This window comes from Halomonas sp. I5-271120, assembly GCF_030553075.1.
Lineage (GTDB): Bacteria > Pseudomonadota > Gammaproteobacteria > Pseudomonadales > Halomonadaceae > Onishia > Onishia taeanensis_A.
On sequence record NZ_CP130701.1, the window covers coordinates 2,803,449 to 3,259,713 of the forward strand.

Here is a 456,265-nt window from a genome sequence, read left to right on the forward strand (position 1 = left end):
GCTCAATCGACCTTTTTATTCCGCTGTGTTTTGGCCCTGTTGCTGTGCCTGGCGATGCTGCCGGCTCAGGCCCAATCCAAGGCGCCCGACGAGACGCCGGAGCAGCTGATCCGCGAAAGCATCGACAATCTGATGGGCAAGATCGAGGGCCGTCGCGGCTACTTTTCCGAGAACCTGAGCGAGCTGGAATCGCTGGTCGATGACAGCCTTAACGATGTGGCCGACTTTCGCTATATCGGGGCCAGCGTCATGGGTCGCTATTTCCGCAACGCAAGCCCCGCTCAGCGTTCGCGTTTCGTCGACACCTTCCGCCAGACCCTGATCGATACCTATGCCAAGGGCCTGGTGACCTTCGACTACCGCGAGGTGCGGGTGCTTGATCAGCAGCAGGACTCTCGTCAGTCCGATCAGGCCAGTGTCGACATGGAGGTGGTCGCCAACGATGGCACCGTTTACCCGGTCAGCTATTCCTTGCGCCTGGATAACGGACAGTGGAAGGTCGTCAACGTGATCGTCAATGGCATCAATCTGGGGCTGACCTTCCGCAACCAGTTCGATCAGGCCATGCGCGACAACGGCCGTGATTACGATGCCACCATCGACCAATGGTCACCCGATGTTGATGTCAGCGACGAAGGCCAGGGCGCATGACCCGTCTGTTCGACGAGCATGATGTGAGCCTCGAGGTCGCCGAGGGAGAGCTTGCCGTCAGCGGCGACGTGGATTTCGACGTCGCCGCCCCGCTGGCCGCCGCTGGTGCCAAGTGGATCGCCGACCAGCCCGTCACCGACGCGCTGCAGTTTGACCTGCGCGGCGTCGACAGGGTCAGCAGCGCCGCGCTGAGCGTCATGCTCGAGTGGCTGCGCAGTGCCCAGCGTGCCGGTATTGAGGTAGAGGGGGTGCAGCTTTCCCCGGCGCTGGCCAAACTCACGGCGCTGGCTGGTCTGGACTCTCTCCTGCCGCAGGCTGATGCCGACGCGACTGCTCCGGCCGACTGAGTTCGTCGGCCGCGGCCCTGGTCATTCGTTGGCCCCGGCCCTGGTCAAAGGCCCCGGTGTTTTCTGCCATCGCCATCGACGGCGCTTTTGATTACCATGTGGCCTTTCTCGTCTCGTGATGCGGTGACGTGTCTGCACCGCACCCTTCCCGTGTTTCCAAGGAGGCATCCCCATGCAACCCCAAGACGTCAAGGCGCTGCTTGAGACGCGCATTGCCGACTGCGACTTTCATATCCAGGGTGAAGGCTGCAACTTTCAGGTCGTCGCCGTGGGCGAGGTCTTCAATGGCCTGACGCCGGTCAAGCGACAGCAGCTGATCTATGGTGCGCTCTCTGAAGAAATCGCCAGCGGCGCTCTGCATGCCGTCAGCATCAAGACCTATACCCCGACCCAGTGGCAGACCGCCGCCGAAAATGTCGGGGCTTGAGTGACGGACTTTCATGGATAAGCTGATCATTACCGGCAATGGCCCCCTCGATGGCGAGGTATGGGCCAGTGGTGCCAAGAACTCGGCCCTGCCGATCCTGTGTTCGTCGTTGCTGGCGCAAGGGCCCGTGACGCTCGGTAACCTGCCGCACCTGCAGGACATCACGACCTCTCTCGAACTGCTTGGGCGCATGGGCGTCGATCTGGTGATGGGCGACAAGATGGCCATCCAGCTCGACGCCTCTGAGGTGACCGAGTGTCATGCGCCTTATGACCTGGTCAAGAAGATGCGCGCCTCGATCCTGGTGCTGGGGCCGCTGCTGGCGCGCTTCGGTAAGGCCGACGTGTCGTTGCCGGGTGGTTGTGCCATCGGCTCGCGCCCGGTCGACCTGCATATCCGTGGCCTGGAGGCGATGGGTGCCGACATCAACGTCGAGAATGGCTACATTCGTGCCACGGCGCCGGGTGGGCGTCTCAAGGGTGCGACGATCTTCTTTGACGTGGTGACCGTGACCGGCACAGAGAACCTATTGATGGCCGCCACGCTTGCTGAGGGCACTACGGTGCTCGAGAACGCCGCCAAGGAACCCGAGATAGCCGATCTCGCCGAGTGCCTGATCAAGATGGGTGCACGGATTCGCGGTCACGGTACCGACACCATCACCGTCGAGGGCGTCGAGCAGCTACACGGCTGCTATCACGACATCATGCCCGACCGCATCGAGACCGGTACCTTCCTGGTGGCTGCCGCGGTGACCCGTGGTCGAGTCAGGGTCCGCCGGACCCGTGCCGATATTCTCGAGGCCGTGCTCGCCAAGCTCGAGGAAGCGGGTGGCCATGTCACCACCGGTGAGGACTGGATCGAGCTCGACATGAAGGGGCAGCGCCCGAAGGCGGTCAATGTACGCACCGCGCCTTATCCGGCCTTTCCTACCGACATGCAGGCGCAGTTCGTGGCCATGAATGCGGTGGCCGAAGGCACCGGGCGGGTCGTCGAGACAATCTTCGAGAACCGCTTCATGCACGTCCAGGAACTCAACCGAATGGGCGCCAAGATCGCTCTCGAAGGCAACACCGCGGTGGTCACCGGCGTCGATCAGCTCTCAGGTGCGCCGGTGATGGCGACCGACCTGCGGGCCTCGGCCTCGTTGGTGGTAGCGGCGATGATCGCTAAGGGCGAGACCCTGGTTGATCGTATTTATCATATCGACCGCGGCTATGAATGCATCGAGGAAAAGCTGCAGTTGCTGGGCGCCAAGATCCGTCGCGTGCCCGGCTAGTCATCCACGGAATTGCGAACCCCATCATGTCCAAGCAACTGATTCTGGCCCTCTCGAAGGGCCGTATTCTCGACGAGACCCTGCCGCTGCTGGCCGATGCCGGCATCTGGCCCGCCGAAGACCTGGGCAAGAGCCGCAAGCTGCTGTTCGATACCAACCTGCCGGACGTCAAACTGGTGGTGATTCGCGCGACCGATGTGCCGACCTATGTGCAGCTGGGTGCTGCCGACCTGGGCGTCGCCGGCAAGGATGTGCTGCTCGAACATGGCGCCGAGGGGCTCTATGAGCCGCTGGATCTCGAGATCGCGCGCTGCAAGCTGATGACCGCCGGGATCACCGGTGCTGAGCCGGCCCGCGCCCGTCGTCGGGTGGCCACCAAGTTCGTCTCGGTGGCGCGTCGCTACTATGCCGAACAGGGTATCCAGGCCGAGGTCATCAAGCTCTACGGAGCGATGGAACTGGCGCCGCTGATGAACCTGGCCGACGAGATCGTCGACATCGTCGATACCGGCAATACCCTGCGCGCCAACGGCATGGAGCCCCGCGAGAAAATCGCGGATATCAGCACCCGGTTGGTCGTTAACCAGGCCGCGATGACCATGAAACATGATCGCCTGAAGCCCTTGCTCAACCGGCTGCGCGAAGCTGTGGCCAGTCGGCGCGACTAAGATGTCGCTGCCGTATATGGCGGGTAAGTACTGTTGTTAAGTACTGCTGTTAAGTACTGCGGGTAAGTACTGCCGCTAACGAAGTGCGACCAAGACAGCGAGACCAAGACAGCGAGACCAAGACAGCGAGACCAAGACAGCGAGACCATGACGTACGAGCCTTTCTGTACTTGTCTGTACTTGTCTGTACTTGTCTGTAGCAGTGCAAGCCTGCCTGTGACCCTTGCCCGCAACCTCATGGCATTGCTCGAGGGTTGTTGGGTGAGCCCGGTCCTTATGGCGCAATAGCGTGAATGTCTTGTCGCCATAGGGCCGAGCCGCTTGCCAGCCGCTTTGCGGCGACACATGCTGGTCGCCTGTCCTGTTTTTCCATCGTCTGTGTAGAGAGCATCATGACCGATTCCGTTGCCGCTTCCCTCGAGATCTCCCGCTTGTCCACGCAGGATGCCGATTTCGATGCCCGCCTCGAGGCGCTGCTGGCCTGGGAAGGCGTGTCCGACGCCGAGGTGCAGTCGCGGGTCGAGGAAATCCTGCGCGGGGTGCGTGAGCGCGGTGATGCGGCGCTTGTCGAGTACACCAACCGCTTCGATCGCCTGTCGGCCCAGAGTATGGATGAGCTGACCATCGGCGCTGCGCGGCTGCGCCAGGCCTTTGACGGGCTGCCTGCCGAGCAGCGTGAGGCGCTGGCGGCGGCTGCCGAGCGCGTGCGGGTCTATCACGAACACCAGAAGCCGGGTTCCTGGCAGTACACCGAGGATGACGGCACCGTGCTTGGCCAGCAGGTCATGCCGCTGGACCGCGCCGGCATCTACGTGCCCGGCGGCAAGGCTGCCTATCCTTCATCGGTGCTGATGAACGCGATTCCGGCCCATGTCGCTGGCGTGCGCGAGATCGTGATGGTGGTGCCCACCCCGGATGGCATCCTCAACGAGCTGGTGTTGGCGGCGGCCCACCTGGCGGGCGTCGACTGGGTCTTTACCCTGGGCGGCGCCCAGGCCGTGGCAGCGCTCGCCTATGGCTCCGAGACGGTGCCGCGAGTCGACAAGATCGTGGGGCCCGGCAATATCTATGTGGCCACCGCCAAGCGCGCCGTGTTTGGTCAGGTCGGCATCGACATGATCGCCGGCCCCTCGGAGATTCTGGTGATCTCCGACGGCGCGACCGACCCGGATTGGCTGGCCATGGACCTCTTCTCCCAGGCCGAGCACGACGAAGACGCTCAGGCGATCTTCGTCAGTTGGGACGCCGAGCATGTGGTAGCGGTCGAGGAGGCCATGACGCGCCTGCTGCCGACCATGGAGCGTGCGCCGATCATTCGTGATTCTCTGGCCGGGCGTGGGGCACTGATCACCTGTCGCGACCGCGACGAGGCTGTTGCGCTGATCAACCGCATCGCGCCTGAGCATCTCGAACTCTCGCTAGAGGACCCCGACGCGTTGCTGCCTGAGATTCGCCATGCGGGTGCGATCTTCATGGGCCGCTATACCGCCGAGGCCCTGGGCGACTACTGCGCCGGCCCGAATCACGTGCTGCCGACGTCCGGTACCGCGCGCTTCTCCTCGCCGCTCGGGGTCTATGACTTCCAGAAACGCTCCTCGATCATTCACTGTTCGGCGGACGGTGCCTCGATGCTTGGGCGCACTGCGTCGGTGCTCGCCCGGGGCGAATCGCTCACCGCACATGCGCGCTCTGCCGAGTATCGCATCAAGGATTGAGGCGAATCAGCGGTGCTTGCACAGCAAAAAGGCCCTGCCATTGGCGGGGCCTTTTGGTATCCGTCTAGTGCCTGCCTTTCCTTTAGACCTGACGTTCTTTTAGGTCTGCTGTTCTTTTAGATAGGTGTCCATCCAGGCGTGCCGATGCTGTTGTTCGGCCGCGCTTGGAAGCGCTGCCTCTCATATAAGGCAGCTCCCTGTCAGACAACGCCTGGTTACCGTCTAGGGCTGGGGCTGGGGCTGAGGTTGGGACTGTGGCTGGCTGACCTCGGCGGTCGGGCGCTCGCCCACCTCGAGGGTCACGTCCATACGCTCGCCGTTGCGCACCAGGCTTAGCGGCAGCTGCGTGCCAGGAGAGATGGCGGCGATATCGGTCATCACCGCCCGAGCATCGCGGATGGTGCGGCCGTCGACCTTGATCAGCACATCGCCGGGCTGCAGGCCGGCAGCATCGGCTGGGCCATCCGGAACTATGCCCGAGATCACGACCCCTGCTACGGAGTCCAGACCGAAGGAGGCGGCCAGCTCGCGGGTCATCTCCTGGGCTTCGATGCCTAGCCAGCCTCGAATCACTCGGCCCTGAGTGACTAGCTCGTTGAGAATTTCGCGGGCCAGGTTGGCCGGAATAGCGAAGCCGATGCCCTGGGAGCCGCCGGAGCGGGAGAAAATAGCGGTGTTGATGCCGACCAGCGCGCCTTCGGGATTGATCAGGGCGCCGCCGGAGTTCCCCGGATTGATCGCCGCGTCGGTCTGAATGAAATCCTCATAGGCATTCAGGCCTAGGTGACTGCGGCCGGTGGCACTAACGATGCCCATGGTCACGGTCTGGCCGACCCCGAAGGGGTTGCCGATGGCCAGGGCCACATCGCCCACGGCTGCCTGTGACGAGTCGGAGAGCGCGATGACCGGAAGATCTTCGAGATCGATGCGCAGCACGGCCAGGTCGCTCTCCGGGTCGGTGCCGATGACCTCGGCGAGCGTTTCGCGGCCGTCGCGCAGCGCCACCTGGATCTGATCGGCCCCCTTGATGACATGATGGTTGGTCAGCACGTAGCCCTCATCGCTGATGATGACCCCCGACCCCAGGCTCGAGAGCATGCGCTGGCGGCTGGGCGTGTCCTTGCCGAAGAACTGACGGAAAAACGGGTCCGACATCAGCGGGTGCTGCTCACTTTCGACGATGCGCGAAGAGTAGATGTTGACCACGGCAGGTGCCGCTCTCTCCACCGCCTCTGAATAGCTGACCGGGCCGGCATTTCGTGATAATGCCGGGGCATTCTTGACCTCGGGAGCCGGGCGTTTGACCTCGGGGGGCGTCGCAGTCTCTTGCACGGGCTGTGGGCTGGCGGCTGGCGGCGACACGGAAGGGGCTTGACCGCTGAGCTTCGGGAAAGCAATCAGCAGCACGATGGCAACCAGGACACCGGCCACGGTTGGCCAGACGAGGGGCAGGAGAAAACGACGCATGAAGAATCCTTGTCATCGGTGGCGGTCGCTGGGGGCCGACGCAGCCGGTACAATTGGCGGATTGTATCATTGCTCATGTACCGATGCCCGGAGGCCCGAATGATATCTCGCGATGCCCTGGTCACTGCCTGCGACGAGCGTCTGCAGGCGGCGCGCTTCAAGGATTACACTATCAATGGCCTGCAGGTCGAGGGACGCAGCCGAGTGACCCGCGTGATGACTGGCGTCACCGCCTGTCAGGCGCTGGTCGATGAGGCGATTGCCTGGCAGGCGGATCTGCTGCTGGTTCATCACGGCTACTTCTGGAAGAACGAGCCGGTCGAGGTGGTCGGCATGAAGCGGCGCCGGCTGGCGGCCTTGCTGGCTAACGATATCAACCTGCTGGCCTATCATCTGCCGCTGGATGCTCATCCCGAGCTTGGCAACAATGCCTGCCTGGCCGAGCGGCTGGGCCTGGTCGTCGACGGCTGTGCCGATGGTGAGCTGGGCGAAGGGCTATTGTGGCTGGGCCACCCCGGCGAGGCGCTGGCCGGTTCGGGTGACAATGACCAGGCCCTCGACGAGCGTGGCTTGGCAAAGCATGTCGCCAAGCAGCTCGGTCGGGAGCCGCTTCTGATCGAAGGGCACCAAGGGCCGGTCAAGCGTATCGCCTGGTGCACCGGCGGCGCTCAGGACATGATCGCCGCGGCTCATGCGGCAGGCGCGGATGTCTTCATCTCGGGCGAGATTTCCGAGCGGACCACTCACCTGGCACGCGAGCTGGGCATCGGCTATCTGGCGGCGGGTCATCATGCCACCGAGCGCTACGGCGTTCAGGCCATGGGAGAATGGTTGGCCGCCGAGCATGGTGTTACCCACCGTTTCGTGGATATCGACAATCCGGCCTGAAACTGCCCTGAAAACGACCCCGCAAACGAAAGCGCCGGCCATCAAGGCCGGCGCTTTCGTCGTTTTTGGCAAACCTCTCGCTTGTGTCGCTAGGCGTCAGCGAGATCAGTAGCGGGGAGGCTGGGCGGGATTCTGCTCCTCGCCGCGCTGCAGGCCGAAGTCCTCGGAGAGAGTGCCGTGCCCGCCGTCGGCATAGTCGCGCGGCATGTCCAGGGTTTCATCAGGCTCCGTCGCGTCGGTCTCCGGGTGGAGGCGGCGCTTGACCTGCTGGTCTTGGCCGAGCTGATCGGCCCCCTGCGCCAGCTGTTGTTCCAGCTCGCGGCTCTGGCGCTGAATGCTGGCCACCAGGTCGGCCGCTCGCACGAAATGATCGTTCAGCGAGTCCTTGACCTGGTGAAGCTCGAGTTCAGTCTCGGCCAGGCGTTGGCGGACCTTCTGATTGCGCGCCACGTTGGCGTTGAGCAGGTGGTAGCCCAGCGCGCCGATGCCGATGCCGGCAAGCCCGCAGGCCAGGGCCAGGATCCAGTCGATGTTGCTCTCGTACACGTCGTTCCCCTTATGGTTCTGTCTTCCCGGCACCGGTACTTGACTGCCGGGGGTGGCGCGTTATCGAGGTCGCGACCTGCGCCTCCCCTGGCTCCATTATATGAGGGAGAGCGAGACTCAGGTCAATGCGCAGGCGCTGCCATCATGGCTGCTCTGTGCGCTCGACGTCTCGATACGTATAATGTTCGCTTTCGATCACCACCGTCCGAGGTAGCCAAGACGCTGATGTGTGCGACAACGACTTCCGCTGGTTCTTCTGCGTCCGCTCAAGCGGGCACGCCCCTGGCTCGCTACCAGGCCGACCTTGAACGCGAGGGATTCGCCTACGATAAAGCCCAGGAGCAGGCGGTTCGTCATCTGCAGCGGCTCTATGATGATCTGCTGACCACGCCCCAGCGAGCGCCGCGCCCGCCCGCTGATGAGCGCAAGGGGCTCAAGTCCCGGGTCGCCGGTCTGTTCGGCGCCAAGCAGACCGCCTCGCCCTTCGAAGCGCCGCCGGCGGTGATGGGCCTGTATTTCTGGGGAGGAGTCGGTCGCGGCAAAACCTATCTGGTCGACACCTTCTACGAGGCGCTGCCCTTTTCCGAGAAGATGCGCACCCATTTTCACCGCTTCATGCAGCGAGTGCACAACGAACTCGAGCACTACAAGGGCGAGAAGGACCCGCTGAAGCTGATCGCCGCCAAGTTCGCCCGTGAGGCGAGGGTGATCTGCTTCGACGAGTTCTTCGTCAAGGACATCACCGACGCCATGATTCTCGCGACCCTGCTCGAGTCGCTGTTCGAGCACGGCGTGGTGCTGGTGACGACCTCCAATATCGTGCCTTCCGAGCTGTACAAGGATGGCCTGCAGCGGGCGCGTTTCCTGCCCGCCATCGATTTGCTCGAGCGTCATTGCGAGGTGGTCAACGTCGACTCGGGGGTCGACTACCGGCTGCGCGCCCTGCAGCGTGCCGCCATCTTCCACGCACCGCTGGATGAGGCTGCCGACGACGAGCTCGCGCGCAGTTTTCGCGAGCTCGCCGGGTACGATGGCGAGCAGGATGAGCGCATCGAGATCAATCATCGGTTGCTGCGTTCGCGCCGCCTGCATGAAGATGTGGTGTGGTTTGACTTCGCAGAGCTGTGTGACGGTCCTCGCAGCCAGAATGATTACATCGAGCTGGCCCGCGAGTTTCATACCGTGCTGGTGTCCGGCGTGCCGCGCATGGGCCGGGGCAGCGACGACCAGGCGCGGCGCTTCATCAATATGGTCGACGAGTTCTATGACCGAGCAGTGAAGCTTCTGATGTCCGCCGAAGTGCCGGTCGAGTCGCTTTACACCGAAGGCAGTCTTGGTTTCGAGTTCGATCGCACCCTCTCGAGGCTGCAGGAAATGCAGTCCCACGAGTATCTGGCGCTGGCGCATAAGCCGTGAATTTCCCGCGTGGACTCTTAACCTGATCGAACGAGTCATGTACACTGCGCGCTCGCTCGAACGTTGTCGCTCGATTTGCCTCTGTGGCAAGTGGTCGACAACCAAGAAAAATAGGGATGGTAGGCGGCGTCATTAGACGTTTTAGTCCTGCCCCATGCGACAATTGGTGATTCAACCCATGAAGACGTTTTCTGCTAAGCCGCAGTCCGTCGAGCGCGACTGGTACGTCGTCGACGCTACGGACAAGACTCTCGGTCGCCTGGCCACCGAGATCGCTCGCCGCCTGCGTGGCAAGCACAAGCCGGAATACACCCCGCACGTCGACACCGGCGATTACATCGTCGTGGTCAACGCCGAGAAGGTGACGGTCACCGGCAACAAGGCACAGGCCAAGACCTACTATCGTCACACCGGTTATCCGGGTGGCCTGCGCTCCATGACCTTCGAGAAGATGATCGATCACGCTCCCGAGCGCGTCATCGAGTCTGCCGTCAAGGGCATGCTGCCGAAAGGCCCGCTGGGTCGCGCCATGTACTCGAAACTCAAGGTCTATGCCGGTACCGAGCATCCGCATGCCGCCCAGCAGCCGCAAGAACTGAACATCTAAGGGGTAGATTGCCATGACTCAACAGTATTACGGTACCGGTCGCCGCAAGACGTCCACCGCACGCGTCTTCCTCAAGCCGGGCACCGGCAAAATCACCGTCAATAGCCGCGAACTCAACGAGTTCTTCGGTCGCGTCACTGGCCGCATGGTCGTCCGTCAGCCGCTCGAGTTGACCGAGACTCTGGACCAGTTCGACGTCTACGTGACCGTCAAGGGTGGCGGCGGTTCGGCTCAGGCCGGCGCTATCCGCCACGGCATCACTCGTGCGCTGATGCAATACAACGAAGACTTCCGCAGGCCGCTGCGTGAAGCCGGTTACGTCACTCGTGACGCCCGCGAAGTCGAGCGTAAGAAAGTCGGCCTGCGCAAAGCACGCCGCAGCCCGCAGTTCTCCAAGCGTTAAACGTTTCGAGAGTGCGTCAGAACGCCCGGTCCCCGTTGGGGGCCGGGCGTTTTTTTATGCCCGTTCAATGATTTGAGTCAGCTATGCTGCGTCATGTGGCAAGGCTTTCGCTTGTTTTAGTTCAGGCGGTTTCCTAACATGAAGATCATCTTATCCGTAGGTCGCGACAGTGTCTGGCGCGGTTAGGCAGCGGGTGATTGGATAGGGGGCATGACAAGATGGCGGATAAGGGCGTGAACAAAGGGCGGCGTCGCTTTCTCGTCGGTGCTACGACCGTCGTCGGGGCGGTGGGCGCGGTGGGAGTCGCGGTCCCTTTCGTTGCCTCCTGGCAGCCCAGTGCCAAGGCGCGTGCGGCAGGGGCTCCGGTGGAAGCGGATGTATCCAAGCTCGAATCCGGCCAGCAGATGACCGTCGCGTGGCGTGGCAAGCCCGTCTGGGTAGTGCGGCGCGACGACACCATGATCGAACAGATCAAGAGCATCGATCCTTCCCGCCTGCGGGACCCCGAGTCCTCGGCGCCGCAGCAGCCGAGCTACGTGGACCCTGAGCTGCGCTCCATCAAGCCCGAGATCCTGGTGCTGGTGGGCATCTGCACGCACCTTGGCTGCTCACCAACCTTCAGGCCTGAGCCCGGTGCTGCCGATTTAGGCGGTGATTGGCCGGGTGGCTATTTTTGCCCCTGTCATGGCTCGCGCTTCGATCTGGCGGGTCGGGTGTTCACCGGGGTACCGGCCCCCTTGAACCTGGAAGTGCCACCGCATCGCTATGACAATGACAACATTATCGTTGTCGGCGAAGACAAGGGGGCGGCCTGATGGGTAATCCGAATCGCGCCAAGGCAGAACGCGGCATCATGCGCTGGATCGATGATCGCTTTCCTGCCACCCAGATGTGGGAAGAGCATCTGGCCAAGTACTATGCACCCAAGAATTTCAATTTTTGGTACTTCTTCGGCTCACTGGCCCTGCTGGTGCTGGTCAACCAGATTCTGACCGGAGTGTGGCTGACCATGAGCTACAACCCTTCCGCGGAAGGGGCCTTCGCGTCGGTTGAGTACATCATGCGAGATGTCGAATTCGGCTGGCTGATTCGCTATATGCACTCCACCGGGGCCACGGCATTCTTCGTGGTGATCTACCTGCACATGTTCCGCGCGCTGCTCTATGGCTCCTACAAGGCGCCTCGGGAGCTGGTGTGGATCTTTGGCATGACCATCTATCTGGCGCTGATGGCCGAAGCCTTCATGGGGTATCTGCTGCCTTGGGGGCAGATGTCCTACTGGGGGGCTCAGGTCATTATCTCGCTTTTCTCGGCCATCCCGGTGGTGGGGGCGGACCTGACGCAGTGGATTCGCGGTGATTTCCTGATCTCCGGGATCACCCTGAATCGCTTCTTTGCGCTGCATGTAGTGGCCCTGCCGATCGTGATCCTCGGTCTGGTGGTGCTGCACATACTGGCGCTCCACGAGGTTGGCTCCAACAATCCGGACGGCGTCGACATCAAGGCCAAGAAGGATGAGTCCGGCAAGCCGCTGGACGGTATTCCGTTCCATCCCTACTACACGGTCAAGGATTTGGTGGGGGTGGCGGTATTCCTGTTTGTGTTCTGTGTGGTGATCTTCTATTTCCCGGAAGGGGGTGGGTACTTCCTGGAGCAGCCCAATTTCGAGCCCTCCGACCCGTTGAAGACACCCAACCATATCGCGCCGGTTTGGTACTTCACGCCTTTCTACGCGATGCTGCGCGCCATCACCTTCTCGCTGTTCGGCCTGGACTCCAAGTTCCTGGGGGTGATGGTCATGGGGAGCGCGATCGCGATCCTCTTCGTACTGCCCTGGCTGGACAAGAGCCCCGTACTTTCCATGCGCTACAAGGGTTGGCTGTCGAAGATCATGCTGGCGCTGTTTGCGATCAGTTTCGTGGTGCTCGGTGTGATTGGCGTGCTGCCGTCGACGCCGGGGAGGACCCTGGTGGCTCAGGTCTGCACGGCGGTGTATTTCGCCTTCTTCCTGCTGATGCCGATCTACACGCGGCTGGAGACCACCAAGCCCGTACCGGAAAGGGTGACTGGCTAATGAAAAAGCACATGTTTGCCTTGCTCGTCGCCTTGCTCGTGGCGCTGATGCCGATGACCGGGTTTGCTGCGGGCGGTCAGGCAGTCCATTTCGACGAGATGACCCCGGATCTGTCCGACAGGGCGTCGCTGCAGAATGGCATGAAGCTATTTACCAACTACTGCATGGGCTGTCACTCTCTGCAGTATCAGCGCTATTCCCGGGCAGCCGAGGACCTGGGCATCCCTCAGGATCTAGTCGAGCAGAAGCTGATCTTTTCCGAGGACCTGGCATTCAATGACCAGATGCGCAATGCCATGCAGAAGGGCGACGCCACCTCCTGGTTCGGCGCCGCGCCGCCGGACCTGACCCTCGAGGCGCGTCTGCGCGGCACGGACTGGATCTATACCTATCTGCGCAGCTTCTACAAGGACCCGGAGCGCCCGCTGGGTGTGAATAATACGGTGTTCCCGCTGGTAGGTATGCCCAATGCGCTGGAGCCGCTGCAGGGCGTGCAGGAGATGGTCTGTGCCGAGACTGATCGGCCGGTGCCCGGGCATGAGCCTGACCCGCTGACGGGCAAGTATCAGTCCTGCGATGTGCTCAAGGTGACCCAGGCGGGTAAGCTGGAGCCGGAGGCGTTTGATCGGGCGGTTTATGATCTGACCAACTTCCTGGCCTACGTCGGTGAGCCCTCCAAGCTTCAGGCCCAGGCGCTGGGGCCCAAGGTGTTGATTTTTATCTTTATCTTCGGCGTCATCGCCTATCTGCTCAAGCGAGAGTACTGGCGCGACATCCACTGAGACGACTCAGTGGTGGCATGGGGGCGCATGGCCGTTGGGCATGCGCCCTTGTCTATTTTCCATGACCCGTATCGCGGGTCTCGGCGCCTGGAAGCGCGGTCAACGTGTTATCATCCAGGCTCGAACTGTTGCGAGGAATGTTAAATGGGTGTTGTGGCCAAGCGGTCGTCGATGACCTTCTACTCCGGTAGCGATGATCACTTCAGTCATCGCGTGAGAATCGTGCTGGCAGAAAAAGGGGTTGCCGTCGACATCCTGGAAGTCAAGGAAGACAGTCATCCCGAAGAGCTGGCGGATCTCAATCCGTACAATAGCGTGCCGACGCTATTGGATCGTGATCTGGTGCTCTATGAGTCCAAGGTGATGATGGAGTATCTGGATGAGCGGTTTCCGCATCCTCCGCTGCTGCCTGTCTATCCGGTAGCCCGGGCGCAGAGCCGCCTGTGGATGCATCGCATCGAGCGGGAGTGGTGCCCGCTGATCGAACAGATCCAGCAGGGCAGCAAGAAGGATGCCGAGAAGGCGCGAAAGGAACTGCGTGAGAGCCTGATCGGCATCTCGCCGATCTTTGAGGACATGCCGTTCTTCATGAGCGAGGAATTCTCGCTGGTGGATTGCTGTCTGGCGCCGCTTCTTTGGCGACTGCCGGTACTGGGGATCGAGCTTCCTGAGAAACAGGTCAAGCCGCTGATGAATTATATGGAGCGCACTTTCGAGCGTGAGTCCTTCAAGGCCTCGCTGTCGGAAGCCGAGCGCGAGATGCGTACCTGATATACCACGGACCGGGCCATAGGGCCCGGACCACAGACAATGGAGGCCCGAGATGCTATCGAGTCGCCCCTATCTCGCTAGGGCTCTGTATCAATGGCTTCTGGACAACGATCAGACGCCTCATGTCGTCGTCGATGCCAAACAGCCTGGCGTCGAGGTGCCGGAACAGTTCGTGCAGAACGGTCAGATCGTGCTGAATATCGCGCCGCAGGCCGTTGAAGAACTGTTCATGGAAAACGATGCGATCAGCTTCAGCGCTCGCTTTGGCGGCAAGCCAATGCGGGTGATGGTGCCGATCGATGCCTTGATCGCGCTCTATGCCCGTGAAAACGGCGTGGGCATGGTGTTCGGTCACGAGCCGGTCATGCCGGGACATGAGGCGGAAGAGACTGACGCCGAGACTGGTGAAGCGGCATCCGACGAGCGCCCGTCACTGTCGAGCGTCGAGGATACTGGAGACGAAACCAGCAGTGGCGACGAGGGCGCGCCCAAGACGCCGCCCAAGGGTCGGCCATCGCTGCGCGTCATCAAGTAGACTCAGCTGATACTTTTTCCCTGAGAGGGCGGAGACTTTCTCTAAAGTAGGTCTCTTAAGTAAGTCTCTAAAGTAGGTCTCTTGATTAAAAAAGCCCTTGAACACAAAACGGCAGGCCCGAGGGCCTGCCGTTTTGTGTTTGCGTCATGATGCTCTGCAGAGTGCGGGTCAGTCGAGGTATTCGAAGACCTTGACGATCCGTTGCACGCCTCCCGCAGAGGATACGGCGGAAACGATGCGCTCGCTTTCGGCGCGGGTCACCAAGCCCATCAGATAGACGCTTGCGTTTTCCACCACGATATTGACGCGGCTCGCGTCGATGTTCTCGTTGGTCGCCAGGTTAGTCTTGAGGCGGGTGGACAGCCAGCCGTCGGACAGGCGTTGGCTCATCGGCAGGTTGGCGGCAATCGCCAATTGGTTGTGTACCTGGCGCACGTTGCGCACCTGTTCGGCGACGCTGGTGGCCTTATTCTTGAGCTCATCGCTCGGCACCTGGCCGGTCAGCAGTACCACGCCATTGAAGACGTCGACGTTGATGCGGGCATCGGCCAGTCGGGCGTCGGTCTTGCCCAGGTTGACACTGACCTTGGTCTGGATGCTCTCGTCCTCGACCTTGCTGCCCAGGGTGCGTTCGCCATAGTTCTCGCCAATCGGGCCATCGTTGGCCACGTTGGCAATGGTGGTGCAGCCGCCAAGGCCTAGGGTCAGGGCAAGAACAAGAGTGGGGATAATCGCGTTACGCATGGGGATCACTCGCTTGGGCCGAAGAGTTGTTCGTCGATCAAATCACACAGACAGTGGATGACCAAGAGGTGTACTTCCTGAATGCGCGCAGTAGAGGTGGCGGGCACGCGGATTTCACAGTCCTCCTGACCCAGTAGCGATGCCATGTCGCCGCCGTCGCGGCCAGTCAGGGCGACCACGGTCATGTCCCGGTCATGGGCGGCCTGGATGGCCTGGACCACGTTGGCCGAGTTGCCACTGGTGGAGATGGCCAGCAGCACGTCGCCGGGCTGGCCGAGGGCGCGAATCTGCTTTGAATAGACCTCGTTGTAGCTGTAGTCGTTGGCAATGGAGGTCAGGGTCGAGGTGTCGGTCGTCAGTGCCAGAGCCGGCAGACTCGGGCGTTCACGTTCGAAGCGGTTGAGCAGTTCGGAGGAGAAGTGCTGGCTATCACCGGCGCTGCCGCCGTTGCCGCAGGCCAGAATCTTGCCTTCGCTCACCAGGCACTGAACCATCATCTGGCTGGCGACCTCGATGAAGGGCGGTAACACTTCACTGGCGTAGGTCTTGGTGTCGATGCTGGCGTTGAAGTGTCCGAGAATTCGTGATTGGAAATCCATCTTGGCTTCCTGGTCCTGTAGCGATCAGAACGCTTCGAAGGCGCCCTTGACCCAGAGAAACTCCAGGTCGGGGGCGCTGCCGGTGACGGCGACCACATCGAAGCGGCAGGGACATGATAGCCCGTTGCGGGCGAGATAAAAACGCGCCGCCTTGATTAGGCGACGCTGCTTGCTGGTCGTCACCGTCTCCAGTGGGTGACCGTGACGGCTGTCGCGACGATGACGAACCTCGACGAACACCAGGGTCTCGCCCTCGCGCATCACCAGGTCCAACTCGCCGCCCTTGGCGTGCTGGTTTCGTGCGACCGGGGTGAGGCCGCGGGCGGCGAGCCAATCGTTGGCCAGGGCCTCGATGGCAGCGCCGCGCGCCCTTGCGTCAGCGGAGCTCGCCATTGCTCAGGTCACCATTGCCTAACCCACTGTTGTCAAGCTCGCCATCGCTGGCGCCGGTATTGCCTCTGCCGTCTGTCTGACCGGCCGGCCGGCGATTGCCCGAATCGGTATCGGTATCGGTGTCGATCATTCGTTCGCCTTCGGCTTCCAGGGGCGGCTGTGGCAAGCCGTCGATGAACTCCGCCCAAGGCAGCTGACGCTGGATGCGGCCATCATTGGCGGCGCGCAAGGTACCGGTAGCGCCGAACAGCTCGCTGCCGCTAATGGCCTGGAACTGGGGGAGACGCACGCCGAGTTCATAGGCGTCGACGCCCATGGCCATCAGCTTGAGCAGCGCGGGGTCGTCGGCTTCTGCGGACAGGGTGCGATAGCTTGCATAGAAAGGTAGTGCCTCGACGCCGCCAACGGCCGCATCGGGAATCAGCCAGGGGATCTCGACGAAACGCACGCCGTTCAGGTCGCTATCGGATCGCGGCTGAGGCCGCCCCTCGTAGGCCTGAGATGTCGCGTAGACCGGCAGGTCCGGCTGCTTCTGGTAGTCGAGCGTGGGTGGGATCTGGCGAGCGTAGCTTGGCAGTCCGAGCAGAAACATCATGTCTACCGGTCCACTCAGGCTGAGCAGACGCTTGACGCTGTTATTGACCAGGGCTTCTGGGTCGTAGTGCATCAAGTGTCCGATGTCGCCGCCCTGGTCTTCCCAGGTCTCACGGAAGGCTGTGCCGACTCGACGCCCCCAGTCATTGTTGGGCACCATGGCCGCCGCGCGACGGTGGCCGTCGCGAGCAGCGCGGATGGCCACCTGGCGTGCCTCATCCTCGACGGAAAGGCCGTATTGGAAGAGGTTTTCGGCGGCGTTGCGCTCGGCAGTGCCGTAGTTCAGGGCGAGTGTCGGCAGCGGCAGTCGCTGGCGCTTTTCCAGCTCTTCGACCTTGCTCTTGGCCAGAGGGCCGATCACGACTTGGGCGCCACGCATGGTGGCTTCGGCATACAGGGTGTTCAGATCCTGTTGGCTCGAGTCGATGAAATCCAGCTTGGGGGTGAAAGCGCCCTGTTGGCCGGCCTGTTCGTGGCGGGTCTCGATGCCGCGGCGGATGCGCCCGGCGACGGAGGCCAGCGGGCCCGACTCGGGCAGCAGGATGGCGATGCGCTCGACCCGAGTGCCGCGCAGATCGCGCAGGGCCAGCAGCTCGGCGGGCGGCTTGCGGGCAGCCGGATGATTGCGGTTGGCGTCGCGCCAGTTCGACAGTTGGACGAGCAGTTTATCAATATCGCCACCGCTCTGGCGTTGCAGCTCGAGCAGCGACAGCCAGCCCTGCGTCAGCTCATCGGCGTTGCTGCGCAGTGTCATCAGATCCTGTGCCGAGAGACGGTTTAGCTGCTTCCAGATAGCGTCGTTGGGGACATCGCTGCCGGTGGCTGCCTGGGCCTTCAGCATGGCCTGGGTCGCGGCCAGCGGTTCGTCGAGCATGCCCAGCGCCAGGCCGCGGCGGTAGCGCAGGTTATTGGCGGCGTCCTGGTCCAATTGCGCGCCGGCTTCAAGCAGGTCGGTGGCCTGAATCACGCTCCAGCCGTCTTCGGCCTCTAACCCCAGGCGCGACAGCAGCAGCGCCCATTCCTGGCGACGCTCGGCGCTGAGGGCGGTGTCGTCGAGCTGGGTAGCGATCTCCTTGGCCTTAGCCGCCTCGCCACGGCGTGCTAGGATGGTGGCCGCCTCGAGGCGGCTGTCGGCTGCCTGGCCGGGGGCCTGCTGCTCGGCCTGGCTGAGCAAGGCCTCCGGCGAACGCTCGGTCGACATCAGACTGGGCGCGGCGCAGCCGCTGACCATCAGTGCAAGCAGCGCCGCAGCCAGCAAGCCGCGTGACGATGTGTTCATGAATCCCTTCCTTAGATAACCCGCTTTCGGAATCGTAATGACAGTTTCAGATATTGGAGCATTGTACGTGGTCGCCACGCCGATTGGGAATCTCGACGATCTGTCGCCCAGGGCCCGTCAGGTGCTGGCTGATGTCGCTGTGATTGCCGCCGAGGATACCCGCCACAGTGCGCGCCTGCTGCGCCATCTGGGCCTTGAGCGGCCAATGCTCTCGCTGCACGAGCACAATGAAAGCGGGCGCGTCGCGCAGCTCAAGGCGCGGCTTGCCGCCGGCGAGGATGTGGCCTTGATCAGCGATGCCGGCACGCCGCTGATCTGTGATCCCGGCTTCTTGCTGGTCCGCGAGCTGCGTGCCAGCGGCTATCGAGTGGTGCCGATTCCTGGGGCCTGTGCTTTCGTCGCGGCACTCTCTGCGGCGGGGCTGCCTACCGACCGTTTCCTCTTTCAAGGCTTTTTGCCGGCCAAGGGCAGCGGCCGCCGCGGCCGCCTTTCGGCGCTGGTTGAGCGGGAAGAAACCCTGATCTTCTACGAATCCCCTCACCGTATTCGCGATACTCTCGAGGACATCGCCGGCAGTTTCGGCGCGCGGCGAGTGGTACTCGCCCGGGAACTGACCAAGACCTTCGAGACCTTCCTCGATGGCGATGCTACCTCGCTACTGTCGCGAATGGAGGAGGACCCGGATCAGGCGCGGGGCGAATTTGTGGTGATGGTGGCCGGCGCCTCGCCCAAGACGGACGACGATGAGGCGCTGGTCGAGGCCGAGACGCTGCTCAAGGCGCTGCTCGCCGAAGGGGTGGGCGTCAAGCAGGCGGCGGCGATCACCACCCGCTTGCTCGGCGGCGCCAAGAAGGCCTGGTACGCCCGTGCCCAGGCGCTCAAGGACGAGGCCGGGTGACGTGGCTCGGTCATGCAGTCATCGCTTGAGGGGGGATGGCTGCGCTGGTATTCTTCGCCGCTGGGAGTCAGCCAGACAGTCGCCGCTGAGGGCCTCTAGCAGGTCATCGGGGGAGGAAAGTCCGGGCTCCATAGGGCAGAGTGCCAGGTAACGCCTGGGCGGCGTGAGCCGACGGCCAGTGCAGCAGAGAGTAGACCGCCTACGTCTCCTTCGGGAGGCCGGTAAGGGTGAAAGGGTGCGGTAAGAGCGCACCGCGCGCCTGGCAACAGAGCGTGGCATGGTAAACCCCACTCGGAGCAAGACCAAATAGGAACCCATTGGCGTGGCCCGCGCTGGGTTCGGGTAGGTTGCTTGAGAAAGGTGGCGACGCCTTTCCTAGAGGAATGACTGTCCACGACAGAACCCGGCTTATCGGCCGACTCCCTTCCATTCCCCATCACCGGCTGGCCATGAGATGGTCGGCCGGTGTTTATGTTCGTATCGAGACCTGCATGACCTCACCTGAGAACGCCGCGGCCCCGTCTTCCTTTCTCCATGAAAGCGTGCTGCTCGACGGGGCGGTCGATGCCCTGCTCGTCGACCCCGCCGGTGCCTATCTCGACGGCACCTTCGGACGCGGCGGGCACTCCCGCCTGATCCTCTCGCGCCTGGCGCCAGAAGGACGTCTGCTGGCCATTGATCGCGATCCTCAGGCGCTGGCGGAAGCGGCCAGCATCGATGATGCCCGCTTTGCCATCGAGCGGGGTGAGTTCGCAAGGCTCGGTGAGATCGCCACCGCGCACGATCTGCACGGCCGGCTATCCGGCATCCTGCTTGATGTGGGTGTGTCCTCTCCCCAGCTCGACGACCCGGAGCGTGGCTTCAGTTTCATGCGCGATGGTCCGCTGGACATGCGTATGGACCCCGATCACGGCGAGAGTGCGGCCGACTGGCTTTCGCGGGCCAAGGTCGAGGACATCGCCTGGGTATTCAAGACCCATGGCGAAGAGCGCTTCGCCAAGCGTCTGGCTCGGGCCATCGTCGAGCGCCGTCAGGAGCGCCCTTTCACTCGCACCGGCGATCTGGCGGAAGTCATCAAGACGGCGCACCCCGCCTGGGAAAAGGGCAAGCATCCGGCGACGCGTGCCTTCCAGGCATTGCGCATCCATGTCAACGGGGAGCTCGAACAACTCGATGCCGCGCTCGACGCCGCACTGGAGGCCCTGGCGCCGGGCGGGCATCTGGTGGTCATCAGCTTTCATTCCCTCGAGGATCGGCGCGTCAAGCGCTTCATCCGCGAGCATGTGCGTGGCGACACCCACTTGCCCCGCGGCATGCCGATCCGCGATGATCAGCTCAATCGCCGCCTTGAAGCCGTCGGCAAGGCCCGGCGGGCCAATGCCGCCGAAGTCGAGGGGAATCCCCGTGCGCGCAGTGCCGTGATGCGAGTGGCGCGCAAGCTGAAATAGCCAGCACCCCGCAATCCGCTAGCCGCCAAGAGGCAGCAGCCGAGACGCAGCAGCTAAAAGGAGCGACATGAGCCAGGGACGAGTCTGGATGCCAGGCCTGGAGGCGAGCCAACTTCCGAAGCTGCGCCTCCTGCTGGTACTGCTGCTGGTTGTGGCGGCCTTGGTGAGTGCCTTGGCAGTCACCACCACCAGCCATTTGACCCGGGTGCAATACGCCCGCCTTCAGCAGCTCGAGCGCGAGCAGAACCAGCTACAGACCGAGTGGGGGCAGCTGCTGCTCGAGGAGAGTGCCTGGTCAAGCCCGGCGCGTATCGAGCGACTTGCCAGTGAGCGGTTGGAGATGCGCCTACCCGATATCGAGAGGGTTGAGGTGATCGGCCCATGAGCACGACCCAGCGCCGCGCTGCCACACCACGTCGCCCGCCTCCCAGCGCTCCCTTGGGCGCTTTTCGCTACCGGCTGATGCTGGGGCTGATCCTGCTGGCCCTGTGCATGCTCGGCGCGCGTATCGCCTACCTGCACGTTATCGACCGCTCCTTTTTGCAGGGGCAGGGCGATGCCCGCACCTTGCGCGTCGAATCGATCAGCGCTCATCGGGGCATGATCACCGACCGCAACGGCGAGCCGTTGGCGATCTCCACGCCGGTGGTCAGTCTCTGGGCCAATCCTCAGGAGTTGCCGCCGGACGACATTCAGCGTCTGGTGCTGGCGAAAGCCCTGGATGTCGACCTGGATGACCTGAATGCGCGTATCGCCCGTTATTCCGAGCGTGAGTTCATGTATCTGCGCCGTCAGATGACGCCCGCCGATGCTCAGGAGGTTCTCGATCTCAACCTGCCGGGCATCTATCGCCAGCTCGAATATCGTCGCTACTATCCGTCGGGCGAGGCCTCGGCCCAGCTGCTTGGCGTGACCAACGTCGACGATCGTGGGCAGGAGGGGCTGGAGCTTGCCTATAACAATTATCTGTCAGGGACGCCGGGCAAGCGCCGGGTGCTCAAGGATCGTCGGGGCCGCCTGGTACGTGATCTGCACCTGCTCAAGGAGGCCGACCCCGGCGGTGAGCTGGTCCTGGCGATGGATCAGCGACTGCAGTACATGGCCTACCGGGAGCTCAAGGCGGCCGTTCAGGAGCGTAACGCCGACGGCGGCACCCTGGTGATGATGGATGCTCGCACCGGCGAAGTGCTGGCGATGGCCAACCAGCCGTCCTACAACCCCAACAACCGTGCCGGCCTCGATCCCCGCAGCCTGCGCAACCAGGCCATCGTAGACGTCTTCGAGCCAGGCTCGGTGATGAAGCCGCTGGCCATGTCCGCGGCCCTCGAGACCGATCGCTATTCGCCCGATACCGTGGTCGATACGTCGCCTGGCTGGATGCGTCTGGATAACCGCTTCACCATCCGCGACTTTCGCAACTACGGCAAGCTGACCCTGGGCGGAATTCTCAGGAAGTCCTCGAACATCGGCATGAGCCGCATTGCCCTCGACCTGCCCGATACGGCAGTGGTCGATACCTACCGCCGCCTCGGGCTCGGCCAGTCGCCGGGCACGGGCTTCCCGGGGGAAGCCGACGGCACCCTGCCGGCCCCGGTGCGTTTGGCCGACAGCCAGCGTGCCAGCCTGGCCTACGGCTACGGCCTGTCAGTGTCGGCCCTGCAGTTGGCCAGCGCCTATACGGCGATTGCCAACCATGGGCGCCGCTTGCCTCCTTCGCTTCTCAAGCGCGATGAGCCGCCCGAGGGGTCTGTCGTCATTGAGCCGCGGGTCGCCGATGAACTGCTTGGCATGATGGAGCAGGTGGTGCAGCCTGACACCGGCGCGCACCGTGGCGTTGTGCCTGGCTACCGGGTGGCCGGCAAGACCGGTACCGTGCACAAGGCGTCCGGAGGCGGCTACGAAGAGGACGCCTACCGCGGCCTCTTCGTCGGCATCGCCCCGGCCTCCGATCCGCGACTCGTCACGGTCGTGATGATCGACCATCCCCGTGGGGGAGACTACTATGGCGGCCTGGTCGCGGCGCCGGTGTTCTCGACCGTCGTCGGCAACGCCTTGCGCCTGCTCGATGTGCCGCCCGACCAAGATACTCTCCAAGATACTCCTTCGTCCGCCGACGCCCCTTGATTCCAGGAGACACGCATGCAGGTTGACAACTCGCGACTCCTCGCCAGCCTTGAGGCCTTCTGGCCCGGCATCACCGCTGCGCTTCCCGCCCAGCCCGAGGGGCCGCGCCGGTTGATCCAGGACAGCCGGCATGTGATCCCGGGCGATGTCTTCATCGCGCTGCCCGGCGTGCATGTCGATGGCCGTGACTATCTGACCCAGGCGCTGGAGGCCGGCGCCGCGCTGGTGCTTTGCCATTTCGATGCCGAGACGCCTCCCTATGAGGAAGCCGATGATCCACGGGTGCTGATGCTGACCGGCCTCAGTTACTGCGTAGGTGAGCTCGGCCGGGCACTGTTTCAGGTGCCGGAGCACCAGCAGCTGATCGGCGTCACCGGCACCAACGGCAAGAGTTCGGTAACGCACTACATCGCTGCCCTGAGTGAGGCCGTGGGTCGTCCCTGCGGACTGATCGGCACGCTGGGTAGCGGGCGCCCGGGGGCGTTGGTGGATAGCGGCCTGACCACGCCGGGCCCCCTGGCGCTGCAGGAAAGCCTCGCTGAGATGGCCGCCCAGGGCCTTAATCGCGTGGCCATGGAGGTGTCGTCTCACGCCCTCGATCAGCAGCGCCTCGAGGGTTGCAGGGTGCAGGCCGCGGTGTTCACCAACCTGACCCGCGATCATCTGGATTACCACAGCGGCATGGCCGACTATGCCGCCGCCAAGGCGAAGCTCTTCAAGCGCTCCGAGCTCGAGCTGGCCGTGGTCAATGGCGATGATTCGCTGGCGAGGCTGATGTTGGCCGGTCTGCCCAAGGGCGTCCGGGTGCTGGCCACCGGCGAGGACGAAGCCACCACCTTCAGAGTGCTCGATTGGGAGCCGTGCCCCGACGGCCAGCGAGCACTGATCGCCAGTCCCGATGGAGAGTTCGCGCTGGCGCTGTCACTGATGGGACGTTTCAACCTGGACAACGTCCTGCTGGCGATGGCCACACTCTACGGCCTCGGGGAATCCCTTGAGGATATCAGCGTGGCCGCGGGGCAGCTGGCCCCGGTGCCGGGGCGCATGCAGCCGCTCTTCCGGCCCGGCCAGCCGTCAGTGGTGGTCGATTACGCCCATACGCCGGATGCGCTGGACAATGCCCTGGCCGCGCTGCGGGCGCACCTGGGCAAGTCCGGCCAACTGTGGTGCCTGTTCGGCTGCGGTGGTGATCGCGATCGCGGCAAGCGACCGCTGATGGCCCGTGCGGCCGCTTCCCATGCTGACCGGCTGGTGATTACCGACGACAACCCGCGGGGCGAGGATGCGGCGGCGATTCGAGGCCAGATCCTCGAGGGGCTGGAACCGGCCCAGCGGGACGTGGCCCGGTGCATCGAGGGACGTCGCGCGGCGATTCGGGCCTGCCTCGAAGCCGCCGGACCGAACGATGTAGTACTGGTCGCGGGCAAGGGCCACGAGACGTATCAGGAGATTGGCGGCGTGCGTCATGACTTTTCCGATGCCGAAGAGATCACCCAGGCCTTGGATGACCTCGCGTCCTTGCCCGGTGACGCTGGGCCGGAGTCGCGTTCATGAGCGGCGCGGGCCTTGAGACCCTGGGGGAGCTGGCCGAGCTGCTGGACACGCCCTGTCCGGTCGAGCCGTCATCGCCGGTCGCGGGCATCACCACCGATACGCGGGCGCTGGCGCCCGGCCAAGTGCTGGTGGCGCTGATCGGCGAGCGCTTTGACGCTCACGATTACCTCGCTAAGGCGCGGGAAGCCGGGGCGCTCGCCGCGGTAGTCTCACGACCGGTAGAGGACCCGCTGCCCCAACTCGTGGTTGCCGATACCCGGCTGGCGCTGGGCGTGCTGGCCAAGGCCCGCCGCCAGGCCTGGGGCGGCCCCTTGGTGGCCGTCACCGGTAACAGCGGCAAGACCACGGTCAAGGAGCTGCTTGCCACGCTGCTCGCGGCAGGCGGCGAGGGACTCGCGACCCGCGGCAACCTCAATAATGACATCGGCGCACCGCTGACCCTGCTGGGCCTCGCCCCCGAGCATCGGCACGCCGTGCTTGAACTCGGCGCCAATCATCTCGGTGAGATCGCCTGGACAACGCTCTTGGCCGCCCCTCAGGTGGCGGTGATTACCAACGTCACCGGCGCGCATGTCGGCGAGTTTGGCGGCATGGGGCGCATCGCCCAGGCCAAAGCCGAAATCCTCGCCGGCCTCGGTGCCGACGGGGTGGCAGTGCTTAACCGTGACGATGTTTTCTATCCGCTGTGGCGGCGCCTGGCCGAGCCCCGCGAGGTGCTGGACTTCGGCTTTAGAGAAGGTGCCCGCGTGCGGGCAGCCGATCTGGTCTGCGACGACGAGGGCCGTTATGCGTTCACGCTTCTCGTCGACGAGCGCTCGCTGGGTCGCGTGCAGCTTGGCTTGCTTGGCCGTCACAATGTGGCCAACGCCCTGGCCGCCGCTGCGGCCGCTGTTGCCATGGGCCTCGATGAGGCCTCGCTGATGGCGGGCCTGTCGGCAGCGGCGCCGATGTCCGGCCGCCTGATGGCGGTGCCGGGAATCCGCGATTCACGTTTGCTCGACGATACGTATAATGCCAACCCCGGTGCGGTGAAGGCGGCGATAGACCTGCTGGCCGAGCTACCTGGCCCCCGCTGGTGTCTGCTGGGGGCCATGGGCGAACTGGGAGCGGCGTCCGAGCGGCTGCATGCCGAGGTCGGGCGCCATGCGCGGGAACGAGGGATCGATTTCCTCGGCACTCTGGGCGCGCCGGCCGAGCCGGCTAGCCAGGCCTTCGGTGAAGGCGGGTGTCATTTCAACGATTGGCAGGCGCTTGCACGCCATGCCCACAACCATCTTCCGCCCGGGGCCAGCGTATTGGTCAAGGGCTCGCGCAGCGCCGGCATGGAACGCCTGATTGCCGAGCTGCGCCTGGATGCATCAAGGTGAACGCGACCCATGCTGCTTTTTCTCGCCGAGCTACTGGCGCACTACAATAACGCCTTCAACGTCTTCAGCTACCTGACCCTGCGCATGATCCTGGGGACCTTGACGGCCCTGCTGCTTTGCCTTTGGCTGGGGCCGATGATGATCCGTCGTCTGGTCGAGCGCCAGATCGGTCAGGCCGTGCGCGATGACGGCCCCCAGTCACACCTTTCCAAGGCCGGTACGCCCACCATGGGCGGGGCGATGATTCTGATGGCGATGGCCGTCAGCACCCTCCTGTGGGGCGATTTGACCAACCACTATGTCTGGATCGTGCTCGGCGTCACCCTGGGCTTCGGCGCCATCGGCTGGGTCGATGACTTCCGCAAGGTGGTCGAGAAGAACCCCCGTGGTCTGCCGGCCCGCTGGAAGTACTTCTGGCAGTCGGTGATCGGCCTGGGCGCCGCAGTGCTTCTCTATCTGACGGCGGCAAGCCCGGTTGAAACCAGTTTGATCGTGCCGTTGTTCAAGGATGTGGTGGTGCCGCTGGGCCTGTTCTTCGTGGTGCTGACCTATCTGGTGATCGTCGGCAGCTCCAATGCCGTCAACCTCACCGACGGTCTGGACGGCCTGGCGATCATGCCCACCGTGCTGGTGGCCATGGGCCTCTCCGTGTTTGCCTACGCCAGCGGCAACACCGTCTTCGCCACCTACCTGCATATCCCGCTGATTCCCGGCGCCGGTGAGCTCGCCGTGTTCTGCGGCACCATCGCCGGTGCCGGCCTCGGTTTCCTGTGGTTCAACACCTATCCGGCCCAGGTCTTCATGGGTGACGTGGGTGCACTGGCGCTTGGCGCTGCCCTTGGTGTCGTGGCGGTGATCGTGCGCCAGGAAATCGTGCTGTTCATCATGGGCGGGGTCTTCGTCATGGAGACGGTGTCGGTGATTCTGCAGGTCGGCTCCTACAAGCTCACCGGACGGCGCATCTTCCGCATGGCGCCGCTGCACCACCACTTCGAGCTCAAGGGTTGGCCCGAGCCGCGGGTGATCGTGCGTTTCTGGATCATCACCGTGGTGCTGGTGCTGCTGGGACTCGCGACCCTGAAGGTGCGCTGATGGCTGTGGTCCCCAAGGGGATGACCCTGGTGGTGGGGCTCGGCGTCTCGGGCCGCGCCATTGCGCGACACCTGTCGCGTCTGGGTACTCCCTTCATGATCGCCGATACCCGCACGCTACCGCCGGGTCTCGAGGACGTACAAGCGGAGCATCCGGGTGTGGCTATCCACTGTGGGCCGCTTGACGAGCTAGACATGTCGGCGGCCAAGGAGGTGGTGCTGAGCCCCGGGGTCGACCCCAGGACGCCTGGCTTGCCGGCGTTGGAGGCCCTCGACGGCGAAGGCCGGCCGCGGCTGATCGGCGAAATCGCGCTCTTCGTGCGCGCGGCCCGCGCCCCCATCGCCGCCATTACCGGCGCCAACGCCAAGTCCACCGTGACCACCCTGCTCGGCGATATGGCCCGTGAGGCCGGCCGGCGCGTCGCGGTGGGCGGCAACCTGGGAACGCCGGCGCTGGAGCTGCTGGCAGAGATGCCCGATGCCGAGCTCTACGTGCTGGAGCTGTCCAGCTTCCAGCTCGAGACCACGCCTTGGCTCGGCGCCGAGACGGTGGCCTTTCTCAACCTCTGCGAAGACCACCTGGATCGCCATGGCGACCTGGCGGGCTATCGTGCCGCCAAGCTCGGTATCTTCCGCGGAGCGGCTCATGGCGTCGTCAACGCCGATGACCCCATGACCTGGCCGACTTCGCCGCTACCGGCGCTGGATCGTTTCACTACCGAGGCGCCAGCCGATGATGACTGGGGGATTGCGGCGCATGACGACGGCCAGGGCACGGTGCCCTGGCTGATGCACGGCGACACCCCGCTGATGCCGGCTGCTGCGGTGCGCTTGCCCGGGCGTCACAACCAGGCCAATGCCCTGGCCGCGATGGCCATGGGGCGTCGCCTGGGGCTGCCGCTTGCCGCCATGCGGACGGTGCTAGAGCGTTTTGCCGGGCTTGCCCACCGTGGCGAGCTGGTGGCCAAGGTCAACGACATCGCCTGGATCAACGATTCCAAGGGCACCAACGTCGGCGCCACTCTGGCCGCCATCGAAGGCCTGGGGCCGACACTTGACGGCCGCCTGGTGCTGTTGGCCGGCGGCGTGGGCAAGGGAGCTGATTTTGCTCCGCTGGCCGCGCCGCTGGCGCGTTATGCCCGTGAGGTGGTGGTATTCGGTGCCGATGCCGAGCGTCTGGCCGCGGCCTTGGAAGAGGGTGTGACCGTAACCCGGGTCGATGATCTGGTATCAGCACTGGTGCGGGCGCATGCCATTGCTCGGCCCGGGGATGCGGTGCTGCTCTCACCGGCCTGTGCGAGCCTCGATCAGTTCCCCAACTATATGGCTCGCGGGGACGCCTTTCGTGACTGGGTACTCAAGACGCTGGGAGAGGGCACATGAAAGGGCTACGCGAACGGTTGTCCACCGCGCATCAGCCCTTCGATGGCTGGTTGCTGCTGTCGGCTCTTGCGCTGATGCTGGTGGGTTGGGTGATGGTCACCTCGGCTTCCAGCGAAGTCGCATCGGGACTTACCGGCAATCCCTTCTACTTCAGTATTCGCCATGGCCTCTTCGTGCTGGTGGCGATTGCGGTCGGCTATGCGGTGCTGTGGGTGCCGCTTGGCTGGTGGCGGGTCAATGGCCAGTTTCTGCTTGGCGTCGCCATCTTCCTGCTGCTGGTGGTGCTGGTCGTCGGCCGCGAGGTCAACGGCAGTACCCGCTGGCTGTCGGTTCCCGGCCTACCCGTAAATTTGCAGCCCTCCGAGATCGCCAAGCTGTGCATGATCGCCTACATGGCCGGCTATCTCGAGCGTTACCTGCCGGCGGTGCGCAAGACCTGGGGCGCCTTCCTGCGGCCGTTGCTGGTGACGGGGGTGGTCGCCTTCCTGCTGATTCTCGAGCCCGACTATGGCTCGGTGGTGGTGATAACCGGCTGCGTGATGGGCATGCTGCTGATGGCAGGGGCGCCGATGTGGCGCTTCTTGCTGCTGTTGGTGCTGTTGGCGGCTCTTGGACTTCTGCTGGCGATCGCCGAACCTTATCGCATGGCGAGGCTGACCAGTTTCTCAGACCCCTGGGCGGATCAGTTCGCCAGCGGCTATCAGTTGACCCAGGCGTTGATTGCCTATGGCCGCGGCCACTGGTTCGGTCTGGGGCTGGGTAACAGCGTGCAGAAGCTTTTCTACCTGCCTGAGGCACATACCGATTTCGTCTTCGCGGTCATTGCCGAAGAGCTCGGTCTGGTAGGCGCCATAACGGTGGTCGGGCTCTTTGCCCTGCTGGTCATTCGGGCGCTGGCGGTGGGTCGGCGCGCGGAGCTGGCCAAATTGCCGTTCGCTGCCTACCTCAGCTACGGTATTGCTCTGATCATCGGCGCTCAGGCTTTCATTAACATCGCGGTGAGTACCGGCATGCTGCCGACCAAGGGCCTGACCCTGCCGCTTCTGAGCTACGGCGGCTCGAGCCTGGTGATCAGCGCCGTCATGGTGGCGCTGCTGCTGAGGGTCGATATCGAGACTCGACAGGCCGTGCGTCGGGCTCGCCCGACGGCTCCCAAGCCCTCGCCGGGCAAGGCCCAGCCTAACCAGACACCGACCCGCAGGGAGAGCGCGCGTGAACGAACCAAGACTTGAGCGGGTGCTGATCATGGCCGGCGGCACCGGCGGGCATGTGATCCCGGCGCTGTCGCTGGCTCGCGGCCTCGAGGCCCGTGGCGTGCGCGTCGAGTGGCTCGGCAGCCCGCGGGGCATCGAGAATCGCCTAGTGCCCGAGGCCGATATTACGCTTCACCACATCGACATTGCCGGCCTGCGCGGCAACGGGCCGGCGGGATGGCTTTCGGCCCCCTGGCGGCTGAGCCGAGCCATCTGGCAGGCCCGGGGGGTGATCGCCCGTTTCAAGCCGGACCTGGTGGTGGGAATGGGCGGTTTTGCCAGTGGCCCGGGTGGCCTGGCGGCCTGGCTGACCCGTTGTCCGCTGCTGATCCACGAACAGAATGCCGTGGCCGGCATGACCAACAAGGCGCTTTCTCGGCTTGCGCGGCGGGTCTATGCCGCCTTCCCGGGCGCCTTTTCAGGCCATGCCGAGGTGATCGGCAACCCGGTGCGCCCCGAGATCGCCGCCCTGGGCGAGACGCCCCGGGATGAGGCCACGCTGCGCAGTCGTCCGCTTCGCCTGCTGGTAGTGGGGGGGTCTCTGGGTGCCAAGGCGCTCAACGATCATCTGCCGGCGGCGCTTTCCAAGCTCGCACCGGAAAAACGACCCGAGGTTCGTCATCAGGCCGGGCGCGACAAGGACGCGGCGACCCGCGAGAGCTATGCCGCCCAGGGCGTCAGCGCCGAGGTCAGTGCCTTTATCGACGACATGGCCGCCGCCTATGACTGGGCCGATCTGGTGGTATGTCGTGCAGGCGCCCTGACCGTGGCTGAGCTGGCGGCGGCCGCCAAGCCTGCGCTGCTGGTGCCTTTCCCGCATGCGGTGGATGACCACCAGACTGCCAATGCCCGGGTGCTGCTGGATGTCGGCGCCGGTGAACTGATGCCTCAGGCTGAGATCACGCCGGCCGCGCTCGCCGCGCGGCTCGAGACGCTCTTGGTCCCCGATACCCTGGCCACCATGGCGAGCCGCGCCCGAGCCAACGCTCGGCTGGATGCCGTCGATCGCCTGGTGGCCGGTTGCATGGAGATAGACAGTGAACGATAGCAAGCAATCCCCGCTGGCTGGCGGTGACGTCCGAGGGCCCGGCATGCGGCGCATCCGGCGCATCCATTTTGTCGGCATCGGTGGCGCCGGCATGTGCGGCATCGCCGAGGTGCTGGCCAATCAGGGCTACCAGGTCAGCGGTAGCGATGTGAAGGAATCCCCGGTGGTCGCCCATCTTCGCCAATGCGGCATCCGCGTGGCGTTGGGGCATGCCGCCGAGAACGTCGAGCAGGCCGATGTGGTAGTAGTCTCCACGGCCATCGATCCTTCGAATCCGGAGATTCGCTGGGCCCAGGAGCACCGCGTACCGGTGGTGCGCCGCGCCGAGATGCTCGCCGAGCTGATGCGCTTTCGCCACGGCATCGCCGTGGCAGGCACCCATGGCAAGACCACCACCACCAGTATCACCTCGACGCTGCTGGCCGAGGGCGGGCTGGACCCGACCTTCGTGATCGGTGGCAAGCTGACCAGTGCCGGTACCAATGCGCGTCTCGGCGAAGGTGACTATCTGGTCGCCGAGGCCGACGAATCGGACGCGTCTTTCCTGCATTTGCAGCCGATGGTGTCCATCGTCACCAACATCGACGCCGACCACATGAGCACCTACGGCGGCGACTTCGAACGCCTCAAGGGCACCTTCGTCGAGTTCCTGCACAATCTGCCGTTCTACGGCCTGGCCGTGCTGTGCATCGACGACGAGCACGTGCGGGGGCTGTTGAGCCAAGTGCATCGCCAGTTCGTCACCTACGGCTTCAGCGAAGACGCCGACTACCGCATCACCGAGTTCGTCCAGGACGCCGGTGAAGTGCGTTTTACCGCGCTGCGCCCGGACGGTCAGTCGCCGCTGGCGGTGCGCCTGGCGATGCCAGGTGAGCACAATGCCCTCAATGCCCTGGCGGCGATCGCCGTGGCCTGCGATGCCGGTGTCTCTGACGCCGCTATCCTCAGCGGCTTGGCCAGCTTTGCTGGCGTCGGTCGCCGCTTCCAGGTGCATGGCAACTTTCCGGCGCCGAGCGGTGAGGGCGAGGTCATGCTGGTTGATGACTACGGCCACCATCCCCGCGAAGTGGAAATGGTGATTCGGGCGATTCGTGCCGGCTGGCCCGAGCGGCGACTGGTGATGGTCTATCAGCCGCACCGCTATTCGCGTACCCGTGACCTGTACGAGGACTTCGTGCGGGTGCTGTCGGGGGTCGATACGTTGGTGTTGCTGGACGTCTATGCCGCAGGCGAGACGCCGATTCCCGGCGCCGAGGGCAAGACGCTGGCCGGTTCGATTCGCCAGCGCGGTCGGGTCGATCCGCTGTTCGTCGAACACAAGGCGGAACTCCCCGACCTGCTCAAGCGCATTCTGCGCCCCGACGATATCCTGATCACCCAGGGCGCCGGCGATGTCGGCGGCATCGCGCTGGGGCTCGCCGAACAACGCCTCGAGCTCGATAAGGTGGTGCTATGACGGATGATGCAATGATGACGAGCCCAGGAACGGGCGCCGAGCGCTTTGGCCGGGTGGTCGTCGTTTATGGTGGTGCATCCGCCGAGCGCGAGGTGTCGCTGATCAGCGGCAGTGCGATCCTTGCCTCTCTCAAGCGTAGCGGCGTCGATGCCATTGGCTATGACCTGGCCGAAAACGGCCTGCCGGGCCTGCAGGCGCTGGAACCGGATCGGGTCTTCATCGCCCTGCACGGGGGCGTAGGCGAAGACGGCACCCTCCAGGGGGCGCTGTCGCTGCTCGAAATTCCCTTTACCGGCAGCGGCGTGCTGGCCTCTGCGCTGGGCATGGACAAGCAGCGCACCAAGGCCGTCTGGCACAATGCCGGGCTGCCCACGCCCGAGAGCCTGAACCTGGACGCTGCATCTGACTGGCGGGCCGTCTGCGAAACGCTGGGTTTGCCGCTGATCGTCAAGCCGGTACACGAGGGGTCGACTCTGGGTATCACCATCGTCGAGAGCCCCGAAGCCCTCGAGGCCGCGTATCGTGACGCCTCGCGTTTCGATGCCGCCGTGATGGCGGAACGCTTCGTCAGGGGCCCCGAATATACGGTGTCGCTGCTTGGCGACAGCGTGCTGCCGGCGATCCGGGTTGAAGTCCCTAGCGGCTTCTATGACTACGAGGCCAAGTATCTTTCCAACGAGACCCTGTATCATCTGCCGTGCGGCCTCGGTGCTGAAGACGAAGCGGCGCTTGGCGACTTGAGCCGTCACGCCTTCGAGGCTATCGGAGCTGACGGCTGGGGGCGGGTCGATGTGATGCGTGACGCCGACGGGCATTTCTGGCTGCTCGAGGTCAACACCGTGCCGGGCATGACCGATCATAGCCTGGTGCCGCAAGCGGCGGCTCATGCTGGCATCGGCTTCGATTCGCTGGTGCTGCGCATTCTCGAAAGCAGCCTCAACGCTGCGCGGGAGACCTGACCGGTAATGGAGCGCTCCCGAGGGCCCTGGCTGGGCCTGATCCTGTTCATCGTGCTGCTGGTAGCCGGCGGCCGCGTGATGTGGCTGTGGCTGGACCGCCCCATTGAGCGAGTATCGATTCGTGGCGAGCTCGAGCACGTCAACGCCGACTATCTGCGTGACCAGCTGGCGCCGCTGGTTGAAGGGCAGTCGTGGCTGGCACTTGATCTCGGCGATCTGCGTCAGCGAGTGCGTGATATCGGCTGGCTTGACGAGGTGAGGGTGTCGCGTCAGTGGCCTGATGCCCTGACCCTAGAGCTCTTCGAGCAGGAACCGGTGGCACGCTGGCATGATGATGAACTGCTCAATTCCCGCGGTGAGCCCTTCGCTTTCGGCTCGGTGGCCCCCCCTGAGGGGCTGCCCGACTTGGCTGGGCCGGATGGCAGTGGGGCTGAAGTACTGGCTTATTATGACCGTTTGCGGCAACAGCTCGCGACGCTGGGCGTCGACATTCGTCAGCTGCGCCTTGAGCCTCGAGGGGCCTGGCGTATGCAGTTCGGTAGCGGTGTCTGGATCATGCTGGGGCGCAGCGATCGGGATGCTCGGCTGGCACGACTCGAGTCTGCATGGCGTCGTCAATTGGGAAGCGAGGCGTCGCAAATCCGCTACATCGATCTGCGATACCCCAACGGCGTGGCGGTTGCCTGGCACGGTGAGACTGCACCAGTCGAGCCGTGAAGATTGAATGAGGACGGACACCTTTTTTCGGTGCAGCTCCCGCCAGGTGGGAGTTCAAGGTGTTTCTTTCCGTGAAAAAACCGCTTATTGTGTGGCAGGTTTTTATGCTGGGGTGGTGAAAGTAGGGTAGTTGTTCCTATAATTGCCTCAATGCAACTTTTTTGCGGATTCACGGATGATCATCCGGACAGTTTCTAGGAGTATTCCCGACCCATGGCAGGACATTCCAACGCTTCTAATATGGTAGTCGGGCTGGATATCGGAACATCCAAGGTGGTGGCGATCGTCGGTCAGCCCAGCGACGATGGCGGCATCGAAATTGCCGGCATCGGGTCGCATCCCTCCCGGGGGATGAAGAAGGGTGTGGTGATCAATATCGAATCGACCGTTCAATCGATTCAGCGAGCCGTCGAGGAAGCCGAGTTGATGGCCGGCTGCGACATTCATTCGGTCTATGTCGGGATTGCCGGTAGTCATATCAGTTCGATGAATTCCGATGGCGTAGTCGCCATCAAGGATCGCGAAGTGTCCTATTCCGACATCGAGCGCGTGATTGATTCGGCGCGAGCGAGAGCGATATCTGAGGGCCAGCGTGTGCTGCACGTGTTGCCTCAGGAGTTTGCCATCGATACCCAGGAAGGCATTCGCGAGCCGCTGGGGATGTCGGGTGTGCGCCTCGAGGCACGGGTGCATCTGGTAACGGCGGCGCTCAATGCCGTGCAGAACATCGAGAAATGCGTGCGGCGCTGCGGTCTCGAAGTCGATGCGATCATCCTTGAGCAACTGGCATCAAGCCATGCGGTGCTCACCGAAGATGAGCGGGAACTCGGTGTCTGCATGGTCGATATCGGCGGCGGAACGACCGATATAGCGGTCTTCACCGAGGGGGCGATTCGCCATACGGCGGTCATCCCCATTGCCGGTGATCAGGTTACCAATGACATCGCCATGGCCCTGCGTACGCCGACCCAGTATGCCGAGAACATCAAGGTCAAGTATGCCTGCGCGCTGACCCAGTTGGCCGCCAGCGATGAGATGATCAAGGTGCCGAGCGTCGGCGACCGCCCCGCACGAGACCTGTCGCGACAGGCGCTGGCCGAGGTGGTCGAGCCACGCTACGAGGAACTGTTTACGCTAGTCCGAGAAGAGTTGCGCCGCAGTGGATTCGAAGACCTGGTCGCTGCTGGGGTAGTGCTGACAGGCGGCACATCACGCATGGAAGGCGTGGTGGAGCTTGCCGAAGAGATCTTCCACATGCCTGTGCGTATCGCTTGCCCTCAAAACGTTCGAGGGCTCGCCGATGTGGTGCGTAACCCGATTTATTCGACAGGAGTCGGTTTGCTACATTACGGCATGCGTGATGCTAGGCAGGGTCAGGGCCGGGTCGTTTCGGCGCAGCCGAAAAGGGAGGACGTCTCCCGGGGATTCAAGGAAGCGATGCCGGCCCTAGAGAAAATCAAGGGCTGGTTCAAAGGAAATTTCTGACACGGACCGCATGCGGTCCAGGAGACGGGGCATATGTTCGAACTGGTTGATAACGCACCTTCAAGCAGTGCGGTCATCAAAGTGGTCGGTGTTGGTGGCGGTGGTGGCAATGCCGTCAATCACATGGTCGAGAGCAATATCGAGGGCGTAGAGTTCATCTGTGCCAATACCGATGCTCAGGCCCTCAAGCGTGTGGCCGCCAAGACTGTCCTCCAACTGGGTAGCGAGATTACCAAAGGACTTGGCGCGGGTGCCAATCCTGAGGTTGGTCGCCAGGCAGCGATGGAAGATCGCGAGCGCATCGCCGAGTTGCTGGAAGGTGCCGACATGGTGTTCATCACCGCCGGCATGGGCGGTGGCACCGGCACCGGCGGTGCACCGGTGGTCGCTCAGGTGGCCAAGGAGCTTGGCATCCTGACCGTTGCCGTGGTGACCCGCCCGTTCCCCTTCGAGGGACCCAAGCGCATGCGCGCAGCCGAGGAGGGCATGAAAGAGCTCTCCGAACACGTCGACTCGCTGATCACCATTCCCAACGAGAAGCTGCTGTCGGTGCTTGGCAAGAGCGCCAGCCTGCTGACCGCTTTCAGCGCCGCCAATGACGTGCTGCTGGGCGCCGTCCAGGGTATCGCCGAGCTGATCACCAGCCCCGGTATTATCAACGTCGACTTTGCTGACGTGCGAACCGTGATGTCAGAGATGGGCATGGCGATGATGGGCACGGGTGGTGCTACTGGCGAGAACCGTGCGCGAGAGGCCGCAGAAAAGGCGATTCGCAGCCCGCTGCTCGAAGATATCGATCTGCATGGTGCCCGCGGCATTCTGGTCAACATCACGGCAGGTCCGGATCTGTCCATCGGCGAGTTCAATGACGTCGGTGCGACCGTTCAGGAGTTTGCCTCTCAGGATGCCACCATCGTGGTCGGAACTTCCATTGACATGGAAATGTCCGACGAGCTGCGTGTCACTGTGGTGGCAGCGGGTCTCGATGGTCGCGCACCCAAGACAGCCTCTGCTCCGCGTGAAACGGCAGCTTCGCGTCCTGAGGCCACCGATTATCGCACCCTGCAGCAGCAGCCTGCGGTGATGCGTCAGCAGGCCGCTAAGACGGCCGACCAGGAAGCCGCCAAGGCTCGCGCCGATCAGCGCAAGGCCAAGGATATGGATGACTACCTGGATATCCCGGCATTTCTGCGTCGTCAGGCCGATTAAGCCAATCTATTGTTGACATAGGGTTCGCCGGGGTGAGTTTTCTTTGTTGAAACATTCGTTCGATGGTATAGTGAACACTGTTTGATAACTACATATCACGGCTCGGCGATTGCCCATGATTAAGCAACGTACTCTCAAGAACACCATCCGCGCCACTGGCGTGGGTCTACATTCGGGCGAAAAGGTCTGTTTGACCCTGCGTCCGGCACCGGTCAATACCGGCGTTATCTTCGTTCGTACCGATCTCACCCCCGAGGTGCAGATACCGGCGAATGCCAACCTCGTGACCGACACTTCGCTGTGCACGTCCCTGTCTCAGGGTGACGTCAAGGTAGCGACGGTCGAGCACTTGATGTCTGCCTTTGCAGGCCTGGGTATCGACAACGTCTTTGTCGAACTGAGCGCCGGCGAGGTCCCGATAATGGACGGCAGCGCGGGTCCCTTCGTGTTCCTGATCCAGTCAGCAGGTATCGAAGAGCAGGCGGCGGCCAAGACCTTCATTCGCATCAAGCGCGAAGTAGTGGTCCGCGATGGCGATAAGGAAGCCATTTTCCTGCCTCATCACGGTTTCAAGGTTTCCTTCTCCATCGACTTCGATCATCCCGTGTCGGAGCTGCGTAACCAGACGGCGGTCGTGGACTTCTCCACCACCTCCTTCGTCAAGGAAGTGTCCCGGGCCCGTACCTTCGGTTTCATGCGTGATCTGGAATTCCTGCGCTCCCAGAACCTGGCGCTGGGCGGCAGCCTGGACAACGCGGTGGTGGTTGATGATTACCGCATCATCAACGAAGGCGGCCTGCGTTACGACGACGAGTTCGTCAAGCACAAGGTGCTGGACGCCATCGGCGATCTCTATCAGCTCGGTCACAGCCTGATTGGCGAATTCCGCGGTGTGAAGTCCGGCCATGCGCTCAACAACCAGCTTTGTCGTGCCATGCTGGCTCAGACTGACGCTTGGGAGCTGGTGACCTTCGAGGATGCTCACCAGACCTCTCCGATCTCCTACGCGGCTCCGGCCATGGCTTGATACTTCGGGGCACATACCCCTCGCCGAGTCGTTGTCATGGCAGGCAAGATAGCCGCTGATGACATGATTGCTTGACGCCGTTTCCCGTTTGGGAAGCGGCGTTTTTTGTGGGTGCCCAGGACACGGCGCTCGCAAACCGGGCTAGTGAGTGGCGTTTGGGAGGCGTCGTGCGGGACACGTCGTGTGGGCTAGGTTGTATGGGATGGAGCGTGCCTGGGATAGATCGTGTGGGATGGATCGTGCGGGCTATGCCGAAGCGTGATAGGGCGAGGTTGATAGTTCGTGGTTGATAGTTCGTGGTTGATAGTTCGTGGCGAAAGGTCATGAGCGGAAGGTCGTGCCGAAAGCCCACGTAGGTCAAATCAGTCCGGCTGGCTAGTCCTTGTCCTTGTCCGCGCCTTTGTCCTGGTCGTCAGCGTGGGAAGCCAGGCGCTCGAGGGCGCGCTTTAGCCGTGGGTCTTCGGTATCTTCGGCGCAGCTGGCGATCTCTCCGGCGGCGCTGGTCGACAGCCGCCGGCTATGACGCGGCGGGGCCTTGGGAGGGCGGACCGGGCGGACCTTGAGCGTAAACCCCAGCACGGCTTCGAATTCTGGCCGACGTCTCAGCAGGTCCAACAGCCGGGGTTGTTCGTAGCGCAGCCAGGTGAGCCAGACCGCGCGATCGGTGATCAGGGTCAGCTTACCGTCCCGGTAACCGCCCACGAACACGTGCTCGCGGACTTCCTCGGGAAGATGCTCGCGCAGTTCCTGCTGGGCCCGGTCGATCAGGCCGGCCATGCGCATCAGGCCGCCGAGCTCACCGCGGCCGCCGAGCAGCGACGTGACGGGCTGGGCGCGGAAACGCTTAACCTTTATACTCATGGGCTGCACTTTTGACGCCAAACGATAACCGGCAATCTATCATGCCCGCGAGACCTCCAACAGCATGAAAGGCTCTACTAACGCTAGCCCAAGTCGGCCTGCCGATACGGCCTCGCGCCGTCGCACGCGCTGGTGGCTGGCAGGCTTGCTGGTGGGCTGCCTGTTGCCGGCGGGCCTGGTACAGGCGGACGGCGTGCGCCTGATCGAGCGGGTGGTGCATATCTGTTGGCTAGCGCCGGCGGTCATCCGTGCCGAAAGCCGCCGTCAGGCGAGTCAACGCCGCTGGCGGCCGCTTCGTCGCTGGCGCCTTCAGTTGCCGAATCGCCCGCTGCCACGCAAGGTGGTGCGGGTTCCCGCCGCCGCCCATGATGTGCTGACCCGTCGCGGCCCCCCTTGCCAAACCGTCTGATATGCCCGCCCGCTGGGCGGATAGTGGGCGCCAGTGCCTGGCCAAGGTGCTCGGGCCCGTATTCGGATGCTTGGTAGAGAACGGACGTTTCATGATTAATAATTTATTGCGCAAAGTGGTCGGCTCCAAGAACGACCGCGAGGTCAAACGCTTTGGCAAGGTCGTTGCCAAGATCAATGCCATGGAGGCGGAGTTCGAGGCCCTCGACGATGCCAGCCTCCGGGCCAAGACCAGTGAGTTTCGCGAGCGTCTGGCGGCGGGAGAGTCACTCGACGCGCTGCTGCCCGAGGCCTTCGCCGTGGTGCGTGAGGCCAGCAAACGCGTCATGGGCATGCGCCATTTCGATGTGCAGATGATCGGCGGCCTGGCGCTGAACACCGGGCGTATTGCCGAGATGAAGACCGGCGAGGGCAAGACGCTGGTGGCCACCCTTTCCGTGTACCTGAATGCGCTGCCCGCCAAGGGCGTGCACGTGGTCACGGTCAACGACTATCTGGCGCGCCGTGACGCCGAGTGGATGCGTCCGCTCTACGAACGCCTGGATTTGACGGTGGGGTCGATCTATTCCGGCCAGAATTCCGATGAAAAGCGCCAGTCCTATGCCTGCGATATTACCTACGGCACCAACAACGAGTACGGCTTCGACTACCTGCGCGATAACATGGCCTTCTCCCTCGAGGACAAGGTTCAGCGCGGGCTTCACTACGCCATCGTCGATGAGGTCGACTCCATCCTTATCGATGAGGCGCGCACGCCGCTGATCATCTCCGGCCCGGTGGAAGAAAACACCGAGCTCTACAAGGTGATCAACCGCCTGTCGACTGACCTGGTGCGAGGCGAGCAGAGCGAAGACGATGATGTGCCGCCGGATGGCGACTTCGTGCTCGATGAGAAGCAGAAGCAGGTCGATATTACCGAGGAAGGCCACCACAAGGTGGAAGCGCTGCTGCGCGGCGAAGAGCTGCTCGGTGAGGATGAATCCCTCTACGCCGCCCAGAACCTCAACCTGCTTCAGCACATGCATTCTGCGCTGCGTGCGCGGCATCTCTACCAGCGCGACGTCGACTACATCATCGACGACGGCCAGGTGGTGATCGTCGATGAGCACACTGGGCGCAGCATGCCTGGCCGTCGCTGGTCCGAGGGGCTGCACCAGGCGGTCGAGGCTAAGGAAGGCGTCACCGTTCAGCGCGAGAGCCAGACGCTGGCCTCGACCACGTTCCAGAACTACTTCCGCCTCTACGAGAAGCTTTCCGGCATGACCGGGACCGCCGATACCGAGGCCTTCGAGTTCCGCCAGATCTACAGCCTGGATGTGATGGTGATTCCCACCAACCGCCCGCTGATTCGTCGCGATCTTAACGATCTGGTCTATCTCACCGGCGAGGAGAAGTTCGAAGCGATCATCAAGGATGTTCAGGCCGAAACCGAGGCCGGTCGTCCGGTGTTGGTGGGTACTGCCTCGATCGAAACCTCGGAGTATCTGGCCGATCTGATGCGCAAGGCCGGCATGAACTTCAACGTGCTCAACGCGAAACAGCACCAGAGCGAGGCGCAGATCATTGCCCAGGCCGGTCGCCCCGGCGCGGTGACCATCGCCACCAACATGGCCGGTCGCGGTACCGACATCATGCTCGGCGGCAGTTGGGAAGCTGAAGTCGCCGAGCTCGAGAGCCCCGACGAGGCTAAGATCGCGGCCATCAAGGCCGCCTGGCAGGAACGTCATGATGCCGTGCTGGCCGCCGGTGGCCTGCATGTGGTCGGCTCCGAACGCCACGAGTCACGGCGCATCGACAACCAGCTTCGCGGCCGCTCCGGCCGTCAGGGGGACCCGGGTTCGACGCGCTTCTTCCTGTCGCTGGAAGACAACCTGATGCGTCTGTTCGGTTCCGATCGGGTACAGCGATTAATGCAGGCGCTGGGGCTCGAACGGGGTGAGGCCATCGAGCACAAGATGGTCTCCAACGCCGTCGAGCGTGCCCAGAAGAAGGTCGAGGGTCGCAACTTCGATATCCGCAAGCAGCTGCTTGAATACGACGACGTGGCCAACGACCAGCGTCGCGTGATTTACGAGCAGCGCAACGACATCCTCGAGGCCGAAGAGGTCTCCGAGAACGTGCTGGGCATTCGCGACGAGGTGCTGGACGAAGCGATCAGCGACTTCGTGCCGCCCCAGAGTCTGCCCGAGCAGTGGGACCTGACCGGGCTAGAGGCCCACCTCAAGGCCGAGTTCAACCTCGATACCCCGGTGACCCAATGGTCCGCCGAGGATGCCCGCCTCAGCGAAGAGCAGCTGCGCGAGCGTCTGCATGAGGCGCACCGCAAGCTGTATGAGGAAAAGGTGGCCGCGGTCGGTGAGCCCCTGATGCGCCGCTTCGAGAAGCAGGTGATGTTGCAGGTGCTGGATACTCGCTGGAAGGAGCACCTCCAGTCGATGGATCATCTGCGTCGCGGTATCCATCTGCGCGGCTACGCCCAGAAGAATCCCAAGCAGGAATACAAGCGCGAAGCGTTCGAGCTGTTCCAGGGGCTGCTCGCCAACATCAAGGCCGATATCACGCGCATCCTGAGCCACGTCCAGGTGCGTCGCCAGGAAGAGGTCGAGGAGCTCGAACAGCAGCGCCGTGAGACGCTGGCTCGTGAGCAGGCCGGCGCCGCCAGCCGCCATGACGAAGCCGCGGCGAGCGCCGCTGAGGCGCCTGCCGATCAGCCGGCTACCGAGGGTGGCGATGGTCGTCCGGTGCGTCGCGAGGGGCCCAAGGTGGGGCGCAACGAGCCTTGCCCCTGCGGGTCCGGCAAGAAGTACAAGCAGTGTCACGGCACGCTTAATTGATCGCTGCCGGCGTCGTCGCCGGCGGACAACGAACGAGGGAGTAAATGCATGGCAGTGGGTGAAACGGTCTTTCCGCAGATGCCGGTGATCAAGGGCCTGCGTCTTGGCACCACCAGTGCGGGTATCAAGAAACCGGGGCGTCGCGACCTGGTCGTGATCGAGGTGCCGGAGGGCGCCAGCGTCGCCGGCACCTTTACCCGCAATGCATTCTGTGCGGCGCCGGTTCAGGTGGCCAAGCGTCACCTGGCGGCACGCTGCGAGCGGGGCCTGGCCCCGCGCTACTTCGTGATCAATACCGGCAATGCCAATGCCGGGACCGGTGCCGCCGGCATGCGTGATGCGAAGGCCAGCTGCGACGAGCTCGCACGGCTGGCCGGCGTCGAGGGCGAGGCGGTGTTGCCGTTCTCAACCGGTGTGATCGGCGAGCCCATGCCCATGGAGCGACTACTGGGAGCATTGCCCCAGGCTCTCGAGGCGCTTCGCGAAGATGGCTGGGAGGATGCAGCCGAGGGTATTCTGACCACCGATACCCGGCCCAAGGGCGCGACCCGTACGCTCACCATCGAGGGCGAGACGGTGACCCTCGCCGGCATCAGCAAAGGGTCGGGGATGATCCAGCCCAACATGGCCACCATGCTCGGGTTCGTGGCGACCGACGCCGCCATTCCCCAGCGGCGGCTTGAAGCCTTGTTGCGCGACGGCGTCAGCCGCTCCTTCAACTGCATCACCGTGGACAGTGATACCTCCACCAACGATGCCTGCATGCTGGTGGCTACCGGGCAGGGTGCGACGCTCGAGAGCGACGAAGCGCTCGAGGCGTTCCGCGCCGCCCTCGATGAGGTGCTGATCGAACTTGCTCAGGCGGTCATCCGCGACGGTGAGGGGGCGACCAAGTTCGTTACCCTCGAGGTCGAGGAGGCCACCTCGCGTCAGGAGGCCCTGGACGTGGCCTTCACGGTGGCGCATTCCCCGCTGGTCAAGACCGCGCTCTATGCCTCGGATGCCAACTGGGGTCGCATTCTGGCCGCGGTGGGGCGTGCCCCGGTCGCTGACTTCGATGTCGACCGAGTGGTGATCGACTTGGGCGACGTGCGACTGGTCGAGCAGGGCGGACGTGCCGACGGCTATACGGAGGCCGCCGGCAGCGCCGTGATGGCGGGCGAGGAGATTCCCATCCGCATTCGATTGGGACGCGGAGAGGCCCAGGCCACCGTCTGGACCTCTGATCTGTCCCACGACTATGTCTCCATCAACGCCGACTACCGCAGCTAGGCCTGGCCTGCTGTTGCCGCGATGCCCCTCAGGGCGCACTGCGGGTCGCGCGTTATTCATGTTTGAAAGGTAATACACACAATGGTCAAGAGAAGGGTACATGTGGCTGCCGCCGCCATCGTCAGCGAGGATACGACCCAGGTGTTGATCGCCCGGCGCCCCTCCAACGTCGATCAGGGCGGCCTGTGGGAATTTCCCGGCGGCAAGCTGGCGCCCTATGAAACCGGCTTCGAGGCCCTGAAGCGTGAGCTGCACGAAGAGCTCGGCGTCGAGATTCAGCGCGCCCAGCCGTTGATCCGGGTCAATCATGAGTATCCCGACAAGCATATCCTGCTGGACGTGTGGCAGGTGCATGCCTTTTCCGGCGAGCCGTTCGGTCGTGAGGGTCAGGCCGTGCGCTGGGTCGACAAGAATGACCTGTTCAACTATCCCTTCCCGGCGGCCAACCTGCCGATCCTGCGGGCGGTGATCCTGCCTACCGAGTGTCTGATCACCGCGGAGGAGGACGACGATGAGGTCTTCTTCACCAAGCTCGAGCGGGCGCTGGTCGAGGATAAGGTGCGTCTAGTGCAGTTGCGTGCCAAGCAACTGGATCGCGATGCCTATCTGGCTCGCGCCGAGGGCGCTCTGGCGCTGTGCCGGAAGCATGGTGCTCGCCTGCAGCTCAATGGTGAACCCGAGCTTCTTGATGAGGTGGACGCCGACGGCATTCACCTGACCAGCGAGCGACTGATGAGTCTCGAGCGCCGCCCGCTGGCCCAGGGCAAGTGGCAGTCTGCCTCGACCCACAACAGTGAGCAGCTTGAGCAGGCCGGCCGAATCGGCTGTGATTTCGTGACGCTGTCGCCGTTGCGCACCACGCCGACCCACCCGGATGCGGCGCCGCTTGGCTGGCACGACTTCCAGCAGCTGGTGGAGACCGCTGCCATGCCGGTCTTCGCACTGGGTGGCATGACCCGCTTCGATGCCAACCATGCGCGTGCCGTAGGTGCCCAGGGGATCGCCTCCATACGCGATTTCTGGAAGTAAGCGCTTACGCGTTTAAGGGCCGCAGCGTCGCGCCGCGGCCCGGCACGATAGTCAGTACCAAGAACCCCCGTCAGGCATCCTGGCGGGGGTTCTTGGTGTGGGCGGCGCAGGGCCAGACCGGGAGGGAGGGCTCAGGTGGGCAGCACGAGGCCGGTTCAGTCCCTGAAGCGTCGGCTCAGATCGCCGTAGGCATCGATGCGCCGATCGCGCAGGAAGGGCCAGATGCGTCGCGTGTCTTCGGCGCGGCTCATGTCGACTTCGACCAGCAGGCGTTGGCTGTCTTCGCCGGCATGGGCCAGCAGCTCGCCCTGAGGACCGCAAACGAAGCTGCCGCCCCAGAAGTCGATGCCGTCGCTGGCACCGCTGTGGTCGGGTTCGTGGCCAACGCGATTGGCGACCAACACCGGCAGGCCGTTGGCGACGCCATGGGCGCGCTGGATGAGCGTCCAGGCGTCCTTCTGGCGGGCTTTCTCGTCGGCCTCGTCGGCGGGCGTCCAGCCGATGGCGGTGGGATAGAGCAGCAGTTCGGCGCCGGCCAGGGCCATCAGGCGGGCCGCCTCCGGGTACCACTGATCCCAGCAGACCAGCAGACCCAGGCGACCGACCGAGGTGTCGATGGGCGCAAAACCGCCCAGCGTGTCCCCGGCGGTGACGCCCTCGGCGTCTCCGGGGGTGAAGTAGAATTTCTCGTAAAACCCGGGATCGTCGGGAATATGCATTTTGCGGTAGTGGCCGACGGCGCCCTGCGCCCGGTCATAGACCACTGCGGTATTGTGATAGAGTCCGGCGGCTCGGCGCTCGAACAGCGAACCGACCAGCACGATATCGAGCTCGGCGGCCAGCGCCGCCAGCCGGCTGCCGGTGGGGCCGTCCAGCGGCTCGGCCAGATCGAATACCGCCGGGTCCTCGTACTGACAGAAATAGTGGCTGGCATGCAGCTCCTGGAGCAGCACCAGCTCGGCGCCCCGGGCTGCGAGCTCGCGGACACCCGCTTCGGTCTCATCGAGGCTTTGTGCCTTGTCGGGCCAGGCGCGCTGCTGGACCAGGCCAACGGTTAAGGTCTGGGACATGCGATCACTCCTGAGCGTCGGCGGCTGAATGGTTGTCAGCGTCGTGGCTAGCGTCGCTGGCAAGGTGAGAGGCGGTCAGGCTGCCCTCAGGCAGCTGCATGGTCAGGCAATGCAGGCTGCCGTGCTGACGGATCACCTCACGACAGTCGATGGGCACCAGATCGCGGTCGGGGAAGGCGGTGGCCAATGCGCTAAGCGCGATGCTGTCTGTGGCATCGCCATAGGTTGGCACCAGCACGGCGCCGTTGATGATCAGAAAGTTGGCGTAGGTGGCCGGCAGGCGGTGGCCGTCCTCTGGGTCGAAGCAGGGCCGTGGCCAGGGCAGCGGGATCAGCCGGTAGGGCGTACCGTCGGCCTGGCGCAGCGCCCTGAGTTCATCTTCCATGGCGCAAAGCGCGGCATAGTGCGCATCCTCGGGGTCATCACAGCGCACATAGGCGATGGTCTGCGGGTCGCAGAAGCGCGCCAGGGTGTCGACATGGCTGTCGGTGTCATCGCCTTCCAGATGGCCGTGTGCGAGCCACAGCACCCGGGTCACGCCGAAGTCCTCGGCGAGCCGGGCCTCGATGGCTGCCCGGTCCAGTTCAGGGTTGCGGTTTTCATTGAGTAGGCAGGCTTCGGTGGTTAAAAGCGTGCCTTCGCCATCGCTCTCGATGGCGCCGCCTTCAAGAATCAGCTCGCGGGATTCAAGCGGTGCGGCGAAGACGCCCTGATCGGCCAGTGCACGATTCAGGGCATCGTCACGCGCGGCGGGAAACTTGCCGCCCCAGCCGGTGAAGCAGTAGTCGAGCAGGGTGAGCCTGCCATCACGCTCGACTGCGATCGGCCCGTGGTCCCGCGCCCAGCTGTCATCGCTTGGCACCACGCAGAACACAAGTCTGTGCGCGGGGACACCGAGATGGGCAAAGGTGGCCGCCAGGCGCCTGTGGGTGTCGATATCGGCGACACTGATCAGCACGCGCTGGTAGCGGGCGATGGCCACGACCATACGCTCGAGCGTGGCTTCGATCCGCGACAGCATGGGGCCCCAGTCGCTGTCGGCACCCGGCCAGGTCAGTTGCACGGCATCTTGTTGATGCCATTCGGGGAACAAGCGGTTAGCCATCGCAGTCTTCTCACGGGTATGCTCATCGGGGCCTTGCCCCGGGGACGGCGCAATGTAGGGTGGGCGCCGCCGGGATGCAAGGGATCCGACGCAGGATAATCGCCTTGCTCCTCGTGGCGCACATGCGTCGCCAGGCAAAAAACCGTACCATGAGCGCCCGCTGACAAGGAACCGATCGCGATGCTCGACCGTCTGCCATTTATGCTTGGGCTGCGCTACGTGCGCGCCAAGCGACGCAATCACTTTATTTCCTTCATTTCCCTGACCTCGATGCTTGGGTTGATGCTCGGTGTCGCCGTGCTGATCCTGGTGCTGTCGGTGATGAACGGCTTCGATCACGAACTGCGATCCCGGGTGCTGGGCATGGTGCCCCACACCCGCATCGAGGCGCCGTCAGGGATGACCGACTGGCAGCCGCTGGCTGAGCACCTGATGCAGCGCGAGCGGGTGATCGGCGCCGCGCCCTATGTGCAGCAGCAGGGCATGTTCTCGATCGGCGGGCGCAATGAAGGCGCCATGGTCAATGGCATCGACCCGGATGCCGAGGCCAAGGTGTCGATCATCGATGAGAACATGGTTCAGGGTAGCCTCAACGACCTGAAGCCCGGGGAATGGAAGGTGGTGCTCGGTGAGCTACTGGCCAGGCGGCTGGGCGTCGGAGTGGGCGACCGCGTCACCCTGCTGGTACCCGAGGCCTCGATCACCCCGGGCGGGGTCTTCCCACGCCTGAAGCGCTTCACCGTGAGCGGGATCTTCAGCGTCGGCGCCGACCTGGACGCCAGCCTGGCCTATGCCCATATCGCCGACATGCAGACCCTGGCGAGGATGGGCGATGCCGTCGGAGGGCTGCGCCTGGAGTTCGATGACCTCTTCGCTGCCCATGGCGAGACCCGCAAGATCATCGATGAACTGGGGCCAGGCTATCGCGGCATCGACTGGACCCAGACCCACGGCAACCTCTTCCAGGCGATCCAGATGGAGAAGCGCATGATCGGTCTGCTGTTGGCCGTGATCGTCGCCGTCGCCGCCTTCAATATCGTCTCGACCCTGGTCATGGTGGTCACTGACAAGAAGGCGGATATCGCCATTCTGCGCACCATCGGCGCGACGCCTGGCTCGATCATGGGCATCTTCATCGTCCAGGGGCTGGCGATTGGCATCATCGGTATCCTGATTGGTCTGGGCGTCGGGGTGACACTGGCGCTGACGATTGCCGACCTGATCGCCTGGTTCGAGGCGGCCACTGGCATCCATTTCCTGGACGCCAACGTCTACTTCATCAGCTACCTACCGTCTCGCCTGGAATGGTCCGATGTGGGCGTGATTATCTCGGCGGCCTTCGGGTTGACCTTCCTGTCCACCCTGTATCCGGCCTGGCGCGCCTCGCGCATCCAGCCGGCTGATGTGCTGCGCTACGAATGAGGCCCTCGATGAGTAAGGAGACAATCATGACCGAGGAGCATGCCTCCCCCAAGGCTGGCCAGGTGCTGCTTGAGTGCCAGGGACTGACGCGGACCTATCATGAAGGGCCCCAGGATGTGACGGTGCTCGAGAATCTGGATCTTGAGGTGCGCGCCAGCGAGCGGGTGGCCGTGGTTGGCAGCTCCGGTTCGGGCAAAACGACCCTGCTTAACCTGCTGGGTGGTCTGGACCGGCCCAGCGCTGGCACCGTCAAGGTGGCGGGGCAGTCACTGGCCGAGCTGGGCGAAAGCCAGCTTGGGCGCTTTCGTAACCGCCATATCGGCTTCGTCTACCAGTTCCACCATTTGTTAGCCGAGCTCACTGCTCTGGAAAACGCCGCACTGCCGCTGATCGTGCGCGGTCAGTCGCGTAAGCAGGCCTGCGAGCGTGCCGCACAGATTCTCGAGCACGTCGGCATGGCCAAGCGAAGCGATCACAAGCCCGGTGAGCTCTCCGGGGGTGAGCGTCAGCGGGTGGCGATCGCCCGTGCATTGATCACTGATCCCAGCCTGGTGCTCATGGATGAGCCCACTGGCAATCTCGACAAGACCACCGCGGCTAGCATCCTTGCAATGATGGACGAGCTCGCCAAGACGACCGCCTGTGCCTTTGTAGTGGTGACGCATGATACCGGTCTCGCCGCCCATCAGGATCGGGTGATGAAACTGGATAACGGCCAGTTGACCGTAGACGGCTGAGGTTGGATCGCGATGCGTAGATAGCTGGGCCTGGATAGCCAAGCTTGGATAACTACCCTTTGATAGCTAACGTGGCTACCCAACACCCAGGCCTCAGCATCGCCAGAGGAAGCAGCGGCTAAAGCGATCGGCTGGTCAGTGACGAATCGACGCGCACAGCCTTGACCAGCTGATCAACTGATCAGCAGTCATCGTTGCGGCCTTTGCCGGTCAGTGCGGCCCTCAGGCGGCGCTGCTTTCGGCGTCGCTGCCAGCTGCGTGAGACCTGCCAGCGCCAGATCAACCGGATGCCGGCGTTGGCGGCGAGGCCGGCGACCACCGCCGCGACCAGCGAGCCCAGCGCCAGGGCCGGCAGGATGTCGACAAGCTGTTCGGCTACCCACTGCGTCGACAGGGTATCGGGTGCCGCTCTTGGCGGAGTGGCAAGCAACCAGGCGCCTAGACGATAGTTGCCGTAGAAGATGATCGGCATGGTCAAGGGGTTGGTGATCCATACCAGCCCGATCGAGAGCGGCAGGTTGCAGCGCAGCAGGCAGGCTCCGCCAGCGGCCAGGACCATCTGAAAGGGGATCGGCAACAGGGCGCAGAACACGCCGACCATGAAGGCATTGGCCACCGCGCGGCGCGACAGCATCCACAGCGAGGCATCGCCGATCAAATGGCGCATGAAGCGCAGCGAGCGATTACCCTTGAGGGCATCGGGATGGGGCATGTAGCGCTGTAGGAAGCGGCGCGGCATGGCAGGCTCGCAGGCGATGGGTGGTACGGATTACACGATCCGCAGCCATTATCCATACAAGCCATGCCCCTCGCCACGGCTTCGGCCGGTTCGAGGGTGAGACAGGGCCAGGGAGGGCCGAAGACTGTCATGCGTACCATGCGCAGTGGGCTTGGCATGCCGTTGGCGATCGCCGCCATGGTAGGGGCCGGGCTCGCCATCCAAACACCGGACGGGCTCTTGGCGGCCTGGAGCGTGGCGGGGCTGCTGATTCTTGCGCGGTTGCCCCGGCAGTGGCCTCACCTGGTGCTGTTCGTCACCGCCACCCTGGTCGGTGGCTCGCTGCTGCTGACGCGGGACGCCGAACTGCCCCGAGGCCTGGTCGGGCAAGAGCTCCGGCTCGAGGGGCGCATCCTCGCCTATCAGGCCGGTCAACCGGCGAGCCGGCTGCGCTTTGCCGTAGATGATTGCCATACTCTGGAACCTGGCCTTGCAAGCTGTGACGCCCTCGAGCGGGTGCGACTGTCGGTTTACGACGGCCCCGCCATGGCGGTGGGTGAGCGCTGGCGCCTGACGGTGCGGCTGCGCCCGCCATCGGGTTTCGCCAACCCCGGCACCTTCGACTATCGCGCCTGGCTGTGGCGCGAGGGGCTGGGAGCAACCGGCTATGTGCGGCACTCACCGCCGGCCGAGCGCCTGGCCGGCGCGCCTTTTTCACCTCGTCAGGCGGCTCTGACCTTTCTCGATAGCCATTATCCCGAAGGTCTTGGTCGCCGCTGGCTGGCGGCCCTGACGCTGGGAGCCGGTGAGCGACTCAATGATGATGACTGGGCGCTCTTGAATGCCAGTGGCACCACGCACCTGGTGGTGGTATCGGGGCTGCATGTGGGACTGGTCGCGACCTGCGTTTTATGGCTGATGCGCGGTCTGGCCCGCTGGGTGACGCCCGGACGCTGGCGCATGGCGGTCTGGCCCTGGGTGCTGGCCGGCGCGGCGGCCGGCGGTTATGCCTGGCTGGCGGGTCTCGAGCCGCCTGCGCTTCGTGCCTTGATCATGACCCTGGTTGGCCTCTGGGTCGCCTGCGGGCGTCACGCGCCCGGACCCTGGCAGGCCTGGTGGCTGGCGTTTTCGATGGTCGTGCTGGTCGACCCCCTGTCGCTCTGGCGACCGGGGCTGTGGCTGTCCTTTCTGGCCGTGGCCTGGCTCATCCTGATCTGGCAGGGGCGTTCCCGGCCCCAAGGCCTCAAGGGCTGGGCCTGGGCGCTGGTTCGCACCCAGCTACTGCTGGCCCCGCTTATGGCCGCCGCCGTGGTGATCGCCTTCGGACGGCTGGCGCCGGGGTCGGCCATCATCAATCTGCTGGCAGTCCCATGGGTCAGCATGCTGATGGTGCCGCTGGGTCTGCTGGTCTGGGTGCTAAGTGGGGTGCCGCCCCTGGCCCATGTCTGCTGGCTGCTTTTCGAGGCGTTGACGACGCTGCTGCATGCCGGCTTGAGCGACGCCGTGGCGGTCACGCCCTTGCTTTCGCTGCCAGCCTGGCAACGTCTGCCGGTGGCGCTGTGTCTCGCCGGTGTCGCCCTGGCCTGGGGGCTGCCGAGTGTGACACGGTCACTGCGAGTGGCGGTTTCACTGCTGATGGTTGCCGTGCCTGTCACCCTTGAGGCGCCGCTGCCTGCCCAAGGGAGTCTGCGGATGCAGGTCTATGATGTGGGCCAGGGTCAGGCGATTGAACTGACGACTGACTCTCGCAGTACTGATATTCGCACCAGTATTCGGCCCCGTGCCGACGACAGCGTGAGTGACGGTACACAGGGTGGCCGTGATGGCGATGCTGATAACGGCATTCAGACAACGCGGCTCTTGTACGACACCGGGCCGCGTTTCAGCTCTGGCTTCATGCCGCTAGCCGGACTCTGGCCCCCTGGGCAGGCGTTCTCGCGGGTCATCGTTAGTCACGGCGATCAGGACCATGCGGGCGGCGTGCCGGCGCTTGCCGATCACCGGGTGGGCGAGTGGCTGGCGCCTAGCGGGGAGGCCATCGGGCACGACTCCCGCCCCTGCGTCGCCGGCCAGCGCTGGAGCAGCGGCGATGTTGACTTCCGGGTACTCTGGCCGCCGGCCGGGCCTCTCGATGCGCTTTCTGCCAACGATCGCTCCTGTGTGCTGATGGTGCGTCTCGGCGAACAGGCGATATTGATCACCGGTGATGCCGGGCGGGCGGTGGAACGTCGCCTGCTGTCCGCTCTGCCCGAGCGTATCGATGTGCTAGTCGCCGGGCACCATGGCAGCCGCACCAGTTCGGGAGCGGCCTTCGCGACGGCGACGGATCCTCGCCAGGTCATCTTCAGTGCCGGGCGTGACAACCGTTTCGGTCACCCGGCCGCGGAGGTGGTGCGACGCTTTCGCCGACGGGGCAGTTGCCTTTGGAATACCGCGCTTGACGGGGCGGTGACGGTCACGCTGACCCCGGGCGAGGCGCCCGTGGTGACCGCCGAGCGCCAACCGAGCTGGCGACGCGGTGTCGATGGCGGCTGCCATGGGGTAGAATCTCGCCCCTAGATGACCGTCGATGGCGTCCCCGGCGGTCATGGCATTTGGGAGACTCTGATATGGATATGCTCGGCGCACTGGAGGTCGGTGGTTGGTTGATGTTGCCGCTGCTGGGCTGTTCCTTGGTCGCTACCGTGATCATCATCGAGCGGCTGTGGACCTTGCGAGCTGCTCGCATCGCCCCGGCAGGGCTGGGCGGAGAGGTCTGCGCCCTGGTCGCTCAGGGGCAGGTCAATCTTTACTGGCTGGAAAGCCACTCACCGCTGGGTGGCGTGCTGGCCGCCGGGCTTCGCAATGCTCGGCTCGGCCATGATCAGGTGCGTGCCCGGCTGCAGGAGGCGGCCGTCGCAGTGATCCATGACATGGAGCGCTTCCTGAGCCCGTTGGGTACCATCGCCGCGATCACGCCGCTGATTGGCCTGCTGGGCACCGTGGTCGGGATGATCGAGGTGTTCTCGGTGCTGGTCAGTGCCCAGGGGGCCGGGCGCACCGCAGAGCTTGCCGGCGGGATTTCCCAGGCATTGATGACCACCGCCGCGGGCCTGACGGTGGCGATACCGGCGCTGATGTTTCACCGTTTCTTCCAGCGCCGGGTCGAGGACATCACCGTGCGCATGGAGCAGCAGGCCAGCCAGCTGGTGGAGTTCCTGGCCCACTACCCGGGCGAGTTGACCCTCACCGAGCGTGACGAGGCCTTGGGTCAGGGAGTTCGCGGCGCATGAAGTTTCCGCGCCGTCACCGGGAGCCGGTGGAGATCAACCTGACGCCCCTGATCGATGTGGTGTTTCTGCTGTTGATCTTCTTTATGGTCTCGACCACCTTCGAGACCCGCCAGGCTCTGGAACTCGAACTTCCCGAAAGCGCTAGTGCGGCGCCGGCCGATACCGCGCCGGTGGTGCTTTCGATCAGTGCTGCCGGCGACTATCGGCTCGGAGAGACATCCGTCGATCAGCGTGACCTGGCGGCGGCGCTGGCCACCCAGGCCGATGCTGCCCGCGACCATGGGCTCGTGATCGAGGCCGATGGGCGGGTCGCCCACCGCCGAGTGGTGGCCGCTCTCGATCAGGCTGCTGCCCTGGACATTACCCGTGTGCGCATCGCGACTCGCGAAGCAAACGACAGTACCAATCAAGCGGAGACACCGTGACCTACGACTCAGGATGGGCTCTCTACAAGCGCCTGCTCGACTATGTCAGGCCCTATTGGCGTTCTTTCATGCTGGCCGTGTTCGGCTATGCCATTTACGCCGCGTCCAGCACGGCCCTGGCGGAGATGATGAAGCGCCTGATCGATGGTATTCAGAACCCGGATGCGGCCTTCCGCCTTTTCCTGCCGATGTTCGTGGTGGGCATGTTCGCAGCCCGTGGGCTGGGGACCTTTCTTGGCACCTACTTCATGAGCCAGGTGGCGCGCAACGTGGTGCACGCCCTGCGCTGCGATGTCTTCAATCACATGCTGCACCTGCCGGGGCGCTTCTTCGATGAGCATTCCAGCGGTCAGTTGGTCTCACGAGTGACCTACCACGTTGAACAGGTCACCGGGGCGGCCAGTAACGCCATCACCGTGATCCTGCGCGAGGGGCTCTTCGTGCTCGGTCTGCTGGGGTACCTGCTGTGGACCAATGCGATGTTGACCCTGGTGTTCATGGCGGTCACGCCGCTGATCGGGCTGGTCGTCAGCTATGCCAGCAAACGCTTTCGGCGCCTGTCCCGGCGCATACAGCGCTCCATGGGTGATGTGACCCACGTGGCCTCCGAGGCGCTGTCGGGTTATCGCGTGGTCCGTACCCATGGCGCTGAGGCCTATGAGAAGCGTCGCTTCGCCAAGGCCAGCGATGACAACCGCCGCCAGAGCATGAAGGAGGCGTTGACCAAGGGCATCAGCACGCCGGTCATTCAGCTGTTGGTTGCACTGGCCCTGGCGGGGCTTGTCTGGCTGGCCATGTCGCCGGCCCTGCTCGATGACATGACGCCGGGCGAGTTCGTGGCCTTCATCACCGCGGCCTCGCTGATGGCCAAGCCCGTGCGCCAGCTCACCGACGTCAATAGCGTCATCCAGAAGGGCATCGCTGCGTCTGGCGAGCTGTTTGGCCTGATCGCGGAGCCGGCCGAACCCGACCAGGGAACCACCGAGCCGGGCCGCCTGACGGGGAGGGTTCTCTTCGAGGGCGTGCGTTTTGCCTACGCCGAGGGCCAGAACGAGGTACTGAAAGGCATCGATCTCGATGTCGCGCCGGGCCAGATGATCGCCATCGTCGGTCGCTCCGGCAGTGGTAAGTCCACCCTGGTCAACCTGCTGCCGCGTTTCTATCGGCCCTGCGAGGGCGCTATCACTCTCGATGGGGTGGCACTGGATGATTTCAAGCTGTCACCGCTGCGTCGTCAGATTGCGCTGGTGTCCCAGCAGGTCACCTTGTTCAATACCACGATCGGCCAGAACATCGCCTATGGCGTCGATGATCCTGATCAGGACGCCGTTGAAGCCGCCGCTCGTGCCGCCTTCGCCCATGATTTCATCATGGAACTGCCGAAAGGCTACGACACCCCGGTGGGCGACAACGGCGTCATGCTGTCCGGCGGCCAGCGCCAGCGGCTGGCGATTGCACGGGCGATCTTCAAGGATGCGCCGCTGCTGATTCTCGATGAGGCCACCTCGGCGCTGGATAGCGAGTCCGAGCGCTATATCCAGAAAGCCCTGGAAGAAGTCTGTCGTGGTCGGACCACCTTCGTCATTGCGCACCGGCTCTCGACCATCGAGCGCGCCGATCGCATTCTGGTGATGGAGCAGGGCGAGATCGTCGAGCAGGGCAGCCATGCCGAGCTGCTCGCCCGCGAGGGCGCCTATGCCGCCCTGCATCAGCTGCAGTTTCAGGAAACGCCATGACGGTGTGGAGCCGGGTCAGCGAACGTCTCGGCGAGGCGCTGCTGGCCGCCTGGTACGGCGATGCTGCCTGGCTTGGCCTGCTGCGGCCGTTGGAGGCTCTTTATCGCCGCCAGGTGGTTCGTCGTCTGGCCGATTTTCAGTCCGGCAAACGGCCGGTCCATCATCCCGGCGTGCCGGTGGTGGTGGTCGGCAACCTGACGCTGGGTGGGACCGGCAAGTCGCCGCTGGTGGCCTGGCTGGCGCGGTATCTCGCCGAGCAGGGCTATTGTCCGGGCATTCTGTCGCGCGGCTATGGCGGCGAGAGCGCCGACTACCCGCTGCGCGTCACCGCCTCGACAGCGGTCGATGTCTGCGGCGATGAGCCGCTGATGCTGGCGGCCCAGACCGGCGTGCCGGTCGTGGTCGACCCCAAGCGCGCCCGCGGCGCCGAGCGGCTGCTCGACGAGGGCTGCGATATCCTGATCAGTGATGATGGCCTGCAGCATCTGGCGCTGGGGCGTGACCTGGAACTGGTGGTGGTCGACGGACAACGTGGCTTTGGCAATGGCCGCTGCCTGCCGGCGGGGCCGCTGCGCGAGCCGCTCGCAAGGCTTGAGAGCGTCGATGCGCTGGTGGTCAACGGTGCCGATCCCGGTGACGTGGCGGGGGCCGAAGGAGCCGAGCAGCGCTTCAGCATGACCCTTGATCCGGTTGCCTGGCGACGGCTCAGCGACGATCAGCGCCTGCCGCTGTCGCCGTTGCCTTTCGCCTGCGACGTGCATGGCCTGGCCGGCATCGGCAACCCGCCGCGCTTTTTCGCGACCCTCGAGGGGCTGGGATTAAAGGTGGCGCCGCATCCCAAGCCTGATCATCATCGTTTCACGTCGCAGGATCTGCGCTTTGACGATGAAGCGCCGGTGGTGATGACCGCCAAGGATGCCGTCAAGTGCCGTGGCTTCGCCGATGCGCGCTGCTGGGCGCTGGACGTGGAAGCCCGTCCGTCGGCCGGCTTTATCGAATGGTTTGCCACGCAACTCGATGCGCTGACGCGCGTCGCGCAAGGGGAAAGACAATGATGGATAAGGAATTGCTGGCCATGCTGGTCTGTCCACAGTGCCAGGGCAAGCTCAAGTACGACCGTGAACACGCAGAGCTCAAGTGCCACTTCGATGGCCTGGCGTACCCGGTCCGCGACGACATTCCGGTCATGCTGGCCGAGGAAGCTCGGGTCATGGACGTCGACGAGAAGCTCGGCAAGGCGGCTCCGAATCGTGGTGAGGCAGGGGGGCAGGCATGAGCGACTTCGTCGCCGTGATCCCGGCTCGCTTTGCCTCCAGCCGGCTGCCTGGCAAGCCGTTGCTCGACATCGCCGGTGAGCCTATGGTGGTCCGGGTCTGGCGCCAGGCCCTGGCCAGCCAGGCAAGCCGTGTGGTGGTGGCCACCGATGACCCGCGCATTAGCGAGGTAGCCGAGGAGGCCGGCGCCGAGGTGGTGATGACCGCCGCCAACCATCCTTCCGGCACCGACCGGCTCGCCGAAGTCGCTGAACGATTGGGGCTCGCCGAGGATGCCATCCTGGTCAACGTCCAGGGGGATGAGCCGCTGTTGCCGCCGGCCCTGATCGACCAGGTGGCCGCGCGACTCGAGGAGGACGCTGATGCGTCCATCGCGACCCTGGGCGAGTCGATCAGCGACGTTGAGATGCTGTTCAACCCCAATGTGGTCAAGGTGGTGCGAGACTTCGCCGGCCGCGCCCTGTATTTCTCCCGCGCGCCTATCCCTTGGGATCGAGAGGCGTGGGATCGGGAAACGTGGGATCGGGAGGCCTTCGCCAGCCGGCCGGAACTGCTTGCACAGGATGCCTGGCTGCGCCACATCGGCCTTTATGCCTACCGCGCCAGCTTCCTGGCCGCCTATCGCCACTGGGCCCCGGCGCCGCTGGAACAGCTGGAACAGCTCGAGCAACTGCGCGCCCTGCAGCACGGGCACCGTATCCAGGTCGCCCTGGCCGGCGAGCCGCATCCCGCCGGCGTCGATACCCAGGCAGACCTTGAGCGGGTGCGCGCCCTGTTCGCGGACACCGCCGCCCAGTCTGCCGGCACTCAACCAGAAAACATTCCATCAGAAAACGTCTCACCAGAAGACATTTCACCAAAGAAGAAGGAGCGCTGAGATGCGCGTGCTGTTCGTCTGCCTCGGCAACATCTGCCGCTCGCCGACCGCCGAGGGCATGCTGCGCCACAAGCTCGAGGCGGCAGGCCTTGCCGAGAGCGTGACTATCGATTCCTGTGGGACCGGCGACTGGCATGTGGGCAAGGCGCCGGATCGCCGCGCCACCGCAGCCGCTGCCACCCGGGGTATCGATCTTAGCGGCCTGCGGGCGCGCCAGCTCGAGCGCGCCGACTTCGAGCGCTTCGATTACCTGTTGGCCATGGATCATGACAATTTGGCCGATTTATTGGCGATGCGTCCCAGCGACTGTGACGCCCACGTCGGACTCTTTCTCGATTTTGCCGGCCGTGAAGGAGCAGCGGTGCCGGACCCCTACTACGGCGGTGAAGACGGCTTCGGCGAAGTGCTGGATCTGGTCGAGGCCGCCGCCGATGGGCTCATCGAGGTCCTGCACAAGCGGCTGGACTCGACATCGTGAGCCTCGTCTGGCACTCGCATCACGATCTCAGCGGCGCCAACACCCTGGGGTTACCCTGCGTGGCCGAGCGCTTCGTGGCGCCCTCGACGCCGGATGAGCTCGCCGCGGTGCTTCATGAGGCCCGCGCGGCCGGCTGGCCGGTCACCGTGCTTGGAGGTGGCAGTAACCTGATCCTCGGCGATTGGTTGCCGGGGCTGGTGGTTCACCCTGAGTTTGCCGACTATCGCTGCGAGACGCTGGATGACAGGCGGGTGAGGGTGCACGTCGATGCCGGCATGAACTGGCATGAGCTGGTCATGACCTTGGCCGGGCAGGGCCTGTGGGGTATAGAGAACCTGGCGCTGATTCCCGGTCAGTGTGGTGCCGCCCCGATTCAGAATATCGGCGCCTACGGCGTCGAACTCGCGCAGGTGCTGGAGCGGGTACATCTGGTGCATCTTGCCGACGGTCGCGAGCAGGTGCTCGATGCTGCCGACTGCGCCTTTGGCTACCGGGATAGCCTCTTCAAGCGCGCCCTCGATGGCCAGGTGGTGATCACGCGCCTCGAGCTTTGCCTTTCCACGCAGGCGGCACCTCGCCTGGGTTATGGTGACCTGGCGAGCCGTGTCGGGCCCACACCGACGCCCCTTGAGGTCGCCGAGGCGGTCTGCGTCCTGCGCCGTGAAAAGCTGCCAGACCCCTCGGCGCTCGCCAATGCCGGCAGTTTCTTCAAGAACCCGGTGGTCGAAGCTGACCTGGCGCATACGCTGCTTGAGCGCTATCCCGAGATGCCGCATTTCCCCCAGCCCGGCGACCGTTACAAGTTGGCGGCTGGCTGGCTGATCGATCGGTGCGGGCTCAAGGGCCATCGCGAGGGCGCCTTCGGCGTGCATGATCGCCAGGCTTTGGTGCTGGTCCATCATGGCGGTGGCGATGCCGAGGGGCTTTTGCGCTTCGCCGACAGCATCGCCTCGCGAGTGTTGGAACGCTTTGGTGTGGCGCTCGAGCGCGAGCCGAGGCAGGTCGGTATCACGGCGTAGACAGGTCGAGTAGGTCGCTCGAATAGGCCGCTCTGAGGGTCGAATAGGCGCCCATGAAAAACGCCCGCAGGCTTAGCCTGCGGGCGTTTTTGGTTGCCGCCTTTCAGCGGTGGCCCGGGTTGCCCCGGGCCTGCCGATCAGGACTGGCCGTCGTCGGACTTGCCTTGCTGCTCACGACGACGGATCTCGCGCGGGTCGTTATGAGCGCGGCGACGGCGACGCGCCTTGGGCTTAGACTCCTCTTGCTTTGGAGCCTTGGGCGTTTCAGGCGTAGCGGTTTCAGACTCAGGCGCTTCCTGTGTCTGCTCGGCCTTTGGGGCTTCCTGCTTGGATGCCTCTTGTGCCGGTGCCTCTGCCTTGGACGTTTGAGGCGTAACGGTTTCAGACTCAGGCGCTTCCTGTGTCTGCTCGGCCTTTGGGGCTTCCTGCTTGGATGCCTCTTGTGCCGGTGCCTCTGCCTTGGACGTTTGAGGCTTAGCGGTTTCAGACTCAGGCGCTTTCTGCGGCTGCTCGGCCTTTGGGGCTTCCTGCTTGGATGCCTCTTGTGCCGGTGCCTCTGCCTTGGACGCTTCAGGCTCAGGCGCTTCAGACTCAGGCGCTTCTTGCGGCTGCTCGGCCTTCGGGGCTTGCTGCGCGCCTGCCTCTTGTACCGGAACCTCTTGTGCCGAAGTCTCTGCCTTGGGCGCTTCAGGCTTAGGTGCTTCAGACTTAGGTGCTTCAGACTCAGGCGCTTCTTGCGGCTGCTCGGCCTTAGGCGCTTCCTGCTCGGATGCCTCTTGTGCCGGTGCCTCTACCTCAGGCTGTGCTTGCTTAGGGGCTGCTGCCTTCGGCTCTTCAGACTTGGCTTCTTTAGGCTTAGGCTGCTTGGCTTTCGGCGCTTGCTGCTTCGGAGTCGCTTGCTGGGGCTCTTCAGCCTGCGGCGTTTCCTGCTTGGTCTGCTCTTGCGTCTGTGTCGGAGCCTCTGCCTTCGGCTCTTCAGCCTTGGCCTCTTCAGCCTTCAGTTCTTCCGCTTTGGGCTGCTTGGCTTTCGGCGCCTGCTCTTTCGCAGACGCCTGCTGGGGCTCGTCATCAGTCTTCTGGGTTTGCGGCTTCGGGGCTTCCTGCTTGGCAGTCTCGGCCTGATGGGCCTCGTCCTTCGGCGCTTCGGAATCCGCCTGTTGCGCCTCTGCCTGCAGACGCTTCTGCTCGGCTTCGGCCTGAGGATTCAGGGCCTGCTTGCGGGTCCGGTTGCGCGGGTTGTTGCGAGTGCGCTTAGGCTTGCCGTCGCTCTTGGCGGTTTCCTTGGCCGGCTGCTCTCCCTGATTGGACTTGTCAGTGGACTGCGGCTTCTTGTTGTCGGCCTGCTGAGGCTTGTCCTTGCTGCGCTCGCCCTGGCTCGACTTCTTGTCGCCTTGCGCTTTATCGGTCTGGGGCTTATCGGTCTGGGGCTTGTCGTTCTGGCCCTTGTCACCCTGACTCTTGGTCGAGGGCTTCTGCTGGCGACGCTCGTCGTCCTGGCGTCCCCGGCCCCGATTGCCGCCCTGGCGGTTGCCGTCGCTGCGACCCTCTGGCTTGGCGTCACGGTTATCGCTGTTGCCGTCGCCGCGGTTGTCCGGCTTCTTGTTGCCCTGGTTGCGGTTGTCGTCACGGCCGCGGCGGTTGTTGCCTCCACGTCCGCCTCGACCGCCACGGTTGTTGCCGTTCTGGCGAGACTCGCTGTCTCGATCCTCGTTGCGATCGCTTGTCTGGCGCTGTTCTTCCTGCTGCTTGCCGCTGCCGGCTTGATTGCCTGTCGAGGCGGGAGAGGCTTCACCGCTGCCCAGCAGCTTGCCGAGGCCCTTGAACAGGCGAGAGATTACACCGCTTTCGTCAACTGCCGGCGCCTGGGGGGCGGCGGCCGGTGCCTTGGCCTCGGGGGCAGCAGGCTCTTCCTGCAGCGAGGCAGGGGCAGGGGCGGTGTGAATCACGCTCTTGACCGCGGCTTCGGCGCGCTGCACCGGCTTGGCGATGCTCGCATCCGGTTCCTTGCCAACTTCGCTGTCGGTGGGCAGCTCATAGCTGGATTTGACCGACTCATCCTCATCGACGTGGTCATCGCGCAGGCGCTGTACGTCGTAGTGAGGGGTGTCCATTTCCGGGTTGGGCAGCACCAGCAGGCGCACGCCCTGGCGGCGCTCGATCTCGGCGAGCACTGCACGCTTCTCATTGAGCAGATAAGTGGCCACCGGCACCGGCAGGATGGCACGAATCTGGGCGCTGCGTTCCTTCATCGCCTCTTCTTCGAGCAGGCGCATGACGGAAAGCGACAGCGAGCGCACGTCGCGGATGGTGCCCTGACCGTCGCAGCGCGGGCAGACCACGCCGCTGGTCTCGCCAAGCGAGGGGCGCAGGCGCTGGCGTGACATTTCCATCAGGCCAAAGCGCGAGATACGGCCGATCTGCACGCGGGCGCGGTCGAGCTTGAGGGCGTCGCGCATGCGATTCTCGACCTCACGCTGGTTGCGTGCGGGGCTCATATCGATGAAGTCGATGACCACCAGACCGCCGATATCGCGCAGGCGCAGCTGGCGGGCGATCTCGTCGGCCGCCTCGCTGTTGGTCTGCAGCGCGGTTTCCTCGATATCGCTGCCGCGGGTGGCGCGCGCCGAGTTGATGTCGATGGAGACCAGGGCTTCGGTGTGATCGATGACGATCGAGCCGCCAGAGGGCAGTTTGACTTCCCGTTGGTAGGCGGTCTCGATCTGGGATTCGATCTGGAAGCGCGAGAACAGCGGTACTTCGTCGGCGTACAGCTTGATCTTCTGCTGGTAGGAGGGCATGACCTGCCGGATGAAGGCCAGCGCTTCTTCATGCACCTCGGGGCTGTCGATCAATACCTCGCCGATGTCGTTGCGCAGGTAGTCGCGCATGGCACGGATGATGACGTTGGATTCGCGATAGATCAGGAAGGGAGCGGGACGCTTACCGGCTTCTTCGGTGATGGATTCCCACACCTGGGCCAGGTAGTCCAGGTCCCACTGCAGCTCTTCGGAGGAGCGGCCGATCCCTGCCGTGCGCACGATCACGCCCATCTTGTCGGGCAGCGTGAGCTGACCCATGGCGTCCTTGAGCTGCGCACGCTCTTCGCCTTCGATGCGGCGAGAAATGCCGCCGGCCCGAGGGTTGTTAGGCATCAGGACCAGAAAACGACCGGCCAGGCTGATGAAGGTGGTCAGGGCGGCGCCCTTGTTGCCGCGCTCTTCTTTATCGACCTGGACGATGACTTCCTGGCCTTCCTTGAGCACTTCCTTGATGTTGGGACGCCCGCTGGGCTCCTTGACGAAGTACTCGCGGGAGATTTCCTTCAGTGGCAGGAAGCCGTGGCGGTCGGCGCCGAAATCGACGAAGGCGGCTTCGAGGGAGGGTTCTACGCGAGTGATCTTGCCGCGATAGATATTGGCTTTTTTCTGTTCTCTGGCACCGGATTCGATGTCCAGGTCGTAAAGGCGTTGTCCATCGACCAGAGCGACCCGCAGCTCTTCTGGCTGGGTCGCGTTGATGAGCATCCGTTTCATGTTGTCTCGCTTGCTGGCGCGCACCGGATGGCGCCCGTAAGCGGTCGACGAAGGCGAACCTCTGGGTGCTGCGTGCTTGTGCTCAGCGCATGTCGCGGATGCTTGTGCGCCCGGCTCGGGCAGTGGGTAGATCCCATGACTGTTCGAGCGTGATCATGTTGAGTACGCGGCGGTGGCGGGACATGTTTCGGCGGGCATCACGCCCTGCCGGCCCCGCGGTCTACCGCCAGACACCTGGCATACATCGATTCGCCAACGCCGGCCTCCGGCTCGCTGTTGAGTATTCCCGTGGCCTGCGGGTCGTCCCGTCTTGGGAACGGCCCGGGGTCCGGGCGTGGCGTTCAAGTTTCGCTTTCTTCTTACAGTGGCGCCGCGACCCTGCTTCGGGCAGTCGTCGTGGCGGCCTGATTCCTGGCTCCGGCCTGCGTGTCTGACGTGCAGGCGCCATTGTGGGGCGCTATTGGCCCCATTTGAGCGAACTGGAAATATAACAGCAATGCCCAATAGCAGCAATTGGCGCAGTGAGGGCGTCGGTGCGGTAGAATGGGCCGATCTATCGAGCGCAAGACATGACCAGGTGAGACGGAGTAACGAATGGCCGAGGGGCGAGAAGTACAGTGGATTGAGGTCACCGAGGGCCAGGTAGGGCAGCGCATCGACAACTTTCTGCGCACCCGATTGAAGGGAGCGCCCAAGGCGTTGATCTATCGGATCGTGCGCAAGGGCGAGGTGCGGGTCAACAAGAAGCGGGTCAAGGTCGACTATCGGCTCGAACTCAACGACCTGGTGCGGGTGCCGCCACTGCGGTTGGCACCGGAAGAGGCGGTGCGCGAGGTCAGCGACAACCTGCGCAACCTGCTGGCCGGCAGCGTGCTGGTCGAGGGGCCGGGCTGGCTGGTGATCAACAAGCCCTCGGGGCTCGCCGTTCACGGCGGCAGCGGCGTCAAGATTGGCCTGATCGAGGCCCTGCGCCAGGTGCGCGAGGACCTGGACTTTCTGGAGCTGGTGCATCGGCTGGACCGGGATACCTCGGGCTGCCTGCTGCTGGCCAAGTCGCGTCCTGCACTGCTGTCCCTCAACGAGTCGCTCAAGGGGCGCAAGATGGATAAACAGTACCTGGCGTTGGTGGCTGGCCGCTGGCCGGCACGGCGCGACTATGTCAGCGCGCGCCTGGATCGCTTCGAGGCCGGCAATGGCGAGCGCCGGGTGCGGGTCGACCCGGCGGGAAAGGTGTCCAGAACCCGTTTCGGGGTGCGAGAGACCTTCGCCAATGCCACCCTGATCGAGGCCGAGCCGGTCACCGGGCGTACCCACCAGATCCGCGTCCATGCTACCCATGCCGGCCATCCGCTGCTCGGTGATGACAAGTACGGCACCCGTAGCGGCGAGGCGCTGGCTGCCAAGTTCGGGCTCAACCGTCTCTTCCTGCATGCCGCGGCTCTGACCTTCCCCGAGCCTGATAGCGGCCGGCCGGTGCACGTCAAGGCGCCGCTGGGCGATGAACTGACTGCGGTGCTCGCGCGGGCACGCCAGCAGTCCTGAGTCAGGAAAATTGAGCTGCAAGCCAGCAGGCGAATAAACCGGCAAGCGGGCAAATGGGCGAGCCGGAAATTGGAGAGTTATGCGTTATCGACTGGTGATCTTCGATTGGGACGGCACGCTGATGGACTCCGAGGCGCGGATCGTGGCCTGCATGCAGGCCGCCGCGCGTGATGCGGGGTGGGGCGAGCTGCCCGGAGAGGCCGTAAGCGACATCATTGGCCTTGGCCTGCCGGAGGCCATCGCGCGGATGTGCCCGGGCATCGGCGCTGAGCAGGCCGAACGGCTGCGTGAACGCTATGCGCATCATTTCGTGGCCGCCGAGGCTGAGCCGCTGGCGTTTTTCCCGGGAGTCGAGCCCGGGGTGGCAAGGCTTCGTGAGCGTGCCGACATGCGATTGGCGGTAGCCACCGGCAAGAGCCGGCGGGGGCTGGATCGGGTGTTTGCCGAAAACGGCAGCGGGGCCTGGTTCGATGCCAGCCGCACTGCTGACGAGACGCGCTCCAAGCCGCATCCGCGCATGCTCGAAGAACTCCTTGACGAGTTCGGGGTGTCGGCGGACGAAGCCGTGATGGTGGGCGATACTGAGTATGATCTGGAAATGGCGCGGGCGCTGTCGATGGATCGGGTCGCTATGACCTACGGCGTGCATGATCGCGAGCGACTGGCCGCCAGCCGGCCCACCTTTACCGCCGACAATTTTCCCGAGCTAATCGACTGGCTTCACGGCTGAACTGGCGCGGCTGCTGTCATTATCGTTGCACGGTGAGTGTCGCGATGACGCCGAGGTAGAAATGCCATTATGGTGTCACCAAGCCATTTTTGATCTTGAGCAGGATGCCCATGAGTGACGATAAACCGCAGGATCGATGGACCCAGGGGCCGGAGCTAAGCCGGGAAGAAGCGCGGCGTGCCGGGCAGCAAGCCGCCGAGGGTGCCGGGCCCGCGAGCGACGAGGATGCTGAGACCCTGCGCGAACGCCAGCGCCTTGCCCAGCTCGAGATGATGGATCGCTGGGTCGGTGGCGTGCTGACCGAGCAGCGGCGTTCACGTCGCTGGAAGCTGTTCTTTCGGTTCCTGTTTGCTGCGCTGATCCTGACCATGATCGCGACGACCTTCTATAGCTTCTACAGGGCCGCGCAGCCGTCGGTGATGGCGGGGCAGCATCTGGGTGTCGTCGAGGTCCAAGGCGTGATCGACAGCCAGTCGCCGGCCAATGCCGAGCGCATCATCGAGGGGCTCAGGCGCGCCTGGGAGGCACCAGGGGCAACGGCGGTGGTGTTGCATATCAACAGCCCCGGCGGCAGCCCCGTGCAGTCGCAGCGTATCTATGAAGAGATCATGCGATTGAGGGATCAGGGCGACAAGCCGATCATTGCGGTGGTCGAAGATATCGGTGCCAGCGGCGCCTACTATATTGCGGCGGCGGCCGATCAGATCGTCGCTGCGCCGGCAAGCCTGGTGGGCTCTATCGGGGTGATCTTTTCCGGCTTCGGCCTTGAGAAAGCCATCGACCGTCTGGGGATAGAGCGCCGGGTCTTCACTGCCGGCGATAACAAGGCGTTCCTTGATCCCTTCAAGGGCATTTCGCCTCGCCAGCGGGCGTTTTGGCAGGAAGTGCTCGATACCACCCATCGCCAGTTCATCGATGACGTCAAGGCCGGCCGCGGAGAGCGGCTGTCCGATGACCCTGAGCTGTTTTCAGGGTTGGTGTGGACCGGTGAGCAGGCCGTCAATCTTGGGTTGGTGGATCGGCTGGGCACGCTGGATGGGGTGGCTCGGGCGCGTCTGGAAGCGCCACGCCTCAAGGACTACACCCCTGGGCTCGACCCCTTCGATCGCCTGACTCGGCGCTTCGGGCGGGTGGCCGCCGAATGGATGGGGCTGCCTCAGGCCCAGTCACCGCTGCGCTATCAGGCCTATTGAGGGCGTTGGGCGGTCGCCTCGGCGCCTAGTGGATCGAGGCCTGCCTCTCTCAGCATGGCGCAGAGGCGGATCAACGGCAGGCCGATCAAGCTGTTGGGGTCATCGCCTTCTAGACGCTCGAAGAGGGCGATGCCCAGGCCTTCCATGCGAAAACTCCCGGCGCAGTCCAGCGGCTGCTCCCGGGCAATGTAGCGGGCGATCTCGTCTTCCTCGAGGCGACGAAACACCACGTCATAAGTGTCGTGGGCGAGCCAGTGGCGGGCGCCGGCAGTATCGAGCAGTGCAAGGCCGGTCAGGAAGCGCACACGCTGGCCTGAAAAGCGCAGCAGTTGGGCGCGAGCGGCGGCTTCGCTGCCAGGCTTGCCGAGTATCTCGCCGTCGAACACCGCTACCTGATCGGAGCCGATGACCAGGTGGTGGGAAAAGGTGTCGGCCAGGCGGCTGGCCTTGCTCAGCGCCAGGCGATGTACCAGGGCCTCGGGTGTTTCTCCGGGATGAGACGTTTCATCGATCTCGGGGCTTGCCCAGGTGAAGGGTAGGCCCAGGCGCTCGAGCAATTGGCGGCGCCAGGGGGAGCTTGAAGCGAGAACCAGGCGTGTCATGCGGTCTCCAGAGGAGTAAATAAATGAACGTATCGAGGCAGTCAAGCGTGCCCTTCGAACCCGGAAGCATACAGCCTTGCCAGGATGCTTTGACACCCGGCGGGGGAGTGCCTATCATTGCGCGCCTATGTTGACCACACGACTCCCCTTGAAGGTTGAGCCCCATCGGCTCGCCGCCAACGCCGAGCATCTCGAAGGCCTTGTGGCACTCGATGAATTCGCGCGCCTAGCTCAAGATGCCGGACCCCAGCAGGGCGATTGCCAAGTCTGGCTGGACTTCGCCATCGACACTCAAGGGCGTCGAGTGATTGAGGGTCGGCTGGAAGCCGATGTGCAGTTGCCTTGCCGGCGCTGCCTGGAGCCAATGCCGACCCACGTCAGTAGCCATTTCCTGTTGGGTGTGGTCAGCAGCGATGCGCTTGCCGCCGACTTGCCGAGCACACATGAGCCGGTAGTGGTGGAAGACGAACAGCTGAATCTCCTGACGGTGATCGAGGATGAATTGATCCTCAGTCTGCCGCAGGTGATTTACCACGATGAAGCGCAGTGTGGCGTTTCATCAGACCAGCTGAGCAGCGGCGACGCGTCCGAGGCCTCGGCAACGCCTGCTGATAGTCCTTTCGATGTGCTGCGCACCTTGAAAGGCAAACCCTGATAGATCATCGATGCACTCTGGAGTGAAATCCCATGGCAGTTCAAAAGAGCCGTAAGACCCGTTCCAAGCGCGGCATGCGTCGTGCCCACGACTCACTGACCGCCCCGACCCTGTCTCAGGACAAGGAAACCGGCACCACTCACCGTCGCCACCATGTGGCTGCAGACGGTTTCTACCGTGGTCGTCAGGTCGTCGAAGCGTAAGTCAGTGCTTCGGCTGGCGACGCTCTGCGTATTGACGTGAGAATCGCCATCGACGCGATGGGCGGGGACTTCGGTCCCCGTGCCACCGTGTCAGCCGCCGTTCGGGCTCTTCAGGCCCATCCTCAGCTGCACCTGAGCCTGTTCGGCCAGCAGCCCGCCCTCGATGAAGCGCTCGCGCACCTGCCGCGATGCGATGCATCCTCGCTTTCCCGCCTGACCCTGCACCATTCCCCTGCTGTTGTCGCCGAAGACGCCAAACCCTCGAGTGTTCTGCGCGGATCCAAGGATTCGAGCCTTTCGATGATGCTCGACTGTGTGGCCTCCGGTGAAGCTCAGGCAGCGGTGTCGGCCGGCAATACGGGGGCCTTGATGGCGCTGGCGCGTCGCGCGTTGGGAACGGTGGCGGGTATTCCACGCCCGGCGATCAGTACGGCCGTGCCGACCCGGGGCAAGGGGCATTGCTATCTGTTGGACCTGGGGGCCAACGTCGAGGCCGACGCCGAGCGGCTGGTCGACTTCGCGTTGATGGGCGAGGTCATGGCGCGACGGATTGATGGCCTGAAAAAGCCGCGGGTCGCGCTGCTCAATGTGGGAATCGAAGGAACCAAGGGTACCGCCAGCGTTCGTGAGGCGGATGCACGCTTACGCGATTTTGCTCACCTGGATTACCGTGGGTTTATCGAAGGCGATGGTATCTACTCTGGCCTTGTAGATGTGGTAGTGTGCGACGGTTTCGTTGGCAATGCCGTGCTCAAGGCAAGTGAAGGGTTGGCGAGAATGCTTATTCAGCGTGTTCAGCAGACCTTCGAAGCACATTGGGGTAGTCGGCTGGTGGGGCTTCTGGCGCGTCCTGCGCTGCGCCGTCTGCGTGGCGAGCTGGACCCGGTGCGCTATAACGGCGCCAGTCTGCTTGGGCTGGACGGCATCGTGGTCAAGAGTCATGGCAGTGCCGATGCCATTGGCTTTGCCCATGCCATTTCACGTGCCATCAAGGAAGTCAGAGAAGACTTGCCGTCACAGCTGGCTCATGAACTCGGTGAAAGGCGCCCTGTTATCGCGTCGGTCGCGTGCGGTCGAGGCGATAGCGGGATGGATGCCCGTTGTCAGACCAACGAATAGAAGACGTAAAGGTGAAAGTCATGACGCAATCCCTGGCCCTCGTGTTCCCGGGGCAGGGCTCCCAGCAAGTAGGCATGATGCGGGAGCTGGCTGAACGATACAGCGTGGTACGAACCACCTTCGAAGAGGCCTCCGACGCCCTGGGCTATGATCTTTGGCATGTTGTCCAGGAAGGACCTGCCGAAAACTTGGACGCTACTGCCTGCACCCAGCCGGCGCTGCTGACGGCAAGCGTTGCCATCTGGCGTGTCTGGCAGGAGCTGGAAGGTCCGCGCCCTGGCACCATGGCCGGACACAGCCTTGGCGAGTACAGTGCCATGGTCTGTGCAGGCGTCCTGCCCTTCGCCGAAGGGGTGCGCCTGGTCAGGCTGCGTGGTGAGGCCATGCAGGAAGCCGTGCCCGCGGGTACCGGTGGCATGGCCGCGATCCTCGGGCTCGATGATGGCGCCGTGGAGCAAGCCTGTCGCGAGGCGGCTCAAGGTGAGGTGGTGGCCGCAGTCAACTACAATGCGCCGGGCCAAGTCGTGATTGCCGGCGGCAAGGCTGCCGTCGAGCGCGCTATCACTCTCTGCCAGCAGGCTGGCGCCAAGCGTGCGCTGCCGCTGCCGGTGTCGGTGCCTTCGCACTGTGACCTGATGCGCCCGGCTGCCGACCGACTGTCGAGCGCCATGAGCGACATCGAGATGCGTCCTCCGCGCTATACGGTGGTGCAGAACGTCGATGCCCAGGCTCATGCCGATGTCGACACCCTGCGCACCCGGCTGGTCGAGCAGCTCTATCAGCCGGTACGTTGGACCTCCTGCATCGAGAAGATGGCTGGGCAGGGCGCCGAAGTATTCATCGAGTGCGGCCCCGGCAAGGTGTTGACCGGCCTTGGCAAGCGCATCAATCGCTCCGTCAAGGGGCTGGCCGTTAACGATCCGGACAGCCTGGAAAGCGCACTCGAACTGGCGCGCAGTGCCGCTACCGAATAAGGTGGAGGCATGTCGCTACAAGACGACAGCAATAATGCGGATTGAATTATGAGTGAATCTAGAATTGCCCTGGTGACGGGTGCCAGTCGTGGCATCGGTCGTGCGATCGCCCTCGAACTCGGCCGTCAGGGCCGTGTCGTCATCGGTACGGCCACCAGCGATCGTGGCGCCGAGGCCATCGATGCCTATCTCAAGGAGCAGGGCATAGAGGGTGCCGGCCGCAAGCTCGACGTTACTGACCAGGGCAGCATCGATGCGCTGCTCAAGTCGGTTGGCGATGAGTTCGGTGCGCCGACCATCCTGGTCAACAATGCCGGGATCACCCGTGACAACCTGCTGATGCGCATGAAGGAAGACGAGTGGGATGATGTCATCGACACCAACCTCAAGTCCCTCTATCGCGTCACCAAGGCGTGCGTTCGCGGGATGACCAAGGCGCGCTTTGGGCGTATCGTCAGCATCAGTTCGGTGGTCGCGACCATGGGCAATCTGGGGCAGAGCAACTATGCTGCGGCCAAGGCTGGCATGGAAGGCTTCTCCCGTGCGCTGGCGCGTGAGGTTGCTTCGCGCAACATCACCGTCAACAATGTGGCACCTGGCTTCATCGCCACCGACATGACGGAATCGCTGCCGCAGGCGCAGAAGGATGCCCTGATGTCACAGATTCCGCTGACTCGTCTCGGTCAGCCCGAGGAAATTGCTGCGGCCGTGGGCTTCTTGACCAGTGACGCCGCCGGCTATATCACCGGCGAAACACTGCAGGTCAACGGCGGCATGAACATGCGCTGACGGCTTGGCCGACTCTCATGTTGCGAAGGCCCCTAGCGGTCTATACACTACTCCGCAGCTTTTTTGGGCTTGCGGATTCTATCCGGCTGTAAGTTAACGGCTATCTTGAACGACTGGAGTGAGTAACTAATGAGCACCATCGAAGAGCGCGTGAAGAAGGTTGTGGCCGAGCGCCTGAACGTCAAGGAAGAAGATATCCAGAACACCTCTTCCTTTACCGAAGATCTCGGTGCCGATTCTCTTGATACCGTCGAGCTGGTGATGGCGCTCGAAGAGGAATTCGATACCGAAATTCCCGACGAAGAAGCCGAGAAGATCACCACCGTTCAGGAAGCGATCGACTACGTCAACACCCACCAGTAAGCGGGCGTTGAGATCGCGACCTCAATGGTCGCCAGGTTCACATACGTGACCTGACACGGGAGCCACCCTGACTATCGATGGGTGGCTCCCGTTTTTTTTGGTGCGATACGCCTATATGCCGGCCGGAGCGGGAGCCCCCAGGTGGAGACACACCCCCGGGGAGTTCAGGTATAATTCCCGCAACGTCGGTATGCTGCGGCATGCCACCTGAATAGTCTGGAGGGAAGCTGATGCCTCGTAGAAGGGTCGTGGTGACTGGGCTTGGTCTGGTAACGCCCGTAGGAAACACCGTCGATGAAAGTTGGGCGAACATTGTCGCCGGCAAAAGCGGTATTTCCGCCATCGAACATTTCGATACCAGCGGGTTCAACACGCGCTTCGGTGGGTCGGTGAAGGACTTCGATATCAGTCCTTATCTGAACCCCAAGGACGCGCGCAAGATGGACCTGTTCATTCAGTACGGCATTGCCGCCGGCGGACAGGCCATCAGCGACGCGGGCCTGGAGTGCACCGAAGACAACGCTCACCGGATCGGTGTGGCGATTGGCTCCGGCATCGGCGGGCTGCCGATGATCGAGCATAACCATAACGCTCTTAACAAGGGCGGTGCGCGCCGAATCTCGCCGTTCTTCGTACCCGGCTCGATCATCAACATGATCTCCGGCAACCTGGCGATACAGCACGGTTTCCGTGGTCCTAACATCGCCATTACCACCGCCTGCACCACCGGTACCCACAACATTGGGTACAGCGCGCGCACCATCGCCTACGGCGATGCCGACGTCATGGTCTGTGGCGGGGCGGAGATGGCCACCACACCGCTGGGTCTGGGCGGCTTCTCGGCGGCGCGGGCGCTGTCGACCCGCAATGACGATCCCGAGTCGGCCAGCCGGCCCTGGGACCGGGACCGCGATGGCTTCGTGTTGTCCGATGGTGCCGGCGTCATGGTGCTCGAGGAATACGAGCATGCCAAGGCGCGCGGGGCGACCATCTATGCCGAGCTCTCTGGCTTTGGCATGAGCGACGATGCTTACCACATGACGGCGCCGCCGGAAGACGGTAGCGGTGCCGCCATGTCGATGCGCAACGCCGTCCACGATGCCGGCATCGACCCCGCCAGCATCGACTACATCAACGCCCATGGCACCTCCACGCCAGCCGGCGATCTGGCCGAGAGCCGGGCCGTTGAGAAGGTGATGGGCGAGGGCGCCAAGTCCGTGGCCGTCAGCTCCACCAAGTCGATGATTGGTCACCTGCTGGGCGCCGCCGGTGCCGTCGAGGCGGTGTTCTGTGTGCTGGCGATCCGGGATCAGGTGGCGCCTCCCACCATCAACCTGGACAACCCCCAGGAAGGCTGCGATCTGGATTACGTGCCGCATACCGCCCGCGAGATGAAGATCGACACCACACTGTCGAACTCCTTCGGCTTCGGCGGCACCAACGGTTCGCTGATCTTTACCCGGGTCTGAGTAAACGATGAGTGAGGCAGCGCTGCCGCTGAACGACCGCGGTCTGGCCTACGGCGATGGCGTCTTCGAAACGGTGCTGGTACGAGACGGCACCCCCCGGCTGTGGGACGCGCATCTGGCGCGCCTCACGCGTGGCTGTGAGCGGCTGGGCTTTCCTGCCCCCCAGCGTGACGAGCTGGATCAGTTGCCTGCTCGGGCGCCGGCCGGACTGAGTGTGCTCAAGCTGATCGTGACGCGTGGCAGCGGCGGGCGGGGCTATCTGGCGCCGGCCGATCCCGAGCCGCGCCTGCTGGTTCAGCACCTGCCTTTTGCTCCCGCCGAGGCACGCTGGCGTGAGGGAGTGCGGGTTCGGCACTGTGCCTTGCGGCTGGGTATTCAGCCGCGGCTCGCCGGGCTCAAGCACCTCAACCGCCTGGAGAACGTGCTGGCCCGCGGTGAGTGGTCGGATCCCGACGTTGCCGAGGGATTGCTCTGCGACAGCGACGGGCAGATCATCGAGGCCACCTGCATGAACCTCTTCTGGCAGCGCAACGGGCGCCTGGAAACCCCGCGGCTCGACCGCTGCGGCGTCGCCGGCACCCTGCGTCAGGCACTGCTCGACGAGCGCTCGATCGCAGAAGTCGAGGCGATGCCTGCGCGTCTTGAGCAGGCCGAGGCTCTGTGGCTTGGTAACTCCCTGCAAGGCCTGTGGCCGGTGACCCGGCTCGATGACAGCGATGGCCATGCGCTCATCACCTGGACGATTGGCGAGACGCATCGCCGATTGCAGAACGACGCCCAGCGCCTGCTGGGCTATCCGTCGCTGACCTGATCCCGGCTGGCGGCGGTTCCTTGAGGAGACATCATGCGAGTGGGAAAAATTCTGCTGGCCCTGCTAGCCGTGACGGCTGCGTTGGCGATCGGCGGTTATCGTTATTGGGAAAGCCGGCTGGTCGTGCCGATCAACATCAGTGAGCCGACCCTCTACGAAGTGCCTGCCGGGGCCGGTTTCCATCAGGTTGTGCTGGACCTGGCCAGTCGCGGTATTCTTGAAGCCCCTTGGGCCTTTCGCCTGCTGACTCGCCTCGACCCGTCGTCGGTTCCCAGTCTCAAGGTTGGCGAGTATCGGCTCGAGCCGGGCATGACTGGCCGTGAGGCGCTGGCCCTGCTGGGCAGCGACCAAGTGGTGACCTACCCGCTGACGATTCCAGAAGGCTGGACTTTCGCTGAAATGCGCGCGCGTCTGAATGAGGCCGAGAAGCTGGTTCATGAGACACAGGGCATGAGCGATGCCGAGATCATGGCCGCGCTGGATCGCGAAGGCGAGCATCCCGAAGGCTGGTTCTTCCCCGATACCTACCGCTATCACAAGGGCGTCACGGATATGGAAATCCTGCGCCAGGCCCATGAACGCATGGAGGCCATTCTCGATGAGGTCTGGGAAGGGCGCGACAAGGATCGCCAGTTGCCCATCGACAGCCCCTACGAGGCGTTGATCATGGCCTCGCTGATCGAGCGGGAAACCGGGGCCAGCCAGGAGCGCCGCGCCATCGCCGGGGTCTTTGCGCGTCGCATGGAGCGCGGCATGCGCCTGCAGACCGACCCCACCGTGATCTACGGTATGGGCGAGGACTATGCCGGCAACATCACCCGTGCCGACCTGCGTGAGGCCACGCCCTACAACACCTACGTGATCGATGGCCTGCCGCCGACGCCGATCGCCATGCCGGGTCGAGCGGCCCTCGAGGCGGCGGTGGATCCGGCGCCAGGCAATACGCTGTATTTCGTGGCAAAGGGCGACGGCACCCATCACTTCTCGCGTACCCTGCGCGAGCACAATGCCGCCGTGCGGCGTTATATTCTCAACCGCTGACGCCAGGAGCCTTATGGACACCCGCGGACGCTTTATCACCCTGGAAGGCGGCGAAGGCGTAGGCAAGACCACCAACGTTGAGCTGGTGTGTCGTTTTCTCAGCGAGCGAGGCATCGAGGTAGTGCGCACCCGCGAGCCCGGCGGCACACCCCGGGCCGAAGCCATTCGCGGCCTGTTGCTCGACCCGGATATCGATGAGCCGTTGGATGACGATGCCGAGCTGCTGCTGGTATTTGCGGCACGCGCCCAGCACCTGGCGCGCTGCATTCGGCCGGCGCTTGCGCGTGGTGCATGGGTAGTCTGTGATCGCTTTACCGACGCCACCTTTGCCTACCAGGGCGGAGGTCGCGGTCTCGATCCCTCGCGTATCGCCACCCTGGAGCACCTGGTGCAGGGTGAGCTGACGCCGGATCTGACACTATTGCTTGACATGCCGGCCGATGCCGCCCAGCAACGCCTGGCCTCGCGCATTGACGATCAGGGCGGTCAGCGCGACCGCTTCGAGCGCGAGCGGCTGGGCTTCTTCACCCGTGTTCGCGACGCCTACCTCACCCGAGCCGAAGCCGCCCCCGAGCGATTCGCCGTCATCGACGCCGGCCAGTCGCTCGAGGCCGTGCAGGCCTCGATTGTCACAACACTTGAGCGTCAACTGGGCCAGGGGCCGGCCGAGGAGGGCGGATGAGCGCCGAGACCATGCCTGCGCCGCTGCCCTGGCAGACCGAGCTATGGCAGCAGCTGGTCGCCCTTCAGGATGGCGGGCGATTGCCCCATGCGTTGCTGCTTTCCGGGCCAAAGGGCGTCGGGCCTCAGGCGCTTGCCGAGGCGCTGATCGCCCGCACTCTTTGCCATCATCCCGGAGACGTCGCCTGCGGGCACTGTCATAGCTGCGCGATGTTGGCATCGGGCTATCATCCGGACCTTAAGCGAGTCAGCCCTGCTGACAAGGGGCGTCAGATTCGCATCGACCCGATTCGCGAGGTCAACGCCTTCGTCAATCAGACCGCCCAGCAGGGTGGCCACCGGGTCATCGTGATCGAACCCGCCGAGGCCATGAACGTGGCCGCTGCCAACGCTTTGCTCAAGAGCCTCGAGGAGCCCGGTGCCAGCACCCTGTTCGTGCTGCTGGCGGAGATTCCCTCGCGGCTGATGCCCACCGTGCGCTCGCGCTGCCAGCAGTGGCGGCTGGCCACGCCCGAACCACAGGCGTGCCAGGCCTGGCTAGTCGAGGCGCTGGGAGAACATCAGGATGCCGCCTTCTGGCTGCAGGTGGCCGGCGGGCTGCCGCTGCTGGCCCGTGATCTCGCCACCGGAGAGGCCCGTCAGCTGCGCCAGACCCTGCATGAGCTGTTCGATGCCCTGGTGCGGGGCGCCGAGCCGGTGGCCGAGGCCTCGCGACTGGCCGGTCAATCGGTCGAGGCCATCCTGTGGTACGGTATCGGCTGGCTGGAGGACCTGATCCGCCTGGGCCTGTCCGGTGACAGTGCGGCGTTGCGCAACCCCGATCTACTGCCGCTATACCGCCAGGCAGTCAAGAATGCTCGGGTGCGCGACTGGTTCAGGCTGCTCGACTTCGCCCGCGAGCAGCGTCGCTTGCTGGCCTCCGGCGGCAACCCCAACCCCCAACTGGTGCTGGAAGCCTGGCTGGTGCGCTGGTCGGCACTGCTGCGCTCATAGCGCCACTCTCGTCGTTCTTTTCACCACGAGGAATCATCATGGCCGGTCAGAAGGCGCTGTCACTGACGATTCAGGATCTGCCGACCCTGCTGTCGGCCTACATGCCCTCGCTGGAGCGGGGCGGCATCTTCGTGCCGACCCGCGAGCGTTATACGCTCGACCAGGAAATCCTGCTGTTGCTGACCCTGCCCGGCGATGACGAGCGCTACCCGGTGACTGGGCAGGTAGTCTGGGTTTCGCCGCCCGGCGTAACCGGGCGGCGGGTACCCGGCATTGGCCTGCATTTTCGTGCCGAGGACCAGGGCGTGCGCGACCGCATCGAGACGCTGCTGGCCGGCCAGCTCGATAAGGGCGCTCCCACCTATACCCTGTGACGCTCTCTCGTTTTCCCTCTTTTTCTCTGACCGAGTGACCCATGTTTGTCGATTCCCACTGCCATCTCGATCGTCTCGACCTGAGCGCCCATGACGGCGACCTGAATGCTGCCCTCGATGCCGCTCGAGCACGCGATGTGCGCCAGTTCCTGGCCATCGCCGTGACCCTCGAAGACGTGCCCGGGCTCGCCGAGATCGCCCGCGCTCATGACGACGTGGTGATCTCCGCCGGCGTGCATCCGCTGCACGAGGTGACCGACGAGCCGACGGTGGCGTCCATCAAGGCGTGCGCCGAGCGTCATGAAGCGGTCGCCATCGGCGAGACTGGCCTCGACTATCATTACGATGGTGTGTCGCGCGAGGTGCAGTACGAGCGCTTTCGCCGCCATCTGATGGCCGCCACCGAGCTCGAGCTGCCAGTGATCATCCACACCCGCGAGGCCCGCGAGGACACCCTGGCGCTGATCCGTGAGCACACTGACCCCAACATCGGCGGCGTGCTGCACTGTTTCACCGAGGACCTGGACATGGCGCGTGAGGCGGTTCGCCACGGTTTCTTCATCTCGCTGTCCGGCATCGTCACCTTCCGCAATGCCAAGACGGTGCGCGAGCTGGCACGCAAGGTGCCGCTTGATCGCCTGCTGATCGAGACCGATAGTCCCTACCTGGCGCCGGTCCCGCACCGTGGCAAACCCAACGAGCCACAGTGGGTCGTCGAGGTGGCGGAATGCATCGCCGAGGAGCGCGGCATCAGCGTCGACGAAGTGGCCATGCAGACCACCGCCAATTTCTATCGACTCTTCCGTGCCGCCGTGCCGGAGGCGCCTGACGACCTCAGAGAGTCCCTGGCCCAATCCGGGTTGATCTGAGCCCGTCGCCGCCGTCGAGGAGGACATCCGATGCCGATCGATCACCCGCCGCTAGAGCCCCTGCTGGGACACATCGAGGGCGATGGAGCGATTCCGCCGCTCGAGGACTGGCACCCGCCGCTGTCGGGCGAGATGGACCTATGCATCCGTGCCGACGGCCGCTGGTGGCACGAGGGCGAGCCGATTGTCCGTGGCCGGTTGGTGCGACTGCTCTCGACCATTTTGCGTCGTGAGGACGATGGGGCGCACTACCTGCTGACGCCCGTCGAAAAGTGGCGAATCAAGGTCGAGGACTGCGCCTTCCTGATCGTCGATGCCGACCACCATGACGGCATCTGGACCCTGACCACCAACGTCGGCGACCGGCTGACGCTGGATAGCGATCATCGCTTGAGGCTGGACCGGGATATCCCCTCGGTGCCGGTGCGTTTCGGTCTGTCGGCGCGGCTGCACCGCAATGTCTATTATCGGCTGGTCGAGCAGGCCGCTAGCCACACGGTCGTCGACGGTGGCGCTCCCCAGCAGGAGCTTGGCATCGAGAGTGCCAGTATCTGGCAGCCGCTGGGTCGGTTTGCCGAGGAGGGCCCGTGAGGCTGACCTCTGAGCAGCAGGCGGTGGTCGGTCACCCCGGCGGGCATGCTCGGGTGGCCGCCGTGGCCGGCGCCGGCAAGACCACTACGCTGGTGGCTCGGGTGCTGCATCTGCTCGCCACGGGCGTGCCGCCCAGGCGCATGCTGGTGCTGATGTTCAATCGCGCCGCCCGTGAGGATTTTACCGCCAAGCTGGTGGCTCAGGCGCCGGCCGGCACGCCGCTGCCCGATGTGCGCACCTTTCACTCGCTGGGCCACCGTCTGACCCAGAGCCTGACGCGCTGGGGGGCGCTGGCACCCCGCCAGTTGCTGGCCGCCGACTGGCAGCGCGAGCGCCTGTTGCGCCAGGCCGTGCAGCAGACGCTGGCCGGTGACCAGACGCGGCTCGAGGATGCCCTGGAGCCCGACCGCCTGGAGGCATTCGGCCATTTCTGCGAACTGGTCAAGGCCGAACTTGCCGATCCCAGCGAGCTGCATGAGCGCCTCGATTACGGCGCCGACACCGGCCACTTCGTCGAGGCCTTCGATACCGTCGAGGCTTTGCTCGCCGACCATCACCAGATGACCTACGCCGATCTGCTGTATCGCCCGCTCAAGGCACTCGAGCGGGAGCCAGCGCTCAAGGCGCGGGTGCAGGGCTTCCTCGACGAAGTCATCATCGACGAGTATCAGGACATCAATGCCGCCCAGCAGCGGCTGCTGGCCCTGCTGGCCGGCGAGACGGCGGCGGTGATGGCGGTGGGCGATGCCAACCAGTGCATCTATGAATGGCGCGGGGCCCGCCCCGACACCATGCTCGACGACTTCACTGCCATCTTCGGCGAGGCGCGGGACTATCCGCTCTCGACCACTTTCCGCCACGGCCATGCCCTGGCGCTGGCCGCCAACCACGCCATCGCTGCCAATCGGCGTCGCCCGGATCAGCTGTGCCTGGCCATTCCCGAGAATCCGTTCACCACGCTGCAGGTGGCGCAGGGCGGGCAGCGGCTCGCCGAGGCTCTCGTCGGCTGGCAGCGCCAGGGGCGGATGCTATCGGAGAGCTGTGTGCTGGTGCGCAGTTGGGCGCTGTCGGTGTCGGTGCAGCTGACCCTGCTGCGGGCAGGCATTCCCTTCCGGCTGTCCCGGGACGACCGCTTCGTATTCCGCCTGCCGCTGGTCCAGGCCCTGGCCGGCTATCTGATGCTGGCCCGCCAACCCGAACTGCTCAGGGACCCCGGACACCTCGAGTTACTGCTTGCCCAGCCCACGCCTTTCGTGGCCCGGGAACGGCTCGGTGCCCTGGCGCTGCGTCTGGCCGAGACCCAGTGCTGGCCGGATCGCCAGGACCCGCTGCTGCAAAGCCTGAAGCCTCTGCAGCGTCGCAACCTCAAGCGGCGCTGGGAGCTGCTCTGCGAGCTGCCGCGTCTGGCTGCCTGGCCGCCGGCCAAGCTGCTCACCCATGTGGTCGAGCGGCTGGACGCCGAGAAGGTCTTGAAGCGCGCTGCGGCGCGCCGCGAGAAGGGCGAGGAGGACGTGCGCCTGCTCGACGTGCTGATCGAACAGGCCGGCGAGCTAGCCCATGATCCCGACGCTTTCATTGCCCTGCTGCGCGAACCGGTCGAGAGCCGCGAGGATGGCGTGCTGATCACCACCGTGCATGGCGCCAAGGGCCTTGAATGGCCACTGGTGGCCCTGTGGGGAACCAACGAGGAAGATTTTCCCCACTACAGCCGCGAGAATCCGCTTAGCGACGAGCGTCTCGAGGAAGAGCGCCGGCTCTTCTATGTCGCCATCACGCGCGCCCGAGAGCGCTTGCTGATGCTGCATGACGGCGGCGAGCATCGCCCCAGCCGCTTCATCGCCGAGACCGCCTGGCAGGACTGCCAGCGCCTCGCCGAGGCGCTGAACGAGGGCGATGCGCAGAGCGCTGGATCTGGCGAGGGTGTCGCCGAGTCGCCGGCGCCGCTGGCGGTGGAGCAGCCGGCCCTGGCCGAGCGGTATCTGACTGCTCAAGGGCGTTCGATTCCGGTGACGGTCAGGACCGAGCCGTCTGCCCCCCAGGCCGACAGCCCGAGTGAATCGGCGTCCGGTTTCTTTTTCAGCGTCGGCCAGCGTCTGCGGCATGCGGTGTTCGGTGAGGGCGAGGTGGACCTTGTCGAGGGCGACCCGCGAGACCCTGTCATCGAGGTACGCTTCGCTCAGGCCGGTAAGCGCCGGCTGATCGCCAGCCGTGCCCCCATCGAGCCGCTGTCAGCGACGCCGATCGCCGAGTAGGCCGCGACTCATCTCATGAACGTCAGGAGCACGTCAGGAGAGACATTGCATGAACCAACCGCTGATCGATAGCGCTTCCCTTGCCGCTGCCCAGGCGTCATCACGTCCACCGCTGTTGCTTGATTGTCGTGCCCGGCTCGATGACGCTGACGCCGGGCGAGCCCTGTGGCGGGACGGCCACCTGCCAGGCAGCCAGCATCTGGCCCTGGAACACGATCTGTCGGCGCCGGCAGGCGAGGGCGGCCGCCATCCCCTGCCGAGCCATGAGGCCTTTACTGCAGTGATCCAGCGGTTGGGGATTACACCGGATGTGCCGGTGGTGGTCTATGACGATATGGGCGGCCAGCTCGCCGCAGCCAGAGCCTGGTGGATGCTGGCCTGCTGGGCGGGCCATGCCGAAGTGCGCGTGCTCGACGGCGGTCTGCCGGCCTGGCAGGCCAGTGGCGGGGCGCTCGAGGCCGGCGAGGTGGCCACGCCTGCCTCGAGTGACTGGCGGCCGAACTTTGATGACAGCACCCTGGTGACCGCCGCCGACATCACGCCGGGGCGCTCGGCGCTGGTGGATGCTCGGGGCCTGCCGCGCTTTCACGGCGAGGTCGAGCCCATCGACCCGGTGGCTGGTCATATTCCCGGCGCGCGCTGCCGACCCAGTGCCGACAACCTGGCCGCCGACGGGCGCTTCAAGCCAGCGGAAAAGCTTAACGCCGAGCTGGCTGACGTCGATGCTCAGGCTGCCGACGGCCTGATCGCCTACTGCGGCTCCGGCGTTACCGCCTGTCACAACATCCTCACCTACGCCATCGCCGGTCGTCCGCTGCCGCGCCTCTATGCCGGCTCCTGGAGCGATTGGATTCGCGATCCAGGCCGCTCTGTCGCGACCGGGGATGGCTGACTCAGATAGTGATAGGCGAGCCGAGCTCCCTTCAACGACAACGCCCCGCAGGCCAGTGGCCTGCGGGGCGTTTTTATTCCGTCATCTCACATTAGGGAAAGAGCTGCTTCATGTCGCGAGCGCAGCAATGAATCAGACTTTCCCTTACATGTTGGGGTAGTTGGGGCCCCCCCCGCCTTCCGGCGCCACCCAGGTGATGTTCTGGGACGGGTCCTTGATATCGCAGGTCTTGCAGTGCACGCAGTTCTGGAAGTTGATCTGGAACTTGGGCGTGCCGGCCTCGTCTTCGACGATTTCGTAGACACCGGCCGGGCAGTAGCGGGTTGCCGGTTCGGCATACTCCGGCAGGTTGACCCTTACCGGCACCTCGGGGTCGGTGAGGCGCAGGTGGCAGGGCTGGTCTTCCTCGTGGTTGGTGTTGGAGAGGAACACCGAGGAAGGCTTGTCGAAGGACAGCTTGCCATCTGGCTTGGGGTACTCGATCTTCTCGCACTCGCTGGCCTTCTTGAGGGCCGCGTAATCGGCGGTGGTGTCGTGGACGTTGGGCAGCTTGCCGCCCAGGAGCTGGTCGAGGAAGTTGTAGGCGCCGCCACCCACGGTGCCGTACTTGTGGATCGCCGGACCGAAGCTCGCGCTCTCCTTGAGCTCCTGGTAGGCCCAGCTGGCTTCCCATTTCTCGGTAAAGGTGCGGAGGTCACTGCCGCCGTCATCACCGGCCTTCAAGGCCTCGAAGACGCTCTCGGCGGCCACCAGACCGGACTTCATGGCGGTGTGCAGGCCCTTGATCTTGGCAAAGTTCAGGGTGCCGGCATCACAGCCGATCAAGAGCCCGCCCGGGAAGGTCATCTTGGGCAGGCAGTTAAGGCCGCCCTTGGCGATGGCACGGGCGCCGTAGGCCACGCGCTTGCCGCCCTCCAGATACTGCTTGAGCACCGGGTGGTGCTTCATGCGCTGGAACTCGTCGAAGGGCGACAGGTAGGGGTTCTGGTAGGAAAGATCCATGATCAGTCCGACCACTACCTGCTGGTTCTCGGCATGGTAGAGAAACCAGCCGCCGTGAGTGTCCTTGTCCAGCGGCCAGCCAGAGCCATGCAGCACCAGCCCCGGCTCGTGCTGCTCGGCGGGCACATCCCACAGCTCCTTGAGACCGATGCCGTAGTGCTGGGGGTCCTTGCCGGCGTCCAGGTCGAACGTGTCGATCAGGCGCTTGCCCAGGTGGCCGCGCGCGCCCTCGGCGAACAGGGTGTACTTGGCCCGCAGCTCCATGCCCGGCATGTGGCCGTCCTTGGGCTCGCCATCGGCGCCCAGGCCCATGTCGCCGACCAGAATGCCGCGCACGGTGCCGTCCTCGTCATGCAGGGTTTCCTGAGCGGCAAAGCCCGGGAAGATCTCGACGCCGAGCTCCTCAGCCTGCTCGCCCAGCCAGCGGCACAGGTTGCCGGCACTGATCACGAAGCGAGTCTGGTCGCCGCCGGAGTGCCGGCCACCAGTGTTATGCATGGTCTTGGGCACCAGGGCGTTGGGCAGTCGCTGGGCCTTGTCGGCATCCTTGAGCAGATAGAGTTCGTCGCGAATGGCCGGCGTGGTCAGCGGAGCGCCGCGGCTTTCCCAGTCGGGGAAAAGTTCGGCCAGCGCGCGGGGTTCGAAGACCGCCCCTGACAGGATGTGGGCGCCTACCTCTGAGCCCTTTTCCACTACGCACACCGAGAGTTCCTGCTCGGCCTCGTTCGCCTGCTGCATCAGGCGGCAGGCAGCGGCCAGGCCGGAGGGGCCGGCGCCGACGATGACCACGTCGAAATCCATGTATTCGCGTTCTTGCTCTTCCACTTGATCTCTCCTTTTGTTCGATGCCGCGGCCTGGCAATGCCCGTGCGAATTGCGCCAGATTTATAATGACTATTGTGCGGTATTAGAGCCCGCTCGGGTAGCCGACTTGGCCGAGAGTATATAATTTTAAACGGTCGTTTGCTTCCATGTCTCGTCCATGGTAAGCATACTGATAGGAAAGCGTTGCAGCACGGGGCTCAACGAGCGACGAAAGCCGCTTCTGTCGCCTCCTTTTACGGTGGCTTTTGACGACGATGCTGCCGAATAGCAATGGATGGAATCATGGCCCTTTCAAGGCCATTTATGCCGTCAATATTGTGGCGAAACTGGCCCTGTGGCAGATTACCCACCTGCCCGGGATCTGTCGGTTGATCATGCACTTAACGAATGAATATAACGACCTGCCCATCGGTGATAACGGGGCGGCCGATGCATGATCGTGCCATCCCCGAGTAACGCCTCAGCGAGGCCCCAGCGTAAAGCGAGGACACCATGAAAGTATTGGTCGCGGTCAAACGCGTCATCGATTACAACGTCAAGATCCGCGTCAAGCCGGATCACTCCGACGTCGATCTCACCAACGTCAAGATGGCGATGAACCCCTTCTGCGAGATCGCCGTGGAAGAAGCGGTCCGCCTCAAGGAAAAGGGCGTGGCTAGCGAAGTGGTCGCCGTGACCGTAGGGCCCAAGGCGGCTCAGGAACAGCTGCGCACGGCCATGGCGCTGGGTGCTGACCGCGCCATCCACGTGCAGACCGATGACAAGGTCGAGTCGCTCGCGGTGGCCAAGCTGCTCAAGGGTGTGATCGACGAAGAGCAGCCGGGGCTGGTGATTCTCGGCAAGCAGGCCATCGACACCGACAACAACCAGACCGGCCAGATGCTGGCGGCGCTGGCCGGCATGCCCCAGGGCACCTTCGCCTCCGAGGTGGATGTCCAGGGCGAGAAGGTCGCGGTGACCCGCGAGATTGATGGCGGCCTGCAGACCGTCGAGCTGTCGCTGCCGGCGATCGTCACCACCGACCTGCGCCTCAACGACCCGCGCTACGCCAAGCTGCCGGATATCATGAAGGCCAAGAAGAAGCCGCTGGACGTCAAAACGCCAGAAGACTACGGCGTGGCCACCGGCAGCAAGGTCAGCCTGATCAAGGTCGAGGCGCCGGCCGAGCGCAAGGGCGGCGTCAAGGTGGGCTCGGTGGATGAGCTCGTGGACAAACTCAAGAACGAAGCCAAGGTGATCTCATGAGCATTCTGGTACTCGCCGACCATCACGACGGACAGCTCGCCGGCACTACCGCCCATGTGGTAGCCGCAGCGCAGGAGATTGCCAAGGTCGGCGGTGGCGATATCGACGTGCTGGTGGCCGGTGAAGGCGTCAGCGCCATTGCCGAGGCCGCGGCCAAGCTCAATGGTGTCAGCCGAGTGCGGGTGGCGGATAACGCCGTTTACGCCCACCAGTTGGCCGAGCCACTGGGCGCGCTGCTGGTCGAACTGGCCGATGACTACAGCCATGTGCTTTCCAGCGCCTCGACCACCGGCAAGAACGTCATGCCGCGCCTCGCCGCGCTGAAGGATGTCTCCCAGCTTTCCGACGTCATCGCCGTCGAGGGAATCGACACCTTTTGCCGCCCGATCTACGCCGGCAACGCCATTGCTACCGTCAAGAGCGATGATGCCCTCAAGGTGATGACCGTGCGCTCCACTGCCTTCGATGCCGTGGCGGCCGACGGCAGTGCCGGCATCGAGTCAGTCGACAAGGTGGTGGACAACACCCAGTCGAGCTTCCTCAAGGAAGAACTGGCCCAGAGTGATCGGCCCGAACTCGGCGCCGCCAAGGTGGTCATCTCCGGTGGCCGCGGCATGGGCAACGGCGAAAACTTCAAGCTGCTCGACGGTATCGCCGACAAGCTGGGCGCGGCCATCGGTGCCTCGCGTGCCGCAGTGGACGCCGGCTATGCGCACAACGACATGCAGGTCGGCCAGACCGGCAAGATCGTTGCTCCGGATCTGTATATCGCCGTGGGCATCAGTGGTGCCATCCAGCACCTGGCGGGGATGAAGGACTCCAAGGTGATTGTCGCCATCAACCAGGACGAGGAAGCGCCGATCTTCCAGGTCGCTGATTACGGCCTCGTTGGAGACCTTTTCGAAGTGTTGCCGGAACTCGAAAGCAAACTGTAGCAAGAGCGGGATCTTCCAGGTCGCACTCTCGATAGTCAGCGGCCTCGTCGGAGACCTTTTCGAGGTGTTGCCGGAACTCGAAAGCAAACTGTAGCAAGATCGGGATCTTCCAGGTCGCGCTCTCGATAGTCAGCGGCCTCGTTGGAGACCTTTTCGAGGTGTTGCCGGAACTCGAAAGCAAACTGTAGCAAGATCGGGATCTTCCAGGTCGCGCTCTCGATAGTCAGCGGCTTCGTTAGTGACCTGTTCGAAGTGTTGCCGGCACTCGAAAGCAAGCTCTAAACCGCTATGGCGGCGTGATCGTCTGCGACCGGCCTTCCTTCGGGGAGGCCGGTTTTTTTGTATGCTCTATCGATGTGATGGTCTGTTGCGCGGCCCTGAGAGCGGGTGCTCAGGCTATGGCTGTTATTGATAATTGTTATTGTTTGAGGTAGAGTTTCATTCACTCGTTGCGACCCCTTTGCAGGAGAACATGGTGCGACACACCTTGAATCGATGGCAGGCAGGGCTGGCCCTGTCGCTTGCCCTGGCCGCGCCGGTCGCGCAGGTTTCTGCCGATGAGGCCATGAGCGCAGAGAACTTAAGCGCAGAGACCTTAAGCAAAGAGGCCCTGGCGGCCGAGGAAACCCAGGCCGCGCTACAAGCCCGCATCGATGCCGCCGACGACGCCACTCGCGCCGATATCGAGGCATTACGCGAGCGCCAGGCAGAGCTGCGTCAGTTAACCGCCTATAACCGCGAGCTGGCGCCGCGCCTCGATCAGCAAGCATCTACGCTTGATGAGCGCGAAGCGGCTCTGTACGCCTTTGGCGACACTCGCGAGGCGCTGCCGGGCATGCTTCGCGACCTGGTAGAGCGCCTGCGCCAGTGGATCGAGGCGGATCTGCCGTTCCTGAAGAAAGAGCGACTGGCTCGGGTGGACAGCCTCGAGGCCCAACTGGCCGACGGTGAGGTGAGCCACGCCGAGGCGCTCGATCGCGTGCTGGCCGCTTGGCGGCGCGAGCTCGATTACGGGCGTGAGCTGGATGCCTGGCGAGGTCTTGTGGATGTCGCTTCGATGCAGGCCCAGGCGAATGATGCCCCAACTGACTCTTCACAGGCGGGAGCAGACGAGTCCCTGTCACGAGAGGTCGATTTCCTGCGTATCGGTCGTGCCGGGCTCTATTATCTGACACCGGATGGCCGTGAGGGCGGCGTGTGGAAGGCCGCGGCTGGTGAGTGGCAGCCCCTCAATGGGGCCGAGCGGGCCGAGCTCGACAAGGGACTGCGGATTGCCCGCGATCAGCGTGCTCCTGAGCTGTTGGCGTTGCCGATCTCTCAGACCGTCAGTGATGCCCCGCGCATGTCAACGTCCTCGACAGCCGTGAATCAGCGCTCAGAGAAGGAGGGTGACGCATGAAGCGACTCTTGCGCATGACCGTTGCCGCCGTTTCTCTCGGCCTGATGCAGATCGTTCTAGTCCAGAACGTTCTGGCCCAGGACCAGGCTCAGAAGGGCTTTTCGGCCTCGCCCATCCAGACGCTCAAGGCGGAGCGCGAAGCCGCCGAGGCGCGCGACCGGGCACGTCTGTCGGCGCTGATCGAGGATCGCGATGCCCTGTCGGCGCGCCTGGCCGAGGTCACGTCGCAACTGGAAGAGGCCCGGGTGCGTCGCGAACGTCTCGATGCTCGCCAGACGGAACTCGATGCCCGGCGCGAGGCGCTGGCCGAGCGACGTGGTCAGGCGGGGGGCGAACTGGATGCCATTGCCGGCACGCTGGCGAGCCAGACCAGCGCACTGCGTGATGACCTCGCCGACAGCTTCTTGACCTTGAGCGATACCCGCCTGCCGCCGCGACTGGGCAAGGATGCCTTGCCACGTCTTGAGCATCTCGAGGCCCTGGCCGACAGCCTGATGTCGCTGACCGTGGCAAGCGCCCAGGCCCAGCGCTTTACCGCACCGGTGGCCGATGCGAGCGGTGAACGCCGGCCGCAGGAGGTGATTCGTGTCGGTGACATGCTGGCCTTCAGCGACGGTCAACTGCTGCATCGTCCCGGTCCCGACGGGCAGCTGTCGGCGAGCGCTCACACGCCCGGGGCCGCTGCAGAAACGCTCAAGAACTTCCAGGCCGGCCGTGGGGATCGTGTGGTGATGGACCCGTCCCAGGGCCAGGTAATGGAGGTGCTTGCCCAGCAGCCGAGCCTGCTCGAACGTTTCCAACAGGGCGGCGTGGTTGGCTACGTGGTCGTGACTCTGGGGGCGCTGGGGCTCTTGGCAGCGATCGTTCAGTACGCTTACCTGGTCTGGGTCAGTCTGGCCGTGCGTCGCCAGCTCAGGGACCTTGGCCGTCCCGACGATGACAATCCGCTGGGCCGAGTGATTCGGCGCCTGGCCTCGCTGTCCCGTGATCATGCCCCGGAGGCCCTCGAGGCCCGCCTCGATGAGGCACTGCTCGCCGAGCAGCCGCGGCTTGAACGCGGTCAGCCGCTGGTCAAGCTGCTGGCAGCGGTGGCCCCGCTGCTTGGCCTGCTGGGCACGGTGACTGGCATGATTGGCACCTTTCAGGCGATCACGGTCTTCGGCACCGGGGATCCGCAGATGATGGCCGGCGGCATCAGCCAGGCGCTGGTGACCACGGTGCTGGGCCTGATCACTGCGGTGCCGCTGCTGTTTGCTCATACGGCGCTCTCAAGCCGCAGTCGTGCGCTGGTCGGGGTGATCGAAGGCCGTGCCAGTGCCGCCCTTGCCGAGCGCCTCGCGCCGGCCGCTGCGAGCCCGGCTGAAATGAACAAGAAAGGATCCGCGACCCATGCCAACCTGGCTTGAGCCGCTGAGCTGGCTGTTTCGCGCCGGCGGGCCGGTGCTGATGGCGATCGCCCTGGTGGCCGTGGTGCTGTTCAGCCTGGCGTTGGAGCGCTGGTGGTATTTCCGGCTGACCTACCGGCGGGCACGGCGGGCGCTGATTCAGCGCTGGGTGGCGCGGGACGATCATCTCAGCTGGAGCGCCCTTACCCTGCGCGAGGCCTGGACTCGCGAGCTGATCGCACGGCTGCGTCGCCCGTTGCCCTGGCTCAAGTGGCTGGTGGCGGTCTGCCCGCTGCTGGGGCTGCTGGGGACGGTGACCGGCATGATCAGCGTCTTCGATAGCCTCTCGCTCAGCGAGGTCAATCAGGCGCGAGCGATGTCCGACGGCGTCGCTCGCGCCACGCTGCCGACCCTGGTCGGCATGGCGGTGGCGGTGGTGGGGCTTCTGTTCACTACCCGTCTGGAACACATCATTCGTCGCGAAGACCAGAAACTCCACGATCGGATGGCTCGCGCCACGGAGGACTCCCATGCGTAGGCGTCGCCTGGAGGGCGACCATGGCAGCGAGGGCGAGGTCAACCTGACCCCCATGCTCGACGTGGTCTTCATCATGCTGATCTTCTTCATCGTCACCACGTCCTTCATCAAGGAGAGCGGTGTCGAGATACAGCGCCCCGAATCGAGTGCCGCCACACCGCGACCGGATGCCCAGGTCATGGTGGCCATCACCGCCGAGGGGGCGGTCTGGGTCGACGGCCAGCCGGTGGATCTGCATCGCCTGGGCGACACCGTATCTGGCCTTGTGACCGATGAGGGGGCGGTAGTAATCCAGGCCGATCGTGACGCCACCACCGGCCTGTTGATCGAGGTCATGGATAGCCTGCGCGAGGCCGGCGTCGAGAATATGGCAGTAGCGGCCAGTCGAGAGGCCTCCTGATGCGACACCTCGTCGCCTTTCTGGGGGGCGTCATGCTGGTCGGTGGGCTCTTCGCCCTGCTGGCGCTGCTGGTGGCTCCGCCGGACGATACGCCAACGCTTGATATGCCCTCCGTGTCGATGGCCATGGTCGAGGCGCCGAGTCAGCAGTCAGCCAGCGCCGCACCGCGCCCAGCGCCGCAGGCTCCAGCGACAGCGCCGCCTCCTCCGGCCCCTGCGCCGTCTCCTCAGGTGGAAAGCTCGATCGAGCTCCCTGAGCCCGAGCTGCCAGCAATGCCTCAAGCGTCGGTGCCTGCCAATATGACCCTTCCCCCCCTGGAAGAGCAGCCCCCTGAACCGGCGCCGACGCCAGAGCCGACACCGGAGCCCACGCCGGAACATAAACCCGAGCCTGCCCCCGAGCCGGTCGAGTCAACCGCGCCGCCAGAAGACGCCGCCAAGCCCGTCGAGGAGGCCAAGACGGCAGCGGCCAGCGGGGGTGGTGCAAGCAGTGAAGAGGCGGAGGCGGCCGGCCAGCAAGCGGTCAGCGCCGCACCGCGACCGACGCGCCGGGTGCCGCCTGAGTATCCGTCGCGGGCACGGCGCCGCGGCCTGGAAGGGCATGTGGTGGTGGCCTTCACCATCCGCCCCGATGGCGAGGTCGAACGGGATTCGATCACGGTAGTCGAGGCCGACCCCGCTCGCGTCTTCGACCGAGCCGCCGCCCGCGCCATTGCCGGCTGGGAATTTCCTGCGGCCGGCTCGTCGCGGCGGGTCCGTCAACGCCTGGAATTCCAGCTGAGGTGATGTACATGCCGGTGCTCATGTCCATGTTCATGCCTATGACAACGTCGGCGTCTGCCATGCGTCGCGTGCTGGCAGCGCTGCTGTTCACGGCCATTGCGGTCGCGGCCCCCTGCCTTGCCGCACCGGCGCTGCCCGGCGGCATCCTGCGGGATATTGAGTCGATCGAGCAGGACCTCGAGGCGGCCGACGGCTCTGGCGATATCAGGGCGCTTGAGGCGCGCGCGCTGTCCCAGGCCGAGCGCCTGGCGGGCGGCAACGCCGCCGATCGCTGGGCGCGGGCACTCTATCTGCAGTTGGCCTCCGAGGCCGCCGTTCACCGCCAAGCCTATGTCGAAGCCGCCGAGCACATCGCTAAGGCCCGAGCGGTGCGCGGCATCGGCACGGGCATGCGGGCGCACTGGCAGCACCGGGAGGCGAGTCTGCGCCTTGGCGGCGGACAGCAGGCTAGGGGGGCAGACCTGCTGTCAGACTGGCTTGGCGAGCATCCGGGCGACGTCGCAGATTACTGGCAACTCGCCGGCGCGCAGGCGCGACTCGAGCGCTGGCAGGCGGCGAAGGGTTCGGTCTCTGCAGGGTTGGCGCGCGATGACTCGCCGAGCGACGCACACCTGATGCTGGCCGCCAGCATCTATCAGCAGGCCGGCGAGGATGACAAGGCACTGCGCATGCTCGAGCGGCTGTTGGCCCGCGCACCGGAGAACCCCGATACATGGCGGCGTGCCGCCGGGCTCGCTCAGCGGTTGGGGCAGCACGCTCACGCCGCCGCGCTCTGGGAAGCCGGCTGGCGCCAGGGTGTGCTCGAAGGCGAAGCCGCACTTGAACGACGCATTCGGCTACATCTGGCGGCCGGCACTCCGGCGCGTGCCGCTGAGCTGCTGAAGGCCGCGCTTGAGCAAGGCCGGCTTGGCGACAGCCTGGCGCATCGGCGGCTGTTAGCAACGGCTTATCAGCAGGCGCGGGTTCGCCCCTCGGCTCTTGAGGCCTGGCGACGGGTCGCCGAGCAGAGCGGCGAGGCTGAGGACTGGCTATATATCGGCCAGCTGGCGGCGAGGTGGGGAAAGGATGCGCCCGCTCGCGAGGCGCTGTCACGGGCGCAGTCCCTGGGTAGCGAGCAGGCCAGCGCCTGGCTGAGCTACCTCGATCAGCATCCGCTGGCAACGCAGTAGCCTAGCAGGAGAGCTTGAGAGGCGGGTCATGGCTCGCCGAGACGACGAGCCAGGGCGGGGCGGCAATCAGCGCTAGAGCGCCAGTTTGGTCCACACCGGGGCGTGATCTGACGGCTTTTCCATGCCGCGCAGGTCATAGTCGATGTCGGCATCGGTGACCTTGTCGATCAGCGGGCGGCTGACCAGGATGTGGTCGATGCGCAGGCCGCGCTTGGGCTCGCGATCGAAGCCCTTGGAGCGGTAGTCGAACCAGCTGAAGTGATCGTCCCGGGTCGGGTGCACCAGGCGATAGCTGTCGGTCAGGCCCCAGTCCTTGATCCGGGTCAGCCAGGCGCGCTCGACGGGCTGGAAGCTGGTCTTGCCTTCGCGCAGCCAGCGCTTGCGGTTGGATTCACCGATGCCGATGTCGCGATCCTGAGGCGAGATATTGAAGTCGCCCATGATGGCGATGCGCTCGTCCGGCTGGCAGTCTTCCTCGAGCAGCCGCGAGAGCTGCGCGTAGAAGCGTTCCTTGTAGGGAAACTTGGTGGGGTGTTCGACATTCTCGCCCTGGGGGAAGTAGCCGTTCCACACGGTAAGGCTTTCACCATCGGCCAGTCGCAGCCGTACGCCGATCATGCGCCGCTGGGCGTCGTCGTCATCGTCGGGGAAACCGTAATGGACTTCTTCGGGCTCCTGGCGGCACATCAGGGCCACGCCATAGTGACCTTTCTGGCCATGGAAATAGACGTGGTAACCCAGCGCTTCCAGGGCCGCACGGGGGAACTCGCTGTCCTGAACCTTGGTTTCCTGCAGCCCGATCACGTCCGGCGCGTGGGACGCAACCAGGGCTTCGAGCTGGTGCGGGCGTGCCCGCACCCCATTGATGTTGAACGACACCAGCCGCATTATTTGTCCTCGCCGTCGGGTCGGGAGTGTTTGTCCGGATGAATCTCGATCGACTGCGCCCGCTGCATGCGCTCAAGCTTGCGGGCGGCCTGCTGCTTGCGCTGGTCCTGCTTCTTGGCGGTGAAGCGGCGCGACGGAGCGACCTCATCGGGATGGTCGTGGCGCCACTGCTTGTAATCCTTGCGCCGGCCGGTGCGAATCGTGACCTTGTCGGCCAGAGAGCGAGTCTTCTTTCTGCGTGTCATGGCATCGTGTCCTTTCCTGAGCGACGGCCATTCTAGCAATCACCGGGCGCTATCAACAGCAATCACCGGGCGCCATCGGCAGCGGCCAGCAGATCCACGTTCACCATCCTGGCGCGTCATCGCCTATCGCGCCGTCGAGCTTGGCTTCGTCGAACGTCGGCCAAAGGGGCATCCTGCTTGGCCAAGATGTCACCCGGACAAGCCGAGACGGTCAAGGGCTGGTACAATACCTCACCCGGAACTGGCCTGACCCTGGCGTCAGTGCATCACATCCACTGTTATTGGGACCTAAGCACAGCCTATGAGCGAGTCGGAACAGAATCCCGCCCCGGCGCAGACCCGCAAGCCGAAGCGTCGGCGCCGCAAACCGCGCAAGTCACAGTCAAACTGGGACATTCGCCAGTTCCAGGTGCCTGCCGTCGCGGGCAAGTGGCGTTTCCACGACTTCGACCTGCCCCTGCCGCTGATGCGCGCCATCCATGCGCTGGGCTTCGAGTACTGCACGCCCATTCAGGCCGAGGCGTTGGCCCAGACCCTGCTGGGCGGCGACGTGGTCGGCAAGGCGCAGACCGGCACCGGCAAGACCGCCGCCTTTTTGATCTCGATGATGGCCTACTTCCTCGAGGAAGAGACGCCCGACGGTCAGAAGCCCGGAGCACCGCGCGCCCTGATCATCGCACCGACCCGTGAGCTGGCGCTGCAGATCGAAAAGGATGCCAAGGCTCTGGCGCGGTTTACCAAGCTGAATGTGGCCAGTGTCGTCGGTGGCATGGACTACCAGGAGCAGCGCGATCAGCTGGCCAAGAAGGTCGATGTGCTGGTGGCGACCCCAGGCCGGCTGCTCGACTTCCATGAGAAGCGTGATGTCGACCTCACCCAGGTCGAGGTGCTGGTGCTCGACGAGGCGGATCGCATGCTGTCGATGGGGTTCATTCCCGACGTCAAGCGGATCATTCGCCACACCCCCAAGAAGGAAGAGCGTCAGACCTTCCTGTTCTCGGCGACCTTCACCCCGGATATCCTCAATCTGGCGAGCCAGTGGACTCAGGACCCGGCGCATGTGGAGATCGAGGTCACCGTCGACAACGCGGCCGACATCGACCAGCACGTCTACCTGGTCAGCGACGAGGACAAGTCACGCCTGCTGATCAACCTGCTGAAGGACGACAGCCTCGAGCGGGTGATGGTGTTCTGCAACCGTCGTGATCTGGTGCGCAAGCTCGACGACCTGCTGCGTGAAGCTGGCGTCAACGTGGCGATGCTCTCCGGTGACGTGCCGCAGTCCAAGCGCATCGAGACCCTCGAGCGCTTCCGCGAAGGCGATGTGCGGGTGCTGGTGGCGACAGATGTGGCCGGTCGCGGCATTCACATTGAAGACGTCAGCCACGTGATCAACTACACCCTGCCGGAAGATCCGGAAGACTACGTGCACCGCATCGGCCGCACCGGTCGCGCCGGCGCCAAGGGCGTGTCGATCAGTTTCGTGGGTGAGGAAGACGCCTTCTCGCTGCCCGAGATCGAGCGCTACATCAACGACAAACTGCCCTGCGAGCACCCGCCGGAAGGCACGCTGTAACGGCGAAGGCCGTAAGGACGATATCGACGATGCTGGACGAGGCGCTCAAGGGCGACATCCAGACCGCCTACCGGCGGGTTCTCGAGGGCCTCGAGCTGACGCCGCGCTACGGTCAGCGGCTGATGATCGCCGAGATCGCCCGCACTCTGGGGGGGATTCAGGCCGATGATGCCGGCAAGCGGACCTCCAATGAGCACGTCTGCGTGCTCGAGGCCGGCACCGGTACCGGCAAGACCCTGGCCTACCTGTTGGCGGCGCTTCCGGTGGCCAAGGCGCGCGGCAAGCGGCTGGTGGTCTCCACCGCCACCGTGGCGCTGCAGGAGCAGGTGCTTCATCAGGACTTACCGGCCCTCAAAAAGCACAGCGGTCTCGACTTCGACTATGCCCTGGCCAAAGGGCGCGGTCGCTATATCTGTGTCGCCAAGCTCGAACAGGCGCTGGATGGCGTCGAGGGCAACCCCACCCTGTCGCTGTTCGAGCAGGCGATGGAGTCCCGCGACGGCGACGACTTTCATGCGCTGGTCAAGGAGTTGGCCGAGTCCTACGGCAACGGCCGCTGGGAAGGGGACCGCGACAGCTGGCCGGTGGCCATCGCCGACCCTCAGTGGCGGCGCCTGACCACCGACCACCGTCAGTGTACCAACCGGCGCTGCGACCACTTCAGCGCCTGCGCCTTCTTCCGCGCCCGACGCTACCTGGACAGCGCCGACATCATCGTCGCCAACCACGACCTGGTGCTCGCCGACCTGGCATTGGGCGGGGGCGCGGTGCTGCCAAGCCCCTCCGATTGCATCTACGTCTTCGACGAAGGGCATCATCTGCCCGACAAGGCAATCGGCCACTTCACCCATCGCTTCGCCGTCAACGGCGCCCTGCGCTGGCTGCGCACGCTCAAGAAATCGCTGACCGAGCTCAATACCGCGCTCGGCGTTCAGCCGACCCTGGCGCGCCTGCTGGGCGGCTTCCCTGAGGCGATCGCCGCGCTTGAGCCACGTCTGGGCGAGGTCTTCGCGCTTGGCCATCAGCTCGCCGAACTGCCCAATGGCGCCGGTGAAGAGACTCGTCAACTGCGTTTCGACATGGGTCGCGCCCCCGAGGCGCTGCGCGAGCAGGCCGGTGCCCTGGTGACGGTCTTCGCCGAGCTGTCGCGCAATCTCGAGACCATGGCCGATATCCTGCGCGAGAGCCTCGACCCGGAGAAATCCACCGGGCTGTCCCGTGATCAGGCCGAGCCCTGGCTGCCGCTGATCGCCCTGCTGCATGGCCGCGCCCTCGAGGCCCACGCCCTGTGGCTGGCCTTCAGCGAGGTCGATGACACCCAGGAACCACCGCGGGCCCGCTGGCTGAGCTTCGAGCAGGTCGGCGGCGAGCCGGAGCTGGTCTTCGCAGCCAGCCCGGTCTCGGCAGCCAACACCCTGGCGCGCACCCTGTGGGGTAGCTGTCATGGCGCGGTGGTAACCTCGGCGACCCTCACGGCCCTGGGGCGTTTCGAGCGCCTGCAGGAGCGTGCTGGGCTCGCCAACCGCTACCGCTATCAGCGCCTGCCGAGTCCGTTCGATTATTCCCGGGCGGTGCTGAGCGTTCCCCGCGAAGCGGTCGATCCCGGCGATCGTGAGGGTCACGAGCGCGCCATCGTCGACTTCGTGCAGGGGTTAGGGGACGACGAAGCCGTGCTGATGCTGTTCTCGTCGCGAGCCCAGCTGCGCGCCGTGGAGAAGGCGCTGCCGCGATCCTATCGCGAGCGGGTGCTGGCCCAGGACCGGTTGCCCAAGCGCGAGCTGATCGAGCGCCATCGCGCCCGGGTCGACGCGGGGGAGGGCAGCATCATCTTCGGCCTGGCGAGCTTCGCCGAGGGCATCGACCTGCCTGGAAAGTACCTGACCCATGTGGTGATCACCCGTCTGCCCTTCGCGGTCCCCGACGATCCGGTGGGGGCGACCCTGGCCGAATGGATCGAGAGCCGTGGCGGCAATCCCTTCATGCGCATCACCGTGCCGGATGCCTCGATCAAGCTGGTGCAGGCCTGTGGTCGACTGATTCGCAAGGAAGACGATCGCGGTCGCATTACGCTTCTCGACCGGCGGGTGCTGACGCGCCGCTATGGCCAGGCGCTGCTCGACGGTCTGCCGCCTTTTACCCGCGAGATCGATGGCGTGGTGCAGGGCGGCTGAGGCGTCTCGGCAGTGGCGCTTGCTGAGTTTGGAAGCTGAGTTTGGAAAAGGTCGCTTGTCAGGGATAGGGGCCCCAACGGGTTCCATGGCCAGGAGGCCAAGTGGGAAATAAACGGCAGACGTAGCCAGGTAATGAAAAACGCCCGCGATGATCGCGGGCGTTTTCATATCAAAGCCGATGCCGGCAAATGCTGGATGCGCATCGGACAGCACTAGTCACGACGCTTGGCCAGTACCGGTGTCAGCTTTTCGTTCATGGCGGTGAAGGTGGAAACGGTGGTGTCCCAGTCGATGCAGGCATCGGTAATCGAGACGCCGTAGGTCAGGTCTGCTTTGTCGCCCTTGATCTTTTGGCTACCCCAGCCGATATGAGATTCGACCATCAGGCCAATGATCGAACGGTTGCCCTCGAGGATCTGATTGGTGACGTTTTCCATTACCAGTGACTGTAGCGCCGGATCCTTGTTGGAGTTGGCATGCGAACAGTCGATCATGATGTTCGGCTTGATGCCTTCCTTTTCCAGTTCCTTCTCGGCAAGCGCCACACTGACGCTGTCATAGTTGGGCTTACCGTTGCCGCCGCGCAGCACGACATGGCCATAGGCGTTGCCGCGGGTGCGAATGATCGCGACCTGGCCGGCCTGGTCGATGCCGAGGAAGTTGTGCGGGTGCGCCACCGACTGCAGGGCGTTGACCGCCACGTCGAGGCTGCCATCGGTGCCGTTCTTGAAGCCTACCGGGCAGGAGAGGCCGGAGGCCATCTCGCGGTGGGTCTGGGACTCGGTGGTGCGGGCGCCAATCGCCGACCAGCTGATGCAGTCCTGAAGATACTGCGGGGAAATCGGATCGAGGGCCTCGGTGGCTAACGGCAGGCCCATCTCGGCGAGCTCCACTAGCAGCCGGCGCGCAATGTGCAGGCCTTCCTCGATCTCGAAGGAGCCGTTGAGGTGCGGGTCGTTAATCAGGCCTTTCCAGCCGACGGTGGTGCGCGGCTTCTCGAAGTAGACCCGCATCACGATGTACAGGCTGTCCTTGACCTCATCAGCCAAGCGACGCAGACGGCGGGCGTAATCGAGCGCCGCGTCCACGTCATGGATGGAGCAGGGGCCGACGACGACCAGCAGTCGGGGATCGCTGCCATCCAGAATGCGCTGGATGGTCTCGCGGCCCTCGATGACCGTGCGTTCGGCGGCGTCGGTCAGGGGGATTTCCTGCTTGAGCGTCTCGGGGGTGATCAGGACATCCTGGGCCAGGACGTTGAGGTTGTTGACCTGCTGTTGTGACATGCCGCTACCTGTGACGTGAATACGCGCGTGAAAATGATGAATAGACATCTACTATCGCCCGCGGGCCTAGTGAAAATCAACGGCGACAGGGAACTCGTTGCCGGTGACTGCTGTCCCAGCGGTTCGTTACCGCTGGCATGCTGTGTGCTTGATGGAATGCCAATAAACAGGAACACTGACGGATAATCATCATCGAATGCCACCAGGTTTCCACATAGACGTTATGACTGCTTGTTTGCCTCCAGCGTTCACCGAGAGTTCGGCCCTCGGACGGTGCCTCCCCGTGGGGCTGCCCCTCGGCGCGTCGATTGTACGCCCTGCCTGCATAAAGGGGGGCTGAATGGATACCCGGGAAACCGATCAGCAGCTCGTTGAACGAGCTCAGCGGGGAGATACCAGGGCCTTCGACCTGCTAGTAAAGAAGTATCAGCACAAGATCATTGGCCTGATCGGCCGTTACGTGCATGACCACGCCGAGGTCCAGGATGTGGCGCAGGAGGCTTTCATCAAGGCCTACCGAGCGCTAGGTAAATTTCGTGCCGATAGCGCCTTCTACACCTGGCTATATCGTATCGCCATCAATACCGCCAAGAATCACCTGGTATCCCGCGGGCGACGTCCTCCGGGCAGTGATATGGACATTGTCGATGCCGAGATCATCGATCAGAGCGGTCGGCTGTCCGATATCGAGTCACCGGAAGCGTCCATCGCACGTGACCAGCTGGAAGCGGCGGTCTTCGAGGCGATCGAGAACCTGCCAGAGGATCTGCGCACGGCGATTACCCTGCGTGAATTCGATGGCCTGTCCTATGAAGACATTGCCCACATCATGGACTGCCCGGTTGGCACGGTGCGTTCACGTATCTTCCGTGCGCGTGAGGCCGTCGATCGCCATATCCAGCCGCTGGTGGTGACCGCCAGGACGCAGGACATGGTGCATGAATAATCGATGCCAGCATTTTTGACCCCGAGGCTGAACTGTTGTCGCCTTGTGGCGTCACATGCATGGGTCGAATGTATTGCGGTGGCAATGCCTGAGAAGGGATGGTCTGACGATAACCGTCTTGCTCATCCGGGTAGGCAGGTCGTAAAGGCACGTTGTCACCACTCGAGTCGACAACTGATCTAAGGGCGACACGCCTTAAAGTGTGAGGGTGTAAGTGATGAATCAGAATTCACAGGAGTCATTGTCTGCCTTGATGGACAGCGAGGCAGACGATCTCGAACTTCCTCGGGTGCTCAAGACGCTGGACGAGTCCCCTGAGGTCGCCGAGACCTGGCGCCGCTACCATCTGGCTCGCAGCCTGATGCAGCGTGACCGGGACATCGACGTGTCCACCGATCTGTCGGCAGGCATCATGGCGAGGCTCGCCGATGAGCCGTCACCGGAAATGGAAGTGCCTGTTGCGCTGTCGCGCAGCCTGTTTTCCCGTGCTGGATCCTTTGCCGGCAGTGCCGCTGCCGCGGCCGCGGTCTCGTTGATGGTGATTACCGGCGTACAGTTCTATAACTCGTCCGACGAGCGTGCCCAGCCGGGGCAGTCTGGCCTGGTCAGCGCGCCGAGCGGGGGCAGTGGCGTCTCTAATCAGATACAGCGACCGTCCTTGGTCGACCTGCCGCTGTTTCAGTCGTCCGCGGCCGACCGTGGCTTGATGAATGTCGGAGCCACCGTCGAATCACCGATGATGATGGCGCCCAGCGTTCGTCAGTCGCAGCGCGGCGATCAGCAGCAGGCCCGCTTGCTGCAGTCCTACCTCGACCGCCATGCGGAAGGCGCGGCATATCGCAGCGGCGATGCCTGGATGCCGCTGCTGAGGGCTTCAGGCCAAGAGTCGCTGGGCCTGCGTTGATGCTGGTACCCCCTGTCATGAGCCGAGATCTCGTTCGCCGGCGATCGCTTTCCCACGTGTTGACGTTCTCGGCCTTGCTAGCAATGGCTTGGCCGATGACGTCGGCCCTGGCGGCCGATGAGGCAGCCGATGGGTATGACTGCCAGCGACTGCTGGAGCAGTCAGCGCCGACCACGGCCAGTGAATGGTTCGATCACAGTCTCTGGGCCAACCACTGCTATGAATTCAAGGCGCGTGCCGTGCGCATCGGCAGCGACGGTGTGCGGACGCTGGCCCTGACCCATAATATCCGTGACGGCGTCGAGCATGAGGTGGCGCGCTTTCTGGATGGCGACCCCGTTATATTCGAGCGCCGTGGCCGAATCGGTCGCGGCGGCTGGGCGTCAGGCGACGCCGAGGCGCCGGCCTCGCCACAGGCGATCATGGCCAAACTTGGTGACCACTATCGTCTGAGCCTTGGCGGCGAGGAGCGAATTGCCGGCCGTGCCGCCGTTCGTCTGGATATCGAGCCGCTCGATGATATGCGCTTCGGGCAGCGTCTGTGGCTCGACAAGATGACGGCGCTGCCCCTCAAGCAGATGTTGCTCGACACCCAAGGGCGAGTACTCGAAACCTTCCAGATCACCGACATCGAACATCCATCGGTGTTTGAGGGTCGGATCGAAATGGACCGGGTGCGCACCCCGCCCAACGATGCCTGGCAGCCCGGTTGGCTACCGCCCGGGTTCGTCCCTCAGCCGGTGGCCACGGCCGATGCCCGTCATGCCGATGCGGTGCATCACCGCCTCTACAGCGATGGCCTCTCCAGCCTCAGCATGTTCGTCGAGCCTCTCGACCCCGAGCGTCCTGCCCTGGCTCCTGGCCTGCACCGCCTTGGCATCTCTTACGCGGCGGTCCGGCATATGGTCTTGGGCGGCCAGCCCATGCAGGTGGTGGCAATGGGGGAGTTGCCGCCTGACGTTCTGATCAGGGTGGTCGAGCAGGTGAGCCTTACCGGTGCCGAGAGCAGTAGCCAAGCGCGCAGCGGCGAGGCTTCGAACGACGAATTGACCCCAGAGGAAGCGCCATGAGCCTCAGCGTTGGCATGAACTCGGGACACTGGCTCGACGCCACGGCACGGGTCGATGCTCTCCTGCCGGAAGGTGTCCGTGTCAGCGTGCTCACCCAGAGCGGCTGTGCGGGCTGTGCTTCCCGACAGGGCTGCGGCACAGGCCTGCTGGCCACCAAGCGCAAAGTTCGTCCCCGGCAGTTCACCATCGCGACCTCATCTGAGCTTTCGGTAGGGCAGACAGTACGTATTGGCCTGCCGGCTCGGCGTTTCCTGGAAGGGGCCCTGGCGATCTATGGCCTGCCGTTGGCGATGTCATTGCTGGCCGGTGGCGCGGCCGAGGCTTGGCTTAAGCCCGGCCACCCGCTGGTGCCGGTGATCTTTCTCGCCGGGCTTGCCTGCGGCGTGCTCGGCCTGGCCCTGTGGGGTAGGTACCAATCTCCCGTCTATCGACCGGTGCTACTCGACCCTTCGCCGCCGTGAGCACCGGCTAAGCCAACAACATATAACGATTATATTAGGGATAGTTCATAGGAATGGCCGAGACTCCGCCGAAGCGGGGTCGCTGGCACTCACCATTGCCGATCCACGCATTGCCTTTCCATGCTGTTGCAGGAGTGATTATGGAACGCACACTTCGCCATTCTTTCGTGTTTGCCTTGCTGTTAATGCTGTCTCTGGCCTGTGCCTCGGCCCAGGCTCGGGAATTACCTGACTTCACCGAGCTGGTCGATCAGGCCGCCCCGGGTGTGGTCAATATCTCGACGACGCGCACCGTCTCCTCGGGCGGTTTCTCCTATCACGGCCCCGGCGGTGAGGATATTCCCGAGATATTCCGGCGCTTCTTCGGCGACCAGCTGCCCATGCCGGGTGGTGGCCAGAAGCAGGAACACGAGCGTCAGTCGTTGGGGTCGGGCTTCGTGATCAGCGAAGACGGCTACATCATGACCAACGCGCATGTGGTCAAGGATGCCGATGAGATCCTGGTGCGTCTCAATGACCGCCGGGAGCTCAAGGCCGAGCTGGTCGGGGCTGATACCAAGACCGACGTGGCCCTCCTCAAGGTCGATGCCGACAACCTGCCGACGCTCGAGATCGGTAACTCCGATACCCTTGAGGTGGGTGAGTGGGTCGCGGCCATCGGCTCGCCCTTCGGTTTCGATCACTCGGTGACCGCTGGCATCGTCAGTGCCATCAACCGCACGTTGCCGTCCGACGCCTACGTGCCCTTCATCCAGACCGACGTGGCCATCAACCCGGGTAACTCCGGCGGGCCGCTGTTCAATCTCGACGGTGAGGTCGTGGGCATCAACTCGCAGATCTTTACCCGTAACGGTGGCTACATGGGCCTCTCGTTCGCGATTCCGATCACCGTCGCCATGGACGTCGCCGACCAGCTCAAGAGCGAAGGGCGTGTCAGCCGCGGCTGGTTGGGCGTGGTGATCCAGCCGGTCTCGCAGGACCTGGCCGAGTCTTTCGGTCTGGATGGCCCGAATGGGGCGCTGATCGCTGATCTCGACCCCGAGGGTCCTGCCGCTCGCGATGGCCTGGAAGCCGGCGACGTGATCGTGGGTGTCAACGGTCAGGACGTCGACCGCTCCAGCACCTTGCCCCGACTGATTGGACGGGTGCGCCCGGGCGACGACGTTGACCTTGACGTGATGCGCGATGGCCGCCAGCGTGAGATCACGGTCACCGTCGGTGACTGGCCGGATGCGCCAAATGGCGATCAGGCCTCTAGCCAGTCCAGCAACAGCCAGACGCGTCTGGGACTGACCGTCAGCGCTCTCGATGATCAGATCCTCGAGCGCCTGGGTATCGACGGCGGCGTAGGTGTCGAATCGGTCGAACCCGGTGGCGTCGCTCAGCAGGCGGGCATTCGCCCGGGAGATGTGCTGGTGTCTGTCGATCATCAGGCCATTTCCTCGCCGAAACAGCTGATGTCGGTCATCGACTCTCTGGAAGCTGACCGCGCCGTGCCGGTGCGCCTTTATCGTGAGGGCCGCTCCCTGTATGTCGCGCTGCGGCTCGAGGCCGACGAGTAACCTCACTCGACACCATCGACGGGGCCTGCGGGCCCCGTCGTTCGTTGGAAGGACCTTCCCGGCGGCGTCGCTGTTCCTGTCGAGCCCTTGCCGGTACAATGCCGGCATTCTTTTTCAAGACGCCCCACCCATCGGGCCTTGCCCGATGGTCGCCGGGATGCGTACCAAGAACCGGATGACTGTGCATGAGCAACAACGCAACGAGCAAAGACCTGAGCTTGATCCGTAACTTCTCGATCATCGCCCACATCGATCATGGCAAGTCGACCCTCTCGGATCGCATCATCCAGATCTGCGGCGGCCTGACCGATCGCGAGCTCAAGGAGCAGGTGCTCGACTCGATGGATATAGAGCGCGAGCGTGGCATCACCATCAAGGCACAGTCGGTCACCCTGGATTACCAGGCTGAAGATGGTAAGACTTACCAGCTCAACTTCATCGATACCCCGGGGCACGTCGATTTCTCCTATGAAGTCTCCCGTTCGCTCTACGCCTGTGAGGGCGCACTGCTGGTGGTCGATGCCGGTCAGGGGGTCGAGGCGCAGTCCGTGGCTAACTGCTACACCGCCGTGGAGCAGGGTCTCGAGGTGTTGCCGGTACTCAACAAGATGGACTTGCCCCAGGCCGACCCGGACAAGGTCAGCAAGGAGATCGAAGAGATCATCGGCCTGGACGCCACCGATGCCTGTCAGGTTTCAGCCAAGAGCGGCATGGGCATGGAAGGCCTGCTCGAGCGTCTGGTGCGCGACATTCCGGCACCCAAGGGAGACCGGGACGCACCGCTGCAGGCGCTGATCGTCGACTCCTGGTTCGACAACTATCTGGGCGTGGTCTCGCTGGTGCGGGTCTTCGACGGCACCCTGAAGAAGGGCGAAAAGATCCGCATGACCTCGACAGGCCGCGATTGGCCGGTCGGCGAGGTGGGTATCTTCACGCCGCTGCGCAAGGAAACCGGCATCCTACGGGCCGGTGAGGTCGGTTTTGTGGTCGCCGGCATCAAGGATATTCATGGCGCTCCGGTGGGTGACACCATCACCCACACCAAGACGCCGGATGTGCCGCGCCTGCCAGGCTTCCAGAAGGTCAAGCCGCAGGTCTATGCGGGCATGTTCCCGGTCAGCGCCGATGACTACGAGGACTTCCGCGATGCCCTCGAAAAACTGGCACTCAATGATGCATCCCTGGGCTATGAGCCCGAGAACTCTGACGCTCTGGGCTTCGGCTTTCGTGTCGGCTTCCTCGGCACCCTGCACATGGAGATCATCCAGGAGCGCCTGGAGCGGGAATACAATCTCGACCTGCTGACCACGGCGCCCACGGTGGTCTACGAACTGGCGATGGATAACGGCGAGGTCAACTACGTCTCCAACCCCTCCAAGCTGCCGGATATGGCCAACGTCGACGAGATGCGTGAGCCGGTGGTGCGGGCCAGCATTCTGGTGCCCCAGGAATTCGTCGGTAACGTCATCACCGAATGTGAGCAGCGCCGCGGCACCCAGCTCGACATGCAATTCCTGGGCAGTCAGATTCAGCTGACCTACGAACTGCCCATGTCCGAGGTGGTGATGGACTTCTTCGACCGTCTGAAGTCGATCACCAAGGGCTATGCGTCACTTGATTACAGCTTCGAGCGCTTCGAGGCCGCCAAGCTGGTTCGCCTGGACGTGCTGATCAACGGCGATCGAGTCGATGCCCTTGCGGTGATCATCCACCGTGATCATGCTCATTCCCGTGGTCGCCTGCTGGTCGAAAAGATGAAAGAGCTGATCCCGCGCCAGATGTTCGACGTTGCGATTCAGGCGGCGATCGGCGGACAGGTCGTGGCCCGTTCGACGGTCAAGGCACTGCGCAAGAACGTGACCGCCAAGTGCTATGGCGGCGACGCATCCCGCAAGAAGAAACTGCTCGAGAAGCAGAAAGCGGGTAAGAAACGCATGAAACAGGTGGGTCGGGTCGAGATCCCGCAAGATGCCTTCCTCGCCGTGCTCAAGGTGAACGACTAGGAAACACTGACAAATGGATTTTTCGCTTCTGCTGGTGGTGGCCGTCACGGTCACCGGGTTGATCTGGTTGCTCGACAGTGTCTGGTGGTCCAAGCGCCGCCAACAGCGCATGGCGCTCGCCGCCGGCGAAGGGCAAGAGCTGGCGCATGGGTCTGGTCACGAATCTGGCCACCACTCAGGCAGTCAAGAGGGCGGTGTGGCATACGCTTCGGCGGATAAGGGCACCGTCAAGAGCGCCAAGGAGCCTTGGCTCGTCGACTATGCGCGTTCCTTCTTCCCGGTGCTGCTGGTGGTGCTGGTGGTGCGCAGCTTCGTCGTCGAGCCCTTCCAGATTCCCTCGGGGTCGATGCGCCCGACTCTTGAGATCGGCGATTTCATCCTGGTCAACAAGTTCACCTATGGTCTGCGTCTGCCGGTGACCAACACCAAGCTGATCGATATTGGCGAGCCTGAGCGGGGAGACGTGATGGTGTTTCGTTTTCCCCAGGACCCTTCGGTCAACTTCATCAAGCGGGTGATTGGCCTGCCGGGTGATCGCATTCGCTACGAGGGCAAGCAGCTCTATATCAATGGTGAGGCGGTCCCCAAGCAACTGGTCGATGAAAGCGATACCGACCAGCTCGAAGAGGTGTTGCTCCAGGAAAGCTTGGGCGATACCACACACCCCATTTACAATGATTTTCGTGACCCAGGGCCGCAGATGCGCGAACTGCGCGTGCCCGAGGGGCATTATTTCATGATGGGCGACAACCGCGACCACTCCAACGACAGCCGCTACTGGGGCTTCGTGCCGGAGGAAAACATCGTTGGCGAGGCCTTCGCGGTGTGGATGCACTGGAACGGCGGACTGCCGAGCTTCAGCGAGGTCCGGGTGATCGACTGATCCTGGCGCGGCCCGATGGGCCGCGTCCGGTGAGATGCCAATGCCCATCGATGATGACAACCTTTCAGAGAGTAGCAGGAGTTTCGTGAGCAACCCCTTGAATGCCTTCAGCCGCCGGGTCGGCCATGAGTTCGCCGACCCCGGCCTGCTGGAGCTGGCCATGACCCATCGCAGCTTTGGCGGCCAGAACAACGAACGGCTCGAGTTCCTCGGCGATTCGATCGTCAACTTCGTGATCGCCGAGGCGCTTTTCCGGCGCTTTCCGGAAGCTCGCGAAGGCCAGCTTTCGCGCCTGCGTGCCCGCCTGGTCAAGGGGCAGACCCTTGCCGAACTGGGCCGAGAGTTTTCCGTGGGTGAATGCCTGCGGCTGGGCTCCGGCGAGATGAAGAGCGGCGGTCATCGTCGTGATTCGATTCTTGCCGATGCCGTCGAGGCCGTGATCGGCGCCATCTATCTGGATGCCGGCATGGACGTGGCCAAGACCCGCGTGCTGTCCTGGTTCGCGACGCGCCTGGAGGCGCTGGACCTGCAGGACACCCAGAAAGACCCCAAGACCCGCCTGCAGGAGTTCCTGCAGTCGCGCCAGTCACCGCTGCCGCGCTATGAGGTGGTCACCGTGGATGGCGAGGCGCATGCCCAGACCTTCACCGTCGAGTGCCACATCGAGATGATCGACGAGCACACCGTGGGGGTAGGCTCCAGCCGTCGCCATGCCGAACAGCAGGCCGCCGAGCTTGCCCTGACTCGCCTTGATCCCCGTGGAGGTCGCTCATGACGCAATCCTGTGGCTTCGTCGCCATTGTCGGGCGTCCCAACGTCGGCAAGTCGACGCTGATGAATCGCATCCTCGGTCAGAAGGTCTCCATCACCTCACGGCGCCCGCAGACCACGCGCCACCAGGTGATGGGCATCAAGACCGAAGACGAGACCCAGTTCATCTACGTCGACACCCCGGGCATGCATATCATGTCGAAGGATCGCAACAAGGCGATCAATCGCTTCATGAACCAGGCGGCCACCCAGGCCCTGCGCGACATCGACTGCGTGGTCTTCATCATCGACCGCACCCGCTGGGCGCCGGAAGACCAGGTGGTGCTCGACAAGCTGACGCATGTCACCGCACCAGTGATTCTCGCCGTCAACAAGGTCGACTGGCTCGAGGACAAGGCGAGCCTGTTGCCCTGGCTCGAACAGGTCGGTGCCAAGCGCGACTTTGCCGCCATCCTGCCGATCTCGGCCAAGCACGGCACCAATGTGCCCGAGCTCGAGGCCGAGGTCGCCAAGCACCTGCCGGAAGGCATTCATCACTTCCCCGATGACCAGATCACCGACAAGAGCTCACGCTTCCTGGCCGCTGAGCTGGTGCGCGAGAAGGTCATGCGTCAGCTGGGTGACGAGCTGCCGTATCAGATGACCGTCGAGATCGAGGAATTCAAGACCGATCAGCGCGGCACTCTGCATATCAGTGCGCTGATGATGGTCGAGCGTCAGGGGCAGAAGAAGATCCTGATCGGTGAAGCCGGCGATCGCATCAAGAAGATCGGTCGCGAGGCGCGCCTGGAGATGGAGCGCGCCTTCGATGCCAAGGTGATGCTCAACCTGTGGGTCAAGGTCAAGCGCGGCTGGTCCGACGATGAGCGGGCCTTGAAGAGCCTGGGCTACGACCTCGACTGAGCCCTGTTATGCAGCCCCAGCCGGCGTTTCTGCTGCACAAGCGTCCCTACCGTGAGACCAGTGCCCTGGTCGATCTGCTGACCCTGGACCATGGCCGTATTCGCGCCGTGGCCCAGGGCGTGCAGCGGCCGGGTAGCCGCTCTCGGTCGCGCCTGCAACCCTTCACGCCCCTGCACCTGACCTGGGTGGGGGCAGGCGAGTTGAAGCGCCTGCGCCTGATGGAGAGCACCGGCAGTGCGCCCATGCTCGCCGGCGAGGGGCTGCTGTGCGGCTTTTATGCCAACGAGCTCTTGACCCGGCTGCTGCCGCTGGAACTGCCGGTGGCCGAGGTCTTTGCCTTCTATGGCGCCGCCCTGAAGGAATTACCGCTGCCCGGCGAGCGGGCCGGTGCGCTGCGGCGTCTGGAATTTGCCCTGCTCGAGGCGCTGGACGGCGAGCCGGTGTTCTGTGATCTCGACGGCGTCGAGCTAGACCCCCAGACTCGTTATATCTACCGGGCTGAAGCGCGTCGCTTCAGCCCCCTGGCGCCAGGTAGCAGTGGCGGTCTCGATGGTCGCACGCTCAAACTGCTGGAGCAGGGTGACTGGGCGGCGCCGGGGCTTGCTGCGCCGGCACGCTCATTGGCCCGGGCCGCGCTAGCGCCGCTGCTTGGCGAGCGTCCCCTGCGGGCCCGCGAACTGATGCAGCAGCTGGCTGCGCGCCGCCGTTCCGGCTGAAGTCTTGCCCCGATTTACTTGCCCCTATCCGCTGATTTTCCCCTGACGATTTACTGGAGAGATTGCCATGCTCCCCCCTCGTATCCTGCTCGGCGTCAACATCGATCACATTGCCACCCTGCGCCAGGCCCGCGGCACGCGGTTTCCCGATCCCGTTCAGGCGGCTTTGCTCGCCGAGGAGGCCGGGGCCGATGGCATTACCGTGCACCTGCGTGAGGACCGCCGCCACATTCAGGAGCGCGACGTTCGCCTCTTGAGTGAGGTACTCAACACGCGCATGAACCTCGAGATGGCAGTGACGCCGGCGATGCTTGAGCTGGCCGAGGAAATTCGCCCGGCGCATGTCTGCCTGGTGCCAGAAAAGCGCGCAGAGCTGACCACTGAGGGTGGGCTTGATGTGGCCGGTGCCCGTGAGACCATCGCCGCCGCCTGCAAGCGCTTGGCCGCCGTTGGCTGCGAGGTGTCGCTGTTCATCGATCCTGAGCCCATGCAGATCGAAGCGGCCAAGGAAGTGGGGGCGCCTGTGATCGAGCTGCACACCGGAGCCTATGCCGAGGCGTCCGGCGATGAGGCCCGGCGCGAGTACGCGCGCCTGAGCGCCGCCACCGAGATGGCGTTGGAGCTTGGGCTGGTGGTCAATGCCGGCCACGGTCTGCATTACCACAACGTCGAAGCGATCGCCGCCATTCCCGGGCTCACCGAACTCAACATCGGCCATGCGATCATCGCCCGTTCGCTGTTCGTGGGCCTCAAGGAAGCCGTGGCCGACATGAAGCGTCTGGCGATCGCCGGTCAGGAAGCCGGCCTGGTGGCCGCCATGGAAACGCACGACCACGATCACGACCATGATCATCATGACCACGATCATGGGCATGACCACGCTGAGGGCTAGCCGACATGATCCTTGGCATCGGGACCGATATCGCCAGGGTGGCACGCTTCGAGACGGCCATGGCGCGTCATGGTGATCGCTTCGCGGCGCGTGTGCTCGGCCCTCATGAGCAGGCGCGCCTCGCTGAGCACGGCCAACCCGCGGCCTATCTGGCCAAGCGTTTTGCCGCCAAGGAGGCCTTCGTCAAGGCCTTGGGTACCGGCATGCGACAGGGCATGCGCTGGGCCGAGATCCAGGTGGTCAACGACAGCCTGGGTCGGCCTTCGCTGGTGCTCTCCGGCCAGGCCCAGGTTCTTGCCGAGGGGCTGGGCGTGACCGGCATGCATCTTTCGATCTCAGATGAGGCCGAGCTGGCGATGGCGCTGGTGGTCCTGGAAGGGTAGCGGGCTTTGTGCGCTCATGAATCCTGAGATCATGGGTCTTGAGAACGTCGGTCTTGAGAACATGGGTCTTGAGAACATGGGTCTTGAGAACATGAGTCCCGAGGTCTAAGCCTGTCGCGACTGCCAGGCGCGCAGGCGCCCCATGGCGGCGTACAGCTCATTGAGCAGGGACCCGACTGCCGCCACACCCTGCACCCGCAGCCGGGTCTCCAGGGTCTCGGCGAGCAGCGCCAGTTGCGGCACACCGCAATAGCGGCAGGCGCCGTTCAGGTGATGGATGGCGTCAAGCAGGGCCTCTTCGTCCTCGGCCTGCCAGGCCGTATCCAGGCTGGCTTCGCTCTCATCGAGGCTTTCCAGCAGCAGCGTCAATGTCTTGCGCGCCAAGTCCTCCCGCCCGCCGGCAAGCCTGGCGCCCATCTGCATGTCCACGACCGCCAGCTCACCGTCAGCCTCGACATGGCTCTCGCCGGGTGCCATCCCCGATGTCCCGCCATTACCCTGACGCGGGGCCGGCAGGATCAGCGCCAGGTGCTGGCTGAGAAGCTTGACCAGTACCTTGGCGTCGACGGGCTTGATCAGCACATCGTGCATGCCGCATGAAAGCAGGCGTTGTCGCTCCTCCTCCCGTGCGTGAGCGGTGACCGCGATGACCGGACAGGTCTTCCATACGCCACCTAGTTGACGTAGCGCCTCCAGGGTGGATTCGCCATCCATGCCGGGCATGCGGATGTCCATCAAGACAAGGTCAACACGCTCACTCTGGGCCAGTGCCAGGGCTTCTTCTCCGCTGGAGGCCAGTAGTGACAAGATGCCCGCTTCGCGCAGCAGTTCCTGCAGCAGCAGGCGGTTGGACGCCACGTCGTCGACTACCAGCACCCTCGGCAAGTCGGCAGCGGCAAGTTTCGGCAATGCGGTTTGCGGCACCGGAAGCTTGGATGTTGCCGTCAGGCCGAGCTGTCGCTTGATCGTGTCGGCCAGCACCTGGCGCGAGATGGGCTTGGTCAGCGTCTCGCCGCCCAGTGGCAGGCGTAGCTCTGGCATATCGTAGGGGCTGGTGTTGGCCATCAGGATGGTCGGGCAGGTGGTTTCATCCAGGCAGGCCTGCCAGCTTGCCAACCGCTCGGGGGCCAGATCCTTGGCGTCGAGACTGGCAAGCACCAGATCCGGCGGCGAGGGTGGAGAGATATGGCCGCCGTCACCAAGAATCGGGACCTTGGCGTTCCAGGTCGAGAGCAGATGGTTAATCGCGCGCCGGGTCGCGAGGTGAGGCTCGTAAAGGGCCACCACTCGACCGCCGAGGTCGAGCTCCGGAGTGCGATGTTCGTGGCGCGTGGCCAGTGGCAGATTGAAGGAGAAGGTCGAACCGTTGCCGGGTTCGCTGAACATGGTGATAGCACCGCCCATCTGCTCGATCAACTGGCGACAGATCACCAGGCCAAGCCCCGTGCCGCCGAACTGACGGGTGTCACTCGAGTTGGCCTGACTGAAGGCCTTGAACAGCCGGTCGCGCTGTTCCTTGGGCAGGCCGATGCCGGTGTCGCTGACGTTGACCCTGAGGGTGACCTGATGCTCTCGGGATTCCTCGAGCATCACTCGCACGATGACCTCGCCACTTTCGGTGAACTTGATGGCGTTGTTCACCAGGTTGGTCAGCACCTGGCGAATGCGCAGCGGGTCCCCCTGCAGGTCGGTCGGCACGTCGTCGAAGACCAGGCCCAGCAGGTGCAGCCCCTTCTGATGGGCCTGGGGCGCCTGCATTCCCAGTACATCATCGACCAGATTGATCATGTCCAGATGGACGGTCTCCAACTCGAGCTTTCCCGCCTCGATCTTGGAGAAATCGAGGATGTCATTGACCAGCAGCAACAGGCTGTCCGAGGTCTTCTGCATGTGTTCAAGCCAATCCTGCTGGCGACTGTCGAGCCGTGAGCGGCCTAGTAGCTGACAGAAGCCGATGATGCCGTTGAGCGGCGTGCGGATCTCGTGACTCATGTTGGCCAGGAATTCGGACTTGATGCGGCTGGCTTCCAGGGCACGACGGTGGGCGATGTCGAGTTCGATGTTCTTGACCTCGATGGTCTCCATCGATTCCTGAAGGTCCTGGGTGTTCTGCTCGATCTGCGCCTGCATGTCTTCCTGGACACGCTCCAGGTGATCGCGAAGGGCGTTTACTCCCACCATGAGCTTGACCGTCTCTTCGGGCCCCGTTTCGGATAGCCGAATCCCATGATCACCGCGATTGAGGCGATCCAGTGCCGCCTGGATCGCGACCAAGGGCTCGGTGATGCGGCGGCTCAGCGAATAGGCCAGCAGAAAGAGGCCCAGGCCAGCCAGCAGCAGGCCCAGCCCGTGGATCAGCAGATGACGATAGTTGCTCAGCGTAAGGCCAAGGGTCTCGACTTCAACTGCCAGCCACTCGGCGTGAGGGCTGCTTAAGGGCAGCGTCAGTTGCCAGCCGGCGCCATTGGTATCAAGCGTCGGCTCGGTTGGGGGGCGTGCCGAGGAGCGGGGAGGCTGGCCGAGCGACAATAGGGGCGTGCCGACCGCCGTAAAGAGGCGCACCGAGCGTATTTCTTCGATCTCGAGCAGGGCCTCGCCCAGGGTTCTCAGGGCATCGTCCTGTTGATCGTCCAGCGCCTCACTCATCGCCTTGGCGGTCAGGGACGTGCTGTCCATCAGGTGTTGCTGAAGCGATGAGCGACGCTCATTGGCCTCGTGGGTCAGGTTCAGGGCAGAAGTGATGGCCAGCAACCCCAGCGGCAGTAACATCAGCCACAGCAGCAGGCGCGTCTTGATCGACATGCATGACTCTCTAGAAACTTCATTTGCATGCAGTATGCCACAGCCATGGCCGATCCCTGTCACCGGGACACGCCCGGCGATATAATGGCGACAAAGACTTTTCCAGAAGGAAGGTTAGATGCAATTTCCCACGCTCGAGGATGTGGTCGGCAACACCCCGCTGGTGCGCCTGAAGCGCATCGCTGCCGGACGCAACAACACGCTGCTGGCCAAGCTCGAGGGCAACAACCCGGCGGGATCGGTCAAGGACCGGCCGGCACTTTCGATGATCGCCGAGGCCGAGTCACGCGGCGAGATTACCCCCGGGGATACCCTGATCGAGGCCACGTCCGGCAATACCGGCATTGCGCTGGCCATGGCGGCCGCCATGAAGGGCTATCGCATGGTGCTGATCATGCCCGACAATGCCTCCAGCGAGCGCAAGCAGGCCATGGCGGCCTTCGGCGCCGAGCTTATCCCTGTGACTCAAGAGCAGGGCATGGAAGGCGCTCGGGACCTGGCCGAGACCATGATCGCTCGCGGTGAGGGCAAGCCCCTCAATCAGTTCGCCAACCCCGATAACCCCATGGCGCACTATCGCACCACTGGGCCAGAGCTGTGGCGCCAGACCGAGGGCAGCATTACCCACTTCATCAGCTCGATGGGTACCACCGGCACCATCATGGGCGTGTCTCGCTATCTCAAGGAGCAGAACCCCGAGGTGCAGATCATCGGCCTGCAGCCCGAGGACGGCGCCAGCATCGCCGGTATCCGCCGCTGGCCCGAGGCTTACCTGCCGAGCATCTTCGAGCCTGCGCGGGTCGATCAGGTGATCGATATCGGTCAGACCGAGGCCGAAGAGCATATGCGCCGCCTGGCGCGGGAAGAGGGCATCTTCGCTGGCGTTTCCTCCGGTGGTGCCCTGGCCGGTGCCCTGAAGGTCGCCGAAGAGGTCGAGAATGCGGTGATCGCCTTCATCGTCTGCGATCGCGGCGATCGCTACCTGTCCACCGGCCTCTATGCGCCGGAGCAATAAGATGGCGATGCTAGGCAAGCGTCGCACGCCAAAACCCGCTGCCAGGAAAGCACCGACGCCCCGCCGGGCTCAGCAGACGGCTTCCGACGACCGGGGCGTGGAGATTATGCGCCTCGCCCACGATGGCCGAGGCGTGGCGCGCGATGCGGCCGGAAAGACCCTGTTCGTCGATCGTGCCCTGCCCGGTGAACGGGTTGAAATAGCCGTTCACAAGAGCCGTCAGCGCTTTGATGAGGCGCATGTGCGGGAAGTGCTGAAGGCGGCGCCTGAGCGTGTGACGCCGCCCTGTGCGCATTTCGGCGTTTGCGGCGGCTGCGATCTACAGCACCAGGCTCTCGAGGCCCAGCGCCACCACAAGCAGCAGGTGCTGGTCGAGCAACTGGCACGTCAGGGGCTCACCTTGGGTGACGCACCGGCGCTGCTGACCTCCGAAGGGCTCGGCTACCGGCGGCGTGCACGGCTTGGCGTCAAGGTCGATGCCGAGGGCCGCATCCACCTGGGCTTTCGCGCCCGAGGTAGCCACCACCTGATCGACATGGCAGCGTGTCCGGTGCTGGTGCCGGCCCTCGAGGCCTTGCTGGCGCCGCTTCGCGAGCAGCTCGCGAGCCTCGATGCGCCGCGTCAGGTAGGGCATCTTGAGCTTATCGCAAGCGATGGAGGCGTCTGCCTGGTGGTGCGTCAGCTGCGCGCTCAGCCAGACGATGCACAGCGCTGGCAAGCCTTTGCCGCGGCCCACGAGCTATCGCTTGGCTGGCTGCTTGGCCGCGAGTCGCCGCGCCTTGAGTGGCTCACTGAGGTGCCCGACCTTCACTATGGGGTGATGCTGGCCGCAACTGAACGCGAGAACGCCCAGGAACCGGCGCGTGAATCTGTGCGTGAACCTGTGCGAGAGCTGGTACTCGGCTTTGCGCCGGGTGACTTCCTGCAGGTCAACGCCGAGGTCAACCAGCGCCTGGTCGACACGGCGCTTGAGTGGCTGGCGCCTAAATCCGGCGAGCGAGTGCTCGACTGCTTCGCCGGGGTGGGCAACTTCAGCCTGGCACTGGCCGCATACACCGGCATGGTGACCGGCGTGGAAGGCAACCCGCTGATGGTCGAGCGCCTGGCCGCCAATGCCCGGCGCAACGATCTTTCCGGGGTTAGCGCCCGCCAAGCGGACCTGACGCGTGAAGATCAGGTCCGCGCGCTACTCGATGAGACCGACTGGGATCTGGTGGTGCTGGACCCGCCCCGGGAAGGCGCAGAGGCCTTGTCGCGTCAGCTGGCCACGTCCCGGGTCTCACGGATTCTCTATGTCTCCTGTGATCCGGCGACCCTTGCCCGCGACGCGGCACACCTGGCCGCCGGTGGCTATCGACTGGTGCGCTCGGCGGTTGCCGACATGTTTGCGCAGACCGCCCACCTCGAGGCCGTTTTGCTGTTCGAGCACCCCGAAATTCCTGCGTCCGACGTGACGCCGGCGCAGATGCCAAAGGAGTGAAGCACCATGGTAAAGGTGCGTGATGACCAGCCGTTGACCGACGACGGCGCGGTGGACCTCGACCAATGGCTGGCTCGCCTCGGCGAGGAATCCGTGCTGACCGACCCAGCGCGGATGCGTGAAGCCTGTGAATTGGTGCGCAGCCTTGCCAACGAGGCCAGCCAGGCGCAGCAGTTTGGGCTTGGCAACGGGTCGAGCTATCGCATGGGCCTTGAAATGGCCGATATCCTCGGCGAACTCAAGCTCGATCAGACCGCTCTGGAAGCGGCCGTGCTGTATCGCTCGGTGCGCGTCAAGCTGATCTCGGTCGAGGCCGTCGAGAAGCGCTTCGGCCAGGAAGTCGCCACCCTGATCGAAGGCGTGCTGCACATGGCGGCGATCAGCCATCAGGCCCTGCCCAGTCAGGACATGTCCCAGTACAGCCAGCAGGACAACCTGCGGCGCATGCTGGTGACCATGATCGACGACGTGCGGGTCGCGTTGATCAAGATCGCCGAGCGCACCTGCGCCCTGCGTCAGGTCAAGGAGACCACCCGCGACAAGCGCCTGCGCGTGGCTCGCGAGGTGTTCGATATCTATGCCCCGCTGGCGCACCGGCTGGGCATCGGCCATCTCAAGTGGGAGCTCGAGGATCTGTCCTTTCGCTACCTCCACGAGGCCGAGTACAAGTCGATCGCCAAGCAACTGGCCGAGAAGCGTCTCGACCGCACAAGCTATATCAACGACGTCGTGGGTACGCTCAAGGAGCTGCTGGAAGCGCAGAACATCCACGAGTACGACGTCGATGGCCGTGCCAAGCACATCTATTCGATCTGGCGGAAGATGCAGCGCAAGCACATCGATTTCTCCCAGGTCTACGACGTGCGCGCCGTGCGCATCCTGGTGCCCCGGGTGGCCGACTGCTACACGGTGCTCGGCATCGTGCATTCTCGCTGGCACCACGTGCCCAACGAGTTCGACGACTACATCGCCAACCCCAAGAAGAACGGCTACCAGTCGCTGCATACCGCCGTGTTCGGCCCCGAGAACAAGGTGCTCGAGATCCAGATCCGCACCTTCGCCATGCACGAGGAAGCGGAGCTCGGCGTCTGTGCCCACTGGCGCTACAAAGGCCACGACACCAAGGCCAAGAGCCGCAGCTACGAAGACAAGATTGCCTGGCTGCGTCAGGTGCTCGAGTGGCAGGAGGAAGTCGGCGGCTTCGGCGACCTTCGCGAAGGGCTCTCGAGCGATGTGGCGCCGGATCGCATCTACGTCTTTACCCCCGATGGCCACGTGATCGACCTGCCACGGGTCGCCACGCCGATCGATTTCGCCTACCGGGTCCACACCGAGATTGGCCATCGCTGTCGCGGCGCCAAGGTTAACGGCCGCATCGTACCGCTGACCTACGAGCTCAAGACCGGCCAGCAGGTCGAGATATTGACCGCTACCAAGGGCGGCCCCAGCCGCGACTGGCTCAACCCGTCCGTGGGCTTCGTGCGTACCTCCCGGGCCCGGGCCAAGATTCAGGCCTGGTTCAAGCAGCAGGCGCGCGGCCAGAACCTCGAGGAGGGCAAGGCGCTCTTCGACAAGGAGATGAAGCGCCTCGACGTCGAGGATATCGATCTCACCACCCTCGCGCAGAAGGTCAACTACACCACGCCTGAGGACATGTATGCCGCCATCGGCGCCGGCGACCTGCGCATCGGCCAGGTGCTGCATCAGGCCCAGCAGCTGTTCGGCGAGCACGATGACCAGGAGCAGCTCGACCGGCTGCTGGCCAAGCCGCGCCGCGAGAAGCCGGCCGCCGGCGATCAGGGCATCACCGTGTTGGGGGTCGGCAATCTCAAGACCAGCATGGCCAACTGCTGTCATCCGGTGCCCGGCGAACATATCGTGGGATTCATCACCCAGGGCCGCGGCGTCACCGTGCACCGCCAGGACTGCCCCAACATTCTTCAGCTGCGCCTGGACGAGCCCAAGCGCATCATCGAGGTCGAGTGGGGCGAACGGGCCGCGACCCGCTACCCGGTGGATATCGAGATCGAAGCCTGGGACCGCTCGGGCCTCTTGCGCGACGTCACCGGCGTACTGGGCAACGACAAGGTCAACGTGCTCTCCGTGAACACCCAGACCGATGAGATCGAGGGCCTGGCCAAGATGACCATCACTCTCGAAGTCGATGGCCTGGAGACCCTGGGGCGGCTGTTCTCGCGCATCCAGCAGCTCTCCAACGTGCTCGACGTCAAGCGACTGAGAAGCGGCGGCAAGGGCAAGGCTCGCGGCAAGGGAGGGCGCTCATGAGCGAGCGCCACAGCCTCGATGACCTGCTGACGCTGATGTCGGTGCTGCGCGATGCCGACCAGGGCTGCCCCTGGGATCTCAAGCAGGACTGGGACTCGATCGTGCCGCACACCCTCGAGGAAGCCTATGAGGTCGCCGACGCCATCGAGCGCCGCGCCTTCGATGAACTGCCCGGCGAGCTTGGCGATCTGTTGTTCCAGGTGGTCTATTACAGCCAGTTCGGCCATGAAGAAGGGCGGTTCGACTTTCATGACGTGGTGCATGTGCTGACCGCCAAGATGCTGCGCCGCCATCCCCATGTCTTTCCCGACGGCACCCTGAGTTCGCGTCGCGACGGCGAGCGTGCCGCCGAGGTCGAGACCCGGCAGGTGCATTCCCGCTGGGAGGCCCTCAAGGCCGAGGAGCGCGCCGAGCGAGCACGTCATGATGCCAAGGCCGTTTCGGTGCTCGATGACGTGCCGCGCAGCCTGCCGGCGCTGTCCCGGGCCGCCAAACTCTCCAAGCGTGCCGCGCGGGTCGGTTTCGACTGGCCCGATCATCGCGGCGTGCTGGCCAAGATCCGCGAGGAACTCGACGAGGTCGAGGAGGCGCTGGCCGAGGGCGACCACGAGCATGCCGGCGAGGAAGTCGGCGACCTGCTGTTCGCGGTGGTCAATCTCGCCCGCACCTTGAAGACCGATCCCGAGCAGCGCCTGCGCGGCACCAACGCCAAGTTCGAGCGGCGCTTTCGTCACGTGGAGTCGGCCTTGGCCGCCGAGGGCAAGGCGCCCGGCCAGACCGCACTCGAGGACATGGAAACGCACTGGCAGGACGCCAAGGCGCGTGAAAAACAGGGCGAGATGCCGAGCTGATCGGTTGGCAAATCAACAGGTTCGGCACGGCCTCGCCACATTGCAGTAGCGGGTTAACAATTCCAATAGCCGTCAGGAGGGATGTCTGTGAGCAGCGATCTGCATGAATCTTTGCGAGACAATGTTCGCGTGCTGGGCGATAGCCTGGGGCGAACCATCGCCGATGACCTGGGTGAGGGCTTCGTCGACAAGATCGAGTCCATCCGTGGCCTGGCCAAGCGCGGCCGGCAGGGCGATCCCGAAGGGCGCCGTGAGCTGATCGAGTACCTGCGCCGGCTGCCGGATCGCGATCTCTTGCCGGTCACCCGGGCCTTCAACCAGTTCCTCAACCTCGCCAACATCGCCGAACAGCACTACCGGGCGCGCTTTCGTCGCGTCGAGGACTACAAGCCGGGCTCCCAGCCCGAGCTTGGCGACCTGATCGCCCGGGCGCGCAAGGCCGGTCATTCGCCTCGCGAGCTGGTCGAGTCGCTGGCCAGCATGCGGGTCGAGCTGGTGCTGACCGCCCATCCCACCGAGGTCATTCGCCGCACCCTGATCCAGAAATACGACGCTATCGATGACTGCCTGACTGGGCTCGAGTCGACCGTCGACTCCCCCGAGAAACTGACCCGGGTCCATGGCCGGCTGGAAGAGCTGATCAGCCAGGCCTGGCATACCGACGAGATCCGCCACGAGCGTCCTACTCCGGTCGACGAGGCCAAGTGGGGCTTCGCGGTGATCGAGAACTCGCTGTGGCAGGCGGTGCCCGATTTCCATCGCGACCTCGACAGCCTGTTGCTCGACGCCGCCGGCGAGCGTCTGCCGCTGGATGCCGCGCCGCTGCGCTTCGCCTCCTGGATGGGTGGCGACCGCGACGGCAATCCCAACGTGACCGCCAAGGTCACCCGTGAGGTCCTGCTGCTGGGCCGCTGGATGGCCGCGGATCTGTACCTGCGCGATCTCGACCAGCTCAAGGCCGAGCTATCGATGTGGAAAGCTAACAGTGCCCTGCGCGCCGAGGTCGGTGATGCCACGGAACCCTATCGGGAACTGCTCAAGCGCCTCACCACCAAGGTCGAGGCCACCCGCGACTGGGCCAAGGCCGGCCTCGACGGCGAGCCCCACGAAGGCGGGCCGATCATCGAGCACCGTGACCAGCTCTATGCGCCGCTGCTGTCCTGCTACCGCTCGCTGTGCGATGTCGGCCTGGATACCATCGCCAACGGCGTACTGCTCGACACCCTGCGCCGTGTCGCCGTATTCGGCGTCACCCTGACCAAGCTCGACTTGCGCCAGGAGTCGTCGCGCCATACCCAGGTATTCGACGAGCTGACCGACTATCTGGGCCTTGGCCACTACCAGGACTGGGATGAGGAGAAGCGCCAGGATTTCCTGCTCGGCGAGCTCACCTCCCGTCGCCCGCTGATTCCGCGTCGCTGGGAATGCTCCGGCGAGACCCGCGAAGTTATCGATACCTTCCGAGTGATCGCCTCCGAGCAGCGCGAGGCGCTCGGCACTTACATCATTTCCATGGCCGGCCAGCCGTCTGACGTGTTGGCGGTGGCGCTGTTGATGAAGGAGGTCGGCGGCGACGTGGCGCTGCCCATCGCGCCGCTGTTCGAGACCCTGGATGACCTGAACCGGGCCGGCGACGTCATCGACCGGCTGCTGGCGCTGCCGGGCTATCGTCGCCTGGCCGGCGACGAGCAGGAAGTGATGATCGGCTACTCCGACTCGGCCAAGGACGCCGGCCAGCTGGCCGCCGCCTGGGCCCAGTACCGGGCGCAGGAGACCCTGGTCGAGGTCTGCAAGCGCCATGGGGTGGATCTGACGCTGTTCCATGGTCGTGGCGGCACCGTGGGTCGCGGGGGTGGTCCGGCGCACGCGGCGATTCTTTCCCAGCCGCCGGGCTCGGTGAACGGCAGTCTCAGGGTCACCGAACAGGGGGAGATGATCCGCTTCAAGTTTGGTCAGCCGGACATTGCCCTGCGCTCGATGGAGATCTATGCCTGCGCGGTGCTGGAAGCGACGTTGCTGCCGCCGCCGGCCCCCGAGCCGGCCTGGCGGGAGGAGATGGATCACCTCGCCGCGGTGGCGCACAAGGCCTATGTGGGCGTGGTGCGCGAGAACCCGGATTTCGTGCCCTATTTCCGCGCGGTGACGCCGGAAGGGTCCTTGGGGCGGCTTCCGCTGGGTTCCCGACCCACCAAGCGCCGCCAGGACGGTGGCGTCGAGACCCTGCGTGCGATCCCCTGGATCTTCGCCTGGACCCAGACCCGCCTGATGCTGCCGGCCTGGCTAGGCAGCGGCGAGGCCTTCGCCCAGCGCCTGGCCGAGCCCGGGGGCCTTGAGCGATTGCAGGAAATGCGCAGCCGCTGGCCCTTCTTCGGCACCTATCTAGACATGCTGGAGATGCTGTCCGCCAAGGCCGATATCGACATCGCCGCCTACTACGAGAGGCGCCTGGTTGACGAGCCGGGGCTGCTGGAACTGGGCGGTGAGCTGCGCGGGCGCTTTACGAAGCTGCAGGCGGCGCTGCTTGATATCCTCGACCAGCGGGAGCTTCTGGAGAACACGCCGCTGATTCACCAGGCCATCGAGGTGCGTAATCCCTATATCGACCCGCTGCATGGCCTGCAGGCCGAGCTTCTGCAGCGTAACCGGGATGCCGATGGCGCCATCAGCCCGGCGCTGACTCGCGCGCTGATGGTGACCATGGCCGGCATCTCTGCGGGGCTTCGCAACACCGGGTAATGCCCGACGGGCTATGTCCCGGCCAGAGGGCGCTCGGTTGAGGGTTCAACTGGCGCCTTGGTGCGCCCGACGATGCGAATGGATTCGCATCGTCGGGCGGTCTGGAAGAGTCTTCGCCAGCGCGACATATTTTTCATGCCTTCCTTTTTTCCTGGCTTATATGGCTTTCTGGGCTTATCGGCTTTCCTGGCTCGCCTCCTTTCTGACTAGGCCCTTCTCTGAACGAGTCTCGCGCTTCAGCTAGGCTCCTATCACCAACACCTGTATTCAATACGGTTAACCAGCACCTCTGACCAGCACCTCTGACCAGTACCTCTAACCAGTACCTCTAACCAGTACCTCTAACCAGTACCTCTAACCAGTACCTCTAACCAGTACCTCTAACCAGTACCTCTAACCAGTACCTCTAACCAGTACCTCTAACCAGTACCTCTAACCAGTACCTATAGCTAAGCCCTTTAATTAGTACCTTTCGCTAAGACCGTGGGACTTGACGCTTCGCGGTGGCTGGCGCAAGCTGATCCATAATCAAACGGCCGTATGAATGCGCGGCCGGGCACCGGCATCCAACCCTGTTTGGAGATGAATGGATGATCTATCAAGGCAACGCCATTTCGGTGGCGAGCGATACCAATAACGGGGGCGAGCCCATCGCCACGCTCACCTTCGACTTGAAGGATGAGTCGGTCAACAAGCTATCCAGCGCGGTAGTGGCAGAGCTTGGCGAGGCGGTCGAGGCCATCGCCGCGACCCAGGGCCTGAGCGGCCTGGTGATCACCAGTGCCAAGGACGCCTTCATCGTTGGCGCCGACATCACCGAGTTTCATGGCCTGTTCGAGAAGGGTGAGGACTATCTGGTCGAGATGAACCAGCAAGTGCACGCCATCTTCAACGCCATCGAAGACCTGCCGTTTCCCACCGTCACCGCCATCAATGGCCTGGCACTGGGCGGCGGTTTCGAAGTCACGCTGACCACCGACTTCCGCGTCATGGCCGACACCGCCAAGATCGGCCTGCCCGAAACCAAGCTCGGCATCCTGCCCGGCTGGGGCGGATGCGTGCGCCTGCCGCGGCTGATCGGCGCCGATAACGCCATCGAGTGGATCGCCGGCGGCACCGAGAACCGCGCCGACGCCGCCCTCAAGGTCGGCGCCGTGGATGCGGTGGTGCCCGGTGAGCGCCTCGAGGCCGCCGCCCTGGACATCCTGGTCCGTGCCAATGCCGGCGAGCTCGATTACCAGGCCCGCCGCGACGAGAAGACCTCGCCGCTCAAGCTCGACGCCATCGAGCAGATGATGGTCTTCGAGACCGCCAAAGGCTATGTGGCCGGCAAGGCGGGCCCGCACTATCCGGCACCCATCGAGGCCATCAAGGTGATCCAGAAGGGCGCCGGTGAAGGGCGTGAGCGCTGCCAGGCCATCGAGGCCAAGGCTTTCGCCAAGCTGGCGCTGACCGATGTCTGCTACAACCTGGTCGGGCTGTTCATCAACGATCAGGTGGTCAAGAAGAAGGGCAGCCAGTACGCCAAGCAGGCGCAACCGGTCAACCAGACCGCCGTGCTGGGCGCCGGCATCATGGGCGGCGGCATCGCCTACCAGAGCGCTTCGAAGGGCACGCCGATCCTGATGAAAGACATCAAGGACGACGCCATTGAGCTTGGTCTCAAGGAAGCGCGCAAGCTGTTCACCAAGCAGGTCGAGCGCGGCAAGCTGACCACCGAGACGATGGCCGAAAAGCTCACCAACATTCGCCCGACCCTTTCCTATGGCGATTTTGGTCACGTCGACCTGGTGGTCGAGGCGGTGGTCGAGAACCCCAAGGTCAAGGACGGCGTGCTCACAGAGGTGGAAGGGCAGGTCGGCGAGGACACCATTCTCGCCTCCAATACCTCGACCATCTCCATCACCCGCCTGGCCGAGAACCTCAAGCGGCCCGAGAACTTCTGCGGCATGCACTTCTTCAATCCGGTGCACCGCATGCCGCTGGTAGAGGTGATCCGCGGCGAGAAGACCAGCGATGCGGCCGTGGCCGCCACCGTGTCCTACGCCCGCGCCATGGGCAAGACACCGATCGTGGTCAACGACTGCCCGGGCTTCCTGGTCAACCGCGTGCTCTTCCCCTATTTCGGCGGCTTCAGCCTGCTGGTCGAGCAGGGCGCCGACTTCCGCCGGGTCGACAAGGTCATGGAGAAGTTCGGCTGGCCGATGGGCCCCGCCTACCTGCTCGACGTAGTGGGCATGGACACCGCCGTGCACGCCAATGCCGTGATGGCCGAAGGCTTCCCGGATCGCATGGCACGCGAAGAAAAAACGGCTATTCAGGCGATGTTCGAGGCTGACCGTCTGGGCCAGAAGAACGCCAAGGGCTTCTATGCCTACGAGGAAGACAAGAAGGGCAAGCCGAAGAAGGTCGATGACGATGCAGCGCTTTCCCTTGTCAAGGGTCTCGCTAAGGGAAGCCAGGACTTCTCCGACGAGGAGATTATCGCGCGCATGATGGTCCCGCTGTGCCTGGAGACCGTGCGCTGCCTGGAAGACAACATCGTTGCCACCCCGGCCGAGGCTGACATGGCGCTGATCTACGGCATCGGCTTCCCGCCGTTCCGCGGCGGCGCGCTGCGCTATATCGACGCCATGGGCCTTGATGCCTTCGTCGCCCAGGCCGAGCGTCTGGCCGAGGAACTGGGGCCGCTCTATGCCCCCACCGACAAACTGCGCGCCATGGCCAAGGCCGGCGAGCGCTTCTATTCCGATGCCGGGAAGGCCTGAGCCACCACGTACAGGAGAGGTTGTCAGATGAGTTTGAATCCGAGAGATATCGTGGTGGTCGACGGCGTGCGTACCGCCATGGCCAAGGCCAAGCACGGCGCCTTCCGCAACGTGCGCGCCGAGAACCTGTCGGCGTCGGTGATGCAGGCGCTGTTCGATCGCAATCCGGGGCTCAACCCCAAGGAAGTCGATGATGTGATCTGGGGCTGCGTCAACCAGACCCTCGAGCAGGCCATGAACATCGCCCGTAACGCGGCGATCATGACCGACATCCCGCGCAGCGTGCCGGCCCAGACCGTCAACCGGCTGTGTGGCTCCTCGATGAGCGCACTGCATATCGCCAGTGCCAACATCAAGGCCGGCATGGGCGACTTCTACATCATCGGCGGCGTCGAGCACATGGAGCACGTGCCGATGACGCACGGCGTCGATGTGAACCCGGCCGCCAGCAAGCATGCCGCCAAGGCGGCGATGATGATGGGCCTGACCGCCGAGCTGCTGGGCAAGATGCACAACATCAGCCGCGAACAGCAGGACGCTTTCGGGGTGCGCTCTCACCAGCGTGCCCAGGCAGCCAGCGATGCCGGTCGCTTCGACAACGAGATCATCGGCGTCGAGGGCCATAACGCCGAGGGCTTCAAGGTGTGCGTGGACCGCGACGAAGTGATTCGTGGCGAAGCCAGCCTCGAATCGATGGGCGCCCTGAAGCCGGTCTTCGACCCGCGCCATGGCACCGTCACCGCCGGGACGTCCTCGGCGCTGTCGGTAGGCGCAAGCGGCATGGCGGTGATGAGCTACGAGCGCGCCCAGGCGCTGGGGCTCGAGCCGATCGCCCGGGTGCTGTCCACTGGCGTTGCCGGCTGTGATGCCTCGATCATGGGCTATGGCCCGGTGCCGGCGACCAAGAAGGCGCTTAAGGCGGCCGGCCTGACCATCGATGACATCCAGACCGTCGAGCTCAACGAGGCCTTTGCCGCCCAATCACTGCCGGTGCTCAAGGATCTCGGGCTGCTTGATCGCATGGACGAGGTGGTCAACCTGAACGGTGGTGCCATCGCCCTTGGCCACCCGCTGGGCTGCTCAGGGTCGCGGATCTGCACCACCCTGCTCAACGTGATGGAACAGCAGGACACCCGCCTGGGGCTTGCCACCATGTGCATCGGCATGGGCCAGGGCGTAGCGACCATCTTCGAGCGCTTGAAGTAACGACCCGCTAGATGGTTGCAGTAGAAGCAATAACGGCGCCCCTCGGGGCGCCGTTTGCGTTACGGGGTACTGTGTTCGTTACTGCAGTGCTCGTTACGGCTGTGCCTGATAGGCGTCGAAGGCCTGGGTCAGGATGTCGCGCGCTTCGCTGGCATCGCCGAAGCCGTTCAGCTCGATGTCGCCACCATCCGGCAAGTCCTTGTAAACGCGGAAGAACGCGTTGATGCGCTCGGCCTGCATCTTCGGCAGATCCTCGATCGCCATGACGTCGGCGTAGGTAGGGTCCACATCGTTGGTAGGCACGGCAATGATCTTGTCGTCGGCCTCGCCGTCGTCGACCATGCGCAGCACGCCGATGGCCCTGACCGTGATCACCGCGCCGGGATAGATGCTGTCGCGGGTCAGTACGAGCGCGTCCAGCGGGTCGCCATCGCCACCTGCCGAACTGGTGATGGACCCATAGTTGGCGGGGTAGCGCACCGGCATCGAGACGTAACGATCAACAATCAACTGACCGTGCTCGGCATTGATCTCGTACTTGGTGAAACTCCCGGCGGGGATCTCGTTGACCACGTTGAAGCTGGCCGGCGCGTCATCGGTTTGCGGATAGTCGAAGACGTTCTGCTGCGCCTGGGCGGACGCGGCAAACAGCAGGCCAGCGGCGACTAGGGAAGAGAGGGCGACTTTCATGAAACCTCGTCGTGTCTTGGGGAGTGAGGTTTCCAGTCTATTCAGTGAAGGGTGACATGCGCGTGACAGTGTTCTGGTTTCTGCTGGCCAGGCCATGAGCGGGGTCGGAACCCCCGGCGCGCCTGGATCAGGACGGCTTCATGGCGCTCACCAAATCCCGGTATCCAGGCCGGCGGCCAGGTAGAGCCCCAGTTCTTCCAACTGGTCGGCGAAGGCGTCCTGCCAGTCACCCCGCAGGATCAGCGGGTCCTGCACCCACCGCCAGCGCAGCCCGGTGACGATCGACTCCACTGCCCGGCGGGTGCCGGTGCCGTCATGGCCGGCGCGCACGTAGAGCGCGCAGGGCAGGCCCTGCTTTTCCTCGAGCACGGCGTAGTAGCTGCGATCGAAGAAGTCCTTCAACGCCCCGCTCATGTAGCCGAGGTTTTCGGTGGTGCCGAGCAGGATGGCGTCGCAGGCGCGAATATCGTCGGGGCCAGCGTCGAGCGGCGCCTTTACCATCACCTCGATGTCGTCGAGATCCGGGTGGCGGGCGCCACGGTCGGCCGCCTCGCGCAGGCGCTGGGTATTGGGGGAGGGCGCATGGGCCACAATCAGCAGGCGTCGGGTCATGATCGAAAGGGTGCCAGCCAGCAAGCCGACTGGCTAGAGGCAGGCCGGTGTCTAGCTAGATGTTTCACGCGGCGTTGGGTCAGCGTCGAGCCGGCGTCGAGTCAAGAGTCCGGCCGTTGGCCGGCCGCAGGCTCGGTGGCCATCGAGGCCGCATAGCAGGGGGGTGAGCTGGGAGCGGTGCCGTCTGCCTCGCGGTCTTCCTTGGCAAGTGCCTCAAGCAGCGCCTCGCGCAGGATCGGCAGGTGAGATTGTTCAAGGTCGCGCGCCGCAGACAGTAGCGTCAGCCGCCCGCGGCGCGCCAAGCGCATCAGCGGCAGCAGGCAGTCCTTGGCATCCGCCATCTCCCAGCGATAGCGGCGGGTGAAGACGCCATGGCTGATCTTGGCCTGGTGCCAGTCACGGCGCAGGCCATTGGAAGGGGAGGCATCTCGGTACCAGTCACTCAGTGCCAGCGTTTCCCGCCGTTTGCCCCGGGGCCACAGCCGATCCACCAGCACGCGTGAGCCGTCGTCGGCCTCCGGTTCGGCATAGATACGCTTCAACTGAATGTCATGCTCCATGACAAGCGACTCCTGGTTAGTGGCCAAGTAGTGGCCAGGCGCGGTCAAGCCTAAGAAAGACTAGTCACCCACTCCTTCGCTTGCCACATACTTGAGCGATTCCAGCGAAGCGGTGCCGGTGACGATGGCTTCCAGCTCGTCGCAGAAGGCGGTGAAGGCGTCGCTTGAATGCCCCGGCGTGCGATGCAGCTCGATCTCGACATGCCCAAGCGGGGGCAGGCCTTCGTCATCGCCGACGATGCGACAGCCTGCGGGAACACTGCGCGGGGTCTTGACGGTGGCCGCCAGGCCCGCCTGAACCGGCAGGTTGATGCCGGTGGGCGACTGGCTGGAGTAGCGTACGTCCCAGCGCCAGTCGGTAGGACCCAGTGCCGCGAAGGCATGGGAACGGAAGGTGCAGCCTTCGGGGTTCAGAGCCAGCGGCAGGGTATCCCATTCCTCGAGCGAACAGTCCTCGGCTACCACCCAGACCATCGGCTCGCGTCCCAGCAGCCGGCCGGTCTGGGTCGGCCCGTGGCGCACCACCAGGGCAGCATCCAACAGACCTTCCTGAAAGTCATGCACTAGCGAGCCGCTGATGCTGCAGATGACTTCGAGGCGTACCTCGGGGAAGCGGGAGGCGAAGCGCGGCAGCAGCTCAGGCAGGTAGGTACTGGCCTGTTCCTCGGAGGTGCCAAGCCGGATTAGCTCGCCCTGGCGCTCCACGCCCATTACCCGCTGCGCCTCATCCTGCAGCTTGAGGATATGGCGGGCGTAGGGCAGCAGGCGCCCTCCGGGCGGCGTCAGTACCACGCTGCGGCTGGTGCGCTCGAACAGCGATTCGCCCATCTGGTCTTCGAGTCGTTTGATCTGCAGGCTGACGGCCGACTGGGTGCGGTGCAGCACCTTGCCGGCGGCGCTGAACCCCTCGCATTCGGCGACCGTGACGAAGGCGCGTAGCAGGTCGGTATCCATGATCTATGAGCCCTTGCAATCTTTTATATCTTAACCATTCATTTCTATTATTAAACCTGCCTCTCTACCCTGTCTATACGTTATTGATCAGGCAGGAGCAACGACATGCAAAGCAACCGCATTCAGGAAGACGATACCTCACTGCAGGGGCTGATCGACCTGGAACGTTACCCCATTCATCGCCTTGAGGGTGACCGCGGACGCGAGCTGATCGCCGAATGCCGACAGCAGCTTGGCCAGGACGGCTGTGTGGTGCTCAAGGGCTTTGTGCCCGAAGAGGCCCTGGCGCGGCTCGAACAGGAGACCGAACGCCTGTCGCCTCAGGCGCACTACAACCAGACCGAGACCAACCCCTACAACAGCGACGCCGACCCGAGCCTGCCGGCCTCGCACCCCAAGAACCGCTTCGATGACCGCACCAACGGTTTCGTTGCCGGTGATCGCATCGACGGCGATACCATCATTCGCCAGGTCTATTCCCACCCCGGATTTCAGCACTTCATCGCAAGCGTAGTGGGCATGGACGAGATCCATCAGTACGCCGACCCCCTGGCGGACCTGGTCGTCAATGTGCTGCGAGAGGGCTGCCAGCACCCCTGGCACTACGACACCAACGAATTCATCGTCACCATGATGACTCGCCAGTCCCAAGGTGGCGGGCGCTTCGAGTACGCCCCGGGCATCCGCAGCCCCGAAGGCGAAAACTTCGACGAGGTCGAGCAGGTCATCGACGGCGACCGCTCGCGACTCAAGTCCCTCGATCTTCAGCCGGGTGATCTGCAGGTCTTCTTCGGCCGCTACTCGCTGCACCGAGTCACGCCGGTAGAAGGTGACCGCGAGCGCCACACCGTGATCTTTGCCTACGCCAAGGAGCCGGGCTTTATCGGCCGCCCCGAGCGCGCCAAGCGCATCTTCGGGCGCATGGCCCCGGTCCACGAGCGGCTGCTCGAAGAAGGCATGCAGCGCAGCGACAGCCTGGCCGACTGAAGGCGGCGACGCCTCAGCCTGACCTTATGCATATCCCCCGCGAATACGGCTACGAACAAACAGAGAGCTTGATCATGAGCATCGTCGACTTCGACAACCTGACCGACAACGAACCCGCCACGATTCCGGTGGTGCCTTCGTCGCCCGTGGGCAACGGCGACAGCATTCCCACCGCCTTCGACCCGGTGCAGCTGCGTGGCGGGCGCCTCAAGCGCCTGCGCCAGATGATGGCCGAGCAGGGCTACGGCGCCGTAGTGCTGTTTGACCCCTACAACCAGCGCTATGCCACCGGTTCGCGCAACATGTTCGGCTACTTCCTGCGCAACTCCACCCGCTACATCTATGTGCCGCTCGAAGGGCCGGTGATCCTTTTCGAGTACCCGGGCAGCGCCCACGTCTCGACCTGGCTCGAGACCATCGACGAATCTCGCACCTCCAAGGTGGTGTGGTCGGCGGTCAACCAGCGCGACAACCTGTCCTCCGATCCCTTCGGCATCGAGATCGCCGAGCTGATGGAAGAGCACGGCCGCGGCAACAAGAAGATCGGCCTGGACCGCTGCGCGCTGAACCTGGCCCGCTCGCTGGAGGCGCAGGGTCTCGAGGTCTTCGACTGCATGCAGGACACCCTGCATTGCCGCCGCATCAAGACTCCGGAAGAGATCGCCTGCCTGGCCCAGTCGATGGCAGGCTCAGAGGCCGCGGTGGCCGAAGTGGAAGCCGCCATCAAGCCGGGCGTCACCGAGACCGAGCTGTTTGCGACTCTCTACGGCAACGTCATCAAGCAGGGCGGCGAGTTCATCGAGACGCGCCTGCTGTCCTCCGGCCCGCGCACCAACCCCTGGTTCAACGAGGCAAGCGATAGGGTCGTGCGCCCCGGCGAGCTGATCGCGCTGGACACCGACACCATCGGCTGTCACGGCTACTACTCCGATTTCTCGCGCACCTTCCATGTCGGGCCGGGTCGCCCCAGCGGCTACCAGCAGAGCCTCTACCAGATGGCCTATGACCAGGTGCACCACAACATGTCGATCCTCAGGCCCGGCATGAGCTATCGCGAGATCGCAGAAAAGGCCTGGAAGATTCCCGAGCGCTTCCTCGATCGTCGCTATCCGTCGATCATTCATGGGGTCGGCATGCATGGCGAAACGCCGTTGGTCGCTCACCACATGGACTTCGACCGCTTCTCGAAGGACGGCATCCTCGAGCCCGGCATGGTGGTCTCGGTAGAGAGCTATATCGGCGAAGTCGGCGGTGCCGACGGCGTCAAGCTCGAGGAAGAAGTGCTGGTCACCGAGACCGGCATCGAGAAGCTCTCGCGCTATCCGTTCGATGAAGCCCTGCTGGGCCGCCAGGTCTGATAAGGCTCGCCGGTCGCGGGATGAACCGACCGGCGAGCCCAGTATCTGAAACATAGACCGGAAACATAGAGCGGAAACATAAACCGAGAACACGACCCAAGGTTGGAGTCAGCCCCAGATGCATACCCTGAACCATCTCATCGCCGGTGAAGCCGTCAGCGGCGAGCGCACCATCGAGGTGTTGAACCCGGCCACCGCCGACCCCGTGCGCCGCCTGGCCATGGCCGACGGTGCCACCGTCAAGCGCGCCATCGATGCCGCCCGAGAAGCCCAGCCCGCCTGGCGCGATATGCCGCCGGCCAAGCGCGCCCAGGTGATGTACCGCTTCAAGACCCTGCTCGAGCGTGATGCCGACGAGATCTGCGCGCTGGTCAGCGAAGAGCACGGCAAGGTGCTGGAAGACGCCATGGGCGAGCTCAAGCGCGGCATCGAGAACGTCGAGTACGCCTGCGGCGTGCCGGAACTGCTCAAGGGCGAGTATTCCCACAATGCAGGCCCCGGCATCGACACCTGGTCGAACCATCAGCCGCTGGGCATTGTCGCCGGCATCACGCCGTTCAACTTCCCGGCCATGGTGCCGCTGTGGATGTACCCGATGGCGCTGGCCTGCGGCAACGCCTTCATCCTCAAGCCTTCCGAACAGGCGCCCTCGGCCGCGGTCAAGATGGCCGAGCTGCTCGACGAGGCCGGTCTGCCCAAGGGCCTGTTCAGCGTGGTGCACGGTGACCGCGAGGCCGTCGATGCGCTGATCGAGGCGCCTGAGGTTCGTGCGCTGAGCTTCGTGGGTTCTACCCCGGTGGCGCGCAAGATCTACGAAGGCGGCACCCAGCAGGGCAAGCGCGTGCAGGCCCTCGGCGGCGCCAAGAACCATGCCGTCGTGCTGCCGGATGCGGACATCGATAATGCCGCCAGCACCCTGATCGGCGCCGCCTACGGCAGTGCCGGCGAACGCTGCATGGCGATTTCCGTTGCCGTATGTGTGGGCGATGACACCGCCGATGCCCTGGTCAAGCGCCTCGCCGCCCAGGCCCGCGAGCTCAAGATCGGCCCGGGCACCGAGAAGGGCCTCGACATGGGCGCGCTGATCAACGCCGGCCAGCGCGACAAGGTCGCCGGCTACATCGAGCAGGGCGCCGCCGCCGCCGCCGGCGCCGAGCTGGTCGTCGATGGTCGCCAGCATCCGCTGGTTGAAGGATCAAAGGGCTACTTCCTCGGCGCGACCCTGTTCGACCGGGTCACCCCGGAGATGAGCATCTACCGCGACGAGATCTTCGGCCCCGTGCTGTGCGTGGTCCGCGTCGAGACCTTCGAAGAAGCCATCGCGCTGATCAACGACCACCAGTACGGCAACGGCACCTGCGTGTTCACCCGCGATGGCGAGGCCGGCCGCCGCTTCGCCGATGCCATCGAGGTCGGCATGGTGGGTATCAACGTGCCGCTGCCGGTGCCGGTTGCTTTCCACAGCTTCGGCGGCTGGAAAGACTCGCTGTTTGGCGACCTGCACGCCTACGGCCCGGATGCCGTGCGCTTTTACACCCGCCGCAAGGCCGTCTCCCAGCGCTGGCCGCAGCGCAGCGCCCAGGAGAGCGCCCAGTTCAGCTTCCCCTCCTAGCTTTTGCCGGAAAAGTTAGCGGCTCGAAATGCTGATGATCACGCCCGCCCCGCTTGTCGGGGCGGGCGTTTTTTGGTGCGGCTACGCCCCCGACAACCTCCTGTGCGGCCTGGCATGCAGTGCTTTACACAGGCCGGCTCAAGCGATGCCCTTGTCTAAGGGTGCCATCACGGCAGCATCGGTTCGTTCAATGGGGCGTCATGTAAATCAACGTAAAAATCAGGTTAAATTAAGCCTGCTGAAGCCCTGATTTCCCCGAAGCGTGGTTCCTGCTGGGCCATAATCACAGGAAAGTAGCGCCTATCACGGCATCACCTGGCGGCAGCATGAGGCGCATGCTTCGAATCGAAGTGCGACCGGTCATCGTCGAGCGCTGGTCTGCGGTAGTTGTCCAGAAATCTGGCGCACGTTCCAGCTACTGCATCCGGCGAGTATTGGGTGTAAAACCGCTTGTATGCTCGCCACAGGCAGAGCGCCGTCGCTTGCCTGCAATAGGCTTCATATAACATCCGATTTTTCGGAAGGATATTACAGGGCGTTTTGATGATTAGTATTGAGCAGATGGGCATTGTGCTGGGGGCATTGCCAGACCCTGTATTTATAATATCGCGCAGCGGAAAATACGTGGCCGTGTTCGGTGGCCGTGATGCTCGTTACTACCACGACGGGAGTGGGCTCGTCGGGTTGAACATTGCCGATGTGGTGAAAAAAGAGAAGGCCGATTGGTTTCTGCAGCAGATCGGACTCGCCCTGGATTCCGGTAATCTATTGATTAGAGAATACGAATTAAGCAATAAGGATGTCAGGGGGTTGCGAGAGGACGGCCCCCAGCAGCCAATCTGGTTCGAAGGCCGTATTCAGGGGCTCGATTTTCAAGTGGACGGTGAAGCCGTGGTGCTCTGGGTTGCCAGTAATATTTCTGAGCGACACGACATGGAGGTCCAACTGCGTGCGCTCAGCGACACCGATCAGCTCACGGGGCTTTTTAACCGAAGAAAGCTTGAACTCGACCTGGCGCTTTTTCATGAAACCTTTGAAAGGCACTCAGTGCCGACGTCCATTCTGATGTTTGACCTTGATAACCTTAAGAAAATTAATGATACCTTAGGGCATTATGAAGGTGATGAAATCATCGTGGCTGTCAGTAATGTTTGTCGCTCAGAGCTGAGAAAAACCGATATTGCGTGTCGCTTTGGCGGGGACGAGTTTGTGATTGGCCTGCCCAATATTGAACTGGAGCACGCGGTGCAGTTTTCCAACCGGCTGCATGAGTGCTTCAACCGTGAGCTGAGTCGCTTTTGTATGGAGGGTATCTCCACCACCGTCAGCATCGGGGTAGCGACCATGCTGCCTGAAGACCGCTCGTATGAAGACACCCTGAAACGCGCGGACAATGCATTGTACGAAGCGAAACGAAGCGGCAAGAACCGGGTTGTTGCGGGGTGATGCAGCACCATGCTTGTGCTGAAGGAGCGGACCCAAGTGAACCCCAGAATCAGCATGATTACCCTCGGCGTGAGCGATCTGGCTCGTTCGATCCACTTCTACGAGCAAGGCCTGGGCCTGCCACGCATGGCATCGCCGCCTACCGTGGCATTCTTCCCGCTCAACGGTAGCTGGCTGGGGTTGTATGGCCGCGACGCCCTTGCCGAGGACGCCGGCGTGCCAGCCGAAGGCAGTGGTTTTCGTGGCATGGCCCTGGCCCACAACCTGGGCTCTGAAGCCGAAGTCGATGCTCTTCTCGATCAGGCGGTGGCCGCTGGTGCCACACTGGTCAAGCCCGCGCAGCCGGTCTTCTGGGGCGGTTATTCCGGCTACTTTGTAGACCCCGACGGCCACCTGTGGGAGGTGGCCTATAACCCCTTCTGTTGGATCGGCCCCAGTGATGACGTTGCCTAGACCGGTCGCCTCGCGCTGTCATTTCAATGAAGTGCCATGTAACTCAACGCTAAAGCACGGTAGGTTAGGGGTAAGTATTTATCTCCCCAAGGAAGGGACGTGCACCGGGAGGGGTACGACTGCCAGGAAGGTGGTGCCTGTAATGGCCTCACCCGGCGGTAGCGTGGGCAAGCCAATATTAGCTTGAAGTGCTTCGTAACAGGTGGCTGGTATCGACCCAAAGCGGGCATGCCGGCAAAGGCAGCACGCGCGTTTATTGGTGTTATATAGCCACTTCGACAAAAATATACAGAAAATCAATGGGTTGGTTTGGCGGTATAAGAATGTTGAACGCGCGTGCTCGTTCAAGTCAATAAACGAGTGAGCGGTCTAATACCTGTTAAATTTCGTCGGAGGACTCGAGTGCAATCCGTCTACGGCTGTATTGATATTGATCACCCAATGGTGGCGTGGAGCGCATACCGGGGAGTATTGGTCTCCGCTCAAGCAGGCAATGAGTATCCTAAGTGCCCAATTTCCGTGATGCTAGCAGGCATGCTCAAGCATCGTAATTCGCCGAGGCTTAGCAACGAATTAGCAATTGAACGAATTCGCCAGTTGAAGTACCCAAGCAAGATATCTCGATTGGTTGGCATGTATCTCTTCGAAGAGCAGTCAGCATTTGAAGCGGCTAGAGAATGGGGCGACCACTTCTCCTCTAAGTATCAGGCAGAACTCGGATTGTTGCCTGGAGCAACTGTCAGCCGCCACGACGCAAATTGGATTACATATGCACCATTGGATAGTAATGGCGACCTAAAGTCCATTGATTGGGTCGATCAATATTGGCTCGGCGAACCTTTTCCGAATCGAGCGCCGGTCTGGGAACTAATTGTTGATGGTCGAGCTGCTGTATATGGAACTGAGCTCAGGGAGCGCGCGTACGCGACCATTAAAGCTGAATTTCCAAAGTGTGTAGCGATTTTGGAGGTGGGAAGAATCGCTGCCCTCCTAGGATCGGACCTTGGACAAATTTCCTCTTGGTTGATAAAGGCCTCAGAGGCTGAACTCTCACTGCAGTACTACACTGATATGAGAGATGCCCAAGATCCCCAATTCTTGGAGAAATTGAGGAATTATGATGGTCCAAAGAATCACGCTGATTTGGCGGTAGGCGGGGATAAGTTTTCAGTGCCGGATTTACGGGGTCTTGGCGAGTCGTTTCACACAAAAGAACAGTTTTCCAAGCAATTCCTTGTGGGCGTCCATGCAAACAAAATTTAACCAGGGGCTCAAGCCGACCGGTACTCCGCGGCGCTCCGTCCCGGCGGCTTAGCCCAAGCGTTATGTGTCTGCTCTGCATTCATCCCAATTTAGAGAGGAGCTGATTATTAGCACCTACATTTCTATACTTGCTCTGCTTGTATCTTCCATCGCATTGTATATTTCATACAGGAAAGATACTTTTCAAGTTAGGCTGGAGTTAAACAGAAGTAATGTTTATAGAGATTTTTTAACCATAATTAATGATTCAACAAGTTCAATGCAGGTGCAAGCTATTGGTGTGGCTAGGTCTGACTGTAACATTGAGTGGGTAGAAAAAACTGGATGCAGTGAAACCAATAAAGGTGTTAATTTTCCAAGAACCATTGGTGGTCACCTTTCTTTTGAGGCTAGCTTAGAGCAACCTAATTCAAAGTATGCTTATTGCGTTCAGTTGCCATGTGGACGAACATTTGTAATTAATCAATCTCTTATAAAAGATGTTTATCGCAAGCTGTATTATAAGTCTTTGATTTCACGAATAACACGTGGAAGGAAAGGGTTTACAAAAAGCTATGTGCATCTTAGAGATTATGGGGTCAGGTAATCACATAACAAGTGGTTCCAGGTGACACCTACGGTGCACCTGAACCAAGCGTTAGGATTGATCTTATTTTGATGGATTACTTAAAAACAATCATAGCCTGGATCGAATTACACGGCGTGACTGTCGATCTCATAAAATGGCTTTTCGTCGGGATTTTGGCTTGGTTTTTAGGAGCTTTTCGCTTTTTGAAAACGAAGCTAAAGCGGCCTACCTTAGAAGTTGAGAGTCTTACCAGTCGATGCGCGATAGAGGAACTCGGCGATATTGACGGAAACCCTGCTAACTTGCGGGCAACGTTTCTGATTGAAGCGGGTGTTAATAATCCAACAACTGAGCCCATCGTCATACGAGATTTTTCCCTGCATATCAGAAGGCTAAAAAAGTGGCCGATTTGGCATGACGCACTGAATCCCACGACCCTACCTTCTAGGGTCCGTCATACGGTTGGAGACATCTCAAGATATCTGAAAAACTGGTTCTCAAACTTTTCGGAAGGACCCGAAAGCTTGACCTTGAATGGCAGAATAGAAAGCAGGGATTTTCAGTCGGGTTTCTTGATTTTCGTCTCAGCATCTTGGGGAAATATGCGTCCGAAGAAATTCGATAATGGGATTCCTGTTAAGTTAAAGGCCCGACTGACAACAGGCGAGATGCTATGTGCCAAGTCAATAATCCCAGTCCTTGAAGATCACTCAGTAATGGAGAGTTTGGTGCCAGGAATATTTGAACATGTTGAGAACCCTTCAACGTGGAACATTATCCGAGAAAAATCCTAACCATTGCATCAAACTCGTTCCGGCCCAATGGGCCTCCACCGGACGGCTTTTTCTCCGCTTCGCTACGCAAAAGCCGCCGTTTAAGCAGGCGTTAGAAGACCAATTCGATAGCTTTCTAGGGAGGATGTTGCATGTATGAGGTTCAGTTAAAAGAGAGAATTGCAGGCTATTCCGTCTCTGTCGCAAAAAGAGGCGAAAAGGTTCAGGTTCAGGTCTCTGGTGCAACCTCAACAGAAGATGGTGATCTTCACCTAAAATATCTTAATGGCTTTCCCCAGACCATCTTGTCTATGCTTGAAGAGGTGCTTCAGCCCAGCGACATAAAAAGTATGGTTGTTCTAATTTCTAAAGACTTGAAGGCCAAGGTATATATTAATGAAGTTGAAGTTTATGGACAGGCATTCGTTAAAGCAAAAAATATTAAAAAAGGGCAAGCAGTCAGAAAGGATGATATTTCAGGTTTCGAACGCATACAGTTAAGTGGTATTGAATTTTCTGAGGACCAAGCCTATTTTTGCATACTATCACTTGGCTGGGATAAGGCTTATATTTTTGACTTTTCGCCTTTAGATGAGCAATTAGATAGAAAAATTGAGTACAATGTAGAAAAACTTTTAGGGTCATACTTTTCCTATCTATCCTTTGGGTCTATCCATAAGATATCTGCCTCAGACTGGGGTGGTATGTTAAGGCAAAATTGGTTTCCATTCTATGCACTGAAGTTTTCTACTGTCGAATCAATTATTAGTTATGCAAGGGCTGAGTGGAATATAGATGAGCTTATTAATAAAATAGAAAGTGATGCTATTTTTTATATAGAAGAAAGAAAGCCAATATGGGGTAGCGACGAAAACCTTTCGCCATTCATTTGTTTTTTGGATTCGGCGCTTTCTAGGCACAAAGCAGATGATTTTGTTAGCTCATCGTCAATTATATATCCAAAGATTGAGGCTTTAATTAGGAAAGACTTTATTGCAGACAACCCTGAAAAGGAAGGGCGTCAGCAAAGATTACTTGTTGAGCATATTACAGAAAAGACCCTCAGAAGCATTTCGGCACTCACGACCTTTATTCCTGATAAATTCAAACGCTACCTAGAAGAGTGTTACTTTAAGGATTTTAGCGTTACAGATGATAATACGGTCAGCAGGCATTCCGTTGCTCATGGAGCAAGCACAATTGACATGTTTGATAAAAAGGCATCGTTACTTGGGCTACTGGTATTTTCTCAAATAGCCGAATACATCCAGCAATCTTCTAACAAGTCAATTCAGCCGACCGCTGACGCGTTGACTGATTGAAGGGTTAGGCATTTGGAGGACTTTTGAGCAGGCTCTATACCTACATCGTCAAGGTCGATTCAGGATTGGCACCAAATCCATTTAGCGGCTGGTGTTCTTTAGCGGTCTGTACTCCGAATCACCAAGGCAGTGCTGTGCGACAAGGCGATTGGATTGCTGGGTTCTCTCCCAAGGGTGATGGCTACCAGTTCATCTATGCGATGAAGGTAGATGAGCGCATCCACATGAATGACTATTTTCACGATCCTCGGTTTCAATCCAAGAAGCCAATAATGAACGGGGGATGGAAAGAGAGGTGCGGCGACAATTTTTACTGGCAAAATTGCAAAGGGGCATGGCTTCAGCTTGCTAACCCCTTCCATGAGTGGATGCTGGATAAAGACACCCATGTCCCATACGTGTTTGTTGGTAAAGAGTTTTGGTATTTGGGAAGAGCCCGGTCAGACGTACCCATGGAATTTTTGGCTATGATCGGAGGTCGGGGCGCAAGGGTAAACCATCCTGCAGGTTTGCCGGAAAGCTTTATGCGGTGGGTTCGCCATAACTTCAAGCCAGGTATCACCGCGGCCCCCTTGGATGCAGAGGCCGAGAGTTGTACGCAATCTGGGGCCATGCTGTCCGCCACTTGCAAGCTGAGTTCGTGCAACAATGCCTAACTAATCTATGCACCAGTGGAAAAACCGCAGCGAAGCCGAGATTTTGCCACCGGTGATGGTGAACTTTATTTTCCTTGGAGAAAAATGTGAGATCCCCCAAGACAGTCAAAGCATTGGAAGAACTCGGTCGGGTAAGGCTTTCACGATCTTTCTTCATGCGAGACTTCCTTCACTCAGAAATATCCCAGATTGAAGGCGTTCCAAATGTTCCGGACAATCCAGATGTGGCGATCAAGGCTGGGACAGCTTTATGTGAAAAAGTACTTGAGCCCATACAGCAAAAGTTTGGGCGTATCAGCATTCGCTCCGCATATCGATCGTCTGCTGTCAATGCCAGAGGCGCAGAGAACAAGAATCAATACAACTGTTCAAGAAACGAAAGCAATTTCGCCGGGCACATTTGGGATATCCCAGATAAGGATGGGCATGTTGGGGCAATGGCCTGCATCGTAGTAAATTCCTTCCTTCCTTACTTTGAGCGAACTAAGAATTGGGAGTCATTGGCGTGGTGGATTCATGACAACGTGCCTGAGTATGCCTCGATGTATTTCTTTCCCAAACTTTGCGCCTTCAATATCGGATGGCATCAAAAAACTGTTAAGTCGATTAGTAGCTATATCCCTCCAAAGGGTTGTCTAACAAAGCCGGGTATGACCAATTATGCAGGTGACCACAGCACCGAGTATGCGGCTATGCTGAGAGAACTTGGAGTTTAAGAGCTTGGTGATATCTATTGCTGGCGCCTCTACAGTCAAGACTTGTGCTGCCAAATTGTGGAAGAAACATAACCAGTGCAGGCACGGCGACACCCATTACATTGCGCCTTCGGCTCCATTCCATGGGAGCGCATGATGCAAGCGCTATATCTGCTCTGGCTTAGTGCCTTCTCCAGGCCGTTTGCTTCCACCCCACCTGTTCCACTTACTACACCCTGCCCAGTCCCCTGACAACCTAATGTACGTTTTCTATGCCACCCTCCGGCCTGATGCCGAGGCGTAAGAGGGAAGGGCGGCCTATCCTTGGGGTAGCCACGACGACGGCGACCCTCTGATAGCTCCATAGTGTCCTGGTGGGCAAGCGGCCACACACCATCGTGTTCATCCTGCTGGTCGCTGTCGGGGCGTGGCGTGCTGTTTCTGATCGGAGGCATGGCAGATGGCTACGCTAATCGTGTTTCACGAGGTCGAGGATGGCGAGCGCTGGGCGAGGGCCTGGAAGAAAGGAGCGGGTAGTCGGCACGAGATGTTCGCGCAGATCGGTGTCAGCGCGCGTACGTTCAAGGATGCAGAGCACCCGAACTCGGTGGGGCTGATTCTGGAAGTGCCGGACATGGCGCGGTTCCAGACCTTCATGGCGTCTGACGAGGCCAGGCAGGCGATGGAAGAAGACCGACTGAAAGTCGATTCCATGCGCACGCTGGGTGAGTTCACGCCCTGATGCTGCGATGTCTGGGGCTTTAGGTGACGGGGCTTTAAATGGCGGCGGGACTTTGGAGCAGGGCTGCAAAAGGGATGTCAGCCGAGCCATGTTGTCTATGTAGTGCCTCGGCGTTACGTGATGGGTTGAATAAGGCGTCTGCTACCATCATTACCTGATGTAGCGCCGTCGCATGCGCGAAGACGCCTGACTTCGTTTCCAACGACATCCACTCCAAGGAGCTTGCCCTCATGGCTTTTGCACCCTCGAGCATGCAGCTCACCAGTTCCGCGTTCTCTGCCCACGGGGCAATTCCCGCCAAGCACACCGGGGAAGGAGAGAACGTCTCGCCGGCCCTCAGCTGGAAAGACGCTCCCGAAGGCACCAAGGGCTTCGCGGTGATCTGCCATGACCCGGATGCGCCGCTGGTACAGAATGGCAGCTACGGCTTCGTGCACTGGCTGCTCTACAACCTGCCGGCCGACACCATGTCGCTTGATGAGGCGACGACGGTGGGCACCAGCGGCGTCAACGATACCGGCAAGAACGGCTATAGCGGCCCGATGCCGCCGGAAGGCCATGGTGACCACCTGTACTACTTCTGGGTGCTGGCGCTGGATGCGCAAACTGATCTGCCCGAGGGCCTGACGCAGCCCGAGCTGCTGACCAAGCTTGAGCCGCATATTCTTGGCATGAACCGCCTGGTCGGCATCTATCGCCGCGGCTGAATCTTGAGCTTTCATGCCCTTGTCGAACGGTGATGGCCAGAGATGATCCGAGGTCGTTATCTCTGGCCGCCCCAACGAGGCCGCGGCACGACCGTTGAGCCGAGCTTTCAATAGAGCTTCCAGAAGCACCGTTCAGAAAACTGCCCCGTTTAGCCTTTCGTTCTGAATGACGCGACTGGCTTTAAATCACGCCCGCCCCGGTTCGCCGGGGCGGGCGTTTTCGTTTTGGTGGCATGCTGGTGCCAGGCGCTGCACCTGGGCTATTGCCAGTAAGCGTTGGCCCAGCAGCGGTAAGGCGAGTGGATATCAGCCGGCTCCTTCATCTGCCCCCCTACGCCAAGCTGATGCAGAGCTACACTCAGCGCAGTCACGGCGGTTTGCCGTGGGCTAGCGGCCCACTCAGAACCGTCCCACTATTCATGACATCCGGAAGGTATAGCCATGAGCACTCTCGTTGAAGATCGCGACCTGGGGTCGTCCCGCGACTGCCCGGTCGTCGAGGGCAAGCACCAGATTCAGCATGTTAGGCCTCGTACCGCCGATGTCGGGGGAATTCCCGTCAACCGTGTACTGCCTTCGCGGCAGCGCCGGCTGGTGGGAGCCTGGTGCTTCCTCGATCATGCCGGGCCGAGCGTCTTCAAGGGCGACTCCCGCGGGTTGCGGGTTGGCCCCCACCCGCACATCGGCCTGCAGACGTTCACCTGGATGATCGAGGGCGAAATCCTGCACCGCGACAGTCAGGGCAACCAGCAGGTGATTCGCCCCGGCCAGGTCAACCTGATGACCGCGGGGCGTGGCATCAGCCACACCGAAGAGTCGGTCCCCGGCGAGACTCAACTGCATGCCGCTCAGCTGTGGATCGCGCTGCCTGAAGCGGATCGCCGCACCGACCCGCGCTTCGATCATTATCCCGAGTTGCCGTCCTGGGAAGAGCAGGGCGTCGCTTTCACGTTGCTGACCGGCGAGTTCGACGGCCGGCGGGCGCCGACGCTGGCTTTCTCGCCGCTGGTGGGGGTGGATCTGGTCAGCCGAGAGGCCAGCACTCTGAAGCTTTCGCTGCGGGAAGACTTCGAGTACGGCGTGTTACCCCTCGAAGGCGAACTGGACATCGAAGGCGAGACCTTTCCGACCAACGAGCTGGCCTATCTGGGTCGCGGGCGAGAGGCCGTCACCCTGTCACTCCCGGCGGGTGGCCGGGTCATACTGGTCGGCGGCGAGCCGCTGGACGAGGAGATCCTCATCTGGTGGAACTTCGTCGGCCACAGCAAGGCCGAGATCGCTGAGGCGCAGCAGGACTGGGAAGCCGGCAGCGAGCGCTTCGGCAGCATCCCCGATTACGACGGCGACCCCCTTACGCCGCCGCCGCTGCCCTGGAAGCTTTAGCGAGAGAGGCTTCCCCCCTCCACACTGCGAAGTACCGCGAAGGACAGCGCATGACCGAACGCCACTCTGCAGCGCCATCGTCGAACGGCGGTGGCGTCACCATTCGTATTCAGCGCTGGGTTAGCCTCTCTTTAACCTGGCTATTTCCACTTGATGCTGCAGCCGCTCGACGGCATCTGGTCCGGGTCCGGGGCATCGCCCGAGAGCACCAAATCGGCGGCGGCTCGTAAGTCTTTGCCGGTTACCGGCAGGTCCTTGCTGGGGCGGCTGGAATCGAATTGGCCGTGGTAAGCCAGCCGGTGGTATCGGTCGAACAGGAAGAAGTCCGGCGTGCAGGCGGCATCAAAGTCGAAGGCGACCCTCTGCGTCTCGTCAATCAGGTAGGGGAAGGTGTAGCCGCGCCGGCGTTCCTCTTCGATCATTTGCTCCGGGCTGTCATCGGGGTGTTTCGTGAAGTCGTTGCTGTTTATGGCGACGATCTCCAGTCCGTGATCGTGATACTCCTGAGCAAAATCGGAAAATGCATAGGCGATGTGTTTAACGAACGGGCAGTGATTGCAGATAAAGGCCACCAGTAAGGGACTGCCAAGGAACTGCTTACTGCTGAACGACTTGCCGTGGGCATCCCGAAGGTCGAAGGCCGGCATGGGTCTGCCCAGTTGGATCATCTTTGATGATGTAAGCGACATGGCGATTCACCCTCCTGATCCGTGGATGCATAAATGCGGTGACGAGCCATGCCTACAGCGTAGCAAACTCGAGGATGACGACGGTCTCAGCTCGGTGAAGGATAGTTTCGTCCTGTGTTAAGTCCTGTATTTAGTCGGTGATCAAGCAGCTGGGCAGGCTTTCGCGTAGCGAGCGGGGAATGATGCCCAGGTCGGTGAAGGTGCCGACATGACGGCCGACGATGTTGTCCAGCGCCAGCAGCGACAACTGGTCATGAGTCAGCGGGGGGCTTGGCAGGGGCGAGAGCAGGGTGGCCAGGAAGCGCCATACCGGCATGGGAATGGGTACCAGCGGGTGATCACGGCGTAAGTGGGCCATCACTAGCATGATGATGTCGCGATAGCGCATTGCGTCTTCGCCGCCCAGCTCGAAGAGCCGCCAGGCCGGCGGACGCGGTCCCAGCATTTTTCCTACCGCGCGGGCGACATCCCGCACATGGACGGGCTGTAGCTGCGCCTCGCCCTGGCCAAACAGTGGGATCACTGGCAAGCGGGTGAGCTTTTCCAACGCTGACAGGAAGGCGTCATTGGGCCCGAACAGCACGCTGGGGCGCAGCAGCGTGGCCTTGGGGAAGGCCTTGAGCACGGCCGCTTCGCCCCGGGCGCGGGCGCTTATATACCGCGACGTCGAATGTTCGTCGACGCCGATTCCGGAGACATGCACCAGCCGGCTGATGCCGGCCTCGCGGGCGAGTCTGGCCAAGCGGCCGGCTGCCTCGACGTGGATGGCGTCAAACGTCAGTCGCCTTGATTCCACATACAGGCTTACCGCATTGACGACGCCGCCGGCGCCGGCCAGCGCCTTGGCGACGCTGGCCTCATCCTGAATGTCAGCGCTGCAAAGGCTGATGGGATCTCCATCATCGATGTCCTCGGGCAGGCGAGGTGAGCGGGCGGCGATGCGCACGCTGTGGCCGGCTTCCAGCAGCTCACGCACGATAGCCCGGCCCAAAAAGCCGGTGCCGCCGAAGACTGTGATCGGGCCGTCGGGCATGCGCTCTCTCATCGGGCTGGCATGGGGTGGGTTAGTCCATCAGGTCTAGCAGTCGCTCCACGGCCAGCAGCAGCTGGCGTCGCGGCTGGGCGCCTTCGAGGATGCCGGCATGCTCGCCGTTAAGCGAGAAACGTAGTTCTGGCACGCCTTGAATACCCAGCTCCTGAGCGGCCTGCTGGTCAGCCAGTACCTGCTCGCGATAGCGCCTTTCATCCAGCGCTTTCTCGAGCGACTCGCCATCCAGACCGAGGTCATTTGCCACTGCCACCAGTGCCGTCGGGTCCGCCAGGTCCAGGCTGTCTTCGAAAAAGCCACGAAACAGTGCCGAGCGCAGGGTGTCGGCGGCATTGATATCTTCGACGGTACCGGTCTTCTCGTCGGTGCTCTGGGCATCGACGTCTCTGGCCCAGGCGGTCGCCTCATGGGCCAGCCGAGAGCGTGGCTGGATACGCGGCAAGCGTAGCGTCATGCCGCGTTCTTCGGCCATGGGGTAAACGGCGCGTCCCCAGATATCGTGCAGATAGTCGCCGTCTGGCTCCAGCGTCGGTGCGGGCTCGGGGCGCAGCTCGAAGGCCCGCCAGCGAATGTCGATTGCCTCACCGAAGCGGGCCTTTAGCGCCGCCAGTTCTGGCTCCTCCAGATAGCAGAAGGGGCAGAGATAGTCGCTGAACACATCGATGGTGATGCGAGGTGAGCTCATGGGGTGCCTCATCGCGTAAATATCGCCACACCTTAGCCCGCCAGCACCTCTCAGCCAAATGCGCTCCTGCCGAATCGGCTCCCGTCGTGGGGTGTTCAGGCGGTGTGACGGGCTCACTCTGGCTGACTGCAGTGAGTACTTCGCGTTGACTTTTTTAGCGGGCTAAATATGATTGTCATCTTTTTATGTGCCGTTCTGCTAATGATGTCACTCGTTCGTTAAGGTGCAAGAACGCCGCAGGGTGGAGATGGGCATTGAATGGTGAATGACCGCCGGATTGCGGTTCCGCGCAGGCAACAAGGAAAGGTTTTGAAGTATTTTATTCCAGAGGTCTCTGATCAGGCGGCGCTAAGACTCGATGACAGCCTGCGTATTGGCCGCGGAAACAAGCGTGACTGTTTCGTTCATCCTGGTGATGCCGGCCAATGCATCAAGGTGGCGCGCCACCAGGATCGCTGGGAGGAGTGCCAGGAGCAGAGCATCGTTGAATGGTTCTACCTCAATCACCTTAAAAAGCGGCAAGTACCGCTGACGCACATTGTCGATTGCTATGGCTGGGTGAATACCCACCAGGGCGCGGGGCTCGCCATGGAACGCGTCCAGGAAGACTGCGGAGGGTCAGCGCTGACCCTGCGTGAGGCCCTGCACAAGGAACAGGTGAGTCGCGACCAGCTCGTCCGAATGCTGGCTGAGCTGAAGAAATGGGCGACCAAGTATGCTGTTGTGGTCTCGGATTTGAATACCGATAACCTCATGGTCCGCCCCGGTGATGGCGAAAGTGACGCGAGCCTAGTGCTGGTGGACGGGTTCGGTAGCCGCAAGCCTGACTGGAAATTTACGCTCTATCAGCGGTGTCTGTCCTTTTCCCGGATCAAGACCAAGCGGCAGTGGAAACGCCAGGAAGTCACCCTTTTCGATACAGTAGATGAAATATGCGCGTGAGGTGACACCCCTGTGATGGGTGTCTCAGCCGACTGGTGTTGGCTGTATCGAGCGCTTGGCGTTTCTCCACGGGGCTTTCTATTACCTGCCATTTCTTCTCTGGCTTTCCCACTCAGGGCCATCTCATCTAGGGCTATCCCGCCTAAGGCCATCCCACCTAGGTCCTTCTCAACGCCGGCGATCTCATCACGAGCCTTTCCGCTCACTGATCTATAGTGAGGGGTAGCATCAGCACTTGCATGAAATACGATCAAACCCGATACGGCGTCTCATGCTTCATGAACCGTCAGCCCTGAGGGCATGGCGAAAAGGATGGTTGCGATGAAGGTCTTTCTGGAACCCATCACGAAGCATAACTGGGATCAGGTGGCACGCCTGAACGTGTCGGACGAGCAGCGTCGATTCGTGGCGGATAACGCCTATTCCATTGCCGAATCACTGTTCAGCGAACATAGCGTGGCGCGGGCGATCTGCGTCGGTGATGAGCCGGTGGGCTTTATCATGTATGAGTCGCTTGCCTATGAAGGCAAGCCGCGGGAGTTCAATATCTATCGTCTGATGGTGGGCAGCGATTTTCAGCACTGCGGCATCGGTCGCAAGGGCATGCGCCTGACGCTGGATGCGCTCCTTGAGCAGGAGGGTGCGGAGCGCATCACGGTCTGCTATGTGCCGGGCAATGAAGTGGCCAGTGACTTTTACGAGAGCCTGGGGTTTCACGAGGTGGGGCTGAGCAACGGTGAGATGGTCGCGGAGATCAGAGCTGAACCGACGACAGATGCGCCGTCGAGCGACCAGCACTGCTAGGCTTAAATCGGTCACAGTTGCATTCCCAAGCACAGTCATATTCCCAGGTACGTTCCCAGTCACAGGCACAATCTCAGGTTCAGTCACTCAGGTACAGTCTCAGCTACATTTCCCGTCACAGAGGGAGAACGGGCCATTCAGGTCGGCTGCCTGGCCCTGACCGGAGGGCATCGATGACGCAGAACAGTGGTCCCGGCACGCCCAACAGGCCCGGCATCCCCAGCACCAGTCCCGGCGCAGAAGCCGGGCGTGATAGCGTCCAAGGTGCGCAGCACCTTGATGACGAAACCCTAACCCCGTTGCTGCTTCGCCGGGTGGGCATCGACACCTACCGCGAGAACGTGGCCTATCTGCATCGTGATTGCGGGCATTATCGCGCCGAGGGCTTCCAGGCGCTCTCAAAGGTCGAGGTGCGCACAAACGGCCATCGTATCCTGGCGAGCCTCAACGTGGTTGATGATCCGGCCATCGTCGCCTGTCATCAGCTCGGGCTCTCCGAGGATGCTTTCAAGGCGCTTGGCGAAGCGGAAGGGCACCCGGTCAGCATCTCTCAGGCCGAGCCGCCTGCCTCGATACCGGCCCTGCACCGCAAGATTGCCGGTGAGCGCCTGTCCCGCCAGGATTTCAAGAACATCATTCGCGATATCGCCGAGCTGCGTTACTCCAAGATCGAGCTGACCGCCTTCCTCGTCGCCTGCAGCCAGGGCGAGCTAGATCGAGAAGAAGTCTTCTACCTGAGCGATGCCATGTGTCAGGTCGGGCGGCGGCTGGACTGGCACGAGCACCCGGTGGTCGACAAGCACTGTATCGGCGGCATTCCCGGCAATCGCACCTCGATGCTGGTGGTGCCGATTGTCGCGGCTCACGGTCTCTTGTGCCCCAAGACGTCGTCCCGCGCCATCACTTCGCCCTCGGGCACCGCCGATACCATGGAGGTGCTGGCCAAGGTGGATCTGCCCTTTCATACGCTGGAAGAGATAGTGCGTACCCACCGCGGCTGCCTGGCCTGGGGCGGCACCAGCGAGCTGTCACCGGCCGATGACGTACTGATCGCCGTCGAGCGGCCGCTGTACCTGGATTCAGCGGGGCAGATGGTAGCCTCGATCCTGTCGAAGAAGGTGGCTGCCGGGTCGACGCACCTGCTGCTCGACCTGCCGGTGGGGCCCCACGCCAAGGTGCGCACCATGTCCGAGGCGCGGCGCTTGCGCAAGCTGTTCGAGTTCGTGGCCGGGCGCATGGGGCTGGTCCTCGATGTGGTGATCACCGACGGCAGCCAGCCGATCGGGCGGGGGATTGGCCCGGTGTTGGAAGCTCGCGATGTGATGCGGGTGCTGACGCATCATCCCGACGCGCCCAATGACCTGAGGCAGAAAGCCCTGCGCCTGGCGGGACGCATGCTCGAGTTCGACCCCGACGTGCGTGGCGGCGACGGCTTCGGCATCGCCCGGGATATCCTCGATTCCGGCCGAGCGCTGGAAAAGATGCAGGCGATTATTTGTGCCCAGGGTGAGATGCCGTTCGACCTGGAGAATCCGCCGCTGGCGCCCCACAGTTTTGAAGTGATGGCCACGAAAGCTGGCGTGGTGACGGGCATCGACAACCTGAAGCTGGCGCGCATCGCGCGTATGGCCGGGGCCCCGAAGCCCGCCGGGGCGGGGGTCGATTTGCTGACGCGCATCGGTGATACCGTAGAGGTCGGCGAGCCGCTCTACCGTGTGTACGCCGCGTATCACGCCGAGATGGCCTTCGCACGCCAGTCCTGCGAGCGCGATAACGCCTTCAGCATCGGCTTTGCGGATGAGATCACCCGACTGAACGTGGAGTTCTGATGGATACCCGGCTTGCCTATTTCGAGGATGAAGCGGCGCCGGCGCTGCGCTTGGCCGAAGCGGCCGGGCTCAAGGCGAGCGTCATCAAGCGCCATGACTTTCCCGATCAGGAACTGATGCTGACCCTGGTGCCGCCGCTGGCAGATGCCCTGCCGCGAACGCTGGTGGTGTACAGAAGCCTCGACCGGCCCAATGACAAGCTGGTGGAACTGCTGCTGGTGGCCCGCCACGCCCGACGGCTGGGTGTGAAGCGGCTGGTGCTGGTGGCGCCGTATCTCGCCTACATGCGTCAGGATATCGCCTTCCATCCCGGTGAAATCGTCAGCCAGCCGCTGGTCGGGGGCTTTCTCGACGAGCTTTATGATGCGCTGATCACCGTCGACCCTCACCTGCATCGCATTTCGCGCCTCGAAGAGGTGATGCCGCGAATTCAGGCGCTGACGCTCTCCGGGGCGCCTACGCTCGCGGATCTGATCCAGAAGAAACGCAGTAACCCGCTGCTGCTGGGGCCGGATGCCGAATCGAGCCAGTGGATCGAGATGGCTGCCGCTGCCACGGGGCTCGATCACGGGGTGTGCCACAAGGTGCGCCACGGCGACACTCGGGTCGAGATCGCGCTGCCGGATCTCGATCTGTGCGGGCGGGAAGTGGTGCTGATGGACGATATCGCCAGTTCCGGCCACACCCTGGCCTGTGCCATCGAGGCGGTGCTGGCCGCGGGGGCCGACTCGGTCGATGTGGCGGTGACGCATGCGCTGTTTGCCGGTGATGCGCTAGAGGTGATTCGCCAGGCCGGCGTCAACGAGGTATGGAGCACCGACTGTATCGCCCACCCGAGCAACGCCGTGGCCATGGCGCCTATCCTTGGTAAGGCGCTGGGTGAGGTGCTGGCTGACACCCAGCGAGACACTTGATACATGGCGATCATAGAAGCCGGCAAATAACACTTAAGACATCCTGAAGAGAGCCCCGAAGAAAGCCCCTAAGAGAGTTCCTAAGAGAGTTCCTAAGAGAGGCCTAAAGAAAGCCCTGGCAGCGACCCGGATGGCGAGAGCCTCGCTATCCATCACGGCGAGAATATGAAAGGCTCACGGCATGATGTGTACCCTCTAGTGGTACAAGACCTCTCCGCGGTGTCCTCCATTTAGCTAACCAAGTTGTCGTCATGATTGAACACTCGAATGCCATTGATGTCCTTCGAAGCTCGCTGGAGCTGCCTTGCGGTGCGCTTTTCAAAAACCGCATTGCCAAGTCAGCCATGTCGGATTCGCTCGGCAACGGCGGGGGTGACCCCACCGAGGCACAGATGCGGCTTTATGAAAGGTGGGCGGAAGGCGGTGCGGCCGTTTCTTTTATTGGTGAAGTGCAGGGTGACCCTCGCTTTGCTGAGAAACCGGGCAACCTGGTGCTAGGGCCGCATTCCGATCACCAGGCGTTGCGGTCACTCACTCGCCGAGGCATGAGCGAGGGCTCTCATCTATGGGCGCAGCTCGGTCATGCTGGCGCCCTTGCGCACGCGCCGATCAGTCAGCCGAAGGGGCCCTCCGCCCTCGACCTCGAAGGCCTTCAATGTGGCGGTATGTCGGTTGAAGAGATAAAGGCGCTACCCGGCATGTATGCAAGCACGGCATTGCAGGCCAAGGAGGCGGGCTTTAGCGGCGTGCATATCCATGCCGGACACGGCTTCCTGCTCAGTCAATTCCTGTGCCCCTTGTTTAACCACAGGGACGACGGTTACGGCGGTTCCATCGAGGCAAGGTGCCGGATCGTGCTCGACATCATAGACTCCGTCAGACACGCAGTGGGGCCTGCGTTTCCGGTCGGGATCAGGATCAACTCCACGGACCAGCTGAAAGGCGGCTTGACGGAAGCTGAGGCCCTCGAGGTAGTGCGCATGCTCGATCAAACCTCGATTGATCTGATTGATATCAGTGGCGGCACCTATTTTCCCGGCGCGAAGGAAAATTCCGACTCATCCCTACGCGGGCCATACTTCGTCGACTTTGCCAGGCGCGCAAGAGCACTCACCCGTGTGCCGTTGATGGTGACGGGAGGCTTCAAAAGGCGCGAACAGGCCCTCGCGGCAGTGGCCAGTGGCGCGGTCGATGTGGTCGGGCTGGCGCGCGCCTTTATCCTCGACCCTCGGCTCGCCAAGACCTGGTTGAGCAAGGAGGGCGGTGATCCTGAGTTTCCGCAATTTGCGTCTGCGCCTCCGGGGGGCGTCACGGCCTGGTACACCCTGCGATTAACCGCCTTGGGGGAAGATCGGGAGAGTGAGGATCGGGAGAGCGCCTCAATGCTGGATCTTCCCACCGCTCTTCGTCGCTACGAGGAACGTGATGCACAGCGTTGCATCACGTGGCGCGAGACGTTCTCGCGATGGTACCCATAGGTCAGGGCGCAGCTGAAAGCGCTCACTCCCCGTTGAGGGTGGCGATAATCCGCCGTGAGCCGCCATGGTCACGATGCTCGCCGAGCCACACCCCCTGCCAGGTGCCGAGCGCCAGGCGGCAGTTTCTCACCGCAAGCGTCAGCTGCGTGCCGAACAGGCTGGCGCCGATATGGCCGGGCATGTCGTCCGGCCCTTCCATGGTGTGTCGAAAGAAGGGCAGGTCGCCAGGTGCGATATGGCGCAGGAAAGCATCCATGTCGTGGCGAACATCAGGGTCGGCATTCTCGTTCAGCGTCAGCGAGGCTGAGGTGTGCATGAGCTGAAGATGCACCAGGCCAATGTTGATGGCGGACAGGCCCTCGAGGCCTCCTTCGATGTCGCGTGTGATCAGGTGAAAGCCCCGCGAGCGCGGGGCGAGGCGAATCTCGTTCTGTTGCCACATGGTCAAGGGGCCTTCTTCGGGAAGAGTGCAGCGAGTTTGGCGTTGGCCGTGTCCTGCCATTTGCCCGGTAGCCGGGCGGCCTGCTCGAGGGCCGTGCGGGCTTCCTGCTCCTGACCGAGGCCATGGAGCGTCAGCCCCAGGTTGAGCCATGCTGCGGCAAGCTCCGGGTCATGCAGGGTGGCAAACCGGAAGGCATCGGCGGCGCCGGCTCGGTCGCCGCTTGAGTAGCGCGCATTGCCGAGCCCAAACCAGCCCATGGCGAGCCCCGGCCAGCGTTCGACAAGCGCCTCCCAACTGGGTCGTAGTTCAACCGCGCTCTGCACCCGTTCGGCATCACTGATGGCGCGGAGTGCCGCCTCGGCGGAGGTGCCGGCAGGAATCTCGCCGGGCGGCAGGGCGACCATCGCCCAGCGGTCGCTGCGGGCCCAGGTGGCATCAAAGGTGGAGAGCGCCATGTCCTGACTGGGCTTGAAGCCGGTGTGCAGCCGGATCGTTTCCTCGGGTAGGTCATAGCCGATGGCTACAGCGTAATGCCAGAGCGGGGCGATCGGCAGCGACAGATTCTGCATGACCACCACCGGTTGGCCGGCGGCCAGCGTCTTGAGCAGCGATTCGATGTCATTGTCGAGCACGAAAGGAATGCGCCCCTGGCGGCGCACCGTGGCGAGCATTTCTGGCTGCACGCTGCCCTGACGGTTGGGCAGGAACAGCTGCGGGATCAGGGCATCGACGCCTATCTCCACGCCGCTATCGTTGAGCACCATGGCAAGAGCGGCAGGGCCGCACTGGTAGTCGCGCTGGCCGAAGAAGGGCACATCCGCGATGCTTGCCTTTAGAGGAATGCCGAGCCGCTCGGGGTTTGAGATGCGCGGCGTGCTGGCACAGCCGGCCAGTAGCAGAAGGCTTAGCACACAAAGCAGAACGCCCGCAGTGCGGGCGTTCGGCAGGTGCCAAATAGATGGGCGTGTCATACGATCAACGCACGAACGGGTAGACATTGGTCAGGCCCAGGATGTCGGTGACCAGCAGGATCACGAACACCGCGAACAGGGCGCCAACCACGCTGGCACCGGCCGGCATTTCGTCGAGCTGGTTGGCCATCTGGGACACTTCCTCGTCGGACAGCGCTGCCACGCGGGCCTTCACTTCTGCCGGCTGAACGCCTTGCAGCAGCAGTTGCTGCTGAACGTCCTCGCGGGCTAGCAGCTCGTTGATGCGTTCCCGATCGGAGGCCACTTGCGAAGCGCTGAGGGCATCCTGCGTCGAGACCAGGTCGTTGGCCTGTGTGGCCGGCACCGACGCCACTGCGGGCAGGCTGCCCAGTACCAGGAAGGCAATCAACAGCGGGCTAATGACGCGAGCGAGTTTCTTCATCATGGAATGATCCTTATTGCTGAATTGGCATTTGGCTTCTTCTTGATGATCCGAGACATCCAAGTCTTGGGAACGATCTAGCGACACGCGATGCATGCTCAGTATACGGGGAGATAACGATGATTTTCATGCCTTTTCTGTATGCGATTGGGAGGGGGAGACCGCCAGTAGCCGTGGCGACGGACATCGCCCCTTAGGTGACCCCTTACATCTCTCCCCAGGCTGGGCTCCCCTGGTGCTGGTGGGTCAGGATATAGTCATATAGATAAGGCGAACTTCACTTTCCTGGTGCACTTTGCGAGACTCTCGCACCCTTTGAGTGCAGGAAGTATGAGTCAGTGAAATCCTATCTCTCGAAAATGCGTGGTGAGCCTATTCAACGCCCCCGAGCCTGCTGGCGGGATGCGCTCTGGTCCTGGTTTGGCGCCTTCGCCGGCATGCTGGCCATCAGCTGGCTGAGTGCGCACTGGCTGAGCAGCCAGCTGCTGATCGTGGGGTCCTTTGGTGCGACGTCGGTGCTGATCTATGCCGTTCCGGCAAGCCCCCTGGCACAGCCCCGCAATGTGCTCATCGGCAGCATGCTCTCAGCCATGGTGGGGGTAGGCTGCTTCCAGCTGCTGGGGGCTACTGCGGTGGCCGTGGCGCTGTCGGTGTCGCTGGCCATTCTGGTCATGCAATTGACCCACACCGTGCATCCACCCGGTGCCGCCGCGGCGCTGATCGCCGTCATCGGCGGGCCTGAGGTACATGCGCTGGGGTGGTGGTATCCGCTGTTGCCGGTGGGCATTGGCTGCGCCCTGATGTTGGGGGTGGCGATTCTGGTCAACAACCTGGCGCGTCACCGGCGTTATCCGGTTCACTGGCGCTGAGCTGGCGGTTCTCCCTCGACGTCAGCGATAGCCGGCCATCAGCTCGCGGACCAGCGGGGTGTCGGCGTCGCGGTGAGTGGGCAGCTCGAAGCGGGCTTTGGCAATGGCGGTGCGTGACAGCCGGGCCTCGATCAGCATCTCTCGATCTTCGGCCAGCGCCAGGGTTTCGCCACGTGGACCGAGAATGCGTGATCCGCCCCAGAAGTGACTCCCGCCCTCGGGGCCGAAGCGATTAGCCATGATCACCGGCGTGCCATAGGTCATGGCGTAGAAGTGCAGGTTGATGGCCCAGTTCTGCTCGTTGGAGAAGTCATCGCTGACGATGCCCGAGGCCGAGTTGATCGGCGCGCACAGTACCGTGGGCCTTGCCAGCAGGGCGGCATGCACCAGCCCCGGGTTCCACAGGTCGGCGCAGATCAGCGAGGTCGCGGACCAGCCCGGACGTACGTCCACGTGGTTAAGCTCGCTGCCGTGAGTGAAGAGCTTACCTTCCTCCAGGCCACCGTAGGTTGGCAGGTTGAGCTTGCGGTGCACGGCCTGAAGTGCGCCATGCTGAAGAATCGCCAGGGCGTTGTAGTACTCGCCGGGGCTCGCTTCCTCGACGAAGCCGACCACAACCTGCATCTCGCCGGCTTCCTGGGCGAGGCCGGCTAGTCGCTGGTCCTGGGCCGGGCAAGCCAGTTCGATTACCTGGTTACCCATGCCGTAGCCGGTCAGCGAGAGTTCGGGAAAGATCAGCAGTTCCAGCCCGGCGTGGCGGGCCTTGGCAATCATTTCCAGATGGCGCTCGAGGTTGGCATCGACATCGCCTAAGGTGGCGTTGATCTGGGCGGCGCCGACGCGCAGGTGATCCTGGTAGTGCATGGTCGGGTCTCGATATGGGATGACGGGAGGTGGGGCAACGAGCCATCGCCGTGGATCATCGCACCCGCCTGGCGGTGCTTCAAGGCGCGCTCAGCAGGCCCAGCAGCTCGCTTGCGTTGCGGACTTCCAGACTCATCACTACCTCGCGAAGCCGTGTCGCTCTCTCGCCTAGTACGGGCTCTGCCAGCGCTTGATACTTGTCGATCACCTCGGCGTCCGAGAGGGGCTTGTCCGGGTTGCCGCGGGCCTCGAAGTCTGCGCTCTCGATGACCTCGCCGCTGTCGAGATGCAGCTTGGCGCGCGCCCAGCGTTCGGCGGGGAAACGGGCGTTGAAGGCCTCATCTTCATGAATCTCCACCTTGCTGGCCAGGGCCCTGAGGTCCAGAGCCTCGAGTTCGTCGCAGACCCCAGCGACATCCACGGTGCCACGGCCCAGGGCGCAGGCCACCGACCAGGGCAAGCTGTATTGGGCCTGCTCGGTGGTTGCTGGGTGCGTCACATGCAGGCGCTTGCCCTCGTGAAAGGTCATGATCTCGATGCGTGCGATCCTTGCCGGGTCGCGCTTATCAGCGGGTAGCGCGAGCACGGCTTCAACGGCAGGTTGCGCCCAGCGGCACACCGGATAGGCCTTGAAGTACTGTTCATGCACGTACCAGCGTTCGCCCAGGTCCTGCCAGATAGAGGCTACCTGAGGCGCCGTTACGGTCAGCGCTGGGGCGCCGGTGAAGCCATCTTCGGCCAGCAGGGCCGCCGAGATGCCGGTCATGGCACCCCAGCCGGAACCGTCCTTGAGCATCGTCGGATGGTCGATGCAGCGCATCATCTGGCTGCGCGGACCATAGAACTCGGCGATGCCGAGTGCGTGATGCAGGGTCTCGATGTCGAAGCCGCGCAGGCGAGCGGCCACTGCCGCGACGCCAAGTGCGTTCCAGGCGCCCGAGGTGTGGTAGTCCGGGCTCTGCGCATGCAGGGCGATCCCGGCCCGGGTGGCGATCTCGTAGCCGTAGACGAGCAGGGCAAGAAAGTCACGTCCCGACAGCTGCGCGACCTCGGGCAGGGCAAGCAGGCCGGGCAGCAGGGCCACGCCTGAATGTCCCTTGGTCAGCACCTGACCGTCGTGGGCATCGAGCGCATCGATCAGCCAGGCACCGTGCAGGGCGACGCCGGTGGGCGAGGCCTGCCCCGGGGCGAACAGCAGCGGACGGTCACCGCCATGCTGGGTGGTCACGAAGCGCGCAGCCTTGTCGGCAAGCGCTGTGCGGGTGGCGCCGGCGGCTACGCCCAGCAAGTCGAGTAGGCAGCGCTTGGCCTGGTGCAGGTCGGCCTCGTCGAGGGTCGAAAGATCGACCCGGTGCATCCAGGCGAGCGGGGCCTGATCCTTTGTGGGGGGCTCGTGCGCGGTGAGTTCCTGTTTCGTCAGCTCAGGCATGGCAGTGATCTCGGGAGCAGGGCGGGTGGCAAAAAGAAGGCCGCCCTGGGGCGGCCTTCGAGACGATCGCGCAAGCGGGGCGCTACCCGCTCAGGCGTCGATCACAGCAGGTCGTGTTCCTTGAGGAAGCCTTCGGCGACTCGTTCGATGGTTTCTTTCTCGACGTCGACCTGGGCGTTGAGGCTGGACATGGTCGCGTCGTCGAGCAGGCTGGAGAGCTTGTCCATCTGGCCCTCGAGCTTGGGGTTGGCCGCAAGGGTTTCTTCGCGCACCACCGGGGTCAGCGCATAGGCCGGGAAGTAGTTCTGGTCGTCTTCGAGGACCTGGAAGTTGAAGGCCGGAATGCGGCCATCGGTGGCGAAGACCAGGCCGACGTCGACCTGTGCGTCGCGCAGGGCCTGGTAAACCAAGCCGGAATCCATGCGCTTGACGTCGCCGCGGCCGACGCGGAAGTCATAGGCCTGCTGCAGCGGGCGCCAGCCGTCTTCGCGAGCATAGAACTCGGCATTCAGGGCGAAAGTCAGGCCTTCGTCGTCGTTGACCGCCTGGGCCAGGTCGGAGAGCGTCGCGATGCCGCGTTCCTGGGCATCGTCTTCACGCATGGCCAGGGCGTAGGTGTTGTTGGCATCGGAGGGCGCGAGCCAGACCAGGCCCTTCTCGGCGTCGAGTTCCTTGACCCGCGTGTAGGTGTCTTCCGGCGACAGGCGCTCGGTGACGTCGTTGTAGTTGATCAGCGAGGTGCCGGTGTATTCCCAGTACAAGTCGATCTGGCCGTTTTCCTGGGCCTGGCGCAGCACGGCGGAGCCCATGCCGGAGCGTTTCTCGACGTCATAGCCCAGCCCATCGAGATACTGGCTGGTCATGCTGGCAAGGATTTGTTGCTCGGTGAAGTTCTTGCCACCCACTACGATCTCGTTGGCCTGGGCGGTGGCCATGGTGCCGGCCAGTGCCGCGCCGGTGAGCAGGGTCATCAAGGTTTTCATGGTGTCGCTCCTGTCTGTGATTTGTCGGTCATTAATTATTGGTTGTGAATGACGAGGCGTCAGTCATGCGTTTTGCAGTGGGTCGTGCGTCCTTGCTGGCCGAGTCGCTGCCGGCCTTGGGTCTCCTGAATCAGGCCCGGCCTGGGTTCACGCCTCTAGGCACCAGCAGGAAGGCAGTGATGGCGATCAGCATATCCACCACGATCGCCAGCAAGGCCGTGGGAATGGCGCCGGAGAGCATCATCACCGGGTCATAGAGGTCGATGCCGGTAAAGATCAGCTCGCCAAGGCCACCAGCCCCGATCAGGAAGGCCAGCGGCACGGTGCCGATGTTGATGGCCAGCGCCGTGCGGATACCGGCAAAAATCACGTACAGCGCATTGGGCAGTTCGACCCGCAGCAGGCGCTGGGTTGGCGACATGCCAATGCCTGCCGCAGCTTCCTTGAGAGCCGGCGAAACGCCCTTGAGCCCGGTGTAGGTGTTGCGGGTGATCGGCAGCAGGGTCGCCACGAAAAGCCCGAACACGGCAGGCAAGGTGCCGATGCCCAGAAAGCTCATCGACAGCGCCAGCACCGCAAGCGTCGGGATGGTGGTGCCCACGTTGAGCACCTGCATCGCGGATTCGGCGACCTTTTCCATGCTGGGGCGCGATAGCAGGGTGCCCAGCGGGATGGCGACGATAATTGCCAGGCTGCCGGAGATGGCGGTCAGCCACAGGTGTTGCACCGCCAGATACTGGATGTCTGGTATGTAGAAAATGAAGTCGTCGATTACGCCACTGGACTGGCTCCAGACCCCGGCCACGAAGACTGCCACCAGCACCAGCAGGCGCACTGCCCCTGAGAGGTTCAGCGTCGGCATGGCTTACTCCTTGTCGGCCGGTGACAGCGATGCCGCGGCATCCAGAGTGGCCTCGTCCCGCGAGTGAGTCCGGTAGCGTGAGCCCAGGTGGTGGGTGATCGCCCGCTGGGTGATCTGGCCGACGATGCGGCCGTCATCATCGACGCAGGCTACCCAGGTCATGTCGTTGGCGAACATCAGCGAGGCGACCTTGCGCAGGTCGTCGTCGAGGCTGACCACCACCGGCACGCTCTGGAAGTGATCCCGGCAATGGCCCTTGGTGGTGCGGGCCACGGCGGCGTTGATGATGCCCACCGGCTGGCGCCTGTCGTTCACCATCACGATGCTGTTCTGGTAGCCGTACTCTTCGATGCGCTTGAGCGCGGTGTCGAGAGTGTCGTCCGGGCGCACCAGGCCGATTTCGTCGCTGGCCAGGTCGCGCACCTTGACCAGGTTGAGGCGCTTGAGGGCACGGTCCTCACCGAGGAAGGACTCGACGAAGTCGTTCTTGGGCGCAGCCAGCAGCTCATCGGGTTCCGAGTACTGCACCAGCTTGCCGGCGCGGAAGATGGCGATGCGGTCGCCCATCTTGATCGCTTCGTCGATGTCGTGGCTGACGAACATGATCGTCTTCTTGAGGTCCTGCTGCATTTTCAGGAACTCGTCCTGAATCACCGCCCGGTTGATCGGGTCGATGGCGCCGAAGGGTTCGTCCATCAGCATCACCGGGGGATCGGCGGCCAGCGCCCGGGCCACGCCGATACGCTGCTGCTGCCCGCCGGAAAGCTCGCTTGGGTAGCGTTTGAGGAAGGCATCCGGCTCCAGGGCGATCATGCGCATCATCTCCCGCGCGCGCTCCCGGTACTTGGTCTTGTCCCAGCCCAGCAGCTTGGGCACCACGGTGATGTTTTCCTCGATGGTCATGTTGGGGAACAGACCGATCTGCTGGATCACGTAGCCGATGTTGCGCCGCAGGTCCTGGGTGTCGAGGCTAGTGGTGTCCTCGCCATTGATGAACACCTTGCCCGAGGTCGGGCGGATGATGCGGTTGATCATCTTCAGGGTGGTGGTTTTGCCGCAGCCGGAGGGGCCGAGCAGGATGCAGATTTCACCGCTCGGCACTTCCATGCTGATGTGGTCGGCGGCGGTCACGGCGCCCTTGGGCGTGTCGAAGACCTTGGTCAGGTTATCGAGTCGAATCATGAAGCGGTCCTTGTCTGGTCGGCAGAATGTGGCACGAATGACGGCTCAGGTGGCGGCGGCGGCGCGCTCCATCCCCTTGGGCGTCAGGCGCTTCTGCAGCGCCAGCAGTGAATAGTCGACAATGATCGCCAGCACGCTGACGGCCACGGCACCGAGGATCAGCTGGCGCGGATCGGACTGGGAAATACCGCGGCTGATGAAGGTGCCGAGCCCGCCAGCGCCGATGTAGGCGGCGATGGCCATGACGCCGATGTTGAGCACCACTGCGGTGCGCACGCCGGCCATGATCACCGGCACGGCGAGCGGGATCTCGACCATGCGCAGGCGCTGGTTCTGGCTCATGCCGATGCCGCGAGCGGCCTCGCGCAGTGCTGGATCGACGTTGTTGATGGCGGTGTAGGTGTTGCGAATGATCGGTAACTGCGAATAGAGCAGCACCGCGATGACCGCCGGCATGTAACCGATGCCCTGACCGATGACCGATAGAATCGGGATCATGATGCCGAACAGTGCGATGGAGGGGATCGTCACGATGATCGAGGCGATGTAGAGCACGGTCTTGGCGGCGCGCTCGTTCTTGGTGATGGCGATGCCGATCGGCACCCCCGTCAGGGTCGCGATGCCGACCGCTACACCCACAAGGGAGATATGCTCGATGGTGCGGGTCAGCAAGAGCTCCAGGTTGTCCAGAGCATATTGAAACAGTTCCAAGCGTCGTCTCCTTGATTATTGTGTCTCAAGACCGGCAGGAGTTCGCCGGCCCGGGATGACGGTGCAGCGCATTAGTGCGAGCTTCCGATAATCACGCGGACAGGGGTGCCGGCGCGGGAACCGGCTAAGCGTAGCAGAGCGGCATAGCCATTTGTTATCGATATGGATGACGATACAAAATGCCAATTATTGATAATGGTGATTCAAGCGCGTAAGCGACCGCTTACTTTGTGCCGCTTCATGATGTTGCGCAAGAGGAGAAGAGGGGGGGAGAAGAGGGGAATGAGGAAGATGGCTTGAGGCGCTGAGATCTGTGAGCAGCGGCCATATCAGCCGTCAGGGTTTCCCTATATGCTCCACGAGTAAAGGGATTGGCAACTTTGCCGCAATGAGTCGCAATGGAAGGTACTCCGGTGTCATGAACACAGATCATCCCGTTATCGATACTCGCCAGGCAGTCGCCAATTTTGAGGCGACTCTTGAGCAGTTCAGGCAGGCCCGCACGACGGACCCCAAGGCCCCCAGCGGCGAGGTGCTGGAGTCGGCCAGAGTCGTCATGACGACGAGCGAGGGGCTGGATGCGCTGTACGCTCGCGTCTCTGACGTGGAGGCGGCGGGCGTCTTCGCCGGACGGGACTGGGCACAGCCTTCCATCCTGCAGCCGGTGTTGGCGGTGCGTTCATTGCGACAAAGCAGTGCCGAGATCACGGTCATTGAGGCGCTCAGTGAGCTTCGCCTGCTGGCGGTGGCATCAGGGGACTACTTTCATCCGGGTATTTCTGCCGAACAGGCCAGGAATTTCCTGACCCAGGTGATGGCCTTGAACCTGGACCTGTTGGCCGGGCAGATGAGCGAGGCGGACCGCGAGCGCCCTCAGGCGTTGGGCGCTATCGTACAGTCGCTGTATCAATACCTGCTGGTCTGGTTGGGCTACGAGAGCATTCTCGCCAGCTTGGTCGACGAAGTCGGACGTCTGTTGGTCCAGCGCCCGATCCAGACCGACAGCATCAAGGAAATGGTCAGCCAGATTGCCAAGTGCCTCTTTGACCCGGAGATCGAAACCGCCGGTACGGAGGGGGCTGCGCGCCTGGTCAGTGCACTCTTCGGTCCGACCCCGGGCTGCCGTGAAGATCCCGGCTTGACGGAGTATGCCGAACGCCTTTCGGCCATGGATCGGGTTGCCCTGGCCGACGAGGCTTGTGCCTTCGCGCGTGCGATGCATGAAACGGGGCTGGTATCGGCGTATCACGCCGTTTTCCTGCGTCACCTGCGCGGCCAGTTTGACGATTTGATCCCCGAAGCCCTGGGGCTGAGCATGACGGGCACCGATGCCCTGCAATGCTACAGTGCGCTGGTGTACCGGCTGATTGATGAGGCGATTTTCCCTGAAACCACTCAGGCGGTGTATGGCCTTTTCATGCTGCTTGAACGCGGTGCCCTTTTTGCTTCACCGGTCGCCGCCGGGCTGTGGCGGCAAATTGAACTGAAGCTTTCCGTTGCGACTTCAGAAACCTTGATAGAGGTCTTTGGCGACGCACATCCACCCAGGGTCTACCTGCTTGCCGGCGTGCTGAGTATTCTGGGTCTGCCTCTGGGCGTCGGGCAGGGCAACAACCCCACCTGTCAGTCGGTGATCGGGCTATCCATGTGGGCTGATAATGACCCGGATTACCTGTTGCAGCTCGTGGCCTGGGCCGCCCGTGATGACGAGGTGCTCACGCGGTTCGAGGGCCAGCAGATCTCGTCCAAAGGGTTGGACTCCGGCCTTGCCAAGGAGCCCCCACTGGATGTCGATGCCGTATCCCTGATTCTGGTACCGCATCTCGACCGCCTCTACATGGAAATGGGGCGTCTTTGCGGTGTGAGGGACGATGACCTGCATCGCTGGATCAACCCGGAGTTCTACGGCTGGTGGGTGGGTCACGGCTTCCGTGTGGTGGTTAACATCGACACCGGTAAGATCGACGACTATGAGGGGTTCATACGTCAGTTCTATGCCAGCTACCACCCCTATTACAACGGCAATATGCCGGTGATCCACCCCCAGCCGGCCGGCATCGCCGTCACCGACAGCGGGGGGCGCTATGTGGGTCGACACGCCATCACGATCCTGCGCGTGGCGCTGGACGCCAAGGATGAGATGCGTGTCTATTTCTTCAATCCCAACAACGACAGCGGCCAGGACTGGGGGCAGGGTATCGTCTGCGCGATTCAGGGCAACGATGAGCTCAACGGAGAGGCGTCACTTCCCATCGCCGAGTTTGCCTCGCGGCTCTACGTGTATCACCTGGACCCGCTGGAGCTCGGTGACATGGAAGCCGTTCCCGCGGGCGAGGTGGCCCGCGTCATGGAACTTGGGCGCACCAGTTGGGCGGTGAACGTTTAGGTGATGGCGCTGCGGGCTGTGGCCCGCAGTGCATCACTTGGCGAGGCTTTCAGAACCCGCGATGAAGCTGAGGCATGAGCAGAATCAGCCGACCTTGTAGGACTGCGGCGATTCCGCCAGCAGGCCGCGACCGCCGGCCAGGGTCAGTGCCAGGTCGTGGAGGCCGTCCCACAGTGGGACGGCGCTGGCGCCCTTGATGGCCAAATCGAGGCGCTGAGAAAACATCAGCAGCTTGTGCAGACGCTTGACCGGCAGCCGGTTCAGGGCCTGCTGGTAGGCGGGACGTCGCTTGTCGAAGATCGGCGGTTTCTGGGCCTTGCAGGCGTGCTCGAAGCTCTGCCCCTGGTCAAGATGCTGGTAGAGCGAGAGCAGGATGCGCAGTTCACGGGTCAGCGCCCACAGCACGATGGGGGCCTCGAGGCCTTCACGCTGCAGGCTCTTGAGGATCCGTGAGGCGCGTTCGCGCTCGCCCCGCAGGCAGGCGTCACTCAGGGTGAAGACATCATAGCGAGCGCTATCTTCGACGCCCTGAGTGATCGATGCGACATCCAGTCGGGCGCCCCGAGGCATCAGCAGCGCGAGCTTCTGCAGTTCCTGATCAGCGGCCAGCAGATTGCCTTCGGTGCGCTCGCCGAGCAGACGGGCGGCCTCCATATCCATGCTGAGGCCATGGTGGCTGGCGCGATCGCGCATCCAGAAGCCGAGGCGCTGGTGATCCACCGGCCATACCGGTACGAAGAGCCCGGCCTTGTCCAATGCCTTGAACCACTTGCTCTGCTGCTGCCGGCGGTCGAGCTTGTCAGCCATGATCAAGAGCACGTTGTCGCTGCCCTTCATCTGCTCGGCGTAGGCTTCCAGAGCCTTGCCGCCTTCCTGGCCGGGCGCCTGGTTCCCCAGGCGCAGCTCGATGAGTTTCGACGAGGCGAACAGCGACAGACTGGCGGCGGACTCGGTAAGCCGCCCCCACTGGAAGCCGTTCTCGACGTGCAGCACCTCGCGTTCCTCGATGCCGGCATTACGGGCGGCAGCGCGCACCGCGTCGCAGGCTTCCATATGGATCAGGGGTTCGTCGCCGGCGACGATCACCACCGGCGGCAGGCCCTTGGCGAGCGCCGGGGGGAGCTTGTCGGGAAATACCTTCATACGGCCATACGGCTCCGTTATTGCTCGGCCAGTGGCCGCAGCCGCTCAAGGAGCTGGCGAGCGGCGGCCTCGCGTAGACTCTTCCTAGCGGCACGACGCGCATCATCCTGGGCCAGCAGGTCGTTGTCGTTGACGCTGATGCGCTCGCTGACCTCGAGGGTCTGCTGGTCGAGCAGGTAGGCATCGTCGGCCTGGCGCTGCACCGAGAAGGGCGCCGTCAGGGTCAGGTCGATGTCGCGACTGCCGGCGCCGGCCATGCCTCGGTTGGTCTCGCTGATGGTCGCGCGCCCCAGGTTGAGGCGCAGGGCGGCCTGATCGTCGACCTGGGTTCCGGCACGGGTTAGGGCCTCGCGCACCACGGGGGCAAGGTCGTCATTGGCGCCGGCCAGGGCCAGCGCTTTCAGGGCAGGGATGGACTCACCGTAGCCCCGCAGTTGAAAGCCACAGCCGCTGAGGCCAAGCCCCAGCGTACTCACGGCGGCCGCGCCCACGGCGACCTTTAGACCCTGCTTCAGAAAGCGGCGGCGTTGCATGATCGATTCCCTCGTGTGCTTGACCGGCTGATCCGACAACCTTTTACTTAACAACCCGTTATCCAACAACCCGTCATCTAATGACCCGTTAGCCAACAACGCGCTAGCCAACAACGATATTGACCAGCTTGCCCGGCACCACGATGACCTTGCGCACTGTCTTGTCCTCGAGGTGACGCTGGACGTTCTCGGCGGCCATGGCCTGAGCTTCGATGGCGGCCTTGTCGGCATCGGCGGGCACTTCGAGGCGGGCGCGCAGCTTACCGTTGACCTGCACCACCAGCTCGATGGAGTCACGGGCCAGGGCCGACTCGTCGAATGCCGGCCAGCCGGCATCGATGACCGGCTCGTCGTGGCCGAGTTCGGCCCACAGGCCGTGACAGGCGTGCGGGGTGATCGGCGAGAGCAGCAGCACGCAGGCTTCCACGGCCTCGCGGGCGACGGCCAGGTCCTGAGGGCTGGCATGCTCGCCCTCGTTCTGGAAGCGGCCGATGGCGTTGGTCAGCTCCATTACCGCGGCGATAGCGGTATTGAAGGTGGTACGGCGGCCGATGTCGTCGCTGGCCTTCTTGATGGTCTCGTGCGTCTTGCGGCGCAGTTCGCGCTGGGGCTCGCTTAGCGCCGACAGGTCGAGGTCGCCCGGTGTGCCGGCATTGGCATGCTCGGCCACGAGGCGCCACAGGCGCTTGAGGAAGCGGTGGGCGCCTTCGACGCCGGTGTCGGACCATTCGAGTGACTGCTCCGGGGGCGCGGCAAACATCATGAACAGACGCACGGTATCGGCGCCGAAGCGGTCGATCATCGCCTGGGGATCGACGCCGTTGTTCTTCGACTTGGACATCTTCTCGATGCCGCCCATCTCCACCGGCTCGCCGTCTTCGATCAGCACGGCGCTCACCGGCCGGCCCTTGTCGTCGCGCTTGACTTCGACGTCGGCCGGATTGAACCAGTCCTTGCCGCCGTTGGCGGCGGGCCGGTAGTAGGTCTCGGCGATCACCATGCCCTGGGTCAGCAGGCGCTTGAAGGGCTCGTCGGACTCGACCAGGCCGAAGTCGCGCATCAGCTTGTGGAAGAAGCGCGCATACAGCAGATGCAGGATGGCGTGCTCGATGCCGCCGATGTAGAGATCCACCGGCAGCCAGTAGTTGGCCCGCTCGTCGAGCATGGCGTCCATGTTGTCGGCGCAGCAGAAGCGCGCGTAGTACCAGCTGGATTCCATGAAGGTGTCGAAGGTGTCGGTTTCGCGCACCCAGCCGTCGCCGAGATCACTGAACTCGGGCATCTTCTTGAGCGGCGAGCCGGAGGCATCGACGGTTACCTCGGTGGGCAGGCAGACCGGCAGCTCGTCGTCGGTGAGCGGCACGGTCTGGCCTTCCGGGCCGTACTTGATCGGGATCGGCGCGCCCCAGTAGCGCTGGCGCGCCACGCCCCAGTCGCGCAGGCGGAAGTTGGTCTTGACCTCGCCGTGGCCCTGCTCGGTCAGCTTGGCGGCGATGGCATCGAAGGCCGCCTGGAAGTCCAGGCCGTCGAACTCGCCGGAATTGATCAGCACGCCGTGTTCGTCATGGGCGGCGGCGGAGACGTCCGGTGCCTGGCCGTCTTCGCCGGCGATCACCGGCTCGATGGGCAGGTCGTACTTGGTAGCGAATTCCCAGTCGCGCTGGTCGTGGGCGGGTACCGCCATCACCGCGCCGGTGCCGTATTCCATCAGCACGAAGTTGGCCACGTAGATGGGCACCTGACGACCGGTCAGGGGATGAACGGCCAGATAGCCGGTATCCATGCCCTTCTTCTCCATGGTGGCCATTTCGGCCTCGGAGGTGCCGCCGTGGGCGCATTCCTCGTTGAAGGTGGCAAGCGCCGGGTTGTGCTCGGCGGCGGCCTTGGCCAGCGGGTGCCCGGCGGCCACGGCCACGTAGGTCACGCCCAGCAGGGTGTCCGGGCGGGTGGTGTAGACCCGCAGCGGTTCGGCGCTGTCATGGCCGGTCACGTCAAAGGCCAGCTCGACGCCCTTGGACTTGCCGATCCAGTTACGCTGCATGGTCTTGACCTGCTCGGGCCAGTCGACATGGTCGAGATCGGCGAGCAGCTCTTCGGCGTAGTCGGTGATCTTCAGGAACCACAGCGGGATTTCCTTGCGCTCAACCGGCGCGCCGGAGCGCCAACCACAGCCGTCGATGACCTGCTCGTTGGCAAGCACGGTCTGGTCGACCGGGTCCCAGTTGACCGTCGACATCTTCTTGTAGACCAGGCCCTTTTCCACCAGCTTGGTGAAGAACCACTGTTCCCAGCGATAATAGTCGCTGTCGCAGGTGGCAAACTCGCGGCCCCAGTCATAAGCGAAGCCCAGCGCCTTGAGCTGGTCGCGCATGTAGTCGATGTTCTGGTGTGTCCACTCGGCCGGCGGCACCTGATTCTTGATGGCGGCGTTTTCGGCGGGCATACCGAAGGCGTCCCACCCCATGGGCTGCAGCACGTTTTTGCCCTGCATGCGCTGGAAGCGCGAGACCACGTCGCCGATGGTGTAGTTACGCACGTGCCCCATGTGCAGCTTGCCGCTGGGGTAGGGGAACATCGATAGGCAATAGAACTTTTCGCGATTGGCGTCTTCCACTGCCTTGAAGCACTGGTGCTTGGTCCAGAACTGCTGGGCGTCGCGTTCGATGTCGTGAGGCTTGTACTGTGCGTCCATCGGTCTGAGTGATTACCTTGTAGCGTCGGTGGCGAAAAGCAGAGGACTTTCCCATGCGATCGAGAAGCAAAAGGCTTGATGGCACGGGAAGATAGCGTCTAAATGGGGACCAAGCATACCGCAGCGGGGCCTGAGCAGGTAGGGGCCTCGCACTTGGCCAGAGTATGGCCAGATCAAGGAAGGTTTCAAAGGAGGCTCAGATGAGCGATCAGGACAAGCATTCAGACCATCGCCTGCGTGAGGGCTATGAACGTCTGCTGGGACGGCTTCAGGATGGCGCCAATGAGCTGTCGTGGGAAAACCTGCAGAAGGATCTCGACGATGCAGTGGAGTTCGAGGCGGAGGTCGAGGACTACACCCGCGACGAGCTGTCACTGCTGCGCGCCTGGGTCGAGCGCGACCTGAAGGACATGCGTCACTATCTCGCCGCCGGCGGTGAAGGTGTGGCCAGCTGGCTGGGTATCGATCTCGATGTGCTGTCGCGGCATATCCGTGAGGCACTGTTCTCGATCGCCGACCGTACCGTGATCGATCGGGCGCACTTCGAGGACGACCTGGAGGCGGCCCGCGCCGACTACTGTGAGGGCGAGATGATCGCCCCCGGTCTATTGAGCTGCGTGCACTGCAGCGCCGAGTTCACACTTGGCGAGGTGGCCCGCCTCGAGCCATGTCATCAGTGCGGGCATCGCTATTTCGCGCGAGGGCCTCAGGTCGCCAGCCAGTAGCTCGCTGGCTGTCTTCGGCGCTTTGCCCACGACCTTTCTGTTGCCCGCCCAGGCGAGCTGAGGTCTTGTCGGTGCCCGCCTGGTGAGTCAGCAACTGGCTGCCCACTCAACTCAGGGTGGCCAGTATCCCAATCGCCAGGCAGACCCCCAGCGACATAACCAGGGCATAGACCAGGTTGTGTCGCATCATCATCCCGCCGCTGGTGCCATAGCGGCCCTGTAACGACAGATTGATCCCCGATAACGGCCCGATGGCGGCGCCCACCGCCCAGGAGGTCAGCGCCACCACGCCTAGCAGGGGCTGGGTGGCACTTTCCAGGTTCAACACCGAGGCCAGCGTCGAAATTCCGATGATCGGGTGCAGGCCGATCACGGCGCTGGCGACGATGGCCAGGTAGCTGAGCATGGCTTCCCCCGCCCCGAAGTGTTCGAACAGCACCCACTGGCCGCCGGTGACCGCATCGATGAAGGTCGAGAGCCCCTGGGTGAAGAGTCCCGCTGCCAGGAATAGCGAGATTTCGCCGCGCATCGCCGGCAGCCGCTCCCGGGTATGCTGCACCATTCGCTTCGAGGTAAAGGTCAGGCCGCGGGGCAGGTTGGCGGCAAGCGCCGTGGCCGGCAGCAGAAAGGTGATGATGCTGACGATGGAAAGCCCAGGCGTAAGGCCATAGTGAAAGCCCAGCACCAGCACCGCCAGGCCCACTGGCATCAGCAGGTTGCGCGGGGAAAGCGAGACGCCCGCGACATCGTCAAGATCGAAGCGTCGCGCCAGTTCTAGGCGCGTCAGCACGCCGGAGAGTGCAGCCAGTGGCACGCCGGCGGCGAGCACGACGGCAAAGTCGAGCTCGGGCGCCAGGCCCATGGCCACGCCCATGGCGGCGAAGAACGGCGACCAGAGTGCTGCGCTCGAGAGCCCGCGGTTGAGTGTCAGCAGTTGAGGCAGGCGCAGGCCGTCGGCGCGCTTGAGCTGATCGCCGATCAGAAAGACCGAGGATAGATTCAGGATCGCGCCGAGCAGGTGGACGCTCAGCCAGGTGGTGATTACGCCTCGCCCACCGAGTATCTGGGTGCCGGGCGACGGCGGGGCGCGGTTGATCAGGCCGATGAAGCTGACCCCCACTAGCATGGCGACCACGAAGGTATTGCCGTCCAGCACCTGGCTCCAGGCAAGCGCTTCGCCATAGACGGTTCGGCTGATTACCAGCAGCGCCGCGCCGATCGCCGCCAGCGCCCCGACCTGGCGACGGTTGCGGGTGGGCATGTCGCCCCACAGCAGGGTCATTGCCAGCCAGAAGGCGATCCCGACCAGCGGCGCCACTACGGCGATGCCGGCCAGGCGCGCGATTTGCAACGCCAGGCCGAGAGCAATCACCAGGCCTGCCAATCGCTGCCGCCCGCTAATCTTGGCAGGAGTGGAGGCAGACGGGCGGTTAGCGTCCGCTGAAGGCGACGGCGAGTGAGGCGGCATGGGCGATAATCCGGGCAAAAAATAGCATGCTAGGCAAATCGAGGGGGCCGGGCAAGCCGGGCGATCTGGTCAAGCAGACGGCGGGGTTATGAGCCGTCAAGCCTTAGAGGGTGGCAGCGCCCACTGGCGGGCCTCGGGCGTGCGTGCCGCCTCGAGCAGGTCGATCATCGCCCGGGTGGCGTTGGAGAGCGTGCGATTGCGATGCACCAGGTAGCCCAGCGGCCGCTCGATGGGGTGGTGGTCGATCGGCAGGATGTGCAGGCCCTCGTCGATCATGCTCTCTGGCAGCACGCTCCAGCCCAGCCCGATCGAGGCCATCATTTTCAGCGTCTCCAGATAGTTGGTCGATAGCCCCACCTTCACGCTCAGCTCCTCGCGGGAAAAGGTCTCCAGCACGATGCCGCGGGTGAAGGTCAATGGGCCCGGCAATACCGCGGGATGAGCGGCCAGTGCCGACATGGAGAGCCGCTCATGGCGTGCCGCGTGCTGGGCAAGAGGGTGGTCATTGCCACAGACGAAGCGCAGCCGGTCGATCCATACCGGGACCACCGTCAGCTGCGGGTCGGGTACCGGCGCTAGGGTAACCACGGCGATCTCCAGGGCACCGTCGAGCACGCCCTGGTAGGCCTGCTCGGAATCGAGGAAGCGCAGGTCCAGATTGGCGGCAGGATGGTCGTGCGTGAAAGCCTTGAGCAGGGGCGGCAGCCGGTGCAGGCCGACATGGTGGCTGGTGGCGAGCGTCAGGCTGCCGGCCACGTCGCCTGCAAGGTTCGACAGCGCCCGGCGGCTGTCGTCGACCATCAGCAGAATCTGGCGAGCGCGGGGCAGCAGCAGGGCGCCGGCCTCGGTCAGGGTGACCCGGCGGCCGATACGATCGAAGAGCCGCGAGCCCACTTGATCCTCAAGAGTGGCGATGCGCTTGCTGACCGCGGGTTGCGTCAGGTGCAGCTGGTCTCCGGCCAGCGAAAAGGAGCCACAGTCGGTGACGGCCAGGAAGGCCTGCAGGCTTTGGGTGTCCATGGTCGTCTCCTCGTGAGCTAGCAGTGATGGCGCCTGAAGCGGAACTTGCATCGAGACCTGGCTCTTGGACAGGGGCCTGGGTCAGGGCCTGAAGTCAGGTTCAGGGAAAGGTTTAGGGACAGACAGGCCCTTCGTGCCTCATCGTCGTGCCGTTTAGCCTCATGGTTGTGCGCATGGTTGTGCACATGGTTGTGCAGGGAGGCGTCTCAGTCGCTATGTATTCTAATATGGAATCCATATCATAAATAACATGAATTGCTTTTATGTGTAGTGCCCCCTAACCTCGGGGTCATGGCAACGACACCTTAGACGCCAGTGGCGCTAGGTGCGGCGAGATCAATCAGAGGGCGAACACAGCCCCGTGGAGGAGAGACATGGCAGGCCAGACGCTTTATGACAAGCTGTGGTCACAGCACCTGGTGAAGGAGCGCGATGATGGCACCGCGCTGATCTACATCGATCGTCAGCTGCTGCACGAAGTGACCTCGCCCCAGGCATTCGAGGGGCTGCGTCTGGCCAAGCGTCAGCCGTGGCGCCTGGATGCTAACCTCGCCACCCCCGATCACAACGTGCCGACCACGGTGATCGAGCGCGCCGAGGGCAATGCCGGCATCAAGGATCCGGTATCGCTGATCCAGGTACAGACCCTGGATGACAACTGCGAATCCTTTGGCATCGAGGAATTTCGCATCAATGACGCTCGCCAGGGCATCGTGCACGTGGTCGGTCCGGAGCAGGGCGCGACACTGCCGGGCATGACGGTAGTCTGCGGCGACTCGCACACCGCGACGCATGGGGCCTTTGCGGCCCTTGCCCACGGCATTGGCACCTCCGAGGTCGAGCACGTGCTGGCCACCCAGTGCCTGCTGGCCCAGAAAATGAAAAACATGCAGGTGCGGGTCGAAGGTTCGCTCGGCACCGGCGTGACCGCCAAGGACGTGGTGCTGGCGATCATTGGTCGCATCGGCACTGCCGGTGGCACCGGCTATGCCATCGAGTTTGCCGGCAGCGCGATGCGCGAGCTGTCGATGGAGGGCCGCATGACGGTCTGCAACATGGCCATCGAAGCGGGCGCTCGGGTCGGTTTGATCGGCGTCGACGACACCACCATCGACTATTTGCGCGAGCGCCCCTTCGCTCCCCGTGGCGAGCAGTGGGAGGCCGCCGTCGCCGACTGGCGCGAGCTGGTCTCCGACGCCGATGCCGCCTTCGACAAGGTGGTCGAGATTCGCGCCGAGGACATCGAACCTCAGGTCAGCTGGGGCACCAGCCCCGAGATGGTTACCGGCATCTCCGGCCAGGTCCCCGATCCCGCCGAGTCCGCCGATGATACCGTCAAGGGCAGCTACAGCCGGGCACTGGAATACATGGGGCTCGCGGCCAAGCAAAAGATCACCGATATCCGCCTCGACAAGGTGTTCATCGGTTCTTGCACCAATTCGCGGATCGAAGACCTGCGTGCGGCGGCCAAGGTCGCCAAGGGTCGCAAGGTCGCCGATTCCATCATGCTTGCCATGGTGGTGCCGGGCTCCGGGCTGGTGAAGCGTCAGGCCGAAGCCGAGGGGCTCGACAAGATCTTCACCGAGGCGGGCTTCGAGTGGCGCGAGCCGGGCTGTTCGATGTGTCTGGCCATGAATGCTGACAAGCTCGGTGCCGGCGAGCACTGTGCCTCGACCTCGAATCGCAACTTCGAGGGTCGCCAGGGCTTCGGCGGACGTACTCACCTGGTCAGTCCGGCGATGGCGGCCGCCGCGGCGATTGCCGGCCATTTCGTCGATGTTCGCCAGTTCGACACCCAGCCCCAGGAGGCCTGAACCATGCACAAGTTTGAACGTCAGCAGGGCCTGGTGGCACCGCTCGACCGGGCCAACGTCGATACCGACCTGATCATTCCCAAGCAGTTTCTGAAGTCGATCAAGCGCACCGGTTTTGGCGTCAACCTGTTTGATGCCCTGCGCTATCTGGATGAGGGGTACCCGGGCCAGGATGCGTCGCAGCGTCCGCTCAACCCCGATTTCGTGCTCAATCAGCCACGCTATGAGGGCGCCAGCGTGCTGCTGGCCCGGCGCAACTTTGGCTGTGGCAGCTCCCGCGAACACGCGCCCTGGGCACTTGAGGACTTCGGCTTTCGCGTGGTCATCGCGCCGAGCTTCGCCGACATCTTCTACAACAACGCCTTCAAGAACGGCATCCTGCTGGTAACGCTCGAAGAGGACGTCATCGAGCGGCTGTTCAAGGAGGTCGAGGCCAATGAAGGCTACCGTCTGGACGTCGATCTCGAGAACCAGCGTGTGACCACGCCGGCCGGCGAAATTCTCGAGTTCGACGTCGATGCCTTCCGCAAGCACTGCCTGCTCAACGGCCTCGATGACATCGGTATCACCCTGCAGGACGAAGACGCTATTCACGACTTTGAGACCAAGCATCGGGCTGCACGGCCTTGGCTGTTCCGCGAGCCAGCCAAGGCCTGATAGCGAACCGGCCCCACTGATGTCTGCCATCGGTGGGGCCAACCTTCCAGCCTCAACGCTGGACACTGAAGAAAAGGGATGCCCTTAGGGGGCGAACGCGCAGGGAAGCGCCATCTTCTTTTTCGTCAGGCGGGCTCGCCTAGCCTGGCGGTTCAATCATCGAACGACCGGGTCCGCTGCGCGGGCCCGATTGCTAAGAGAGCCACAGCACATGAGCCGCAAGATTCTCGTTCTGCCGGGGGACGGCATCGGCCCGGAAATTACCGCTGAGGCGGTCAAGATCCTCAAGGCCTGCCAGGCCATTGGCCTTGACGTCGACATCGAGGAAGGCCTGGTGGGCGGTGCCGGCTATGACGCCCACGGCGAACCGCTGCCGGCGGTGACCCTCGACCAGGCACGCAGCGCGGATGCGATCCTGTTAGGCGCAGTGGGCGGGCCTAAGTGGGACAAGCTCGAAGATATCAGCAAGCGTCCCGAGAAGGGCCTGCTGGGGCTGCGCAAGGAGCTTTCGCTGTTTGGCAACCTGCGCCCGGCACTGCTCTATCCGCAGCTTGCGGAGGCCTCGAGCCTCAAGCCAGAGGTAGTGTCCGGCCTCGATATCATGATCGTGCGCGAGCTCACCGGCGGCATCTACTTCGGTCAGCCACGCGGCATCGAGGAGCGGGACGGCCAGCGGGTGGGCTTCAATACCTACGTCTACTCGGAAAGCGAAATCGAGCGCATCGGTCGGGTGGCCTTCGAAATGGCGGGCAAACGCGGCGGCAAGCTGTGCTCGGTGGACAAGGCCAACGTGCTTGAGGCCACCATGCTGTGGCGCGAGGTCATGGAGCGGCTGGCACCGGAGTACCCGGGCGTCGAGCTCTCCCACATGTACGTCGATAACGCCGCCATGCAGCTGGTGCGCGCGCCCAAGCAGTTCGATGTGATCGTCACCGGCAACCTGTTTGGCGACATCCTGTCGGACGCCGCCGCCATGCTCACCGGCTCGATCGGCATGCTGCCGTCGGCCTCGCTCAACGCCGACGGCCAGGGCATGTACGAGCCCTGCCACGGCAGCGCGCCGGATATCGCCGGCCAGGGCATTGCCAATCCGCTGGCGACTATCCTTTCGGTGGCGATGATGCTTCGCTACTCGCTGAATGAGGCGGCTCTGGCCGAGCGCATCGAGGCGGCCGTAGGCAAAGTGCTGGACGATGGCCTGCGCACCGCCGACATTGCTTATGCCGGTACTCGCCAGGTGTCTACCGGCGAGATGGGCGATGCCGTGCTGGCGGCGTTCAATACACAGTGAGCCAGGCATTCAAGCTCGAGCCAGCAAGGCCGGTTTGGCAGGGCTCAGTGAGTGATCCATGTTCGCCTGTAAAGGGTTGAAATTTCGATAGAACCGGCCCCATCTGTGCGACGGGGGCGGCTCGTGTATACTTACCCGCTAATTCTTTTCTGGAGGACTTCACATGTTGACAGTCGGTTTCGTGGGTTGGCGTGGCATGGTGGGCTCCGTGCTCATGCAGCGCATGCAGGAAGACAATGAGTTCGTCGGCATCGAGCCGGTGTTCTTCACCACTTCCCAGGTCGGCCAGCCCGGGCCCGATGTCGGCGTGGACGTGCCCCCGCTCAAGGACGCCTTCGATCTGGACGCGCTCAAGGCGCTGGACGTGGTCGTCACCTGCCAGGGCGGCGACTACACCGAGAAGGTCTACAAGGACCTGCGTCAGACCGGCTGGAAGGGCTATTGGATCGATGCCGCCAGCACCCTGCGCATGGCCGACGACGCCACCATCGTGCTGGACCCGGTCAACCGCGACGTTATCGAAGCCCAACTGGCCCGTGGCACCAAGACCTTCACCGGCGGCAACTGCACGGTCAGCCTGATGATGATGGGTCTCGGTGGCCTGTTCGAGGCCAACATGATCGAGTGGATGACCTCGATGACCTATCAGGCCGCTTCCGGCTCCGGCGCCAAGCACATGCGTGAGCTGCTTAATCAAATGGGCGGTCTGCGCGATAGCGTGGCCACCGAGCTTGCCGACCCGGCGAGTGCCATCCTCGACATCGATCGCAAGGTCACCGAGACCATGCGCAGTGGAAGCTTCCCGACCGAAAACTTCGGTGCTCCGCTGGCCGGTAGCCTGCTGCCCTGGATCGACAAGCCGATGGAAAACGGCCAGAGCAAGGAAGAGTGGAAGGGGGGCGCCGAGACCAACAAGATTCTCGGCCTCGATAACAACCCGATTCCCATCGATGGCCTGTGCGTGCGCATCGGTGCCATGCGCTCTCACAGCCAGGCTTTCACCATCAAGCTCAAGCAGGATGTGCCGATCGACGAGATCGAGGATCGTCTGGCCAAGCACAACGAGTGGGTGCGGGTCATCGCCAATGAGAAGGACGCCACCATCGAGGGTCTGACCCCGGCTGCCGCGACCGGCACCCTGAATGTACCCGTGGGCCGTCTGCGCAAGCTGGCCATGGGCGGCGAGTATCTGTCTGCCTTCTCGGTAGGCGACCAGCTGCTGTGGGGGGCCGCCGAGCCGCTCAAGCGCATGCTGAAGATTCTCCGCGAGCAGTAATTCGCTCTGCACGTCGTTTCTGACGCCTCCCTTCGGGGAGGCGTTTTTGTTGCTGATGAGCGTCACCGAACGCCGGCCATGAGCGGCCTCGCGTCTTGAGGCGGCGGTGTTGCATGGTATTGTCAGCGTTGAAATGGCGGCTCGTTTTGCCTTACTCGACGCTCCCTGTTAGCGAAAAGTGTGGGTAGAATAAGATGAAAATTCGATGATTAGGCTGTCGTGACTCACACTCTTAGTTGAAACATCTAATGTGCGAGTACGTTGCCTCCGACCCCTGTGAGGCCCATCGCCGCCATGAACCGCAAGTTTTCTCTGGTCATCTTGTTGACGTCGCTGTCCGCCATGAGCCCCTCGGCCTGGTCCTTGGGCGTGGGGGAGGCACAAGTGGGCTCGGCGCTGGGAGCGCCGCTTGAAGCGATCATTCCGCTGACGGATACGCAGGGTATATCGGCGCAGGGGCTGACGGTTAGCCTGGCCGATGCCGATGGTTACCGGCGTGCCGGCCTCGAGCGTAGCCTGCTGGTCGACGCACTGACTCTTACGGTCGTGCCTCAGTCGGGCGGACTATCCGTCCGGGTCCAGTCGGAGCGAGCGGTGCGCACCCCCTATCTCGACCTGCTGGTGGACATAAACGGGCCTGACGGTGTCGCGCAGCGTCAGGTCACGCTGCTCTTCGACCCCCCCGGCTTCGGCTCGCAGTCGGCCACGCCGGCGATACCCTCTGCAGGGAGCCCTCAGCCAGTAGATAGCCCTCAGCGGATAGAGAACCCTCAGCGAGGAGAGAGCCCTCAGCTTGTGGAAAGCCCTCAGCAGGATAACGGGCGCCAAGCAGAACCTGCTCAGGCGTCGGTTGCATCCCGCGAGCGAGAGGCCGGCTACGTCAACGTCGGCGAGACCCTGTGGGGCGTCGCCAAGCGACTGCGCCCGGATGCCGATATATCGATATCGCAGATGATGATGGCGCTGCTGGATGCCAACCCCGACGCCTTTCCGGGAGGTAATATCAATCGCCTGCGGGCAGGCTACGTGCTGGATGTACCACCTCGGGAGCAGATTGCGTCACGCTCTTCTGAAGACGCCTGGCAGCAGGTGCAGGCTCAGAATAGCGCCTTTGCTCGCGGCGAACCTGCCCCGAACAGGACGTCATCGACGACCTATGAGCAAGCCGCAAGTGGCGGCACGGCGAACGCTGCTGATAGTGCTGCCGGCGAACCTGCCCAAGACGCAACCGGTGGCGCACCGGCGCTTGGGCAGGCAGGCGAGCCGCCGTCTCAGGCCGAGCCAGCGTCCGCTCCTCGAGCCGCTGCTTCCCCCGAAGGTCAGCCCGGTACACAACGCCTGACCCTGCTGACGGATGCTCAGATCGAGTCCGAGGCTAAGGCCGCCGCGTCTGACACGAGCGAGCAGGATCAGCGTCTCGATCGGCTGGAAGCCCAGCTTTCTCAGAGCCAGCAATCCCTTGCCACCATCCGCGATGAACGTGATCGTGCCCAGGCCGAGTTGGCCTCGTTGCGCAAAGATGTCGCCAGTCTGCGTGCCAGCCTGTCGGCGCTTTCAGAACGCCAGGCATCAAGTATTTCCCAGCCCGAAAGCATTGCCCAAGCCGAAAGCGAGCCGGCTGCAAAGGGCGTCGTCGAACGCTACCTGATGCCGCTGTGGGCCGCGCTTGGTCAGGTGGGTCGTACCCTCTACGGTCAGCTGGCGGGCGTCGGCGTACTCGTGTTGCTGGTGCTCTGGTGGCTAGTGCGTCGCCGTCGGGCGGCCGACAAGGCCCATGCCACCGAGGAGGTGTCGGCTTTCGCGGCTTCTTCAGCGGGCGAGACTCACAAGGCCATGGAAGACAGTACGTCTGAACGAGGAGTTCCTGACGCGAGAGAGGCGGTGATGCCTCGGGCCGAGGCCGTCAGTGAGGCGGAGATCTTTATGGCCTATGGCCGTTACGAGAAGGCCCAGGCGCTGCTTGAAGAGGGGCTCGACGCCGAGCCCGACCGCCATGACCTGCGACTCAAGCTGGTCAAGGTCATGGTCGAGCAAGGGCAGTGGCGGCAGGCCCATGCGCAGGCTGAGCGTCTTGCCGTGGATAATGACCCTGCGCGACAGGCAGAGCTTGAGCGCCTGCTGGCCCGTGAGCGGGCCGTGCCGACGCCATCCGCGGCTGAAGCTTCTTCAGGTGCTGATTACGCTGACGGCATGCAGCAGCAGGCCCCGGCGGCAGGCGATGTGGATACACCATCGTCGATTGGTCTGGCGCCGGTCGAGTCGGCTCCGACGTTCCGTCCGCCCATCGAGCGTGACCCGGTCGCCTTCGATGGCAAGGGCCGGCATGCCCGACCGTCCTGGCAGGAAGGAATGGACGTGGCGCCGGAGCAGATCAGTGAGGCCTTACAGGAAGCGTCGAACAGCGATCAGGATGAGGCGGACTCAGATCCCGCTACCTCAGCTACTGCTGACGAGCCCCAGAGTGACAGCCTGAGTGAGAAGAAGGGGCGCGACCAAAGTGCGCAGGAAGCATTCGAAAGACAGCCCGAGAGACAGCCCGAGAGGCAGGCAGACGTCAGCGATGCCGAGGAGGCATCAACCGAGGAGAGCGAGCCGTCTGAGTCGACGAACGACCGTGTGATTGATTATCGCCCGCCGACTCTGGAACCTGATGTCGCAGCACCTGAAGAAACGCTCATGCAGCCCAGTGTGGAATTTCCTCAGTCGCAAACGCCTGCTGCGAGCCGGGGCGATGTGTCTGCCGACGATGAAGAGACGCTTTCCGACGGCGAGGATACACCTGCTGTAGGTGAAGATGCGGGCAGCAACCTGGCAGCGCTGATGCGGCAGGCCGATACGCCTTCCCGTAGCTCGGCGCATGGTGTCAACGAAGAGGAATTGGACATTGAGGAGGTGGCTTTCGAGCCGCTGCATCTGGATAATGGCCAGTCTGCCGATTCCCCGCCGGAAGCTCGGGCGCTGGTCGGCGATGCCGAGGCGCTCCTCAAGCAGGGTGACCATGACCAGGCACAAGGTCTGCTCGCTCGGGCACTGGAAGAAGGGGATGGTGAGACCCGGGAACAGGCAAGCCGCCTGATCGCCCAGCACAACCTATGATGAGCCGATGCCCCTTTTCGAGTCCCTTGATGAAAAGCATCCCCTGACTGGCCGAATGGCCATGGGGGTCGAGTATGACGGCAGCCGCTACTGTGGCTGGCAGCGCCTGAAGCAGGCCCCCTCGGTGCAGGGGGCGCTCGAAAAAGCGATGGCCCGTGTGGCCAATACGCCGGTCACCGTTCACTGCAGCGGTCGAACTGACAGTGGCGTTCATGCGACCCGTCAGATTGTGCATTTCGATGCCCCGGCGCCGCGCTCCGAGAAGGCCTGGGTATTTGGTACCAATGCCAACCTGCCGCGTGATATCGCCGTGCACTGGATCAAAGCGGTACCGGACGATTTTCACGCCCGCTTCCTGGCGCTTGGCAGGCGCTACCGTTACGTCATTCTCAATCAGCCCAGTCGCCCGGTACTGGAACGCGCCAATGCCACCTGGTGTCGTGATCCGCTGGATGTGCCTGCCATGCATGAAGCGGCCCAGGCGTTGGTGGGCGAAAATGATTTCTCGAGCTTCCGCGCCGCGGGCTGTCAGTCCAAGACCACCCAGCGCCACCTGCATTTCATCGAGGTGCATCGACATGGGGCGCTGGTGGTGGTCGATGTCCAGGCCAATGCCTTCCTGCACCACATGATTCGCAACATCGTCGGCGCGCTGATCGCCGTTGGTCGCGGCGAGCAGGGGCGGGACTACCTGGCGCGGCTGCTCGCCCTCAAGGATCGTACCCAGGGCAGCGCCACGGCACCGGGATGCGGCCTGCACTTCGTCGACTCGGTCTACGATGACGTCTATGAACTGCCGCGAGAGCCCCTTGGGCCGAACCTGCTGGCTTTCCTCGGCGAGTGGACCGGCGAGCGGGAGCTGCCGGACTGTCCGCTGGTTGATTTCCGCCGTTCCCGGCCGACCCATGCCTCGGTGCCACCGGGCTTTATCGAAGCGGGCAAACCGCGCTAGAGGATTGGGCCGCCCTGGGGTGGGCTGCTCTAGATTCCACGCCCTGATAAGGGCTTGCCCTAAACGCCGCCGACCGCAACGAGAGGCCTGACATGCAGCGCACGCGTGTAAAAATCTGTGGTCTTACCCGAGAGGAAGACGTTGATGCGGCCGTTGCTGCCGGAGCCGATGCGCTGGGGTTCGTGCTCTGGCCGGGCAGCAAACGCGCCATCGATCTTGCGCGGCTGGCTGAACTGAGTGCTCGGGTGCCTGCCTTCGTGACACGCGTCGGCCTCGTGGTTGATCAGGATGCGCAGTTCGTCGAGGCGGCCTGTGAGCACCTCGATCTGCTGCAGTTCCACGGCGACGAGACACCTGATGTCTGCGAAGGGTTTTCGCGGCCCTACATCAAGGCGCTGCGTATGCGGGAAGGGGTCGATCTCGAGGCCGCTGCAGGCGCCTATGGCAAGGCTCGGGCGCTGCTGCTGGATGCCTATAAACCCGGTGTTCCCGGCGGAACCGGCGAGACCTTCGACTGGTCCCGAATCCCCGCAAACCTGGCAAAACCTGTTATTCTGGCGGGAGGTTTGCACGCGATGAATGTACAGCAGGCCATCCGTGCAGTTGGCCCCTTTGCCGTGGACGTTTCCGGCGGCGTTGAAGCATCGCCCGGCATCAAGGCGGCGGCCAAGATCGACGATTTCCTGCGCCAAGTTCTTACGACCTACCCATCCAAGTTCCAGTGACCCTGTGAGGTGTCTTTCGTGACCAAGTTCAGCGACCTGACCCGCATGCCGGATGCACGAGGCCATTTCGGCGCCTACGGCGGCCGGTTCGTCTCGGAAACGTTGAGCTTCGCCCTGGAGGAGTTGGAAGAGACCTATCTGGCTCTTCGCGATGATCCCGATTTCCAGGCCGAATTCGACCATGATCTGGCCCACTACGTGGGCCGTCCTTCTCCGCTTTACCATGCCGAGCGCTGGTCGAGGGAACTGGGTGGTGCGCAGATCTGGCTGAAGCGCGAGGACCTGAACCACACCGGTGCTCACAAGGTGAATAACACCATCGGCCAGGCCCTGCTGGCCAAGAAGAGCGGTAAGCCACGGGTCATCGCCGAGACCGGTGCCGGCCAGCACGGCGTGGCGACGGCCACCGTGGCGGCCCGCCTGGGCCTCGAATGCGCCATCTATATGGGCGCCGAAGACGTCCAGCGCCAAAAGCTCAACGTCTATCGTATGCAGCTGCTGGGCGCTACCGTGATCCCGGTCGAGTCTGGTTCGCGCACCCTCAAGGACGCCATGAACGAGGCACTGCGCGACTGGGTGACCAACGTCGATAACACTTTCTACATCATTGGTACCGTCGCCGGCCCTCACCCCTATCCGATGCTGGTGCGCGACTTCAACGCTGTGGCTGGTCGCGAGGCCCGGGAGCAGTCTCTCAAGCAGATCGGACGCCTGCCGGATGCACTGATCGCCTGCGTTGGCGGTGGCTCCAATGCGCTCGGCCTGTTCTATCCTTTCGTTGAGGACGAGGACGTCGTCATGTACGGCGTCGAGGCTGGCGGTGACGGCGTCGAGACCGGTCGCCACGCGGCGCCGCTGACCGGCAATGCCCCAAGGGGCGTGCTGCACGGCAACCGCACCTACCTGATGTCCGACGAAGGCGGCCAGGTGTCCGAGACTCACTCCATTTCGGCTGGTCTCGACTATCCGGGCGTGGGGCCTGAGCATGCGCTGTGGAAGGATGTCGGCCGCGTCAACTATGTGGCCGCCAACGACAAGGAGGTGCTCGAGGCATTCCGCGAGCTTACTCATGTCGAGGGCATCATGCCCGCCCTCGAGTCGGCCCACGCGCTGGCCTATGCCAAGGTACTGGCCCCGACCATGCGGCCCGACCAGCATATCGTCATCAATCTCTCGGGGCGCGGTGACAAGGATATTCTCACCGTCGCCAAGCTTGATGGCATCGAGATTTAATCGTGGACCGCGACCAGGACAAGGGTATGAACCGAATCGACCAACGCTTCGCCACGCTCAAGGCGCAGGGCCGCACGGCCCTGATTCCCTACCTCACCGCCGGTGATCCCGCGCCACAGTACACCGTGGGCTTCATGCATGCACTGGTCGAGGCCGGCGCGGATATTATCGAGCTGGGGGTGCCGTTTTCCGACCCGATGGCCGATGGCCCGGTAATCCAGAAGGCTTGCGAACGAGCACTCAAGCACGGCACCCGTCTCACCCATTTGTTTGCCATGGTGCGTGAGTTCCGCGAACAGGACTCCGACACCCCGGTGGTGCTGATGGGCTATCTGAACCCCATCGAGCGCATGGGTTACGAGGCCTTCGCCGACCAGGCGAGCGATGCCGGCGTTGATGGCGTGCTGACCGTCGACATGCCGCCCGAAGAGGCGGATGAATTCGGCCCCGTGCTCAAGGCGCGCGGTCTGCAATCGATCTTCCTGGTGGCCCCTACCACCTCGGATGCTCGCGCCGGTACAATCAGCGCCCATGGCGAAGGCTATCTGTATTATGTCTCGCTCAAGGGCGTGACCGGTGCCGCGACGCTGAACGTCGACGAAATCGACGCGCACCTGGCGCCGCTGCGCAAGCTCTCTGACCTGCCGCTGTGCGTCGGCTTCGGGATTCGCGACGGCGCGACAGCAGCAGCCGTGGGCAAGGTCGCCGAGGGTGTCATCGTCGGCAGTGTGCTGGTCGGACAGATCGCTGCCTGCGTCGACGATCCGGCGGCCATCGCGCCGCGTCTCAAGGATATTCTTGGCGAGATGCGTCAGGCGCTGGACGCCTGACGCCGATGAGCGCATGACGCGCTGCGACATTTGAATCAACATCGGCCCGGTCGCGCCGGGCCCCGCATGATGGAAACCTTCTGATATGAGCTGGCTAGACAAGATCGTGCCCTCCATGGGGCGCATTCAGCGCAAGGACCGTCGCGCTAGCGTGCCGGATGGCCTGTGGCGCAAGTGCCCCAAGTGCGAAGGGGTGTTGTACCTCCCCGAGCTGGAAAAGCACCAGAGCGTCTGTCCCAAGTGCGACCATCATCTGCGCTTGACCGCGCGCAAGCGTCTCGACTGGTTCCTCGATCAGGACGGCCGCGAAGAGATTGCGGCCGATCTGCAGCCGGTGGATCGTCTCAAGTTTCGTGATTCGAAGAAGTACAAGGATCGCCTCGGCGCGGCCCAGAAGAATACCAGCGAGAACGATGCCCTGATCGCTATGCGCGGCCAGTTGGATGGCATGCCGCTGGTGGCCGTGGCCTTCGAGTTCAGCTTCATGGGCGGTTCCATGGGGGCCGTGGTCGGCGAGAAGTTCGTACAGGCCGCGACGCGTTCTCTCGAGGAGGGGGTTCCGCTGGTGTGCTTCGCCGCGTCCGGTGGCGCGCGCATGCAGGAAGCCCTGTTCTCGCTGATGCAGATGGCCAAGACCTCGGCGGCCCTCGAGAAGCTCAAGCAGGCCGGTATTCCCTATATTTCGGTGCTCACCGATCCGGTCTACGGCGGTGTCTCGGCCTCGCTTGCGATGCTTGGTGATCTCAACGTCGCCGAGCCCAATGCCCTGATCGGTTTCGCCGGTCCGCGGGTGATCGAGCAGACGGTCCGCGAGAAGCTGCCGGAAGGCTTCCAGCGCAGCGAGTTCCTGCTCGAGCATGGCACTGTCGACATGATCGTGCATCGCCAGGAAATGCGGGATCGATTAGGCGGCGTGCTGCGCAAGCTGACCCACCAGCCAGCCTCCGGCCTGCCGGAGAGCGAAGAGCCGGATCTGCTTGATGAGGCCGAAGACCTGGCCGAGCCAGAGACCGAAGACGTTAACCGCGAGGCCTGACACCAGCCGTCATGAGCGCAGTTCAACCGCCATCTTCGCGGGTCAGTGACCGCCAGCCCTCAAGCCTTGAGGGCTGGCTCGAGCGCCTCGAGCAGCAGCATCCGGTCAGCATCGACCTTGGCCTCGAACGCGTGGCCAAGGTCGCCGCGCGTCTGGGGCTTTCCCAAACCGGTGCGGCAGAGCGTGTAGACGCCCGTGTAGAAGCCCGTGTCGCGGACAAGATCATCACCGTGGCCGGAACCAACGGCAAGGGCTCGACGGTCGCCATGCTCGACGCCCTGGCTCGCGCCCACGGGCTTACTACCGCTACCTACACCTCGCCTCATCTGCTGCGCTACAACGAGCGTCTGCGCCTTGACGGCGAGGAGGCCAGCGACGCGACCCTGATCGAGGGCTTCGCCCGAGTCGAGGCAGCGCGCCTCGAGGATGAGCCGGTCAGCCTGACCTATTTCGAGGCCGGAACCCTGGCCGGGCTCTGGGCGATTGGCCAGCGCCATCCGGATCTCGCCATTCTGGAGGTGGGGCTGGGCGGCCGGCTGGATGCCGTCAACGTCATCGATGCCGATGTCGGGGTGGTCACCACCGTGGCCCAGGATCATGCCGCATTTCTAGGTACCGACCTCGAGGGCATCGGTCGCGAGAAGGCCGGTATCCTGCGGGCCGGGCGCCCGGCGGTGCTGGGTAGTGCATCGCTGCCGGCAAGCGTCCACGACACGGCGGCCCGGCTGGGTTCACAGGTGCACTGCCTGGCACGAGAGTTCACCCAGAGCGCTGCCGCCGAGGGCTGGTGCTGGCAGGGCCATGACGCCCAGGGCGAAGGCCTTGCTCTCACGGCGCTGCCTGATCCCGGATTGCCGCTGGACAATGCGGCCTCTGCGCTGCAGGCGCTGGCACTCGCCGGTGTGACCCTCGAGGCTGAGGCCTGTCGCCGTGCCTTCCGTGAGGTGGTGCTCGCCGGGCGCATGCAGTGGCGAGGCAACTGGTGCCTGGATGTGGGACATAATCCTCATGCCGCCGCCTATCTCGCCGACCGGCTGTCGCAGCGGCCCTGTGCCGGGCGTCGCGTCGCGCTGCTGGGCATGCTCGCTGACAAGGACGCCGACGGTGTGGTGACGGCATTGGCCGAGGTCGTTGATGCCTGGGTGCCGGCCAGCCTTGGCGGCGACAGGGCCCGGTCTGCCGGCGATCTGGCCGATCTGATTCGCTCCCGAGGCGGTAAGGTGATGTCGCTTGCCGACTCGCCGGCCGCCGGGGCGTCCTGGCTCGAAGCGCACCTCGAGGCTGAAGATGAAGTGCTGGTGTGTGGGTCCTTCTTTACCGTGGCGGAGGTGCTGGCGCGCTGGGAATCGTCAGCGGACGATCCTTCGCTGCAGGCGTAGCAGATAAGTGGCGCGCCAGGAAGGCGAGCCGGGGAGGGGTGAATGAAGTACGGAATGCGTGAACGAGTGAGTGGGGCGATCATCCTGCTAGCCTTGGCAGTGATCTTTCTGCCGATGCTCTTCGACGACCCGGTATCACGAGATGAGCGACCCCAGCCGATGCTCAGCATCGAGGCGCCGCTGGACGTCGAGCGCGTGGAGGTCGATGACCCGCAGCCGCCGAATCGGCTCGATGAGACATCCCGCGATGTGGAGGGTCAGCAGAATGCCTCGGCCCCAGCTCAGTCGAGCATGATAAGTGGCAACGACGACCCTGAGGCCTCACAAGAGTCTTCAGCCGTCTCAGAAGACGCCGCATCCGACTCAGCAGGGGCGACGACCGTCGCCTCCCGAGAGTCGACATCTGCCTCTGAGGCCGCTGCACCTCAGAATCAGGCCGACACCGCTGGGGCAGAACAGTCAGCAGACCCCATCGCTGAGCTTGCTCGGGCGGCGGAAGCCAAGCGTGCTGCCTCCGGCGATTGGTCGGTGCAGGCCGGCAGCTTTGGTGAGCCAGGCAACGCCGAGCGCCTGGCGAAAAAGCTTGAGACCCAGGGCTTCAACGTCTTTAGTCGCCCACGGGGCAATGACCTGACCGCTGTTTATGTTGGCCCCTATGCTAGCGCCGAGGATGGCGAGCGTGCGCGCAGCGAGCTCAAGGCCAAGGCCAATCTGCAGGGTCTGGTGGTGAGGATGTCACCATGACGCTGACGTGGATCGACTGGATCTTTGTGGGGGTGCTGGCCGTTACCATGCTGGCCGGCTTCATGCGTGGTCTGGTCCAGGAAGGCCTGGGTCTCGCTACCTGGGTGCTGGCCCTGCTGGCGGCACGCTTCTTCGCCGAGCCAGTGGCGGACATGCTGTCCGGGTTGATCGACAGCCCCGATGGCCGTCTGGTGCTGGCCTTCGTGTTGGTGACCTTCGTGGTCATCATGCTTGGCGGCATCGTCATCCGCCTTCTGCATGCCGCCGTCGAGTGGGTCGGCATGGGCTTTTTTAACCGGATTGCCGGTGCCGTGTTCGGCACCCTGAAGGGCGGAGTGATCCTGGTGCTGGCCACGCTGCTGATTGGTTTTACGCCGCTCGAGCAGCTCAGCGCCTGGCAGAATGCCGAGGTTCGGCCTACCTTCGAGCGTCTCGAAGCCTGGACGCTCGATCGCGTTGCGGCCTGGGAACGCCAGGATCCAGCGCGTGCCGAGCAGCTGCGCTCACTCTCTCTGCCAGACATTCTGGGGCAGGACGCCCCGGCGAGCGACACCGCTCCTGCGCGCGAGGATGGCGCACCCTGAACCGTTTTTTCATGGCGTCGGCCCGTTCGGCGTCGAAGCACCATTGCAAGCGAGGTAAGCCGGAATGTGCGGTATCGTAGGCCTAATGGCCAATCAGGCGGTGAACCAGGCGTTGTATGACGCCCTGACGGTCCTTCAGCATCGCGGACAGGACGCCGCCGGGATGATGACCTGGCACGAGGGACGCTTCCTGCTGCGCAAGAGTAATGGCCTGGTGCGTGATGTCTTCCACACCCGCCATATGCGCCGCCTCAAGGGCAACCTGGGGATCGGCCATGTACGCTATCCGACTGCCGGGTCCTCCAGCGAAGCGGAGTCACAGCCGTTCTACGTCAACTCGCCCTACGGCATTTCGCTTGCCCATAACGGCAACCTGACCAACTCCGACCAGCTCAAGCAGGAGCTGTTCTCAAGCGACCTGCGTCACATCAATACCAGCTCCGACTCCGAGGTGCTGCTCAACGTCTTCGCCCATGAGCTCGGCAAGCAGGGTCTGAGCATGGGCCCGGAGGACATTTTCGACGCCGTTCGTCGGGTGCATCGTCGCTGCATCGGTGGCTATGCGGCCGTGGCCATCATCAACGGCTATGGCATGGTTGCTTTCCGTGACCCTCACGGCATTCGTCCGGTGGTCTTCGGCACCCGTCAGGAAGAAGGGCGCCAGGAGGTGATGATCGCCTCGGAGTCGGTGGCGCTGGACGTGGGCGGCTTTGAACTGCACCGCGACCTGGCCCCGGGCGAGGCGATCTTCGTCGACCTCGATGGCAATATTCATACCCAGTCCTGTGCCGACAATCCCATACTTGCCCCCTGCATCTTCGAGCATGTCTATCTGGCGCGTCCGGATTCCATCCTCGACGGTGCTTATGTTTACGGCACACGCATGCAGATGGGCCGTAAGCTGGGCGATCGCATCCGTCAGGAGTGGCCGGACTACGACATCGACGTGGTGATCCCGATTCCCGATACCTCGCGGACCTCGGCGCTGGAACTCGCCCAGCATCTTGGGGTGACCTACCGTGAAGGCTTCATGAAGAACCGCTATATCGGGCGGACCTTCATCATGCCGGGGCAGACGATGCGCAAGAAATCGGTGCGTCAGAAGCTCAATGCCATCGACGTCGAGTTCAAGGGCAAGAACGTGCTGCTGGTGGATGATTCCATCGTGCGTGGCACCACCTGCAACGAGATCATCCAGATGGCCCGCGAGGCCGGCGCCAACAAGGTCTACTTTGCTTCCGCCGCACCGCCCGTGCGTTACCCGAACGTCTATGGCATCGACATGCCGTCGGCCGAAGAGCTGATTGCTCATGGTCGCACCGAGGCTGAGGTGGGCGACCTGATCGGTGCCGATCGCATGATCTATCAGGATCTCGAAGACCTGAAGACGGCCTGTCGTGACGTCAATCCGGCGCTGGAAGATTTCGACTGCTCGGTCTTCGATGGCCGCTACATCACCGGCGATATCGATGAGGCCTACCTGAACAACCTGCAAGCCTCGCGTAACGACTCCGCCAAGGATCATAGCGCCGGTGACCATGCCCTGGTCGGCATGCACAATCAGGACGATGATCAGGACGACGAATTCGCTTGAAGGGAGACGGCATGAACGACGAAAGCGGCTTTGAGGCCTGGCATGACTGGGCGCTCGATACCCAGGCGATCCGCGCTGGCCATGCCCGCACCGCGGAACAGGAGCACGGTGAGCCGATCTTCCCGACGTCGAGCTTCGTCTATGGCAGTGCCGCCGAGGCGGCGCGCAAGTTCGGCGGGGAAGAACCGGGCAACATCTATTCGCGTTTCACCAATCCCACGGTGCGCACCTTCGAGAAGCGCTTGGCGGCCATGGAAGGCGGCGAGCGCTGTGTCGCGACCAGCTCGGGCATGGCCGCCATTCTGTCCACGGTGCTGGGGCTTTTAGAGGCCGGCGACGAGATCGTCGCGTCGCGCTCGCTGTTCGGCTCCACGGTCAGCCTGTTCGACAAGTACCTCGCCAAGTTTGGCATCGTTACCCACTACGTGGAGCTGTCGAATCTGGAGGCCTGGGAAGCGGCGATGACCCCGCGGACCAGGCTTCTGTTCGCGGAGACGCCGTCGAATCCGCTCTCCGAGGTGGTGGATATCCCGGCCCTCGCCAAGATCGCTCATCGCCATGACGCGTTACTGGCGATCGATAACTGCTTCCTGACGCCGGCGCTGCAGCGCCCGCTAGCGCTGGGCGCCGATCTGGTGATCCACTCGGCCACCAAGTATCTGGACGGCCAGGGCCGTGCGCTGGGCGGTGCGGTGGTCGGTCGTGACAAGGAACTCGAAGCGCTCTACGGAGTGGTGCGGACCTGCGGGCCCTGCATGAGCCCCTTCAACGCCTGGGTGTTCCTCAAGGGCCTGGAGACGCTGAGCCTTCGCATGCGCGCCCACTGTGACAATGCGCTGGCGCTGGCGCATTTCCTTGACGCACATCCGGCGGTGAGCAAGGTTCATTACAGCGGCCTTGAGACCCACCCGCAGCATCGGCTGGCCGCCGATCAGCAGCGCGGTTTCGGCGGGGTGCTGGGCTTCGAAGTCGAGGGTGGCCGCGAGGCGGCCTGGTCGGTCATCGATGCGACCCGCATCCTGTCGATTACTGGCAACCTGGGGGACGTGAAATCCACCATTGGCCATCCCGCCACGACGACTCATGGCCGTCTCTCCGATGAGCAGAAGCTCGCTGCCGGCATCGCCGAAGGGCTTGTCCGAGTCTCGGTGGGCCTTGAGGATATCGAGGACATCAAGGGCGATCTGGCCCGTGGGCTCGATGCGCTGATGAGCTGACGTTTATCCGGCTCATGTCCATGAATGGCGCCCCGCTTGTCGGGGCGTTGCTGTGTCTGGGGCAGGCCACGGCCATCGTTGGCGTAAAGTACATGAAACGTTCATATTTTTGCGCTGTTCCACGCGGGCCCGATAGGTATGATCAGGAACTGATATACAGTCAACTCTTCACGTAGCGGCAGCTCCACTGCGGTGGCACCCATTACCAAGGCCAGGAGGGCAGGGGAATGTGGCGTAATACTCGCCGAGGGTGGGGCATCGTCAGCATTGTGCTGCACTGGGTCAGTGCTGTCGCGATCGTCGGACTCTTCGCCCTCGGGTGGTGGATGACCGATCTAGGCTACTACGACAGCTGGTATAACCTGGCTCCCTGGTGGCATCGTTCGATCGGCATGCTGCTGTTCGCTGCGACGCTTTTACGCCTGACCTGGCGAACCGCAAGCACATCGCCGGCATTGCCCGGAGCAAGGTTCGAGCGGCTTGCCGCCGAGCTTGGCCATCTGGGGCTCTATGTGCTGCTGGTGGCCGTTCTCGTCAGCGGCTACCTTATTTCTACTGCCGATGGGCGCGGCATCAGCGTATTCGATTGGTTTGAGGTGCCGGCCATTGTCAGCGACCTGCCTCGCCAGGCAACGCTTGCCGGAACTGTCCACTGGTATCTCGCTCTGGCCCTGATCGGTCTCGCTATCGTTCACATGCTGGCCGCATTCAAGCATCACGTTATTGACCGCCATGACGTTCTGGTTCGCATGGTTAACCCGCGTATCTCGCGCAAGCCGTGACGGTGTTTTGATGCGTTGCATCAGTCTTCCAATGCCGGGCGCCGCCAAGTCGGTGCCCAGACAAGCTTTCATCCAAGAAGGAGCAAGATGATGTTGAAGAAGACAGCACTAGCCGCCCTGACCGCTGCCGCTCTGGTGCCCGTGAGCCAGGCTCAGGCCGCTGATTACATGATCGATACCGAAGGGCAGCATGCCTTCGTACAGTTCAAGATCAGTCACTTGGGCTTCTCCTACATTCTGGGTTCTTTCGAGGAGTTCAGTGGCGACTTCAGCTACGATCCCGAGAACCTGGCAGCGTCCTCAGTGTCCATGGAGGTTGATGTCGAAAGCCTGAACACCAACCAGGCCGAGCGTGATAAGCATATTCTCAGTGAAGATTTCCTCAATGCCGGGGAATATCCGACGGCCACCTTTACATCTACCGGTTTCGAGTCGACCGGCGAAGGTGAGGGTGTGCTGACAGGCGAGCTGAGCCTGCATGGCAAGACGCAGGAAATCGAGATGAACGTCGAGCACATCGGCGGTGGTGAAGATCCGTGGGGCAACTATCGCCAAGGCTTCGAGGGCAGCACTACCCTGACGCTTGCCGACTTTGACATCGACATGAGCAGCATGCCGGCGCCGATGCAAGAGCTTGAGCTCTATGTGACCTTTGAAGGCATTCGTCAGTAAGACGCGCCTCGTACAGGTGATGACCAGGGCACTGCCGGGCGACCGGTGGTGCTTTTTTTATGCCGCAACGGACAAGTTTGATGGCAACAGTTCTGTGGGAAAGGTCTGTGGAAAGTGCAGCCTGAGGTGAGATAAAAAAACCGGCCAACGAAGTTGGCCGGTTCGCGAGTTCCGTTCGCTGCTTTCGGGATAGTCAGTCATGTTGCCCCTGTTGTCTGTGGTTTCTCCTAGGGTGATTGGACTGTGTTAGAAGACGTTGTTTAGCACGGCATCGGGGAAGTGACGACGGAGCATGCGGTTCTGGAATCCGTCCACGAAGCGACAATTGATGATGATGATAAAGCGCTCGAAGGGACGGCTCTGATCCCGCTGGGTCATGGCATCGACACTGTGGAAGAGCCGGTCATCATACAGGTGCAATACCTGTCCGGGGTCGGTGACGTGCTCCAGCAACGGCTGCTGGCCGGCCTTGTCGGCATACAGGCGATTGGTAGCGCCATCGACATTGTCGCGATTGATGACCAGGATGCTCAGGAACTTGCAGCCGTCGGCATGAATCCCCTGCCCTTGCAGTGGGTCGACCATGCCCTTGCCACGGCTGCCGGTAATTTGCATGAGGATCGGCTCACGTGGGCCGATCCCCCACAGCTTGGCCCAGGCCTTGACGAAGGCCTTGACGTCCTGACGTTCCGTGAAGCGCTCTTCCAGGGCCGGGTAGTAGCGAAGCTTGTCGGCCATGCTTTCCGCATCGTTGAAGGCACCGCCCTGCGCCATGGGGCAGTCGCCCATGACGTCCACCTCGCCGTCTTCGGTGATGTTCAGCCAGGACATGCGCTTCCAGCGGCGGTTCACATAGGGGTCCCTGGGGAGAGTGGGCAGGAAGCTTGCCCAGGCATCCAGATCGATGTGCGACGAGATGTCGGCCAGGCTCCAGCCTTGGCGAGACAGTTCCTGAAAGACGCTAGGCTCCCAGTAAGCCGGGAGGATTGGCTGGGCGACAGCAGACAGGTCGTAACCGTGTTTCAGGCTTTCGTTTTTCATGGTCTCATACCTCTTGGGGTTATGCTGCCAGTACTGGCAGCAGGAAAAGCTGCTACAAAGGCAACCCCTCAAGGTTTGAGATAGTTGGTCAAGAAAGCCAATCAAACGTGTAAATTTCTCACAGCCACGATACGATCAGCTCGTATTTAAGCTAGGATGGGAGACGCATGGCGTGTAGCCCTTCAGCATGGAAGGCATCATGAAGGATCACAGTAAGTTATTGGGGTGTGAGTATTGCCACACTTCGCCGAGAGGATAGTCTTGAGCGAAGTTGCCGGCGGTGCCCTACGATGATCTGGGAGACGTGTACTTGCCTTTTGCCTTTCGGCACATATCTAGCGTTTTCAATCGGCTAGCCACATGGCGGTATACCAGAACGCTGATGTTTTCTGGTCTGATCGCCGTGGCGGTCTTGATTTGCGCCACCCTCGATAATCCGCACTTTCTCCAGATCGCCGGTATAGTGCTACTGTGCCTGGCGCTTTACTTCTGCCTGAAGCGAATCCTGCGCGATGAAGCGGCGGTCACATCGGGGGCTGGCGATCTCGAGAGGGTTCAGCGCCACTATTCCGAAAGCGAGCAGCGCTTTCGGGCCCTGCTGGAAAGCCTGCCCAAGGTGGCCGTGCAGGGTTACGATCGCGATCGGCGCGTCATCTACTGGAACTCGGCCAGTACCGAGCTCTATGGCTATACGCGTCATGAGGCACAGGGCCAGCTGCTCGAAGACCTGATCATTCCTAGCGAGATGCGTTACGGGGTCATCGATGCCCATCGTGCCTGGGTGCAGGAGGGCATCGAGATTCCGGCCACTGAACTCGAACTCAAGCGCAAGTTCGGCGAGCCGGTGTCGGTATTCTCCCACCATGTCATGCTTGGCGAGCATACCGAAGAACCGCTGATGTTCTGCATCGATGTCGACCTCTCCGACCAGAAACAGGCTCGGCGAGACCTGGACTTTGTCACTCGGTTCGACTCCCTGACCATGCTGCCCAATCGCGGGACGTTTGCGACCCAGCTCAATGAGTGTCTGGCCAATGCCGGGCGGCTGGGAGAAGTGGTCGCCGTGGTGTTCGCCGATATACAAGGCTTTGGCGAGATCAACGATGCCGAGGGATACGAGCTCGGCGACCGCCTGCTGGTTGAGGTTGCTCATCGCTTGCGTAGCTGCCAGCGAAGCTCTGATCTACTGTCCAGGTTTGGTGGCGATGAATTCGTAATGGCCTTCCCGCATCTCGAGGCCGGCAGCAACGCGATGCCGTTGGTCGAAAAGGTGCTCTCAGCCTTCGAGGAACCCTTCGATATCGGGCTTGGCGAGTTGCATGTCAGCCTTAAGTTCGGGGTCAGCCTCTATCCGGATAATGGGCGTAGTGCACGCGAATTGATCCAGAATGCCGATGTGGCCAAGAACCGGGCAAAGCTTGCCACCGGGCAGGCCTACTGGCTCTTCGATCAGCGTCTGCATGATGAGCTGATTCATGAGTACCGTTTGGTCGAGCGTCTGCAGCGAGCGCTGCGTGATGGTGAGCTGGAGCTGTATTATCAGCCGCAAGTGGCTGCCACCAGTGGTCGGGTGGAGAACCTGGAAGCCCTGGTCCGATGGTTCCCCTGCGAAGGTGGCAGCATTCCGCCGTCAGAGTTTATCCCGGTGGCCGAGCGCTCGAATCTGATCTATCGCATTGGCGAGTGGGTCATCCATGAGGCCTGTCGTCAGCAGGCCGAGTGGAAGGCGTCGGGCCTGGGGGACTGTCGTATCGACATCAACCTTTCCGGCAAACAAGTGATCCAGCATGATGTCTTCGCTTACCTCGAAAGCTGCATGGACCAGTTTGGCCTGACGACTCGGGATATCGGCATCGAGCTGACCGAGAACGTCTTGATACGGGCTGATCAGCACATCCTCACTACGCTGCGCCGGCTCTACCATCGCGGCATGAAAATCGCCATCGACGACTTTGGCACTGGCTATTCGTCACTGAGCTATCTCAAGCAGTTTCCGATCACGTCGTTGAAGATCGACCGTGGTTTTTTGCGGGATGCCCCGGATGAGCCAAGCGATCGCGCCATCATGGCGGCGATGGTCTTCATCGGCCACCAGCTTGGCCTGGAAGTGGTCGCCGAGGGCGTCGAGAACGAGGAGCAGCTTGAGCTGGTTCGCGAGTTTGGCTGTGACCTGGTGCAGGGGTTTTACTACTTCAAGCCGATGAGCGCCGACGATATTGGTCGCCTGCAGAGCTCGTTGATGGCGGTCCGTGGCCAACTGCCGAGCCACTGATTCAGCCACTGATTTTGCATGACTATCCCGGTTTTCGGGCCTGCGCAATGGCGTCGTGGGGCGTACAATGTCGCCCCTTTGCATAGTCGCCTGGAGGCAATGTGCCCGTATCGGATGCAGTGAGCGAATCCTTGGGGCGTCGGTTATGGCGCCAGACCTGGCCGATGGCCATCGGTGTGATGGCCCTGTTGGGCTTCCAGCTGGTCGATAGTGCCTTTATCGCCCGCCTGGGCACGGCGCCCCTGGCCGCCCAGTCGTTTACCTTTCCGCTATCCTTTCTGATCATCGGCGTCCAGGTGGGCCTGGGGATCGCCATCGCGGCCCAGCTGTCGCGGGTACTGGGCGCTGGTGAGCATGAACGCGCTAGGCGTCTGGGCAGCCTGGTGCTAGTGGTTGCCGGCTGCGTGATCGCGGTGTTGGCGTTATTGCTGTGGACCTTGCAGGGCCGCCTGTTTCCCCTGCTCGGGGCAGAGTCCGATAGCCTTTCCTTGATTCGATCCTATTGGGGACCTCAGCTTCTGGCGGCTTGGTTGGGGGCCCTGGTCTACTTCGGCTATAGCCTCTTTCGTGCCCACGGCGATACCCGCTTGCCGGGCAAGCTGATGGTGGTGACTAGCCTGATCAACCTGATGCTCGATCCGTTGCTGATCTTCGGCGTCGGTGACTGGGAGGGCCTGGGGCTTCCCGGTGCGGCCTGGGCCACGGTGCTGGCGTTCAGCGGCGGGCTGGTGTTGCTGTCGGGGCGTCTTGCTCGTCATGACTGGTTGGCCTGGCAGGGGCTGCTTTCCGAGGCACGCCGTTCGGCGCCTGGGTTTGCAGGAATCGCCGCGCCGGCCATGGTCAGTCAGCTGATGCCACCCCTGGCAGCGATGCTTTCCACCCGCATTGTCGCGACCCTCGGGGAGACCAGCGTGGCGGCCTGGGGCCTTGCCAGTCGCCTGGAAACGGTATCGCTGATGCTGGTACTGGCGCTGACCATGTCACTGCCGCCCTGGCTCGGGCGCTGTCATGGCGCCGGCGATGGGGACACCATTCGCCGCCTGATGCGCCTGGCGGCTCGGGTCATCATCGGCTGGCAGTTGGCGCTGGGCGTGCTGCTGGCCTTGGCGGCTCCCTGGGTTGCACTCTTGCTGTCGGGCAATCCGGAGGTCCGTGATGATCTGGCCATGCTGATTCGCTTCTTGCTGCCAAGCTATGCCTTGCTGGGCCTGTGTATGGTGGTGGTGTCGGCCGGCAATGCCCTGGGCTGGCCGCTGGGGGCGATGCTGATGTCGGGCGTCCGCCTGTTTGTCTGCTATCTGCCCTGCCTGTGGCTGGGCAGCCAGCTTGCGGGCATGGCCGGATTGGCCATGGGCGCGGCGATCGGTAATGTCCTGGCCGGCACTCTCGCCTGGTGGTTATATCAGCAGCGACGTCCGTCGATAGACTATTCGCAGTGATATTTTCTTTTTATGGCTTTTTATTAGGGTTAAGTGCTGCTTAATTGCCTTAATTTTGGGCTTTAATCCGATATAAATGATCTTATTCAGAATATTTTTCTGATTCCCCTCCCTTATACTCGTGTCCCTCGTCAGCGCGCTGACGGGGCATGCCCTGATGGTCATTGGGGCGGGCATGAGGCGCAGCATATCCAACGAAAGCAACAAGACAGCAACAAGAAGGGGAGAGGCAATGAAGGTCGTCGTACTCGGCAGCGGTGTGGTGGGTGTCACCAGTGCGTACTACCTGGCGCGTCAGGGCCATGAGGTCACGGTCATCGATCGCCAGGACGCGCCGGCCATGGAGACTAGCTATGGCAATGCCGGCCAGGTCTCGTTCGGCTTTTCCTCCCCCTGGGCGGCTCCCGGCATACCCCAGAAGGCCATGAAGTGGATGTTCCAGGAACACGCGCCGCTCAAGATCCAGCCCAAGCCCGACCCCACCATGGCGCGCTTCATGATGCAGATGTTCAAGAACTGCACGCCCGAGCGCTATGCGATCAACAAGGAGCGCATGGTGCGTGTCGCCGAGTACAGCCGCGGCTGCATCAACGCGCTGCGCGAGGATACCGGGATCCGCTACGAGGATCGCCAGAAGGGCTTGATGCAGCTGTTTCGCAACGAGAGTCAGGTCGCTGCAGTAGGCAAGGACATGCGGATCCTCGAGCAGTGTGGGGTGCGTCACAAGCTGCTCAATGCCGAGGAGATCAAGGACGTCGAGCCGGCGCTAGCCCGGGTGCCTGGCAAGTTCGTCGGTGGCCTGCACCTGCCTGACGACCAGACCGGTGATTGCCATCTCTTCACCAACCGCCTGGCCGATTACTGCCGCGAGCAGCTCGGTGTGACCTTCCGTTTCGGGGTGACCATCGAGCGCTTGAAGCGCAGCGCGGGCCGAGTCGAATCGGTCGTGACCAGCGCCGGCGAGATCAGTGCCGATGCCTATGTGGTGTGCATGGGCAGCTTCTCCAAGTTCCTGGTCAAGGATCTGGATATTCGCCTGCCGATCTACCCGGTCAAGGGGTACAGCCTGACCGTGCCGATCACCGATGAAGGCGGTGCGCCTCAGTCGACGGTGATGGATGAGAGCTACAAGGTGGCGATTTCGCGCTTCAACGACCGCATTCGGGTCGGCGGTACGGCGGAGCTCGCCTCCTACGACATGAGTCTGCTCGAGAAGCGGCGTGCCACCATCAGCATGGTGGTGAAGGATGTCTTCCCGGAAGGGGGCGATGTCGGCCGGGCTGAATTCTGGACCGGCCTGCGCCCGATGACGCCGGACTCCACGCCGATCATTGGCGCCACCAAATACGACAACCTGTGGCTGAATACCGGCCACGGCACCCTGGGCTGGACCATGAGCTGTGGTAGCGCCCATCTGCTGGCCGATCTGATGGATCGCCGCAAGACAGAGATCGACCCTAAAGATCTGGACGTCAGCCGCTACGCAAGCTGATCCATCCGTCTGCGGACTATCTCCCGCCCCGTCGGCACCGCCGGCGGGGCGGTTTGTCGTTCGGGAAGGCATCGGCTCAGGCGAGGTAGGGGCAGAACGCAACACGCCCGGGCGAACCCGGGCGTGCTGGTGTGGCGGGGGTGCCTACTTAGTTGACCGCCGCGAAGGCCTTGGCCAGGTAGGGCAGGTTCTCATCGGAGAAGCCTGCCACGTTGGCCCGGCCCGAGCGCACCATGTAGATGCCGAACTCGTCACGCAGCCTGTCGACCTGCTCCGGGCTGAGGCCGGTGTAGGAGAACATGCCGCGCTGCTCGCCGACACAGGCGAACTTGTCGGCCAGGCCATGGGGCTTCAGGGCTTCGACGAAGTCGCGACGCAGGCCGTTGATGCGATCGCGCATCTCGGTCAGCTCCTCGCGCCACACCGCGGCCAGCTCCGCCGACTCGAGGATCTCGGTGACGATGGCGCCGCCATGGGCGGGCGGGTTGGAGTAGTTCTCGCGGGCCACGATAGCGACCTGGGAGCGCACGTTCTCCATCTGCTCCTGGTTCTTGGCGATTACCACCAGGGCGCCGGTGCGCTCACGGTAGATGCCGAAGTTCTTGGAGCAGGAACTGGTGATCAGCACCTCATCGAGATTCTCGGCCAGCAGGCGCGCGCCATAGGCGTCTTCCTCGAGGCCTTCACCAAAGCCCTGATAGGCGAAGTCGACCAGCGGCAGCAGCTCGCGTTCCTGTACCACCTCCAGCACCTGCTGCCACTGCTCACGGGACAGGTCGAAGCCGGACGGGTTATGACAGCAGGCGTGCAGCACCACGACGTCACCCACCGGGATCTCCTTCAGCGCCGCCAGCATGCCCGGGAAGTCCAGACGGTTGTCGGCATCGACGTAGGGATACTTGCCAAGCTTCAGCTCGGCGGCATGAAAGATGCCCAGGTGGTTCGGCCAGGTGGGATCGCTGACCCAGATGCCGCGGCCCGGCAGCTGGGTGCGAATGAAGTCCGCGGCCAGGCGCAGGGCCCCGGTGCCGCCGGGCGACTGGGTCGCACTGGCGCGGTTGGCTGCCAGCACCGGCGACTCCTCGCCCAGCAGCATGGGCAGGATCACCTTGCCGTAGCGCGGATCACCGTGAGAGCCGATGTAGCTCTTGGTGGTCTCGTTCTTCAGCAGCAGGGCTTCGGCCTCCTTGACGGCCCGCATCACGGGCGTCGTGCCGGCGGCATCCCGGTAGACCCCGACGCCCAGGTCGACTTTCTGGGGGTTGGTGTCGTTGTTGAAGGCTTCGATCAACCCGAGGATCGCGTCCCCGGGCACCCGCTGAATCTGCTCGAACATTTTAGGCTGCAACCTCGTCGGTTCTGGCGGCTAGGATGAAATCGTTCTTGTGCAGGCCCTTCATTTCATGTGACCACCAGGTCACGGTGACCTTGCCCCATTCGGTAAGAAGCGCGGGATGGTGACCGGCTTCCTCGGCAATGTCACCGACCCGATTGGTAAAGGCGAGGGCCTGCTTGAAATTGCGGAACTTGAAGACACGTTCCAGTTGCATGATGCCATCGCGGTCGATGATCTGCCACTCGGGAATCTGCTGGCCAAGCATCTCGACCTCGCTGTCGGTGACGTGGGGAGCATCCCAGCTGCAGGCTTCGCACTGCTGTTCGGAAAGATCGCTCATGGGGTAATCCTCAGGGGTTGGGTGATGATAATGGGCGGTCAGAGATGTCAGGGTGACATCGAATCGGCCGGTCTATTTAACAATGATCAGGGTGGCAATGATCAGGCGTCGACGACTTTGGGCTTGGGCGGAAACTTGGGGTCATGCAGGCCAAGCTCCATGGCGCGATGCACCAGTGCCATGATGTCCTGTCGGGAAAGGTCGTGCAGGGTCTCAAGATCGTCAAGTACGTAATAGAGCGGCTGCAGGATGTCGATGCGATAGGGCGTGCGCAGCGCCTCCAGTGCATTGAAGGCATGGTGCTCGGGGGCATCGGACAGCGCGTGGAGGGTCTCCTTGGGCGATGAAATGATGCCGCCGCCGTAGATGCGTCGTCCCTGTGGGGTATCGACCAAGCCGAACTCCACCGTCATCCAGTAGAGTCGCGCCAGGTAGACCCGCTCCTTGGGGCTCGCCGCCAGACCGAGTTTGCCATAGGTCGCCGTGAAGTCGGCGAAGGCGGGGTTGGTCAGCATCGGGCAGTGCCCGAAGATCTCGTGGAAGATGTCCGGTTCCTGGAGGTAGTCGAGTTCCTCCGGGGTGCGAATGAAGGTGGCGACCGGGAAGCGGCGATGGGCGAGCAGCTCGAAGAAGGTATCGAAGGGGATCAGTGCCGGCACCTGGGCGGTCTGCCACCCGGTGGTGGCTTCTAGCACCCGGTCGATCTCGGCGAGCTGGGGGATACGGGTCTCGGGCAGGGCCAGGCGCTCCATGCCGTCGAGGTACTCCTGGCAGACGCGGTTCTCGAGGATCGGCAGCTGGCGCTGCATCAGGGTTTGCCAGGTGGCGTGTTCCTGGTCGCTGTAGGCGATGTGGCCTTCGGCGTCGGGCATTCGCGCCTGATACTGGCTCGGCTTGGCGGCGATCGGTTGGGTCTGCGTGGCCATACAGCAGTCTCCGGTTGGCGTGCTTTTGTTATTGGTCGTTGCGAGCTGTCGCGAAAGGCACGGCAGTGTCTTGTGCTTCTCGCCTGATCTCAGTCTATGAGAGCCGGGACTCGTGGGAAGTCGCTTTTATGCCACCTGACCACCTGTCTGGCGCGAAAAGCGTCACGAAAAGTTGACGGTTGCGTGCTTGAGACGCCATGAAATCGTCGCTGCCGCTGGTTCATGGCCTTGAAGCGCGTCGGGTGTCACGTTAGCTTTACAGACGAGTCACGGCGCCTTGACGCCCGTGATGCCCGGTGACGCCATGTCGCGCCACGGGCACACCGCTACCTTTAACAGGGATTCTTACCGGACATCGCCATGCGCCTGAAATTTCACTGCCAGAACCGGATCGGCATCCTGCGGGACATCGTCGCCCACTTTGCCGATTATGGCGTCAACGTGGCCCATGGCGAGGTGGGCGGCGATCATGGCAACACCATCTACCTGCACCTGCCGCAGCTGCTTAACGCCCAGCTGGCTTCCCTCAAGCCGACGCTTGAGACCATACCCGGTGTTTTCGGCGTCAAGCGCGTCAGCCTCATGCCCAGCGAGCGGCGTCATCTGGAGCTGGATGCGCTGCTCTCATCGCTCTCCGAACCGGTGATGTCGATCGACATGGACGGGCGCGTGGTGGCGGCCAATCGGGCCGCCGGGCAGATGCTTGGCGTGCGGGTCGACGAGGTGCCGGGCCTGTCGCTGGATCGCTACCTGCCCGATCTGGATCTTCCGGATCTGATTCGGCGCAACAATGCCCGGGTCAATGGCCTGCGTCTCAAGCTCAAGGGCGCCACCTACCTGGCCGACATCGCGCCGCTGCACCGGGAACGGCACGACGATGTGGCTTCGCTTGCCGGCGCGGTGGTGACGCTGCATCGTGCGGATCGTATCGGTGAACGTATCTACCAGGTCCAGCGCCAGGAGCTGCGCGGCTTCGAATCGATCTTTCAGTCGAGCCCACGACTCGCCAACCTGATTCGCGAGGCTCGGCGCATGGCGCCACTGGACGCGCCTCTGCTGATTGAGGGCGAGACCGGCACCGGCAAGGAACTGCTGGCCCGAGCCTGCCACTTGGCCAGCGCCCGTGGCCAGGCGCCCTTCATGGCGCTGAACTGTGCGGGACTGCCCGAGTCGATGGCCGAGACCGAGCTGTTCGGCTATGCCTCAGGCGCCTTCGAGGGCGCCCGGCCGGAGGGTAAGCTGGGGCTTTTGGAGCTGACCGCCGGCGGCACGATCTTTCTCGATGAAGTGGGTGAGATGAGCCCGCGGCTGCAGGTCAAGCTGCTGCGCTTCCTGCAGGATGGCGGCTTTCGCCGGGTGGGCAGCGACGAGGAGACCTATCTCGACGTGCGGGTGATATGCGCCACCCAGCAGGACCTGCCGGGTCTCTGCGCCGAGGGACTCTTCCGCCAGGATCTTTACCATCGCCTCAATGTGCTCTCGGTGCAGGTCCCGCCGCTGCGCGATTGTTTCGACGGGATTGAGGAGCTGGCAGCGCACTTTCTCGACCGCGCCGCGCGCCAGATCGGCTGCCCGCTGCCCGAGCTCTCGCCGGCGGCTCAGGCGAGGCTTTCGAGCTATCACTGGCCGGGCAACGTGCGTCAGCTCGAGAACGTGCTCTTCCAGGCCGTTTCGCTATGTGAAGGCGGCACCATTGAGCCGGCGCACCTGCGCCTGCCTGAAGTGGGCCAGGGGCCAGGGCTCGCCGGGGTGGACTTGGAGGGTTCGCTCGGTGAGATCATGGGCGACGTCGAGAAGCGCGTGCTCGCCGCTCTCTATCCTAAGCACCCCTCGAGCCGCCAGCTGGCGCGTCGGCTGGGGGTGTCCCACACCACCATCGCCAACAAGCTGAAGCGCCATGGGATTGGCGACGAGGCCGAGTAAGGAGCAGGCATGTGATCAGCGTTCGCGCTGCCTGACCGACTCCCGCACTACCAGCCGCGGCGGCAGGGCGGTTAACGGTGCGAAGGGGCGCTGATGCTCCAGGCGGTCGATGAGCTGTGCGATCGCGGTGGCGCCAAGCTCGTAGATGGGCTGATGAATCGTGGTCAGGGCGGGGCAGGTATAGCGGCCGACGTCGATATCGTCGTAGCCGATCACGGACATCTTGTCTGGCACGCTGAGCCCCGCCTCGAGGGCGGCGCGAATGGCACCGATAGCGGCCAGGTCGTTGAAGGCGAACACAGCCTGGGGCCGGTGATCCTTTTCAAGCAGTTCGCGCATGGCGGCATAACCGCCATCGGCCAGCAGGTTGGTAGTGATGATGTGCCTTGAGGGCAGCGTAAGGCCCACGGTTTGGCAGGCGTCCAGCGCGCCGGCCAGGCGCTCCTGGGAGCGCGGGTGGTCGGTGGGGCCGGTGAGTAGCGCGATATCGTCAAGGCCTTGGGCAAGCAGGTGCTCGATGGCAAGCCGGGCGCCCAGGCGCGAGTCGTCGTTGACCACGGCGATATCCGGGCGCGGGGCTGTGGCTGCATCCAGCATTACGGTGGGCAGGGTCTGACGGTTCAGGGCCTCGAGAAAGCCAGGGCCGTTGCGCGAGGTCATCACGATCAGCCCGTCGATGCGGCGCTCGAGGAGCGTGTGGAGATAAGCGACCTGCTTGTCGTCGACGTCGTCGGCATTGCAAAGCATGAGGCTGTAGCCGCAGTCGAAGCAGTGATCCTCAACGCCGCGAATGAGCGCCGAGAAGAAGGGGTTGTCGGCGCTGGTCACGATCATGCCGATGGTACGACTGCGCCTGGATTGCAGCGAGCGCGCAATGGTATCCGGGCGATAGCCAAGCTCCGCGATGGCCCGTTGCACCCGCAGACGGGTCGCGGGTGCAACGGTGCGGCTCTGGTTGACCACGTGAGAGACGGTGGTGATCGACACCCCCGCCTGCTTTGCCACGTCCTTCAGTCGAGCCATGGGCTCTGCTTATTCCTTAGTGATCAGCTTCAGCGGCACCGGGATATTGGCCTCGACGCTTTCACCCTTGAGCAGGGCATCGGCGGTGTTGATACCGAGAGCCCCGATCAGCGCGGGTCGCTGAGCAATGGTGGCGTCCATGAGGCCGTCTTTCACCGCCTGGACACCGGCATCGGTGCCATCGAAGCCGACCAGGATCACGTCGTCGTTGCCGCCAGCCTGCAGGGCACGCTGAGCGCCCAGCGCCATTTCGTCATTCTGGGCAAACACCGCCTGGATGTCCGGATGGGCCTGCAGCAGGTTCTCCATCACGTTGAGGCCTTCGGTGCGGTTGAAGTTGGCCGGCTGAGAGGCCACCAGTTCGAGGCCAGGAGCGGCTTCGATCGCCGCCATGAAGCCTTCGCCGCGATCGCGGGTGGCCGAAGCACCCGGCACACCCTCGAGCTGTACGATCTGGCCTTCGCCCCCCAACTGCTCGGCGATGAAGCCCCCGGCAAGCTGGCCGCCGGCGACGTTGTCGGACGCGATGTGTGAGGCTACGCGACCGCCGTTGGCACTGCGGTCCAGGGTGATCACCGGCACGTTGCGGGCGTTGGCAGAGCGCACGCTGGATACGGCAGCATCGGAGTCGGTCGGGTTCATGAGCAGCAGGTCGATGTCGCGGGACAAGGCGTCTTCGACGTTGGAGAGCTCCCTGGCGGCATCATTGCCGGAATCCAGAACGATCAGCTCGTGGCCAAGGGCCTCGGCCCGCTGTTCGGCCCCTTCCTGCATGGTCACGAAGAAGGGGTTGTTCAACGTCGACACCACCAGGGCAATGCGATCGGCCATGGCGTTGCCACTGAGACCGATGCCCGCGGCGACGGCGGAGGCGAGTAGCAGTTTCTTCATGGTCTGGCTCCTAAGGTCTTGTTATGCAGAGTGTTGTCAAACATGTTGTGAAGCACAGGCGTCGTGCTGGCGTGTCACGACGAGTTTGACCGGCTGTCGAGCAGCACGGCCAGGAGGATGACCGCGCCCTTGGCGATCATCTGGAAATACGATGACACGCCCATGATATTGAGCGCGTTGTTGAGCACGCCTATCACCAGCGCACCGACCAGGGTGCCGAAGATGCGCCCACGGCCCCCCATCAGGCTGGTGCCCCCGATCACCACCGCGGCGATGGCGTCGAGCTCATAGCCGGTGCCGGCGGTGGGCTGGGCAGACCCCAGGCGGGCGGTCAGTACCACGCTTGCCAGCGCCGCACAGGCCCCGGAGATCGCATAGACGCTGATCTTGATGCGGGCGACGTTGATGCCGGATAGGCGCGCCACTTTCTCGCCGCCGCCCACTGCATAGACATGTCGGCCGAAGCGGGTGTGATGCAGCACGCCCCAGCACAGTACGAAGACGAAGAACATCAAATAGATGGGAATGGGCACGCCTAGCCAGTAGCCGCCGCCGAGCTGCCAGAACAGGTCGGCGGCCGGCGTGGTGCCGATTGAGATCGGGCGCCCATCGGTGAAGACCAGTGCCGCCCCGCGCAGGATGGTCATGGCCACCAGGGTGACGATGAAGGCCTGGATGCGCCCGAAGGCCACGAAGGCCCCGGAAATGGCACCAAGGCAGGCGCCGGCGGCAACGGTGCCGGGCACGCCCACCCAGGGTGTCAGGCCTGAGGCCGTCATGGCGCCGGCGAAGGCGCCCGTCAGGGCGAGCACCGCGCCCACCGACAGGTCGATGCCGGCGGTCAGGATGACGAAGGTCACGCCCATGGCGATGATGGCGTTGATGCTCGACTGACGCAGCACGTTGAGGATGTTGTCGACGGTCAGGAAGTTGTCGCTCAGGGCGGCACTGACGATGACCAGCAGAGCAAGCGCGAGGAAGGCCTTGTTGTCGATCAACAGCCGGGTAGCGGTCTTGTTCATGGTGAGGGTGCTCATGGGGTGACGGTCTCCGTGGCTGCTTCGCTGTGGGCAGCGGCGGTCATGATGGTTTCCTGAGTGGCGTCTTCGCGGTTGAATTCGCCGCTGATGCGGCCATTGGCGAGCACCATGATGCGGTCAGAAAGGCCCAGCAGTTCGGGCATTTCCGAGGAGATCAGCAGCACGCACTTGCCCTGGCGCTTGAGCTCATTGATCAGCAGATAGATCTCGCGCTTGGCTCCGACATCGACGCCGCGGGTGGGCTCATCGAGAATCACGGTGTCCGGTTGGGTCATCAGCGCCTTGGCCAGGGAAACCTTTTGCTGATTGCCGCCGGAGAGGGTGTCGATGGGCTGGTGCATGTCCTGCAGCTTGATGCGAAAGGCCTCGATATAGTGCGCCACCGCGGCGCGTTCACGTCCGGCGTTGATCAGGCCGAGCGGGCCGCAGAAAGCGGGTAGGGCGGCGAGCGACATGTTGTCGGCCACCGAGTGCTCGAGCAGCAGCCCGGCCTGTTTGCGGTCTTCTGGCACATAGACTAGGCCTGCGCGCAGCGCCTCCTGGGGCGAGGCGAAGCGCACTGATGCTTGCCGAATGCGGACTTCGCCGCCCTTGATGGGCACATCGCCGCAAATGGCCTGAGCCATCTCCGTGCGGCCGGCCCCCATCAGGCCGCCGAAACCCAGCACTTCACCGGCCCGGGCCGAGAAGGACACCTCGAAGACGCCGGGCGCCGACAGTCGGTCGACGTTGATCATCTCCTCGCCGAGCGTCGGTGGTTCATAGGGATAACGGTCGGCGAGCTCACGCCCCACCATCTTGCGGATCAGATCGTTCTCGCTAAGTGCCGTGGTCGGCCCGTCATGCACCAGTTGACCGTCGCGCAGCACCGCGACGCTATCGCACATGCGGAAGATCTCGGGCAGACGGTGGGTGATCATCACCAGCGACTTGCCTTCCTCGCGCAGTGCGGCGACTACCTGCTCGAGGATATCGGTCTCGATATCGGTCAGGGCATCGGTGGGCTCATCCATGATGATGATTTCGGCGTCCAGCGACAGGGCGCGTGCGATCTCGACCATCTGTTGCTGGCCGATGCTGAGACCGGCAACCGGCGTGCGCGGATCAATATGCTGCTTGAGGCGAGCCAGCAGCTCGCCGGCCTGACGGTACAGCCGTGCCCAGTCGACGGTACCCAGGCGGGTGCGCGGTTCACGGCCAAGGAAGATGTTCTCGCCGGCCGAGAGACCACCAACCAGGTTGAGTTCCTGATGAATAATGGCGATGCCGGCATCCATGGCCTGGCGGGGTGTAGCGAAACGGACCTTGTCGCCACGCAGCCAGATCTCGCCGGCATCGGCCTGGTGGACACCGCTGAGCACCTTCATCAGGGTCGATTTGCCGGCGCCGTTCTCGCCAGCCAGTGCCTTAACGCGGCCGGGATACAGCGCGAGATCGACGCCCTCTAGCACGGTGACGCCGGAAAAGCGCTTCTCGATGCCTTGCAGCGCCATCAGCGCCTGGCGCGTTTCGGCGCTCAAAACGGCACCCCACTGTGCAAGGCAACGTTGGCGTAGGGTGTGCACTCACCGGTGCGAATCACCGCCTTGGCCTTCTTGAGCGACTGCTTGAAGGTGTCGTGAGACACATAGGATGCCTCGACCGGGTGGCCGTCCCTCGCCTCAAGCTCGGCCAGGCGATGCTGGATGTCGTCATTGAGTGCCGGGCTGTGAGTAGTTATTTCGTTGGCGAGGGTCACGCTCTCGACGCACAGCTCTTCGAGCAGTGCATCGAGCACCGGCAGGAAACCGGGCAGGCCGGGCGTTACCGCAAGATCGATACGCGGCACGTCGGTCGGGATCGGCAGTCCCGCATCGGCAATCACCAGGGTGTCGGTATGTCCGAGCTCGGCGATCAGGGCATTGAGCGGGGCATTGAGCAGGCCATGACGTTTCACGGGATTCACGCTATAGCTGAGAATTCAGGTCTGCATTGTAACGCGCAAACGTTTGCGCCACCGATGGGCCAAACGTCTAAGCCAGGTTCGGTTGACCTCTTGGGCGTTTTGAGAAACCTAGATCACGACGAGGGTGTCGGCTGGGCGTCCAGAAAAGCCTGCACCTCGGCGAAGGGGTAGGCTTCCAGCGCGGCGAAGCCCTCCAGACGACGCGCCTTGAGACGAGTGAATACCGGCAGCGTAAGGCCGCACAGAAAGCGCGCCAGCAGTGCCGGGGAGGGTGGCGCACCGAAAAGTTCGCGATAGCGCTCGCTGAGAGGTGCACACCAGGCCGTGACCTGATGTGGCTGCAGCGGGGGAAGGGGAGTGCCAGGCGGCAGTTGGGCGGGGCCCTGGCGACATACTGAACAATGGCCGCAGTGCTCGGGAGCCCGGTCGTCGCCGAAGTAGCTGGCCAGGCGCCGGCTGAGACAGGTTTCGCTCTCGAAGAGCTCGAGCATGGCATGGATGCGGCGGATCTCGCTGTGCTCCTTGTCCTGAAAGTAGGCGCTGAGCTCCCCGGTCAGGCGCTCGGCGTCCGCCTGGGGGGCGAGCACCTCGTAGACCTCGGTCATCTGCTTGCTTTCGACCTCCAGCCAGCCCTGGTCGCGGCAGTAATCCAGCGCGGTGATCACCCGCGCTCGGCGGGTGTCCAGGCCGCGTTCCTGGCCAAGCCGCTCGAGGGTCGCGAAGTCCAGGGTGTGCCAGGTGCGGGCGGCGGTGCTTGAGTCGACGATGGCCTGCAGGAAGGCCTGGCGCTCTCCGCTGAAGCGCTCGACCAGTGCCGCCGGGCCGCCGGGGAACTTGAGCCGGTAGTCGGCGAAGTAGGCATAGCGCGGGGCAATGATGCCGCGCAGCTCGAGCTGCACCAGCAGGGTCTTGAGCGGCAGAGGGCGGATGTTGCTGTCCTGGGACAGCGCATTGAGCATCAGCTCCCACTGGCCGCCGGGCGCTGCCAGAGCCTCACCGATCACCCCTCGGATACCGTCAGGCTCCGGGGTGTCGCCATAAACGAAGTTTTCGAGCACGTTCAGGGTATCTCGCCCGCCCAGCACCAGGCATTCGGAAGGCTTGCCGTCGCGACCGGCGCGGCCGATTTCCTGGCTGTAGTTTTCGATCGACTTGGGCAGGTCGAAGTGCACCACCTGACGAATGTCGGCCTTGTCGATGCCCATGCCGAAGGCGATGGTGGCGACAATGCAGTTGACCTGGCCGCCCATGAAGTCCTGCTGGACCCGGTCGCGGGTCTCGGCGGGCAGGCCGGCATGATAGGCCGCGGCCTGGATACCGGCCTTGGCGAGATAGGCGGTCAGGCGCTCGGCGCTGTGCTGCAGGGTCACGTAGATGATGGTGGGGCGCGATACCGCCTCGGCAAGACGGGGCCTCAGCCACTCGACCAGGGTGCGGGCGCGTTGATCCGATGCCACCGGCATCACCGCGAGATCCAGATTCGGTCGATAGAAACCGGTGGTGGTGACGTCTTCGTGGGCGATGGCGAAGCGCTCGCGCATATCCTTTATCACGCGAGGGGTCGCCGTGGCGGTCAGCAGCAGCACCTGGGGAATGCCGAACTGGCGCTGATAGTCGGGTAGCTTCAGGTAATCTGGGCGGAAGTTATGGCCCCACTCCGACAGGCAGTGCGCCTCGTCGACCACCAGCAGCGAGATTGGCACCCGAGCGATGAAAGCACGAAAACGCTCGTTCTTGAGCCGCTCCACCGAGATCATCAGGACGCGGATCTCGCCGCGCTGGACGCCTTCCATTACGCGAGCCGTTTCCTCGCGGCTCTGGCTGGAGTCGATGCTGGCTGCGGCGATGCCGTGGCGAGCCAGGAAGGCGAGCTGGTCCTGCATCAGCGCTAGCAACGGGGACACCACCAGCGTCAGGTTTGGCAACGTGAGCGCCGGCAGCTGATAGCACAGCGACTTACCGGAGCCGGTGGGGAAGATCGCCGCCGCACTGCGCCCTTCGGTCACGGCCTCGATCACCTCGCGCTGGCCGGGGCGGAAGTCGTCGTAGCCGAAGACGTCGCGCAGGGTCTGCTGGGGTGTCGGGGTCATGGGGGCTCCTGGGGCTGATCCTGAGGGCTGGTCGTGAAGACGCTGGTCATACTGGCTAGGCGGCGGTTGGCTTAAGCACACCCAGCGCAACAGGATACAGGTCCAGCCCGGTACCTGCCGCTCTGTCAGCCGCCTATCACGAGATTGCGGCCTCGGCGCTTGGCCGCATAGAGCCGCTGGTCGGCGCGCTCGAGCAACTGGTCGCGAAGCTCGCCGATGCGATGCTCGGCAATGCCGGTGCTGATGGTGATACCGCCATTGGGCAGGCCGAAGTCATGGTGGGCGATTTCGCGGCGAAGGCGTTCGGCCAGGCCCTTACAGTGGGAGAGCGGCGTCAGTGGCAGCAATACGGCGAACTCCTCGCCGCCTAGCCTGGCCAGGCAGTCCTCTTCTCTAAACAGGCCATGGCACAAATCGGCGAGGCGGCGCAGCACCTTGTCGCCTTGCAGGTGGCCCCAGGTATCGTTGACGCGCTTGAAGTGATCGATGTCGATAATCATCAGTGACAGGGGCGTGCCATGTCGGTTGCTCAGAGAGATCTCCCGTCTCAGGTGGCACATCAGCTTGCGCCGATTGGGCAGGCCTGTGAGGTCATCGGTGTCTGACAGCTCACGGAGATGAGCCTGGTACTCGATCTGCTCGCTGATGTTGACCATTAGACCATTCCACAGGGTGCCGGTCCTCAAGCGCTCAGGTATAGCACGCACGGCGATCCAGTATTCTTCGCCTCCTGGCTCGCAGTGACGAAATTGCGTAGTCAAGGGCATCAGTGACTTGGCCGAGCGCTCTACGGCGACCATCAGGCGCGGAAAATCGTCAGGGTGCACATGGTCGAAGGCATGGCTGGCATCTTCGAGTAGGCGCTTGCGCTGCTCTGCATCGCCGAAAACTGCACTGTCGCCAGCCAGGTAGGGAAATCGCACCTTTCCGTGATGGCTACGATAAAACTGGAATACGATACCGGGCAGGGACTCGGTCATGGCCTTGAGTCGATCCAGGTCGTGCCTGGTGTCATCCAATGAGGTGTCATCAAAAGCCATGATGCTATCTCTTTGCCAGGGCAGTCGGGGCCGATACGAAGTGCATGAAGCACTCCTGGATGGGGTAGATGCCTTACTGCCTCAAGGTGCCTGAGGGGAGGCGATTAGCATCACCGCGCAATATTATATGTTTATTTATTAGTAACGCACTGTACTACTGGTATGACGGTTTTTGTAAGAGATTGTAGCAATGGCTTGGCAACGTGAGGCTTCCAGCCGCTTTCACGGCAATACGATAGGGGGCCGGAGCTCGGCGGAATCGGCGATTGAACCTAAGGCTCAGAACGTGGAAGGAGCCGCGGGCAAGCAGGCCATGGCGGCCTGATAGGCTTTGCCCGCATGGGCTTAAGGCTTAAGTGGAGCTAGGTGGGGCTCAACGTGCGGCGTCATAGCGGCCCTCACATCCCATGGAAAACACTATTTGCCAGAGCTGAAGGTCCCGGGCTCGGAAGGCACCGGCACAGGCAGAGAGGTAGTAGCGGAACATGCGTCGAGTGGTGTCGTTGTAACGATCGGCTATTTCCGGCCAGCGTGCGGTGAAGTTCTCGAGCCATGCCATCAGGGTTCGGTCGTAGTCGGCACCGAAGTTCTGCCAGTCCTCCATCAGCAGATAGCTCTCGCTGGCGCGGGAGATATGCATGGCGGAAGGCAGTACGCCGTTGGGGAAGATGTACTTATGGATCCACGGGTCGGCGCTAATCTCTGAATTGTTGGAACCGATGGTGTGTAACAGAAAGAGTCCGTCCGGGGTCAGCAAGCGAGCGACCGTGTCGAAGTAGGTCCGATAGTTGCGATGCCCAACATGCTCGAACATGCCGATCGAAACGATTCGATCGTACTGTCCTTCGAGCTCGCGGTAGTCCTGCAGGTGGATCGTGACTGGCAGGTCTTGGCAGCGGTGGCGTGCCAGTTCGGCCTGCTCCTTGGAGATGGTGATACCGGTAACTTCCACCCCATAATGGCGAGCCGCATGTTCGGCGAAACTGCCCCAGCCGCAGCCGATGTCGAGAACTTTCATGCCCGGGGCGAGATTCAACTTGCGAGCGGCCAGATCCAGTTTGGCGACCTGGGCTTGATGAAGCGTTTCGGCTTCCTTCCAGTAGGCACAGGAATAGCAGAGAGTCGGATCGAGCATGCGCTCGAAAAGGTCATTGCCCAGATCGTAATGGGCCTCGCCGACAATATAGGCTCGCGCCTTGCTCTGCAGGTTGAAGAGACCGTTCTGCAGGCGGTACAGCATGCGTTCGGTAGGTGTGTGGGCGCGTTCACCTAGGCCATGGCGCAACATGCGATGGATCATCTCGTCGATCCGGTCGCATTCCCACCAGCCCTCCATATAAGCTTCTCCGAGCCCCAGGGTGCCCTGGTGGAGCATGCGCGAGAAAATATCTGGATGCAGGACCTGCATGTCCCAGGGGGCCGAACCATTCAGGGCCACTCCTGAACCCTCCAAGAGTTGCTGGACGATCCGTCGGGCACGTGTATCGGGTAAGGCGATGGCTCCGATGCGCGGGTCGCTGGTCATGGCTGTCTCCTGATCCGTCAGACAAGAGGTAATGCGGATGGGCCTGCCAAGTTGCTGTCCCGGATCCTTTACTACCCTTTGTTCATCCAACCGGTTTATCTAACTTGTGTATCAAACATAGCCAATAAGCTGCCGGTAAGCCTAATCCCTTCGTTTAACGTGGCCGGAAAACCGGTTTTAAAATCAATACCCTCATTATGACAAGGAGAATCGCCATGCGCGTGATCGTTGATCTTTGCGTGGTACCACTGGGTGTCGGTGTGTCGGTGTCACCCTATATCGCGGCCTGCCAGCGAGAAATCGAGGCCGCCGGGCTAGAGCACAGCATGCATGCCTATGGCACCAACATAGAAGGCGGCTGGGATGAGGTCATGGCGGTGATCAAACGCTGTCACGAAGTGGTTCATGAGCTGGGTGCGCCTCGCATTACCACGACCCTTAAGCTTGGGACACGCACCGACCGCGAGCAGCACATGCAGGACAAGGTGAGCAGTGTCGAGACCCTACTGGCCGCTCAGCGCCAGGGAGAGGACCAGGCCTGATCATTGGCGCTGACGTCTTGGCATGTCTCGAATCGGCATGTTGATGTCTCGAATCGGCATGTTGATGACTCTTCAGGAAAGCCCGGTTCATGCAGGCGGCATAGGCTTGAGGGGCTAAGATCCGCATGTGAGAGGCGATAACTATACCTATCCCTGGGTGTGAGAACTGCATATCACGATGACGACATGGGGGCGGGGTGCGGTTAGACCTAGTACGTCATGTTCTAAGATGCCTCCCTCAGTGGGCATCTTGCGGCGATGCCGGTAGGAATGGCGGATTAGACTAAGCGTGCGAACTATTTTATTCGCACGCTAACTTTTGATACAGTAGCCGGATGTTTTTCCTGCTAATTCGCTTGGTGCCACCGCTATGGCGGCGGTACTGATGCTCAGGAGTCCGCTGCCATGTCGACATCTCATCCTCACGATTGTTCTCCCGCCACCCTGCATGAGCCGCTAATGCCATCGCTTGGTGGAATGCTGGGACGCGTTCATCGTAAATGGCGCATGGCCATTACCACAGCGGTCAAGCCGCTGGGGATCACCGAGGCACGCTGGACCGTCATGGTTCACCTCTCGAAGCTAGGAGAGGGCTGCACGCAGGGGGCCTTGGCGGCCGATCTGGGCATCGAAATGCCGTCTCTTTCCCGCACCGTGAGCCAACTGGAAGCCCAGCAATTAATTGAGCGGCGCGGTGTGGCCGGTGATCGTCGTGCACGCAGCCTGTGGTTTACGCCGGCCGGCATTGACTGCCTTAGGGAACTCGAGTCACGTATCGAGTCGGTTCGCCAGCATCTTTATCGGGGCCTCAGCGACGAGCGTCTGAACGCTATAACCGACAGCCTCGGCATGATCGAGGTCAATGCTCGCCAGCTGATCCGGCCGCATGAGCCCAAGGAGCGCTCGTGATGACGCCGGATCAACATTTTGCCCGCCTGGTGCGGTTCGCACTGATCGTATTTGCCGTGTGTTTCCTCTATTTCCTGGCGGCCGATCTATGGATGCCAATGACTCCCCAGGCGCGCGTCATGCATCCGGTGGTGCGAGTCGCTCCCGAGGTCAGTGGCCGGGTCGCCACGGTGAGTGCTGCCAACAATCAACATGTCGACGCCGGTGAGCCACTGTTTACTCTCGATCGCAGGCCTTACCGGCTGGCGGTGGAGGATGCAGAGTTGGCGCTCGAAGAGGCTCAGCGCGAAAACGCGCAGCTCGATGCGTCGATTGCGGCAGCTAAGGCGACGCTCGCTGCCAATCGCGCCGATGCCGACGAGCTGCGACAGGAAATGATGCGCGCCGAGCGACTGATCGCTCAGCACAGTATCTCCCGGCAGGACTACGACCAGACCCGCGCCAACGACCAGGCGGCCCGGGCGCAGGTGCAGGCCGCACAGGCAGAGATCGATGCTCTGCAGGCCGAGCGTGGCGGGCCAGACGACGATAATCTGCGCCTTCGTCAGGCGCATAACACGCTGGCCAAGGCGCGTCTCGATCTCAGGTACGCGAGCGTTCAGGCAGAGATCAGCGGCACGGTCTCCAATCTTCAGGTCAGTGCCGGTGACTACGCCAACGCCGGCAGCCCGATGCTGGCGCTGGTCAGCGACGAGGCGGATGTCATTGCCGACTTTCGCGAAAAGACGCTGCGCTCGGTGCACCAAGGCGATGCAGCCAGTGTGATCTTCGATGCGTATCCTGGGCGCGTTTTCGATGCTCGAGTGGTGGGGCGAGATGCTGGCGTCAAGGATGGCCAGCTGCAGGCGGATGGCAGCCTGGCCGACCCCAAGAGTTCCGACCGCTGGGTGCGTGATGCACAGCGTCAGCGGCTGCATCTTGAACTTGAGGACGCCCCCGATGTGTTGGCGAGGCTGCCAACCGGCGCTCGCGCCTCGGTGCAGCTACATCCGGTCGGCGGGTTGGCAGCTTGGCTGGGTGCCCTCCAGGCTCGCCTGGTCAGTCTGATTCACTTCATCTATTGAGGTCGTTCATGAGTGGTCATGGCTCTCCGGCCTCCCGTTCCCTGAACGCTGACGCTTCGTCTTCGCGGCTGAGTCGGAATGATCTGCGCCAGATCCTGCGCATCGCCTGTGGTGTGCTGCTGGGGTTTCTGATCTGCAAATTGATGAACTGGAATTACGGCACTTTCTTTGCCGTTTACCCGGTGCTGCTGCTGGGGCTGGTGCCGGTGCTCACGGCTCACGTGATCCGCCAGTTCCTGGCCAGCATGCTGGTGGTCAGCGTCATCACGCTAGTCGTGGCGGGGGGCTTTGGTGACAAACTGGTGCCGATGACGCTGCTGGTCATGGGCATCTACGCCTGGCTGTTTCGTTGCATGACCCAGGGCCACCTGTTTCTGTTCGGCGCCCAGTGCGTCGTCAGCCTGTCGGTGCAGCTGAACTTCGTGAGCTACCCGCAGACCGACGTCTTCGACATCGTGACCAGCAACATCGTCGGCTCCATCATCACGGTGGCCATCGCCATGCTGATGCATGTCGTCTTCCCCGACGTGACGCCTCGCACGCCGCCCAAACGGCCGGCCAAGCCGGTCAGCAATCAGCGTCATGAGATCATCCTGGCAACGACCGTGGCGACGCTGTCGTTTCTGGTCTTCCAGGTCTTCGATCTCAAGGATTCACTGTCGGCCCAGGTGGCCTCGATTCTGGTGTTGTTTCCACTCAACTGGCGGGGGGCCGGCATGGTCGGCAAACACCGGGCAGTGGGAACCCTGCTTGGCTGCAACGCGGGGCTTCTGGTGCAGATGGGATTGCTGGGCCACTACAACGTGCTGCCCTTTGCCGCCTTCGGGCTTTGGCTCGGCTGTCTGGTCTTCGCCCGCTACCACATTCTGGAGGGCGGCAGGCCGGCGACCGGTTTCGGAGGGCTGACCACGATGGCGATTCTCTTCGGTCAGTACCTGACCCCTCGGCAGGATCTTGTCTACGACGCGCTGTACCGCTTCAGTTCAGTGGCGACTGCGGTGCTATTGACGCTGATGGCTGTCTACGTCATGCATCACCTGCTCGACCGCTTCGCCGCGACGCGCCTTCAGCCTCTGGGCTGAGCGCGAGCAGGACGATGAGGGCGGCCAAGGTTGAAGGTGGCAGGAGTGACGGTGGCCAAGAACCCTGTCAGACAGAGCCAAGTTCGGAATTCTCGTGCATCGGCGCCAGCCATTGGCTACTGATGGTCAGCAGGTGGTCGGTCAGGGCAGCCAGTATCTGCCCGCCATGGCGCCAGTGGTGCCAGTAGAGAGGCACGTCGATATGGCTGTGGGGGGCAATGTCCTGAAGCCATCCTTCTGACAGTTCCCGCGCCGCCTGGCGTTCCGGAATCAAGCCATAGCCCATGCCCGCCAGCGCCAGACGCACGAAGCCTTCCGATGAGGGGCAAAGGTGGTGGGGAAAGGGGGCGTGGTAGTCGCGCATGGCCAAATAGCGATGCTGCAGACGATCGTCTGGTCCATAAACGATGGCGGGCGCGGTAGCCAGTTGCTGATGCGTGACGCCCTCTGGGAAGTGCCTTGCCACATAGGCCGGGCTCGCGAGGGCGCGATAGCGCATGCTGCCGAGGGGGTGTGCGCGAGCACCTTGGACCGGGCGGGGCGTGGTGCAGATGCAGCCCGCCACTTCACCATCACGCATGCGCTTCAAGGCAACGTCCTGGTCTTCCACCACCAGGTCCATCAGCACGCGCTGCTCTTCGCAGAACTGACCCACCGCCGGTGGCCACCAGGTAGCGATACTGTCGGCGTTGATGGCCAGCCGCAGGCGCTGCTCGCTGTCGCCCAGCGCCGGCACCTGGTCCAGCAGGTCATGTTCGAGCAGGCCGACCTGCAGCACATGGTTGAGCAGCCGGCGCCCCAGCGGCGTCGGTGAGAGTTTGGGACTGCGGACCAGCACCGGCTGACCGAGCCGTGCCTCAAGCAGCTTGATGCGCTGCGAGACCGCAGATTGCGTGAGCCCCAGGTGTCTGGCGCCCCGCTCGAAGCCGGACTGGTCGACGACGGCAGCCAGTGCTTCGAGAAGCTTGTAATCGAGCATCAGCGCGGTTAATTCCCCATTCTGCCAATTAATTTCACTTATCCACTCAGTCAAGCCTAGTCTGGCGGTGCTTTGCAAGTCGTTAATTGCCGAAACACAGAATTAGGAGTCGCTCAAGATGTGGGTATCCGCCGTTCAGGGGCTGCTGGTGGGAGCGGGGCTGATCATCGCCATTGGCGCCCAGAATGCCTTTGTCCTCAGTCAGGGGCTGCGTCGTGAACATGTCTGGCTGGTCGCGGCCATCTGTGCGTTTGCGACTGGGTGCTGGGGTTAGGAACGCTGCTGGCCGAGCAGCACCTGCTGATGCTGCTGGCCCGCTGGGGCGGGGCGGCCTATCTGGCTTTCCTTGCCTGGCAATCGCTGCGGCGGGCCTGGCATTCGCATGCGCTACGTGCCGACTCTAGAGCACCGGCCTCGCGTCGGCAGGTGCTGTTGGCGACGCTGGCGGTCACGCTCTTAAACCCGCAGGTCTATCTGGACACCCTGGTGATGCTCGGGGTGGTGGGCGCTCTTCAGGAGAGCCCCGGTGGCTTCTTCATCGGCGCGGCGTTGGCCTCCTTCGGCTGGTTCTTCGGTCTGGTAGCGGCAGCGAGCTGGCTGGCCCCTAAACTGGCCAACCCCAAGGCCTGGCGCGTCATCGATACTCTAATCGGGATCACCATGGCGGTGATTGCCTGGCGCCTGCTGGCCGGCGCCATGTTGCCTGCTTGAGCTCAAGCCGTCTTGGCCTGGGCACGCTAGATCGGGCGTCGTAGTTAAGGGTGTTACAGAAAAGGTGTTACAGAAAGGGCGATGCAGAGAGGGCGATGCAGAGAGGGTGATGCAGAGAGGGCAGGTTAGGTCCGAGAAAACGGGACGATCAGGGCGTTGTAAATTTATCGTTACGGCTTGTCAGGTTTTCTCGCCACCCTCTGCCCACGTTCAGAGCCTGCTGTCTCGGGCGTCATGTTTTCGTGACACCCCGCGGCGAAATCGCTCGCAGCCGGCGATGCGAAACCCGTTTTCCGGCGTTCCTCGCCACTTCGGCGGCCCCTAGGCTAGTTGTCACGGATCGCTTCTCGCCGCTTCCTGCGAGGGCACGACAACAATGCCAAGGAAATGCCAAGGAGATTGCCATGAATGCCCCCACCACCCAGGCCCTGGATACCCAAGCGGTGCCCCGTGCCTCCGCTCATAATCCGATCGGTACCGACGGCTTCGCGTTCGTCGAATACACGGCGCCGACCGCCGAGGGGATCGAGGCACTGCGCGCGCTTTTCAATCAGATGGGCTTCACCGAGACCCGCAAACACCGCTCCAAGCAGGTCTTTCTGTTTCAGCAGGAGGGCGTGAATTTCGTGCTCAACGCCGAGCCCGACAGCTTCGCCGCCGAGTTCGCCCGACGTCATGGCCCCAGCGCCTGCGCCATGGCCTGGCGGGTGGCCGATGCCCGCAAGGCCTTCGAGCATGCGGTGGCCGAGGGGGCCGAGCCTGCCGAGAATCCGGTTGGCCCCGGCGAGGTGGGCATCCCAGCGGTCAAGGGTATCGGCGGGTCGCTTTTGTATTTCGTCGACCACCAGCTCGATGGCGAGGGCCGCACCATCTACGACATCGATTTCGAGGCGATTCCCGGTCGCAGCCCTCAGGACCACAGCGTGGGCCTGAAGGTGCTGGATCACCTGACCCATAACGTCGATCGCGGCCAGATGGATGTCTGGGCCAGCTTTTATACCCGGGTCGCCAACTTCCGCGAGGTCCGCTACTTCGACATCGAAGGCAAGATGACCGGGCTCTTTTCCCGGGCGATGACCGCGCCCTGCGGCAAGATGCACATCCCGATCAACGAGTCGGCCGACGACAACTCCCAGATCGCCGAATTCCTGCGCGAGTACAACGGCGAAGGCATCCAGCACCTGGCGATGGCCACCGACGACATCTATGCGACCGTGCGGGCCTTGCGCGCCAACGGCGTGACCTTCCTGACCACGCCGGATACCTACTACGAGAAGGTGGATGCGCGGGTACCCAACCATGAAGAGAACGTCGACGAGCTGCGCGAGCTGAGCCTGCTGGTGGACGGCGCGCCGGAGCAGGGCGTGCTGCTGCAGATCTTCACCGAGACGGTAATTGGCCCGATCTTCTTCGAGATCATCCAGCGCAAGGGCAACGATGGCTTCGGCGAGGGCAACTTCAAGGCACTGTTCGAATCCATCGAGGAAGACCAGATCCGCCGCGGCGTGCTCAAGGACGACTGAGGCAAACCACCGGGCGTGCTAGAGACAGCATGCCTGGTGCAGGCTGCTGGCGTTGTCGCCAACAGGCGATGGATTGCCATGAACTTCGGCCTATCGATAGCGCATCCTTTTGGTCGCATGGTCAACGCACGAACAAAAACGCTAAAATCCCGTATAACAACAACCCTGAAGGTGTGACATGACGGCGAGACAACAACCCAAGAACCTGTGGCTGGGGCGCTGGGGCTTCATTCTGGCAGCGACCGGCTCTGCCGTGGGCTTGGGCAATATCTGGAAATTCCCCTACATGACCGGCGAGTACGGCGGCGGGGCCTTCGTGCTGGTGTACCTGGCCTGCATCCTGGCCGTCGGCATCCCGGTGATGATGATCGAGATCGGTCTTGGCCGTCGCGGACGCGGTAGTCCCATTGATGCCATTCGGCGCGTAGCCCGGGAATCCGGGCGCGGCAGCCTCTGGTCGCTGCTGGGCTGGATGGCCATGCTGTGTGGCTTCATGATCCTGTCGTTCTACGTGGTCGTGGCCGGCTGGTCATTCTCTTATCTGTGGAAGACGGTGACCGGTGGCCTGGTAGGCTCAGAGGTTGGCGACATGGCGGCGATCTTTGCGGCCAATAATGCCGACCCGCTGGCGCTGGGCGGCTGGAGCACCCTGGTTACCGTGATCACCCTGACGATCGTCGGCAAGGGCGTGCAGCAGGGCATCGAGAAGAGTGTCAGCTGGATGATGCCGGGCATGGTGATCATGCTGGCGATCATGATCGGCTATGCGATGTTCTCCGGTGGCTTCGGCGCCGGCATGGATTTCCTGTTCTCTTTCGAAATCGGCAAACTCACCAGCGAAGGCCTGCTGGCGGCGATGGGCCACGCCTTCTTCACCCTGTCGCTGGCCTCGGGTGCCATTCTTACCTACGGCTCCTACCTGCCGGATGGCGCGTCCATCGCGCGTACCACCTTCACGGTGGCGATCGCCGATACCCTGGTAGCGCTGATGGCGGGCCTGGCGATCTTCCCGGTGATCTTCGCCAACGGCATGGATCCGGCCGCTGGCCCTGGTCTTCTGTTCATGAGCCTGCCGCTGGCCTTCCAGGCCATGCCGTTCGGTAGCGTCTTCATGGCGATCTTCTTCGTCATGCTGTCGATGGCGGCTCTGACCTCTGCCATCTCGATGATCGAGGCTACCGTGGCCTGGCTCAACGAGAGCAAGGGTATTTCGCGCACCAAGGCCACCTGGGGCGCCGGTATCGTGCTGTGGCTGCTCAGCACCCTGGCCATGCTGTCTTTCAACGTCGGGTCCGACTGGACGATCGCCGGCAAGCATGCCTTCGACTGGCTCGACTACCTGACCTCACGCTTCATGATGCCGCTGGGCGGCCTGGGGATGGCGCTGCTGGCCGGCTTCGTGCTGCGTCATGAGATCTTCAAGTCCGAGCTGGGGCTCTCCAACACCCAGCATGCGCTGTGGCTGTTCATGGTGCGCTATGTGAGCCCGCTGGGCATCGTGCTGGTGTTCATTGACAGCCTTGGCTTGATGGATCTGGACATGGGCAGCCAGTGGTACTGGTGGCTCGGCGTGCTGGTCGCCATCACCCTGACCGGCGAGCTCCTGAGCCCGCGAATCAAGCGTCAGTTGGCCGCTTGATCTCCCTGAAGTGACAGGTCTAAACGGGCCACAGGCCTGGAAAATCGAAAGGTCTATGAGATCGAGAGGTCTATGAGATCGAAAGGTCTATCGATCTCATGTCATATGCGCTGCCCCCGCCTTGTGCGGGGGCAGCGTCGTTTTGCGAGGTGTCATGATCTGCCTGTGCGATGTTCAAAAGCACGGGGTTGCCAGAAGAGGCACACGCGTATGCCATAATGCGCGACGTTGATCCTTAAACTGCCACTAGTCGTCATTCAAGGAGCCAAGGTGTCTGGATATCTTTCAAGCGAACAGTCTAACCAGCTGCTGAGCGGCGTTCGGGCCGCTGGCCAGCAGGTGCTGTCCATCTATAAGCGCGACTTCACGGTCGAGACCAAGCAGGATGACAGCCCGCTGACCGAGGCCGACATGGCCTCGCACCATGCTCTGGTAGCGCTGCTCGAGGCGGTTACCCCTGAGGTGCCGGTTCTTTCCGAGGAGTCAGGAGAGATTCCCTTCGCCACTCGCCAGGCCTGGTCGCGCTATTGGCTGATCGACCCGCTGGATGGCACCAAGGAGTTCATCAAGAAAAACGGCGAGTTCACCCTCAACGTGGCCTTGATCGAGGACGGTGAGCCGGTATTCGGCATCGTCCATGCCCCGGTGCTTGGCGTGGATGGAACCACCTGGTGGGGTCAGGTGGGCGAGGGCGCCTGGAAACAGGCCGATGCTGGCATTGAGTCGATCCGGGTACGCAAATTGCCGGATGCAGCGGTCGAGCCCTGGAAGGTGGTCGGCAGCCGCTCGCATGGCGCGGCGGAATTCGAGGCCTTCTGCGCTGACTTGCCTGCCAACGAGCGAGTCTCGATGGGCAGTTCGCTGAAGCTGTGCCTGGTCGCCGAGGGGGCCGCTGATCTCTACCCGCGTCTGGCGCCGACCTGTGAATGGGACACTGCCGCGGCTCAGGCGGTTGTGGTCGCAGCCGGCGGGGCGGTGCTGAATGCGCACAGGCTGACGCCATTGCGCTGCAACCAGCAGGATAGCGTGCTCAATCCCTTCTTTATCGTCTGCGGTGAGCGCGATGCTCGCTGGGAGCAGGCGCTGGCCAAGGCGCTGAGCTGAGCGAGGCCATGTCGGCTGTCAGGTCCGGTCGGCGGGCGAGTAGCAGCTAGGGTTATAAGCTTCGAAGTAGAGATTACTGGCCACTCGCCGACCTAAACCTTATATTTGGCTATAAGAAATTTTATTTTTTGCGTAAAATGGAATAAACCGGTTCATCGATTCGAGACGCTTGCCATGACCTCCGACCTGCTTCCCACTGCGCTTGCCCAATACGGCGGCGACGCGTCGCTTTCTCGGTTACGCGACTTTCCCCGTGGCCAGGTGGCGCTGGTGGGGGCGGGACCGGGCGATCCGGAGCTGCTGACGCTTAAAGCACTCAAGCGGCTGCAGGCGGCGGAAGTGATCCTGCATGATCGTCTGGTCAGCGATGAGATCCTGGCCATGGCCAATCCCCGGGCGCGTCGCCTCTACGTGGGCAAGGCACGCTCGCAGCACAGCCTGCTTCAGGAAGGCATCAACCAGGCGCTGGTAGATTGGGCTCGCGAGGGCAAGCGAGTGGTGCGGCTCAAGGGGGGCGATCCCTTCATCTTCGGTCGCGGCGGCGAAGAGCTCGAGACCCTGGCGGCGGCAGGCATCGCCTTCGAGGTGATTCCCGGCATCACCGCGGCGTCCGGCTGTGCGGCCTACGGTGGCATTCCGCTGACTCACCGCGACCATGCGCAGTCGGTGCGTTTCGTTACCGGCCATCTCAAGAACGGCAGCTGCGATCTGGACTGGGAGACGCTGGCTCACCCTGGCCAGACGCTGGTGTTCTACATGGGACTTGGTAGCCTGGATATCATTCGTGAGGCGCTGATGGCCCATGGCCTCGACGCCGAGACGCCGCTGGCGCTGATCGAGCAGGGCACCACGGCGCGTCAGCGCGTGCATGTCGGAAGCCTCGCCCACCTGCCTGACGCCTTCCATGGCGACACTATCAAGCCACCGACGCTGATCGTGGTCGGCAGCGTGGTGCGCCTGCATCAGACGCTTGCCTGGTTCAACGGTGAACAGTCGGCCAGCCGTGGCTGGGAAGACGGCAAGCACCCAACTCCCATCAAAGCATCAGACAGCGCCTGAGAGGGCGTGACTAGATAACGTAGGTATATGTAATAGTCCCTGGCTAGATAGTCCCTGACTGTCGCCACCCGCCGACGTTTGATTCATGTCGGTGGCGCCGTATCTTGGTGGGCCTCTGTCACGATTGGGTTCTCTTGATGATGCACTTCCCTACTACGCCCCGCGGCAATGCCGGTTCTCTGCGCTTTTTTTCTCATGGAGCGCTGGCGCTGCTGATCTTGCTGTTGACCGGCTGTGCCGGCCAGGGGACTCGCGATGATACGGCAGGCGGCGGTCTTGGTGCTGACGTCGTCAGTAGCGAGGTCGGCATGGCGACCTATTACGCGGACCGCTATCACGGACGCACCACCGCCAGCGGAGAGCGCTTCGATCAAAAGGCCATGACGGCTGCCCATCGCACCCTGGCATTCGGCACTCGGGTGCGCGTCACGCGCCTCGATGATGGGCGGGAGGTAACAGTACGCATCAACGACCGCGGCCCCTTCGTTCGCGGTCGGGTCATCGACCTTTCCAAACGGGCTGCGCGTCAGCTGGGCATGATGCGAGATGGCACGGTCAAGGTGCGCCTGAGCGTGCTGCGCTAGCCTCATTGCCATGAGGCTCGGGGGCTAGGGCCCTCTGATAAGACGGCGAACCTGCTTCAGCAGCCCTGTTGGCAGCCCCTTCACGTGTGGCCTGCCAGCGACGGAATTCTCGCTGCCAGCGCGCCAGCAGCGCCCGCCGTTTGAGGTCATCCAGCGTCGCCAGCAGGGCAGGGCTCAGGCGGATGGGTCGCAGGGCGTCGCCAAGACGCACCTTCAAGGCGTTGGCGGTGCCCGGGCCTTTGAGCGCCGGGTGGACGGCCCCCAGCGCCGTGCGTTCGGCGATGACGCGCTGGCCGTGCTCGCTGATCAGGTAATCGAGGAAACGCTGCGCTGTGACCGGGTGCCGCGCACGTCGTGGAATCAACGCCAGTCGCTGTGTGACCAGCGCATAGTCCTTCGGAATCACCATCTCGAGGGCCGGGTCGCTCGCCACCACATTCTGTGCATAGCTGCCCAGCAGGTTATAACCAAGCCAGTATTTTCCCTCCTTGAGGCCCTTGAGCATCGCGCCGGTGGTCTCTTCAAGCACCGCCTCGGTGGCGCCCAGTGCCGCTACCAGTTCCCAGTAGCGGGGCGACAGTCGAGCCTCCTCGACGGCATAGCTGTAGCCCGCCCCGCTCTTGGCCGGATCATAGGTCACCACTCGTCCGCGCAGTGCTTCGCCGTATTGTTCAAGCAGGTCAAGCAGCTCGGCATGACTTTGCGGCGCCCCGAAGCGTTCGGACAGCTCGCGCCGATAAACCATCACGATGGGCTCGAAGGTCACCGCAAACAGCTCATGTCGCCAGCGAGCCCAGCCTGGCCAGGCGTCGGCGCGGGCGCCGGTCAGCGGTTGGGCATGGCCGTCGTTGGCGAGTCGGTACTGCCAGGGCATGGCCGAGGAAATCAGCACATCGGCGCTGGGCGTCTGAGCCGCCAGGAAGCGCCGGTTGAGTTCCAGGGTGGTCAGGTTGCGGTAGGTAAGGGAAATGAAAGGGAAGCGCTGGTGAAAGTCCTCGAGCAGCGGTCGGACCTGGGGAATATCCAGAGCACCATGAACCGTCAGTCGCTCGAGAGGCTGGGAGGGAGTGGCGTTACCCGGGAAGCGCAGCGTTTCCTCGGCCCAGACAGGGGTGGCACCGAGCAGCCCCAGTGTCAGCACGCTCAGTGTCAGCAGGCTACGTTTCAACAGAGTCAGGGCCAGGCGTCTCGAACCCGCCCCCGGCAATGGATCGGACAGATTCATCCGCGATCTCCCATAAAATGGACGGCCACCCTCAGGCCTGTGTCGTTGGCCGTCGGCTCCAGGGTCAGGCGAGCCTTGTGGCCTCGGGCGATGCCATCGACGATGGCGAGACCCAGCCCCGACCCTTCGCCGCCATCACGCCCCCGGTAGAAGGGGCGCAGCACCAGCAGTCGCTGATCCTTGGCGATGCCGGGACCATCATCCTCGACGGCCAGGGTCGGTGGATCATCGGTGACCCGCACGGTGATGTGCTGCGCGCCGTAGCGGCGGGCGTTGTCGATCAGGTTGGTCAGTGCCTCCTCGAGTTGCCAGGCCACGCCGTCGATCATCAGCGGCGTCTCGTCGGCTTCGACGCCGAGATCGATGCCATCCCGATGGCAGCTCGCCCAGGCGTCTCGGGTGGCGCGCCTTGCCAGCGCATTGAGATCCAGCGGGGCAAGATCCGGCGTGGCCTCCGGGTTGTCGAGGCGAGTCAGCGACAGCAGCTGCCCGGCGAGCCGTGCGGTGCTGGCGCTGGTGGTCTGCATGGCTTCGAGGGCGCTGCGCCAGGCAACGGGATCATCCTGGCGTAGAGCGAGTTCGGCACGAGTCGAGAGCCCGGCCAGGGGCGTTCGCAGCTGATGCGAGGCGTCGCCGATAAAGCGTTCCTGGTTGGCGCGCACCCGGCGCATTCGCGCCAACAGGTCGTTGACGGTCTCGCGCAGTTCGGCGAGCTCGCGGGGCAGGGGGAGTTCCAGGGGTGCCAGCGTGCGCGGGTCACGGCTGCGGATGGCGCTGCGCAGCCGCGTCAGCGGGGCGAGGGCAGAACGAATCGCCAGCAGCAGGGCGGCGATGGCCAGTGCCGCCATGGCGGCGATATAGGCCAGGTTGCCGCGCAGCAGGCTGAGCGTCAGTGCCTCACGGCCCTCTCGTGTATGGGCGACGCGGACCTCGAAGCGCTCCTGCAGGCTCCAGTCCTCGAGTCGGCTGCGGCGGGTGCCCTGGCGCAAGGCAAGCGAGTGCCATTCGATGTCGCGATAGAGCAGGGTGTCGCCACGAGCGCCGTCCTGAAGAGTGCCCTGAAGCGGTTCTTGACGGTTGCCCTGACCCTGATCGGGGCGCTCATCGCCAGGCAGTCGGGCATTGCCGGTGATGAAGTTTCCATCACCATCGTAGAGCGCATAGAAGACGCGCTCCTCGGCATCGGTGGCCAGCATTTCCAGCGCGGCCGGTGGCAGGTCGAGCCACAGTTGGTCATCTTGCCACTGCACGCGGTCGGCGATCGCGAGGGTCGCGGCTTCAAGCAGGCGGTCGAAGGCACGGTCGGCCGTATGGCGCGCGTCCAGATAGGCCTGCACCAGCATCAGGGCCCCCAGGCCCAGCAGCGGCAGCAACAGCCAGGTCAGCAGCCTGCGGTACAGGCTGGCCGGTCGCCTCATGGCGCCTCCAGCAGGTAGCCCAGGCCGCGCACCGTGCGCAGGCTCACGTCGCTGTCTTTCAGGCGCTGCCGCAGGCGGTGGATATACACCTCGATGGCATTGTCGCCCATGACCTCGCCCGCGAAGGCATCCTCGGCGAGGCGGGCCTTGTCCACCGGCGCGCCTGCATGGCGCATCAGGCAGGCCAGTAGCCGCTGCTCGCGCGGGGGCAGGGCAAGCGCGGCGTCGTCGAGGGTGAAGCGCTGAGCCTCGGGATCGAAGCTCAGCGTTCCGACCCGCAGTGCCTGGTGCCGGCCGCGACGGCGCAGCAGCGCGCGGACCCTGGCCTCCAGCTCATCGAGGGCAAAGGGCTTGGCGAGATAGTCATCGGCGCCCAGGTCCAGGCCGCGCACCCGGTCCTCGATAGCGCCCCTGGCGGTGATGATCAGCACCGGAGTGTCGCTGTCGTGGCGTCGCAGCGCGGCCAGTACCTCAAGACCGCTGGCGCCGGGCAGGTTCAGGTCGAGCAGCACCAGGTCGGCCGCGTGGCCGGGCTGAGATAACAGGGCCAGTGCCTGGTCGCCATCATCCAGCGTGGTGACCGTGAAGTGTTCGAGGCGCATGGCGTCGCTCAGGGTCTCGGCGAGCAGCGGATCGTCCTCGATCAGCAACAGCTTCATGGCGCGCCTCCTTGGTGATGGTTCGTCGCGGACGTGAGCCTGATCCGTGCGGCGTCCAGCAGCGCCTCACCCTGCGCGTCCTGGAGACGACCGCTGGGGCCGGACAGTGACAGCCACAGATCGCCCGCGCCTGCACCCGCCTCACCCAGTGCGGCGCACAGCATGAACCCACCACTCACTGGTTGGGCGGGTGCGTCAGCATTGTCGATGGCCCAGTTATCGCCGGGGTGCAGCTCATGGCGCAGGCTGGTGTCCGGCAGGCTGACCAGACGGCAATTGGCCATCCCCTGGACGATCTCGAGCAAGGCGGCGGTCTCGCCGCTCTGCTGACAGAGCTGATCCAGCACCGGCTGGACGCGAGCGGCCAGCCCGCGGCTGGGGCGATGGCGCCTGCCCAGCCGCAAGGGCGTCGGGCCCAGCGAGAAGCGCCCGTCTGCCCCTCGTGTGACATAGCCAAAGCGCTCAAGAGAGGCGAGCAGGCGCAGCAGGGTGCTCTTGTAGAAGCCGGTGGCCTCTGCCAGTTCGGCCAGAGTGAACGCTTCATTCGGTGCGTCGAAGACCTCGAGGATCTTGAGCGCCCGTTCCACGGCCTCGACGCGTTGTTCTGCCATGTCTCGTTTTGCCTCGCTGATGCAGGTCTCGCCCATGCAACTTTGGTCGCGTTTGGGCCTTAGGGCGTTGACGCCCCAGGTCGGTGCGCCTAACTTTCCATTCCAAGGAACGATGTTCTGCCTTACAGAATTGTAAGGTGGCTGACAGCTTCCGACAAGCCCTGAATGCAACAGACCTGTAAGGGCGTCTTTTGAAAGCGTCGCTTTGGCAAGAGTCGCTTTTAAGGGAGTTGCTTTTAGGAAAGTTGCTGCAAGTGCACGCCAACGCATCACCATCCACGGTATCCAGCATGCCCGCGTTGCGGGCCGGATGACCCAGCGAGGCCAATAACAATGTTGATGAAACGCATGTTCCAGAAACATCTGTCGATGAAGACCCCCCTTACCCTGATGACCGCAGCGGCGCTGACCCTGAGCGCTACCGTTACCCAGGCCTTCGAACCGGAAGGCAAGGTCGAGTGTCTGGCGCCGGCCGACCCGGGCGGCGGCTGGGACTTCACCTGCCGCAGTGTCGGCAAGGTGCTCGAAGATCTCGAACTGGTGCCGCGCAGCGTGCAGACCATCAACATGGCCGGCGCCGGCGGCGGTGTGGCTTTCGCCCATACCGTCAGCAAGCGGGCCGGTGATGACCAGCTGCTGGTGGCCGCGTCTACCGCTACCACCACGCGTCTGGCTCAGGGCCAGTTTCCGGGCATGAATGCCGACATGGTCAACTGGATCGGGGCGCTGGGTGCCGACTATGGCGTCATCGCTGTAGCCGACGACTCCGAATATGACGACCTGCAGGAATTGATGGATGCCATCAAGCAAGACCCGCGCAGCGTCAAGTTCGCCGGTGGCAGCGCCAAGGGCGGCTGGGACCATCTGAAGGTGTTGATCGCAGCCCAGAAGGCCGGCATCGAGAACCTGCCGCGCATTCCCTACCTTTCGTATAACAACGGCGGTGAGGCCATGACCCAGGTGGTCGGCGGCCACGTGGATGCCTTTACCGGTGACATCACCGAGGCACAGGGCTTCATGGAATCCGGCGATCTGCGCGTGCTGGCGGTGCTGTCCGAGGAACGCCTGCCGGGCAAGTTCAGCGATATTCCCACCGCTCGTGAGCAGGGTATCGACGCCATCGGCCCCAACTGGCGCGGCTTCTACATGCCGGCAGACATTTCCGATGACGCCAAGCAGTACTGGCTCGATGCCATGGACACTGTCTATGAAAGCGAGGAGTGGAAGCAGGTCATGACCCAGAATGGTCTGATGCCCTTCCACATGAGTGCCGACAAGTTCGAGAACTTCGTGCACGCTCAGATCCAGTCAATCGAAGACCTGTCCAAAGATATCGGGCTGATTCAGTAATGACCTTCAACGACCGCATCTTCGGGGTCCTGATGATCGTCCTGGCCGTCGCGTACGGCTGGGGCGCTACCCAGTTCCCGGAACCCTTCGGAGGCGGGGTCGAGGCTGTTGGCCCCGAGACCTTTCCCTATCTGCTCGCCGTGGTGCTGACCCTTTCCAGCCTGTACATGATTGTGCGCCCCGACCCGGACAACGCCTGGCCCTGGAGCCGGACCGGCCTGGAACTGGTGATCGCGGTCGTCGTGCTGGTGTTCTATGCCATGCTGCTGCAGCCGCTGGGCTTCATCCCCAGCACGCTGCTGGCAGTCGGCACGCTTTGCTGGCGCATGGGCGCGCCCCCGGTCAAGGCCTACCTGACCGGTGCCATTGCGGGCGTGGTGGTGTTCCTGATCTTTAACTTCGCACTCGACCTGGCGCTGCCGCTGGGCCTGCTCGACTTCCTGGAGGCGACCTGATGGAAACGTTGGGCTTCCTGATCGACGGTTTCGGCGTCGCGCTGCAGCCGCATAATCTGATGTTCGCGCTGATGGGGGCCTTCCTGGGCACCCTGATCGGCGCGCTACCGGGGCTCGGCCCGGCCAATGGCGTGGCGATACTGATCCCGCTGGCCTTCACTCTGGGGCTGGCCCCGGAAACTGCCATGATCATGCTGACCTCGGTCTATGCCGGTGCCATGTACGGCGGGCGTATCTCCTCGATTCTCTTGAATATTCCCGGCGACGAGCCGGCGATGATGACCTGCCTGGATGGCTACCCGATGGCCATGAAGGGCAAGGCGGCCGAGGCGCTGGCCATCTCGGCAGTGGCGTCCTTCATCGGCAGCCTGGTGGCCACCGTGGGGCTGATCCTGCTGGCGCCGCTGCTGGCCGACTTCGCCCTGACCTTCGGCCCGGCGGAGTACTTCGCGCTCTTCATGCTGGCCTTCGCCACCCTTGGTGGGATCACCGGCAAGAATCCGATGAAGACCGTGGTCGCGGCCTGCATCGGCCTGATGATCGCCACCGTGGGCATCGATTCCACCGGTACGCAGCGCTACACCTTCAATGTGCTGGAGCTTTACGAGGGCGTCGACTTCATCATCGCCATCGTTGGCCTGTTCGCGATCTCCGAGCTGATGTTCTTCATCGAGGATCGAGCCGGCGGTGGCAAGGAAAAGATCGCCGTCAACAAACTGTCGCTTTCCTGGAAGGACATCCGCGACATTCTGCCCACCAGCCTGCGTGGCGGGGTGCTCGGGTTTGTCGCCGGGGTGCTGCCGGGGGCAGGGGCATCGCTTGGCAGCTTCATCAGTTACACCCTGGAAAAGCGCGTGCTGGGCCGAAAGGGGTACTTTGGAGAAGGCGATCCGCGCGGCGTGGCGGCGCCCGAAGCCGGCAACAACGGCGCCTCCAGCGGTGCCCTGGTGCCGATGCTGACGCTTGGCGTGCCTGGCAGTGGCACCACCGCGGTGCTGCTGGCGCTGCTGATTTCGCTCAACATCACCCCCGGCCCGCTGATGTTTACCCAGAACGCGGACATCGTCTGGGGCGTGATTGCGGCGCTGCTGATCGGCAACTTCCTGTTGTTGCTGCTCAACATTCCGCTGGTCGGCATCTTCGTCAAGCTGCTCTCGGTCCCCCCGATGTACCTGCTGCCGATCGTGACCATGGTGGCCTTCGTCGGCATCTACTCGATCAGTAACACCACCTTCGATCTCTACTTCATGGTGGCCTTCGGCGTCTTCGGCTATGTGTTGCGCAAGCTGGAAATACCGCTGGTGCCGATCATTCTCGGCCTGCTGCTGGGGCCAGAAATGGAGAAGAACCTGCGCCATGCGCTCGAGATCTCCGATGGCGACTGGATGGTGCTGTGGGATAGCGGCCTCGCCATCGGCCTGTGGGTCGTCGCTGGCCTGGGCCTGATTCTGCCCTACGTCGTGGGTCCTCTCCTACGGCGTCGCATGCAGGCGGGCGGGTCCCAGACGGACTGACGCTGGTATTTTTCATCCGGTACGTTTTATCCGTACGTCTTATCAAGCAAACGCATCACCTTTTTGGGGCATCGGCCATCTGGCCGGTGCCCTTTTTTATGCTGGGTTGGTCATATTGATGCATGATGCCGACGCTCATACCTCCCTGTATCTCATTAATGTATACAGCTGCACCATTAAGGCACATGGCCAAGATCGAAATGGCCAAAAGAGGGCACGTAATGGGCACATGAGCAGGTGAGGGCGACGACCCGGGAAGGGGGCAGGTTATTTAGTGTTCTCTAACACAATGATTCCCAATGATTATTGGGACTTGCTGAGGTGTTGGCACGACCCTTGCGAAGTGTTTTGGGCCGGCCGATGAACGGCCGGCAGCGTCGCTGGATATTGCCGAATAACAATTTTCAAAAACAAGACACAAGCAAGGAGATCCATGTGAACACTTCGACCCCTTCCTATCGCTGGCTGGCTGCGGCCCTGCTCTCTGTAGGCGTGGCCCTGCCGGCACAGGCACAAGAAGACCCGATCAAGGTCGGCATTCTGCACTCGCTCTCCGGCACCATGGCGATCAGTGAGTCCACCCTCAAGGACACCATGCTGATGCTGATCGAGCAGCAGAACGCGGCGGGCGGTCTGCTGGGACGTCAGCTCGAGCCGGTGGTGGTGGACCCGGCCTCCAACTGGCCGCTGTTCGCCGAGAAGGCCCGTGAGCTGCTGGCGCAGGAAAAGGTCGACGTGATCTTCGGCAACTGGACCTCGGTGTCCCGCAAGTCGGTGCTGCCGGTCGTCGAAGAACTCAACGGTCTGCTGTTCTATCCGGTGCAGTACGAGGGCGAGGAGTCCTCCGAAAACGTGTTCTATACCGGTGCAGCGCCCAACCAGCAGGCCATTCCTGCGGTCAATTACCTGATGAACAACGTCGGTGTGGAGCGCTGGGTGCTGGCCGGCACCGACTATGTCTATCCGCGTACCACCAACAAGATCCTCGAGGCCTATCTGAAGGACCATGGCGTCGCCGACGAGGACATCATGATCAACTACACGCCGTTCGGGCATTCCGATTGGCAGAACATCGTCTCCGACATCAAGCGCTTCGGCAGCGAGGGCAAGAAGACGGCGGTGGTCTCGACCATCAATGGCGATGCCAATGTGCCGTTCTATCGTGAACTCGGCAACCAGGGCATCGATGCCGCCGACATTCCGGTGGTGGCCTTCTCGGTCGGCGAGCAGGAGCTTTCGGGCATCGATACCGCGCCGCTGGTGGGGCATCTGGCCGCTTGGAACTACTTCATGAGCGTCGATAACGATGCCAACTACGACTTCATCGATGCCTGGATCGACTACACCGGCGATGAAATGTCCGTCACCAACGATCCCATGGAAGCGCATTATATCGGCTTCAACATGTGGCTCGAGGCGGTGCGCAAGGCAGGCACGACTGACGTCGATGCGGTCAAGGACGCCATCATCGGTGTGACCGTGCCCAACCTGACCGGCGGCTACGCGGCGATGATGCCCAATCATCACATCACCAAGCCGGTGCTGATCGGCGAGATCCAGGACAACGGCCAGTTCTCGGTGGTCTGGGAAACCCCGTCCACGGTCGCAGGCGATGCCTGGTCTGATTATCTCGAAGGGTCACGCGACCTGATCAGCGACTGGCGCAAGCCCATGGAATGCGGCAACTACAACGTGGTTGAAGGCAGCTGTGGCGGCGGCGTCGAGGCGCAATAAGCCTAGCGCAGGCCAGGTTCGAGCGGTTGACGTCGGATCTGGCCTGCCTCGCTAGTTTCAAGAGACGTTTCATCGCGATTTTTCGTAGCGACTTTTCATAGTGACGTTTCATTACGATTTCAAAGGACATGCCCATGAGGATCACCCGATGCCTCACGCTGGGGCTGCTGCTGTCTGCGTTGCTGTTTGCGCTGGTGGGTAGCGCACAGGCGCAGCAGGATGACCCCGGCAAGCCGCTGCTCGAGGCGCTTGCCAGTGCGTCCTACGCCGCCAAGGGCGACGCCATCGAAGCCATCGTCTCCAGTGGCGATTCACGCAGCCGTGCCTGGCTTGAAGCCCTCAACGACGGCAAGCTGCAACGGAACAAGAAGACCGGTCAGTTCGTGTTGGTCTTGGCCAATCGTGGCCGGGACTGGCCGGTGGAAGACGCCTTGAGCGGTGAGCCGCTCGGCGAAATGTCCCGCCGTGTGCTGGACCGCATCGGCATCAACAATGCGTTACGCGGAAAGCTGCGCAGCACCCTGGCGGTACTCGATCTGTACGTCGAGGACCCTGATGCGCGCCTCAGCGCGGCCAACGACTTGCTCGGTCAGGTCGATGAGGCCATGGTCGCTCCGCTCGAGGCGGTGCGTGCCGATGAGCCTGATGAGGCGGTGCGTACCCGGCTGACCGAGGCCCTGGCCATTTATCGGCTCGAGCAGGGCGACCCCGAGGCCATCGAGGTCCTGCGCGGAAGCCTTCACCCCGAGGCGCGGGCCGCCCTCAACGGGGCCGTGGCCGGCGATGATGCTGCACTTGCCGACAATGCCAAGGAGGCACTGGCCGGCATCGAGCAGACTCTCAAGATCAACCGCGGCTTCGAGACCCTGTATTTCGGTCTGAGCCTTGGCTCGGTGCTGGTGCTGGCGGCAATTGGCCTGGCCATCACCTTCGGGGTCATGGGCGTGATCAACATGGCCCACGGCGAGCTGATCATGCTCGGCGCCTACACCTCCTGGGGCATGCAGCAGCTGCTGCCGGGACAGCCGGGCCTGGCCGTGATCCTGTCGATTCCGGCCGGCTTTCTGGTCGCAGGCCTGGCGGGCGTGGCCATCGAGCGCTGCGTGATCCAGTTTCTCAAGGGGCGCCCGCTTGAGACGTTGCTTGCCACCTTTGGTGTCAGCCTGATCCTGCAGCAACTGGTGCGCACCCTGGTCTCGCCCCTCAACCGTACGGTGATCACCCCAGAGTGGATGAGCGGCTCGCTAGTGATCAACGACGCTCTGTCGCTGACCCTCAACCGCCTCTATGTGCTCGGCTTCGCGCTGCTGGTGTTCGCGAGCCTGATGCTGGTCATGCGCCGCACAAGGCTGGGGCTTGAGGTGCGTGCGGTCACTCAGAATCGCGCCATGGCGCGGGCCATGGGCATCCGCGCGACCCGCGTGGATATTCTCACCTTCGGCCTCGGCGCCGGGGTGGCCGGGCTTGCCGGCGTGGCGCTGGCCCAGTTGACCAACGTTGGCCCCAACCTCGGCCAGAGCTACATCATCGATTCGTTTATGGTGGTGGTGTTCGGCGGCGTCGGGAACCTGTGGGGCACCCTGGTGGCCGGCATGTCGCTTGGGGTGATCAACCAAGTGCTGGAGCCATGGGCGGGTGCTGTGCTTGCCAAGATCATCGTGCTGGTGTTCATCATCCTGTTCATTCAGAAACGGCCTCGCGGACTCTTTCCGCAGAAGGGCCGGGCGGCGGAGGGCTGATCCTATGTCTCTTGCAAACACTCCGCCCTCAAGCACGCCGCTTTCCAACCTGTGGCTGACGCGGCCTTTCACCGAACGCTCGACCCGCGTGTTTCTCGGCGTGCTTGCCCTGGCGCTGTCGGTGGTCACGGTGCTGCACCTGGCCTTGCCAGCAGGGCATCCGCTGCACGTCTCAAGCTATACCGTGACGCTGCTCGGCAAGTACCTGTGCTATGCACTGCTGGCGGTGGCGGTGGACCTGGTCTGGGGCTATCTGGGCATTCTGAGCCTGGGGCATGGGGCCTTTTTCGCGCTGGGCGGCTACGCCATGGGCATGTACCTGATGCGCCAGATCGGCGACCGCGGCGTCTATGGCGATCCGGTGCTGCCGGACTTCATGGTGTTTCTCAACTGGGACAGCCTGCCGTGGTTCTGGCATGGCTTCGACATGGCCTGGTTCGCCTTCCTGATGGTGATGCTGGCGCCGGGCCTGTTGGCGCTGCTGTTCGGCTTCCTGGCCTTCCGCTCCCGAGTCACCGGGGTCTATCTGTCGATCATCACCCAGGCGCTGACCTTCGCCCTGATGCTGGCTTTCTTCCGCAACGAGATGGGCTTTGGCGGCAACAACGGCCTGACCGACTTCCGTGAACTGCTGGGCTTCGATCTGAGAAGCGACGCCACGCGGCTGGGGCTCTTCCTGGCGTCCGGGGTGGCGCTGGCGCTGGGCTATGTGGTGTGTCGCGGCATTGTGGGCAGCAAGCTTGGCCGGGTCTGCATCGCCTCCCGCGATGCCGAGGCACGGGTGCGCTTCCTTGGCTATCGGGTCGAGCGGGTGCAGCTTTGTGTGTTCGTGGTCTCGGCGATGCTCGCGGGGGTCGCCGGCTCTCTCTACGTACCCCAGGTGGGGATCATCAACCCGAGTGAGTTCTCGCCGCTGTTCTCGATCGAGGTGGTGGTGTGGGTGGCGCTGGGCGGTCGCGGCACCCTCTACGGCGCGGTGATCGGCGCGATTCTGGTCAACTATGCCAAGACGGTCTTCACCGGGGTGATGCCGGATGCCTGGCTGTTCGCCCTCGGTGGGCTTTTCGTGGTGGTCACGGTGCTGCTGCCCAAGGGCATCGCCGGGCTGATGACTCGTCGCCGCAAGGCGGATAGCGAGACTCAACTCAAGGAGGCAACGCCATGAGCCTGCTCGACGCCCTGGCCGATCGCGATCGGGTGTTCGACTTCCTGGTGCCGGCGGCGTCCCCGGTGGACGTCCGTCACGGCCCGATTCTCTACCTGGAAGACGTCAACGTGAGCTTCGATGGTTTCAAGGCCATCAACAATCTCAACCTGACCATCAACGACGGTGAACTGCGCTGCATCATCGGCCCCAACGGCGCCGGCAAGACCACCATGATGGACATCATCACCGGTAAGACGCGCCCAGACAGTGGCCAGGTGTGGTTCGGCAGCCGCCATAACCTGCTGACCAAGAGTGAGCCCGAGATTGCCTCGCTGGGCATCGGCCGCAAGTTCCAGAAGCCAACGGTGTTCGAGGCGCTCAGTGTCTTCGACAACCTAGAGCTCGCCATGGCGGCAGACAAGCGCGTACTGCCGACGCTCACGGCCAGGCTTTCCGGCGAGCAGCGCAGCCGCATCGATGAGGTGCTCGAGACCATCGGCCTCGAGGCGCTTCGCAGCCGCCAGGCGGGGATTCTCTCCCATGGCCAGAAACAGTGGCTGGAGATCGGCATGTTGCTGATGCAGCGCCCGCGGCTGCTGCTGGTCGACGAGCCGGTGGCCGGCATGACCGAGCAGGAAATGGAGCGTACCGCCGAGCTGCTGGTAAGCCTTGCCGGCAAGCAGTCGGTGGTGGTGGTCGAGCACGACATGGGCTTCGTGCGCTCGATTGCCCGCCAGGTCACGGTACTGCATCAGGGCAGCGTGCTGGCTGAGGGCAGCATGGATCAGGTCTCGAATGACCCCAAGGTCATCGAAGTCTATTTGGGCGCAGAGGAGGAGGCCTGATGCTCGCGATCGACAAACTCAACCAGTTCTATGGCGAGAGCCACACCCTGTGGGATCTCGACCTCGAGGTGCCCAAGGGCGAATGCACCTGCGTGATGGGCCGCAACGGTGTAGGCAAGACGACCCTGCTCAAATGCGTGATGGGCGAGGTGCCGGTCAAGAACGGCAGCCTGCGCTTTGACGGCGAGGTGGAACTGACGAAGAAGCGTCTCGAGGACCGCTCGCGGCTCGGCATCGGCTATGTGCCCCAGGGGCGCCAGATATTTCCGCTGCTCAGCGTCGAGGAAAACCTGCGCACCGGGCTTGCCGCCCGCAAGGACGGCAGTCGCCGTATTCCTGATCGGGTCTTCGAGCTGTTCCCGGTGCTCGACGAGATGCGCCATCGCCGTGGTGGCGACCTGTCCGGCGGTCAGCAGCAGCAGTTGGCGATCGGCCGCGCACTGGTGATCGAGCCGCGGCTGCTGATCCTCGACGAGCCGGGGGAGGGCATTCAGCCCAATATCGTCGCCCAGATCGGTGAGGTGATCCGCCGGCTGATCCGCGAAGACGGCCTGACCGTGCTGTTGGTCGAGCAGAAGCTGCCCTTCGCCCGCAAGTACGCTGACCGCTTCACCATCCTCGATCGCGGCCGTCCGGTGGCCAGCGGTGGCATCGGCGACCTTTCCGATGACCTGATCAAGCGACACCTCACCGTATGACTGTCTTTGAGCCCCTGTCCCCGGTGACGTCGCCCCCCTTGACCAGCGGTCATTCCCTCACCAGCGGCCATCGCTTCGATGGCGAGCGTCACTGGGCCGCCGCCATCGAGCTCGGCTTTACCCGCCGTGAAGAGCCCGCCGGCAGCATGACCCGTCTGACCCGTGCCCGCCACCAGGGCCCACTGCGGGTTCAGCGGCCCTTTTATCCTGAGCCTCGCGGTGTCGAGGGAGAAGCCGGCAGCTGTCATGTCTATCTGCTGCACCCGCCCGGCGGGCTGGTCAGCGGCGATGCCCTCTCTATCGGTGCCGAGGTGGGCCCGGGCGCCCGGGCGCTGATCACCACGCCGGCCGCCAACAAGCTCTATCGGGCCGACAGCCACGGGGTGGCCTGGGCCCAGCATACAAAGCTTAGGGTGCAGGCCGGTGGCGAACTCGAGTGGCTGCCCCAGGAAACCATCGCCTTCGATGGCTCCCGTGGTGTGCAGAGCACCGAGCTTGCGCTTGAAAAGGAGGCGCGCTGCCTGGGTTGGGAGGTGCTGGCGCTCGGTCGCCCGGCCGGTGAACTGCCATTCGTCTCCGGGCATCTCGAGCAGCGCTTTTCCCTGACCCGCGACGGTCGCCCCCTGTGGCATGAGCGTCAGCTCCTCGACCCTACGCATCCACGCTTTTCAGGGCGCTGGGGGCAGGGCGGAGCCAGTGTGCAAGCCACCCTGTGGGCGGTGGGCCTCGATGATGAGGCCGGCGCCGTTGCCATGCTGCGTGAGGCGCTGCCGGCCTCGCCCCGTTGGGCAGTGACGCTGCGCCAGGGCGTGCTGCTGCTGCGCTATCTCGGCGATGAACGTAACGAGGCCTGGGCGCTTTGCCAGGCGGCCTGGATGCGGCTGCGGCCTTTGCTGTTGGGCCGAGAGGCCTGCGTGCCGCGCATCTGGATGACCTGACAGCAGCCGGAAGCTTGAAGCCAGAAGCCGGAAGAGATCGCCATCCGGCCAATGCGGGGCTTCAGGCTTCCATCTTCCAGGCGCGTAGCGTCGCTCTTCCAGCTTGGGAGCGACAGCCTGGGCACAGAAGATAAACAACATGATTTGGGAGCTACTCCGATGGAACTGACCCCGAGAGACAAGGACAAGCTGTTGCTGTTCACCGCGGCGCTGCTTGCCGAGCGTCGCCGTGCCCGCGGGCTCAAGCTCAACTACCCCGAGGCGGTAGCGCTGATCAGCGCCGAGATCATGGAAGGCGCCCGAGATGGGCGCAGCGTGGCCGAGATGATGAGCGCAGGCCGCGAGATTCTGACCCGCGAGGACGTCATGGAAGGGGTGGCCGAGATGGTCGACGAGGTGCAGGTCGAGGCGACTTTCCCGGATGGGACCAAGCTTGTCACCGTCCACAACCCCATTGTCTAAAACTGGCTGCACTCGGTCATGCTGTGTTGGCTTCGCATCAAAAAGTGCTCATTTACAGTCGTAAACTCGTGCGCGAGTCCGATCCTTTTTTTTGCTGCTTGCCGCCTTGCCTGACCATCTTTCGCTCAGTTTTAGCTATTTATTACATCGACGAGGCAGAGCTGATGATTCCCGGCGAGTATCAATTGAAGGACGGCGAGATCGCGCTGTGTGAAGGGCTCACGCGGATCACCGTGACCGTTGCCAATACCGGTGATAGGCCGATTCAGGTCGGCTCCCATTATCACTTCTTCGAGGCCAATCCGGCGCTGGACTTCGATCGTGCGGCGACCCGTGGCCACCGTCTGGACGTGGCCGCGGGTACGGCGATTCGCTTTGAACCCGGCCAGAAGCGTGAGGTGACGCTGATTCCCTTCGCCGGCACCCGTACCGTCTATGGCTTTCGTCAGCAAGTGATGGGCGCGCTGGATGGCAAAGGAGAGACATCATGAAGCCGGATTCAAGCATTAGCCGAAAGGCCTATGCCGATATGTATGGCCCGACCGTCGGCGACCGGGTCCGCCTGGGCGACACCGAGCTGTGGATCGAGGTCGAACGTGACGCCGCCTCCTATGGCGATGAGGTCAAGTTCGGCGGCGGCAAGGTGATCCGTGATGGCATGGGCCAGAGCCAGCGTGCCGATGACTCGGTGATGGACACGGTGATCACCAATGCGCTGATTCTCGACTGGTGGGGCGTCGTCAAGGCGGACGTGGGCCTGCAGGCCGGACGCATCGTGGCCATCGGCAAGGCCGGCAACCCGGACACTCAGCCGGGTGTCGAGATCGTCATCGGTCCGGGCACCGAGGTGATCGCGGGCGAGGGCAAGATTCTCACCGCCGGCGGCATCGATGCTCATATCCACTTCATCTGCCCCCAGCAGGTCGATGAGGCGCTGATGAGCGGGGTGACCACCATGCTCGGCGGCGGGACCGGTCCGGCCACCGGCTCCAATGCCACCACCTGCACGCCGGGCGCCTGGCACATCGGAAAGATGCTGCAGGCGGTGGATTCGTTGCCCATGAATATCGGCTTTCTGGGCAAGGGCAACGCCAGCCTGCCCGAGGCGCTGGAGGCGCAGCTCGAGGCGGGGGCCATGGGGCTCAAGCTCCACGAGGACTGGGGCACCACGCCTGCGTCCATCGACGCCTGTCTGTCGGTAGCCGAGCGCTATGACGTTCAGGTGGCGATCCATACCGATACCCTTAACGAGTCGGGGTTCGTCGAGGACACCCTGGCGGCGTTCAAGGAACGTGGCATCCACACCTATCACACCGAAGGGGCCGGGGGCGGTCACGCGCCGGATATCCTCACCGCCTGCGCCAAGCCCTATGTGCTGCCCTCATCGACCAATCCGACCCGGCCCTACACGATCAACACGATCGATGAGCATCTGGACATGCTGATGGTGTGCCACCACCTCGATCCTAATATTCCCGAGGACGTGGCCTTCGCCGATTCGCGCATCCGCCGCGAGACCATCGCTGCCGAGGATATCCTGCATGACATGGGGGTGATTTCGATGATCGCCTCGGATTCCCAGGCCATGGGCCGGGTGGGCGAAGTGATCTGCCGTACCTGGCAGACGGCCCACAAGATGAAGGTTCAGCGCGGCTTGCTGCCGGAAGACCAAGCGCGTGGTGCCGACAACCTGCGTGCCCGGCGCTACATCGCCAAGTACACCATCAATCCGGCAATCACCCACGGCATCGCCCACGAGGTGGGCTCGATCGAGGTCGGCAAGCTGGCCGACCTGGTGCTGTGGGATCCGGCCTTCTTCGGCGTCAAGCCGGCGCTGATCGTCAAAGGCGGGATGATCGCCGCCGCCCCCATGGGCGATCCCAATGCGTCGATTCCCACGCCGCAGCCGGTGCACTACCGGCCGATGTTCGGCGCCTTCGGCAAGGCGGCCAGCGCCACGCGGCTTTCCTTCGTCAGTCAGGCGGCGCTGGAAGCGGGCGTCAAGGAACGCCTGGGACTCGATAGTCCGCTGGTGGCCTGTCGCGACACTCGGGCCGTGCGCAAGTCGGACATGAAACTCAACGATGCCTGTCCGGCGCTCAGTGTGGACTCACAGACCTATGAGGTGCGCGCCGATGGCGAGCTCTTGACCTGCGAGCCGGCCACCGAGCTGCCGCTGGCCCAGCGCTATCACTTATTCTGAGCAGTGGGCGATAACCACACGTCAAGCGGCGCCGGTGGCAGGTCGAAGTGAGGGTCTTTTGCCATAGAAGGCAAAAGTAGCGTACAGGGAGGTGTTTTCAGCGCCCTCGCGAGACTGCCACAGGATCAGCCGCGGACAATTTCTAGAGACGATGCCAATGCTGAAATTGATCGAACGCCTGGGGTCCATCGAGGCGAGCCGGGCCAGCGACACCCTGACACTGCCCTTCGAGCTTCGCATGCGCGGGCGCCTCAAGGCGCAGAGCGATGGCGGGCAGGAAGTGGGGCTGTTTCTCGATCGCGGCCCGGTGCTTCGGGACGGAGAAGGCCTGGAAGCCGATAGCGGTGAGATCGTGATCATCCGTGCCGCGGCCGAACCGGTGGTCACGGCTCGGATTGATGCCGGACTGGCACTGGCGAGGCTTTGCTATCACCTGGGCAACCGCCATGTGGCGCTGGCCATCGGCGCGGATGAGGAGGGCGGCTGGGTGCGCTTCCCGCCGGATCATGTGCTGGAGGAACTGGCCGAACGGCTGGGCGCCACTATCCATCATCACCAGGCGCCCTTCGACCCCGAGCCCGGCGCCTATGCTCAGGCAGGGCACGCACATGGCCATTCACACGGTCACTCGCATGGCCATTCTCACGACCACTCTCACGACCACTCTCATGGCAGTGAAGACGGCCACGGCGCGCATGAGCATGATCATGTGCACTGAGTCGCGGGCACCTGCCGCGGAGGCTGCGGGTCAGGGCGATGATCTGGCCCTGCTGGGGCTGTTGCAGTTGGTCAGCCCGGCGCTGCCGATCGGTGCCTTTGCCTGGTCCCAGGGCCTTGAGAGCGCCTTCGAACTCGACTGGGTGCGCGACGAGGCGAGCCTTTACGCCTGGTTGTCCGGCGTGCTGGACGACGGCCTGTCACGCTGCGAGCTGCCGGTGCTGGCGCGCCAGCAAGCGGCCTTCGCGGTACAGGATGGCGAGGCGGTGGCGTACTGGGATGCCTGGCTGGCGGCCAGCCGCGAGACCCGTGAACTCGCCGAGGAAGACCAGCGGCTGGGGGCGGCGCTGACGCGGCTTCTTCGCAGCCTCGAGCTGTTGCCTGCAGCGTCCGAGCTACCGGATCAGGCCGGCTATGTGACGCTATTCGCCTGGCTGGCTCAGGTGCGCGGTGTACCGCCGCGCCAGGCGTTGCTGGGCTTTGCCTGGTCCTGGCTCGAGAACCAGCTGGCGGTGGCCTGCAAGGCGCTACCGCTGGGGCACACCGCCGCCCAGCGCCTCATCGAGCGGCTGCGGCCCGAGTTGGTGGTGGCCGTGGACCGCGCCCTCTCGTTTGATGACCACGAACTTGGCCCGCTGTTGCCGGGGCTGGCGTTGGCCAGCGCCCAGCACGAAACCCAATACTCACGACTGTTCAGAAGCTGAAGGAGCACCCTCATGAATCACTGCTTGCGTATCGGCGTCGGTGGCCCGGTCGGTTCGGGCAAGACCGCGCTCTTGAAGCAGCTGTGCCTGGCGCTGCGCGATTACTACGACATCGCCGTGGTGACCAACGACATCTATACCCGCGAAGATGCCGATTTCCTGCTGAGCCACGAGGCGCTGCCGGCTGACCGGATCCTTGGCGTCGAGACCGGTGGCTGCCCGCATACTGCGATTCGCGAGGATGCCTCGATGAATCTCGCCGCCATCGATGACCTGCAGGCTCGTCATCCTGGCCTCGAGCTGGTGCTGGTGGAATCCGGGGGCGACAACCTCTCGGCGACCTTCAGCCCAGAGCTCTCTGACCTGACGCTCTATGTGATCGACGTTTCCGCCGGCGACAAGATTCCCCGCAAGGGTGGCCCAGGCATCACCAAGTCGGACCTGTTGATCATCAACAAGATCGACATTGCCGAGCAGGTGCATGCCTCTCTCGACGTGATGGAGCGGGATTCGAAGAAAATGCGCGGCGACCGTCCCTTCGTGTTCGCCAATCTCTACGACGGCGTCGGCGTCGAGGAGGTCATCCGCTTCATTCTGGACCGTGGGATGCTGCCGGAGCGCCGGCCATCGGCCGCGCGCGTCGGCAGCGATGCGCACGAGGCCAGCTCGGCGGTTTGAGCGCGGCCGGTTCGCCACCTGATTTCGTCATGCGCTGTACTTTCGTCATGCGCTGTACCCAAGAAAATGCACAACTTTCGGCTACTCACGACTCACGACTCACGACATTCAACTAAAAAGAAGGACGCTACCATGCCCCGTGTTTCACGACTCACCGCTCTTGCCCTGGCGCCCCTGGCGCTGATTGCCGCCGGCGCGGCCAGCGCCCACGTCGGCCATGAGGCTAGTACGGGCGGCATGCTCGCCGGTTTTCTGCATCCGCTGACCGGGCTGGATCACCTGCTGGCACTATCGGCGATCGGCCTGTGGAGTGCGCGCCAGCCACGTCCACTGGGTCGTGCCGTGCCCGGGCTGGCAGCGCTTGGCATGTTGCTGGGGGCAGGGCTTGCCTGGGGCGGGCTGAGCCTTCCCGGCGTCGAGACCGGCATTTCCCTGTCGGTATTGCTGGCTGGCGTGCTGCTCGCCGGCCTGGTACGTATGCCCGCGGGTATCAGCGCAGTGTTGGTGGTGGCGTTCCTGGTCTGCCACGGTCAGGCTCACGCGACCGAAATGCCGGTTGGGGCATCGCTGATGGCATATCTGGCCGGTTTCCTGCTGGCAACCTTGGGCATTGGTCAGCTTGGTCGGTCAGTAGGTCAAGCGCTGTTGCATCGCGTACCGCACCTTGATCGTGTGGCTGGCGGCCTAGTGGCGCTTGCCGGAGGGGTACTCGTCATCGGTTGAGTTACCAGATGGATGCTAAGCAAGTCGTCAACGCCCGGCCCTGCGCCGGGCGTTGATATTTGTGAGCCGAGAAAAATCAAGAAAAACGAGGTGTTGCCGATGACTGTTCAAGGGGGGATCATTGCCCCTATACAAGAAGTAAAATAGCTGGCTTTAACTGGCACTTTCTTCTTGACGCATGATGTCGACGTATCCCTTGGGCTAAGCCCATTGGGGGCGCTTGAAGCTGAATTTGGTCGGGAGGACACCAGTCCATGGCGCCACCCCTAGCCTCGGAACAGGTATTTCGCGAGTTGGCTGATGGATTGGCCCTAGACAATCCAGCAGATAGTTTCTTTTCGGAACTCGCTGTCTGTCTGGCACGAATACTGCGGGTCGATCACGTGATCGTTGCTTGTATAGACCCATCGGATAATACGATGGCACGTACCCTTGGCCTTTGGTCGCGGGGGCGCTTGCTGAATAATTTTAGTTATCCCTTGGCGGGCAGCCCATGTGAACGAGTGATCCGAAATGAGCCTTGCCACTATCCGGAAAAGGTCTGCGCGGTCTTTCCGGATGATGACCTGCTGGCTGATCTGGCTGTTGAGTCCTATCTGGGCATGCCTATCATCGATCGCAGCGGCGAAACGCTGGGACTGATCGCGGTATTGGACGCAGGGCCTTTATGGTCGCCTGATATCGCCAGGGAGGCCCTGCGAATAGCCGCGATGCGCGTGGGGGCCGAGTTATCCCGTCAACGCATCATGACAGCCGTGGAAGAGAGCGAGCGCAGGCTCGATACCCTGATGAGCCATCTTCCCGGCATGGCGTATCAACGCCTTCACGACCGTGAAGGCAGCCTCACGTTCGTGAGTCACGGTGCAGAGGCCCTCACCGGCTTCGATGCTACGCACTTGACCGCTGATGACGGTTATCCCTTCATGGAAATGGTCCATCCCGACGATCGGCAGCGTATTCAGCGCCAGATCGTGCAGGATGTCGAACAGCGCCGCCCGTACCAGTTGAACTACCGGTTGCGCACGGCGGATGGCGATACCTCCTGGGTTTCCGAGCAGGGGCAGGCCGTATTCGATGCCGGCGGGAAAATCGCCTGGCTGGAAGGCTTCATCTTCGATAACACGCGCCAGTACGAATCCCGGCGCATTCAGCAGGCGGTGATGCAGATCGCCTCATCGGTCACGGCGATGGGAGGCAAGCCTTTCTTTGACCAGTTGGTCGATCACCTGACTTGGGCACTAGACGCCGATGCCGGCATCATTGCGACCATCGATGCCAGCTTGGCTGATAGTTGCATGTCGACCCAGGCTGCGGTGATCGATGGCCGGAAGGTCGAGAACTTCAGTTACGCTCTGAAGGGAACTCCCTGTGAAGAGGTCATGGAGAAAGGTGTTTGCATCATCACCGACAAGGTCGCCAAGATTTTGCCGCCTCAGGCCGACCGTTTTCTCGGCTGGGCTCGAGGCTATATCGGTCTGAGGTTGGATCACAGCAATGGGGATTCATTGGGGCTGTTGGTGGTCATGTTCCGCTCTCCTCTCGATGATCCCGACTTCGTGACTACCGTTCTCAAGATTTTCGCTGCCAACGCGGCCGCCGAACTCGAGCGACAGATGAGTGGCGACTACATCAAGCGTCTGGCCTTCTCCGACCCTGAAACCGGCTTGCCCAATCGCGCATCCTTCATGGCACAAGTGAGCGATGCCTTGGAAAAGGCCCGATCTGACCATAAGACTCTTGGCCTGCTGTTAATGGACCTCAGGCGCTTCAAGGAGATCAACGATACCTTCGGACACAGTGTCGGTGACAGCGTGCTGGCAGCCGCCGGGCAGCGCTTTTGTGGCATGCAGCACCAGGATAGCGAATTGCTGGCGCGTCTCGGCGGCGATGAGTTTGCGGTGCTGATCGAGGCGCCGACCGCTACCATGCTGGCTGACCGCATGCTTTGCTATCAGCAGAGCCTGGAAGCACCGCTGCAGGTGGATGAACGCTGGTTCATGCTGGATGTCAGCATTGGCGGTGCCCTTTACCCCGAGCATGGCATGAGCCCTGGCGAGCTTTTTCAGCACGCCAGTCTGGCGGCGCATCACGCCAAGCGCCAGGGAGAAGGGCGATGCCTTTATGATGAGCAACTGGGCAGTGCCATCCTGCGTCGCCAGCAACTGCTTGATGATTTCATCCTGGCAATGCGCGACGGGCGCCTGATGCTCCAGTATCAACCTCAGGTGGATCTCGCCACTGGAGCGCTTTCTGGTGCTGAAGTGCTATGCCGTTGGTTTGATGACGAGCGTGGCTGGGTGAGTCCCGGGGAGTTCATCCCGCTTGCAGAAGAACGTGGTCTGATGAAAGAACTCGGTGGCTGGGTGCTCAAGACGACCAGCAAACAACTACGAGACTGGAAACGGTCCGGGGTGGCAGTGGTGCCCCGTATCTCGGTAAACGTGTCGGCTCAGCAGCTGGAAGATGTTAGTTTTGGCGAAGAGGTTGCGCTACATACCATGGGGGTCTGTCCGGCGAACATCGGGTTGGAACTTACCGAGAGCGGCTTCATGCGCGACCCGGAACAGGCCATCGGACTCATGCAGGCGCTCAAGGCCCAGGGCTTTGGTCTCGCCATCGACGACTTTGGCACCGGCTACTCATCTCTGGCATATCTCAAACGCTTCGCTGCCGATACCCTCAAGATCGATATATCTTTCGTGCGTGATATGCTCTCTTCGAGCCATGATTACACCATCGTCACCACAATCATTGCGATGGCGCGGAGCATGGGGATGAAGACGGTTGCTGAAGGGGTCGAAACGATCGAACAGGCCCAGGCGCTTGCCGAACTCGGCTGCGACCAGGCACAGGGGTTCTACTATGGCCGCCCAATGAGTGCCGAGGACTTCGCCATGAAGTGGCTGCAATGGCCTTGATGGCCCAAGCACTGACGGTTTCTCGACATGCAGGGTTGCGTACGATCCTGCGTGATGAAACGAGTGAATTGCATCGACGCGTCGAGCGTCACCCCCTGCTTGCGCCATTGATGAAGCCAGGCCTGACGCGTCAGGCCTATGCATTGGTGCTAAAAGCTTTTCATGAATTCTATGTGGCGCTGGAGCCATGGCTGCTACCAGCGCTGCAACGTGGATGGCCCGACCCAGGGCTATATCATTACCAGTGCCGCGCGGCACTGCTTGCCCATGACCTTCGTGATCTTGGCTATCGGCCCATGACACCTCCTGCTCGCCCCTTGGCCTGCGAGTCACCTATCGAGCTTGACTCGCGCGGGAGCGTGTTGGGAGTGCTATATGTGTTAGAAGGCGCTACTCAGGGAGGACGCGTGATAGCGCCGCGCGTTGTCCGAGAATTGGGGCTGTCGCCGGGCTTTGGAGCGCGCTATTTCCATTTGTACGCCGATCAGTGCTGGGATGATGTTCTCGCGCTGATGGCGGCTCCCTCGTTGCAGTCCTGTTCTCGCCGCGCGGTGGAAAGTGCCAGACAGACCTTTCTTACCTTGCAGGTTCATCTTGATCGCTGGCATCAAGTCGGCCTGCGGAGCTGAAACCGTGCCAACCTATTCCGAAGAAGAGCTCACGGAAGCGCTGGCCGAATGTGCCCGCGAGCCGGTGCATATTCCCGGCGCGATCCAGCCAGCCGGCTGCCTTGTCAGCCTGAATGCAGACCTTACCCGTGTTCTTCAGGTCAGCAGTAATCTACAAGAGCTTCTTGGCATACCGGTTGATGAGGCGCTTAGTCATCCTCCCGCCCATAGCCTTGGCGAGGAGCTGATAACGCGTCTTGGCACCCGCTTGACGGCGGATATGGGCAAGACGGTGGTCGATGACGTCCTTACATCAGTCGCCACTGACGAGCGCTGTCGTGCCACGGCCTATCGCAGCGGGTCGAGAGTGGTGGTGGAGATCGAGTTGCTGGGGCCATTGGGTGAGCTCGAGATTTTGACCACTGTCAGCCACTGGCAAACGCGACTTGCCGCCCAGAACAGCGAGGATGAATTGCTGCAAGTACTGGTTGAAGGGGTGCGGGCACTGACACGGCATGATCGGGTGATGGTCTACTCCTTCGATTCCGAATGGAATGGACAGGTGAAAGCCGAAAGCCGCAGCGACGGGGTCAATAGCCTGCTCGGACATCGTTTTCCGGCCAGCGATATCCCGAACCAGGTCAGGGCGCTCTACGACATCAACCCAGTGCGCAGTATTCCTGATGCTAAAGCCAAGTCTCTGCCGCTGGTGCCGAAGCAATGTCCGCAGAGCGGCGAGCCGTTAGACCTCTCGGTGGGAAACCTGCGAGCCGTGTCGCCGGTGCATCAGGAGTATCTGCACAACATGGGGGTGGCGGGCTCGCTTTCGGTTGCCATTCAGGGAGATGAGCAGCTCTGGGGGCTGGTGGCCTGCCATGCGATGTCGCCGCTTACGCTATCGCCGGCATCTCGTGATGCAGCCCATTTGTTGGCGCAGATGGCCATTCAGCGCTTTCAGCGCCTGCGTCTCATGTCTCAGCAGCGTTTTCGCCAGCGTGTTCAAGAGACCCGGGTACTGCTTTATGAAACTCGGGAAGAGCTGCTGGGGGCCGACGACCTAGTCCAGCGTCATGGCGACGGTTGGCTGAGCCTGTTTCGGGCCAGCGGCGTCGGCATGGTTTATGCCGATACAGTATCCCGAGTGGGTAAACTGCCCGACGCCGCTACGCTGAGCAAGGTGGCTGCCTGGCTAGCAGAATCGCAGTCGCGCGCTACTGCCTGGCACAGCGATGAGCTTGCAGAGACGCCCCTCGGAGAGTGGGTGCAGCCTCAGTGCAGCTGTGGCTTGCTTGCCGTGCCGCTGTCAGTGGACATTGATCGCCAGGGCTGGCTGATGCTGTTCCGTGAAGAGCATCGTGAGACGTCTCTGTGGGCGGGTCGTCCTGAGGATATTCCCAAGATGAAGAATGGGCGACTGGTGATGTCGCCTCGTCACTCCTTCGATGTTTGGCAGCAGGAACTGACCGGACATAGCGCCCCCTGGCAGGAAGCAGAGGTCCTGGCGGTTCAGGATCTGGGTGAGGATCTCGCGATTGCCGCCTCGGCGAGCGAAATTTTTAACCTCAACGAGACACTCTATCAAGAGCGTCAGGCACTGGCCGAGGCCAACCGTCGGCTTGAGCGCCTGGCGCTCACCGATCCTCTGACCCAGATATGGAACCGTTATCGTATCGAAACGGCATTGGAAGCAGAGCTAAATGCCGCCGCACGCTATGGGCGAGAAGTTTCGGTTCTGCTGTTCGATATCGATCACTTCAAGTCAGTGAATGATCGCTTTGGCCATGAGGTTGGCGACCGAGTGCTGACTTTGCTCGCGCAAACGGTGTGGAACGCATTGAGGTCCTGCGATGCGGTTGGCCGCTGGGGCGGCGAAGAGTTTCTCGTGCTTTGTACCGGATGCACCGACGAGGACGTGATGGGGCTGGCGAGTCGTCTGCTGAAAGCCGTTTCAGACGTGGACTTCGAGGAAGTGGGGCAAGTGACCATCAGCATCGGCGCTGCATGCTGGAAGCCGGGCGAGTCACAAACCGACCTGATCAGACGCGCCGATAAAGCCATGTACCAAGCCAAACAAGGTGGGCGTAACCGAGCAGAAAAGAGCGAGTAGCTCTGTTTGAGTGTGGATATGGCCTTTTCTGGCGAGGGCCTGGACTTCGTGCGGGCTATGTCCCGCTCATCGCGGTGGGGGCAAGTGACCCCCACCGTTGCTTGATGCCAGCGGATGGCTGGTTCGAGTGACTGACGATAGATGGGAATAATCAGCCGTACTTTCTATGCTGGGCGGATCTCGAACTGATCTGGCTGGCAGGCATCGTGAGCGAACGACCAGACGGGAAATCCGTCTGCGCGATTCTCACTAAAGTGGCGCGCGACATTGTCACGGGCATCCACCACCACCGCATGCCGCTGGCCCTAGATATTGAGAGCCCTGAGCCTTGGCTCGCCCCTTACCAGACCGACCGCGAAATCATCCGCTAGGTGGTTCACCACCTGCCCGCCGACACTCTCACTCGCTGCTCCGCGTGAACCGACCGGGGAATGATTACGCCAGCTTGATTGAGTCGCTGCCTGCCTAACTCTGACCATTGATCCGTTATTCGAGATACTCGCCCACGGTAGTTTTCAGTTGGTCCTTGTGCTGGAAGAGGTCACTGACAGAGTCTATCTCGATGCGGTTTTCTTTCTTGTCGATGAAAAAGCCTACCCGCTTGACCGACTTCGCATTGAAGTGGAAACGGCAGATTGGTTTACGGTTGTTGTCATCGAGAAGTACCGCGCAGTAGGACTTAGCATCGCGCATGACCACGCGGCTAACATCGACCTGTTCTGCTAATAGTGACCGGACGATGTTATATGCGTCGACTTCTTCCTGCGTGGTGATGATGCCATCATCATCTGTGTCATGATCTTCGGCCGTTTTATTGGGTGCTGAAGTTGACTGGGTAGCATCAATGTCGTTGCTGGCAAGGGCGCCACGCAGGCGTTGGGCCACTTGCTCCTTAATGTAGAGCTTGCCTGCTTCTTTGATGATTGGCGTAAATTCCTCGATCACCTGTCGGGTCTGACGGCCTTCGTATATCTTGCCGATGATGAATTTGACGAACTCCTCCGGAATGTCTCGGAATACTTCATCAATGCCCTGTTTCGCCAGGTTGGTGTACTTGAGCCGGTTGGCGGTGCCGAGGATGGCATCAACATCGAAATTGGGCTTGGTGAACTTCCTGAGCTCGTCGATATCTTGGTCGTTGAAGTCTCCGAGGTCGAAGGTAAAGAAGGGGTGAGTGTCTAGCTTGTTCTCGGAGTCCAGGTCGGAATAGAACCGGTACTCAAACCCGTTCGTCAGGATGGCAAATTTGGCATCCGTGCAAGCAAAGTAGCGATAAAGCTGGTTGTACTGGACGTTGGCTAGGTTGGTGCCCAGCGGTTTGCATTCCATGAGGATCGAGAGGTTTCCGTCGGCACGAATGGCGTAATCGACCTTTTCGCCTTTCTTAGTGCCTACGTCTGCAGTGAACTCCGGGATCACCTCGCGGGTGTCGAAGGGGTCGAATCCCAAGGCACTGATGAACGGCATCACGAGGGCGGTCTTGGTGGCTTCCTCACTCTGGATATGATCGATCTGCTCTTCGCCACGGCGTGCGATATGCGATAGTTTCTCGTTGAGTTCCATGGCGCGTCCTTGCTTTCGGTGGAGTGGTGTAACTCAAGGCTATACCTACTCACATAATAGTGACAAAGGACCATGGTCTTAACGAATAAACGCTAGTTTTGTCTTGCAAGTTGGTGTCTGGCCGACGAACGGTGTTCTTTTGCTAACTTTTTGCCCCATCGCTGGCTTCTGTGCCGCGTGGTCAGTGAATTGCCCGCAATCGAGGCAAGTTATCCGATATTGCTGCTTGCCCCCTCTGTCAGCCTAGTTGTCCAGTTGGCGATTTTGCCTGAATCCACATCAGAGTGGGCGGCATAGGATTGTTCATGCCACGTTATTCCGAGGAACGTAAGGCCGCGGTGCTAAAGAAGCTGCTACCGCCTGACAACCGCAGTGTGGCGTCGGTGGCCGCCGAGGAAGGCATATCGGATGCGACCCTGTATGGTTGGCTGAAAACATGCCGCCGACAAGGAGTGCCTGTGCCAGGGAACCGTAAGACCGGAGATGATTGGTCAGCTGACGCCAAGCTGGCTGTGGTGATTGAAACGGCTTCTCTATCAGAGACCGAGCTTGGCACGTATTGCCGGGAAAAAGGCTTATACCCTGAACAGGTGCAACGCTGGAAGGAGGCCTGCCTCCAAGGTGCCGGCATGCAGGAAAACCGAGATAAAGCCGCTCAGAAGCAGCAGCGCGATGACCGCCGTACGATCAAGAAGCTGAAGGCCGACGTCCGTCGCAAGGACCGGGTTCTGGCAGAAACGACCTCGTTGCTGGTGCTGTCAAAAAAGCTCGAAGCCTTGTACGGCGAAGCCCCGGACAACGAGGACGACTAACGTCGTTGAGCGAACGTACAAGGCTGTTGAAGGACTTTGATGAGGCGGTGGCTGGTGGCGCGGCACGCTATAAGGCAGCCGAAGTGATGGGGCTGAGTCAGCGCACCTTAAAACGCTGGCGACAGATCAATGGCAGCGTGACCATGGATCAGCGCCCGCACGCCGCGCGTGTTGCGCAGCCCCATCAGCTCACTCAGGCGGAAGAAGAGGCGATTCTGAACACCTGTTGCCAACCAGCGTATCAGAGCTTGCCGCCATCACAGATCGTACCTCTTCTGGCAGATCAGGGCCGTTATCTGGCCTCGGAGTCATCGTTTTATCGGGTACTGAAAAAGCACCAGCAGCTGAACCACCGGGGCCGCATGACGCCAGCCCGCAAGGCCGCTGAACCGACCAGCTTCACGGCCTCGGGACCCAACCAGATTTGGAGTTGGGACATCAGCTACTGCCCCTCTGAGGTGCGTGGTCAGCACTGGTACCTGTACCTGATCCTGGACGTCTATAGTCGCAAGATCATTGCCTGGGAAATCCATGACAACGAGTCTGGATACTTGGCAAAACAACTGGTTGAGCGCGCGCTGCTGCGTGAGGGTTGCTGGCAAACGCCGCCGGTTCTGCACTCGGATAACGGCGCGCCGATGACCTCTTACACCCTGCGCGCGAGACTGGCGGAGCTGGGCATGCTGATGTCCCATAGCCGACCACGCGTGAGCAACGATAATCCTTATTCAGAGGCGCTGTTCCGCACCGTTAAGTACTGTCCAGCGTGGCCAGCGAAGGGCTTTTCCTCACTGGCCGTTGTGCGGGAATGGATGTTGTCGTTCGAGCACGCCTACAATGAACAACACCTTCACAGTGGCATTAACTTCGTCACGCCTGCCGACCGGCATCGTGGCACGGATACTAAGCGCTTGGCCGAGCGAAAAGGGGTTTATGAACGCGCAAAGCGCCTGAATCCCAAGCGCTGGTCTGGCGACGTTCGACGCTGGGAGGCCATCGGACAAGTATCGCTCAATCCTGGCAAGCCGCAGGAAAAAGAACGGAATCAGAAAGCTGCTTAATGGAAGCGATTTGGACAACTGGGTTGAAAACTACCGCTCGCATGGCTGGCCTCTTGTCGAAGACTGTTTATATATACAGTATTCGGCATGAGAGCTGGTTTAGGCAAACACTAATATGTCGCCCTGCACCATGAAGAGGTGACCGAAGCCCGCCACGGCGAGGCCGAGGGAGCAATGCGTCATGGCCATACGGTACCTGGTAGGGCAGATGTTGCGCTTGGTCATTGGGACCAGCCATGGCTGGGCAAAATCATTCCTCGCAAAAGGGCGGCGCCTTCTACACTGGGTAGTGGCCGTAAGGCTCTCTGGCAGAAATCGGCAAACAAGAATAGACAGCAAAAACGGTGGCCGTTGTCGGCAGCATGGTGCGGATGACAAGGAACTTGGATACTCAAGCCCGCCAGAGTACGACAGACTTGATTAAACGCTAATATTAATAAGAGGTATTATCATGGATATTTTAATAAAGTCTTCTCTGCCCGTGCTGGTTGGTGCGTCTCTTCTGTTTGCGTCCTCGGTCATGGCCCAAGAGGTAGGCCCCAGGGTGGGTGACAGGGAATTCTCCCTCTCCGGTACCGGTAGTAGCAACAAGGACTTCGACAGCAGCAGCTTTGGTATTTCCGGCGACTACGGCTGGTACCTGACCGGTAGCACGCTGGCGGGTATTCGTCAGAGCGTCAATTTTGCTGACGTGGCCGGCGAGGGGTTCTCTGACAATTTCTGGAATGGCAGTACTCGCGGCTTTGCCGATTACCACTTCGGCCAAGGCGCGGCGCGTCCCTTTGTTGGCGCCTCACTCGGCGCTATTTATGGTGACGGCGTGAAAGACACTGGCATCGCCGGCCTGGAAACTGGCCTCAAGTACTATCTGCTGTCTACCACCTTCATCCAGGGCAGAGCCGAGTACCAGTTCTTGTTCGATAGCGGCGATAGTGCCGAACAAAACTACGACAATGGCGCCTGGGCCTATACCTTCGGCATGGGTATCAACTTCTGAGGATCAGAAGTGATTCCATGACCAGGCTGCTCTGTGCTGTGCGCCCCAAGCACTCAGGGTCTCCCTGATGAGTGGCTTTGCATACCCTTGATGATCATGTTTCGGGTGGGTCATCAGGGGTTGAATAACGTCCGGGCCGGCTCTGGAGAAGGTCGTTAGCGTCAAAGCTAGCGGCACGCCATGCGCCATGGGGCTGGGCGTGACAACAATGGCCAAGGCATCGATGGAGATCCGTGGCGCTGTGTCTGGATGGATCGATGGGACCGATATATGAGGAGCGAATCAGACGATCGGAAAAGCTGACCGGATAGCTGCTTGTACGATGCTTGAAACAGACCCGATATGGGCCGTCGAGGCAGTAAGCTGAGGGGGAGGGTCTTGCTATACACTTGCTATCAACAGGTAGGTGGTGCGGATGGGGAGACTCGAACTCCCACGCGCTAAGGCACTAGAACCTAAATCTAGCGTGTCTACCAATTCCACCACATCCGCAACGCTGCAATATTCTAGAGATGACAGCCGCTAAGTCAAGGTAAATCCGGAAGTTTCAAGTGCCTGCCGGCCTGTTCGGGTAGTGTGTCGTTCGGGCCATCGGTGAGATGAGGGACACGGCCCAGGCAGGGAGCTGACAAGTGGTGAGCGAGGCTCGCCAGATTGTCATCGGCTTCGTCGAAGTCGGTGGTGATGCTATTGGCGACCCAGCCTGCAAGCCGCAGGCCCTGAGCCCTAATCGCTTCGGCGGTGAGTCGTGCGTGGTTAATGCAACCAAGCTGCATTCCGACGACGAGAATCACTGGTAGCTGCAGGGCGCCGGCCAGGTCGCTCAGGTCCCCGTTGTCGTTGAGCGGTACTCGCCAGCCGCCTGCGCCCTCGATCAGCGTCAGGTCGCGCTTGAGGGCCAGAGCTTCCGCCATGGCCTCTGTCAGCGTCGCCAAATGCAGCGTGTCGCCCGCCTGGCGGGCCGCCAGGTGCGGTGCAATGGCGGGGGCATAAGCAAAGGGGTTGATGGTGGTGTAGTCGACCTCAGGATGACTGCGGGCCTGCAGGGCCAGGGCATCATCATTGCGGTAGCCTTCGGCATGCAGGTGGCACCCCGAGGCCACGGGCTTGAGGCCCAGGGTTGTCAGGCCGTGACGTCGCGCCAATGCCAGCAGCCCCGCGGTGACCAGCGTTTTGCCGGCATCGGTGTCGGTTCCGGTGATGAAATAGGTCGCCATGCAATATCCGTAAATCTTCGGGTCGTCAGGTTTTGATGAGCTCAAGTGTCAGGCGTTGATAGCTGACCGGCAGGCCCTGGCTGTCGCGTATTTGCTCGAAGCGCTCCTTGGCACGGGCGACGTCACGCCGGGTCAGGGCGCTGGCAGGGCGTGACAGTTGCGCCCCTACGCCCTTGATCGAGGCCATCACCGCCGCAAGGTCGGCGTAATGAAAGCGCTCCTCGACCTGCTCGAGAACCACGTTATCGAAGCCGGCTCGGTAGGCCGATTGCTCAAGTGCCGAGGTGGGCGTGAAGCTGAGCAGGGCGCCGGGTCGCGACCAGGCCCAGCCGACTTCGGTGAGGGTGCCGGGGCCGAGGGTGTTGATCAGCGCTCGTCCGCCGGGTCGCAGCACTCGCTGAAGCTCTGCCAGCACGGCGTTAAGGTCCGGACACCACTGGATGGCCAGGTTGGAGAACACCAGGTCCATACTTCGGTCGGCCAGCGGCAGATGGGCGGCGTCACCGCATAGCCAGCCAAGCCTGTCGCCATGCTCGGCCCGGGCTCTTTCCAGCATGCCTGGGGCCAGGTCGAGCCCGAACACCTGGGCAGGCAGGCCTGTCGCCGAATAGCGCTGGGCCAGGCGGGCCGTCCAGTGGCCGGGGCCGCAGCCCAGGTCAAGAACCTGTGTCGCCGTGTCGGGAAGCCGCTGCCAGAGGGCTTGTCCCATGGCCTGCTGTGCCGTGGCCAGCTCGCCATAGCGGGGGGCGGCACGGCTGAAGGCATGGGCGACGCGCTGACGCCAGTCGTTGGCGGTTGATGCCGGTGTTGCGGCCGTTAATGGATTCGAGAGGGTCGTTGCCAGGTTCACGCACGCTCCCTGCGAGGCAGTGGATCGGTGTCCTCATGTGCCCTTGCTGCATGCTCGTGTGCCAGTGCGGCCAGTCGGTCGGCAAGGATCTCCGGCTGTGAAAGCTGCGGACAGTGGCCGGCCTGGTCGATTGGCCGAGCCACATGATGCGCCGAGGCGGGGGTGGCAGTTGCGGTCAGCGGGTCCCGCTCGCCCGTCACGGTGAGTATCGGGCAGGGGGGAGAGGCACAGATCTCGGTATTGTCGAGTCTTTCTAGCCAGTCGAGGCCAGCGCCAAGACTGGCAGGCGTGGCGGGGGGGGCATTGCCAATCAGTGCTTGCAGTTGGCGATGAGCATGGCGCGGCCGTGGCTCACCGCTTAGCTGCCAGCGCAGGAAGTGGCGCCAGGTGGCCAACGCGTCCTGTTGGAAGGCGTCGTGGAAGGCCGCCAGGGCGGCTGGCGTCACACCACCTCGCGCCTCATCCAGGCTCGTGAAACGCTCACGCATGCCCAGTAACACCAGCGCCTGTGGTGCCGGCAAATGCTTCAGCAGTGACGTCGCCAGCAGGCCGCCCAGCGACCAGCCGACCCAAAGGGCGTCCTGGGGAAGATCATCAGCCATGGTCTTTGCCAATGTCGCCAGATCCTTTGGCGTGCCGGCATCTTGGCGAATACCGTAGCCGGGCCAGTCCGGCGTTGTAACGTTGATATCGGCGGGCAGTGAGGCGACCAGTGGCTGCCAAATGCGGGCGTCTATGCCCCAGCCGGATAGCAGAACGAGCCGCGTCACGATGCCTTGGCCTCTCGGAACTTGAGTTCGGCGAGCACGTCGAGCAACGCCTGGATGTCGTCCGACTCGTGTAGGGCGTTGAGCACGACTCTAAGGCGTGCCGTGCCGCGGGGCACGGTCGGGTGGCGAATCGCACCTACCATGAAGCCGGCCTCGCGCAGGCCCAGGCTCCAGCGCATGACGCGCTGATTGTCGCCCAGCAGAATGGGCTGAATGGGCGTTGCGGAGTCCATCAGCGGTAGCCCGAGGGCTTCGGCTGCCTGGCGGAAATGCTGGATATGGGCATGCAGCCTTTCTCTGCGATCGGGTTCCTGCTCGCTGATATCCAGCGCGCGCAGCGTTGCATGAGCCATGCCTGGAGGCTGGGCCGTGGTGTAGATATAGGGCCTGGCGAACTGTGTCAGGGCGTCGATCAGCACATCGTCACCTGCCACGAAGGCGCCACAGCTGCCGAAGGCCTTGCCCAGTGTGCCGACCAGCACAGGTACCTGCTGGGTAGAGAAACGCTGTCCCACCAGGCCGTCACCTTGCTCGCCCAATACGCCGATGCCGTGGGCATCGTCGATCATCAGCCAGGCCCCCTGGCGATGGCAGATGGCGGCGAGGCCTTCCACGTCGGCCGTGTCGCCGTCCATGCTGAAAACGCCATCGCTGACCACCAGCTTGGCGGGTTCTCGCGGTGCCCGCCTCAGGAGACGCTCGAGATCGTTAAGATCTCGATGGTGAAAGCGCCGTGAAGGTGATTGGGCCAGTCGGGCTCCATCGAGCAGTGAGGCGTGATTCAGCCGGTCCTGGAACACTCGTGTCTCGCCATCACACAGAGTCTGAAGCACGCCGAGATTGGCCATGTAGCCCGTGGAGAAAAGCAGCGCCCTTGGCCGTCCGGTGAGCTCGGCCAGACGTTCCTCCAGGGCCTGGTGTACCAGGAAGTGGCCATTGACCAGGTGGGAAGCGCCGGCGCCGGCGCCCTCACGACGGGCGCCTGCTGCCAGGGCTTCGGCGACCCGAGGGTCGCGAGCCAAGCCCAGGTAGTCATTGCTTGCGAAGTCGCGCAGCGGAGCCCGCGGGTTCGGCGACATGCTCAGGCGTTCTCGCCACAGATCCTGCTTGCGCTGGCGGGCCAGTCGCGCTTCGAGGCGGCTCTTGAGCACGTCAGGCGATGTTGTCGGTCTCGGCGGTGGCATCATAGAAGAGCTCCTGGGGGGCCTTGCGTTCCATGGCCTGGCGGCGCAGTGAGGCATCCAGGGCTGCTTCCTGCTCGGTTTCGTCCTGACATATCCGGTTTTCCTCGGGGTGTAAGCCAAGCTTGTCGAACAGAGTCCGGTCACGCAGAACGTCGGGGTTTTCGGTCGTCAGTAGCTTGTCACCATAGAATATCGAGTTTGCGCCGGCGATAAAGGCCAGGGCCTGCGTCGACTCGTTCATCAGCTCGCGTCCGGCGGACAGGCGCACATGACTCTTGGGCATCATGATGCGCGCTACGGCGATGGCGCGCACGAAATCAATGGGGTCCAGGTCATCGACATTCTCGAGCGGGGTACCCTTGACCTTGACCAGCATGTTGATGGGCACCGATTCCGGGTGCGGGGACAGGCTGGCCAGCTGCCTGAGCATCGAGGCGCGGTCGCGAGGCGCCTCACCCATGCCGAGAATGCCGCCGGAGCAGATCTTCATGCCGGCATCGCGCACGTTGGCCAGGGTCTCGAGGCGTTCGTCATAGCGGCGTGTGGTGATGATCTCGCCGTAGTACTCCGGTGAGGTATCCAGGTTGTGGTTGTAATAATCCAACCCGGCGGTGGAGAGCTGCTGCGCCTGGTCATCGTCGAGCATGCCAAGCGTCATGCAGGTCTCAAGTCCCAGCGATTTGACCTGGCGGACCATCTCCAGCACCACGTCCAGATCTTTCTGGCGCGGGCTGCGCCAGGCGGCCCCCATGCAGAAGCGGCTGGCGCCGGCGGCCTTGGCGTCTCGCGCCTGCGCGACCACTTTCTCGATTTCGAGCAGCTTCTCCTTGCCAAGGCCGGTGTTGTAGTGGCCGGACTGCGGGCAGTACTTGCAGTCTTCCGGGCAGGCGCCGGTCTTGATCGACAAAAGAGTCGACACCTGTACGGCATTGGCATCGAAGTGCTGGCGGTGGACCTGCTGGGCCTTGAAGAGCAGGTCATTGAAGGGCAGGGCGAACAGTGCCTCGATCTCGTCGAGATGCCAGTCATGGCGAATGGCGGCGGGGCTGGCTAAGGTCATATCAGAGGCACTCGCAATGTCTGGTTAACTTTTATTTCGCTTGGAGTTAACGGTGATGATAGGGGCTTCAACTTTACTGTCAACCGAATGGCTTTCGGTGGTTGACCGTTGGCTGCGGTTTGCCCTGCCCGGTCATTGCGCTTTCTGTCTCGGTGAAACGCCTCCTGGCGCGCATTGGTGCAATGCCTGCGCCGCGACGTTGCCGTGGAATACGCTCGCCTGCGTGGGCTGTGCCGAACCGATGGCTGAAACATTGATGTCGGGCAGTCGTCGGCTCGATGGCGCCATTCGCTGCGGTGCCTGTCTGACCCAGACCCCCGCCTTCGATAGTGCTTGGGTGCCGCTGCGCTATGAGCAAGAGGTCATGCGCCTGGTGCAGGCGTTCAAGTTTTCGGCTTCGCCGCGGGCGGGTACGCTCTTGCTGTCGCTTATCGAGGCGGGTCTGACGGAGAGGCGTGAAGAGGGTGCTGAAGAGCGTCATGAAGAGCGTCTTGAAAAGGGTTCGGAAGGCGGGACTGCAGAAAGCACGGTGTCATCGGCTTTTGGTCGGCGGCCAGACGCGGTGATCCCGGTGCCGCTGCATCCGCGGCGTGCAAGGGAGCGCGGGTTCGATCAGGCCGATTGGCTGGGGCGACGGCTCGCCCGTCGGTTGGGGGTGCCTTGCATGACGGCGCAGCGGGTACGCATGACGCCGACCCAGCGCGGCCTGCCGCGCAAGGCGCGTCGTGCCAACCTGCGTAATGCCTTCATGATCGAGCGGCCGTTGCCTGCGCATGTGGTACTGCTCGACGATGTGATGACCACCGGTGCCACCTTCGATGCCCTGGCAAAGGCCTGCCGGGCGGCGGGTGCTCAGCGCATCGAGGCCTGGGCGGTGGCGCGCACCCCCAGACGCTGATCTCGGGTGCTGTGCTTAATGTTTGAATTCAGGGTGCTTAGTCAGGCTACAGAGGCGATATCTGCTAGCATGCCTGTCTATTTGCCAATCAGGATCACGCCGTGGCCGACGCCCCCCACCCCTTCGAACAGCTAAGCCCCGCGCGCATCGTCGATGCCGTCGAGTCGCTGGGCTTCTGGTTGCCAGGAGAACCCTTCGCACTCAACAGCTACGAGAATCGGGTCTTCCTGTTTCATGATGACGAGCGGCGTCGCTGGGTGGCCAAGTTTTACCGTCCCCAGCGCTGGAGCGATGCTCAGATCCAGGAGGAGCATGACTTCCTGGCCGAGCTGGATGCGGCGGATGTCCCGGTGGCAGCCCCTTGGCGCGATGCCAAGGGCGTCAGCCTGCACCTCTTCGAGGGCTTTCGCTTTGCGCTTTTCCCGCAGGTCAGCGGCCAGGCGCCGGAGCTCGATAATCCGGCCCATCTCTTTGCCCTTGGTGATCTGGTCGGCCAGCTGCATGCGATTGGCGACCGACGACCCTTCGAGCATCGCCAGCGGCTGGACATGACTCGCATGGTCGAGGAAAGCCGCGAGCAGGTGCTGACATCTCCCTGGTTGAGCCGCCAACAGCGCCAAGCCTACGAGCGTATCAGCGCTACCCTAGGCGAACAGCTCAAGGCGCGCGCGTTTCCGGCCGAATCGCTGATTCGTACCCATGGAGACTGTCATCTGGGCAATATCCTGGGGCGGGACGAGCACTTCGCGCTGGTCGATTTTGATGACTGCCTGATGGCGCCGGCGGTTCAGGATCTATGGATGATGCTGACCGCCCAGCACGATCAGGAAGCACAGATGCAACTGTCCGAGTTGCTCGAGGGCTATGAGCAACATCGGGATTTTCCTCGCAGGGAGCTGGCCTGGATTGAGCCATTGAGGAGTCTGCGCCTGATTCGCTACGCCGCCTGGCTGGTGACGCGCTGGTCAGACCCGGCGTTCCCCAGGGCCTTTCCCTGGGTCGCCGACGAGGGCTATTGGGATCAGCACCTGCGCACGCTCGAGCAGCAGCGTCAGCTTCTAGAGGGCAAACCGCGCTGGCTGGCCTGAGCGGGGAGGGCGAAGGGATGGAGCGAGCGCTGCACTGGCGAGCACAGCATTGAGTACGACAGGTACCGAGCAGAGAGTAGCTGAATCTCGAGATGTCAGGCAGCAAGAAAAGAGGCGCGCTGATGGAAGGTCGGGCAATGGTCGCAATGCCGCTCGTCGGTGGTGTCTGGGTTACTGGGCTGGAAGTCTACTGAGCTGACGTTTCATTGGAATGAAGGCGTTGTTCATTGAGGCGAAGTGAGGGGTTGTCCTGGGCCTCGATGACCAGTGCCTGCCCCAGTTCGAGCTGGAAGGCATGAGCCGGGCGCAACTCGGCACTCTGGCAGCCTTGCTCGTTGCTTGCAGTGCAGGTGGCATCGACGCCGAAGTCGCCATTGGCTTCGCGGGCCGCCGCCGAGAACTCGCCGCTGTAGATCTCGCGAGCATCGCCCATCATGCCGATGCAGGTCAGGGTGTTGGCGGATAACCGTATGCGCCCCTCGACTAGGCGGGCATTGGCGGTGATCAGGCAGTGCGACGGCAGCTCGTGTGACGCCTCTTGTCCGTCGGCAGATAGAGGGCTGTCTACGGATTCGCGTACCACCGCGGGTTTAAGCAACACGTTGGCACGGCTTGGGGTTGCCTGATCGAGACTCAAGGTATCGATGACCTGCACATTGATACGGGCCTCTGAAGGAAGACGCAGGGTATCGCCCATGGCCAGGTTCGGCAGTGTCAGGCCGGCCGCCAGCAGGAGAACATGGCGTTTCATCATAGGGGGCATCTCAGTGTCCAACGGGCCTTTCGGGGTATGGAGTTCATTTTACCATAGGGCTGTTTGAAGGCATCAGCCACCGGCTGAGGGCCGCACGCGGCATGATGTCACGCCGTTGGCGGGTATTCTCCGGGAGCAGCGCTGCATGGTGGCGCCGGGTAGGATAAAATTAACGGCTTTATGACATTTCGATGTTGTACGAAAAAAGAAATCTGTATACCTTTTGTATATTATTTAGCGTAAAGGCCCAACCATGACCGAACAACTCGCCGATCATTTTCGTCAGATCATCACCGGCCTGGGCGAAGACCCGGAGCGAGAGGGCCTGCGCGACACCCCCAAGCGGGCCGCCAAGGCCATGCAGTTTTTGACCCACGGTTACGAGCAGTCGCTCGAGTCGCTGATCAATGGGGCCGTTTTCGAATCCGAAACCGACGAGATGGTGCTGGTTAAAGACATTGAGCTGTATTCGATGTGTGAGCATCACATGCTGCCCTTTATCGGCAAGTGCCATATCGCCTACCTGCCTAGCGGCAAGGTGCTGGGGCTTTCCAAGTTCGCCCGCATCGTCGACATGTATGCGCGACGCCTGCAGATTCAGGAGAATCTGACGCGCCAGATCGCCGAGGCCGTCCAGCAGGTCACCGATGCCCGCGGTGTAGCGGTGGTCATCGAGGCCAAGCATCTTTGCATGATGATGCGCGGCGTCGAGAAGCAGAATTCCAGCATGAGCAGCTCCGTCATGCTGGGTGCTTTCCGCGCCAACCAGTCGACTCGCCAGGAATTCCTGACCCTGATCAACGGACGCTGAGCCGCTCACTCGAAGGGAGTTCGCCATGCCGCTGCACGCCTTGAACGACCAGCATCTTGATCATGACCTTGCTACCATCCGCATCAAGAACCTTCGATTGCGGACCTATATTGGCATCAAGGAAGAAGAGATCCGCAACCGTCAGGATGTGGTGATCAATGCGGTGATTCGCTATCGCGCGGATCGTGCGGTGCAGTTCAACCACATTGACCAGGCGCTGAACTATCGCACCATTACCAAGCACGTCATCACGCATGTGGAAGAGAACCGCTTCCTGCTGCTCGAACGCATGACGCGGGAGGTGCTAGATATCATCATGTCCTACGAGCAGGTGCTGACGGCGCAGGTCGAAATCGACAAGCTCCACGCCCTGCGCTTCTCTGATTCGGTGTCTATCACGCTGTCCGATTCTCGGGAAGTGGCTGCTGATGCCTGAATGACTTGGTGACAGTGGCCAATTCGGCTTAGCATGGAAGCTAGCGTCGATTGACAGGAGATTCCCTTGGACGGCGACATCCTCGCCTTCGATGATGACGCCCAGCAGGGCGTCGTCGAGGCCACTGACGGTCAGCGATTTACCTTCCAGCTTTCTGACTGGCGTGGCCGGGGTCTGCCTGGGCCTCACATTGCGGTGCGTTTCACGCCGCGAGGTGAGCGAGCCGAGCAGCTGATCAACCGGCCGGAAGCCCAGCTCAAGGCCAGAGCCAGCCGGCCCCATCCCCCTCAAGATGACGCCAGGGATGCCGCTTCTCATCGGCATTCCGGCTTTGCCATCGCGGCCATTAGCGTGGCGTTTCTTAGCATGTTCCTCGACGGCCAGGCCCCCTTGTTGGGCCTCGTGGCTGCCGTGCTGGGCGTGCTGGGCCTGAGACAGATTCATCGCGCGCCTCAGCGCTATTCGGGGCGACTGTTCTGCTGGGGGGCCATTGGCCTGGCATTGCTGCTGGCCGTTCTGTCAGTCTTGGTGGATCCATCGATGCCGGTGGAGTCATCGATTCAGCCTCCCCACTGATTTGGCATCATCCGCATGCGGTTCGGGTCATCCCGCCGCTTCACAGGAAGGAGAATTCCCATGGAAAATCTGCAAGACAACCCGCTGTTTCGCCCCTTCGCCTATATAGACGGCAGTTGGGTCGCTGCTGACAGCGGCGAGCAGATCGAGGTGCTCAATCCGGCCACGGGTGAGGTGATTGGCCAAGTGCCGCGCCTGGGTCGGGACGAGACCGGACGGGCTATCGCTGCCGCCGAGTCTGCCTTCCCCGCCTGGCGTGCGCTGACGGCGCTTGAGCGTGCCGACATCCTCATGAAGTGGCACGATCTGATGCACGAGCACCAGCAGGAACTGGCGCAGATCATGACCCTCGAGCAGGGCAAGCCGCTCAAGGAAGCCGCCGGTGAAATCGCCTATGCGGCGAGCTTCTTGCGCTGGTTCGCCGAGCAGGCGCGGCGCGTTTATGGCGAGACCATTCCTGCGGCCAACGCCAACCAGCGAGTCGTGGTCACCAAGTCACCGATCGGGGTGGTCGGGGCCATTACGCCCTGGAACTTCCCGGCGGCGATGATCACCCGCAAGGCCGGTGCCTCGCTTGCTGCCGGCTGCCCGATCGTGGTCAAGCCGGCCAGCCAGACACCGTTCTCGGCTACCGCCATGGCGCTGCTGGCCGAGCGTGCGGGTGTGCCGCGCGGTATCTTCAATGTGGTGCCGGGGCAGGCCAGTGCGATTGCGGCCGCCATGACGGAGTCACCGGTGGTGCGCAAGATCACCTTCACCGGCTCTACCGAAGTCGGCCGCCAGCTGATGGCGCAGGCCTCACAGAACATCCAGAAGCTGTCGCTGGAGCTGGGTGGCAACGCGCCCTTCATCGTCTTCGAGGGCGCGGATCTGGACGCCGCCGTTGACGGTGCCATGGCCGCCAAATTCCGCAACGCCGGTCAGACCTGCGTATGCACCAACCGCTTCCTGGTGCAGTCCAGCGTCGTCAATGCCTTCTGCGAGAAGCTGGCCGCAGCCATGAACTCAGAACTGCATGTCGGTGACGGCACCCATGAAGGCATCAACATCGGCCCGCTGATCGACGAGAAGGCGGTGACCAAGGTCAGCGAACACGTCCAGGACGCCGTCGACAATGGCGCCCATGTGCTGCTCGGCGGCCATCCGCATCCGTTGGGCGGCAGCTTCTTCACGCCGACGCTGGTCAACGGCGTTACCCCCAGCATGCGAGTGGCCAAGGAAGAAACCTTTGGCCCGCTGGCGGCGGTCTTCTCCTTCGATGATGAAGAGGATGCCGTGGGTATGGCCAATGACACCGAGTTCGGGCTGGCGGCGTACTTTTACAGCCGCGATCTGGGGCAGGTGTGGCGTGTCTCTGAGGCGCTGGAATATGGCATGGTCGGTATCAACACCGGTGCGATCTCCAATGCCGCTGCCCCCTTCGGTGGGGTCAAGGCCTCGGGTCTTGGCCGCGAGGGCGGCCATCAGGGCATCGAGGAATTCCTCGAGACCAAGTACCTGTGCATCGACCTGGGGCAGTGAGCCTCGACGGTTAAGCGCCGCCTAGGCCTTGCCTGGACTGAACCCCATCGCCTTCAGGGCGGTGGGGTTTTTTGTGGCGTGTGGGTAGGACAGATGCTGAAAGCAAAACACCCCACCGAGCACGCTCGGCGGGGTGTTTTATTGGCAAGGTCAAGAAAACGGCTGGATGCCTGGCCGAGGTCCAGCGTTATTCGGTCCGCTTAATGGCGGAAGTGACGCATGCCGGTGAACACCATGGCGATGCCGGCCTCGTTGGCCGCTTCGATCACTTCGGCATCACGCATCGAACCGCCTGGCTGAATCACCGCGGTAATCCCGGCGGCGGCAGCGGCGTCGATGCCATCGCGGAACGGGAAGAAGGCGTCACTGGCCATCACCGAGCCGGGCACCGAGAGGCCTTCGTCGGACGCCTTGATGCCGGCGATCTTGGCCGAGTAGACGCGACTCATCTGGCCGGCGCCCACGCCGATGGTCTGGCCCTGCTGGGCATAGACGATGGCGTTGGACTTGACGTGCTTGGCGACCTTCCAGGCAAAGGCCAGGTCACGCAGTTCCTGCTCGCTGGGAGCGCGTTCGGTGACCACCTTGAGCTCATCGCGACCGACCATGCCCAGGTCGCGGTCCTGCACCAGCAAACCGCCGGTGACACGCTTGAAGTCGTGGGCCGGGTGGCGTTCGCCGGGCCAATGGGCGGCCACGTCGAGCAGGCGGACGTTCTTCTTCTCGGCAACGATGGTGACTGCTTCGTCGCTGACGCCCGGGGCGATGATCACTTCGACGAACTGACGGTCGATAATCGCGCGGGCGGTCTCGGCATCCAGCGGCACGTTGAAGGCGATGATGCCGCCGAAGGCGCTGGTCGGGTCGGTGGCGAAGGCCTTCTCGTAGGCTTCGAGCGCCGTCTCGCCGACGGCCACACCGCAGGGGTTGGCGTGCTTGACGATCACGCAGGCGGTGTCGGTGTAGGCCTTGACGCATTCGAAGGCGGCGTCGGTGTCGGCGACGTTGTTGAACGACAGCGCCTTGCCCTGCAGCGAGGTGGCGGTGGCGACACTGGCTTCGCTGGCATCGTCCTCGACGTAGAAGGCGGCCTGCTGATGCGGATTCTCGCCGTAACGCATGTCCTGTTTCTTGACGAACTGGGTGTTGTAGGTGCGCGGCAGGCCGTCGGCGCCACCTTCGACCTTGGTGCCCAGGTAGTTGGCGATGGCACCGTCGTAGCGGGCGGTGTGCTCGAAGGCCTTGACCGCCAGGTCGAAGCGGGTGGTGTCGCTTACGGCGCCGTTCTGTTCGGCGATTTCGGCGAGCACTCGCGGATAGTCGCCGGCGTCGACCACGATGCTGGTGTGGGCGTGGTTCTTGGCGCAGGCGCGCACCATGGTCGGGCCGCCGATATCGATGTTCTCGATGGCGTCTTCGAGGGTACAGCCCGGGCGGGCCACGGTCTGGGCGAACGGGTAGAGGTTGACCACCACCATATCGATCGGCGCGATATCGTGCTCGGCCATCACGGCGTCATCCTGGCCGCGGCGACCGAGAATGCCGCCGTGGATCTTGGGATGCAGGGTCTTGACTCGGCCATCCATGATCTCCGGGAAACCGGTATGCTCGGATACCTCGGTGACGGCGACGCCCTCTTCCTTGAGCAGGCGGAAGGTGCCGCCGGTGGAGAGCAGTTCGACGTCGTGGGCGACGAGGCCCTTGGCAAACTCGACGATGCCTGTCTTGTCGGAGACGCTGATCAGGGCGCGGCGTACCGGCAGCGGTGAAGGGGCTTGATTGGCCATGGGCGGACTACCATTCGTTGCGTTAAAGGAGGGAGAAACGGCCAAGGGCGCCGCTAGGGCGCCCTTGAGGGGAATCAGATCAGTGCATACTGCTTGAGCTTCTTGCGCAGGGTGCCGCGGTTGAGGCCGAGCATCTCGGCGGCGCGGGTCTGGTTGCCATTGGCGTGCTCCATCACCGTGGCCAGCAGCGGCGCCTCGACTTCGGCCATGACCATGGCATAGAGGTCGGTCACCACGCCGCCGTCGAGGTGGTCGAAGTAGCGGCGCATGGCAGCATCGACCGCTTCGCGCAGCGGCTGTTCCTGATGATGGGGGGCACTTGCCAGGGCGGCACCGCGTTCGATGGCGGTGAGGCTCAAGGCGTCCTGGCCGGTGGCCATGAGATCGTCGGGCGTTGTCGCTTGCCTACTGGTCATGCTGCACTGGTTCCATCTGTTGTCAGGGTCCGTGGCGAGCCTTCGGCGCCGTGACAAAACAGTTCGTCCACGAAATGAAGTTGATCCCGGGCGCTCTCCAGGATGTTGAAACGGGCCCGGTGGGCTTTGAGTTCGTCGGCCGGGCAGTGCCAGGCCAGATACCATCCCAGGTGCTTGCGCGCGATGCGTACGCCCATGTGTTCCCCATAGAAGTCGTGCAGGGCGTTGAGGTGCCCTTGCATCACTCGGCGACGCTCGTCCCGAGAGGGGGCGGGCAGTATCGTGCCGTGGCGCAGATAATGGTCAGTTTCCTGGAAAATCCAGGGATTGCCCTGTGCGCCACGCCCGATCATCACCGCATCCGCACCAGTATAGTCGAGGACGGCGGCTGCCTTGGCCGGAGAATCGATATCACCATTGGCGAATATCGGCATCGACACAGCATCCTTGATGGCGGCGATGGTGTCGTACTCGGCATAGCCGCTGTAACGCTGTTGGCGATGGCGACCGTGTACGGCGAGGGCCTGGATACCGGCGGCTTCGGCGAGCTTGGCGACCCGCACGCCGTTGTTGCTGTCGGCACACCAGCCGGTGCGAATCTTCAGCGTCACCGGGATGTCGACGGCGGCGACCACGGCGTCGAGAATCTCGGCCACCAGCGCCTCGTCGCGCAGCAGCGCCGAGCCTGCGGCCTTGTTGCAGACCTTCTTCGCCGGACAGCCCATGTTGATATCGATGATCTCGGCGCCCTGGTCGGCGTTGAGGCGCGCTGCTTCGGCGAGCATCTCGGCATCGCCGCCGGCGATCTGCACGCTGCGCGGCCCCGGCTCTCCGCTATGATCGAGCCTCAGGCGCGACTTGCGTGTATGCCAGAGGGCGGGATCGGCGGTAACCATCTCGGAGACCACTAGGCCAGCGCCCAACTGCCGGCAGAGCTGGCGGAAGGGGCGGTCGGTGACGCCGGCCATGGGGGCCAGGATCACGCGATTGGTCAAGCGGTGCCGACCGATGGCGGGAAGGCTAGCGGACATGGGCGTCACGGGGTTGCTCGAACAGGGGGGCATATCATACCCATCGACCGGCGTCGGGTGAAGGTGAAAATGCGCCTTTGCCGAGCCGGTCGTGGCGTCAGCCGCCGATGCGGTACCCTTCAAGGCGAACCCAGCCCTCGCGTTCCTCGGGTTCGGCCATGCTAAGTCCTTGGGCCAGATAGGCTTCCAGTACCTCGTCGGCCTGATGGGCGAGGATGCCCGAGAGGGCCAGGCGACCACCGGGGGCGACGTGCCCGGCGATGGTGGGTGCCAGTTCGATTAGCGGGCCGGCCAGGATGTTGGCGACGACGATCGGGTAGCGGTCGGCGCTGAGCTGCTCGGGGTAGTAGAGCGCCAGCCGGTCGGCTTCGACCTCGTTGCGCTCGGCGTTGTCTCGGCTGGCGGTGAGGGCCTGAGGGTCGATATCGCTGCCGGTGGCCCGCAGAGCGCCGAGCTTGAGGGCAGCGATCGCCAGGATGCCCGAGCCGCAGCCCACGTCGAGTACCTCGCGGCCATCCAGCTCGCCGGCAACCGCCAGGCCATCGAGCCATTCGAGGCACAGGGCGGTGGTGGGGTGGGTGCCGGTGCCGAAGGCCAGACCCGGGTCGAGTCGCAGGTTGACGGCGTCCGCGTCTGGCGCCTCCTGCCAGCTCGGCACGATCCACAGGCGGCTGCCCATCTTCAGCGGGGCGAAGCCGTCCATCCATTCGCGCTCCCAGTCGCGATCGGCCAGCAGCTCATACTCGATCTCGGGGCACGGCTCGTCGGGGACCTCGGCGGCCCAGGCCGCGCGGACCTGATCCAGCATGGCGTCGATGCCTTCCAGGTCGTCATAGAGCCCGGTCAGGACCGTCTCGTCCCACAGTGGCGTGGTACCCCGGTCGGGTTCGAAAACGGGGTCGTCGTGGGCGTCCTGCAGCGTAATGGCGCTGGCGCCCTCGGCGAGCAGCAGCTCCTCGAGAATCTCGGCCTGAGCCGGGGCGATGCGAGCCTTGAGTTGTAACCAGGGCATGGCGTCGGTCTCTCGTTAAAAATCTCGGTGAAAAACGCCAGCGGGGCGGCATAGGCCGCCCCGCTGAGGGGAAATCGCTCGACACACCTGTCGTTAATACCTGTCGGTGACCCCCGGGGTGAGCTGATCGTCACGTCGTCCCAGGTTCGCGTTCAGGTTCAGGACTCGAGTTTTTTCTCCAAGTAGTGGATGTTGACCCCGCCCTGCTGGAAATAGCCGTCGCGGACCAGATCCTTCTGCAGGTCGATGTTGGTCTTGATGCCTTCCACCAGCAGCTCGTCCAGCGCGTTGCGCATGCGCGTCAGGGCATTCTCGCGATTCTTGCCCCAGGTGATCAGCTTGCCAATCAGGGAGTCGTAGTGGGGCGGCACCGAGTAGCCGGTGTAGAGGTGCGAGTCCATGCGCACGCCGAGGCCGCCCGGCGCGTGATAGAGGGTGACCTTGCCCGGCGACGGCATGAAGGTGCGCGCATCCTCGGCGTTGATGCGGCACTCGAAGGCATGACCGTTGAGGACGATGTCCTCCTGGCGAACCGACAGCGGCAGGCCTGAGGCGATGAGCAGCTGTTCCTTGACGATGTCGATGCCGGTGACCATTTCGGTGACCGGGTGCTCGACCTGCACGCGAGTGTTCATCTCGATGAAGAAGAACTCGCCATTCTCGTACAGGAATTCGAAGGTGCCGGCGCCACGGTAGCCGATTTCGATGCAGGCATCGGTACAGGCCTTGAGGACCTGAGCGCGGGCTTCAGGGTCGAGCCCAGGTGCCGGCGCTTCCTCCAGTACCTTCTGATGGCGGCGCTGCAGCGAGCAGTCGCGGTCATAGAGGTGCACGGCATTGCCCTGGCCGTCGGCGAGTACCTGCACCTCGACGTGGCGAGGCTGCTCCAGGTACTTCTCCATGTACACGGTGCCGTCGCCGAAGGCGGCATTGGCCTCGTTCTGAGTCACGCTGATCGAGGAGAGCAGGTGAGCTTCGCTGTGCACCACGCGCATGCCGCGCCCGCCGCCGCCTGAGGCCGCCTTGATGATGACCGGATAGCCGATGCGGCGAGCCACCGCCATCGCTTCTTCCGGGTCCTCGGGTACCGCGCCGTCGGAGCCGGGAACCGTCGGTACGCCGGCCTTCATCATCGCCTCGATGGCGCTGACCTTGTCACCCATCAGGCGAATGGTGTCGGCGCGCGGGCCGATGAAGGTGAAACCGGAGCGCTCGACCTGCTCGGCGAAGTTGGCATTCTCGGAGAGGAAACCATAGCCCGGATGAATGGCATCCGCGTCGGTGACTTCCGCGGCACTGATCAGCGCCGGGATGTTCAGGTAGGACTTCGCCGAGGAGGCCGGGCCAATGCACACCGCTTCGTCCGCCAGGCGCACATGCATCAGTTCACGGTCGGCCTGGGAATGCACCGCCACGGTCTTGATGCCCAGCTCTTTGCAGGCACGCAGGATGCGCAGGGCTATCTCGCCACGATTGGCGATGAGTACCTTGTCCAACATCTTGTATCCGCCCAGGTTGGAATGGAAAGAGGAGGTGAGAATGGCCTTAGCCGATGACCAGCATGGGCTGGTCGTATTCCACCGGTTCGCCGTCTTCGGCCAGGATGGCTTCGATGACGCCGTCCTTGTCCGCTTCGATCTGGTTCATCATCTTCATGGCTTCGACGATGCAGATCGTTTCCCCTTTCTTGACGCTCTGACCGACTTCGACGAACGCCTTGGAGCCCGGTGCCGGAGCGCGATAGAACGTGCCGACCATCGGCGAATTCACGGTATGGCCGGTGGGCTCGGCCGGGGCGGCTGGCTCTGCCGATGCCGCAGGCGCTGCCGGAGCGGCAGCGGGTGCCGCCGGGGCTGCAGCGGCCGGGGCCGGCTGATAGGCCACGCCGTTGGGGTGACGGCTGATACGAACCGACTCTTCGCCTTCCTGAATCTCGATTTCGCTGATGTTGGATTCTTCCAGCAGCTCGATCAGCTTCTTGACCTTGCGGATATCCATGAGTCTGTCTCGATCGGGTGATAAGGGGTGGGTCTGGTGGGCAGGTTGCTCCGGCTCAGGGCGCTGTCAACCTGCTCAAACTTTGTCTAGATCACGGCATGATGTTGCACGATGCCGCTGATAATCGCCTCTGGACGGCGTGTCGGCGGAGTGTGCCGAAAAAAACGGGTCATGTCCAGTGACGGTCGGAGCCACTCAGGCTGAGTGCCCGGCGGGCCCATCGCGCTTGGCAAACCATTCCAGCAAGGCGCTCAGGTGATCGGCAAAGGGAGCGGCTTCCACTTCACCTTGAATGCGGGCATCTCTGATTTCCTTGCCGGCGTTAAAGAACAGCAGGCTGGGTGGCCCAAACAGCTCGAAGCGCTCGAGCAGGGCGCGGCTTTCAGCGTTGCTCTCGGTCACATCGACGCGAATGCGATAAAAGTCGTCGAGCCGTGCCGCCACCTGCGGGTCGGGGAAAACGTCGCGCTCCATGATCTTGCAGGATATGCACCAGTCGGCACTGACGTCGACGAAGGCCGGTTGGCCGCTGCGAGCGGCACGGTCGAGTTCGGCGTTGAGCCCCGCGAGCCCCGTGACCGTGGTGAAGCGTGGCGAGGCAGCGGGTTGGCTGACGCTGGTGGCGGCAGTGTTGGTTTGCCAGGCCAGCGGACGTAGCGGGTCCTCGGCGCCGCCGGCCGCTCCGACGACCAGAGTGAGCCCCCAGGCCAGCAGCATAAGCCCCCCGGCCTGACCCAGCCGAGCAAGCCCCTTGGGATGATCGAAGCGCAGGGCGCCCAGCGCCAGGGCGCTGCCAATGGCCAGCGCACCCCACAGCAGCAGCGTCAGCGGCCCCGGCAGCAGGCGCTCAACCAGCCAGATCGCAATGCCCAGCAAGAGCACGCCGAAGGCGGACTTGACGTGCTGCATCCAGGCGCCGCTGCGGGGAAGCAGCGTGGCCCCGAAGGTGCCGACGATCAGCAGCGGTACGCCCATGCCCAGCGCCAGGGCGAGCAGGCCCAGCCCACCCATGGCGGCATCGCCGGTAGATGAGATAAACACCAGAGCACCGGCCAGGGGGGCCGAGACGCAGGGCGAGACCACCAGTACCGATAGGGCGCCGGCCAGCGCCAGTCCCAGCGGGCCGCTCTGCTGAGCGCGGTCCTGCCAGGCGTCGAGGCGCTGGGTGAGCCTCGCGGGCAGCCGCAGCTGGAAGACACTGAACATGGCCAGTGCGAACACCACGAACAGCGCGGCGAAGGGAATCAAGACCGCCGGAGACTGCAGGCGTGCCTGGAGATTGAGCCCTGCACCGAACAGTCCCATCAGCACGCCGACGCCGGCATAGGTCAGCGCCATGCCGGTGACGTAGCTGCCGGACAGCGCGAAAGCGCGCAGCCGCGAGGGCCGCTGGCCGACGATGATCGAGGCAAGGATCGGCATCATCGGCAGTACGCAGGGGGTAAAGGTCAGCCCCAGCCCGGCGAGGAAAAAGAGGCCCAGCACCAGTGCCGGGGAGGCATCCTGCAACAGGTTGCTGAACTGGCCGTCTTCGCTGGTCAGTGAGGACGCCTCAGGCGCCGTCTCGGCGGGCTCGATTGTATCCTCCTGTGGCGAAGAGGAGGGCGGTGCGAAGGCCGCCGGGGCGGAGCCTGGCAAGGCAGTCAGTTCAACCTGCTGCGGGGGATAGCAGAGCCCGGCTTCGGCGCAGCCCTGATAGTGCAGGGTGACGTCGATCGAGTCGGCGTCGCCTGGATCTTTGATAGGTACCGGGAAGGTGACGCGATCATGGAAGACATAGACCTCGCCGAGGAACTCATCCTTCTTGAAGGTGCCGGCAGGCAAGACGGGCTCGCCAAGCGTTACCTCGGAGCTGTCGGTGCTGATGCTCAGTCGGTGGCGATAGAGATAGTAGCCATCGGCGGCCTCGATGCCGACCATCAGACGGTCGCCGTCGATCCAGGCCTGAGGGCTGAAGGCTTCCTCTACCGGCAGGAAGTCGCCATTGCTGCCACCCGAGGGAAACAGCTGGGCCTGTACCGGAAGCGAAAAGGTCAGCAGCAGACCAAAGGCGAGAAACATGAACCGTGAGATCAACGTCAACATCCTTGCAGGTATTCGGAGCTTTTGGACAGGTAGAGAGTAAGGCGGCAAGTGTTTGAGTCAGGTATAACCCAAATATCACTCAGTTATCACCACAGCCGGAAGTCAGCGTTTGTCTGCGACCGAAACGCTCGACAGGAGTTCCTCGGTCGTGGAAACCTCTCAGGCATTCACCTGCTAGGATAACTCATACGCCTTGTCGGCTTCATGCCCAGCATGCGGCGGCAGTGCGTGCGAATCCCTTCCCAATCGCCAAGGACCTAGACGATGTCATTGTTCGGATCACGCAAGGCCCGCCCCACCCGGCCCACGGATATTCTGGAACGCCCCGACTACGGCTGGGTGTGGAAGCCGCTGCTGGGACTGGTCGTTGTCTATCTGGTCGTGACCCTGGCGCTGGGTGCCTGGTGGAGCCTGACGCCGGACGGTTTCGACGTGCAGCAGGCCAGTGCCGAGCAGCGTGGCCGGCTTGCGTCTGACGCTCCCGGCGCGGCGCCGCTTGATACCAGCCCGGCAGGGCGCGGGGCGGTGATCATAGCGACCCAGATGACGCTGCTCGATACGCTGCTCGACAAGCAGGGTGGCTATCTGCGTAACGACATGCTGCCGCCGGGACTATGGCTCGACAACATGCCTGCCTGGGAGCTTGGCGTGCTCAAGCAGGCCCGCGGTGAAGCGCATACTCTGGTGGAAAAGAGCGCCATGCAGCCGGGAGCGTTGAAAGAGGCCCAGGAGCGGCTGGACGGCGACAGCCAGGACTGGCTTTATCCTTCCACCGAACACCGCATAGCCAAGGCTCGCGATGCCTACGCAGTGGTGCTGGATGATCTCAATCAGCAGCGTGATGCACTGCCGGCTGAAGGCGATGTGCCGGCGTATTGGCTGTCGCGCGTGGCCCGGCGCCTGGATGAGCTGACCTACCGTCTGTCGGCCAGCGTCGCCGACCCAGAGGCCCTGCGCGAACTCGAGGTGGATGTCGATCAGTTGCCGGGCCGGACGCCCTGGTACCGGGTTGACGATATTTTCTTCGAGGCGCGCGGTCAGGCCTGGGCGCTGGAGCATCTGCTAGCCGCCATGGTCGCCGACTACGGTGACGTGATGGCCGCCGCCGATGCTGAACCTTTGGTGGAGCGCCTGCAGGCCGAGCTCAAGCAGGCTCAGCGGACACTGTGGAGCCCGGTGGTACTAAACGGTACGGGGTTTGGCATCTTTGCCAACCACTCGCTGATGATGGCCGCCTATACCCAGCGCGCCGCGAAGCTGGCCGAGGCGCTTTCCGGTCGTCTGGCGGGTGTCAGTGCGCCGGACGCCTCGCTGAATCAGTCGGCTGATCCGTCAGCGCAAGAGCCCATGGCCACTCAGGCCGGAGCCGAGACAGGTGCTCAGGCGGAAGCCCAGGCGGAAGCCCAGCCCCAGGCTCAAGATGAAACCAGCGCTTCGGCGGCCGACGAAGCAGCGTCGCCGGATGCAGAGGCCAAGGCGCCCGGCACCACACCCGACACGGCCGCTGCCGATGAATCACCGGCCGCTCCATCGTCTGGCAGTGACGAGGCGAGTGCCGGTGAGCCGTCTGCCGACTCGGCTGAGCCGGCGGTTGATGGGGCGGATACAAACGCGGATAGCTAGAAATCTGCAAGTCGCCAGGCAGTGAGCTATGTCATGTCAGAGAGGCGGTGTAGAAGCAATGCAGACGAGTGGCGGAAACGAGAGGTAACGAGAAGGTAATGACGAGAAGGCAATGACGAGAAGGTAATGAAAAGGGGCGCTCAATGAGCGCCCCTTCTGCGTTGTGCCCGATATTGCGGCAGGTGTTTCTGCTTTGCTGTTTACCTACTTACCGATATACCTACTTATCTATATACCGGCATACCTATTTATTACCTGGGGCCGTCGTCCACCGCTATGCGACTGGCGGGATCGGTTCAGGCTTTTTCGTATTCAGGCTTTTTCGTAGGCGGCAGCGGCCTTTTCGATCGCCTTGCGAGCGGCGTCGGCGCCGTCCCAGGACTCGACCTTGACCCACTTGCCCTTCTCGAGATCCTTGTAGTTCTCGAAGAAGTGAGCGATCTGCTGGCGCAGCAGCTCGGGCAGGTCGGTGACTTCCTGAATGTCGTCATACAGGGCAGTGAGCTTCTGGTGCGGCACGCAGACCAGCTTGGCATCTTCGCCGGCTTCGTCGGTCATGTTCAGGATGCCGACTGGGCGCGCGCGGATCACGCTACCAGGCTGCACTGGATAGGGGGTTACCACCAGTGCGTCCAGCGCATCGCCGTCGTCGGCCAGGGTGTCCGGGATATAGCCGTAGTTAGCCGGGTAGAACATCGGCGTGGCCATGAAACGGTCGACCAGCAGCGCATCGAGGTCCTTGTCGATTTCATACTTGATCGGCGCATGGTTGGCAGGAATCTCGATGGCGACGTAGATGTCGTTGGGGAGATCTTTGCCGGCGGGAATCTTGTCGAAGCTCATCGTCGCGTCCTTGGGTGGGCAGTAATCGTTGCCTGTAAAGTCTGGCGAATTATACGAACTGCGCGGCGCGATTACCAATGCGACGAAGGCCGTCATGGGCTCCGAGGGGGCCTCTGAATGTGTATGATAGGTCCAACCTCTATCAGGAGGGGGTATGGCCGCCGAATCAAGGAGACAGACAGGTGGATTCCGAGTTAGCGCTGAGCGTAGGGCAGGCCTTCGTGGCCCCGGAGCGTCGTCGTCACCGCAGTTCGATGTCAGTGCGTATTCCCGAGCCACGGTTGTTGGCGCTGAAGGGTGCCTGCGCGCTGATCAGCGACTCCAACTCGCGCAACGCGATTGCCCACCAGGCCGGCGAGCTCAGCGTGCGTGGCTTTCTTGCCGACTATATATCCACCCCCGAGCATTGGGATATCAAGACCTCGGCGACGCGGGTGCTAAGGGCGCTCAACGGCTGGTGTCACAGTCAGAGCGGCCATGTCAGTGGTGGCAGCTATGTCTGCTCGCTATCGGCGATGATCTATCGCGGCCGCGAGGCGCACCTCTTCCATATGGGCGATACGCTGGTCTTTCGCCTGCGCGGGGCCGAGTTCGAGCAGCTCTCCCGCGACCATGTGACGGACCTGGGCGGCTATCGTTATCCCTCCCGAGCCTTGGGCATGGATGGCAATCTGGATATCGATTACATCACCATGCCGCTGAAACAGGGCGATATCTTCCTGTTTACCACCCCGGCAGTGCGCGGCACCCTGATGCCTTCCGACTACGTTCAGCTGATCCGTCAGGATGCAAGTGACCTGGATGCCGCCTGCGAGCGCCTGGCCGCCACCGCGCTTGAGCGTGCCCAGGAGCGCGGCTACGGCGGCGAGCAGTTCTGTTTCCAGCTGGTGCGCATCGACCGACTCCCGGAAGACGTTACTGAGACCCCGGACAAGCTGTATGGCGATCTTCCGGTGCCGCCGGAGCTGAGCGTTGGGCAGCGCCTCGATGGTCTTGAGGTGCGTGACGTGCTGTCGCGCACTGCCCAGTCACGGGTCTACCGGGTCTTTGATCCGGTCAGTGGCCGGGAAATGGTCATGAAGGCGCCGAGTCCCGAGCTTTCCAGCCGCAATGCCTATCTCGAACACTTCCTGCTGCAGCAGTGGGTGGTCGAGCGAGTCAGGTCGCCCTTCGTCGCGCGCATCATGGAGCCTTCGCGGCCGCGCACCCACCTCTATTACCTGATGAATCTGGTCGAGGGGGAGCGGCTCTCCGATTGGGCGCGGCGCCACCCTCAAGCGAGCCTTTCTCAGCGGTTGGATATTGCTCGCCAGCTGGCCAAGGCGGTGCAGGCGCTGCATCGCCGTGATTTGCTGCATCAGCAGATTCACCCCGACAACGTGCTGGTGGATACCCACGGGCAGGTGGTGCTTGCTGATTTCAGCGCATGCCGGCTGCGGGAAGGCGACGGCCACAAGCATTCGCGGGAACTGGCGCGTCAGCTCGGCCTCACCGAACACAGTGCCCCGGAATACGCGCTGGATGATGATGTGGGGCGACGCAGCGATCAGTATGCCCTGGCCTCGACGGTCTACTGGCTGATCACCGGCGGGCTGCCCTACGATGTGCCGCCGCATCAGTTGCGAAGTCACACGGACCTTGAGCAGTTGAGCTACAAGAGTGCCTGCCTGCTGAATCCCGAGGTTCCTCAGGCGTTGGACGATGCCCTGCGCCGGGCCCTGGATCCGCAGCGAGCGCTGCGCTTCCGGCGCCTGTCGGAGCTGGTGGTCGCGCTGCGAGAGCCCCGCCGCAAGGGCGAGGCCGCCAAGGCTACGTCATCCGTCTCCACTCGCTTCTGGCAGGGGGCGGCGGGGCTGTTGCTGGCGCTGTTGGTGATCTCCTGGCTGATGCGCTAGGGCCGCCCACGCCGGTTACTGGTTTAAGTGCCGACAAACGACGTTAAGCGCCGACATAAGACTATGCAGACACGCGAAAACGCCCCGGCAATGAACTGACCCCCAATAGTTGGACGGTTCATTCAGCCGGGGCGTTTTCGTTGTGATCATCTGCTGCCGCCGGGCTATTGCTCGGCGGCAGCATCGCTCAGAGGCTGTCTTGTCGCTTAGCCGTCGGTGGCTTAGCCGTTTGTGCTTAGAGCGTAAAGGTCGGCAGCTTGCGTTCGACCCGTGCGAGCTTGAGGTGCGCCACCCGCGGCAGGCCGTTGTCGAACGGCGGGAAATCTTCACCCTGGATCAGCGGCGAGAGGTAGCGTCGGCAGGCCTCGGTGATGCCGAAGCCGTCCTCGCGGATGAAATCCTTGGGCATGAATTTCTCGCGATTGGCGATGTCGCTCAACGGCGCGGCACCGATTTCCCAGGCATAGGGTTCATCGCTGACCCGGTCGATGGTCGGCATCATGGCGTTTTCGCCGGCCACGGCAAGCTCCACTGCTTTCTCGCCGACGGCATAGGCCTGGTCGACGTCGGTCTTGGAGGCCAGGTGACGTGCGGCGCGCTGCAGATAGTCGGCGACCGCCCAGTGGTACTTGTAGCCCAGGTCCTGCTTGACCATGCCGGCCAGCGTCGGCGCCACGCCGCCCAGCTGGCGGTGGCCGAAGGCGTCGGTGTTGCCGGAGTCGGCCAGGAAGGTGCCGTCTTCATAGCGGGCGCCCTCGGAGACCACGATCACGCAGTAGCCGTAGTTCTTGACCGCCTCATCGACCCGCGCCATCACCGCCTTACGGTCGAAGGCAACCTCGGGGAAGATCACCAGGTGGGGCGGCTCGCCCTCGCCTTCGCCAGCCAGGGCGCCGGCCGCAGCGATCCAGCCGGCATGGCGGCCCATGACCTCGAGCACGAAGACCTTGGTGGAAGTGGCACACATCGAGGCGATATCCAGCGAGGCCTCGAGGGTCGAGGTGGCGATGTACTTGGCCACGCTGCCGAAGCCCGGCGAGTTGTCGGTAATCGGCAGGTCGTTATCGACGGTCTTGGGCACGTGGATAGCCGTCAGCGGGTAGCCGAGCTTTTCCGATAGCTGAGAGACCTTGAGGCAGGTGTCGGCACTGTCGCCGCCGCCGTTATAGAAGAAGTAGCGGATGTCGTGAGCCTTGAAGACCTCGATCAGCCGCTCGTACTGGGCGCGGTGAGTCTCGATGTCCTTGAGCTTGTAACGGCAGGAGCCGAAGGCGCCGCCCGGGGTGTGGCGCAGCGCGGCGATGGTCTCGTCGGACTCTTGAGAAACATCGATCAGATCTTCGGTCAGGGCGCCGATGATGCCGTTGTGGCCGGCGTAGACCTTGCCGATCTTGTCGTCGTGGCGACGGCACGCTTCAATCACGCCGCAGGCGCTGGCATTGATGACGGCGGTGACGCCACCGGACTGGGCATAGAAGGCGTTGTGCTGGGCCATGGGGCTGCTGAGCTCCTGGAAAGCGGGTCATCGAAGGGGCGAATTGTCAGGTCGCCATGTTAGCCCAAAGTGAGGCGACCTGCACCCGCCGGGCGCGCGTGCTGGCACCAGGATGGAGGCGGCGAGGGCGCCATGCTAGTCTGCCTGCCACCCTGGCAGGAGGCACTCGATGCACGTACATATCCTTGGAATCTGCGGCACCTTCATGGGCAGCCTGGCGCTGCTGGCCCGTGAGCTTGGCCACCGGGTCAGCGGCTCGGATGCCAACGTCTATCCGCCGATGAGCACTCAACTGGAGGCCGCGGGGATCACCCTCCAGGACGGCTACGGTGCAGCCAATCTCGCGCCGCGCCCGGACCTGGTGATCATCGGCAACGCCTTGTCCCGGGGCAACCCGGAAGTGGAGGCGGTGCTCGAGGCGAGGCTGCCCTACATCTCAGGCCCCCAGTGGCTCGCCGAGCATGTCTTGCCCGGAAGGCGGGTGATCGCCGTGGCCGGCACCCACGGCAAGACCACCACCGCGAGCCTGACGGCCTGGCTACTTGAGGCGGCGGGCCTCGAGCCTGGCTTTCTGATCGGTGGGGTGCCGCGCAATTTCGGCGTTTCGGCGCGTCTCGGTGGGGCGGGTGCGCCCTTCGTGGTGGAAGCCGATGAGTACGACACCGCCTTCTTCGACAAGCGCTCCAAGTTCGTGCACTACCGCCCCGAAATCGCGGTGCTCAACAACCTCGAGTATGACCACGCCGACATCTTTCCCGACCTTGCCGCCATCGAGCGCCAGTTTCATCATCTGGTGCGCATCGTACCCGGCGACGGTGCGCTGCTGGTTGCCGACGGCGAGCCGGCGCTGGAGCGCGTGTTGGAGCTGGGCGCCTGGACCCCGGTCAGTCGCTTCGGCACTGCGGCGACAAGCCCCTGGCGGCTGGAGCTCGAGCGGGAGGACGCCTCGCGCTTCCTCGTCATCCATGAGCAGGGCGAGGGCCCGGACGCAGCAAATGAAGACGCGGTGGTCGACTGGTCGCTGACCGGCGAATACAACGCCCGCAATGCCTTGGCCGCGCTGGCCGCCGCCCGTTGCCTCGGCGTCGGTCTTGCGGCGGGCGCAGCGGCATTGTCGCGCTTTGAGAGTCCGCGGCGGCGTCAGGAACTGCGCGGCGAGGTCGCGGGGATTCGCGTCATCGACGACTTCGCCCATCATCCTACTGCCATTGCCGCGACGCTTGGCGGCCTTAAGGCCGGCGGTGAAGGTCGTCTGCTGGCGGTGATCGAACCGCGCTCCAACACCATGCGGCTCGGCACCCTGCGTGCCCGCTTGGCCGAGAGTGTGGCCGCGGCCGATGCGGTCTGGTGGTACCAGCCGGCAGGGCTCGACTGGTCACTTGATGAGGTGGTCGCGGCGAGCCCCGTGCCCTCGCGGGTGGTCGATGATCTCGAGGCGCTGGTCGCCATGGTGGTGGCCGATGCCAGGCCGGGTGATCGCATCGTGGCGATGTCCAACGGCGGCTTCGGCGGTATTCATGAGCGGCTGCTTGCCGCCCTGGAGGTGGCTCATGGCTGATTCTCAACTATCACAGCAAGTATCCGCGGCAGAGAATTTCGCCTTTCCGGTCACCGTGGCGCTGACCGGTGCCTCAGGGGCCCAGTACGGTCTGCGCCTGATCGAGGCGCTGGTGGCGGCGAACCATCAAGTCTGGGTGATGATTTCCAAGGCTGCCCATCTGGTGATCGCCACCGAGACCGACATCAAGCTGCCGGCACAGCCCGAGCGGCTGACTGAAGCGCTGTCATCGCGCAGCGGGGCGCGCCCTGGGCAGATTCGCTGCTTTGCCCGGGAGGACTGGATGGCGCCGGTGGCCTCGGGCTCCGGGGCACCCTCGGCGATGGTGGTCTGTCCGTGCTCCACCGGGTCGCTTTCCGCGATTGCTTGCGGGGCCAGCAACAACTTGATCGAGCGGGCCGCAGACGTGGCCTTGAAGGAGCGCCGCACCCTGGTGCTGGTGCCCCGGGAGACGCCGTTTTCGGCGATCCATCTCGAGCACATGCTAAGCCTGACCCGCATGGGCGCAGTGATCCTGCCGGCGGCGCCGGGCTTCTATCATCAGCCCGCCAGCATCGACGATCTGATCGATTTTATCGTCGCCAGGATTCTCAATCAGTTAGGCATCGAGCATCGGCTGATGCCCCGCTGGGGCGAGTAGTCGGCGCGCAGATTCAGGGAGGAAACATGATTGCAGCGGTCGCTTTGTCGGTCTTCGTGCCGACTTTTTTCCTGGTGTCACTGACGCCGGGCATGTGCATGACCCTGGCGATGGTGCTGGGGATGACCCAGGGCGTTCGCCGTGCGCTATGGATGATGCTTGGCGAACTCACCGGCGTTGCTCTGGTGGCGGTGTCCGCCGGGGCGGGGGTGGCGACGCTGATGCTGGCTCAGCCGGCATTGTTTACCGCCTTCAAGTGGCTCGGTGGCGCCTATCTGGCCTACCTGGGCATCATGATGTGGCGCGAACGGGGGCGCATGGCGATCCCCGAGCTCTCCGGCGAGCAGCAGGCGGTCGGGCGCCGCACGCTGATGATGCAGGGATTCGTGACCGCGATTGCCAACCCCAAGGGCTGGGCCTTCTTCGTGGCACTGCTGCCGCCGTTTCTCGATGCCAGCCGCCCTTTGGCGTCGCAGCTCGTGGTGCTGGTGGCGATGATCCTGGCCATCGAGTTCGTCTGCCTGATGCTGTATGCCGTTGGCGGGCGCGGCGCAGGGCGGCTGCTAGGCAACGCCGGGCGCGTGCGGCTGCTCAATCGCCTGGCCGGCACGCTGATGATCGGTGTTGGTGCCTGGCTGGCACTGGGCTAGGAGGGTCGGGCCAGAAGTTTGGCTCGGAGGTTGGGCTAGACGTTTCGGTTCAGAGGTGCTCGAGGCGCGCCCTAGACCGGCGGCAGCCAGATAAGACGAATCACCAGCAGCGTCAGCGACGCCAGGGCGAGGCGAAGCCAAGGAGCGTCGTTCATTGGGCGGTGAGGCGTGCGATGATAGCTGATGTTGACCATGGCACAGCCCATCAGCCCAAGCAGTACGCCACCGACCAGGTCACTGGCCCAATGTACGTCTAGCACCAGCCGCGACAGCGCCATTGGCAGGCAGACGAGAATTGCCAGCCAGTAGGACATATGGCGGCGCTGGGAGGTGAGTTCTCGGGCGAAGAAGGCAGCCGCGAGGCCGAAGAGCAGCACCGACGTCGAGGTATGGGCGCTGGGGTAGGACGCGGAATCGGCCAGGTAGGCCGGGGTCTCGGGCCGGGCGCGGCCTATCAGGTGCTTGAGCAAGGTGTTGGCCATGGCCATGCCGGCAAGCCCTGCGGCCAAATGTATCAGGGTCGTCGTATGCCGCCTTGCCAGCAGCCACGCAGCCCAGGGCAGGCAGAGGGCAAGAATACCGACGACATCGCCGGTTTTGGCCATCCCCTCGGCCAACCGCGTCAGCCAGGGCGATCCGATGGCTGCCATCAGGGCGCGAATCTGTTCGTCCATGACCAGCGGCCCGTGGGACTCCAATACGGCCAGGGTCCACAGGCAGAGCCCGGTGGAGGACAGCACCAGCAGGCTTAGCGAGGCCAGCGGAATCTCGCCGTGAGGCTGAGAGCCGAGTCGCTGCCAGAGCCGGCGACTCCAGGGGCGCCCAAGGGCCATTCCGGCCAGTCGCCGGTAGAGCCAGCCCTCCTTGGCCAACTGATGGCGCAACCAGGAAAATGCCAGTGCCGCAAGGCCGGTGGCGACGGCGAGCAGGATTATCCACTTATCGCTGCCTGCAGGCAGGGCCAGCAGCTGTTTCCAGGTGCGCCCCAAGAGGTAACCCGGCAGCACATAGGTCGGGGCCCATACCAGCGCCGAGCCGATGTTGGCCCAGGCAAAGGTAAAGGGGCGCATATGCATCATGCCGGCGACCATCGGCACGACCGGACGCACCGGGCCGGCGAAGCGGCCGAATACCACTGACAGGGTGCCATGGCGCTGGAAGAAGCGCGCGCCGTGTGCAAGCCATTCCGGGTGACGTGAGAAGGGCCATAGCCTGGGCACGCGTTCGCGCTGGGTGTAGCCCAGGGCGAAACTCAGGGCATCTCCCGCCACCGCGCCCAAGAAGGCCGCCAGCAGTACCAGCGGGATCGCCAGCTGCTGATGACCCGCCAGCGAAGCGGCGGCCGTGATCAGGACCACGCCGGGCACGATCAGTCCGATGACCGCCAGGCTCTCCACCAGAGAAATGACGGCGATGCCCAATAGCAGTAACGGCGGTGAGGGTGTGAGCTGATACAGCCAGTCGACAAGGCTCATGGCGTGCTGTCCATCAGGGCGCGTTCCTTGATGCGTAGGCGCTGCTCGAAGGCCGGCAAGCTTTCGCCCGGGTGCAGGGTGCAGGCGACCACCATGGCGCTCAGGTGCCCGGTTTCGCTGATCGCGGTGTCATTGAGCGTTGTCAGCAGGCGGTTGCGTGTCATCAGCGCATCGTTTTCGTCGGTGCCGGGCAGCAGCATCCACAAGAGGGACTCGCCGGTGCGGCCGAGTGTATCGTCGAGCCGGCAGCTGCGGCGAGCCGCCTGGCAGAAGCGCTGCAGCAACTCCAAGCGCAGTCGAGCGCCGAACTGTTCGTGGGCCATTTCAAGCTGCGGCAGATGGATCACCAGTACGCTGAGACGGCGGCCGAGCGCGTTGGCGCGTTTGTGCTCCTGAGGCAGGCGCTCGGCGATCATGTCGCTGGATAGGGCGTCGCACTCGGGGTCATGGGGCGAGGTCAGTTTGTCCAGCGTCAGCTGACGCATCATTTCCCAGCGTGCCAGAGCGCCAACCAGGCTGACCGCCAGGTAGGAAAGGGACGCTATCAGAGACGGCCAGTTGCCGTTGAGCAGCAGCCAGACCGGGGCCATCAGCAAGTTGACGCATAGGGCATGCCGTGTAGATAGCAGCAGCGTGGTGAGTACCGGGGGAAAGCCCAGCCAGAGCATGGCAGGTGCCTCGCCGTGGCGCAGCAGCTCAGCGCACAGCAGATAGCTTGCCAGCAGGGTGATGATTGCCGCGGCACGCCGCGCGGAGGGCGTGCCCAGGCTCATCAGAGTGGCCGTCAGCAGGGCCATGCTCAGTGCCGCCGGCAGCAGGATGCGATCGAAGTGGCCCATCTGGTAATGCCACAGGGCCGCGCCAGCGGTCAGCAGAGTGACCCAGGCGTGGAAAAAGGTATAGAGCCCCGGGTGAGGCAAGCTGTCCAGGTGTTTCATGAGCCTACCCCTCTTCGATGATGATCAGTGGCTGGCGCTGATCTCGGAGAGCCTGATATTCGCTGGCCAGGGTCAGCGGTCGAGCCAGGGTGACAATCCGGCTGCGCAGCGGGGTGGGCATGTCATCCAACAGAGTCTTGCGCCGCTCGCGGGCCTGCTCGAGATCGCGGCTGATCAGCAGGGTGGCCAGGGTGCGGTTGTCGAGTTTGTAGCAGGCCTCGTAGTCGTTGAGGCGCTGGCTGAGCTTGCTCATCAGTGGCCAGAACTGCCGACCCTGGGTGCGTATAAGCACCAGCTCGGCGTATGAGCCTTCCCGTTCACTGCGCACGACTTCGCGAGGCAGGTCTTCACCCAGTTGATGAACCGACCACAGCCGGGCACCGGGGATCAGCCGTCGCCGCCGGCCGATCCGCAGCCAGGCAGATTGCACCTCTCGGGCGCGGGCGAGCCCCAATAGCATCAGGCCAACCAGCAACATGGCAATCAGCAGCGTCTGGCCTACGTCGAGGTCGGCTTGGACCTGCCAGACAGCGTAGCCCGCCAGCAGGCTATGCAGGATCATTAACCAGATAGGCTGCGGCAGCATCAGCAACAGCGCGAAGCACCACAGCCAGACGGTTTGATGCTCGGAATCGACATTGAACAGGCCTGCCAGCAAAAAACTGGGAAGCAGCTGCCAAGGGACGCTGGACGGCCAGCGTACGCTGCACTTCAGCGTCAGCGACGAGCCTGTCAGCCACAGGCCTGCGAGCACCAGTAACATGCCGCTGGGCAGCATGGGTGCCGACAGGGCGAGCATAATGAGAAGGAGGGCGCATCCCAGCATGGCCGCTTGCAGTGGGCCGACTTTGTACTTGCTTCCCATGGGCCTTATATTGTTTCCCTTGCGCAATATTGCATGATGATACCGGCCCTGGAGCCGCCTACGAGGAGTTTTTGTTCCGCATGTCATCACACTACTCAGAGGCCGTCGCCGGCAATGACGGCCTAGCGCCGATCACCGATGTCGACGCCTACGTGACGCAGTTGGGCCAGCAGGCCAGCGCCGCTGCCGCCATGATGCGGCGTTGCACTACGGCTAGCAAGAACTCGGCTCTGCTGGCGATGGCTCGACACCTCGATGAGTCGCGCGCCAGCGTTCTCGAGGCGAATCAACAGGATCTGTTGCGTGGTCGGGAAGCGGGCCTCGATGATGCCCTGTTGGATCGACTGGCGCTGGATGATGCGCGTGTCGATGCAATGATCAGCGGACTGAAGCAGGTCGCCGGTTTGCCCGACCCTGTCGGCGAAATCGATGGCTTGCGGGCGCGGCCCAGCGGCATTCAGGTCGGTCAGATGCGGGTGCCGCTAGGCGTCATCGGTATCATCTACGAGTCTCGGCCCAACGTCACCCTGGAAGCGGCCAGTCTGTGTCTCAAGTCTGGCAACGCCTGCATTCTGCGCGGCGGCTCCGAAGCCCGGGACAGCAACGCTGCCCTGGCGAGCTGCATTGCTGCCGGCCTTGCCGAGGCCGAGCTGCCGGCGGCGGCCGTGCAGGTGGTGGCGACCACTGACCGCGCCGCGGTGGGGCGTCTGATCGCCATGCCCGAGCACGTCGATGTAATCATTCCTCGCGGCGGCAAGTCGTTGATCGAGCGCATCACACGCGAGGCGCGAGTGCCGGTCATCAAGCACCTCGACGGTGTCTGTCACGTCTACGTCGACGCCACGGCCGATCTGGACAAGGCGCTGGCGATCGCGGTCAATGCCAAGACCCAGCGCTACGGCACCTGCAACACCATGGAGACCCTGCTGCTGGACGCGCCGATTGCCGAGACGCTGCTGCCAAGGCTCGCCGCGGCCTATGCCGAGCACGGTGTCGAGCTGCGCGGCTGTCCGCGAACCCAGGCCCTGTTACCCGGCGTGGTGCCGGCCGAGGAGGCCGACTGGCATGCCGAGTATCTGGCACCTGTGCTGGCGATCCGGGTGGTCGATGGCATCGAGGCGGCGATGGATCATATCGGCCATTACGGCTCTCATCACACCGATGCCATCGTCACCGAGCACTACGGCCTGGCTCGCCGCTTCCTGGCCGAGGTTGATTCCAGCTCGGTGATCGTCAATGCCTCGACTCGCTTCGCCGATGGCGTCGAATATGGCCTGGGGGCCGAGATCGGCATTTCGACAGACAAACTGCATGCCCGCGGCCCGGTGGGGCTCGAGGGGCTGACCACCCGTAAATACGTGGTGATGGGCGATGGTCATGTCCGTGGCTGATGATAGTCCATCGGCCGGCGCGATGAGTCGCCCGCCTCGGGTGGCGATGCTCGGCGGCACCTTCGACCCGGTGCATCTTGGCCACCTGCGCAGTGCCGTGGAGCTTCGCATGCAGCTGGGGCTGGACCGCGTACATATGATCCCTGCCCATGTGCCGCCCCACCGGGCGGCGCCGGGTGTTTCCAGCGCCGAGCGCCTGGCGATGCTGCGCGCCGGCATTGGCGACACGCCGGGGCTCTATGCCGACGACCGTGAGCTCCGGCGTGAGGGGCCGTCCTATTCTGCCGATACCCTGAACAGCCTGCGCGAGGAATACGGCGGTGAGGCGCGACTGTTGATGGTCGTTGGCCACGATGCCTTTTTGAAGCTTGCCGACTGGCATGATCCCGAGGCGCTCTTCGCTCAGGCGCATGTGGTGGTCATTGCTCGGCCCGATCACGCTGCTCCCTTGCCGTCAGCGCTTCAGGAACTCATCGCCGGTCGCGAGGTCCAGACCTGCGAGGCGCTGTTTGAAACGCCAAAAGGCAGCGTCATGCAGCTGGCTCTGCCCAGCCGTTTGGCGGTGTCCGCCACCGCTATTCGTCGCTGGCTGGGAGAAGGAGAAAGCGTGCGCTACCTGCTGCCCGAGGCGGTGCTCTCGCATATCGCCCGAGGCGGGCTATATCGCGGTGCATGAGGCGCTGTCGCCAGGGTCTCAAACGGGTAGAATAGGCGTTGAACCATGCATTCATGAATGAGGCGATATGCACATCGACGTTTTGAAACCCCTGGTCATCGATGCCCTGGAGTCACTGAAGGGCCAGGACATCACCACTCTCGACGTATCCGATTTGACTGATGTGACCGATCAGATGGTGATTGTCAGCGGGACCTCCAGCCGTCACGTGGCGGCGCTTGCCAATAACGTGGTCGAGACCGTCAAGGAACATGACGTGATGCCGCTTGGCGTCGAAGGCCATAGCGGTGCCGACTGGGTGCTGGTCGATCTCGGTGACCTGGTGGTTCACGTGATGCTTCCCGAAGCCCGTGACCTCTATGACCTCGAGCGGCTGTGGACCGAGTTGCCCCGCGATGGCGCCCATGAGCGCCAAGGCGGAGGCCTGGCGTGAAGTTGCGCGTGCTGGCGGTCGGCACGCGCATGCCTGACTGGGTGGAGAAGGGCGTCGAGGAGTATCGCAAGCGCCTGCCCCGGGACTTTGCCCTGGAAATACACGACATAACCCCCGGCGCCCGGGGCAAGAACGCCGACACGGCGCGAGCCATTGCCCTGGAAGGCGAGCGGATGCGTGACAAGCTGCGCGGCAACGAGCAGCTTGTCGCGCTGGAAGTGGGCGGCAAGCCCTGGAGTACCGAGCAGTTGGCCCAAGAGGCCGACCAGTGGCGTCTGGAAGGACGTGATGTGGCACTGCTGATCGGTGGGCCTGAGGGGTTGGAGCCTAAACTGTCGGCGAGCGCTCATCAGCGCTGGTCGCTGTCGCCGCTGACGCTGCCGCATCCGCTGGTGCGTATTCTGCTGGCCGAGCAGCTCTATCGGGCCTGGACCCTGCTGGTCGGCCACCCTTATCACCGTTGAGTCGTCTAAGGCCGAGGGCCTGTCGCTCCCGTGGAGAGTGATCGTTTTGATGTTGTCGGAATCCGCGAGTGCCCCTCATGCGTAAGCATCGTCAGGCGCTGAAGAATGCCCGTCAGGAAATGCATACCTTCCGCGTCCGCTCGCTGGTCGCGGCTTGCCTGGTGGTCCTGCTCACCGGTGCCTTGATGGCGCGGCTCGTCTATTTGCAGGTGGTCCAGCATGATGTCTACATCACGCGCTCGGAGAACAACCGGGTCCGGGTCGAACCCCTGCCGCCCACTCGCGGGCTGATCTATGACCGTAACGGCGAGCTTCTGGCCGAGAATCGACCGACCTACAACCTTACCCTGGTGCGCGAGCGGGTCGATGACATCGATGCCACCCTGGCGCTGCTGATCGATCTTCTCGATCTGCCTGATGCCGAGATCGAGGCGTTCCGCGAGCGCTCCCGGCAGCGCCAGCGACCCTTTCAGCCGGCATTGTTGATGAGTGATCTCAGCGAGGAGCAGATCGCCAAGCTCGCCGTCAATCGCTATCGCCTGCCGGGTGTCGAGGTCGAGGCTCAGCTGCTGCGCTACTATCCGGATGCCAAGATCATGTCGCATGCGCTGGGGTTCGTCGGGCGCATCAATGCCGAAGAGCTCAATCAGCTGGATCCCGGCAACTACGCCGGCACCCACTTCGTGGGCAAGACCGGCATCGAGCGTTACTACGAGACAGAGCTTCACGGCCAGGCAGGGCTGCGCAAGGTTGAAACCAATGCCCGGGGGCGCGTGCTGCGCGAGCTGGGGCGCACCGATCCCGTGCCAGGAAAAAACCTGACGCTCACCATCGACAAGGACCTTCAGTCCCTGGCCGTTGACCTGATGGACGGCCGGCGCGGCTCGATCGTGGCCATCGCCCCGCAGACCGGCGAGATTCTGGCCATGGTCTCGACGCCCGGTTTCGACAGCAACCAGTTCGTGACCGGTATCGATGTGGCGTCTTACCGGGCGCTGCAGAACAATATCGACCTGCCGCTCTTCAATCGCGCCGCTCGCGGTCACTATCCGGCGGGCTCGACGATCAAGCCTTTCATGGCGCTGTCTGGCCTGATCGAAGGGGAAATTACGCCCAGCGATACCATCTATGATCCGGGCTATTACCAGTTGCCCAACGATTCGCGTCGCTATCGCAACTGGCTGCGCTGGGGGCATGGCAAGGTCGACATGGAGCGCGCCATCACGGTGTCTAACAACACCTATTTCTATAGCCTGGCCCATGAGGTGGGTATCGATGCTATCAGCGAACATATGCATCAGTTCGGCTTCGGTGAGCACGTTACCCAGGACGTCTATGGCGAGAGCACTGGCTTGATGCCCTCGCGCGAATGGAAGCGCGAACGCTTCAACCAGCCCTGGTACCCCGGTGAGACCCTTTCGGTGGGGATCGGGCAAGGTTATCTGCAGGTCACACCGCTTCAACTGGCGACGGCCACGGCCGTGTTGGCGAACCGCGGTCACTGGGTCAAACCGCGACTGGCCAAACGCATCGGCGGCGAGGAAGTGCCGGTCGACTTACCGGATACCAAGGATGACATCACCATCGAGAACCCTGAGTGGTGGGATGACATCTACGCTGGCATGGAGAACGTGCTCTCGGGGCGTGAGGGCACGGCGCGGCGTGCCGGCAAGGGCCTTGAGTACCGCATGGGCGGCAAGTCGGGTACCGCGCAGGTGTTTTCGCTTGGTCAGGATGAGAAGTACAACGCCGATGAGCTCGCCGAGCGGCTGCGTGACCATGCGCTGTTCATCGCCTTCGCGCCGGTGGATGACCCGCAGATCGCGATCTCGGTGGTCATCGAAAATGCCGGCGGCGGCAGCAGTCATGCCTCTTATCTGGCACGCGACATGGCGGATGCCTGGCTATTGGGGAACGACGATGAAGATGACGCCCAGGGAGATGACGCATGACGGCGCTGAGTGATCTGACTAGGTCTCTGCGCGGCCGTCCGGTCAGGCCACCTCAGAGTGGCATGTCGCGACGCAAGAGCCTGTGGATGCGTGTGCATCTGGACCCCTGGCTGGTGCTGTTGCTGCTGGTGCTGATGGGGGCGGGGCTGGTGGTGCTTTACAGTGCCAGCGGGCAGAGTATGGTCGTGGTAGAGGCGCAGGCCTTGCGCCTGGGCGTGGCCCTGATGGTGATGTTCGTGCTGGCCCAGCTGTCTCCCGTGACCCTGATGCGCTGGTCGCCACTGGCCTATGGCGGGACCCTGCTGATGCTGGTGGCGGTGGAAGTGATGGGTGATGTCGGGATGGGGGCCAAGCGCTGGCTGGTCATCCCCGGGGTGATGCGCTTTCAGCCCTCGGAGTTGATGAAGTTGGCCATGCCGATGATGCTCGCCGCTTATCTGGGGCGGCGTCAGCTGCCGCCACGACTGCCGGATTTGCTGGTCTGTGCGATGATCCTGGCGGTGCCCGTGGTACTGATCGCTCGGCAGCCGGATCTCGGTACCTCACTGCTGGTGGCGACGGCTGCCGTGTTCGTGGTGTTGCTGGCCGGATTGTCCTGGCGTTTCATCGCTTTCCTCAGCGTGCTGGTTGCCTCGGCCCTGCCACTGTTGTGGATGAACATGCATGACTATCAGCGCCAGCGCGTGCTGACTTTTCTCAACCCCGAGAGCGACCCGCTGGGCGCCGGCTGGAACATCATTCAGTCGACCACCGCCATTGGCAGTGGCGGGGTATTCGGCAAGGGCTGGCTGGAGGGGACGCAGTCCCAGCTCGAGTTCCTGCCCGAACGCCACACCGACTTTATTGTCGCGGTGCTTGGCGAGGAATTTGGTCTGGTGGGCATGCTGCTGGTGCTGTGCCTGTACCTGCTTATCGTCGCTCGGGGCCTATGGCTCTCCAATGGCGCCCAGGACAGTTTCGGTCGCCTGCTGGCGGGCAGTATCATTTTGACCTTCTTCATCTATGTATTCGTCAATGTGGGCATGGTCAGCGGTATCCTGCCGGTGGTGGGCGTGCCGCTACCGCTGGTCAGTTTCGGCGGGACCTCCAGCGTGACCTTGATGGCCGGTTTCGGTATTCTCATGTCCATTCATTCCCATCGGCGGTTATTGCCCCGTTAGGGGGCATTGACCACGGAGAGCCCTGATCGATGATCGCAGGACGTACGACAAGGAAGCTGTTGCCCCTCATCGCCGGGCTTGGGCTGGGCCTGGGTCTGTGCACCCAGGCGGCGAGTGCCGCCGACAGTCAATACGATGAGCATTTCGACCCGTCCACGCACCCTGAGGTGGCGGCACTGGTCGACGAGCTGGCCGGACAGGGCATCGAGCGGGACTGGCTGACTGATGCGCTGAGCGACGCCGACTATCGGCAGGCAGTGCTGGATGCCATGGCAGGTGCCGCCGAGCGTCATCTGCGCTGGGATCAGTACCGTGCCATTTTCCTCAAGCCCGCACGCATCGAGCGCGGTGCGGCCTTCATCGCCGAGCATCGTGAGGCGTTTGCGCGAGCCGAAGCCCAGTATGGCGTGCCGGCGCCGGTGATTGCCGCCATCATCGGCGTCGAGACCGACTACGGGCGAGTGACGGGCAGTCATCGTGTGCTGGATTCGCTGACCACCCTGGCATTTCATCACCCCAAGCGTGGCGACTTCTTCCGCGGCGAGCTGGCGGCCTTCCTGGAAATCACTCACCAGGCCGGCGTGGCCCCGGGAAGCCTCAAGGGCTCCTATGCCGGCGCCATGGGCTATCCCCAGTTTATCCCCACCAGCTACCGGGCCTATGCCGTCGACTTCGACGCTGATGGCGTGCGCGATCTGTGGCGCAATCCGGTCGATGCCATTGGCAGCGTGGCCAACTACTTCGCCGAACATGGCTGGCGCCCCGGAGGCGAGCTTTATGTCGAGGCCAGCGGCCCCCCGACGCCACCGGCGACGATAGATTTCAACCAGACACGGCCGCCCTATGCCCGGCTCTCCATGCTGGCCGAGGCGGGTGTCGTAGCCGACTCGCAAGACCGCCTGGCAGCCAACGCCGAGGTGATTCCGCTGGCGCTGGATCTGGCCGATGGCGCCTACCGCTACCGGCTTGGCCTGTATAATTTCTATGTAATCACTCGCTACAACCATAGCCACCTCTACGCCATGGCGGTGACTGAGCTGGCCGAGGCGATTGCTCGGGAGGAGTCGGCATGAAGCCATTGTGGATACTGCTTCCGGCTATTGCTCTGCTGGCGGGCTGCGCCGCTGGCGGTGGCAGTGTGCAGCCGGTGAGCTCATCAGCGCCGCCGGCGGACGCGGGTACCGCCGGTGGCCGCTATGCCATGTCCAGCGATGCCTACCCCGAGACGCCGCCCGACGTGGCCAATGTGCCCGATGCGGTGCCGCGTCCTGAGCCACGCGCCAGCGGGGGCAATCGTTCGACCTACGAAGTCTGGGGCAAGACGTATCACGTGCTCGACGATCCGCGGGGCTATCGACAGGAGGGCACGGCGTCCTGGTATGGTAAGAAGTTTCACGGCTATGCCACCGCCAGCGGCGATATCTACGACATGTACGAGATGTCGGCGGCCCATCGTTCCCTGCCGCTGCCGAGCTATGTTCGCGTCACTAACCTGGATAACGGTCGCCAGGTGATCGTGCGGGTCAACGATCGCGGCCCCTTTCACGGTAGCCGCGAGATCGACTTGTCCTATGCGGCGGCGGCCCGGCTCAATATTCTGGATCGAGGCACCGGCCGGGTCAGGGTCGAGGCAATCGACCCGGTGGCCTGGCAGGCTCGCCACTCCGGCAAGACGCCGGCCGGCAACGATACGGCAGGCACGAGCACCACAGCCCGTCGCAATGCGCCGGAGCAACAGGCGACGTCTGATCGCGACGTCGCTGAAAACGCCGACACCGACGGTTCGCTTTTCCTCCAAGTCGCGGCCTTGGGGTCTCAGGGCAATGCCCAGGCCCTCAAGACCCGCTTGGAGGACGAGCTCAACCAGCCGGTTCGCGTGACCAGCGATGCTCGCCTGCACCGCGTGCAGGTGGGCCCGCTGGCCGCTACCGGGGACCTTGAATCGGTGCGCGAGGCCCTGCGTCGTGCAGGCTTCGATCAGGCCCTGGTGATTCATGACGGCACCTGAGACGCGTGCCGCTGTCCCATTTAATTCCCTTCGCTCAACGCCACGAGAAATGTTGTCATGAAAGTCTCACTGTTCCGCGCCGGCCTCGGCCAACGCCTGATGTCCGCGCTCCTGCTGTGCCTGATGTGTTTTGCCCTGCCGCTCCAGGCGCAGGAGGTCGACAGTCCCCGACCACAGACCATGATTCCGTCGCCGCCGAGTCTCGCGGCTTCGTCCTGGATCCTGATGGATGCCGATACCGGCGAGGTACTGGTCAGCCATAATGCCGACGAGCGACTGCCGCCGGCCAGCCTGACCAAGCTGATGACCGCCTACCTGGTCGAGCATGAGCTGTCCCGCGGCAACATCGCTCGCGATGATCAGGTGTTGGTCAGCGAGAAGGCCTGGCGCACCGGCGGCTCCCGGATGTTCATTCAGGAGGGCTCTCAGGTCAGCGTCGATCAGCTGCTCAAGGGGGTCATCATCCAGTCCGGTAATGACGCAAGCGTCGCGCTTGCCGAGCACATTGCCGGCGGCGAGTCTGCTTTCGCGGATCTGATGAACCAGCAGGCGGACCGCATGGGGATGGTCAACACCCATTTCGCCAACGCCACCGGCCTGCCGCATGAGGATCACTATTCCTCGGCGCATGACCTGTCCCTGCTGGCGCGCCACATCATTAATGACTACCCGGAGCAGTACAAGGTATACGCCGAGAAGGAGTACACCTATAACGATATCCGCCAGCCCAACCGCAACCGCCTGCTGTGGCGTGATTCCAGCGTCGATGGCCTTAAGACTGGTCATACCGAAGCCGCAGGCTACTGCCTGGTGGCCTCTGCCAAGCGCGACGATATGCGCCTGATCTCGGTGGTGATGGGCACCAATTCTGACGAAGCGCGCGCCCAGGAATCCCAGAAACTGTTGAGCTATGGCTTCCGTTTCTACGAGACCATGGAGCTCTATCCGCAGGGCGCTGTACTCGCCACGCCGCGCATCTGGGGCGGCGAAAAGAACAACCTGCGCCTGGGGGTCGATCGCGAAGTTCGCATGACGGTTCCCCGCGGCCGGGGCGAAGAGCTGGCTGCGCGCCTCAACCTGCCGGCATCGATCGATGCCCCGGTGGAAGCAGGGGAGCGCCTTGGCACCCTGGAAATCAAGCTGGGTGATGAGGTGATCGGTGAGCGTCCGCTGGTGGCGCTGGAAAGCATTGATCAGGGCGGCATCTTCAAGCGTCTGCTGGACAGCGTTCGACGCTTCATCAGCGGCCTGTTCGACTGAGCGCGATTAGTAGTGATCAAGACAGCGGGCGGCCATCAGGGCCGCCCGCTCTTGGTTGAGGGGGATAGGTTGAGTAGAATACTGGGATAAACCATTCGTTGAGTACGCTCATGACCGACAAGTCCCTGCGGGACATGCGCCTCGCCGGCGCTCCCGCGTCAGCTCACGCCACCGAACTCGAATACCCCTGCGACTATTCGCTGAAGATCGTCGGTGACGCCGTCGAAGGGTTGAGCGAGTTGGTGATCAAGATTGTCGAAGACCACGACTCGGCCTTCGATCGACAGACCGTGCGTCTGGTGGATAGCCGCAACGGCAAGTTCCAGTCGGTGCGCCTGACCATCACCGCGACCGGTCCCGAGCAAATCGCCGCCCTGCACGCCGACCTCAAGGCCTCTGGCCGCGTGCACATGGTGATCTGATGCCCGAACTCGAGGTCTATCGGCTCGGTCGGCAGCCTTATCTGCCGGTCTGGCAGGCCATGCGTGAGCTCACCGATCGCCGCGGCCCCGACCAGCCCGACCAACTGTGGCTGGTCCAGCATGACCCGGTGTTCACTCAGGGGCAGGCAGGGCGCCCCGAGCACCTGTTGATGCCCGGCGACATTCCGGTGGTCGAGACCGACCGTGGCGGGCAGGTGACCTACCATGGTCCCGGCCAACTGGTGATCTATCCGCTGCTCGACGTCAAGCGTGCCAAGCTTGGCGTGCGCAGCCTGGTCACCGCGCTGGAAGAGGCCGTGGTCGATGCCCTCGCGGAGCATGGTATCGCGGCAAGGGCGCGGCCTGACGCCCCGGGGGTCTATGTGGGTGATGCCAAGATCGCCTCTCTGGGGCTTCGCATCCGTCGTGGTTGCAGTTTCCATGGTGTGGCTGTGAACCTGGCTATGGATCTGTCGCCGTTTGGGCGCATCAATCCCTGTGGCTATGCTGGTATGGCCATGACCCAACTCGCCGACCTGGTCGATGGCGTCCCTGATGTAGACGCCGAGACCCATCGCCTGGTCCGTTGTCTGGCCGCGCGGCTTGGCAACATGCAACTCACCGACAAGCCCGGCATGCCGCCTTCTCTGGTTTCCGACCAGAGCGCGAGTGCCTAACGTTTACGAGCGCAGGATATCCTGATCATGACCGAAAGCACCGCTACCCCCGTGACCCCGTCCACCGCCGATGCTGCTGCCGCCAAGAAGAAGGCCAGGGTCGAGCGCGGCGTCAAGCTGCGCGGCGCCGAGAAGGTCGCCCGCATTCCGGTCAAGGTGATTCCCACCGACAACGTGCCGCGCAAGCCAGACTGGCTGAAGGTTCGCATGCCGATCTCGCAGGAGGTGACGCGCATCAAGCAGACCCTGCGCAAGCATGGCCTGCACACCGTCTGTGAAGAGGCGTCCTGCCCCAATCTGGGCGAGTGCTTCAACGGCGGCACCGCGACCTTCATGATCCTCGGTGACATTTGCACCCGCCGCTGCCCGTTCTGTGACGTCGCCCATGGCCGTCCCAACGCGGTCAACGAGAAAGAGCCGCGGGAGCTCGCCGAGGCCATCGCCGAAATGCGCCTGAACTACGTGGTGGTCACCTCGGTGGATCGCGATGACCTGCGCGACGGTGGGTCGCAGCACTTTGCCGACTGCATCCGCGAGATTCGCAACGACAGCCCGGAGATCGAGATCGAGGTGCTGGTGCCGGACTTCCGTGGCCGCATGGAAGTGGCGCTGGACACCCTCGAGCAGACGCCGCCGGATGTCTTCAACCACAACCTGGAGACCGTGCCGTCGCTGTACCGCAAGGTGCGTCCGGGGGCCGACTATCAGTGGTCGCTGGATCTGCTCAAGGGCTACAAGGCGCGTCGCCCAGATGTCATGACCAAGTCCGGCCTGATGCTCGGCGTCGGCGAGACCGACGAGCAGGTCATCGAGGTGATGCGCGACCTGCGGGCTCATGGCGTCGATATGCTGACCCTTGGTCAGTACATGCAGCCGTCCAAGAACCACCTGCCGATCGATCGCTGGGTACACCCGGATACCTTCGACTGGTTCGCCGAGCAGGGCAAGGCGATGGGCTTCAAGCACGTCGCTTCCGGTCCGCTGGTGCGCTCCTCCTATCACGCCGATCGGCAGGCGCACGGCATCGAGGTCAAGTAAGCCGCGACCGCGAGACCCTGGCTAGCCGCTAGTCACGATTAGCCAGATACAAGAAGGCCGCGCCCCTCGGGGCGCGGCCTTCTTGTGTGTGAGCGGCGCTCGCGTCAGGCGTCGCCGTCTTCTTCCAGGTCCTCGTCGAGCTCTTCGGCAGCATCGGCGTGGGAGAGGCGCAGGCCTTGGGGCGGCAGGGGAGTGCCATCCAGGGTCGGGCCCTGGGCGCCCAGCGTGAGGCGACCCTCGAGGAACCAGCGCACCGCGATCGGATAGATCAGGTGCTCGCGGCTCTGGACCTTCTGCTGAAGGCTGTCTTCGGTGTCTTCGGGGGTGACGTCGACCGCCGCTTGAACCACGACCGGGCCGCCGTCCAGCTCTTCGCTGACGAAGTGCACGCTGACGCCGTGCTCGGTGACGCCGTCGGCCAGCGCCCGGGCATGGGTGTGCAGGCCCTGATAGGCCGGCAGTAGCGAGGGGTGGATGTTGAGCATTCGGCCGTAGAAGCGCTGCACGAAGCGCGGCGTGAGGATGCGCATGAAGCCTGCCAGCACGACCAGGTCCGGCTCGTGGCGCTCAATCACCTTGATCAGGGCGCCATCGAAGGCCTCGCGGCTGTCGTATTCGCGGTGGGGCAGGGCGACTGCCTCGATGCCGGCATCCCGTGCGCGCTTGAGGCCGTAGGCATCGGCCTTGTTAGAGACCACAGCGACGATCTCGCCGCCCAGTTCGTCGTAGGACTGAGCGTCGATCAGCGCCTGAAGGTTGCTGCCGCTGCCTGAGATCAGCACCACCACCCGGGGCGTGCTGGCCTGCTCGGCCTCGAAACCGTTGAGGGTGTCGGTTGCCTCGCTCATGCCTTGAGGTTCTCCAGAATGACCTGTTCTTCTTCGCCGCTGCGCGCGACGATCTCACCGAGCCGGTAGACGGTCTCGCCCTGGCCTTCCAGGTGAGCCTTGGCACTCTCGGCGTCGGCGGCAGATACGGCGATCACCATGCCGATGCCGCAGTTCAGCACTCGGTGCATCTCGTGTTCATCGACGTTGCCCTGGGTCTGGAGCCAGTCGAAGACCGCCGGACGTGTCCAGGCATTGACGTCGATGCGAGCCCCGAGCGACTCGGGCAGCACCCGCGGGATGTTCTCGGACAGGCCGCCGCCGGTGATGTGTGACAGCGCATGCACCGATACGCCGCTGTCCTTGATCAGGGACAGCAGGGACTTGACGTAGATGCGGGTCGGGGCGATCAGTGCCTCGCGAAGTGGCACGCCGTCGATATCAGTGTCGAGATCCGCGCCGCTGACCTCGAGGATCTTGCGGATCAGCGAGTAACCGTTGGAGTGCGGGCCGGAGGAGGCCAGCCCGAGCAGTACGTCGCCTTCGCCAACGCGGCTGCCGTCGAGGATCTCGTCCTTCTCGACCACACCGACGCAGAACCCGGCCAGGTCGTAGTCGCTGCCTGCGTACATGCCGGGCATCTCGGCGGTCTCGCCCCCCACCAGGGCACAGCCGGACTGGGCACAGCCCTCGCCGATGCCGGTCACCACGTCGGCGGCGATGTCCACATCAAGCTTGCCCGTGGCATAGTAGTCGAGGAAGAACAGCGGCTCGGCGCCGGCGACCACCAGATCGTTGACGCACATAGCGACCAGATCGATACCGATGGTGTCATGTTTGCCAAGGTCCATGGCGAGGCGCAGCTTGGTGCCGACGCCGTCGGTGCCGGAGACCAGCACCGGCTGGCGATAGCCGCTCGGCAGCTCGCAGAGTGCGCCGAAGCCGCCAAGGCCACCCATTACCTCGGGGCGAGTGGTACGCTTGGCGACGCCTTTGATGCGATCGACCAGAGCGTTACCGGCGTCGATGTCCACGCCAGCGTCCTTGTAGCTCAGCGAGGCGGAATCGGCGGAAGGAGTAGAAGAGGAGTCCGACGGGCTGCGGGTCATGGGCTTTCCTGTCGCAATACGATCATCAAGTGGGGCAAAAGTGGAACGGAATTGTAGCATCGTGAAGGCCGCGCCGCACCGTGGAGAGACACGCGAACAGGGAGAGATGCAATGCGCAGACAGTGGTGGCTAGTACTCGGCCTGGCAGGCTTGATGTGGCTGTTCATCAGCCTACAGCCGATCCTGACGCCCTTTTTCGTCAGCATGATACTGGCCTACCTGGGGGATCCGCTGGCCGACCGTCTGGAGGCGCGCGGCCTGTCGCGGCGGCTATCGGTATCGCTGGTGTTTCTGCTACTGAGCGTGATCCTGCTGCTGGCCCTGTTGCTGCTGGTGCCGGTGCTTGGCCGCCAGATCGGGCAGCTTATCGAATCCGTGCCCGCTATGCTGAACTGGCTGCAGGACACCCTGGTGCCCTGGATTCAGTCGCTGACCGGTCAGGATCTGTCCACGGACATTGATGCCTTGCGTCAAGCCCTGATGGCCAACTGGAAGGAGACCGGCACCTTCGCCGCCACCCTGCTGGCGCAGGTCTCTCGCTCGGGGCTCGCTTTGGCGGCCTGGGTCGGCAATCTGGCGCTGATCCCGGTGGTGACCTTCTATCTGCTGCTTGACTGGGATCGGCTCACTGCCAAGCTGCATGGCTCGCTGCCTCGCCAATGGGAGCCTGCGGTGGTGCGCCTGGCGCGAGAATGCGACGAGGTACTGTCGGCCTTTCTGCGCGGCCAACTGATAGTGATGCTGTGCCTTGGTATCATTTACGCGCTGGGGCTAACCCTGCTTGGCCTGCGCTTTGCACTGCTGATTGGCCTGCTGTCGGGGCTCGTCAGCATCGTGCCGTATCTCGGCGTCATCGTGGGCATCTCGGTGGCCGGCGTGGTGGCCTTCTTCCAGTTCGATAGCTGGCTGCCGCTGCTTGGGGTGGGAGCGGTGTTCGCTGTTGGCCAGTTGGTCGAGAGCCTGGTGCTGCAGCCCAAACTGCTCGGCGACAAGATCGGCCTGCACCCAGTGGCGGTGATCTTCGCCGTACTGGCCGGCGGGCAGCTGTTCGGCTTTACGGGGGTGCTGTTGGCCCTGCCGGTGGCGGCGGTGATCATGGTAGTGTTGCGCTATCTCCATGAACACTATAAAAACAGTACCTTATATGATGCTCATGGTATCGAACGCCAGGACGAGGAGGCTTCATGAAGCCCGGTGCAGCGCAGCTCCCGCTCGGTGTGGGTATGCGCGACGATGCGACCTTTGCCAACTTCCAGCCTAGCGGCAACGAGACGCTGGTCGGCACCCTGCGTGCCCAGCTCGATGAAACGGGCGAGCCGTTCCTGTTTCTGTGGGGCGGCGAGGGGGTCGGCTGCAGTCATCTGCTGCAGGCGGCCTGTCACGAAGCCAGCGATCGCGACAAGCGTGCGCTCTACCTGCCGCTGGACGAGCTTGGCCACTTTCCGCCACATATGCTCGAGGACAGCGAACGTCTGGACCTGGTCGCCATCGATGATCTGCACCGGGTGCTGGGCCGCAAGCGCTGGGAGGAGGCGCTGTTTCACTGCTTCAATCGCCTGCGCGATGCCGGCAAGCGGCTGGTGATCGCCGCGCCCGCCGCGCCACGCCAACTCGATATCAAGCTGCCGGATCTGGCCTCAAGGCTGACCTGGGGCATGACCTTCCACGTCAAACCGCTGGACGATGCCGGTCGCTTCGAGGCGCTCAAGCTTCGCGCTCGCGTGCGGGGGATGCAGCTGCCGGACGAGGTCGCCCGTTACATCCTGCATCGGGGGCCTAGGCGTCTGGGCGATCTTTTCGGAACCTTGGAGACCCTTGATCAGGCATCGCTTTCGGCTCAGCGCAAGCTGACCATCCCCTTCGTCAAGCAGGCGCTTGACTGGTAAACCCGCCGGCCTGGTTTGCTGGCCTGGCGCTACCTTCATTACCTCTATTGTCTCCATTACCTTCCAAGACGAGCCTTCCAGCCCATGAGCACGCCCAGGATGCCCGCTACGCCCGCCTCATCAACGACGCTGTCATCCGCCGAGCCCTGTCCCTGTGGCGGCCTGGGTGCCTATGGCGAATGCTGCGGGCCGTTGCACCAGGGCGCCGCCGCGAAGACCGTCGCCACGCTGATGCGCTCACGCTACAGTGCATTCGTGCTGCATCTTGAAGGTTACCTGCGCAGGACCTGGTATCCCGATACCTGCCCGACCGACATGGGGCTGTCGTCCCATACGTGCTGGAAGCGCCTCGAGGTACTGAACCATTGGCAACAGGACGGGCATCAGGACGGGCAGCAGGAGCAGGAAGGACAGCATGAACAGCAAGGCTGGGTGCATTTTCGTGCCACTTTCCAGGAGCATGGCCGCTGGCAGCGACTGGAGGAGCTCTCACGTTTCACACGCCTGGACGGCAGATGGGTGTACGTGGACGGAGATCCTCAGTTGACGGCGCTCAAGCCTGGCCGCAATGATCCCTGCCCCTGCGGTAGCGGCCGCAAGCTGAAGAAATGCTGTGCCGTCTGAACGGCTTCGCAGGCTATGAGTTGGGCGAGGACGATGTTGAGGCGGGAAGCCGTAGCGTCTCAAGTCGTAGCGTATCAAAGTGTTCGAGTAGCAGCCGGTGTTCGGCGCGTTTCTGATGGAAGCCGTCATGCAAGAATGCCTGCAGCGCCAGCGTGCAGTTGGATTCACACATGGCTTCGTAGAAGTGCTGGGCGCGCTTCGCTGCAGCAATCGTCTTGCTGAATTGACGTCGCGCCACGGTGATCGGTTCATCGTCGTGGGCAAGCGATGTCAGGCTGCGAGTGACCCCTTCGCACTGGGGCTTGGGCATATCCATGGTGCTGGCGAAGGATTCTAGCCCCGTCAGGCGGGCTTCACACTCCGTGCCCAGCACGGCCAACAGTCGGCCGGTGGCGGTATCAAGCGTCAGGAAATGAAAGGCCGTACTACGGTAGCGCTGCTTCTCCGCTTGCTCATGTGCCCAGAGTTCCTGGATCTGCCGCTTTGGATGTAGACCGATGGCGAGCAGTGACCTGATGGTATCGATCATGTTGGCCTCCTTGTTGCCTTGGCAGCGCATAGCTTGGGTATCCACCCTCACAGCATAAAGGCTTACGCCGGCCCTCATCTTGATAACCATCAATAAAGCTAACCCTCTGGGGGCGACACTTGCGGCTAACCCATTGGCACGCTTCTACATCCAGGTCTTTGGTTCTTCCCAGGTGTTTGTTTCTAATCAGGTATGTCTATGGTTCAGCGATGTGTGGCTGGGGGAGGCCAGTCAGTGCGGACATCGTATGAAATGCATCGAGTGATTCTCCAGAAACGATAGACGGCAAAAGGCCGCCGATCAGGGATCGGCGGCCTTTTGGGGAGGGAGTTGGCCGGGTATCAGACTGAGGCCGGCCACTCTCTAATGCCACTAGTTACTGGTAGCGGCGTGGGCCTTTCAGCCCGAACTTGCTTTCAAACAAAGCTTAGTTGGCGGACTGAGAAGCGGTTTTGACGCTGCTCTCTACCAGTTTCTGGCTCTGCTGAGCGAAGTCCTGATTCAGGGCTACGACCTTCTCTGTGTCGCCCTTGACGCGCTCACCAAGATCCTTGGCGACTTTCTGCTGACCTTCGATGTAGCTGCGCAGGCCTTCGGCATCCTTGATGTCCATGGCGGCGCGCGCCTGGCTCAGGCTGGTGTCGCTGTAGGCCTTGATGGCGTCGAACTGAGCGTTGGCGAGCTTCTCGCTGTAGTCCAGGGTCAGCGCTGCATAGGCGCGGGCCGGACCGAAGAAGAAGGTCTCGAGCTGTTCAGTGGTCTTGCCAAAGTTGATGTTGTTCATGAAGTCGTTCATTGCACACCTCCGTAGAATATCTGGATACGAAGGGTTTTTGACCTTCGTTGCAGTGCACAATAGCAGCTGTTTTGTTGCAGTGCAACATGGGTTGCGGCCAAGGCCGTAATCCCATCGGCATGACCGGGTCGCTATCCCCCGGCGAGCTTGGCATGATAGGAGCAAGGATGGGCAGGGATTGGCGATGAGGAACAAGATGTCACAAAAGGACCCGTTACCCCCCTTGGTCTGGGATCCACGCAGGGTACAGATCAGTGGTTTCACGACCGGGGTCTATCAGATCGAATGGCTGTTGGTGAGCCTGGTCATCTTTCATCTGGTGGTAGTAGGCTCGCCACAGATGGGGGGTATGTCCATTGTGGTAGGTACCGCCGGCTATTTCCTGTTCAGTCTGCTGGCGAGTCGGCTCAAGTATTTCGATGAACGCCGTCGCTGGCTCTTGACCCTGCACACTCTGGTCATGGTCGGCTTCATCACCTGGTTCCTGCATGGCACCAGCGGTGTGCAGGGCCCCATGGGCAGTCTCTATCTGCTTGCTGTGGTGACCAGCGCCCTGACCCTGGGGACGACAGCAACCTTGCTATTGGTGGGGCTGATTGCGGCCTGCTATCTGCTTCTTTTTCAGCTCGGTGGCGGGCATTTGCTCAGCGCTGAGGGCCTTCTTGTGGCGGGCTCCAACTTGGTGGTCTTCCTGATTACCGGCTATCTCACGGCGGTGCTGGTGGATGCGATTCATCTGTCGAACCGCATGCTGCTGAATATGGCGACCCGCGATTCACTGACCGACATGCTCAACCGCCGCGCCTTCTTTGAGCTGGTTACCCCCTTTCATGCCGATGGTGTGCGTTACCGGCGCCCGTTCAGCGTGGTGATCATCGACATGGACGATCTGAAGGCCATCAATGATCGTGACGGTCATGCGATGGGGGATCGCGCGTTGCTGGCGGTGGCGAGCTGTCTGGAAGACTGCAAGCGCGATAGCGACCTGGTGGCCAGGCTGGGGGGGGATGAATTCGGCATGTTCCTCCCCAATACTGATGAAGAGGGAGCCATGGCGATGCTCGAGCGCTTGCTCGAGCGAGCCGAGGACGAGTTGCCCCGCATCAGTGTCGGGGTGGCCTCCTATCCTCAGCATGGCGAGAAGCTCGCGACGCTGATGGAGCATGCCGACCATGCCATGTACTCGAGCAAGGTCGCTGGCGGGCATCGCGTTTCCCTGAGCAGTGAGCCTCAGCAATTGGCCAGCTGATTTTTCTACGGCTTCAGATAGTGTTTTCTGAGCAATAAGGACAGCCCGATGAACGATACCCGCATTGAGCGTGACAGCATGGGTGAACTTGAGGTGCCTGCTGACGCCCTGTATGGCGCTCAGACCCAGCGTGCCGTCAATAACTTCCCGGTCAGCGGCCAGCCCATGCCGGTCGCCTTCATTCACGCCATTGCGCGCATCAAGGCCGCGGCGGCCAAGGTCAACGCCGAACTGGGACTGCTGGATGGGCCGCGTGCCGACGCGATACAGCAGGCGGCGCAGGCGATCATTGCCGGCGAGCATGATGATCAATTCCCCATCGATGTTTATCAGACGGGGTCGGGGACCTCGAGCAACATGAACGTCAATGAGGTCATCGCCCACCTGGCGTCTCGGCAAGACCTCGTGGTGGGGCCAAACGATCACGTCAATATGGGTCAGTCGAGCAACGACGTGATTCCGACGGCGATCCACGTCTCGGTGTCCATGGCCGTAAAGGATGCGCTGATGCCGGCGCTTGCGCATCTTCAAGCTATTATCGATGCCAGGGCTGCCGAGCTCGATGGCGTGGTCAAGACCGGCCGCACCCATCTGATGGATGCCATGCCGGTGCGCATGAGCCAGGAGCTTGGCGGCTGGTCGAGCCAGATCTCTCAGGCCATCGAGCGCTTCGAGGACGGGCAGGTGCGGCTTGGGCGTCTGGCCCAGGGCGGCACGGCCGTGGGAACCGGGGTCAACGCTCATCCCGAATTCGCCGAGCGCATGGCCACGGCCTTGAGCGATCAGACAGGCTTGGCGCTGATGCCCAACGACAGTGCCTTCGCCAGCCTCGCCGGCCAGGATGCTGCGGTGGAGCTCTCGGGGCATCTCAAGACCTATGCCTGTGCGGTGATGAAGATCGCCAATGATCTGCGATGGATGAACTCCGGGCCGCTGGCAGGACTCGGCGAGATCGAACTGCAAGCCCTGCAGCCCGGCAGCTCGATCATGCCGGGCAAGGTCAATCCGGTGATTCCCGAATCGGCGGCCCAGGCCGCGGCTCAGGTCATCGGTCTGGACGCGGCAGTGGCGGTGGCCGGGCAGAGCGGCAACTTCCAGCTCAATGTGATGCTACCCCTGATCGCCCACAACCTGCATACGGGCATTACCCTGATGACCAACGTCAGCCGCCTGCTTGCCGATCGCGCCATTGCGACTTTCACCGTGCGCGAGGACAACATCGAGGCTCCGCTGTCGCGCAACCCGATCCTGGTCACGGCCCTTAACTCGGTGATCGGCTACGATGCTGCAGCTGCGATCGCCAAGAAAGCCTATCAGGCGGGCAGGCCGATTCTCGACGTGGCCGATGAAGATACCGATCTGGGGCGTGATGAGCTGGAAAGGTTACTGGACCCTGCGGCGCTGACCCGCGGCGGCATTCCCGGCAACTAATTGTCGCCAAGCCAAAGCCGGCCTGGCCAGGTTTGTCGCTATCAGCAAGAGCATGGGCAAGTAGCGCCACCAGTCAGGGTCACCAACCGGGGCAACACCAAAAACGCCGCGCTCAAATGAGCGCGGCGTTTTGGTCAGTGGGCATGTTAGATGCTGACGATTAAGGCAGGGCGGGTGCTAGCCAATCGGTCAGGCAGCCTGTGCCTCTCTTCGGGTAGTGATGTAGCGGCTCAGGCGATTCACCTCATCCGCCGAGAGGCGCAGCCCAAGCTTGGTGCGCCGCCAGAGGATGTCTTCGGCGTCGCGGGCCCATTCCCGCTCGAGCAGATAGTCGACTTCGGCGGCAGTGAGGCCGGCGCCGAACGTCTCGCCAAGATCTTCCACGCGGCGGGCATCACCCAGGAAGCTCAGGCAGAGGCTGCCGTAGCTCGAGGCCATGCGACGGGCTCGGGACTCACCGAGGAAGGGGTAGTCTCTTACCAGCCGGGCCATGAAGGCATCCTGACTGCCGATGTCTCCGCCCGGCAGCGGTCGCTCGGCGGTCCAGCTCGGCCCCATGCTCGGCAGCAGAGGGGCCAGCTTGTCCATGGCGGCTTCCGCCAGGCGCCGATAGGTGGTGATCTTGCCACCGAAAATCGACAGCAGCGGTGCGCCCTCATCGTCCAGGTCCAGGGTATAGTCGCGGGTCATGGCCGACGGGTCGGCGGACTCGTCATCGCACAAGGGTCTCACCCCGGAGAAGGTGGTGACGATGTCATCCCGACTGAGCGTCTGCCGGAAGTGCGCGTTGACTACGTCGAGGATGTAGTCGGTTTCCTCGTCGCTGGCATCGACCTTGGCCGGATCGCCTTTGTAGCGGCGGTCGGTGGTGCCGATCAGGCTGAAGTCCTGCTGATAGGGCAGCACGAAGACAATGCGGCCATCGTGGTTCTGCAGAATATAGGCGCGCTCGTCGACGTTGATGCGGGGCACGACAAGGTGACTGCCCTGGATCATGCGAATGCCATAGCGCGACCGGCGTGTCGTCTTGCCGCTGATGAAAGACTCCACCCAGGGGCCCGCGGCATTTACCAGGGTCTTGGCGCGGCGGGTGATCTGGCGTCCCGTGTCGCGATCCTCGAGGGTAATGTGCCAGGCCCCGTCCTCCTCGCGAGCCTCGATGCAGCGAGTGCGTGTCATGATCTCCGCCCCCTGCTCCTGAGCCTGAAGGGCATTGAGTACCACCAGACGGGCGTCGTCGACCCAGCAGTCGGAATACTCGAAGCCGCGGGTGATGGCTGGCTTCAGCGGGCTCGTGGCATCGAAGCGAAGGCCCTTGGAGCTTGGCAGGCTTGCGCGCTGGCTGAGATGGTCATAAAGGAAGAGGCCGGCACGGATCATCCAGGCCGGACGCAGGTGAGGCTGGTGGGGCAGGATGAAGCGCAGCGGCCAGACGATATGCGGGGCCTTCTTTAACAGCACCTCGCGCTCGTGCAGGGCCTCGCGCACTAGGCGGAACTCGCGGTGCTCAAGGTAGCGCAATCCGCCGTGAATCAGCTTGCTGCTGGCAGAGGAGGTGGCGTTGGCCAGGTCCGCCTGCTCGCACAGCCCGACCCTGAGACCTCGTCCCGCAGCGTCATTGGCGATGCCAACGCCGTTGATGCCGCCGCCGACAACGAAAAGGTCGAGAAGCTCTTGCTGCTGGGGTTCACGCATGGTTCGCTCCGCGAAAAGAGGGCTCAGCGAGGCTCTCTGCGAGGCCATGCGCTGGTGAGGCCCATCATGTGTTCGTTTTAGAAAATATAGTATAGGAAAGCGAACACGAAAGATGCAAATCGAAAATATGTGTCGGGCAGCCCGACTCGGCAGCATGTCACCGGAGCCTGATTCAGTAGTCGAGTTGGCGAGTAGGTGAGTAGGTGAGTAGGTGAGTAGGTGAGTAGGTGAGTAGGCGAGCAGCAGTCCCCGCCATCGGTGGCGGGGCTGGGGAGTGTGGCGAGAGTGGCTAGCGTGAATGGCAATGCCGGCCGGATAGGCGGGCGGCGGGGATGGGGCCCGAGTATCAGGCCTCGGAAGACGTCGGCGCGATATGCAGGGCCACGTCGTTGCTATCGAGCAGTCGGCGGATCGCTTCGGGCGGCTCGCGATCCGTGAACAGGGCGTCGATCTGGGTAATGCGGCCCTGGCGTACCACCGCATTGCGGTGAAACTTCGAGTGATCAGCGATCAGGAACACCTGGCGAGAATTCTGGATGATGGCCTGAGCGACCCGCACCTCTTGATAGTCGAACTCGAGCAGCGAGCCGTCCTCGTCGATGCCGCTGATGCCGATGATGCCGACGTCGACCTTGAACTGATTGATGAAGTCGATGGCAGCCTCGCCGATGATGCCGCCGTCGCGGGACCGCACCTGGCCGCCGGCGACGATGACGTTGAAGTCTTCCTTGTGCTGAAGAATCGCCGCCACGTTGAGGTTGTTGGTGATCACCTCGAGGCCCTGATGGTACTGCAGGGCCTCGGCGACCAGCTCGTTGCTGGTGCCGATGTTGATGAACAGCGAGGCATGATTGGGAATCTGTGCCGCCAGGTACTCGGCGATCCGGCGCTTGGCCTCGACGTTCAGCGTCTTGCGCGTGTGGTAGGCGGTGTTGACGGTGCTCGATTCCAGGCCTGCGCCGCCGTGCACGCGACGAATCAGCCCCTCATTGGAAAGTGCATTGAGGTCACGTCGAATGGTCTGCGGGGTGACGCCGAAGTCGCGGGTCAACTGTTCGATGGAGGCGTAGCCCTGGTGCTTGACCAGAGCGATGATGGCATCGTGGCGTTTCTGCTGAATCATGACAGGCCCGGCCTGGCTGGAGTTAAGTATGAAGCTAAGTAGGGGCGCGGTTGGCCGCGTTGGGACTTATCTTAGCAAGAAACGGCACGGCATTGGTGTCGTGGCATACCGCATTGGTTGAGCGTTAGACGATGGTGGTATGCGCTGAAGCCGTTCTGACAATTGTTGTAAAACGAAAACCCCATTACCCTTTTCTGATTCGAAAACGAAAGGTGTCGCTGCCCCGTCAGGGCCGCCTGCACCGTCTCGCTAAAGGAATCTGCTTCATGGCCTCCTGCATCCTGTCCATCGATCAGGGAACGACCAGTTCCCGCGCCATCCTGTTTAACCGGGAAGGGGAAATTCTGGCCTCGGCCCAGGAGGAGTTCACTCAGCACTTTCCCGCCGATGGCTGGGTCGAGCATGATCCGGAGGATCTGTGGCGCACGGTCGAAAATAGCTGTCGTGCGGTGCTCGAAAAGGCCGGCCTGGCCGCCGATCAGGTGGCGGCGATCGGTATCACCAACCAACGGGAAACGACCCTGGTGTGGGATCGCGCGACGGGCGAGCCGGTCTATCCGGCCATCGTCTGGCAGGACCGGCGCACCCATGAGGTCTGTCGGCGCCTCAATGACCAGGGCCATGGCGAGCTGATTCAGCAGCGCACCGGCCTGCTTATCGATCCCTATTTTTCGGCGACCAAGCTCAAGTGGTTGCTGGACGAGGTGTCGGGAGTTCGCGAACGTGCCGAGGCCGGCGAGCTGGCCTTCGGCACCGTCGATACCTTTCTGCTGTGGCGCCTGACCGGTGGACGCGTGCACGCAACCGATGCCACCAACGCCTCACGCACGGCTCTGTTCAATATTCACACCCAGCGCTGGGATACGGACCTGCTCGACCTGTTCGGCATTCCGGAAAGCCTACTGCCCGAGGTGAAGGATTCAAGCGATGACTTCGGCACCGTCGAGGCACCTCTGTTCGGCGCCCCGATCCCGGTGGCCGGCATCGCCGGTGACCAGCAGGCGGCGCTGGTCGGACAGGCCTGCTTCCAGCCAGGCATGGGCAAGAGCACCTACGGCACCGGCTGCTTCATGATCCTCAATACCGGCGACAAGGCCGAGACGTCGCGTAATCGCCTGCTCACCACCGTTGGCTATCGACTCAATGGCAAGGTGACCTATGCCATGGAAGGCAGCATCTTCGTTGCCGGTGCGGCCATCCAGTGGCTGCGCGATGGCCTCAAGCTATTCGCCGATGCCGCCGAGACCGAACAGCTGGCCAGCACCACCCGCAGCGGGCACGGTGTCTATTTGGTGCCGGCCTTCACCGGCCTCGGCGCGCCGCACTGGGATCCTCAGGCCCGCGGCGCCATCTTCGGGCTGACCCGTGATACCGGCATCGCCGAGCTGGTCGCTGCCGGCCTGCAGTCGGTGTGCTTCCAGACCCGCGACCTTCAGGCCTGCATGGATGACGACATCACGGCCTCCACCGGCACCTTGCGCGTCGATGGCGGCATGGTCGCCAATAATTGGGTGATGCAATTCCTGGCCGACATGCTGGGGGTGCCGGTGGACCGCCCTCGAGTCCCTGAAACCACGGCGCTGGGAGCGGCGTATCTCGCCGGACTGCATATTGGCTGGTATCGCGACCTTGAAGAGGTCGCTGCCCTGTGGAACGGCGAGCGCACCTTTATGCCTCAAATGCCCGAGGCGGAGCGAGAAAGGCTTTATCAGGGCTGGCGGGAGGCGGTGCGCCGGGTAAAGAGTGAAGCCCAGGCCGGCGATGATCAGGTGGTCGCGCTTTGAGGATGGCTTGTCGCCAAGCGGTTGAGTTGCCGTGAGTTTTTTTTGAGAATGGGCTTGCATTCTGCAGGGTGATGGGTAGAATACGTCTCCGTTGCCGAGGCAAGCAAGGCTCGCCATGCAACAAGTGATGCAGGACCGTAGCTCAGTTGGTTAGAGCGCCACGTTGACATCGTGGAGGTCAGCGGTTCAAATCCGCTCGGTCCTACCAAGCATCCTTGTAACGGCCAACAGCAGGACCGTAGCTCAGTTGGTTAGAGCGCCACGTTGACATCGTGGAGGTCAGCGGTTCAAATCCGCTCGGTCCTACCAGATTCTAAAACCCCGCAGCCCTAGGCTGCGGGGTTTTTTCGTTTTTGGCGTTTTTTGCCCTCAGATTTGCCGCTCAGAGCGTGGCGAGGTCGGTGCGCGCGGCAAATACCGTCATCAGCGCTTCGATGCCAGCCTGGTCCTGGTCGTCGAAACGGCCGGGTAGGGGGCTATCGAGGTCCAGAAGTCCCCAAAGGCCATCACCGCTGACGATGGGGATCACCAGCTCCGAGCGGGAATCCGCGTCGCAGGCGATGTGATCGGCCACCGCGTGGACATCCTCGACCCGTTGGGTTTCACGGCTGCGGGCGGCGGCGCCACAGACACCCTTGCTGAAGGGAATGGGGTTGCAAGCGGGTTTGCCCTGGAAAGGGCCCAGCATCAGTGTTTCGGGCAGACGGTGCAGATAGAAGCCGGCCCAGTTGAGGCCGGGCACGCTCTGCATGATGAAGGCGCAGGTCTGGGCGCTGTTGGTCAGGGCGTCGCGTGTATCGAGCAGGGCTTCGAGCTGGCGAGCCAGCAGGCCGTAGTCGGTAGCGGGCAGATCAGTTTGGCGTTCGGTCATGATCGTTTCTCGTGCCGTGAAGTAGAAGGTGTCATGGGGTGTGAGCGAGCAGGGCGGGTCGCAGATGGCAAAACGCCAGCGCACGTGGCGCTGGCGTTTTGCGTATAGCGGTCGGAACGGGGCCTCGCGATTACTTCCAGCCGGGAACCGCTGCACCCTTGAACAGCTCTTCGGCCTTGGCGATCACGGCGTCGCTCTGATAGGCGTCGACCAGCTGCTGGATCGCTTCGCGGTCTTCATCACCGCCACGCACCACGATCAGGTTGACGTAGGGAGACTCGGGGCCTTCCTTGATCAGGGCGTCGTCCAGGCTCAGGCCGGCCGGCTGGGCGAAGGTGTTGTTGATGAAAGCCAGGTCGACGTCGGGCAGCACGCGCGGCAGCTGGGCAGCCTCGATCTCACGGAACTCGAAGTCGTTCGGGTTATCGATGATATCGATCGGCGTGGCTTCCAGGTTCTGCGGGTCGTCGAGCTCAATCAAACCCTGGTTGTGCATCAGGATCAGTGAACGGCCTTCGTTGGACGGGTCGTTGGGCAGGGCGATGACAGCGCCTTCCGGCAGATCTTCGATGCGCTCGAACTTTTCCGAGTAAGCACCGATCGGGTAAACGAACGTGCGCCCGGCAATGGCGAAGTCATAGCCGCGGTCCTCGACCATGCTCTGCATGTACGGCTCGTGCTGGAAGGCGTTGGCATCCAGGCTGCCGTCGGCCAGCGCGGCATTGGGCGAGACATAGTCGGTGAACTCGACGATCTCGGCGTCCAGGTCGTACTTCTCCTTGGCGATGCCGAGGGCCACCTGCATGACTTCGGTCTCGGGGCCGGCAACGGTGCCGATCTTGAGCGTCTGGTCTTCGTCACTGCCGCAGCCGGCAAGCAGGCTGGTACCGACGAGGGCAGCGGCCCCCAGCAGGCGGGTGGGGCGAAGCAGGTTTGCCAGGGTGTTGGTCATCGTGATGCTCTCCCTTGGGGCTAAAAAGCCGCGAATGATCTCTCGCCGGGTGGGCGAGTTTTTAATGGCAAGCCGGACGGTTGGCGTCCAGCGCTCTCGGGCGACCTGCCATCCCGGCAGGTCGCGATCGTTACTTGTGGTCGGCCTTGCGTACCAGGTGGTCGCCGAGGCTCTGAAAGCCCTGCACCATGATCACCAGAATGGCCACGGTAATCAGCATGACGACCGGGTCGAAGCGGTTGTAGCCGTAGCGTATGCCCAGGTCACCCAGCCCGCCACCGCCGACCGCGCCGGCCATGGCCGAATAGCTGATCAGCGTCACCACGGTGATGGTCATGCCGTTGATGATGCCGCCCTTGGCCTCGGGCAGCAGCACCTTGGTGATGATCTGGTAGGGCGTGGCGCCCATCGATTGGGCGGCCTCGACCAGCCCCGGCGGCACTTCGTTCAGTGCACCTTCCACCAGGCGGGCGACGAAGGGGATCGCGGCGATGGTCAGCGGCACGATAGCGGCGTTGGTACCGATCGAGCTGCCGGCGATCAGCCGCGTGAAAGGAATGATCGCCACCATCAGGATGATGAAGGGAATCGAGCGGCCGACGTTGGTGACGATGGCCAGCACCTTCTGGGTCACCGGGTTGGCGAGGATCTGCCCTGGGCGGGTGACGTAGAGCAGCACGCCCAGTGGGATCCCGGCCGCCGCCGCGATCAGCCCGGCGATGCCGACCATGTACAGGGTGTCGAGGGTGGCCTCGAGAATCAGTTCAAGCATCGCGTTGGACATGACCAAGCACCTCCACTTTCAGGTCGTGGGCTTCCAGATATTTGAGAGCCGCGCGGGTGTCGTGGGAATTGCCGATCAGTTCGGCGATCATCAGCCCCAGGGTGCGGCCCTGAATCGATTCGACCTTGGCCTGCAGGATGCTGACATCCACGCCGCATTCCCGGGCCAGGCGTGATACCAGCGGGGTGGCCACGGCGTCACCGCTGAAGGCCAGACGTACCACCGGGTGGCTGCTCACGCTGGGCTCTGCCTCAAGCCGCTCGACCAGTGCCCGGGGCGGTTCAAGTTCCAGGAAGTCGTTGAGGAACTCGCGGCCCAGTTGGGTCCGTGGCGCGGTGAAGAAGTCGCCGACGTCAGCCTCTTCGACCAGCTCGCCGTCGGAAATCAGGCCGACCCGATGGCAGATGGTCTTGACCACTTCCATCTCGTGGGTGATCAGCAGAATGGTCAGCCCCAGCTGTTGGTTGATGTCCTTGAGCAGCTCGAGGATAGAACCCGTGGTTTGGGGGTCCAGCGCCGAGGTGGCCTCGTCGCACAGCAGTACCTTGGGTCGGCTGGAAAGCGCTCGGGCGATGGCCACGCGCTGCTTCTGGCCGCCGGAGAGCTCGGACGGGAACTTGTCGGCCTTGTCGGCAAGGCCGGTCAGGTCGAGCAGCGGTAGCACCCGCTCCTGGATGGCATCCTTGCTCATGCCCACCAGTTCCAGCGGCAAGGCGATGTTGTCATAGACGCTGCGCGAGGCCAGCAGGTTGAAGTGCTGGAAGATCATGCCGATCTGATGGCGTGCCTGATTGAGGCCCGGGCCACTCAGCCGGGTGAGTTCCTCGCCATCCACCTGGACGCTGCCGGTAGTGGGGCGTTCGAGCAGGTTGACGCAGCGAATCAGCGTCGACTTGCCGGCGCCGGACAGGCCGATGACGCCGTGGATGCTGCCTTTAGGGACATGCAGGTCGACGTGCTTCAAGGCCTGAATGGCATGAGCACCGCTGCCGTATGTCTTGGAGACGTTTTCGAGTCTGATCATGGGTCCGTCGAGTCGCTGGCCGATCGAAGTGGCTGCGGCACCGCAAGGCAGAGAAGGGCAGTCCAGAGGGCAAAAAAAAAGGCCACCCTGACGGGTGGCCATCAACGCTGGACACACCCTTTTAGCTGCACTTCCCGCTTGGCTCGACGAATCGAGCCAGACGAGGGCGCCCGCAAGCCGGGTACAAATCGGCGCCTAAAAAAAGTGGGGTGAATCTTATGGTGCCCACCGTGGGGTGTCAACGATCCTGGTACAAGTTTCGGCTTATAGCGCCAATAACCAGTGCATATCGCTGTTATCAAGGCGATGGGTGTCAGATGTATATCAAAAGACCTGCTGTGCGCCGTGTGCGTCTTGAGTTAGGTATTACGTGAGCTATGCAAGGCACCTTTAACTGCAAGCTGTCACAAAGCGCTGTCACAAAGCCCTTTGCTGAGTCCGTAACCGAGCCCTTAACTCAGCCCTTAGCTGAGCTCTTAACTGAGCCCTCTCGACAAGGCCCTGCTGGATGGCCTGTCAGGCTGGTAGACTCGACGGTTTGGCGGGCGCTGAGTCGCCCGAATGATGTCGCACGCAGAGGATCGCCATGTTTACCGGTATTGTTCAAGGCACCGCCACCCTGGTGTCAGTGACCGACAAAGAAGACTTCCGGACCTTCGAAATGGCCCTGCCGCCTGAGCTATGCGAGGGCCTGGTGACCGGCGCCTCGGTGGCGCATAACGGAGCCTGCCTGACGGTGACGGCCATCGAGGGCAGTCATGTATGGGTAGACTTGATGCGCGAGACGCTACGACTGACCAACCTTGGTGCAGTGGAGGTGGGTGATCGCATCAATATAGAGCGTGCGGCGCGCTTCGGTGACGAGATCGGCGGTCATGCCATGTCGGGCCATGTGGTCTGCATGGCACAACTGGTTGAGTTGGAGGAAGCGCCCAACAATCGTCGCCTGTGGTTTGAGGTACCAGCTGCCTATGGCCGCTTCCTGTTCGACAAGGGCTACGTCGGCGTCGACGGCATCAGCCTGACCATTGGCGAAGTGCGTCCCGGTGACGTGACGGCAGCGCCCCGCTTCTGTGTGAACTTGATCCCCGAGACCCTGGCAAGGACCACGCTTGGAGACCGCAAGCCCGGCGATTACGTCAATATCGAGATTGATCCGCAGACCCAGGCGATCGTCGAGACCGTCGAGCGGGTGCTGGCCAGTCGCGGCTGATGGGTAGCGCGGTTGAGGTGGTCTGTGGCTGAGTTGACCATTCCGTCAACTTTGCGTTGGCCACCATGCGTGTCTCTGGCCCGGCGATTGCTTATAAATAGCTTAGCGAATGCCATGACAGCGTAGGATGTCTGTCATGGCGGACAGCAGCGGCCGGTGATCCCATGAGGCTCGCCGGCCGTGTCGTATCAGGATGCCGCCTATCGCATCGGCCTTGGTCGATGGGGTAAGATATGCGGCTTTTCTCGCACCCGGACCATCAGGGTCCACGCGCCAGGGTAGGGTAATGCCGATGTTGAAACGACTGCTCGACAACCACTTCAAGCTCAGCGAACACGGCACCAACGTTCGCACCGAGATCATCGCCGGGGTCACGACCTTCCTGACCATGGCCTACATCATCTTCGTCAACCCGAGCATCCTGTCGGAAGCTGGGGTCGATTACGGCGCAGTGTTTGTGGCCACCTGTGTGGCCGCCGCCATCGGCTGTCTGATCATGGGGCTGTGGGCCAACTATCCAATCGCCATGGCGCCCGGCATGGGCCTCAACGCCTTCTTCACCTATGGGGTGGTGCTGGGCATGGGCTACTCCTGGGAGACCGCGCTGGGCGCTGTCTTCCTCTCGGGCCTGACCTTTTTCCTGCTCAGCGTCTTTCGCATCCGCGAGTGGATCATCAACTCGATCCCCATGACCCTGCGCCTGGGGATCGCGGCAGGTATCGGGCTGTTCCTGGCGATGATCGCGCTGAAAAACGCCGGTATCGTGGTCGACAACCCGGCGACCCTGGTATCCCTCGGTGATCTGACCCAGCCCTCGGCGCTGTATGCCCTGGGGGGCTTCTTCGTGATCACCGCGCTGTCCTACCTGCGGGTCACCGGTGCGGTGATGATTGGCATCCTGGGCGTTACCGTGCTCTCGATGCTGCTGGGCCACAACGATTACAACGGCGTGATGTCGATGCCGCCGTCCGTGGCGCCAACCTTCATGGCCATGGATGTCGCCGGTGCCTTCAACGTGGCGATGTTCAGCGTGATCTTTGCCTTTCTGTTCGTTGACCTGTTCGATACCTCCGGCACCCTGATCGGCGTTGCCCACCGCGGCGGGCTGCTCGACAAGGACGGCAAGCTGCCGCGCCTGGGGCGTGCCATGATGGCCGATTCCACCGCCTCGATGGCGGGTGCTGCACTGGGTACCTCGACCACCACCAGCTACATCGAGAGCGCTTCGGGTATCGCCGCCGGCGGTCGCACCGGCCTCACTGCCGTGGTGGTTGGTGCGCTGTTCCTGATCAGCCTATTCTTCTCACCGCTGGCCGGCTCGATTCCCGCCTACGCCACGGCCGGGGCGCTGCTCTATGTGGCCTCGCTGATGGCGGGTAGCCTGGCGCATGCCGACTGGGATGACGCCACCGAGGCCGCCCCGGTGCTGATCGCCGCGCTGGCCATGCCCCTGACCTTCTCGATTGCCGAGGGTATCGCGCTTGGGTTCATCAGCTACGCTGCCATCAAGACCCTGTCAGGCCGCTTCAGCGACCTGAACCCGGCGGTGATCGTGCTGGCGATTGTCTTCGTCCTGAAATTCTTCTTCCTCGACTGACCACTGGATTCGACCATCGATGAGCATCTACGGCGACTACATCAAATCCGTGATTCGCACCGTCCCCGACTGGCCGCAGCCGGGGGTCAACTTCCGTGATATCACGCCGCTTTTGCAGAACAGCGCAGCCTTTCGCAAGCTGATCGACAGCTTCGTGCACCGCTACCAGGAAATGGATCTGGACGCGGTGGCAGCCATCGACGCCCGCGGCTTCATCATCGGCGCACCGCTGGCCTATGAGCTCGGCTGCAGCTTCGTGCCGGTGCGCAAGAAGGGCAAATTGCCGTTTCGCACCATCAGCGAGACCTACACCCTCGAGTACGGCCAGTCTGAGGTCGAGCTGCACGCCGATGCCTTCCATCATGGCGATCGCATCCTGCTCGTCGATGACCTGATCGCCACTGGCGGTACCATGTGTGCTGCAGCCAAGCTGATCACCCGCTCCGGCGGTCATGTGGTCGAGACCGCGACCATCATCGACCTGCCGGAGCTCGCCGGTTCCGACAAGATCCGCGAGGCCGGTTTTGGCGTCTTCGCTGTCTGCTCCTTCACCGAGGACGAGTAAGTCTCGTCCCCCGTTACGTTTTTGGTAATTCGTCATGAGCGCCAACCGCTATCAGCAACACTTCATCGTTTCCTGGGACCAGCTGCATCGTGATGTTCGCGAGCTTTGCCATCAGCTGGTCGAGCGTGACTTCAAGGGGATTATCGCCATCACTCGCGGCGGCCTGATTCCGGCTGCCCTGATCGCCCGCGAGCTCAACCTGCGCCTGATCGATACCGTGTGCATCAAGAGCTACGACCACATGGACCAGGGCGGTCTCGATGTCATGAAAGGCGTCGATCACGACGGTGACGGCTGGCTGTTGGTGGATGACCTGGTCGATACCGGCAAGACGGCCCGCAAGGTGCGCGAAATGCTGCCCAAGGCGCATTTCGCTACCGTCTACGCCAAGCCGGAAGGGCGGCCGCTGGTCGATCAGTTCCTGACCGAAGTGGGGCAGGACTGCTGGATTCAGTTCCCCTGGGATATGGGCGTTGCCTACGTCGAGCCGCTGGCGGATCGCGTGCGCGGCGAGGCCTCCGGCGAGAGCGGTGCCTGAGGTCGAGATGTCGGAAAGTACCTCTGCACAACATCCATTGCCGGAAAGCTGGGATCGTCATCTGGGGGCGGAATTTGGCGCCCCCTACATGCAGGCGCTGCGTGACGCCCTGGCCAAGGACAAGCGCGAGCGGCGGATCATCTATCCGCACTCCGCGGACTGGTTTCGTGCCTTCCAGCTGACGCCGCTCGACCAGGTCAAGGTCGTGATCCTCGGTCAGGACCCCTATCACGGCCCGGATCAGGCTCATGGGCTGTGCTTCTCGGTGCAGCCGGGAGTGAAGGTGCCGCCGTCGCTCAAGAACATCTACAAGGAGCTGGCCGGCGATCTAGGCTGCACCCCGGTCGATCACGGCCATCTCGAGTACTGGGCGCGCCAGGGCGTGCTGTTGCTCAATACCGTGCTGACCGTCGAAGCGGGGCAGGCAGCGTCACACCGTGGGCGCGGGTGGGAAAACTTCACCGACAGGGCGATTGCCACCGTCAATGAACACTGCGCGCCCTGTGTCTTCCTGCTGTGGGGTAGCCATGCCCGTCAGAAGAAGGCGCTGATCGATACCGGGCGCCATCTGGTGCTTGAATCGCCGCACCCGTCGCCGCTTTCGGCGCATCGTGGCTTCTTCGGCAATCACCACTTTTCCCAGGGCAATGCCTTCCTCGCCGAGCACGGCCGTGACCCCATCGACTGGCAGCTGCCCACTCAGCCTTAACCTCGTCGACCGATACGGGTAGAATGTCGCGCAATTTGTGCATGATCTTCATGCGACAAAGCCGTCATTCGTCCCATCCCGTCGCCCGAAGAGGTCCGCCGCCATGAGCGTTCACGCCATCAACCATCCCCTGGTCAAGCACAAGCTCGGCCTGATGCGTGCCAATGACATCAGCACCAAGAGCTTCCGTGAGCTGGCCGGAGAAGTGGCCAAGCTGCTGACCTACGAAGCCACTCAGGACCTGGAACTCGAACCGACCACCATCGAGGGCTGGAGCGAAGAGCCGATCCAGATCGAGCAGATCAAAGGCAAGAAAGTCACCATCGTGCCGATCCTGCGTGCGGGTCTCGGCATGCTCGATGGCGTCACTGACCTGATTCCCAGCGCCCGCATCAGCGTGGTGGGGCTCTATCGTGATGAAGAGACCCTCGAGCCGGTGCCGTACTTCGCCAAGTTCGCCAACGATATCGAAGAGCGTCAGGCCATCGTCATCGATCCGATGCTGGCCACTGGCGGCACCATGGTGGCGACCCTGGACATGCTCCGTGAGCGTGGTTGCCAGCAGATGAAGGTCATCGTGCTGGTCGCGGCCCCGGAAGGGATCAAGCGTGTCCAGGAGTCTTACCCGGACATCGAGATCTACACCGCGGCGGTTGACGATCGCCTCGACGAGAACGGCTATATCGTGCCGGGCCTCGGCGATGCCGGTGACAAGATCTTCGGGACCCGCTGAGTCGTGACCTGATAGGCCAAAACGCCCCTGACGTGATCACGCAGGGGCGTTTTGCTGTGCGCTGATGTTTCCTGAGTCCTGATGGCAGGGCCAGATTGCTTTGTTTCTCACCTTGGAGACCTGATATGACCGATACGGTGGCCGGCCGCCAGTCCACACAATCCTTGCCGCGCATTCTGCTTACCGGGGTGCAGATGCTGTTCGTCGCCTTCGGTGCACTGGTGCTGGTGCCGCTGCTGACGGGACTTGACCCTAACGTGGCGCTGTTCACGGCGGGGGTGGGTACGCTGGTGTTCCACAGCGTTACCCGCCAGAGCGTGCCGGTGTTTCTGGCCTCGTCGTTTGCCTTCATCGCGCCCATCCAGGGCTCGGTCCAGAACTTCGGCATTCCCGCGACCATGGGTGGCCTGATGGCGGCGGGTCTGGTCTATGTGGTGATTTCCCAGTTCGTGCGGATCAAGGGCACCGCCTGGCTGCATCACCTGCTGCCGGCGGTCGTGGTGGGGCCAGTGATCATGGTCATCGGCCTGGCGCTGGCCCCGGTGGCAGTGGACATGGCGACGGGCGAGACCAGCGACGCCATCGGCTATGGCCAGGCGCTGGTGCTGTCGATGTCGAGCCTTTTGGTGACGCTGGTGCTGGCGGTCTTCGGTCGCGGCCTGATTCGCCTGGTGCCGATCATGGGTGGCATCGTCACCGGCTATGCACTGGCGCTGCTGATGGGGGTGGTCGACTTCACGCCGGTCAATGAGTCGGCCTGGCTGGCGCTGCCGTCCTTCACGGCCCCGACCTTTCATTGGGCCGCGATCCTGTTCATGATCCCGGTGGCCATCGCGCCGGCGGTGGAGCATATCGGCGACATGGTCGCCATTGGTTCGGTGACCAAGAAGAACTACCTCGAGAAGCCCGGCCTGCATCGCACCCTGCTGGGCGATGGCCTGGCCACCAGCGTGGCGGCGCTGTTTGGCGGCCCGCCCAATACCACCTATTCCGAAGTGACCGGTGCAGTGACACTGACCCGTGCCTTCGATCCGCGGATCATGATGATCGCCGCCGTGACCGCCATCGTGCTGGCTTTCCTCGGCAAACTCGGCGCGCTGCTGCAAACCATCCCTGCCCCGGTGATGGGCGGCATCATGACGCTACTGTTCGGTTCGATCGCGGTGGTGGGCATGAACACTCTGGTGCGCGCCGGCCATTCGCTGACCGCACCGCGCAACCTGGTGGTGGTGTCGCTGATTCTGGTCTTCGGTATCGGTGGCATGCAGGTGGGCGGCGGCCAGTTCACCCTGCAGGGCGTGAGCCTGGCGGCGCTGGTGGGCATCGTGCTCAACGCCGTGTTGCCGCCGGCCAAAGAAGGTGAGTAGGGCGATTGAACCGTTAAAGCGAATGTCTCAGGCGTGATGCTGTTCATTCCCGCCGTCTGAGAAGGACGGCGGGGTATTGGCGCTGACGATCACACATTCGCTGTCGCTTGCATTGCGAAAGCGGTGGGGCAGGCGTGAATCGAAGTAGTAGGCATCGCCTGCCTTCAAATGCTGCACCTCGTCGGCGACCTGCAGTTCGATAGTGCCGGCGATCACCACCCCGCCTTCTTCCCCCTCGTGCTCCAGCATTTCCTGGCCAGTATCCGCCCCGGGCGGGTAGTGCTCGTGGATGATCGACATGCTGCGGTTGGGCCTGCGCGCGCCCACCAGTTTCCATGACAGAGTGCCGTCGCCGATCTCGGTAAGTTCGCTGGAGCGATAGAAGACCTGCTCCTGAGATTCGCTATCACCGGCGAAGAACTCGCTGATTGAGACCGGCATGGCATCGAGAATCTTCTTCAGCGAGCTGACCGAAGGGCTGACACTGTTCTGCTCGATCAGCGAAATGGTGCTGTTGGTGACTCCGGCCCGTTTGGCCAGTTCGCGCTGTGATAGCTCACGCGACAAGCGCAATTGCTTGAGGCGATTGCCGACGTCGAATCCACTCATGGGCGGCCCTTGTTGAACATCTTTTACAGCATGATACCCACTCATGAGCGGGAACTTAAGGGCATGACGGTCTCTAATCTAAGACCATGGTGGTCAACTTGCGTCATAAGGGTTCGTGACGGGGCGCTTTGCGTTAGGCTGGCACCAGCGATAATCCTTGTGAATCAGGGACCAAACGAGGGCTTGAGATGACGCATGATGAAGTGACAGGCCTGATTTTGGCCGGCGGCCAGGGGCGGCGCATGGGCGGTCGCGACAAGGGGCTGGAACCCTTTGGGTCCGCGCGCCTGATCGAACATGCCAGGCGCTGTCTCGATGGCCGCGTGGCCGAGGTGCTGATCAATGCCAACCGGCATCTCGATGAATACCGGGCGCTGGGCAGCCGGGTGGTCTGCGATCGAGAAGGCGGCTACCAGGGGCCCCTGATGGGCATCTGGAGCGGCCTCGAGGCAGCCGAAACACCCTGGGTAGTGGTCGTGCCCTGCGACAGCCCGGCGCTGCCTGATGACCTGGTTGAGCGCCTGATTGCCGCGATCGGCGAGGCGGATATTGCCGTTGCCCATGACGGTGAGCGGGATCATCCGGTGGTGGCTTTGATTCGCCGAGACCTGGCCGAGGATCTTGGCGACGCCCTGCGCGAGGGCGAACGCAAGATCGATCGTTGGTACGCTCGCCATACCTGGACGCGGGCGGATTTCAGCGACTGCCCAGCCGCTTTCGCCAACCTCAATACCGAAGACGACAAGGCCCGGCTGGCACAGCAGCTGCGAGCCGGTGAAGCCTGAGGAGGCAAACACGTGCCGCATGACAAGGTGCCCCATGACCCGGCGTCCCAGGAGCGGTCGTTCCGAAAACAGTCGTCCCAAGAACAGTCGTCACTAGAATGTTCGTCATATGGAAGGTCGTCACAACAAGGGGTGTCGCAGGAAATGAACGAGCAGGCCGAACATCGACTGCCGCTGGCCGATGAGCCCTTGCCGCTGCTGTGTATTGCGGCCTTCAGTGGCACAGGCAAGACGACCCTGTTGGAGGCGCTGCTGCCAAGGCTTGCCGAACGGGGCATTCGCGCGGCGGTAATCAAGCATGCGCATCATCAGTTCGATATCGATCAGCCGGGCAAGGACAGCCATCGTCTGCGCGAGGCGGGCGCCGCGCCGATGCTGATTGCCTCACGCTCTCGCACCGCGCTGATGATCAATACCCCGGGGCAGGATGAGCCCGACCTGGCGGCGTTGATCGAGCAGGTGCGGCCGCTGGCCCCGGACCTGGTGCTGATCGAAGGCTTCAAGGCCTGGCCGCTGCCCAAGCTGGAGCTTCACCGCCCGTCGCTTGGCAAATCGCTGCGTGCCGTCGAGGATCCCTGGGTGATGGCAGTGGCCAGCAGTACGCCGCTGACCCTGCCGGCGGGCGTGGAGTCGCTGTCTCTGGATGACCTGGCGGCGCTCACCGACTGGGTGGCGGCCTGGCCCGGGCGCTGGCCTGAGCAGCGCGGCATGCCGGCACGCCAGTTAAGCGCTTCTCAGGAGGCGTCGACATGAGCCTGTCCTGCTTTGACCTGGGTGAACGCATGCTATCGGTGGATGAAGCCCTTGAAGCGATCCTCGGCTTCGCTGCCGCCTCGTCGCCCGCGCATGAAACCCTGCCCCTGGCGGCATTGCGTGGGCGCGTGTTGAGCGAGGACATCACCTCGCCGGTCAACGTGCCCCAGAATACCAATGCGGCCATGGATGGCATCGCCCTGGCATGGCCTGTGGGCCAACAAAGCCAGAGACAAGTTCAGGAGCAAGGCCAGAAACACGCTCCGCTGGCGCTGCCCGAGTGTTGGGCGTTGGTGGGGGAGTCTCTGGCCGGCCACGGCTATCGCGACGAGGTGCCCGAGCATGCCGCGGTGAGCATCACCACCGGTGCCCCGATGCCGCCTGGCACCGACACGGTGATCATGAGCGAGCAGCTCGAAGAAGCGCCACCCGAGGCCGGGCGCGAGCGAGTGAGGGTCACACGCCCCGAGACGGTCAAGGTTGGCCAGCATGTGCGTCAGGCGGGCGAAGACGTGCCGCTTGGAGCGGTGGCCCTGACCGCCGGCACCCGGCTGGCCGCCGAGCACCTTGGGCTGCTGGCCTCGCTGGGCGTCGATCGCGCCCGAGTGTCGCGGCAGGTGAAGGTAGCGATCTTCTCGACCGGCGACGAGGTCACGGCTCCCGGCGAGCCGCTGCCCATGGATGGCATCTTCGATGCCAATCGCTTCTCGCTGCACGGTCTGCTCACGGCCCTTGGTGTCGAGGTCATCGACCTTGGCATTCTCGCCGATTCGTCGCAGGGCATGGTCAGTGCACTGCGAGATGCGGCCGCAGCGGCGGATATGGTGATCACCAGTGGTGGCGTCTCGGTCGGTCAGGCGGACTGGATCAAGCCAGCGCTTGCCGAAACCGGTGAGCTGGGTTTCTGGCGTATCGCCATGCGCCCCGGTCGGCCATTGGCCTTCGGCCGCCTGGGGAGTGAGCGCGTACCGTTCTTCGGCTTGCCGGGAAATCCGGTGGCGGTGATGGTGACCTTTCTGCAGTTCGTCCAGCCGTTGATCCGCCGCCTGCAGGGCGAGCATGCCTGGCAGCCGCTGCGGCTCATGGCGCGCGCCGAGGAATCGCTCAAGAGCCGCAGCGGGCGCGTGGACTTCCTGCGTGGTGTCTATCACGCTGATGAGAGCGGACAGCTCTGGGTGCGCAGCACCGGTCGCCAGGGATCCGGCATCCTGTCCTCGATGGTCGCCGCCAACTGCCTGATCGAGATCGCGGCGCCTTGCGCCGGCATCGAGGCCGGCGAGACGGTGACGCTACAGCCATTTATGCATCGCGGCTAAGGGTGCGATAATGTGTCGTGTCCGATTCACTTTACGAGCGGGTGACCCTGTATGAGCCTGACCCATCTTAATGCCCGCGGCGAGGCCCACATGGTGGACGTGGCCGACAAGGCCGAAAGCCGGCGAGAGGCCGTCGCCAGTGGGCGCATTCGCATGCACCCCGAGACGCTCGCGCTGTTGGCCGATGGTGAATTGCCCAAGGGCGATGTGCTGGCCACGGCGCGTATCGCCGGCATTCAGGCGGCCAAGCGCACCCATGAGCTGATTCCGCTCTGCCATGCACTCCCGCTGTCCAAGGTGGCGATCGAATTTCGCCTTGATGAGCCCACCTCCAGCGTCGAGGTCAGCGCCACCTGTCGACTCAATGGCCGAACCGGCGTTGAGATGGAAGCGCTGACGGCGGTATCGGTGGCTTGCCTGACGCTTTATGACATGTGCAAGGCCGTCGACAAGGACATGGAAATCGGCGAGATCCGCCTGGAAAGCAAGACCGGGGGCAAGTCAGGCGATTACCGCCGCCAAGCGATGTCGTCGCCCATCGTCACCGGTGCCTCGCGCCATGCCGATCCGGGGCTGGCGCTGGATACCGCGGCGCCCTGCATTCACATCAAGTGCCTTGCCGAGCTGCGCGAACGTCTCGGTGTCAGCGACATCGACCTGCCCTTCGATGCGCTGGAAAGTGCCGATATTGCCGGGCTCAAGGCGGCACTCACGGCCAAGGACGCCCGTTTTGCCGGGCTTAATGAAGGGCGCGTACTGTGTGCGGTCAACCAGGTGATGGGCGGTGATCAGACCCCGCTGACCGATGGCGATGAGGTCGCCTTTTTCCCGCCGGTAACGGGAGGTTGATGATGATCCGCGTGCAGCAGGAGGCCTTCGATGTCGGCGTCGAGCAGCAGGCCCTGTTGCAGGGGCGTAGCGACATCGGTGCGGTGGTCAGCTTTACCGGCCTGGTGCGTGACTTCAACGAACGCCCCGAAGTGACGGCCCTGACCCTCGAGCATTATGCCGGCATGACCGAAAAGGCCCTGGAAGCCATTGTTGAAGACGCCTGTGGTCGCTGGCCCCTGCAAGGGGTGCGTCTTATCCACCGCGTGGGGTGTCTGGCACCTGGCGATCCTATCGTGCTGGTGGTGGTCGCCAGTGCGCACCGTCGGGCGGCCTTCGAGGCCTGTGACTTCATCATGGATTATCTCAAAACGCGCGCTCCCTTCTGGAAGAAGGAGCACACTGCGAGCGGCAACTATTGGGTCGCAGAACGCTCGAGCGATCATCAAGATGCCGCGCGTTGGGAGGAAGCATGGAACAATTGATCGATGACTTCGGTCGCCGCGTCAGCTATGTGCGGATTTCGGTCACCGACCGCTGTGATTTTCGCTGTGTCTATTGCATGAGCGAAGAAATGACCTTCCTGCCACGTGCCCAGGTACTGACCCTGGAAGAGCTGGAAATGGTCGCACGCGCCTTCGTCGAGCTGGGTGTCGAGAAGATTCGTCTGACCGGCGGCGAGCCTCTGGTCAGGCGTGGTATTGGCCAGTTGGTCGGTGATATCGGGGCGCTGCCCGGGCTCAAGGATTTCGCCATGACCACCAATGGCGCCAGCCTCGACAAGCATGCTCAGGTGCTGCGCGAAGGGGGGCTAGAGCGGCTCAATATCAGCCTCGATTCCCTTGATCCGCAGCGCTTTCGTCAGCTCACCAGAACCGGCGAGCTGGAAAAGGTGATAGCCGGCATTCACGCCGCCAAGGCCGCGGGATTTTCGCGCATCAAGCTCAACGCCGTCATCCTCAAGGGCCGTAACGACGATGAGGTGCTGGACCTGGTGGAGTTTGCCCGCGAAGAGGGGCTCGATATCAGTTTCATCGAGGAAATGCCGCTGGGCGATGTGTCCGATCATTCCCGGGCAGAGACGTTCTGCTCGAGCGATGAAGTGCAGGCGCTCATCGAGTCGCGTTATCCGCTCATGGCTTCGGCTGAGTCGACCGCAGGGCCTTCACGGTATTTCCGCATGGCCGACAGCGAGACCCGCATAGGCTTTATCTCGCCGCACAGTCACAATTTCTGCTCCTCCTGCAACCGCGTCAGGGTCACGGTGGAAGGGCGTCTGCTGCTGTGTCTGGGTAACGAACACTCCGTCGATCTTCGCGAAGTGCTGCGTCGATATCCCGGTGATATGGAGGCACTCAAGACCCGGATCATCGAGGCGATGCCGCTCAAGCCCGAACGGCATCACTTCACCACCGACGGTGACGTTCAGGTGGTTCGCTTCATGAACATGACCGGTGGCTAAGCCTTTTCCAGCGACATGTTGAGAGCGTTATATAAAAAAACCGACCCCAGTGGGTCGGTTTTTTTGCGGGCAAATATGTGTCTATTTCTTGCCAAGTAACGGCTTGTGCATATACTTTTCTTTTCTGTAGTTAACGGTTTTTTAGCACTCGACACGTGGAGAAGCCAATGTCATCGGAAACCCTCGAGCGTATTGCCCGCAACAAGAATGTCGCGCGCGCAGCCGCGCGGCAGCTGAGCATGGAACAGCTTCACAAGCTGGCTGAAGTCATTGGCGAAGTCATCGAACACAAGCAGGAAGAAGAGCGTGAGCGTCAGCAGGAAGAGCGAATGAAGGAGCAAAAGCTCGCGGAGATTCGTGAAGCCATCAATGATGCCGGGCTTTCCGTGGATGATCTGGTGCCAGAGCAGCCCAAGCGTCGTCGTGGCCGTCCGCCGAAGGATGCCAAACAGTCCTGATCATCGGCTGTCGTGTGATGCTCCACGGAAAGGCTGATGTAAGTCCGTAAGTGAGTCGCGAAGAACCTCATGGCGCAGATGGCCAAGGCCGAGCGGCAGGCGAGGCAGGCAAGGTAAGACAAGGTTGGCTAGTTCAACCAGCCTTTGCCTATCCTCGTCTCTTAAGGTTCATGACGTGTTGGCCCTGCTCAGGATCTGCTGGCGGATGTCTCTTCGCCGGGAGGCTCAGCGGCCAGCAGTTGCAGATGCACCGCCGGAAGATGGCGCAGGCGTTCGCCCAGATAATGCATCAGGCTAGGATGCAGCTGCCGTCGAAGTTCGGCGAGATTATCCGCCGATAATTCGCCCAGTCGATCGTCCAGCCAGTCGGCGAAGGCGTCCTCATCGAGCGGCGTCGATGTGGAAACGTCGAGCAACAGGCGACCGATCCGCGTCCAGCCTTCATCCAGCGGGGTGACCGGCAGGGCCAGGAAGAGACTGCCATGACGTTCACGGCGACCGGCCTTGGGATCATCAAGATCCGGTACCGGGGTTACCGCTTCCTGGCTGATGATGCAGGGCGGCTGAGGGTGGCGCGATTCCCGGGTCAGGCCGTCACCGTCCAGGCGGATCAGATCGCCGTTGACTGGCACCAGCGGTGCTACAATACCGCGGGCTTCGGCCAGTTCCCGGTGCGCCTGCTGGTGGCGATGTTCGCCATGCACCGGCAGCAGGTGGCGCGGCTTCACCCATTCGTAGAAGGTGTTCAGCTCGTCTTGAGCCGGGTGGCCAGAAGCATGCAGCTCAGGGTACTCGCGTTCATCGAAGAGAGTGACGCCGAGCTGGCGAAGGCCGTGCTGCAAGCGCTCGATCAGTCGCTCGTTACCCGGAATCGCCTTGGCGGAAAAGATCACACTGTCTCCCGGCGCGAGCTCGAAATCCCCATGGCGACCGCGTGCAAGACGCGAGAGTGCCGCGCGTGGCTCGCCCTGGCTGCCGGTGGCGATCACCAGGACCTCCTCGGGAGGCAGGTAGCCAAGATCTCGCACCGGCACCAGGGGAGGGAAGTCGTCGAGATAGCCAAGCCCACGGGCAACACCCACCATGCGCTCCATGGAGCGGCCCATCAGGCTGACCCGACGGCCACAGCGCTGGGCGGCGAGGCCGATGGCCAGTACCCGGTCCAGGTTGCTGGCGAAACAGGACACGATCACCCGACCGCTGCAGGCAGCAATGGTGCGCTCCAGTGCCTCGGCCACGTCGCGCTCGCTGCGTGAGTGGCCGGGCAGGGGAGCATTGGTGGAATCGCCGACCACCAGGTCGACCGGTGCCAACGCCCGATAGAGGCTCTCGTCGACCGGCTTGCCGATCATCGGCGCCGGGTCTAACTTCCAGTCACCGGTATGCAATACGCGCTGTTCGGGCGTGGTGATCAGCAGCGAACAGCTCTCGGGAATGGAGTGCGTCAGCGGCAGGAAACGCAGCCCGAAGGGGCCGGTCTCCATGGCCTCGCCCGGATCAATGATATGGATGGCGTCGGTGGCCAGGCCGCGCTCGGCGAACTTGGCCCGCAGCAGGCCGGCCGCCAGCGGCGTGGCATGAATCGGGCAGCCCCACTGGGGCCATAGCCAGGCGGCGGCGCCGATATGGTCCTCATGACCATGGGTGATGATCAGGGCTTTTGGGGTAATACCGAGGGTGCCAAGCGTCGTCAGGTTGGGCACCTGTAGCGGACTATCGGGCAGATCCTGGCGGATCATCATGCCGCAGTCCACGGCGATCCAGTGTCCGTCATAGCCGTAGACATTGAGGTTCATGCCGATCTCACCACACCCGCCCAGAGGCAGGAAGTGCAGCGGAGGACGACGGCGAGGACGAATCTGGACACGAGGTCGGAACATGACGAACACGATGTAGCAAAGAGTCGCCTCATCATACGCATCTGGTAAGGCTAGCGACAACGCGAGGCGCCGCGTACAGAGTGTTTCGAGGCGGGTGAATTCGTTACACTTGAGGGTCTGGTGCCTTGCCAGCAGTCATCTTTGTGGTTTTTTTTCTTCTGGTTATCAACTGACGGTCAACCCATGTCTCATTACTATCGCTTGGTGGTCTCCTGCCCTGATCGTGTCGGCATTGTGGCGCGTGTTTCGAACTTCATCGCCGGCCAGGGCGGCTCGATCACCGAAGCCAACCAGCACTCCGACCTGACCAGCGGCCGCTTCTTCATGCGCTATGAGGTGGTGGCGGAGTCGCTGCCGCTCGACGCGGAAGGCTTTCGCGAGGCGTTTGCACCGATCGCCGACGACTTCGAGATGCAATGGAAGCTGACCGATACCCGCCGTCCCCAGCGGGTGGCCATGCTGGTGTCCAAGGAATCCCACTGCCTGGTCGATCTTCTCTATCGCTTTACCGCAGGCGAGCTGGACTGCGAGATCCCCTGCGTGATTTCCAACCACGACGATTTACGCTCGCTGGTCGAATGGCATGGCATTCCGTTCCATCACGTGCCCGTCGACCCCAGCGACAAGGCCCCGGCCTTCGCCGAGGTCGAACGCCTGGTCGAAGAGGCCCAGGCGGACACCGTAGTGCTGGCCCGCTACATGCAGATTCTGCCGCCGGCCCTGTGCGAGCGCTATGCCGGCCGGGTGATCAATATCCACCACAGCTTCCTGCCTTCCTTCGCCGGTGCGCGGCCCTATCACCAGGCCTATGAGCGTGGGGTCAAGCTGATCGGCGCGACCTGCCACTACGTGACCGAGGAACTGGACGCCGGCCCGATCATCGAGCAGGACATCCAGCGCGTCAGCCACTGTCATACCGCCAATGACCTGGTGCGCTTCGGCCGCGACGTGGAAAAAGCCGTGCTGGCCCGTGGTCTTCGCTGGCACCTGCAGGACCGCGTGCTGATCCACGGCAACAAGACCGTAGTCTTCGCCTGATCGCCGCCAGCGATAACTTGGCAAGCCTGGTATAAGTCGCTATCATCTCAACCGTTTTGGGGGAGTAGTTACTTTCCAACCGCCTTCCTGCGGCGTGTCCAGCGGCTTTCCTATAGGCCGTGTAAAAGCAGCCTGCGTAAGCTTAAAAGCCTGCGTAAGCGCTGCGACACCCGCGTAAGAAGCGACCGAGAATGGTCGATGTCAACAAATTTGGTCGCTACGACCATGGCATCGACGACCCGGGGCCTGGTATCCGATACCTGATAGCCCAAAGGTCAAACGAGACTCAGAACATGATGTGCTTCCGGGGCCGGCGGCACATCGTGTTCTGTATCGTCTAGTGGCCGGCCCGGGGGAATCATTCATTGGACGCACTCATCACTTCCGGCCTGGCCATCGGACTGGCTGAAATTGGCGACAAGACCCAACTGCTCACCTTGTTGCTGGTGGCGCGCTTTGCTCGCCCCTGGCCGATCTTCTGGGCCATCGTTGCCGCTACCCTGATCAATCACGGCGTATCTGCCTGGTTCGGCGCTACGCTGGTTGGTTTGATCGACCCTCGCCTGATGACGGCCCTGGTGGGCCTGGCATTCATCGGCATGGGCCTTTGGCTGCTCAAACCTGACGATGACGACGGCCTGGAGGCCGGCCCGCCTGGGCATGGCGTGTTCCTCACCAGTTTCGTGCTGTTCTTTCTCGCCGAGATCGGCGACAAGACCCAGATCGCCACCGTATTGCTGGCCGCCCGCTTCGAGGACGTGCTGCTGGTGACGCTGGGAACCACCCTTGGCATGCTCGCCGCCAATGTGCCGGTGCTGTGGCTTGGTGCACGGTTCTGCGAACGCCTGCCGATGCGGGCCATCCACTTGCTGGCGTGCTCGGTATTCATCCTGCTCGGGCTGTGGGTGGTGTTGGTCGAGGCCAAGGCCTGGCAATGGCTGCTGGGCTAGCCGCTATCGAAGGACCAGACCTTGTTTGATCTAAGGCGCTACTGGATAGCCGGACATTGACCTGAAAGCTGCGCCGGGGCCGTTATTGCTGTTCCGGCCTGTCGTCAGAAACGTCTTCGACGGCGTCTTCAGAATCATCCTCAAAGACGTCAGTAGATGCGAGGTCGGCTACCGTCTCTGACGCATCGTCAGGTTCGCCGTCGAACAGCGAGAGCTGGCGGCGAGCGTCGGCTGATACCAGGCGCACCCCTACGCCCAGCAGGCGCACCGGCTGTGCCGCCCGCGACCAGGCCTGATCGAGCAGGCGGTGGAAGAGCTCGGCACTGGGGATGGCGCCCTGGCACTCGAGGCTGGTGAGGGTGAAGTCGCTGAAGCGCACCTTCAGGAACAGCTTGTCCAGCGGCGGCTGGCCGTGGCGTTCGATGCGTCCGGCCAGCCGCTCGATCAGCGGGAGAAGGGCGTCTCGGCAGGCCGCCAGGTCCGGCAGGTCGTGGTGAAAAGTCGTCTCAACGCTGATCGACTTGCGCTCGCGGTGGGTGCGTACTTCGCGCTCGTCTATGCCTCGTGCGAGCTCGAAGAGCCGTTTGCCGAACTTGCCGAAGCGCTCAAGCAGGGTCTCGATTGGCCAGGTGCGCAGGTCTTCGCAGGTGGCGATGCCCATTGCCTCAAGCTTGGCGGCGGTAGCGGGACCGACTCCGTGCAGGCAATTCACCGGCAGAGCGGTGATAAAGGCATCGACGTCATCGGGGGTGATGACGGTCAGACCGTCCGGCTTTTCCCAGTCGCTGGCGATCTTGGCCAGGAACTTTGAGGGGGCCACGCCCACCGAGATGGTGATGCCGGTGCGCTTCAGGGCCTCGGCCTTCAGCCATTGCGCCATCCAGGTGGCGCTACCCTGAAAATGGTCGACGTCGCTGACGTCGAGGAAAGCCTCATCGAGGGAGAGGGGTTCTACCAGGGGGGTTAGTTCGTGGAAGATCGCCTGGATCTGGCGGGAGACCTCCCGGTAGCGCTCGTAGTCGCCGCGCACCAGCACGAGATCAGGGCACAGGCGCAGGGCGCGAGCGGTGGGCATGGCCGAGCGAACACCAAAGGCGCGAGCGGGATAATTGCAGGTGGCAATCACCCCGCGCTGGTCGACCCCGCCCCCGACGGCGATCGGCACGTCTCGCAGGGCAGGGTTGTCGCGCATCTCGACCGCGGCAAAGAAACAGTCGCAGTCGGCATGCAGGATTTTTCTTGGCGTGCCGGCCATGTCGGGCGTTCCGTCAGTGGCGTGAAAGCGTGGGTATCAGTGCAGGGCCTGACCGTTGCCGCCGCGAATCACGCCCACACCGACGCCCTCGATTTCCAGTGCCTGATGGCGCAGGTCGATCTCGATGGGCGCGAATTCCTCGTTCTCGGCCATCAGCCAAACGGTATGCCCCTGGCGCTTGAAGCGCTTCACCGTGACCTCTTCATCGATGCGTGCCACCACGATCTGACCATCGCGAATGCGCTCGGTGCGATGCACGGCCAGCAGGTCGCCCTCGAGAATGCCGATATCCTTCATCGACAGCCCGCGCACCCGCAGCAGATAGTCGGCACGCGGCGTGAAGTAATCGGCCGGCAGCGGGCAGTAGCGATCGATATGAGCGGTCGCGAGGATCGGGCTGCCCGCTGCCACCTCACCGATGATCGGCAGCCCCTGAGCGCTTGCCTCGGACGCATTGGCGGCCTTGGGCTCGTTTTCCCCTGCCTCGGCTTCCATCGCCGGCAGGCGAATGCCCCGCGAGGTGCCGGGCACCATGCGAATGGCGCCTTTCTTGTCCAGGGCGCGCAGGTGTTCCTCGGCGGCGTTGGGGGAGCGGAAGCCCAGGGCGCGGGCAATTTCGGCACGGGTCGGGGGGTAGCCCAACTCGCTCATGGTCTTGACGATAAAGTCATAGACGTTCTGCTGGCGCGGTGTCAGGGGGCGTGTCATGCGGCCTCCGCCGGTGGTCACTGAGGGTGTTTGTTCAAGTATACAGTATGTGATTGCATCCAGTAATACGGCAAGCCTCTTTCGCCCGTACCCTTCACCACTGTGCTTCGTCATTACCCTTCACCACAGCCTTTTCGCCAGGGCCATTCAGGCCGCTGTGATGCACGTTGACGGGCCTAAGGTGGATTTTCCGCACCGTTGTGACATTCTGATGCACGACATAGAATCAGGTTATGTTTTAAACATTCGTTTATTGGTGACAGGTGGAGAGGCATGAGCATGGCCCAGACCGATACTGTGACGCGGATTCTCGATACCGCAGAGGTGCTGTTCGCCGAGCGCGGCTTTGCCGAGACCTCCCTACGGACCATTACCAGCAAGGCCAAGGTCAACCTGGCAGCGGTGAACTACCATTTCGGTTCCAAGAAGTCGCTGATCCAGGCCGTCTTCGCCCGCTATCTTGATCCTTTCACCGAGCGCTTTCACACCGCGCTCGATGCGCTGGAGCAGGACTACCAGGGGCAAATCATTCCCCTCGAAGTCCTGCTCGAGACCATGGCGCGCTCGGTGCTTGACGTGCCAGCCGAACGTAACAGCCTGAAGGTCTTCATGAAGCTGCTGGGCCTTGCCTACAGTCAGGCCCAGGGCCATCTGCGCCGCTACATTCAGGAGCACTACGGCAGCGTCTTCACCCGTTTCACCGACCTGGTACGCAAGGCCACACCGGAACTGCCGGATGCCGAGCGCTTCTGGCGCCTGCACTTCGTGCTTGGCACGGTGATCTTCACGCTTTCTGGCCTCGATGCGCTGCGTGACATCGCCGAGAAGGATTTCGACGAGCATGTCAGCGTGCGCGATCTGGTGCGTCGTCTGCGGCCGGTGGTAGTGGCCGCCCTCCAGGCTCCCTTGCCAGAAGGTGCCCCCGAATCCATCAAGGCCGCGGGGTAGGAGATGCACACGCCACGACTCGACGCCTTGCCGCCGGCGGATGGCATCTGGCTCGACATCGATGTCACGACGCAGCGCCTTGTCGTCTGGCAGGGCTCTGCCCGTCACGCCGAGTATGCGATATCAAGTGGCTTGGCCGGTCACGGTCAGCACGAGGGCAGCGGCCAGACACCGCTCGGCTGGCACTATGTTCGCGCCGCCATCGGCGAGGGGCAGCCACTCGGCTGCGTCTTCCGGGGCCGCCGGCCCACCGGCGAAGTCTATTCAGCGGCGCTTGCCGCCGAGCATCCCAAGCGTGACTGGATCCTCACCCGCATCCTCTGGCTGTGTGGCCTCGAGCCTGGCTACAACCGCGGTGGTGACGTCGACTCCCAGCGTCGCTACATTTATCTGCACGGCACACCGCCCACCGAACCCATGGGGGTGGCTGCTTCCCACGGCTGCATTCGACTGCGCGATGAGGCCCTGCTCGAGGTCTTCGCCGCAGCCCCGCCCGGAACGCCGGTCTGGCTGCATGACTGAGCGGTGCCTGTCGTCCGGCGAGACATTGTTCTAGAATCCCCCTCCTTCAACGCCAAGGAAGACCAAGATGACGCAACCGCTGGGTTCAGTGATGTTGGATCTCGAGGGTCCCCAGCTGACGCCGGAAGAAGCCGATATGCTCATGCGCCCCGACGTGGGCGGGGTGATTCTGTTCGGCCGCAACATCGAGGATGCCACCCAGGTTCAGGCCCTGTGCAGCGCGATTCGCGCGGTACGGCCAGACCTGTTGCTGGCCATCGACCAGGAAGGCGGGCGAGTGCAGCGGCTTCGTCGCGGCGTCACCCGGCTGCCGGCCATGGCACGGCTGGCCGAAGGCTTCGAGAGTAACTCCCAGGCAGCACTGCAGCATTGCCAGGATGCCGGCTGGCTGCTGGGCATGGAGATGGCCGCCTGCGGGCTGGACATCACCTTCGCCCCGGTGCTCGACGTCGACGGCGGCGAGTCCACCGTGATCGGCGATCGCAGCTTCTCGAGCGACCCACAGCAGGTCAGCCGCCTGGGCGGCGCCTTCATTGCAGGGCTTAACGAGGCCGGCATGGCCGCCGTGGGCAAGCATTTCCCCGGCCACGGCAGTGTGGCCGCCGACTCGCACCTCGAACTGCCCGTTGATCCGCGCCCGCTTAACGACCTGCGTGAGCATGACCTGGTGCCCTTTGCCGATCAGGCCGCGCGGCTCGGCGGCGTGATGCCTGCGCACGTGGTCTATTCCGCCTTCGACGCCCGCCCGGCCTGCTTCTCGCGCAGCTGGCTGGGTTTCCTGCGTGAGGAGATCGGCTTCAAGGGCGCGATCTTCTCCGACGACCTGTCGATGGCCGGAGCCCACGTCGCCGGTGGCCCCGGCGAGCGCGCCCTGGCGGCGCTGGATGCCGGCTGCGACATGGTGCTTGTGTGCAACGACCGTGCCGCCGCGCTGGAAGCGCTCGACGCCTGCGCCGGTCGTGGCAGCAAGCGTCAGGCCAAGCTGCGCTACGGCCGTGCCCGGCCAAGCCTCGAGAACCTGCCGGCGCTGTCGCGCTGGCGCCGCGTCCATGCCCGGCTGGAAGCCCTGGCCAATGGCGAACCCTCTTCTTCACTCCCAACCGACTCGTGACCCCATGACTCAACAAGCTTTTTCCGCCGACGCGTCCCTGGCCGCCATGCGCGACATCATGGATAACGCCGACTGCCTGATTTCTCAAGAGGCGGTCGAGCGGGCGCTGGACCAGATGGCCGAGAGGATCACCGCCGATCTCGGCGACAAGCTGCCGGTGTTTTACTGCGTGATGAACGGCGGCCTGATCACCACCGGCCACCTGCTGACCCGGCTCGGCTTCCCGCTGGAGGTCGACTACCTGCACGCTACCCGCTATCGCGGCGGCACCCGCGGCGGCGAGCTATTCTGGCGCGTGTCGCCGGAGGTGCCGATGGCCGGCCGTCATGTGGTGATCGTTGACGACATCCTCGACGAAGGCTCGACCCTGGCCGCCATTCTGGCCTACTGTCGAGAAGCGGGCGCGGCCAGCATTTCTACCGCGGTGCTGGTCGACAAGCATCATGACCGCAAGGCCGTACCGGGCCTCAAGGCCGACTACTGCAGCCTGGATGTCGAGGATCGCTACGTATTCGGCTTCGGCATGGACTACAAGGGCTACTGGCGCAACGCGCCGGGGATCTTCGCGCCCCAGGGCATGTAAGGCCCGGCGCGGCGGTCATAGAGGCGGTCATAGATAAGGAGGGGCAGCATGCTCGCGATCATCGGAGGCACCGGCCTCACCCAGATGCAGGGGCTGGAAGTGACCAAGCGGCACAGCGCCGAGACCCCCATCGGTACGGCCTCCGGTAGCGTGCTGCAAGGCCAGCTCGGCGATCACGAGGTGCTGTTCCTGGCCCGCCATGGGCACCCCCACAAGCTGCCGCCGCATCGGGTCAACTATCGCGCCAACCTCTGGGCGCTGAAGCAGGCCGGCGCCAGCCGTATCGTTGGCGTGAATGCCGTGGGCGGCATCGATCCCCTCCATGCCCCCGAGGCGCTGGTGGTGCCCGACCAACTGATCGACTACACCAGCGGCCGAGAATCGACCTACTTCGATGGCCGCTTCAAGAGCCTCAAGCACATCGACTTTTCCTGGCCCTACGATGCCGCCCTGCGCCATGCGGTGCTTGAGGCGGGCAGGGCGGCCGGCGAGGCGCTGCATGATGGCGGCATCTACGGCTGCACCCAGGGGCCACGGCTCGAGACCGCCGCCGAGATCGCCCGCATGGCGCGAGACGGCTGCAGCCTGGTCGGCATGACCGGCATGCCCGAGGCGACCCTGGCTCGGGAGCTGGAAATCCCCTATGCCTGCCTGGCGCTGGTGGTGAACCCCGCCCCCGGCGTGGTCGAACGCGAGATCACCATGGCCGAGATCGAGGCCGCACTGGTCGGCGGCATCGAGCGGGTGAAGCGTGTGCTGCGGACCTTGCTCGAGGCCGGGTAAGCGTCAACTGCCCGCCCAACAGATGGCGGGCATTTTTTTGATGGGGGCTGGATCAAGAGGACTCGCTCAAGACCGATAGTCGACAGGCGCCTGAAGCGACACCGCCGTACCTGACACCACAATCCCTCCCGAGGCCGGTATTGTTACCTCGAGTCGACTCGGCCGCCCCATTCCTTCGCCCTGAAGCAGCGTCAACTGCGCGGGTGCCTCTATTAATCCCGCATCGCGCAAATAGCCCCCCAATGCCGCCGCCGCTGCTCCGGTAGCCGGATCCTCTACCACGCCACCGACCGGAAACGGATCGCGCACATGAAAGCGTGTCGACGATTCCTGCCACACCAGCTGAAGCGTAGTGAGATTCTCTCTTAGCATCAGGGCCTTGAGTGACGCGAAGTCATAGGACAGGGCGTCGAGTCGCGCCTTGGAGGCGGTGGCCAGCACCAGGTGCCAGGCGCCGGCATAGGCCACTGCCGGCGGCAGGTTCGGGTCCAGCTCATCCGCCTGCCAGCCGAGACTCGCCAGTCCCGCCTCGACCAGGGCGGGGTCGGCGGTCCGGTGTTCTGGCGCCACCGAGACCAGCGAGGCGTGCCAGTCGCCGTCGATCTGTTCCACGGCAACCGGCACCTCGCCGACTGCCGTGGAAAGCCGGTAGGTGCCAGCGCCATCGAGCTGACCCAGCACCACGCCGGCGGCGATGGTGGCATGGCCACAGAAGCTGACCTCTGCCTCGGGGCTGTAGTAGCGCACCGTGCGCACGCCGGCATGCACGGGGCCGAGGAAGGCCGTTTCGGAATAGCCCACCTCGGTGGCAATGCTGCGCATGGTTGCCACATCGGGCAGGGTTTCACCGATCCACACACCGGCAGGGTTGCCGCCCTTGGGGTCATGGGTGAAAGAGGATAAACGGTAGAGCGTGCCAGTCATGTCAGTGCTCCTGATCGAGGGGGGATGACTGGCATTATTGGCCTAAAATATATAACAGCAATGTATCGTTTCTCACCCATAGGCTTAACCGGAGTAAGCCATGTCGTCTTCCTCTCGGCTACCTTTGCCCACCCTGCACGCCTTCGAGGCGGCGGCGCGCCATGGCAGCTTCAGTGCGGCCGCCGATGAGCTGCATGTTACCGCCGCCGCCGTCAGCCATCGCATCAAGGCGTTGGAAGAGAGCCTGGGCCTGCGGCTATTTGAGCGAAAGGCGCGTGGGGTGGTGCTCACCGAGGCCGGCGTGCGCTACCAGGAACGCATCGCCGAGGCTTTTACTCTCATCGATCGCGCCACCCGTGAGCTGAGTCAGCCGAGTCTCGACGGACCGCTACGGGTGTCTGCGCCCCAGGCTTTCCTGCAGCATGCCCTGATGCCACGGGTGGGCGAACTGCTGCGCCGCCACCCGGGGCTGGATCTCACGCTTATTGGTGACAACCGGATGGTCGATCTCCGCGCTGGCAAGGTCGATGTCGCGATTCGGTTTGGCACCGGAAACTACCCTGGCCTGAGTGTCGTGCCCCTGCTTGACGAAGCCATCACGGTATTGGCTCCGGTTCATGGTGATGGGGAGTACGCGGATTGGCGACACGCCTGCTTCATTGAGGACGATAGTGCGCTGTCCACGGAACCCTGGAGCCACTGGCATCCATGGTGGCGAGAGGCGGGGCTATATGCGCCGCAGGAGTTGCGACGACTCAAGGTCTCGGACAGCGGGCTGGCGCTAGCCGCCTGCCGTAAAGGGCTGGGGTTGTGCCTGTCACGCCTGTCGGTGGCCCAGGAGGCGATCGATCATGGTGAGGTCATTGCCTTGCGCCCTTGGCGGCGCACGGAATTCAGCTACTACCTGGTCAGCCTGCCAGGGGCGGCGGATGCCCCTCGAGTCGTCGCCTTTCGTGACTGGCTTGATGAGACACTGCGCGACTTGCGGCAGGCGATGACGGCGGCGATTCAGCAGCCAACAGCCTAGCGGGCCGCTGCGCGATGCTGTGCCGGGCTCATCCCCCTGACACGCTTGAAGGCGGCGCTGAAGGCATAGGGGGTGGCATAGCCGACTTGCTCCGCCACGCCGCTCACCGTGGCATCGGGCTGGCAAAGCAGGTCCGCCGCCAGGGCCATGCGCCAGTGCTTGAGGAAGGTCATGGGCGGCTCGCCGACCCGTTCATGGAAGCGCCGCGCTAGAGCGGCTCGCGAGGCGCCAGCCTCCATCGCCAGGGTCTCCAGCGTCCATGGGTGTGCTGGGCGGTCGTGCATCATGCGCAGGGCATGCTCCACGATGCGGTCGCCCTGATGGCGCCACCAGGCCGGTCGCCCCGCCTCCTCCCGGGCGAACCAGGCCTTGAGTACAGCAGTAATCAGCAGGTCGAGCAGGCGGTCGAGCACTGCCGCCTGGCCCGGCTCATCGATCGCCATAGCGTCGCATAGCAGGGCCACGAGCGGCGATTCCCAGTCATCGCGGGACAGCATCAGTACCGGGGGGAGGGCGCGCAGCAGACGATCGCTGATATCGCTCAGGTGCTCGTAGGCGCCGACGAGAAACGTCGTGTCGCCCGCAGGATCGTTGCCCCAGGTGCGCACCCCGTGGGTCATGGCGTCATGCACCGATTGTCCCGCCAGGTCGCGGCAGTGCTGTCCCGGATGGATGACCACCTGCGGCGGAGCGTCGGGGGCGTGGGCGATGGTGTAGTGAACAGGAGAGCGGGTGACGGCGATATCCCCCGGGCCGATGCGCATCGGTGCGCCCTCATCCGACAGCAGCCACGCCTCGCCGGTCATGCCGGCGATCAGCGTCAGCGGCGATTCGGCGAGGATGCGCAGTGACCAAGGGGCACGCATCACCGTGCGCAGGGCGAAGGCGCCTCGCGCCCGTGGCGCGTCCAATAATCCACCTAGCGTATCCATCGCTCGATTATAGACGGATGCGTATGTATCTGAGCACCCCGAGCATGGTGGCAAAGTAACACGCCCCTTAATCTTGAGCGGTATGGCAACCGTCATCATCGCCCCTAGAGAGGAGGGCCCTCATGAACGCGACATCAACTTCCCATCAGACTTCCCGTCAGGCCCAGGACGAGCTCGTGCTGGTGCTGGGCGGCACCGGCAAGACCGGGCGCCGCGTCGCCGAGCGACTCAAGGCGCGCGGCATTTGCACCCGAATCGCTTCACGCACGACGCTGCCAGCCTTCGACTGGCAGGATCCAAGCGGCTGGCAGGCGGTCCTTCAGGGCGTATCGGCGGTCTACATCACCTACGCCCCGGACCTGGCGATCCCCGGTGCCACCGAAGCGATCCGGCGCTTCGTGGACGAGGCTGTGTCCAGCGGAGTCCAGCGCCTAGTGCTGTTGTCGGGACGTGGCGAGGAGGAGGCCCAGGCCTGCGAACGGATCGTCCAGGCGGCAGGTGTCGAGTGGACGGTGGTGAGAGCGAGCTGGTTTCTGCAGAACTTCTCGGAAGGCGAGTTTCTCGGCATGGTACGAGAGGGCGCTATCACTCTGCCCGCCGCAGACATTCCCGAGCCCTTCATAGACGTCAACGATATCGCCGATGTAGCGGTGGCGGCGCTGACCGAACCGGGCCACGCCTATGAGACCTACGAGGTCACCGGGCCGCGCTGCCTGACCTTCACCGAGCTGGCCGACGAGATCTCCTGTGCGGCCGGGCGCGAGGTGCGCTTCACACCGATTCCCAAGGATGCCTTCGCCGAGGCGCTGGCCGAGTCCGGTGCGCCGGATGAGATCGTTTGGCTGCTGAAGTACCTGTTCGAGACCGTGCTCGACGGGCGCAACGCCCATGTTGGAGATGGGGTGCAGCGGGCGCTGGGACGAGCACCCGCCGATGTGACGGCCTTCGCCCACCGCATCGCCGCGCGTGGCACCTGGCAGGCAGCGGACGAAGCCACAACTGCCTGAACCGCGAGGGCTGTAATCGGGTAGGGGCATGCACGGCATGCCCCAAGCGACCCTGGTCCGTGAGTTTGAAATCATCTATGCCCGCTTGGCGCTGCTGGTGGATCCTTCTCCCGACTTTGTCGAGCGTGACATCACCATGGCCGAGATCAAGGCCGCGCTGGTCAGCGGCATCAAGCGGGTCAAGCGCGTGCTGAGTACCTTGCTGGAGGCGGGGTAGCCGACGACTTCTCGTCCGAAAGTCGCGGGCCACATACGTCACATCATACTTTGACGGAATAATTGAGGTCTCGCGCCTCATCGCCTGTCATGCCCCGAAAGCCCCAGCAGTGAGCTGGCTGCTCTTTTATCGTGATCTCAATGTCCACGGGCGAAATGCCTACCTCGGACTCTATTTTGGCGAACAACTCCTTGATCAGCGCCTTCTGCGTCTCAGAGTTACGCCCCTGCATCATGTTGATTTCAATCGCCGTGTAAGCGGGCGTTCTACCACCCGGATAGGAGAAATCCTCTGCATCCATTGGGATGAAACGATGAGCCCGCTTGTCTTCAGGCAAGCAGCCGCAGAGTGCGGAGGGAACCCGAAACGCGCGAGCGTTTTGGGCGGTCAACTGCAGCGACCTGTTGGGCAAATTAGTTTTAATTGTTAAATTTATAGATGGTTGCGATATCTTCGATCGAACCTAGCTCCAAGTGCGTAAATCCTTCAGCTTCAATTCCCTCTAAGCTTGTCCAGATGTATCGATACTCCCTCTGATATGCAAAACGAAAGTTTTTGCACATCGCGGCGTCGAAATACTGATTACGCCCTACGTCGTAGGGGTCGAAGTATTCGACTGGATTATGATGATAGTACCAACCACCGATAACCTGCTTGGCGGCCCGCTCGAGCCGTGATGCGAACTCATCTGTGTCGTGTATGACGACGCAGCAATTGGCACCAAAGTCTTCTAACAAGTCGACATCCCAGTCGCAAGACATACACAACGCATAGTAGTCCAGCGTACTTTTAGTCCTTTTGAGATCGCCAATGATGGGAGACTCGCTGCTATCAGGGTTAATTATCTTGATATATTCTCCGGGAGAATAAGAGTGCTTATTCAACTCGTCATCGGACCGGACTTCACCCAACTCAATATCCCGATAATAACCAGCCGCCGCCAGTCGAATTTTTCCCTCGTAAAGCATTGGCTCTAAATAGCTAACATCACCGTAGCGATATAAGACGTCTGCGCAATTAGGGGAACGTGGACGGCGAATTGGAGTTTTATCGACCTCTTGAAATGGTGCTGTTTTTGGGGCTATTGGAAGTTCCAAATCACGAAGCGCAAATTCCAGCCGTGTCTGATGCTCTTTCTTATGCCAATACCATGAGGATAAGAAACTTTGAATCGGAATTTTATCGCGGTCAGTTGCAGTAAGCGTCCGAAGATTTCGGTGAAGCGCAACGTATCTTTCGCGGAGCTCGGTCTCGGTTATACGGCTTAAGTACCGGCGTGTCCGATAAAAAAATTCCCAAAACTCCGGATTGTAGCCATGAAAGTTATCTCCAAATGACTCAATAGCCTTTGGATGCGGAAGGTTATCTGGTAAGGACAGTGCTTCAACTATTAAAGGCATATCCGATCTTCGATTATTGAGTGGCCTAGCGCTGAGCTTAGCGGCGCCCATCGGCCGCGTACTATAGCGACTGGTTGAACGCTCATTAACTCCGATACCTAGCCCAGATATTGGAGTGTAGAAACTCCACCTCATCACCAGCCTCAAGGTCACCGAATGCATCGGAATCGTCGATGATGCGGCTTACAGTCCCCGCGTACGAATCGGCATTGCTCGTGTCGACTGTGACGTTAACCCTGTTTCCACCAACCTTGAGCGTCACTTCATCACCGGGTTCGATGGTTTGTAACAGGCTTGTCCCGAGTTCATAGTCGCCCATATACATGGGGCCAGAGTCGTCGTCTGCTCTGTAATCGAATTCCATGGCTGACCCTCCCGTTGATGATCAGTGTTTTGAGCGTTTAACGCTCGCATAATAGGTGCGAGCTTGCGAGCGTCCTAATTAACGCGTTTGTTATGTCTAGGCGGCGAGAATCAATCTATTCTAGCCCCTAGTAACTCATTTAGATAATTATCTTCAAGTACAACCCATCTTATAAATGCTGAAAATTCTTGATTTCTGGACATTAGTACTTGTAACCGCTCAAGCGCATCATCTTTCCTTGTTTGCGGAAGCTCATCATCTAAATATTCATTCACGAGCTCTAAAAAACGGTTATATTTTTGAAAGACTTTTTTCCTTAGATATTTCCCTGTTATCTTTTTGTTAATAGTTTTTTCTGTGTTAAATATTTCATCTAGCAGTGCAGCTGTTTCGATAGTTTTTTCGTCAGTGAATATTGGCTCTATTATGATTTTGCTTTGATAAGGTGTGTGAGGAGGTAGATGTTTTATCGATCTAAAAACATCTACGTCATCATTGGTACAATCTAATAAGTTATTATATTTGGCCAGTTTTATATTATTGCATCGGCCGCAGACATAAAATAGGTTATGCCAATCAAACTTCTTATCCAAATTACCTTGGTGAGCATAAAAATGCTCTACATTAATTGAAGTAGGGTCTTTTATTTCACAGAGATAGCACTTATCGTAGAAAATCTCCCTGAGTTTATTTAATACGTCTTCTTCAGAGTAGCTTCTCCTTGCGGCCAAGGATTCTGGGGCGTCAGCGGGTCTAGTCACATTGAACATCTATTTCCCTACCCCCTTCTTGATCTTATTTATCTCTAGTTTTGCACTATTAAGGTAAAACCTAGACTCTTCGTCCAAAATATCTTGATTGCTTTCCAGTTTATTAACTAAGGTTTCTAATTCTTCGGTATTCGTGTTTTCATCTTCAATTTTTATTGCTATTTCCCGAATTTTATTCTGAAGAATATCAGAAGCTGAACTCACTCCAAACAATCCTTCTAGAACAGATTCATAGGAATAAGAAGAAAGATCCCCAACTTGTTCCCTCCTGCTAATGTCATATATTTCGGCATTACTTACGGATGTTAGAACAAAGGGAGAATGAGTCGTGACTATATACTGAATCCCAGGGAATGATTCAGATAGAAAAGGCAATATTTTCCGCTGTAGGGTTACGTGTAGGTGAGCATCTATTTCGTCGATAATAGCTACACCACACAGCTTTGAGGGACTGACCTTTAAATATTCAGAACGCATCAAAAGTTTTGAGAATACGCTAAAAATCGACGAATACCCTGAAGAGAGATTCTGAAACGTATAAGGTTCCTTACCATCTTGTTTAATATAAAACTTGAAATTATCTGCATCGAAGTTTAGATGGACTGACTGATCTTCCATTAAAAACTTTAGATTGTCATCAAAATCAGATAGCCACTTAGTTATCTCTTTCTCTAATTCCTGGTTTCTATGCTCAGTAATAGAGAATGATCGGCGGGTATATAAGTTAACCAGGTGCTGTTCTAGCTGGTTTCCAATTTGAGCACCAGATCTTTGGTTGTTTAAGTCGCCTTTATTATAGTTTGTTCCCGATGCACTTCGGGCATCCTGAATTTGAGACTGTCTGACAGCTGGAAATAATTCAATGACTCCCAATTCACTGTCTACCATTCGAGAAAACTCAAGGTGGTCACTAATTGTAATATTAGGACTGCTGGTTACGCTATCAATCTCACGATCTAAATGTTCAATTTGTTTTTTTGCGTTTTGATATTGAGAAGAACCTTCCTGGGCGTTATCTCGCTGTCCAATCCAATGTAGTTTTTGTTGCTCCCATTTCTTAAGGTTATCCAGTTTCTTAGAGCGTACAATATCAATAAGTTTTTTATAGATACTGTCTACTAAAGATGTCTTGCCTGATCCATTTGAACCAGTAAGAATAAGATTTTTCCCATTCAGTTCAATATCTATTTGATCTTCTGAATACGGAACGGTAGTTGATATTTTTTTAATAAATTTTTTCAAGATCTACCTCTTTAACATGCCTTTGCAGAATTTGAGTCATGGCGCCCAGCTCACGCGCCGGTTTGGAGCTGCGAAGCGGCGGAAAATCGGTCGCTGTGCAGCCGATGGTTAGATTCAGACAAGATCAAATGGAAGCTTTTCACCATTGAGCTCCGAAAGAGTTTTCCCGAAAGAGGGGTTGTATTTTCGAGCATACTCGAGGGAAACCATCGGTATTCTGAACTTTTTGGTGTGCATTCTTCCAAAGGTATCGGCAAGCTTCACCCTAACCTCGACCTCTTCCCTGTTCACTTTAGGAAAGCAGCCACCCCAACTATCTGGTTGTTCGAAATAAACGACTCCATTCGTTGATTGTCCAATGTTTAAGTAGGTTTCTACTTTGTTGAAGCCCGAACTGGCGTTCTGGAAGAGGAAAGGGTATACCTTCGTGGATTCACCAATTTTTGCTTGAAAATCCTCCAAAGCGACAGCTTGCTGGTTTAGCCAGAACCAACCTATTGAGTGTTTTACCCATAGTAGACTGAAAGGTTTGAGATTCCAGTGGTAGCCCACCGAAAGAGCTTCCAGGCTGGATGGCGAAGACCCAACATTCGATACGCTCAGGTACAGAGCTATACAGGTACGATGAACCTCAAATTGCCCCTTCTTTTTCCCTGTGGTAAATGTGCACGCGAAAGTCGGCCCATCAATAACTCTGAGCGCAAACTTAGGTTTCCGTCTAAGAGCTGAGAATATTCCGCTAACCCAACCCAGCAGGATCGTGGCCAAGAATATTGATAGCGTCAGAACACCTTGATTGTTGTTCAGCCAACTGGCGAACTCGGTATATATGGCCATAAAAAATCTAACGACTAAGCTCACCGGCGGCAATGGAGCGCAGCGGAATTGCCGTCCGGTGCAGCGCCTTGTTATGCATCGGATTATGGGGCAACTAATAAATAGCGATTATCTCCGCCACCCTTCGGTGGCCATTATCTTTTGCGCTTCTTCGGTAACCAGAAAGTCTAGGAACATCTGCGCCTCACGGTCTGCGTCAGGTGAGATGACTACATTGACATCTCGCCAGATCGTTCGGCCTTCATCTAAGCGAACAAGCTCCAATACATCGGGGTGCGTGATTGGCCAGTTCGGCCAGGTAATCCAGGCATCAGCGTCCAGCTCCTTGAACGCATTGAAGCTGGCGCCAGAGCCGAGCGAGTACGACACGATATTCTTCCGAAACTGCGCGACGTCATTCAGCGAGCCCATGCGTCCGGCGACGTCTTCCCATGTTCCAGTTCCGGAGGTGTTGTAGATGCCCTTGCCCTCCGTAACGACGATTTTCATTCCTTCCACTAGAAGCGCGTCAAAGCCCTGAATATTCTTTGGGTTGCCGGCCTTAACGGCTATAACGGTGGGCCTGATATAGATCGGCTCGACCTTGCTGGGGTCGAAGGTCTTGTAGGTTAGCAGGAATGCCGTCATCGACTGCTCCGAAGTACCCCAAAGTATATCGGCATCTGCCTGCGCATCAGCAGACCATCTGCTTTCAGGCCCGGCGATAATTTCCACTTTGGTACCCGAACGGTTTTCCCAGACCTCAGCGACTTTTTTGAAGGCGGTATTCGGCCCCCCAGCACCATACAGTTTGACGACACCATCCTTCGGCTCGTGCTCGATTGATGGGTCATAAAGTGATGCCTGAGCGAATGACGGAACAACTGCTGCTGCACAAAAGAGTGCTATGACGGTAACTATTTTCATTTTCTATCTCCTAATTTGAATGAGATTGTAACTTGGCTGTGAGGCATAACGACTAAGCTCACCGGCGGCAATGGAGCGCAGCGGAATTGCCGTCCGGTGCAGCGCCTTGTTATGCATCGGATTATGGGGCAACTAATAAATAGCGATTATCTCCGCCACCCTTCGGTGGCCATTATCTTTTGCGCTTCTTCGGTAACCAGAAAGTCTAGGAACATCTGCGCCTCACGGTCTGCGTCAGGTGAGATGACTACATTGACATCTCGCCAGATCGTTCGGCCTTCATCTAAGCGAACAAGCTCCAATACATCGGGGTGCGTGATTGGCCAGTTCGGCCAGGTAATCCAGGCATCAGCGTCCAGCTCCTTGAACGCATTGAAGCTGGCGCCAGAGCCGAGCGAGTACGACACGATATTCTTCCGAAACTGCGCGACGTCATTCAGCGAGCCCATGCGTCCGGCGACGTCTTCCCATGTTCCAGTTCCGGAGGTGTTGTAGATGCCCTTGCCCTCCGTAACGACGATTTTCATTCCTTCCACTAGAAGCGCGTCAAAGCCCTGAATATTCTTTGGGTTGCCGGCCTTAACGGCTATAACGGTGGGCCTGATATAGATCGGCTCGACCTTGCTGGGGTCGAAGGTCTTGTAGGTTAGCAGGAATGCCGTCATCGACTGCTCCGAAGTACCCCAAAGTATATCGGCATCTGCCTGCGCATCAGCAGACCATCTGCTTTCAGGCCCGGCGATAATTTCCACTTTGGTACCCGAACGGTTTTCCCAGACCTCAGCGACTTTTTTGAAGGCGGTATTCGGCCCCCCAGCACCATACAGTTTGACGACACCATCCTTCGGCTCGTGCTCGATTGATGGGTCATAAAGTGATGCCTGAGCGAATGACGGAACAACTGCTGCTGCACAAAAGAGTGCTATGACGGTAACTATTTTCATTTTCTATCTCCTAATTTGAATGAGATTGTAACTTGGCTGTGAGGCATAACGACTAAGCTCACCGGCGGCAATGGAGCGCAGCGGAATTGCCGTCCGGTGCAGCGCCTTGTTATGCATCGGATTATGGGGCAACTAATAAATAGCGATTATCTCCGCCACCCTTCGGTGGCCATTATCTTTTGCGCTTCTTCGGTAACCAGAAAGTCTAGGAACATCTGCGCCTCACGGTCTGCGTCAGGTGAGATGACTACATTGACATCTCGCCAGATCGTTCGGCCTTCATCTAAGCGAACAAGCTCCAATACATCGGGGTGCGTGATTGGCCAGTTCGGCCAGGTAATCCAGGCATCAGCGTCCAGCTCCTTGAACGCATTGAAGCTGGCGCCAGAGCCGAGCGAGTACGACACGATATTCTTCCGAAACTGCGCGACGTCATTCAGCGAGCCCATGCGTCCGGCGACGTCTTCCCATGTTCCAGTTCCGGAGGTGTTGTAGATGCCCTTGCCCTCCGTAACGACGATTTTCATTCCTTCCACTAGAAGCGCGTCAAAGCCCTGAATATTCTTTGGGTTGCCGGCCTTAACGGCTATAACGGTGGGCCTGATATAGATCGGCTCGACCTTGCTGGGGTCGAAGGTCTTGTAGGTTAGCAGGAATGCCGTCATCGACTGCTCCGAAGTACCCCAAAGTATATCGGCATCTGCCTGCGCATCAGCAGACCATCTGCTTTCAGGCCCGGCGATAATTTCCACTTTGGTACCCGAACGGTTTTCCCAGACCTCAGCGACTTTTTTGAAGGCGGTATTCGGCCCCCCAGCACCATACAGTTTGACGACACCATCCTTCGGCTCGTGCTCGATTGATGGGTCATAAAGTGATGCCTGAGCGAATGACGGAACAACTGCTGCTGCACAAAAGAGTGCTATGACGGTAACTATTTTCATTTTCTATCTCCTAATTTGAATGAGATTGTAACTTGGCTGTGAGGCATAACAGTGATTAGACTGCGCGCTCGTTTATTGACTTGAACGTGCACGCGCGTTCAAGTCAATAAACGAGCGCGCAATTCCTTACCTAACCCTTTGATAGAAAAGGTTTCCAAGAATGGCTCGGCTACCTATGCAGAATTCGCACGCCTGCGCTTTTTGCCGGATCCAATAATACTGTGCATTTATCCATGCCCTGAGGTAGTCGGGCATGGAGACGTAGTGCATACCAACACTGCCAAGCCGGGTAAGAGCGGCCATGCGAGTGAACCGCTACAAGCGGGCGGTGAGGCCTGAATTTGGGATAGCACGAAAATTTGGAAGGGTACCGGCCACGCTACCGCCCCTACTTGAGCATATCGTGATGGCTCCCTGCCATCCATGCAGTAGTCCTTTCCTTAGCGCGATGCTATCGGTCATTTCTGGGCTGTTACTGACCGTGAACAGTCAGCTTATTGATTGGTGGCGTTGGATGCAAAAGGCTGCGTGGAAAACATCCGTATCTGCCGCTAAGCGAATACTCTTGCTGTTGGTGACCCTATTCCAATGAAAACACCCCGAAAGCTGGGGGCACAGCTTTCGAGGTGTGATTCAGGTCTTGCAGGTATCAGGAATTACACGGTTCCTATTGGAAGGTGGCGTTACAGCCCCAGCTCGTGGGTGGCTTCTTCGCGCATCTTGAACTTCTGGATCTTGCCGGTAACGGTCATCGGGAAGGCGTCGACGAACTTCACGTAGCGGGGAATCTTGAAGTGGGCGATCTTGCCCTGGCAGAAGCCTCTCAGGCCTTCTTCATCCAACTCTTCACCCTCGACCAGCTTGACCCAGGCCATCACTTCTTCGCCGTACTTGGCATCGGGTACGCCGATCACCTGCACGTCCGAGATGGCGGGGTGGGTGTAGAGGAAGTCCTCGATCTCGCGGGGATAGATGTTCTCGCCGCCGCGGATGATCATGTCCTTGATGCGACCGACAATCGCCACGTAGCCGTCTTCGTCCATGGTGGCGAGGTCGCCGGTGTGCATCCAGCGGCTGGCGTCGATGGATTTGGCGGTGGCATCCGGGTTGTCCCAGTAGCCGAGCATCACGCTATAGCCGCGGGTACACAGTTCGCCGCGCTCGCCGCGTGGCACCACGGCGCCGTTGGAAGGATCGACCAGCTTGACCTCCAGGTGCGGGTGAATGGTGCCCACGGTGGTGACGCGTTTCTCGAGCGGGGCATCGGTGAGGGTCTGGAAGCTGACCGGGCTGGTCTCGGTCATGCCGTAGCAGATGGTCACGCCTTCCATGTGCATCTTGTCGATCACCTGGCGCATCACCTCGATGGGGCAGATAGAGCCGGCCATGATGCCGGTGCGCAGTGTCGAAAGGTCGAACTCGGCAAAGCGCGGATGTTCCAGTTCGGCGATGAACATGGTCGGCACGCCGAAGAGGGCGGTGGCGCGCTCGTTTTCCACGGCCGTAAGCGTCGCTTCGGCGTCGAAGCCGTCTCCGGGATAGATAATGGTCGCGCCGTGCGTCATGCAGCCCAGGTTGCCCATCACCATGCCGAAGCAATGATAGAGCGGCACCGGAATCACCAGCCGGTCGGCCTCAGAGAACCCCATGGCGCGGGCCACGAAGAAGCCGTTGTTGAGAATGTTGTGGTGGGAAAGCGTCGCGCCCTTGGGCGAGCCGGTGGTCCCAGAGGTGTACTGGATGTTGATCGGCTCATCGAACTGCAGCGCCCCCTGAACCTCGGCGAGTTGTGCCTGGCTGACCGTCTCGGCCCCTTCCAGTAGGCCTTGCCAGGTGAGCATGCCGGGCAGGGCATCGGCGGCATCCAGGCAGATCACCCGCTTGAGCGCCGGCAGGTGAGGGCAGTTCAGGCCGCCTTCTTGCGGCTTGGCGAGCTCCGGTGCCAGCTCGGCGATCATCTGCACGTAGTTCGAGGCCTTGAAGCGCCCCTGCAGAATCAGGGTCGCGGTGGCGGACTGGGTGAGGGCGTATTCCAGCTCGTGGGTGCGATAGCTCGGGTTCAGGTTGACCAGGATGGCGCCGATCTTGGCGGTGGCGAACTGGGTGATGGTCCACTCGGCCCGGTTGGGCGCCCAGATACCGACCCGCTCGCCCTGCACCACACCGGCGGCGAGCAGCGCGCGGGCGGCCTTGTCGACTTCGGCCTGCAGTTCCCGCCAGCTATAACGCAGCCCCTGGTGCAGGCTTAGCAGGGCATCGCGGTCGGGCACCCGCTCGACGGTGGCATCGAAACAGTCGCCGATGGTCTGGCCCTTGAGGGGCGTGTCGCTGGTGCCACTGACATAGCTTGCTACGGGCGGGGTGGTGGGCGAATCCGGGGTGGGGCGTTGGCGTGTCATGCTGGCTCCTATGATTATTGTGCTTTTAGAACCGGAGCGCCGCGCCCGCCACACGGGGCGCATTTTGCTGGTATTCCAGGCTAAGGCCCGGGTTAAGGGTCCAGGCGCTCCAGCACCGCCCGGCAGCGCGTCTCGACGTCATCGAGCTCATGCTGCATCAGGCGGATATCCTCTAGGCGTTGCTCCATATCGGCCCGCTTCTCGGCGAGAATTTCGAGGATGCGGTGAAGCTGGCGGGCATTGCCGTCGGGCATGGCATCGTAGAGCTCGACGACCTCGCGAATCTCGGCCAGCGTGAAACCGAGCCGCTTGCCGCGCAGCGTCAGCTTCAGTCGCACCCGGTCCTTGTCATGATAGATGCGTCGTTGGCCCTTGCGCTCAGGCGACAGCAACCCTTCCTGCTCGTAGAAGCGGATGGTGCGGGGCGTTACCTCGAACATCTCGGCCAGCTCACCGATCGCGAAGGTTCGCTTGCGCCTCACGGCTCCCGCGGCGGCCTCGGCCGGGGTTGCCTGGGACTCGGTCTGGCTGGGCTTGGGCATAGTGACGTTCCTTGGCGTTAGCGATGCTGTTGCGATGCATTGGTCGGTGACGGAATGATCGCATGAACGCCGTGGCGCTTCGACTCTCCCAGATTAGTTATGCTTGACGTTAACGTAAAGGGAATATATTGCTGTTGGCCTTAGACCAAGGGGTGGCTTGCGCCCGACCAAGCAAATGCTAGGTTGGTGGCATTGCCCGGCGAGGCCGCGGCCGCCCCGTCATTCTTGCTGTCATTCATGCTACGGAAAGCGTTATGGCCGGGCCGACGTGAATACCGACTGTCTGTACGGCGCCTTTCGTTAACGCCAACTTCGTTAACGCTGGCCCGTTTCAGACGATGTCGAGACGCCTGCCGGCCGGTGACGTCAGAGGAGATCACCATGGATTTTGCACTCACCGAGGACCAGTACGCCCTGCAGCAGGCGGCGGCTGACTTCTGCCGTGCCGAACTCGCCGACCATGCCGCCGACTGGGATGCCCGTTCGCACTTTCCGGTGGATGTCATCAAGCGTGCCGGGGAAGCCGGCTTTCTGGGCATCTATATCGATGAGGAGCGGGGCGGGCTGGGGCTCTCGCGGCTCGAGGCCTCGCTGATCTTCGAGCAGCTCGCCCAGGGCTGCATCTCGACCACGGCCTATCTGACCATTCACAACATGGCCAGTTGGATGATCGCCAACTGGGGCAGCGAGGCGCTGCGCGAGACCTGGCTCGAGCGGCTGATCAGCGGCGAGCTGCTGGCCTCCTACTGCCTGACCGAGCCGGGCGCCGGTTCTGATGCGGCCAACCTGCGCAGCAAGGCGGTACGCGAGGGTGACGAGTATCGAATCAGCGGCTCGAAGATGTTCATTTCCGGGGCCGGGTCCACCGATGTGCTGGTGGTGATGGCGCGCACCGGGGCGTCTGATTCCGGCGCTGGCGGTATCTCTGCGTTCCTGGTGCCCGCCGACAGTGCCGGTATCGAATACGGCAAGAACGAAGAAAAGATGGGCTGGAAGAGCCAGCCAACCCGGCTGGTCAGCTTCGATGATGTGCGGGTGCCGGTCGGGAATCGCCTCGGTGAAGAAGGCGAAGGCTTCCGCCTGGCCATGAAGGGTCTCGACGGCGGGCGGCTCAACATCGCCAGCTGCTCGCTGGGTGCCGCCCAGCAGGCGCTGACGCTGTCTCGCGACTATCTAGGCCAGCGCAAGCAGTTCGGCCGCGAGCTCTCAAGCTTCCAGGCCCTGCAGTTCAAGTTGGCCGACATGGCAAGCGACTTGGTGGCATCGCGGCTGATGGTGCGCCATGCGGCCTGGCGTCTCGATCAGGGCGACCCTGAAGCCACGGCCCACTGCGCCATGGCCAAGCGGGTCGCCACCGACATGGGCTTCAACGTCTGCAACGAGGCCCTGCAGCTGCACGGCGGCTATGGCTACATCAAGGAATACCCGCTGGAGCGACTGGTGCGTGACACCCGCGTGCACCAGATCCTCGAGGGCACTAACGAGATCATGCGCGTGATCAGCGCCCGGCGTCTGCTCGCCGATGGCGTGATCGAGTCGCTGCAGTGAGGCGCGCCCGACGCCACCTATCCACCACCTTTCAGTTTCTCCGATAACGACCGACAAGGAGCCCGATCGATGACCGATGCACCCGTGCTGTTCGAGGAGCGCCCGACCCGCGAGGGGTATCTTATCGGGGTGGCGACCCTCAATGCCCCAAGGGCGCTGAACGCCCTGTCGCTTGCCATGATCGAGCAGCTCTCGGCCCGCCTGACGCAATGGGCCGATGACGAGCGGGTGGTCGCCGTCTGGCTGGAAGGCGCCGGCGAGAAGGCATTCTGCGCCGGCGGTGACATCGTTGCGCTTTACAAGGCGATTCAGGCCGGGGAGGGCGGCGCCCTTGCCGAGACCTACTTCACCGGCGAATACGGCCTCGACTATCAGATTCATTGCTATGAAAAGCCGCTGCTGGTGTGGGGCGACGGCATCGTGATGGGCGGCGGCATGGGACTGATGGCCGGAGCCGGTCATCGCCTGGTCACCGAGACCTCGCTGCTGGCGATGCCGGAGATCAGCATCGGCTTTTATCCGGACATCGGTGCCAGCTGGTTCCTCAACCGCATGCCGCCGGGCATCGGCGCCTACCTGGGCCTGACCGGCGCCCAGCTCAATGCGCGAGACGCCTTAGACCTGGGCCTTGCCGACCGCTTCGTGCCTCGGGAGAGCCGCGAAACCCTGTTCGAAGCGCTGCTATCTGCCGACTTCGACGAGGCCGATGACGCCCGGGCGCTGCAGGCGGTGGTGGGGCGAGTGCTCGACCGTTTCGAGAATCGGGACCAGGCGCCGGCTGCCCAGCTGTGGCCGCATCGCGATCATCTGCAGCGCCTCACCGCCTGCGCATCGGCCACGGATGCCGCCGCGCGCATCCTCGACGATGACCATCAGGATGACTGGCTCGCCGCCAATCGGGCGCGGCTCGCCGCTGGCTGCCCGCTGAGCGCGCAGCTGGTCTGGCAGATGATCCGGCGTCATTCCCGCACCGGCCTCGCCGAGGCCTTCCGTGAAGAGCTCAATCTATCTGTGCAGTGCTGTCTGAAGGGTGATCTCGCCGAGGGCGTGCGGGCGCTTCTAATCGACAAGGACAAGACCCCGCGCTGGTCGCATTCAAGCGTCGGCGCGGTGCCCAAGGCCGATGTCGAGGCCCTGCTGCGACCGCTGTGGAACCCTGAGACGCACCCGCTGCGCGAGCTGTAATACAGCGATGCAGCAACGATAACGGCAGCAACAACAACGCAACAACAACAACGATCACATAACCACCCAACAAGGAGCCACACCATGCGTATCGCCTTCATCGGTCTTGGCAACATGGGGGGCCCCATGGCCACCAATCTCGTCAAGGCTGGCCATGATGTCTGCGTCTTCGATCTATCGGATCAGGCCATGCAAACCCTCGAGGACGCCGGCGCTAGCCGTGCCGCCAGCGCCGAGGCGGTGACCAAGGAGGCCGAGGTGGTGGTCTCGATGCTGCCAGCCGGCGCCCATGTGAAGGGGCTCTACCTGGGCAACGACGGTGCCCCGGGGCTGCTGGATACCCTCGCCGGTAACCCGCTGATCATCGATGCTTCGACCATCGCCCCGGATGATTCCCGCACCGTGGGTGCCGCCGCCGCCGAGCGCGGGTTTGCCTTCGTGGATGCTCCCGTGTCGGGCGGGGTGGGCGGTGCGGTCGCCGGCACCCTGTCTTTCATCGTCGGTGGCAGCGACGAGGGCTTCGAGCGGGCCAAGCCGGTTCTCGAGGCCATGGGCAAGAACATCTTCCACGCTGGCGAAACCGGCGCCGGTCAGGTGGCCAAGATCTGCAACAACATGCTGCTCGGCATTCTCATGAGCGGCACGGCAGAGGCCCTGGCGCTGGGCGTCGAGAACGGCCTCGACCCGGCGGTGCTCTCCGAGGTTATGAAGCAGAGCAGCGGCGGCAACTGGGCGCTCAACGGCTACAACCCCTGGCCAGGGGTGATGGAGAAAGCGCCGGCGTCGAACGACTACCAAGGTGGCTTTCATACCGACCTGATGGCCAAGGATCTGGGGCTCGCCTGGGAGCTGGCGCTGGGGTCAAGGTCGACGGTGCCGATGGGGTCTCAGGCGCGTAACCTCTTTGCCCTGCATGCGGCCAATGGCAACGGCGGGCTTGATTTCTCGAGCATTCAGCGCCTGTATCGCCGCGACGAGGACTGAGGTGAGAGGCGGCGTGGAATGAGAAGCTCAGAGCAGTGAGAGGTACGTAAGAGCGCAGTGAGAGATACGTAAATAGAGATAGCTGGGGAAATAGAGATAGCTGGAGAAATAGAGAGGGCCGGCCGCGTCAGACGGTGCCGGCCCTTGCTCACATTGGGGCCATGGCCTGAGTGGGGCACAATGACGTCCCCTTTCGACCGAGGTTGCCATGACGTCGACATCTTCTTCCCAGTCACCCGCCCGGCGCGGCTCGATGCTCGAAGCGCCCATCGCCCGCACGCTGGTGCGCAAGACTCTGCCGGTGATCGGCGGCATGCTGGCGATGATGACCTTCAACCTGGTCGATGCCTGGTACATCGCCAGCCTCGGCACTGCGCCGCTGGCGGCGGTATCCTTTACCTTTCCTGTCGTCTTCGCGGTGATCAGCCTGGCGATCGGGCTCGGCATCGGCACCTCGGCGGTGGTGGGGCGCTTGCTCGGCCAGGGCCGTCACGACCTATTGGCACGCCGCGCCACGGATGCGGTGCTGCTGTCGCTGCTCGTCGGGGCTCTGGTGACACTTGCCGGGCTGCCAAGCATCGAGTCGCTGTTCTCGCTGCTGGGGGCCGACGCCACCCTGATGCCCTATCTCGAAGCCTACATGGGTGTGTGGTACTGGGGGGCCGCCCTGGTGATCGCGCCGCGCATCATCAACAGCGTGCTACGTGCCCACGGCAATACCCTGGCGGCGGGGCTGTCGATGGGCGTTGCCGCGATTCTCAATCTGGTGCTCGACCCGCTGTTGATCTTCGGCGCCGGGCCGGTGCCGGCGATGGGTGTGGCCGGGGCGGCACTCGCCACAGTGCTGAGCTGGGGGCTGATGACGCTGGGCCTGATCTGTCAGCCGCGGCTGCGCGGCCTGATTGCCTTTCGGGGTCTTACCCTTGGTGCGCTGGTGGAGTCCTGGCGCGTACTTGGGCGCATTGCCTTGCCAGCGGCGGTGACCAGCCTGTTCACGCCGGTGGCCATGGCGCTGGTGACCCGCATCGTCGCCGACCACGGCCATGCGGCGGTGGCGGCCTTCGGGGTCGGATCGCGGCTGGATGCCATCGCTCAGATCGTGGTGCTGGCGCTTTCAATGACGCTGTCGCCGCTGGTCAGCCAGAACCTGGGCGCCGGCCAGCTCGCGCGGGTGCGCCGGGCCATCGGCGGCTGCCTGGGCTTTGTGCTGGTCTGGCAGTTGGCGATCTGGGCGGGGCTGCAGGGCCTGGCGCCCTGGCTGACCGCTCGCTATGCCGAGGGGCCGGAGGTCGGCGAGGTGCTGCGCGATTTTATCTGGCTGGTGTCGCTGGGGCTCGGCGCCCAGGGGGTGGTGATCCTCTCGGTGTCGTCGCTCAATGCCTTGCATCGGCCCCGGGACGCCATGGCGCTTTCCGTGGTGCGCCTCTTCGTGCTGTTCGTGCCGCTGGCCTGGCTGGGCAGCCGGTTGGACGGGCCGCATGGCATCTTCACCGGTATGCTGACGGCTAACCTGATCATGGCGGGCATTGCCTGGTGGCGGTTGAGGGCAGTGTTGGCACGCCAGCGTCAGTCGCAAGGCCAAGATGAATCGCAGGGCCAGCTCCAGTAAGCGGCCGCGACCAAGGTCGGCTTGGCAGGGCAGGATGCTTGATCTACATTGCATTTAAATGTCGACATTATTGAGGAGCTCCCCATGAGTCAGATCACGCCTATTACCTGGGACGACCCCTTCCGCCTCATCGACCAGCTCGACGAGGACGAGCGCATGGTGCAGCGCACCGCCCACGACTACTGCCAGGACAAGCTGCTGCCGCGGGTGATACAGGCCAACCGCCATGAGCATTTCGATCGCGAGATCATGAACGAGATGGGCGAGCTGGGGCTGCTCGGGGCGACGCTCGATGGCTACGGCGGGGCGGGCCTCAACTATGTCAGCTACGGCCTGATCGCCCGGGAAGTGGAGCGGGTGGACTCCGGCTATCGCTCGGCGATGAGCGTGCAGTCGAGCCTGGTCATGTACCCGATCCATGCCTTCGGCAGCGAGGCGCAGCGCGAGAAATACCTGCCCAAACTGGCCAGCGGCGAGTGGGTCGGCTGCTTCGGCCTCACCGAGCCGGACCATGGCTCCGATCCCGGCGGCATGAGCACTCGGGCGGTGCGCACGGAAAGCGGCTGGCGCCTCAACGGCAGCAAGACCTGGATCACCAATTCGCCGATCGCCGATGTGTTCGTGGTATGGGCCAAGGACGAAGAGGGCATCCTGCGTGGCTTCATCCTCGAGAAGGGCACGCCCGGCCTTACCGCCCCCAAGATCGAGGGCAAGTTCAGCCTGCGGGCCTCGATCACCGGCCAGATCATGCTGAGCGATGTTGAGGTCGGCGAAGAGGCCTGCCTGCCCAACGTCACCGGCCTGAAGGGACCCTTCTCGTGTCTCAATCGTGCCCGCTACGGTATCGCCTGGGGCGCCATGGGCGCCGCCGAGGCCTGCTGGCATGCCGGTCGTCAGTACACCCTGGATCGCAAGCAGTTCGGCCGCCCGCTGGCCGCCAATCAGCTGATCCAGAAGAAGCTCGCCGACATGCAGACCGAAATTGCCCTTGGCTTGCAGGCCGCGCTGCGGGTCGGGCGGATGATCGATGACGGCCAGCTGGTGCCGGAGGCGATCTCGCTGATCAAGCGCAACAACGCCGGCAAGGCGCTGGATATTGCCCGCGTCGCCCGGGACATGCACGGCGGCAACGGCATCAGCGACGAGTACCACGTCATCCGCCACGTGATGAACCTCGAGGCCGTCAACACTTACGAGGGCACCCATGACATTCACGCCTTGATTCTCGGCCGTGCCCAGACCGGTATCCAGGCCTTTACCGGCTAACGAGTCGACACCAGAAAAGATCAAGCGGGGCGTCGAGAAACAAGCCGAAGAGGAGGTCCTGCGCCAGAGATGGCGCAGGTAGCTTACAGGGAGGTATTCATAGCGCCTCCTCATAGGCTTGTTGCCGAATCAACCCGAGCGACCAAGGAGCTCAAGATGAGCGGACCCCTGGAAGGGCGCGTCGTGCTGGATATGTCGCGGGTGCTGGCCGGCCCCTGGGCCGGCCAGCTGCTGGCTGACCTGGGCGCCAGGGTGATCAAGATCGAGCATCCTGGCCGCGGCGACGATACCCGCGCCTGGGGACCACCCTGGCTCGAGGACGTCGCTGGCGATCCTGTCGAAGCGGCCTACTACCTGTGCGCCAACCGCGGCAAGCAGTCGCTGGCCGTGGATATCGCGAGGCCCGAGGGCCAGGCGTTGATCCGCGCGTTGGCGGGCCGCGCCGATATCCTGATCGAGAACTTCAAGGTCGGGGGGCTTGCGCGTTACGGCCTCGATCACGAGAGCCTCAAGGCCGAGAACCCGGAGCTGATAGGCTGTTCGATCACCGGTTTCGGGCAGGATGGCCCTTATGCCGGGCGGCCCGGCTACGACTTCATGATTCAGGCCATGGGCGGGCTGATGAGCCTCACCGGTGAGCCGGACGGCATGCCGATGAAGACCGGCGTGGCGATCACCGACGTGATGACCGGGCTCTATGCCACGGTGGGTGTGCTGGCGGCGCTGGACGAGCGCTCCCGCACCGGTCGCGGGCGCTACATCGATGTGGCGCTACTCGACGTGCAGCTGGCCACCCTGGCCAATCAGGCGCTGAACACTCTGGTCAGCGGTCATGCACCTGAGCGTCACGGCAACGCCCATCCCAACATCGTCCCTTATCAGGCCTTTGCCTGCGCCGATGGCCATCTGGTGCTGACGGTGGGCAACGACGCCCAGTTCGCGCGGCTCGCCGCGCTGCTTGAATATCCCGAATGGGCCCAAGACCCGGCTTACGCCACTAATGCCGCCCGGGTTGCTCATCGCAAGCCACTGGTCGAGAAGATCGCCGCCTGCCTGGCGAGTCGCTCACGGGATGCTTGGCTTGCGGCCTTCGAGGCGCACGGCATTCCGGCGGGGCCGATTCACAGCGTAGCCGAGGCCCTCGAGGATGCCCAGGTGCGTCATCGCGGCCTGGTCAGGACCCTCGAGCGTGGTGGTCAGGACGTGCCCCAGGTGGCCAACCCGCTGCGTTTCGACGGGGTGTCCTGCACTAGTGAGGTGGCGCCGCCGGCGCTGGGGGCCGACAGCGATGCGGTGCTCACCGAGATGGGGCTGTCGGCCGAAGACATCGCCAAGCTGCGCGACCTGGGCGTAGTGCGCTAAGTGTTGCGCTGAGTAGTGCGTTAAGTGTTGCGCTGAGTGGCGCGCTGAGCAGCGGCCTCGGGGCGGTGTTGGCTCAGCGCGGGCTAAAGCGACGGTGCAGGCCGGCCTCGGCAATCATTCGGGTGGAGATCTCCTCGATCGAGAAGCGCGTGGTATCGATGTAGGGGATATGCATCTGGCGATACAGCCCCTCGGCCTGAGATACCTCCTGCATGCACTGATCCATCGAGCAATAGCGGCTGTTGGGACGCCGCTCGCTGCGGATCGCCGCCAGGCGGGGCGGGGCGATGGTCAGGCCAAACAGCTTGTGGCGGTAGGGCGCCAGCGCGCGCGGCATCTTGAGAGTGCCGTCCTCGTCGTAGTCGTCTTCGGTGAGCGGGTAGTTGGCGGCGCGGATGCCGAACTGCAGCGCCAGGTACAGCGAGGTGGGGGTCTTGCCGCAGCGTGAGACGCCGATCAGGATGACGTCAGCCTTGTCATACTGGTTGAGCCGCGCGCCGTCGTCGTTGTCCAGGGCGAAGTGCACCGAGTCGATGCGGTTCATGTAGACATCGTCCTGGCCGATCGAGTGAGTGCGCCCCACGGTATAGGTGGAGTGGGTGGCAAGCTCTTCTTCCAGCGGCTTTAAGAAGGTCGAGAAGATATCGACCTTGAAGCCGGGGGCCGTGGAGACGATGCGCCGCACGTCCTCGTCGACGATGGTGTCGATGATGATCGGCTGCTCGCCGTCTCGGGCGGCGGTGGCATTGATGCTGTCCACCAGCGCCTGCGCCTTCTCGGTGTCATCGATGTAGGGCTTGGTGATCATGCGGATCTCGACGCTCTCGAACTGCGCCAGCAGGCTGCGGCCCAGCGTTTCGGCGGTGATGCCGGTGCCATCGGAGATGAAAAAGGCGGTACGTGGCATGAGGGAACCTTCGGTTCTTGTCGTGACGACTGGTTAGCGGCGACGGGTTACTAGTGAGTTGTGATTGATTTACGGCGACGGTTAGGTAGTGGCGCCTGAATGGCTCGATTGTCTCGGCTGACGGGCGGCGCGGCAAGCGCCATGCGGCCCCGCGGCGCTTTCGGCCGGTAGGTTTTGGTGGCGTCATCTCAGCCTGACTACAAAAAGGCGGCCAAAAGACGCCGTGTTGTAAAAATCCTCCAATGACTTCGCTATTAGACCAATGGCGAACATTCCCGACCCTTGATAGGGTGCTTAGCATCCAGCTATGGCGGCCGTCGATCGCGATGCGGCGATCGTTGCCAGTGAGTGTCACCAGTCGACAAGGGGGTCGCGTGAAAGAGTCCGTGAATCAGTACATTGAGTGGTTCGACCAGCTCGGCATGAACGACGTCGAGCGCGTGGGCGGCAAGAACGCCTCGCTCGGCGAGATGATCTCCAATCTGGCCAATGCGGGCGTCAGCGTGCCTGGCGGCTTTGCCACCACCGCTCATGCCTATCGCGAATTCCTCGCTCACGACGGCCTCAACGAGCGCATCAATCAGGCGCTGGCGCGGCTCGACGTCGATGACGTCGAGGCCCTGGCCAAGACCGGCGCCGAGATCCGCCAGTGGGTGATCGACACGCCGCTGCCGCCGTCCTTCGAAGCGGCGCTTGGCGAGGCCTACGATGCCATGGTCGCCCAGCACCCCAGCCTCAAGGTCGCGGTGAGAAGCTCTGCCACCGCCGAAGACCTGCCGGATGCCTCTTTCGCCGGCCAGCAGGAAACCTTCCTCAACATCGAAGGCTTCGCCAACATCAAGCGTGCCGTGCATGAGGTGTTCGCCTCGCTGTTCAACGACCGGGCGATCTCCTACCGGGTCCACCGCGGCTATGCCCACGAGAACGTGGCGCTGTCTGCCGGCATCCAGAAGATGGTGCGCTCCGAGACCGGCGCGTCAGGGGTGATGTTTACCCTCGACACCGAATCCGGTTTCCGCGACGCCGTGTTCGTGACGGCCTCCTGGGGGCTCGGCGAGACGGTGGTGCAGGGCGCGGTCAACCCCGACGAGTTTTACGTCCACAAGCCGACCCTGGACGCCGGTCGCCCGGCGGTGCTGCGGCGCAACCTGGGCTCCAAGCTGATCAAGATGATCTACACCGGCGATGCCAGCGCCGGCAAGTCGGTGGAAACCGTGGATGTGCCGCTGTCCGATCGCGGTCGCTTCTGCGTCAACGATGAGCAGGTCATGGAGCTCGCACGTCAGGCGATGATCATCGAGCGCCACTACCAGCGTCCGATGGACATCGAGTGGGCCCTGGACGGCGACGATGGCCAGGTCTACATCGTGCAGGCCCGACCCGAAACGGTGGTGTCCCAGACCGAGGGTGGCAAGCTCGAGCGCTTCCACCTGCGCGAGAAGGGTCGCAACCTGATCTCCGGGCGTGCCATCGGTCAGCGCATCGGCAGTGGCGAGGTCAAGGTGATCATGACCCCGGACGAGATGGGCAAGATCAACGAGGGCGACGTGCTGGTCACCGACATGACCGACCCGGACTGGGAACCGATCATGAAGCGTGCCTCGGCGGTGGTCACCAACCGTGGCGGGCGCACCTGCCATGCGGCGATCATCGCTCGCGAGCTGGGCATCCCGGCGGTGGTCGGCTCCGGCGACGCCACCAGTGTGCTGCGCGACGGTCAGGAGGTCACGGTATCCTGCTCCGAAGGCGATACCGGTCATGTCTACGAGGGGCTGCTGGACTTCGAGTGCAAGACCACCAGCGTCGACAGCATGCCCGAGCTGCCCTTCAAGATCATGATGAACGTCGGCAACCCGGATCGCGCCTTCAACTTCTCGAGCCTGCCCAATGCTGGCGTCGGCCTGGCGCGCCTCGAGTTCATCATCAACCGCATGATCGGCGTGCACCCCAAGGCGCTGCTCGACTTCGACACCCTGCCGGTGGAGCTTCAGCAGACCATCGAGCAGCGCACCGCGGGCTATGACGACCCGGTGAGCTTCTACGTCGACAAGCTGGTCGAGGGGATTTCGACCCTGGCCGCGGCGTTCTACCCGCAGAAGGTCATCGTGCGGCTGTCGGACTTCAAGTCCAACGAGTACGAGAACCTGATCGGCGGCAAGAACTACGAGCCCGGCGAAGAGAACCCCATGCTCGGCTTCCGCGGCGCCTCTCGTTACCTGTCGGAATCCTTCCGCCCGTGCTTCGATCTGGAGTGCCAGGCGCTCAAGCGGGTTCGCGATGTGATGGGCTTCGATAACGTTCAGATCATGGTGCCCTTCGTGCGCACCACCGACGAGGCCCGCGGCGTAATCGACATCTTGTCCGAGAATGGACTCAAGCGCGGCGAGAACGGTCTCAAGGTGATCATGATGTGCGAGCTGCCGGCCAACGCGCTGCTCGCCGATGAGTTCCTCGAGCACTTCGACGGCTTCTCGATCGGCTCCAACGACCTGACCCAGCTGACCCTGGGGCTGGATCGTGATTCAGGGGTGATCGCCCACCTGTTCGATGAGCGCAACCCGGCGGTGCTCAAGCTGCTGTCGATGGCCATTCAGGCCTGCAAGGCCCAGGGCAAGTACGTCGGCATCTGCGGCCAGGGCCCCTCGGACCACCCGGATCTTGCCAAGTGGCTGATGGAGCAGGGCATTGATTCGGTGTCGCTGAATCCGGATGCGGTGCTCGAGACCTGGTTCATGCTGGCCGGGGAAACCATCGGCTAAGTCGCCGCCGCTGGCTAAGTCGCACGTCCCGCGCATTCTATAACCCCGCCCTTCAAGGCGGGGTTTTTCGTTTGGGTGCGAGGTGTATGGATGATGGGTGCGAGGTGTATGCGTGTTGCCGGCGGGGTGGACGTGAGGGAAGAGCGTGGAATGGGCGTCACTGAGGAGAGTCGACACCAACCGTCAGCCTGCTAACATTGTGTACGATTAAATCTTGCACACGAGACGCCGGTCCACGGCGCATGAGCGGCGAACCACGTCGCTCCGATGACCACTTGAGGAGAAGTCCCTTGGCCAGTTTTACCCTGAACGGCAAGCCGGTCAGCGTCGAGGTGTCTCCGCAGACCCCACTGCTGTGGGTGTTGCGGGATAGCCTGGGCATGACCGGCACCAAGTTTGGCTGCGGCATCGCCCAGTGCGGCGCCTGTACTGTCCATCTCAATGGCAGTGCCACGCGTACCTGCGTGCTGCCGGTGTCCGCGGCCGAAGGCGGTGAGGTCGTCACCATCGAAGGGCTGTCGGACAGCGATGATCATCCCCTGCAGCAGGCCTGGCGTGAGCATCAGGTGCCCCAGTGCGGTTACTGCCAGTCGGGTCAGATCATGCAGGCCGCCGACTTCCTGAGCCGCAACCCGGATCCCAGCGATGAAGAGGTCACCCAGGCCATGTCCGGAAACCTCTGCCGCTGCATGGCCTATGTGCGCATCCACCGAGCGGTCAAACGCGCCGCCGAAATCGGTCAGGCCAGCCAGGCGTCTACCGCCGGCGTAGGCGTCTTCGACCCGAGCCGCGATCAGGAGGTGACCCATGGCCAGGTTTGAGGACCAGTTGGCGGCCGTCGAGGCCAAGGGCAGCGACGCCCAGGGGAACGACAACAACGATGCCAAGGGCATCACGCGCCGAGGCTTTCTGATCGGCACCATGGCCGGTTCGGCGATGATGGCCTTCGGCGTTTCCGGGGTCGCCAGTGCGGTGAGCGGAAGCTCTGCCAGCGAGTCGCTGGCCGCCGGGCGCTATGAGCCGACGATCTGGTATGCCATCGCGCCCGACGGCACCGTGACCGTCCATATCACCAAGGCCGAGATGGGTCAGCACGTCGCCACCAGCCTGGCCCGCCTGGTCGCCGAAGAGCTCGAGGCAGACTGGTCCTCCATCGAGGTCGTCTACGTCGATAGCGACCCGAAGTGGGGCTATATGGTCACCGGCGGTAGCTGGTCGGTACACCACAGCTATCTGCCGCTGTCCCGTGCCGGCGCGGCTGGCCGTATCGCCCTGATCGAGGCCGGCGCCAAGCTGCTGGGCGTCGATCCGGCCGATTGCCGTGCCCGCCAGGGCCAGGTGATCAGCGGTGACACGTCGATCAGCTATGGCGAGATCGTGTCTCAGGCCGGGCTCGAACGCACCTTTTCCGAGGAAGAGCTAAAGCAGATCAGCCTGAAGCCTGCCAGCGAGCGCCGGGTGCTGGGCACCAAGGGCGGTGCCCTGGACGTGCCGGCCAAGGTCAACGGCGAGGCGATCTATGGCATCGATGTCACCGTCGACAAGATGCTCTATGCCCGCCCTGTGCTGCCGCCGACCCGCTTCGGCTCCAAGCCGACCTCGGTGGACGACAGCGCCGCCCGGCAGGTCGAGGGCTATCGCCAGACCATAGAGCTGGACGATCCGTCTGGCGTCTGCCAGGGCTGGCTTGCCGTGATCGCCGACAGCTATTCCTCGGCGATGCGCGCGACCGATGCCCTCAAGGTCGAGTGGCAGCGGGGTGACAGCTACGACATCAGCGAGGCAGATATCCAGCAGCAGGGCCATGCCCTGGTCAAGGCGCCGAGCCAGGATAATGGCTCGCTGTTCGTCGATATCGGCGAGGTGGCCTCGGGTCTCGAGGGCGCGAGTCAGGTGATCGAGTCCACCTACACCACCTCGAGCGTGTTGCACTTCCAGCTCGAGCCGGTCAACGCCACCGTGGTCGAGGAAGACGGCCATTGGCACGTGCACTGCGGCAACCAGCAGCAGTCGCTGGCGGTACCGATGCTGGCCAAGGCCCTCGAGGTCGATGCCAGCAAGATTACCCTGCATCAGTATTATCTGGGCGGTGGCTTCGGTCGGCGCCTCTACGGCGACTACACCATTCCGGCGGCACTGGCGGCCAAGGCCCTGGGGCGGCCGGTGAAGATGCTCTTCACGCGGCCCGACGACACCCGGCTAGACTGCGTGCGCTCGCCCTCGGTGCAGCGCCTGCGCTCAGGCCTCGACGGCAACGGCAAGGTGGTAGCCTCCGAGCATGCCGCGGCTGCCGGTTGGCCCTCTGCCGCCATGGCGCCGGCCTTCCTCGCCGAGACGGTCGAGAACGGTGGCAAGGTCGATTCCTTCGCCATCAGCGGTGCCGATCACTGGTATGACGTCGGCGCCCAGCGGGTCTGGGCACAGCAGAACCACACGGCGCATGAGGTCTTCGTGCCGGGCTATCTGCGCTCGGTCGGGCCGGGCTGGACGACCTGGGCCGTGGAGCAGCATATCGACGAGTTGGCACTGGCCGCCGGCCAGGACCCGGCACGTTTCCGGCTCGGCCTGCTCAAGGCCGAAGGTCGCAATTCGGGCCAGGCGCCACACAGCGTCGGCGGTGCTGACCGCCTCAAGGCGGTGCTCAAGCGGGCCATGGACAAGGCCGACTGGGACAGCCGCGACAGCCTGCCCGAGGATGTGGGCATGGGGGTGGCGCTAACCTTCGGCCAGGAGCGCAACATGCCGACCTGGGTCGCCTGTATCGCCCGGGTCAAGGTCGATCGCGGCGATGGATCGGTCAAGGTGGAGCGTCTGACCACGGTGGCCGATGCCGGCACCCTGGCGCATCCCGACGGTGCCATGGCGCAGCTCGAGGGCTCGCTCTTGTGGGGACTTTCCATGGCGCTCTTTGAGGGCACCGAATACGAGAAGGGCAAGCCGAAGGCACTTAACCTTGGCGCCTACACGCCGCTGCGCATGAACCAAGTGCCAGAGATGGATCTCGAGTTCGTCGACAGCGATGCCATGCCGGTGGGCCTGGGTGAGCCGGGCACTACGGTAGTGGCGCCCGCCATCGCCAACGCCATCCAGCATGCCGTCGGCGTTCGCCTGCGCGACATGCCGATGCGCGCCGAGGCGCTCAAGGCCGCCCTCTAGGGCAAGCCTTGCCTCTTGATCCAGAAACGCTGTCCCAGAAGCCCCGTTCCGGCACGTCCGGGCGGGGCCTTCCCGAGTGAGACCTATCATGCAACACCTTGATCTGACGGTGATCCGCCAGGCCCTTGCCTGGGCGCAAGAGGGGCAGACGCTGTGGCTGTGCACGGTGCTCTCGACCTTCGGCTCCTCGCCCAGAGAGCCCGGCGCCTGGCTGGTGGCGCTTCGAGACGGCCGCCATGTGGGCTCGCTTTCCGGCGGCTGCGTCGAGGAAGACTTCCTGGCGCGGCTGTCCGATGGCGCCTTTCAGGCGCCGGTGCAGCGTGTGCGCTATGGCGACGTTGATGGAGAGGAAGGGGGGCTGGACGGGCCCGGTGTCTCGCTTCCCTGCGGCGGTATCCTCGATGTGCTGGTCGAACGCCTGTCACCGGGTGAAGAGACCCTTGAACACCTCACGGCCCTGGAGGCCGCGCTGACGGGCCAGCGGCCGCAGCTTCGTCACGTTGATCTGGCCAGCGGCCAGTCGCAGCTCGAAGACGATTCTGGCCTTGGCGAGCGGGTGGTGCTGCCGGCAGTGGGCAGCCAAGAGGCACCGGGTCAGGTGCAACTGCGCGTCGGCCCGGCGGCCCGGCTGGTGCTGGCCGGTATGTCCCCGGTGGCGGAGGCCTGCGCCGAGTTTGCCGTGCGGCTGGGGTTCGAGGTCATTCTCTGTGATCCCCGTCCCGATATCTTCGCAGGAGTCTCGCTGCCCGGCGTCGAGCGGGTCGAGACGCTGCCCTCGGCCTTCATCGCTGGGGGCGGCTGTCACGGGGCCACCGCAGTGGTGGCGCTGACCCATGATCCGCGTATCGATGATCTGGCAATGATCGAGGCCGTCAGAACCGAGGCCTTCTACATTGGCGTGATGGGCTCACAGAAGACTTCCGCGGCTAGGGCCGAGCGCCTGAAACGCAGCGGTGGCCTGAGTGAAGCCGAGCTTGCGCGCATCCAGATGCCGATCGGGCTTAAGCTCGGCAGCAAGACGCCGGCGGAAATCGCCCTCGCGGTGATGGCCGATATCGTGCGGGTGCGCCGGGGGCGGGAGCGTACCGACCTATAAGCATGTTGACGCTTCCAATCAAAAGCGCCCGACCAATTCAATTGGCCGGGCGCTTTTCGTTCTTCGCCACGTCATGCGGCAATGTGGCGTCAGTCGTCGTTGTTGACGCTCTCGTCGACGTTCTTTTCGACGCTATCGCCAACGCTATTGCCGAGCCAGGTAGCGACGAGGTCCGGGTGCGAGTCGACCCAGGCCCGGGCGTTGGCCTCATAGTCGCCGTTGGCCTGGTTGGCGGCCATCAAATCCTGCATGTCCGCGAGGGTCCACTGAAAACGATCGAGGATGGCGGTGATGCCTGGCTTCTCCTCGGCGAGCCCCTTGCGGGTCACGGTGTGGATCTGTTCGTTGCTTGAATAGATGCCCTGGGGGTCGTCGAGGTAGCGCAGCGAATGGTCCGAAAAGACCGGATGCGGGGCCCAGGCGGTGACGACGATCGGCTCTTTGCGTGACATTGCGGTCTTGAGGGTTTGGCTCATGGCCGCATCGCTGCCCGCGACCAGCTGCCAGTCCTCGATGCCGTAGGCGTCCATCGCCTGTTCGGTCAGACCCATGATGCCGGCGCCCGGGTCGATGCCGTGGATGCGCTGGCCAAACGTCTCACCGGCGTCCGACAGGTCGGCGATCGAGGTGGTGTCCGCGTAGCTCGGCACGGCCAGGCCGACGCGGGCATCGGTAAGGTTGGGGCCAAGGTCATCGATCTTATCGGCCATGCCTTCGAAGTAGCTGGCCTGAGTGACCGGCAGCCAGGCGCCGCTGAAGGCATCCAGTTCGCCGACTGAGAGTCCCTGCCAGATGGCGGCGAGGCTCACCGAACTAACATCCACTTGATGGCCAGCGTCCTCGAGGACCGCTTTCAAGACATAGGTGCTGGCCTGGCCGGTGGCCCATTCGCCTATGCCAAGACGCAGGCTGTCGGCCTGGGCCAGGGGGCTGACGGCGCCGAGAACAAGGCCGGCAGCAGCGAGCAGTGAGCGACAATACATCAAACAATCTCCAGCAATAGACAGTAGGAGGAACACAACGTAACGAGTCGACAATGATAACGGTTCTTTGCTGATGACGATGCCGTTCTTGCACTTTCTCGGCCCAATCTGGAACTAGACTGTGGGTATGTCTTCCCATCGTAGGTGTGTAATGAAACGCAAAGGATTCTTTTCTGCTCTGCTGCTTGGCGCTGCCCTCGGGCTGGTACTCGCGTCTGGCCCACTGCTGGCCAAGCCTGACCACGGTCAAGGCGAAGGCCAGACATCCTGGAAAGCCCCGGGCGATGGACATGACAAGGGGCATCGCGGCCAAGAAAGAGGGCACGGCGGGGGCCTGGCCGGTGAGGGGGATCGTTATCGCGATGAATCCCGGGAGCGAGACCGCTACCAGTATCACGAGCGCGAGCGTGATCAGGACGGTATGTGGGGGCCGAGGTTCGACGAGCGCGAGATACGCGAGATCTTCCGCAGCCGGCGAGAGTACCTGGAGCATGACGACCGCGATAGCCTGCCGCCCGGCATCCGCATGAACCTGGAGCGCGGCAAGCCGCTGCCTCCCGGCATTGCGAGAAACTTCGATGAACGCGTGCGCCGTGAGCTGCCTTATTACGACGACTATGAGTGGCGACGTGTGGGAAGGGATGCCGTGTTGGTCGACCCTGCCAATGAGATCATTCTTGAAGTGATCCGCGACATCCTGCGCTGACCTAGCCTAATCATGACCGAGCCTAACCAGATCAGCGGCGCCGGGCAGGCGCCGCTGAGGGCGAAAACGCAGTTTCTTCCACCATGCGATACGCGATCACGGTGCTCGAGTAGCTTGCCCGGGGCGGATCAGCCCTTGAGGTTAAGCTGCTCCTTGGCGATCAGGATGCCGTTGTTGTCGGCGTAAAGCCATTGCCCGGGGGTGATGGTCACGCCGGCGAAGCTCACGGCGATATCTCGCTGACCTTCACCGCGCTTCTCGCTCTTGCGGGGATGGGCAGCGAGGGCCTGAACGCCGATATCGGTCTCGGCCAGCACATCGACATCGCGCACGCAGCCGTACATCACCACGCCCGCCCAGCCGTTGCTGGCCGCCTGCTCGGCCAGCATGTCGCCAAGCATCGCGCAGCGCAGCGAGCCACCGGCATCCACGACCAGCACGGCGCCGTTACCTGGCTCGGCCACGGCCTCCTTGACCCGCGAGTTGTCCTCGAAGCACTTGACGGTGCGCACCGGGCCGCCAAAGGCGTCGCGACCGCCGACGTTGACGAAGATCGGTTCGAGCACCTCGACGTCCGGGTAGGCGTCGCAGATATCGGGCGTGATGATGGAAGTCATGGGATTCTCCTTGAGCTGGAACCCTGATGGTGCCACAACCTTGGCGTTGTGGAACCCCGCGATGGGGCATAGAAACGCCGGGCCTGGCCCCGGCGTGTTCTGTTCCGCTGGCCTATCTTCGCGTGATCAGAAGCGCAGGCCTGCCGAGGCGGTGAAGGTGTCGATCTGGTAGTCGCTATCCAGGTCGTAGCGCTCGTATTCGGCACGGACCAGGAAAGGATCGAAGTTGAACTGCGCGCCGACGCCATAGACCGGATCGGTGCCGTCGTTATCCTCGAGATCCAGGCTGGAGTTGCCAAGGTTGCCATCGACGTTGGTTTCCCACTTCGCCAAGCCGGCTTTGGCGAAGGCCGTGAACCAGGGGGTGATCGGCAGCTGGCCGACAACGTTGACGCCGTAAGCGTTGGACTCGAGGTCGGTGTTGGCGACGTTGTTGCCTTTCAGGCGGGTGCGGCCAAGGTCGGCGTAGAAGACCTCGGTGGCGAAATACGGGTTGAGCTCATAGCCGACGAATCCCTTGAAGACATTGTCATCGTCGTCGACATTGAAGTCTTCGGAGCCGGACTTGATGAAGTTGTCGACGTCCTCCCGATCATTCTCCAGCGAGCTGAAACCCGTGCCGAGACCCAGGTAGAGGCCTTCGGCACTCGGAGCGGCGAGCACGGCCGGTGCTGAAACGCACAGGCCAGTGGCGAGTGAGGCTGTAAACAGAGTACGGAGTTTCATGGGCTTCTCCTTGATGGCGATATCTGGGTTGACCTAGGCGTCCCAGCGTTGGTGCATCTTGCCGAGGAAACACGGGCAGTACGGTTGATTGACTAGCCCTCGGAATATAAGCAGAACACTGTTCGATAACAAGGTTTGCTCGGTAACGCCGGGTGAGTTTGTTGTGATTGATGGCGCATGGCCAACGCACATGGCCAAAAAAAAGCGCCCCGCAGGGCGGGGCGCTTCGGTCATCGACTCCGGGTTATCTTTACTGACTGCAACGTGAATGCGTCAGCAGCGTGATAAACCGGCGATGGTGCGAGCATCGTCGATTAGTGTGATGTCCGGTCTCAGGCTTCGGCGACCGGAATCACGTTCGAGGCAGCTTTCTGGAATTCCTCGATTTCATGGAAGTTCATGTAGCGATAGATCTCACCGGCCATCGCATCGAACTCGCCCATGTAGCCCTGGTATTCCTCGACCGTCGGCAGGCGGCCTTCTACCGCTGCCACTGCGGCAAGCTCAGCAGAGGCGAGGAAGACGTCAGCGCCGTCGCCCAGGCGGTTGGGGAAGTTACGCGTAGAGGTGGATACCACGGTGGACTTCGGCGCCACGCGTGCCTGGTTACCCATGCACAGCGAGCAGCCCGGCATTTCCATGCGGGCGCCGGCGCGGCCGTAAATGCCGTAGTAGCCTTCCTCGGTCAGCTGATGCTGATCCATCTTGGTCGGCGGTGCCAGCCATAGCTTGGTCTTCAGGCTGCCGGCGGGCTGCTTCTCGAGCAGTTTGCCGGCGGCGCGGAAGTGGCCGATGTTGGTCATGCACGAGCCGATGAAGACTTCGTCGATCTGGCGGCCGGCGACCTCGGACAGCAGGCGGGCATCGTCCGGATCGTTCGGGGCGCACAGTACCGGTTCCTTGACGTCTTCGAGATCGATCTCGATGACTTCGGCGTACTCGGCGTCCTTGTCGGCGCGCATCAGACTCGGATCGGCCAGCCACTCTTCCATGGCCAGGATGCGGCGCTCGATGGTGCGACGGTCGCCGTAGCCGGCGTCGATCATCCACTTGAGCAGGGTGATGTTGGACTTCAGGTACTCGGAGACCGAGTCCTCACCCAGGGTGATGGTGCAACCGGCGGCGCTACGCTCGGCGCTGGCGTCGGACAGCTCGAAGGCCTGCTCGACGGTCAGATCTTCAAGGCCTTCGATTTCCAGCACACGACCGGAGAAGGCGTTCTTCTTGCCGGACTTGTCGACGGTCAGCAGACCCTTCTGGATGGCGTAGTAGGGAATGGCGTGAACCAGGTCACGCAGGGTCACGCCCGGCTGGCGCTTGCCCTTGAAACGCACCAGTACCGATTCCGGCATGTCCAGCGGCATGACGCCGGTGGCGGCGGCGAAGGCCACCAAACCCGAGCCCGCTGGGAAAGAGATGCCCATCGGGAAGCGGGTGTGGGAATCGCCGCCGGTGCCGACGGTGTCGGGCAGCAGCATGCGGTTCAGCCAGGAGTGGATGATGCCGTCGCCCGGGCGCAGCGAGACGCCGCCGCGGTTCATGATGAAGTCGGGCAGGGTGTGGTGGGTTTCCACGTCGACCGGCTTCGGATAAGCACTGGTGTGGCAGAACGACTGCATCACCAGATCGGACTGGAAGCCGAGGCAGGCCAGGTCCTTGAGCTCATCACGGGTCATCGGACCGGTGGTGTCCTGGGAGCCCACGGTAGTCATCTTCGGCTCGCAGTACATGCCCGGACGCACGCCGTCCAGGCCGCAGGCCTTGCCAACCATCTTCTGGGCCAGGGTAAAGCCCTTGCCGGTGTCGACCGGCTGCTCGGGCAGGCGGAAGACGTCGGACGGCTCGAGGCCGAGCGATTCACGGGCCTTGCCGGTCAGGCCGCGGCCGATGATCAGCGGGATACGGCCGCCGGCGCGGACTTCGTCGAGGATCAGTTGGGTCTTGAGCTCGAAGGTGCTGACCACTTCGTCGGTGCCGTGCTTGCAGACCTTGCCCTCGTACGGGTAGACGTCGATGACGTCGCCCATCTCGAGCTTCTCGACGTCCATCTCGACGGGCAGGGCGCCGGAATCTTCCATGGTGTTGAAGAAGATCGGGGCAATCTTACCGCCGAAGCAGAAGCCGCCGGCGCGCTTGTTGGGCACGTTGGGGATGTCGTCGCCGAAGAACCACAGCACGGAGTTGGTAGCGGACTTGCGCGAGGAGCCGGTGCCGACCACGTCGCCGACGTAGGCGACCGGGAAGCCCTTGGCCTTCACTTCCTCGATCTGCTTGAGCGGGCCGGTGGTGCCGGGCTCTTCCGGGTTGATGCCGTCGCGCGGGTTCTTGAGCATGGCGTTGGCATGCAGCGGAATATCCGGGCGTGACCAGGCATCCGGGGCCGGGGAGAGGTCATCGGTGTTGGTCTCGCCGGGCACCTTGAAGACGCTCAGGGTGATCTTCTCTTCGAGGGCCGGCTTGGCCAGGAACCACTCGGCGTCGGCCCAGGACTGGATGATGTCTTTGGCCACGGCATTGCCTGCCTTGGCGCGCTCTTCCACGTCGTGGAAGGCATCGAACATCAGCAGGGTGTGCTTGAGCTGTTCGCCCACTTCCTTGGCCAGGCTCTCGTCGTCGAGCAGCTCGACCAGCGAGACGATGTTGTAACCGCCCTGCATGGTGCCAAGCAGCTTGACCGCGTGGGTCTTGTCGATCAGCGGGGACTCGGCTTCGCCCTTGGTGATGGCGGTCAGGAAGCCTGCCTTCACGTAAGCGGCCTCGTCGACGCCCGGCGGCACGCGATCGGTCAGCAGCTCGAGCAGGAATTCTTCTTCGCCGGCCGGCGGATTCTTCAAAAGCTCGATCAGTGCGGCGGTCTGCTCGGCATTCAGCGGCTTGGGCGGCACGCCCTGGCTGGCGCGTTCTTCGACATGTTGGCGATAGGCTTCAAGCACGGAGGGACCCTCATCAAGTTGATCTTCCAGAGCGTGGCCTGCCGACGACACATGGCAAAAAATGATCGTCGATCGTGACGCTCCGGGACTTTCGTTATGCGTCTTGCGGGAGGCATAAAAGTTTACCTGAGTTTGTCGACAATGTTAAGCAAGCCCCCGTTGTCAGGCCTCGTACCTTGGTCGTGGGGTTGGCAAGTGACGCCCGGATGACGCGGCCTTGCATGGCCTGCTGTGCTTTCGGTGCGATGCGGGCCCCAAGCGCGATCGAGCACTAGCAAGAGCCCTGACAAGGGACACGGCAAGAGTGTCGTGGAACCGTCGAGCCGGGTAAGATAGCGGGCAGCAAAGAAGGAGAGTCATGACACGCCGAATCATTTCGCCCTGCGTCGGGCTGTGTTCGACCACCGTCGGTGACGATGTCTGCCGGGGCTGCCAGCGCCATTCCGACGAAATCCGCGACTGGCCTACCTATGAGTTCGATGAGCGGGACCTGCGTCTTGCCGAGCTGGATGCGCTGCGGGTGGCGGCGGCCGGGGAGCTGCTGCGGGTGGTCGATGCCGACATGCTCAAGACCCAGCTAGACCGTCATCGCATCCGTCATCGCGACGACCAGCCGCCGCTTTCTCAGGCGGTGGAGCTTCTGCGGGTGGGGCGCGATCGCATCAATGACCTGTCACGCTACGGACTCGAGGCGGTGGGAGAGGGGCAGGGTCTGTTGCCCGCCGCGCTGCACGCCCAGCTGGTGCCGCGTTTGATGGCAGTGGCCGAGGCCCGGCGTCAGGCATCGACCTGATTCTTGTCATGACAGACCCACGCCATGCTCCGGCGCTCATGATGGCGATGACTCAGCCTTTTTTATTGAGCCCTTTTTCATAGAGCCTTGTTGGTAGGGATTGGTTGATAGAGCCCACGTTTGATCGCCCTGATCAATGACCCTGACTATCGCCCTCACTATCATCCTCACTATCATCCTCACTATCACCCTGACGATCTGAGAGACAATGCAAGATACTGTGGAAGACCTGCTACCCGCCGAACTGCGGGACTTTCTGACCTGCGAGACGCCTGATGCCTGGATCGAAGCGGCGCTTGCCCACCCGGACCTGCTGCTGATCGATCATGCGCAGTGCGAAAAGAAGGCCGCCTCGACGGCGATGAGCCTGATGTATCGCTATGTCGATCGTCCGCTTTTGTTGACCAAGATGTCGCAGCTGGCGCGGGAGGAGCTTCTGCACTTCGAGCAGGTGATTCGTGTGATGGAGGCTCGCGGCATCGAGTATCGCCACCTCAGCGCGTCACGCTACGCCGAGGGGCTGCGTCGTCATGTGCGCCGCGAGGACCCGGAGCGGCTGGTGGATATCCTGATTATCGGTGCCTATATAGAGGCGCGCAGCTGCGAGCGATTCGCTCGTCTGATCCCTCATCTCGATGTCGAGCTTGCCAAGTTCTATCGCAGTCTGGTTAAGTCAGAAGGACGCCATTACGAAGATTATCTGATGCTGGCCCGTCGCTATGCCGCAGAGGCGAATGATAAGAGCGTGGAAACGCGCATTACTTTCTTCGCCGACTGCGAACGCCAGCTGATCTGTGAGCCGGATGAGGTATTCCGTTTTCACAGTGGCGTACCTGCCGCAGCCTGAGGGAGTGCCTGCGTTAAGGTGGTGAGACAGCAAGAAGACGCGCGTGAAGGCCAGCCAGAGATGTGACCCGGTCAAGGATACCGGGGACGATACGCAGCCGCGTAAACACAACAAAGGGTTCGGCAGGCTCACTTCGCGTAAGGGTGTCGTAGTTGTCCGAGCCAGCAAGATAATAACGCAGGTACCAACACGATGCGGGAACCCTCAGTCAACGAGCAGTTAGCGCTTTTCGGACACTTTTCCCTGACCCTGGGTGAGGACTGCCTGACCCAGTTCAGCTATGACAAGGTCAAGGCCCTGCTGGTCTACCTCCTGCTCCATGACCAGCCGGTCAACCGAGCGACCCTGGCCGAGCTTCTCTGGCCGGATCAGGGCCTGTCATCCGGCCGAACCAATCTGCGTCATGCCCTTCACTGTCTTCGCCAGTCACTGGGGGACGAGGCCGACCAGGTGCTGGTGGTCTCCCGCCAGACGATCGCCTTCAAGCTGCCCGAGCACTGGGCCTTCGACCTTCATGAGCTGCATGATCTGCTCGACGGGGTGGCGAATATTCCCACGCTGGAAGCCATTCTCGACGCCTATCGTGGCGATCTCGTCGAGGAGCTGCAGCTCACCCCCTGCGCCGAGTTTCAGCGCTGGCTCCTCCAGGTGCGCAACGAGTGGCGCCAGCGGGTCATCGCCTTCGCCGAAACGGTCATCGAAGAACATGACGATGTGCCGGAGTCGCTGCTGCGCACCCTGGTCAGCCGGTTTTCCGGCTACGGCCCCTTCCACGAATGCTTGGTGCGACAACTGGCCGAGCAGGGGCAGTCGGCGGCCGCTCATGAAGAGTACAACGCCTATCTGCAGCTGTTGGCGCTGTCCGGTCAGCAGCCTGACCTCAGCTTTCTCCAGCTGGCCAGATACTGGTCCGACAGCCAGTCAGAGCTTTCGCCGATCACGCCGCAGGGTGCTTTCTCTCGGGCCATGGCCGCCGACAGTACGCCTCTCCAGGAAGATGAAATCGAGCAGCGACAGCTGTCGGTCATGGCGATTCGTCTGAAGCTTGAAGGCGACTGGCAGGACCGCTCGGAGACCTGCGCCTGCTTGCGCCTGCAGATAGAGCTGCTGCGCTGGCTGGAAGAGCAATGTCATCACCTGGGCGGCTTCTGGCTGACCGGCGCTACCGGTGGGCTGGGCCTTGCCTGCTTCGGCACGCATGGCCCGGCGCATCAGCTCGCTGAACTGGTCGCACTCTACGAGCACTGCCGTACCACGCTGCCCGAAGAAAGTCAGCGGCGCTGGTCCGGTGAAGGCGAGATGCCGCAATTCACTCTGTCTGCCGGGCTCAACAGCGGTCGGGTGGTCTATGTGCCTGAACGCCAGCTGGTAGACCCGCTCGGTCAGGTAACCCAGCGTTCTCTGGAACTGATGGGCGCGGCCGATGGCAGTGAGCTGGTGATCTCTCATGAATCCAGCCAGCACATGCCGCCGGCGCTGGATCTTCAGCCTCGACTGACCTCGCGGCTGGTGGCCTGCGACGGCAAGGTCCAGCTGCGGGCGCTGGTCCTTGGGGTCAACGAGGGCGGCCGCGATGCGATGCCGCCGAGCCTGGTGGGACGCGAGTCCGATCTGCGCAAGCTGCGCGACGCCCTCGCTCGGGCAGGCATCGGTCTGCGCCAGAGCGTGTTGGTGCGCGGCCCCTCGGGCATGGGCAAGTCGGCGCTGATGGTGGCGTTTCGCCAGCTCGAACAGAGCCGTGAAGCGGCCATCTGCTGGCAGCCTGCGACACGCATGGCTGCCCAGACGCCCTACAGCGTGGCGCGCACCCTGCTGCGCTGGCACCTGGAAGCAGAGCCCAGCGAAGCGCTGCTGGATGAGTTGCTGGAGGGGTATCCGGCGCTGGAGATCGATGACAACCAGCGCCGGCTGCTGGCCGAGGCTCTGGGCATCTGCCACAGCGACGAGGCGATACTGATCCAGAGCGGCGAGGCGGTCGAACTGGTAGCTCGATTGCTACAGCAGCTGATCGAGGCCTTGACCCAGGACTGTCCGCTGGTCTTGATGCTCGATGATCTGCAGTGGCTCGATGAGCCGTCCTACAAGGTGCTCGCCGCTCTGCAGACGCGTTTGCCGATCAACTGTCCGCTGCTGCTGGTGGCAAGCCATCACGGCCGCGAATCGTTGCCTTCCAAGCTGCACTGGGACCAGCAGATCACGCTGGGTCGCCTGGACAATCAGCAGTCTTCGAACCTGCTTTCTCAGCTGGCGCGACGCTACCGTTTGCATCTCAGCCCGCGCCTGCGCAGCCAGTTGATCGAGCGCTGCGATGGGGTGCCGCTGTATTTGCAGGAGATCTGTCGTCGCCTGGACATGGAGCGTCGCGAAGGGCGTAGCGTGCAGATCGATGAGTTGCCGCAGGGCTTGCTGGGCCTGTTGGCGAGCCGTATCGATCAGCTTGACGCCGACCGGGAGGTGGCCCAGATCGCCGCCGTGCTGGGGCGTCAGTTCCGCATGGACTTTCTTGCAGAGTGCAGCGGCTGGGAGGCCGCGCGACTCAAGCAGGCGCTTGAACAGATGTTGCGCCTCGAGGTCATCGAACCCTGCACGTCCTCGCCCGAGTGCGAATACCAGTTCAGCCACCAGCTCCTTCAGGAAGCCGCGTACCTTTCATGCCCGCGGGATGTCAGGGTGTCCATTCATCGCCAGGTGGTCAGCCTGATCGAAGAGCGCTTTCCGATCTGGATCAGTCGTCATCCGGGCGACTTTGCCACTCATCTGCGACGCAGCGGGCACTATGCTCGCGGTGCCCGTTACTTCGAGCTGGCGGCCCGCGAGGCGCTCAAGGTCAGTGCCAATCGTACGGCCCTGAAGATGGCCGACGAGGGCTTGGCCAGTCTGCGCCAGGTCGAAGACAGCGCCGAGCGGGAGATCAGCCTACTGACCGTGCGCGGTCAGGCGGCTTTCGCCATGGAAGGGCATGCCTCGCCCACTGCGCATGAAAGCTTCGTGCGAGCGCGAGACTTGCTGGCGGCCCAGCAGGAATCTCAGGAAGCGTCGCAGGAGGCCTCTCAGCAGGAGCAGGCCGACGATGAGAGCGATCTCGAGCAGCGCTTCCTGGTCAAATGGGGGCTCTGGGTCGGCTGCAGTCAGCGGCATGCCCATGCCGATGCCTTCTCGCTGGCCTCTCAGCTGGCGGGGCTGGCTGCTCGTCTCGAAGACCCTCGCTATCTGCGTCTGGCCGACTATGCCCGAGCCAGCTGCGAATACTGGGCCGGAAGCATCCGTCAGGCCTACGCTCACCTGGAAGAGGTCGATCCGCTGCATCAGCCGATGATGATCGAGTGGCTACCGTTCTCCGATCATCCTCAGGTGGCTGCTGCCTGCTATCAGGGCTGGGCGCTGTGCCTGCGTGGCGACTATCGCCGAGCAGAGGTGCAGGCAGAGGCGGCGATTCGTCTCGCCGAAAGCCTCAATCATCCGGGCTCGCTTGCTATGGCCTTGATGTATGCCGCTGCCGTCTATCGACAGCTGGGGCATGTGCATCTGGTCAGTCGCCGCGCGCAGCGTGCCTTCGAACTCACTGGCACGCCGGATCTGCACTTATGGCAGATGTCGTCCCAGAGTCTCTTGGGTTGGGAGAAGGCGCTGGCGGGTGATCGTGAAGGGCTCAAGGTGATCGAGGCCTGCATGGAGGAGTTCGATGCCATTTCTGGCCGTCATCGCTACCAGACGCCGATGTTGTGGTGGATCGATGCGCTGGTCGTGTGTGAAGAGTTCGAGCGCGCCGAAGACTATCTCGATCAGTGCCTGCTGGTGGCGCAGGAGCGCAGCTCGCTCTACATGCCGGAGCTGGCCATTCAGCTGGCGCGGGTGCGCCACCGTCTTGGCCATCCGGTCGAGGAAGTGCGCCGTCTGGCCGAGCAGGCGCTGGAGCAGGCCCGCGAGCACGATAACCTCCATCAACAGCTGAATGCCCTGGAGCTTTGGCTGACGCTGGTGGACCCGCAGGATGTGGCAGCGCGTGATGCGTTCCGCAAGCTTTTGGGTAGCGTGAGCGTCAGCGATGCGCCGGTACTCATGCGCTGGCGGACCCTGCTTGATCACCGGCTGGAGGCGCCGGCGCGGGCGGAAAGCTAGCGGCGACCTAGACCTGGGACTTGAGACCTAGGACTTGAGACCTAGAACGCGAGCTGAGGGCGCGACTATCAGCGCGCACCTAGCGCACTTAGTGAGCATGAGGAAATAGGGCGCATGACGAAAAACGGCCCATCCGCCTGGCGGATGGGCCGTTCTGTTGCTGGGCGAAAAGCATCGGTCGGGTGGAAGCGCCTCGGTGTGTCAGGTCATGGTTTCCCAGGCGGCGATTCGTGCCAGCGCTTCTTCGCGATCGCTGCCGCAAAGCTCCTGATCGAAGTCGAAACGCGCGCAGACGGCAGGGCGGCTTGGGTCGCCAAACAATCGGCAGAGGTTGTCATCATCGAGCTGCACGCAGCGCACGCCGGCCGGCTTGCCCTCAGGCATGCCGGGAATCGCTGAGCTGATCGAGGGGGCGATGCAGCAGGCACCGCAGCCCGGGCGGCATTCGCCGGTGGCGTGAGCGGAGGTAGACGCCGCGGCCTGGGTACTGGCAATCAGTCGGCTCATGGCGTTCGCTCCGCAATGGCTCCCTTGCCGATGCCCTCGAAGGCCTGGACCCGCGTGACCTGGCCGGTTTCCGCAGCGATCTCGCCGGCAAGCCAGGCGGCGATCTGCTCGATGGTGGTGGCCGTCGGCAGGATCAGGCAGCGCTCGCGGGGCAGGCGCAGCAGGAAGTCGCCCTGGGGCGCGCGATAGCGCGTCGTGAGCTCACCCTGAGCAACGTCCTTGTCTTCGACATCGCTCTCATCGACGAGATAACGATCCGCCATGCGGCTGGCCCATTCGGCCTCCAGCGCCGGGGCGCGTTCGCCTGTCTGCCAGATATGGAGCGGCGAACGATGCCCGTGGGCGATGCGCTGGCAGTTACCTGCGTGGCGGCGCAGTCCGTGGCTATAGGTGTAGGCAGCACCCGACAGGGCTTCATCCTCGAAGGTGAGGCGAATCGCGCTGACCCGCGGCGGTGGGTCTTGCAGCATCTCCTCGCTGAAGCGCTCGGCAAGCCCTGTCGGTGTGATCTCCGCCCAGGGCACCAGAGTGAAGGCCTGGTGCGGGCCGCGCACCTCCATGGCGTAGGGCGTGGTGGTGCGGATCGCGAGGCCTTCCAGGCATTCGCTGACCGTCACGCCCGGCGCCTCGGTCGGTACGATCAGGGTGTGGTCGGCACCGTCGTCCAGCCGCGACTTGATCCACGGCTTGACGTGGCCGAAATCAAACAGCATGCCATCCTCGCCGAGTTCGCCGTCGAGTTCGGCATTCACCTGCCAACTGACACCGATCAGGCCACGTGTTGGGCACCATAGCGAGGCGTCGAGATGGGTCAGGCCATTGACGAAGAGGGTCATCAGTCGATCCCCGCGATCTTGTGAGTCTGCAGTGACAGCTGCCATTGAGGTGCACTCAGGCAGTAGTCAACGACGTCGGCCATGGTATTGCCGTCTCCGCCCAGCGGGCCGAGGTCCATGGGCTGCAGATAGAAGTGGCGAAAGTTGAGCCCGGCGAAACGCTCGGGTGGGGCGTGCTGTTGCGGATAGACCAGCTTCAGCTCGTCGCCTGCCGTGATGGCAAGCGAGGTATCGCCCTTGGGGCTGACACACAGCCAGTCGATACCGGCCGGCGGGGTGAGCGTGCCGTTGGTCTCCACCGCGACCTCGAAATCGCGGGCATGCAGCGCCTCGATCAACGGTGAGTCCAGTTGCAGCAGCGGCTCACCGCCGGTGAAGACTACGTAGCGCTGGCCGCCGGGCACCGCGGGCCAAAGCGCGGCGAGATGATCGGCGAGCCCTTCAGCGTCGTGAAAGCGACCGCCATTCTGCCCGTCGGTACCGACGAAGTCGGTATCGCAGAAGCGGCAGGCGCTGGTGGCTCGATCCTGTTCGCGCCCCGACCAGAGATTGCAGCCGGAGAAGCGGCAGAAAACGCTGGCACGCCCGGCCCGGGCCCCTTCGCCCTGCAGGGTATAGAAGGCCTCTTTGACGCTATACATCGTGGCGCCCTTCGCCTGAGTCAGCGCTGGTTTCTGCGTCAGAGCCGGGCCGCTGTGATGCGGCAGCTTTTTCATCCGAGCCGGATCGCTGTGAAGAGGAATAGCCCAGCGGGTCGCTCAAGCCATGGTGAGCAAAGGCGGCCAGGCGCTCTCGGCAGCTGCCACACTCGCCGCATGCCAGGGGCTCGCCCAGGTAGCAGGTCCAGGTGTTGGCGTAGTCCAGCCCCATGGCGAGGCCGTCAGCCAGGATCTCGTGCTTGCCCTTGTGCAGATAGGGCGCCTCGATGGTCACCGGAGAGAAATTGGCGATGGCCGCGACGTCGTTCATCTTTTCTACGAACTCGGGCCGGCAATCCGGATACAGCACGTGATCGCCGCCGTGGGCGCCGTAGAAAACGCGATCGGCGCCGATGTTCACCGCCTGAGCGATGGCCAGCGACAAAAGGATCATATTGCGGTTCGGCACCACGGTGGCGCTCAGGTTGTCGGCATCGTAGTCGCCGCCGGGCAGTGCCTGGGAGGCGTCGGTGAGAGCTGAGCTATCTATCAGGCCGTGAATGGCGCGGATATCGACGATCTGATGGGCGATCCCGAGTTGCTCACAGACCTGTTTGGCGGTGTCGAGTTCACGGGCGTGCCGCTGCCCGTAGTTGAACGACAGGGCGTGGAGCTCATAGCCCTCGCGGCGGGCCCGGTGCAGCACCGTATAGGAGTCCATGCCGCCGGAGTAGATCACCACGGCACGGGGAGTTGAAGAGGTCATGGAGATGTCCTTTCGGAGAATTTGTTTAGGCCGCAGCCTGGCGGCGCGGACGCCCGGGATCCGGTCCGGACGAGCCGCGCATTGTAGAGACTGGCGTCGCCGCTGACTAGCGCCGGCCGCTGTCATGCCTTCGCCATGTCTCTGACATGGGGTCGTCATGGCATTTGCCGAGGATATCGACATCACCGGAGGAACCCTGATGCTCGATATCGAACGCCTGATCGACGACAAGTACCCCGCCCTCAATGGTCGCGCGCCCCTGGTGCGCCAGCCAGCCATGGGGTTGTTGCGACGCTTGATGCATGAGGATGAGGTCAACGACTTTCTGGCGCGGCACCGCGACGCTGGCCCTTTCGAGTTCGTAGATCATGTGCTGGAGCATTTCCGCTTCAGCTACATGGCCTCGGCCAGGGATCGATGCAACATCCCCAGCGAAGGGCGAGTCGTGATCGTCGCCAACCATCCGCTGGGGACCCTGGATGGCCTGGCGCTGCTCAAGCTGGTGGGAGAGGTGCGCCGCGACGTCAAGGTGATGGTCAACGATCTGCTGTGGGAGTTCGTGCCGCTGCGGCCCTTGCTGCTGCCGGTCGACAACCTGACCGGCAAGGGGTACCGGAAGACTGCGCGCGCCGGAAATGAAGCGCTGATGGCAGAGCAAGCGGTCATCGTCTTCCCCGCCGGTGAGGTGTCCCGGGCAGGGCCCTCGGGGATCAAGGATGGTCCCTGGCTTAGTGGTTTCCTGCACCTGGCCCGCAAGGCGAATGCCCCGATCCTGCCGGTGCATGTGGGCGGGCGCAATTCCGCGTTGTTCTATTCGCTTTCGATGATCTATCGCCCGCTGGGCGGGCTGCTGCTGGTCAATGAGATGTTCAAGAAGCACGCCATGGATCTGCCTATCCGAATCGGGGAGCCCATTCCCCTGGCGCGCTTCGATTTGCCGACGCTGCCCAACCGCACCAAGCTCAAGCTGCTGCGCAAGCACGTCTATCGGCTAGCCAAGAATCGCTCTCCGCTTTTTGTCACCGAACGGCCGATCGCTCACCCGGAGCCGCGCCAGGCCTTGCGTGCCGAGCTGGATCAGGCGCAGTGCCTGGGTATGACCAAGGAGGGCATGCGGATTCTTCTGCACGACTATCGCGCGGACTCGGTGGTGATGCGCGAGTTGGGGCGATTGCGCGAGCTGACCTTCAGACGCGTGGGAGAGGGGACCGGTGAGCACCGTGATCTGGATGACTATGACCGCCATTATCAGCACCTGCTGGTATGGGACGACAAGGCCATGGAGATAGCCGGTGCCTACCGTCTGGCGAGGGTCGGTGAGGTATTGAACACCCATGGCGTCGAAGGCCTCTATTCGGCGTCGTTATTCGACTGTTCAGGGGAGTGGCTGGCGAGTGTCGGTGAGGGTATCGAGCTGGGGCGCAGCTTCGTGCAGCCTCGCTACTGGGGGCGGCGCAGTCTGGACCTGCTCTGGTTTGGCATCGGCGCCTACTTGAAGGCTAATCCGTCGATCGCCTGGATGGTCGGCCCGGTATCGCTCTCCAATGCCATTCCACGAGCTGCCCTGGAGTTGCTGGTGTACTACTACCAGCACTATTACGGCGCCAATGAGTCAGGCGTGCGCGCCCGCGCGCCGTTTCGGGTGTCGTCGGCGACGGTTGAGGAGGCCAGTGCGCTGTTTTGCCACGAGGATGCTGTTGCCGACTTCAAGGTGCTCAAGCAACAGCTCGGCATGCATGGTGTGACGGTGCCGGCGCTCTACAAGCATTACACCGAGCTGTGCACGTCAGGCGGTGTGCAGTTCCTGGACTTCAGCGTCGATGCCGACTTTGGTTACTGCGTGGACGGTCTGGTTCGGGTCGAGGTCGCAAAGGTGAAGGCGAAGAAGCGGGCGCGCTATATGGGCGAGTGAGACTGGCTAATTGGAACTGGGCTAGACAGACAGGCTTGGGCGGAACCGGTGGGCGGCGAGGCAGAGCAGGGCGCAACAAAGCAGGTCGAGAAATAGCAGGTCGAGCAATAGCGGGGCCAGGCGAAAGTAGGCTGAACCGTATCGCAGCTGCTGGCCGCGCAAAGAGGCCGGTGGTGCAAGGATGCTGGTCTTGATGAGGCGGGCTGGTTACCCTCGGGGTATCTGCGCACCAGCAACCGGAACTCGAATATGGCCACTATCGAACACAGCGCGACATTGCCGGCGACGCCGGAGCGGGTCTTCGAGCTACTCAAGAGGGTCGAGGACTTCGCCGAGTATTCTGACCTGATCGAGTCCATCGAGCCCCTGGGGGATGACCGCTACCGCTGGCATGTCAGGGCGGTCGGCGTCGACTGGACCTTCGACGTGGCGATTACAGAATCCCGTGCCCCGGAGCGGTTGGCCTGGGAGTCCATCGACGGGGTGAAGAATCAGGGCTGTTATCGACTGACGCCGGTGCCTGAAGGGACGCATGTTTCCCTCACGCTCGACTACGTGATCAAGAATCGCCTGGTGGAGCGGGCCGTCAACAAGGCGGCCCGCCCGCTGGTGAGCAGGGTCAGCCGACAGATTCTCGAACGCGTCGAGGCGCGGCTATGACCTTGATCGGCCCGTCGAGCTCGACGGGCTTGTCATCACGGGCTTTTCATCAGGCCCCGCGCAGCGCCGCATTCAACTGATCGACCACTTCTGCCCAGTCGGCGTCTTCTTCCAGGGCGCTGCGAATCAGCTCTGCCTGTGACTGGTTCCAGAAGGGGGCTTCGGCCAGCCCCACGTCGTCGGGAAGTGGCGCATGACGCTCGATAAAGGCCTGGATGGAGGCGTTGTCGGCGGGAAGGCCGAGCTGTTCAAAGAGTTCACTGAAGGGGTGTACGCCATGTTCCATATTGATGCTCCTTGTGATCAGTCAAGACTGAGTCGGTGATTCCGTGTCTTCAGGATTGTGTGTCGTGAGGGCTACTTACCTTGAGTATCGTGCCACTCGGTGTGATATCGAGCGTTGTTGCTTTCGTCTTTGTGACGTCAAAGTGGCAGCCTTTCTCTCTCTGGCGCCACCTGTTCATGCCTGCGACAGGCAGCCCTCTATAATAGGCCCTTCGGCTCAGCGTTCGCCGATAAGGCTCGTCAGGAAGTGCCGGCGCCGTTCGGCGTCGCTCAACGGCTGGGCCAGCAGGTGAATCAGCTTGGTCATGGCGGCCTCGGGGGTCATGTCATCGCCTGAGAGCACTTCGGCATCCATGAGCCCCTGGCCGGCCGCGTAGGTACCGATCTCGATTCGCCCCTGCGGGCATTGGCTGATGGCAGCGACCAGCTTGCCTTCACCCCTGGCCTGGGCGAGCACCTCGACCAATGCCGGGTCATCGGCAATATTGCCTCCTCCCCAGACCTCCAGCAGGGCGCCGCTGACGGTGTCGTCGAGCAGCATCGCGCCGAGCTGTCGTGCGGTCATGCCCGGCCATAGCGTGATTCTTACCACTGGCGAAGGGCCTAGTACACGATAGTCAGGCAGCTCGAAACGCTGGGCGCCGCGCTGGTGGTCGGCCAGTCCGCGGCCGGGGTAGAGCACTGGCGCGCCGTCGACCAGTTCGCCGAGCAGCGGATAGTTGGGGCTGATGAAGGCATCTTCGGCCTGTGTTTGCCACTTGCGGGTGCGCACGCCGCGAAGCAGGCGTCCGGCGAAGTAGAGCGCGACTTCCTGGAGTTCTGGCTGGGCGGCGAAGCGCAGGGCGCCCTCGACATTGGCGAGCGCATCGCTGTGCTCGGCTTCCAGCGGGTGCATAGCGCCGGTCACGACCACCGCTTTATCAATGCCCTGAAGCTGAAAGGCCAGGCTGCTGGCGGTCCAGCTCAGGGTGTCGGTGCCGTGGAGAATGACGATGCCTGAATAGGTCTGCTGATGGGCCTCGATCAAGGCCGCAAGGGCCTGCCAGTCGGACGGACGGGCGCTGCTGGAGTCGATGGGCGAGGCAGTTGCCAGGAAGTCGAAGGCAGGCAGGCTGGTGCGCCGAGCCGGTGTCAGGGTGTTCAGCATATCGCGCAGCCGAGACTCGAAATTATCGCCCGGTGCGAGGCCGTGAGGGGTCTCGACCATGCCGAGAGTGCCGCCCGTATAGATGACCAATAAAGGGGAGCGGGACGCGTGCATGGGGACTCCTGTCAGCGGTTAGGGGAAGGTGCCATGATACCCGATGCGGACTTTGCTGTGATCGGGGGTGGCGCCAGTTGGTGGTCGAGGAAATCAAGCCCCGCCTCGATGGCCGGGCCGGCCGTGAGGAAGGTGGTGTAGTGGCCGCGCAATGTTAGCCGATACAGCGTATTGGGAATGCCGCGAGCGTCCAGGGCAGCATGGAAGACGTCGGCTTGCTCAATCGGCACCAGGCCGTCGAGGTTGCCATGAAAGAGGAAGAAGGGTGGGGCGCTGTCGCCAAGCTGGAGTAGCGGTGACGCTTGGCGATAGCGAGCCGGGTACTCGGCCTGAGTGCCGCCAATGAAGTCGGTAAGCAGACGTCCGTCGTCGAACCGCAGAAGGTCGGTCGGCGTGCCGCCGGCCAGCACGCCGGCAAGCCGTGTCTCTGGGCCTCCGTAGGGGCTGTCCAGTGGGTTGTCGGCATTCATCACGCCCAGCAGGCTGATGAGATGTGCGCCGGAGGAGTAGCCGACGCCGATGATGCGATCGGTATCGATACGCAAGCGTTCTGCCTGGTCACTGATCCAGTGCATGGCCTGCTGAAGGTCATGAAGCTGTGCAGGAAAGCGGTAGGTCGGTGCAAATCGGTAGTCGATGTTGACGGCCACGTAGCCGCGCTGAGCGAGGCGCTCGGCGATGGCGTCCATGTCGGCCCGCTCGCGACGCTGCCAGCCTCCTCCATGAACGACCAGGGCGGCGGGCCTGAGCTCGGCGTCATCCGCGGTGGCCGGCAGGTAAACATCCGCCTGCAGGGGCTCTGGCCAGTTCTGTGGCGTGTAGGTGACGGCGTCGAGGCGACGTGTGTCGAGGGCGGCGGGTGTCTCGTCGAGGCCCAGCGGATAAGCCGCGCAGCCAGCTAGCAGCAGTGAATGCAGTAGCAACAGGAGTGGAATGGCCAGGTGGCGCGATAGCCGGGAAGCGACATGCATGGCGGGGCTCCGTAAGTCAGGAAACGAGCCTAATGTAAAACCCTTGTATCGATCTTGTACAGGCTGGCACAAAAAAGGCGCCATATCGGCGCCTTCCTCGTGAAGCGTTGTCCTGTCTCTAATGCTGTCTCGAGCGTACTGTCTCGAACGTACTGTTTCTAATGTACTGTTTCTAACGTACTGCCGCGAACGGGCTCTCGACAGTCTGCCTCAGGCGTCCGTCAGAGCCTTCTGTCGGGGTGTCTCTGACATGCTGTCAATGCTGCCCAGGCGGGCGACCATGGCTTCGACCATCTGTGCCGAATGCTCGGCGGCCTGATCGATGAACGCCTTGAAGGAGATGTTGGACTCCTGTCCTGCGATGTCCGACAGGGCACGAATGACCACGAAGGGGCATCCGTAGAGATGGCAGGTCTGTGCGATGGCCGCAGCCTCCATCTCGGCGGCGAGCATGGTCGGGAAGCGGTCTCGGGTACGTGATACTGCTTCCGGGCAGGACATGAAGATGTCGCCGGTCGCGATCAGCCCTTCGACGACCCTCAGTTCGCCCAGGGATTCGATACATTCTCTGGCGATGGCGACCAGCCGGCTATCGGGAAGATAGGCGGCCGGCATCTGCGGGACCTGGCCATGTTCATAGCCGAAGACCACGGCATCCACATCGTGATGACGTACCTCGGAGGAAATCACCACATCGCCTACGGCGAGGTCTTCGCCGAAGCCTCCGGCGGAGCCGGTATTGATGACCACGTCGGGCTTGTAAACGTCGAGCAGCAGGGTGGTGCCTACCGCCGCATTCACCTTGCCGATGCCTGATTGCAGGATCACCACCTCAACGCCCTGAAGGCGTCCGGTGTGGAAGGTGCAACCAACATGCTCACGAGTGCGGCGATCCTCCAGGTGGGAGGCCAGCAGGGCTACCTCTTCGGCCATGGCGCCGATGATGCCAATCTTTTTCATGCGTGTGTCGCCTTGGTCATCGGATCAGTCAAAAATGAGCTGCCATTCGTCGCGCTTGGCGAGGAAGCCGCGAGCGATCTCTTTGGCGCCTTCGAGGCTGTGGCTAGCGGCCCACCCGCACTGCATCTCGTTACAGGCCGGCACTTCCTTGGCCTCGAGTACGTCCTCGAGCGTCTTTTCGATCAGCGTGAGGATGCCGTCGTAGTCGTCGTGGTTGATCATCGCCCAGTAGAAACCGGTCTGACAGCCCATCGGGCTGATGTCGACGACCTTGTCGGTGTGGTTGCGCGACATTTCTGCCATCAGGTGTTCCAGGGAGTGCAGCCCCGGCATGTCCATGTGGTTCTGGTTCGGCTGGCAGATGCGCATGTCGTACTTGTAGATCTCGTCGCCATGCAGGCCGACGGTAACGCCGGCCAGGCGGACGTAGGGCGCTTTGACCTTGGTGTGGTCGAGATTGAAACTTTCGACGTTCATCTTCTGGTCGCTCATGTCACCTGACCTCGTCTAGCAAGTTGATTAGCTATTCCCCCAGTGACGAAACCACTAGGGCGAAAAAAGGGGATTCTAACGCAATGAGCCGGCTGGCGCCTACTCAGGGCCGCTGCGTGTCATTCGGCCTTCATGGGATCATGGAGTTCCGCGGCGTAGAGAGTGTTCTCGAGCAGCGAGGCGACCGTCATCGGACCGACGCCGCCGGGGACCGGCGTGATGTAGCTGGCGCGTTCGGCGGCCGGGGTGAACTCCACGTCACCGATCAGCTTGCCGTCATCATTGCGGTTGATACCCACGTCAATGACGATAGCGCCTTCCTTCACCCACTCGCCCTTGACCAGCCCCGGCTTGCCTACTGCCACCACCAGCAGGTCGGCGCGGCGCACCTGAGCCTCGAGGTCCTTGGTAAAACGGTGGCAGACGGTGGTGGTGCAGCCGGCCAGCATCAGCTCCAGGGCCATCGGTCGGCCGACGATGTTGGAGGCGCCAACGATGGTGGCGTCCAGTCCGCGCACGTTGAGGCCGGATTCCTGCAGCAGGGTCATGACACCCTTGGGCGTGCAGGGGCGCAGCAGTGGTAGGCGCTGAGCCAGGCGGCCGAGGTTGTAGGGGTGGAAGCCGTCGACGTCCTTGTCGGGCTTGATGCGCTCGAGAATAGGGCGCGGGTCCAGGTGCTCGGGCAGCGGCAGCTGTACCAGGATGCCGTCAACGCGCTCATCGGCATTCAGCTCGTCGACCAGCGCCTCCAGATCGGCTTGGCTGGTGTCCGCGGGCAACTGGTGGCGAAAGGAGATAATGCCGGCTTCTTCGCATGCGCGATGCTTGTTGCGCACATAGATTTCGGATGCCGCATCTTCACCGACCAGCACCACGGCCAGGCCTGGACTGCGTGCGCTGGATTCGTGACGGGCCGCTACCTGGCGGGCAACCTGTTGACGAACATGAGCGGCAATGGCCTTGCCATCGATCAGTTGGGCGGTCATCGGCGTTTCCTAAAAAAGTTAAGTCGGCGGGCCGGCGGGGTATACCTGCAGCGGGCGACGAAAGATTGAGGGTGCTGATTTTCGCATGAGCTGGCCTCGAGTCAAAGCATGCTTGTGGGAGAGTGTGCGCTAAGGGCTTGACCAGCGGGCAAGGATGCGTAAAATACGCTCCGCATTGAGGCGGCAGTTTTCGCGTCAATGTTGTGCAGCTTGATGCCGACGGGATGTAGCGCAGTCTGGTAGCGCGCCTGCTTTGGGAGCAGGATGTCGGGGGTTCGAATCCCTCCATCCCGACCATGTAACCTTTTGATTTTTTTACATAAAGGTCTTGGCAAGGGTTGCAGGTAAGAGTCTAGAGGCTTTAGAATGCGCTCATAGCTCAATCGGATAGAGCAACGGCCTTCTAAGCCGTAGGTTGCAGGTTCGAGTCCTGCTGGGCGCGCCACTGGAAATTCGAGTGGTCGGCAGCAAGGCGAGTGCCTGGCAAGCGAGTCGATATGGTGGATGTAGCTCAGTGGTAGAGCCCCGGATTGTGGTTCCGGTTGTCGTGGGTTCGATCCCCATCATCCACCCCATTCGTCGCTTGTAGTGTGTTTTGGTAGTGGTGGATGTAGCTCAGTGGTAGAGCCCCGGATTGTGGTTCCGGCTGTCGTGGGTTCGATCCCCATCATCCACCCCATTACCTTCCCTCCTGATATTCCTTACCCCTCTTATACTTAGGTTCGCGGCCAACGGTCACGAGTCGTTTTTGTGTGCCTGAGTTCTGTGTGTCTGGGTTTTGTGTGCCTTGATGTTGCGCCTATGGCGTCTTGGCCTGGGCGTCATCTCCGCAAGGTGGCCGGGTCGTCATTTTTAATGCCGTGAGCCCAAGGTTTTTGCCGCAATCCCCCTTGTAACAGGCAACAGCGCCCCCATAGTCATGGCATCGCGCTTGCCAGCGTGCATCGGGGTTCTTAGAATTGATCCCCTTTGACCATTCAACGCTTTTTCGAACGCCCCAGTGGTAGAGGACTATTCATGCAAGTTTCCGTCGAAACGACCTCCCAGATCGAACGTCGCGTCAAGGTTCAAGTGCCAGCGGCCGAGATCGATCAGGCCGTCGAGGCTCGCCTCAAGGACACCGCCAAGAACGCTCGCCTGAATGGCTTCCGCCCGGGCAAGGTGCCGATGGCCGTGGTCCGTCAGCGCTATGGGCAAGATGCGCGCAACGAAGTGGTGGGCGAGGTGATGCGTGAGCGTTACGTTCAGGCGATTACCCAGGAAAACCTCAACCCGGCGGGTTACCCGCAGATCGAGCCGACCGTCAATGAAAGCGGCCAGGATCTCGAGTTCGTCGCGACGCTGGAGATTTATCCGGAAGTCCAGCTGGCCGGCATCGAAGGCGCCGAAGTCGAGCGTCCGGTGGTCGAGGTGACTGATGCCGACGTCGAACAGATGATCGAGACGCTGCGCAAGCAGAATGCCTCCTGGGCTGAAGTCGATCGCGCCGCCGAAGACGGCGATCAGGTCACCCTCGACTTCCAGGGCTTCCTGGGCGACGAGCCGTTCGAAGGCGGCAGCGCCGAGAACCATGACCTGGTGATCGGTTCCGGCAGCTTCATTCCGGGCTTCGAAGAGCAGCTGGTGGGCGCCAAGGCCGGTGACGATACCGAGATCAAGGTGACCTTCCCGGAAGATTACCAGTCCGAGAACCTGGCCGGTCAGGATGCGACCTTCAAGGTCAAGGTGCACAAGGTCAGCGGGCAAGAGCTGCCGGCGATCGACGAAGCCTTTATCCAGCAGTTCGGTGTTGAAGGTGGCGATGTCGATACCTTCCGCGCCGAGATCAAGAAGAACATGACCCGCGAAGCCGCACAGGCCGTCGACAACCGCGTCAAGCAGCAGGTGCTCGACGCGCTGAAGAAGGCCAACGACATTCCGGCGCCGCAGGCTCTGGTTCAGCAGGAAACCGACGCCCTCAAGCGTCAGGCCGCTCAGCAGTTCGGTCTGGGTGAAGACTTCGACGTCTCTCAGCTGCCCAACGAACTGTTCGCCGAGCAGGCCAAGAGCCGCGTTCAGGTCGGTCTGCTGCTGGCAGAGGTCATCAAGGTCCACGAAGCCGATGCGTCTGACGATGAGATCAAGGCCAAGGTCGAGGAACTGTCTCAGCAGTATCAGGATCCGCAGCAGGTCATCGATTACTACATGAGCAACGATCAGCTCAAGAACCAGCTGAAGTCGTCGATTCTGGAAGAGAAGGCCGTGGCGGTTCTGCTCGAGCAGGCCACCGTGAAGGATGTCGAGATGTCCTACGAGCAAGCCCTGCAGGCGGCTCAGCAGCAAGCTGAAGCGGCCGAGGAAGAAGAGGCAGACGCGAAGGCGTGATCGACGACGGCAGTCGTTGGCAGTCCGGCTTCGGTCGGGCTGCCAGGCATGCTTTACTGTCTCCATGACGCCGCATAGGCGGGGTCGTAATCCAGTCATCGGATGAAGGACGTCACACAATGGGCAACGAGTTCGATATTCAAAACGCTGGCGGCCTGGTGCCGATGGTGGTCGAGCAGAGCGCACGCGGTGAGCGCTCCTACGACATCTACTCGCGCCTGCTCAAGGAGCGTGTGATCTTCTTGGTGGGACCGGTGGAAGACTACACGGCCAACCTGGTAGTAGCGCAGCTGCTGTTCCTGGAGTCCGAGAATCCGGACAAGGACATTCACCTGTACATCAACTCACCGGGTGGGTCCGTCACGGCGGGCATGTCGATCTATGACACCATGCAGTTCATCAAGCCGGACGTTTCCACTGTCTGTATCGGTCAGGCGGCGAGCATGGGTGCGCTGCTGCTGACCGGTGGCGCCGCAGGCAAGCGTTATTGCCTGCCGAATTCACGCATGATGATCCACCAGCCGCTGGGCGGTTATCAGGGTCAGGCCTCGGATATCGAGATCCATACCAAGGAAATTCTCAGCATCCGTCAGCGTCTGAACCAGATCCTTGCCGATCATACCGGCCAGGATATCGAGACCATTGCCAAGGACACTGATCGTGATAACTTCATGAATGGTGCTCAGGCTACGGAATACGGTCTGATCGATGCCATGCTGGAGAAACGCCCGGCATCCTGATAGCGTGGAAATCATCTCCAGCCACGATATGCAACTCCGGCGGCCCTTAAGGCCGCCGTCCGTAGAGAGGTACGCAAATGGCCGACGGCAAAGGTAAGGACGAGAGCGGCAAGCTGCTGTACTGCTCGTTTTGTGGCAAGAACCAGAACGAAGTTCGGAAGCTGATCGCCGGCCCGTCCGTCTATATCTGCGATGAGTGCGTCGACCTGTGCAACGACATCATCCGCGAGGAGGTCCTCGAGGCCGATGCCGAAAGCGATGAAGATCGCCTGCCGGCACCGCGGGAGATTCGGCACACCCTCGATGATTATGTGATCGGCCAGGACCGCGCCAAGATGGTGCTGTCGGTGGCGGTTTACAATCACTACAAGCGTCTGCGTGCCGAAGTGAAGAGCGACGAGGTGGAGCTTGGCAAGTCCAATATCCTCCTGATCGGCCCTACCGGCAGCGGCAAGACGCTGCTTGCCGAGACGCTGGCGCGCTTGCTCAATGTTCCCTTCACTATCGCCGATGCCACGACCCTCACTGAGGCGGGCTATGTCGGTGAGGATGTCGAGAACATCATCCAGAAGCTGCTGCAGAAATGTGACTACGATGTCGACAAGGCTCAGAAAGGCATTGTTTACATCGACGAGATCGACAAGATCTCGCGCAAGTCGGACAACCCCTCGATTACCCGCGATGTCTCGGGCGAGGGCGTCCAGCAGGCGTTGCTCAAGCTGATCGAGGGCACCACGGCCTCGGTGCCGCCGCAGGGTGGTCGCAAGCATCCGCAGCAAGAGTTCCTGCAGGTTGATACGGGTAACATCCTGTTCATCGTCGGCGGTGCCTTCGCCGGTCTGGACAAGGTGATCCGGGAGCGCGCCGAGAAGGGTGGCATCGGCTTCAATGCCGAGGTCAAGAGCAAGGACGAGAGCAAGGGTGTGGGTGATGTGCTGCTCGACGTCGAACCCGATGATCTGGTCAAGTTTGGCCTGATTCCCGAGTTCGTGGGTCGCCTGCCAGTCATCGCGACACTCACCGAGCTCTCCGAGGATGCCCTGATCCAGATCCTCACCGAGCCCAAGAACTCGCTTGTCAAGCAGTATGTCAAGCTGTTCGAGATGGAAGGTGTGGAGCTCGACTTCCGCGAGGAGGCGCTGCGCGCCGTCGCCGAAAAGGCCATGGCTCGCAAGACCGGAGCGCGCGGACTGCGTTCGATCCTCGAGGCGGTGCTGCTTGATACCATGTACGAGATTCCGTCGCTTGAGGGTGTCACCAAGGTGGTGATCGATGACTCCGTGATTCGCGGAGAAAGCGAGCCGCTGCTGATCTACTCCCAGCAGGAAGACAGCAAGGTGGCGGGCAAAGACGGCTAAGGCCGTTCCCCTCCGGAGCAGGGGCCGCATCTGCGGCCCCTTTTTTTCGCGCTCTTTTGTCCTGGCGGCCTGTGGCCGCGCTTGTAAAGGACGCCCGTTGCCCCCATCACCTGTTCAATCATTCGAGCATTGAGGAACGTCTGCGATGCAGCAGAACGCCGAACAGACCCAGAGTCTGCCCCTATTGCCGCTTCGCGATGTGGTGGTTTACCCGCAGATGGTGATTCCGCTGTTCGTGGGGCGAGAGAAATCCATTCAGGCGCTTGAGGCGGCCATGGCCGCCGACAAGCGCATCCTGCTTGTCGCTCAACGTGAAGCCGGTCAGGACGAGCCTGATACCAGCGATCTGTTCGCGGTGGGTACCGTCGCCGAGATCATGCAGCTGCTGAAGTTGCCCGATGGCACCGTGAAGGTGCTGATCGAAGGTGCCGCCCGAGCCGATGTCGGTGATATCACCGTGGTCGACGAGGGCTATAGCCGAGCCGAAGTGACCCTGCGCGAAAGCGAGCCGCTCACCGAGCGGGAGCAGGAATCGCTGGTGCGCGTGCTGCTCAATCAGTTCGAGCAGTACGTCAAGCTGTCCAAGAAGGTCCCCAATGAGGTGCTCAACTCGCTGTCCGGGATCGAAGACCCCAGTCGACTGGTCGATACCATCTGCGCCCACCTGTCGCTGAAAATTGGCGACAAGCAGCAGCTCCTCGAGATGGATCGTGTGCGCGACCGTATCGAGCACCTGATGGCGCTGATCGAGTCTGAGATCGATCTGCTGCAGGTCGAGAAGCGCATTCGGTCGCGGGTCAAGGACCAGATGGAGAAGTCGCAGCGCGAGTACTATCTCAACGAGCAGATGAAGGCCATCCAGAAAGAGATGGGTGAGCTCGACAACGTGCCCAATGAGGCCGAGAAGTACGAGCAGGCGATCGAAGAATCCGGCATGCCCGACGAGGCCCGCGAGAAGGCCACTCAGGAGCTTGGCAAGCTGAAGATGATGGGGCCGACCTCCGCCGAGGCGACGGTGGTGCGCTCCTATCTCGACTGGCTGATCGCGGTGCCCTGGAAGAAGCGTACTCGGGTCAAGCACGATCTGCTGCGGGCCCAGAAGGTCCTCGATGAAGACCACTACGGGCTCGAGGAGGTCAAGGAACGTATTCTCGAGTATCTGGCCGTCCAGAAACGGGTCAAGAAGCTCAAGGGCCCGGTGCTGTGCCTGGTGGGCCCGCCCGGGGTGGGCAAGACCTCTCTGGGTCAGTCGATTGCCCGAGCGACCAACCGCAAGTACGTGCGGCTGGCGCTGGGTGGCGTGCGTGACGAATCCGAGATTCGCGGCCATCGCCGTACCTACATCGGCTCGCTGCCGGGCAAGGTGGTGCAGCGCATGAGCAAGGCCGGGGTCAAGAACCCGCTGTTCCTGCTCGATGAAGTCGACAAGATCGGCATGGATCATCGTGGCGATCCGTCGTCTGCATTGCTTGAGGTGTTGGATCCGGAGCAGAACGACAAGTTCAGCGATCACTATCTCGAGCTTGATTACGATCTGTCCGAAACCATGTTCATCTGCACCGCCAACTCGATGAACATTCCGGGCCCGTTGATGGATCGCATGGAGATCATTCGTCTGCCGGGCTACACCGAAGACGAGAAGTTGGCGATCGCCAAGCGTTATCTGATCCCCAAGCAGCTCAAGGCTAATGGCCTGAAGGACGACGAGCTCTCCTTCGAAGATGATGCGGTGCTCGAGCTGATTCGCTACTACACCCGAGAAGCGGGGGTGCGCGAGCTGGAGCGTCAGGTCGCGAAGGTTTGCCGCAAGGTGTTGCGTGAACGTATCGAAGCGCAGGGCAAGGAAGGCGCCCAGGCGCCCCAGCAGCTGGCTGCTGAAGGCATCGAACGCCACGCCGGCGTGCGTCGCTTCAGCTATGGGCTCGCCGACCAGGAAGATCAGGTCGGGCGCGTGACCGGGCTCGCCTGGACGTCGGTGGGTGGCGAGCTGCTGACCATCGAGTCCGTGCTGACCCCGGGCAAGGGTCGGATCAACAAGACCGGTTCTCTCGGTGATGTGATGAAAGAGTCCGTGAGCGCCGCGCAGACCGTGGTGCGTGCCCGGGCCAAGGCGCTGGGAATCGATCCTGAGCGCTTCGAGAAGGAAGACCTGCACATCCATGTGCCTGAGGGGGCGACGCCGAAAGACGGTCCCAGTGCCGGCATTGCCATGGTCACCGCGATGGTCTCCGCCTTCACCGGACGCGCGGTCCGCTGCGACGTGGCGATGACCGGCGAAGTCAATCTGCGCGGCGAGGTGATGCCGATCGGTGGCCTCAAGGAGAAATTGCTGGCTGCTAGGCGCGGTGGTATAAAGACCGTGCTAATTCCCGAGGAAAATCGTCGAGACCTCAAAGAAGTGCCGGACAATATCAAGGAAGCATTGGATATTCGTCCTGTGCGTTGGATTGATGAGGTGCTAGAGGTTGCTCTCGCCAAAAAGTCTACCCTCGAATCTGATGAAAATCGTCCGGATGACTCTGCCTCTTCCCAGACGGTGATCAGCACTCACTAGTGGTGATTTTTACTGCCATGCCAAGGTCAAAACCTTGGCATGGTGGGGCTTGGGACCAATAGTTGCTTGACGATCTTTTGCGGCATTGCTATAAATTACGCTTTGCTGTGATCGTTTAAGCCGCCTCAAGATAGCGCCGATTTCCAGTAATTTCTGAAACAGTCAAGGGGTGAAGTGTGAACAAATCCGAGCTGATCGAAGCCATTGCCGCGTCTGCCGATATTCCCAAGGCGGCTGCAAGCCGTGCGCTCGACGCCATGGTCGATAGCGTCACTGAAAGCCTGAAGCAGGGTGATTCCGTCTCTCTGGTAGGGTTTGGCACTTTCTCCATCAAGGAGCGTGCTGCGCGCACCGGCCGTAACCCGCAGACCGGTCAGCCGATCGAAATCAGTGCCGCCAAGGTGCCCAGCTTCAAGGCAGGCAAGGCGCTCAAGGATTCCGTCAACTGAGACGCTGGGCTTTGCCTAGCGGACTGACGGTCCTCTGTATGGCGCATCGCTTAGCGGTGCGCCTTTTTATTGGGCGCGATTCCCGTGGTGTCCTGGACGTAGCGCTGAGACGCAGTGCCAGAGGCATGATGCTCAAGAGATGGCATTTAACCCATTGAGCCATGGTGTTTGAGTCATAGCACTTGAGACATAGCACTTGAAACATGGCACTTGAGTTACAGTCTCTGAGTCACGGTTGCCCCAGGCCCGTATCAGGCGCCTATAATGAACCGTTTTTTCTGCCAATCTCCAGCCGAGGCCAGTAATGCTGCAACGTATCCGGGACCGCTCCACCAGCTGGGGCGCCAAGATCATCATCGGCGCGGTGATCGCGACCATGGCCCTTTTTGGGGTCGACTCTCTGGTCGGTCTGCTGTCGTCCGACGGGGATGATGTCGCCACCGTCAATGGGCAGTCGATCACCCGCCAGCAGGTCGAAGTGCAAGTCCAGCGTGCGATCCGCAGTGGCCAGGTGCCGCCGGAACAGGAGCGTCAGCTGCGTGGCCAGGTGATCGACCAACTGATCCGTACCTCATTGCTGGATCAATACGCGGAAGAGGGTGGCCTGCATCTCTCCGAGAGTCAGCTCGACAAGCTGATCGTCTCGTTGCCTGAATTCCAGGACCAAGATGGCAACTTCTCCCGGGAATTGTTCAAGAACCGCCTGGCCAGTGCCGGCTATACGCCGCTGGCATTCCGGGCACAGCTGCGCAATGACATGCAGCGTCAGCAGCTTCAGCAGGGCCTTTCCGCTAGCGAGTTCATGCTCGACGATGAGCAGCAGCGATTGGCAGCCCTGCAGAACCAGACGCGTCGCTATCGCTACCAGCAGCTCAATGCCTCGGATCTCGAAGAGACCCCTCAAGTTAGCGAGGCGGACCTGGAAGCCTATTACCAGAATCACCGTGATGACTACCAGCGTCCCGAGCAGGTGAAGCTGGCCTATCTGGTGCTCGATCGTCGAGAGCTGGCCGATCAGGTCGAGGTTGACGACGCGCAGTTGCGCTCGCTCTATGCCGAGCGGGCCAGCAACGCCGAGCGTCGTGTCTCGCACATCATGCTGACCTTTGGCGACCAGCGCAGTCGTGAGGAAGCGGTGGCGCGTCTCGATAAGGTCAAAGAGCGTCTGGCCGCCGGTGAGTCTTTTGCGTCGCTTGCCAAGGAGGTGTCGGATGATACGTCAACCAGCGATAGCGGCGGCGATCTGGGCGTGATCAGCCGCGGCTTCTTCGGCGAAGCCTTCGAGAACGCAGTGTATTCCCTCGACCAGGGGCAGGTTTCGGATATCGTCGAAACCGACAACGGACTGCACCTGCTCAAGGTCACCGAAATCGAAATCCCGTCCTTCGATGAGCTGCGCAGTGAACTTCGCGACCAGGCAGCCATGGCCGATGTGGATGACCTCTTCAACGAGCGAGTCCAGCAGCTGATTGATGAAAGCTTCGCTGCCGACGACCTGGCGAGTATCGCCACGGATGTCGGCGCCGAGCTGCAGACCAGCGACTGGGTGTCGGCCGACGGCGCCCAAGGGGTGCTGTCTGAGCCTGGGGTAATGGATGCCGCGTTCACGACGGACGTGCTCGAGGAAGGCTTCAACAGTGAGGTGATCGAGCTGGATGATGATCGCCGTCTGGTGCTGCGTGTGCGCGATCATCGCCCGGCGACCACGCTGGCCCTTGATGAGGTGCGCGAGCGCGTGACTGCTGCAGTCGAGAAACTCAAGGTGCAGGAAGCGCTCACAGCACTTGCCGAGGAGCGTGTGGCTGCGCTGCGTGATGGCTCAGTAGAGGCCGTCGATTGGCAGCAGGTCGCGTCTGCTACACGTCAGAATGGCGGCGATGTGCCTGCGGCGGTGAACACGCTGGCTTTCCGGCTGCCGAATCCGGAAGGTGAAGCGCCGGTGTATGGCCAGACCGCCGTCCAGAACGGAGTGGCGCTGGTGGCCCTGGATGCCGTGCAAGAGGGTGACACGTCTGATGCTGCCGAGTCTCGAGTGGCTCAACTGGTCGAACGCCTGCGCGCACAGGCCACGGTCAGCGGGCTGCTCGAGCAACTGCGCAACGATGCCGAGATCGAGCGTCTCTAGTGCGAGTAGCCGGGTAGAATGACCCGATGCTTAACCGCGCAGTTAAAAACGCGACCCGCTAGGGTCGCGTTTTTTTGTGGGCTCGGCTTTCGTTGGCTCAATGCATTTGTTGGCCGCATGCGTTGATGTTTCGGTGGCTCGTCAGGGCTCGGTCGGTGGTTCGGGGTCCGTCAATGGCGAGTCGGATGTAAAGGCCGTTTTATGGTATTCGCTCGCGGCCGCGACCTCGGCGAGGCCAATTTCCTCTGGGGTGGGCGCCTCGCCACCGGCCAGAACCTGCAAGACGGTGTGGACGCCCTCGGATAGGGACTCGAGGTGATAGCCGCCTTCTAGCACCAGCGCGAGCCTTCCTTCGCAGTGCTGGTCGGCCAGGCCCTGAACGATCTCGGTCATGGCGGCAAACCCTTCGTAGCTCACGTTCAAACAGAGATCGAGCCGGTGAGCATCGAAGCCGGCCGAGACCAGGATCAGGTCCGGCTGGAACCAGGCGGCGGCTGGTACCAGGATGTCGCGAAAGGCCATCAGCATGGCCTGGTCCCCAGACCCGCCCGGCAATGGCACGTTGACGGTGGTGCCTTCGCCGAGGCCGGCGCCGATGTCCTCTAGCCGGCCCGAGCCTGGATAGAAGGGGGCCGCACGGTGAGTGTCGAACAGCATGACGTCTGGCGAGGCCCAGAAGATATCCTGAGTGCCGTTGGCATGGTGGGCGTCCCAGTCGACGATTAAGACGCGCTCCATGCCTAGCTCCTGCTGGGCATGGGCAGCGGCGACCGCCACATTATTGAAGAAACAGAAGCCGCGAGAGCGAGCCGGTTCCGCATGATGCCCGGGGGGGCGACATAGTGCGAAGGCGCTTTGGGCCCGGCCCTTGCAGACAGCTTCCACGGCGGCGATAGCGGCGCCGGCGGCGACTTCGGCGGCCTCGATGCTGCCCGGTGATACTGCCGTGGTGTCGACATCCAGCCAGGCGTTCTTGCCGCGCATCCGTTCGACTTCACGCAGATGGGCGCTGGTATGTACGCGTCCAAGCTGCTCGAGCGTGGCCGGCTCTGCGGTCTCGAATCTTACTCCCGGAATTGGCTCGGCGGTGAGGCGCTCGGTAATGGCCGTTATTCGACCGGGGTGCTCAGGATATTTCCACTGTACCGCCAAGCCATTGAGTATCTCCCTGACTCGTCGATCCAGGCGCCCTGGCAAGAAAGGATCCTGGATGTCGGGTTGATGGTTAAGCATCCGGTCGTCATTGATCACCAGCACTGAGCGGTCGCCGATCACGAGCATTCTCCGTCACGTTGGGTGGTGCCCGACCGGTGCGCCGGGAGGGCTGTTTTCTTCAGTGTCGTCTTCGGAGTCTGTCAACATAGTTGGCACATGAAATGACTTCGGCTCTTTAAAACCCTGCTGCCTGTGGCACCGGGTCCCTCTCGGGGTTCAGGTGCACTACCTCTGGCAGGCTGAGTTTCCGGATGTCACCCGACCAGCGCTTCGGGTGACGTTGCTTCGCCGCCTCGAAGACCTCTCGGCGCTGCGCCAAGATGCCTTTGGCCTCGCCGTTATGGCGCTGGCTCGGCGTGACGTAGCGAAGGGCGCTGTGACGGTGCTCGTGGTTGTACCACTCGGTAAATTGCTGAACCCAGTCCTGGGCCTCGGCTAGGGTGGCGAAACCGTCGGCGGGGAAGCCCGGCCGGTACTTCAGCGTCTTGAAGGCCGACTCGGCGAAGGCGTTGTCATTGCTGACCCTCGGCCGGTTGTACGACGGGGTGATGCCCAAGTCGTAGAGCTTCTCCAGGAATGTTGCCGCCTTCATCGGACTGCCGTTATCTGAGTGCAGAATCAAGGGCTTGTGAAGATCGGTGAGGTGCTCTCGCCAGCAGGCCTTCTGGATCAGCTCAGCGGCCAGCTCACCGGTCTCCGTCTCGTAGACTTCGTGCCCAACGATCTTGCGGCTGAAGACATCCATGATCAGGTACAGGTACCACCAGGTGCCACGCGCGGGGCCGGGAAGCCACGAAATGTCCCAGCACCAAAGGCGGTTCGGCGCCGTGGCTTGATGCGTGGTCGGAGGGCGCTTGCGCTGTGGGGCCTGCTGGTGGCCCCGGTGATGTTGCTGGCCAACTTCATGAAGCACTCGGTACATCGTCGACTCAGAGGCCAGGTAGCAGCCCTTATCCGCTTGATCGGCCACGATGAAGGCCGGAGGGCGGCTCCGATACTCGGGGGCATTGCACAGCGCCACGATTGCCTCTCGCTCCTCGGGAGACAGCTTGTTGGCCGGCTCCGGACGGTCGGCATCGGGACGGCGATCAGCCGTCACCTCGCCCTCAGCGACCCAGCGGTAGTAGGTCCTTACGTTGATGCCCATCACCTGACAGGCCTTGGCCAGCCGAGCACCGTCACGCTGGGCATCTTGCACCAGGGTCACGATGCGCTGGCGATCCGGGAGGCTGGTCAGTCGTCCTCGTCGTTGGTCGTGCCCCAGATCGCCTCTGCCTTTTTTGACAAGGCCAGCAGCGCCGCCGTCTCGGCCAGTGCCTTGTCCTTGCGGCGCAGTTCTCGCTCCAGCTTGCGGAGCCGCTTCTGCTCCTCCTTGCGGGCCTGGCGCTGTTGCTTGGCCTGCGCTGGGGCATCGCCATTGGCGTTCATGCAGGCATCCCGCCAGGCCTCCACCTGCTCGGGGTAGAGCCCGCGCTCACGGCAATAGGCGCTGAGTTCGGCCTCGTTCATCGGGGCCGTTTCCAGGACGATCTGGAACTTCTCTTGGCTGGTCCACTGGTCGGGCTGGGTCGAACGTGATGGCAAAACCTGTCCTCTTGTTCTGGCCTGTTTTCGCCAATTGTAGAGGGTTGTCGCGGTGATGCCTTCCTGCTCGGCCAGTTCCGGGACGGTCATGCTCATGGGCGGCGCCATCTTCTTGAGGATGGCTTCCTTACGTTCTGCGGGGTAACGCATGTTGATCACCTCTCAATCCGTTTAGGTGACAACTACGTTGACGTATAGGGTCTTCTCCTGCGTCTCAAGCAATTCGGCTTATGTGCAGCGAATGGCTTTTCGGCCCTTCAGTGTGGTGTGCAGCGGGCTACTGAATCAGACTTTGTGTTATAAAGTAACATTGCTGTGCTTGCTTCATATTTACCGATGTCATCGAGGACCCGTGCCAGTGCCTTCTCCATTGCCTTCATCCGCCTCTCGTTCAAGCACGCCCCTGTCAGATGTCCCCGTGCATGTGATTACCGGGTTTCTCGGCAGTGGCAAGAGCACGTTGATTCGCCACTTGCTGGCCCACAAGCCTGTTGATGAGCGCTGGGTGGTAGTGATCAACGAGTTCGGTCAGATCGGTATCGATCAGGCCATGTTTGATGAACGCGAGGATGTGGTCGTCAAGGGGTTGCCGGGTGGCTGTCTGTGTTGCCAGTTGGCCTTCGTGCTGCAGGCCTCGCTGGTCAATCTGCTGCATCGCCACCGACCTGATCGGCTGATCATCGAGCCTTCGGGGCTTGGCCACCCCGCGGGCCTTCTGGACCTGCTGCGCAGTGATGCCTTCGCCGAGGTGCTGGAGGTGCGCGATATCATTGCGTTGCTGGATCCGCGCCGGCTCGATGATCCGCGTTCACGAGAGCATGAGACCTTTCGCGATCAGTTGGAGATGGCCGATGGCGTGGCGCTGACCATGACCGACTTGGCCTCGGATCAGCAGTCTCTGGAAGCCCAAGCGTATCTCGCCGATCTGTGGCCGGCCAAGCGCTGGATCGAGGCGGCCCCCCACGGGCAGCTGTCAGTGTCGCGTTTGCTCGGCGACCCTGTGCAAAGGGATGACCCGAAGGGAGCCGGCGTTACCCAAAGTACTTTCGTTAATCAAAGTACTTCCGGGAGTCAAAGTGCTTTCGGAAGTCAAAGTACAGGTGCCACGGTGCCGTCACGGCCGATGCCGCACTCCAGAGCTCATGAAGGACAGGTTCCGGTCACGCTGGATACCTTCGCCTATCGTGAGCCTGCCCCTGGGTCGCCAGTGTGTGATGAAGGAGGGGCGCTCGGCTTTCGCAGCCTGGGGTGGCGCTTTCATGCCAAGGAAGTGTTTTCACTGGATATGCTGGCTCAGCTGCTCGAGTCACTGCCCGCAGCGCTGCGCATCAAGGCGGTGGTGCACACTGAATCAGGTTGGAAGTGCTACAACCGGGCCGCGGGGCGGGTGACGCTTACGGCGGCCAGTTGGAGGCGGGATTCTCGCCTCGAGCTGATCATGGAAGCGGGCAGCCAAGGCTTGCCCGAGGCAGCGTCGCTAGAAGCGAGTCTGCTGGCCTGTCGAGAAGAGGGAGAATCTGCGCTGAACTCGCTCCGCTAGGGGCGCTGACGCTGCCTTTAGGGGGCGGTGAGTGGTACAATTTCGCATTGCTATCACGAAGCTAGCCTTGCCAGCCTCACGTAGCGCCAAACAGTCGCAGTGCAAAGGATTTGACGACCCATGGGTGACATCGCCAGAGAGATTCTGCCAGTCAACATCGAGGACGAGCTCAAGCAGTCGTATCTCGATTACGCCATGAGCGTGATCATCGGCCGGGCGCTGCCCGACGTGCGTGATGGCCTCAAGCCGGTGCACCGGCGTGTGCTGTTCGCCATGCACGAATTGAACAACGACTGGAACAAACCCTACAAGAAGTCGGCCCGTGTAGTCGGTGACGTCATCGGTAAGTATCACCCGCACGGTGACAGTGCGGTGTACGACACCATCGTACGCATGGCGCAGGATTTCTCGATGCGCCACGTGCTGGTCGACGGTCAGGGTAATTTCGGTTCCATCGACGGTGATAACGCCGCCGCCATGCGTTATACCGAGGTGCGCATGGCCAAGCTCTCCCATGAGCTGCTGGCCGATCTCGAGAAAGATACCGTCGACTGGGTCGACAACTATGACGGCACTGAACGGATTCCCGAGGTGCTGCCGACCAAGGTTCCCAACCTGCTGATCAATGGCAGCTCCGGCATTGCCGTGGGCATGGCCACCAACATCCCGCCCCACAACATGAGCGAGGTGATCAGCGGCTGCCTGGCGTTGATCGACGACCACACGCTGTCGATCGATGATCTGATGGAATACATCCAGGCGCCTGACTTCCCCACCGGGGGCATCATCAACGGTAAGGCTGGAATTCTCGATGCGTACCGTACCGGCCGTGGGCGCATCTATGTGCGCGCGCGACACACCATCGAGCATGATGACAAGACCGGCCGAGACCACATCATCGTCAACGAGCTGCCGTATCAGGTAAACAAGGCCCGCTTGATCGAAAAGATTGCCGAACTGGTCAAGGACAAGAGGATCGACGGCATCGCCGAGCTGCGCGACGAGTCCGACAAGGACGGCCTGCGCGTGGTGATCGAGGTCAAGCGCGGCGAGAGCGGTGAGGTGGTGGTCAATAACCTCTTCGCCCAGACGCAGCTGCAGAACGTTTTCGGCATCAACATGGTCGCGCTGTCTGACGGCCAGCCGAAGACGCTTAACCTCAAGCAGATGCTCGAGGCCTTCATTCGCCACCGGCGCGAAGTCGTCACCCGCCGTACGCTTTTCGAGCTGCGCAAGGCGCGTGAACGCGGCCATATTCTCGAGGGCCTGGCGGTCGCGATCTCCAACATCGACGAGGTGATCGAGCTGATCAAGGCCTCGCCGTCGGCCGCTGAAGCCAAGGACAAGCTGCTGGCCCGTGACTGGCAGCCGGGGCAGGTGACCGGCATGCTGGAGCGTGCCGGTGCGACCTCTTGCAAGCCCGAGGACCTGGAGGAAGGCTTTGGTCTCGATCAGGCCGGCCAGCAATATCGCCTCTCGCCGGCCCAGGCTCAGGCCATTCTCGAACTGCGCCTGCATCGCCTGACCGGTCTCGAGACCGAGAAACTGCTCAACGAGTACCTGGGCATTCTCGAGAAAATTGCCGAGCTGACTGCGATTCTGGCCTCGGCCGACCGCCTGCTCGAGGTGATTCGCGAGGAGCTCGAAGCGATCCGCGATCAGTATGGCGATGCACGCCGCACCGAAATCCAGATCAGTCACCTCGATCTGCATATCGAAGACCTGATCGCCGAAGAAGACATGGTGGTAACCATTTCTCGTAGCGGCTATGCCAAGACGCAGCCGCTGTCCGACTACCAGGCCCAGCGCCGCGGTGGGCGTGGCAAGTCAGCGACGGCGATGAAGGATGAAGACGTCATCGAACACCTGCTGGTGGCCTCGACCCACGACACCGTGCTGTTGTTCACCAACAAGGGCAAGGTCTACTGGCTCAAGGTCTACGAGATGCCCAACGCCAGTCGTGGCTCGCGGGGCAAGCCGCTGGTCAACCTGCTGCCGCTTGATGAGGGCGAGGCGGTGAGCGCCATGCTGCCGGTGCGCGAGTATCGCGAGGACAGCTTTATCTTCTTCGCTACCGCCAAGGGTACGGTCAAGCGCACCAGCCTCGATCAGTTCTCGCGTCCGCGTAGCGTTGGCCTGATCGCCATCGACATCGACGAGGACGATCAGCTGATTGGTGCCGCCATTACGTCTGGCTCTGATCACGCCATGCTGTTGTCCTCCAACGGCAAGGCGATCCGCTTCGAGGAATCCCATGTCCGTTCCATGGGGCGCACCGCTCGCGGCGTGCGTGGTATGCGCCTGCAGGAGGACGCTCGGGTGATCAGCCTGATCATTCCGCAGTCCCAGCAGGTCGATGTCGAGGACGATGCCGAAAGCGGCGATGAGGTCCAGCCGGATGTGGCGGCCAATGATGGACAGATCTACATCCTCACCGCCTCCGAACGTGGCTTCGGCAAGCGGACGCGCCTCGAGGAGTTCCCGCTGCGCGGACGCGGCGGGCAGGGCGTCATTGCCATGCAGACCAGCAAGCGTAACGGCGACCTGGTCGCGGCGATGCAGGTCTACTCTGCCGACGAGATGATGCTGATCACCGATCGGGGCACCCTGGTGCGGACCCGCGTCGAGGAGGTCTCCACCACCTCGCGCAATACGCAGGGCGTGATGCTGATCCGCCTCGGCGAGGGCGAGGCGCTGGTCAAGACCGTGCGTATCGACGAGCCGGAGGAGGAAGTCGGCGGCGAGACGCTCGACGGTTCCGTTGAGGAAACTCCTGAGGCGGCCACCGACGAGTCCGCGGGTGACGCCACCCAAGAAGGCCCGGGCGCCGATGCTCCGGAAGGCGATCACTGAGTATCGTGAGCCGACACCATCATTCTGGAATACAACGCTGATGACACGTCATTATAATTTTTGTGCGGGACCGGCGGCGCTGCCGGCCGCCGTCCTGGAGAAGGCCCGGGAAGAGTTGCTCGATTACCAGGGGCGTGGCCTCTCGGTGATGGAGATGAGCCACCGTAGCGCCGAGTTCGTTGCCATCGCCGAGCAGGCCGAGGCGGATCTGCGCGAGCTGCTGGCCGTGCCCGATAACTATCGGGTGCTGTTCCTGCAGGGCGGTGCGTCGATGCAGTTTGCGATGCTGCCCTATAACCTGCTGGGCCAAGGCGGCACGCCGAACTATCTCTATACCGGTATCTGGGGCAAGAAAGCCATTGCTGAAGCACGTCATCTGGCCGGTGCCCATGTGGCGGCTTCCAGCGAAGCCAATGGCCTCATCGCCGTGCCACGCCAGGCCGATATCGCGCTGTCGAGCGATGCCGCCTATCTGCACTATACGAGCAACGAAACCATCGGCGGTCTCGAGTTCGACTATGTGCCTGAGGGGCGTCTGGCCGATGGCAGCGAAGTGCCGGTGGTCTGCGATATGTCCTCGTCGATTCTCTCTGGCCCGCTGGATGTCTCGCGGTTTGGCGTGATCTACGCAGGAGCCCAGAAAAACATCGGCCCGGCCGGCCTGACGCTGGCGATCGTGCGCGATGATCTGCTTGACAGGGCGCGTCCCGATACGCCGACCATGTTTAACTACAAGGTCATGGCCGAGCATGGCTCGATGTACAACACGCCCCCTACCTATAGCTGGTACTTGGCGGGTCTGGTGTTCCAGTGGCTGATACATGAGATCGGCGGTCTTGAGGCGATGAATGCCCTCAACGATCGCAAGGCCGCCAAGCTGTATGACGCCATCGACCAGAGCGGTATGTATTCCAACCCCATCGCGGTGGCCAACCGTTCGCGCATGAATGTGCCTTTCGTGCTGGCCGATGATCGCCTCGACAAGGCCTTTCTGGCCGAATCCGAAGAGGCCGGCCTGCTCAATCTCAAGGGCCATCGCAGCGTGGGGGGCATGCGCGCGAGCCTCTATAACGCGGTGCCCGAGGCCGGGGTCGATACCCTGGTGGAGTTCATGGCCGACTTCGAGCGTCGGCGCGGTTAGCGTCGCAGCGGGCGGCACGCCTGGGGCCCTTGGCGCTGGGTGCTGGCCGTACCATTGTCGAATCAGGGGTTTAGTGTAGGGGAAATCGAATGAGTGACACCCCCATCGATCTCGATGCGCTGCGTCAGCGCATCGATGGCCTGGATGGTGAAATCCTTCGCCTGATCAGCGAGCGCGCCCAGTGCGCGGGTCAGGTAGCCAAGGTCAAGACCGATTCCGACCCGGATGCGGTCTTCTATCGGCCAGAGCGTGAGGCTCAGGTGCTCAGGCGCATCATGTCCCTCAATCAGGGGCCGCTGGATGCCGAGGAAATGGCGCGGCTGTTCCGCGAGATCATGTCGGCCTGCCTAGCGCTCGAGAAGCCGGTCAAGGTGGCTTACCTGGGGCCCGAAGGCACCTTCACCCAGCAGGCGGCGCTCAAGCACTTCGGCGAGAGTGCCGTCAGCCTGCCGATGGCCGCCATCGACGAGGTGTTCAGGGAGGTCGAGGCCGGCGCCGTCAATTACGGCGTGGTGCCGGTGGAAAACTCCACCGAAGGCGTGGTGAACCACACCCTCGATTCCTTCATGGACTCCTCCATGCGCATCTGCGGCGAGGTGGTGCTGCGCATTCATCACCACCTGCTGGTGTCGAGCAATACTCGCCGTGACAAGGTCTCGCGGGTCTATTCGCATCCGCAGTCCTTCGCACAGTGCCGCAAGTGGCTGGATGCCCATTATCCGCATGCTGAGCGGGTGCCCGTCTCATCCAACGCCGAGGCGGCCAAACTGGTCAAGACCGAGTGGCACAGCGCGGCGATTGCCGGCGATATGGCAGCCAAGCTCTATGGTCTCGAGAAGATTGCCGAGACGATCGAGGATCGCCCGGATAATTCGACTCGCTTTCTGATCATCGGCAATCAGGACGTGCCGTCTTCGGGTGAGGACAAGACGTCCATCGTGGTTGCCATGCGCAACCAGCCCGGCGCCCTGCATGACTTGCTGGAACCCTTCCATCGGCATCAGATCGACCTGACGCGCCTCGAGACTCGGCCGTCGCGCACTGGGGTGTGGAACTACGTGTTCTTCATCGACTTCCATGGCCACCGCGATGATACGCAAGTGGCGGCCATGCTGGAGGAAGTGCAATTGCGTTGCGCCGAACTCAAGGTGTTGGGCTCCTATCCGGTGGGCGTGCTCTGATCATGATGGCGTCTTCCAGGCCTCAGTCGGCGACGCCGTCCGCCCCGGATGCGAGCAGACTCGGCGAGCCCCAGCTATTGATCGTCGGGCTCGGGCTGATAGGCGGCTCGCTTGCCGCGGCCCTCAAGGCCGGCGGTTTTGCTGGCACTATCCTGGCCTGTGACCGGGATGCCGGCGAAATCGCTCGCGGTATCGAGATGGGCATCATCGATGGCGGCGACACCGAGCTTACCGCCGTGCTGCCGGGCAGTAACCTGGTCGTGCTGGCGGTGCCGGTGCTGGCCATGGATGCGGTGATGGGGGCCTTGGCCGCGGGGCTGCATATGTCCGATGCCGAGGTCGTGATCACCGATGTCGGCAGCACCAAGGCGGCGATTCGCGATGCTGCCGAGCGCATCTTCGGTGAGCTGCCGGCCAACCTGGTGCTGGGGCATCCGATTGCCGGCTCCGAGAAGAGTGGGGTGTCGGCCTCCAACCCCACACTATATCGCCAGCACAAGGTCATCTTGACGCCCGACGAGAGGACGGCCCCCGAGGCGCTGTCTCGGGTGCGTGCCCTGTGGCAATCCTGCGGCGCCACGGTGCTCGAGATGTCGGTTGAGCGCCATGATCAGGTGCTGGCGCGTACCAGTCATCTTCCACATCTGCTGGCTTTCTCGCTGGTGGATACCCTGGCTCGCCAGGATGAGCGGCTGGAGATCTTTCGCTACGCTGCCGGTGGCTTTCGTGATTTCACCCGTATCGCCGGCAGTGATCCGGTGATGTGGCGGGATATCTTTACGGCCAATCGCGACGCAGTGCTGCAGGCGCTCGATGATTTCGAGGGCGGCGTGGCGCGGTTGCGTCGTGCCGTGGAAGAGGGCGACGGCGATGCCATGCTCGGTATCCTCGATCGTGCCAGCCATGCGCGGCAATATTTCGATACGCTGTTAAACCAGACCAGTTATCAGGCGGGTTATCAGACCATGCAAGACAATTCCATGCGTTACCGGGTCAGCCCCGGTGGCAGCGTCGCCGGGCGCATCCGCGTGCCGGGTGACAAGTCGGTGTCGCACCGTTCCATCATGCTCGGCGCGTTGGCCGAGGGCGTAACCGAGGTCAAGGGCTTCCTAGAGGGTGAGGACAGTCTGGCTACCCTCCAGGCCTTTCGCGAGATGGGCGTGGCTATCGAAGGGCCGCACCAGGGGCGGGTGACCATCCATGGCGTTGGCATGCACGGCCTCAAGGCCCCGGCAGGGCCGATTTACGTGGGCAATTCCGGCACGGCCATGCGCCTGTTCGCCGGTCTGCTGGCTGGCCAGGCCTTCGACAGCGAACTGACCGGCGACGCCTCGTTGACCAAACGGCCGATGGGGCGAGTGGCCGACCCGCTGCGCCTAATGGGTGCCAAGATCGATACCGCCGAAGGTGGGCGTCCGCCGCTGAAGATTCATGGCGGCCAGCCGCTCAAGGGCATCGACTATGCCATGCCGATGGCCAGTGCCCAGGTCAAGTCCTGCCTGCTGCTAGCCGGCATGTATGCCGAGGGCGAGACCCGCGTCAAGGAGCCGGCACCGACCCGCGATCACACCGAGCGCATGCTCAATGGCTTCGGGTATCCGGTCGAGCGCGAGGGTGACACTGCCTGGCTCAACGGCGGCGGCTCGCTCAGCGCAGGCCCGATCGATGTGCCTTCCGACATCTCCTCGGCGACCTTCTTTCTTGTCGCCGCGGCGATCACGCCAGGTGCCGATTTAACGCTTGAGCATGTCGGCATCAACCCGACCCGTATCGGGGTGATCAATATTCTCAAGCTGATGGGGGCCGACCTAGAGCTCTCCCACCAGCATGAGGTTGGTGGTGAGCCGGTCGCGGATATCCGCGTGCGCTATGCGCCGCTTAAGGGTATCGATATTCCGGTCGATCAGGTGCCGCTGGCCATCGACGAGTTTCCGGCGCTGTTCATTGCCGCGGCCAGTGCGCAAGGCAAGACTCGCCTGCGCGGGGCGGAAGAGTTGCGCGTCAAGGAATCCGATCGTATCCAGGCCATGGCCGACGGCCTCGATGTGCTCGGCGTCGAGAACACCGTGGTGGCCGATGGTATAGACATCGTCGGCGGTGACGATGGTTCCGGCGCGCCGAATTACGGCGGTGGTCATGTCGACAGTCTCGGTGATCACCGCATTGCCATGGCCTTCGCGGTGGCCGGGCTACGTGCCCGTGATGAGATCGTGATCGATGACTGTGCCAATGTGGCCACCTCCTTCCCCGGCTTCGTTGAGCTGGCGCGCCGTGTCGGCCTGGCCGTTGCCCCTGAGTCCGACGCCGCGTCTGTAGCCAGTGAACAGCAGGAGGATGCATGAGCGATGCCGAAACACGGGTGCTGACCATCGATGGCCCCGGTGGAGCCGGCAAGGGCACCATCAGTCGACTGGTCGCCGAGGGGCTGGGCTGGCATCTGCTGGATAGCGGGGCTCTCTATCGTCTGACCGCATTGGCGGCCGAGCGCCATGATGTGGATCTGGCCGACGAGACGTCCCTTGCGACATTGGCTTCCAACCTGGACGTGGTCTTCGTTCCCGCCGAGGGCGGCAGCCGCGTGCTGCTGGAGGGGGATGACGTCAGCCGGGAGATCCGCACCGAGCAGGCCGGCGACCGAGCCTCCCAGGTAGCGGCACTGCCGCACGTTCGCACGGCGTTGCTGAATCGTCAGCGAGACTTTCTCAAGGCTCCGGGCCTGGTGGCCGACGGCCGTGACATGGGGACCGTGGTATTTCCCTCGGCCCCCCTCAAAGTGTTCCTGACCGCCAGCGCCGAGGAGCGAGCCAAGCGTCGCCATCTACAGTTGCGGGAGGCGGGGCAGGATGCTAGTCTACCGAGTCTTTTAAAGGAGATTCAGGCCCGCGATGCGCGAGATATGCAGCGCAGCGTTGCCCCTCTCGAACCGGCAGTCGATGCCATCGAGCTGGACACCACGAGCCTGACAATTCCGGAAGTGGTGGAACGGGTGAAGGATCTGCTTGCCCAACGTGGCATTGCTTGATCGTCCAACGATCCATTACGGGCCTCGGGATGATGTAACGACATGGGCGGACAGCACTTACTGAGAGTCCGCTCAGGTCTAACCAGCGTCAACATCCCCGGGGCATATTGCAGTAGGCCCGCACTCGCTGGTGGTGCGGAGAAGGCGGTAAGCCGCCATTCAACGTTGATCACGTAGGAACATCATGAGCGAAAGCTTTGCTGACTTGTTTGAACAGTCTCTCCAAGACATCAACATGGAGCCGGGCGCCATTGTCATGGCGACCGTCGTCGACATTGAAGGTGACTGGATCACCGTCAATGCCGGTCTGAAATCCGAAGGCCAGATCCCGTCCGCGCAGTTCCGCGACGAAAACGGTGAGCTGACCATCGGTGTGGGCGATGAAGTCAAGGTTGCACTTGAAGCCGTGGAAGATGGCTTCGGTGAGACCCGCCTGTCCCGCGAGAAGGCCAAGCGCGCCGAGGCGTGGAAAGAGCTGGAAGCAGCCTTCGAGAAAGATGAGATCGTCAAGGGCGTGATCAACGGTAAGGTCAAGGGCGGCTTCACTGTCGACGTGGCTTCCATCCGTGCCTTCCTGCCGGGCTCCCTGGTAGATGTGCGTCCGGTGCGCGATACCGCTCACCTCGAGCACAAAGAGCTGGACTTCAAGGTCATCAAGCTCGACCCGAAGCGCAACAACGTAGTGGTTTCTCGCCGTGCCGTACTGGAAGCCGAGAACAGCGCCGAGCGTGAAGCGCTGCTGGCCACCCTGCAGGAAGGCCAGCAGATCAAGGGTATCGTCAAGAACCTGACCGACTATGGTGCCTTCGTGGACCTGGGCGGCGTCGATGGCCTGCTGCACATCACCGACATGGCCTGGAAGCGCATCAAGCATCCGTCCGAGATCGTTGCCGTCGGCGACGAGATCAACGTCAAGGTGCTGAAGTTCGACCGCGAGCGTAACCGTGTGTCCCTGGGTCTCAAGCAGCTGGGCGAAGATCCCTGGGTCAACATCAAGGGTCGCTACCCGGAGAACACCAAGGTCAACGCACGCGTTACCAACCTCACCGACTACGGCTGCTTCGCCGAGCTGGAAGAAGGTGTCGAAGGCCTGGTCCACGTGTCCGAAATGGACTGGACCAACAAGAACATTCACCCGTCCAAGGTCGTCCAGGTTGGCGACGATGTCGAGGTGATGGTTCTGGATATCGACGAAGAACGTCGTCGTATTTCTCTGGGCATCAAGCAGTGCACCACTAACCCGTGGGAAGACTTCAGCGCTCGCTACAACAAGGGCGATCGCGTTGCTGGCAGCATCAAGTCCATCACCGACTTCGGCATCTTCATCGGCCTGGAAGGCGGTATCGACGGCCTGGTGCACCTGTCCGACATCTCTTGGTCCGAGACGGGCGAAGAAGCCGTGCGCAACTTCAAGAAGGGCGATGAGGCCGAGGCCGTCATCCTGTCCATCGATCCGGAGCGTGAGCGCATCTCTCTGGGCATCAAGCAGCTGGACAGCGATCCGGTCGCCGAGTACCTCGCCGTCAACGACAAGGGTACCGTTGTTACCGGTCGTGTCGTCGAAGTCGATGCCAAGGAAGCGCATGTTGAGCTGGCAACAGACGTCGTGGCCGTGCTCAAGGCTTCTGAGATCAGCGCCGATCGCGTTGAAGATGCGCGTAACGTCTTGAACGAAGGCGACAGCGTTGAAGCACGCATCGTGAGCGTGGATCGCAAGAGCCGCGTGATCAACTTGTCCGTCAAGGCCAAGGATCAGGACGACACCCGTAAAAACATGGGTCGTCTGCGTGAGCAAGAGTCCGAGTCTACGCCGACCACCATCGGTGATCTGATCAAGCAGCAGATGGGTCAGGACTAAGTCCTGCCCAGGCGTCTCGGCCTGCCGAGATGTCCTGAAGCTTGAACAAAAACGCCGCCCTCAGGGGCGGCGTTTTTTTGGTTCTGGCTTCCGGGTTCGGGGTGGTCATTTAATCTAGCCGCAAAGAACGTGAGTTTTCTCGTTCCGTCATTCAGTCGTTAAGTGCTGACTGGCGAAGCATTCAAGAACCAGTCCTTCATGGTCGTGGTGATCTGGCGCATTTCCTCATCGAGGGTGACATAGGCGGGCATGGTGTAGAGCCAGCGGCCGAAACTTCTTAGCCAGACGCCGCGGCTACGCGCGAAGTCCTGGGCGCCTTTGAGGCTTGCCGCGTCATGCACCTCGATCACCGCGGTGGCGCCGAGTACGCGCACATCCTCAACGGCAGGGTGTGCCTTGAGGTCGGCATCTTCGGCCAATTCCTTACGAAGAATCGCGTTCAGTGAGGCGATTTTGCCCAGATAGTCTTCCTCCTCGAAGACCGCCAGACTCTCCAGGGCCACGCGGCAGGCGAGAGGATTGCCCATGAAGGTGGGACCATGCATGAAGGCGTGGTTGGGGTCTTCACTGAGAAAAGCTGAGTAGACGGCATCTGTCGCCAGAGTCGCTGCGTGTCCCAGGTAGCCCCCGGTTAGTCCCTTGGAAAGCACCATGATGTCTGGTGTAACGTCGGCATGTTCGGCGGCAAACATCTTGCCGGTGCGCCCGAAGCCGGTAGCCACCTCGTCGAAGATCAACAGTACGCCGAACTCGTCGCATAATGCCCTTGCCGCCTGAACGTAATGGGGGGAGGTCATGTTAAGGCCACCTGCAGCTTGCAGTAGAGGCTCCATGAGCAGTCCGGCGATCTCATGGTGGTGCAACTCGAGTACCTCGCGCAGGGCCTTGATATCGGCTTCTACGGCTTCTCTCGGAGCGTCGAAGGCGGCGGTGGGGGCTGGCGCAAAATGGTGCCTCGGCAAGAAGCCGGAAAACAGGGAGTGCATGCCTTCCTCGGGGTCGCATACCGCCATGCAGCCCGTTGTGTCGCCATGGTAGGCCTTCATCAGTGACAGCATGCGGTGCTTGCCTGGGTGGCCGCGCTGCACCTGGTATTGCACGGCCATCTTCATGGCGACTTCCATTCCGACCGAGCCACTATCAGAGAAAAAGACATGATTGAGTCCTGGTGGTGTTATGCGCACCAGGGCGGCCGATAGTTGGTCGGCAGGTTCATGCGTCAGTCCACCGAGCATTACATGACAAAGGGCGTCGGCTTGCTGTTTGATGGCCGCAACGAGCCTGGGGTGTCCATAGCCATGAATCATGCACCACCACGAGCAGGTGGCATCAAGCAGTTGTTCGCCATTTTCCAGGGTGAAGTATGCCCCATCACCGCCTATTACCTTTAGGGCGGTAGGTTGAGTCTGCATCTGTGCATAGGGGTGCCAAAGTGCCTGGCTCATGTGATCCTCTTTGTTAACGTTGTGATATATTCTAGGTTAACAGATTCTTTCTCTATCGGTCATCCTTTCGGCGGCTATGTAAAAATGAGTAAAAAAATAAGCAATGGGAATGTGTTTGGTTTCTGATATTGTCGTTTAAAATAAAAACGATTAGACTTATGCGAGGTCGATTACATCCCGACTTTGCTGACCCGTTATCCCGTAGTGTCTACCAGAAGCAGATATAAGGAATTGCCATGTCCCTGCTCAACGATTACATGCAGAAAGAACAGATGCTCAAGCAGCTCACTGACGAGCTCCACAAGATGGAAAACGACAACCGTTTGAAGTCTGAGCTCGAGTTCAAAGAAAAGCTCGAAGCACTGATGAAAGAGTTCGGTAAAAGCGCCGCCGACGTCATCGAACTCGTCGACCCCAAGGCGGCTTCCCGTGCCGCAGCAGGCAAGCCGGAATCTTCCGGTGGTCGTCGCAAGCGCAAGCTGAAGATTTACAAGAACCCGAATACCGGTGAAGTCGTCGAGACCCGCGGCGGCAACCAGAAGACCCTCAAGGCTTGGAAAGACGAGTACGGCAACGATACCGTCGAGTCCTGGCTGGTTCGCGTGGAAGAGTGATTTAGCCTCTTGCTCGGACATCGCCCTCGGTTTTACCGGGGGCGATTTTTTTTGAAGATTAAATGTTCTTCATGAAAACTATCCGTGGTGTTTGCTAGGCCAGCTCTTCAGGAGTGTCGCCATGCAGCAACACTTGACTTGTGGCGCTATTATGTACTGCTGCTGGCTTTCTGTAGTGAAAAGGCGTTAATAGTTTCTGTCGCTGGAAATACCTGATCGATCGCCTCCTAGTCAGCCATCACCATCATTAACGTAATGCCGCTGGTTATGATGCTCATTTTTTCTGCATCGTTCCCGCGTGACGCTTGGTTTGTCAGAGGCGCCACAAGGTCCAATACTGATGGCCGTTCTGTGGGGAAATAGTGAAATAAGCTGTCGTCACGAGTCTGAGGAGACTTCAATCAGGAGGTAAGGTGTGGCATGGCCAAGGCGGCTACAAATGTATGCGCCGTAGCCTCAGAGAGCCGCTACCTATAAGTGAGGAAAGGAGTAAGTTGGCTGGGCTCGCGGACGGGGTGAGTTAATGCCACAGAGCCGATCGGTGGCTCTTTTCAAGTGCTTTTCAAGTGCTTTTCAAGTACTTTTCAAGTACTTTTCAGGCACCGCCTAGCGGTAACGGTAGATCCTAATGCTCGGTAGAAAGGGGGTATCCTCAAGGCGTTCGTCGCTTCTTTTGGCACGCGTACGCTTCTCCTGCGGGGTGGGCTGGGGCTGATTATGATCAGGCAGCCGACCATCGGTGCTGGGAATGAATAGCGGCAGTGCGACGTTCATGGCACGACGCTCGCGGCCGTCGGCTAGTGGTTCGGCAAAGAAGAGGTTGGCGCGCATCAGGGGAGCCTGCTTCTGGACCTGGGCCAGTGGCTCACTGTCAGGAATTCCGGCTAGGCGTTTGAGTTGAATACGAACATGAGGTGAGTCGGCGTCAAGTGCCAGCAACTTCTTCTCGGCTTCGCGGACGCTCAGTTTCTTGATCGAGCGACCACTCGAATACCAGGCCAGTCGCACGCGGGAGAGGGGGGCATTCGCCACCGGTATGGCGCGCCAGCATTGCTTGAGATGGAGTCTGGCGAGACCCTGGCCGGTGAGGTGTGCATGCAAGGCCGGGTGGCGAAACGGCAGTATCGCCTTGATCTCGGGGATAAGGTCGGCGGCATGCTCGCGAATCTTTGCCAGTATGCAGGCGAAGTCGTCTTTGGCTTCATTGACCTTTCCAACATGCTCGAGCATCCGCTGGTCGGCGGCAATCAGCCCGACATAGCTGCGGGTGGCGCGGCCATCCTGTCCGTCCTGATACCAGAAGTCGAGCAGTGCGGCTCTTAGCCAGTCGGCGTCGGGTGTAGTGTGGTGCAACGCCCAGGCGCCGACGCCTCTTTCACGGTTCTGCTCTCGGAAGTACTGCACCAACGTTTCGATGCGATTGATGATCGTGTCGAAGGCCGCTTCCAGCTCAGCCAGCAGGCGGTACTGTAGCGGCTGAAGGTCTTTCGCCTGATCCTTATGTTGGTCGTCCTGCATGGCGCTGATTCGTCATTCCTGGCCGCGCTCGGCGCGCATGATCATCTCATCGATCTCGGTCTCATCCATGGCGGGCTCGCCAGCAATGCGATGGGACTCATCGGCCCAAGCGCCCAAGTCGAGCAGCTTGCAACGCTTTGAGCAGAATGGCCGATGCAGGTTGTCCTCTACCCAGGCTACCGTTTTGCGACACTGTGGGCAGGCCACTTCTAGAGGGCGAGAAGCGTGTTCTTGGGTCATATGGGTCTCGTGCGGGTAAAGAGTTGCGTCAGCATGCCCAATCGTCGAAGCCAAGGCAATCCAGCTTGGCTGGGCTTTTCTCAGGGGGCGCTCTTAAGAGGTCTCGCGATGACGGCGATATAGGCGATCAAGTCTTGCAACCTGGTGCGCCAGATCATCGGTATCGCCGCTGTTGTCGATAACGTCATCGGCTTTGGCAAGCCGTTTCTGCCTGGGCATCTGTGCCGCGACTATCGCGCGAGCCTGCTCTTCATCAACGCTGTCGCGGCTGGCGGTTCGGCTGATTTGCAGGGCTTCGGGAATATCGATCACCAGGCAGCGGTCAACCAGACGATGCTGATCAGACTCGAATAACAGCGGGGACACCAGCAGGTGATAGGGGGCGTCCGTTGCCGCCATGCGCGCCAAGTGTGCTTCGAGGCGCTCCCGAATTCGCGGATGGGTGACCGACTCCAGCCATCGCCGCTCGGCTTCATCGCTGAAGACAATGCTACGCAGCGCACGGCGATCCAGGTGGCCATCGGCGGTTAGTACACCGGGGCCGAAGTGATCCACGATATCGGTAAGGGCGGGCTCGCCCGGTTCTACCACTTCGCGTGCCACATCATCGGCATCGACCCAGTCGATGCCGTGGGTCGCGAAGGCCCGTGCAACGGTCGACTTGCCCGAGCCGACGCCACCGGTAACGCCGATCGTAAGGCTCATGATATCAGGCCCTGATAGGCGGCCTGCAGCGGTGCGCCGGCTAGCAGGGCAATCCAGCCAGCCATGGCCAGGAAGGGGCCGAAGGGCATCGGAGCGCCACGCAGTCGTGGAATGATAATCTGAATGAGGATACCAATGATGGCGCCCACGCCAGCCGATAGTATCAGCACCATGGGCAGGGTCTGCCAGCCCAGCCAGGCCCCCAGCGCGGCCAGCAGTTTGAAGTCGCCATAGCCCATGCCTTCCTTGCCGGTGACGAGCTTGAATAGCCAGTAGAAGCTCCATAGCGAAAGATAGCCGGCCATGGCACCAATGACTGCCGAGGTAAGCATGAGTGGTTGAAACATCAACTGGTAGCCAAGCCCGACCCATAGCAGGGGGAGGGTGATGATGTCGGGCAGCAGCTGAGTGCGAAAGTCGATCACCGCTAGAGCGAGCAAGGCCAGGCAGGCGCCTATCAAAAAGAGGCTCTGAAGGCTCGCGCCGTGGATGGCGATGACGGCGACGACCAGCGCCATGCCGGCAATCTCAATCATGGGATATTGCAGGCTGATAGGTTGCTTGCAGCTCGCGCATTTTCCCCGCCGCTTCAGAAAGCCGAGCAGAGGGATATTGTCGTGCCAGCTGATAGGAGCATTACAGGCCGGACACTGCGAGGCTGGGGTCACCAGGTTGAAACTGGCCGGCGACTCTTCCTCCAGCTCCAGCGCCTCGCGGGCTTCTGCTCGCCAGCCTTGCATCAGCATCACAGGCAGCCGAGTGACCACGACGTTCAGGAAGCTGCCCAGGCATAGACCGAGGACAATGATCAGCGGCCAGAACAGGGTAGGGGGAAGATCGGCAAGCAAGGGGGGCTCCTAGGCTCTGCATTTTTAGGAAAAAAAGAGCATTATATCTTTTTAGGGCAGGCCCGTGGTGGCGACGGGCCTGCCATGGCTAGGTTAGATAACGCTGCCTAGCTCGAAGATTGGCAGATACATTGATACAACGAGGCCACCGACCAGAACGCCGAGTACGACGATAATGAACGGCTCGAGCAGCGAGGTAAGGGCATCGACCTTGTTGTCGACCTCCTCCTCGTAGTACTCCGCCACCCGGTTGAGCATCGCATCCAGCGAACCGGCTTCCTCGCCGATACCCACCATCTGTACGGCGAGCGCCGGAAATTGTTCCGTCAGACGCATGGCGAAGTGCAGCTGCTGCCCGGCTGAGACATCATCGCGCACCTGGAGTACGGCACGTTCGTATACCTTGTTGCCGGAGGCGCCAGCGGCAGTCTCGAGCGCCTCGACAAGCGGGACGCCGGCACCGAACGTGGTGGCGAGTGTGCTTGAGTATCGCGACACCGATGACTTGTCGAGAATGTCGCCGATCACCGGTATCTTTAGCGCCAGGGCATGCATCCGGTAGGTGAAGGCATCGGATCGTCTCATGCCCTGGCGAATCAGCATGATGCTCGCAACAATCAGTCCGATTCCCCAAAGCCAGTATTGCTGGGCGAATTCGGACATGGCGATGGTCATGCGTGTCATTGCCGGGAGCTCAGCACCAAAGCCCTGAAACAGGCTCTCGAACTGGGGGACCACCTTGATCAGCAGTAGTGCAGTCACGCCAATACCCACCGAAATGACGGCGACGGGGTAATAGAGCGCCTTCTTGACGCGCCCCTTGAGCGTTTCGATCTTCTCTTTGTAGCTGGCCACCTTCTCCAGCATATGGTCAAGAGAGCCTGACTGTTCACCTGCTTCGATCATGTTGGTAAACAGTCGATCGAAGTGTTTGGGATGCTTGCGCAGCGCGTCGGAAAAACTGGTGCCCGCCGAGACATCGTTCATCAGCTCCTGGACCAGGGCGCTCATGGTTGGATTCTTGAGGCTTTCCGCTACCACAGAGAAGGCCTGCAGCATGGGCACGCCCGCCTTGATCATGGTCGCCAGCTGGCGGGCGAAGATCATGATATCGCGTGACTTGATCTTGCTCATACCACTGCCAAGGCTGCTCTTGCGGCGTATGCTCTTGATGAGAATGTTCTGGCTATTGAGTTGCCGCTCGACCTCTTGCTTCTCTTTGGCAACGATCTCTCCTGAGACCCGCCGCCCGCCGGGGCCTTTGCCTGTCCATTTCCAACGTTGCAGCTTTGCTGGTTTTTTTTGCTTGGGCTGTCGCGCCATGGGCATTCCTCTAGAGTGATGATAGGCCCGTTTGGGTCATGATCGGCAACGATGCGGCGTGGGATCAGTCCCGAATAATGCGGTTGACCTCCTCAAGGCTGGTCATTCCTTGCATGACCTTGAGAAGGCCACTGCGGCGCAGATTCGGATGGCCTTCGCGGCGTGCTTGCTCGTCAAGCTCGAGGGCGTTGCCATTGCGCATAATCAGCTGACTGATGGTGTCGCTGATAGGCACGACTTCATAGATGCCGACGCGTCCCTTGTAGCCAAGCGTGCAATGTCGGCAGCCGACCGGGTGGTAGATGGTCGCCTGCTGGATTTCATCCTCATTGAAGCCTTCTTCTCGAAGCACTTCTGCCGGGAGGCTCACCGGTTCCTTGCAGTGCTTGCACAGGCGGCGCGCCAGACGCTGGGCGATGATCAGCGACACCGAACTTGCAATGTTGAACGATGCGATACCCATATTCGACAGGCGTGTCAGGGTCTCTGCGGCCGAGTTGGTGTGCACGGTGGATAGCACCAGGTGGCCGGTCTGCGAGGCCTTGACTGCGATCTCCGCCGTTTCCAGGTCGCGAATCTCGCCGACCATGACCACGTCCGGGTCCTGGCGCAGGAAGGCGCGAAGAGCGCTGGCGAAGGTCAGGCCAATCTTTGGAAGCACGTTGACCTGGTTGACGCCAGGTACCTTGATCTCTACGGGGTCCTCGGCGGTAGAAATGTTGCGCTCACCGGTGTTGATGATGTTGATGCCGGTATACAGCGATACCGTTTTACCGCTGCCGGTGGGGCCGGTGACCAGGATCATGCCTTGAGGCTCTGAGAGCGCCTGCTCGTACATCTTTCGCTGCGGTGGTGTGAAACCCAGTGAGTCGATGCCCATCTGGGCGGTGGTAGGGTCGAGGATGCGCAGCACCAACTTTTCGCCGAACACTGTCGGCAGAGAACTGACGCGGAAGTCGATCGAGCGTTGCTTGGAGAGTTTCAGCTTGACGGCGCCGTCCTGAGGCAGGCGGCGCTCGGAGATATCCAACCGTGACATGACTTTCAAGCGAGCAGCGATGCGGGTGCGCATGCCGAAGGGAGGGCGTGCAGCCTCGATCAGGATGCCATCGATGCGCATGCGAATTCGGTAGCTTGATTCGTAGGGTTCGAAGTGGATGTCCGAGGCCCCGCGCCGTATCGCGTCCAACAGTACCTTGTTGACGAACTTGACTACCGGTGCATCGTCGCTGCCAGCGGTAATGGCCTGGTCGTCTTCAGGATCGTATTCCTCGTACTCGAGCCCCTCCAGAGCATCGTCGGCGCCGTCCAGACCTTCGAACAACTCGGCATTTTCGTGATGGCTGAGGTAGCTCTCGAGCACTGGCCCCAGCTGATCCACCGGGGCCAGAATGCCCTCGACCTTCAGATTGGTGGCGAATTGCAGCTCGTCCAGCAAGGCAAGCGTCGACGGGTAGGGCACCGCCACGGTCAGGCGGTGCTCGGTGCGATACAGCGGCATCACGGTGAGCCGGCGCAGGATCTTTTCTGGCATTTCCTGGGGTGGCGGCAGGCTGGCTAGTCTAAGAGCGTCCAGGTCGATCAGCGGCAGTCCATACTCCCAGGCCGCCGACAGCGCCGTCTGACGCGCCGACACCAGGCCGTTCTCGACCACGTGGCGCATCAGCGAGACGTCTTCTTCTTCGGCTTCCTGCACGGCCCGCAGAGCGGCAGCTTCAGTCAGTTGGCCGTCAGCCACCAGGCGCAGCGCTAACCCCCGCAGCGATGAGGCTACGCCGGCATCCTTGGCTGGAAGGCCATGATTGGCTGCTCCCCGCGGCTGTGATTCCTGCATAGAGGCTCCTGAAACGATCGCTGCGTATATGGTAGCTGTCATTCTATCTGGTTAGGCAAGCGTTAGGCAGTGGTAGCGCCTGCTTGAGCCTTCGCCATGGCGGATCAACCTTCATCCGACCCGCATGGACGGCGTGGAGGTTCAGAATGGTCGAAAGCCGATCATTTCAGTGCCTTGCCGCTGTCATCTGTCTGGCTTAGTGTGATGCATAGAAAAGTATTGGTAGCAGCTAGCATTGAAGCTGATAGAGCATTAGCACACTCAGCATTGCTGATGTCACTCAACAGAATCGCTAGTACCATGCTGCTCAGCCAAGCAAGCCAGCCGACTGGCTCGTATGGATCGGTAACGTCGCCCTAACGGGCAGTCAAACAAGGGGATGAAACATGAAGAAACAAGGCATGAAACACATCAAGGGCATGCAGTCGGGGCAGGGCGGTTTTACCCTGATTGAGCTGCTGATCGTCGTGGCGATTATCGGCGTGTTGGCGGCGATTGCGATTCCGCAGTATCAGAACTATTTAACTCGTTCGGCCAACAGTGCATGTGAAAGCGATGCGAGAGCCTATGCAACTGCTGTTGCAGCGGAAAGGGCATCTGGTAATGAAGATCCAGCAGTGGATACAGTGTTTTCCGACGGTGGTGAGGCATGTTCTTCACTTGGTGTTGGTGCAAGCGATACGTCTGTTGTCGAAGCTTCTGCTGCAAGTCCAGGTGATGATACCTCAATCTCTGTAAATATCGGTATGGCCCAAGTTAGTACTTAACTCTAGTACTTTATTACACAGGAAAATAGGGCATAGGGCTCGGGGCTAACCCAGTTCTTCACTTAGAATGAATCAACCAACGGCCGGCAGAAATGCCGGCCGTTGGTGTTTTGTAGTCTTGATGTGTTTTTGTACAGAGTTCCCATTCACCTATTGTTGGCACCGGGTGCTGTGTTTGGAGACCTGATATGCCGGAAACGGGACTGCGCCGCTTGGCACGGGGTTGGTTACCTTTGGCCTTGTGCTTATGCCTTAACGCCGGGATGCTGTTGCCCTGGCAGCTAGGGTCGGTGGGCCTATTCGAAGCGCAACGTTGGGTCCAATGGTTAAGCCTTGCGCTGGCTGTGGGCCTTGCGGGCTTCCTACATCGGCAAGCCTTCTATTCGGTGATAGTCGAGCAAACCGCCACTCGTTGGCACCGTGCCGTGCTGCTGAGTAGCGGTCTGCTGATTGTGTTTGCTCTATGGCGAGCCCCCTATAGTGGGCTCGCGCTTCTGGATTTGGCCTATTTGATGTTGCTGGGGATAGTGGCCGTAATCGTCACGATATCGGCCAGGCATTGGCCGCGGCTGGGGTGGGCACTGCTGGGCGGGCTATTGGCGCTCTTGATGCTGATCTATGCCTTCCTGGCCATCGACCATATCTCTCTGGTGTGGGACTTTGCCAATCGCCATGACTTCGGGCCAGGCTTCGACAACGTGCGTTTCTTCGCCGATGTGGCAGTGGGTGTGATGCCGCTAGCGCTACTCTATGTTTTGGCGCGCCCGAGGCCATCACGGGTAGCAGCGTCGCTGTGCTTGGCTCCGCTGACGGTCTGGTGGTGGCTGTTGTGGGTCTCCGAAAGCCGGGCGGCGCTGCTGGGACTCGTCGTGGGTGCACTCTGCGCGCTCTGGCTATTCGGGCGTGCCGCGCGTTGGCCGGCGACGCTGCTAGGCGTTTCCGGTGTTCTGGGGCTAGTGGGCTGGTGGATCCTAAATCCCATCGGCGGCGCTGGAGCTGAAGATGTCTTCGTGCGCGATATCACCTCCAGCAGTGGGCGCCTTGCGCTATGGGCTGACGCGTTGCGCTATGCCTTCGAGCACTTTCCCGTGGGCATTGGTCCCATGGGCTTTGCCGGCGATGGCAATCTGCGCGGCGCCCACGCCCATAACTTCTTCCTGAACACCGCGGCGGAGTGGGGCCTGACGCTGGCGCTGCTGTTGATGGCGCTGCTGCTCTTCGGCTGCCGAGTGATCATTCGCCGGGCGCGGGCCATGCCCGATCAGGATAAGCCCGTGTTCGCTTGTCTTGTGATGGCCTTCGTGGGCGTGATGGTCAATGCCCAGTTCGCCGGTTCGCATATTATCCCGCTTAGTGCACTGGTGATGGTGCTGGTGGTTGGCCTTGTGTTTGGCTATCGCTCCGCTGAAGAGCTGCCACCCTCTGCGCCTGCGTTCCCGGTACCTCTTGGAGCCACCCTGCTCTGGGCGGCGCTGATGCTGATGCTGGCGTATCTGCTCTATGCAGGGCTGGAACTCTACTGGCTCTCCGTTGATTCCACGCGGGTCTGCTTTCAGGAACAGGGGCGCATTTACCTCTACCCGCGTTTCTGGGCTCAAGGGCGGCTGGAGTGTATGCAGATGGTTGAGCCAGATAATTGGTTGTTCTGGTGAAGACTAATTCCGGATTCAGAGATAGGCCCATTGGTCTCGAGCTCCAAATAGCAGCGCTATTGAAATGTGCTCGAGCCGTCGGCGGATTTTTCTAAGTCCTTCGATGTACATCTTCAGCGGTTTCTCTATTTCGGTGTTATACGCAGCCGTGTATTCAGTGGGCTTGCGATTTATTCGATACTTCTTCTGGACTTAAGATTAAAAGCCTATGTGCTTAGAAAGTTATTGCTCCAAAACGCCGTTGCCACTCTTTTTGGAACCGAGTTGCCATGGGATATATGGTTCAGTGAAATAAATCGCTGTGCCGGTTTCTGTGTGACCTGCGGCGCAACTGCGGTGGTTATTCTATAAGCCCAAGTGTGTGAATTGAGGCTCAATACGCCACTACCCGATCTCGCCCACCGGCCTTGGCGCGATACAGCGCTTCGTCGGCACGGGCGTAGAGTACATCGAAGTCATAGTCTTCCTGGCCGTGGGTGGTAGTCAGGCCGAGGCTGACGGTGAGGCGAATGATGTCTTCGTTGTGCAGGACCACCATGTTGTCGATCCCCTGGTGAAGCCTCTCGCAGAGCTCGTAAGCGCCTTGACTATTGGTGTCCGGCATCAGCAGGCAGAATTCCTCGCCACCGATACGTGCGGCTACATCGGACTCCCGCACCAGTTGTTTCAGCGTTCTGGCCAGCTGTTGCAGCACCTTGTCGCCGAAGGGATGACCGTACTGATCATTGATGCGCTTGAAGTGATCAATATCGATGATGGCCAGGCTGATCGAGGCGCCACTGCGCCTCCCAAGCGCTAAAGTGTGCCTGGCCTTGGCCATGGCGGCGCGGCGATTCTCCAGGCCGGTCAGTTCATCCGTGACCGAGAGCTGCTCGAGCGCACTTTGTTGGCCAAGAATTTTCTCGATGGCCACAAGAAGGCCCAGGATGACCACCAGCACCAGGGCGCCCAGGGCGATGATGATCTGTGTCATCACCGACATGATGTGCTGCTGCTCGGTGGCGCCCCGCATCATCAACGTATGCAACTCGCTATAGATGTAGGCCAGACTGTTGTCGATATCTTCCGTCAGGTCGTGCAGAGCGTTGAGCTGATGGGGGTGCTCAAGCACATCCTGTGCGATGGCGGTTGCCTGCTGAAGCAGGGTATCCAGGTGAGCAAACTCCGCGATGATGTGCCGGGTATCTTGCGTCGTCAGTTGGCTACGCTGCAGGTACTGTTCGATGGTCATCTGGCGGCTATTGATAATCCAGAGAGCCTGGAGCAATTGCTGTTGGTGCAGGGGATGAGGGTGGTCCAGCAAGTTGAGGCTTGATTGGCGCAGCGCCTCACCATCGTGCTGTGCCCGCACGATTTCGCTGGAAAAGGCGATGTAGTCGGCATCCAGCTGTTTTTGGGCATAGCTGGCATAGAACGTGATGGCAATCACCGCCAACCCCACCAACACGAGGAAGCCCACCCAGACCAGCAGTCGTCGATGCGAGAACCCCAGGGCGTGCCGGGCCTTGATGGTCGCCATGGCGTTCAGCTCGCGTTGATCGTCGCCAGCGACCAGATCCACTTGTCGAAGGGCTCCTGCCCCTCGAGTACGGCGTCTTCATCGGCTGGCACCACCAGCATCAAGGGCCCGCGCTGGCTCTGAGGGATCGGTGCGCCGTCGAAGCGGGTGACGAGCAGGTAGTCCTTTTCCTTCCGCTGCGCTTGTTTGAGGAAGATGGAGTAGTTGTCGACGGCAATCAGGCGTAGCCGTGCGGCATCGCCCAGCGCATAGGCGGCGAGCAAGTCTTCCAGCAGTACGCCACTGTAGACGCCCGCCGGCCCCTCCGGGTGCTGCAGTGTTGCCTCATGCAAGGGCAGGCGCTCGATGTCGGAAAGCGACAGCTGCTCTCGGTGATCGGCGGCCTGAAGGGTGAGGATCGGCGTGGTGTCCTGGGAAGGAGCGAGCACGCTTGGGGTTAGCTCGGCGGCCTGCAAACAGGTGCTGAGCAGCAGTCCCGTCAGCAGGCCCGCCCCCCAGCGCGCCTTGCGGGTAGAGCATCCGCCTGTCTCTTGAGGCGTCGCTTCTGGTGTGGCCATTGGAACGATCCAGGACAGGAGCTCGCTGAACATCATCATGATTTTCCCTGCGTTGCCGCCGCCGTGCGTCTAACCAGCTGATGCCGATGGCTTATGTTTTTATAGGAAGCGGTGACCATCTATGTGGGGCCCTTAAATGTGGGGCGGGCCGAGCAGGCATCGCCGCTTTGTTACCAAGGGTAACTTTAGACGAGGGACATGCATGTGTGAACAGGAAAAAGACCGCGCTGACGCTTTCATGAGCCATATCAATGTGTGACTCGCGTCAGCATCACTGATGGCCATTCAGTACATGGCCTGCTCTTCGCCGACGACTTCCTTGAGCAGCTCCAGGTAGAGCTTGTCGGCCTCCGAGTGTTCGCTGGGATCTTCGGGGATATGCACGCTGGTGGTGTCGGAGATGTCGTTGGCGATGCGGGCCATGATCTTGGCATCCGACCCTTCCGCCAGGTGCTGGCGCGCGACCACCAGGGATTGCTCGAGGATCTGTGGATCCTGCAGCAGTTTCTTGATGAATCCGCGTAGCTCGTTGATCACGCGTGTTTTCTGGATTTCGGATGCGGACATGGGCGGCTCCTCTCAATGGCAAAATCTTGATATCAAAACGTACCGGGCAAGGCGGCTGCCACGGTGATGGCGAGACCATAGCATATCGGCTGTGGTGTCGGTGAGCCCGGCCGCGCCGGAGGGTGGACTGCCATGCAGGTTGTCCACCAGTAACGGTGTTTACCTTCACTTTATTGTGACATCGCATGGCATGAATAATTGGGTAATATCTCCTCATCATTGCTGAGCCTTATACTGCGTGAGTTTGGCGGTTGCTCAGCAAAAATTGTGGCAGGCTCTCCATTAGAGTCTAATAGAAGTTGGCACTGTCACTTGCAGCCGGTGGCGAGCCCTGACCAGGAGCGCCCAGGCCGATGAACGGACGATATTCCATGACAAACCTCTCCGCCCCAGTTTTCCTCTGGCCGTTGTCGCGCTCTCACCGCTCCGCCTCGCGCTGGCTTGCTGGCTCACTGCTGGCCGCATCGATAGTGCAGGCCGCCCCCATTCTGGCTCAAGAAGCTCCAGCGGGCAGTATGACCCTCACTGAGGCCGTCCGTCAGGCTGTTAATGGCAATCCTGAGGTGCAGGTTGCCTGGCATGCCTTCCAGGCTTCACGAAATGAAGTCGACGTGGCGCGTGGGGGCTATTTCCCCAGTGTGGATGCCAGTGCGGGCATTGGTCGCGAAGCGGTGTCCGGTGACGGTGAAGGAAGCTATAGCACCGATTTCGTCGAACTGACCCTGACACAGATGCTGTATGACGGCTTCTCGACACAGAATGACGTGGCGCGCCTCGACCAGGCCAAGCAGGTACGCTTTTTTGAGCTGCTTGATGTTAGTGAGGGGGTGGCGTTTGACGTCTTCCGTGCCTACGAGGACGTGCGCCGCTATCGTGAGCTGGTGTCGCTGGCACAGGATAACTATGCCAAGCACCTACGTGTCTATCGCCAAATCGAGGAGCGCGTGACGTCAGGCTCAGGCCGGCGGGTCGATCTGGAACAGATCAGCGGTCGTCTGTCACTGGCAGAATCTAACCTGATGACCGAGGCGGCTAACCTGCACGACGTCAGTGCCCGTTTCCAGCGGCTGGTGGGAGAAATCCCTTCGTCTACGTTGGCACCGCCTCCAGCGTTGGGTCAGGCGTTGCCAGCCTCATTGCAGAATGCTCTGAACATGGCTTACCAGGGCAACCCAGGTTTTCATGCCGCCATCAAGAATATCGAGGCGACGCGTAATGAGCTGGCCGGAACGCGCTCGGCCTTCCAGCCGCGGCTCGAGTTTCGCGCGCGGACGGGGCGTGACAACGAACGGTCGGGCGTGGCCCGTCTCGATGGCAGTTCTGCTGAGCTGGTGGCCAGCATGAATCTGTACCGAGGCGGCAGCGATCAGGCGCGCTTCCGTCAGATCAGCGACGAGGTCGAACGCAGCATCAGCCTGCGCGAACAGGAGTGCGTTGGCCTTCGCCAGACCACGTCGATCGCCTATCAGTCTGCCCGGCGGCTCGAAGAGCAACAGCGCTATCTGAACCAGCACCGGCAGCATATCGACCGGGTGCGTGGCGCCTATCAGCAGCAGTTCGATATTGGCCAGCGGACTCTGCTGGACGTCCTGGATAGCGAAAACGAGTACTTCGATGCCAGCCGTGCCTATGCCAATGCCCTCTATGATCAGCGCATTGCCGAAGCGGAGACCCTGGCCGCCATGGGGGCGCTGCTCACTCAGCTCGAGGTGCGCCGTGAGGGGTTGCCATCTCTTGGTGAAATCGGCAGCGAGGGCTTCATGGTCGACGCCGAGACGATCTGCCCGGCACAAGGGCCGGCAAGCCTTACGCTTGATGACCTGACGGCCGGCCTCGATATTCCCAAGGCCGCTTCGCCGGATATCGTGCTCTCGGCGGATGCGCTGTTCGCGCCTGGAAGCGCCGAGCTGTCTGCCCAGGCGAGGGAAGAACTTGCGGGCCTGGCAGCGGAGCTCAAGGCCCGCAACGATCTGGCCCGCGTCGTCATTGCTGGCCATGCCGACAGTTCCGGCAGCGACGCCATCAATGAGCCGCTGTCGCAAGCGAGAGCCGATCAGGTGGCCGGTTACCTGGCGACCCGCGGTGTAGATAGAGAGCTGCTGGTGGCGCGCGGCTTCGGTTCTCGCCAGCCGGTGGCGACGAATGATACGGCCGAGGGGCGGCGCGCGAACCGCCGTGTCGAGATCACATTTGAGACGTTGGACTTCGGCTTCGATGCCTCGACGATGCGCCCGGGGTCACTTTCCGCTGCCTACGGCGACTCCCTTGGAGCGGCCTCTACCATGCCGGAGGCTGATGCCCAATCCACTTATCTCCAAGTGGCGGCACTGAGCGCTGCGGATCGGGCACGGGCCCTCAAGGAGGAGCTGACGGTGCGTCTTGCCAGTGAGCTGCGGGTACTCAGTGACGGCGACCTGCATCGCGTTCAGGTAGGCCCGGTGGCCTTGAAGGAGCTCCCTTCGCTTCAGGCTCGTCTGCAAGCATTGGGTTACACCGGGGCCTTTGTCGTGCAACCGGAACAGCCAAGCTGAATGCACCCGGCCGTGAGGCGACATCTCGAGCCAGCACGCCATGCCCATCTGGCGAGAGTTTGGCTCGCGTTTTCTTATTGTTTGAATCGTCGAGGTTCCATTGACCAGTGATGCCAAAAAGGCCAAGGACGCCTCCCGCGAGCTTCCTGCTCAAGACGCGCCGCCTCCCCAGGACGACCTGCTGGCATGCCTGCAGGTGGTGGCTCGGGCTCATGACCGGGAAACCAATCCAGAAACGCTGACGGCGGGTCTGCCGCTGGAAGAGGGGCGCCTCACGCCCTCGGTGTTCGCGCGCGCCGCCAAGCGCGCCGGCCTATCGACGCGCCATACGCGATGTCGGCTGGTCCAGCTGAACCCGTCACTGTTCCCGGTAGTGCTGCTCCTCGAGCCAATGCGTGCTTGTGTGCTGCTGTCGTTGAACGTCACTGAGCGTCAAGCCAAGGTGATTTTTCCTGAACTTGGCGAGTCGGCGGTCGATGTGTCGCTGGATGAGCTGCAGGCTCGCTACAGTGGCCGCGCCCTCTATGCTCGCCCGGCCTTTCGGTTTGATGCTCAGAGCCCGCAGCGCGGCGCTACCCGACACGGCCACTGGTTCTGGGATGTGATTCGTGAGAATCGTCGCGTCTATCGTGATGTTCTGATTGGTTCGGCGATGATCAACCTCTTCGCCATTGCCATGCCGCTGTTTGTGATGAACGTCTATGATCGCGTGGTTCCGAACCACGCTGCCGAGACACTCTGGGTGTTGGCGATCGGGATCTTCGTGGTGCTGTGTTTTGATCTGGCCCTGCGTCTGATGCGCAATGCCTTCGTGGATCTCGCTGCCAGTCGCGCCGACGTCAAGCTCTCCTCGTCGATCATGTCGAAGGTTCTAGGTATGCGGATGGAGGGGAAACCCGCCTCTACGGGCTCTTTCGCCTCGACGCTGCAGTCCTTCGAATCCGTGCGTGCTTTCATCGGTTCCGCGACGGTGGTAGGGCTGGTGGATCTGCCGTTTGTGCTGCTGTTCGTCACCATCATCGCCTTGATCGGTGTGCCCTTGGTCATCCCGATCCTGGTCGGCATCGTTTTCGTGCTGCTTTATGGTTTGGCCGCTCAGCGTCGGTTGCATGAGCTCTCGGCAACGACCTGGCGTGCCAGTGCGCAACGCAATGCCACCCTGATCGAGTCGCTTGGCAACCTGGAAACCGTGAAAGCACTGCGTGCTGAGGGGCGTATCCAGGCTATCTGGGAAAGGTCTACGGCCTTTCTATCACGCACTTCGGCTCAGCTTCGGTTGACTGCTTCCTCGGTGACCAGCGTGGCAATGTGGACGCAACATACGGTGGCGGTGGCGGTGATCGTGGTCGGCGTCTACCTGATCATCGCGGGAGATCTCACCCAGGGTGGCCTGATCGCTGCGTATCTGCTGTCGTCCCGGGCCATGGCGCCGATCAGTCAGTCGGCGGGGCTGCTGGCGCAATATCACCAGGCATCGACATCTCTTGCGTCATTGAATGAGGTCATGGCCCAGCCAACCGAACGTGCTGACCATCAGCAATGGGTATCGCGTCCGCTGATCCGTGGCGATATCGAATTCTCGCGGGTGTCGTTGCGTTACCCGAACGAGCAGCGTGAGTCGTTGCGTGAGGTATCGCTCAAGTTAGCGGCGGGGGAAAAGCTGGCCTTGCTGGGCCGGGTCGGGTCGGGCAAGTCGACCTTGAATAAGCTACTGCTCGGACTCTACCGGCCCACTGCGGGTGCGGTGACAATCGATGGCGTGGATATTCGCCAGTTCGATCCTCTGGAATTGCGTCGGCACATTGGCTATGTGCCTCAGGATGTCAGCCTGTTCTTTGGTTCTCTGCGCGACAACGTGATCGCCGGTGGCGGAAGTGACGGCGTGAGTGATGAGACCTTGCATTGGGCCATCGACGTCGCGGGGCTCAAGGAGTTCGTCAACAGTCACCCGGAAGGGCTGGATATGCCGGTTGGCGAACGGGGTGAGCGGCTTTCCGGTGGGCAGCGTCAGGCGGTGGCAATTGCCCGTGCGCTGGTGCACGACCCCCAGATTCTTCTGCTCGATGAGCCGAGCAGCGCCATGGACCATGCAAGCGAAGAAGCCTTCAAGAAGCGTCTGTCGGCGCTTGCCAAGGCCAAGACGGTCATCGTGGTGACGCACCGCACCTCGTTGCTGTCCCTGGTGGGCCGGGTGGCCGTGGTCGATGGCGGCAAGATAGTGGCCGACGGGCCGCGGGATCAGGTCGTCGAGGCGCTGCGCAATGGCAAGATCGGGAGGGCAGCACGATGAGCCGGAAGGATGAATCCGCCCGTCATGCAGAGCAGAAAGGCTTCGAGGCCATCGGTCATGTATCGGCCCAGGGGGGTAAGGTGCTGCGCCCGTTGATTGATCGCCTCTTCGCCAAGCGTGTGTCTGCTGCTCACTTGGACCGAGACTGGGCTACGGATGCCGATTGGGCGCGCATTCAGCAAGAGCCCCTGCGTGCTCGGGCGCTGCTTTACGGCATGGTGCTGGCGATAGTGAGTCTGATGGTATGGGCCTATTTTGCAGAACTCGACGAGGTCAGCCGCGGCACTGGGCGTGTGATTCCTTCCTCCCAACTACAGCGCGTGCAGTCGTTCGACGGCGGGGTGGTCAATGCGATTTTGGTTGAGGAAGGCGAGAAGGTCGAGGCCGGCCAGCTATTGATGCGCATCGACCCGACCCGTTTCATTTCGACGTTTCGTGAAAATCGCGCTCGAGCGCAGGCTTTGCAGGCTCGGGCCGCGCGGCTACGTGCACTGGCAACGGGCAACGATTTCGATCCACCCGAGGCATTGCGTGCCGAGGCTCCCGAGCTCGTTGCCCAGGAGTCAGCGCTCTACGCCAGCGGCCTGTCGGCGCTTGCCGAGCAGCAGGGCGTGCTGCAGGAACGGCTCAGTCAGCGCCAGGCTGAATTCGCCGAAGCCCAGTCGCGGCTTGCCACGGCGAATCGTGAGCTCAGTCTGGCTTCACGGGAGCTGACGCTGACGCGCCCGTTGCTTAACTCCGGTGCCGTGTCAGAGGTAGAGGTGCTGCGTCTGGAGCGGGAAGTTTCTCGCGTCAGGGGTGATCGAAACCAGGCCCAGTCTCAGGTGGCGCGACTCGAGTCCGCCACAGAAGAAGCGCGGGCCCAGCTTCGGGAGGCGCAGGCGGAAAAACGTAGCGAATGGCGCAATCAGCTATCCGAAACGCTTTCCGAGCTTTCTACGCTCGATGAGTCCAGCACCGGGCTCGAGGATCGCGTGCGGCTGGCGGAGATTCGCTCGCCGGTCGATGGCATCGTGCAGCGCATGACCATCACGACGATCGGCGGTGTCGCGCAGCCTGGCCAGGACGTGGTCGAGATCGTGCCAAGCGACGATCAGTTGCTGGTCGAGGCGCGTATCGCCCCGCAGGATATTGCCTTTCTGCGGCCAGGCCAGCCGGCCACCATCAAGCTCACGGCCTACGATTTCGCGGTCTATGGCGGTGTGCCGGCCGAGCTCGAGCATATCAGCGCTGACACCATTACCGATGAAGAAGGTAATACCTTCTATCTGGTGCGGGTCAAGACACAGACCGATGCGCTTAATACGGGCCTCGACATCATTCCTGGCATGACCGCTGAAGTGGATATTCTCACCGGAAAGCGCACGGTCATGGAATACCTGCTCAAACCCCTGCTGCGCGCCCAGCAGAACGCCTTGACGGAGCGCTGAGTCGATGATGAAACACTGGATCCTTTTATCGTCTGATCAGGTGCCGATGCGCTGGCGCGAGGCTTTTCCCGAGGGGCGCGCCGGTGATGAGTCCGCTGTGCATGATGACCGGGAGGGGCCATGCCATGTATGGGTGCCGAGCCAGCTGCCGGACTGGGAGGAAGCGGTGGCACGGCTCGCCGCGGGTGGTGCCGTGGTCTGCGTGCTGACGCTGCAACCGCAAAGCAGCGAGGCGCTCCGCGCCCTGGCGGCCGGGGCGCGAGGATATGCCCACCTGTTATCGCCCGCGGAGTTGCTCAAGCAGGTAGACTTGGTGACCGAGCATCAGGGTATCTGGATGGGTAGCGAGCTGTTGTCTCAGGTCGTCGGGTCCAGCTTCCGGGCCCTTGGGGGGCGTGATGGTGTTCAGGCCGAGCGGTTGGAGCGGTTAACCGAGCGTGAGCGTGCGGTTGCTATGGCTGTGGCCGAAGGCCATAGCAACAAGGAGGTGGCCAAGCAACTCGAGATCACCCCCCGGACTGTAAAGGCGCACTTGGGTGCCGTCTTTCGCAAGCTCGAAGTTCGTGACCGGATGCAGTTGGTTCTCATGCTCTCTCGCCAGGCACTCTCCACTCCCCAGCACTAGTCTTCGCCTACTGTACTATCGGTACAGTATCCCTTGCGTCGTTCACGCCGTAGCCTGACTGGCATAAGCCATATTTCTGCCTTCGACCCTGATGTCGGAGGCGCTGCCCCAGTTGGGAGTGTTCCTCATGTCCATCGCAACCGTTGTCTCTATTTCTGGTCAGGCTTGGGCGCGGGACGCCGAAGGTAATCTTCGTGAGCTGCAGCAGGGTGACCAGCTTCTGGATGGCGAGACCTTGGTGACCTCCGATAGTGGCGCGGTGCAGCTGGATTTCGAGGATGGCCTGCCGCCGGTTGCGATTGGTGGTGGCCAGCAAGTGGCGATGAGCGGCGAGTTGGATGCAGACGAGCCTGTTGAGCCGGATGAGGCTAGTGCTCAAGATGATGGCATCGACGCTTTACTGGCGGCGCTGGATGGAGAAGGTGATCTGCTTGATGACCTGGAGGCAACCGCCGCCGGTGGTGGAGATGGCGCTGAAGGCGGCGGCCATAGCTTCATCCAGCTGGCGCGCATTGTGGAAAGTGTTGATCCTCTGGCATTCGCTTTCGATACCGCCCGCGGAAATAATGTCGACAGTGAGCTGCGGGGATCGCCGGCATTTCTTGATACCTCGGTCGTCAATGTTGCTCCTGAGGCAAGCAATGACGCCTTCACCACCGACGAAGACACCGCGCTGAGCGGCGCCAACGTGCTGGCCAATGACACCGATCCCGAGGGCGATAGCCTCTCGGTCAGCGATGCCGGCACCCGTCAGGTGACCTTCACCGGGCCCGATGGTTTTGAGGTGACCACCAGCGTCACCCTCGATGCCGATGGCAACGTGAGCTTCAACCCGGCCGGCGACTTCGACGCTCTGGGCGTGGGTGAGAGCGCCACCGGTGAACTGACCTACACCGTCAGTGATGGCAGCGCCACCGACACCGCCAGCGTGACCCTGACCGTCAACGGCGTGAATGATGGCCCGACCGGCAACACCGACGGCGGCACCGGTGCCAGCGACGACGTCTTCACCACCGACGAAGACACCGCGCTGAGCGGTGCTAACGTGCTGGCCAACGACACCGATCCCGAGGGCGACAGCCTCTCGGTCAGCGATGCCGGCAGTCGCCAGGTAACCTTCACCGCCACGGATGGCACCGAGACCACCGTGGCGGTGAGCGTAGCCACCGACGGCACCGTGACCTTCGACCCCTCCGGCGACTTCGATGCCCTGGGCGTCGGTGAAGCCGCCATCGGCACGCTCGAGTACACCGTCAGTGATGGCACCGCCACCGATACCGCCAGCGTGACCCTGACCGTCAACGGCGTGAACGACGCCCCGACCGGCAACACCGATGGTGGCACCGGCGCCGCCGATGACGTCTTCACCACCGACGAAGACACCGCGCTGAGCGGCGCCAACGTGCTGGCCAACGACACCGATCCCGAGGGCGACAGCCTCTCGGTCAGCGATGCCGGCACCCGTCAGGTGACCTTCACCGGGCCCGATGGTTTTGAGGTGACCACCAGCGTCACCATCGATGCCGATGGCAACGTGAGCTTCAACCCGGCCGGCGACTTCGATGCCCTGGGCGTAGGCGAAGCCGCCACCGGCAGGCTCACCTATACCGTCAGTGACGGCACTGCCACCGATACCGCGACGGTGACCCTGACCGTCAACGGCGTGAACGACGCCCCGACCGGCAACACCGATGGTGGCACTGGCGCCGCCGATGACGTCTTCACCACCGACGAAGACACCGCGCTGAGCGGTGCCAACGTGCTGGCCAATGACACCGACCCCGAGGGCGACAGCCTCACGGTTACCAGCACTGATCCCCAGCAGGTCACCTTCACCGGGCCCGATGGTTTTGAGGTGACCACCAGCGTCACCATCGATGCCGATGGCAACGTGAGCTTCAACCCGGCCGGCGACTTCGATGCCCTGGGCGTAGGCGAAGCCGCCACCGGCAGGCTCACCTATACCGTCAGTGACGGCACTGCCACCGATACCGCGACGGTGACCCTGACCGTCAACGGCGTGAACGACGCCCCGACCGGCAACACCGATGGTGGCACTGGCGCCGCCGATGACGTCTTCACCACCGACGAAGACACCGCGCTGAGCGGTGCCAACGTGCTGGCCAATGACACCGACCCCGAGGGCGACAGCCTCACGGTTACCAGCACTGATCCCCAGCAGGTCACCTTCACCGGGCCCGATGGTTTTGAGGTGACCACCAGCGTCACCATCGATGCCGATGGCAACGTGAGCTTCAACCCGGCCGGCGACTTCGATGCCCTGGGCGTAGGCGAAGCCGCCACCGGCAGGCTCACCTATACCGTCAGTGACGGCACTGCCACCGATACCGCGACGGTGACCCTGACCGTCAACGGCGTGAACGACGCCCCGACCGGCAACACCGATGGTGGCACTGGCGCCGCCGATGACGTCTTCACCACCGACGAAGACACCGCGCTGAGCGGTGCCAACGTGCTGGCCAACGACACCGATCCCGAGGGCGACACCCTCACGGTCAGCGATGCCGGCACCCGCCAGGTAACCTTCACCGGGCCCGATGGCTTCACCGCCACCGTGGACGTGATCGTGGCTGACAACGGCACTGTGACCTTCGACCCGGCAGGCCGGTTCGACGCCTTGGGCGTCGGCGAGAGTGCCACCGGCACGCTTACCTACACCGTCAGTGACGGCACCGCCACCGATACCGCGACGGTGACCCTGACCGTTAACGGCGTGAACGACGCCCCGACCGCCGGCAATGACGGCACCGGTGCCGCCGACGACGTCTTCACCACCGACGAAGACACCGCCCTGAGCGGGGCCAACGTGCTGGCCAATGACACCGACCCCGAGGGCGACAGCCTCACGGTCACCAGCACTGATCCCCAGCAGGTGACCTTCACCGGGCCCGATGGTTTTGAGGTGACCACCAGCGTCACCATCGCCGCCGATGGCAGCGTAAGCTTCAACCCGTCCGGCAACTTCGACGCCCTGGGCGTGGGCGAGAGTGCCACCGGTACGCTCACCTACACCGTCAGTGACGGCACCGCCACCGATACCGCGACGGTGACCCTGACCGTTAACGGCGTGAACGACGCCCCGACCGCCGGCAACGACGGCACCGGCGCCGCCGACGACGTCTTCACCACCGACGAAGACACCGCCCTGAGCGGGGCCAACGTGCTGGCCAATGACACCGACCCCGAGGGCGACACCCTTACGGTCACCAGTACCGATCCCCAGCAGGTCACCTTCACCGGGCCCGATGGTTTTGAGGTGACCGCCGAGGTCACCATCGCCGCCGATGGCAGCGTAAGCTTCGACCCGGCAGGCGACTTCGACGCCCTGGGCGTCGGCGAGAGTGCCACCGGTACGCTCACCTACACCGTCAGTGACGGCACCGCCACCGATATCGCGACGGTGACCCTGACCGTCAACGGCCTGAACGACGCCCCGACCGCCGGCAACGACGGCACCGGTGCCGCCGACGACGTCTTCACCACCGACGAAGACACCGCCCTGAGCGGGGCCAACGTGCTGGCCAACGACACCGACCCCGAGGGCGACACCCTCACGGTCAGCGATGCCGGCACCCGCCAGGTAACCTTCACCGGGCCCGATGGTTTTGAGGTGACCACCAGCGTCACCATCGCCGCCGATGGCAGCGTAAGCTTCAACCCGTCCGGCAACTTCGACGCCCTGGGCGTGGGCGAGAGTGCCACCGGCACGCTCACCTACACCGTCAGTGACGGCACCGCCACCGATACCGCGACGGTGACCCTGACCGTTAACGGCGTGAACGACGCCCCGACCGCCGGCAACGACGGCACCGGCGCCGCCGACGACGTCTTCACCACCGACGAAGACACCGCCCTGAGCGGGGCCAACGTGCTGGCCAATGACACCGACCCCGAGGGCGACACCCTTACGGTCACCAGTACCGATCCCCAGCAGGTCACCTTCACCGGGCCCGATGGTTTTGAGGTGACCACCAGCGTCACCATCGCCGCCGATGGCAGCGTAAGCTTCAACCCGTCCGGCAACTTCGACGCCCTGGGCGTCGGCGAGAGTGCCACCGGCACGCTCACCTACACCGTCAGTGACGGCACCGCCACCGATACCGCGACGGTGACCCTGACCGTCAACGGCGTGAACGACGCCCCGACCGCCGGCAACGACGGCACCGGTGCCGCCGACGACGTCTTCACCACCGACGAAGACACCGCCCTGAGCGGGGCCAACGTGCTGGCCAATGACACCGACCCCGAGGGCGACAGCCTCACGGTCACCAGCACTGATCCCCAGCAGGTCACCTTCACCGGGCCCGATGGTTTTGAGGTGACCACCAGCGTCACCATCGCCGCCGATGGCAGCGTAAGCTTCAACCCGTCCGGCAACTTCGACGCCCTGGGCGTGGGCGAGAGTGCCACCGGCACGCTCACCTACACCGTCAGTGACGGCACCGCCACCGATACCGCGACGGTGACCCTGACCGTTAACGGCGTGAACGACGCCCCAGCGTCATCGGATTCCCAATTTACGGTTCAGGAAGATACAGCCTATACGCTAGATCTCGATGATTTCGGGCATTACACCGATATTGAAGGCGATGCCTTGGCGGCCATCGAAATCACTTCGCTTCCGGAAAATGGCGTACTGGAGCTATCGGGGGAGCAGGTGTCTGCGGGTGACACCATTGCTATCTCCGCTATTGAGGCCGGCGATCTCGTATTCGTGCCCGACACGAATACGGATGAAGATGGTGCCTTTGGATTCCGCGTCCAGGATGCCGCCGGTGACTGGTCGCAGAGCACTTATCAGGCCGCGGTAGTGGTAGAGGCGATTGCCGATACACCTGAGGTTGCCATCCAGCTCGGCGCCCCTTCGGAGCTCAAGGATACGCTTCAGTATGAGAGCAAGTCTCTGACCTTCGATGCTAAGCTCGGCGACGATAAGGGTGATGGCAACATCGATGGCAACTCCAGTAACTACGAGGAAAGTGTCTCCCAGACACTGAGCTTCGGCCCGCAATATGCGGGACAGACGGTATCCCTGACACTGGATGTCGATATTCAGGGTACCTGGAACCAGGGATGGGGAGTTACCGATGATTATTGGCAGGTGCTGTCAGGTGATGAGGTGCTCGAGACATTCAAATATGGTTCACCTTTGAACGAGGACGTGTCAGGGAATGTCATCACCAACATAGCCGTGGTACTTGATGAAAACGGTGAAGTGGAACTGTCGTTCCGAGCCTCTACCACTGAGAAAAGCGAAACGGTCACCATCAATGGGGCAACCGGCGAGGTGGCCGGCACTACCTATGAGGTCGTCACAGGATATGAATATTCCATCGATATCTCGGCGGCGCTTCAGGATCGCGATGGCTCCGAGAGCCTGAGCCTGTTGATCGAAGGGGTGCCGGAGGGCGCGACGCTTAGCCAAGGAACAGACAACGGCGATGGTACCTGGACGCTGTCGGTGGCGCCCGGAGAACAAGACTTTGCGACCAACCTTACAATGACAACACCCGCTAATGTGAATGGTGGCTTTACGCTTACTGTTAAGGCGACGGCGACAGAGGCGTCTGGCGGCGACTTGGCCGTGAATACGGCGATGGCAGTCGCATCTGCTTATGAGCCAGGAAGCCCGAGTCTCGACGCGCCGTCAGCCGAACCGATCATTGCCGGTTACCACGGCTATGTCTCCGGCCAAGGTAATGGTAACAATACCGGCACCTATGCCAATAACAATGGCTTGAAGGAGACCTCGGCTTCCAATGCTGAAGCGATAGTCAGTGCCGATGGCTTTTACTCGGTGGAACGAAACGGCAATCCGCATTCAGAAACCAGCGATAGAATTGATCCAACCGAAGCACTTGTCCTTGAGCTGGGCCAAGCGGTAAACAGTGTGACCTTCGAAGTTCAGGGGAATGTTGGCGAGGCTCAGTGGTCTGTATTTGCCGCTAATGGCGATCGCCTTGGGGGGGGCAGCGCTCTCGGTGAGCCTAATAGTGAAGGCTTCCTGACGGTCTCCTACGATATGCCTTTTAGCTATATTGCCCTGGATGGTGGTGATGATTCTGCCTTCGCGGTCAAGCCAATCGGTGTCGGCATTGCGGGCACAGCCTCGGATGACACACTGAATGGGTCGGCGGGAGACGATACGCTGATCGGCGGTGAGGGAGATGACATCCTCTATGGCCAGGAGGGTGCTGATGTCTTTGCTTGGCAACTCGGTGACGAAGGGCAACCCGGCAACCCGGCCCAGGATACTGTGAAGGACTTTTCGCTTGCCGAAGGGGATTCCCTCGATCTTGCCGAGCTGCTGGTCGACGAGCAACCTGGCTCAATTGATGACTATTTGCATGCCGCACCCAGCGCCAGTGGCGGCGACACCATCCTGCATGTCAGTACTGGCGGAGGTTTTGCTGGCGATTATGCCAACAATTCGGGGCAGGAAAATCAGACGATTACCCTGGAGGGGGTGTCGATGGGTGATCAATCGTCACAGGAATTTATCAACGATCTGATTAATAATGGCAACCTGAATATTGATCAATGATGGGTCTGTGGCGATATCGCAAGCCCGTGTCAGGGATGAAACGTCTCGCGAGGAGGCAGTGTGTACATCAAACGCAATAAGGCGGGAGATATCGAGCAGGTCAGCCGCGTAGCGACAGACGAGTGTCGGGAGCGAATCGATGTTGACGACCCCGAACTGGATGTCTTTCTGGGACGAGAAGACAATGAAAGCGGGGCCAGGCTCGCCCAGTCGGATTTGGGTCTGGTTCGCGTGATTGAGGACCTGGTCGATGTGCTCATCGAACGCAACTTGATCAGCTTCACCGACCTACCAGAGCCTGCGCGGGAAAAATTGATGACTCGCCAGACTCTACGTCAGCGTCGTAACAGCGTGAGTCTGTTAAGCGAGCAAGACGAGGAAGAGTCAATTTAGGTCCCAACTTAGTTCAATGCGGTCCCGTTGTTGCTTGAACCTCATAAGCCGGATTTGCCATTGGCCAATCCGGCTTATTCGTGACTGCCTGTATCGTGACTTTGCGCGGTACGGCTTTGCGTATTGCATTAATCCTTGATCTTGATTGCTGTTCCCGTTACACCATCCATGCCGATCTCAAGGAGCACTCGATGCTCGCCAGGCGTTGATACGCCCTCGGCGATAGCCAGGATGCCCAGCGAGTGACTGAGGGTGGCCATGCCGCGAAGCAGGGTCTGTTGGGCCGGTTGATGGTCAACCCCTTTAGTAAGTGAGGTATCGAACTTCAAGTAGCTAAGACCACTGTCCTGCAGATCGGCTAGGCGAGTAAATTGCTGTCCGACGTGCTCAAGACCAATACGGCATTCGAAACGGCGCAGGTCACGGCAAAGTGACTTGAAGTCCTCCATATGATGGACGGCCACCGATTCGGGTAACTCCAGCCATAAACGCTTTGCCTCTCGAGGGTAGGCCGTCAGCAGTTCGCTCAACCGCTGTCGGAAACCGGTACTTGAAATGGCCCTTGAAGAGAGGTTGAGTGCCAGAGGGGTCTCTTCCTTTTCAAGACAATGGAGAGCACTAGTGATGCTGGCCAGATCCAGGGCGTCATCCATCCCGAACCGCGAGATCCAGCCAAGATAAACGCCTGCTGGTTGCCACTCGCCTCCCAACCATAGTCGTGACGGGCATTCCTCGTGTAACAAGTTGCCTTCGGCATCCATGACGGGGTAACGAGCCAACTGAACGCCATGAGCGAGTGCAGCATCCAGGGCGCTGCGCCATTCAGCGTGGGTGCTAAACAGCAGGTGGCTCGCTTGCTGGTCGGCCACGCAAACCGTTCTGCCGCCACGAAGCTCAGCCTTGGCGAGTTCACCGTCAAGCTGACTCAGCAGCACGTCACGGGGTTCGTGGCGCGAAAAGCCTACAATGCCGATGGGAAGGTTGAGGATCACAGGTTGGCGATCGGCAATCGGATGCAGGCGTCGTTTGAGCTGATCTGCCACATCATCAGGTGACAGGCCATTGGGTAGCAGCAGCGCAAAATCACTACCATTGAGTCGCCCCGCCTGGCTTCCCGGATATTCCAGTGCAAACTGATGGAGTGTGGTGGCCAGGTCATGGAGGAAGCGATCGGTCTCGGGACGTCCCATTCCATCATTGAGGCCTTCAAGGTCGGCGATGCGTACTATGGCTAAGCAGCCATGATGGAACTCTTCGTCGTTTTCCAACACATATTCAAGGCGCGTCATGAAGTAAGCGCGGTTGGCAATGCCGGTGGTTTCATCCTGCTGTAGCTTGCGCCTTAATTCTTCGAGCTGACCGCTTTCACGGGTCAGCATCTGACGTACGCTGCCAGACAGCCTGTTCATGGCCATGACAAGATCGCGAAGCTCTCGCGTCTTGGGTTCTGGTGAGGTTGTGAAGCGCCGGTTGCCGATATCGTTGGCCTGGGCAATCACTACTGACAGCGGGCGGCGGATGTGCAGCACAAGCAGCCAGGCTATCAGCACGCTGATAAGAGCAGCGAAGGCGAACCAGGTAACCAGTTGCTGGCTACTGCGCCAGAGAGAGCGGTAAGCGTAGCTATGCTGACTTTGAAGTGTCAGCGTGCCGTACTGTCGCCAACCGTCCTGCACGACGGCGTGGCCGGCGGGCACTGTGATGTGCGCGAGCTCTACGAACCAGGCCGGTACGTCGCCGATGAAAGGGGATGCTTCACGGCGCAGGATCAGTTCCCCGTTGGGATCACGTAACTCGATGAGCTGGTAGTGGCCGGTATCGAACTGGGCAGACAGCAAGAGTTCGATGGTGACGGGATCCTTATCGAGTTGGCTCATGGATAAGGCGAGGGCATTGGCATTGTCCTCGTTTTTTATGCGCACTTCCTGCTCGATATAGTGCCGACTGGTCGATAGGCCTACGATCAAGCTGCCGCCGAATGCCAGCACTAATACTGCTGCTATGGAGAGCCATAGCTTTGTGATCAGAGACATCCCGTCGCCCCTCCGTGCCGCCTATGGGCGGTGCTGTCGATCATCATAGGAATCCTTGCTCCTGCATCCTGGCCAGCACGTTACGCCAGCGTGATAGTCGCTGGACGGGATCGGCGCGCGAGCGGTTGGAGCCGCCTGCCCAAAGGCCGTCGCTATTGAAGCTGAACACGGGGGTGAGATCGAGCCGCTCGCTAGCTGGCCGGATGGTCTCCACCAGATTGTCCAATACCTGCGGTTCTGCGCCGGGAAGTTGGTAATAGCCCAACACCATGTGTGCTTGAGAAAGCCCGCCACGCCCAAGGCTCGCGCGCACGTAGATCAGTCGTAGCCGCTCGGTGGGAATGCCCAGCTGCATGAGGCTGATGTACTTGGCGATGGTAAAGTCTTCGCAGTCGCCATCACCCTTTCCCAGCGTTTCCAGCGGTGTGGCCCAGTAATCCTCTTGCTGCCAGATGGCCCGATCATCTAGCCAGCGAATTCGCTGGTTGAAGAAGTCGTTGACGCCCTTTAGCTGTGCGGCGATACCCAGTGGCTGCAGGCGGTCGAGCAATGCAAGCCAGGCGTTCAGGGCAGCCGTGCCCTCGGCGCCGTAGCGAGACTGCATGACCTGGCGTAATCGCGAGGGATCGAGCGCTGCGCCGACCGGCGACGACAGACCCAGGCAGGCACCCGCCAATAAACCTCCCAACCCCATCAGCAGCTGACGTCGCTGACGGCGAAAGGTAGGGCTGGCAAGTGGTCGAGCCATCGACGATTTCCTGCCCGAAGGGCCTAAAGGAGAGATGTTTTAAGGCCAGGTGAATATATCAGGCCTTGCCTGGCCCCTGCCAGATACGTAACCGACCGATCCAAGGCAAGCCGGCGGCATGCTTTCGCAGGCTATCGGCCGCCTCGTCGAGGTTAACTTCGGGCTGCAACTGCTGCACGTAGAGGGACACGTCGATGCGCTGGTCCAGATAGTGAAGGTCCAGGGTCAAGCAGGATTCCCAGGCGGCGAGTCCGGACCAGGCCTTGGCGAGTTCGGTCTCCACTTCCTCACGCAGCGGCAGCGCATGAAGAGGGCTCTGTGGTGGTGCGTGCTGATCGTCTTCGGGGTCGATGTGGAACGTCACATCGCTAAGGTCTGGAAATAAATGATGCAGTTGTCGGCAGACTTCATTGCCGACTTCATGGGCCTCCGAGACGGTGACTCGGGGGTGTACCACTAGGTGCAGGTCGAGCAATATCTGGCCGCCGACGGTGCGAGTGCGCAGGTCGTGCACGCCGCGAACGCCTGGGACCTGTTCGGCGGTTTCTCGCATGCGTTGCTGGTCGGACGCGGGGAGCGCGGTGTCGATCAGCTCCTGGCTCGCTTCCCACAAGAGCGAGCCGCCTATCTTACCGACCATGATGGCGACCACCACAGCCGCTGCGCCATCCAGCCAGCCGGCCCCGAGCTGAGCGCCAAGCAGGCCAACCAGCACCACCACGGTGGATAGCGCATCGGAGCGCGAGTGCCAGGCATTGGCCTCGAGAAGTTTGGAGCCTACCTGCTTGGCGATCTTCATCGTGTAACGATAGATCCACTCCTTGGCGAGCAGAGCCACCACGGCGATGCCGATCGCCCAGGGCCCTGGCGCCAGAACCGGCGTGCCGCTGAAAAGCCGCTCAAGGCTGGCCCAGGCGATGGCACCGGCAACGAAGATCAAGATGCTGCCGAGCCACAGTGTCGCCAGCGTTTCGATGCGACCGTGGCCGTAGGGGTGACCGCTATCGGGCGCTTGACGACCGAAGTGGGTGGCGCCGATCACGAAGATGTCGGTGAGGATGTCTGAGAAGGAATGAATGCCATCGGCCACCAGGGCCGCCGAGCCGACCATCAACCCTGCCACCAGCTTGAACATGCCCACTACGAAGTCGATGCCTGCACCAATCAGGGTGACCCGATGTGCGGCCCGTGTGTTGGCAGCGTGGTGATCAGCCTGGTTCTTGGCCGTGCTGTCGACAGCGTGATCGCCAGCCGAAGTGGGGGAGTGGGGGTGAGCCATGGGGATTACCTCAAACGGATGGCCCATCGCGATGGAGCCTGTGGCTGAGAGTGTGGCGGTGCCAAGCATGGGCCGGGCGCCGCCCAGACGAAAGGCCGTAGGCGGGCCTGATGTTCGGCCTTGGCATCGACCTGGCAATCAATCGACTAGAGCCGACCGGCGCGGTTGAGTACCGGGTTGGCGTATTGCGCAAGCCACCAGTCACGTAGGTGAGTGGGGACCTCTGCAAGCCGGGCATGGAAGCGCTGTCGGTCCATGTCGGTGACCTCGGTAAGGTCGACGAGGTCCGGCGCCAGGCCGCTGGCTTCGAGCGCCAGTTGGTGACTCGGGAAGAGATGATAGCCCTTCATCACCTGCTGATCGATCTCCTGGGCAACTGTTTCGGGGCTGTCGAAATCCGCCGCCAGTGGCGTACCGAAGGTCAGCTTGATTCGTCCCTTGGCGCCGGTGATCCCGGCGACGATAGAGCGAATGTCCTCGAATTCGATCTTCTGGTAAGCGCCCTCGGTATGCATGGCATAGAGCTCACGGGCCTTCTGCAGGTCGCAGGGGTCATATTCGTAGCTGATCGACACCGGCACCATGTGCAGCTCGCGGATGATATCGCCAAGCTTTGCCTGCTTGTTGGCCTGGCGCCCTGACATGGTCAGCATCTTGATAATCGCCGGGTCGGCGCGGTCGATGCCGTCTTTGGCGCGGCCTTCGCGCTGTGCCATCCAGATCGAATGGTTATCCTCGCCAATCGAGTGGCGGATATAGCCTGACAGTAGCTGATAAGCCGCCAGCATGGCGCGCTTGCCCTTGGCTGAGCGCGGCACGATGAAGCTCTTGTTGAGGCGCATCAGATCCGACACATAGGGCTTCTGCAGCAGGTTGTCACCGATGGCGATGCGCACCGTGCTGCGGCCAGCCTGATAGAGCGCGTAGTTGACGAAGGCCGGGTCGAGGGCGATATCGCGATGATTGCCGATAAACAGATAGGCCTGGTCATGCTCCAGACGATCGAGGCCTTCCACCTCGAAAGTGTCGGTCGTGGTACGGATCATGCGCTGCATGTAGCTGGCGATGCGCATCTGGAAGTCATAAACGCTATTCACCCCGCGCATCTCGCGGCGGATGGCGAAGCTGGCGATGGTACGCGCCAAGCGTGGCGTTAGCCGAGCGAGCCTTGGCAGCTTGAACTGGGTCAGGGCATCGAGCAGCTCGGCATTATTGGCCAGCCGTACGATGACCTCGGCCACCTCATTGTCCTGGTAGGGGCGAATATCGGCAAAGGGGTCGTTTGTTGTGGCGGAATCTGTGGTCACGATGAAGAAGTCACGAGGTTGAAGACGAAAAAGAGGTAAATGGCGCGGATCATGGGCTGGGCGCAGCAGAGGCTTCGCCGTCCAACCAGCCGATCAGCCGTTCCACGACTTCGGCCAGGGTCTGCGCCATCAGCACGAAGTCGGCCTCCATGCGAAGTATGGCGTCATCGCCGTCATTGGCTTGGCTGGCCTCATCAAGCAGCGCGTCGGAAAAACGCAGAGACTTGAGGGCGAGGTCGTCGTGCAGGACCATGGATAGCTGTCCTTCGACCTCGAGTGCCAGCTTGTGGGCTTGGCGTCCGCCTTCGAGCAGGGTCTGGATCTCTTCGCTGTCCAGATCCACGGCCCGGGCGCGCAGCACGCCATCATCTCCCTGAGCCTTGAGCTCGACCTGGTCGCCGAGTAAAAGGCCGGTCGGGCGACTGTCCGCTTCCTTGAGCCATGCGGTCATGGCGCGAATCGGCAAGGCCTGGGTCGCAAGCGGAGTCACCTTGAGGCTGCCCAGCGTCTGGCGCAGCAGGTCGAGAATTTCCTCGGCGCGGGCACGGCTGCTGGCGTTGACGGCGATCAGGTCGCGGCGAGTGTCCCACCACAGGTCGACCTTCTGACTCTTGATGAAGGCGCGCGGCAGCAGTTCTTCGTAGACCTGTTCCTTGATCGCCTGCTTTTCCTTGCGTGGCAGCGGACGGCCTTCGGCGGCCTCCCGGTCGGCGCAGCGCTCCTCGACTTCCTCACGCACCACGCTTGCCGGCAGCACGCGCTCCTGACGTAGTGCCGACAGCAGGCGGTGCCCCTGGATCTCATGGAGGTGGCGTTCACTGCCACGGCCGCCCGGCGTCCGCCAGCCCAGCCGCGTGGCTTCGCTACCGCCCAGCGGGCGGAAGGCTTGTTCGGCGAGCTGGTCGTCCAGGTCGTCGTGGGCGATCTGCGGGGCGTCATGCAGGCGATAGAGATGCAGGTGCTTAAACCACATGGCAAGTCTCTGACAAAAAAGGAGCAACATTATGGCCAAAGGGGCCTTCGGGTGCCAGCGCTGGGCCGGCGGCGCGCATTTTGTTCTGGCGCATGCGCGCCTTCTGGCCAGGCCTCAAGTGCTGGGCGGTGCGTCAAGCGGGAAGTCGCGCAGCTCGGGAGCTTTTCCGGCTTCGAGGCGAATATCCCAGCCTTGATCGGGCTGCCAGTCGCCCAGCACGATGCGTATGGCAGGCCGGTCATTGAGCGTGAGGTCATGGATGGCCGGGCGGTGCGTATGGCCGTGAATCAGCAGGGCCACGCCATGTGCCTTCATGGCCTTGACCACCTCATCGGGTGTGACATCCATGATGTCCTCGGCCTTGTTGGAGTTGGCATCGCCAGACTGCTCGCGGATCTGCTTGGCCAGCGCCAGGCGCTCAGGGATAGACATCGCCAGAATCTGCGCCTGCCACTGAGGATCGCGGGCCTGGGCACGAAACGCCATGTAGGCCTCGTCACGGGTACACAGGCTGTCGCCGTGCATCAGCAGGAGCGGCTCGCCGCCGTTGTCGAGCTTGGTGGGGTCATCGAGCAGGGTGGCGCCACAGGCATCGGCAAAGCGCTTGCCGATCAGGAAATCGCGGTTGCCATGCATCAAATAGACCGCCGTGCCGGCACTGCTCAGGCTGTTCAGCGCATTGGCGACACGCTGGACCAGGCCAGCGTTGCCGCTGGGTTCGGCCTCTGGCAAGTCGAGGATGTCATCGCCGACCCAGGCCTCGAAGAAATCGCCGAGGATATACAGAGCATCCGCCTTACTGGCCGTTTGCTCCAGGTAGGTGAAGAAGCCGTCGGTGATCTCGGGGGCACCCGGGTGCAGGTGCAGGTCGGAAATCAGCAGAGTCGTCATGGCGAGCCTGTTTTTTTAGATGCAGTTCGTTTTGGTGCCGCTGGTGAATGCTCAGCCGGCTTGGCGCCACCGTCGGGCACTTTTTACCATCGAGTATAATTCACCACCTGACAATATAACGAGACACGCCCGCGCGAAGGCGGGCGTGTCCGTAGGAGCAGTTCTCAGGCGTCGTCTTGAGCGTCATCCTTGAGGTAGGCGCGCTGGATCACCACGTCGTCGGCGGGTACGTCGGCGTGCATGCCGCGGCGACTGGTCGGCACGGCGCGGATCTTGTCGACCACGTCCATACCATCGACCACCCGGCCAAACACGCAGTAGCCCCAGCCCTGCAGGTTCTTGCCGCTGTGATCGAGGAAGTCGTTGTCGGCGATGTTGATGAAGAATTGGGCGGTGGCCGAATGCGGGTCCTGGGTGCGGGCCATGGCCAGGGTGCCCTTGCGATTCTTCAGGCCGTTGTCGGCTTCGTTCTCGATCGGCTCACGGGTCGGCTTCTGGTTGAAGTCGGTGTCGAAACCACCGCCTTGAACCATGAAACCGTCGATGACGCGATGGAAGAGAGTGTCGTCATAGTGGCCGTCGGTCACGTACTGCTGGAAATTCGCGGCGGTCTTGGGCGCCTTGTCGAAATCCAGCTCGATGGTGATGTCGCCGTAATTGGTCTGGAGAACAATCATGTCAGTTTCCCGGAAGTCTTGGTGGGCGCCTTGGCGTTGCGCATCTGCGTCGCGCTATAATAGCTGTTTTGCATCGACGCGCGAAGTCGGCATCCGCCATCCGTCCAAGTCGGTTTGGATGGGTGAGAGGGCCGGTCAGTCGCCAGCGTACTCCATCAAGAGGTTCCCAGACGCCCCATGAGCAATGACAGCACCAGCGCCCCGAACTTCATTCGCAACCAGATCAGCGAAGAGATCGAGGCTGGCAAGGTCGACAAGATCGTTACCCGCTTTCCGCCGGAGCCCAATGGCTTCCTGCATATCGGCCATGCCAAGTCGATCTGCCTGAACTTCGGCCTGGCCGAGCAGTTTGGCGGCGACTGTCACCTGCGTTTCGATGACACCAACCCGGCCAAGGAAGAGCAGGCCTATATCGATGCCATCAAGGAAGACCTGCACTGGATGGGCTTCGAATGGGCCGGTGACGTGCGCTATGCGTCCGATTACTTCGATCAGCTCTACGCCTGGGCGCAGCACCTGATCCGCGAAGGCAAGGCCTATGTCGACGACCTGTCGCCGGACGAGATCCGCGAGTACCGTGGCACCCTGACCGAAGCCGGTCGGCCGAGCCCCTATCGCGAGCGTAGCCCCGAGGAAAGTCTCGACCTGCTCGAACGCATGAAGCAGGGCGAGTTCGCCGAGAGCGAGAAGGTGCTGCGCGCCAAGATCGATATGGCGTCACCCAATATCAATCTGCGCGACCCGATCCTCTATCGCATTCGCCACGCCAGTCACCACCAGACCGGCGAAAAGTGGAAGATCTATCCGTCCTACGACTTTGCTCACGGCCAGTCGGATGCCATCGAAGGCGTGACCCACTCGATCTGCACCCTGGAGTTCGAGGATCATCGCCCGCTCTACGAATGGTTCCTCGACAACCTGCCGGTACCGGCCAAACCACGCCAGATCGAATTCGCGCGCCTCAATCTGAATTACACCCTGACCTCCAAGCGCAAGCTCAAGCTGCTGGTGGATCAGGGTATCGTCGATGGCTGGGATGACCCCCGTCTGCCGACGATTTCGGGCATGCGTCGCCGCGGCTACACCCCGGCGTCGATTCGCAAGTTCTGCGACATGATCGGCGTGACCCGTGCCGACGGCGGCCTGGTCGAGATTGCCATGCTCTACCACGCGATCCGTTCGGACCTTGAGGACAACGCGCCGCGTGCCATGTGCGTGATGAAGCCCCTCAAGGTGGTACTGACCAACGTGCCCGACGATCACGACGAAGTGTTCGAGGTCGCCGGCCATCCGGCACGAGACGACATGGGCTCTCGCAAGCTGCCGTTCACCCGCGAGATTTGGATCGACCAGGACGACTTCATGGAGGAGCCGCCGAAGAAGTTCTTCCGCCTGGCGCCCGAGAAGGAAGTGCGGCTGCGCAACGGCTATGTGATCCGCTGCGATGAGGTGATCAAGGACGATGCTGGCGAGATCAGCGAGCTGCGCTGTTCGGTGGACTTCGAGACCCTCGGCAAGAACCCGGAAGGCCGCAAGGTCAAGGGCGTCATTCATTGGGTCAGCGCCGAGCACGGCGTGCCGGTCGAAGTGCGTCAGTACGACAACCTCTTCCAGATCGAAGTCCCGGACAAGGACAAGGACGCCGACTTCCTGGATCACTTGAACCCTGAGTCGCTGGTCACCGTCGAAGGCATTGCCGAGCCGTCGATCCGTGATGCTACCCCCGAAGCGCGCTATCAGTTCGAGCGGGTCGGCTACTTCTGCGCCGACCGCCACGCCTGCGCCGAGGGCAAGCTGGTGTTCAACCGCACGGTGGGGCTGAAGGACGGCTGGGCCAAGGCACAGAAGAAGGGCTGATATGCAGATTTACAACACCCTGACGCGCCGCAAGGAACCGCTCTCGCCGATCGAGCCCGGCAAGCTTGGCATGTACGTCTGCGGTATCACCGTCTATGACTACTGCCACATCGGGCATGCCCGGGTGATGGTGGCCTTCGATGTCATCACCCGCTATCTGCGTTCGCGGGGCTATGACGTCAACTACGTGCGCAATATCACCGATATTGACGACAAGATCCTCAAGCGTGCCGAAGAAAATGGCGAAGCGATCGGCGCGCTGACCGAGCGCATGATTGCCGCCATGCACGAGGACGAGAACCGTCTCAAGGTCCTGCGCCCGGATCACGAGCCCCGCGCCACTCGCCACATCGATGACATCGTTGCGATGATCGAGACCCTCATCGACAAGGGCTATGCCTACGCAGCCGACAATGGCGATGTCTACTACCGTGTTCGCAAGTTTGCCGAGTACGGCAAGCTCAATAACCGCGACCCGGACGAGATGCGCTCCGGTGCGCGCATCGATGTCGGCGAGCACAAGGAAGACCCGCTGGACTTCGTGCTGTGGAAGGCCGCCAAACCGGGCGAGGCCAGCTGGCCCTCGCCCTGGGGCGAAGGCCGTCCCGGCTGGCATATCGAATGCTCGGCGATGTCGACCTGCTGCTTGGGTAACACCTTCGATATCCATGGCGGTGGGCCGGACCTTACCTTCCCCCACCACGAGAATGAGATCGCCCAGAGCGAAGCGGCCACCGGTTCACGCTACGTGAACACCTGGATGCACGCCGGTGCGGTGCGCGTCGACAGTGAGAAGATGTCCAAGTCGCTGGGCAACTTCTTTACTATCCGCGAGGTGCTCGAGGTTCACGACCCGGAAGTGGTGCGCTACTTGCTGGTGGCGAGCCACTATCGCAGCCCGATCAACTATGCGCCGGATGCCCTCGATGATGCTCGTCGCTCGCTGGAGCGTTTCTACAACGCCCTGAACGGCGTCGAGGCGGTCGAAGGTCAGGTGGAGGCACGCTTCGACGAGCGCTTCACTGCGGCCATGGATGATGATTTCAACACCCCCGAGGCCCTGGCGGCGCTCTTCGACCTGGCCCGTGAGCTGAACGTGGCCAAGAAGGAGGCCCCCGAGACTGCCCCGGCGCTGGCCTTCGAGCTGAAGCGCCTGGGCGAGGTGCTGGGGCTCTTCGATCAGGACCCGGCGGCCTTCCTTCAGGCGGGCGCCACGGCGCTTGCCATCGGCGAAGACGAGATCGAGGCGCGTATTGCGGCGCGCGCCGCGGCCAAGAAGGCCAGGGACTTCGCCGAGGCTGATCGCATCCGCGAGGAACTCTCGGCGCTGGGTATCACCCTCAAGGATTCCCGCGAGGGCACCACCTGGGTCGTTGATCGCGACTGAGGCGGTGTCTGGCCGTCGCCTGCCTCAGCGGGTGAAGTCCACCGGGGCGGGCGGCAGCGGCAGCTTGCGCGGCCAGTCGTCGCCGACGATGAATAGCCGGTGCCAGATGTCGTCCTCACCCTTGAGCACCAGGGGCAGAGGTGCTGCGCCGGTGCTGAAGCGCGTCGCCAGATAGGCCTCGACTTCCTCGAGCGGTCTGAGCCGCTCGGGGAGCGGTGGGGCCAGCCAATGAGGCTTGTGCAGCCAGGCCCCTTGGGTGTCAGCGACCAGCTCGGCGCGAAAGGCCGGCCAGTCGTGCCAGGTGAGCCACTGGCCGCGCAGGTGCTCGGCGGTGGCTTCGACAGGCGAGGGCAACGGCCTTTTTGCCGGGTCGCGCTGCCAGGGGTAGAAGAGCACGCCGGGCATTGCCATGCGCTGATCCAGGCTTCTTTTGCCATCCTCTGGGGCAGTGGGCCTGCTCTGCATACCTCCAGTGAATTCGCTGACGGCGAGGCGCGCTTCCGGGGTGTCGATCAGCGGCAGCTGATGGTGGAAGAGATGGCTTCGCTTGCCGGCCAGGCTATCCGCGCAGCCAGGCCCCACCCAGCGCGCCTGGTCAGTGGCGTCGCCGGGGCCCTCGGTGAGGCCCAGGTAGAACTTGATCGCGACTTCCAGGTGAATGGGCAAATCGCTCGGGCGGTGCTCCTGCCGCTGGTGTTCCTGCAAGGGTGACAGTCGCCGACGGTTCGTTTGCTGATAGACCATGTCCAGCTCACCCAAGGTGCGTCGTTCGCGCATCACCGGCAGGTTGTGGGCCAGCAGCCGTGTATTGGGTGAGCTCTCGAGCAGGAATTGCCAGAGCCGCTCGTGATAGTGCCCCAAGCGCGCATTCATGGCGCCGCCTACCCAGTCTTCCAGTGCCTGGGGAGCGGCTTCCAGCCGATCCAGGTAGTCTCGCCAGCCCCCATTCGCAAGCCCCAGTTCATCAAGCCTCGGCCGGCCAGGGCAGGGCATGCTCAGCAAGTCCGGGGCGAGGCACAGCCAGCCAAGGTCACGCACCAGCGGGTGGCGCCAGGTGTCCAGCATGCCGTCGGGATTCGTTACTCTGTCGTCGTCCATCGATTCCTCAAGCCAGGACAGGCGTTTAACGTTGACGTCCTGCCAGACTATCCATCCTGACATTGTAACGTCAGTTCCTTATACTGCCTGAATACTTGGCATACCACTGGGGTAAGTGCGATGAAGCGGACATTGACATGGATAGCAGCATTGGCAACCAGTGCTATGGTCGGGCAGGCACAGGCTGCCGCCCCGGTGGTGGTTTCCTCGAAGATTGACACCGAGGGCTCGGTGCTCGGGGAACTGATCATGCAGTCGCTGGAAGCCGGCGGCATCGACACTGAAAACCGCCTGCAGCTGGGGGGCACCAGCATCGTGCGCCAGGCGATCATCGCCGGCGAGATCGATATCTACCCCGAGTACACCGGTAACGGTGCCTTCTTCTTCGACATGGCGGACAGCCCGGTGTGGAAGAATGCCGCCGAGGCTCATGCCAAGGTCAGTGAGCTGGATCGCGAGGCCAACGGCTTGGTGTGGCTTACCCCGGCCGAGGCCAATAATACCTGGGCGATGAGCGTGCGCGGTGACCTGGCCCGGGAGCATGGCCTCGAGTCCCTTGAGGACCTATCGACGTATCTTGCGCAAGGAGGTGAGTTCAAGTTCGCCGCCAGCGCTGAATTCGTCGAATCGGAAGCGGCCTTGCCGGCATTCGAGCAAGCCTATGGCTTCGAACTCGACTCTGACCAGCTGGTGGTGCTCTCCGGCGGTAACACCGCCGCCACCCTACGCGCCGCTGCACTGCAAACCAATGGCGTCAACGCCGCCATGGCCTACGGCACCGATGGCGGACTGAATGCGCTGGACCTGCGCGTGCTCAAGGACACCCTGGAAGTGCAGCCGGTCTATCAGCCGGCCCCGGTGGTGCGCCAAGCGGTGCTCGACGCCTATCCGCAGATTCCCGAACTGCTCTCGCCGGTGTTCGAGGCACTGGACCTCGAGACGCTCCAGCGTCTGAACGGTGAAGTCGCCGTCAACGGTGCCGACCCGGCCAAGGTCGCGGCGACCTTCCTCGACCAGCTCGAGCAATAAGCATTTCCGGGCGGGCTCTCGCAAGCGTGTCACCTTCCTCGTCACTTTCACAGCGGCGCTCGGCGTCCCCTAACCGGGTGCTGTTGGCCCTGATGCCGGCAGCGCTTGCGGCGCTGACGCTTCTGGATATCGCCAGCGTTCAGCCCAATCGCATCGTGCCGGGGCAGGGCATGGATCTATGGGCGATGCTGGGTCCCGCCGGGGTGCTCCTGACGCTACTCCCGTTGGGGATTGTCGGCCTGGCCTGGCGGGCCACGACGCTCCGGTTGCGCTGGGCCCTATGCCTGGTCGTGCTTGCCATGCTCGCTCTGCCCGTTGGGCTGGCAGGTTTCTGTCGTGTTTTTATCGACCCCAGTGCCCCCTACGCCCGAGCGGGGTTGGCGGCGGGGTTCTGGGTGCTGCTGTTCGTGTTCATGCTGGCGCTGATCGAGCTCAAGGGGAGTCTGCGGCTGCCGCGTGGCAGTTGGTGGGGGCTCGGCGCGCTGATGCTCGGGGCCTGGGCCTTGTCGCTTGCCAGCGGGGTGTTGGATAAGCTGGCCCTGATGCAGGAGTACCTGGGTCGCAGCGACAAGTTTGTCGAAGCGCTTGTTTACCACAGTCTGTTGGTCGCCTCGGCGGTAGGGCTGAGCCTGATAATGGGGTTTGCCCTGGCACTGGCCATGCGCCGCTGGCCGCGGCTCGAGCGCAGCATCAATGGGCTTCTGAGCCTGATTCAGACCATTCCCAGCCTGGCCCTGTTCGGTTTGTTGCTGGCGCCACTGGCCTGGCTCGCCGATCGCTATGACTGGCTGGCGGCACTCGGCGTGCAGGGCATCGGCGCGGCACCGGCGCTGATCGCCCTGGTGGGTTACAGCCTGCTGCCGATGACCCGCAATACCTTCGTGGCGCTGGGTGATGTCGATCCCGGGGTTATCGAATCGGCCCGGGGCATGGGCATGAGCCCCAGCCAGATATTCCTCCAGGTGCGCTTGCCGCTGGCACTGCCGGTAATGATCGAGGGCGTGCGCATTACCAGCATTCAGGCGATTGGCCTGGCGGCGGTGGCCGCGCTGATTGGTGCCGGCGGGCTCGGCACCTTCGTCTTTCAGGGGCTGGGGCAGGCCGCCATGGATCTGGTGCTGCTAGGTGCCTTGCCGATCATCGCCATGGCGGTGATCGTCGATGGCCTGCTGACCGCCCTGGCCGGAGCGCTGCGACAAGGAGTTCGTCATGACTGAGCAGGTGCGAATCGCGCTGCTGAACGTGTCCAAACGCTTTGGCGAGGACACCGCCGTTGACGGCCTATCGCTTGCCATCGCGCCTGGTGAGCTCTGTGTGCTGGTGGGCACCTCTGGATGTGGCAAGTCCACCACCCTGCGCATGATCAATCGACTCATCGAGCACAGTGACGGCCAGATCCATATCGACGGTCAGCCGATTCGCGAGATCAACGAGCAGGCGCTGCGTCGGCGCATCGGCTATGCCATCCAGAGTACCGGGCTCTTCCCGCACTGGACGGTCGCTCGCAACATCGGCCTGGTGCCGCGGCTGTTGAAATGGCCCGCTGAGCGCATCCAGAAGCGAACCCGCGAGCTGATGCAGCTGTTGGGTCTCAATGAAGCCGAGTTCGCCGGCAAGTACCCCCACCAGCTCTCCGGCGGTCAGGCGCAGCGTGTCGGTGTGGCCCGTGCCCTGGCGGCTGACCCTGACATCCTGCTGATGGACGAGCCCTTCGGCGCCCTGGATCCTATTACCCGGGAATCCCTGCAGGACGAACTGCTCAGGCTCCAGGCGCGGCTGCACAAGACGATTGTCTTCGTGACTCACGACATGGAAGAGGCCCTGAAGCTGGCCGATCGCATCGTGGTCATGAATCGCGGGCAGGTCGTACAGCAGGGCAGCCCCCAAGAGCTACTGACGGCACCGGAGAATGCGTTCGTCGAATCACTGCTCGGCGGGCGTGATCGGGGCCTCAAACAGGCGGGGCTCATTGCTGTGCGTGACGTGATGCACCCGACCGGTGCGCGCCGCCAGACCACGGCGGCGGCCGTCGGCGCAGATGACGACCTGCGTGAGGCCCTGTCAGTGATGCTCCTGCATCGGCTGTCGAGCCTGACCGTGGTGGATGAGCGCGATCGCACGGTGGGCACACTGGGGGTCGATGACATCATGCACCGCAAGAACCTGCTCCCTGCCGCCTCGGCAAAGTCCTCCCACAAGCCCGCGTCCAGAAGCGACACCGGCGATGCGTCCGAAGGTAAGGCCAAGGCTCAGAATAGTTCCCAGGACAGTTCCAGGGATGATGCCAAGGATAGCGACGGGGAAACGGCGTCACCCCAGGCCTCGGAGCCTCGCCATGAGGACTGATCCCGTTATCATGGGCGCTGCTATTCTATCGCCTTGGCGACGCTGGGCGGCTCCACTTGGCTGGTTCGCGGCGCTTGGCACGCTGCTGGTCGTCATGCCGCACTTGGGGTCGCTGTTCGCTGCCATCGACCCCGAGGCCCGTGAGCCGATCTATCGTCGTGATGCCTTCGTCGATCTGTTGGCCAATCACCTGCTGCTGGTGGCCGGTGCCTCGTCCATCGCCATCGTAAGCGGGGTGAGTGGCGCGATCATGGTCACCCGGTCCTGGGGGCGTGATTTTCTGCCACTGGTCAGTCAGTTGGCCTCCATCGGTCAGACCTTCCCTCCGGTAGCGGTGCTGGCGCTTGCTGTGCCCTGGCTGGGATTCGGCGGGCTGCCTACCGTGGTGGCCCTGGTGCTCTACGGCCTGCTGCCGATAGTGCGCAATACCCTGGTCGGTATCGGAGAGGTGGATTCCGCCACCCGGGAGGCCGCTCGAGGCATGGGCATGTCGCCAAACCAGGTGCTCTGGCAGCTCGAGCTGCCGTTGGCCGCGCCGGTCATTCTGGCCGGTATCCGCACCTCGGTGACCGTGGGGATTGCCACCGCGGCGATCGGTTCGACCATCGGCGCCAAGACCCTGGGGGACCCGATCATCGCCGGCATCATCAATGGCAACACGGCCTACATCCTGCAGGGCGCTATCCTGATTGGTGTGCTGGCGCTTTCCATAGACAGCGTCTTCGCACGCCTGCTGCCCTCACAGCGCTGAGGGTTCTCGTATCGGGTTCTTGTCTCGAACCGCTTTTATCTCTCCTGTTTTCCCACCTTGTCTCGCTCTTCCTCAACCGTTCCTGCTCGAGCCCAAGCGTGCGAGGGCGCTGGTATCGGCCGTCTCCTTTAGCGGATCAGTGACCTTTCATGGCGCCTGCGACCATGGTCTCAGGCGCTGTGGCTATACAGCACCCCATGCCGGGCTCTATCTTACGTTAACGTAAACTTGCGGCATCGGGTCGTTATCAGGCGGACTGTGCCATCGGGTTGGTTTATGACTACCTTCTGAATAACCATGCCCTCACAAGGGGCGTGAGGCTTTTCACCACCACCCCCAGGGAAGAGCATCATGACAACAACCACTTCCTCACTCGTTCACTCCCCGACCTTTCTGAAGGGCGACGAGTTTTCGATCGATACCTTCGCGTTGCTCAAGCAGGACGGCAGCCTCTTTGAAGGAGCAGCGGCGCCCGAACTCGACCGCGACAAGGCGCTGCGCATCTACCACGCCATGGTCTTCACCCGGGTGCTCGACGAGCGCATGCTGGCCGCTCAGCGCCAGGGCCGGCTGAGCTTCTACATGCAGTGTACCGGCGAGGAGGCCGCGGTAATCGGCAGTGCCGCGGCGCTGGATGACGAAGACATGATCATGGCTCAGTACCGTGAGCAGGGGGCGCTGGCCTATCGCGGCTTTAGCTGCGACGAATTCATGAATCAGATGTTCGGCAACGAGCGTGACTACGGCAAGGGACGTCAGATGCCGATCCACTATGGCTCGGCCAAGCTGCATTACATGACCATCTCCTCGCCGCTGGCCACTCAGATTCCTCAGGCCACCGGCTATGCCTATGGGCAGAAGCTCGCCGGCGATGGCCATTGCACTATCACCTATTTTGGCGAGGGGGCCGCCTCGGAGGGCGACTTCCATGCCGCGCTGAACATGGCCACGGTGCACAAGGTCCCGGTGATTTTTTTCTGTCGCAACAACGGCTATGCGATCTCCACCCCGGCGGTCGAGCAGTTCGCCGCCGATGGCGTCGCCCCCCGAGCCTTCGGCTACAAGATGCGGGTCATTCGGGTCGACGGCAACGACGTGCTGGCGGTCTATCAGGCCACTCTGGAGGCGCGCCGGCTGGCCGTGGAGCATAACCAGCCGGTATTGATCGAGGCCATGACCTATCGCCTGGCGGCCCATTCATCTTCCGATGATCCTTCCGGCTATCGCAGCAAGAAGGAAGAAGAAGCCTGGCGGGAAAAAGACCCGATCCTGCGACTACGCCGCTGGCTGGAATCCCGCGAGTGGTGGAGCGATGAAGAAGAGAAGACCCTGCAGGAGCGCCTGCGTCGTGAGGTGCTAGAAACCATGAAGGTAGCCCAGAAGCGCCCGGCGCCGCCTCTCGAGAGCCTGATCACTGATGTCTACGACACCCCCACGCCGCAATTGAACGAGCAGCTTGCCGCGCTGGAAGCGCATATCCGGCTTTATCCAGAGGCCTATCCCAAGAGCGCTTCCCAAGGCTCGACTACGTCATCGGATGCCGAGAACGGCCAGGGAGGGCGCTGAGATGGCGAACATCAATTTACTGCAGGCCATCAATCAGGCGCTGGATATCGCCATGGCCGCCGATGAGCGAGTGCTGTGCTTCGGCGAAGACGTCGGCGGCTTCGGTGGCGTCTTCCGTGCCACCAGCCACCTGCAGGAAAAATACGGCAAGGCACGCTGCTTCAACACGCCGCTGGTCGAGCAGGGCATCATCGGCTTCGCCAATGGCCTGGCCGCTCAGGGCTCAACGCCGGTGGCGGAGATCCAATTTGCCGACTACATCTTTCCGGCCTTCGACCAGATCGTTAACGAGTCGGCCAAGTTCCGCTACCGGTCTGGCAATCTGTTCAATGTCGGCGGCCTGACCATTCGCGCGCCCTACGGTGGCGGCATCGCCGGCGGGCTCTATCACTCCCAGTCGCCTGAGGCGTATTTCGCGCATACGCCGGGCCTCAAGGTCGTGGTGCCCCGCAACCCGCACCAGGCCAAGGGGTTGTTGCTGGCGTCCATCCGTGACCCCAACCCGGTGCTGTTCTTCGAGCCCAAGCGGCTCTATCGCGCCTCGACCGGTGAGGTGCCGGAAAGCGATTACCAGTTGCCCCTAGGTGAGGCCGAGGTGATCAAGGAAGGCAGCGATATCACCCTGCTGGCCTGGGGCGCCCAGATGGAAGTCATCGAACAGGCCGCTGAACTCGCCGAGAAGGAGGGTATCTCCTGCGAGATCATCGATCTGCGCAGTATTCTGCCCTGGGACGTCGAGACCGTGGCGACCTCGGTCTTAAAGACCGGCCGACTGCTGATCAGTCACGAGGCACCGCTGACCGGCGGCTTCGCCGGCGAGATTGCCGCCACCATCCAGGAGCGCTGTTTTCTGTACCTGGAGTCGCCGATCAGCCGGGTCACCGGCCTGGATACGCCCTTCCCGCTGACGCTGGAGAAGGAATACCTGCCCGATCGCCTCAAGGTCTTCGAGGCGATCAAGGCCAGCATGGCGTACTAGAACCCGGTATCCGGACAGGAGAGCAATGATGAGCGATTTTATGCTGCCCGATATCGGCGAAGGTATCGTGGAGTGCGAGGTGGTCAAGTGGCTGGTCGGCGAGGGCGACGTGATCGAGGAAGACCAGCCCGTCGCCGAGGTGATGACCGACAAGGCGCTGGTGGAGATTCCCGCGCCCTATCATGGCCGGGTCACCCGGCTGTATTACCGAGAGGGTGAAATTGCCAAGGTGCATGCGCCGCTCTTTGCCCTGGTGGGAGATGAGGCCGGCGAGGAAGGACCGTCACCAGAAAAAGAGCACGGTCAGGCACACCAGGAGGCGTCTCAGCCGGCAACTCGAGAGACGGCCACGCGCGCGCCGGAACCAGCGTCTCAGATCGCCGCTGAATCGTTGTCTCGGCAGGCCGTCTCCGCCAGCGGCACCGACTTCGTGCTGCCGGATATCGGCGAGGGCATCGTCGAGTGCGAGGTCGTCGAGTGGCGTATCCAGGAGGGCGACGAAATCGCCGAGGACCAGCCGGTGGTCGACGTGATGACCGACAAGGCATTGGTCGAAATCACCGCACCGGAGGCCGGCCGTGTGACCCGTCTTTACTATCAGCAGGGCGAGCATGCGCGGGTGCACTCGCCGCTGTTTGCCTATCTTCCCGAAGGACTAGATCTCTCCGAAGGGCAAGCGCCCTCTAGTGCCGCCGAGCCCGCGGCGACCAACCCGCAGATGACGCGGCAGGCGGGATCTACTGATGAGGGAGCAGTCGCGTCGCCGAGTGCACCGCAGCAAGGACGTGCCTCAGCCCAGGGCAGTGGTGCTTTCGGGCGGATCCCGGCGAGCCCGGCGGTGCGCCGTCTCGTGCGCGAGCATGCGCTGAGCCTTTCTGCCATTCCCGGCTCGGGCAAGCACGGCCGGGTGCTCAAGGACGACGTGCTGCGCTTCCTCGAACAGGGCGACCACAGCGACGAGCACCGCCAGCCATCGTCGAGCGAGACGCCTGCGCCGACGACGGTCGGTGGCACCTCCGCCGTCGGCGAGATCCGCGTCGAGCCCCTCAAGGGCATTCAGGCGGTGATGGCGCGGCGCATGGTGGCTTCGGCCAGCACCATTCCGCATTTTGCCTACGGCGACGAAATCGACGTCACCGAGCTGCTGGCGCTGCGCGAACGCCTCAAGCCCGAAGCCGAGGCGCTGGGGGTGAGGCTGACCTTGATGCCTTTCTTCATGAAGGCCCTGGCGCTTGCGGTGCAGGAGTTCCCGATCCTCAACAGCCGGCTCAATGATGAGGTCACCGAGATTCACTACCAGAGCGCCTGCAACATCGGCATGGCGGTGGACAGCCGGGTCGGCCTGATGGTGCCCAATGTGAAAGGCGTCGAGCGCAGGAGCCTGCTGGCCATCGCCGGTGAGATCGCGCGCCTGACCCAGGAGGCACGGGAAGGCCGCGTGCAGCAGGCAGATCTCAAGGGTGGCACCATCAGCATTTCCAATATCGGCGCCCTGGGCGGCACCTACGCCACGCCGATCATTAATGCCCCGGAGGTGGCCATCGTGGCGATCGGCAAGACTCAGCAGCTGCCGCGCTTCGATGCCGATGGCCAGGTGGTGAGCCGGGCGATCATGACCGCGACCTGGTCGGGCGATCATCGCGTGATCGACGGCGGCACCATTGCCCGTTTCGTCAATCGCTGGAAGGGCTATCTTGAGTCACCGCAAAGTATGTTGCTGCACCTTGGCTAGGTCACGCTGGTCCAGGATCATGCTGGGATCGCACTGACGGGATGAGATCATGACGGCGACGTCGCTCCAGCAGTTCTACATCCCGGAAGAGCAGTCGATCTACCTGCTCAGCCATGACGATGCTAAGAAGCTCAAGGACTGGGTCGCGCTCTGCCAGACCCAGCTCGAGCAGCTCGGCTACCGTGACATCGCCCTGATCGGCAAGGGCGCCTATGGCTTCGTGTTTGCCGGTCGGGCGCGGCACCCGGCCGGCGAGGTCGAGCACGTCTTCAAGTTCACCCGGGTGACGCTACCTCAGAAGTTGCAGGACCGGCTCGAGGAAGAGGCCTTTATGCTCGAGCAGGTCGAGCATCCGCGGGTGCCCAGGCTGATTGCCTATCAGCGGGTGCGCAACCAGTCGATCCTGGTCATGGAGCGTGCACCGGGGGAGAACCTCGAAGAAGTATCGTTGCGCCACGGCCGGCTGTCGCCGCGGCTGGTGGTACATATTGCCGCGCAACTGGCGGACATCCTGCGGCACTTGCGCCGTGAGTCTGGGCGGCGCAAGCCGCTGGTGCACGGCGATATCAAGCCCTCGAACCTGGTCTTTGATGCCGCTACCGAACGTATCGCCCTGATCGACTGGGGCTCCTCGGTCTTCGCTCAGCTCGACGAGCGCCTGCAGCACGTGGCCACCAACGTCATGGAGCTGATGTCCGATAACCTGCAGCAGACCAACGCCCGCCTGGGCGATGTCTATTTCATTGGCGAAGAGCAGCTGAACGGCGCACTGTCGTCGCCACGTTTCGATGAGCAGGGCGCGGCCGGGACGCTATATGCACTGGCCTCGGGGCAGTCCTGTCGTTTCGGCCATCGGGCGATACCGGCAACGTCGCTTGGCCTGCCCATGGAGTTTGCCCGCATGCTCGACGCCATGCTTTCGCCGGACCCGGCGCTGAGGCTGCGGGCCGGCGATTACTTTCTTGATCATATGCCGCGGCTGGCGCGCACCGTGATGGTCGAGCTCGACGAGCCCCCCGAGGCGTCACTGCTACCCGTCTGGGTGCGTCCGGCCGGGCGCGAGATCGATACCGTGGTCTACAGCTCGCGCAAGGCCTTCCTGCGCGAGGAAGGCGCGCCGGAGCAGATGAGCGAGGTTAACGACGTTCAGCTCGACCGTTACTACAAGAACTTCATGCAGGGCATGGGGGAGACCGAGAAGGCCTTCCTGGCCGCAGTCAGCCGGCTCGGTCGCTATCCCGTGGTCGGCGGCCTGGCGATTCGCTGGGAGACTGACGGTATCTACGTCGATATCTCGCTTAACCTGCATGACCCCTCGCTGAAGGCGGCCTTCGTCAGCGCCGTCAACAACATGATTCACCTGGCAAGGGCCATCTACCGTCGAGGGATCTTCAAGAGCTGCCTGTTCAATGCTCGGGAGACCCTGCACGTCGACCGGCTGGGGCCGGATCAGCCCTTTATTCTCACGCCGGACATGCGCCTGCCCTACGAGGTCAGCGCGGTCCCCGAGCTCGAGGATCACACCCGGGTGCATTCCTATTTCGAGGATGGCCCCGACCCGGAAGAATTCCTGGTGCTGCCCGACGAGATCATCGTCTCTCTCGAGGCTCTCAACGCCATCCACCATACCGGCATGATCATCTTCGAGGCGCTGCCCACCCACTTGAAGATCCACAGCTACTACCGGCTGCTGGATCCGGCACGCGAGTCGGAGTTTCGAAAGCGACTGGATGACATCCTGGCGGCGGTGGGGCTGATCGAGGGGCTTGGCGTCTCGGGCTTTATGAAGATGCCTTACAAGGACACCAAGTTCTTTGCCCACATCGAGCGCATGCCGGAGCGCTACTACCCCAAGAATCCTTATTCCCCCAAGAACCCCTATGCCTCATGAGTCAGTCCGCTGACCACGCATACCGCAGACCTCACTGCCCGCTCAAAGGCCCGCCGATGTTTAAGCCAGGCACCGATTAGACCGCTATTGGCATACCTGCTCGGGCTCCATCCGGGCGTCGCCTCTGGCAAGATAGGGGCCATGGATGTCAGTAACGAATAAGGACGTGGCATGGCCCATCTTTTACGCATCGTGATGATTCACGGCCACCTTGACGGTGTGGTCGAGCTGAATGTCGATGGTCACACCAATATTTGCGGGACCAACGCCTCGGGGAAGACCACCTTGCAGCGCCTGGTGCCGGTGTTTTACGGCGAGCTGCCCAACAAGGTAGTGCCCAAGACACGCATGAAGTTCGATGCCTTCTATCTGCCGCATCGCAACAGCTACCTGGTGTATGAATACCGGCGCGAGGCGGGCAATGTCTGCCAGGCGGTGTTGACGCGCAAGAGCGATGGGGGCGTCGAGTACCGCTTCGTGGGGGCGCCATATCGCCCACAAGACTATCTGGTGGAGAGCGAGGCCGGTGTCGCGGCCCTCGATTACAGTCAGTGGGCCAGCGAGCTGCGCCGCGAGGGGGTGAGCGTATCGGCCAA

The 456,265-nt window shown here is 62.5% G+C and carries 408 protein-coding genes, 7 tRNA genes, 1 other RNA gene and 1 pseudogene (2 of these 417 only partly in view); 280 read left to right on the forward strand and 137 right to left on the reverse strand.

Going from position 1 to position 456,265, the window contains the following annotated elements; genetic code table 11:
• The 6 genes from Q2K57_RS12545 to hisD form a co-directional block, all read left to right on the forward strand.
• Window positions 1–651, forward strand: the 3' portion of a protein-coding gene (locus Q2K57_RS12545) for a phospholipid-binding protein MlaC (protein ID WP_112053367.1). It extends 6 nt beyond the left edge of the window; 651 of the gene's 657 nt are visible here — the last part of the coding sequence; the start codon falls outside the window, past its left edge; its stop codon occupies window positions 649–651.
• A complete protein-coding gene (locus Q2K57_RS12550; protein WP_112053366.1) occupies window positions 648–998 on the forward strand; it encodes a lipid asymmetry maintenance protein MlaB in 351 nt (116 codons plus the stop codon). The genes Q2K57_RS12545 and Q2K57_RS12550 overlap by 4 nt, the downstream gene beginning before the upstream one ends.
• Window positions 999–1,170: 172 nt before the next feature.
• Entirely contained in the window at window positions 1,171–1,425 is a 255-nt protein-coding gene (locus Q2K57_RS12555; protein WP_175069628.1) for a BolA family protein, read from the forward strand.
• A gap of 13 nt (window positions 1,426–1,438) precedes the next feature.
• Entirely contained in the window at window positions 1,439–2,704 is a 1,266-nt protein-coding gene (gene murA, locus Q2K57_RS12560) for a UDP-N-acetylglucosamine 1-carboxyvinyltransferase (RefSeq protein ID WP_112053365.1), read from the forward strand.
• A gap of 26 nt (window positions 2,705–2,730) precedes the next feature.
• The gene (hisG, locus tag Q2K57_RS12565; RefSeq protein WP_112053364.1) at window positions 2,731–3,372 is read left to right on the forward strand and encodes an ATP phosphoribosyltransferase; all 642 of its coding nucleotides are present in this window, start codon (window positions 2,731–2,733) and stop codon (window positions 3,370–3,372) included.
• A gap of 392 nt (window positions 3,373–3,764) precedes the next feature.
• Window positions 3,765–5,087, forward strand: a complete 1,323-nt coding sequence (gene hisD, locus Q2K57_RS12570) for a histidinol dehydrogenase (protein WP_112053363.1) — start codon at window positions 3,765–3,767, stop codon at window positions 5,085–5,087.
• Window positions 5,088–5,309: 222 nt separating this feature from the next.
• Here the strand turns inward: hisD and Q2K57_RS12575 are convergent, their stop codons facing one another.
• Window positions 5,310–6,554 carry a Do family serine endopeptidase gene (locus Q2K57_RS12575; RefSeq protein ID WP_304525265.1) on the reverse strand — a complete coding sequence of 415 codons (1,245 nt, stop codon included), beginning with the start codon at window positions 6,552–6,554 and terminating at the stop codon, window positions 5,310–5,312.
• Window positions 6,555–6,653: 99 nt separating this feature from the next.
• Here Q2K57_RS12575 and Q2K57_RS12580 point away from each other — a divergent pair, with 99 nt between their 5' ends.
• Window positions 6,654–7,442: a Nif3-like dinuclear metal center hexameric protein gene (locus Q2K57_RS12580; protein ID WP_112053361.1), complete on the forward strand. Its 789-nt coding sequence runs from the start codon at window positions 6,654–6,656 to the stop codon at window positions 7,440–7,442.
• Window positions 7,443–7,547: 105 nt separating this feature from the next.
• On the opposite strand, the gene Q2K57_RS12585 is transcribed toward Q2K57_RS12580, so the two are convergent.
• Window positions 7,548–7,988, reverse strand: a complete 441-nt coding sequence (locus Q2K57_RS12585; protein WP_112053360.1) for a YhcB family protein — start codon at window positions 7,986–7,988, stop codon at window positions 7,548–7,550.
• A 225-nt stretch (window positions 7,989–8,213) separates the two neighbouring features.
• Here Q2K57_RS12585 and zapE point away from each other — a divergent pair, with 225 nt between their 5' ends.
• The 8 genes from zapE (at window position 8,214) to Q2K57_RS12625 (ending at window position 14,576) form a co-directional block, all read left to right on the forward strand.
• On the forward strand, window positions 8,214–9,404 hold the full coding sequence (gene zapE, locus Q2K57_RS12590) for a cell division protein ZapE (protein ID WP_304525266.1): 1,191 nt from the start codon (window positions 8,214–8,216) through the stop codon (window positions 9,402–9,404).
• A gap of 178 nt (window positions 9,405–9,582) precedes the next feature.
• A complete protein-coding gene (gene rplM / locus Q2K57_RS12595) occupies window positions 9,583–10,011 on the forward strand; it encodes a 50S ribosomal protein L13 (RefSeq protein WP_112053358.1) in 429 nt (142 codons plus the stop codon).
• Between the two features lie 13 nt (window positions 10,012–10,024).
• A complete protein-coding gene (gene rpsI / locus Q2K57_RS12600; RefSeq protein ID WP_304525267.1) occupies window positions 10,025–10,414 on the forward strand; it encodes a 30S ribosomal protein S9 in 390 nt (129 codons plus the stop codon).
• Window positions 10,415–10,632: 218 nt separating this feature from the next.
• A complete protein-coding gene (gene petA / locus Q2K57_RS12605; protein ID WP_112053356.1) occupies window positions 10,633–11,229 on the forward strand; it encodes a ubiquinol-cytochrome c reductase iron-sulfur subunit in 597 nt (198 codons plus the stop codon).
• Window positions 11,229–12,488: a cytochrome bc complex cytochrome b subunit gene (locus tag Q2K57_RS12610; protein WP_112053355.1), complete on the forward strand. Its 1,260-nt coding sequence runs from the start codon at window positions 11,229–11,231 to the stop codon at window positions 12,486–12,488. The genes petA and Q2K57_RS12610 overlap by 1 nt, the downstream gene beginning before the upstream one ends.
• Entirely contained in the window at window positions 12,488–13,270 is a 783-nt protein-coding gene (locus Q2K57_RS12615) for a cytochrome c1 (protein ID WP_112053354.1), read from the forward strand. Before Q2K57_RS12610 ends, Q2K57_RS12615 begins: the two co-directional genes overlap by 1 nt.
• Before the next feature lie 144 nt (window positions 13,271–13,414).
• Entirely contained in the window at window positions 13,415–14,041 is a 627-nt protein-coding gene (gene sspA, locus Q2K57_RS12620) for a stringent starvation protein SspA (RefSeq protein WP_112053353.1), read from the forward strand.
• 52 nt (window positions 14,042–14,093) lie between these two features.
• Entirely contained in the window at window positions 14,094–14,576 is a 483-nt protein-coding gene (locus tag Q2K57_RS12625; RefSeq protein WP_304525268.1) for a ClpXP protease specificity-enhancing factor, read from the forward strand.
• Between the two features lie 168 nt (window positions 14,577–14,744).
• Here Q2K57_RS12625 and Q2K57_RS12630 read toward each other — a convergent pair whose 3' ends face one another.
• From Q2K57_RS12630 to Q2K57_RS12645, 4 genes are read right to left on the reverse strand one after another with little or no spacing between them, the layout of a single operon-like run.
• Window positions 14,745–15,320: a BON domain-containing protein gene (locus tag Q2K57_RS12630; RefSeq protein WP_304525269.1), complete on the reverse strand. Its 576-nt coding sequence runs from the start codon at window positions 15,318–15,320 to the stop codon at window positions 14,745–14,747.
• A 5-nt stretch (window positions 15,321–15,325) separates the two neighbouring features.
• Window positions 15,326–15,919, reverse strand: coding sequence for a phosphoheptose isomerase (locus Q2K57_RS12635; RefSeq protein ID WP_092524643.1), 594 nt, complete (start codon window positions 15,917–15,919; stop codon window positions 15,326–15,328).
• 24 nt (window positions 15,920–15,943) lie between these two features.
• Window positions 15,944–16,312, reverse strand: a complete 369-nt coding sequence (locus Q2K57_RS12640; RefSeq protein WP_112053350.1) for a YraN family protein — start codon at window positions 16,310–16,312, stop codon at window positions 15,944–15,946.
• On the reverse strand, window positions 16,296–18,185 hold the full coding sequence (locus Q2K57_RS12645; RefSeq protein ID WP_304525270.1) for a penicillin-binding protein activator: 1,890 nt from the start codon (window positions 18,183–18,185) through the stop codon (window positions 16,296–16,298). The genes Q2K57_RS12640 and Q2K57_RS12645 overlap by 17 nt, the downstream gene beginning before the upstream one ends.
• Window positions 18,186–18,222: 37 nt before the next feature.
• On the opposite strand from Q2K57_RS12645, the gene rsmI reads away from it, so the two are divergent.
• The 17 genes from rsmI (at window position 18,223) to lpxC (ending at window position 37,204) form a co-directional block, all read left to right on the forward strand.
• Window positions 18,223–19,083, forward strand: coding sequence for a 16S rRNA (cytidine(1402)-2'-O)-methyltransferase (rsmI, locus tag Q2K57_RS12650; protein WP_112053348.1), 861 nt, complete (start codon window positions 18,223–18,225; stop codon window positions 19,081–19,083).
• A gap of 63 nt (window positions 19,084–19,146) precedes the next feature.
• Window positions 19,147–19,510, forward strand: an RNA gene (gene rnpB / locus Q2K57_RS12655) — RNase P RNA component class A.
• 64 nt (window positions 19,511–19,574) lie between these two features.
• A complete protein-coding gene (gene rsmH, locus Q2K57_RS12660; protein ID WP_181463004.1) occupies window positions 19,575–20,531 on the forward strand; it encodes a 16S rRNA (cytosine(1402)-N(4))-methyltransferase RsmH in 957 nt (318 codons plus the stop codon).
• A gap of 67 nt (window positions 20,532–20,598) precedes the next feature.
• Window positions 20,599–20,916: a cell division protein FtsL gene (ftsL, locus tag Q2K57_RS12665; protein ID WP_304525271.1), complete on the forward strand. Its 318-nt coding sequence runs from the start codon at window positions 20,599–20,601 to the stop codon at window positions 20,914–20,916.
• A complete protein-coding gene (locus Q2K57_RS12670; RefSeq protein ID WP_304525272.1) occupies window positions 20,913–22,655 on the forward strand; it encodes a penicillin-binding protein 2 in 1,743 nt (580 codons plus the stop codon). Before ftsL ends, Q2K57_RS12670 begins: the two co-directional genes overlap by 4 nt.
• A gap of 15 nt (window positions 22,656–22,670) precedes the next feature.
• Window positions 22,671–24,209 carry a UDP-N-acetylmuramoyl-L-alanyl-D-glutamate--2,6-diaminopimelate ligase gene (locus Q2K57_RS12675; protein ID WP_304525273.1) on the forward strand — a complete coding sequence of 513 codons (1,539 nt, stop codon included), beginning with the start codon at window positions 22,671–22,673 and terminating at the stop codon, window positions 24,207–24,209.
• The gene (gene murF, locus Q2K57_RS12680) at window positions 24,206–25,576 is read left to right on the forward strand and encodes a UDP-N-acetylmuramoyl-tripeptide--D-alanyl-D-alanine ligase (protein ID WP_304525274.1); all 1,371 of its coding nucleotides are present in this window, start codon (window positions 24,206–24,208) and stop codon (window positions 25,574–25,576) included. Before Q2K57_RS12675 ends, murF begins: the two co-directional genes overlap by 4 nt.
• A gap of 9 nt (window positions 25,577–25,585) precedes the next feature.
• Window positions 25,586–26,668, forward strand: coding sequence for a phospho-N-acetylmuramoyl-pentapeptide-transferase (gene mraY / locus Q2K57_RS12685; RefSeq protein WP_112053342.1), 1,083 nt, complete (start codon window positions 25,586–25,588; stop codon window positions 26,666–26,668).
• Window positions 26,668–28,050 carry a UDP-N-acetylmuramoyl-L-alanine--D-glutamate ligase gene (gene murD / locus Q2K57_RS12690; RefSeq protein ID WP_112053341.1) on the forward strand — a complete coding sequence of 461 codons (1,383 nt, stop codon included), beginning with the start codon at window positions 26,668–26,670 and terminating at the stop codon, window positions 28,048–28,050. The genes mraY and murD overlap by 1 nt, the downstream gene beginning before the upstream one ends.
• Window positions 28,047–29,282 carry a putative lipid II flippase FtsW gene (gene ftsW, locus Q2K57_RS12695; protein ID WP_304525275.1) on the forward strand — a complete coding sequence of 412 codons (1,236 nt, stop codon included), beginning with the start codon at window positions 28,047–28,049 and terminating at the stop codon, window positions 29,280–29,282. Before murD ends, ftsW begins: the two co-directional genes overlap by 4 nt.
• Window positions 29,283–29,295: 13 nt before the next feature.
• Window positions 29,296–30,351 carry an undecaprenyldiphospho-muramoylpentapeptide beta-N-acetylglucosaminyltransferase gene (gene murG, locus Q2K57_RS12700; protein ID WP_304526698.1) on the forward strand — a complete coding sequence of 352 codons (1,056 nt, stop codon included), beginning with the start codon at window positions 29,296–29,298 and terminating at the stop codon, window positions 30,349–30,351.
• Between the two features lie 43 nt (window positions 30,352–30,394).
• On the forward strand, window positions 30,395–31,807 hold the full coding sequence (gene murC / locus Q2K57_RS12705; RefSeq protein ID WP_112053594.1) for a UDP-N-acetylmuramate--L-alanine ligase: 1,413 nt from the start codon (window positions 30,395–30,397) through the stop codon (window positions 31,805–31,807).
• Complete coding sequence (locus tag Q2K57_RS12710) at window positions 31,804–32,766, forward strand: D-alanine--D-alanine ligase (protein WP_304525276.1); 963 nt, start codon at window positions 31,804–31,806, stop codon at window positions 32,764–32,766. The genes murC and Q2K57_RS12710 overlap by 4 nt, the downstream gene beginning before the upstream one ends.
• 6 nt (window positions 32,767–32,772) lie before the next feature.
• Window positions 32,773–33,483 (forward strand): cell division protein FtsQ/DivIB, encoded by a 711-nt coding sequence (locus Q2K57_RS12715; RefSeq protein ID WP_112053339.1) that lies wholly within the window; start codon window positions 32,773–32,775, stop codon window positions 33,481–33,483.
• A 213-nt stretch (window positions 33,484–33,696) separates the two neighbouring features.
• The gene (gene ftsA, locus Q2K57_RS12720) at window positions 33,697–34,968 is read left to right on the forward strand and encodes a cell division protein FtsA (RefSeq protein ID WP_112053338.1); all 1,272 of its coding nucleotides are present in this window, start codon (window positions 33,697–33,699) and stop codon (window positions 34,966–34,968) included.
• 33 nt (window positions 34,969–35,001) lie between these two features.
• Complete coding sequence (gene ftsZ / locus Q2K57_RS12725; protein ID WP_304525277.1) at window positions 35,002–36,177, forward strand: cell division protein FtsZ; 1,176 nt, start codon at window positions 35,002–35,004, stop codon at window positions 36,175–36,177.
• Between the two features lie 115 nt (window positions 36,178–36,292).
• Window positions 36,293–37,204: a UDP-3-O-acyl-N-acetylglucosamine deacetylase gene (lpxC, locus tag Q2K57_RS12730; protein WP_112053336.1), complete on the forward strand. Its 912-nt coding sequence runs from the start codon at window positions 36,293–36,295 to the stop codon at window positions 37,202–37,204.
• A 375-nt stretch (window positions 37,205–37,579) separates the two neighbouring features.
• On the opposite strand, the gene Q2K57_RS12735 is transcribed toward lpxC, so the two are convergent.
• Window positions 37,580–38,065, reverse strand: coding sequence for a DUF721 domain-containing protein (locus Q2K57_RS12735; protein ID WP_112053335.1), 486 nt, complete (start codon window positions 38,063–38,065; stop codon window positions 37,580–37,582).
• 64 nt (window positions 38,066–38,129) lie between these two features.
• On the opposite strand from Q2K57_RS12735, the gene Q2K57_RS12740 reads away from it, so the two are divergent.
• The 4 genes from Q2K57_RS12740 (at window position 38,130) to Q2K57_RS12755 (ending at window position 43,608) form a co-directional block, all read left to right on the forward strand.
• Window positions 38,130–38,474 carry a hypothetical protein gene (locus Q2K57_RS12740; protein WP_304525278.1) on the forward strand — a complete coding sequence of 115 codons (345 nt, stop codon included), beginning with the start codon at window positions 38,130–38,132 and terminating at the stop codon, window positions 38,472–38,474.
• Window positions 38,475–38,565: 91 nt separating this feature from the next.
• Complete coding sequence (gene secA / locus Q2K57_RS12745) at window positions 38,566–41,307, forward strand: preprotein translocase subunit SecA (RefSeq protein WP_304525279.1); 2,742 nt, start codon at window positions 38,566–38,568, stop codon at window positions 41,305–41,307.
• 48 nt (window positions 41,308–41,355) lie between these two features.
• A complete protein-coding gene (gene argJ, locus Q2K57_RS12750; protein WP_112053332.1) occupies window positions 41,356–42,579 on the forward strand; it encodes a bifunctional glutamate N-acetyltransferase/amino-acid acetyltransferase ArgJ in 1,224 nt (407 codons plus the stop codon).
• Between the two features lie 81 nt (window positions 42,580–42,660).
• Window positions 42,661–43,608 (forward strand): Nudix family hydrolase, encoded by a 948-nt coding sequence (locus Q2K57_RS12755; RefSeq protein WP_304525280.1) that lies wholly within the window; start codon window positions 42,661–42,663, stop codon window positions 43,606–43,608.
• Window positions 43,609–43,763: 155 nt separating this feature from the next.
• Here Q2K57_RS12755 and Q2K57_RS12760 read toward each other — a convergent pair whose 3' ends face one another.
• Entirely contained in the window at window positions 43,764–44,678 is a 915-nt protein-coding gene (locus Q2K57_RS12760) for a carbon-nitrogen hydrolase (RefSeq protein ID WP_112053330.1), read from the reverse strand.
• A 4-nt stretch (window positions 44,679–44,682) separates the two neighbouring features.
• Window positions 44,683–45,783: an agmatine/peptidylarginine deiminase gene (locus Q2K57_RS12765; protein ID WP_304525281.1), complete on the reverse strand. Its 1,101-nt coding sequence runs from the start codon at window positions 45,781–45,783 to the stop codon at window positions 44,683–44,685.
• A gap of 180 nt (window positions 45,784–45,963) precedes the next feature.
• Between Q2K57_RS12765 and Q2K57_RS12770 the strand changes: the two genes are divergently transcribed.
• On the forward strand, window positions 45,964–47,205 hold the full coding sequence (locus Q2K57_RS12770; protein WP_112053328.1) for a lipoprotein-releasing ABC transporter permease subunit: 1,242 nt from the start codon (window positions 45,964–45,966) through the stop codon (window positions 47,203–47,205).
• Window positions 47,206–47,231: 26 nt separating this feature from the next.
• Window positions 47,232–47,942 (forward strand): ABC transporter ATP-binding protein, encoded by a 711-nt coding sequence (locus Q2K57_RS12775; protein WP_304525282.1) that lies wholly within the window; start codon window positions 47,232–47,234, stop codon window positions 47,940–47,942.
• Window positions 47,943–48,123: 181 nt separating this feature from the next.
• Here Q2K57_RS12775 and Q2K57_RS12780 read toward each other — a convergent pair whose 3' ends face one another.
• A complete protein-coding gene (locus tag Q2K57_RS12780; protein ID WP_112053326.1) occupies window positions 48,124–48,681 on the reverse strand; it encodes a DUF2062 domain-containing protein in 558 nt (185 codons plus the stop codon).
• 129 nt (window positions 48,682–48,810) lie between these two features.
• Here Q2K57_RS12780 and Q2K57_RS12785 point away from each other — a divergent pair, with 129 nt between their 5' ends.
• Genes Q2K57_RS12785 through murB form a run of 9 tightly spaced genes read left to right on the forward strand, consistent with a single transcriptional unit; the run spans window position 48,811 to window position 57,741 of the window.
• Window positions 48,811–51,219 (forward strand): DNA internalization-related competence protein ComEC/Rec2, encoded by a 2,409-nt coding sequence (locus Q2K57_RS12785; protein WP_369700266.1) that lies wholly within the window; start codon window positions 48,811–48,813, stop codon window positions 51,217–51,219.
• A gap of 50 nt (window positions 51,220–51,269) precedes the next feature.
• Window positions 51,270–51,932, forward strand: coding sequence for a MotA/TolQ/ExbB proton channel family protein (locus tag Q2K57_RS12790; RefSeq protein WP_220086216.1), 663 nt, complete (start codon window positions 51,270–51,272; stop codon window positions 51,930–51,932).
• Complete coding sequence (locus Q2K57_RS12795) at window positions 51,929–52,357, forward strand: biopolymer transporter ExbD (protein ID WP_304525283.1); 429 nt, start codon at window positions 51,929–51,931, stop codon at window positions 52,355–52,357. The genes Q2K57_RS12790 and Q2K57_RS12795 overlap by 4 nt, the downstream gene beginning before the upstream one ends.
• Complete coding sequence (msbA, locus tag Q2K57_RS12800; protein ID WP_112053324.1) at window positions 52,354–54,093, forward strand: lipid A export permease/ATP-binding protein MsbA; 1,740 nt, start codon at window positions 52,354–52,356, stop codon at window positions 54,091–54,093. The genes Q2K57_RS12795 and msbA overlap by 4 nt, the downstream gene beginning before the upstream one ends.
• The gene (lpxK, locus tag Q2K57_RS12805) at window positions 54,090–55,148 is read left to right on the forward strand and encodes a tetraacyldisaccharide 4'-kinase (protein ID WP_112053323.1); all 1,059 of its coding nucleotides are present in this window, start codon (window positions 54,090–54,092) and stop codon (window positions 55,146–55,148) included. Before msbA ends, lpxK begins: the two co-directional genes overlap by 4 nt.
• Window positions 55,148–55,369, forward strand: a complete 222-nt coding sequence (locus Q2K57_RS12810; protein ID WP_112053322.1) for a Trm112 family protein — start codon at window positions 55,148–55,150, stop codon at window positions 55,367–55,369. Before lpxK ends, Q2K57_RS12810 begins: the two co-directional genes overlap by 1 nt.
• A complete protein-coding gene (gene kdsB, locus Q2K57_RS12815; RefSeq protein ID WP_304525284.1) occupies window positions 55,366–56,244 on the forward strand; it encodes a 3-deoxy-manno-octulosonate cytidylyltransferase in 879 nt (292 codons plus the stop codon). Before Q2K57_RS12810 ends, kdsB begins: the two co-directional genes overlap by 4 nt.
• A gap of 1 nt (window position 56,245) precedes the next feature.
• Entirely contained in the window at window positions 56,246–56,722 is a 477-nt protein-coding gene (locus Q2K57_RS12820; RefSeq protein ID WP_304525285.1) for a low molecular weight protein-tyrosine-phosphatase, read from the forward strand.
• Complete coding sequence (murB, locus tag Q2K57_RS12825) at window positions 56,719–57,741, forward strand: UDP-N-acetylmuramate dehydrogenase (protein WP_304525286.1); 1,023 nt, start codon at window positions 56,719–56,721, stop codon at window positions 57,739–57,741. The genes Q2K57_RS12820 and murB overlap by 4 nt, the downstream gene beginning before the upstream one ends.
• A 137-nt stretch (window positions 57,742–57,878) precedes the next feature.
• On the opposite strand, the gene rne is transcribed toward murB, so the two are convergent.
• Window positions 57,879–61,274: a ribonuclease E gene (gene rne / locus Q2K57_RS12830; RefSeq protein ID WP_304525287.1), complete on the reverse strand. Its 3,396-nt coding sequence runs from the start codon at window positions 61,272–61,274 to the stop codon at window positions 57,879–57,881.
• Window positions 61,275–61,868: 594 nt separating this feature from the next.
• Between rne and rluC the strand changes: the two genes are divergently transcribed.
• The 3 genes from rluC (at window position 61,869) to sppA (ending at window position 64,739) form a co-directional block, all read left to right on the forward strand.
• Window positions 61,869–62,816 (forward strand): 23S rRNA pseudouridine(955/2504/2580) synthase RluC, encoded by a 948-nt coding sequence (gene rluC, locus Q2K57_RS12835; protein ID WP_304525288.1) that lies wholly within the window; start codon window positions 61,869–61,871, stop codon window positions 62,814–62,816.
• A 79-nt stretch (window positions 62,817–62,895) separates the two neighbouring features.
• Entirely contained in the window at window positions 62,896–63,546 is a 651-nt protein-coding gene (locus Q2K57_RS12840) for an HAD family hydrolase (protein ID WP_304525289.1), read from the forward strand.
• A gap of 110 nt (window positions 63,547–63,656) precedes the next feature.
• Entirely contained in the window at window positions 63,657–64,739 is a 1,083-nt protein-coding gene (gene sppA, locus Q2K57_RS12845) for a signal peptide peptidase SppA (RefSeq protein ID WP_304525290.1), read from the forward strand.
• Here sppA and Q2K57_RS12850 read toward each other — a convergent pair.
• The gene (locus Q2K57_RS12850) at window positions 64,733–65,341 is read right to left on the reverse strand and encodes a nucleoside triphosphate pyrophosphatase (protein WP_304525291.1); all 609 of its coding nucleotides are present in this window, start codon (window positions 65,339–65,341) and stop codon (window positions 64,733–64,735) included. The genes sppA and Q2K57_RS12850 overlap by 7 nt on opposite strands.
• A gap of 127 nt (window positions 65,342–65,468) precedes the next feature.
• Here Q2K57_RS12850 and Q2K57_RS12855 point away from each other — a divergent pair, with 127 nt between their 5' ends.
• The 16 genes from Q2K57_RS12855 (at window position 65,469) to Q2K57_RS12930 (ending at window position 79,417) form a co-directional block, all read left to right on the forward strand.
• On the forward strand, window positions 65,469–65,996 hold the full coding sequence (locus Q2K57_RS12855) for a YceD family protein (RefSeq protein ID WP_304525292.1): 528 nt from the start codon (window positions 65,469–65,471) through the stop codon (window positions 65,994–65,996).
• Between the two features lie 32 nt (window positions 65,997–66,028).
• Complete coding sequence (gene rpmF, locus Q2K57_RS12860) at window positions 66,029–66,199, forward strand: 50S ribosomal protein L32 (protein ID WP_112053312.1); 171 nt, start codon at window positions 66,029–66,031, stop codon at window positions 66,197–66,199.
• Window positions 66,200–66,235: 36 nt separating this feature from the next.
• Window positions 66,236–67,318, forward strand: coding sequence for a phosphate acyltransferase PlsX (plsX, locus tag Q2K57_RS12865; protein WP_304525293.1), 1,083 nt, complete (start codon window positions 66,236–66,238; stop codon window positions 67,316–67,318).
• 20 nt (window positions 67,319–67,338) lie between these two features.
• Window positions 67,339–68,292 (forward strand): ACP S-malonyltransferase, encoded by a 954-nt coding sequence (gene fabD, locus Q2K57_RS12870; RefSeq protein ID WP_112053310.1) that lies wholly within the window; start codon window positions 67,339–67,341, stop codon window positions 68,290–68,292.
• Between the two features lie 45 nt (window positions 68,293–68,337).
• A complete protein-coding gene (fabG, locus tag Q2K57_RS12875; RefSeq protein WP_304526700.1) occupies window positions 68,338–69,081 on the forward strand; it encodes a 3-oxoacyl-ACP reductase FabG in 744 nt (247 codons plus the stop codon).
• Between the two features lie 129 nt (window positions 69,082–69,210).
• Window positions 69,211–69,444, forward strand: a complete 234-nt coding sequence (acpP, locus tag Q2K57_RS12880) for an acyl carrier protein (protein ID WP_112053308.1) — start codon at window positions 69,211–69,213, stop codon at window positions 69,442–69,444.
• 230 nt (window positions 69,445–69,674) lie between these two features.
• The gene (gene fabF / locus Q2K57_RS12885; protein ID WP_112053307.1) at window positions 69,675–70,913 is read left to right on the forward strand and encodes a beta-ketoacyl-ACP synthase II; all 1,239 of its coding nucleotides are present in this window, start codon (window positions 69,675–69,677) and stop codon (window positions 70,911–70,913) included.
• A 7-nt stretch (window positions 70,914–70,920) separates the two neighbouring features.
• Window positions 70,921–71,724 carry an aminodeoxychorismate lyase gene (gene pabC / locus Q2K57_RS12890; RefSeq protein ID WP_112053306.1) on the forward strand — a complete coding sequence of 268 codons (804 nt, stop codon included), beginning with the start codon at window positions 70,921–70,923 and terminating at the stop codon, window positions 71,722–71,724.
• 33 nt (window positions 71,725–71,757) lie between these two features.
• Entirely contained in the window at window positions 71,758–72,765 is a 1,008-nt protein-coding gene (gene mltG / locus Q2K57_RS12895; RefSeq protein ID WP_304525294.1) for an endolytic transglycosylase MltG, read from the forward strand.
• Between the two features lie 13 nt (window positions 72,766–72,778).
• Window positions 72,779–73,447: a dTMP kinase gene (gene tmk, locus Q2K57_RS12900; protein WP_112053304.1), complete on the forward strand. Its 669-nt coding sequence runs from the start codon at window positions 72,779–72,781 to the stop codon at window positions 73,445–73,447.
• Window positions 73,444–74,439, forward strand: a complete 996-nt coding sequence (locus Q2K57_RS12905) for a DNA polymerase III subunit delta' (protein ID WP_304525295.1) — start codon at window positions 73,444–73,446, stop codon at window positions 74,437–74,439. The genes tmk and Q2K57_RS12905 overlap by 4 nt, the downstream gene beginning before the upstream one ends.
• Window positions 74,440–74,477: 38 nt before the next feature.
• The gene (locus Q2K57_RS12910) at window positions 74,478–74,813 is read left to right on the forward strand and encodes a PilZ domain-containing protein (protein WP_112053303.1); all 336 of its coding nucleotides are present in this window, start codon (window positions 74,478–74,480) and stop codon (window positions 74,811–74,813) included.
• Between the two features lie 41 nt (window positions 74,814–74,854).
• Window positions 74,855–75,682 (forward strand): TatD family hydrolase, encoded by an 828-nt coding sequence (locus Q2K57_RS12915; protein WP_304525296.1) that lies wholly within the window; start codon window positions 74,855–74,857, stop codon window positions 75,680–75,682.
• A 30-nt stretch (window positions 75,683–75,712) separates the two neighbouring features.
• Window positions 75,713–76,273 carry a DUF1285 domain-containing protein gene (locus Q2K57_RS12920; RefSeq protein ID WP_304525297.1) on the forward strand — a complete coding sequence of 187 codons (561 nt, stop codon included), beginning with the start codon at window positions 75,713–75,715 and terminating at the stop codon, window positions 76,271–76,273.
• A complete protein-coding gene (locus tag Q2K57_RS12925; RefSeq protein ID WP_304525298.1) occupies window positions 76,270–78,525 on the forward strand; it encodes an ATP-dependent helicase in 2,256 nt (751 codons plus the stop codon). Before Q2K57_RS12920 ends, Q2K57_RS12925 begins: the two co-directional genes overlap by 4 nt.
• 49 nt (window positions 78,526–78,574) lie before the next feature.
• Window positions 78,575–79,417, forward strand: a complete 843-nt coding sequence (locus tag Q2K57_RS12930) for a sulfurtransferase (RefSeq protein ID WP_304525299.1) — start codon at window positions 78,575–78,577, stop codon at window positions 79,415–79,417.
• Between the two features lie 144 nt (window positions 79,418–79,561).
• On the opposite strand, the gene Q2K57_RS12935 is transcribed toward Q2K57_RS12930, so the two are convergent.
• Window positions 79,562–81,244 (reverse strand): electron transfer flavoprotein-ubiquinone oxidoreductase, encoded by a 1,683-nt coding sequence (locus Q2K57_RS12935; protein ID WP_304525300.1) that lies wholly within the window; start codon window positions 81,242–81,244, stop codon window positions 79,562–79,564.
• A gap of 245 nt (window positions 81,245–81,489) precedes the next feature.
• On the opposite strand from Q2K57_RS12935, the gene Q2K57_RS12940 reads away from it, so the two are divergent.
• The 9 genes from Q2K57_RS12940 (at window position 81,490) to Q2K57_RS12980 (ending at window position 89,097) form a co-directional block, all read left to right on the forward strand.
• Window positions 81,490–81,681, forward strand: a complete 192-nt coding sequence (locus Q2K57_RS12940) for a hypothetical protein (RefSeq protein ID WP_304525301.1) — start codon at window positions 81,490–81,492, stop codon at window positions 81,679–81,681.
• 55 nt (window positions 81,682–81,736) lie between these two features.
• Window positions 81,737–82,489, forward strand: a complete 753-nt coding sequence (locus Q2K57_RS12945) for an electron transfer flavoprotein subunit beta/FixA family protein (protein ID WP_112053296.1) — start codon at window positions 81,737–81,739, stop codon at window positions 82,487–82,489.
• Complete coding sequence (locus tag Q2K57_RS12950; RefSeq protein WP_304525302.1) at window positions 82,486–83,424, forward strand: electron transfer flavoprotein subunit alpha/FixB family protein; 939 nt, start codon at window positions 82,486–82,488, stop codon at window positions 83,422–83,424. The genes Q2K57_RS12945 and Q2K57_RS12950 overlap by 4 nt, the downstream gene beginning before the upstream one ends.
• Window positions 83,425–83,896: 472 nt before the next feature.
• Window positions 83,897–84,823 (forward strand): DUF3450 domain-containing protein, encoded by a 927-nt coding sequence (locus tag Q2K57_RS12955; protein WP_304525303.1) that lies wholly within the window; start codon window positions 83,897–83,899, stop codon window positions 84,821–84,823.
• A complete protein-coding gene (locus Q2K57_RS12960) occupies window positions 84,820–86,229 on the forward strand; it encodes a MotA/TolQ/ExbB proton channel family protein (protein WP_304525304.1) in 1,410 nt (469 codons plus the stop codon). Before Q2K57_RS12955 ends, Q2K57_RS12960 begins: the two co-directional genes overlap by 4 nt.
• A complete protein-coding gene (locus tag Q2K57_RS12965; RefSeq protein WP_304525305.1) occupies window positions 86,213–86,746 on the forward strand; it encodes a MotA/TolQ/ExbB proton channel family protein in 534 nt (177 codons plus the stop codon). The genes Q2K57_RS12960 and Q2K57_RS12965 overlap by 17 nt, the downstream gene beginning before the upstream one ends.
• Window positions 86,739–87,146 (forward strand): biopolymer transporter ExbD, encoded by a 408-nt coding sequence (locus Q2K57_RS12970; RefSeq protein WP_112053292.1) that lies wholly within the window; start codon window positions 86,739–86,741, stop codon window positions 87,144–87,146. The genes Q2K57_RS12965 and Q2K57_RS12970 overlap by 8 nt, the downstream gene beginning before the upstream one ends.
• Complete coding sequence (locus Q2K57_RS12975) at window positions 87,146–87,931, forward strand: energy transducer TonB (RefSeq protein WP_304525306.1); 786 nt, start codon at window positions 87,146–87,148, stop codon at window positions 87,929–87,931. The genes Q2K57_RS12970 and Q2K57_RS12975 overlap by 1 nt, the downstream gene beginning before the upstream one ends.
• A gap of 5 nt (window positions 87,932–87,936) precedes the next feature.
• Entirely contained in the window at window positions 87,937–89,097 is a 1,161-nt protein-coding gene (locus Q2K57_RS12980; protein WP_304525307.1) for a lipopolysaccharide assembly protein LapB, read from the forward strand.
• Between the two features lie 72 nt (window positions 89,098–89,169).
• Here Q2K57_RS12980 and xthA read toward each other — a convergent pair whose 3' ends face one another.
• Together xthA and Q2K57_RS12990 are read right to left on the reverse strand one after the other, a co-directional pair.
• Entirely contained in the window at window positions 89,170–89,985 is an 816-nt protein-coding gene (xthA, locus tag Q2K57_RS12985; RefSeq protein WP_304525308.1) for an exodeoxyribonuclease III, read from the reverse strand.
• Window positions 89,985–90,230 carry a hypothetical protein gene (locus Q2K57_RS12990; RefSeq protein WP_112053288.1) on the reverse strand — a complete coding sequence of 82 codons (246 nt, stop codon included), beginning with the start codon at window positions 90,228–90,230 and terminating at the stop codon, window positions 89,985–89,987. The genes xthA and Q2K57_RS12990 overlap by 1 nt, the downstream gene beginning before the upstream one ends.
• 301 nt (window positions 90,231–90,531) lie before the next feature.
• Here Q2K57_RS12990 and rhlB point away from each other — a divergent pair, with 301 nt between their 5' ends.
• Both rhlB and dinG read left to right on the forward strand, forming a co-directional pair.
• Window positions 90,532–91,806: an ATP-dependent RNA helicase RhlB gene (gene rhlB / locus Q2K57_RS12995; RefSeq protein WP_304525309.1), complete on the forward strand. Its 1,275-nt coding sequence runs from the start codon at window positions 90,532–90,534 to the stop codon at window positions 91,804–91,806.
• A 29-nt stretch (window positions 91,807–91,835) separates the two neighbouring features.
• Entirely contained in the window at window positions 91,836–93,977 is a 2,142-nt protein-coding gene (gene dinG, locus Q2K57_RS13000; RefSeq protein ID WP_304525310.1) for an ATP-dependent DNA helicase DinG, read from the forward strand.
• Between the two features lie 212 nt (window positions 93,978–94,189).
• On the opposite strand, the gene Q2K57_RS13005 is transcribed toward dinG, so the two are convergent.
• Window positions 94,190–95,263 carry a 3-deoxy-7-phosphoheptulonate synthase gene (locus Q2K57_RS13005; protein ID WP_304525311.1) on the reverse strand — a complete coding sequence of 358 codons (1,074 nt, stop codon included), beginning with the start codon at window positions 95,261–95,263 and terminating at the stop codon, window positions 94,190–94,192.
• 340 nt (window positions 95,264–95,603) lie between these two features.
• Here Q2K57_RS13005 and rpoE point away from each other — a divergent pair, with 340 nt between their 5' ends.
• From rpoE to acpS, 12 genes are all read left to right on the forward strand, one after another.
• Window positions 95,604–96,209 (forward strand): RNA polymerase sigma factor RpoE, encoded by a 606-nt coding sequence (gene rpoE / locus Q2K57_RS13010; protein WP_112053284.1) that lies wholly within the window; start codon window positions 95,604–95,606, stop codon window positions 96,207–96,209.
• 217 nt (window positions 96,210–96,426) lie between these two features.
• Complete coding sequence (locus Q2K57_RS13015) at window positions 96,427–97,113, forward strand: sigma-E factor negative regulatory protein (protein WP_112053283.1); 687 nt, start codon at window positions 96,427–96,429, stop codon at window positions 97,111–97,113.
• 95 nt (window positions 97,114–97,208) lie between these two features.
• Entirely contained in the window at window positions 97,209–98,183 is a 975-nt protein-coding gene (locus Q2K57_RS13020) for a MucB/RseB C-terminal domain-containing protein (protein WP_304525312.1), read from the forward strand.
• The gene (locus tag Q2K57_RS13025; protein ID WP_304525313.1) at window positions 98,180–98,644 is read left to right on the forward strand and encodes a SoxR reducing system RseC family protein; all 465 of its coding nucleotides are present in this window, start codon (window positions 98,180–98,182) and stop codon (window positions 98,642–98,644) included. The genes Q2K57_RS13020 and Q2K57_RS13025 overlap by 4 nt, the downstream gene beginning before the upstream one ends.
• A 140-nt stretch (window positions 98,645–98,784) precedes the next feature.
• Window positions 98,785–100,206 (forward strand): DegQ family serine endoprotease, encoded by a 1,422-nt coding sequence (locus Q2K57_RS13030; protein WP_304525314.1) that lies wholly within the window; start codon window positions 98,785–98,787, stop codon window positions 100,204–100,206.
• Window positions 100,207–100,391: 185 nt separating this feature from the next.
• Window positions 100,392–102,209, forward strand: a complete 1,818-nt coding sequence (gene lepA, locus Q2K57_RS13035) for a translation elongation factor 4 (protein ID WP_112053280.1) — start codon at window positions 100,392–100,394, stop codon at window positions 102,207–102,209.
• 13 nt (window positions 102,210–102,222) lie between these two features.
• Window positions 102,223–103,092 (forward strand): signal peptidase I, encoded by an 870-nt coding sequence (gene lepB / locus Q2K57_RS13040; RefSeq protein ID WP_112053279.1) that lies wholly within the window; start codon window positions 102,223–102,225, stop codon window positions 103,090–103,092.
• A gap of 85 nt (window positions 103,093–103,177) precedes the next feature.
• Complete coding sequence (gene rnc / locus Q2K57_RS13045; RefSeq protein ID WP_112053278.1) at window positions 103,178–103,867, forward strand: ribonuclease III; 690 nt, start codon at window positions 103,178–103,180, stop codon at window positions 103,865–103,867.
• The gene (gene era, locus Q2K57_RS13050; RefSeq protein WP_112053277.1) at window positions 103,864–104,766 is read left to right on the forward strand and encodes a GTPase Era; all 903 of its coding nucleotides are present in this window, start codon (window positions 103,864–103,866) and stop codon (window positions 104,764–104,766) included. Before rnc ends, era begins: the two co-directional genes overlap by 4 nt.
• Before the next feature lie 8 nt (window positions 104,767–104,774).
• Window positions 104,775–105,482, forward strand: coding sequence for a DNA repair protein RecO (recO, locus tag Q2K57_RS13055; RefSeq protein WP_304525315.1), 708 nt, complete (start codon window positions 104,775–104,777; stop codon window positions 105,480–105,482).
• Window positions 105,483–105,549: 67 nt separating this feature from the next.
• On the forward strand, window positions 105,550–106,374 hold the full coding sequence (gene pdxJ, locus Q2K57_RS13060) for a pyridoxine 5'-phosphate synthase (protein WP_304525316.1): 825 nt from the start codon (window positions 105,550–105,552) through the stop codon (window positions 106,372–106,374).
• A gap of 5 nt (window positions 106,375–106,379) precedes the next feature.
• Window positions 106,380–106,757 carry a holo-ACP synthase gene (gene acpS / locus Q2K57_RS13065; protein ID WP_304525317.1) on the forward strand — a complete coding sequence of 126 codons (378 nt, stop codon included), beginning with the start codon at window positions 106,380–106,382 and terminating at the stop codon, window positions 106,755–106,757.
• Between the two features lie 105 nt (window positions 106,758–106,862).
• On the opposite strand, the gene Q2K57_RS13070 is transcribed toward acpS, so the two are convergent.
• Window positions 106,863–109,559: an ATP-binding protein gene (locus Q2K57_RS13070; RefSeq protein ID WP_304525318.1), complete on the reverse strand. Its 2,697-nt coding sequence runs from the start codon at window positions 109,557–109,559 to the stop codon at window positions 106,863–106,865.
• Between the two features lie 118 nt (window positions 109,560–109,677).
• Here Q2K57_RS13070 and cysM point away from each other — a divergent pair, with 118 nt between their 5' ends.
• The 7 genes from cysM to fadA all read left to right on the forward strand — a co-directional run bounded on the left by cysM (window position 109,678) and on the right by fadA (window position 121,901).
• Window positions 109,678–110,574 carry a cysteine synthase CysM gene (cysM, locus tag Q2K57_RS13075; RefSeq protein WP_304525319.1) on the forward strand — a complete coding sequence of 299 codons (897 nt, stop codon included), beginning with the start codon at window positions 109,678–109,680 and terminating at the stop codon, window positions 110,572–110,574.
• Window position 110,575: 1 nt separating this feature from the next.
• A complete protein-coding gene (gene rlmD, locus Q2K57_RS13080; protein WP_112053272.1) occupies window positions 110,576–112,054 on the forward strand; it encodes a 23S rRNA (uracil(1939)-C(5))-methyltransferase RlmD in 1,479 nt (492 codons plus the stop codon).
• A gap of 6 nt (window positions 112,055–112,060) precedes the next feature.
• Window positions 112,061–114,340 carry a GTP diphosphokinase gene (relA, locus tag Q2K57_RS13085; RefSeq protein ID WP_304525320.1) on the forward strand — a complete coding sequence of 760 codons (2,280 nt, stop codon included), beginning with the start codon at window positions 112,061–112,063 and terminating at the stop codon, window positions 114,338–114,340.
• The gene (gene mazG, locus Q2K57_RS13090) at window positions 114,337–115,191 is read left to right on the forward strand and encodes a nucleoside triphosphate pyrophosphohydrolase (protein WP_304525321.1); all 855 of its coding nucleotides are present in this window, start codon (window positions 114,337–114,339) and stop codon (window positions 115,189–115,191) included. Before relA ends, mazG begins: the two co-directional genes overlap by 4 nt.
• Window positions 115,192–115,278: 87 nt before the next feature.
• A complete protein-coding gene (gene ppc / locus Q2K57_RS13095) occupies window positions 115,279–117,927 on the forward strand; it encodes a phosphoenolpyruvate carboxylase (protein WP_304525322.1) in 2,649 nt (882 codons plus the stop codon).
• 590 nt (window positions 117,928–118,517) lie between these two features.
• Window positions 118,518–120,695: a fatty acid oxidation complex subunit alpha FadB gene (fadB, locus tag Q2K57_RS13100; RefSeq protein WP_304525323.1), complete on the forward strand. Its 2,178-nt coding sequence runs from the start codon at window positions 118,518–118,520 to the stop codon at window positions 120,693–120,695.
• 27 nt (window positions 120,696–120,722) lie between these two features.
• The gene (gene fadA, locus Q2K57_RS13105; protein WP_304525324.1) at window positions 120,723–121,901 is read left to right on the forward strand and encodes an acetyl-CoA C-acyltransferase FadA; all 1,179 of its coding nucleotides are present in this window, start codon (window positions 120,723–120,725) and stop codon (window positions 121,899–121,901) included.
• A gap of 93 nt (window positions 121,902–121,994) precedes the next feature.
• Here the strand turns inward: fadA and Q2K57_RS13110 are convergent, their stop codons facing one another.
• The 4 genes from Q2K57_RS13110 to Q2K57_RS13125 form a co-directional block, all read right to left on the reverse strand.
• Window positions 121,995–122,591 (reverse strand): inorganic diphosphatase, encoded by a 597-nt coding sequence (locus Q2K57_RS13110; protein ID WP_112053266.1) that lies wholly within the window; start codon window positions 122,589–122,591, stop codon window positions 121,995–121,997.
• 147 nt (window positions 122,592–122,738) lie between these two features.
• Window positions 122,739–123,203: a flavodoxin family protein gene (locus Q2K57_RS13115; protein WP_304525325.1), complete on the reverse strand. Its 465-nt coding sequence runs from the start codon at window positions 123,201–123,203 to the stop codon at window positions 122,739–122,741.
• Between the two features lie 101 nt (window positions 123,204–123,304).
• The gene (locus Q2K57_RS13120) at window positions 123,305–123,763 is read right to left on the reverse strand and encodes a DUF488 domain-containing protein (RefSeq protein WP_304525326.1); all 459 of its coding nucleotides are present in this window, start codon (window positions 123,761–123,763) and stop codon (window positions 123,305–123,307) included.
• A gap of 60 nt (window positions 123,764–123,823) precedes the next feature.
• Window positions 123,824–124,717, reverse strand: coding sequence for a LysR family transcriptional regulator (locus Q2K57_RS13125; RefSeq protein WP_304525327.1), 894 nt, complete (start codon window positions 124,715–124,717; stop codon window positions 123,824–123,826).
• Between the two features lie 105 nt (window positions 124,718–124,822).
• Between Q2K57_RS13125 and Q2K57_RS13130 the strand changes: the two genes are divergently transcribed.
• The 13 genes from Q2K57_RS13130 to Q2K57_RS13190 all read left to right on the forward strand — a co-directional run bounded on the left by Q2K57_RS13130 (window position 124,823) and on the right by Q2K57_RS13190 (window position 138,682).
• A complete protein-coding gene (locus tag Q2K57_RS13130; protein ID WP_304525328.1) occupies window positions 124,823–125,704 on the forward strand; it encodes a hypothetical protein in 882 nt (293 codons plus the stop codon).
• A gap of 74 nt (window positions 125,705–125,778) precedes the next feature.
• Window positions 125,779–127,062 (forward strand): Xaa-Pro peptidase family protein, encoded by a 1,284-nt coding sequence (locus Q2K57_RS13135; RefSeq protein WP_304525329.1) that lies wholly within the window; start codon window positions 125,779–125,781, stop codon window positions 127,060–127,062.
• A 118-nt stretch (window positions 127,063–127,180) separates the two neighbouring features.
• The gene (locus tag Q2K57_RS13140; protein WP_304525330.1) at window positions 127,181–128,674 is read left to right on the forward strand and encodes a CoA-acylating methylmalonate-semialdehyde dehydrogenase; all 1,494 of its coding nucleotides are present in this window, start codon (window positions 127,181–127,183) and stop codon (window positions 128,672–128,674) included.
• A 543-nt stretch (window positions 128,675–129,217) separates the two neighbouring features.
• Window positions 129,218–130,120, forward strand: a complete 903-nt coding sequence (locus Q2K57_RS13145) for a GGDEF domain-containing protein (protein ID WP_304525331.1) — start codon at window positions 129,218–129,220, stop codon at window positions 130,118–130,120.
• 36 nt (window positions 130,121–130,156) lie between these two features.
• Window positions 130,157–130,573 carry a VOC family protein gene (locus Q2K57_RS13150; protein ID WP_304525332.1) on the forward strand — a complete coding sequence of 139 codons (417 nt, stop codon included), beginning with the start codon at window positions 130,157–130,159 and terminating at the stop codon, window positions 130,571–130,573.
• A gap of 402 nt (window positions 130,574–130,975) precedes the next feature.
• On the forward strand, window positions 130,976–131,836 hold the full coding sequence (locus Q2K57_RS13155) for a hypothetical protein (protein ID WP_304525333.1): 861 nt from the start codon (window positions 130,976–130,978) through the stop codon (window positions 131,834–131,836).
• Between the two features lie 657 nt (window positions 131,837–132,493).
• On the forward strand, window positions 132,494–133,198 hold the full coding sequence (locus tag Q2K57_RS13160) for a hypothetical protein (protein ID WP_304525334.1): 705 nt from the start codon (window positions 132,494–132,496) through the stop codon (window positions 133,196–133,198).
• A gap of 131 nt (window positions 133,199–133,329) precedes the next feature.
• Window positions 133,330–134,499, forward strand: a complete 1,170-nt coding sequence (locus tag Q2K57_RS13165) for a hypothetical protein (RefSeq protein ID WP_304525335.1) — start codon at window positions 133,330–133,332, stop codon at window positions 134,497–134,499.
• A 23-nt stretch (window positions 134,500–134,522) separates the two neighbouring features.
• The gene (locus Q2K57_RS13170) at window positions 134,523–135,155 is read left to right on the forward strand and encodes a hypothetical protein (RefSeq protein ID WP_304525336.1); all 633 of its coding nucleotides are present in this window, start codon (window positions 134,523–134,525) and stop codon (window positions 135,153–135,155) included.
• Between the two features lie 155 nt (window positions 135,156–135,310).
• Entirely contained in the window at window positions 135,311–135,871 is a 561-nt protein-coding gene (locus tag Q2K57_RS13175) for a hypothetical protein (RefSeq protein ID WP_304525337.1), read from the forward strand.
• Between the two features lie 439 nt (window positions 135,872–136,310).
• Entirely contained in the window at window positions 136,311–136,592 is a 282-nt protein-coding gene (locus Q2K57_RS13180) for a hypothetical protein (protein ID WP_304525338.1), read from the forward strand.
• A 230-nt stretch (window positions 136,593–136,822) separates the two neighbouring features.
• Window positions 136,823–137,299, forward strand: a complete 477-nt coding sequence (locus Q2K57_RS13185) for a YbhB/YbcL family Raf kinase inhibitor-like protein (RefSeq protein ID WP_304525339.1) — start codon at window positions 136,823–136,825, stop codon at window positions 137,297–137,299.
• Between the two features lie 441 nt (window positions 137,300–137,740).
• On the forward strand, window positions 137,741–138,682 hold the full coding sequence (locus Q2K57_RS13190) for a pirin family protein (RefSeq protein ID WP_304525340.1): 942 nt from the start codon (window positions 137,741–137,743) through the stop codon (window positions 138,680–138,682).
• 140 nt (window positions 138,683–138,822) lie between these two features.
• Here Q2K57_RS13190 and Q2K57_RS13195 read toward each other — a convergent pair whose 3' ends face one another.
• From Q2K57_RS13195 to Q2K57_RS13205, 3 genes are all read right to left on the reverse strand, one after another.
• Window positions 138,823–139,371 carry a thioredoxin family protein gene (locus tag Q2K57_RS13195; RefSeq protein WP_304525341.1) on the reverse strand — a complete coding sequence of 183 codons (549 nt, stop codon included), beginning with the start codon at window positions 139,369–139,371 and terminating at the stop codon, window positions 138,823–138,825.
• 130 nt (window positions 139,372–139,501) lie between these two features.
• On the reverse strand, window positions 139,502–140,404 hold the full coding sequence (locus Q2K57_RS13200; RefSeq protein WP_304525342.1) for a complex I NDUFA9 subunit family protein: 903 nt from the start codon (window positions 140,402–140,404) through the stop codon (window positions 139,502–139,504).
• 31 nt (window positions 140,405–140,435) lie between these two features.
• Complete coding sequence (locus Q2K57_RS13205; protein ID WP_304525343.1) at window positions 140,436–141,104, reverse strand: DsbA family protein; 669 nt, start codon at window positions 141,102–141,104, stop codon at window positions 140,436–140,438.
• A gap of 258 nt (window positions 141,105–141,362) precedes the next feature.
• On the opposite strand from Q2K57_RS13205, the gene Q2K57_RS13210 reads away from it, so the two are divergent.
• The 5 genes from Q2K57_RS13210 to Q2K57_RS13230 all read left to right on the forward strand — a co-directional run bounded on the left by Q2K57_RS13210 (window position 141,363) and on the right by Q2K57_RS13230 (window position 147,071).
• Window positions 141,363–142,046, forward strand: a complete 684-nt coding sequence (locus Q2K57_RS13210; RefSeq protein ID WP_112053250.1) for a YrbL family protein — start codon at window positions 141,363–141,365, stop codon at window positions 142,044–142,046.
• 321 nt (window positions 142,047–142,367) lie between these two features.
• Window positions 142,368–142,850, forward strand: a complete 483-nt coding sequence (locus tag Q2K57_RS13215; protein WP_181463001.1) for a GNAT family N-acetyltransferase — start codon at window positions 142,368–142,370, stop codon at window positions 142,848–142,850.
• Window positions 142,851–143,023: 173 nt separating this feature from the next.
• The gene (locus Q2K57_RS13220) at window positions 143,024–144,679 is read left to right on the forward strand and encodes a thymidine phosphorylase family protein (protein WP_304525344.1); all 1,656 of its coding nucleotides are present in this window, start codon (window positions 143,024–143,026) and stop codon (window positions 144,677–144,679) included.
• Window positions 144,679–145,593, forward strand: coding sequence for a ribose-phosphate diphosphokinase (locus tag Q2K57_RS13225; protein WP_304525345.1), 915 nt, complete (start codon window positions 144,679–144,681; stop codon window positions 145,591–145,593). Before Q2K57_RS13220 ends, Q2K57_RS13225 begins: the two co-directional genes overlap by 1 nt.
• A gap of 251 nt (window positions 145,594–145,844) precedes the next feature.
• Window positions 145,845–147,071 carry an NADH:flavin oxidoreductase/NADH oxidase family protein gene (locus Q2K57_RS13230; RefSeq protein WP_304525346.1) on the forward strand — a complete coding sequence of 409 codons (1,227 nt, stop codon included), beginning with the start codon at window positions 145,845–145,847 and terminating at the stop codon, window positions 147,069–147,071.
• Window positions 147,072–147,093: 22 nt separating this feature from the next.
• On the opposite strand, the gene Q2K57_RS13235 is transcribed toward Q2K57_RS13230, so the two are convergent.
• From Q2K57_RS13235 to Q2K57_RS13245, 3 genes are all read right to left on the reverse strand, one after another.
• The gene (locus Q2K57_RS13235; protein WP_304526701.1) at window positions 147,094–147,513 is read right to left on the reverse strand and encodes a secondary thiamine-phosphate synthase enzyme YjbQ; all 420 of its coding nucleotides are present in this window, start codon (window positions 147,511–147,513) and stop codon (window positions 147,094–147,096) included.
• 2 nt (window positions 147,514–147,515) lie between these two features.
• Window positions 147,516–148,424: a PA2778 family cysteine peptidase gene (locus Q2K57_RS13240; RefSeq protein ID WP_304525347.1), complete on the reverse strand. Its 909-nt coding sequence runs from the start codon at window positions 148,422–148,424 to the stop codon at window positions 147,516–147,518.
• A 64-nt stretch (window positions 148,425–148,488) separates the two neighbouring features.
• Window positions 148,489–148,887: a PA2779 family protein gene (locus Q2K57_RS13245; RefSeq protein ID WP_112053586.1), complete on the reverse strand. Its 399-nt coding sequence runs from the start codon at window positions 148,885–148,887 to the stop codon at window positions 148,489–148,491.
• A 338-nt stretch (window positions 148,888–149,225) separates the two neighbouring features.
• Between Q2K57_RS13245 and Q2K57_RS13250 the strand changes: the two genes are divergently transcribed.
• On the forward strand, window positions 149,226–149,756 hold the full coding sequence (locus Q2K57_RS13250) for an HPP family protein (protein ID WP_304525348.1): 531 nt from the start codon (window positions 149,226–149,228) through the stop codon (window positions 149,754–149,756).
• A 21-nt stretch (window positions 149,757–149,777) separates the two neighbouring features.
• On the opposite strand, the gene Q2K57_RS13255 is transcribed toward Q2K57_RS13250, so the two are convergent.
• The 6 genes from Q2K57_RS13255 to Q2K57_RS13280 form a co-directional block, all read right to left on the reverse strand.
• A complete protein-coding gene (locus Q2K57_RS13255) occupies window positions 149,778–150,620 on the reverse strand; it encodes a nitrilase-related carbon-nitrogen hydrolase (protein ID WP_304525349.1) in 843 nt (280 codons plus the stop codon).
• A 79-nt stretch (window positions 150,621–150,699) separates the two neighbouring features.
• Entirely contained in the window at window positions 150,700–152,049 is a 1,350-nt protein-coding gene (locus Q2K57_RS13260; RefSeq protein ID WP_304525350.1) for an MmgE/PrpD family protein, read from the reverse strand.
• A gap of 101 nt (window positions 152,050–152,150) precedes the next feature.
• On the reverse strand, window positions 152,151–153,032 hold the full coding sequence (locus Q2K57_RS13265) for a glycine betaine ABC transporter substrate-binding protein (RefSeq protein ID WP_304525351.1): 882 nt from the start codon (window positions 153,030–153,032) through the stop codon (window positions 152,151–152,153).
• 130 nt (window positions 153,033–153,162) lie between these two features.
• Window positions 153,163–153,894: an ABC transporter permease gene (locus tag Q2K57_RS13270; protein WP_304525352.1), complete on the reverse strand. Its 732-nt coding sequence runs from the start codon at window positions 153,892–153,894 to the stop codon at window positions 153,163–153,165.
• Window positions 153,895–153,897: 3 nt separating this feature from the next.
• Entirely contained in the window at window positions 153,898–155,076 is a 1,179-nt protein-coding gene (locus Q2K57_RS13275) for an ABC transporter ATP-binding protein (RefSeq protein ID WP_304525353.1), read from the reverse strand.
• A 45-nt stretch (window positions 155,077–155,121) separates the two neighbouring features.
• Window positions 155,122–155,787, reverse strand: a complete 666-nt coding sequence (locus Q2K57_RS13280) for an ABC transporter permease (RefSeq protein WP_112053238.1) — start codon at window positions 155,785–155,787, stop codon at window positions 155,122–155,124.
• A 418-nt stretch (window positions 155,788–156,205) separates the two neighbouring features.
• On the opposite strand from Q2K57_RS13280, the gene Q2K57_RS13285 reads away from it, so the two are divergent.
• Window positions 156,206–158,173 (forward strand): hypothetical protein, encoded by a 1,968-nt coding sequence (locus Q2K57_RS13285; RefSeq protein ID WP_304525354.1) that lies wholly within the window; start codon window positions 156,206–156,208, stop codon window positions 158,171–158,173.
• A gap of 84 nt (window positions 158,174–158,257) precedes the next feature.
• Here Q2K57_RS13285 and holA read toward each other — a convergent pair whose 3' ends face one another.
• The 3 genes from holA to leuS form a co-directional block, all read right to left on the reverse strand.
• A complete protein-coding gene (gene holA, locus Q2K57_RS13290; RefSeq protein WP_304525355.1) occupies window positions 158,258–159,316 on the reverse strand; it encodes a DNA polymerase III subunit delta in 1,059 nt (352 codons plus the stop codon).
• 17 nt (window positions 159,317–159,333) lie between these two features.
• Entirely contained in the window at window positions 159,334–159,849 is a 516-nt protein-coding gene (gene lptE, locus Q2K57_RS13295; RefSeq protein ID WP_304525356.1) for an LPS assembly lipoprotein LptE, read from the reverse strand.
• A gap of 103 nt (window positions 159,850–159,952) precedes the next feature.
• Complete coding sequence (gene leuS, locus Q2K57_RS13300) at window positions 159,953–162,541, reverse strand: leucine--tRNA ligase (RefSeq protein WP_304525357.1); 2,589 nt, start codon at window positions 162,539–162,541, stop codon at window positions 159,953–159,955.
• A gap of 200 nt (window positions 162,542–162,741) precedes the next feature.
• Between leuS and Q2K57_RS13305 the strand changes: the two genes are divergently transcribed.
• Window positions 162,742–163,266: a zinc ribbon-containing protein gene (locus Q2K57_RS13305; RefSeq protein ID WP_112053233.1), complete on the forward strand. Its 525-nt coding sequence runs from the start codon at window positions 162,742–162,744 to the stop codon at window positions 163,264–163,266.
• Window positions 163,267–163,372: 106 nt separating this feature from the next.
• Here the strand turns inward: Q2K57_RS13305 and Q2K57_RS13310 are convergent, their stop codons facing one another.
• On the reverse strand, window positions 163,373–164,734 hold the full coding sequence (locus Q2K57_RS13310; RefSeq protein WP_304525358.1) for a hypothetical protein: 1,362 nt from the start codon (window positions 164,732–164,734) through the stop codon (window positions 163,373–163,375).
• A gap of 96 nt (window positions 164,735–164,830) precedes the next feature.
• Window positions 164,831–165,754, reverse strand: coding sequence for a LysR family transcriptional regulator (locus Q2K57_RS13315; RefSeq protein WP_112053231.1), 924 nt, complete (start codon window positions 165,752–165,754; stop codon window positions 164,831–164,833).
• A gap of 374 nt (window positions 165,755–166,128) precedes the next feature.
• Between Q2K57_RS13315 and leuC the strand changes: the two genes are divergently transcribed.
• The 17 genes from leuC (at window position 166,129) to Q2K57_RS13400 (ending at window position 185,636) form a co-directional block, all read left to right on the forward strand.
• Window positions 166,129–167,568 carry a 3-isopropylmalate dehydratase large subunit gene (leuC, locus tag Q2K57_RS13320; protein ID WP_304525359.1) on the forward strand — a complete coding sequence of 480 codons (1,440 nt, stop codon included), beginning with the start codon at window positions 166,129–166,131 and terminating at the stop codon, window positions 167,566–167,568.
• A 3-nt stretch (window positions 167,569–167,571) separates the two neighbouring features.
• Window positions 167,572–168,225, forward strand: coding sequence for a 3-isopropylmalate dehydratase small subunit (gene leuD / locus Q2K57_RS13325; protein ID WP_112053229.1), 654 nt, complete (start codon window positions 167,572–167,574; stop codon window positions 168,223–168,225).
• 211 nt (window positions 168,226–168,436) lie between these two features.
• Entirely contained in the window at window positions 168,437–169,516 is a 1,080-nt protein-coding gene (gene leuB / locus Q2K57_RS13330) for a 3-isopropylmalate dehydrogenase (protein ID WP_304525360.1), read from the forward strand.
• A gap of 163 nt (window positions 169,517–169,679) precedes the next feature.
• Entirely contained in the window at window positions 169,680–170,792 is a 1,113-nt protein-coding gene (gene asd, locus Q2K57_RS13335; RefSeq protein ID WP_112053227.1) for an aspartate-semialdehyde dehydrogenase, read from the forward strand.
• A gap of 294 nt (window positions 170,793–171,086) precedes the next feature.
• Complete coding sequence (locus tag Q2K57_RS13340) at window positions 171,087–173,888, forward strand: FimV/HubP family polar landmark protein (RefSeq protein WP_304525361.1); 2,802 nt, start codon at window positions 171,087–171,089, stop codon at window positions 173,886–173,888.
• A gap of 7 nt (window positions 173,889–173,895) precedes the next feature.
• On the forward strand, window positions 173,896–174,840 hold the full coding sequence (truA, locus tag Q2K57_RS13345) for a tRNA pseudouridine(38-40) synthase TruA (protein ID WP_112053225.1): 945 nt from the start codon (window positions 173,896–173,898) through the stop codon (window positions 174,838–174,840).
• 92 nt (window positions 174,841–174,932) lie between these two features.
• Window positions 174,933–175,565: a phosphoribosylanthranilate isomerase gene (locus Q2K57_RS13350; RefSeq protein WP_304525362.1), complete on the forward strand. Its 633-nt coding sequence runs from the start codon at window positions 174,933–174,935 to the stop codon at window positions 175,563–175,565.
• 45 nt (window positions 175,566–175,610) lie between these two features.
• Complete coding sequence (gene trpB, locus Q2K57_RS13355; RefSeq protein ID WP_304526702.1) at window positions 175,611–176,798, forward strand: tryptophan synthase subunit beta; 1,188 nt, start codon at window positions 175,611–175,613, stop codon at window positions 176,796–176,798.
• Between the two features lie 26 nt (window positions 176,799–176,824).
• Window positions 176,825–177,628, forward strand: coding sequence for a tryptophan synthase subunit alpha (gene trpA / locus Q2K57_RS13360; protein ID WP_304525363.1), 804 nt, complete (start codon window positions 176,825–176,827; stop codon window positions 177,626–177,628).
• 85 nt (window positions 177,629–177,713) lie between these two features.
• Complete coding sequence (gene accD, locus Q2K57_RS13365; protein WP_304525364.1) at window positions 177,714–178,664, forward strand: acetyl-CoA carboxylase, carboxyltransferase subunit beta; 951 nt, start codon at window positions 177,714–177,716, stop codon at window positions 178,662–178,664.
• Between the two features lie 11 nt (window positions 178,665–178,675).
• The gene (folC, locus tag Q2K57_RS13370) at window positions 178,676–180,043 is read left to right on the forward strand and encodes a bifunctional tetrahydrofolate synthase/dihydrofolate synthase (RefSeq protein WP_304525365.1); all 1,368 of its coding nucleotides are present in this window, start codon (window positions 178,676–178,678) and stop codon (window positions 180,041–180,043) included.
• Window positions 180,044–180,085: 42 nt separating this feature from the next.
• Window positions 180,086–180,787, forward strand: a complete 702-nt coding sequence (locus Q2K57_RS13375) for an SPOR domain-containing protein (RefSeq protein ID WP_304525366.1) — start codon at window positions 180,086–180,088, stop codon at window positions 180,785–180,787.
• Window positions 180,784–181,371, forward strand: coding sequence for a CvpA family protein (locus tag Q2K57_RS13380; RefSeq protein ID WP_112053219.1), 588 nt, complete (start codon window positions 180,784–180,786; stop codon window positions 181,369–181,371). The genes Q2K57_RS13375 and Q2K57_RS13380 overlap by 4 nt, the downstream gene beginning before the upstream one ends.
• Window positions 181,372–181,435: 64 nt before the next feature.
• Window positions 181,436–182,965 carry an amidophosphoribosyltransferase gene (purF, locus tag Q2K57_RS13385; protein WP_112053218.1) on the forward strand — a complete coding sequence of 510 codons (1,530 nt, stop codon included), beginning with the start codon at window positions 181,436–181,438 and terminating at the stop codon, window positions 182,963–182,965.
• A gap of 11 nt (window positions 182,966–182,976) precedes the next feature.
• A complete protein-coding gene (locus Q2K57_RS13390; RefSeq protein WP_304525367.1) occupies window positions 182,977–184,182 on the forward strand; it encodes an O-succinylhomoserine sulfhydrylase in 1,206 nt (401 codons plus the stop codon).
• A gap of 227 nt (window positions 184,183–184,409) precedes the next feature.
• Window positions 184,410–184,964, forward strand: a complete 555-nt coding sequence (locus Q2K57_RS13395; RefSeq protein ID WP_304525368.1) for a cytochrome b — start codon at window positions 184,410–184,412, stop codon at window positions 184,962–184,964.
• A 90-nt stretch (window positions 184,965–185,054) separates the two neighbouring features.
• Window positions 185,055–185,636, forward strand: coding sequence for a YceI family protein (locus tag Q2K57_RS13400; protein ID WP_112053215.1), 582 nt, complete (start codon window positions 185,055–185,057; stop codon window positions 185,634–185,636).
• A gap of 246 nt (window positions 185,637–185,882) precedes the next feature.
• Here the strand turns inward: Q2K57_RS13400 and Q2K57_RS13405 are convergent, their stop codons facing one another.
• The gene (locus Q2K57_RS13405) at window positions 185,883–186,677 is read right to left on the reverse strand and encodes a 2OG-Fe dioxygenase family protein (protein WP_112053214.1); all 795 of its coding nucleotides are present in this window, start codon (window positions 186,675–186,677) and stop codon (window positions 185,883–185,885) included.
• Between the two features lie 382 nt (window positions 186,678–187,059).
• Here Q2K57_RS13405 and Q2K57_RS13410 point away from each other — a divergent pair, with 382 nt between their 5' ends.
• The 3 genes from Q2K57_RS13410 to Q2K57_RS13420 all read left to right on the forward strand — a co-directional run bounded on the left by Q2K57_RS13410 (window position 187,060) and on the right by Q2K57_RS13420 (window position 191,880).
• A complete protein-coding gene (locus Q2K57_RS13410) occupies window positions 187,060–188,949 on the forward strand; it encodes a bifunctional diguanylate cyclase/phosphodiesterase (RefSeq protein WP_112053213.1) in 1,890 nt (629 codons plus the stop codon).
• 164 nt (window positions 188,950–189,113) lie between these two features.
• Entirely contained in the window at window positions 189,114–190,388 is a 1,275-nt protein-coding gene (locus tag Q2K57_RS13415; RefSeq protein ID WP_304526703.1) for an MATE family efflux transporter, read from the forward strand.
• 232 nt (window positions 190,389–190,620) lie between these two features.
• The gene (locus Q2K57_RS13420; RefSeq protein ID WP_304525369.1) at window positions 190,621–191,880 is read left to right on the forward strand and encodes a D-amino acid dehydrogenase; all 1,260 of its coding nucleotides are present in this window, start codon (window positions 190,621–190,623) and stop codon (window positions 191,878–191,880) included.
• A 148-nt stretch (window positions 191,881–192,028) separates the two neighbouring features.
• Here the strand turns inward: Q2K57_RS13420 and Q2K57_RS13425 are convergent, their stop codons facing one another.
• From Q2K57_RS13425 to phhA, 3 genes are all read right to left on the reverse strand, one after another.
• Complete coding sequence (locus tag Q2K57_RS13425; protein WP_112053211.1) at window positions 192,029–193,216, reverse strand: amino acid aminotransferase; 1,188 nt, start codon at window positions 193,214–193,216, stop codon at window positions 192,029–192,031.
• 1 nt (window position 193,217) lies between these two features.
• A complete protein-coding gene (locus Q2K57_RS13430; protein WP_304525370.1) occupies window positions 193,218–193,556 on the reverse strand; it encodes a 4a-hydroxytetrahydrobiopterin dehydratase in 339 nt (112 codons plus the stop codon).
• Window positions 193,557–193,657: 101 nt separating this feature from the next.
• Entirely contained in the window at window positions 193,658–194,482 is an 825-nt protein-coding gene (phhA, locus tag Q2K57_RS13435) for a phenylalanine 4-monooxygenase (RefSeq protein WP_304525371.1), read from the reverse strand.
• Window positions 194,483–194,842: 360 nt separating this feature from the next.
• Here phhA and Q2K57_RS13440 point away from each other — a divergent pair, with 360 nt between their 5' ends.
• Window positions 194,843–196,405 (forward strand): sigma-54-dependent transcriptional regulator, encoded by a 1,563-nt coding sequence (locus tag Q2K57_RS13440; protein ID WP_112053208.1) that lies wholly within the window; start codon window positions 194,843–194,845, stop codon window positions 196,403–196,405.
• A 15-nt stretch (window positions 196,406–196,420) separates the two neighbouring features.
• Here Q2K57_RS13440 and Q2K57_RS13445 read toward each other — a convergent pair whose 3' ends face one another.
• From Q2K57_RS13445 to cfa, 8 genes are all read right to left on the reverse strand, one after another.
• Complete coding sequence (locus Q2K57_RS13445; RefSeq protein WP_112053207.1) at window positions 196,421–197,428, reverse strand: LacI family DNA-binding transcriptional regulator; 1,008 nt, start codon at window positions 197,426–197,428, stop codon at window positions 196,421–196,423.
• 9 nt (window positions 197,429–197,437) lie between these two features.
• The gene (rbsB, locus tag Q2K57_RS13450) at window positions 197,438–198,319 is read right to left on the reverse strand and encodes a ribose ABC transporter substrate-binding protein RbsB (RefSeq protein ID WP_304525372.1); all 882 of its coding nucleotides are present in this window, start codon (window positions 198,317–198,319) and stop codon (window positions 197,438–197,440) included.
• 74 nt (window positions 198,320–198,393) lie between these two features.
• Window positions 198,394–199,356: a ribose ABC transporter permease gene (rbsC, locus tag Q2K57_RS13455; protein WP_304525373.1), complete on the reverse strand. Its 963-nt coding sequence runs from the start codon at window positions 199,354–199,356 to the stop codon at window positions 198,394–198,396.
• Window positions 199,353–200,879 carry a sugar ABC transporter ATP-binding protein gene (locus Q2K57_RS13460; RefSeq protein ID WP_304525374.1) on the reverse strand — a complete coding sequence of 509 codons (1,527 nt, stop codon included), beginning with the start codon at window positions 200,877–200,879 and terminating at the stop codon, window positions 199,353–199,355. Before Q2K57_RS13460 ends, rbsC begins: the two co-directional genes overlap by 4 nt.
• Window positions 200,876–201,295 (reverse strand): D-ribose pyranase, encoded by a 420-nt coding sequence (gene rbsD, locus Q2K57_RS13465; RefSeq protein ID WP_304525375.1) that lies wholly within the window; start codon window positions 201,293–201,295, stop codon window positions 200,876–200,878. Before rbsD ends, Q2K57_RS13460 begins: the two co-directional genes overlap by 4 nt.
• Window positions 201,296–201,417: 122 nt before the next feature.
• Window positions 201,418–203,394, reverse strand: coding sequence for an ATP-dependent DNA helicase RecQ (locus Q2K57_RS13470; protein ID WP_304525376.1), 1,977 nt, complete (start codon window positions 203,392–203,394; stop codon window positions 201,418–201,420).
• 125 nt (window positions 203,395–203,519) lie between these two features.
• Complete coding sequence (locus Q2K57_RS13475) at window positions 203,520–204,434, reverse strand: sensor domain-containing diguanylate cyclase (RefSeq protein ID WP_304525377.1); 915 nt, start codon at window positions 204,432–204,434, stop codon at window positions 203,520–203,522.
• 373 nt (window positions 204,435–204,807) lie between these two features.
• The gene (gene cfa / locus Q2K57_RS13480) at window positions 204,808–205,959 is read right to left on the reverse strand and encodes a cyclopropane fatty acyl phospholipid synthase (RefSeq protein ID WP_304525378.1); all 1,152 of its coding nucleotides are present in this window, start codon (window positions 205,957–205,959) and stop codon (window positions 204,808–204,810) included.
• Window positions 205,960–206,174: 215 nt separating this feature from the next.
• On the opposite strand from cfa, the gene Q2K57_RS13485 reads away from it, so the two are divergent.
• From Q2K57_RS13485 to Q2K57_RS13500, 4 genes are all read left to right on the forward strand, one after another.
• Window positions 206,175–206,501 (forward strand): MTH1187 family thiamine-binding protein, encoded by a 327-nt coding sequence (locus Q2K57_RS13485; protein WP_112053199.1) that lies wholly within the window; start codon window positions 206,175–206,177, stop codon window positions 206,499–206,501.
• A 507-nt stretch (window positions 206,502–207,008) separates the two neighbouring features.
• Entirely contained in the window at window positions 207,009–207,410 is a 402-nt protein-coding gene (locus tag Q2K57_RS13490; protein ID WP_304525379.1) for a MarR family transcriptional regulator, read from the forward strand.
• Window positions 207,410–208,474 carry an HlyD family secretion protein gene (locus Q2K57_RS13495; protein WP_304525380.1) on the forward strand — a complete coding sequence of 355 codons (1,065 nt, stop codon included), beginning with the start codon at window positions 207,410–207,412 and terminating at the stop codon, window positions 208,472–208,474. The genes Q2K57_RS13490 and Q2K57_RS13495 overlap by 1 nt, the downstream gene beginning before the upstream one ends.
• A gap of 8 nt (window positions 208,475–208,482) precedes the next feature.
• Window positions 208,483–209,556: a DUF2955 domain-containing protein gene (locus Q2K57_RS13500; protein WP_304525381.1), complete on the forward strand. Its 1,074-nt coding sequence runs from the start codon at window positions 208,483–208,485 to the stop codon at window positions 209,554–209,556.
• Window positions 209,557–209,623: 67 nt separating this feature from the next.
• On the opposite strand, the gene Q2K57_RS13505 is transcribed toward Q2K57_RS13500, so the two are convergent.
• Window positions 209,624–210,535, reverse strand: a complete 912-nt coding sequence (locus Q2K57_RS13505; RefSeq protein ID WP_112053195.1) for a LysR family transcriptional regulator ArgP — start codon at window positions 210,533–210,535, stop codon at window positions 209,624–209,626.
• 118 nt (window positions 210,536–210,653) lie between these two features.
• Between Q2K57_RS13505 and Q2K57_RS13510 the strand changes: the two genes are divergently transcribed.
• The 7 genes from Q2K57_RS13510 to Q2K57_RS13540 all read left to right on the forward strand — a co-directional run bounded on the left by Q2K57_RS13510 (window position 210,654) and on the right by Q2K57_RS13540 (window position 217,155).
• A complete protein-coding gene (locus Q2K57_RS13510) occupies window positions 210,654–210,809 on the forward strand; it encodes a hypothetical protein (RefSeq protein ID WP_304525382.1) in 156 nt (51 codons plus the stop codon).
• Complete coding sequence (locus Q2K57_RS13515; protein ID WP_304525383.1) at window positions 210,797–211,246, forward strand: LysE/ArgO family amino acid transporter; 450 nt, start codon at window positions 210,797–210,799, stop codon at window positions 211,244–211,246. Before Q2K57_RS13510 ends, Q2K57_RS13515 begins: the two co-directional genes overlap by 13 nt.
• Window positions 211,247–211,650: 404 nt before the next feature.
• Window positions 211,651–212,769 carry a 4-hydroxyphenylpyruvate dioxygenase gene (gene hppD, locus Q2K57_RS13520; protein WP_304525384.1) on the forward strand — a complete coding sequence of 373 codons (1,119 nt, stop codon included), beginning with the start codon at window positions 211,651–211,653 and terminating at the stop codon, window positions 212,767–212,769.
• A 178-nt stretch (window positions 212,770–212,947) separates the two neighbouring features.
• Entirely contained in the window at window positions 212,948–214,408 is a 1,461-nt protein-coding gene (locus tag Q2K57_RS13525) for a sodium-dependent transporter (protein ID WP_304525385.1), read from the forward strand.
• A gap of 270 nt (window positions 214,409–214,678) precedes the next feature.
• Window positions 214,679–215,512: a 3'(2'),5'-bisphosphate nucleotidase CysQ gene (gene cysQ / locus Q2K57_RS13530; protein ID WP_112053191.1), complete on the forward strand. Its 834-nt coding sequence runs from the start codon at window positions 214,679–214,681 to the stop codon at window positions 215,510–215,512.
• 174 nt (window positions 215,513–215,686) lie between these two features.
• Entirely contained in the window at window positions 215,687–216,571 is an 885-nt protein-coding gene (gene cobA / locus Q2K57_RS13535) for a uroporphyrinogen-III C-methyltransferase (RefSeq protein ID WP_304525386.1), read from the forward strand.
• A gap of 137 nt (window positions 216,572–216,708) precedes the next feature.
• Window positions 216,709–217,155, forward strand: a complete 447-nt coding sequence (locus tag Q2K57_RS13540; protein WP_369700267.1) for a septal ring lytic transglycosylase RlpA family protein — start codon at window positions 216,709–216,711, stop codon at window positions 217,153–217,155.
• Here Q2K57_RS13540 and Q2K57_RS13545 read toward each other — a convergent pair.
• From Q2K57_RS13545 to Q2K57_RS13560, 4 genes are read right to left on the reverse strand one after another with little or no spacing between them, the layout of a single operon-like run.
• Window positions 217,127–218,380 carry an ABC transporter substrate-binding protein gene (locus Q2K57_RS13545; RefSeq protein WP_304525387.1) on the reverse strand — a complete coding sequence of 418 codons (1,254 nt, stop codon included), beginning with the start codon at window positions 218,378–218,380 and terminating at the stop codon, window positions 217,127–217,129. The genes Q2K57_RS13540 and Q2K57_RS13545 overlap by 29 nt on opposite strands.
• Window positions 218,377–219,798: a sensor histidine kinase gene (locus Q2K57_RS13550; RefSeq protein ID WP_112053188.1), complete on the reverse strand. Its 1,422-nt coding sequence runs from the start codon at window positions 219,796–219,798 to the stop codon at window positions 218,377–218,379. The genes Q2K57_RS13545 and Q2K57_RS13550 overlap by 4 nt, the downstream gene beginning before the upstream one ends.
• Window positions 219,795–220,457 carry a response regulator transcription factor gene (locus tag Q2K57_RS13555; protein WP_304525388.1) on the reverse strand — a complete coding sequence of 221 codons (663 nt, stop codon included), beginning with the start codon at window positions 220,455–220,457 and terminating at the stop codon, window positions 219,795–219,797. Before Q2K57_RS13555 ends, Q2K57_RS13550 begins: the two co-directional genes overlap by 4 nt.
• Window positions 220,454–221,068, reverse strand: a complete 615-nt coding sequence (locus tag Q2K57_RS13560; RefSeq protein ID WP_112053581.1) for a helix-turn-helix domain-containing protein — start codon at window positions 221,066–221,068, stop codon at window positions 220,454–220,456. The genes Q2K57_RS13555 and Q2K57_RS13560 overlap by 4 nt, the downstream gene beginning before the upstream one ends.
• A gap of 369 nt (window positions 221,069–221,437) precedes the next feature.
• On the opposite strand from Q2K57_RS13560, the gene Q2K57_RS13565 reads away from it, so the two are divergent.
• The 20 genes from Q2K57_RS13565 (at window position 221,438) to Q2K57_RS18370 (ending at window position 242,979) form a co-directional block, all read left to right on the forward strand.
• Window positions 221,438–222,418: a tripartite tricarboxylate transporter substrate binding protein gene (locus Q2K57_RS13565; protein ID WP_304526705.1), complete on the forward strand. Its 981-nt coding sequence runs from the start codon at window positions 221,438–221,440 to the stop codon at window positions 222,416–222,418.
• On the forward strand, window positions 222,418–222,873 hold the full coding sequence (locus Q2K57_RS13570; RefSeq protein WP_304525389.1) for a tripartite tricarboxylate transporter TctB family protein: 456 nt from the start codon (window positions 222,418–222,420) through the stop codon (window positions 222,871–222,873). The genes Q2K57_RS13565 and Q2K57_RS13570 overlap by 1 nt, the downstream gene beginning before the upstream one ends.
• Window positions 222,873–224,387, forward strand: coding sequence for a tripartite tricarboxylate transporter permease (locus Q2K57_RS13575; RefSeq protein WP_112053185.1), 1,515 nt, complete (start codon window positions 222,873–222,875; stop codon window positions 224,385–224,387). The genes Q2K57_RS13570 and Q2K57_RS13575 overlap by 1 nt, the downstream gene beginning before the upstream one ends.
• A gap of 435 nt (window positions 224,388–224,822) precedes the next feature.
• Complete coding sequence (gene urtA, locus Q2K57_RS13580) at window positions 224,823–226,121, forward strand: urea ABC transporter substrate-binding protein (RefSeq protein WP_181462999.1); 1,299 nt, start codon at window positions 224,823–224,825, stop codon at window positions 226,119–226,121.
• Between the two features lie 134 nt (window positions 226,122–226,255).
• Window positions 226,256–227,860 carry an urea ABC transporter permease subunit UrtB gene (gene urtB, locus Q2K57_RS13585; protein ID WP_304525390.1) on the forward strand — a complete coding sequence of 535 codons (1,605 nt, stop codon included), beginning with the start codon at window positions 226,256–226,258 and terminating at the stop codon, window positions 227,858–227,860.
• A gap of 4 nt (window positions 227,861–227,864) precedes the next feature.
• On the forward strand, window positions 227,865–229,025 hold the full coding sequence (urtC, locus tag Q2K57_RS13590) for an urea ABC transporter permease subunit UrtC (RefSeq protein WP_112053184.1): 1,161 nt from the start codon (window positions 227,865–227,867) through the stop codon (window positions 229,023–229,025).
• Window positions 229,022–229,852, forward strand: a complete 831-nt coding sequence (gene urtD / locus Q2K57_RS13595; RefSeq protein WP_304525391.1) for an urea ABC transporter ATP-binding protein UrtD — start codon at window positions 229,022–229,024, stop codon at window positions 229,850–229,852. Before urtC ends, urtD begins: the two co-directional genes overlap by 4 nt.
• A complete protein-coding gene (gene urtE, locus Q2K57_RS13600; protein WP_304525392.1) occupies window positions 229,852–230,550 on the forward strand; it encodes an urea ABC transporter ATP-binding subunit UrtE in 699 nt (232 codons plus the stop codon). Before urtD ends, urtE begins: the two co-directional genes overlap by 1 nt.
• Window positions 230,551–230,573: 23 nt before the next feature.
• On the forward strand, window positions 230,574–231,488 hold the full coding sequence (locus tag Q2K57_RS13605; RefSeq protein WP_304525393.1) for an urease accessory protein UreD: 915 nt from the start codon (window positions 230,574–230,576) through the stop codon (window positions 231,486–231,488).
• Window positions 231,489–231,647: 159 nt separating this feature from the next.
• Entirely contained in the window at window positions 231,648–231,950 is a 303-nt protein-coding gene (locus Q2K57_RS13610; protein ID WP_112053180.1) for an urease subunit gamma, read from the forward strand.
• Between the two features lie 164 nt (window positions 231,951–232,114).
• Window positions 232,115–232,441, forward strand: a complete 327-nt coding sequence (locus Q2K57_RS13615) for an urease subunit beta (protein WP_112053179.1) — start codon at window positions 232,115–232,117, stop codon at window positions 232,439–232,441.
• On the forward strand, window positions 232,438–234,153 hold the full coding sequence (gene ureC / locus Q2K57_RS13620) for an urease subunit alpha (protein ID WP_304525394.1): 1,716 nt from the start codon (window positions 232,438–232,440) through the stop codon (window positions 234,151–234,153). The genes Q2K57_RS13615 and ureC overlap by 4 nt, the downstream gene beginning before the upstream one ends.
• Before the next feature lie 157 nt (window positions 234,154–234,310).
• Window positions 234,311–234,871, forward strand: a complete 561-nt coding sequence (gene ureE, locus Q2K57_RS13625; RefSeq protein WP_304525395.1) for an urease accessory protein UreE — start codon at window positions 234,311–234,313, stop codon at window positions 234,869–234,871.
• Window positions 234,861–235,574, forward strand: coding sequence for an urease accessory protein UreF (locus Q2K57_RS13630; protein WP_304526706.1), 714 nt, complete (start codon window positions 234,861–234,863; stop codon window positions 235,572–235,574). The genes ureE and Q2K57_RS13630 overlap by 11 nt, the downstream gene beginning before the upstream one ends.
• A gap of 12 nt (window positions 235,575–235,586) precedes the next feature.
• Entirely contained in the window at window positions 235,587–236,252 is a 666-nt protein-coding gene (gene ureG / locus Q2K57_RS13635) for an urease accessory protein UreG (protein WP_304525396.1), read from the forward strand.
• A gap of 132 nt (window positions 236,253–236,384) precedes the next feature.
• Complete coding sequence (locus Q2K57_RS13640; protein ID WP_304525397.1) at window positions 236,385–236,975, forward strand: HupE/UreJ family protein; 591 nt, start codon at window positions 236,385–236,387, stop codon at window positions 236,973–236,975.
• Between the two features lie 254 nt (window positions 236,976–237,229).
• Entirely contained in the window at window positions 237,230–239,893 is a 2,664-nt protein-coding gene (locus Q2K57_RS13645) for an EAL domain-containing protein (protein ID WP_304525398.1), read from the forward strand.
• Window positions 239,884–240,522 (forward strand): biliverdin-producing heme oxygenase, encoded by a 639-nt coding sequence (locus Q2K57_RS13650; RefSeq protein ID WP_304525399.1) that lies wholly within the window; start codon window positions 239,884–239,886, stop codon window positions 240,520–240,522. The genes Q2K57_RS13645 and Q2K57_RS13650 overlap by 10 nt, the downstream gene beginning before the upstream one ends.
• Window positions 240,523–240,526: 4 nt before the next feature.
• Window positions 240,527–242,608: a sensor domain-containing diguanylate cyclase gene (locus Q2K57_RS13655; protein ID WP_304525400.1), complete on the forward strand. Its 2,082-nt coding sequence runs from the start codon at window positions 240,527–240,529 to the stop codon at window positions 242,606–242,608.
• A gap of 206 nt (window positions 242,609–242,814) precedes the next feature.
• Entirely contained in the window at window positions 242,815–242,979 is a 165-nt protein-coding gene (locus Q2K57_RS18370; protein WP_369700268.1) for a hypothetical protein, read from the forward strand.
• Window positions 242,980–243,094: 115 nt separating this feature from the next.
• Here the strand turns inward: Q2K57_RS18370 and Q2K57_RS13660 are convergent, their stop codons facing one another.
• A complete protein-coding gene (locus Q2K57_RS13660) occupies window positions 243,095–244,171 on the reverse strand; it encodes a type I restriction endonuclease (RefSeq protein ID WP_304525401.1) in 1,077 nt (358 codons plus the stop codon).
• A gap of 305 nt (window positions 244,172–244,476) precedes the next feature.
• On the opposite strand from Q2K57_RS13660, the gene Q2K57_RS13665 reads away from it, so the two are divergent.
• Both Q2K57_RS13665 and Q2K57_RS13670 read left to right on the forward strand, forming a co-directional pair.
• Window positions 244,477–246,044 (forward strand): IS3 family transposase gene (locus tag Q2K57_RS13665; protein WP_304525029.1). Its coding sequence is split into 2 segments (ribosomal slippage): window positions 244,477–244,956 and window positions 244,959–246,044, totalling 1,566 coding nucleotides; the frame shifts between segments, so codons are not numbered across the junction.
• A 451-nt stretch (window positions 246,045–246,495) separates the two neighbouring features.
• Entirely contained in the window at window positions 246,496–247,041 is a 546-nt protein-coding gene (locus Q2K57_RS13670) for a hypothetical protein (protein WP_304525402.1), read from the forward strand.
• A gap of 407 nt (window positions 247,042–247,448) precedes the next feature.
• Here Q2K57_RS13670 and Q2K57_RS13675 read toward each other — a convergent pair.
• The 6 genes from Q2K57_RS13675 to bioB form a co-directional block, all read right to left on the reverse strand.
• A tRNA-Leu gene (locus Q2K57_RS13675) sits at window positions 247,449–247,533 on the reverse strand.
• Window positions 247,534–247,568: 35 nt separating this feature from the next.
• Window positions 247,569–248,258: a dethiobiotin synthase gene (gene bioD / locus Q2K57_RS13680; protein WP_304525403.1), complete on the reverse strand. Its 690-nt coding sequence runs from the start codon at window positions 248,256–248,258 to the stop codon at window positions 247,569–247,571.
• Window positions 248,259–248,283: 25 nt separating this feature from the next.
• Window positions 248,284–249,102, reverse strand: a complete 819-nt coding sequence (locus Q2K57_RS13685) for a methyltransferase domain-containing protein (protein ID WP_304526707.1) — start codon at window positions 249,100–249,102, stop codon at window positions 248,284–248,286.
• A gap of 2 nt (window positions 249,103–249,104) precedes the next feature.
• Window positions 249,105–249,878 (reverse strand): alpha/beta fold hydrolase, encoded by a 774-nt coding sequence (locus Q2K57_RS13690; protein WP_304525404.1) that lies wholly within the window; start codon window positions 249,876–249,878, stop codon window positions 249,105–249,107.
• Window positions 249,875–251,065 carry an 8-amino-7-oxononanoate synthase gene (gene bioF / locus Q2K57_RS13695; protein ID WP_304525405.1) on the reverse strand — a complete coding sequence of 397 codons (1,191 nt, stop codon included), beginning with the start codon at window positions 251,063–251,065 and terminating at the stop codon, window positions 249,875–249,877. Before bioF ends, Q2K57_RS13690 begins: the two co-directional genes overlap by 4 nt.
• Window positions 251,031–252,122: a biotin synthase BioB gene (gene bioB / locus Q2K57_RS13700; protein WP_304525406.1), complete on the reverse strand. Its 1,092-nt coding sequence runs from the start codon at window positions 252,120–252,122 to the stop codon at window positions 251,031–251,033. Before bioB ends, bioF begins: the two co-directional genes overlap by 35 nt.
• 256 nt (window positions 252,123–252,378) lie before the next feature.
• On the opposite strand from bioB, the gene Q2K57_RS13705 reads away from it, so the two are divergent.
• Entirely contained in the window at window positions 252,379–253,020 is a 642-nt protein-coding gene (locus tag Q2K57_RS13705; RefSeq protein ID WP_258395863.1) for a ComF family protein, read from the forward strand.
• A gap of 101 nt (window positions 253,021–253,121) precedes the next feature.
• The gene (locus tag Q2K57_RS13710) at window positions 253,122–254,108 is read left to right on the forward strand and encodes a serine/threonine protein kinase (protein WP_304525407.1); all 987 of its coding nucleotides are present in this window, start codon (window positions 253,122–253,124) and stop codon (window positions 254,106–254,108) included.
• A 187-nt stretch (window positions 254,109–254,295) separates the two neighbouring features.
• Here the strand turns inward: Q2K57_RS13710 and Q2K57_RS13715 are convergent, their stop codons facing one another.
• On the reverse strand, window positions 254,296–254,871 hold the full coding sequence (locus Q2K57_RS13715) for a hypothetical protein (protein ID WP_304525408.1): 576 nt from the start codon (window positions 254,869–254,871) through the stop codon (window positions 254,296–254,298).
• A 244-nt stretch (window positions 254,872–255,115) separates the two neighbouring features.
• Between Q2K57_RS13715 and folE the strand changes: the two genes are divergently transcribed.
• The 4 genes from folE (at window position 255,116) to Q2K57_RS13735 (ending at window position 258,206) form a co-directional block, all read left to right on the forward strand.
• Complete coding sequence (gene folE, locus Q2K57_RS13720; RefSeq protein WP_092527316.1) at window positions 255,116–255,673, forward strand: GTP cyclohydrolase I FolE; 558 nt, start codon at window positions 255,116–255,118, stop codon at window positions 255,671–255,673.
• 25 nt (window positions 255,674–255,698) lie between these two features.
• Complete coding sequence (gene folX, locus Q2K57_RS13725) at window positions 255,699–256,109, forward strand: dihydroneopterin triphosphate 2'-epimerase (protein ID WP_112053147.1); 411 nt, start codon at window positions 255,699–255,701, stop codon at window positions 256,107–256,109.
• Window positions 256,110–256,175: 66 nt separating this feature from the next.
• On the forward strand, window positions 256,176–256,685 hold the full coding sequence (locus Q2K57_RS13730; RefSeq protein ID WP_304525409.1) for a DUF4190 domain-containing protein: 510 nt from the start codon (window positions 256,176–256,178) through the stop codon (window positions 256,683–256,685).
• Window positions 256,686–256,745: 60 nt separating this feature from the next.
• Window positions 256,746–258,206 carry an NAD-dependent succinate-semialdehyde dehydrogenase gene (locus Q2K57_RS13735; protein WP_304525410.1) on the forward strand — a complete coding sequence of 487 codons (1,461 nt, stop codon included), beginning with the start codon at window positions 256,746–256,748 and terminating at the stop codon, window positions 258,204–258,206.
• A gap of 200 nt (window positions 258,207–258,406) precedes the next feature.
• Here the strand turns inward: Q2K57_RS13735 and purH are convergent, their stop codons facing one another.
• The 7 genes from purH to dsbD all read right to left on the reverse strand — a co-directional run bounded on the left by purH (window position 258,407) and on the right by dsbD (window position 266,535).
• Window positions 258,407–259,993, reverse strand: coding sequence for a bifunctional phosphoribosylaminoimidazolecarboxamide formyltransferase/IMP cyclohydrolase (purH, locus tag Q2K57_RS13740; RefSeq protein ID WP_304525411.1), 1,587 nt, complete (start codon window positions 259,991–259,993; stop codon window positions 258,407–258,409).
• A gap of 74 nt (window positions 259,994–260,067) precedes the next feature.
• Entirely contained in the window at window positions 260,068–260,409 is a 342-nt protein-coding gene (fis, locus tag Q2K57_RS13745) for a DNA-binding transcriptional regulator Fis (RefSeq protein ID WP_258395862.1), read from the reverse strand.
• Window positions 260,406–261,440: a tRNA dihydrouridine synthase DusB gene (gene dusB, locus Q2K57_RS13750; RefSeq protein WP_304525412.1), complete on the reverse strand. Its 1,035-nt coding sequence runs from the start codon at window positions 261,438–261,440 to the stop codon at window positions 260,406–260,408. Before dusB ends, fis begins: the two co-directional genes overlap by 4 nt.
• A gap of 97 nt (window positions 261,441–261,537) precedes the next feature.
• Window positions 261,538–262,452 (reverse strand): 50S ribosomal protein L11 methyltransferase, encoded by a 915-nt coding sequence (prmA, locus tag Q2K57_RS13755; protein ID WP_304525413.1) that lies wholly within the window; start codon window positions 262,450–262,452, stop codon window positions 261,538–261,540.
• Window positions 262,453–262,610: 158 nt separating this feature from the next.
• Window positions 262,611–263,951 carry an acetyl-CoA carboxylase biotin carboxylase subunit gene (gene accC, locus Q2K57_RS13760; RefSeq protein ID WP_112053142.1) on the reverse strand — a complete coding sequence of 447 codons (1,341 nt, stop codon included), beginning with the start codon at window positions 263,949–263,951 and terminating at the stop codon, window positions 262,611–262,613.
• 46 nt (window positions 263,952–263,997) lie between these two features.
• Complete coding sequence (gene accB, locus Q2K57_RS13765) at window positions 263,998–264,450, reverse strand: acetyl-CoA carboxylase biotin carboxyl carrier protein (protein ID WP_304525414.1); 453 nt, start codon at window positions 264,448–264,450, stop codon at window positions 263,998–264,000.
• Window positions 264,451–264,645: 195 nt separating this feature from the next.
• Complete coding sequence (dsbD, locus tag Q2K57_RS13770; protein WP_304525415.1) at window positions 264,646–266,535, reverse strand: protein-disulfide reductase DsbD; 1,890 nt, start codon at window positions 266,533–266,535, stop codon at window positions 264,646–264,648.
• A gap of 264 nt (window positions 266,536–266,799) precedes the next feature.
• Between dsbD and Q2K57_RS13775 the strand changes: the two genes are divergently transcribed.
• Window positions 266,800–268,158 carry a DUF2333 family protein gene (locus tag Q2K57_RS13775; protein ID WP_304525416.1) on the forward strand — a complete coding sequence of 453 codons (1,359 nt, stop codon included), beginning with the start codon at window positions 266,800–266,802 and terminating at the stop codon, window positions 268,156–268,158.
• 312 nt (window positions 268,159–268,470) lie between these two features.
• Here the strand turns inward: Q2K57_RS13775 and ppa are convergent, their stop codons facing one another.
• Window positions 268,471–269,001 carry an inorganic diphosphatase gene (gene ppa, locus Q2K57_RS13780; RefSeq protein ID WP_112053138.1) on the reverse strand — a complete coding sequence of 177 codons (531 nt, stop codon included), beginning with the start codon at window positions 268,999–269,001 and terminating at the stop codon, window positions 268,471–268,473.
• Window positions 269,002–269,255: 254 nt separating this feature from the next.
• On the opposite strand from ppa, the gene Q2K57_RS13785 reads away from it, so the two are divergent.
• Window positions 269,256–270,896 (forward strand): bifunctional protein-serine/threonine kinase/phosphatase, encoded by a 1,641-nt coding sequence (locus tag Q2K57_RS13785; protein WP_304526708.1) that lies wholly within the window; start codon window positions 269,256–269,258, stop codon window positions 270,894–270,896.
• Window positions 270,897–271,131: 235 nt separating this feature from the next.
• Here the strand turns inward: Q2K57_RS13785 and Q2K57_RS13790 are convergent, their stop codons facing one another.
• Window positions 271,132–272,391, reverse strand: a complete 1,260-nt coding sequence (locus tag Q2K57_RS13790; protein ID WP_304525417.1) for a 6-phosphofructokinase — start codon at window positions 272,389–272,391, stop codon at window positions 271,132–271,134.
• A 169-nt stretch (window positions 272,392–272,560) separates the two neighbouring features.
• On the opposite strand from Q2K57_RS13790, the gene mpl reads away from it, so the two are divergent.
• The 3 genes from mpl to Q2K57_RS13805 are packed head-to-tail and all read left to right on the forward strand — an operon-like array spanning window position 272,561 to window position 275,239.
• Window positions 272,561–273,949: a UDP-N-acetylmuramate:L-alanyl-gamma-D-glutamyl-meso-diaminopimelate ligase gene (gene mpl, locus Q2K57_RS13795; protein WP_304525418.1), complete on the forward strand. Its 1,389-nt coding sequence runs from the start codon at window positions 272,561–272,563 to the stop codon at window positions 273,947–273,949.
• Window positions 273,942–274,589 (forward strand): flavin prenyltransferase UbiX, encoded by a 648-nt coding sequence (locus Q2K57_RS13800; RefSeq protein ID WP_304525419.1) that lies wholly within the window; start codon window positions 273,942–273,944, stop codon window positions 274,587–274,589. The genes mpl and Q2K57_RS13800 overlap by 8 nt, the downstream gene beginning before the upstream one ends.
• A gap of 26 nt (window positions 274,590–274,615) precedes the next feature.
• Window positions 274,616–275,239 carry a LysE family translocator gene (locus Q2K57_RS13805; RefSeq protein ID WP_181462994.1) on the forward strand — a complete coding sequence of 208 codons (624 nt, stop codon included), beginning with the start codon at window positions 274,616–274,618 and terminating at the stop codon, window positions 275,237–275,239.
• 71 nt (window positions 275,240–275,310) lie between these two features.
• Here Q2K57_RS13805 and Q2K57_RS13810 read toward each other — a convergent pair whose 3' ends face one another.
• The 3 genes from Q2K57_RS13810 to Q2K57_RS13820 are packed head-to-tail and all read right to left on the reverse strand — an operon-like array spanning window position 275,311 to window position 278,478.
• Window positions 275,311–276,714 (reverse strand): bifunctional DedA family/phosphatase PAP2 family protein, encoded by a 1,404-nt coding sequence (locus tag Q2K57_RS13810; RefSeq protein ID WP_112053134.1) that lies wholly within the window; start codon window positions 276,712–276,714, stop codon window positions 275,311–275,313.
• Window positions 276,711–277,652: a diguanylate cyclase domain-containing protein gene (locus Q2K57_RS13815; RefSeq protein ID WP_112053133.1), complete on the reverse strand. Its 942-nt coding sequence runs from the start codon at window positions 277,650–277,652 to the stop codon at window positions 276,711–276,713. The genes Q2K57_RS13810 and Q2K57_RS13815 overlap by 4 nt, the downstream gene beginning before the upstream one ends.
• A 4-nt stretch (window positions 277,653–277,656) precedes the next feature.
• Entirely contained in the window at window positions 277,657–278,478 is an 822-nt protein-coding gene (locus tag Q2K57_RS13820) for a hypothetical protein (protein WP_304525420.1), read from the reverse strand.
• A gap of 119 nt (window positions 278,479–278,597) precedes the next feature.
• Here Q2K57_RS13820 and Q2K57_RS13825 point away from each other — a divergent pair, with 119 nt between their 5' ends.
• The 12 genes from Q2K57_RS13825 to lipA all read left to right on the forward strand — a co-directional run bounded on the left by Q2K57_RS13825 (window position 278,598) and on the right by lipA (window position 289,998).
• On the forward strand, window positions 278,598–279,908 hold the full coding sequence (locus Q2K57_RS13825) for a glutamate-5-semialdehyde dehydrogenase (RefSeq protein ID WP_304525421.1): 1,311 nt from the start codon (window positions 278,598–278,600) through the stop codon (window positions 279,906–279,908).
• Window positions 279,895–280,584 carry a nicotinate-nucleotide adenylyltransferase gene (gene nadD, locus Q2K57_RS13830; protein ID WP_304525422.1) on the forward strand — a complete coding sequence of 230 codons (690 nt, stop codon included), beginning with the start codon at window positions 279,895–279,897 and terminating at the stop codon, window positions 280,582–280,584. The genes Q2K57_RS13825 and nadD overlap by 14 nt, the downstream gene beginning before the upstream one ends.
• A 67-nt stretch (window positions 280,585–280,651) precedes the next feature.
• Window positions 280,652–281,017: a ribosome silencing factor gene (rsfS, locus tag Q2K57_RS13835; protein WP_112053130.1), complete on the forward strand. Its 366-nt coding sequence runs from the start codon at window positions 280,652–280,654 to the stop codon at window positions 281,015–281,017.
• A complete protein-coding gene (gene rlmH, locus Q2K57_RS13840) occupies window positions 281,014–281,481 on the forward strand; it encodes a 23S rRNA (pseudouridine(1915)-N(3))-methyltransferase RlmH (RefSeq protein WP_304525423.1) in 468 nt (155 codons plus the stop codon). The genes rsfS and rlmH overlap by 4 nt, the downstream gene beginning before the upstream one ends.
• Window positions 281,482–281,558: 77 nt before the next feature.
• Complete coding sequence (mrdA, locus tag Q2K57_RS13845; protein ID WP_304525424.1) at window positions 281,559–283,433, forward strand: penicillin-binding protein 2; 1,875 nt, start codon at window positions 281,559–281,561, stop codon at window positions 283,431–283,433.
• Window positions 283,430–284,593 carry a rod shape-determining protein RodA gene (rodA, locus tag Q2K57_RS13850; protein WP_304525425.1) on the forward strand — a complete coding sequence of 388 codons (1,164 nt, stop codon included), beginning with the start codon at window positions 283,430–283,432 and terminating at the stop codon, window positions 284,591–284,593. The genes mrdA and rodA overlap by 4 nt, the downstream gene beginning before the upstream one ends.
• Before the next feature lie 59 nt (window positions 284,594–284,652).
• On the forward strand, window positions 284,653–285,666 hold the full coding sequence (gene mltB / locus Q2K57_RS13855; protein WP_304525426.1) for a lytic murein transglycosylase B: 1,014 nt from the start codon (window positions 284,653–284,655) through the stop codon (window positions 285,664–285,666).
• Entirely contained in the window at window positions 285,663–286,601 is a 939-nt protein-coding gene (locus Q2K57_RS13860; protein ID WP_112053125.1) for a septal ring lytic transglycosylase RlpA family protein, read from the forward strand. The genes mltB and Q2K57_RS13860 overlap by 4 nt, the downstream gene beginning before the upstream one ends.
• A gap of 57 nt (window positions 286,602–286,658) precedes the next feature.
• A complete protein-coding gene (locus Q2K57_RS13865; RefSeq protein ID WP_369700269.1) occupies window positions 286,659–287,861 on the forward strand; it encodes a D-alanyl-D-alanine carboxypeptidase family protein in 1,203 nt (400 codons plus the stop codon).
• Between the two features lie 110 nt (window positions 287,862–287,971).
• Window positions 287,972–288,283: a YbeD family protein gene (locus Q2K57_RS13870; protein ID WP_112053124.1), complete on the forward strand. Its 312-nt coding sequence runs from the start codon at window positions 287,972–287,974 to the stop codon at window positions 288,281–288,283.
• A complete protein-coding gene (gene lipB / locus Q2K57_RS13875; protein WP_304525427.1) occupies window positions 288,283–288,960 on the forward strand; it encodes a lipoyl(octanoyl) transferase LipB in 678 nt (225 codons plus the stop codon). Before Q2K57_RS13870 ends, lipB begins: the two co-directional genes overlap by 1 nt.
• A 27-nt stretch (window positions 288,961–288,987) precedes the next feature.
• Window positions 288,988–289,998 (forward strand): lipoyl synthase, encoded by a 1,011-nt coding sequence (lipA, locus tag Q2K57_RS13880; protein ID WP_112053122.1) that lies wholly within the window; start codon window positions 288,988–288,990, stop codon window positions 289,996–289,998.
• Window positions 289,999–290,102: 104 nt separating this feature from the next.
• Here lipA and purN read toward each other — a convergent pair whose 3' ends face one another.
• Both purN and purM read right to left on the reverse strand, forming a co-directional pair.
• Window positions 290,103–290,846, reverse strand: coding sequence for a phosphoribosylglycinamide formyltransferase (purN, locus tag Q2K57_RS13885; RefSeq protein WP_112053121.1), 744 nt, complete (start codon window positions 290,844–290,846; stop codon window positions 290,103–290,105).
• On the reverse strand, window positions 290,843–291,934 hold the full coding sequence (gene purM, locus Q2K57_RS13890; RefSeq protein ID WP_304525428.1) for a phosphoribosylformylglycinamidine cyclo-ligase: 1,092 nt from the start codon (window positions 291,932–291,934) through the stop codon (window positions 290,843–290,845). The genes purN and purM overlap by 4 nt, the downstream gene beginning before the upstream one ends.
• Window positions 291,935–292,045: 111 nt before the next feature.
• Between purM and Q2K57_RS13895 the strand changes: the two genes are divergently transcribed.
• From Q2K57_RS13895 to Q2K57_RS13905, 3 genes are all read left to right on the forward strand, one after another.
• Window positions 292,046–293,122, forward strand: a complete 1,077-nt coding sequence (locus Q2K57_RS13895) for an AI-2E family transporter (RefSeq protein ID WP_304525429.1) — start codon at window positions 292,046–292,048, stop codon at window positions 293,120–293,122.
• On the forward strand, window positions 293,119–293,820 hold the full coding sequence (gene hda / locus Q2K57_RS13900; protein WP_112053118.1) for a DnaA regulatory inactivator Hda: 702 nt from the start codon (window positions 293,119–293,121) through the stop codon (window positions 293,818–293,820). The genes Q2K57_RS13895 and hda overlap by 4 nt, the downstream gene beginning before the upstream one ends.
• 99 nt (window positions 293,821–293,919) lie before the next feature.
• A complete protein-coding gene (locus tag Q2K57_RS13905) occupies window positions 293,920–294,444 on the forward strand; it encodes a YchJ family protein (protein WP_304525430.1) in 525 nt (174 codons plus the stop codon).
• 13 nt (window positions 294,445–294,457) lie between these two features.
• Here Q2K57_RS13905 and Q2K57_RS13910 read toward each other — a convergent pair whose 3' ends face one another.
• A complete protein-coding gene (locus Q2K57_RS13910) occupies window positions 294,458–294,973 on the reverse strand; it encodes a hypothetical protein (protein ID WP_304525431.1) in 516 nt (171 codons plus the stop codon).
• 427 nt (window positions 294,974–295,400) lie between these two features.
• The gene (locus Q2K57_RS13915; protein ID WP_304525432.1) at window positions 295,401–295,769 is read right to left on the reverse strand and encodes a phasin family protein; all 369 of its coding nucleotides are present in this window, start codon (window positions 295,767–295,769) and stop codon (window positions 295,401–295,403) included.
• Between the two features lie 196 nt (window positions 295,770–295,965).
• Between Q2K57_RS13915 and Q2K57_RS13920 the strand changes: the two genes are divergently transcribed.
• A complete protein-coding gene (locus Q2K57_RS13920; RefSeq protein WP_181462992.1) occupies window positions 295,966–297,018 on the forward strand; it encodes a diguanylate cyclase in 1,053 nt (350 codons plus the stop codon).
• A gap of 48 nt (window positions 297,019–297,066) precedes the next feature.
• Complete coding sequence (locus tag Q2K57_RS13925) at window positions 297,067–298,449, forward strand: lyase family protein (protein ID WP_304525433.1); 1,383 nt, start codon at window positions 297,067–297,069, stop codon at window positions 298,447–298,449.
• 189 nt (window positions 298,450–298,638) lie between these two features.
• Here Q2K57_RS13925 and glpD read toward each other — a convergent pair whose 3' ends face one another.
• Both glpD and Q2K57_RS13935 read right to left on the reverse strand, forming a co-directional pair.
• Complete coding sequence (gene glpD / locus Q2K57_RS13930) at window positions 298,639–300,144, reverse strand: glycerol-3-phosphate dehydrogenase (protein ID WP_304525434.1); 1,506 nt, start codon at window positions 300,142–300,144, stop codon at window positions 298,639–298,641.
• 346 nt (window positions 300,145–300,490) lie between these two features.
• Window positions 300,491–301,267: a DeoR/GlpR family transcriptional regulator gene (locus tag Q2K57_RS13935; RefSeq protein WP_112053112.1), complete on the reverse strand. Its 777-nt coding sequence runs from the start codon at window positions 301,265–301,267 to the stop codon at window positions 300,491–300,493.
• A gap of 266 nt (window positions 301,268–301,533) precedes the next feature.
• Between Q2K57_RS13935 and glpK the strand changes: the two genes are divergently transcribed.
• The 3 genes from glpK to Q2K57_RS13950 all read left to right on the forward strand — a co-directional run bounded on the left by glpK (window position 301,534) and on the right by Q2K57_RS13950 (window position 303,360).
• On the forward strand, window positions 301,534–303,051 hold the full coding sequence (glpK, locus tag Q2K57_RS13940; RefSeq protein ID WP_304525435.1) for a glycerol kinase GlpK: 1,518 nt from the start codon (window positions 301,534–301,536) through the stop codon (window positions 303,049–303,051).
• A gap of 131 nt (window positions 303,052–303,182) precedes the next feature.
• Window positions 303,183–303,259, forward strand: a tRNA-Val gene (locus tag Q2K57_RS13945).
• 24 nt (window positions 303,260–303,283) lie between these two features.
• Window positions 303,284–303,360, forward strand: a tRNA-Val gene (locus Q2K57_RS13950).
• Window positions 303,361–303,433: 73 nt separating this feature from the next.
• Here Q2K57_RS13950 and Q2K57_RS13955 read toward each other — a convergent pair.
• From Q2K57_RS13955 to Q2K57_RS13970, 4 genes are all read right to left on the reverse strand, one after another.
• Window positions 303,434–303,922 (reverse strand): GAF domain-containing protein, encoded by a 489-nt coding sequence (locus tag Q2K57_RS13955; RefSeq protein WP_304525436.1) that lies wholly within the window; start codon window positions 303,920–303,922, stop codon window positions 303,434–303,436.
• A gap of 130 nt (window positions 303,923–304,052) precedes the next feature.
• The gene (locus tag Q2K57_RS13960) at window positions 304,053–304,874 is read right to left on the reverse strand and encodes a MetQ/NlpA family ABC transporter substrate-binding protein (RefSeq protein ID WP_112053109.1); all 822 of its coding nucleotides are present in this window, start codon (window positions 304,872–304,874) and stop codon (window positions 304,053–304,055) included.
• Between the two features lie 130 nt (window positions 304,875–305,004).
• Window positions 305,005–305,658 (reverse strand): methionine ABC transporter permease, encoded by a 654-nt coding sequence (locus Q2K57_RS13965; protein WP_112053108.1) that lies wholly within the window; start codon window positions 305,656–305,658, stop codon window positions 305,005–305,007.
• The gene (locus Q2K57_RS13970) at window positions 305,639–306,682 is read right to left on the reverse strand and encodes a methionine ABC transporter ATP-binding protein (RefSeq protein ID WP_304525437.1); all 1,044 of its coding nucleotides are present in this window, start codon (window positions 306,680–306,682) and stop codon (window positions 305,639–305,641) included. The genes Q2K57_RS13965 and Q2K57_RS13970 overlap by 20 nt, the downstream gene beginning before the upstream one ends.
• 586 nt (window positions 306,683–307,268) lie before the next feature.
• Here Q2K57_RS13970 and Q2K57_RS13975 point away from each other — a divergent pair.
• From Q2K57_RS13975 to Q2K57_RS14005, 7 genes are all read left to right on the forward strand, one after another.
• Window positions 307,269–307,895, forward strand: a complete 627-nt coding sequence (locus Q2K57_RS13975; protein WP_304525438.1) for a riboflavin synthase subunit alpha — start codon at window positions 307,269–307,271, stop codon at window positions 307,893–307,895.
• 292 nt (window positions 307,896–308,187) lie between these two features.
• A complete protein-coding gene (locus tag Q2K57_RS13980) occupies window positions 308,188–309,492 on the forward strand; it encodes an NCS2 family permease (RefSeq protein ID WP_112053567.1) in 1,305 nt (434 codons plus the stop codon).
• A gap of 19 nt (window positions 309,493–309,511) precedes the next feature.
• The gene (locus tag Q2K57_RS13985) at window positions 309,512–310,057 is read left to right on the forward strand and encodes an adenine phosphoribosyltransferase (RefSeq protein ID WP_304525439.1); all 546 of its coding nucleotides are present in this window, start codon (window positions 309,512–309,514) and stop codon (window positions 310,055–310,057) included.
• A gap of 34 nt (window positions 310,058–310,091) precedes the next feature.
• The gene (gpt, locus tag Q2K57_RS13990; RefSeq protein ID WP_112053104.1) at window positions 310,092–310,595 is read left to right on the forward strand and encodes a xanthine phosphoribosyltransferase; all 504 of its coding nucleotides are present in this window, start codon (window positions 310,092–310,094) and stop codon (window positions 310,593–310,595) included.
• Window positions 310,596–310,602: 7 nt separating this feature from the next.
• Complete coding sequence (gene ung / locus Q2K57_RS13995) at window positions 310,603–311,304, forward strand: uracil-DNA glycosylase (RefSeq protein WP_304525440.1); 702 nt, start codon at window positions 310,603–310,605, stop codon at window positions 311,302–311,304.
• A gap of 103 nt (window positions 311,305–311,407) precedes the next feature.
• Window positions 311,408–312,037, forward strand: coding sequence for a uracil phosphoribosyltransferase (upp, locus tag Q2K57_RS14000; protein WP_112053102.1), 630 nt, complete (start codon window positions 311,408–311,410; stop codon window positions 312,035–312,037).
• Window positions 312,038–312,162: 125 nt separating this feature from the next.
• Window positions 312,163–313,404 (forward strand): uracil-xanthine permease family protein, encoded by a 1,242-nt coding sequence (locus Q2K57_RS14005; protein WP_304525441.1) that lies wholly within the window; start codon window positions 312,163–312,165, stop codon window positions 313,402–313,404.
• 27 nt (window positions 313,405–313,431) lie between these two features.
• On the opposite strand, the gene Q2K57_RS14010 is transcribed toward Q2K57_RS14005, so the two are convergent.
• Window positions 313,432–314,013 (reverse strand): cupin domain-containing protein, encoded by a 582-nt coding sequence (locus Q2K57_RS14010; RefSeq protein WP_112053100.1) that lies wholly within the window; start codon window positions 314,011–314,013, stop codon window positions 313,432–313,434.
• A gap of 188 nt (window positions 314,014–314,201) precedes the next feature.
• Here Q2K57_RS14010 and mobA point away from each other — a divergent pair, with 188 nt between their 5' ends.
• The 7 genes from mobA to Q2K57_RS14045 all read left to right on the forward strand — a co-directional run bounded on the left by mobA (window position 314,202) and on the right by Q2K57_RS14045 (window position 319,615).
• A complete protein-coding gene (gene mobA, locus Q2K57_RS14015) occupies window positions 314,202–314,798 on the forward strand; it encodes a molybdenum cofactor guanylyltransferase MobA (RefSeq protein WP_304525442.1) in 597 nt (198 codons plus the stop codon).
• 144 nt (window positions 314,799–314,942) lie between these two features.
• Window positions 314,943–315,551, forward strand: coding sequence for a molybdopterin-guanine dinucleotide biosynthesis protein B (mobB, locus tag Q2K57_RS14020; protein ID WP_304525443.1), 609 nt, complete (start codon window positions 314,943–314,945; stop codon window positions 315,549–315,551).
• On the forward strand, window positions 315,548–316,867 hold the full coding sequence (glp, locus tag Q2K57_RS14025; RefSeq protein WP_304525444.1) for a gephyrin-like molybdotransferase Glp: 1,320 nt from the start codon (window positions 315,548–315,550) through the stop codon (window positions 316,865–316,867). Before mobB ends, glp begins: the two co-directional genes overlap by 4 nt.
• Window positions 316,868–316,918: 51 nt before the next feature.
• The gene (gene moaC / locus Q2K57_RS14030) at window positions 316,919–317,716 is read left to right on the forward strand and encodes a cyclic pyranopterin monophosphate synthase MoaC (RefSeq protein ID WP_112053096.1); all 798 of its coding nucleotides are present in this window, start codon (window positions 316,919–316,921) and stop codon (window positions 317,714–317,716) included.
• 2 nt (window positions 317,717–317,718) lie between these two features.
• A complete protein-coding gene (gene moaE, locus Q2K57_RS14035) occupies window positions 317,719–318,180 on the forward strand; it encodes a molybdopterin synthase catalytic subunit MoaE (protein ID WP_112053095.1) in 462 nt (153 codons plus the stop codon).
• Window positions 318,168–319,157 (forward strand): GTP 3',8-cyclase MoaA, encoded by a 990-nt coding sequence (moaA, locus tag Q2K57_RS14040; RefSeq protein WP_304525445.1) that lies wholly within the window; start codon window positions 318,168–318,170, stop codon window positions 319,155–319,157. The genes moaE and moaA overlap by 13 nt, the downstream gene beginning before the upstream one ends.
• Before the next feature lie 167 nt (window positions 319,158–319,324).
• Entirely contained in the window at window positions 319,325–319,615 is a 291-nt protein-coding gene (locus tag Q2K57_RS14045; RefSeq protein WP_112053093.1) for an H-NS family nucleoid-associated regulatory protein, read from the forward strand.
• Between the two features lie 188 nt (window positions 319,616–319,803).
• On the opposite strand, the gene Q2K57_RS14050 is transcribed toward Q2K57_RS14045, so the two are convergent.
• Window positions 319,804–321,411: a ribonuclease J gene (locus Q2K57_RS14050; RefSeq protein ID WP_304526710.1), complete on the reverse strand. Its 1,608-nt coding sequence runs from the start codon at window positions 321,409–321,411 to the stop codon at window positions 319,804–319,806.
• A gap of 267 nt (window positions 321,412–321,678) precedes the next feature.
• Between Q2K57_RS14050 and purU the strand changes: the two genes are divergently transcribed.
• Window positions 321,679–322,533, forward strand: a complete 855-nt coding sequence (gene purU, locus Q2K57_RS14055) for a formyltetrahydrofolate deformylase (protein WP_112053091.1) — start codon at window positions 321,679–321,681, stop codon at window positions 322,531–322,533.
• 365 nt (window positions 322,534–322,898) lie between these two features.
• Window positions 322,899–323,483 carry a TMEM165/GDT1 family protein gene (locus Q2K57_RS14060; protein WP_112053090.1) on the forward strand — a complete coding sequence of 195 codons (585 nt, stop codon included), beginning with the start codon at window positions 322,899–322,901 and terminating at the stop codon, window positions 323,481–323,483.
• An 82-nt stretch (window positions 323,484–323,565) separates the two neighbouring features.
• Here Q2K57_RS14060 and dinB read toward each other — a convergent pair whose 3' ends face one another.
• Together dinB and lexA are read right to left on the reverse strand one after the other, a co-directional pair.
• Entirely contained in the window at window positions 323,566–324,738 is a 1,173-nt protein-coding gene (dinB, locus tag Q2K57_RS14065; RefSeq protein WP_304525446.1) for a DNA polymerase IV, read from the reverse strand.
• A 36-nt stretch (window positions 324,739–324,774) separates the two neighbouring features.
• Complete coding sequence (gene lexA, locus Q2K57_RS14070) at window positions 324,775–325,446, reverse strand: transcriptional repressor LexA (protein WP_304525447.1); 672 nt, start codon at window positions 325,444–325,446, stop codon at window positions 324,775–324,777.
• 279 nt (window positions 325,447–325,725) lie between these two features.
• On the opposite strand from lexA, the gene Q2K57_RS14075 reads away from it, so the two are divergent.
• From Q2K57_RS14075 to Q2K57_RS14095, 5 genes are all read left to right on the forward strand, one after another.
• Window positions 325,726–326,394 carry a TetR/AcrR family transcriptional regulator gene (locus tag Q2K57_RS14075; protein ID WP_112053566.1) on the forward strand — a complete coding sequence of 223 codons (669 nt, stop codon included), beginning with the start codon at window positions 325,726–325,728 and terminating at the stop codon, window positions 326,392–326,394.
• 3 nt (window positions 326,395–326,397) lie between these two features.
• Window positions 326,398–326,916: a L,D-transpeptidase gene (locus Q2K57_RS14080; RefSeq protein ID WP_304525448.1), complete on the forward strand. Its 519-nt coding sequence runs from the start codon at window positions 326,398–326,400 to the stop codon at window positions 326,914–326,916.
• Window positions 326,917–326,983: 67 nt separating this feature from the next.
• Window positions 326,984–328,027, forward strand: a complete 1,044-nt coding sequence (nagZ, locus tag Q2K57_RS14085) for a beta-N-acetylhexosaminidase (protein WP_304525449.1) — start codon at window positions 326,984–326,986, stop codon at window positions 328,025–328,027.
• A 4-nt stretch (window positions 328,028–328,031) separates the two neighbouring features.
• The gene (locus Q2K57_RS14090) at window positions 328,032–328,610 is read left to right on the forward strand and encodes a hypoxanthine-guanine phosphoribosyltransferase (RefSeq protein ID WP_304525450.1); all 579 of its coding nucleotides are present in this window, start codon (window positions 328,032–328,034) and stop codon (window positions 328,608–328,610) included.
• A gap of 48 nt (window positions 328,611–328,658) precedes the next feature.
• Window positions 328,659–329,393, forward strand: a complete 735-nt coding sequence (locus Q2K57_RS14095; RefSeq protein WP_304525451.1) for an S-methyl-5'-thioinosine phosphorylase — start codon at window positions 328,659–328,661, stop codon at window positions 329,391–329,393.
• A 66-nt stretch (window positions 329,394–329,459) separates the two neighbouring features.
• Here the strand turns inward: Q2K57_RS14095 and Q2K57_RS14100 are convergent, their stop codons facing one another.
• Window positions 329,460–330,317 carry a PhzF family phenazine biosynthesis protein gene (locus Q2K57_RS14100; protein ID WP_304525452.1) on the reverse strand — a complete coding sequence of 286 codons (858 nt, stop codon included), beginning with the start codon at window positions 330,315–330,317 and terminating at the stop codon, window positions 329,460–329,462.
• A 100-nt stretch (window positions 330,318–330,417) separates the two neighbouring features.
• Here Q2K57_RS14100 and Q2K57_RS14105 point away from each other — a divergent pair, with 100 nt between their 5' ends.
• Window positions 330,418–331,344, forward strand: a complete 927-nt coding sequence (locus Q2K57_RS14105) for a LysR substrate-binding domain-containing protein (protein ID WP_304525453.1) — start codon at window positions 330,418–330,420, stop codon at window positions 331,342–331,344.
• On the opposite strand, the gene Q2K57_RS14110 is transcribed toward Q2K57_RS14105, so the two are convergent.
• The gene (locus Q2K57_RS14110) at window positions 331,341–332,255 is read right to left on the reverse strand and encodes an AraC family transcriptional regulator (protein WP_304525454.1); all 915 of its coding nucleotides are present in this window, start codon (window positions 332,253–332,255) and stop codon (window positions 331,341–331,343) included. The two genes, Q2K57_RS14105 and Q2K57_RS14110, sit on opposite strands and share 4 nt — an antisense overlap.
• A 143-nt stretch (window positions 332,256–332,398) precedes the next feature.
• Between Q2K57_RS14110 and Q2K57_RS14115 the strand changes: the two genes are divergently transcribed.
• Both Q2K57_RS14115 and Q2K57_RS14120 read left to right on the forward strand, forming a co-directional pair.
• Complete coding sequence (locus Q2K57_RS14115; protein ID WP_304525455.1) at window positions 332,399–333,283, forward strand: NAD(P)H-binding protein; 885 nt, start codon at window positions 332,399–332,401, stop codon at window positions 333,281–333,283.
• Window positions 333,284–333,320: 37 nt separating this feature from the next.
• On the forward strand, window positions 333,321–333,500 hold the full coding sequence (locus Q2K57_RS14120; RefSeq protein WP_304525456.1) for a hypothetical protein: 180 nt from the start codon (window positions 333,321–333,323) through the stop codon (window positions 333,498–333,500).
• 43 nt (window positions 333,501–333,543) lie between these two features.
• Here the strand turns inward: Q2K57_RS14120 and Q2K57_RS14125 are convergent, their stop codons facing one another.
• The 11 genes from Q2K57_RS14125 to Q2K57_RS14175 all read right to left on the reverse strand — a co-directional run bounded on the left by Q2K57_RS14125 (window position 333,544) and on the right by Q2K57_RS14175 (window position 343,848).
• Window positions 333,544–333,891, reverse strand: a complete 348-nt coding sequence (locus Q2K57_RS14125) for a tautomerase family protein (RefSeq protein ID WP_304525457.1) — start codon at window positions 333,889–333,891, stop codon at window positions 333,544–333,546.
• Window positions 333,892–333,919: 28 nt separating this feature from the next.
• The gene (locus Q2K57_RS14130; RefSeq protein WP_304525458.1) at window positions 333,920–334,900 is read right to left on the reverse strand and encodes a hypothetical protein; all 981 of its coding nucleotides are present in this window, start codon (window positions 334,898–334,900) and stop codon (window positions 333,920–333,922) included.
• An 85-nt stretch (window positions 334,901–334,985) separates the two neighbouring features.
• On the reverse strand, window positions 334,986–335,264 hold the full coding sequence (locus tag Q2K57_RS14135; RefSeq protein WP_304525459.1) for a hypothetical protein: 279 nt from the start codon (window positions 335,262–335,264) through the stop codon (window positions 334,986–334,988).
• Between the two features lie 110 nt (window positions 335,265–335,374).
• Window positions 335,375–336,034, reverse strand: a complete 660-nt coding sequence (locus Q2K57_RS14140) for a hypothetical protein (protein WP_304525460.1) — start codon at window positions 336,032–336,034, stop codon at window positions 335,375–335,377.
• On the reverse strand, window positions 336,035–337,276 hold the full coding sequence (locus tag Q2K57_RS14145; protein ID WP_304525461.1) for an AAA family ATPase: 1,242 nt from the start codon (window positions 337,274–337,276) through the stop codon (window positions 336,035–336,037).
• 114 nt (window positions 337,277–337,390) lie between these two features.
• The gene (locus tag Q2K57_RS14150; protein WP_304525462.1) at window positions 337,391–338,113 is read right to left on the reverse strand and encodes a hypothetical protein; all 723 of its coding nucleotides are present in this window, start codon (window positions 338,111–338,113) and stop codon (window positions 337,391–337,393) included.
• A gap of 108 nt (window positions 338,114–338,221) precedes the next feature.
• Window positions 338,222–339,019 carry a substrate-binding domain-containing protein gene (locus Q2K57_RS14155; protein WP_015485957.1) on the reverse strand — a complete coding sequence of 266 codons (798 nt, stop codon included), beginning with the start codon at window positions 339,017–339,019 and terminating at the stop codon, window positions 338,222–338,224.
• A 146-nt stretch (window positions 339,020–339,165) separates the two neighbouring features.
• On the reverse strand, window positions 339,166–339,963 hold the full coding sequence (locus Q2K57_RS14160; protein WP_015485957.1) for a substrate-binding domain-containing protein: 798 nt from the start codon (window positions 339,961–339,963) through the stop codon (window positions 339,166–339,168).
• 146 nt (window positions 339,964–340,109) lie between these two features.
• Window positions 340,110–340,907 (reverse strand): substrate-binding domain-containing protein, encoded by a 798-nt coding sequence (locus tag Q2K57_RS14165; protein WP_015485957.1) that lies wholly within the window; start codon window positions 340,905–340,907, stop codon window positions 340,110–340,112.
• 683 nt (window positions 340,908–341,590) lie between these two features.
• Window positions 341,591–343,306, reverse strand: a complete 1,716-nt coding sequence (locus Q2K57_RS14170; RefSeq protein WP_304525463.1) for an AMP-binding protein — start codon at window positions 343,304–343,306, stop codon at window positions 341,591–341,593.
• Between the two features lie 92 nt (window positions 343,307–343,398).
• Entirely contained in the window at window positions 343,399–343,848 is a 450-nt protein-coding gene (locus Q2K57_RS14175) for a MerR family DNA-binding transcriptional regulator (protein ID WP_304525464.1), read from the reverse strand.
• Window positions 343,849–344,229: 381 nt separating this feature from the next.
• Here Q2K57_RS14175 and Q2K57_RS14180 point away from each other — a divergent pair, with 381 nt between their 5' ends.
• The 6 genes from Q2K57_RS14180 (at window position 344,230) to Q2K57_RS14205 (ending at window position 351,802) form a co-directional block, all read left to right on the forward strand.
• A complete protein-coding gene (locus Q2K57_RS14180; protein WP_304525465.1) occupies window positions 344,230–345,396 on the forward strand; it encodes an acyl-CoA dehydrogenase family protein in 1,167 nt (388 codons plus the stop codon).
• 69 nt (window positions 345,397–345,465) lie between these two features.
• A complete protein-coding gene (locus tag Q2K57_RS14185) occupies window positions 345,466–346,581 on the forward strand; it encodes an enoyl-CoA hydratase/isomerase family protein (RefSeq protein ID WP_304525466.1) in 1,116 nt (371 codons plus the stop codon).
• Between the two features lie 84 nt (window positions 346,582–346,665).
• The gene (gene mmsB, locus Q2K57_RS14190) at window positions 346,666–347,565 is read left to right on the forward strand and encodes a 3-hydroxyisobutyrate dehydrogenase (protein ID WP_304525467.1); all 900 of its coding nucleotides are present in this window, start codon (window positions 346,666–346,668) and stop codon (window positions 347,563–347,565) included.
• Window positions 347,566–347,773: 208 nt separating this feature from the next.
• Window positions 347,774–349,174, forward strand: a complete 1,401-nt coding sequence (locus tag Q2K57_RS14195) for an MATE family efflux transporter (protein ID WP_304525468.1) — start codon at window positions 347,774–347,776, stop codon at window positions 349,172–349,174.
• An 84-nt stretch (window positions 349,175–349,258) separates the two neighbouring features.
• The gene (locus Q2K57_RS14200) at window positions 349,259–350,440 is read left to right on the forward strand and encodes an acyl-CoA dehydrogenase (protein ID WP_112055759.1); all 1,182 of its coding nucleotides are present in this window, start codon (window positions 349,259–349,261) and stop codon (window positions 350,438–350,440) included.
• Window positions 350,441–350,596: 156 nt separating this feature from the next.
• Window positions 350,597–351,802, forward strand: a complete 1,206-nt coding sequence (locus Q2K57_RS14205) for a CaiB/BaiF CoA-transferase family protein (protein WP_304525469.1) — start codon at window positions 350,597–350,599, stop codon at window positions 351,800–351,802.
• A gap of 73 nt (window positions 351,803–351,875) precedes the next feature.
• On the opposite strand, the gene Q2K57_RS14210 is transcribed toward Q2K57_RS14205, so the two are convergent.
• Window positions 351,876–352,709, reverse strand: coding sequence for a pyruvate, water dikinase regulatory protein (locus Q2K57_RS14210; RefSeq protein WP_304525470.1), 834 nt, complete (start codon window positions 352,707–352,709; stop codon window positions 351,876–351,878).
• A 386-nt stretch (window positions 352,710–353,095) separates the two neighbouring features.
• Here Q2K57_RS14210 and ppsA point away from each other — a divergent pair, with 386 nt between their 5' ends.
• From ppsA to Q2K57_RS14230, 4 genes are all read left to right on the forward strand, one after another.
• Complete coding sequence (gene ppsA, locus Q2K57_RS14215; protein WP_112055762.1) at window positions 353,096–355,468, forward strand: phosphoenolpyruvate synthase; 2,373 nt, start codon at window positions 353,096–353,098, stop codon at window positions 355,466–355,468.
• Window positions 355,469–355,758: 290 nt separating this feature from the next.
• Window positions 355,759–356,289 carry a (2Fe-2S)-binding protein gene (locus tag Q2K57_RS14220; RefSeq protein ID WP_304525471.1) on the forward strand — a complete coding sequence of 177 codons (531 nt, stop codon included), beginning with the start codon at window positions 355,759–355,761 and terminating at the stop codon, window positions 356,287–356,289.
• Window positions 356,276–358,624: a xanthine dehydrogenase family protein molybdopterin-binding subunit gene (locus Q2K57_RS14225; RefSeq protein WP_304525472.1), complete on the forward strand. Its 2,349-nt coding sequence runs from the start codon at window positions 356,276–356,278 to the stop codon at window positions 358,622–358,624. The genes Q2K57_RS14220 and Q2K57_RS14225 overlap by 14 nt, the downstream gene beginning before the upstream one ends.
• A gap of 88 nt (window positions 358,625–358,712) precedes the next feature.
• On the forward strand, window positions 358,713–359,720 hold the full coding sequence (locus Q2K57_RS14230; protein WP_304525473.1) for an XdhC family protein: 1,008 nt from the start codon (window positions 358,713–358,715) through the stop codon (window positions 359,718–359,720).
• An 89-nt stretch (window positions 359,721–359,809) separates the two neighbouring features.
• Here Q2K57_RS14230 and Q2K57_RS14235 read toward each other — a convergent pair whose 3' ends face one another.
• Window positions 359,810–360,703, reverse strand: coding sequence for a glycine betaine ABC transporter substrate-binding protein (locus tag Q2K57_RS14235; protein ID WP_304525474.1), 894 nt, complete (start codon window positions 360,701–360,703; stop codon window positions 359,810–359,812).
• A gap of 151 nt (window positions 360,704–360,854) precedes the next feature.
• Here Q2K57_RS14235 and Q2K57_RS14240 point away from each other — a divergent pair, with 151 nt between their 5' ends.
• Window positions 360,855–361,409, forward strand: a complete 555-nt coding sequence (locus tag Q2K57_RS14240; RefSeq protein WP_304525475.1) for an anti-virulence regulator CigR family protein — start codon at window positions 360,855–360,857, stop codon at window positions 361,407–361,409.
• 128 nt (window positions 361,410–361,537) lie between these two features.
• On the opposite strand, the gene rraA is transcribed toward Q2K57_RS14240, so the two are convergent.
• From rraA to acnB, 3 genes are all read right to left on the reverse strand, one after another.
• Complete coding sequence (gene rraA, locus Q2K57_RS14245; protein WP_304525476.1) at window positions 361,538–362,026, reverse strand: ribonuclease E activity regulator RraA; 489 nt, start codon at window positions 362,024–362,026, stop codon at window positions 361,538–361,540.
• A 126-nt stretch (window positions 362,027–362,152) separates the two neighbouring features.
• Window positions 362,153–362,752 (reverse strand): porin family protein, encoded by a 600-nt coding sequence (locus tag Q2K57_RS14250; protein WP_304525477.1) that lies wholly within the window; start codon window positions 362,750–362,752, stop codon window positions 362,153–362,155.
• Between the two features lie 332 nt (window positions 362,753–363,084).
• Window positions 363,085–365,685 (reverse strand): bifunctional aconitate hydratase 2/2-methylisocitrate dehydratase, encoded by a 2,601-nt coding sequence (gene acnB, locus Q2K57_RS14255; protein ID WP_304525478.1) that lies wholly within the window; start codon window positions 365,683–365,685, stop codon window positions 363,085–363,087.
• A gap of 358 nt (window positions 365,686–366,043) precedes the next feature.
• Between acnB and Q2K57_RS14260 the strand changes: the two genes are divergently transcribed.
• From Q2K57_RS14260 to Q2K57_RS14270, 3 genes are all read left to right on the forward strand, one after another.
• Window positions 366,044–366,478, forward strand: coding sequence for a DUF1289 domain-containing protein (locus Q2K57_RS14260; protein ID WP_304525479.1), 435 nt, complete (start codon window positions 366,044–366,046; stop codon window positions 366,476–366,478).
• 208 nt (window positions 366,479–366,686) lie between these two features.
• Window positions 366,687–367,325 carry a tRNA-(ms[2]io[6]A)-hydroxylase gene (locus tag Q2K57_RS14265; protein WP_112055772.1) on the forward strand — a complete coding sequence of 213 codons (639 nt, stop codon included), beginning with the start codon at window positions 366,687–366,689 and terminating at the stop codon, window positions 367,323–367,325.
• Between the two features lie 192 nt (window positions 367,326–367,517).
• Complete coding sequence (locus tag Q2K57_RS14270) at window positions 367,518–371,444, forward strand: AAA family ATPase (protein ID WP_304525480.1); 3,927 nt, start codon at window positions 367,518–367,520, stop codon at window positions 371,442–371,444.
• A gap of 201 nt (window positions 371,445–371,645) precedes the next feature.
• On the opposite strand, the gene Q2K57_RS14275 is transcribed toward Q2K57_RS14270, so the two are convergent.
• Genes Q2K57_RS14275 through queC form a run of 4 tightly spaced genes read right to left on the reverse strand, consistent with a single transcriptional unit; the run spans window position 371,646 to window position 374,191 of the window.
• Complete coding sequence (locus Q2K57_RS14275; protein WP_112055774.1) at window positions 371,646–371,951, reverse strand: YkgJ family cysteine cluster protein; 306 nt, start codon at window positions 371,949–371,951, stop codon at window positions 371,646–371,648.
• On the reverse strand, window positions 371,948–372,787 hold the full coding sequence (locus Q2K57_RS14280; protein ID WP_304525481.1) for a 6-carboxytetrahydropterin synthase: 840 nt from the start codon (window positions 372,785–372,787) through the stop codon (window positions 371,948–371,950). Before Q2K57_RS14280 ends, Q2K57_RS14275 begins: the two co-directional genes overlap by 4 nt.
• Complete coding sequence (queE, locus tag Q2K57_RS14285) at window positions 372,787–373,428, reverse strand: 7-carboxy-7-deazaguanine synthase (protein ID WP_304525482.1); 642 nt, start codon at window positions 373,426–373,428, stop codon at window positions 372,787–372,789. The genes Q2K57_RS14280 and queE overlap by 1 nt, the downstream gene beginning before the upstream one ends.
• Complete coding sequence (gene queC, locus Q2K57_RS14290) at window positions 373,421–374,191, reverse strand: 7-cyano-7-deazaguanine synthase QueC (protein ID WP_304525483.1); 771 nt, start codon at window positions 374,189–374,191, stop codon at window positions 373,421–373,423. Before queC ends, queE begins: the two co-directional genes overlap by 8 nt.
• A 157-nt stretch (window positions 374,192–374,348) precedes the next feature.
• On the opposite strand from queC, the gene Q2K57_RS14295 reads away from it, so the two are divergent.
• Window positions 374,349–376,103 (forward strand): lysophospholipid acyltransferase family protein, encoded by a 1,755-nt coding sequence (locus Q2K57_RS14295; RefSeq protein ID WP_304525484.1) that lies wholly within the window; start codon window positions 374,349–374,351, stop codon window positions 376,101–376,103.
• A 249-nt stretch (window positions 376,104–376,352) separates the two neighbouring features.
• A complete protein-coding gene (locus Q2K57_RS14300) occupies window positions 376,353–376,763 on the forward strand; it encodes an SRPBCC family protein (RefSeq protein WP_112055778.1) in 411 nt (136 codons plus the stop codon).
• Window positions 376,764–376,812: 49 nt separating this feature from the next.
• Here the strand turns inward: Q2K57_RS14300 and Q2K57_RS14305 are convergent, their stop codons facing one another.
• The 6 genes from Q2K57_RS14305 to folD form a co-directional block, all read right to left on the reverse strand.
• Entirely contained in the window at window positions 376,813–377,049 is a 237-nt protein-coding gene (locus Q2K57_RS14305; RefSeq protein WP_112055779.1) for a DUF2789 domain-containing protein, read from the reverse strand.
• A 216-nt stretch (window positions 377,050–377,265) separates the two neighbouring features.
• Window positions 377,266–378,309, reverse strand: coding sequence for an asparaginase (locus Q2K57_RS14310; protein ID WP_304525485.1), 1,044 nt, complete (start codon window positions 378,307–378,309; stop codon window positions 377,266–377,268).
• A gap of 11 nt (window positions 378,310–378,320) precedes the next feature.
• On the reverse strand, window positions 378,321–379,280 hold the full coding sequence (locus Q2K57_RS14315; RefSeq protein WP_304525486.1) for an alpha/beta hydrolase: 960 nt from the start codon (window positions 379,278–379,280) through the stop codon (window positions 378,321–378,323).
• A gap of 210 nt (window positions 379,281–379,490) precedes the next feature.
• Complete coding sequence (gene mtnN / locus Q2K57_RS14320; protein WP_304525487.1) at window positions 379,491–380,240, reverse strand: 5'-methylthioadenosine/S-adenosylhomocysteine nucleosidase; 750 nt, start codon at window positions 380,238–380,240, stop codon at window positions 379,491–379,493.
• Between the two features lie 24 nt (window positions 380,241–380,264).
• Window positions 380,265–380,732, reverse strand: a complete 468-nt coding sequence (locus Q2K57_RS14325; protein ID WP_112055783.1) for an S-ribosylhomocysteine lyase — start codon at window positions 380,730–380,732, stop codon at window positions 380,265–380,267.
• Window positions 380,733–380,851: 119 nt separating this feature from the next.
• The gene (gene folD / locus Q2K57_RS14330) at window positions 380,852–381,718 is read right to left on the reverse strand and encodes a bifunctional methylenetetrahydrofolate dehydrogenase/methenyltetrahydrofolate cyclohydrolase FolD (RefSeq protein ID WP_112055784.1); all 867 of its coding nucleotides are present in this window, start codon (window positions 381,716–381,718) and stop codon (window positions 380,852–380,854) included.
• Window positions 381,719–381,938: 220 nt separating this feature from the next.
• Here folD and Q2K57_RS14335 point away from each other — a divergent pair.
• From Q2K57_RS14335 to Q2K57_RS14380, 10 genes are all read left to right on the forward strand, one after another.
• Window positions 381,939–382,015 (forward strand) — tRNA-Pro (locus tag Q2K57_RS14335).
• 71 nt (window positions 382,016–382,086) lie between these two features.
• Window positions 382,087–382,163: transfer RNA gene (locus tag Q2K57_RS14340), tRNA-Arg, on the forward strand.
• A gap of 55 nt (window positions 382,164–382,218) precedes the next feature.
• Window positions 382,219–382,293, forward strand: a tRNA-His gene (locus tag Q2K57_RS14345).
• 29 nt (window positions 382,294–382,322) lie between these two features.
• A tRNA-His gene (locus tag Q2K57_RS14350) sits at window positions 382,323–382,397 on the forward strand.
• A gap of 338 nt (window positions 382,398–382,735) precedes the next feature.
• Window positions 382,736–384,082 (forward strand): trigger factor, encoded by a 1,347-nt coding sequence (tig, locus tag Q2K57_RS14355; RefSeq protein WP_304525488.1) that lies wholly within the window; start codon window positions 382,736–382,738, stop codon window positions 384,080–384,082.
• A 119-nt stretch (window positions 384,083–384,201) separates the two neighbouring features.
• Window positions 384,202–384,822 (forward strand): ATP-dependent Clp endopeptidase proteolytic subunit ClpP, encoded by a 621-nt coding sequence (gene clpP / locus Q2K57_RS14360; protein WP_304525489.1) that lies wholly within the window; start codon window positions 384,202–384,204, stop codon window positions 384,820–384,822.
• Between the two features lie 77 nt (window positions 384,823–384,899).
• Entirely contained in the window at window positions 384,900–386,180 is a 1,281-nt protein-coding gene (gene clpX, locus Q2K57_RS14365; RefSeq protein WP_112055787.1) for an ATP-dependent Clp protease ATP-binding subunit ClpX, read from the forward strand.
• Between the two features lie 145 nt (window positions 386,181–386,325).
• Window positions 386,326–388,734 carry an endopeptidase La gene (gene lon / locus Q2K57_RS14370; RefSeq protein ID WP_304525490.1) on the forward strand — a complete coding sequence of 803 codons (2,409 nt, stop codon included), beginning with the start codon at window positions 386,326–386,328 and terminating at the stop codon, window positions 388,732–388,734.
• 176 nt (window positions 388,735–388,910) lie between these two features.
• On the forward strand, window positions 388,911–389,183 hold the full coding sequence (gene hupB / locus Q2K57_RS14375) for a nucleoid-associated protein HU-beta (RefSeq protein ID WP_092528694.1): 273 nt from the start codon (window positions 388,911–388,913) through the stop codon (window positions 389,181–389,183).
• Between the two features lie 304 nt (window positions 389,184–389,487).
• A complete protein-coding gene (locus Q2K57_RS14380; protein WP_304525491.1) occupies window positions 389,488–391,308 on the forward strand; it encodes a SurA N-terminal domain-containing protein in 1,821 nt (606 codons plus the stop codon).
• A gap of 141 nt (window positions 391,309–391,449) precedes the next feature.
• Here the strand turns inward: Q2K57_RS14380 and Q2K57_RS14385 are convergent, their stop codons facing one another.
• Together Q2K57_RS14385 and Q2K57_RS14390 are read right to left on the reverse strand one after the other, a co-directional pair.
• Complete coding sequence (locus Q2K57_RS14385; RefSeq protein ID WP_304525492.1) at window positions 391,450–392,589, reverse strand: histone deacetylase; 1,140 nt, start codon at window positions 392,587–392,589, stop codon at window positions 391,450–391,452.
• Between the two features lie 109 nt (window positions 392,590–392,698).
• Window positions 392,699–394,257 (reverse strand): IS3 family transposase gene (locus Q2K57_RS14390; RefSeq protein ID WP_304525493.1). Its coding sequence is split into 2 segments (ribosomal slippage): window positions 392,699–393,778 and window positions 393,781–394,257, totalling 1,557 coding nucleotides; the frame shifts between segments, so codons are not numbered across the junction.
• 268 nt (window positions 394,258–394,525) lie between these two features.
• Between Q2K57_RS14390 and Q2K57_RS14395 the strand changes: the two genes are divergently transcribed.
• From Q2K57_RS14395 to rpsA, 7 genes are all read left to right on the forward strand, one after another.
• The gene (locus tag Q2K57_RS14395) at window positions 394,526–395,647 is read left to right on the forward strand and encodes a GTP-binding protein (protein ID WP_304525494.1); all 1,122 of its coding nucleotides are present in this window, start codon (window positions 394,526–394,528) and stop codon (window positions 395,645–395,647) included.
• 120 nt (window positions 395,648–395,767) lie between these two features.
• Window positions 395,768–398,500, forward strand: a complete 2,733-nt coding sequence (gyrA, locus tag Q2K57_RS14400; RefSeq protein ID WP_304525495.1) for a DNA gyrase subunit A — start codon at window positions 395,768–395,770, stop codon at window positions 398,498–398,500.
• 40 nt (window positions 398,501–398,540) lie between these two features.
• Complete coding sequence (serC, locus tag Q2K57_RS14405; protein ID WP_304525496.1) at window positions 398,541–399,641, forward strand: 3-phosphoserine/phosphohydroxythreonine transaminase; 1,101 nt, start codon at window positions 398,541–398,543, stop codon at window positions 399,639–399,641.
• An 89-nt stretch (window positions 399,642–399,730) separates the two neighbouring features.
• Complete coding sequence (gene pheA / locus Q2K57_RS14410; RefSeq protein ID WP_112055794.1) at window positions 399,731–400,822, forward strand: prephenate dehydratase; 1,092 nt, start codon at window positions 399,731–399,733, stop codon at window positions 400,820–400,822.
• Window positions 400,823–400,827: 5 nt separating this feature from the next.
• Entirely contained in the window at window positions 400,828–403,164 is a 2,337-nt protein-coding gene (locus Q2K57_RS14415) for a bifunctional prephenate dehydrogenase/3-phosphoshikimate 1-carboxyvinyltransferase (RefSeq protein WP_304526711.1), read from the forward strand.
• Window positions 403,161–403,844: a (d)CMP kinase gene (gene cmk / locus Q2K57_RS14420; RefSeq protein WP_304525497.1), complete on the forward strand. Its 684-nt coding sequence runs from the start codon at window positions 403,161–403,163 to the stop codon at window positions 403,842–403,844. The genes Q2K57_RS14415 and cmk overlap by 4 nt, the downstream gene beginning before the upstream one ends.
• Window positions 403,845–404,028: 184 nt before the next feature.
• Entirely contained in the window at window positions 404,029–405,702 is a 1,674-nt protein-coding gene (gene rpsA / locus Q2K57_RS14425) for a 30S ribosomal protein S1 (protein WP_304525498.1), read from the forward strand.
• A 158-nt stretch (window positions 405,703–405,860) separates the two neighbouring features.
• Here the strand turns inward: rpsA and bioA are convergent, their stop codons facing one another.
• Window positions 405,861–407,147: an adenosylmethionine--8-amino-7-oxononanoate transaminase gene (gene bioA, locus Q2K57_RS14430; RefSeq protein WP_304525499.1), complete on the reverse strand. Its 1,287-nt coding sequence runs from the start codon at window positions 407,145–407,147 to the stop codon at window positions 405,861–405,863.
• A gap of 236 nt (window positions 407,148–407,383) precedes the next feature.
• Between bioA and Q2K57_RS14435 the strand changes: the two genes are divergently transcribed.
• Entirely contained in the window at window positions 407,384–407,761 is a 378-nt protein-coding gene (locus Q2K57_RS14435) for a histone-like nucleoid-structuring protein, MvaT/MvaU family (protein WP_112055798.1), read from the forward strand.
• A gap of 606 nt (window positions 407,762–408,367) precedes the next feature.
• Here Q2K57_RS14435 and Q2K57_RS14440 read toward each other — a convergent pair.
• From Q2K57_RS14440 to pilB, 6 genes are all read right to left on the reverse strand, one after another.
• Entirely contained in the window at window positions 408,368–409,279 is a 912-nt protein-coding gene (locus Q2K57_RS14440; protein ID WP_304525500.1) for a DNA replication terminus site-binding protein, read from the reverse strand.
• A gap of 12 nt (window positions 409,280–409,291) precedes the next feature.
• A complete protein-coding gene (gene yacG, locus Q2K57_RS14445) occupies window positions 409,292–409,519 on the reverse strand; it encodes a DNA gyrase inhibitor YacG (protein ID WP_112055800.1) in 228 nt (75 codons plus the stop codon).
• 93 nt (window positions 409,520–409,612) lie between these two features.
• Window positions 409,613–410,224, reverse strand: a complete 612-nt coding sequence (gene coaE / locus Q2K57_RS14450) for a dephospho-CoA kinase (protein WP_304525501.1) — start codon at window positions 410,222–410,224, stop codon at window positions 409,613–409,615.
• On the reverse strand, window positions 410,221–411,072 hold the full coding sequence (locus tag Q2K57_RS14455; protein WP_304525502.1) for an A24 family peptidase: 852 nt from the start codon (window positions 411,070–411,072) through the stop codon (window positions 410,221–410,223). Before Q2K57_RS14455 ends, coaE begins: the two co-directional genes overlap by 4 nt.
• Before the next feature lie 93 nt (window positions 411,073–411,165).
• Window positions 411,166–412,401 (reverse strand): type II secretion system F family protein, encoded by a 1,236-nt coding sequence (locus tag Q2K57_RS14460; protein WP_369700270.1) that lies wholly within the window; start codon window positions 412,399–412,401, stop codon window positions 411,166–411,168.
• 58 nt (window positions 412,402–412,459) lie between these two features.
• The gene (pilB, locus tag Q2K57_RS14465) at window positions 412,460–414,229 is read right to left on the reverse strand and encodes a type IV-A pilus assembly ATPase PilB (protein ID WP_304525504.1); all 1,770 of its coding nucleotides are present in this window, start codon (window positions 414,227–414,229) and stop codon (window positions 412,460–412,462) included.
• Window positions 414,230–414,615: 386 nt separating this feature from the next.
• Between pilB and Q2K57_RS18375 the strand changes: the two genes are divergently transcribed.
• Complete coding sequence (locus Q2K57_RS18375) at window positions 414,616–414,996, forward strand: prepilin-type N-terminal cleavage/methylation domain-containing protein (RefSeq protein ID WP_369700271.1); 381 nt, start codon at window positions 414,616–414,618, stop codon at window positions 414,994–414,996.
• 386 nt (window positions 414,997–415,382) lie between these two features.
• Window positions 415,383–416,648 (forward strand): O-antigen ligase, encoded by a 1,266-nt coding sequence (locus Q2K57_RS14475; RefSeq protein ID WP_304525505.1) that lies wholly within the window; start codon window positions 415,383–415,385, stop codon window positions 416,646–416,648.
• A gap of 373 nt (window positions 416,649–417,021) precedes the next feature.
• Here the strand turns inward: Q2K57_RS14475 and Q2K57_RS14480 are convergent, their stop codons facing one another.
• The 3 genes from Q2K57_RS14480 to Q2K57_RS14490 form a co-directional block, all read right to left on the reverse strand.
• Window positions 417,022–418,209 carry a GGDEF domain-containing protein gene (locus Q2K57_RS14480; protein WP_304525506.1) on the reverse strand — a complete coding sequence of 396 codons (1,188 nt, stop codon included), beginning with the start codon at window positions 418,207–418,209 and terminating at the stop codon, window positions 417,022–417,024.
• Window positions 418,173–418,763 carry a hypothetical protein gene (locus Q2K57_RS14485; protein WP_304525507.1) on the reverse strand — a complete coding sequence of 197 codons (591 nt, stop codon included), beginning with the start codon at window positions 418,761–418,763 and terminating at the stop codon, window positions 418,173–418,175. Before Q2K57_RS14485 ends, Q2K57_RS14480 begins: the two co-directional genes overlap by 37 nt.
• 246 nt (window positions 418,764–419,009) lie before the next feature.
• The gene (locus tag Q2K57_RS14490) at window positions 419,010–419,291 is read right to left on the reverse strand and encodes a hypothetical protein (RefSeq protein WP_112055808.1); all 282 of its coding nucleotides are present in this window, start codon (window positions 419,289–419,291) and stop codon (window positions 419,010–419,012) included.
• A gap of 371 nt (window positions 419,292–419,662) precedes the next feature.
• Between Q2K57_RS14490 and Q2K57_RS14495 the strand changes: the two genes are divergently transcribed.
• The 6 genes from Q2K57_RS14495 to Q2K57_RS14520 all read left to right on the forward strand — a co-directional run bounded on the left by Q2K57_RS14495 (window position 419,663) and on the right by Q2K57_RS14520 (window position 433,125).
• Window positions 419,663–421,822 carry a TolC family outer membrane protein gene (locus Q2K57_RS14495; RefSeq protein WP_304525508.1) on the forward strand — a complete coding sequence of 720 codons (2,160 nt, stop codon included), beginning with the start codon at window positions 419,663–419,665 and terminating at the stop codon, window positions 421,820–421,822.
• 100 nt (window positions 421,823–421,922) lie between these two features.
• On the forward strand, window positions 421,923–424,112 hold the full coding sequence (locus Q2K57_RS14500) for a type I secretion system permease/ATPase (RefSeq protein ID WP_369700272.1): 2,190 nt from the start codon (window positions 421,923–421,925) through the stop codon (window positions 424,110–424,112).
• Complete coding sequence (locus Q2K57_RS14505) at window positions 424,109–425,542, forward strand: HlyD family type I secretion periplasmic adaptor subunit (protein ID WP_304525509.1); 1,434 nt, start codon at window positions 424,109–424,111, stop codon at window positions 425,540–425,542. The genes Q2K57_RS14500 and Q2K57_RS14505 overlap by 4 nt, the downstream gene beginning before the upstream one ends.
• A gap of 4 nt (window positions 425,543–425,546) precedes the next feature.
• On the forward strand, window positions 425,547–426,167 hold the full coding sequence (locus Q2K57_RS14510) for a response regulator transcription factor (protein WP_304525510.1): 621 nt from the start codon (window positions 425,547–425,549) through the stop codon (window positions 426,165–426,167).
• Between the two features lie 127 nt (window positions 426,168–426,294).
• Window positions 426,295–432,732, forward strand: coding sequence for a retention module-containing protein (locus Q2K57_RS14515; protein ID WP_304525511.1), 6,438 nt, complete (start codon window positions 426,295–426,297; stop codon window positions 432,730–432,732).
• A gap of 60 nt (window positions 432,733–432,792) precedes the next feature.
• A complete protein-coding gene (locus Q2K57_RS14520; RefSeq protein WP_112055813.1) occupies window positions 432,793–433,125 on the forward strand; it encodes a tryptophan synthase subunit beta like protein in 333 nt (110 codons plus the stop codon).
• 128 nt (window positions 433,126–433,253) lie between these two features.
• Here Q2K57_RS14520 and Q2K57_RS14525 read toward each other — a convergent pair whose 3' ends face one another.
• The 7 genes from Q2K57_RS14525 to Q2K57_RS14555 form a co-directional block, all read right to left on the reverse strand.
• The gene (locus Q2K57_RS14525; protein ID WP_304525512.1) at window positions 433,254–435,158 is read right to left on the reverse strand and encodes a LapD/MoxY N-terminal periplasmic domain-containing protein; all 1,905 of its coding nucleotides are present in this window, start codon (window positions 435,156–435,158) and stop codon (window positions 433,254–433,256) included.
• 43 nt (window positions 435,159–435,201) lie between these two features.
• Window positions 435,202–435,906 (reverse strand): transglutaminase-like cysteine peptidase, encoded by a 705-nt coding sequence (locus Q2K57_RS14530; protein ID WP_304525513.1) that lies wholly within the window; start codon window positions 435,904–435,906, stop codon window positions 435,202–435,204.
• Window positions 435,907–435,964: 58 nt separating this feature from the next.
• Window positions 435,965–437,185: a cation diffusion facilitator family transporter gene (locus Q2K57_RS14535; RefSeq protein WP_304525514.1), complete on the reverse strand. Its 1,221-nt coding sequence runs from the start codon at window positions 437,183–437,185 to the stop codon at window positions 435,965–435,967.
• Between the two features lie 146 nt (window positions 437,186–437,331).
• Window positions 437,332–438,492, reverse strand: coding sequence for a 1-acyl-sn-glycerol-3-phosphate acyltransferase (locus Q2K57_RS14540; protein ID WP_304525515.1), 1,161 nt, complete (start codon window positions 438,490–438,492; stop codon window positions 437,332–437,334).
• A 49-nt stretch (window positions 438,493–438,541) separates the two neighbouring features.
• Complete coding sequence (locus tag Q2K57_RS14545; protein WP_304525516.1) at window positions 438,542–439,465, reverse strand: recombination-associated protein RdgC; 924 nt, start codon at window positions 439,463–439,465, stop codon at window positions 438,542–438,544.
• A gap of 114 nt (window positions 439,466–439,579) precedes the next feature.
• Window positions 439,580–440,356, reverse strand: coding sequence for a UDP-2,3-diacylglucosamine diphosphatase (locus tag Q2K57_RS14550; protein WP_304525517.1), 777 nt, complete (start codon window positions 440,354–440,356; stop codon window positions 439,580–439,582).
• A 164-nt stretch (window positions 440,357–440,520) separates the two neighbouring features.
• On the reverse strand, window positions 440,521–441,033 hold the full coding sequence (locus tag Q2K57_RS14555) for a peptidylprolyl isomerase (protein ID WP_304525518.1): 513 nt from the start codon (window positions 441,031–441,033) through the stop codon (window positions 440,521–440,523).
• A gap of 177 nt (window positions 441,034–441,210) precedes the next feature.
• Between Q2K57_RS14555 and Q2K57_RS14560 the strand changes: the two genes are divergently transcribed.
• Window positions 441,211–442,890: a glutamine--tRNA ligase/YqeY domain fusion protein gene (locus tag Q2K57_RS14560; RefSeq protein ID WP_304525519.1), complete on the forward strand. Its 1,680-nt coding sequence runs from the start codon at window positions 441,211–441,213 to the stop codon at window positions 442,888–442,890.
• 1 nt (window position 442,891) lies between these two features.
• A complete protein-coding gene (cysS, locus tag Q2K57_RS14565; RefSeq protein ID WP_304525520.1) occupies window positions 442,892–444,277 on the forward strand; it encodes a cysteine--tRNA ligase in 1,386 nt (461 codons plus the stop codon).
• Between the two features lie 24 nt (window positions 444,278–444,301).
• On the opposite strand, the gene Q2K57_RS14570 is transcribed toward cysS, so the two are convergent.
• On the reverse strand, window positions 444,302–445,438 hold the full coding sequence (locus Q2K57_RS14570; RefSeq protein WP_304525521.1) for a DUF1853 family protein: 1,137 nt from the start codon (window positions 445,436–445,438) through the stop codon (window positions 444,302–444,304).
• Between the two features lie 57 nt (window positions 445,439–445,495).
• Between Q2K57_RS14570 and Q2K57_RS14575 the strand changes: the two genes are divergently transcribed.
• From Q2K57_RS14575 to Q2K57_RS14620, 10 genes and pseudogenes are all read left to right on the forward strand, one after another.
• Entirely contained in the window at window positions 445,496–446,404 is a 909-nt protein-coding gene (locus Q2K57_RS14575) for an ABC transporter substrate-binding protein (protein WP_304525522.1), read from the forward strand.
• A gap of 26 nt (window positions 446,405–446,430) precedes the next feature.
• Window positions 446,431–447,621, forward strand: coding sequence for an ABC transporter permease (locus tag Q2K57_RS14580; RefSeq protein WP_304525523.1), 1,191 nt, complete (start codon window positions 446,431–446,433; stop codon window positions 447,619–447,621).
• The gene (locus Q2K57_RS14585) at window positions 447,614–448,750 is read left to right on the forward strand and encodes an ABC transporter ATP-binding protein (RefSeq protein WP_369700273.1); all 1,137 of its coding nucleotides are present in this window, start codon (window positions 447,614–447,616) and stop codon (window positions 448,748–448,750) included. Before Q2K57_RS14580 ends, Q2K57_RS14585 begins: the two co-directional genes overlap by 8 nt.
• Entirely contained in the window at window positions 448,740–449,501 is a 762-nt protein-coding gene (locus Q2K57_RS14590; protein ID WP_304525524.1) for an ABC transporter permease, read from the forward strand. Before Q2K57_RS14585 ends, Q2K57_RS14590 begins: the two co-directional genes overlap by 11 nt.
• A 351-nt stretch (window positions 449,502–449,852) precedes the next feature.
• On the forward strand, window positions 449,853–451,067 hold the full coding sequence (locus Q2K57_RS14595) for a thiamine pyrophosphate-dependent dehydrogenase E1 component subunit alpha (protein ID WP_304525525.1): 1,215 nt from the start codon (window positions 449,853–449,855) through the stop codon (window positions 451,065–451,067).
• 1 nt (window position 451,068) lies between these two features.
• The gene (locus tag Q2K57_RS14600; RefSeq protein ID WP_304525526.1) at window positions 451,069–452,046 is read left to right on the forward strand and encodes an alpha-ketoacid dehydrogenase subunit beta; all 978 of its coding nucleotides are present in this window, start codon (window positions 451,069–451,071) and stop codon (window positions 452,044–452,046) included.
• 40 nt (window positions 452,047–452,086) lie between these two features.
• Window positions 452,087–452,236, forward strand: a pseudogene (locus tag Q2K57_RS14605) (biotin/lipoyl-containing protein); the annotation flags it as partial.
• Window positions 452,237–452,437: 201 nt separating this feature from the next.
• Window positions 452,438–453,778, forward strand: a complete 1,341-nt coding sequence (locus Q2K57_RS14610) for a 2-oxo acid dehydrogenase subunit E2 (RefSeq protein ID WP_304526713.1) — start codon at window positions 452,438–452,440, stop codon at window positions 453,776–453,778.
• A 49-nt stretch (window positions 453,779–453,827) separates the two neighbouring features.
• Complete coding sequence (locus Q2K57_RS14615; protein WP_304525527.1) at window positions 453,828–455,669, forward strand: protein kinase; 1,842 nt, start codon at window positions 453,828–453,830, stop codon at window positions 455,667–455,669.
• Window positions 455,670–455,840: 171 nt separating this feature from the next.
• A protein-coding gene (locus tag Q2K57_RS14620) for an ATP-binding protein (RefSeq protein ID WP_304525528.1) crosses the window boundary here: on the forward strand, window positions 455,841–456,265 show its 5' portion. The gene runs 3,268 nt beyond the window's last position; 425 of the gene's 3,693 nt are visible here — the first part of the coding sequence; its start codon is at window positions 455,841–455,843; the stop codon falls past the right edge of the window.

Excerpts from the sequence above, each read along its gene's own strand:
- Q2K57_RS12550 (WP_112053366.1), top strand. The coding sequence starts at position 648 with ATGACCCGTCTGTTCGACGAGCATGATGTGAGCCTCGAGGTCGCCGAG.
- Q2K57_RS12555 (WP_175069628.1), top strand. The coding sequence starts at position 1,171 with ATGCAACCCCAAGACGTCAAGGCGCTGCTTGAGACGCGCATTGCCGAC.
- murA (WP_112053365.1), top strand. The coding sequence starts at position 1,439 with ATGGATAAGCTGATCATTACCGGCAATGGCCCCCTCGATGGCGAGGTA.
- hisG (WP_112053364.1), top strand. The coding sequence starts at position 2,731 with ATGTCCAAGCAACTGATTCTGGCCCTCTCGAAGGGCCGTATTCTCGAC.
- hisD (WP_112053363.1), top strand. The coding sequence starts at position 3,765 with ATGACCGATTCCGTTGCCGCTTCCCTCGAGATCTCCCGCTTGTCCACG.
- Q2K57_RS12575 (WP_304525265.1), bottom strand. The coding sequence starts at position 6,554 with ATGCGTCGTTTTCTCCTGCCCCTCGTCTGGCCAACCGTGGCCGGTGTC.
- Q2K57_RS12580 (WP_112053361.1), top strand. The coding sequence starts at position 6,654 with ATGATATCTCGCGATGCCCTGGTCACTGCCTGCGACGAGCGTCTGCAG.
- zapE (WP_304525266.1), top strand. The coding sequence starts at position 8,214 with ATGTGTGCGACAACGACTTCCGCTGGTTCTTCTGCGTCCGCTCAAGCG.
- rplM (WP_112053358.1), top strand. The coding sequence starts at position 9,583 with ATGAAGACGTTTTCTGCTAAGCCGCAGTCCGTCGAGCGCGACTGGTAC.
- rpsI (WP_304525267.1), top strand. The coding sequence starts at position 10,025 with ATGACTCAACAGTATTACGGTACCGGTCGCCGCAAGACGTCCACCGCA.
- petA (WP_112053356.1), top strand. The coding sequence starts at position 10,633 with ATGGCGGATAAGGGCGTGAACAAAGGGCGGCGTCGCTTTCTCGTCGGT.
- Q2K57_RS12610 (WP_112053355.1), top strand. The coding sequence starts at position 11,229 with ATGGGTAATCCGAATCGCGCCAAGGCAGAACGCGGCATCATGCGCTGG.
- Q2K57_RS12615 (WP_112053354.1), top strand. The coding sequence starts at position 12,488 with ATGAAAAAGCACATGTTTGCCTTGCTCGTCGCCTTGCTCGTGGCGCTG.
- sspA (WP_112053353.1), top strand. The coding sequence starts at position 13,415 with ATGGGTGTTGTGGCCAAGCGGTCGTCGATGACCTTCTACTCCGGTAGC.
- Q2K57_RS12625 (WP_304525268.1), top strand. The coding sequence starts at position 14,094 with ATGCTATCGAGTCGCCCCTATCTCGCTAGGGCTCTGTATCAATGGCTT.
- Q2K57_RS12630 (WP_304525269.1), bottom strand. The coding sequence starts at position 15,320 with ATGCGTAACGCGATTATCCCCACTCTTGTTCTTGCCCTGACCCTAGGC.
- Q2K57_RS12635 (WP_092524643.1), bottom strand. The coding sequence starts at position 15,919 with ATGGATTTCCAATCACGAATTCTCGGACACTTCAACGCCAGCATCGAC.
- Q2K57_RS12640 (WP_112053350.1), bottom strand. The coding sequence starts at position 16,312 with ATGGCGAGCTCCGCTGACGCAAGGGCGCGCGGCGCTGCCATCGAGGCC.
- Q2K57_RS12645 (WP_304525270.1), bottom strand. The coding sequence starts at position 18,185 with ATGAACACATCGTCACGCGGCTTGCTGGCTGCGGCGCTGCTTGCACTG.
- rsmI (WP_112053348.1), top strand. The coding sequence starts at position 18,223 with ATGACAGTTTCAGATATTGGAGCATTGTACGTGGTCGCCACGCCGATT.
- rsmH (WP_181463004.1), top strand. The coding sequence starts at position 19,575 with ATGACCTCACCTGAGAACGCCGCGGCCCCGTCTTCCTTTCTCCATGAA.
- ftsL (WP_304525271.1), top strand. The coding sequence starts at position 20,599 with ATGAGCCAGGGACGAGTCTGGATGCCAGGCCTGGAGGCGAGCCAACTT.
- Q2K57_RS12670 (WP_304525272.1), top strand. The coding sequence starts at position 20,913 with ATGAGCACGACCCAGCGCCGCGCTGCCACACCACGTCGCCCGCCTCCC.
- Q2K57_RS12675 (WP_304525273.1), top strand. The coding sequence starts at position 22,671 with ATGCAGGTTGACAACTCGCGACTCCTCGCCAGCCTTGAGGCCTTCTGG.
- murF (WP_304525274.1), top strand. The coding sequence starts at position 24,206 with ATGAGCGGCGCGGGCCTTGAGACCCTGGGGGAGCTGGCCGAGCTGCTG.
- mraY (WP_112053342.1), top strand. The coding sequence starts at position 25,586 with ATGCTGCTTTTTCTCGCCGAGCTACTGGCGCACTACAATAACGCCTTC.
- murD (WP_112053341.1), top strand. The coding sequence starts at position 26,668 with ATGGCTGTGGTCCCCAAGGGGATGACCCTGGTGGTGGGGCTCGGCGTC.
- ftsW (WP_304525275.1), top strand. The coding sequence starts at position 28,047 with ATGAAAGGGCTACGCGAACGGTTGTCCACCGCGCATCAGCCCTTCGAT.
- murG (WP_304526698.1), top strand. The coding sequence starts at position 29,296 with ATGGCCGGCGGCACCGGCGGGCATGTGATCCCGGCGCTGTCGCTGGCT.
- murC (WP_112053594.1), top strand. The coding sequence starts at position 30,395 with ATGCGGCGCATCCGGCGCATCCATTTTGTCGGCATCGGTGGCGCCGGC.
- Q2K57_RS12710 (WP_304525276.1), top strand. The coding sequence starts at position 31,804 with ATGACGGATGATGCAATGATGACGAGCCCAGGAACGGGCGCCGAGCGC.
- Q2K57_RS12715 (WP_112053339.1), top strand. The coding sequence starts at position 32,773 with ATGGAGCGCTCCCGAGGGCCCTGGCTGGGCCTGATCCTGTTCATCGTG.
- ftsA (WP_112053338.1), top strand. The coding sequence starts at position 33,697 with ATGGCAGGACATTCCAACGCTTCTAATATGGTAGTCGGGCTGGATATC.
- ftsZ (WP_304525277.1), top strand. The coding sequence starts at position 35,002 with ATGTTCGAACTGGTTGATAACGCACCTTCAAGCAGTGCGGTCATCAAA.
- lpxC (WP_112053336.1), top strand. The coding sequence starts at position 36,293 with ATGATTAAGCAACGTACTCTCAAGAACACCATCCGCGCCACTGGCGTG.
- Q2K57_RS12735 (WP_112053335.1), bottom strand. The coding sequence starts at position 38,065 with ATGAGTATAAAGGTTAAGCGTTTCCGCGCCCAGCCCGTCACGTCGCTG.
- Q2K57_RS12740 (WP_304525278.1), top strand. The coding sequence starts at position 38,130 with ATGAAAGGCTCTACTAACGCTAGCCCAAGTCGGCCTGCCGATACGGCC.
- secA (WP_304525279.1), top strand. The coding sequence starts at position 38,566 with ATGATTAATAATTTATTGCGCAAAGTGGTCGGCTCCAAGAACGACCGC.
- argJ (WP_112053332.1), top strand. The coding sequence starts at position 41,356 with ATGGCAGTGGGTGAAACGGTCTTTCCGCAGATGCCGGTGATCAAGGGC.
- Q2K57_RS12755 (WP_304525280.1), top strand. The coding sequence starts at position 42,661 with ATGGTCAAGAGAAGGGTACATGTGGCTGCCGCCGCCATCGTCAGCGAG.
- Q2K57_RS12760 (WP_112053330.1), bottom strand. The coding sequence starts at position 44,678 with ATGTCCCAGACCTTAACCGTTGGCCTGGTCCAGCAGCGCGCCTGGCCC.
- Q2K57_RS12765 (WP_304525281.1), bottom strand. The coding sequence starts at position 45,783 with ATGGCTAACCGCTTGTTCCCCGAATGGCATCAACAAGATGCCGTGCAA.
- Q2K57_RS12770 (WP_112053328.1), top strand. The coding sequence starts at position 45,964 with ATGCTCGACCGTCTGCCATTTATGCTTGGGCTGCGCTACGTGCGCGCC.
- Q2K57_RS12775 (WP_304525282.1), top strand. The coding sequence starts at position 47,232 with ATGACCGAGGAGCATGCCTCCCCCAAGGCTGGCCAGGTGCTGCTTGAG.
- Q2K57_RS12780 (WP_112053326.1), bottom strand. The coding sequence starts at position 48,681 with ATGCCGCGCCGCTTCCTACAGCGCTACATGCCCCATCCCGATGCCCTC.
- Q2K57_RS12785 (WP_369700266.1), top strand. The coding sequence starts at position 48,811 with ATGCGTACCATGCGCAGTGGGCTTGGCATGCCGTTGGCGATCGCCGCC.
- Q2K57_RS12790 (WP_220086216.1), top strand. The coding sequence starts at position 51,270 with ATGGATATGCTCGGCGCACTGGAGGTCGGTGGTTGGTTGATGTTGCCG.
- Q2K57_RS12795 (WP_304525283.1), top strand. The coding sequence starts at position 51,929 with ATGAAGTTTCCGCGCCGTCACCGGGAGCCGGTGGAGATCAACCTGACG.
- lpxK (WP_112053323.1), top strand. The coding sequence starts at position 54,090 with ATGACGGTGTGGAGCCGGGTCAGCGAACGTCTCGGCGAGGCGCTGCTG.
- Q2K57_RS12810 (WP_112053322.1), top strand. The coding sequence starts at position 55,148 with ATGGATAAGGAATTGCTGGCCATGCTGGTCTGTCCACAGTGCCAGGGC.
- kdsB (WP_304525284.1), top strand. The coding sequence starts at position 55,366 with ATGAGCGACTTCGTCGCCGTGATCCCGGCTCGCTTTGCCTCCAGCCGG.
- Q2K57_RS12820 (WP_304525285.1), top strand. The coding sequence starts at position 56,246 with ATGCGCGTGCTGTTCGTCTGCCTCGGCAACATCTGCCGCTCGCCGACC.
- rne (WP_304525287.1), bottom strand. The coding sequence starts at position 61,274 with ATGAAACGGATGCTCATCAACGCGACCCAGCCAGAAGAGCTGCGGGTC.
- rluC (WP_304525288.1), top strand. The coding sequence starts at position 61,869 with ATGGCCGAGGGGCGAGAAGTACAGTGGATTGAGGTCACCGAGGGCCAG.
- Q2K57_RS12840 (WP_304525289.1), top strand. The coding sequence starts at position 62,896 with ATGCGTTATCGACTGGTGATCTTCGATTGGGACGGCACGCTGATGGAC.
- sppA (WP_304525290.1), top strand. The coding sequence starts at position 63,657 with ATGAGTGACGATAAACCGCAGGATCGATGGACCCAGGGGCCGGAGCTA.
- Q2K57_RS12850 (WP_304525291.1), bottom strand. The coding sequence starts at position 65,341 with ATGACACGCCTGGTTCTCGCTTCAAGCTCCCCCTGGCGCCGCCAATTG.
- Q2K57_RS12855 (WP_304525292.1), top strand. The coding sequence starts at position 65,469 with ATGTTGACCACACGACTCCCCTTGAAGGTTGAGCCCCATCGGCTCGCC.
- rpmF (WP_112053312.1), top strand. The coding sequence starts at position 66,029 with ATGGCAGTTCAAAAGAGCCGTAAGACCCGTTCCAAGCGCGGCATGCGT.
- fabD (WP_112053310.1), top strand. The coding sequence starts at position 67,339 with ATGACGCAATCCCTGGCCCTCGTGTTCCCGGGGCAGGGCTCCCAGCAA.
- acpP (WP_112053308.1), top strand. The coding sequence starts at position 69,211 with ATGAGCACCATCGAAGAGCGCGTGAAGAAGGTTGTGGCCGAGCGCCTG.
- fabF (WP_112053307.1), top strand. The coding sequence starts at position 69,675 with ATGCCTCGTAGAAGGGTCGTGGTGACTGGGCTTGGTCTGGTAACGCCC.
- pabC (WP_112053306.1), top strand. The coding sequence starts at position 70,921 with ATGAGTGAGGCAGCGCTGCCGCTGAACGACCGCGGTCTGGCCTACGGC.
- mltG (WP_304525294.1), top strand. The coding sequence starts at position 71,758 with ATGCGAGTGGGAAAAATTCTGCTGGCCCTGCTAGCCGTGACGGCTGCG.
- tmk (WP_112053304.1), top strand. The coding sequence starts at position 72,779 with ATGGACACCCGCGGACGCTTTATCACCCTGGAAGGCGGCGAAGGCGTA.
- Q2K57_RS12905 (WP_304525295.1), top strand. The coding sequence starts at position 73,444 with ATGAGCGCCGAGACCATGCCTGCGCCGCTGCCCTGGCAGACCGAGCTA.
- Q2K57_RS12910 (WP_112053303.1), top strand. The coding sequence starts at position 74,478 with ATGGCCGGTCAGAAGGCGCTGTCACTGACGATTCAGGATCTGCCGACC.
- Q2K57_RS12915 (WP_304525296.1), top strand. The coding sequence starts at position 74,855 with ATGTTTGTCGATTCCCACTGCCATCTCGATCGTCTCGACCTGAGCGCC.
- Q2K57_RS12920 (WP_304525297.1), top strand. The coding sequence starts at position 75,713 with ATGCCGATCGATCACCCGCCGCTAGAGCCCCTGCTGGGACACATCGAG.
- Q2K57_RS12930 (WP_304525299.1), top strand. The coding sequence starts at position 78,575 with ATGAACCAACCGCTGATCGATAGCGCTTCCCTTGCCGCTGCCCAGGCG.
- Q2K57_RS12945 (WP_112053296.1), top strand. The coding sequence starts at position 81,737 with ATGAAAGTATTGGTCGCGGTCAAACGCGTCATCGATTACAACGTCAAG.
- Q2K57_RS12950 (WP_304525302.1), top strand. The coding sequence starts at position 82,486 with ATGAGCATTCTGGTACTCGCCGACCATCACGACGGACAGCTCGCCGGC.
- Q2K57_RS12955 (WP_304525303.1), top strand. The coding sequence starts at position 83,897 with ATGGTGCGACACACCTTGAATCGATGGCAGGCAGGGCTGGCCCTGTCG.
- Q2K57_RS12960 (WP_304525304.1), top strand. The coding sequence starts at position 84,820 with ATGAAGCGACTCTTGCGCATGACCGTTGCCGCCGTTTCTCTCGGCCTG.
- Q2K57_RS12965 (WP_304525305.1), top strand. The coding sequence starts at position 86,213 with ATGCCAACCTGGCTTGAGCCGCTGAGCTGGCTGTTTCGCGCCGGCGGG.
- Q2K57_RS12970 (WP_112053292.1), top strand. The coding sequence starts at position 86,739 with ATGCGTAGGCGTCGCCTGGAGGGCGACCATGGCAGCGAGGGCGAGGTC.
- Q2K57_RS12975 (WP_304525306.1), top strand. The coding sequence starts at position 87,146 with ATGCGACACCTCGTCGCCTTTCTGGGGGGCGTCATGCTGGTCGGTGGG.
- Q2K57_RS12980 (WP_304525307.1), top strand. The coding sequence starts at position 87,937 with ATGCCGGTGCTCATGTCCATGTTCATGCCTATGACAACGTCGGCGTCT.
- xthA (WP_304525308.1), bottom strand. The coding sequence starts at position 89,985 with ATGCGGCTGGTGTCGTTCAACATCAATGGGGTGCGGGCACGCCCGCAC.
- Q2K57_RS12990 (WP_112053288.1), bottom strand. The coding sequence starts at position 90,230 with ATGACACGCAGAAAGAAGACTCGCTCTCTGGCCGACAAGGTCACGATT.
- rhlB (WP_304525309.1), top strand. The coding sequence starts at position 90,532 with ATGAGCGAGTCGGAACAGAATCCCGCCCCGGCGCAGACCCGCAAGCCG.
- dinG (WP_304525310.1), top strand. The coding sequence starts at position 91,836 with ATGCTGGACGAGGCGCTCAAGGGCGACATCCAGACCGCCTACCGGCGG.
- Q2K57_RS13005 (WP_304525311.1), bottom strand. The coding sequence starts at position 95,263 with ATGTCACAACAGCAGGTCAACAACCTCAACGTCCTGGCCCAGGATGTC.
- rpoE (WP_112053284.1), top strand. The coding sequence starts at position 95,604 with ATGGATACCCGGGAAACCGATCAGCAGCTCGTTGAACGAGCTCAGCGG.
- Q2K57_RS13015 (WP_112053283.1), top strand. The coding sequence starts at position 96,427 with ATGAATCAGAATTCACAGGAGTCATTGTCTGCCTTGATGGACAGCGAG.
- Q2K57_RS13020 (WP_304525312.1), top strand. The coding sequence starts at position 97,209 with ATGACGTCGGCCCTGGCGGCCGATGAGGCAGCCGATGGGTATGACTGC.
- Q2K57_RS13025 (WP_304525313.1), top strand. The coding sequence starts at position 98,180 with ATGAGCCTCAGCGTTGGCATGAACTCGGGACACTGGCTCGACGCCACG.
- Q2K57_RS13030 (WP_304525314.1), top strand. The coding sequence starts at position 98,785 with ATGGAACGCACACTTCGCCATTCTTTCGTGTTTGCCTTGCTGTTAATG.
- lepA (WP_112053280.1), top strand. The coding sequence starts at position 100,392 with ATGAGCAACAACGCAACGAGCAAAGACCTGAGCTTGATCCGTAACTTC.
- lepB (WP_112053279.1), top strand. The coding sequence starts at position 102,223 with ATGGATTTTTCGCTTCTGCTGGTGGTGGCCGTCACGGTCACCGGGTTG.
- era (WP_112053277.1), top strand. The coding sequence starts at position 103,864 with ATGACGCAATCCTGTGGCTTCGTCGCCATTGTCGGGCGTCCCAACGTC.
- recO (WP_304525315.1), top strand. The coding sequence starts at position 104,775 with ATGCAGCCCCAGCCGGCGTTTCTGCTGCACAAGCGTCCCTACCGTGAG.
- pdxJ (WP_304525316.1), top strand. The coding sequence starts at position 105,550 with ATGCTCCCCCCTCGTATCCTGCTCGGCGTCAACATCGATCACATTGCC.
- acpS (WP_304525317.1), top strand. The coding sequence starts at position 106,380 with ATGATCCTTGGCATCGGGACCGATATCGCCAGGGTGGCACGCTTCGAG.
- Q2K57_RS13070 (WP_304525318.1), bottom strand. The coding sequence starts at position 109,559 with ATGTCGATCAAGACGCGCCTGCTGCTGTGGCTGATGTTACTGCCGCTG.
- cysM (WP_304525319.1), top strand. The coding sequence starts at position 109,678 with ATGCAATTTCCCACGCTCGAGGATGTGGTCGGCAACACCCCGCTGGTG.
- rlmD (WP_112053272.1), top strand. The coding sequence starts at position 110,576 with ATGGCGATGCTAGGCAAGCGTCGCACGCCAAAACCCGCTGCCAGGAAA.
- relA (WP_304525320.1), top strand. The coding sequence starts at position 112,061 with ATGGTAAAGGTGCGTGATGACCAGCCGTTGACCGACGACGGCGCGGTG.
- mazG (WP_304525321.1), top strand. The coding sequence starts at position 114,337 with ATGAGCGAGCGCCACAGCCTCGATGACCTGCTGACGCTGATGTCGGTG.
- fadB (WP_304525323.1), top strand. The coding sequence starts at position 118,518 with ATGATCTATCAAGGCAACGCCATTTCGGTGGCGAGCGATACCAATAAC.
- fadA (WP_304525324.1), top strand. The coding sequence starts at position 120,723 with ATGAGTTTGAATCCGAGAGATATCGTGGTGGTCGACGGCGTGCGTACC.
- Q2K57_RS13110 (WP_112053266.1), bottom strand. The coding sequence starts at position 122,591 with ATGAAAGTCGCCCTCTCTTCCCTAGTCGCCGCTGGCCTGCTGTTTGCC.
- Q2K57_RS13115 (WP_304525325.1), bottom strand. The coding sequence starts at position 123,203 with ATGACCCGACGCCTGCTGATTGTGGCCCATGCGCCCTCCCCCAATACC.
- Q2K57_RS13120 (WP_304525326.1), bottom strand. The coding sequence starts at position 123,763 with ATGGAGCATGACATTCAGTTGAAGCGTATCTATGCCGAACCGGAGGCC.
- Q2K57_RS13125 (WP_304525327.1), bottom strand. The coding sequence starts at position 124,717 with ATGGATACCGACCTGCTACGCGCCTTCGTCACGGTCGCCGAATGCGAG.
- Q2K57_RS13130 (WP_304525328.1), top strand. The coding sequence starts at position 124,823 with ATGCAAAGCAACCGCATTCAGGAAGACGATACCTCACTGCAGGGGCTG.
- Q2K57_RS13135 (WP_304525329.1), top strand. The coding sequence starts at position 125,779 with ATGAGCATCGTCGACTTCGACAACCTGACCGACAACGAACCCGCCACG.
- Q2K57_RS13140 (WP_304525330.1), top strand. The coding sequence starts at position 127,181 with ATGCATACCCTGAACCATCTCATCGCCGGTGAAGCCGTCAGCGGCGAG.
- Q2K57_RS13145 (WP_304525331.1), top strand. The coding sequence starts at position 129,218 with ATGATTAGTATTGAGCAGATGGGCATTGTGCTGGGGGCATTGCCAGAC.
- Q2K57_RS13160 (WP_304525334.1), top strand. The coding sequence starts at position 132,494 with ATGGATTACTTAAAAACAATCATAGCCTGGATCGAATTACACGGCGTG.
- Q2K57_RS13165 (WP_304525335.1), top strand. The coding sequence starts at position 133,330 with ATGTATGAGGTTCAGTTAAAAGAGAGAATTGCAGGCTATTCCGTCTCT.
- Q2K57_RS13175 (WP_304525337.1), top strand. The coding sequence starts at position 135,311 with ATGCGAGACTTCCTTCACTCAGAAATATCCCAGATTGAAGGCGTTCCA.
- Q2K57_RS13180 (WP_304525338.1), top strand. The coding sequence starts at position 136,311 with ATGGCTACGCTAATCGTGTTTCACGAGGTCGAGGATGGCGAGCGCTGG.
- Q2K57_RS13185 (WP_304525339.1), top strand. The coding sequence starts at position 136,823 with ATGGCTTTTGCACCCTCGAGCATGCAGCTCACCAGTTCCGCGTTCTCT.
- Q2K57_RS13190 (WP_304525340.1), top strand. The coding sequence starts at position 137,741 with ATGAGCACTCTCGTTGAAGATCGCGACCTGGGGTCGTCCCGCGACTGC.
- Q2K57_RS13195 (WP_304525341.1), bottom strand. The coding sequence starts at position 139,371 with ATGTCGCTTACATCATCAAAGATGATCCAACTGGGCAGACCCATGCCG.
- Q2K57_RS13200 (WP_304525342.1), bottom strand. The coding sequence starts at position 140,404 with ATGCCCGACGGCCCGATCACAGTCTTCGGCGGCACCGGCTTTTTGGGC.
- Q2K57_RS13205 (WP_304525343.1), bottom strand. The coding sequence starts at position 141,104 with ATGAGCTCACCTCGCATCACCATCGATGTGTTCAGCGACTATCTCTGC.
- Q2K57_RS13210 (WP_112053250.1), top strand. The coding sequence starts at position 141,363 with ATGGTGAATGACCGCCGGATTGCGGTTCCGCGCAGGCAACAAGGAAAG.
- Q2K57_RS13215 (WP_181463001.1), top strand. The coding sequence starts at position 142,368 with ATGAAGGTCTTTCTGGAACCCATCACGAAGCATAACTGGGATCAGGTG.
- Q2K57_RS13220 (WP_304525344.1), top strand. The coding sequence starts at position 143,024 with ATGACGCAGAACAGTGGTCCCGGCACGCCCAACAGGCCCGGCATCCCC.
- Q2K57_RS13225 (WP_304525345.1), top strand. The coding sequence starts at position 144,679 with ATGGATACCCGGCTTGCCTATTTCGAGGATGAAGCGGCGCCGGCGCTG.
- Q2K57_RS13230 (WP_304525346.1), top strand. The coding sequence starts at position 145,845 with ATGATTGAACACTCGAATGCCATTGATGTCCTTCGAAGCTCGCTGGAG.
- Q2K57_RS13235 (WP_304526701.1), bottom strand. The coding sequence starts at position 147,513 with ATGTGGCAACAGAACGAGATTCGCCTCGCCCCGCGCTCGCGGGGCTTT.
- Q2K57_RS13245 (WP_112053586.1), bottom strand. The coding sequence starts at position 148,887 with ATGAAGAAACTCGCTCGCGTCATTAGCCCGCTGTTGATTGCCTTCCTG.
- Q2K57_RS13255 (WP_304525349.1), bottom strand. The coding sequence starts at position 150,620 with ATGCACTACCAGGATCACCTGCGCGTCGGCGCCGCCCAGATCAACGCC.
- Q2K57_RS13260 (WP_304525350.1), bottom strand. The coding sequence starts at position 152,049 with ATGCCTGAGCTGACGAAACAGGAACTCACCGCGCACGAGCCCCCCACA.
- Q2K57_RS13265 (WP_304525351.1), bottom strand. The coding sequence starts at position 153,032 with ATGAAAACCTTGATGACCCTGCTCACCGGCGCGGCACTGGCCGGCACC.
- Q2K57_RS13270 (WP_304525352.1), bottom strand. The coding sequence starts at position 153,894 with ATGCCGACGCTGAACCTCTCAGGGGCAGTGCGCCTGCTGGTGCTGGTG.
- Q2K57_RS13275 (WP_304525353.1), bottom strand. The coding sequence starts at position 155,076 with ATGATTCGACTCGATAACCTGACCAAGGTCTTCGACACGCCCAAGGGC.
- Q2K57_RS13285 (WP_304525354.1), top strand. The coding sequence starts at position 156,206 with ATGAACACAGATCATCCCGTTATCGATACTCGCCAGGCAGTCGCCAAT.
- holA (WP_304525355.1), bottom strand. The coding sequence starts at position 159,316 with ATGAAGGTATTTCCCGACAAGCTCCCCCCGGCGCTCGCCAAGGGCCTG.
- lptE (WP_304525356.1), bottom strand. The coding sequence starts at position 159,849 with ATGCAACGCCGCCGCTTTCTGAAGCAGGGTCTAAAGGTCGCCGTGGGC.
- leuS (WP_304525357.1), bottom strand. The coding sequence starts at position 162,541 with ATGGACGCACAGTACAAGCCTCACGACATCGAACGCGACGCCCAGCAG.
- Q2K57_RS13305 (WP_112053233.1), top strand. The coding sequence starts at position 162,742 with ATGAGCGATCAGGACAAGCATTCAGACCATCGCCTGCGTGAGGGCTAT.
- Q2K57_RS13310 (WP_304525358.1), bottom strand. The coding sequence starts at position 164,734 with ATGCCGCCTCACTCGCCGTCGCCTTCAGCGGACGCTAACCGCCCGTCT.
- Q2K57_RS13315 (WP_112053231.1), bottom strand. The coding sequence starts at position 165,754 with ATGGACACCCAAAGCCTGCAGGCCTTCCTGGCCGTCACCGACTGTGGC.
- leuC (WP_304525359.1), top strand. The coding sequence starts at position 166,129 with ATGGCAGGCCAGACGCTTTATGACAAGCTGTGGTCACAGCACCTGGTG.
- leuD (WP_112053229.1), top strand. The coding sequence starts at position 167,572 with ATGCACAAGTTTGAACGTCAGCAGGGCCTGGTGGCACCGCTCGACCGG.
- leuB (WP_304525360.1), top strand. The coding sequence starts at position 168,437 with ATGAGCCGCAAGATTCTCGTTCTGCCGGGGGACGGCATCGGCCCGGAA.
- asd (WP_112053227.1), top strand. The coding sequence starts at position 169,680 with ATGTTGACAGTCGGTTTCGTGGGTTGGCGTGGCATGGTGGGCTCCGTG.
- Q2K57_RS13340 (WP_304525361.1), top strand. The coding sequence starts at position 171,087 with ATGAACCGCAAGTTTTCTCTGGTCATCTTGTTGACGTCGCTGTCCGCC.
- truA (WP_112053225.1), top strand. The coding sequence starts at position 173,896 with ATGCCCCTTTTCGAGTCCCTTGATGAAAAGCATCCCCTGACTGGCCGA.
- Q2K57_RS13350 (WP_304525362.1), top strand. The coding sequence starts at position 174,933 with ATGCAGCGCACGCGTGTAAAAATCTGTGGTCTTACCCGAGAGGAAGAC.
- trpB (WP_304526702.1), top strand. The coding sequence starts at position 175,611 with ATGCCGGATGCACGAGGCCATTTCGGCGCCTACGGCGGCCGGTTCGTC.
- trpA (WP_304525363.1), top strand. The coding sequence starts at position 176,825 with ATGAACCGAATCGACCAACGCTTCGCCACGCTCAAGGCGCAGGGCCGC.
- accD (WP_304525364.1), top strand. The coding sequence starts at position 177,714 with ATGAGCTGGCTAGACAAGATCGTGCCCTCCATGGGGCGCATTCAGCGC.
- folC (WP_304525365.1), top strand. The coding sequence starts at position 178,676 with ATGAGCGCAGTTCAACCGCCATCTTCGCGGGTCAGTGACCGCCAGCCC.
- Q2K57_RS13375 (WP_304525366.1), top strand. The coding sequence starts at position 180,086 with ATGAAGTACGGAATGCGTGAACGAGTGAGTGGGGCGATCATCCTGCTA.
- Q2K57_RS13380 (WP_112053219.1), top strand. The coding sequence starts at position 180,784 with ATGACGCTGACGTGGATCGACTGGATCTTTGTGGGGGTGCTGGCCGTT.
- purF (WP_112053218.1), top strand. The coding sequence starts at position 181,436 with ATGTGCGGTATCGTAGGCCTAATGGCCAATCAGGCGGTGAACCAGGCG.
- Q2K57_RS13390 (WP_304525367.1), top strand. The coding sequence starts at position 182,977 with ATGAACGACGAAAGCGGCTTTGAGGCCTGGCATGACTGGGCGCTCGAT.
- Q2K57_RS13395 (WP_304525368.1), top strand. The coding sequence starts at position 184,410 with ATGTGGCGTAATACTCGCCGAGGGTGGGGCATCGTCAGCATTGTGCTG.
- Q2K57_RS13400 (WP_112053215.1), top strand. The coding sequence starts at position 185,055 with ATGTTGAAGAAGACAGCACTAGCCGCCCTGACCGCTGCCGCTCTGGTG.
- Q2K57_RS13405 (WP_112053214.1), bottom strand. The coding sequence starts at position 186,677 with ATGAAAAACGAAAGCCTGAAACACGGTTACGACCTGTCTGCTGTCGCC.
- Q2K57_RS13410 (WP_112053213.1), top strand. The coding sequence starts at position 187,060 with ATGTTTTCTGGTCTGATCGCCGTGGCGGTCTTGATTTGCGCCACCCTC.
- Q2K57_RS13415 (WP_304526703.1), top strand. The coding sequence starts at position 189,114 with ATGGCCATCGGTGTGATGGCCCTGTTGGGCTTCCAGCTGGTCGATAGT.
- Q2K57_RS13420 (WP_304525369.1), top strand. The coding sequence starts at position 190,621 with ATGAAGGTCGTCGTACTCGGCAGCGGTGTGGTGGGTGTCACCAGTGCG.
- Q2K57_RS13425 (WP_112053211.1), bottom strand. The coding sequence starts at position 193,216 with ATGTTCGAGCAGATTCAGCGGGTGCCCGGGGACGCGATCCTCGGGTTG.
- Q2K57_RS13430 (WP_304525370.1), bottom strand. The coding sequence starts at position 193,556 with ATGAGCGATCTTTCCGAACAGCAGTGCGAAGCCTGCAGCTGGGATGCT.
- phhA (WP_304525371.1), bottom strand. The coding sequence starts at position 194,482 with ATGGCCACGCAGACCCAACCGATCGCCGCCAAGCCGAGCCAGTATCAG.
- Q2K57_RS13440 (WP_112053208.1), top strand. The coding sequence starts at position 194,843 with ATGCGCCTGAAATTTCACTGCCAGAACCGGATCGGCATCCTGCGGGAC.
- Q2K57_RS13445 (WP_112053207.1), bottom strand. The coding sequence starts at position 197,428 with ATGGCTCGACTGAAGGACGTGGCAAAGCAGGCGGGGGTGTCGATCACC.
- rbsB (WP_304525372.1), bottom strand. The coding sequence starts at position 198,319 with ATGAAGAAACTGCTACTCGCCTCCGCCGTCGCCGCGGGCATCGGTCTC.
- rbsC (WP_304525373.1), bottom strand. The coding sequence starts at position 199,356 with ATGAGCACCCTCACCATGAACAAGACCGCTACCCGGCTGTTGATCGAC.
- Q2K57_RS13470 (WP_304525376.1), bottom strand. The coding sequence starts at position 203,394 with ATGACCCCGACACCCCAGCAGACCCTGCGCGACGTCTTCGGCTACGAC.
- Q2K57_RS13475 (WP_304525377.1), bottom strand. The coding sequence starts at position 204,434 with ATGGCTTTTGATGACACCTCATTGGATGACACCAGGCACGACCTGGAT.
- cfa (WP_304525378.1), bottom strand. The coding sequence starts at position 205,959 with ATGACCAGCGACCCGCGCATCGGAGCCATCGCCTTACCCGATACACGT.
- Q2K57_RS13485 (WP_112053199.1), top strand. The coding sequence starts at position 206,175 with ATGCGCGTGATCGTTGATCTTTGCGTGGTACCACTGGGTGTCGGTGTG.
- Q2K57_RS13490 (WP_304525379.1), top strand. The coding sequence starts at position 207,009 with ATGGCCATTACCACAGCGGTCAAGCCGCTGGGGATCACCGAGGCACGC.
- Q2K57_RS13495 (WP_304525380.1), top strand. The coding sequence starts at position 207,410 with ATGACGCCGGATCAACATTTTGCCCGCCTGGTGCGGTTCGCACTGATC.
- Q2K57_RS13500 (WP_304525381.1), top strand. The coding sequence starts at position 208,483 with ATGAGTGGTCATGGCTCTCCGGCCTCCCGTTCCCTGAACGCTGACGCT.
- Q2K57_RS13505 (WP_112053195.1), bottom strand. The coding sequence starts at position 210,535 with ATGCTCGATTACAAGCTTCTCGAAGCACTGGCTGCCGTCGTCGACCAG.
- Q2K57_RS13510 (WP_304525382.1), top strand. The coding sequence starts at position 210,654 with ATGTGGGTATCCGCCGTTCAGGGGCTGCTGGTGGGAGCGGGGCTGATC.
- hppD (WP_304525384.1), top strand. The coding sequence starts at position 211,651 with ATGAATGCCCCCACCACCCAGGCCCTGGATACCCAAGCGGTGCCCCGT.
- Q2K57_RS13525 (WP_304525385.1), top strand. The coding sequence starts at position 212,948 with ATGACGGCGAGACAACAACCCAAGAACCTGTGGCTGGGGCGCTGGGGC.
- cobA (WP_304525386.1), top strand. The coding sequence starts at position 215,687 with ATGACCTCCGACCTGCTTCCCACTGCGCTTGCCCAATACGGCGGCGAC.
- Q2K57_RS13540 (WP_369700267.1), top strand. The coding sequence starts at position 216,709 with ATGATGCACTTCCCTACTACGCCCCGCGGCAATGCCGGTTCTCTGCGC.
- Q2K57_RS13545 (WP_304525387.1), bottom strand. The coding sequence starts at position 218,380 with ATGAATCTGTCCGATCCATTGCCGGGGGCGGGTTCGAGACGCCTGGCC.
- Q2K57_RS13550 (WP_112053188.1), bottom strand. The coding sequence starts at position 219,798 with ATGAGGCGACCGGCCAGCCTGTACCGCAGGCTGCTGACCTGGCTGTTG.
- Q2K57_RS13555 (WP_304525388.1), bottom strand. The coding sequence starts at position 220,457 with ATGAAGCTGTTGCTGATCGAGGACGATCCGCTGCTCGCCGAGACCCTG.
- Q2K57_RS13560 (WP_112053581.1), bottom strand. The coding sequence starts at position 221,068 with ATGGCAGAACAACGCGTCGAGGCCGTGGAACGGGCGCTCAAGATCCTC.
- Q2K57_RS13565 (WP_304526705.1), top strand. The coding sequence starts at position 221,438 with ATGAAGACCCCCCTTACCCTGATGACCGCAGCGGCGCTGACCCTGAGC.
- Q2K57_RS13570 (WP_304525389.1), top strand. The coding sequence starts at position 222,418 with ATGACCTTCAACGACCGCATCTTCGGGGTCCTGATGATCGTCCTGGCC.
- Q2K57_RS13575 (WP_112053185.1), top strand. The coding sequence starts at position 222,873 with ATGGAAACGTTGGGCTTCCTGATCGACGGTTTCGGCGTCGCGCTGCAG.
- urtB (WP_304525390.1), top strand. The coding sequence starts at position 226,256 with ATGAGGATCACCCGATGCCTCACGCTGGGGCTGCTGCTGTCTGCGTTG.
- urtC (WP_112053184.1), top strand. The coding sequence starts at position 227,865 with ATGTCTCTTGCAAACACTCCGCCCTCAAGCACGCCGCTTTCCAACCTG.
- urtD (WP_304525391.1), top strand. The coding sequence starts at position 229,022 with ATGAGCCTGCTCGACGCCCTGGCCGATCGCGATCGGGTGTTCGACTTC.
- urtE (WP_304525392.1), top strand. The coding sequence starts at position 229,852 with ATGCTCGCGATCGACAAACTCAACCAGTTCTATGGCGAGAGCCACACC.
- Q2K57_RS13610 (WP_112053180.1), top strand. The coding sequence starts at position 231,648 with ATGGAACTGACCCCGAGAGACAAGGACAAGCTGTTGCTGTTCACCGCG.
- Q2K57_RS13615 (WP_112053179.1), top strand. The coding sequence starts at position 232,115 with ATGATTCCCGGCGAGTATCAATTGAAGGACGGCGAGATCGCGCTGTGT.
- ureC (WP_304525394.1), top strand. The coding sequence starts at position 232,438 with ATGAAGCCGGATTCAAGCATTAGCCGAAAGGCCTATGCCGATATGTAT.
- ureE (WP_304525395.1), top strand. The coding sequence starts at position 234,311 with ATGCTGAAATTGATCGAACGCCTGGGGTCCATCGAGGCGAGCCGGGCC.
- Q2K57_RS13630 (WP_304526706.1), top strand. The coding sequence starts at position 234,861 with ATGTGCACTGAGTCGCGGGCACCTGCCGCGGAGGCTGCGGGTCAGGGC.
- ureG (WP_304525396.1), top strand. The coding sequence starts at position 235,587 with ATGAATCACTGCTTGCGTATCGGCGTCGGTGGCCCGGTCGGTTCGGGC.
- Q2K57_RS13640 (WP_304525397.1), top strand. The coding sequence starts at position 236,385 with ATGCCCCGTGTTTCACGACTCACCGCTCTTGCCCTGGCGCCCCTGGCG.
- Q2K57_RS13645 (WP_304525398.1), top strand. The coding sequence starts at position 237,230 with ATGGCGCCACCCCTAGCCTCGGAACAGGTATTTCGCGAGTTGGCTGAT.
- Q2K57_RS13650 (WP_304525399.1), top strand. The coding sequence starts at position 239,884 with ATGGCCTTGATGGCCCAAGCACTGACGGTTTCTCGACATGCAGGGTTG.
- Q2K57_RS13660 (WP_304525401.1), bottom strand. The coding sequence starts at position 244,171 with ATGGAACTCAACGAGAAACTATCGCATATCGCACGCCGTGGCGAAGAG.
- Q2K57_RS13670 (WP_304525402.1), top strand. The coding sequence starts at position 246,496 with ATGGATATTTTAATAAAGTCTTCTCTGCCCGTGCTGGTTGGTGCGTCT.
- bioD (WP_304525403.1), bottom strand. The coding sequence starts at position 248,258 with ATGGCGACCTATTTCATCACCGGAACCGACACCGATGCCGGCAAAACG.
- bioF (WP_304525405.1), bottom strand. The coding sequence starts at position 251,065 with ATGATGCCACCGCCGAGACCGACAACATCGCCTGACGTGCTCAAGAGC.
- bioB (WP_304525406.1), bottom strand. The coding sequence starts at position 252,122 with ATGACCTTAGCCAGCCCCGCCGCCATTCGCCATGACTGGCATCTCGAC.
- Q2K57_RS13705 (WP_258395863.1), top strand. The coding sequence starts at position 252,379 with ATGTCGGGCAGTCGTCGGCTCGATGGCGCCATTCGCTGCGGTGCCTGT.
- Q2K57_RS13715 (WP_304525408.1), bottom strand. The coding sequence starts at position 254,871 with ATGCCCCCTATGATGAAACGCCATGTTCTCCTGCTGGCGGCCGGCCTG.
- folE (WP_092527316.1), top strand. The coding sequence starts at position 255,116 with ATGACCGAACAACTCGCCGATCATTTTCGTCAGATCATCACCGGCCTG.
- folX (WP_112053147.1), top strand. The coding sequence starts at position 255,699 with ATGCCGCTGCACGCCTTGAACGACCAGCATCTTGATCATGACCTTGCT.
- Q2K57_RS13735 (WP_304525410.1), top strand. The coding sequence starts at position 256,746 with ATGGAAAATCTGCAAGACAACCCGCTGTTTCGCCCCTTCGCCTATATA.
- purH (WP_304525411.1), bottom strand. The coding sequence starts at position 259,993 with ATGGCCAATCAAGCCCCTTCACCGCTGCCGGTACGCCGCGCCCTGATC.
- fis (WP_258395862.1), bottom strand. The coding sequence starts at position 260,409 with ATGACCAGTAGGCAAGCGACAACGCCCGACGATCTCATGGCCACCGGC.
- dusB (WP_304525412.1), bottom strand. The coding sequence starts at position 261,440 with ATGTCCGCTAGCCTTCCCGCCATCGGTCGGCACCGCTTGACCAATCGC.
- prmA (WP_304525413.1), bottom strand. The coding sequence starts at position 262,452 with ATGCCCTGGTTACAACTCAAGGCTCGCATCGCCCCGGCTCAGGCCGAG.
- accC (WP_112053142.1), bottom strand. The coding sequence starts at position 263,951 with ATGTTGGACAAGGTACTCATCGCCAATCGTGGCGAGATAGCCCTGCGC.
- accB (WP_304525414.1), bottom strand. The coding sequence starts at position 264,450 with ATGGATATCCGCAAGGTCAAGAAGCTGATCGAGCTGCTGGAAGAATCC.
- dsbD (WP_304525415.1), bottom strand. The coding sequence starts at position 266,535 with ATGTTGACGTTGATCTCACGGTTCATGTTTCTCGCCTTTGGTCTGCTG.
- Q2K57_RS13775 (WP_304525416.1), top strand. The coding sequence starts at position 266,800 with ATGTCATTGTTCGGATCACGCAAGGCCCGCCCCACCCGGCCCACGGAT.
- ppa (WP_112053138.1), bottom strand. The coding sequence starts at position 269,001 with ATGAGCTTCGACAAGATTCCCGCCGGCAAAGATCTCCCCAACGACATC.
- Q2K57_RS13785 (WP_304526708.1), top strand. The coding sequence starts at position 269,256 with ATGTCAGTGCGTATTCCCGAGCCACGGTTGTTGGCGCTGAAGGGTGCC.
- Q2K57_RS13790 (WP_304525417.1), bottom strand. The coding sequence starts at position 272,391 with ATGGCCCAGCACAACGCCTTCTATGCCCAGTCCGGTGGCGTCACCGCC.
- mpl (WP_304525418.1), top strand. The coding sequence starts at position 272,561 with ATGCACGTACATATCCTTGGAATCTGCGGCACCTTCATGGGCAGCCTG.
- Q2K57_RS13800 (WP_304525419.1), top strand. The coding sequence starts at position 273,942 with ATGGCTGATTCTCAACTATCACAGCAAGTATCCGCGGCAGAGAATTTC.
- Q2K57_RS13805 (WP_181462994.1), top strand. The coding sequence starts at position 274,616 with ATGATTGCAGCGGTCGCTTTGTCGGTCTTCGTGCCGACTTTTTTCCTG.
- Q2K57_RS13810 (WP_112053134.1), bottom strand. The coding sequence starts at position 276,714 with ATGAGCCTTGTCGACTGGCTGTATCAGCTCACACCCTCACCGCCGTTA.
- Q2K57_RS13815 (WP_112053133.1), bottom strand. The coding sequence starts at position 277,652 with ATGAAACACCTGGACAGCTTGCCTCACCCGGGGCTCTATACCTTTTTC.
- Q2K57_RS13820 (WP_304525420.1), bottom strand. The coding sequence starts at position 278,478 with ATGCTGGGATGCGCCCTCCTTCTCATTATGCTCGCCCTGTCGGCACCC.
- Q2K57_RS13825 (WP_304525421.1), top strand. The coding sequence starts at position 278,598 with ATGTCATCACACTACTCAGAGGCCGTCGCCGGCAATGACGGCCTAGCG.
- nadD (WP_304525422.1), top strand. The coding sequence starts at position 279,895 with ATGTCCGTGGCTGATGATAGTCCATCGGCCGGCGCGATGAGTCGCCCG.
- rsfS (WP_112053130.1), top strand. The coding sequence starts at position 280,652 with ATGCACATCGACGTTTTGAAACCCCTGGTCATCGATGCCCTGGAGTCA.
- mrdA (WP_304525424.1), top strand. The coding sequence starts at position 281,559 with ATGCGTAAGCATCGTCAGGCGCTGAAGAATGCCCGTCAGGAAATGCAT.
- rodA (WP_304525425.1), top strand. The coding sequence starts at position 283,430 with ATGACGGCGCTGAGTGATCTGACTAGGTCTCTGCGCGGCCGTCCGGTC.
- Q2K57_RS13860 (WP_112053125.1), top strand. The coding sequence starts at position 285,663 with ATGAAGCCATTGTGGATACTGCTTCCGGCTATTGCTCTGCTGGCGGGC.
- Q2K57_RS13865 (WP_369700269.1), top strand. The coding sequence starts at position 286,659 with ATGAAAGTCTCACTGTTCCGCGCCGGCCTCGGCCAACGCCTGATGTCC.
- Q2K57_RS13870 (WP_112053124.1), top strand. The coding sequence starts at position 287,972 with ATGACCGACAAGTCCCTGCGGGACATGCGCCTCGCCGGCGCTCCCGCG.
- lipB (WP_304525427.1), top strand. The coding sequence starts at position 288,283 with ATGCCCGAACTCGAGGTCTATCGGCTCGGTCGGCAGCCTTATCTGCCG.
- lipA (WP_112053122.1), top strand. The coding sequence starts at position 288,988 with ATGACCGAAAGCACCGCTACCCCCGTGACCCCGTCCACCGCCGATGCT.
- purN (WP_112053121.1), bottom strand. The coding sequence starts at position 290,846 with ATGAGCGAGGCAACCGACACCCTCAACGGTTTCGAGGCCGAGCAGGCC.
- purM (WP_304525428.1), bottom strand. The coding sequence starts at position 291,934 with ATGACCCGCAGCCCGTCGGACTCCTCTTCTACTCCTTCCGCCGATTCC.
- Q2K57_RS13895 (WP_304525429.1), top strand. The coding sequence starts at position 292,046 with ATGCGCAGACAGTGGTGGCTAGTACTCGGCCTGGCAGGCTTGATGTGG.
- hda (WP_112053118.1), top strand. The coding sequence starts at position 293,119 with ATGAAGCCCGGTGCAGCGCAGCTCCCGCTCGGTGTGGGTATGCGCGAC.
- Q2K57_RS13905 (WP_304525430.1), top strand. The coding sequence starts at position 293,920 with ATGCCCGCTACGCCCGCCTCATCAACGACGCTGTCATCCGCCGAGCCC.
- Q2K57_RS13910 (WP_304525431.1), bottom strand. The coding sequence starts at position 294,973 with ATGATCGATACCATCAGGTCACTGCTCGCCATCGGTCTACATCCAAAG.
- Q2K57_RS13915 (WP_304525432.1), bottom strand. The coding sequence starts at position 295,769 with ATGAACGACTTCATGAACAACATCAACTTTGGCAAGACCACTGAACAG.
- Q2K57_RS13920 (WP_181462992.1), top strand. The coding sequence starts at position 295,966 with ATGTCACAAAAGGACCCGTTACCCCCCTTGGTCTGGGATCCACGCAGG.
- Q2K57_RS13925 (WP_304525433.1), top strand. The coding sequence starts at position 297,067 with ATGAACGATACCCGCATTGAGCGTGACAGCATGGGTGAACTTGAGGTG.
- glpD (WP_304525434.1), bottom strand. The coding sequence starts at position 300,144 with ATGCGTGAACCCCAGCAGCAAGAGCTTCTCGACCTTTTCGTTGTCGGC.
- Q2K57_RS13935 (WP_112053112.1), bottom strand. The coding sequence starts at position 301,267 with ATGATTCAGCAGAAACGCCACGATGCCATCATCGCTCTGGTCAAGCAC.
- glpK (WP_304525435.1), top strand. The coding sequence starts at position 301,534 with ATGGCCTCCTGCATCCTGTCCATCGATCAGGGAACGACCAGTTCCCGC.
- Q2K57_RS13955 (WP_304525436.1), bottom strand. The coding sequence starts at position 303,922 with ATGACCGAACGCCAAACTGATCTGCCCGCTACCGACTACGGCCTGCTG.
- Q2K57_RS13960 (WP_112053109.1), bottom strand. The coding sequence starts at position 304,874 with ATGACCAACACCCTGGCAAACCTGCTTCGCCCCACCCGCCTGCTGGGG.
- Q2K57_RS13965 (WP_112053108.1), bottom strand. The coding sequence starts at position 305,658 with ATGTCCAACGCGATGCTTGAACTGATTCTCGAGGCCACCCTCGACACC.
- Q2K57_RS13970 (WP_304525437.1), bottom strand. The coding sequence starts at position 306,682 with ATGATCAGACTCGAAAACGTCTCCAAGACATACGGCAGCGGTGCTCAT.
- Q2K57_RS13975 (WP_304525438.1), top strand. The coding sequence starts at position 307,269 with ATGTTTACCGGTATTGTTCAAGGCACCGCCACCCTGGTGTCAGTGACC.
- Q2K57_RS13980 (WP_112053567.1), top strand. The coding sequence starts at position 308,188 with ATGTTGAAACGACTGCTCGACAACCACTTCAAGCTCAGCGAACACGGC.
- Q2K57_RS13985 (WP_304525439.1), top strand. The coding sequence starts at position 309,512 with ATGAGCATCTACGGCGACTACATCAAATCCGTGATTCGCACCGTCCCC.
- gpt (WP_112053104.1), top strand. The coding sequence starts at position 310,092 with ATGAGCGCCAACCGCTATCAGCAACACTTCATCGTTTCCTGGGACCAG.
- ung (WP_304525440.1), top strand. The coding sequence starts at position 310,603 with ATGTCGGAAAGTACCTCTGCACAACATCCATTGCCGGAAAGCTGGGAT.
- upp (WP_112053102.1), top strand. The coding sequence starts at position 311,408 with ATGAGCGTTCACGCCATCAACCATCCCCTGGTCAAGCACAAGCTCGGC.
- Q2K57_RS14005 (WP_304525441.1), top strand. The coding sequence starts at position 312,163 with ATGACCGATACGGTGGCCGGCCGCCAGTCCACACAATCCTTGCCGCGC.
- Q2K57_RS14010 (WP_112053100.1), bottom strand. The coding sequence starts at position 314,013 with ATGAGTGGATTCGACGTCGGCAATCGCCTCAAGCAATTGCGCTTGTCG.
- mobA (WP_304525442.1), top strand. The coding sequence starts at position 314,202 with ATGACGCATGATGAAGTGACAGGCCTGATTTTGGCCGGCGGCCAGGGG.
- mobB (WP_304525443.1), top strand. The coding sequence starts at position 314,943 with ATGAACGAGCAGGCCGAACATCGACTGCCGCTGGCCGATGAGCCCTTG.
- glp (WP_304525444.1), top strand. The coding sequence starts at position 315,548 with ATGAGCCTGTCCTGCTTTGACCTGGGTGAACGCATGCTATCGGTGGAT.
- moaC (WP_112053096.1), top strand. The coding sequence starts at position 316,919 with ATGAGCCTGACCCATCTTAATGCCCGCGGCGAGGCCCACATGGTGGAC.
- moaE (WP_112053095.1), top strand. The coding sequence starts at position 317,719 with ATGATCCGCGTGCAGCAGGAGGCCTTCGATGTCGGCGTCGAGCAGCAG.
- moaA (WP_304525445.1), top strand. The coding sequence starts at position 318,168 with ATGGAACAATTGATCGATGACTTCGGTCGCCGCGTCAGCTATGTGCGG.
- Q2K57_RS14045 (WP_112053093.1), top strand. The coding sequence starts at position 319,325 with ATGTCATCGGAAACCCTCGAGCGTATTGCCCGCAACAAGAATGTCGCG.
- Q2K57_RS14050 (WP_304526710.1), bottom strand. The coding sequence starts at position 321,411 with ATGAACCTCAATGTCTACGGCTATGACGGACACTGGATCGCCGTGGAC.
- purU (WP_112053091.1), top strand. The coding sequence starts at position 321,679 with ATGTCTCATTACTATCGCTTGGTGGTCTCCTGCCCTGATCGTGTCGGC.
- dinB (WP_304525446.1), bottom strand. The coding sequence starts at position 324,738 with ATGGCCGGCACGCCAAGAAAAATCCTGCATGCCGACTGCGACTGTTTC.
- lexA (WP_304525447.1), bottom strand. The coding sequence starts at position 325,446 with ATGACACGCCCCCTGACACCGCGCCAGCAGAACGTCTATGACTTTATC.
- Q2K57_RS14075 (WP_112053566.1), top strand. The coding sequence starts at position 325,726 with ATGGCCCAGACCGATACTGTGACGCGGATTCTCGATACCGCAGAGGTG.
- Q2K57_RS14080 (WP_304525448.1), top strand. The coding sequence starts at position 326,398 with ATGCACACGCCACGACTCGACGCCTTGCCGCCGGCGGATGGCATCTGG.
- nagZ (WP_304525449.1), top strand. The coding sequence starts at position 326,984 with ATGACGCAACCGCTGGGTTCAGTGATGTTGGATCTCGAGGGTCCCCAG.
- Q2K57_RS14090 (WP_304525450.1), top strand. The coding sequence starts at position 328,032 with ATGACTCAACAAGCTTTTTCCGCCGACGCGTCCCTGGCCGCCATGCGC.
- Q2K57_RS14095 (WP_304525451.1), top strand. The coding sequence starts at position 328,659 with ATGCTCGCGATCATCGGAGGCACCGGCCTCACCCAGATGCAGGGGCTG.
- Q2K57_RS14100 (WP_304525452.1), bottom strand. The coding sequence starts at position 330,317 with ATGACTGGCACGCTCTACCGTTTATCCTCTTTCACCCATGACCCCAAG.
- Q2K57_RS14105 (WP_304525453.1), top strand. The coding sequence starts at position 330,418 with ATGTCGTCTTCCTCTCGGCTACCTTTGCCCACCCTGCACGCCTTCGAG.
- Q2K57_RS14115 (WP_304525455.1), top strand. The coding sequence starts at position 332,399 with ATGAACGCGACATCAACTTCCCATCAGACTTCCCGTCAGGCCCAGGAC.
- Q2K57_RS14120 (WP_304525456.1), top strand. The coding sequence starts at position 333,321 with ATGCCCCAAGCGACCCTGGTCCGTGAGTTTGAAATCATCTATGCCCGC.
- Q2K57_RS14130 (WP_304525458.1), bottom strand. The coding sequence starts at position 334,900 with ATGCCTTTAATAGTTGAAGCACTGTCCTTACCAGATAACCTTCCGCAT.
- Q2K57_RS14135 (WP_304525459.1), bottom strand. The coding sequence starts at position 335,264 with ATGGAATTCGATTACAGAGCAGACGACGACTCTGGCCCCATGTATATG.
- Q2K57_RS14140 (WP_304525460.1), bottom strand. The coding sequence starts at position 336,034 with ATGTTCAATGTGACTAGACCCGCTGACGCCCCAGAATCCTTGGCCGCA.
- Q2K57_RS14150 (WP_304525462.1), bottom strand. The coding sequence starts at position 338,113 with ATGGCCATATATACCGAGTTCGCCAGTTGGCTGAACAACAATCAAGGT.
- Q2K57_RS14155 (WP_015485957.1), bottom strand. The coding sequence starts at position 339,019 with ATGAAAATAGTTACCGTCATAGCACTCTTTTGTGCAGCAGCAGTTGTT.
- Q2K57_RS14160 (WP_015485957.1), bottom strand. The coding sequence starts at position 339,963 with ATGAAAATAGTTACCGTCATAGCACTCTTTTGTGCAGCAGCAGTTGTT.
- Q2K57_RS14165 (WP_015485957.1), bottom strand. The coding sequence starts at position 340,907 with ATGAAAATAGTTACCGTCATAGCACTCTTTTGTGCAGCAGCAGTTGTT.
- Q2K57_RS14170 (WP_304525463.1), bottom strand. The coding sequence starts at position 343,306 with ATGACACGCCAACGCCCCACCCCGGATTCGCCCACCACCCCGCCCGTA.
- Q2K57_RS14175 (WP_304525464.1), bottom strand. The coding sequence starts at position 343,848 with ATGCCCAAGCCCAGCCAGACCGAGTCCCAGGCAACCCCGGCCGAGGCC.
- Q2K57_RS14180 (WP_304525465.1), top strand. The coding sequence starts at position 344,230 with ATGGATTTTGCACTCACCGAGGACCAGTACGCCCTGCAGCAGGCGGCG.
- Q2K57_RS14185 (WP_304525466.1), top strand. The coding sequence starts at position 345,466 with ATGACCGATGCACCCGTGCTGTTCGAGGAGCGCCCGACCCGCGAGGGG.
- mmsB (WP_304525467.1), top strand. The coding sequence starts at position 346,666 with ATGCGTATCGCCTTCATCGGTCTTGGCAACATGGGGGGCCCCATGGCC.
- Q2K57_RS14195 (WP_304525468.1), top strand. The coding sequence starts at position 347,774 with ATGACGTCGACATCTTCTTCCCAGTCACCCGCCCGGCGCGGCTCGATG.
- Q2K57_RS14200 (WP_112055759.1), top strand. The coding sequence starts at position 349,259 with ATGAGTCAGATCACGCCTATTACCTGGGACGACCCCTTCCGCCTCATC.
- Q2K57_RS14205 (WP_304525469.1), top strand. The coding sequence starts at position 350,597 with ATGAGCGGACCCCTGGAAGGGCGCGTCGTGCTGGATATGTCGCGGGTG.
- Q2K57_RS14210 (WP_304525470.1), bottom strand. The coding sequence starts at position 352,709 with ATGCCACGTACCGCCTTTTTCATCTCCGATGGCACCGGCATCACCGCC.
- Q2K57_RS14225 (WP_304525472.1), top strand. The coding sequence starts at position 356,276 with ATGGCCAGGTTTGAGGACCAGTTGGCGGCCGTCGAGGCCAAGGGCAGC.
- Q2K57_RS14230 (WP_304525473.1), top strand. The coding sequence starts at position 358,713 with ATGCAACACCTTGATCTGACGGTGATCCGCCAGGCCCTTGCCTGGGCG.
- Q2K57_RS14235 (WP_304525474.1), bottom strand. The coding sequence starts at position 360,703 with ATGTATTGTCGCTCACTGCTCGCTGCTGCCGGCCTTGTTCTCGGCGCC.
- Q2K57_RS14240 (WP_304525475.1), top strand. The coding sequence starts at position 360,855 with ATGAAACGCAAAGGATTCTTTTCTGCTCTGCTGCTTGGCGCTGCCCTC.
- rraA (WP_304525476.1), bottom strand. The coding sequence starts at position 362,026 with ATGACTTCCATCATCACGCCCGATATCTGCGACGCCTACCCGGACGTC.
- Q2K57_RS14250 (WP_304525477.1), bottom strand. The coding sequence starts at position 362,752 with ATGAAACTCCGTACTCTGTTTACAGCCTCACTCGCCACTGGCCTGTGC.
- Q2K57_RS14260 (WP_304525479.1), top strand. The coding sequence starts at position 366,044 with ATGACACGCCGAATCATTTCGCCCTGCGTCGGGCTGTGTTCGACCACC.
- Q2K57_RS14265 (WP_112055772.1), top strand. The coding sequence starts at position 366,687 with ATGCAAGATACTGTGGAAGACCTGCTACCCGCCGAACTGCGGGACTTT.
- Q2K57_RS14270 (WP_304525480.1), top strand. The coding sequence starts at position 367,518 with ATGCGGGAACCCTCAGTCAACGAGCAGTTAGCGCTTTTCGGACACTTT.
- Q2K57_RS14275 (WP_112055774.1), bottom strand. The coding sequence starts at position 371,951 with ATGAGCCGACTGATTGCCAGTACCCAGGCCGCGGCGTCTACCTCCGCT.
- Q2K57_RS14280 (WP_304525481.1), bottom strand. The coding sequence starts at position 372,787 with ATGACCCTCTTCGTCAATGGCCTGACCCATCTCGACGCCTCGCTATGG.
- queE (WP_304525482.1), bottom strand. The coding sequence starts at position 373,428 with ATGTATAGCGTCAAAGAGGCCTTCTATACCCTGCAGGGCGAAGGGGCC.
- queC (WP_304525483.1), bottom strand. The coding sequence starts at position 374,191 with ATGACCTCTTCAACTCCCCGTGCCGTGGTGATCTACTCCGGCGGCATG.
- Q2K57_RS14295 (WP_304525484.1), top strand. The coding sequence starts at position 374,349 with ATGGCATTTGCCGAGGATATCGACATCACCGGAGGAACCCTGATGCTC.
- Q2K57_RS14300 (WP_112055778.1), top strand. The coding sequence starts at position 376,353 with ATGGCCACTATCGAACACAGCGCGACATTGCCGGCGACGCCGGAGCGG.
- Q2K57_RS14305 (WP_112055779.1), bottom strand. The coding sequence starts at position 377,049 with ATGGAACATGGCGTACACCCCTTCAGTGAACTCTTTGAACAGCTCGGC.
- Q2K57_RS14310 (WP_304525485.1), bottom strand. The coding sequence starts at position 378,309 with ATGCACGCGTCCCGCTCCCCTTTATTGGTCATCTATACGGGCGGCACT.
- Q2K57_RS14315 (WP_304525486.1), bottom strand. The coding sequence starts at position 379,280 with ATGCATGTCGCTTCCCGGCTATCGCGCCACCTGGCCATTCCACTCCTG.
- mtnN (WP_304525487.1), bottom strand. The coding sequence starts at position 380,240 with ATGAAAAAGATTGGCATCATCGGCGCCATGGCCGAAGAGGTAGCCCTG.
- Q2K57_RS14325 (WP_112055783.1), bottom strand. The coding sequence starts at position 380,732 with ATGAGCGACCAGAAGATGAACGTCGAAAGTTTCAATCTCGACCACACC.
- folD (WP_112055784.1), bottom strand. The coding sequence starts at position 381,718 with ATGACCGCCCAACTGATCGATGGCAAGGCCATTGCCGCTCATGTTCGT.
- tig (WP_304525488.1), top strand. The coding sequence starts at position 382,736 with ATGCAAGTTTCCGTCGAAACGACCTCCCAGATCGAACGTCGCGTCAAG.
- clpP (WP_304525489.1), top strand. The coding sequence starts at position 384,202 with ATGGGCAACGAGTTCGATATTCAAAACGCTGGCGGCCTGGTGCCGATG.
- clpX (WP_112055787.1), top strand. The coding sequence starts at position 384,900 with ATGGCCGACGGCAAAGGTAAGGACGAGAGCGGCAAGCTGCTGTACTGC.
- lon (WP_304525490.1), top strand. The coding sequence starts at position 386,326 with ATGCAGCAGAACGCCGAACAGACCCAGAGTCTGCCCCTATTGCCGCTT.
- Q2K57_RS14380 (WP_304525491.1), top strand. The coding sequence starts at position 389,488 with ATGCTGCAACGTATCCGGGACCGCTCCACCAGCTGGGGCGCCAAGATC.
- Q2K57_RS14385 (WP_304525492.1), bottom strand. The coding sequence starts at position 392,589 with ATGCTCGTGATCGGCGACCGCTCAGTGCTGGTGATCAATGACGACCGG.
- gyrA (WP_304525495.1), top strand. The coding sequence starts at position 395,768 with ATGGGTGACATCGCCAGAGAGATTCTGCCAGTCAACATCGAGGACGAG.
- serC (WP_304525496.1), top strand. The coding sequence starts at position 398,541 with ATGACACGTCATTATAATTTTTGTGCGGGACCGGCGGCGCTGCCGGCC.
- pheA (WP_112055794.1), top strand. The coding sequence starts at position 399,731 with ATGAGTGACACCCCCATCGATCTCGATGCGCTGCGTCAGCGCATCGAT.
- Q2K57_RS14415 (WP_304526711.1), top strand. The coding sequence starts at position 400,828 with ATGGCGTCTTCCAGGCCTCAGTCGGCGACGCCGTCCGCCCCGGATGCG.
- cmk (WP_304525497.1), top strand. The coding sequence starts at position 403,161 with ATGAGCGATGCCGAAACACGGGTGCTGACCATCGATGGCCCCGGTGGA.
- rpsA (WP_304525498.1), top strand. The coding sequence starts at position 404,029 with ATGAGCGAAAGCTTTGCTGACTTGTTTGAACAGTCTCTCCAAGACATC.
- bioA (WP_304525499.1), bottom strand. The coding sequence starts at position 407,147 with ATGAGCCAGGCACTTTGGCACCCCTATGCACAGATGCAGACTCAACCT.
- Q2K57_RS14435 (WP_112055798.1), top strand. The coding sequence starts at position 407,384 with ATGTCCCTGCTCAACGATTACATGCAGAAAGAACAGATGCTCAAGCAG.
- Q2K57_RS14440 (WP_304525500.1), bottom strand. The coding sequence starts at position 409,279 with ATGCAGGACGACCAACATAAGGATCAGGCGAAAGACCTTCAGCCGCTA.
- yacG (WP_112055800.1), bottom strand. The coding sequence starts at position 409,519 with ATGACCCAAGAACACGCTTCTCGCCCTCTAGAAGTGGCCTGCCCACAG.
- coaE (WP_304525501.1), bottom strand. The coding sequence starts at position 410,224 with ATGAGCCTTACGATCGGCGTTACCGGTGGCGTCGGCTCGGGCAAGTCG.
- Q2K57_RS14460 (WP_369700270.1), bottom strand. The coding sequence starts at position 412,401 with ATGCCCATGGCGCGACAGCCCAAGCAAAAAAAACCAGCAAAGCTGCAA.
- pilB (WP_304525504.1), bottom strand. The coding sequence starts at position 414,229 with ATGCAGGAATCACAGCCGCGGGGAGCAGCCAATCATGGCCTTCCAGCC.
- Q2K57_RS18375 (WP_369700271.1), top strand. The coding sequence starts at position 414,616 with ATGAAGAAACAAGGCATGAAACACATCAAGGGCATGCAGTCGGGGCAG.
- Q2K57_RS14485 (WP_304525507.1), bottom strand. The coding sequence starts at position 418,763 with ATGATGATGTTCAGCGAGCTCCTGTCCTGGATCGTTCCAATGGCCACA.
- Q2K57_RS14490 (WP_112055808.1), bottom strand. The coding sequence starts at position 419,291 with ATGTCCGCATCCGAAATCCAGAAAACACGCGTGATCAACGAGCTACGC.
- Q2K57_RS14495 (WP_304525508.1), top strand. The coding sequence starts at position 419,663 with ATGACAAACCTCTCCGCCCCAGTTTTCCTCTGGCCGTTGTCGCGCTCT.
- Q2K57_RS14505 (WP_304525509.1), top strand. The coding sequence starts at position 424,109 with ATGAGCCGGAAGGATGAATCCGCCCGTCATGCAGAGCAGAAAGGCTTC.
- Q2K57_RS14510 (WP_304525510.1), top strand. The coding sequence starts at position 425,547 with ATGATGAAACACTGGATCCTTTTATCGTCTGATCAGGTGCCGATGCGC.
- Q2K57_RS14515 (WP_304525511.1), top strand. The coding sequence starts at position 426,295 with ATGTCCATCGCAACCGTTGTCTCTATTTCTGGTCAGGCTTGGGCGCGG.
- Q2K57_RS14525 (WP_304525512.1), bottom strand. The coding sequence starts at position 435,158 with ATGTCTCTGATCACAAAGCTATGGCTCTCCATAGCAGCAGTATTAGTG.
- Q2K57_RS14530 (WP_304525513.1), bottom strand. The coding sequence starts at position 435,906 with ATGGCTCGACCACTTGCCAGCCCTACCTTTCGCCGTCAGCGACGTCAG.
- Q2K57_RS14535 (WP_304525514.1), bottom strand. The coding sequence starts at position 437,185 with ATGGCTCACCCCCACTCCCCCACTTCGGCTGGCGATCACGCTGTCGAC.
- Q2K57_RS14545 (WP_304525516.1), bottom strand. The coding sequence starts at position 439,465 with ATGTGGTTTAAGCACCTGCATCTCTATCGCCTGCATGACGCCCCGCAG.
- Q2K57_RS14550 (WP_304525517.1), bottom strand. The coding sequence starts at position 440,356 with ATGACGACTCTGCTGATTTCCGACCTGCACCTGCACCCGGGTGCCCCC.
- Q2K57_RS14555 (WP_304525518.1), bottom strand. The coding sequence starts at position 441,033 with ATGATTGTTCTCCAGACCAATTACGGCGACATCACCATCGAGCTGGAT.
- Q2K57_RS14560 (WP_304525519.1), top strand. The coding sequence starts at position 441,211 with ATGAGCAATGACAGCACCAGCGCCCCGAACTTCATTCGCAACCAGATC.
- cysS (WP_304525520.1), top strand. The coding sequence starts at position 442,892 with ATGCAGATTTACAACACCCTGACGCGCCGCAAGGAACCGCTCTCGCCG.
- Q2K57_RS14570 (WP_304525521.1), bottom strand. The coding sequence starts at position 445,438 with ATGTCAGGATGGATAGTCTGGCAGGACGTCAACGTTAAACGCCTGTCC.
- Q2K57_RS14575 (WP_304525522.1), top strand. The coding sequence starts at position 445,496 with ATGAAGCGGACATTGACATGGATAGCAGCATTGGCAACCAGTGCTATG.
- Q2K57_RS14585 (WP_369700273.1), top strand. The coding sequence starts at position 447,614 with ATGACTGAGCAGGTGCGAATCGCGCTGCTGAACGTGTCCAAACGCTTT.
- Q2K57_RS14590 (WP_304525524.1), top strand. The coding sequence starts at position 448,740 with ATGAGGACTGATCCCGTTATCATGGGCGCTGCTATTCTATCGCCTTGG.
- Q2K57_RS14595 (WP_304525525.1), top strand. The coding sequence starts at position 449,853 with ATGACAACAACCACTTCCTCACTCGTTCACTCCCCGACCTTTCTGAAG.
- Q2K57_RS14600 (WP_304525526.1), top strand. The coding sequence starts at position 451,069 with ATGGCGAACATCAATTTACTGCAGGCCATCAATCAGGCGCTGGATATC.
- Q2K57_RS14615 (WP_304525527.1), top strand. The coding sequence starts at position 453,828 with ATGACGGCGACGTCGCTCCAGCAGTTCTACATCCCGGAAGAGCAGTCG.